The organism is Vagococcus fluvialis bH819, from assembly GCF_900163795.1.
Lineage (GTDB): Bacteria > Bacillota > Bacilli > Lactobacillales > Vagococcaceae > Vagococcus > Vagococcus fluvialis_A.
In genome coordinates this window covers 115,343-576,715 of the sequence record NZ_FWFD01000015.1, presented here as the reverse complement: position 1 = coordinate 576,715, position 461,373 = coordinate 115,343, and the positions used below count along the sequence as shown (strand labels likewise).

Below are 461,373 nucleotides of genomic sequence, written 5' to 3'. Positions count from 1 at the left end.
AACGCCTTCGTTTAATACTTTTGTTACTAATTCGTTGTTAGCTGAATCAATTTCAATTACTTCCAGATCGATTAAACCATCATCTAGTAAAATATGACTTCCAACAACAACATCATTAATTAATTCAGAGTAAGTAACAGAGAATTTTTCTCTTGTTCCTTCTACTTCTTTCATTGCAATTCTAGTAATATCTCCTGTAGAAAATTCAACAATACCATCTTTCATATTGTTTGTTCTAATTTCAGGACCTTTTGTATCTAATAAAAGTGCCACTGTTTTACCAGTAATTTTAGCTGCTTCACGAATATTTTTGATACGTGCACCATGCTCTTCAAAATCTCCATGTGAGAAATTTAAACGAGCAACGTTCATCCCATTATTAATTAACTCAACTAACGTTTCAAGTGACTCACTAGCTGGTCCGATTGTACAAACAATTTTTGTTTTTTTCATTAAAAAACGCTCCTTAGTATTATTATTTTATTTTAAAAAGAAAATAACTCATTAAAATGAAATCTGATGATTTAAATCGTAAAGACTTAAATCTGGATGGTGTTTCTTAGTTTCTAGTGTTTCAACAATGTCACTAGCAACTAATTCATTATTAAGAATTCCAACGCATAATCCACCTTTTCCTTCTTTTAATAAATCAACAGCATATCCACCAAACTTACTTGCTAATACACGATCTCGTGCAGTAGGAGATCCACCACGAACGATATGTCCTAAAACGGATACTCTTGCATGAAAATCACCATGTTCAGCTAATTGGTCTGCAAAATCATGACCTGACATAACACCTTCAGCTAAAATGATTAAACAATGTTTTTTCCCACGATCTCGGCCTTGTCTAATTTTATTAGCAACTTGTTTCATATCAAATTCATGTTCTGGAATAATGATATCATCAGCGCCACCAGCAACACCAGCCCATAAGGCGATATCTCCAGCGTCACGTCCCATTACTTCAATAATAAATGTACGTACATGAGATGTAGCTGTATCTCTAATTCTATCAATAGCATCTAGCACTGTATTAATCGCTGTATCAAAACCAATTGTAAAGTCTGTAGCAGGAATATCATTATCAATTGTTCCTGGTACGCCAACAGCGGGAAAGCCACGTTTTGTCAAAGCTAAAGCGCCATGATATGAACCATCTCCACCAATAACAACTAAACCTTCGATACCGAATTTTTTTAATTGTTCAATACCCTTTAATTGACCTTCTTCTGTTGCAAATTCAGGGTAACGTGCAGAATATAAACATGTTCCACCTCGTTGAATAATATCCCCAACATCTGGTACATCCAATTTACGGATATCTCCGGCAACTAAACCTGCGTAACCGTAATTTATTCCGTATACTTCCATTCCTTCGTGGATTGCTTTACGTGTGACTGCACGAACTGCGGCATTCATACCTGGTGCATCTCCACCACTTGTTAAAATAGCGATGCGTTTCATAAGCGTATTCCCTCACTTTAACTAATTTGTATGTTCTGTATTTTAATTATGTATAAAATACTTAAATCCAAAAATCATTTTACCATTTTTTAGCAGAAAAGTCTTTCGATATCCGAAAAAACTATTGAAAAAGTTTTGAAAACGGATAATTTATTCACCTTGACAAAGAAATGAGCCTTTACTTGAGCGATTTGCCTAAATATTTATTGAAAAATTACTGTGTTATCCCCAAGTATCTTGAAAACAGCATTTGTAAAGGCCTCATTTTCAGTTACCCAAAAAACATCATCTAGAAGGATTTTTTTATTATCAAAAACTAAAATCACAGGTAAATCACCTTTGTTTATTTTTAATAATTGCTTAATTTTATTTAAATAGCTCGTTGTGTCGAACTCTTTCATAATCTTGATATAGCATTTTCTACTTTCATCAAAAGGTATTATTTCATTTGCTAATTTAATATTTTCAGCTAACAGTTGTGGCATTTGATTATATTTACTCGCTTCTATTTTACCATTTATTAAATAAACGTTATTCTCAGAAATCGTTTGATTTAACTGCCTAAACAATTGTGGGAAAATAGTAATATCTATATCTTTAGAGCCATCATTGGCTGAGAGAAACGCCATTGATTCTCCTTTTTTTGTTCTAATTTTTTTAATATTAGTAACATACAATAAATATTGACCTGTATCCCCTATATTACTTTCTAGAATAGTATTAATGTGACGGCCTTTTCTTAAATAATTATAAGCGTCTATTGGATGTCCCGAAATATAACTACCAAGATACTCAGCCTCTTGATTTAATTTTTCTTCGAGGGTAAAATCAGTAACATTTTCTTTTTTCAGACTAAGGACTTCTAGTAAATCAATACTTCCTCCAGTATATTCAATATTTCTAATAGTACTATCTAAGTCAGTAATTAATTGTTTCCGATTACTGTGAAGTGAATCAAAGGCTCCGATATAGATTAAAGGCAATATGTTGGCTTCTTTGAGCCATTTTCCATTCATACGAATCAAAAGATTTTCTAATGATGTATAAGGTCCATCTGTTTTCCTAATAGTTATAATATGTTGAATAAAATCTTTTCTAATTCCTTTAAGACTAGAAAAGCCAAATAATATTTTCCCTTTATTTAAAGTAAAACTATAGTCGCTTTTATTAATATCTGGAGGTAAAATGGTCACATTGTATTTTTTAGCATCTGTACTATACTCATTAATCTTTACCGGATTATTTTTAACCGAATGTAATAATGCCGAGAAAAAACATTCTGGATAGTGAACTTTTAAATAAGCCATTTGATAAGCTAAAACAGAATAAACCACTGCATGAGATCGGTTAAATCCGTAGTTAGCAAAGCGTTCAATATAATCATACACTTCGCTTGCAACTTCTTCTGTGTAGCCTTGTTCTTTTGAGCCTTTAATAAAATGCGCTCTTTCTACATCAAGAACATCCTTTTTCTTCTTACTAACTGCACGTCGTAGAATATCTGCTTGACCTAAACTAAATCCAGCCATAAGAGAAGCGACTTGCATAATTTGTTCTTGATAAACAATAACACCGTACGTATAATCTAAGATATTTTTTAAATTATCATGAGGATAAATAATTTCTTTTTTACCCTTTTTTCGATCGATGAATAAATCAATATTTTGCATTGGTCCTGGTCTATACAAAGCATTTACTGAAGCTATATCTTCGATTGAACTTGGGCCTAATTTTCTAAGAACTTTTTTTATTCCATCTGACTCAAACTGAAATATTCCTACTGTCTCACCCTTTTTAAAAATGTCTAAGGTTGCTTGATCATCTAAAGGGATTGTTTCAAGATCGATCGTTTCTTTATACAAATAGTTAATCGAATCTAAGGTATTTCCGATAATAGATAGATTTCTCAAGCCCAAGAAATCCATTTTCAATAATCCTATTTCCTCAACCTCTCCCATCGCCATTTGCGTCAAAGGGATGTTATTAGTTCCCTGTTGCAGTGGGATTAAGTTAGTTAAATCTTGGTCACTGATGACGACTCCTGCCGCATGTGTAGAAACGTGCCGTGGTAAACCTTCTATTTTTCGTGCTGTCTCAAATAATAATTTGTTTTTTTCAGAATGAGCGACTAAATCACGTAATTTATGTGATTTCTCAAAAGCCTCATCAAGAGTTATTTTTAAGACATTCGGAATCGTATTGGACCAAGTATTAGCTTCATTTGGTCTCATTCCAAAAACTCGACTAACATCTCTGAGTGCCATCTTGGCCGCTAAAGTACCAAATGTCGCAATTTGGGCTACACGATGATATCCGTATTTGTTGCTAACATATTGTAAAATTTCTTCCCTTTTGTTGTCTGGTATATCCATATCAATATCGGGCATTGTATAGCGTTCCTTGTTTAGAAACCTTTCGAAAAGTAGCCCATATTCTATCGGATCGACATTAGTAATACGCAAAACATAAGATACCAGAGATCCTGCAGCAGAACCACGACAAGCAGTTACAATATTATTATCCCTGGCATATTTCATAACATCCCAAACAATCAAAAAATAGTCATCATATCCCATTTCATGTATCACTGAAAGCTCCATCGTCAAGCGATCAATATAATTGTGGTCATTTTGTAATTGCCTTTCAAATAACCCTTTAAAACAAAGTTCTTTTAAAACTGACTCAGATGTTTCGTCCTTATTTAAGGGAAACGCAGGTAATAATTTTTGTTGTAGCAACATTTCAAATTGACAAGATTTACAAATGTTCAGGTTATTTACCAACGCCTCTTCTAACTTTTTCGATTGAAAATTTTCTTCAAAAACCTTCTTTTCTGGTAAATAATAAGGCCCAGAAATTTGTTCAAAATCAATATTTATTTGTTCTCCACTATCTATATGTTCTAAGACTTCCACAGAAAAATGATCACTTGGTGTTAAATAACGAATATCCTGAAGAGCGACTAAAGGAATATCGTATTCTTGACAAATATCTAGCCATTCTTGTTGAAAATCCTGCAGAACTATACCTTGATAAATAGAATTTTTAAATAATCCCTTCAATTCTCTAGTATTTTTAAGAAATAAATCAAGTTCTTTTTCATAAAGATATCTCAACTCATTCATACCACTTGGTAAAATAGCTATCAAATGCTCAGTTAATGTTTTGATGTCTTCTAAATGAATAGGCGTGTCATTTTCCATTCTTAATGAGGAAATTTTGATTAAATTTTGATAGCCTTCTTGATTTTTAGCTATCAAAATAAGTTTATTGAGCGCTTCTTGTGTGTGCTCGCTCTTATATGTTAAAGTCATTCCAATTAACGGCATAATATTTTTTTTATGACAGGTATTATAGAATTCTACAACACCATGCATGGTATCAATATCCGTAATTGCCAAATATGAGTAACCTAATTCTTTACTTTTTGAGACCAAATGATCAATTTTATTGGTACTTTTTAACAGTGAATATGAAGTTAATACTTGAAGTTGCCCTAATTCCACTTGATCTCTTCCCCTTTACATTTTATAGATAGTATAACATAAAAATTTTAAGTCATAAAAAGGTTGAATCTGACTTTACTTTTAAGTTTAAGCTTGGTAAAATTATTTTGAAAAGAGGTGCATATAGTATGAGTAAATTAATTGTTCTTCTTTGGACTTTTATTTTAGGACAAGTTGTAGGTTATATTGGTGGAGCTTTAACTCAAGGTACATATGATTTTGTTAAAGTAACTATTGTTTCTCTTATCGTGGGCGTAATTATTATGCTTATCGGTGAAGTTGCTTTACCTAAAAAAGAAAAAACAGCTGCAAAATAAAAAAACAGACAAATGTCTGTTTTTTTATTTTTTTAACGGGTTTTTAAAAGCTAATTCTCCTTTAAAATTAAAAAAAGTTAAGCAAATATTAGCTATAATCAAAATACTTGTTGCCACAAACACTGATCGATAGCCATAACCGTTCGCAACAGTTGATCCCACAAGAGGTCCCATAACTTGTCCAAAATTAGTAAACATATTATTAAAACTAAAAATACGACTAACACCTTCTGGAGGAGTTAACTTACTAATCAACGTGTTAATCGAAGGCATCAAAGCACCTGTTGAAAATCCCATTAGAAAGCGTAAAATCCCTAACTGAAATGGGGATTGAACCATGGACATTGGAAAAACACAAATAACTGAAAAAATAAGACCTGCAAAAAGAATTCTTTGGTTCCCTATCCGATCACCTATTTTACCTAGTATTGGTGAAGAGATAAACGTAGAAACACCTGCTACTGATACAATTAATCCACTAACAAATAGTATGTTTTCAGTTCCACCACCAAGTTCTCTAATATACAAAGTTAAAATAGGGCTGATACTAGTAATTCCTATTTGTAAGATAAGAGATGTTACAAATAACCCAATTAATACAGAAGGATTTTTGACTAACTTAAATACTTCTTTGGTTGATAACATGTTTTTCTTTTCAATTGGTTTAAAATCTTCCTTGACTAAAAAAATAGTGAGAAGTGTATTAATTAAAAGAATTGTACCTGTAACAATAAATACATTCTTTATCCCTACCGTTTGCGCAAGAAAACCACCTAATGAAGGACCAATCAAACTACCAGCCACACCACCTGTTGCCAGTGTTCCCAATGCCCAACCACTCTTCTCTTTAGGGGCTTGTGAGGCTATCATTGCCGTTGCATTTGGAATATACCCCGCTAAAACGCCATTAAAAAAACGCATAACTAACAACCAAAATACATTAGGTACAAATGCTAATGAACCCATAGTTATCGCCATACCAGAAGCTGCTCTAATCATCATTAGCTTTCTACCTCGTCTATCCGCTAAATTCCCCCAAATTGGTGAAAAGATTGCAGCTGAAAGAGCTGTCACACTGATGGATAAACCAGCATAAAATTCTATTTTATCTTTAGGAGCACCTAATTGTTCGATATAAATCGGAATAAATGGCATGACTAAACTAAAACTAGCTCCCGTAAAGAAACATCCAATCCACGCAATGTACATATTCTTTTTCCAGTCTATTTTCATTAAATGAATCATCACCCTTCTACAATGAAATTAAGTATATACCATAATTAGAATAAGAACATCTTTAACATTTATTTTTCTTTTATTTCATTTAATACAGACGTGAGTTCACTTCTCTGCATATCCATCTTTTCTTGAAAGCGAGAAAAACGGTATTCCCAATCATAATTTTTAATTCTACTTTTTAAGTTATTAATATCTAACAAAATTTGTTCATTTTCTGATATTTGTTTATTTATGGTCATTTCAATCTCCAATCTTCTTTTATCTTATAGTTTACTCTATTTAAAGGATATTTTCTATTATGAACAAAAAAGGATAGATCAAAAGACGATTTATTTTTTGGATTCTACTGTAGAAGTAAACTTTTTGGCCCCCAATCATTAAAATCTATTCGTATAAATAAAAAACGAGACTGACATTGAGCCAGTCTCACATTCTAAGAAATATCATTTTTTTATAGAGTTGCCATAACAATAAAGTTAATTAAGAATAAACCAGTAACGATCCAAAGAACTGGAGAAATTTCTTTTGATTTGCCTTTAACAACTTTAATAATGACATAGAAGATAAAACCTGCTGCAATTCCATACGAGATACTATAACAAAGTCCCATAAATACGGAAGTAAAGAATACTGGGATGGCATCTTCAAGGTCTGTCCAATTAATTTCTTTAAAAGAAGACATCATCATGACACCCACTAATATTAACGCTGGTGCAGTTGCTTGTGCTGGTACAATTGCCACAATTGGTGACAATAAACTGCTTAGTAAAAATAAAATTGCTACCACTACTGATGTTAAACCTGTTCGTCCACCAGCGCCAATACCCGCTGCACTTTCTACAAACGTCGTGACATTAGAAGTTCCAAAAATCGCTCCTGCTGATGTTGCAATTGCGTCTGAAAATAGAGCTCTATCCATTTTTGATTTAAAGCCTTTGCTATTAGCTACAGCCTCTTCTTCTTCTTGAGAGAAAATACCAGTTCTACGACCTGTTCCAATAAAGGTTCCGATTGTATCGAAAATATCAGATAAACTAAACGCCAGTATTGTTAATAAAACTTGTGGTATCTTCGAAGCGTCTGAGAATAAGGATGGTAAACCATTTGAACCAAAGGCAGCTCCAAAAGTAGTTCCTAATTCCTTAATTGAGTTACCTAAAGAATTTTCTTGAAAATTAACCTGTGATAAATCAATTACACCCATTGGTAAAGCAATTAATGACGTAACTAAAATACCAATTAAAATAGCGCCTTTAACTTGCCTAACCACTAAAATACTTGTCAAAATCAAACCAATTATTGCAAGTAAAACAGCTGGATTATTGAAATTGGCCAAAGCTGGTACAATTCCACCATTTGAAACAACATTTGTTGCCGCATCTCCTTCAACTGTTGAAGAAATAATGCTATTAGAATCTGAAGTAAATTGTAAAAAGCCAGCATTCTTAATTCCTACATACGCAACAAAAATGCCTATCCCACCACCAATGGCATGTTGAAGACTTTCGGGAATTGACTTGATAATTAATTTTCTAAACTTAGTAACAGTAATAATAATATTAATAATACCACATAAAAACACCATTGCTAATCCTTGTTCCCATGTATAGCCTAATCCCATAACTACTGTAAAGGTAAAGAACGCATTTAAACCCATACCTGGCGCCTGTGCATAAGGGACATTGGCGAATAGCCCCATAATTAACGTACCAATAGCAGAACTGATAATTGTTGCTAAAAATACTGCTTGAAATGGCATTCCTGATAAAGATAAAATTGTTGGATTAACAAATAATATGTAACTCATTGCAAAAAAGGTTGTTAAACCTGCTACTATTTCAGTTGAAACTGTTGTTCCGTTCTCTTTTAACTTAAAAAACTTTTCCATTTCTTAATTATCCACCCTTATCATGTACTTTTCGTTCGTTTTTAACGAACTACATTTTTGATTATAGCGATACAAAATAATTAAATCAAGAATTAACTTATTTTTTTTGATATATTTCTTTATAATGTTCGTGTTTTTTATTGACAAAAAAAAGTGTCCTATATAAAATAGGACACATAGAGTAAAAAATGGAGGTAATAACTATTGTTAATTAATGAACTCAACTCAATTCCTTTATATGAACAAATTGTTATTTACATCAAAAAACAAATAAAAGACGGTATTCTTACACCTGGAGATCGACTCCTTTCTGTTAGAGAAATGGCTAATAGTTTAAAAATAAACCCTAATACAGTTAATCGAGCTTATAAAATATTAGAAAAAGAAGAATTTATTATTGTTCTTCACGGAAAAGGAACTTTTGTAAAAAATATCAGTCAAACACAACCAATTGATTTCAAGAAAAAGGAACTAAAATTACAATTGGAACTTTTATTATTAGGTATTCATTATCAAAATATTTCTAAAGAAGAAGCTCAGAATTGGATTAATACATTCTATTCTAAAATAGGGACAAATCTATGAAAATATTAAACCTAAAAAAAATGATTAACAAAAAAATAATTCTTCAAGACATTAATTTTGAACTTACTCCCGGTGAAATCACTGGCCTAATAGGACGAAACGGAACTGGGAAAACGACTCTTTTCCGAACAATTTCTAACTATTATCAAAAAGATGCTGGGCAAATTTTGATAAATGATCAGTCACTTGACTCAAATTCACTTCTTAGAGAAAAGATTTTTTATCTAGACGATCAATTTAATTTTTTATCCAGTCAAACGCCCAAAACACTTGAACTTTATTACAAAGAATTATACGCTACCTTTGATTCTGAAAAGTATTTTAGTCTTCTTAAAAAGTATCAATTTGAAATTAATTATAAAATAAGTAATTACTCTAAAGGTTTCCAAGCCTTGTACAAAGTTATTTTAGCTTTTTCTTGTAATGCTCAGTATTATATTTTAGATGAACCTTTTGACGGTCTAGATTTAATCATTCGGAAAAAAGTTATTACATTAATCCTCAACGAAGTTAGTTTAAATCAATGTGGGATTATTATTTCTTCACATAATTTATTAGAATTAGAAAATATTATAGATCGAGCACTTATTATTCAAAGTGGCTTAATTACCCAAAATTTTGATTTACATACAATCGATCAAAATTTTAAAAAAATGCAAATGGTTTTTAAAAAGAAGGATATTCCAAAAATAATCAAAGATAATTGTAAAATTATCCAAATACAAGGTCGAGTTTTAATTGGTATTTTTGAACACTTAGATGAGTTGCTCTATGAGAATATTTTAGCTTTAAATCCTGTTTTATTTGAAGAAGTACCTATGAGTTTAGAAGATCTTTTTTCTTCTCAATTCACCGATGAAACAGACTATCAATTATTCAACTAAAGGAGGATATCTCGTATGAATGCTTCACTAAAAAAAATAATGTTTTATCGCTATAAAAAATTAATGATTTTTTTATGCTTACTAATTACAGGTGTCTATCTGTTTCAAACAATTTCTGGTATCTCATCTTGGAATAGCCGCCATAAGTACTTTTCAAGTCCTGAGTCTTATACACAATTTGAAAAACAGTTAGCTGATTCCTACGAATTTGAAGATGCTGAAGCCGGAAAAATATTTTTATATTATGATTTAAACAAAGATATGTCAATTTATACTAACAAGTTTGATGATTACAAAAAATATAGTTTAACCATGTTTAATCCTAATTCAGATGCTAATCAACAATCATTCAATTCCTATCCTTACTATGATGAACATTTTTTACAATTTGCTATTCTATTTGGAATAACTGGAATCCTTTTATTTTTACTTGATCTAAAAACAAATTTTAACGCTTTACTTTTTACAAGTAAATTTAAAAGAAGCACCATTTATTGGTATAAATATTATTTTATTGGAGGGACCCTCTCTCTTACTCTGCTTGTAAGTAAAATAGCTTCGATCTTTGCCTATCGTTTTTTTATCCCGATTAACTATTTAAATATTTCCTTAAAGCAACATATTATTTCCTCTTTTTCTGGTTGGCTATTTTTAATATCATTATTTCTTATTTGTAGCTTTGCAGGTCTTGTTATTGGGGATTGGTTTTTAGGAATAGCAGCGACTTTAACCATCTTTTTCACATTACAAACTTTTTTATCAAATATCGAATATATACATCAAACTTTTTTCACTACTAATTCTGAAACAGTCTCAGTGGTCAAGGCAACAGCGTTGGATAACCTTCTTCCTGTAGCTCAGACGACTACCCAACCAATAAATTATTTACCTATTTTTATTTTAATACTATTCTCGTTATCTACACTATTTTTCGGACAATTTATTTTCAATAATATTTCATTAGAAGAAAAAAATAATTTTATTATGGTTTCTAAATTTAAACGATTATTCCAGCTTATTATCATGATATACGGGTTAATCACAACATGTACTGGGTTATTTATTATGATAGTATTTCCTTCCGAAGTTTTAAATATGAGTACAATTATTTTGAATTGGACTAAAATAATTTTAACTTTCCTTATATTATTCTTTATTTCGGAATATATTTTATTTAATAAAAAACCTAAATTATTAGAAAAATTATTATTTTAAGAATTCTTTATTTATCAATAAACGTATCCCGTCTTTGGTTTTAAAGGATATTAAACGAACATTTTTGTATCCATGTTATTTTTCTGTAACTTTAGTTATTTATATTTTTTTTATGGTATACTAGGTGTCACGAACTAGCAATCAAAGTAAGGTCCTCATTTCCCTTCTTACCTTAGATTCCCAACTAGTTCGTTATTTTATTACTTATTCTTTGAATTGTACCCCTGTATATAGTTATAATGGGTTTATTCTTTTACAAAAGGAGGTTTCTTTTAGGTGGATAAGAAAAATATTTTAATTACAATCATAATCGGATTGCTTTCTATCACAACTATTATTGGTTTTGGTAAATTAAAAAGCACGAAAAGTGAATTAGAAGAAGTAAATACAACAAACACTGAGTTAGTCGAACAAAATAAAAAATTAATAAAAGCTAATGAAAATGCTGATAAAAAAATAGATGAATTAGCTAAAAAATACGATGGTATTAATAAGGAATTAGAAAAATTAAAAACAGAAACAGTACAATAAAAAAATTAACAAAAGCAACTAACTGATACAAAGTTAGTTGCTTTTGTTTGACTTATTCTAAAAAAACACTTATTATTATGAATTGTTGGCTACAATGTAAATTTTCAGAAAACATATACTAGCTGATTATTGCCAAAAGAAACAATTGTAAGGGAGAATATTTAACCAATGAAAATTACTTTTAAGAAATTAGTACAACATTTATCTTTAGATCATAGCTTTGATTTCATCATGGGTAAAGGATCAAAAGACTAGAAGATAGTAATAAAGCATCAAACCTATACTAGCCGTTGTTGATTTGATGTTTTATTGATATTTTCTAAAAAACACTACAGGAGGGGCAAATAATGGAATTAATTATTTCTAATAAAAACAATATCTTTTCAAAATTTTTACCTAATATAAGGGTAGGTAAAAAAATATTTTTTGATGACTTCAATGAAATTTTCATAACAAATTTTAATTTATGCAGTCCATCAAAGGAAACAATCAACTATTCTAATATAAAATCAATGACTACCTCTGAAGAGACAAGTCATGTAAAAATAGCAACTAACTTATTCTCGACATTTAGTACTAATTACAATGATTCTTATGATTATGAAACAAAAAAAGTGACTGATAGTCTGAGTATCTCCTTAATATTAACTGATGGCACAACTAGAACAATCAACTTTATTACAAGAAAAACTCAACAAGATTCTTTCTACTATGATACTAAATATCATGCGTATGCAGAAACAGTTTCGAAGTTGAATGAGATAATCTCAAACAATAAAAATAAATAGTTTTAAGTATCAAAAAATTGAGGCTGACCAAAAATGTCAGTCTCTTTTTTAATTTTTTAAAATCATTTGATGACTAAATGGTTCAAAACCAATTGATTCATATAATTTCTGTGCCTCTTTATTCGATGATAAAACACATAACTCTAAATACTCTAATTTTCTTTCTTCTTGCCAAGAAATTGCTGATTCTAGTAGTTCCTTAGCATATCCCATTCTTCTTTGACTAGGCAAAACTACTAAGTCTAAAATATAGGCAGATTTCCTTTTTCTAAACATTGGGTATTCTGGCGACGTTACTTCTCTAATTGCTAAAAAACCTAAAACGTGGTTACCTTCTTCCACAATTAAAAAATCACTCAATTCATCCATAATCATTTCTTTAATAAATTTTTTTGTTTGCTCAGCCTCTTTAAAAAAATACGGTTCTAAATTAGCTTGGGAATTAATTAATGTTTTATATAATTCAAAAATTTGATTACCTTGTTCTTTAGTTGCTCTCTTCATATTCCTGTTCTCCTTTTTCATAATTTTGTATAGTTTATTCTAATAAAAAAAGCCTTATAAACACTAACACATCCTTGATGTATAAACGTTTATAAGACTTTACTTAATTGTTACGATGGAGGCGGCGGGAGTCGAACCCGCGTCCAAACACATTGCCACTTAAACTTCTACGCTCATAGTTATACCATTTAGAGATTCGCTTTGTTTCATGCCGTATAACAGGCCCTAAACTTCGCTAGTCTGATGAGCTCTTTTAACTTTTACAGACGGAAAAAGTTAATGTATCCCACTTAGTTTGAGACCCTTACTCGAGCACATGGGCGATGCCGAGAGGATCTTTGCTAACTGTTTTTAGGCAGCTAAAGCAAAAGTGTTATTTTGATTTTTAGCAGTTATATTTAACTGTAACGTTTTTACGTAGTCGTAACCTACGAAGCGCAATTCAAGCTCAACTATGCCTGTCGAATCCGTAACGCCCCCTTGTTTTTTTAACAGAATTCATTATATCACATTTACTTAAAAGTTGAAACAAAATTGAGCTTGAGATGGATTTTTTATCCCATCTCAAGCTTTAATTGAATTATCTTTTTAAATTTTCTGCAAATTTATTTAAATGATATAAATATTGTCTTCGGCAAACAACAAAGAACACAACTTGAAATATTATATATACACTCACTATTTGAATAATATAAAGATGTACTGGCAAGTCAATCAATACTTTCAACGCACTCATTGCTGCTATGAAATGTACAGTTGAAATAATAAAAGGAATAAAAAACATGATCAACATTTCTGTTGTTACCATACGTTTCCTTCTTTTTTCTGTAACGCCTAAAATGTACAACGAACGATGGTATTTACCATCTTTTTCTAACTCTCCAAATAGTTTGAAATAAATGATACTACATGAAAAAGTGAAAAATACAGAACCCAATAGAATACTGATTAAAAGAATCGTACCATTTGATTGCTTTGTTTTTAACCAAGTTTCATACAATGAAGAATAATAAAATTCTTTACTGTCCACTTCTATGACTTCTTCTGTTTCCTCATCAGTTAACTCTTCACCTCGAACTTTACCAATTTTTTCATATATTTGGTTACTTTTATTCTCTTGTTCTTTGATTTTTTCTTTTAAAAAATAACTGATTTCATTGTTTAAAGCCTTATCCTCTGTCCACTCTTTAAAGTGTATAATTTGTGTACTTGAATAATAAAAAATATCACGATTTTTTAATTCTTGATATTTTTTATCTGTCACAACACCAAGACTTCCATATTCTCCTAAGGATAGCTGAACATCTGAATATCTAACTTTTATTTGTTCTTTTATCTCTTCATCTTCTTTATAACTAACCATATTAATTTTTGATACCGAATCAACTAATTTTTCAGCTTTAATAGCTTGTTTTTCTGAATTACTTCCAACTAATTTTAAAATCTCATCATCATTAACTGGTTTTATAGCACTTTTATCCATAAAAGACATTAGCTGATTAAAGTCACTCTCTTTTATTAATTTATAGGTCAATAAACCTGACATTTCATCAGGATTTTCTTGTTCTACTAGTATATCTATTAGCTGAATCGGTAACGATATATAATCATATTTTGATTCCTTTATCATGTTTTCAACAGTTGAAATATTTTCCCTATGAATTTTCTTAATATCTTCACGATCACTGGCTCCAATGGCATCATAGACAATAGCAAAAGACGCGCCTTGAGTTTTCCCAAAATCATAACTACCAATCGATTTTGCTACACCAATACCCACAAATGCGATTGCTCCGACAATTGAGATTAAAAAATACATCATAGCATTCGTTCTCATTCGATGAATAAGATTACTGATTGTCAGCATGTTACTATTTTTAAAATATAGTGGTTTTTCTTTTAGCTTTTGAAACAGATTTACACTTGAAAACTTAAAGAAAAGAAAAGTACCTAAAATAGTTATTAAAACACAGATTATGAGTGTTCCAATACCTATGTTAATTGGTAATCTCAACATACCATTCATATTATAAGAAAAGACAAATGCTAATCCGTAACCCATCAGAATTAAAATAATCCCAAGAATTGTATACATAACGCTTCTTTTTGGGGCAACAAAAACATCTTCTGTTGATTCTCTCATTTCTAATAATGTTATTTTTCTTAACTTAATCACTGTAAAGAAAGAAATGAGAATAAAGATAACGCTATATACCAACCAAGTTAAACCAATTGCTTTGATTGGAAAATAAAAAGGTAAACCTTCTTCTAAATAAAGAATATTTTGTGTGATGAGTAAAATAAATTTCGAAAATAATATCCCTAAAACAGTTCCAAGTAAAATTGAACTAAAACCTAACAAACTATTTTCATATTTAATCATTTGTTTTAGTTTTTTCTCCGACATCCCTAAAGTTAAATAAATAGATAATTGTTTTTTACGACCTTTTAAAAAAGTATTAAACGCATACCATAAGAAGACAAAAGACATTAAAGCGATCACGACTTCAGCAACTGAGATACCAAAAATAGCCATTTCTGAAACGCTATCACTACTACCCTTTAATTGATCACCTAAATCTGGATGAAAATATAATAAAGAAAAAACGAAGAAAACCATCACTGAAAATAAGCTGCTTAAAAAATAGGTTACATATTCCCGACCATTTCTCGTAACATTACGGAGTATAAGTTGCTTGAAATTCATGATTAGTCCCCCCTAAATGAGCTAAAACGTCTAGGATATTTTGATAGAATAATTCTTTTTGCTCTCCACAATAAATTTCATTATAAAAGCAACCATCTTTAATAAAAACCACACGATTAGAATAACTAGCAGAAACAGCATCATGAGTTACCATAATTGTTGTCACTTGTTTTAATTGGTTTATTTCTGAAAGAATTGACATCACGCTACCTGCTGATTTTGAATCTAAATTACCTGTAGGTTCATCCGCTAAAATAATATCAGGTTCATTAATTAAAGCTCGGGCAATTGCGATTCGTTGTTTTTCACCTCCTGAAGCTTCGTGAATTCGGTTTTTAGCTAAATGTGAAATACCTAATTCTGACATTAATTCTTTAGCTTTTTTCTGTATTAACTCGATTGGTTGATTATCCAAAGTTAGTGGTAACATGATATTTTCTTCCACAGTTAAGGGTGGTAATAAATTAAAATCTTGAAAGACAAAGCCTATTTTTTTTAATCTAAATACGCTCAATTGGTCTTTTGAAAGCTGCGTAATAGCTTTTCCATCAATTTCAACTGTACCACTCGTTGCTTTGTCTAGAGTTGCAATAATATTTAAAAGAGTAGTCTTTCCACTGCCAGAAGGTCCCATAATACTTAAAAACTCACCTTTTTCCACTTGCAAATCAATTTTTTTTAAAGCTTCATATGGAATCGCCCCTTGATAAATTTTAGAAATTGTTTCTAGTTTAATCATAGTCATTTTTTCTTCCTCCTCCAACTTAATAAGTAACTATAGTTTACTAGCTTTCTAAAAAAATAGGTATTGTTATTAATGTCAGTTTTCTTACAGTGCTGTCACATAATTTTTCCTTACTTTTTTAAAATTAATAAAAAAACAGCGATAACATAAAAAATTAATTTTATGTTATCGCTAAGGTTCTTTTTATAAAAAATGTAACTAGTTAACTAGTTTGAATCATCCGACACGTTATCTGGAAAACTAATATTAAATGTTGTTCCTTTATCAACTTCACTTTCAATCTCAATTGAGCCACCGTGTAGTTTAACTAACTGATCAACGATAGATAATCCCAAACCAGATTCTCCATATTTAGTATTTTTTCTAGACGGATCTGCTTTGTAATAACGATCCCAGACATTCTTAACTTGTTCTTCATCCATACCAATTCCTGTATCAGAAATAGACACAGTCGTTTCCATGTATCCCCTTGAAACGGACAATTTAATTTCACCATTTTCAGTAAATTGAATGGCGTTAGTTATGATATTTACCATAATCTGCACAAACCGGTCATAATCTGCGTAAACTTCTACTGGTTCAATCGTTTCAATAATAATCCGATTATTTTTATCATCCGCTTTACCTTTGAGTTGTTCTGATAATGTTTCCAAAATCTCTGTTGCATTAAGCTTTTGGACAGTGATACTAATCTGATTAGTTAATATTTTTTCATAATCTAGGTTTTCATTAACCAAACGGATTAGTCGCTTGGTTTCATTCTGCATCAAATTAATACATTTATCTTTTTGATCTTCTGGAATAGCATTATAGGCCAATCCTTCAAGAAGTCCATTGATAGTCGTTAATGGAGTTCTCATCTCATGTGCCACATCTGCCATGAAGTTCCGGCGTCTTTCTTCCTGGCGCTCAATCTCTGTATGTGAGTCCTTTAAAGCAATTGCCATTTGATTAAAATCCTCTGCTAGATCATCTAATTCATCATTGTTTTTTACATCCAAATAAACATCAAAATTTCCTGTTGATATTTGGTTAGTCGCTTTTCGCATACGATTAATCCGATTCACTTGGAATTTAGCCAAAATATAACTGATAATCAAAGCAATAATTGTTGAAATGATAAAACCTTTGAATAAGTTTTGTGTTAAAGAACTAACACTCTCTTCTATATTGCTACTTGGCTGCCACACCATTAAAATATACTCAAAATCCAAATTAGGGCTAGAAAACAATGGTTGAATATGAATCGCCATTGTTGTTTTCTTACCTTCAGGTCCTAAAGAGGCATTAGCCACTGTTTTTTGAATCTTTTTTCCTTTTTTTAATAATTTAAGTTCATCATCAGAAATTAAATTATCACCATTATTTCCTTTTGCTGATGGTGGATAACTAGCAACTCTATCTGGGGTAAGTAAAAAGAAACCTATATTTTGATTTTCAACTATAGCACTTGTCGTATTCAATGATTGTTGTAAATTCCAATTTTGTTTACCCATATTCTGAATCACAGTGGTTGCATAGCCTTCTAATTGTTCATATGTTGTTTCCTTTACGGTATTCTTTGTAAATGTCGTAAAAGAAACCCCGAAAATAATTAACACTGTTAAAATAATCGCAAAAAAAGCAATCATCTGTTGTAGCAAATAGCGCATTATGCACCGACTCCTGAATCATCAAATTTGTACCCAACACCCCAGACAGTTTGAATAACTTGTGGTCCTACCTTTTCAATTTTTTGTCTTAATTTTTTTATGTGAGCATCAACAGTTCGTTCATCACCAAAATATTGATAATCCCAAACTAATTCTAATAATTTTTCTCTTGAAAAAACTTGTCTTGGTTTTTTTGCTAGTGTTAATAATAAATCAAATTCCTTAGGTGTTAAACCATCTACTAATTGATTATCTAAATAAGCTTCTCTTGTTTTGATATTCATTTTGAAATGGTCTGTCACCACATCAAAATCTTCTTGAATATCATTCGTTGTTTTTTCAGTATCATCCGTTAGAATGGCTCGACGATGAAGTGCTTTGATTCTAGCAATCAATGTAATTGGACTAAACGGTTTTGTCACATAATCATCTGCTCCCATTTCTAAACCTATCACCTGATCACTTTCCGAGTCTCTTGCTGTTAACATAATAATAGGTACCGTTGTTGAGACTTTTCTTATTTCTCGACAAACCGTTACACCGTCCATTGTTGGTAAATTTAAATCTAACGTAATCATATCCCAACTTTCAGGATCAGTTAAAAATTCATCTAAACCATCTTTTCCATCATATTTAAAACTTACATCCCATTCTTCATTTAAAAAAAACATTTTCATCATTTCTGATACTGACTCATTATCCTCAACCATTAATAATTTCATTTACTTGCCACGTCCTCTTCTTCTTTATCATGAAATTTCTCTAACTCTAATTCTATTTTATAAAAAATTCTAACAATCGGAATCCCGATTAGTAGTACTTCAACAATATAAAGTTGTGTTATTCCAAAATAGCGTAATGCTAACCCTACTATAAATGTTAAAATCCCTACTAAAAAGAATGTTTTACCAGCAACTTTTTGAGCATAATCATAACTTGCTTCACTCATTTTTGCCCTTTGTGTTCTGTAACCATACTTATTGATTCTTTTTTTAGAAGGGAAAATTAAATAGATAAGCCCAACTAACGTTAATAATAATCCAACAAAATAAAAGACCATTTCCTCACACCAACCTCATATAATATCTATTAGTATACTATGTTTCTGACAATTCTTAAATATACTTTATCAGAAAGCTTCATATTTTTATCTTAATAAAAACTTATGAAAATTCTATGAAATTATTGATTAAAATACTTGATTTCAAAATTTCATTATGATAGAGTAAGTATAGGAATTTTGTTACCATGAAAGTTTATGCCTTTCTCAAGAAAATCAACAACGAGAGGAGAATTTATTATGGTATTTAACAACCAAGCAATTTCATACCGTATTACTTTAAACACTGAGGATAATATCTTTATTGTATTTGATGCAAACAATGAAAATATTTCAGCACAAGGTCATACGATTGAAGAAGCAAAAAACAATTTAAATCAACTAGTTAAGGAGTAATCAACTGTGGACGATTCTAGCTATTGACGAAGGTATTCAATCACTATAGATGACTGGATACCTTTTTGTTATACCCAAAATAAACCTAAAGTAAAAAATACTTTAAGTCTACTCTCCCTCTTCAAATCCATCTAATTTTTTATACTTACAAGGTAATGCGATATTCATTCCAAAAGCCACAAACATTCCAATAAAACTATCTACTACTCTAGCCAACGCATAAGTATATGACTGATTATCCGGAATCATAAAAAGAATCGTCAGAAAAGTTGCACAAGCTCCGACTGTCCCTTCGTAGCAGTTAGCTGTTGATAGAAGCCAAATCATCCCTGTCACTAATAGAGGTATTGCGATTAATTGAACAATATCACCGTCTCCAAATTGCTGGAAAATAAAAATTGCAACGACCGAAAATAATGCCCCCATAATATTTCCCACTACACGATGTCTGCCAAATTTAAGAGTGTTGTACATATCTTCTCTCAACGTAAAAACAGCAGTTATTGATGACACAACATATGTATCTCGATTAAAGATAAAACTAATCAAAATACAAACAAAAACACTCAAACCTGTTTTTATTGTTCTCATACCAATTTCCAAATTTTTTTCAATCCCACTTTCTTTTTTTTGCACGTAAAAAAAGTCCTCTTAATTAGATAAGAAAACTTTCAACATTGACTTCTATTTTATGCTCTTTATAAACAAAAAGCAAATCGATCTAATTTCGTAATATTTTCTCCATCTTTCTGCCTTTAGCTAACTCGTCTACTAACTTATCAAGATAGCGGATTTTTTTCATCAAAGGATCTTCAATTTCTTCAATACGTACACCGCAGATGACTCCTTTTATCAAATGAACGTTACTATTCATCTTAGGGGCTTCTTCAAAAAAAAGACGGAAAGAAACATCCTCTTCTATTTGTTTTTGAAGTCTATCATCAGAGTATCCTGTTAACCATTCAATCACTTGATCCAACTCAGCTTCAGTACGACCTTTTTTCTCAACTTTCTTTAAATAAAGCGGATAAACACTACTAAAAAACATTTCAAAAATTTTTTCATTTGCCACTTATTTCCACCTCTTTTACTATTACACTGACAGTATCACCAACTTCTTTACTAAGTTGTTTTCTGATATCTTTTCTTATACCAATAACATACACAATAGAACCATCTTCACGTTTCATTCCCATATTAACAATACTTCCTGTGTATGAGATGTGATCAAATAGTACAGTAACTTTAACGCGTCCCTTTCCAAACTCAGATCTAAGATCATAAGGAAAAATAATAAAAGCACCACCTTTACCTACCTCAGAAGCTTTAATAACACTCTCAAACTTATATTCTTTATTTTTCATCGTTATAACTTCCTTTATTCATATATTTCTCATAAGTGATTACCCATTCTTCTAATGAAATCTTAGTCATTAATTCTCCGATAAGGTGATAGGGAATTTTTTTAGCATTCGTAAAACGAATACAACTTTTCCCCATATTCAACTTGGTAGAAACTTGCTTAGCATACTCTTCCTCAAACCAAGTTAAAACTTCTTTGTTTCCCATTATTCCCATATGATAGAGAGCAATATGATTTTTTTGAACAGCGATAGATACAAAAGGAAGTGGTTCCTCTGTCCTGTTTAAGTAGCCTTTAGGGTAGATTTCTAAAGGTACAACAAAACTAATCATGCCATAACTCATTATTTCTTGAAAACCAGTTGGTATCTTAGTTTTTACCGTTTGATACAATTTATTAAAAGATTCTACCCTTTTTTCATCAATACTATTTATATATTCTTCAATTTGATTCATTAAATTACCTACTTTTAGTATAATATAGCACTTTCATTACTAAACTATACATTTTTTTGCTCATAAAAAATAAACTATTCAACAAAGAAATGACTTTCCGTGTTGAATAGCTCTTTTATTTAAAGATATTTGAGAAGAAATCTTTAATTCCTTGCCAAAAACCTGAAATACCACTCTTAGCTTTTGCTACATTTTCATCTGATAATAAGTTATCCTTGAACTCTTTTCCGTTTTGCATAAGATCATCTTTAAATCCTGTTAATTGTTTTGTCATCTCTTTATCATTGATGGCATCTGTACTACTAAATGAAACCATATTATTAATAATTTGTGTCTTTTGATCCCCTGATATAGCGTTCGTCATTCCATTTTTATCAATTTGGTCAGTGACAACTTTTGTTACTTCCTGGACTTTTTGATCTTCTGACATTTTTTGTAGTTTTTCATTTATTTTTTGAAGCTCTAACTGGATATCAGCCAACATTACTAACATGTTTTCTGATGAATAATCTTTTTTATCCTTATTTGCTTCATCAATTGACGAAACGACTTTCATTTGATCTTGAGCAACTTCACGTTTTTCATCTCGACTTTTTTGGTCTTGTTGATCACTTGCTGGATCTACTTCATCGTATATTTTGTAAATTCCTGCTAGTGCGCCACTACCGTCCATCGTTCTAACGCTACCAATTCTAATATAAGCATCATACACGCCACTTGTAATAGCTGCTGAGCGATACATAGCTTCGGTCCTAGCTGTAATGTTTTCTGGTGTCACAATCTCCACATCTACACCAGTTCCTTCTTTTGTTCTTGCAATTAAAGCACTAGAATAAGCTTTAGAATTAGGTGTAAACTCAGGTACATCCGTTACATACTTGACAAGATCATTGCCATCAACCACGAATTGGTTATTTTTAGTAACATCTGTGCCTTTTAATGCATTCACTTTGGCTAAATCTTTTGTTAAAATGTCAGTTGTTTTTGTTTTTTCAGCTTCCGTTAGGCCATTACCTAAAGCAATATTAGGCACATTCCAACCTTCATCCTTTGTTTTTTCATTGGCAAAAGCCACTGGTCCAACAATCAAACCAGTTAATAATAATGCACTCATAGATAGTTTTTTTATATTTTTCATTGAATACCTCCGCAAATAATTGTTTATCTAGCATTTATTATAACAAGTATCGGCTAAGGTTACCTCATCCTTAAGTTGGGTTTTAGAAATTCTTGATAATTAATAAAAAAACAAGTAAAAAATTTCTAATTTTATTCAATAAAAAATCATTAATTACTCTGATACCATAACTTCTTCTGGAACTGCAAATAAGTAGGTGATAATAAAAGCAGTAATAAACGTTGCTATCCCAACAACTATATAGGTAACAAATTGATAGGAATCATAAATGTACATCAATGGAGATAAGATAACAGCTAACCCGTATGAATTAGCTTGAACGCCTAACATCGAAAGAACTGCTCCTCCCATTGCTGAGCAGCCTAACATAACGATCAGTGGTTTAGTTCCATATCTAATTGTAATACCAAACAGCGCTGGCTCGCTAACGCCTAATAATTGTGTAATTCCTGCACTTGTCCCAACTACTTTTACTTTTTTATTTTTCGCTTTTTTACTAATTGCAAAACAAACTGCCGCATTAGAAAATCCATACATCGCACACAACGTTATCAACGGATTAAAACCTGTCTGTGCTAATAAACTTGTTTCAATCATAATAAATAGATGATGCATACCGGTCATTACTGAAAGAGGATAAAGGAAACCAATTAGTAAACCTCCAATCCCAAACGGTAAATGTATCAAATTTTTAACTACAATCACAAGTCCAGATTCTACAAAATGTAAAACAGGTCCTAGTACTAAAAGCCCTAATAGCATCATGCTAAGAATGACAAAAAATGGCGTAAACATCAAATCAAGAGAGTTAGGCATTATTTTTCTTAGTTTAGTTTCGAATTTTGCGCCAATAATCCCCACAACAAGTGCTGTTAAAACACTTCCTTGATAACCTACAATAGGAATAAAACCAAAAGCAATTAACGGCTCTATTCCGCTATTAATATCGGCAACGGCATAAGCGTTAGGTAGCATTGGCGATACCAACATCAAGCCAATCACAAAGCCAATAATTGGTGTCCCACCAAATTTTTTAAAAGCTGACCAACAAATAAGTGCTGGTAAAAAAACAAAAACCGTATCTGTTAAAACGCTCATTAATGTCATTAAATACTCGGGAATCTTATCAGCCGATGTTCCAAAAAATGCTAATACACTCTCATTTAGAATAACACCTTTCAATCCTAAAAAAAGGCCTGTCGCAACAATTCCTGGAATAATAGGGATAAAGATATCAGCTAACGTTCGAATGCCTCTCTTTATTGGATTTCCATCTCTTTTGATCTCTTCTAAGCTAGTCTCTTTATTTTTTAACTTTTGATTGTCAGTCATTAAAGAATCATAAACTTTATTGACAATACCAGTTCCTAAAATAATTTGATATTGACCAGCGTTATAAAAAACACCTTTAACTTCATCTACATTTTCAATTTTTTTATCATCAATACTCTCTCTATCCTTAACTTCTAAACGCAAACGCGTAGCACAGTGAGTCATCGATAAAATATTATCTTCTCCCACTATTTTTAAAATTTCTTGTCCAATTTTTGCATAATCAGTTGTCATTGTCATTCTCTCCTTTAATAACTAAATAGAATACTTTGATAAGGTAATAACGTTATTTCATTGTCTTTATTCTCTAATCCTTGGTGCGAGTTAAAATATAGCTTACTAATCGTTTTATTTAATTTTATTTTTTCTACTTGATCACTAAAATTTGAATAAAGACAGATTTCTTTATCTTTTAATTGTCGAGTATACGCAATTATGTTAGCTGGAACATACTGATGTAAAAAACTAATAGATCCTTCTTTTAATAACTGACTAATTTCAGATTTTTGTCTAAGCTCAATCATTTTTTGATAACCTGTAAAAACAGGATTCTCTTCAGCATTTATTTTAGGATACTCCTCTGTCATTTCAAGCCAAGGTATTTGAGTTGAAAAACCACCATATTGACTATTATCCCATGGCATAGGGGTTCGTGAATTGTCCCTACTTCTTTGATTAACAAAATAAAGAGCTTTTTTCTCAGAAAATCCTTCTTCTAAACTACGTTGGTAGTTATCTATACTCGAAATATCATCAAATTGATTAATCTTTTTTCTTTTCGCATTAACCATGCCAAGTTCTTGACCTTGATAAATAAAGGGTGTTCCTCTTAAAAAGAAATACAGGGAACCTATCCCTAATGCTGCTTCTGAATTTTGATATTTTTTAGCAACAAATTTAGACAACGCTCTAGGTTGATCATGATTTTCTAAAAAGTTAGCACCCCAACCAGCATTTTGTAAAGCTAACTGAGATTTCTCAAGTAAAGATTTAAACTCGTTAACCGTCCAGTTTGTTCTCTTAAACCAATCAGATCCTGATTCAACATCAATATCAGCGTAATGAAAATCAAAAATCATTGAGAAATAACCATCCTCTCCGATATACGTTGGAAACTCTTCATAATTAACACCTGGTGCTTCACCAATCGTGACACAATCATATTTATCAAAAGTCTCACTTCTCAATTCATGAAGAAATTTTTCGATTCCTGGACGATTCCTTGTCTTATTCTTACAAGAAACCAAACCGTCCACTCCATCAGCAGGTAAGCTTTGATAATCTTGATCTTTCTTTATAAACGTAATTGAATCAATCCTAAAGCCTGATATGCCCTTTTCTAACCAGCGATTAATCATCGCGTACAGTTCTGTGCGAACTTCTTTATTTTCCCAGTTTAAATCAGGTTGCTTCTTATCAAAAACATGCATATAGTAACTATTTTCATTTGGTAACTTTTCCCATACTGAACCACCAAAAATTGAGCGCCAATTATTCGGCTGACTCGTTCCTTCCTTAAATATATAATAATCACGGTACTTACTCGTTGGATCTTCCATAGCTTTTTGAAACCAAGGATGTTGATCTGAGGTATGGTTAATAACCAGGTCTAAAATAATCTTAATCCGAAGCTTCTTACTTTCTTTTATAAGTTGATCAAAGTCTGCCATTGTTCCAAATTGAGGATCTATTCCTTCAAAATCTGCTATATCATAGCCGTTATCAACCATAGGGGATGTAAAAATTGGGCAAATCCAAATCATTGTTACTCCTAAAGATTGAATATAAGGTAATTTTTCGGTAATTCCATTAATATCACCTATCCCATCATTATTCGTATCATTAAAACTTTTTGGGTATATTTGATAGACAATTTCATCCTGCCACCATTTTTTTTCTGTTATCATATTCTATTCTCCTTTATGATATCGATACCACAATTGTGGGATTAAAATCCGTCAGCTAAACGGATTCTCTTTCGATTAATTTTAATTTTAATTTATTATCATTAATTTGATATTTTTTGCCATCAATTAATGACAGTAATAAATTAGTTGACTCAATACCTAACGCTTCAACAGGTTGTTCAATTGTTGTTAACGGTATGGACAACATAGAAGTAAATGGTTGATTATCAAATCCAATCACAGCTAAATCTAGTGGGATTTGATACCCTAAATCCAACATTTCAGAAATAATTCCAGATGCGACTTCATCACTATTGGCAAAAATAGCATCTGGTTTTTGGTTTGTAGGTAATTGTGATAATTGATTAACAATTTTTCGACCATCTGAAATTGTATGAACCCGTTGAAATATCCATTTTTTATTAAATGTTTGCTTGTTCAAAGTAATTGCTCGTTCAAAGCCTTTTGTTCGAGTACTTCCATGACCATCGACCTCAAAATTTCCACCAGTACAATAAGCAATTTTTTTATAGCCTTTTTCAATTAAATATTCTATTCCTTCAAAAGTTGCTTGTTCTTGATCAGTAACTACTTGAGGGATTGTCATATCACTAACTTTTTCATTACATAATACAATGGGACCAAATTTTTGATAATCTTTAATAGCCTCAATATCACTCTCAACAGAACACATAATTAAGCCAGAAACAACTTGTTGTTTTAACATCTCTAAACAATTTTTCTCTGCTTCTAACTCGTCATACGTTTGCATGATTAAAACGCGATATCCTGATTGGACAGCTTTTTTTTCAATAGCATCAACTAAATAAGAGAAAAAAGGATTTGTGATTCTGGACACTATTACACCAATTGTTTTGCTTTTTCTTGATCTTAGCTGAGTTGCAATTGAACTAGGCGTATAATCTAGCACTCGCATGGCTTCCTTGATTCGACTCTTTTTATCTTCCGAAATATATGGATGATCATTTAAATATCTAGAAACTGTGGAAACTGAAAGCCCCGCTTCTTTAGCGACATCTTTAATCGTTGCCATAAGTCACCTCTTTTTATGATATCGATTTCATATATAATTTACTCTATTTTTATATTCATGTCAACTCATTTTATTTTTTAAATATTATTGAGTACGATCCTTCACCATAATCTTTTTTACCATCTTTTTCAAATCCTAGTTTTTCATAAAAGAAATGATTACTCAATGAATAGGCTGGAGTTTCTAAAAGCCAATTTTCTGAACCAAATCTGTTTTCGATTTTTTTCCAAACTGCAGTTCCATAACCCTGTCCTATAAATTCTGGAAAAACACAGAAATAGCGTACTTCCCTCTGTTTACTATCCAAGACAATGAGTCCAATGACTGTCTCTTTCTCTAAAATAAACCACTTTTCCCAGTTTTTTTCAGTTAATATTCTAAGTGCTAATGTACCATCATTATATCCTGGTGGGCCATCTTCTTGATCTTTCCCAAAGTACAATTGCGTATCAAAATTGAAAGATTTCGTCAAAATTTTTGTAATTAGTACTTGATCTTTATTAGTAATTAATTTCAATGTTACATTCAACTGACTGAGACCTCCTTAATCCAGATAACTTTTGGGTCTTTGCGATTTCTCGGATAGTTAATTTCAATCAACCCACTCATTACTTATTATTTTAAATCCATCTAAAACGTTTAAAAGATTTTTCCCTACTAAATTACTAGCTTTGATTTCAAAATTTTCATATGAATCATTTGCTTTATCATCTGCCAAATCAGAAATGCACCTTAAAGCAATAAAAGGGACTTCATTTAAGTAGCAGCAATGAGCGATAGAGCTTGTTTCCATATCAACTGATATGGATTGAAAGTTATGTTTAATAAATTCTTTTTCTTTTTTATCAGCAATAAAAGATTCTCCTGAAGTCATGACACCATCATGAACAGAAGGGATTTTCATTTTTATTAATTCAAATAAATTATTATTAGCTAAGAACGAGTGCTGATTAGGAAATAAATTCTCTGTTTGCTCGATATTAACATCATGATGACGGTATGAACTACCTACAACTAAATCTAAAGTTTTTACCCTTTCTCCTAGCCCACCTGCAATTCCAATATTAATCACATAATCAGGCTCATAATTATCGATTAGAAGCTGTGTATAGACTGCTGCATTCACTTTCCCAACACCACAAACAACGCAAATGAGCTCTATTTCTTCGTAATTACCGATAAAGAAATGATTCATTTTTTTATCATGGATTTTTTCTACATCAATATTTTCTAAAACATATTCCAACTCGGATGGCATTGCGGAAATAATACCTATTCTCATAAAAATTCCCCTTTTCTAATTCTCTAATCTATTCTATCAATCTTAATAAACAAGGTAAATAAAAAAACTCCTATCCTGAGATAGAAGTTTTATCTAATAATTATTTTTCTTCACTGCCCATAAATTTCGCTGCGACTGCTGCCACTGCTGAACCAACCAATGGAGCTAGTAAGTATACCCAGTAGTTTGATAATGCACTGCCACCAGCAAAAATAGCTGGACCAAAACTACGAGCTGGATTTAATGAACCACCCGTTACATTTAAAGCCACAATAATTAAGAATGCCAACACTGTACCAATTGCAATTGGTGCTAATGTTTGGTTACCAAATTTGGTACTTGTTACCATTAAAATAACAAAAACAAATAAAAATGTAATAATTGCTTCAAATAAAAAGGCTTGCATTGCTGAAACATTAGGAAAATCTGTTTGACCGAATCCGTCTCTTGGTAAATCTAATGCTTTGATGAAAATTGATAAAACACCTGAAGCTGCAATTGCACCGATAAATTGAGCGATAATATAAAAAATACCATCTTTTACTTCTAAACGTTTGTTCATCATCATTGCTAATGATACTGCTGGGTTAAAGTTACCACCAGAAACACCACCAACAGCACACACCATCACCATAACTGCCATTCCAAATGCTAAGCCGATACCCAAGTAACCAATTGCTGTTTCTCCAGAATTAGCAATTGCTACTGTTCCAGTTCCTAAAAATACAAGAACGAACGTTCCTATAAATTCCGCTAAATATTTTTTCATAAATTATCCCCCTACGTTTTTTAACCTTTAATTAAGATTAAAAAATACTGTTTTTATGTGCTTTGATTAAGCACTTTTAAAGTATATCTAAATAAAAAAACAGCGTACATTTAATTGCTTGAATCCTTTTTCTCAAAGAGGGTTATCGAATGAATAAAATTCACACAAATTATTATTTTGATGTTTAAAAAACCGTTATTATCATCGTTAAATAAATAGTGTTTAGATTTTTTTGTATTAATGAAAAAAATAGCTTGTTATATAAAAGGAATCAGATGCCTACTAAATTTATCTCATTATTTTTGATAATTCAGATAATTTATTACTTGTTTCTGGATCCGTACCCAAATAGACAACCAATTGTGTATTCGGATATTCAGGAATTAGTAGAGTTTTTACTTCTAAATTTAAATTCCCCACAACTGGGTGATTCAACTGTTTCTTTTTACCATTAGGGGGAGAAATATTATAATTTTGCCACCACTTCTCAAATTCAGGTGAAACATTCTTTAAATTTTCTATAAACTCACTATACCAACTATCCCCTATATGAGAACGGCTACTATATCTGAATAAAGCAACTGAGCGCTTCGCCTCTTCTTCCCATTCAAGCATCAATTCCTTTTGATACGGATTTGTAAACATCGTCCAGATAAGATTTTTTTCATGCCATGGTAAACTATCATATGATCTAACTGTAGGAGCAACAAATAGCTTATACGCATTTTGATTTCCTGCAACTAGATTCCAGCAGTTATCAATCACATACGCTGGATTATTTCCAAAAGAATCTAAAATCTCTTGAACTTCGTATCTTTCTGGTTGATAGATTTGCCCAACCTCCGGAATATTTTGATTTTTAGAAAGTTGAAATAAGTACTCTCTCTCTGCTTTATCAAATACTAAAACATGGGCGATACTGCTTAACACTTCATCAGAAACACTTATTTCTCGACCTTGTTCAAGCCATGTATACCAAGACACACTAACTCCAGCTATCTGAGCTAGCTCTTCTCTTCTTAATCCTGGTGTCCGTCTTTTTCCAGTAGCTATAATTCCTACATCTTCAGGTTTTGTCTTTTCTCTACGTTGTCGTAAAAATTCGCCTAACACTTTTCTTCGGTTTAAATCTGCATTTTCTGATTCACTATGATTTTTTGTCATAGGATAATCTCACTCCTTGTTGGGTAAAAATTCGTTTGCCATAATGATATCACACAGAAGAAAAAATAATTAAATTTATTCTTTTGAAAAAATAGGAATAGAGGAATCATTATGCAAAATTTTGAATTTAAAAACCCAACAAAAATATTATTCGGTAAAAATCAATTGGAAAAATTAAACCAAGAGATTCCACAAAATGCTAAAATTTTAATTCTCTACGGCAGCTCAAGTGCGAAAGAAAGTGGAGTATTAGATGAGATTAAAACCCAACTTACTGAATTTAACTACTCTGAATTTGGTGGCATCGAGCCCAATCCAACCTATGAAAATTTAATGGAAATCGTCGACTTTGTTAAAGAAAATCAATTTACTTTCCTTTTAGCAGTAGGTGGCGGCTCTGTTATTGACGGAACTAAATTTATAGCAGCTGCTTCTTGTTTTGAAGGAGAGACTGCTTCAGATATTCTAGTTAAGCAAGTACCCGTGACAAAAGCATTACCCTTAGGAACTATTTTAACTTTATCTGGTACAGGAACTGAGATGAATGGAGAAGCTGTTATTTCAGTTCAAACAGAAGGCTCTAAAATTCCATTTAGAAGCCCAGCAATTTATCCTAAATTTTCAATACTTGATCCCACATATACCTATAGTGCTCCGCTTAATCAAGTGAGTAATGGGATTGTTGACACATTTACTCATATTATGGAACAGTATTTAACTTATCCAGTGGATGCCTATGTTCAGGACCGATTTGCAGAAAGTTTATTAATAATACTTATTGAAGAAGGGCCAAAAGTACTTCACACACCGACTGACTATGCTTTACGAGCTAATTTAATGTGGACATCTACCATGGCAATCAACGGAATAATTGGTGCCGGTGTGCCACAAGATTGGTCAACTCATATTATTGGACATGCGATTACTGCTGCCTACAAAATCGATCATGGTAAAACAATGGGAGCCATTTTACCTGCCATGTTAGAAGTTCAAAAAAATGAAAAGCGTGAAAAATTGATTCAATATGCTAAACGCGTTTGGAAGATTGAAAAAGGATCAGAAGATGAGATGATTGCGTTAAGTATTATTAAGACAAAAGAATTTTTTGACATGATGGGTGTTTCTACTCAATTATCTACATATGGTTTAGATAGGTCTATCATTCCTACTGTCATCCACTCCCTAGAGCCATTAACAGATTTAGGTATTACATTAGGAGAAAGAGGCACGTTGACTTTGGATAAAGTAGCACAGGTTTTAGAACTTGCTTTGTAGTATGATCAATTAATAAATTTTGTATTATTTGAATCTAAAATAGAAAATATGAAAACGAACTTGAATTCTTTTGAATATTAGTTCATTTCATGACCTTCTATTTTGTTAATCAATTATTTTTTTATATTCAATAGGCTTAGAAAGGCCAACTGGTCTATCTTCCTGTTTTTTATCAGAAAAAAATGCTTCATTCACGCCAAAACTAGCAGTTATTGTATTTTCAGCAGAAAAAGTGAATGTAAAACGAGTCTCTTTGTCCTCAGATAATGCTGAAATGACATCCTGAGATATTGATTCTAGTTGTAATAATTGAGGTTCTTTTCCTTCTAAATTATCCGCATATTCTATTGAATCACTTGATTTTTTTTCGATAGATAAATAATACTTTTCTGGTTCATGTTGTGATTGCCAATTTCCAGCTAAATCAGATATTTTTAGTCTATTTCCATTTTCATTAGATTCTTCAGTCTTTTTTGATGATGATTGATTGACTCCTAGATCATTTTTTGGTTGGTTTGATGAACAAGCAGATAGAACTACAGTTAAAGCTAATAAAAAAATAATATTTCTTTTATTCATTCTAATTCTCCTTTTACAAATTATTTTATAGATACGTTTATTGTACTATAAATTTTCTATTAATAGTGTTATTCTTCAAAATTAGTTATTAAGAATTCTTTTAAAAAACACCATCATCAATTTTTAAAACTGATGATGGTGTTTCAATATTCATCCTACTTAATCCCCAAAGATATCCTCGCATATCTCGACATTCTATCAGTCGTCCATGCAGGGTACCAGACTAGTTTCACGTCAATTTCTTTCACTTCATCTACTTCACCAACAGCTAAGTGAATTTGGTCAGTGATAACGTCTGCTAAAGGACAACCCATTGTTGTTAGGGTCATTTTAACCTCACAGTAGCCAGTATCATCTAAGTTTACTTCATATATAAGCCCCAGGTTGACAATATCAATACCTAATTCAGGGTCAATTACCGTTTCTAAAGAAGCTAAAATATCATCTTTAATTTTTTCTAATTCTTCGTCAGTCCATTTTTCACTCATTTGTTTATACTCCTCTCGAATACACCTTTATACTAACTGAGTTAATTTCACTTGTAAACAAGATCGTTAACTAGTTGATTCATGTTAAATTATAGCACAAATTTTAAGCATTTTAATAAATAAAAAACCAAAAAAGAGAATTGTCTCTTTTTTGGTTTTTAAAATTTTCTAAATCGTTCATAGCGTTGTTCAATTAGTTCTTCTTGGGTCATTTTATTTAGAACCGCTAACTTGGCTAGTAGTTCTTCTTTTAAATTCTCACAGATTTCTTCAACACTTAAATTTTCTTCATCTCTTGTTTCTGGAATAATTTTTTCAATCACTTCCAGTTCTTTTAAATCAAAAGAAGTCAGTTTCATGATTTCAGCTGCTTCTTCTGCACGACTGCTATCTTTCCATAAAATCGAAGCAAATCCTTCTGGTGATAGAATTGAGTAAATACTGTTTTCAAGCATCCAGACTTCATTTGCGACAGCTAGTGCAATGGCGCCACCGCTACCGCCTTCACCTGTAAAAATCGAAATGATTGGCACTTTTAATTGGCTCATCTCATAAAGATTGTTTGCAATTGCTTCTCCTTCACCACGCTCTTCTGCTTCAATACCACAAAAGGCACCTGGCGTATTTACAAAAGTGATAATCGGACGATTGAATTTTTCGGCTTGTTTCATTAATCTAAGAGATTTTCGATAACCTTCTGGACTTGGTGAGCCAAAATTAGTCGCTAGATTTTCTTCTAAGTTCTTTCCTTTTTGAATTCCGATAACAGTAACTGGTTGTTGTTCTAGAAAAGCAACACCACCAATAACTGCACCATCATCTCCGTAATATCGATCTCCGTGAAGTTCAGTAAATGAGTCAAAGAGGCCTTCGAAAAATTCTAAGGAACTAATTCGATTAGCATCACGAGCAAGTTTTACAATTTCATTAGCTGTTTTTGTTCTCATCATGGCTCTTTACTCCCTTCCTTGGTGTATTGATAACAATAAAGTTAAGGTTTCTCTTAATTCAGTTCTTGGAACGATCTTATCAATAAAACCTTTTTCTAGTAAAAACTCAGCTTTTTGAAAATCATCTGGTAATTTTTGTCTAATCGTCTGTTCAATCACTCGTCGTCCTGCAAAGCCAATCACCGTTTGTGGTTCAGCCAGAATAATATCTCCTTGCATAGCAAAACTAGCCGTTACACCACCCAATGTTGGATCTGTTAAAACAGGAATATAAAGTAAGCCTGCTTCACTATGACGTTTGACTGCACCAGAAATTTTTGCCATTTGCATTAGAGACATAATCCCTTCTTGCATTCTCGCACCACCAGAAGCTGTAAACATAATCACTGGTAAATTTAAAAACCTCGCTTTTTCAAAAGCTCGAGTGATTTTTTCCCCCACAACGCTACTCATACTTCCCATGATAAATCGACTATCCATCACACCAATCACCACATCGAATCCGCCAATTTTAGCTTTTCCTGTAAGAACTGCTTCATCAAGCCCCGTATTTTCTTTTGCTATCGAGATCTTTTTTTCATAATCTGGATAGTTAATCGGATTTTTAAAGGCAATATCTGTATCCCAAACTTCAAAACTATCCTCATCTACAATCAAGGATAGTCGTTGTTTTGCCCCAATTCTAAATCCATAGCCACAATGATGACAGGTTCTTTCTGTTCCTAGTTCTTTCTTGTGAAGTGCTTTATGACAACTAGGACACTTCTCCCAAGAGCCATCGGGTACAAATGGTTTCTGTTGCATTGTCTCTTCATTAGAATCTGGGGATGGAGTGATACGAATATAGTCTCTTTTTTTAAATAATCCCATATCTCTCCTCCTTCATTAATTACTGATGCCATTCAGGTAAAAAGGTTTCCTGTAAGAAACTAGTATCATAAATACCCTTAATAATATCTGGATGGGTAATCAGATCCAGTTGGAATTCTTGATTCGTAACCAAACCATCTGTCACGAGTTCTGATAAAGCTCGTTGCATTTTAGCTAAAGCTTCGACACGCGTTTCAGCATGAACAATCACTTTGGCAATCATCGAATCATAGTAAGGAGGAATCGTGTAACCATTATACATGGCACTATCCACTCTAAGTCCTAAACCACCACTTGGTAATAAAAGATTAGTTACTGTTCCAGGTGAAGGAGCAAAGTTGAATGACGGATTTTCAGCGTTTATTCGACATTCTATTGAATGCCCTTCTAACACAACCTCTTTTTGCTCGATTGCTAAAACTTCACCAGAAGCAATTTTTAATTGCCACTTGACAATATCGATGTCTGTAACCATTTCTGTAACAGGATGTTCTACTTGAATTCTTGTGTTCATCTCCATAAAATAAAAATTATTTTCTTGATCAACTAAAAATTCGATCGTTCCAGCATTTTCGTAATTTACAGCAGTAGCTGCTTTGAGTGCTGCCTGACCCATTTTTTGGCGTAACTCTTCAGGTAAACCAAAGGCTGGTGCTTCTTCTAAGACTTTTTGATTATTTCTTTGGAGGGAACAATCTCTCTCGCCTAGATGAATCACATGACCATGACTATCACCTAAAATTTGGACTTCAATGTGACGGGCTGGATAAATAATTTTTTCAATATACATTTGACCGTTACCAAAAGCTGCTAAGGCTTCTTGTTGGGCAGATTGGAACTGAGATTCTAATTCCTCTTCTTTCAAGACTTTTCGAATCCCTTTGCCACCCCCACCTGCAGCAGCTTTTAACATTACTGGGTAGCCAATACTATCAGCTATTTTTTTTGCTTCTTTCATGGTTGAAACTTCTCCATCACTACCTGGAATGACGGGTACATTTGCTTCGATCATTAATTTTCTAGCATTAATTTTATTTCCCATAGCATCTATTGTTTCTGATTTTGGGCCAATAAATTTAATTTGGCATTCTTCACACATTTCAGAGAACATGCTGTTTTCAGCTAAAAAACCAAAACCTGGATGAATCGCCTCAGCGCCACTTACAATCGCAGCACTTAAAACGTTGTGCATATTTAAATAAGAATCCGTTGCTTTAGCTGGGCCAATACAGATTGCTTCATCTGCCATCTCTACATGAAGAGCTTCTTTGTCAGCTTCTGAATAGACGGCTACTGTTTTAATCCCTAGTTCCTTACAGCCTCTGATAATTCTGACAGCAATTTCTCCTCGATTGGCAATTAAAACTTTATTAAACATAGACTTACGCTCCAATAATAAATGTCATTAAAGCCGTACACACTTTTTTTCCGTCAACAGATGCTGTTGCTTTACCAACACCAATGTTACCTTTTTGTTTGATGATTTCCATTTCCATCACTAACACGTCCCCTGGTACTACTTTTTGACGGAATTTAACTTTATCAATCCCACCTAGGTAACCTGTTTGACCTTGGAATTCTTCACTCTTAAGTAAAGGTATTGATCCTGTTTGAGCTAAAGCTTCTAAAATTAAAACACCTGGCATAACAGGCTCTCCTGGGAAATGACCTGGGAAGAAATGCTCATTGTAAGTAACATTTTTAATCGCTTTAACATACTTTCCTGGTTCTAATTCAGTTACTCTATCTACCATCATAATTGGGTAGCGGTTTGGTATAATTTCCATAATTTCTTGTACATTTAATTGCATAGTTATCCTCCTAGGCGATACGGAATAAGGCTTGACCAAATTCAACGACATCTTCATTTTCTATTAGTATTTCTGTAACCACACCGGCTACATCACTTTTTATTTCATTCATAATTTTCATTGCTTCAACAATACAAAGTGTATCACCAACCGCAACCTTATCTCCAACATTGACAAATTTAGGGGCGCTTGGGTCACTTGATGTATAAATAACTCCCACAATTGGAGAGGTTACCACTTCTCCTTCAGCGGCTGGTACTACTTGAGCTTGTGCTTCTGCAATTATGGGTTTAACTACTGGATTGTTTTCAGAAGCAGTAGGTACCTCCACTGCTATTGGTTGTGATGGCGACATTTGTTGAACTTGGCGACTCGTTTCATTCTTACTTAAGTAAAGACTTAAATCTCCTTGTTTCAGATCTAATTCACGAACACTACCAGCTTCAAACAACTCTAATAATTCTTTAATATCAGTAAACGACAAAATTACTCACCTCGCCATTTCTTCATACAGATTACAGCGTTATGTCCACCAAATCCTAAAGAGTTGCTCAACGTGTATTCCACTTCTTGTTTACGACCAACTTGTGGCACGTAATCTAAGTCACAGCCTTCTCCTGGATTTTCTAAACCAATTGTTGGTGGAATGAAATCTGCTTCAATCGCTGCTAAACAAGCAATTGCTTCCACTGCTCCAGCTGCACCTAATAAATGTCCTACCATGCTTTTCGTACTTGAAATAGGCACATTTTTAGCTTCATCACCTAGGGCATATTTGATTGCTGTTGTTTCTCCACTATCATTAGCTGGTGTACTTGTTCCGTGGGCATTAATGTAGCTGACTTGGCTAGGAGTAATTCCAGCTTCGTCCATCGCTAATTTCATACATTTTCCAGCACCAGAACCATCTGGATTTGGGCTTGTAATATGATATGAATCACCATTAGTACCATATCCTACGATTTCTCCGTAAATTTTAGCTCCACGTTTTAAGGCGTGTTCTAATTCTTCTAAAACAATCACAGCACTACCTTCACCCATTACAAAACCGCTGCGATCTTTATCGAAAGGAATAGAGGCACGATTGGGATCAGTTTCCGGTGTTAAAGCAGTTAGTGAAGCAAATCCAGAAATACCGATTTCACAGACAGTCGCTTCTGCCCCACCGGCTAAAATAGCGTCAGAGTAACCATGTTTAATATTACGGAAAGCTTCCCCAATAGCATTAGTTGCTGAGGCACAAGCCGTCACGATTGAAGAGCAAATACCTTTAGCTCCCACTTTAATTGAAATGTTTCCAGCTGCCATATTCCCGATTGCCATTGGCACAAAGAAGGGTGCGACACGTTTTGGTCCTTTGTCATGCATTCTGATGACTTGGTTTTGAATTGTTTCCATCCCACCAATACCAGAACTGACTATCACACCTAGACGATCTGCATCGATCTCATCAATTTTTAAACCGCTATCTTCCATGGCTTGTGTCGCTGCGGCTATGCCGTAAACAGAGAACATATCCATCCGTTTAGCTTCTTTTTTCTCCATGTATAAAGTGGGATCAAAGTCTTTAACTTCTCCTGCAACTGTAATGCCTGTTTGGCTAGCGTCAAAGCGTTTAATTGGAGCAATCCCATTTTTCCCAGCTAAAACATTCTTTTTAAATTCTTCTGCTGTATTTCCTAAAGGTGTCACTGCACCCATTCCTGTAACTACAACTCTTCTCATGAGTTACCTCCTAGCCATTCATGACCATGCCACCATCTACGTTGATGACCTGACCTGTGATGTATTTGTTTGTTGCTAAAAAGACAGCCGCTCTTGCGATATCTTCAACTTGACCTAATTTTTTCAAAGGAATTTGAGCAATGGTTGCTTCTTTCACTTTGTCACTTAAAACATCCGTCATATCTGTTTCAATAAAACCAGGGGCAATGGCATTACAAGTAATTCCACGAGATGATAATTCTCTTGCCACTGATTTAGTTAAACCAATCACACCCGCTTTACTAGCTGCATAATTAGCCTGTCCAGCATTTCCAGTCAAACCAACCACGCTAGACATATTGATAATAGTCCCAGATTTTTGTTTTAACATAATGCTTGAAGCATGTTGAATCGTATTAAATGTTCCTTTAAGGTTCACGTTAATCACTGAATCAAACTCTTCTTCTTTCATTCGCATAAGTAACATGTCGCGCGTAATCCCCGCATTATTGATTAACACGTCTACTGAGCCAAAAACTTCTTTGGCTTCTGTAATCAGTTTTTTAGCTTCTTCAAAATGTTGAATATCTCCTAGAACCACATGTGTTTTCACACCATGAGATTCAATTTCAGAAATTAATTCTTGATCTATTTCTTTTCTTGCATTTAAGACAATATTGGCGCCATTCTTGGCAAATTCAATCGCTAATCCACGACCGATTCCTCTTGAACTTCCAGTAATAACTACTGTTTGATTGTTTAACAAGTTGTCATCTCCTTAATCCTTAGCTAATCGTTCTGATAAGCGGTTTAATGTTTTTATATCTTCCACGTTTTGAATGATCATTTTTTTATTGATTTTTTTAATAAAGCTACTTAATGTTTTTCCAGGTCCGATTTCGATAAACGTATCCACACCTGATTCAATCATAGTATTAATACACTCTTCAAAATACACTGGAGACATCACTTGCTTCGTTAACGTCTCGACTAAAGCATCTTTATCAAAAATAACAGCCCCTGTTACATTAGTAACAACAGGAATCTCCATCTCTTTAAAGGGTACTTCTTTTAAAATCATTTCTAATTCTTGTGCTGCTGTTTCTAACAGAGGCGTATGGAAAGGTCCACTTACTGTTAAAGGAATGACACGTTTAGCACCAGCTTCAGCTAATATTTCTTCAGCTTTAGCTACCCCCTCTTTATAGCCGCCAATCACAATTTGTCCTGGCATATTAAAATTAGCAGGATAGACACCTTTAACTTTTGAGGCTTCTAAACAAGCTGATTGAATCGTTTCACGATCTAATCCCATCACTGCTGTCATAGCACCCACACCTTGAGGGACAGCTTCTTGCATTAACTTACCTCGTTTATTTACCAAGATGATAGCTTCCTCAAAAGTTAAAGCCCGACTTTCAACTAAGGCTGTGTACTCACCTAAACTTAGACCAGCCACTACAGTCGGCTTAATCTTCAACTCATTTTTAATCATCTCAGAAATCGCCACACTCATCGCTAAAATAATAGGTTGCGTGTATTCAGTCAGATTCAATTTCTCTTCATCGTCAAACATAATTTCGGCAATGTTGATTCCCAAAACATCACTGGCTTGATCTATTCTATTTTTGAAATATTCTGACTCTTCATAAAAATTCTTTCCCATGCCAAGGTATTGAGCCCCTTGACCACTAAATACAAATCCAATTGTCATGTTTGACTCCTTTTAGCCCCAAACTTTAGAGCGTTCGTTTAATACTTCTTTGGTCTCTGTCATTAATTCTTGAATGATCTCATCACAACTTTGAGCGTCTGTTTTAATCATCCCAGCAATTTGGCCAGCCATCATTGAGCTGTTTTTAGTATCCCCATCGATTACGGCTCGCTTTAGAGCACCTTTCCCTAAATCTTCTAAACGATCAAAATCTGGATTCTCTTGTCCGCCTTCAAAACGTTCTGCTTTTTCAAAGTCTTTTGTTAGTTTATTTTTTAAACCACGAACTGGATGGCCTGTTAACATACCAGTAATCACTGTATCTATATCTTTAGCTTTAACAACTTTTTCTTTAAAGTTATCGTGAGCAATTGATTCTGTTGATACTAAGAAACGCGTTCCTAATTGAACAGCTTCTGCCCCTAACATCAAAGCTGCTGCTACACCACGGCCATCACCAATCCCACCAGCTGCAATCACTGGAATTGAAACGGCATCGACAACTTGCGGAACCAACGTCATAGTTGTTGATTTACCGATATGACCACCGCCCTCCATACCTTCAACGACAACGGCATCTGCACCCACTTTTTCCATGCGACGAGCTTGTGCAACTGAAGCGACAACTGGAATAACAATAATGCCAGCTTCTTTAAAACGTTTCATGTAATTACCTGGTGAACCTGCACCTGTTGTGATAACTTTTACTTTTTCCTCAATGACTAAATCAATAATGTCTTCTACAAAAGGTGACATCATCATGATGTTTACCCCAAATGTTTTATTCGTTAATTTTTTAGCAATATCAATCTTTTCTTTAATAATTTCTTTCGGAGCATGTCCTGATGCAATCAGTCCTAACCCACCAGCGTTTGCCACCGCACTCGCTAATTTCTCTTCCGCTACCCAAGCCATTGCTCCTTGGAAAATCGGATAATCTATATCTAACATCTCACATAATCTTGATTTTTCCATCATTTCACCCTCTCGATTGCCTTTAAAAAAATAGCTCGCAAAGTCAGTGACTTCACAGCTATTTTCCCTATTTTATTTAATTTAGTTATTTTCTGCTATTTGTTTGTCAACGAACTTCACTAGGTCTTCAACAGTGTTTAAACCTTCGTCAGTTTCAATTTTAATATCTGAATCCTCGAATGCATCTTCAATATCATTCATGATTTGGAATAAATCTAAACTATCCGCTTCTAATTCTTCACGGAAATTTGTTGTTAATTTTACCTCTTCTTCTTCTTTACCTAATTGATCCACGATAATTTCTTGAATTTTTGCAAATGTTGACATAATAATTTTCCTCCAATAATGGTTATAATTTTTTATAATTTCAGTAAAATACTTCCCCAGGTCAAACCAGCACCATAGCCAGTTAGCATAAGCTTCTGATTACTTCCCAGAGTTAATGTTCCCTTTTCTACTTCATCAACAAGAAGAAGTGGAACTGAGGCAGCTGACGTATTACCGTAAAACTGCACATTATGTAACATTTTTAACATTGGAATTTTAGTTTTCTTTGCAATCGCTTCTAAAATCCGAATGTTTGCTTGATGGGCTAAACAATAATCTAATCCTTCCTTGAAATCTAAATTTTGATTCAAGGTTTCAAGCATATTTTTCGAAACATCTCGTAATGCAAAATCAAATATCTGTTTACCTTCCATCTTCATTCCTTCTGATTGTTTTTCAGTAGGTTTCTTAAATGGGTTATGATTGATATTTTCCTTAGCAAATAGAGCCATTCCCCTTGTACCATCAGATTGAAGTTTTTCTTCAAAGAACTTCTGCGTTGGTGAGCTGTTTTCTAACAACACGCCTGCTGCTCCATCTCCAAATAGTACCGCTGTACTTCTGTCTTCCCAATTAAGCATGGTTGACATCGTTTCAGCACCAACAACTAATCCTCTTTGGTATTTTCCACTTGATAAGAATTTTTCAGCGGTGGAAAGAGCAAAGATAAAACCAGAACAGGCTGCATTAATGTCTAAACAAAAAGCATTTTTTGCTCCAATATTATTTTGAACCAAACAAGCAGTTGATGGTGTACCGTAATCTGCAGTCATTGTCGCAATAATAATAAAATCTAAACTTAAAACATCTAACTCTTTAACTAGCTGTTTGGCTACTCCTGTGGCAAGATCACTCGTTGTTTCTTCTATAGAAATACGACGCTCTCTGATTCCTGTTCTTGAAGCAATCCATTCATTACTGGTTTCCATGATTTTTGATAAATCATCATTCGTTATTCTATTAGATGGTAAGTATTTTGCCACCCTCGTTATTTGAGGATATAACTGCATAACGTTACAACTCCTTACTCGCCTAATAATATTTCTTTAGAAAATTGTGAAGACTTTGTAATCCTCTTACAAGAGCTTCTTTTTCTTCTCCTGCCATATCTTCCAAGGCAGCTTCAACCATTTTTTTATGGAATAGTTGATGCGATCTATAAAACAGACGACCTCGATTTGTGAGTTTCAAGCGCACAATCCGTCTGTCTGAATCACTCCTCACACGATCAACATATCCTTTTTTTACCAAATTATTCACAGCCACCGTCAAGGTACCGACTGTTACAGACAATTCCTTTGCAACTTCTCCTGTTGTTTTACTTTCACCCATACCGATCGCCTCAATTGTATGCATCTCTTTGATTGATAAATCAGAAAAGCTACTTTTTTTAAGTTCCGATTCTTCAATTGTCAAAATGTCATTAAAGACTCTTACTAGCTGGGCATTGACGAGATTCATATTATCATCCATTCCAAATGCCTCTTTCACTATTAGTTTGATAATCAAAGTATATGGGTAAAAAAAAGAAAAAGCAACGAAAAAATAGTTTGATAATCAAATGATTTGATATTCAAAGTATATGCAATGAGTTAAAAAATTGCAACCTTTTTTTATTAAAAAATTTGTAAATAACTAAAATCCATTGATATAATAAGCTTTTATATGTAAAAAAAAACAAGCGAGAAAGAGCATTATTGCTCTTTCATCGCTTCTCTCATCATTTTTTTCTTTTCATTTTGTTGATCTTCATTCCAAAAACTACCGTAAACAGTTTGCGTTGGAAGAATATTTATAAAAGCATTTTGATCTACCATATAAACTGCTTGCTCTAATGCATAAAGTTCATATTTGGTAACCACCATCATAATCACAGGAACCTCTTTTCTTGTATAAACTCCTGTTCCAGGTAAAAGTGTCATCCCTCGAATAATTTCCTCTTGAATTGATTTAATGGCTTCTTCTGGTTTTGAGGTCATAATAAAAGCTGTCACTTTTTGATGACTTGTATGGATCATATCTACTACCTGAGTTGTTCCATATATTGAAATAATCGTAAACAGTGCTGATTCCCAATCAAAAACAAAACCTGCTGTAGCAATAATAAAAACATTAATAATCATCATAAGAGAACCAACCGTTCTTCCAGTCGTTTTAGATAAGACTAAAGAGACAATGTCCATCCCACCTGTACTAAAACCGTACTTCATAGTTGTTCCAACAGCTACACCCGTTAGAACGCCACCAACAATCCCATTCATTAATTGATTATCAGTAATCTCAATGATTGGAATAATTAACGTCATGATTGTTGTTGAAAGTACCGTTAATAAGCTAAAGATTGTGGCTGATTTTCCTAACTTAATCCATCCCAAAACTGCTATGGGAACATTCATAATAAAAATTAAAATACCTGTATCTAAATTTATGCCAAATGATGTCGCTAAAATTCCCGATATTAATTGTGCTATCCCGTTTACTCCCGCAGAAAAGACGTTAGCTGGTATTAAAAATAAGTTCAACGCGACTGCTATCACTACACCTGCAAAAATAACAATAATACTTTTTTTAATCATTTCATTCTTTTGATAAACATTTTTTATTTGTCCCATTTTTTTATCCTCCTTAATCTATCTTCCTTGATTAGATTAACAAGTAAACATAAAAAAAGAAAGCAGAAAAACTCCTTTTCTTTTTTTTCTTAACATTGTTTAATGTTAGTCATCTTTTTATTAATTTTTTTCAAATTATCCCTTGTTTATTTTAATGTAAACAATTGTTTAAAATATATAATTAATCAATTCAAGATAGTAATTATTATTTATTTTTAATAATTTCGTACAACACTACCTATATGATTTCCTAGCTAAATAAATATTTTAAATGTATTGTCCGAACAATATCTGATTGTGACTTTTAAATACCTTGTCACTAAACAAGGATTTTTGTTAATTTAGAGTATCATTAATTTATTAATTATAAAGAGGGTGGGTCAAAAGTTGTTTTGCCTCCAGTTGTCGTGAGAGCAGACTTTTTATCCCCTGACTATTAAAAATCATTCATATAAATAAAATAGAGACTGACAAATTTAAGTCAGTCTCCATTTTTTATTTATTTATCTTACTTCTATGTTTAATTGTTCTAAAAGTGCCGTATTTACTTTCTCCATAACTGATGTTACCTCTTCATCAACAAGAGTTGCTTCATCATTTCTAAAGATTAATGAATAAGCTAAAGATTTTTTATGATCTCCTAATTTTTCGTTTTGGAAAACATCAAATAGCTGAATATCAACTAAGTATTTACCGCCTTTACTCACAATAACATTAATGATATCTTGACTTTCAATAGCAGTATCAGCTAAGAGTGCAATATCACGTTTAATTGAAGGGTATTTACCGACTTCTTGATAAGTTGGTTCAGTTTTGGCTAGTTCACATAGAGTATCTAAATCTAATTCACATACATACGTTTCATTTATTTCCATCTCTTTAGCAAATATTGGGTGAACTTGCCCCATAAAACCAACTTTTTCTAACCCAATATAAATATCAGCCGAACGACCTGGGTGTAACTCTTGATATTCTTTAGTTGCATTGAAACGTAAGTCGCCTTCTAAGTCTAATAATTCCATTAATTTTTCAACAATTCCTTTTAAAGTGTAGAAGTCTACAGCTTCGGCTGGACTATCCCAAGTTTTCCCAAACCAAGTACCAGATAATGCCATACTTAAATGTTTAGTTTCTTTGGGTAAACCAGTCGCTTCTAGCTGTTCAAAGATATTACCAATCTCATAAAAGGCAATTTGATTGTTTTTACGCGCTTGATTATATGCCACGTTTTTTAACAATCCTGAAACTAAACTTTGACGAGCTGTCGATCGTTCTTCACTCATTGGAAGATCCAAAGCAACCACATCTTTTGGATCAAGAACAAATTTAGTGGCCAATTCAGGTGTTGTTAACATGTAGCTAATTGCCTCAGTTAAGCCATTACCTTCCAACTGGCGTCTAATATCTCTGATTACTTTTTGGTTTCTTGATAATTTACCAGCAACTGATGAGCCTTTTGGTAAAGTCGATGGTAAGTTATCATAACCAAAAATACGAGCAACTTCTTCTACTAAATCTGCCTCGATAGAAATATCCCAACGTCTTGGTGGAATACTAACAACAAATGTTTCTGCAGTTTCTTCTGAGCCAAATCCTAAACTTTCAAAAATCGATTGAACATCTCTTACTGATAAATCAGTTCCCAATGATCCGTTAATTTTGTCTAAGGTAATCGAAACAACTACATCTTTTTTATGATAGTCGTTTGAGATAACTTCACCAGAAACTACGACACCATCACTTAATTCTGCAATCATTTGAGCTGCAAAAGCACTTGCTTCTTCAATAGTAGAAACATTGATACCACGTTCAAATCGTTTACTAGATTCACTTGACAAACCAAATCCACGAGCAGTACGACGAGTCAATGTTGAGTTAAATAAAGCTGTTTCTAAAGCAACAGTTGTCGTATTTTTTGTGATTTCAGAGTCAAAGCCTCCCATAACACCTGCTAAAGCAATTGGATCACTACCATTTGTGATCACTAAATTTTCAGTTGTTAATTCTCTTTCTTCTTCATCTAATGTCACTAATTTTTCACCATCATTAGCACGACGAACGTTAATTTCTTTACTGCCTAATTTATCATAATCAAAAGCATGTTGAGGTTGCCCAAATAAAAGTAAAACATAGTTAGTTACATCTACTACATTATTAATTGGACGAATGCCTTCATTCATTAATAATGTCTGTAACCACATTGGACTTTCTTTGATTGTCACATCTTTAATCACACGCATACGATAAGTTGGTGTATCTTCTTGATTTTCTACATCCACAGACACGTAATCTGAAATATTAGCGTCACTTGCTTCTACTAATTCTTTCACTGGGAACGTTACTTTACGATTATAGATAGCTGCCACTTCATGAGCCACTCCGCGCATACTTAGAGCATCTGCTCTATTAGGTGTGATAGATAATTCAACAATCGCATCATCCATTGCTAAATATGAGAAAACTTCATCTCCTGGTGTTGCCTCATCTGGTAAGAAATAAATACCATCCGCATAGGCTTTAGGAACCACACTTGTTGAATAGCCTAATTCATCTAATGAACAAACCATTCCTAATGAAACTTCTCCACGCATCTTACCTTTTTTTATCTTAACGTTTCCTGTAATACGAGAATTAGGTAAAGCAACAATAACTTTTTTACCTGCACGAATATTTGGTGCGCCACAAACGATTTGGTATAACTCTTCTTCACCTACGTCAATTTGACAAACCGATAAGTGATCGCTATCACCATGAGGGCGACATTCTTTCACATCTCCTACGACGATTTTTTTAAGTCCTTCTTGAGGAATTGCTACATCTTCTACTTCAATTCCAGAACGAGACATTTTATCTGCTAATTGTTCTGGTGTAATATCTTTTAAGTCCACTAATTTTTCTAACCATTTATAAGAAACTAACATTTTTTTACCCCTTTACTTTGAATTGTTCTAAGAATCGTAAGTCATTTTGATAGAAATAACGGATATCATTGACACCATATTTCAGCATTGCTACACGGTCTGGTCCTAAACCAAAAGCAAACCCACTAAATTTAGTGGCATCAATTCCTGACATTTCTAAAACATTAGGATGAATAATACCCGCCCCTAAAATTTCGATCCAACCAGTTTGTTTACAAACGTTACAGCCTTTACCTCCACATTTGAAACAACTAATATCAACTTCTACTGACGGCTCAGTAAACGGAAAATAACTTGGACGTAGACGGATTTCACGGTCTTCACCAAATAGTTTTTTAAGTAAAACTTCTAACGTTCCTTTTAAATCACCCATTGTAATATGTTCGTCAATCACTAAACCTTCGATTTGATGGAACTGGTGACTATGAGTGGCATCATCACTATCACGACGGAATACTTTACCTGGGCTGATCATTCTAAGTGGTCCAGTTGAAAAGTCATGTTTTTCCATCGTTCTAGCTTGAACAGGTGATGTATGAGTTCTTAATAGAACATCTTCACTAATATAAAATGTATCATGCATATCACGAGCTGGATGATCTTGAGGGATATTCATACGTTCAAAGTTATAATGATCTTCCTCAACTTCATAACCTTCAATCACTTCATAGCCTAAACCTAAGAAAACATCTTCAATTTCTTCCATTACTTGCGTCAAAATATGTGGGGTTCCCACTTTAAATTCATGACCTGGTAACGTTACATCAATCGTTTCTTTTTCAAGAGCAGCATTCAAGGCTGCTTCTTCTAATGCCACTTTCTTTTGTTCCAACTCTAATGTTAAGTGGTCACGTACTTCATTAGCAAATCCACCAATAACAGGACGCATCTCAGGGTCTAGGTCTTTCATCCCTCTTAATACTTCCGTCATTGAGCCCTTTTTACCTAGAATTTGGACTCTAATCTCATTTAAGTGATCTAGCGTCTGTGTTGATTCAATCTTTGTTAATGTTTCTTTTTTTAATTGTTCCAATGTTTCTTTTAAAGACATTTTTTTCCATCCTTCCTATTTTTAGCAACAAAAAAAGACATCATTCCTTATGTAAAGGAACGATGTCTCGCGGTACCATCCTAATTCACACTAAAAAGTGTGCACTTTTATTTGTTAACGATGAATCCACCGGTTTATTACTGAGATAAACAACGTGAGAAGTGAACTTCATTTAACCTTTTAACAACTTGCTTTCAGTCTAGCGACAAGTTTTCCTTTTGAAAAAATAATTAAATTACTCTTTTCTCTTAAAGTTATTATTATATTGCATTCATATTACAAGAAACGATGTAAAAGGTCAAGTTACTTTAATAAACTTGTACCCATTTCTCACCCCAAGTTTTGATTTCGTCCATTACAGGTTTTAATTCTAAGCCTTTTTCAGTCAAACCATACTCAATCCGGTTACTCTCTTCAGAAAAAACTTTTCTGTCTAATATTCCTTTTTCTTCTAACTCTTTTAAACGTTCTACTAATACACGATCGCTTACATCCGGTATTTTAGTCGCTAGTTCAACAAATCGTTGGCATCCATCCTCTATTAAGACATCGATAATGAGACCATTCCATTTTTTTCCTAAAATCTCAAATGTTTTTTCAAATTTAGGACATAGCGTAAATTGACGTTCTTCACATGATTCCATACTTTCACCTCATTCATACTATTTATATTAAAAGTATATCTATTAGTATAAATGAAAAAGCCGACTTATTCTAGCAAGTCGACTTACTTTTTATACATTAACTAAACCAAAATAGTTAGATGCTTTATATTTCATTTTTTGATACAAAGGAACAAATACTTCCTCGCATGCACAATATTTATCAACTAATGTTACAATATAACTTTCTTTGTACTTAGGTGGGGCGACAGTCGCTCCAAACATGTGTTTCACAATAATATCTTCTTCAAGTTTTGAAATTTCAGTTAATTTTTTAGCATTCTCTAAGGCAATTCTTGGATGAACATAGGCATGTGAGCCATCATTAGATTTTTCTTCAGTTCGCCAGTCATAAAAGAATAAATCATGTAAAAGTCCTGCTCTTGCTGTTGCTCTAGCGTTACCATTCCATTTTTTAGCTAATAAAAAACTTCTATATGATACATTAATCGAATGATCTAAGCGATTAGAATAATGGTGCTGTTTAAAATCGACTAAGCTTTGAACATCTTGTGTATCAATCAAATCCGCTACTAATTCCAAATATTCAGTGTCATTTTTCCAGTTTAATGTCATAAGTTATGGTCACTTTCCTTTAGTTTATATGCTTATTAATTTTATTATTTTATTAACAAACTGTATTCTATCACGTTGAAATAATAATTACTAGTTTAATAAACGTCCTTAACAAAATTGTAATATATTAAATAGAAAACATAATAATTCCTGCTGCAATGGCTACGTTTAATGACTCAGCTTGACCTTTCATTGGGATATACACATTATAATCTGTTTCTGCTAAAATTTCTCTAGAAACACCTTGTCCCTCATTGCCAAAAATGATTCCTAATTTGGACTCTTTGTTTATACTACAATAAGAAATAGCTTTTTCATTCAGTTCAGTTCCATATAATTCAAAATTTTGTTCTTTCAATTCATTAATTTTGACTAATATAGGAACTTCTTCAACTTGAATATGAAATTGACTTCCTTGCATCGATCGAACAACTTTAGAGTTATAAATATCTGCTGTTCCTTCACCTAAAATGACACAATCAAAACCAGCTGCATCGGCCGTTCGAATCATAGTTCCTACATTTCCAGGGTCTTGAACATTATCTAGCAGCAGTACCTTACCTGCTGAACTTAAATCAACCTTGTTAGTATTTTTAGCTACAACTGCCATAATAGGTTGTGGACTAGGTAAACTAGATAGATGCTTCATAATATCTTCCGTAACTTGGACTATAATTTCAGCATCTACTTGACTCACTAAGTCGTCGTATGTTTCTTGGGATTCTTCAGTAACGATTAAACATTCCATAGATGCATTAAAATTAATCGCTTCTTCCACTAAATGCTCACCTTCTATAAGATAGCGTTTTTGTTGATCTCTATGTTTTTTTTGTTCTAGTTTTTTTATGTGTTTGACCCAATCATTTTTTATCGATTCTATTATTTTCATTGTTTTCCCTCTCAATCCCATTAATTATAACAAATTTCAAAAGAATTTACAGTTTGATTAACAAAAGCTATAATTTATATAAACAAATAAAAAATAAGGAGCATGACCTATGAAAGTTAGTTTATTAGTTTCTGGACATGTACAAGGTGTTGGTTTTAGGTACATGACAAAAATAAAAGCAGATAATTTAGGTGTCTTGGGTTCCGTTAGAAATAAAGCTAATGGTGATGTTTATATTGAAGCAACAGGTAATGAGGCAGTTATTCGAGAATTTATTGACATCGTTAAAAATTCACCTGCACCATTTGGACGTGTGGATCATGTCACTATTAATTATCTAGATGAATTGGAAGATTATCGTAGTTTTTCCATTTGTTACTAAATATATTTCATTTTTAGATTGAAAAAATGTGAAATTTTAGATATAGTATTCTTTGTGTAGATTAAAGAAAAGGAACGAATTGAATGAGACGATTAAAACGATGGATGATAACATCCAGTTTATTCGGGTTACTGCTTTTTCTTTCTGGTTGTGTTAAGACTGATAAAACAGGAAATCCTACAGGGGATGGTTTTGTTTATAATTTCCTTGTAAAACCTATGAGTAACATGATTACATTTTTAGCAGAGGACTGGGGACTTGGTTTTGGTTTAGCCATCATCCTACTAACAGTTGTCGTTCGTTTGATTATTATGCCACTTGGTTTAAGTCAAATGAAAAAATCAATGGTTCAACAAGAAAAAATGGCTTCAGTTAAGCCATACACTGATGAAATCAACAAAAGAATGAAAGCAGCTACTTCAAACGAAGAAAAAATGCAGGCTCAAACTGAGTTACAACAACTTTATAAGGATAATAATATTAACCTTATGGGTGGAATGGGATGTCTTCCATTATTAATTCAAATGCCTATTTTTACAGCTCTTTTCTTTGCCGCAAAATTTACCCCTGGTATTAATGGAACAATCTTTTTAGGCATTAATCTAGGTAAACCAAGCATGTTATTAGTTGCTTTAGCTGGTATTAGTTACTTTGCTCAAAGTTACATTAGTATGATCGGCATGAATGAAGAACAGAAAAAACAAATGAAGATGATGAGCTATATGTCTCCTATTATGATTATTATGTTCTCAATCAGCGCTCCTGCTGGCGTTACTTTATATTGGGTAATCGGTGGTATTTTCAGTTGTATTCAATCTTTAATTACTAATCTTTATCATAAGCCAAAAATTAAAGCTGATCTTGCTGAACAACTAGAAAAGAATCCAATTAAAGTTGTGAAACCTAAAGTTAAAGATGTGACACCACAAGCTAAACAAAAGCCAACTAACAAAAATAATAGCAAAAATAAAAATGCTAAAGGTCGAAATGCTGGTAAGCAACAAAACAAATAAATTTTTCTATCCATAAAGTAAAGCCTCAAACACAAAATTTGAAAACAATTTTTGTGTTTGAGGCCTTTTTTTATTTTTACAACATACGAACCCCTAATTCATCAACCTCTAACGTTTTAACTAAACTATCATTCAATTTTTCTTGAAGAATGATAGCTATTTTTTCTTTATCTTCTAGTGGGCATAAAACTAACACTGTTGGACCCGCACCACTTAAAACTGCTGTATAGATATTTAAAGATTTTTTTAATGCTCTGACTTGGTTTAATTCAGGTACTAAGGCATTTCTGAATGGTTCGTGCCATTTATCTTGTTCCATCAATAGACCAGCTTGCTTTAAATCCCCAGTAATCAGAGAACTAAGAACTACATTTGAGATGCTACTTGCCTCTACAGCATACTCATAGGTTAATCTATCCGGTAAAACATTGCGGCTTACTTTCGTTAATAGTTGATAATCAGGAATAACTGCTATCATACCGCACTTAGGAAAATCATGTCTTGTATAATATATTCCGTCTTCTAATTGGCTTGCCACCACAAAGCTCCCTAAAATAGCTGGAGCCACATTATCTGGATGACCTTCAATTTTCGATGCAATTCTCAATTTTTCTTCCTTAGTTAATGCTAAGCGTCCTAACTGATTTGCAAGTTCAATTCCCGCAACAATTGCTGAGGAACTACTTCCTAAACCTCTTGCTAAAGGAATATCTGTTGTCATTTTTACTTTATGAGGATCCAGTTCAGGACATACTTCTAGAGCTGTTTTTATAATAAGATTATTTTCATCCGTTGCTAGATTTTCAAGATTATGTTCAATAATCCACTGAGTGCTCTTGCCTACTATTTCTAACTCTAAATACATCGATAAAGCTAAGCCAAATGAATCAAAACCAGGACCTAAATTAGCGGTTGTTGCTGGCACAATAATTCTCATAAACTCACTCCTTTAAATAAGCTTATAACTTACTTCGTTATTTATTTTGTACTTATTTCTAATATTATCTATCAACTCTTTTAATTGTTGACTAGTTATTTTATCTATTAGGATTATCATTTCTAATTTTTTTCCCTCAGTAATTTGAGTTTGAAAATGGACCACATTAGAACATGTCATATCAATTATCATTTTAATCTCTTCAATCATTTTCTCTGTATTTTCAAGTTCAAAAGTTAAGAAATATTTTGACATAATTTCAGCTTGATTTGCTAAAGTTAGCCCTTCATAAAATGAACTAAATGGTAATATGTTTTCCGTTTGATCCATTAATTCAATAACCGAAAGTAAATCACTTAAAATGCTAGTTGCTGTGGGATTAGCTCCTGCACCCGGTCCATAGTACATTGTTTCTTCCATACCAACACTGTTGATAAAAACGGCATTCATCTCATTTTCAACACTGGCTAAGGGGTGATTATTCGGTACTAATAATGGTGACACTTCGGTTATGATTCCCTTACTCGTTAACTTGCTAGAGCCTAATAATTTTATCTGATACCCTAAGGCATTTGCCAATTGAATATCTCTTAAAGTAACTTTTGTAATACCTTGAGTGGACACTTGTTTCATATCAAGTCCCATACCAAAACAAAATTTAGTTAAAATAACCATTTTATAAGCTGCGTCAATTCCTTCTACATCATTTTTCGGGTCTGATTCAGCAAAACCTAATTTTTGTGCTTCGTTCAAAGCTTCATTGTATGTCCAGTTTTGTTTAGTCATTTGAGTTAGCATATAGTTAGTCGTACCGTTGACAATGCCATATACACTGGTGATTTTATCTACCTTATAATTGTTAGAAATTGTTCTTAATATCGGTATGCCACCTGCAACAGCTGCTTCATAGTACAAACAACACTTATTTTCTTGTGCTATTTTTTCTAATTCTGTCCCATGTTGTGCCATTAAATCTTTATTAGCGGTAATGACATGTTTCTTATTTTTTAAAGCGGTGATGATGCTTTCTTTTGCTAATTCTGTTCCGCCCATTACTTCGATAACAATTTGAATGTCATCATTTTCTAAAATATCTGAAATATCACTTGTTAAATTCAAATTAAATTTATCTGCTATCATTTTTTTGCTTGCGATATTCCTCACAAAAACTTTCTCTATTTCAATCGAAACCTTAGTCATCTTTTCTATTTTATTTTGTTGTTCTTTTAATAAAAATGGTATAGCTGACCCTACAGTCCCTAATCCCAAAATACCCACTCTGACTTTTTTATCCATTTTATCACCTCTATGTTATTAAAACACACTCATTTTTTTCTCATCTTTTATTAATTATAACGAATTTTAAACATAAAAAAAAGAGGAAAGACAAAACTAACTAATTATTGTCTGTTCCTCTTCTAATATTATTCTTCGATATGACTTAAATGTAAGAAAGTTTCGGATAAAATTTCTGTTACATGATGATCGTCTAAAGAATAAACAACCGTCTTTCCTTCTTTTCTAGACTTTACTAAGTAATTTTCTCTTAGTAATTTTAATTGATGAGAGATTGCTGATTGTTCCATTCCTAATTTATTAGTAATAGAAGTCACGTTCAATTCTTCTTCAGAAAGAGCTAGTAAAATTTTTAACCTTGTTGGATCACTAATACTTTTATAAAATTTACTCACACTTAATATGTTCTCATCTGTTACGCCTTCAAACTTCATTAATCCATCTCCACCTTCATAAAGTTACGATAATCAATCAATAAATTGATTAACAGCCTGTTCGAATGCGACTATTTTTTGATTCGTCTCTGTTTGATTTTCTCCTTTAACACCTAAATAGAATTTAATTTTAGGTTCAGTTCCTGAAGGTCTAATTGCTATCCAACTACCATCTTTTAAAAAGAATTTTAAAACATCCGCTGGTGGCAAATCAATCGATTCTTCTTTTTTGGAGGCATAGATTCTAACTTGAGATTGGTAATCTTCGTAATAATTTACCTTAATGCCTGCAAAATCCACTGGAATATTGCTACGAACGTCTTTCATCAGTTGTTTAATTTTTTCAACACCTTCAATACCACTCATCGTTACCGAAATTGTTTTTTCTTCAAAGTAACCAAATTCCTGATAGATATCTTCCATTGCATCTGCTAAGGTTTTATTTTTTTCTTTATAGAAAGCTGCAATTTCTGCAAGTAGTAATAATGCTTGGATGGCATCTTTATCCCTAACAAACGGTTGAACTAAATAACCATAACTTTCTTCGAAACCAAAAACAAAGGATTGGGAATTATCTTCTTCATATTCTTTAATTTTTTCAGCGATAAACTTGAAACCAGTCAAGACATTAACCATTTTCACATCAAATTTTTCACAAATTGCTGTTGATAATTCACTTGATACAATTGATTTTAACACAACTGCTTTTTCTGATAAAGTTCCTTGATCTTTTTGTGCCTGTAGTAAGTAATGAACCATTAAACTCCCTAGTTGATTACCTGTTAACACTTCATAACTACCATCAGCTTTTTTAACAGCCGCTCCTAAACGGTCAGCGTCAGGATCGGTTGCCACTAAGAGCTCTGCATTCTCCTTTTCACCTAGCTTAATCGCATATTCAAATGCTGAATGTTCTTCAGGATTTGGAGACGTAACTGTTGAAAAATCAGGGTCGGCAATTGCTTGTTCCGGCACTAGTTGGAAACTTTCAAAACCTGCTTGTTTTAATGCACACTCACCCAACATCTTACCTGTCCCGTGAAGTGGTGTAAAAATTAATTTTAAGTCTTTTCCAGTCCGTTTAATCAACTCATGATTAACACTCACTGATTTAATATTTTCTAAATAAGCCGCGTCAACTTCTTCACCAATAATGGTAATCAAATCTCCTGCTTCTTCTTGTAATTTAAATTCGATTTCTAAAGGGTTTTTGATTGAACGAACAAATTCTGTGACAGCATCTGCATCATGTGGTGGCATTTGACCGCCATCTTCCCCGTAAACTTTGAAACCGTTGTAAGCTGCCGGGTTATGACTTGCTGTTATCATAATTCCTGCAATACAATTAAAATGTCTTACAGCAAACGATAATTCAGGTGTTGGACGTAAACTTTCAAAGACATAAGAAGCAATGCCACGAGAAGCTAAAGTTTCTGCTGCTGCCATCGCAAATTCAGGCGATTGGTGTCTTGAATCATAGGCAATCGCTACGCCACGTTCTTTTTCAGATTCTCCTAAACTTTCGATAAATTGACCTAACCCATCTGTCGCTTGTCTTACAGTATAAACATTCATACGATTAATTCCTGCACCAATAATACCTCGCATTCCCGCTGTACCAAATTCTAATGGCGCATAAAACGCATCTTTCATCTTAGTTTCATCTTTTGTCATTTCTACTAGGCTTTCTTTAACTAATTCATCTATATCTTTAAAATCATTCCATTGTTGATATGTTTTTTTCCATTCCATTCTTCTTCACCTCTGTTTTTTATTCGCTTTCATTATACCACTTAAAGAAGTCTAGCAGTAAAAAAAATAGGAGGTTATAATAAAACTGTTATCTGTTTTATTTACAACCTCCTTCTATTATTGTGTTTTATTAATGCATTTAATCTATACTAGTTATATATTTATAGACTTCTTGACCGGCAATACTTCCGTCTCCAACAGCTGTTGCAATTTGACGCAACACCGTGTCACGAACGTCCCCAATAGCATAAACGCCTGGGATACATGTTTCCATATGGTTATTTGTTTCAATCCAACCTTCTTCGTTAGTGATATTTAACTCTTTAAACGGTTCAGTTAATGGATCTAACCCAATATAGATGAAAATCCCTTCTGCATCAACAGTGGTTAACTCATCTGTTTTAGTATCTTTTAAAGTTAAATTCGTAATTTTTTTATCATCTCCTGTTATTTCTACAGGCACTTTATTCCACATGAAGTTTATTTTTTCATTTTTAAAGGCGCGATCTTGTAATATTTTTTGTGCACGTAACTCTTCCCGTCTATGAACGATCGTTACTTTACTTGCAAATTGAGTCAAATAAAGCCCTTCCTCAACTGCGGAATCACCACCGCCGATAACATACAAATGACGATCTTTAAAGAAAGCGCCATCACAAACAGCACAATAAGAAACACCACGGCCAGCATATTTTTCTTCACCAGGAATACCAATTTTACGGTGTTCACTTCCTGAAGCAATAATAACTGTTTTTGCTTCATAAACTTCATCATCACAGTATACTTTTTTTACTAGTCCTTCATTTTCAAGACGAGTTACATTGCCATAAGTATGAGTTGCACCAAAATTAGAAGAATTTTCATACATTTTAACCGCCAAATCTGGCCCTGTAATTGAATCAAATCCTGGATAATTTTCAACATCTGACGTATTCATCAGTTGACCTCCAGGAGCTCCTCTTTCAATTACAAGTACAGATAAATCTGAACGAGATGCATAAAGTGCGGCTGTCATCCCACCAGGTCCTGCACCAATTATTATTACATCATACATAAATATACCCCCATAAGTTTTATTTCATCACTACTTTAACGCTTCAACTGATACTTGTCTATTCATTTGCTTAGGTTTTTACACCAAAAGAATTGACATATCTGATAATATCGCTAAAATACTATCATAGCAAATTAAATCAGAAAGGAGGATAATATTTTAATGTTTTATTCAATCAAAACTTTTTTTAGTCAAAGCAAAGTATCAAATAAGGATTTATTCTTCTTAAGTTGGCCGATTTTTATTGAATTATTTCTACGTGTATTTATCGGTAATGTCAACGTTTGGATGATTTCTCAACATTCAGAATCAGCTGTTGCTGCTGTCGGTGCAGCAAATCAGTTATTAACACTCTCTGTCTTTATTTATGGTTTTATCACAGTAGGTGTTCAAATTATTATTGCTCAGTTAATTGGAGCAAAAAAACAAGAACAAATTAAATCGGTTATTACAACAGGTATTGTTGGAGCTTTTATTATTGGTTTACTACTTAGTGGGGTATTTGTTCTGTTCCCTGAGCAATTATTATCTTTTATGAATTTGCCATCTAATATTGTCGCTATTGGAGTGAGGTACACTCAAATATTTGGAGCTAGTCTTTTTGTTACTTCTATTTCCGCTATTATTGTTGCTGTTTTAAGAAGCCACGGAAAAACGAAATCAGCACTTCTTATTCCAATGGTTGCTTTACTCTTCTCATTAATAGGTAATTATGCAGCGCTTTATAGTCCATTCGGCTTGCCAAATTTAGGCGTTGCTGGTCTTGGTATTTCAGCTGTAATCAGCAATACGATTGCTCTATTTGTTGCTTTTATTATCTTGAACAAAGAAATACATTTTAACATTTTTAAAATTTCACACAAAGATTTCTCATCAGAGAAACTTAAGCTGATTTTAACTCTTGGCTTACCTTCTTCTGGTGAAAACCTATCCTATATGGCCTCACAAGTGGTTGTGACTATGATTGTAGCATCACTTGGTGAAAATATGCTAATTGCAAAATCATATGTCACAGCAATCACTCAGTTCATCTATTTAATTGCCGCAGCACTAAGCCAAGGGAATCAAATTATGATTGGTCGTAATATTGGTGCTAGAGAATTTGAACGAGCTTATGACCGTGGCAAGAATACTATTATAATTGGTATGATGGCAACCGGTGTTATTTCACTCTTAACATGGCTTTTTATCGAGCCGATTATGCACGTTTTTACGTATAATCCTGAAGTCATTGCTATAGCAAAAATTGTCTTTTTAGTAGATATCTTTTTAGAAGCATTTAGAACTATCAATATGACAATGGTGGGTTCCCTTAATGCAACAGGAGATGTTAAATTTCCGTTAATTTGTAGTTTAATTGTTCTTTGGGTAATTAGTTTACCTTTTTCTTATGTAATGGCGATTACTTTTAATCTAGGTCTAGTTGGTGTTTGGTTAGCTTATACTATTGACGAAGGTTTACGTTCCATATTAATGATTAAACGATGGAAATCAGGTGTATGGCGTAGTAAAAGTCATATTCACTAATTAGATAAAAAGAGGTTAAAAAATGTAGTGCCCCCTAAAGTTAGACGTAAAAATCTAACTTTAGGGGGGATTTTTATTGAGTAAATACCCTGTTAAATTAAAACTGGGACGATATCGGCCTCTATTTGAGTCAGAAAAACAAATTTTATTAAATTTTATTTAAAATGAGTTTGAAATTTACTTTTATCATTCAAATAATGGTAGATTTATAAACGGAATTTTAAATTTATTTTAAAGGGTGATGTTATTGTCACAAAGACGATCAAAGTACATACAAAAACAATCAATTAATTATGGATTATTTTTACCAATTTTTTTAATGCTACTTCTAAGTATTTGGCTACAGTATTGGGTTGCAACCTATGAAGATTACTCTGCCATCAATCAAGCCATTAAACAAATGGCTTTTGTCTTGATTGGCTTAGCTTGCATGTTTGCTTTAAAGTTTATCAATAAGAAGATTATTTGGAAATTAGTTCCCTGGATATACCTATTTTCTCTGCTTCTCATGTTGTCACTTTATTTTTTCTATGATGCTACCATGTATAATTTAACAAATACTAAACGTTGGATTGATATCGCTGGAATAAAGTTTCAACCTTCTGAGCTTGCTAAAATTTCGTATATTTTATTTATCTCAAAAGAGTTAATCAAGTACGATATGAGAACCAAAGAAAAAACAGTTAAAACTGATCTGCATCTCATCAAAAGATTAATTCTGTTTAGTTTACCTTTATACGCTCTGATGTTTATGCAAAAAGATTTTGGGACTTCTCTCGTATTCGTTTGCGTTCTTGGAGCACTTTTAATCGCTGTGGGAATTGATTGGAAAATACTCGCAACATTAGCTTCTATTTTAGCCATTCTTGGAACCATTTTGATTATCCTTGTTTTTACTGAGTTTGGGAATGATGTTTTAGCCTCCTTGCATTTTAAGCAGTACCAATTAAATCGTGTCAAAGCATGGCGCAATCCTTTTGAATATGCTGACGGAATTGCTTATCAACAAGTTCAAGGTCTGGTTGCAATGGGTTCTGGTGGGACATTTGGCAAAGGAGCCAGTGGCGTTCAGGTTTATGTACCTGTTAGAGAATCAGATATGATTTTCACCTTTGTTGGTGAAGCATACGGTTTCGTTGGCGCTTCATTAGTTATTATTCTTTACTTCTACTTGTTTTTCCAGATTCTCTACGCCGGATTAAAGAGTAATTCTAAATTTAATCTTTATATTTGTGTCGGTATTGTTTTCATGTTAGTTTTCCAAACTTTTGAAAACATCGGCGCTTCCATCGGATTATTACCTTTAACTGGTATTCCACTTCCTTTTTTAAGTCAGGGAGGGACATCACTTGTCGCAATATTAATTGCACTAGGATTGATATTTGAAATGGATGTCTATGAATAATAAGAGTGATAAAAAAGGCAGTTAACTACAAGCAACTGGAAAAAAATAAAAATAATTTGCGCTTTTTGAAGTTGCTTACTATTTATTCAAAAAAGATAATTCTGAAAACTAATCAGAATTATCTTTTTTATCGATTTATAGTTTATCAAAGTATTTAAATCCACTTCTCTTCCAAAGCCATAAAGGAGTATGAATATCAATAGGATCATAACAACTTTCTAAAAGTATTTCTTCCCACCTCACACTTACGAGCTGTTGAACTTTAGCCTTCTTATATTCCTCTTCATCAATAACACCTAATTTCAAGCTAGCTTGAATCACATTTGTATCTGGGGCAACTGTAATATTCTCTCTATCACTAAACTTTATATCTGTATACAACGTCATTATGTATAACCAATAATTCATTATTTTATTACCTGATAGGTATGGAAATTTCTTTTTTTTGCTGAGCATATATTTTTTTGTTTCTAATATGCTATTGTTATTTATTCTAAAAAGTTCTTTCACATCACCGTCAAACAATTCAACTAACGTTTCACATAGCGTCCGCCAAATTAAAGTCTGTTTATTCTTTTGCAAAGCAACTTTATGCTTTACGAGTTTTTCTTGAAGTTCGTAATCACTCATCAACAAAACTTTCTCTGGCATAAAAACATCTGAAGTATCATTATCTATTGCCGTTATATAAGCGCTTTTCCATAAAGCATAGGCACTTCTTTGATAATTAAGCGCCATAGGTAATGTAAAATATAAGTAGTTTTCTTTACTATTCACGCTATAACCAGGGTTGTCATCCTCTGGCATTAACTCGCCTCCAAGGAGTCCGCTCTTATGATACTTAACAATTTTGGTTACTTTTAGTAGAATGTCCTCATTGTTCTTCATAGTTTTTCCTCCTAAATAAAAAAGGTTTACATTTTTATTATACACGGTATTCACTAAAAAAAGATTTAACAGCTAATGACCTAACTGTTAAATCTTTTTTATTTTATTTAAATGGTTTACCTTCTGCTAAGTTATCATTGAATTTTGTTTTAGCAAAAATTATTAACACTTGAATCGCTAAACCAAATGCTTGTATCGTCATCATTAAGGTAATATCATAATGAATCAAGCCGATAATCGTTGCTATAAGTGTACTCAAGAAAAGTGAGTTAAGTGTTACGTTCAAGGATTCTTTATATGATTTGATCGATGAAATATGATTTCTTTTCGTTAACCATATGAAAAAGGCTGTTCCGAACACTAAAAATAAGGTACTGCTTAAAACAAGGACAGCAACTAAGATCGTCATACTTAAAATACGATAAGGCGCATTTTGAGCATTCCATTCTTTGTTTAACCAATTTTCAAAATCTTTAACACTTGAAAAGCTTTCGAAATTCCAATCGTCTGTGTATCTTAATTCAAAAGATAAGCCATTTTCATCTTTCATAACCAACTTGTCGTTTTCAAAATTAAGCCCTGTCTTTACTTTTTCAAAATCCTTTTTAGATGTATTTAAGTAAATCTCATTACTTAGTTTTTGTGATTCTTGTTCAGTTAATTTATTGTCTGTAAATGTGATTTGTTTAATCTCTTCGAATTTTGATTCAGACACTTGTTTAGTTAAATCTGGCATAATATTATCTAATTTGAATTCTGGAGAGTTATTCGCATTAATCGCTACCGGATTTAATAACATAAAAATTAAAAAGATAATTACAATCAGCATTTGCCATATTTTTAACTCACGACGATTTAAAAACATTTTTTTAGCTGAAAAACAATTAGCAAAATAAGTAACTGGGAATTGACTTGACTTCATTTTGAAAAACTCCTATCCTTTTGTTCCTCCAGCAAGTAAACCTGATACAAAGTTTTTTTGCAAGAAGAAGAATAACACTGTGATTGGTAAAGCAATTAAAATTGCGCCTGCGGCAAACAAGGCCACTTGTTGATCTTTAGAGTTACTGATGAATGTTTGAAGTCCAACGGCAACCGTAATTTTTTCTGGTGAACGTAGTAAGAATTTAGCTAACATGTAATCACCGAAAGGTCCCATGAATGCCCATAACGCTTGAACAGCAATCATAGGTTTTACTAATGGTAACACAATTTGAGCAAAAATTCTAAAGTGTCCCGCACCGTCTAATTTAGCAGATTCATCTAAATCAATTGGCACAGTATCAAAGTAACCTTTCATTAACCATGTGTTCATTGGAATCCCACCACCGATATAAATCAAGGTTAAGAACCAAGGTTGGTCAAGCGCGTTAAGTAATAATGCCATAACGTAGAAGGCTGTTAAAGCTGCCATTGTTGGAACCATTTGAACGATTAAGAAAAGTTTTAAACTACTGTTACGACCAACGAAACGATAACGACTGTAAGTGTAACCTGCTAGAGTAATAATTGTTACCTGACACACCATTGTGAAGATAGCAATTATTAATGTATTGATATACCAGCTACCATAAAGCGTTTCATTCAGTAAGCGACTAAAGTTATTAAGTGTCCATTCACTGTTAAAATCTAAACTGAATGCACTAACATTTCCAGCTTTAAACGCTGTACTGACCGTAATTAAAATTGGATAAACTACGATTACTGCTAAGACAATTAAGAATAAATACGTAAAGAAATGAGATAAAGATCTAGTACGTTTTACGGAGTGTGTTTTCTTCATTTTATTTGCCCTCCATATCAAAAGCGTTTGTTTTCTTAAAGACAATCATTGATATACTAATTACAATAAATGAAATAATTAACGTCACAGCTGCTGCCACAGAATATTGCGGAGCGTTACCTGTTGTTAATTTGTAAATCCAAGAAATCAAGATATCTGTTGAACCAGCGCCACCACCGACACTACCTGGTCCACCATTATTGAATAAGTAAATCATTGAGAAGTTGTTAAAGTTACCTGTATATTGAGTGACAAAAATTGGAGCTGCTACAAATAGAATCATTGGTAATGTGATTGTTCTAAAACGTTGAATCGCATTAGCACCATCGATTTTAGCTGCTTCATATAATTCACCAGGAATTGATTGTAAAATCCCTGTTGTCATAACATAAATATAAGGGAAACCTAACCAACCTTGAATCATGATAATCGCAACTTTTGTCCAAAATGGGTCAGTTTTCCATGAAATGGCACTGATATCTACAAATGGTAAGTGATTAATCATCGGAATAACTTGCGTGTTGATTGCTCCAATACTATCATTGAAAATATTAGAGAAACTCATGATTGTAATAAATGCTGGTACAGCCCAAGGAAGTAAGAAAATAACTCCGAAAAGTCTCTTACCTTTAATAAACTGTTGATTCGCAATAACCGCTGTTAAAACACCTAAAACAATTTGTAGAGTAGATGCACAAACTGTCCAGATAACGGTCCAACTAAATACGGCTCCAAAGGTTGCACGATATGAACTTAAGAAGAAAATACTAAAGAAGTTCTTGATTCCTACCCAGTCAATTAAGCCTGCAGGTGGAATGTGTTTGAAGTCATAGTTTGTAAATGCCATAAATAATGTTACTAAAACAGGGAAGATAATAGCAACTGTCATAACTAGATAGGCCGGTAATGTTAAAAGATAAGGAAAACCATCATCTAAAACATTTTCCATAATTGCTTTTGCAGTTGTATTAACTTTTAAGCCATTATTCCATTTTTTTGCAACAGCACGTGCATCACGAAGATTAATCACGTAAAAAATCAAAAAAATTGCAGTAATAATAATTTGTAATGTTCCTTCTATTAATAGAAATAATGAATGATCTTCTACTGGAACTGTTCCTAATGTGATAAAGCCTTCAAATGCCGATAAACCAAATGTAAATAATTCTACGATGAATAATGCAAAAACGCCTAAGAAAATAAATCCTTTAAACTTTTGTTCATTATAAATTTGGCCTAAACCTGGAATAATTGAAAGAAGCGTTGCTTTTTTAACGTCTTTCTTTTTTTGATTTGTATCCATTGTCTTTCTCCTTATCTATAAAAGAAATCGGCAGAGTTTTTTATATGCTCTGCCGATTTAACTCCTTATTCGCCGTATTTTTGTTCGATATTTTCTGTAATGACTTTCACTGCAGCGTCAGCAGCTTCTTTAGGAGTTTTCTTACCAGATGCAGCATCAAACATTAAGTTTTCTCCACCAGCAAAAATTTCAGCCATTTCTGGAATATTTGGCATAGGTTTAGAGTTTTTGTATTGTTCGATAACAGCAGTAGTTAATTCGTTATTTTCTTTAGTTGCAGCTTCACGAGCATTATTGTTAGCTGGAACTTCTTGTGTCGCTTTGTAGAATGCTTCTTGGTTTTTATCGTTTGTTACGTAGTCTAACCATTTTTGTGACATTTCTTTGTTTTTAGAATAGTTACTTACTACCCATGCTTTACCGCCGCCAAACGCTTCGTATTCTTTACCATTGTTTAATGTAGGGATTTTAGCAGCACCAAAGTTAAGTCCAGCATCTTTATAGTTAGCAGCTGCCCAAGGTCCATCAATGATTGCTGCAGCATGTCCACCAGTAAATTGGTTAGTCACAAAATCACCAGCCGCTTTAACATCCATCATACCTTTTGGCCAAGTTTTTTGGAACCAATCAGTTGCATATTGGATACCTTCAACCGCACCTTTGTTGTTTAAACCAACATCTTTAGGGTCAGTACCATCTTTACCAAATGTATAACCACCATAACCAGAAATTAATCCGTATGCAAAGTAGAAGTCAGTCCATTTAGCTAAGAAAGCTGTATTTTTTCCTTCTTCATCTTTGAAGGCATATTTTTCATCTTTTGCTAATTCTTCAATATCTTTAAATGTTTTTGGTGCTTCTTTAATCAAATCTTTATTATAGTACATAATTAATGTTTCAATAACAGCCGGTGAACCATATTGTTTGTCTTGAACTGTTACTTGTTTTTTATCTGTATCATTATAATGAGAGTCATCACTTAATTTAACTTCTGCTAAATGTCCTTGTAACCCTAAAGGTCCTAAGCGGTCAAATGCTGACATCATTACGTCAGGTGCTTTGCCAGCAGGTCCATCAAGAGATAACGCATCTAATTGTTCGAACATATCTTTTTCGATAACTTTTACTTTAATACCATTTTCCTTTTCAAAGTCACCTTTGATTTCGTTTACATATTTAACATAGCCTTTTGCTACTGATACTTCTAATGTATCATCTTTTTTACCTTCGTCTTTTTTATCTTTGCCTCCACCACATGCAGTTAATGCTAATACTGCTGATGCTGCAACTAAACCTAGACCAAAGCGTTTCCATCCTTTTTTCATTGAGAAAGCCTCCTATGTATTTTCTTTACACCCTTAGATTATGCTGTTACGGCTTTCAATGCAACCGTTTTTACAATGTTACCGTTAACACCTTTTCAATTATTTAGAAACGATGAAACCATTTTCAGAGATAACATAACCTGCTTCTGTTTTTTCAACATTTTGACTCATTAATATCTCGACATCACTTGACACTAATTGGTCTTGATTTCCTTTATTAAAGAAGCCTTTAATTTTTCCATCTGTTGTTTGACGAGTAAATTCTACATATTTATCTTCATTATTTAATGTTTCAAACGTTAAATTACCGTATGAAAGAATGGCTTGATTTTCTTTCCTTAATGCAACCAGTTGCTTAGTGAATGCTAAGAAGGTTAAATCTTGATTTTCTTCTTCCCAAACCATACATCTACGGCAATCTGGATCATTAGCTCCCGTCATACCAATTTCTGTTCCATAATAGATACAAGGAGATCCTTGTTGTAAGAAAGTAAACATTAACGCCATCTTAGCAATATCTTTATTTTCACCAGAAATATGTAGTAATCTTGCTGTATCATGAGAATCTAAACAGTTAAACATCACTTGATTGGTTTGATCACGGTACAACATTAATTGTTCATACAAACCACTGGCCATTTTAGTTGCTGAAATCGCATCTTTAACGAAGAAGTTTGTCGCTGTTTCTGTAAAAGCATAATTCATAACACCGTGGAACTCATCTCCTTGTAACCAACTTTGAGAAGAATGCCAGATTTCTCCTAAAATATAGAAATCTTTATCTAACGCAGTTGTTGCGTCGTAGAATTTTTTCCAGAAATGATGATCGACTTCATTAGCCACATCTAAACGCCATGCATCAATATTAAATTCTCTCACCCAGTAAGTGGCAATATCTAATAAGTAATCTTGAACTTCTTTATTAGCTGTATTTAATTTTGGCATCATTGGTGTAAAGGCAAATGTATCGTATGATAATGTTTTGGCTCCTTCAAAGTTACCATTTGTCCCAATTTCTACTGGGAAGCTATTAATATGGAACCAGTCAGCGTATTGAGAGTTCTCACCATTCTTCACAACATCTTGGAATTGTGGTGCATAGTATCCTGTATGGTTAAAGACCGCATCCAACATGATTTTAATCCCACGTTTATGGGCTTCTTCTACTAATTTTTTGAATGTTTCTTTGTCTCCAAAGTCTGGATCAATATCAAAGTAATCGATTGTATCATATTTATGGTTAGATGACGCTTTAAAGATTGGACAGAAGTATAATCCGTTTATCCCTAAATCAACTAAATAATCTAAATGATCAATCACACCTTGAAGATCTCCACCAAAGAAGTCTTCACGACCTGGTAATTGACTGCCCCATGGTAATGTTCCTTCTGGGTCATTTGATGTGTCTCCATTAGCAAAGCGCTCTGGGAAAATTTGATACCAAACTGTTTCTTTTACCCATTCAGGCGCTTTGAAACGATCAACTTCTTGGAAAAATGGCATTCTGAAGTAATTTTCAGCTTTTTCAATCACTGATTCTGATAAATCAAAAATTCCGCGATCTCCGTAAAAAACTTCTTCTCCATCTGCTCCTACAATATCAAACGCATATTGGATACGTCTAAATTCAGCGCCCACTGCGATTTGATAATAATCGTAATCTTCAGTTGTTGCCACTAAAGTCATCTTTTCTGATTCTTTGTACCATTTGTCTTCATTAATTAAGTAAGGATCTCCCTTAATAATCTTTACTTCTTTCACGTCACTTCTTTTTGTTCTTAAACGGATGTGCATCACGTCTTTTTCAAATAAATAAGCGTATTCGCTATCTGGTCTATGTAATAATGCTGCTCTTTCCATGTCTTAAAATTCCCCATTTTCTAATTTTTATATACGATATATGTATATGGTAAGAGTTCTTTTTCATCCATTTCGACTTCTGAACTAAGAACTTCTTGCCAATCTTTGTATTGAGCCAACCATTCAGGTGTCTCAACTTTTTCATTAGTTAAATTAACTAATACTACTGCAGATTGATCTTCATAAGTTCTTTTGTATGCTAATAATTGATCTGAACTTTCTAAAAATTCAACATCTCCTAAAGAGAAGATATCTTCTTGTTTTAATTTAAGTAGTTTTTGATAGAATCTTAAAATACTTGTTTCATCTTTTAATTCAGATTCAACATTGTACTTTTCTTCCACATTTTCACCAATCCAACTTGCTTTAGTTGAAAAGCCAGCAAAATCACTCTTGTTCCACTGCATCACACCACGACTTGCTTCTTTATTAACTGAAGCAATAATCCCTAAAGACTCTGCCTTTGAAAAGCCTGATTCAAGTAACTGGATATGTTGTCTAACAGCCTTTGGACTTTGGAAAGTGTCCACACTATCAACTGCTAAATTTTTCATGCCAATTTCTTCTCCGTAAAGAATCACTGGAATCCCTTTTAACAAGTACATTCCGGTTGCCAAAGCTTTCGCACTCTTATCTCGGTAAAGTTCATCGTCACCAAATCTGGATACTGCTCTTGGCATATCATGATTATTCCAATAAAGTGTTGGGTACTTATTAGGCGTTAATGCTTCTTGCCAAGCTGATAAGTTTGCTTTCATTTTTTTAGAATCAATGGCTCTTTCTTCTAAACCTTCTGGTATTCTCTCATCATCACCAATTATTTTCTCATCAAAATGATCAAATGAAATCACTGCGCCACACAAATCTTCCCTAATATAACTATCTGCCAACTCAGGTGTTGCAGAAGCTGCTTCACCTAAAATAAAGCAATCTGGTTTAATGTGTTTGATGGCTGAGATGAATTCTGATAAGTAATGTTTTACTTCTGGTAGATTCGCATAATATTCTTCTGCTATGGCTATTTCACCTTTGGAGACGTTTGCAACTTGGAACGAAAATTTAGATTTGATCATATGAATAAACGCATCCAATCTAAATCCATCAATTCCTTTGTCTAACCAAAATTTAGCGATATCAATCATTGATTTCATCACTTCTGGATTTTCCCAGTTCAAATCAGGCATTTCTTTATCAAATAAATGGAAATAATACTGATCACTCTTATAGTCTTTTTCCCAAACCGAACCACCAAAGAATGATTCCCAATTATTAGGTAAGGAGCCATCTAATTGTTCATCTGCCCAAAGGTAATAGTCTCGGTACAAATTGTCCGGTCCCTTTAAAGCCTCTTGGAACCACGGATGTTGACTTGACGTATGATTTAAAACTAAATCAAAAATAATTTTCAAATCACGCTTATGAGCCTCGTTAATCAATTCTTCCACATCTCTTATATCTCCAAATATTTCATCAATCGCATAATAGTTCGAAATATCGTAACCGTTATCAACTTGTGGTGAAATAAAAATAGGATTTAACCACAGAGTATTAACCCCTAGTTCTTTAATATAATCTAACGATTTTATAATCCCTTGTAAGTCTCCGATACCATCATTATTCGTATCTTTAAAACTCTTAGGATAAATTTGGTAGACGATTGCTTTTTCCCACCAATTTTCAGTCATACTTTTCCCCTCCTTTGTAAGCTCATTCATAGTCTATGAAATGTTACAAAATAACTCAACTAATAAATGCTTGTTAACGTTAACAAAAAGAGAGCAATTCCACTTAAATACGGTATCACCCTCTTTTTGTACTTTCTTATTCTATATTTTATTCGATGTAAGCTTCTTTATAATCAAATTGCACCCCTGTTGAGTGGCTAACGATGCCTTTCAATTTTGGATTTTTTAGCTTTGCCTTTGCTTCTGATTTTTGAAAAATAGGACTCAGCGCAACATCCTCTGTATTGATTATATTAAAATACAACGAGATTTAGCTAAAAAAAGTCCGAGTAATTAAAAAAAGCCGTTCAAGATAACTTTCATCTTGAATGGCTTTTAACTTAGTCAGCTATCTTTTTTTTAGTACTTCCACGAACAACTAAGGAAGCTTCAAACAATTGATTACCTTGAGGCGCTCCTTTTTGTTTAATTTTATTTAATAACATATCTGCACAGGCAGCTCCCATTTCAAAAACGGATTGTTTAACTGTTGTTAATTTTGGAAAGGCAATTTGATCTAAAAATACACCGTCAAAGCCAATCACACCATAATCTTCTGGAATTTTTGCTTTACTTGCTTGAAGCCCTCGTTCGATTCCAATCGCTAATCGATCACTGCTACAGACAAAAGCCGTTTTTTTAGGATATCTTAAAAATTTATCTGAAATAAATTGATATGAAAAATGTGATCGATTATTAAATCTTACAATTTCAGGAACTTTTTGATATCTTTGCATCGTGTTAATGTAACCAGACTCTCTTGAAAATTCAAAAGGCTCCTTCACATCAATGCCTACATAGACAATTTTTTCATATCCTTGAGCAATGGCATGTTCAGTTGAAAGTTCTGTTCCTTTAGCATTATCAGTATCAACAAAATCATACCCGTAGCGATTTTCACCAAATAAGACAAAAGGTTTTTCTAGTCTTTCAATCCAAGGATAATCTTCATCTCTCATTCCCGTAATAATATAACCGTCGCTTTGACCTAAATCAAAGCTATTTTCAGTGACAAGTTGTAAAGAATATTGATGTTTATCAAGTTCTTTAGAAATCCCCATCAACAAATTCATGTAATAAGGCTCAGTTGTATCGATTTCTTCTAAAATAAAAAATTTGATAACTTGTGTTCGATTATTCGCTAAAGCTTTTGCTGCTACATTAGGTTTATAATCTAAATCCTTCATCGCTTTAAATACTAATTCTTTTAATTCATCTGTTACTTTTTCCGGATGATTAATTACCCTAGAAACAGTCATTTTTGATACATTAGCCTTTTTGGCAACATCTGATAAAGTTGTCATTTTCCCCACCCTTTTTTGAGCATATTACTGTTATTATACTTTAAAAATGATAATAAGCTAGATTTAATTATTTCAACTTATTCTGATGTCAGTTTAGCACATAAAAAAAAAGAAAGTAAATCATAGCCTCATGACTTACTTTCTTTTTATAATTAAACCTGATTATTTTGTAATCGATACATATCGTAATACAGCCCTTCATGAGTAATTAATTCTTCATGACTTCCTCGTTCCACAATATGACCTTTTTCAAGAACTAATATTAAATTAGCATCTTTGATTGTTGATAATCTGTGGGCTATAGCGATAGTTGTTCGTCCAGCTCTCATCTTTTCTAGACCTTGCTGGATTAAGGTTTCTGTTTCTGTATCAATACTTGCTGTCGCCTCGTCTAGAACCAATATTTTAGGATCTGTAACAATCGTTCTTGCAAATGAAATTAATTGTCTTTGTCCACTTGAAAAACTAGAGCCGCCTTCCAATACTTTGGCGTGGTAAGTATTGGGTAATGTATTGATAAACTTATCTGCTTGAACAAATTTAGCCGCATTTATTATTTGCTCATCTGTTATATTTTGATTCAAGAGGCGAATATTACTTGCAATATCTCCATAAAACATAAAAGCATCTTGAAGTACTAAGCCCATTTTTTCTCGTAATTCTTCCATGGAATAGTTTTTGATATCAATATCATCTATTAAAATTTGACCATCATAAAATTCATAAAAACGCATCAAAATATTAATAATCGAACTTTTTCCACTTCCAGTATGCCCAACTAAAGCAACAGTTTCACCTGGGTTGGCAATAAAGCTAATATCGTTTAAGACATTTTGTTTGCCATCATAAGAAAACGTGACATTTCTGAATTCAATTTTTGCGTCAGTTACTTTCGCATTAGCTCCTGAATTCTGTTGAGGTACTAACTCTTCATGATCTAAAATTGTGATAATTCGGCTCCCCGCAACTACACCATCTTGAAAAGTACTTAAAAAATCCATCATGTTAGTCATAGGATTAAAAAATTGTTGAATGTATGAAATAAAAGCATAAATTAATCCAACTTCAACTGGTGAACTAAGTGCATCAAATCCAAAAAAGCTAAGAACTAAAGCAGTCGCCAGAGCAAATAATAGATTAATAATCGGTGCTAATAATAAAGAATTTGTTTTAATCATCATATATTTAGATTGCAGATAATCATCATTACTTGCTTCAAATTCTTCTTCTAAGCGTTTTTCTTGTCTGAAATATTGAATTACTGACATACCTGAAATCGATTCATTCAGTTTAGTATTTAAATTACTTAATTTTTCACGCATACCTCGATAAATTTTCGAGCTAAATTTTTGATAATACCAAATGATGATAATTAAAATCGGGAAAAATATTAAGCAAATTAATGTTAATTCTACATTAATAAATGCCATAGCTGAAAATGAAGCAACAACTCCAAAGAAGGCTGATAATACCATTAAAAAGACTAACCAAAATTCAAATAATGTTTCCGTATCATTGGTTACTCTTGAAACGATTGATCCTGCTGGTGTTTGGTCAAAATAACGCATACCAAGCCCTTGTAATTTCTTAAAAAGAGCCACACGAATTGACTGATAAGTTTTTAGAGAACCTTTAAAATATAACACCCACTGACCATACCAAACGATAGCCTTAAATATTATACCTAAAGCATAGAGACCTGCAAAATATAAAATAATATTTAAAGTTGTGTCCCCCGTTGTTAAATGTTGATCCATAAAAACTTGCAAAATTTTTGGCAACACGATGTTAACAACTGCTAAAGACACAGCAAAAATTAAAGCTATTATAAAATCCCGTTTGAACGGCTTAGCAAAAGTTAGCAATCGTTTAATAATCGCTATTTGTTCTTTCATTGTGAAAGATTTTGCCCATCCTGATTTTGATTCTTCCATTATCTAACACCTCCCTCAATTTTATCTTCTAATTGTTGATGATCATACATTTTTTTATACCAACCATCTAGATTAATTAATGATTCATGGGTTCCACGCTCGATAATTTTCCCTTGGTCAATGACAATAATTTCATTAGCATGCATCACACTACTTAAACGATGGGTACTAATAATGGTTGTTTTATCTTGTCTTGACTCCCGTAGATTACTTAAAATTTGTTCTTCAGTTTTAGCATCCACTGCAGATAGTGCATCATCTAATATAAGTAGTTCTGGCTCAACTAATAAAGCTCTAGCTATTGAAATCCGCTGTTTTTGACCTCCTGAAAGTGACACGCCACGTTCACCTACCATCGTATCGTATCCTTCTGAAAATCCTAGAATATCTTCATGGACTGCTGCTTCAATAGCAATTTTTTCAACTTCTTTTTGAGATATTTTGGGCACTCCAAAACGAATATTATCTCGTACAGTCATTGAAAACAAGAAATGATCTTGAGGAACATAGCCAATTGAGTGAAGTAAAGCGTCTAATGTGTAATCTTGAAGCTGATTTTTATTAATTGAAATACTACCATTATAATTATCATATTCACGCATTAGTAATTTCAAAATAGTTGTTTTTCCTGCTCCTGTCTTACCAACAATACCTAAAGTTTGCCCTTCTTTTATTTCAAAATGAATATTTTCTAGTGTCGCTTGTGTATCATCATGATATGTAAATGATTCTACATGATACACCAAATCACCAGTAGCTTTTTTACTAATGCCCGTTTTCATTTCCTGAATATTAGATTTTTCATTCATCAAATCTGAGACACGATCATAGCTCGCATTTCCTCTTTGAACCACATTAAAAAATCGACCTATCGCAAACATCGGCCACACTAACATACCAATATAGTTAAAGAAAGAAATAAGTTGTCCGATGGAAATAGTTCCGTTAGATACAAAATAACCACCTAAAATAATAGAAATGATATAAGATAACCCAATAATTAGTGTAATTAGCGGATCAAATAAGGCATCTAAATTATTAACTTTGGTATTTTTTTGGATAGAATACTTAATTTTTTCTTCAAAATCAGCGATGTCCTCTTGTTCTTGACCAAACGTTTTAATAACCTTAATACCTGTAACACTTTCTTGTGTTTTATCATTCAGTTTTGAAAAGGCTCCTTGAGAATCCTTAAACGCTTCATGCATTTTATTGCCTAATTTACTTGATAGGACAGCTAATAATGGAAATGGAATTAAGGCAATCAATGTTAAACGCCAATCAACAAACATCATCATCGCTACAACGGTGATAATACCAGTAATAAAAGCATCTGCAAAAGTTAAAATTCCTGCTCCTGCAACGTTTTGAATCGCATTTAAATCGTTTGTTGCATGTGCCATCAAATCCCCTGTCCGGTATTTTTGATAGAACACTTGATCCATTTTTGTAAAATGATGAAATAATCTTCTTCTCATCAGTTTCTCTAATCTAGCGGCACCACCCCAGATATGTTTACGCCATAAATAACGGAGACCATAAACAACAAATCCTGAAACAACTAGTATAATAATCCAAATGGTTAATTTATGAGCAGTCAACGTTTTATCTGCCACACTATCTACAATAATTCCTGTCACACGAGGTGGAATTAATTGAATGAATGCTACTAATATTAATGTTGAAACTCCGATAAAATAATTCTTTTTTTCTTCCTTAAAAAACCAAGATAATTTTTTAAAAATATCCAAATTCTTCACTCCTTTTTTGACGACAAAAAAACAGGTGCAAAAAAGCACCCGTTTCTTGACTGTAATTTTGAAACAAAATGTAACAAAACACTATTTTTTCTTTTTAGTATTTTGAGGTTTCATATTTTGCATCATTTGACGAATTTTTTTCTCTGAAGGTTTTTGCCCCATCTGAGCCATCATCATACGTAACATATCCTCATTAACGGGAGGATTTTTTTCTAATTGATCTTCGAATGTTTTTTTAGCGAAAAAGAATCCACCTACTGCACCAACTAACAATGCAATAACAATGAATAATATAATTAATCCTGTATTCATATTTTTCGACACTCCTTCCACTAATTTATTAATCTCACAATTCTATATTTTACTAGATAAACCTTTAAAAGAAAAGGGTTATTATTATTTTTTATTAACTATTTGTAATTAAATCTAGTAAATCAGGATTGAATTTATTTTCTTTTAGCATAGCAATTTCAAAGGCGTAAGGAGCTTTTGCTGTTTTTTTATCTTCTCCTACATAAGGAGTCTCTAAAATCTTAGGTAATTTTTCTAATTGTGGATGATGAACGACATGACTTAACGCCTCAAATCCAATCGTTCCAAAACCAATATTTGCATGACGGTCTTTGTGCGAACCTTGTGGGTTTTTAGAATCATTAACATGAACAACTTTCAAGCGATCTAAACCAATAATTTTATCAAACTCTTCTAGGACACCATCGAAATCTTCGCGTACATTATAACCTGCATCATTAATATGACAAGTATCTAATGTGACAGATAATTTATCATTATGGGTAACACCTGCAATAATCTCAGCTAATTCTTCAAATGAACGTCCGATTTCAGTTCCTTTTCCCGCCATTGTTTCTAAAGCTATTTGAGGTACTTGATCTTGTCTTAACACTTCATTTAAGCCTTTAATAATTTGTTTAATTCCTTTATCAGCACCTTCACCCACATGTGCGCCTGGATGAAGTGTTATTTGAGTTGCTCCAATTGCCTCCACTCGTTCAATTTCTTGTCGTAAAAAATCAACTGCAAAACCAAAATTTTGTGGTTTAATGGTATTACCTAAATTAATAATATATGGAGCATGGACGACTATGTCTTTTATATCTAAATTATGTTCCGACATAAATGACAAACCTGTTTCTATGTTTAATTCTTCTACTGGTTTTCTTCTAGTATTTTGTGGTGCTCCTGTATAGATCATAAACGTATTAGCCCCGTAATTAACAGCTGTTTCTGCTGAGCCTAATAACATTGATTTTCCATTCATACTTACGTGTGATCCTAATAACATATTTTTTCGCTCCTCTTTATCTACTCTCCTAATTGTACAATTTAAAAATTACTCAAACAAGTATCTTGCCTATTAAAAAAAGAGTCAAGTAAAAGAATAGTTATTTCCACTTGACTCCTCTATATTAATTTAATTTTTATTTTATTAATTCTGCTGTTTTGTATTCGAATCTTGGTCCTACATTATGAAAGATAACATTTTTTAACTGACTGCTTCTTAAATAAGTTGGGTTAGAACTGTAAATAGGTGTAATTCCTTGTTCCGTCATTAAAACATTTTCAGCTTCAATTAAATTATTCCATCTCTCTTCTGGATTCAAGCTATTCTTTTGTGCCTCTAATAAAAATTCGTCAAATTTTGGTTGCTTATATTTCCCCCAGTTACTACCTGAAGTTGATTTAAAAAGTTGTAACATCGCATTTGGATCTGCGTAATCAGCACCCCAACTAACTAAATATAGATCAAATTCTTGTTTACTCGCATTCTCCATAAAAACAGATACTGGATAGGAATTAATACTTAATTTAGCACCTACTAAGTCCTCATTAATAACACCTTGCAAGTATTCAGCTGTTTTAGCCATGTCTTCGTTTTCAAAAGTAATTAGATTTATTTCAATTTTTGATTCTTTTTCTAAACCTAACTCTTCTTTTCCTTCAAGCCAAAGTTTTTTGGCTTTCTCTACATCTGTCTTTAATAATGATTCACGGTCTTTCGTAAAATCATTAGAGGTAACTGGATTAACTGCTAAATCTTCAAAGATAAGACCTGTTGCTGGTTCTACACCATTACCTAATATATTATGCGTTAGTTGTTCTCGGTCAATTAGTAACGAAATTGCTTGGCGAATTTTTTCGTTTTGGTAAAATTCTTTTGTGTGATTATAACCTATAAATATCGTCTGAGTTGTTTTCTCTTTAACGAATTCTGGATCTTCCAATTTATTTTTTGCATATTCACCTAATACACTGATGTCATTTGTCTGTCCACTTTCAAATAGGTTAACATTTGTCGATGTTTCTTTTACAACATCAAATTTTATTTGATTTGATTTCACTTGCTCTTTATCCCAGTAATCCTCATTTTTAAGATATGTCCAACCACTGCTAGTACCTGGTCCTTTAAAATCACTTAAGACAAAAGGACCATTATAAAGAGCATCTTCACTTGTCAAAGCAAAATCTTTTCCCTTACTTTCTATATAAGCTTCATTCAATGGGAAAAATACCGGCATAGCTAACATGGCTGTAAAATATGGCGTTGGCTCTATTAAATCATATTGCAAGGTTTCATCATCAATCTTTTTAATTCCTAGTTCTTCAACTTTTTTATTTTTATCTAAAATTTCATTGCCATTTTTTAAATTAGCATAGAAATAATTATTTTGCGCTGCATCCTTTGAAGAAATAGATCGTCTTAAAGCATATATGTAATCATCTGCTACTATCTTTTTACCATTTGACCACTTTGCCTCTTTATTTAATTTAATGGTGTAAGTTAGACCATCTTCACTAATATTCGGTAATTCCCTTGCACCAGCAGGAATCGGTTGATTACTTTTGTCTAATCGATACAAACCTTCATAAACGTTATTTAAAACAATATTGCTATTTACATCAACTGAAAAAGAAGGATCTATTGTATTTAATTCTTGTGTCACATTAATTTTAATAACATCTTCACTTTCTTTTACCTCTTCTTTGGTTGTTGAACATGATGTGAAAATAAAAATAGAACTTAAAAGTAATAGCTTTATCGTACTTTTCCCCATAGTATCTTCTCCCTTATTATAACAAATTATTTTTTTCACAATTAAAACTTACCAAATATTTAAAATAAATGCAATATTTATTTAACGTTATATATTTATAAAATATTTTATTTTTTATTGAGCTTATACCTACCCTAAAGTTTAGAATATATCTATAAAAGAAAGGCGGATTTAAATGGATATAAAAATAACTTTTGGTAACAATCAAAAAGCAATTTTAATTAAATCACTTGTATTAGAAAGTTTCAAAAGTAAATTTAGTCAATCCGGTTTTACTAATTCTGAAATTATCTCTCTTTCAGAATTATTTTGGAAAATACCTGATAAAAAAGAGTCTAATTGTCAATATGTCGTCATACAAAACAAACAATTAGCCGGAACCATGTTACTCAAGAGAGATAATTATCCTGAAGAATCTATGAAACACTATGTCTTACTATTTTTTAAACATAATCCTTTTAAAATTTTCAAACTATTAGCTACCCTAAGTGTTTTAGAACATCAAGTTAAAAAAAATGAAATTTATATAGATTATATAGTCATTGATCAACATTTTAGAAATCTTGGAATTGGAAGTAAATTATTAAATAAAGCCATGACATCAATCAAGGAAGATCAATATCTCTCTCTTTATGTTGCAAAATCAAATATTGGTGCGATAGAACTTTATAAAAAAAAAGGATTCAAAATTGTAACAACTAAAAATAGTTACCTCAGAAAAATATTTTTAAATGAAGAAGGTTGGCATTATATGACTTGGTCGCCTCGCAACTAAATTTTATATAATATTCAAAACTAGGAATAGAACTCATATAATGATATAATTTTATCATTATAAGTTTTGAGGTGATATATTGACACAACCTAGTAATAACGATAATCAACCACCTATACCACCACAGCCCAATAATGAAGAAATAAAAACAATAATAGACCATGACACTCACGATGAACCAAAAAAATCTTTTTCTTTTTCGATTAATGTCTTTTACCGTGTCTTACGTTCTATCTTTTTGTTTTTTGTTCTTATTGCATCTGGGCTTGGTTTTCTAGGCTTAGGGGTGGGCTTTGGGTATTTTGCTTCACTTGTTTCAGACGTAAAAGTACCCGGTAAAGAGGAGCTTTCACAAAAAATTAATGATGTAGAACAACAATCAAAAATTCTATATTCAAATGGTGAACTTATTTCAGTTATTAAGTCAGATCTTATTAGGACATCTGTTAAATCTGATGATATCTCACCCTTTGTAAAAAAAGCATTGATTTCTACAGAAGATGAAAATTTTTACGAACACAAGGGAATCGTCCCAAAAGCAATTATTCGTGCAACTATTTCAGATGTTGTTGGAGTTGGTGGAAGTTCAGGCGGTTCCACAATTACTCAACAATTAATTAAACAACAAGTCTTAACCAGTGAAACGTCGTACAAGCGTAAATCTTCTGAGATTTTGTTAGCGGCTCGAACTGAAAAATTCTTTTCAAAAGAAGAAATTTTAAATTCTTATTTAAATGTTTCCCCATTTGGTCGAAACAATCGTGGTGAGAATATTGCTGGTATTGAAGAGGCAGCACTCGGTATTTTTGGTGTTCATGCAAAGGATGTTTCTTTACCTCAGGCGGCTTTTTTAGCAGGTTTGCCACAAAGCCCCATTGAGTATACGCCTTATACGAACACTGGAGAATTTAAGAAAAAATTCGATGCAGGTTTAAACAGAAAAAATGATGTACTTTTTAACATGTACCGCGAAAAATCAATCAATGAAAAAGAGTACAATGAAGCTAAAAATTATGATTTAGCCAAAGATTTCATCCAACCTGAATCACCACTTAGTAATAACAGTGGCTATTTATATGACTATCTTATTAACGAGGCAGCTACAAAAATTATGCCGATCTATTATGAAAAAGATGGTTTAACTCAAAAAGATATGGATGAATCAATTGAATTACACAATAAATATCTTAAGATTGCCAAAAGAGAGCTCCGACAAAATGGTTATACTGTTCATAGCTCAATTGATAAAAATGTCCATAATTCGATGCAGGAAGCGGTTCAACAATATGGTTCTGTTTTAGATGATGGACGAGACATGACTCTTGAAACTGGTAGTGTCTTAATGGACAATAAATCAGGTAGAATTTATGGTTTTATTGGTGGTCGTGATTATAGTAAAAATCAATATAATCATGCTTTCCAAATGCAACGTCAACCAGGATCAACGATTAAACCAATCATTGCCTATGCTCCTGCGATTGATATTGGATTAGTTGGTTCAGAATCCATGCTATCAGATTATCCTAAAAAATATAAGAGCGGTGACGTTATTAACAACTACTCTGATAAAGGTAGTCACTCTTTTAAATCAGTTAGAGAATCAGTTAAGTGGTCGCTTAATATTCCAGTTGTTAATCTATATAATGATCTTCGAAATGAGATCAACCCTAAAGATTACTTCGATAAAATGAACATAACTGGGATTAGTACAGATGAATTTGGATACGAATCTATCCCCTTAGGTGGGACTTCAAACGGAATAACTGTTTTTGAAGAAACAGTCGCTTACGCTACTTTAGCTAATAAAGGCGTTTATAATGAAGGCTATTCGATCGATAAAATTACTGATAATAATGGTAAAATTATCTATGAACATAAAAAAGAGCCCGTTCAAGTTTTCAAACCTTCTACTGCAACTATCATGAATGATATGATGCGAGATGTTGTTAATTCAGGAACTGGACAACCGGTAAAAGACACCTTTAATAGCATTAATTCACCTTTGGCAAAAGCTGACTGGGCTGGTAAAACAGGAACAACTGACAATTTAAAAGATTATTGGTTTACAGCCTCAAACCCGGCCATCACAATGAGTAGCTGGATAGGTTATGACAAACCTACAACCATGAATGATACTTGGAATAAACAAAATATGGTCTACTGGTCTTATGTTACTAATTACGTTTACCAACAGAATCCAGATATCTTTGATATTAATCAAAAATTCTCCCTTGATTCTAGTGTTAAAAAAGAGAAAGTCGTTGAATTTACAGGTCAAAAAGAAGCTAGCTTTAACACAGAGGGATATAATATGAATTTACGTGGTTGGAAAACTAAAACAAGTCTTTATTCTGATGGAAGTAAACCTAAAGATAGTTCGTTTAGATTTGGAATTGGTGGCACAGATGATAATTATAAAAATTCTTGGAACTCGTATATAAGTCCTAAAAATTACAAAAAATGGAAATAAAGAAGAGGCTGACACAAATGTCAGCCTCTTCTTTATTTCTACGAATGTTTTTTAATAGTCAGGAGATAAACGACTATTGATCACCCTTTTTTATTTAGTAGACCCTTTTTCAATTAATCCATAAGGTAAAATAATTGTTTTTTCTTCGATATCTTCTTTGCTCATTAATTTTGTTAACAAACGCATTGCAACAGCACCGATATCATAAAGAGGTTGTGAAATGCTTGAAACACTAGGACGTGAAATATCACTAAATAATGAATTATTACTTGTAATTATTTCAAAATCACTAGGAACATTCACACCATTGTCAGTTAAACTATTTAATAATCCAACTGCTAACTCATCATCCGCAACAACTGCTGCAGTTGCTCCACTATTAGACATACGATCGTGTAATTTTAAACCTGATTTATAGCTATACTCTGATTCAAAAACTAAACCTTCATTAAAAGTGATACCATTTTCTTTTAAGGCTTCTTTATAACCATTTAAACGATACACTCCGTTAATTGGATCTAATAATGAACCTGAAACAAACGCTACTTTTTTATTACCAGATTTGATTAATTTAGCTGTTGCATCCTTTGTAGCTTCTTTATAATCAATGTTTACTGATCCTACTTGATCATCTGGGTCAATGGAACCTGCCAAAACAACTGGTGTTTTTGACCTAGAAAACTCACCGCGAATTTCCTCTGTTAAATGATGTCCCATAAAAATTACACCATCTACTTGTTTAGCTAGCAAAGTATTAAGTACACTAATTTCTTTTTTATCATCACCATCTGAGTTAGCTAAAATAATATTATATTTATACATCGTTGCCACATCATCAATTCCACGTGCTAAGGATGCAAAATAAGCATTACTCACATCAGGTATAATAACCCCTACCGTCGTTGTTCTTTTACTTGCTAATCCTCGTGCTACTGCATTAGGACGATAATCTAAGCGATCAATCACTTCTAGTACTTTTTTTCTAGTAGCTGGTTTGACATTAGGATTACCATTAACAACACGTGATACAGTTGCCATTGAGACTGCAGCTTCACGAGCCACATCATAAATTGTTATTGTTTGTTTTTCCATTATATTTTCTCCTTCAACGCCAAAATTTGACGCTTGGCATGTTTATTGTTATTAGATTATCAGATAACACTGATTATTGCAAGCGTTTTATTATCTTTTTCATGAAAACCAAAAGAAATTTTCATAAAAAAAGGCCAAATCTATGATTTGACCTTCATTGAATTTAATTATTATATACTATTTTTCAGTGTTTTCAAGTACAGAATACAATTCTTCTGAAATATTCTCATCTTTTAAAACAATATCGTCATTAGTTAAGTCGTTGACTTTTCCTCTAACTTCAGATGATGTTCTTTTAAAATCATCTTGGATATCTGATGTTTTCTCTTTTAATCCTTCTAAAAGCTCGTTGGAAGTAGTTTTAGCTTGATCAACATGTGACGTTACTTTATCTCCTACCCAGCTGTACGCTTCTTTTTTTTGTTTAGCATAATCACTAAATTCATTTCCTTTAACTTGAGCAATTCCTGCATACTCACTTGCTTTGCCCTCCGAAACACCATCTAACTGATCAATTAAGTCTTCTCTCATTTTTTTACCACTTTTTGGTGCTAAAAGTAATGCTGCGGCCGCTGCAGCTGCACCTCCAATAATAGCTCCTACTAAAAATCCATTTGATTTTTTCGACATCTATATTACCTCCTGATTTAATTATTTTTTTTAAATAAATGCGCTGCGCTTTGTGCTGCTTTTCCAACTATTGTTGCAGTAGCCGCTGTTTTGCCAGCATCTCCTACTTTTACTAGGAGACTCTTACTTGAAGCATTTAACTCTGACACACTTTCACTTAAATCTGCTACTGCTTGGAATAATGGATCGATTGTCTCAACTTTCTGAGTAACATCATTAAGTAGCTCATTACCAGTTACTAACATTTCTTCACTTTGTTTTAAAAGAACATCTACATCTTTTGTTAAAATGGTAACAGTTTTATTTGTCTTATCTAAAATTCGGTTCACTTTTTCAGTTGACTCTGAAATTACTTTATTCAACTGCAGTAAGAAAAAAACAATAACTATGACTAAAACAACGAATGCGACAGCTGCAATAAGGGCTGCAATTTCTGTACCTGACATCTTTACTATCTCCTACCTTTCATATAAAATACTATTTTTAGGATACCATTATCTTATCCTTTTCACAACATCTAAATCCATGCTAGAATAGTGATATATCACGTTATTTTAATAAGAAGGGCTGAAAAAATGAAAGAAACAACAACCAGTACTCAATTAGAGATTACTAAACAAACAAAAAATGGTCTTCGTGTGTTTCAAAATTTTTTGAACAACCTAGATTGGGAAAAAATATTTTCTACTGTTATCTATAAAGCATTTTTAATTCTATTAATGTGTTTATTGCTTTTTATCGTTAGTAAAATCGTCTTAAAACTTATCGAAAAATCATTTAAGAATTATCGGAAGAAGGAAGCATATAGCGAAGGTCGTTTAAATACTTTAGAAACCTTAGCTAAAAATTTCTTTCAATATTTTCTTTTCTTTGTTATTATTTATTCAATATTAACAATTATTGGAATTCCTGTTGGCTCACTAATTGCCGGAGCTGGAATTGCTGGGGTAGCCATCGGACTAGGAGCTCAAGGTTTTATTAATGATGTTATTACTGGATTTTTTATTATTTATGAACGTCAATTAGATGTTGGTGACCATGTTATTTTAGATACAGTTGAAGGAGTAGTAGAGCAAGTAGGGCTTAGAACAACTCAAGTTAAAAGCTTTAATGGGACTCTTAATTATATACCTAATCGACAAATCCTTATTGTCAGCAACCTTTCCCGTGGAAATCAGCAAGTTCTCATTGATATTAGAGTAAATCCAGATGAAGATATCGAAAAAGTTATCAATATTATGCATAAAATTAATGAAGAGGTCGCACTAAACATACCAGAAGTCAGATCTGAACCAAATATTTTAGGCTTAACTGCTTTACCAAACGGTGCCTTTGCTGTTCGATGTATTCTTTACGCGGTAGCTGGATCTCAAATCATGGTTGAGACTGCTTTAACAACGGCTTATGTAGAAGAATTAACGAATCAAGGTGTAACAATTCCCACAAGCCCTTTAAATATAGGCATCTAAGTATTAATGAAATCAAAGTCATTTTGTTCCCTGACTATTTAAAATTTTTCGTATACAAAAACGAGACTGACTCAAACTGTCAGTCTCGCTTTTTATATACTATCACGATGTATTATATACTCTTTAATGGCTTTGATTGCTGGAAAAATAACTTTTTCATCTGGGTTAAACTTGCCATGATGTAACCCATGTTGACTTGAAACACCTAACCAAAACATCATTCCTGGGATGTTTTTAAGTAAATAACCGAAGTCCTCACCCGTCATAGCTTCTTTTACTTCTAGAAAAGGTAATGATGACTCCTCTTTAAAATAGTTCATAAAATCAGAAGCTATTTCCGAATTATTAACCACGGGGACATATCCTTTTTGATCTAACTCAAGTAATACCTTGCAATCAAATGAACGACTAATCCCCTCTGCTAGGTCTTTCATCCTACTTTGTGTTAGGTCACTTATTTCATAAGTTAGAGAACGTATCGTACCAGTTAAAACAGCTTTACCTGCTACAACATTATCTGCAATTCCTGCATTAAATTCACCAAAAGTAATGACCGCATTTTTCATTGGATCAATGTTTCGACTAATAATAGTTTGAGCTTGCTGCACATAACTAGTTGCCGCAATAATCATATCATTTGCTTCATGGGGAAATGCTGCATGCCCATCCTTACCTGTAAATGTCAGAACAAAACGGCAAGCACCTGCAAACAGCGTTCCGTCAAGCGTTCCTATCGTTTTGGATGGTAGATGTGGTGCTACGTGTAACCCAAATATTTCATCAATAGTCTCATTTTTAATAAAGCCACTGTCATAGTATATTTTTGCACCAGAAAAATTCTCTTCTGCTGGTTGAAAAAAGAATATAACATCATTATCTAATTCATTTATTATAATTTGTTCTAACACACCTAGCGCAATTGTCATATGAAAATCATGGCCGCAAGCATGCATTTTACCTTCATGCAATGAAGAGTATGGGCTTTTTGTTTCCTCTTGAATAGGTAGTCCATCAATATCAGTACGCCAACCTATTGTTTTTATTGGCTTTTTACCTTTAACTCTGACACTAATCGCCGTATCCATTGTTTTAACTTCAATACGATTTTTAGGAAACTGATTTATTATATTGATTAAATAGTCGTGAGTTTTAAATTCACTTAAACCAATTTCTGGTATTTGATGTAAATCTCGTCTGAGTTTAATGACTTCTTTTTCCGACCATACCATTCTCTTCAACCCTTTTTAGATTAATTTTAATGTCAGGTATGATTTCTTTTTCATAGACATCATACTTTATTTCTAGCTCATGGGCTAAGTGATTGACTGATTTTAAAATTTCTTTTCTTGTAACAATTCCTAAAAACTCATTCTTTTCATTAACAACTGGAATAAAATTTGTATCAACTAATAAATTTAATATGCGTTCTATATTATAAGGTAATTGAATTGATTTTACATCTGTATCCATCACGTCTGCTACCTTTATATCTGAAAGTCGATCAGCATTAATTTTCTCTGTGTCAAACATCTCTGTTACAACATGGGATAATGAGATTAAGCCCACTAACTGTTGTTCCTTATTTAACACCGGAATTTTACTATATCCTATATTGGTTAAAACAAGTAAAGCATGTTCCAAATTGTTCGTGTCTGTAAGTGTGGCTACATTATCTCCATCGACTAAAAGATGTTCTTCATTTTCTAATAAAATATTTTTAACAGCATTCCCTATCATGTGGAGTGCCTCCATTCTTTAGTTACTAAACTTATTTTACCTTAAAAAAAGAGCATAATCAGCATTTTCACATTTTATTCATAACTTATTATAAATAACTTAATTTATTTATTAAATACAAGAGATAGTTCGGGTATTACTTGATGGCTACGATCATGATAAGTAATTTTTATTTCTTTTTCTGTGACTTCGATGATAGCATACGTTTTTAAATGACTGTACTTTCCTCTAGGTTGAGAGATACTTCCAGGATTCAGAAATAAAATATTTTGTTCCATTTCAGCAAATAATTTATGCGTATGACCATATAAAACAATATTTGCTCCTTTTTCTTTAGCTGAAAGAGCCAAATGATTCAAACTAGTATTTACATTAAATAAGTGACCATGTGTCATATAAAACACAATATCATCTGTTTTAATCACACATTCTACTTCATATTTAGGATCATAGTCGCAATTTCCTTTAACAACCACAAATTTTCGCCATAATTCATCTGTCACTTCTAATTCAGAATCGCCACAATGAAACATACCAGCTACTTTTTGCTGCCAATGCTCAGCAATGTTAACTAAAACATCTCGGTCACCATGATTATCACTAACAACTAGATATTTCATTTTTAATCCTCCATCCACTGATCAAATACTTCAGATAAATTCTCAATTGCTTTTGCTCTGTGACTCACTTTATTTTTTTCTTCTGATGTCAATTCAGCCATCGTTTTATTAAACTCAGGTACAAAGAACAACGGGTCATAACCAAAGCCATTATCTCCACGAGGAATTGTCCCAATAACCCCTTCTACTTCCCCAGTCACTACTAAACTTTTTTGATTAGGTGCTGCTAATACAAGAGTACAATGGAATTTCCCTCCTCTTTTTTCTTGTTCTACACCGTAAAGTTCATGTAAAAGTTTAGCATTATTAGCTGCATCACTTTTATTTTCTCCTGCATATCGTGCTGAAAAAACACCTGGTTGACCATGAAGAGCATCTACTTTTAACCCTGAATCATCCGCTAAAACCACACATTGAAAAATATCAGCTATGGTTTCTGCTTTTAGACGAGCATTGGCTTCAAATGTCATCCCTGTTTCTTCAACGTCTGGAACTTCTGGATAGTCTAATAATGTTTTAATGGTATAACCCTTTTCATTAAAGATCGATTCAAATTCTTTTGCCTTCCCCACATTCTGAGTTGCAATTAAAATTTCTTTATCATTCACTATTTTAACTTCTGGATGAATCGACTGACGACATAAACTTTTCTTTTGGATACTAATTAATTCTTTAATTGATGCTTCTCCAAAATCCAACATTTCATTTAATTCAGACCGAGTAAAAGTCGCCTCTTCTCCTGTTCCTTGAATTTCAACAAGGCGTCCCGATTCAGTCATGATAATATTCATATCTACATGGGCACTAGAATCTTCTACATAATTCAAATCTGTTACCACTTCACCATTTGGTAAAACGCCGATGCTTATCGCTGCTAAATGTTCCTTGATTGGATTTTCAGTTAACTCACCTGTGGCCATCAATTTGTCTATCGCAAGTTTAAGTGCTACAAATGCACCAGTAATACTCGCTGTCCTTGTTCCACCATCAGCTTGAATAACATCACAATCTACCACAATGGATCTTTCACCTAATTTTTCTAAATCTACTACGGCACGTAGTGAACGACCGATTAAGCGTTGGATTTCCATCGTACGCCCTGTCAACTTGCCTTTACTACTTTCACGACGATTTCTAGTATTAGTTGCACGAGGTAGCATGCTGTATTCTGCGGTAACCCACCCTGTTTCAGTCCCTCTCAAAAAAGGGGGAACTGATTCTTCAATTGTCGCATTAACGATCACTTTTGTTTGACCAAAACTAATTAAAACTGACCCTTCTGGATGAATTAAATAATCCGTTTCAATTGTTACTTTTCTTATCTCATTATTTTGCCTATGGTCTTGTCTCATCTTCATCATCCTTTATGGTAGCATTATTTTATTAACTGAAATTGATTCTAAATTAAGCCAATCAAGGCTAATATCTTCAAACATTTTTTTAGAACCTGTCATGAAAAACTCGTGTTGTTTCTCTTCATCTATTGCATCTGCTGCAATATTATAGTAATCCAATAGCATACTAACCTCACTAACAGCTTCTGCTCCTGAATCAATTAACTGAACATGTTCACCCATTTCTTTTTTGATCAGTGGTTTGAGAAGCGGATAATGAGTACATCCCATGACCAGTGTATCCACGTTCTTACCATTGAATGTGGCAAGAGCTTCGTTGACAACACTCTCGGCAATAACTGATTCATATTCTTTACTTTCAACAATTGGCACAAATTTAGGACACGCCACTCCGTAAACATCTGTCTTAGGTGACTTTTTATGAATAGCGTTCACATATTCACCACTGTTAATAGTTCCGACTGTACCGATGACACCAATTTTATTATTATTTGTTAATTTTAATGCTGCTCGAGCACCAGGATTAATTACACCAACAACCGGTATCCGTAAGGTTTTCTTAATATCCTCAAGCGCTACTGCTGTGGCTGTATTACATGCAAATACAATCATTTTGACATTTTTTTTTAATAAATACTGAGTCATTTCCCAAGTAAATTGTTTAATTTGTTCAACAGGTCTTGGTCCATATGGACAACGTAACGTGTCTCCTACATAATAGACTGTTTCATTAGGTAGTTGCTTCATCGCTTCTTTAACGACAGTTAAACCACCCACACCGGAATCTAAAAATCCGATTGGGCTATTATTACTCATGTGATCGACCTCTTTTTCTTTATATATCTGTGTACTACTGATCATTATATCATTTATCTCAATAGTCTTGCTTGCTTATGCTTTTTAATTAATTAATTTAGACCAATCTATCTTTTATAAATAAGTCGTCACTCACAAATTTCAGTGTGAAGGACGACTTATCTGAGTAGCTCTATTTATAAGGTAACACTTGGTTTGGCATTTAAATCCCAGCTGGCAAAATTACCTTTTTCTGCTTCAATAAATGCTGCTGCCCCGATCATCGCTGCATTATCACCGCACAATCTTAATGGCGGAACAATAAATTTAACTTGATTTAATTCTTCATGAACACTTTTTTCCAAAGCTGTTCTCAGTCCTTGATTGGCAGCAACACCACCAGCAACGATTAATTGCTTAACGTTATATTCTTTACAAGCTCTCATCGTCTTAGCCACTAAAACCTCAATGACACTCGCCTGAAAACTTGCTGCTAGATTATTATTATCTAGTAGTTCATCTCTTTGTTCCGCATTATGAACTAGATTAATGAATGAACTTTTTAGCCCACTAAAGCTAAAATCATAATTATCTTCTCTAATCATAGCACGAGGAAAATTGTAACTATCTTCTCCCACATGTGCCATCTGATCAATTTCTTTACCACTTGGATATTTTAGTCCTAACACTCGACCAACTTTGTCATAAGCTTCTCCACATGCGTCATCTCGCGTTTCACCAATAATTTCAAAACTACCATGCTCTTTCATATAAACAAGTTCTGTATGTCCTCCGCTGACTAGTAGCGCCATTGCCGGAAAGCTCATTTCGGAAACAAAACTTGCCGCATAGATATGACCTGCCATATGATTAACTGGGATTAATGGTAATTCATTAGCCCAAGCAAAACTTTTAGCTGCTGTAATTCCAATCAACAAAGCACCGACTAATCCAGGGCCGTAGGTTACAGCTACTGCACCTAAATCAGCAGCTTCCACATTCGCTTCTTTAAGAGATTCGTCAATACAGCCAATGATTTGCTCGACATGGTGTCTGCTAGCAACTTCAGGTACTACACCACCAAAACGTTTATGACTATTTATTTGCGAAGCAACAATATTAGATAATATTTGATTACCGTCTTCAATAATTGCAACACTAGTTTCGTCACAACTACTTTCTATTGCTAAAATGAGTTTTCTCTTTTTATTTTTAAATATATTCATTTTTTCACGTCCTATAATTCTAACATCCAAATTAAAGCATCTTCTTTTGGACTTTGATAATAATTATTTCTAACTCCAATTTTTTTAAATCCATTTTTTTGATAAAATTTTATTGCTTTTATATTGCTTCTTCTGACTTCGAGAAATATTTTTTTGACAGTCATTTCCTTTAATTCCTTTTGTGCTTCTTGAAGCAGCTGATAACCAACTGCTTGCCTTTGAAACTTTAGGTCAACGCCAATCAAAAGTAAATCTGCCTCATCAAGAACAACCGAAAACAGAATAAAACCAATTAAGTTATTTTCTTCAAATAAAAAATACTTTTTGTGGGTTTCATTTGTTAAAGAGCTTAAAAATTGGTTTTCATCCCATGGTGAACCTGTGCTAAACGTTTCTTCACTTAGTTTGACACATTTTTTGGCTAACAATTCATCAGATAAATTAACTTGCTGTCCATTCATTGCTTATGACTCCTCTAAAGTTAAAAACATATCTACCGCATCTTCTTGATCTTCTTTATAATATTTTGGCTTAATTCCATTAATATAAAAGCCGAAATTCTTATAAAGATTTATTGCTCGATAATTTGTCTTTTTAACCTCTAAACTCATGGTCAGGCATTTATTATTTTTAGCAAAAATCAGAGATTCTACTAATAACTGTTTGCCTATTCCATGATGTTGATATTTTGGTAGTACAGCCAAGTTTGTAATATGAGCATCAGTATTCATGACTCGAACACCTATAAAGCCTAACACCTCCGAGCCATGAACTGCTTTAACATATAGACTTTGCTGCCTTTTAGTAAGCTCTAACCAAAAAATAGTATTGCTCCAAGGTGATTTTCCATAGACTTCTTTCAAAATATCTTGAAATAAATAAATATCTGTTACCTTGGCTATTTCGTAACGAATCAAAGGCTTCATGGCGTTATCTTTCTGCTTTTTATTATAATCACTATACTCGCTCAACATAACTAACATCCTTTTGGGTACGATGTTCTTCTAACCATTTCTCCTCAGCTTCTACTTTTTTTAAGTATTTAGGAACAAAATCTTCAATATTATCAATTAATATATTTTGTTCTTCTAATAAATAAAAAGAAGTTGCCTTGATATCATTATTAACGATTGATTGACTAAATATAATTTCTGTTTCTTTAAACTTTTCTAATGTTTCACTAAATACATCTAAATCTGGTCCTACTAAATGGATAGGTTTTTTATGAGTTAAAAGTTGGGCAAGCCACTCTTCTAATTCAATATGTTGATCTGCTATAGTAGCTATCAATTTTCCATCTAGCCATTCATACGCACCTGTGTAAACATTATTTCTACGTGCATTGAATAATGGTACAATCAACCCTTCAAAATTATCTTTTGTGGCAGCTAACATAGCTAAGCTTGAAATAGATGCCAACTCAATTCCTAACGTCCATGCTAATGTTTTAGCCGTTGTCACCCCTATTCTTAAACCAGTATACGAACCAGGTCCTTCTGCAACGACGACTTTAGTTAAATCTTTAGGTTTTAAACCATTAGAGGCCAAAAGAAAATCAATAGCTGGCATTAATGTAACACTATGATTTTTCTGAGTTGTACTTGTATAACTTGCAATTATCTTATTATTTTCATATAGGCATAACGCCATACTTTGATTAGATGTATCTATCCCTAAAATCGTCATATTCATCGATCCTTTTCCCTAGTATTCTGATATATTGTAGCATATTTTAAGATTTAAGGCTTAGCATAAGACAAAAAAGATGAGAGTTGAATGTCTCATCCTTCTATGCACTCGCTCTAGTATCTTTAATTTTAACTCTCTCCACAACCGTTTGTCTAACTAGCAGAGCAGTAAAAACAACTCCTTCGATTTCAAAAGAAAAGCCTTTTTCGACCTCATTGGAATAAACACTTGTAAAATAGCCACTTAAAGTCACATTACCATTTGGATCTTCTAAATCTTTTAAATCAAAGTAGTGTCTAATTTCATCTAGTTCAATTTTTCCTTCTACAAGATACTCATGATGTCCTAATGGTTGGATCATTTCTTTTTCTGTATCAAGTTCATCTTGGATATCACCGACAATTTCCTCAATAATGTCCTCGATTGTTACAATGCCTACTGTGCCACCATATTCATCAACAACCATTGCAATGTGTTTGTGTTCTTCTTGCATTTTTTTCAGGACATCTTTGACAACCATCGTTTCCATGACGAAAATTGGTTTTGCTGTTTCTTCTGCCAACAAACGATTTTTATCAATATAAGAACTTCGAACCAATTGTTGTAAGGTGACATACCCCATAATCTCATCTTTAGATTCTTTAATAACAGGAAAACGACTGTACCCTACATCAATAATTTTAGGTATTGCCTCTTCAATCGTCAAATCATAATCTAAGACTTTCATTTCTAAACGATTTGTCATTATTTCCTTAACTTGTCTTTCATCAAACTCAAAAATATTAGAAATATATTTGAACTCTTCTTGATTAATTTCACCCTTGCTGTAACTGTCTGCTGCAACTAGAATCAGTTCTTCTTCAGATAATGTTTCTTCTGCTTCACCAACCATATGAACACCAAACGCTTTACCGATTAGATTAGCTGAGTGATTCAATAGTTTGATAAATAAGTATGTTAATTTATAGAAAAAATGCAAAGGTTTAGCAATCCCCAAAACAACCTTTTCTGGATTAGCAATACTATATGATTTAGGTAATAGTTCGCCTATAACAACTTCCACAAATGTTACTAAAAAATAAGATAAAACAATTGAAATAGTTAACGTGATACTATTAGACATAGGTAATTTACTGACTAACGGAGATAACAAGGTTCGAACAGTTTCTTCTCCAATTCCCCCAATAATTAAAGTCGTCAAAGTAATTCCTAATTGACAAGCACTTAAGTAATCATCCAAGTGATGAACTAAATGCAAGCCTAAGTCAGCATTCTTTGTCCCACTTGCTGCGAGTTGTTCCAACTTAGATGATCTTACTTTAACTAAAGCAAATTCTGCTGCCACAAAAAGGGCTGTTATATAGATCATTATCGCAATTAATATTAATTTGAAGCCTACCATTCAAACACCTCTCTAATTTAATCCATACCCTCCATTTTAATAGATATCAATAAAAAAAGATACCTTTATCACATAAAAAGAAGTTGACTAAAATTAAAGTCAACTTCTTTTTATTTTTGAAATATAAAAGATAAAAATAAAACAACTGCTACAATTGCATTATTAAAGAAATGAACCAGCATACTATCTATAATATTTTCTCTTCTAAAATAAGCGTGACACAGTATAGCTCCCATTAACGCATACATTGCAAAAGAGATGATATTCACTGATAAATGAACACTTGAAAAAATAATCGATGTCATAAACATAATAAACCACTTTGGGCTATTTTTAAATAAAGTGACTCTTGGAATCCCTCTAAAAACTAGTTCTTCAAGGATAGGGGCAATTACCCCGACACTTAGTGACATCGCACCTACAAACCAAATATTAGTTCCGCTTGCAAACAAAGCTTCCAGAACTTCTTGGTTTTCAGATGTGTCAGCCCCATATATCATTTGCATGGCCATCGTCATAGTTACTGTTACAAGCATCATAGCTAAATAATAAGTAAAAGCAATCCCGATATCTTTTAATGTTATCTTAAATTTATTTTTATCACTATATTTAAAGTAATAACGCCACGTAAAATAAATAATTAATCCAATAATAATCAACCATGATACAAACAAGATAGTTGTTACAATCAATGAAGCTTGATTAAAAATAGGTGATAACATCATGATTAAGAGCATAGGAACTTGTGTTAAAAGGAAAAAACCGAGAATTATTACGATATACAGAATACTCGATTTTAATTTTTTCAAAACTGGATTAGGTTCCTTCATTTCATCTAAAACCTCCTATCTAAAGTGTATCAATAAAACGAACAAAGGCTTGTTGACCTTCTGGTGTTTTCTTGAATATTTGTTGTTTTTCGTAATTTCCTTCCATAACAGAAGTGATTTCTTCATTTGTTAAATTATGATCCTTCAAATTTACTACACCTAAAAAATCAACTTTATTTTCTTTATTTGAAAGTAAGGCTTCATAATCTGGCGTTCTAACAAAGGCTTCTGATGCATCTTGTAAAATAAGTTCTGCTACATAAGCTTCTTCTTCTTTTCTAAATGTAGAAATAACGGTATGTAAATCCAATCCGTCCTCAGTCTTAGCGATAATATCTAAAGAAGGATATGAGTATTGTTGCCATTTTAGGGTTAAATATTCTATCACATTAATCAAGTTTTTCTTAGAGGTTGTTTTCAAACGAATTACCGATACCGGCCATTCAACTAAGGAAGCTGATACAGTCACAAAACCAGGAATATCAAACATAAAATCATTTTCAGCTTGAATTAATGGTGTAGACGCTTCACCACCGTATAGATAACCATGAGTTAATTCACTCACTACTTTTGGGTTATATGTTATAAAATAATGGGGATATATATCCAATAAATTCAACATTGTTTCTTGTAATTGACGGTTAATAATCATTGGTTTATGTTCTTCTGGCATAAAGATACATTCTTCTTTAATAATTGGTTTTTGAGAATAAGAAAAACCCCAACTTTCCCCCTTAACATTCATTCTAATAATTCGTTTATTACGATTATTTAATTTGCCATACCCTTCACTTTCAAAACAGTAATCACAGATTTCTGCTTCTTCAAAATGACTTGTCTCTAGTTTTGTTTGAACCATAAAATGACTCTTCTTAACCACTACTTCTTCTTGAGAAGAAATGTTTTTTTCTATATATCCATTTGTAACATTCATCAGATGAAAATAATCAGTTGCTTCTTTTTCTGATGTCTCATAATATTGAGAAAACAAAGCATTCACAACAGATGGCGGTGGGGTTAGTATGTCTCTCAACTCTGATGACATTTCAGCTAAGCCTTTAACATCATTTCTAGACACTCTATTATTAGAGATTGCTATTTCTAATAATTCTTTTAATAATTCTTTTGATGTCCTTATTTTTTCTTCATCAAATTCAACAGATTCTGTTGGTTCTCCGATTAAAGAAATAATTCGATTATTTAAACAAACACGATCTAAAAGCATCCAGCCACCCGACTGAATAGCTACATCAATAAAATCATGAATGATTATATTCTCTTTCATTAATAAAATCTCCTCAAAATTAATATCCAGTTGGGTTTTTAACATGCCATTTCCATGCAGTCTCTAAAATAGTCGTTACATTGGTAGATTTAGGTTCCCAACCTAACACTTTTTTAGCTTTTTCAGGTGAGGCTACTAAGATTGCTGGGTCTCCTGCGCGACGTTCAGAGACAACGGCTGGAATCTCTTTTCCTGTAATTTTACGTGCTTCTTCCACCATTTGTTTGACAGAGAAACCTTCGTTACTACCTAAGTTAAAAATATTACTTTCATTGCCTTTATTTAAATAGTCTAAAGCTAACACATGAGCCTCACCTAAATCTACCACATGAACATAATCACGGACGCATGTGCCATCAGCTGTATCATAATCTTCACCAAAAATGGCGATGCTTTCTCTTTGCCCTAATGCTGTTTGTAAGATAATTGGAACTAAGTGAGTTTCCGGATTATGGTCTTCGCCAATCGAGCCGTCTAAGCTTGCTCCTGCTACGTTAAAGTATCTTAAAGCAACAAATTTAATACCATACGCATCATCACACCAGTGCATCATTTTTTCCATCATTAGTTTACTTTCACCATAAGGATTTTTAGGATTGGTTGGTGTTGTTTCGTAAATTGGTACTTGAGTTGTTTCACCGTAAGTTGCGGCTGTTGAAGAAAAGACGATTTTTTTAATGCCTAATTCTTTCATCACTTCTAAAGTTACCTGTGTGCCGTAGACATTGTTATTGAAATATTTTAAGGGATCAACGACTGATTCCCCAACTAATGAACTTGCAGCAAAATGCACAACAGCAGTGACGTTTTCATTTTTAAAAACTGATAACATAAAATCTTTATCTCTGATATCACCTTCAAAAAATTTAGCTTTTTTATGAACTGCTTCTTTATGTCCTGTTAATAAATTATCAATGACAACGACTTCTTCATTTTTATTGATTAATGCTTGTACAGCATGAGAGCCAATATAGCCTGCTCCACCTAAAACCGCAATACTCATTATAATTTCCTCCTTCGACCATAAAAATTATGATATACCATTACATTTTACACTAATTTTTTAAAAATAACTATCTAGATTAGTGTTTTGTCATGATTTTGAAGAGAAGAATTTGTACAATACTAATAATTATCAGAAATTTTTTTTATTTTACTTATATCAGCAGGAGTAAATATTTTTTCAAATAAAATCCCTGTTAAATAATAAAATACTAAAGAAAAGATAATATGAATAAGAGAAAATTTGATTCCAAATGAAGAAAACTCATAAATTAATACAGGTAATTTCACTGAGGACCATGCCCCTAAGAAAAAGATTATATAACGCAAACCAGCCCCTTTATTAATTAATAATATAGCAATCGGAAATGCCATATATAAAGGACCTGCTGCCACAGTAGCTAAAATCAATGAAAAAAATATTCCGCTTACCCCTGAATTTTCACCCATATATTTAACTAAGGTTCCTCTTTCTATCCATTTGTCTAATAAACCAATCAAAATAAAAATAGGAGGCAACAATATCAACATATCTCTTAAACTTTTACCTGTAATATTTAAAATATTAATACTTAACTCAAATTTATATAATGAAATCATGATTAAAACAATTAAAAGAACTATCAAAAATTTATTTTTTATTAGTATTTTCAACCTACATCACTACCTTTATAATTAATCCAAAAATTAAACACATAACAACAGCTGAGATTGTCCTTAAATAGGTGAACTTATTACCAAAAAATTTCTTTTCCATAGGGAGTATCGTCAACCCAACTGCCATCAAAGTTGACATCAGAACAGCAACTTGAGGATAGTCTGCTCCATTATCAATCAACGTCTTGCCTAAAGGAAAAACAATAAAACTAGGTACTATAGCGATTGATCCGATAATCGTTGCATAGACTATTCCCATCACACCAGAATTTTCACCCATTATTTTAGCAATCATCGTTGGCGTCAACACGGTAAGTACGATCCCTACAAGTAACATAATCGCTAACATATCTGGCAGAATATTTATAAACATTTTCCAAGCTTTAATTAATGCATTTTTAGTTTTGTCTTTATCTTTAACTAAAGAAACTGTCAATAACACACCACTTAAACTATATAACACAATTCCATTTATCATATTCATTCCTCCAGTTTTTCATACTCTTCTAAAAAGAAGTTTAGATTTTCAATATTAGACAACACATTTTTTTTACATTCCTGTAATAGAGTTCTTCCATACTCAGTCATGCTATAAAATCGGATCATTTTAGTATCTACTTCTTTATAGCTTGATATAATTGCTGATTCTTCTCCTAACTTTTTCAACGTTCGATACACCATGGCACTGTCAAATTGATTGTTCGGAATCAACTCTTCACACATTGTGACAAGTTCGCCTCCATAACAATCTTTTTTAGCTAAAAACAAAAGCAAATAGGAATCTACTTTCCGACCTCTTTTTCTACCTTGACTATTATTTTTTTTATTTTCTTTCATTTCACTTCTCCTTAAATTTTTATAAGTGTTTTTAACAGTTAACTGTTAAAAACAGTATAAAGTTAAAATTAAAAAAAAGCAATAAAGATGAATTTATTTGCCCTTTTTTTATGTTACAACAGGCTATTTGTATTTCTTTGTAACTATTAAATAACTACAAAAATAAAAAAGCACCCTATTTTCATAGAGTGCTTCACCTATTAATAACGAATTATTAACGACGGATTTCTTTAATTCTAGCTTTTTTACCGTGTAATGCACGTAAGTAATAAAGTTTCGCACGACGTACTTTACCGTAACGGATAACTTCGATTTGTGCAACACGTGGTGTATGGATTGGGAACGTACGTTCAACACCAACACCATTTGAAATTTTACGAACTGTATAAGTTTCACTTACTCCAGCTCCACGGCGTTTGATTACCACACCTTCAAATAATTGGATACGTTCACGAGTACCCTCTACAACTTTAGCGTGTACACGTACAGTATCACCAGGTCTAAAAGCTGGGATGTCTGAACGTAATTGTTCTTGAGTAATTGCTTCGATTAATGGATTCATTTTTCGATATTCTCCTTATTTCCAAAACACTCATATGAATTTTTTCATAGCGGAATGTCGTAATATGTTGAGCTCTTACACTCACCAAATTATCTTAACATAATCTAATAAGACTGTAAAGCTCTTTTTCTTTACAAGTTCTCTTCTTTTTTGACTTCATCTAGTATTTTAACCATCTCTGGTGTCATATCTAATGTTTCTAACATGTCAGGCCTTCTTAGAAGCGTTCTTCTTAAAGATTCTCTTAATTGCCACTCAGCAATTAACTTATGGTTACCATTTGTCAAAACATGGGGAACTTCCATACCTTCATATTCTGCTGGACGGGTATATTGCGGGTGTTCCAACAGTCCTGTTGAATGAGAATCACCTTTTGCTGATTCATCATTTCCTAAGACTTCTGGCAGTAAGCGAACAGTTGCATCGATCATTGTCATAGCACCTAATTCTCCGCCTGTTAAGACGTAATCTCCTAAAGAAACTTCGTCAGTCACTAAACTTCTGATACGTTCATCATAGCCTTCATAATGACCACAAACAAAAACTAAATGTTCTTCTTCAGCGAATTCTTCTGCTAGTTTTTGATTAAATGGTTTTCCTGCTGGATCAAGTAAAATAATTCGTTGTTTTTGATGTCCTGAATCAGCTTGAATTGTTTTAATGGCATCATGGATAGGTTGAACTTTTAGTAACATGCCTGCTCCACCACCGTATGGATAATCATCTACTTGTTGGTGCTTATTTGTAGAAAAATCACGGAAGTTACTGATATGAACATCTAATAAATTTTTATCTATCGCTTTTCCTAAAATTGATTCAGTTAAAGGACCTTCAAACATTCTTGGAAACAGTGTTAAGACATCAATTCTCATCATCAATCAATCCTTCTGGAATCTCGACTTCAACACGATTATTAGCTATATCCACTAGCGTTACGACTGATTCGATGTAAGGAATCAAGATATCTTTTTTACCTTTTTGATTTTGACCAATCACCCAGACATCATTAGCTCCTGGTGAAAGAATTTCTTTAATCGTTCCCATTAATTTTCCTTCTTCGTCAAAAACTTCTAAACCAACAATTTGATGGTAATAAAAAGCATTCTTTTCTAATTTACCTAAATCTTTTTTATCCACTTTTAAGATGCCATCACGATATTTTTCAACATCATTAATATTTGGATGATCTTCAAAACTAATAATGTCAAAATTTTTATGTTTGCGATGACTTTTTACAGTTAGTGTAATCGGCTTTTTATTTTCTTGAAATAAAAATAAATCTTTGCCTTTTTTATATCTTTCATCTGAAAAATCCGTTTTTGATATCACTCGGACTTCTCCTTTAATCCCTTGTGTGTTGACAATCTTGCCCACGTTTAAGTATTCTGTCACTTGTGTAACCCCTCTTCATCTAAAATGTCTCATACATTGTATCATTGAACACTAGCAAGTGTCATTAAAAAACATATTTAGATAAAAAGATTGACCTCATTTTAGCGATTATATTTTTATTTAGCTAAGCTAACTCTTTTTATAGAATTTCCCGCGACTTGGGGAGGAATGGAATAAGTCATAGCAGTCGGTGTTTCTAGTTCAAATTCGATCAAGCTACCTACTTTAAAATCTTCTGGCTTCATTTCTTTATCAAAAATAGTCATATCGGCCAAAAGAACCACTCCGTTAGCGTTTAAGCTATCTAATAAGTTATCTTCGTCTTTAATTGCTATTATTTTTTCAAACGCCAGTATAACCGTATCTTCATCTATAATCGGTACTTCTGATAATTCACCTTTAAATGTAGAACTACTAATTTTTAATTCTTTTTGCGATGATACTTCTGTCTCTTTTGATACATTTGTTTTTAATTCTTCTTTTTTGAACATGCACCTAATACCAATACGGTTAATAAAAGACCTGTTAGTATAGTTTTTTTCTTCATTTTTTTACACCTAATTTCTATATGATATCTCTATCTTAATTTAAAAAGCAATTTAGGTAAAACATAATCCTCGTCATTTAATTTATTAAAAAAAGCTTAGTCAAAATTGACTAAGCTTTCGTGCTACCATCTAAAATATTTAAGCGAACTTTTTTAGGTTCTGCTGTTCGTACACTATAAACGATCGTTCGAATAGCTTTAGCTACTCGTCCTTGTTTACCAATAATACGTCCAATATCCTCAGGGGCAACGGTTAGGTTGTATTCCATGTATTGATCACCTTCAGTGACTTCTAAATGGACATTCTCAGGCTGACTAACTAACGGACGGACAATGGTTAAAACCAAATCTTTAACATCAGTCATTCAAAGTCCCACCTTATTTTTTAGTGTATTTAGCTTCGTGATGTTTTTTCATAATTCCTTCACGAGATAAAATGTTACGTACTGTATCAGAAGGTTGAGCACCTTTTGATAACCAATCTAAGATTTCTTCTTCTTTAACTGTAACTAGCGCAGGATTAACTAATGGATTATAAGTTCCTACTACTTCGATGTAACGTCCGTCACGAGGAGAACGAGAATCTGCTACTACCATACGATAAAAAGGTTTCTTTTTAGAACCCATACGTTTTAAACGAATTTTAACTGCCATTTATTGGCACCTCCAGATATATATTTCTTAATCACAAGAAGTATCATAACAGTTTTTTTCGAGGTTGTAAAGTGTTTTTTCTTTACAGGTTAATTTTTTATTAATGATTTCTTCATATATTTCTTTTTTCTGCTAAACAGCAGACTACTACGAGGTTTTTTTATTTATAAACATCAGGAATAAATAATTTATGTAGTTCCTCAAACCATTTTCCTACTTCAAGTAATAAACTATCATTTCCTTTGCTTGCCATTAGTTGCACACCGATTGGTAGATTCTCTTTTTCCGTCATATGTGTTGGCAAACTAATAGCTGGTTGCCCTGTTAAATTAGCTAGTTGCGTATACGGTGTTATCCATAAACTTTTTTCAAACATTTCATAGATTAATCTATCTAATTCGGTCTTTGTCTGAAACTCAGCATGATTCATCCGATTTCTTATATCAGCACTTTGTAGATCGTCAATTACTTTTGGCGCAATGGTTGTAGCAGTCGGTGATAAAAACAAATCATATGTTTCAAAAAGTTCTTCCATAATAACTGCTGATTGATCCCATATGTTAAAACTATCGGCATAATCAGCAGCTGATAATTTTTTTCCATATTGATAAATAGTCCAGGTCATTAACTCCATATCCTCTTTAACAAGTTCTCTATCAAATTTTTTCGAAATATGGTTCATCATATTTGCAGTTTCTCCACCATTCATCTGATAATAACTATTGATAAGTCCTAACCCATCAACCGGATAATCAATTACTTCAACTGTATGACCTAGACTTTCTAAAAAGGTAGCTGCATTATGAACAGCAAGAATCGCTTCCTCTGACACTTGATTACCGACTGGCGATGTAGTACAAACAGCAATTCTAAGAGGTCTATTAACCACTGGTAAGCTTGCTTTAGGCTGATTAAAAGGTGAAAATTGTTTGTTTGGTTTTAAAATGCGTAACATCTTTTTAGTATCTCTAATTGAGACACCTAAAATAAAATTGACGGAAGCGCCTTGCCAATCTCTATAACCATCTGGTCCTGTGACAATTTTGCCCCGACTAGGCTTCATTCCTATCAAGCCAGTAAAACTTGCAGGTATTCTAATAGATCCTCCACCGTCACTTGCCCCAGCGATAGGAGAAATACCCGAAGCAACTACAGATGCAGCTCCGCCACTACTTCCACCAGAATAACGTTCCAAATCTAAAGGATTCAATGTATCTCCATGAAGTTCTGAATCAGTAACATTTTTAAATCCATATTCTGGCGCAGTTGTCACACCAAAAGGAATGAAACCCGCCTGTTCTATTCTCGAAACGTAATGGTTTGTTTGATTTGTAATATTTTTTTTAAATAACTTAGATCCCATCGTCTGATGAAACCCTTGCTTATTTTGGCCTAGGTCTTTCAGTGGGAATGGAACACCGTAGAAAGGGTTATTTTTTAACAACTGTCCGCTAGATTCTAACGATTTTTTTGCTTTATTTATATCTAACTCTACAAAAGCATTTAATTTCTCATGTTTTTTTGCTTTTTTATACATCTCATCTAAAGCTTCAATTGGCGACATTTCGTTATTACGAATCAAACCAGCAAGATAAGTCGCGTCTTTTATCATAAAAATCCCTCCATATACTACTATCTAATCAATTTTTTGCCTAAATGACAAGAAGTTTAGAGTAATTAGGATTTATTTTGAAATAAACGGATAGTATTTATTCATAATAAAAACAAAATTGACTTACCAACAGTCTCCTTCACGATAGTCACAGATAAAATTATCATTAATATTAATTGTGTCTTTAGGGTTAAAAACTAAAATTTTTTCATCAGAATCTTTTATACCAGACAATCCAAATTCTTTTAGTTCTCCGTGCCAATTCTTCCAATCCATCTTTTGATAAAGAGAAAAACCATCTTCTGACGAACATAACGCCCCAAAATCATACGCTTTTTCTATGATTTCATTGACTTGGCTCATTAATTTTTGACCAATGCCTTGTCTCTGATAATTTTTTGATACTGCCATTGCTTCTACGTAGCCTACGTAATGAGCTTTTTCACCAACAACCATTGATCTTTGAACAATTGAAACATGTCCAATCAAAGTCTCTTTATCTTTTATAAACAAATGAATCCCACCAAGAGCATGAGAAAGGTCAGTTCTTGAGAAATTACCTTTAAATACTTGATCTAAAAAAAGAAATAACGCTTCTTTTTCTGTTTCTTTTAATTCATAGCTATGTTTGATTTCTATCTGATAGTTCTTCATGAACGCTACCTAGCTTTCTAATCAATATTTTATAAAAATATGCTACCAGCTATACAAAGTAATTCTCGCTTTTGTACAGTGGCAGCATGTTTATTTAAATGACTTATTTTTTCTTTTTCTTTTTATTCTTGTTTTTCACTTTTTTCTTATTCTTCTTAATCATCTTGTTCATGGCCATTTTACCAAGTTTTCCTTGAACACCATTCCCCATCAGATTTTCCATACCAGCTGGCATATTGCCTTTACTCATTTGTTGCATCATTTTTTTCGATTCATTGAATTGTTTGATCATACGGTTAACTTCTACAACTGAGTTACCTGATCCTGCTGCAAGACGACGACGACGACTTGGATTTAATAAGTCTGGATTTTCTCGTTCTGCTGGTGTCATCGAGAAAACAATAGCTTTTTTACGAGCCACATCTTTTGGATCCACTTTTATTTGATCCAAACCAGGCATATTACTCATACCAGGAATCATTTTAAGAAGATCCTCTAAAGGTCCCATTCCCATTACTTGATCTAATTGCTCAATAAAATCATTAAAGTCGAAGCTATTTTCACGCATTTTACGGGCTAATTCTTCTGCTTGATCATCATCATACTCACGTTGTGCTTTTTCGATCAAGGTAAGCATATCACCCATACCTAAAATACGAGAAGACATACGATCTGGATGGAAAACTTCAATATCTGTTAATTTTTCACCAGTCCCGATAAACTTGATTGGTTTCCCTGTAATACCACGAATAGAAAGCGCGGCACCACCACGTGTGTCTCCATCTAGTTTTGTTAAAACAACCCCAGTCACATCTAATTGTTCATCAAAACTTTGAGCAACTGTTACAGCATCCTGACCAGTCATAGCATCTACAGTTAAAAGAATTTCGTTTGGATTAGCAAATTCTTTAATTCGTTTTAACTCATCCATTAAAGGTTCGTCAATGTGTAAACGACCTGCTGTATCAATAAAGACATAATCATTTTTATTTTCTTTGGCTTGTTCTAGACCACGACGAACAATTTCAACTGGATCAGTATCTGTTCCCATATCAAAAACAGGTATATCTAGTTGCTGACCAATAACTTTTAATTGATCAATCGCTGCTGGACGATACACATCTCCTGCGATAAGTAATGGACGAGCTTGTTCATTTTTCTTTAAAAAATTAGATAATTTTCCGACAAAAGTTGTTTTACCCGCACCTTGTAAACCAACCATCATCACGATTGTTGGAATTTTCGGTGATTTATTTAATTCAACTGCTTCTGAACCTAATACTTTTGTTAATTCTTCATCAACAATTTTAACAATTTGTTGGGTTGGGTTTAAAGATTCTAAAATCTCAACACCAATTGATCTTTCACCCACACGTTTTGTAAATCCTCGAACAACTTGTAAGTTAACATCGGCTTCTAAAAGAGCCAAACGTATCTCACGCATCATTTCTTTTACGTCTTCTTCTTTCACCGTACCTTTTTTCTTAAGTTTACTCATTGCGACCTGTAAGCGGTCAGTTAAGCTTTCAAATGCCAATTTAAATCTCTCCTACTCTTCTTCAATTTCTTGTATTTTATCTAAAATCGTCATTATTCTTTCGTCTGATTGGTACTCTGTTTCTACAATTTTTTTTATTTCATCAATCATTTCTTCTCTGACAATATAATTAGAATATAAATGTAGTTTTTTTTCGTAATTCTCCAATAGTTTCTCTGTTCTTTTTATGTTATCGTAAACAGCTTGTCTACTGACATTATACTCTCCACCTATTTCACCTAAAGAAAAATCATCTGCATAGTATAATTCGATATAGTTCATCTGCTTTTCTGTCAAAAGGGTTGAATAAAACTCAAATAAAGCATTCATTCGATTTGTTTTTTCTATTTCCAAGTCAATTCCCTCCTTTTTTGACGAATGGATCCAATCTCTTCAACATTATAACATAATCAATATACGTTTATTATAATTTTTATTTCAATTTTTAAATACTTACACAATTATTCTGTTAAATCACCAGTTACAAACTAGTCTATATAAAAAAGAAGGGGATATAAGAACGTGTTGTCCTTATATCCCCTATAAACATTAGACTAATCAATTAGTTTCATCTGGTTCTTCTATTTCTGGATATTCAACTATTGGTAAAACAAAGGTAAATGCTGTTCCTTTATTTTCATGACTTTTCACACTAATTTTACCACTATAATTATCAATTAATTGCTCCGCGATTGATAATCCTAGTCCATTTCCACCAGTATTTCTTGCTCTGGCTTTATCCACACGATAGAAACGATTAAATATTTTATCTAAATTCTCTTTAGATATCCCTTCACCAAAATCTTGAACCATTATTTCTATGGCGTGATAGGATAAGGAAGCAGAAATTAAAACTTCTTTTCGATCCATAGAATATTTGACCGCATTGTCTAAAAGAATAATCAAAATTTGTTCTAAATGATTCCGATAAATTTTTACTTCTACATCAGAATCCAAATCATCGTCTAAATTAAAAGTAAACTCTGGATATAACATTTGAAAGTTACTCACATTTGTATGAATGACTTCTTTAGCCATCGTTGTATTTTCTGAATAAAGAAATTCAGATTGTTCTGCTCGAGATAGATCTAGCATCTCCTGAACTAAACTTTTCATGCGAACAATTTCTTGCAATGATGCTTCTAAAGATTCTGCCAAAATTTCTGGATCATCTTTTCCCCAACGATTTAATAAACTAATATGTCCTTCAATCACAGCAACTGGTGTTCTAAGCTCATGAGAAACGTCTTCTACAAACTGTTGTTGTTGTAAAATAAATTTTTGCATACGTTCTAACATATCGTTGAAAGCATTAGCTAAATCTGAAATCTCATCATTAGCTTTGGGCACTGGCATTCTAACACCTGTTTTGTGTGCTTCTTCAATGCTATTCAGCGTTTTAGCCATTTTTCTTAAAGGACTTGTAAAATAATTAGAAAGAATAAAACCAATAATAATACTAAATAAAACACCAAAAATTTCTAAAATAATTAGTGTATTAAGTAATCTTTCTCGCACAGCATAATAGCTGCTTAGCTCATAAAACCCTTGTGCATAACCAATTAATTGATTAGTTTTGGAAGAATAGACAGGCTGCAATAAAATTAATCCTGTAATATTATCCACCGTTTGGATAGTTGTTGTACTTTGTGCTTCCTCTTTAAACGGTAGATACGCATTTTTTGTTTCAAATAAAAGTCGTTCATCTGCACCGTAAATTTTCACATTAAGTTCAGGTTGAGATAATTCTGAGATAAAACTATTTAATTTCATCAAACTTGCTTCAAGTGTCTCACGGTCATAATATTTATTTCTAATAAAATCACCTGTGGTATCTTTAAGAAAAAAGACCGTACTATTTAATGTTAAATCTTCTTCAGAACGGCCCAATCTAGATTCAATTTCATCCATTGTTCGATTAAATTTATCTGTTTCTTGTCGAACAATAATTTTAGTACTCGTTTGGTACGTAACAAATGAGAAAATAGAGAATAGAACTGAAATGGCTAAAGCTGTTAAAAATGTCCACTTAAAAGTAATAGAGCGCCACGTAAACTTCGATGGCAGCTCTATATTTTGAAATGATTTCATCAGGATCTCATCACATATCCTGTACCTCTGACGGTTTGGATATAACTATCATCACCTGGTACATCAATTTTATTACGCAGATATCTAATATAAACATCCACTACGTTTGTTTCGACTTCAATTTCATATCCCCATACTTTATTCAATAAAACATCTCTTGAAAGAACCACATTAACATTTTCCATCAAGATAAGTAATAATTCATATTCTCTTTTAGTTAATTCAATGATTTCAGAATTACGACGCACCACACGATTTTCTTTTTCAATGGTTAAATCACGATAAGTAATAGTTGTCTGCTTGGTAATATTTTTATCTCCTTCGATATCAATTCGACGGAGTAAGGCTCTTAACCTTGCTAATAATTCCTCTATCGCAAAAGGTTTTATGATATAATCATCTGCACCATGATCCAATCCTGAAACACGATCAATTACTGAATCTCTTGCAGTCATCATGATAATAGGTGTATTTTTAGCTTGTCTAATTCGACGACAAACTTCAAGTCCATTTAACTCTGGTAACATAAGATCCAAAAGAATCGCATCCCAGTCTTCAGATAAAGCAGCCTCTAAACCATTTCGTCCATTATAATGAACCTCTGTTTCATACCCTTCATGTTTAAGCTCTAATTCAACGAAACGAGCCAAGTTTTTTTCATCCTCGACGATTAAAATTTTGTTTGACATACATTCACATGCCTTTCTAAGCTACTTCACATATTTTTTACATTACCTCAATTATAACGATTATTAGTGCAAAAATCTATTCTATCTTTTTTTTTTTTATATTCCACCAATAAAAAACAGAGATACCTTGCGTTTAAAGGCATCTCTGTTTATTTTTTTATTCAAAAACAAATTGATTTTCATAGAGTTCCGCATAAAAGCCATGTGCTTTCAATAATTCTTCATGGGTTCCCTCTTCAATTATTTCTCCTTGATTTAAAACAACTATATAGTCAGCATTTAGAATCGTTTTTAGTCTATGAGCTATCACAAAACTTGTTCGACCTTTGACGATATTTTCCATTGCTTTTTGAATACGACTCTCTGTCACTGTATCAACGTTACTTGTAGCCTCGTCTAAAATAAGTAACGAGGGGTCTGTTAAAATAGTTCTTGCAATACTAATTAGTTGCTTCTGACCTACACTAAAGACACTATTTTCATCATTTATTTTTGTATCATATCCTTCTTCTAAAGACATAATAAACTCGTGAATATTTGCCTGTTTAGCTGCATTAATCATATCATCTTCACTTGCTTCACGGTTCCCAAAAATAATATTATCTCGAATTGTTCCTGAAAATAGAACAGAATCTTGTAAAACAATACCAATATGTGATCTCAAGCTAGGCAAAGAAATATCTCTAATATCTTTACCATCAATCTTAATCGCACCACTGTCCACATTGTAAAATCGATTGAGTAAGTTCATTACCGTTGTTTTTCCAGAACCAGTCGGCCCTACAAGAGCCACCATTTGACCTTTTTTTGCTTTTAAATTGACTTTTTTCAAAATTGGGGTTCCTTCAACATATGAAAAATCAACATCTTCTAAAACGACTTCTTCATTAATGCCATCAATAGAAGTCGTATTAGGACGTTCAAACTCATCATCTACAACAAAGATTTCATTTAAACGACGAGCACCAGTAAAGGCTAATTGTAACATACTAAACTGTGATGATATCTGTGTTAATGGCATGTAAAATTGTTGTGAATATTGAATAAACATCACGATTAATCCTAATCCAACTGCTTTTTCCATACCACCATCAAGAACTAACCAACCACCAAAAAAGATAACTATCGCAGTATTTAAAATTGAAATTCCCTGCATTGTTGGAAATAACAAGCCAGAATAAACTTGACCTTTAAAAGTAGCTTTCTTTACTTCTTTATTTAAGACTTCAAATCCTTCTATCGTTTCTTCTTCTAAACCATTTGTGATAATCACTTTTTGTCCTGATATTTTTTCATCAATGTAACCATTTAACTTGCCGACATTTTCCTGTTGAACGGCCACATTTTTCTCAGCCTGTTTAATAATATAGGCTGAAATCAAGATAGCAATCGGTGAAATAGCCAGTGTCGCCCAAGACATCGGAACGTTAGCTCTAAACATCATGATTAACACACCTATCATCATTGAAAAATTCGTCATTACTTGGATTAATGCTTGATTCATTGTATTAGAAATATTATCTAAATCACTTGTAAAACGACTTAAAATTTCACCATCTTGATGATTATCAAAATATTGGATTGTCATTTTTTCTAATTTTTTGAATAAATTAATCCTCATATTATTGGTTGATTTACCAGTCACTGCCGACATTAAAATATTTTGAATAAACATCGCAATCCAGTTCAAAACATATAGTCCAACTAACAATTTAATAATACTAACAAAAGGACCTTTATCAGCTGCTTGTGTGGCAAAGTAAGTTCCGGCATATTTTGTTAATTCTTCAATTGCTTTACCTGTATATTGAGGTGCTTTAACTTGTAAGTAAGTAGAAAAAATGATGGACACTGTTATGATTAACAACTGTAATTTGTAAGCTCTTAAGTAAATCCAGAAAAACTGAATAACACTCATTTTTTTAGTATTTTCTTTCGTCATTTTATTCTACCTCCTTAGCTTTTTGAGTTTCGTAAATTTCACGATAAACGTCACTCGTTTTAAGAAGCTCTTTATGCGTGCCTTGCGCTACTAGCTTCCCTTCATCCAGCACTAAAATATTATCTGCCTGAATAACTGAAGAGATTTTTTGCGCTATAATAAAAGTGGTTGTATCCGTCAATTCATTAGCTAAAGCCTCTTTTACTAATTTTTCAGAACGAGCATCTAAAGCACTCGTGCTATCGTCTAAAACAAGTACTTTCGGTTTACCAATAACGCCTCTTGTAATAGATAGTCGTTGTTTTTGACCACCAGAAAAGTTCGACCCACGCTCTTCAACGTGGCTAAAATAACCTTCTGTTTGACGATCGATAAATTCACTTGCTTGAGCAATTCGTGAAGCTCTTTCCATCGCTTCATTATCTGCATTTTTAAACCCTTGCCTTAAATTATCAGCAATTGTTCCTGAAAATAGAATCGCTTTCTGTAAAACTAAAGCAACATTGTGACGTAAATCTTCCTTATCAACATCTCTTAAATCCACATCACCAACCAAAATAGATCCTTCTGTTGGATCGTACATTCTAGCAATCATTTGTGCTAACGTTGACTTACCAGCACCAGTTGCTCCAACTACTCCAATTGATTGACCGCTTTGAACATCAAAGGTAATATTTTTTAGAGTTGGTACGTCTTCCCCGTCATAAGCAAAGCTAACATTATCAAAAATAACTGACCCATCTTTGATTGGTTTAATTCCTTCTTCTTTAAAAATTAAAGTTGGCTCTGTTTCAAGTATCTCATTTAATCTTTTTAAAGAAACCATTCCACGAGATGCCATCATCATCATCATTCCACCAATAATAATACTCATCATAATTTGCATTAAATAATTCATAAATGAGACAATTGCACCAATCACTTCCATATCTGTTTTTGCTAAATCAGCTGCAAAATAGATAGAAGTAACAATAGCTAAACTTGAAATTAGCATAAACGTCGGAATCATAATTGAAAATAAATTTCCCACTGTAATTGTATGTTTAGCTAATTTATCTGAAACTTTTGTAAATTTATTGGTTTCATTTTCTTCTTGAACAAAAGATTTTACTACACGAATCCCCAATAAATTTTCTTTTGCGATACTATTAACCGTTTCAATATATCCTTGAATTTTAGTAAAATGCTTACCCATTAAACCAAATAAAGACATCACCGTGAGTAAAACTAAAACAACTAATACAATAATGACCCACCATAACTTTGGTAATGTCATCAACGCTAAAATAAAACTTCCTACAAATAAAATGGGAATTCTTAAAATTGTTTGAAATGTCATCATCACAATATTTTGAATTTGATTGATGTCATTCGTTAAGCGAACAACTAAATTACTCGTCGAAAATTTTTCAATATCATTGAATGAAAATGTTTGGATTTTTTTAAAACCATCTGAACGTATTTCTGATGCCACTTCTTGAGAGACTTTAGCAGCGACAACCGTATTTATAATTCCTGCAACTAAACCAATTAGTGCAACAACAATTAACGTTATTCCTACACTTTTCAACTCCTGACTATCTTCTTTCATGACAGCTGTCATCACTTTTTGTAATAATTTTGGCTGCCATAACATTGAAATTACCATTAATGTTGTCATTAAAAGCGACAGTAAAACGAGGCGACCTTGGGCCTTTACTTTCTGAATTAATAATGCCATAAATTATCCTTCCTTCCTGAATTAGTCAGAACTATATCATATACGAATACCTGTTCTTTTGCAATCAAAAAACATCAAATACTATAAAAAAAGTGACATTTTGTCTCTCTTGCATTATATAGACACTTTACAACTAAATATGTACTATCATATCAATATCTAATTTAATCAACAATCAACTGTTAGTTGAATAATAAAAAGACTGCAACATAAGGATTAAACTTACGTTACAATCTTTTAATTGTTTACTATTTATTTGCTTCTCCATACCAATCGTAATGGAATACTCCTTCACGATCTTTACGTAAATAAGTATGAGCGCCAAAGTAATCTCTTTGCGCTTGGATAATGTTAGCAGGTAAATCAGCTGTACGATAAGAATCAAAGTACGCAATCGCTGAAGAGAATGTTGGTGTTGGCACGCCTGATTGAACAGCTAACGCTACAACATCTCTTACTGATTGTTGGTATTTTTGAGTAATATCTATGAAATACTCATCTAATAACAGATTTTTAATTTCTGGATTACGATCATAAGCATCTGTAATTTCTTGTAGGAAACGAGCACGGATGATACAACCAGCACGGAAAATTTTTGCAATTTCACTGTAATTTAAATCCCAACCGTATTCTTCACTCGCTGTACGGTATTGAGCAAATCCCTGAGCGTAACTCATTATTTTACTAAAATACAAAGCCTGTCTGATTTTTTCAACGAGCTCTTTTTTGTCTCCAGTAAATGCTGGCACTTCCATTTGTGGAATGATCTTACTTGCTTCTACTCGTTCTTCTTTAAGAGCCGAAATATATCTGGCATAAACAGATTCTGTAATAAGTGGTAGCGGTGTTCCCAAGTCTAAAGAATTTTGACTTGTCCATTTACCAGTTCCTTTATTACCAGCAGCATCTAAGATAACATCGACAATGGGTTTTCCCGTTCCTAAATCATCTTTTCTAGTCAAGATGTCAGAAGTAATTTCCATTAAATAGCTATCTAATTCACCTTGATTCCAATCAGTAAAGATTTCAGCAACTTCTTCAACTGATAAACCTAAAACGCGCGTTAAAATATCATAGCTTTCTGCAATTAATTGCATATCACCATATTCGATACCATTATGCACCATTTTTACATAGTGTCCAGCACCATTAGGACCAATATAAGTGACGCAAGGCTCTCCGTCATTTGCTTTGGCAGCAATTTGTTCGAAAATCGGTTTAACCAATTCATAAGCTTCTTTTTGTCCACCTGGCATCATTGAAGGTCCTTTAAGCGCGCCTTCTTCTCCACCAGACACACCAGTACCGATGAAATTAATACCAGAATTAGCTAATTCTTCATTACGTCTGATAGTATCCTTGAAGAATGTATTACCACCGTCGATTAAAATATCGCCTTTATCTAAATGAGGTAATAAACTTTGAATCGTTAAATCTGTTGCTTTTCCTGCTTGAACCATTAACATAATACGTCTTGGTTTTTCTAAAGAAGCAACAAACTCTTCTATTGTATACGTCGCTACTAATTTTTTTTCAGGATGTTCTTTGATAACCTCTTCTGTTTTTGAACCTGTTCTATTAAAAATAGAGACTGAATACCCTCTACTTTCGATATTTAAAGCTAAATTTTTCCCCATTACAGCCATTCCTACAACACCAATTTGTTGTTTAGACATGAAATTACCTCCTATAAGTAAATACCGTTATATTTAGGTATTTTTTGATCTTATTCATTATAGCCTATTTTCAGAAAAATTAAAATAATTCTTACCTTTATTCAGATTCTTGATTTCTCGATAGTAAAAAGACTGAAAAAATAATGATTCCCATACTTAAAATTTCAATTGGTAGAATGATTACATTTAAAAAAAGACTTGAAAAAAGGGCAGAACTAAGCGGTTCAAAAGATGTCAAAAGACTAGAAAATTGTGCTGGAATATATCTTGTACTTTTTAGTAAGCAGATATAAGAAAAAATTGTACCAAAAACTACAATAAAACTGATTAGACTAATGGTCGTTACATCTAACTTAGGCACATCCTTCCAGACTGGGTGATAAAATTGATACAACAAACCTCCCATTAACATTCCCCAACCAATAATAGTCGTTGTTCCATATTTTGCCATTAAATTTCTGGGTTGGATAATATAAAAAGCACCAAAAAGCCCAGCACATAACCCCCAGAAAAGACCCATTGGAGACATAGAAAGTGTTGTAAAATCCCCTTTCGTCACTAACAAAGCCGTTCCGAATAATGAAAGTAGGATACTAATAACACTCATTTTACTAGGTATTTTTTTCGATTCAAACATTAAGTAAATAACAATAAAAATAGGCGATAAGTATTGTAAAATTGTGGCTGTCGCCGCATTACTAACTTCAATTGCCTTAAAAAATGAAAATTGTAATAAAATGACACCAAAAAAACTAAAAATAAAAGCACCAAAAAGATCTTTTTTGTTTTTAAGAATTGCAAAAACCTGTTTTTTCTCCGTTGTATAGAGATAACATAAAATTAAAATACCGGCAAAAAGGATTCGAACACTAACTAACCAACTTGTTTCAACTCCTTTTTCTTGCATAATATATTGAGCCGAAACTCCTGAACCACCCCAAAATATAGCTCCCGTTATCGCTAGGATGATTCCTTTCATCTTATTACCTTTTTTATTCATTTACAATTCCTCCAACTACAATAATAATTTTAATTATAGTTCATTTCATCTAATTTAAGCAAAATAAATATCAGAATGAGAAAATTTATAGTCAATTTCTCACTCTGATATTATTTTTTATTCTGCTTGCTCTATTTCACTCGCTAAATCAGCATAATCAATATCATTATTTAAAAAAGTTGGATCGTTTATTGGGAATAATTGTGTCATGGTATCAAAATCTGATATTTCTAGCACACCACTAGCTAATTCAAAATCCATAACATGTCCACCAAATGTTTTATCTTCACTTATAAAATGTAAATGAAAACCAGCAGCAGCCACACCTTGAAATAGTTCCGGTGTAAAAAATCCAACTAACGTTCCCTTGATATTATTTCGCTCAAATTCTGGCTGAATTTTTGAAACTTCCACCAATCGTTTATACGGTTTTTCTTGTTTAGGCATAATTCTGATATGCATTTTATCAAATTTCCCAGTTAGTTTGATAGCTGAAAAAATATTATTACTTTTGAATTCATTTTTTATCTTCATTAATGTTTCATCAGACGTTACACTTTCTTCAAAGAAAAACTGCCGATCTGCTTTGAAATTAGCAACAGCTGCATAGGGTGTCATCTCTGTACCACTTAATTTGATTAGTGCTCCATCAGATTTCCCTTGAAAAGCCTGTCCGTTTAATATAATAACTTCGCCATCTAAACCATGAAGTGTCCCGATACCAAAATCACCCATTTCAAGTAAATTGGCTATTGATGCCGTTCCATCCATAAGTCCTGCCATTAATGCCCCTAAAGTCCCATGTTGATATAAAGTTTTATTTGCCATATTAACGTCTCCTTAATAAAATTGATCTGGTAAAATAGATTTCCCTAAATCTTGATTATCACTGTAGTCAATTGGAATATCAATAATCACAGGTCCGTCAGTTTCCATACCTATTTGGATTGCCTCTTCTAGCTCATTTTTACTTGTTGCTCGCAACCCAAGTGCTCCAAAGCTCTCCGCATATTTCACAAAATCAACCGGCCCAAGCTCAACACCAGATGAACGATTATATTTCATTTCTTCTTGGAATTCAACCATATTATAATGACCATCGTTCCAAACTAAATGAATAATTTTTAAATTTTTTCTAACAGCAGTTTCTAAGTCTTGTGAGGAGAAAAGAAAACCCCCATCACCAGAAATCGAGATAATTTGCGTATTAGGTCTCACCAAAGCAGCTGATATCGCCCAAGGTAGCGCAACGCCTAATGTTTGCATCCCGTTACTAAATAGCAAATGACGAGGTTCATAACTCTTAAAATGACGAGCCATCCAGATATAGTGACTACCAACATCTACTGTCACAGTCATTGAGTCATCCGTTTTTTCTTGTAACACATTAATTACTTCTAACGGATGAACTAAACCTGTTGTTTTTTTATTTTTCACTACATCACGATCGTTTAATCGTATTCTTAAATCGTCTAAATACAATTTAGCTTCATCCGTTGTTTGCGTTCCTGTTAAACTAGTAGTTAATGCTAATAAATTACCAGCAATATCACCAATTAATTCTTTTTCAGGTTGCATAAAGCCATCGATTTCAGCTGGAGTATCATCAATAACAATAATCTTCGCATCTTTTTCAGCATTCCAGTTACGTGCTTCATACTCAATCGGATCATAACCAATTGCTATGATTAGATCACTCCGTTTCAACAAAGCATCCCCTGGTTGATTTCTAAATAAACCAACACGCCCAAAGAAATGATTTTCTAATTCTCGTGAAATAACACCTGCTGCTTGAAACGTTTCAACTACAGGCAAATCTGTTTTTTGCACCAATTCTCTGATAGCTTCGGTAACTTCTTGACTAGATGATCTCATTCCGACTAAAAGAACAGGCAATTGCGCTGCTTCAATGCGTTTTGATAACGCATCAATCTCCTCTCCTCTAGCCACACCTAACCTTGGATCTTCTAAAGGCTTGATATGTTGATTGGTTACCTGCGCATCTACCACATCTTGAGGAATACTAATAAAACTTGCACCTTGTTTTGATGCTGTTGCTAATCTAAAAGCATTTGCCATAATCTCCGAAATAGTTTCTGGATCTTGAATTTCAGCACTATATTTAGTAATTGGTTTGAAAAGTGCTGCATTATCCATACTTTGATGAGTTAATTTTAAAAGATCGCTTCTCTTAACTTGTCCAGCAATCGCTAATACTGGATCTCCTTCTGCAGTCGCTGTTACTAATCCAGTTGCCAAATTACTTGCTCCAGGTCCACTTGTTGCAATGACAACACCAGGTTTACCCGTTAAACGACCAATTCCCTGTGCCATAAATGCCGCATTTTGTTCATGTCTTGTAACAATTAATTCTGGTCCATCATCTACTAAAGCATTAAAAACACCATCAATCTTAGCACCTGGAATCCCAAACACATATTCAACACCATGATTTTTCAAACTTTCTACTACAGTGTTACTACCTTGTTTTATATCTTTTTCCATGTGCATACGCCTCTTTCTTGTTTTTAGTAACACAGTTTTTGGAAACTGTGTTACTTGCTTATGTTCATTGTAGCACATTTGGGGTTATATGTTCAAAGATATACTCAAAATAAATAAAAAATCAAATTCAAAAATTATTTCATTTTTGGATTTGATTTTCTATAATAATTTATTTTTACTTGATTGTTTTTTTCAATGCTTCTAGATTAGATGTCATAATAGATAGATAGTCTACGCCATTTTTTCGATCTTTTTCAGGAACGCTCTCCATTGGATTTAAAACTTCTAATTCGGCACCCGTCGCACTAGAAATTGTTTTTGCTATTTTAGGTGATGCTGAACTTTCTGTGTAAATAATTTTTATGTTTTCATTTTTCACAAAATCTTCAATTCCTTTTAACTCTTTAGGTGTAGGTTCTTGATCAGGAGAAATACCTGAGATAGCAACTTGTTCTAACTTGTACTCGTGTGCTAGGTATGAAAATGCCGTATGCTGAGTAACAAACTTGCGATTTTTTGCTCCTTTAAATACTGTTTCATAGTCTTTATCTAGTTCGTTCAATTTTTCAGTATATTCTTTTTTATTTTTTTCATAAAACTCTTTATTTTTATCGTCTGTTTCAATAATCGCTTGATAAATTGTGGTTACTTCTTTACTTGCTAATTTAGGATTTAACCATACATGAGGATCATGGATTCCACTATGATCATGACCCTCGTGACCATCCTCTTCTTCATCATGACTTCCTGTAAGTAATTCAATTCCTTTACTTGCTTCCACAACTTTAACTTTTTTTGTATCAATATTTTTCAACACTGTTTCAACCCATGTTTCCATTTCATTTGAATTATAGATAAAGATATCAGCTTCTTGAATTTTAGCCATATCCTTTGCACTCGGTTCATAATCATGAGGTTCCACACCTCCATCTATTAACATAGAAACATTTGCCTTATCTTTTGTCACATTTTTTGTGAAATCATACATTGGATAAAAGCTAGTTACAATATTTAGTTTTCCATCTTCTATTTTTTTTTCTTTTTTTGTGCCACATGCTGTTACTGTTAAAGTTGCTACTAATAAAATCATTAATCCAAAATATTTCTTCATTTAATTCTCCTTCAAATCGTAATCACTACTGTTTAGGTTTTTAGTTTAACTTTTATCCGTTTTAAATGCAAGTAATTTAATAAAAAAGAAGAGAAGACACGAATGTCATTCTCTTCTTTTTTATTATTTACGCTTCTTTTTGTTTCCTGATGAGAAGGCGTCTTTCATTTTATCGAAAAAACCTTCCTCTTGTTCCACCACCGCTTTATCTCCACTGGCTACTGAAAACTCGCGCAATAATTTTTTTTGTTCTTCATTTAGATCAGTTGGTGTTTCAATAACCACTGTTACACGTTGATCGCCATTTCCAGCACCACGTAACTTAGGTACACCTTTACCTTTTAATCTAAAAGAAGTACCAGTTTGTGTTCCCGCTGGTATTTTTAACTTCACTCTACCATGAACAGTTGGAACTTCAATTTCATCGCCTAATGCCGCTTGAGCAAATGTAATCTTCTCAGTATAGAAAATTTCAGAACCTTCACGTTCAAAAATCGGACTATCTTCCACTTTGAAGACAACATAAAGATCACCATAAGGACCACCATTAGCTCCAGCTTCACCCTGACCTGCAAGTCGCATTTGTTGACCATCTTCAACTCCTGCTGGAACATTAACTTTAACAGAATGAGATTTAACAATTCTTCCAGCACCATGACATGTTGCACATTTATCTTTAATCGTTTGCCCAGTTCCTTGACATTGGTCACAGGCTTGACGACTCATCATACGACCAAGTGGCGTTTGACGTTCCACGTTGATCGTTCCCGCTCCTTGACATTTGCTACATGTTTCAGGTTGTGTCCCTGGTTTAGCACCTGAACCGTTACATGTTGTACAATCGTCTTCTCGGTTATAACGAATGCTCTTTTCTAAGCCAAAAATAGCTTCATTAAAACTTAAATCTAATGTATATTGTAAATCTGATCCTTGTCTTGGTGCATTCGGATTAGAGCTTCTACCGCCTCCACCACCAAAGAACGATTCAAATATATCTTCGAAACCACCGAAACTTCCGCCTCCGCCAAAATCACCAAAGCCACCACCAAAGCCGCCAGCTCCAAAATTAGGATCTGTACTTGCATGACCATATTGATCATATGCTGCTCTTTTTTGAGAGTCACTTAAGACCTCAAAAGCTTCTGATAGCTCTTTAAACTTATCTTCTGCATCAGGTTCTTTGTTAATATCTGGATGGAATTTTTTTGACAATTTACGATAGGCTTTTTTTAATTCATCATCTGTGGCTGTTTTCTCAACACCTAAGACTTCATAATAATCTCTTTTTGCCATAATTACGTAACCCCCATCTTCTCTCTACTTATAGAATCTTTTAAATCATAACACAAAATAGGCTTTATCGGTACCTTATTTTATTATGATAAGAAAAAGCCAAAAGCGCAACGCTTTGGCTTTTTCTTCTTTACTATTTAATTATTTTTTGTCATCATTGATTTCTTCAAAATCTGCATCTACCACATCATCAGCACCACCAGCTGCTGCTTCTGGGTTTTCTTCTTGTGCTTGCTGAGCTGCTTGTTCATATAATTTAACAGTTAAAGCTTGAACGATTTCGTTTAATTCATCGCGTTTAGCTTTCATATCTTCTAAATTATTTGCTTCAACAGCAGCTTTTAAGTCGTCGCGTGCTACTTCTGCTTTTTTAACTTCTTCAGCATCCACTTTACCTTCTAATTCTCCCAATGTTTTATCAACTGAGAACAATAAAGCGTCAATATCATTTCTTAAATCTACTTCTTCTTTACGTTGGTTATCTGCTTCCGCATTTGCTTCTGCGTCTTTCACCATTTTTTCGATTTCTTCATCTGTTAAACCTGAAGAAGATTTAATGGTAATAGTTTGTTCTTTTTGAGTCCCTAAATCTTTGGCACTTACGTTAACGATACCGTTTTTATCGATATCAAATGTTACTTCAATTTGAGGGATTCCACGTGGTGCTGCAGGAATATCAGTTAATTGGAAACGACCTAATGTTTTGTTATCAGTTGCCATTGGGCGTTCACCTTGTAATACATGAATATCTACAGCTGGTTGGTTATCAGCAGCTGTTGAGAACACTTGTGATTTACTTGTTGGAATTGTTGTATTACGATCAATTAATTTAGTAAAGACTGATCCCATTGTTTCGATACCTAATGATAATGGTGTCACGTCTAATAATACAACGTCTTTCACATCACCAGTGATAACACCACCTTGAATTGCAGCACCCATTGCTACTACTTCATCAGGGTTAACTGATTTATTTGGTTCTTTACTTGTTTCTTTACGAACTGCTTCAACAACAGCAGGAATACGTGTAGATCCACCAACTAAGATAACTTCGTCAATTTCAGAAATTGAGATACCTGCATCTTTGATAGCTTGACGCACTGGAATCTTAGTTCTATCAACTAAGTCAGATGTTAATTCATCAAATTTAGCACGAGTTAAGTTTAATTCTAAGTGAAGAGGTCCAGCTTCTCCAGCAGTAATAAATGGTAGGCTGATTTGAGTACTTGTTACACCTGATAAATCTTTTTTAGCTTTTTCAGCAGCATCTTTCAAACGTTGTACAGCCATTTTATCTTTAGATAAGTCAATACCATTTTCTTTTTTAAACTCTGCTACCAAGTGGTCAATGATTTTTTCATCAAAATCATCTCCACCTAAATTATTATCTCCAGCAGTTGATAATACATCAAACACGCCATCACCTAATTCAAGGATTGACACGTCAAACGTACCACCACCAAGGTCAAATACTAAAACTTTTTCTTCTTTGTCTGTTTTATCCAAACCGTAAGCTAAAGCTGCTGCAGTAGGCTCGTTAACAATACGTTCTACTTCTAAACCAGCAATTTTACCAGCGTCTTTTGTTGCTTGACGTTGCGCATCATTAAAGTATGCAGGAACAGTGATAACTGCTTTTTCTACTTTTTCACCTAAGTAATCTTCAGCAAACCCTTTTAAGTATTGTAGAATCATTGCTGAGATTTCTTGAGGTGTATAAGTTTTACCTTCTACTTCTTCTTTAAAGCCAACTTCACCAATATGGCGTTTGATAGATGCGATAGTATTTGGGTTAGTTACTGCTTGACGTTTAGCAACTTCACCGACTTGAATTTCACCATTTTTAAACGAAACAACTGATGGTGTTGTTCTATTTCCTTCTGGATTTGCGATAATTTTCGCTTCTCCACCTTCTAATACTGATACTGCAGAGTTTGTAGTTCCTAAGTCAATTCCGATAATTTTACTCATATTAAAAATCTCCCTTAATTTTTATTTTTTATTGTGCAACAATAACCATTGTTGGTCTTAAAACACGGTCATGTAAAATATAACCTTTTTGTAATACTTGAATGACTTCATCTGATTTTTGCTCTTCAGATGCTGGTAATGTTTGAACCGCTTGATGTTTATTAGGGTCAAATGTTTCACCTAGTGCTTGGATTTCTTCTACGTTTGCTTCTTTCAACGCGTGAATAATTCCTTCTCTCACCATCTCAATCCCTTTTTTCATACTCTCGTCTTGAGTTTCAATTTCAAGAGCACGATCCAGGTTATCTAATGAATTAAGTAATCCTGTTGCCAAGTTTTGTGCACGATACTTCGCAGCATCCTCACGTTCTTTGTTATTGCGATTACGCATATTAACAATCTCAGCTTGGGCACGTAGGAACTTATCCTCCATGTCACTTAATTCTTGCTTTAATGTTTCTTCAACTGAAATTTCTTCCGTTACTTCAGTAGATGTTTCTTCTTTTGCAAGTTCTTCGATTTCTTCATTGTTTTTCAAATCATCCATCTCCTTTCAAATGCTTAATTTCTAATAGAATTATCTAAGCTTCGGTAATAAGAATCCAAGTGGCCTGATAATTCATCTGTAAAGACATTAACTAAGCCTAATAGTTTTGAATAGGACATACTGGTTGGTCCTAAAAGAGCAATCACACCTTTACCATGTTGTGGTACTTCATAAGAAGCCGTGATTAAACTCATATTTAAAAGTAATTCATTTTCGATCTCGTTACCAATTCTGATATCAATTCCAGGTGTATCTGGTAATAACAATTCGGTTAACTGATCTGAATCACTAATTAACGAATAAATGGATTTAAATTCTGAAACGTCCGTTAACATGCCAGAATCAAGTAAATTCATACCGCCACTAATGTAAACTTGGTCGTCAAACGCTTGATTAAATACTTCTTCGAACAAATAAAGAACATTTGTTGCGTTCGAGAAATACTTTTGAAGTACTAGCGGTATCTCTGTTCTTAGTTTATGATATACCGTTAACAAGTTTTCTCCAACCAAACGATCATTAATAATTCGCGTCATTTTCTCAATATCTTCTGAGCTGATTGTTTCTGGAATTGAGAAAACCTGACTTTCTACATATCCTTGATCCGTTACGATAATCGCAATTAATTGGTTTCGATTTAATGGAACAATTCGAAAACCTGTCAATTTTCGTTCTTTAACTTCTGGGCCAAGAGAAAATGCCGTATAACTAGTTAAATCAGATAAGATATTAGCAGATTGTTCGATAATTTCATTCGTCGCATTATATCTTCTATCTAATAACTGACGAATTTTAACAACCTCTGCCTGTGCAATCTCAGCAGGCTGCATAAGATGATCCACATAATAGCGATATCCTTTTATAGAAGGAACTCGCCCTGAAGATGAATGCGTTTTTTGAATAAGCTCTAGTTCCTCTAATTTCACTAAATCGTTCCTGATTGTTGCAGAACTGGCTTTTATCCCCTCGTTCATTAAGGTTTTAGAACCTACTGGAATACCAGTTTCTGTATAAATTTTTACCAGTAAATGCAAAATATTGAGTTGTCTATCACTTAACATTATCATCACCTTCTTTTTTATTAGCACTCTTATTTGCGAAGTGCTAATTACATTTACTAATATAACAAGGAACAATTTTATTGTCAACAATAAACTATTATTTTTTTAGCACTCTTTGTTAACGAGTGCTAAAATATGTTTTATGAGAGTAATCCTTAAATTTATATTCATATATTAAGCATTTTCACATATATTTTTAAACATATTTTCCTTATTCACTATTCAAGTAGTTAAATCCTTTATAATGAAAACATAATTATTAGGAGGTTATACTATGGAAAAGGAAAAGAAAAAATTTAGTTTTCCCAGCGCTTATACAGTTATTTTACTTGTTTTGTTTTTAGTTATGATTTTGACCTATTTTATTCCAGCTGGGAAATATGCTACATTAAGTTACAATATGGAAAAAAAAGAGTTCAGTTTAGTCCAACCTACAGGAGAAACTTCTGTTGAACCTGGAACACAGAAAACATTAGACAAATACGAGATTAAAACAAATCTTGATAAATTCAAAGATGGTTCTGTTTATAAACCAGTCGCTATTCCAGGTTCATATAAAGAACTTGAAAGAGAGAATAAAGGAGCTTTTGGTGCGTTAAAAGAATTTTTAAATGCACCTATTCAAGGTTTGGAAGAAAGTATCAGTATTATTACTTTTGTTTTGATTTTAGGTGGTATTATTGGGATTATTAATAAAACAGGTGCTTTTGCAGCTGGAATGAACTCCTTATCTAAAAAACTAAAAGGACGAGAAAAATGGTTAATCATTTTAACCATGACATTGATCTCACTTGGTGGAACTACTTTTGGTTTAGCTGAGGAAACAATTGCCTTCTATCCAATTTTAGTCCCTATTTTTATTGCAGCAGGCTATGATGCCCTCGTTGCTATTGCAACTATTTATTTAGGAAGTTGTATTGGAACACTCGGTTCTACGGTCAACCCCTTCTCGATTGTTATTGCCAGTAATACTGCAGGCGTAACTTTTACTGATGGTATGGGATTACGGATTGCGATGCTTGTAATTGGAACAGTAATGTGTATTGTTTATACCGTCCATTATGCTGAAAAAGTTAGAAAAAATCCTGAACTTTCCTTAATTTACGATCAAAAAGAAGAGTTAGAACATAAATTTTTGAAAAATGATTTTGAAAATGAAGCACCTATTTTTGATTTAAGAAAAAAATCAATGCTTCTAATATTTGCCCTTGGCTTTATGGTTATGGTTTATGGTGTAAAAGAACTTAATTGGATGTTTGTTGAAATTTCTTCATTATTCTTATTAATTGTCTTCATTCTTGCTATCATTTCCGGACTAAACGAAAAAACATTCGTTAACGAATTTGTAACTGGAGCAAGTGATCTTCTTAGCGTTGCACTCGTTATTGCTTTAGCTCGTGGAGTTACCATTATTATGGAAAATGCTATGATTAGCGACACGTTGATGTACCATTTAAGTAACAGTGTTTCTAACATGAATGGACCTGTCTTTACAACAGTTCTTTACTTCATTTACATTCTACTTGGTTTCTTTATTCCTTCATCATCAGGTTTAGCAGTTCTTTCTATGCCAGTTATGGCTCCTTTAGCTGATGTAGTGAATATTGACCGTGCTTTAGTTATTGATGCTTACAACTGGGGACAAGGAATTATTTCATTTATCGCACCAACAGGATTAGTTCTTGCCTCTCTTGCAATGGTTGATATTACCTTTGATAAATGGGTAAAATTTGTCATGAAATTAATGGTAGCCATTGCGCTCGTTTCAATTATTCTATTAGCAATCGGCGTTTATTTATAAAAACAGCGTGATGAAAAAGGCGGTTAACTCCAAGCAACTGGAAGAACAAAAAAATAATCCCGCTTTTTGGATTAATTTTTAGTTGTGAAGTTGTCGTAGGAGTTGCCTTTTGAATCCAGACTAAAAACAGCGTGATGAAAAAGGCGGTTAACTCCAAGCACACCTGGAGGAACAAAAAAGGGACTGTTGTGTAAGTTTTCATACTTACGCAACAGTCCCTTTATTCTATTTTAATAAAAATTCTTTAAAGACTTCATTTCCTAAAATTAAGCCTCTATCCGTTAGAGCCAGACGATCGCCTTCTTTAAAAAGCATCTCATCTTTAATTAATTTAGTAATCGTTTCACCATAAACACTATCCAAAGAAGATTCAAATTTATTTTCAAATTGCTGGATTGAAATTCCTTCAATTTTACGAAGACCTAAAAACATTTGTTCTTCCATTTGATTCTCTTTAGTTAAAGTATCAATAGTAATTGTTGGTAATTTATCTTCTCTTAAAGGTCCTAAGTAATGTTGAATCGGACCATGATTTTTATAGCGGACATTGCCTAAATAACCACTCGCTCCTGCTCCCAAGCCATAATAATGCTCATTATTCCAATAAACAAGATTGTGTCGACTTTCCATACCAGGTTTGGAAAAATTACTAACCTCATACTGATTTCTACCTGCTTTTGTCATTTTATCAATGGCCATCTCAAACATATCACCTTCTGTATCAATACCTGGTAAATGCAAGCGTCCTTGTCTTGCCCAATTGTAAAACATGGTTTTATTCTCTAAGATTAAAGAATACATTGAATAATGAGGTAAATCTAAGGATAATGCTTTATTTAATGTATCTTCAAAATTCTCCAAAGTTTGATTGGGTAACGCAAAAATCAAATCAATACTTACATTTCTAAAATCAGCAATATCAAAAATTTTCATGGTATCATAGACATCTTGCACCGAATGTTTACGACCAATTTTCTTCAATAAACGATCATCAAAAGATTGCACTCCCATTGATAAGCGATTGACCCCATAATTTTGTAGAACTTGTAACTTCTCTAAAGTTAAGTCACCAGGATTAGCTTCAACAGTAAATTCATTTTTATCATCAAAAGGTAGTTCTTCTCTCACACCTTTCAACAAAGCATCTAACTGCTTGGCTGATAAAGATGTGGGTGTTCCTCCGCCAATATAGATTGTTTCTGTGTCATCAGAAGGATATTTTTCTTTTGTTAGCCTGATTTCTTTAATCAGCGCTTGGATATATTCGTCCACTGGTTGCCCTTCAAGAAAAACTTTGTTGAAATCACAGTAAAAACAAATATGCTCACAAAATGGAATATGAATATAAGCTGAAGTCATTACGACTCACCTTGTGTTGAAAAGTATGCTCTAGTATCTGCTTCATCTTGATTTAATTGTTTTACTAAACCTTCTACTCCATCAAACTTCATTTCTTTACGTAAATAATGACACCACTGAACGGACACTTGTTCTCCGTAAATATCTTCATTGAAATCTAAAATATTCACTTCAATTGTCATTGGGCGATTTTTCTCAAAGGTAATATTGTAACCGATTTGCGCCATACCGTTGTACCAGGTATTTGCAACCTTGATTTTAACTGCATAAACGCCACCTACTGGGAGTAACGAATGATGTGGTACTTTAATATTGGCTGTAGGAAAACCTAATGTTCTACCACGTTTATCCCCGTGCATTACCATGCCTGATAATTCATAAGGATAACCTAGGAACTTATTGGCTGCTTCCATATCACCAATAGCCATCATCTTGCGAATATTAGTCGAACTAATTTTATCTTCACCTTGTTTTTGCTTTGGTACTTCAATGACTTCAAATCGTCCATCAGCATATTTAGGCAATTGAACCATACTCGCAACATCTGCTTTACCATACGTATAATCAAAACCAGCCACTGCTACTTTAGCATGTAACCCAACAATATATTGATCCACAAAATCTTGAGGTTTTAAACCAGCAAAAGATGAGGTGAATTCAATTACATAGAGAATATCTACTCCAATTGATTCCATACGTTTTATTTTTTGTTCGATTGTTGTAATATATTTCATCGTTTTATGATCTACTTTTTGAAAAACAACAGACGGATGGTGATTAAATGTCATAACTGCTAATTGACAGCCTTTTTCTTTAGCCTCTTTTTTAGCTGTTTCAATCACTTTTTGATGACCTAAATGAACTCCGTCAAAAAAGCCTAGAACTAAGATAACTTCTTCATTTGGAATTTGTGATTCTTTATATGGATGATGTATTTCTATTACTTGCATTTATTTTCCCCTTTAATCGTTGCGTAAAACTTTAATTGGTTTTAACAACCCACTTTTTGTTGGATGCTTCCCATAAATACTAACAATTTTTTCTTGATAAAACAAAGCAATTGGCTCATTAACGTCTAAATTATCAAAAAAATTACTCTCTACAACTGAACCATTCTTAATTATTCCATACATTTCTTCGGTTAGATTAACCTGAACAAAATCCTCAACAGCTCTTTCGATTGGGTATAGAAACTTATCTTGTCGTTCTAAATCCATTAAAAGGGCAATTTCTTCCATAGTAAAGCACTCTTCTTTGGTGAATCCACCGCTCTTAATTCTAGTTAAATCTGACATATGTGCGGCATAACCTAATTTCTTACCTGTATCAACTGCTAAAGTTCTAACATAAGTACCTTTTCCACAATCCACATCAAAACGCCATTTTTGTTGTTGAGTCCCCGCATCAAAAACAGGTTCAGTCGTCCGATTGTATGAATAAATCATGGCTTTTCTTTCTGGACGCTCAACAGTCTCCCCATTCCTAGCATAGTCATATAAACGTCGGCCATTAACTTTGACAGCCGAATACATTGGTGGAATTTGAGTGATTTCCCCCGTCATCTCTTTCATTATCTTGTCGATTTCTTCGACTGAAACTTCTGCCAAAACTGGGGTTATTTCTACAACTTCACCACTAACATCTTCTGTTTCTGTGGAAAATCCTAATGTTACTTCCCCCATATATATTTTATTTGAATCTTGAATGTACTCTATTACTTTGGTTCCCTTACCAACACAAATTGGTAAAACTCCATCTACATCAGGATCTAAGGTTCCACTATGCCCGACTTTTTTAGTTTTCAATATTTTTCTTAATTTAAATACGCAATCATGACTTGTCATACCACGAGGCTTCCAAACAGGAATTATTCCTTCCATTTATATACACTCCTATTCCTTAAATATACTTTGACATTATACCATATTTTGATAAGTAACATTTAGACTCTTTAAATAGTTATAAAACAATTTTGTTTACTAAAAAGAATCTACAATCGTATCAAATCAAGGATTCACAGATTAAAATTTTAATCCAAGTGAATTTTAATCAAAATAATATCTGTTACTTATTTTATTGCCTATAATCATTAGGGATACAAAAAATAGTTATTAAAGACATGAAAGATATTATTTTTCCTCAAGCATTAAGAATTGCGATTCCTTCACTTGGAAATGTGGCAAGGGATATCGTTAAAGGTTCTTCTCTAGCTGCAATGACTACAGTACTAGACATTTTCCAAAAAGCTAAAATTGTTGGTGGATGTGAGTTTGATTATATGACCATGTATGTTTTAGTCGCACTCATTTATTGGGGAATTTGTTTGGTGATTGGATGGGTACAGAAGAGATCGGAAAAACGGTTTAAATATTTGATGTGAAAAAACCTACTTCTCAATATTTGAGAAGTAGGTTTTTTGTTATCCCAACGGTTTCACTAAATCCGCTAATTTTTCTTTTGTTAACTCTTTCAATAAAGTCACCACTAACTTTTTAGCTGCTTCATAATCATGATAATCAACATAACAATGATGAGTATGAGCGTATCTAACAGGAATTCCCACCACAATCGCAGGTGCTCCGTTGTAACGATTAAAGGATGCGCCATTCGTACCACCACCACTTCTCACTGATACTTGAAGCGGGATATTGTGTTTATTAGCTAAATCAATGACATAATTTTGGAATTCAGGATTCGTAATCATAGACACATCGAAATAGCGTAACATCGGACCTTCACCCAAAGCTGATTGAATCATGTAATCTTCAGAGGAAGTATCATCTGCTGGGCAACCTTCAAAAACAATCGCTAAGTCAGCTTCAACTTTTTTTGCCGCTACTTCAGCGCCGCGTAAACCAACTTCTTCTTGCGCAGTTAAGGTACTGACTAATTCAAAAGGTAACTTCTCTTCTTTTACTTCATCCAAAACATCCATCATACAGGCTACACCAATCCGGCAGTCAAAGCCTTTACCTATAAATAAATTTGTCACTTCATTGTATTCGCAAACAACATCAGGAATTACAGGACACCCCATTCTAATTGAAAAACGCTCTTCCGCATCCTCCTTAGATTTTGCCCCAATATCAATTGATAGAGAAGCATTACTAAGTCCCTTGGCACGTTCCTCTTCTGACATAAAATGAGGTGGTTTACTCGTAACTATTCCCTGAATGTACTCACCTTTAGTATTTTTAACTTTAACTTTTTGAGCTGCAATATTACTCGGAACCCAGCCACCTAAAGTTAAAAATTGGAGTAGACCGTTTGGCTTAATCGCTTGCACAATAAAGCCCACTTCATCACTATGAGCGTCTAGTTGAACTCTTAGTTTAGATGAATCTTTAGTCGCTGCATTTAAATATAAATTCTTAATCCCATCTGTATCAGTCTCACCAAGTGTATCCCACTGATTTCTAACATACTTCACCACATCATCTTCAAAGCCTGAGACACCATAAAGGTTTGATAAACTAATAATATTCTCAATTGCTTATACTTTTTTCATACTTAACACCCTATCCCTTTTTTAGTTAATTCCCCAAGAAGCACGCATCTCGTCCATTAATGAAATCACGTGTTCGGTTACTTCTCTTATATCAATTCCTTCAACTTTACCAACAGCATAGTCATTTAATAAATCCATCTCGTAAGTGAAGACGTCTCTTCCATTACCTAGATTAACAACTTTGGTTTGACCATCATTGTAAAAAATTGTTCCCTCTTCCGCTCGAGGGAAGTCGTCAATTTTCAAAAAACCTTTGTCACCTGTTAAGACAACTTGTTTAGGCATCTTGCCTCTAAAGGAAATCATGACACTTGCTTGAACACCCTTTGGAGTCTTAAGTAGTGTCATAGATTTTTCATCCACACCAGTGGGCGCAAGTTCCACATCACTTGTTACAAAGTTCAAATCTGTTCCAAGTAAATAAACTGCCGCAGATAACGCATATGTTCCAATATCAAATAAGGCTCCTCCGCCTAGCTCTTTGGAGAAAAAACGATTAGTTGGATCATACTCTTTACAACTTCCAAAAATCACACTAGCATTACTGATTTCACCAAGGTTATCGGCTGCGATTAATTTCTTAACTTCATGATACATTGGCATATAAAATAAAGTCACTGCTTCTAATAAAACTAAATTTTTAGATTTAGCTAAGTCAAATAACTCTTTGACTTGGACTCCAGATAATACCATGACTTTCTCACATAGAACATGCTTACCTGCTTCCAAAGCTTGTTTAGCGTAATGATAATGTGTTTGGTTGGGTGTTCCAATATAAACACACTCTAACTCAGTATTATCTAAAAAATTTGCATAATCCGTTGTATAGTTTGTCACGTCATTTTCTTCCGCAAAAGGGATTAGTGATGTTTCACGATGATTAAACATCGAAACGATTTCATATTTATTTTTGTCAAGTTGTGCGACAAATTGTTTTGCGATATCTCCCGTTCCCACAATACCTATTTTTTTTATCAAATAAATCCCTCCTTATTATTTATACATTCTATCACACTAGATATTTATTTTGAGTAATTTTTGCTTAAAAACAAAAAAGAGACTGACTAGTGTCAATCTCTTATAGTATTAGTGGATAAGCTATCAAAAATCGATACTCCAGTTACTTGGAGTTAAACGATTTTTGATTCACCCTATGTAATCCGGAAGAAAAAATCTGCTCCTTCGGTAACTTCACTAAACTCAATCAATCCAAAGAGCGGATTGTTTGAGCTTAGCTCCAGTTACTCAGAGCAAAACGATTTTTTATTCACTCTTTGTAGTCTGGATTCAAAAGGCAACTCCTGCGACAACTTCAAAAATAAAAATTAATTCAAAAACACGAATTATTTTTTATTTTCTCCAGTTGCTTAGAGCTGAACGCCTTTTTCTTCACTCTGCTTTAATACTCTTTTTTATTCAAATTTCTTAGTAAATCATCAATATGATTACCATATGCCACTGAACTATCTCTTTCGAAAATTAGTTCTGGTGTTTTATATATTTGTAGACGATGTCCGATTTCTCGACGAACAAGTCCGCTTGCATTTTCTAATCCTTGTTGCACTTTTTGCATCTCAGAAGCTTTATCTCCTAAAGAACTATAATAAATGGTTGCTTGTTGAAGGTCACCAGTTACACGCACTTCAGTAATTGTCACGTTTTCAATACGTGGATCTCTTACTTTTTTTTGTAAGATATCATTAACTTCTCTTAAGATTTCTTGTGCTACTCGGCGATCACGATAATTTGCCATCGTTAACACTCCTCTTAATTACTTTATTTTCTTTTAACTTCTTCCATGACGAACCCTTCAATGATATCGTCAACTTTAATATCATTGTATTTTTCAAGGGTCGCTCCACATTCGAAGCCTAGTTTCACTTCTTTGGCATCATCTTTAAAACGTTTCAAGCTAGCTAATTCACCTTCATGAATAACAATGCCATCTCTAATTAAACGAACGCCACTTTCACGGCGAATGAAACCTTCTGTTACGTAACAACCAGCAATGATACCAATTTTAGATACAGAATATGTTTCACGAATAACCATTTGACCCGTAATTTTCTCAACAAATTCAGGATCAAGCATCCCTTGCATTGCAGTTTCGATTTCTTCAATTACTTTGTAGATAATACGGTGTAAACGAATATCAACACTTTCTTGCTCTGCTTGAGTTCTTGCTTGAATTGTTGGTCTTACGTTAAACCCAACAACAATTGCATTACTTGCTGAAGCTAAAGTAACATCACTTTCATTAATCGCACCTACTGCAGAATGGACGATTTTAACACGTACACCTTCAACATCAATTTTATTTAAACTTGCTGCTAACGCTTCAGCAGAACCTTGAACGTCCGCTTTAATAATCACGTTAACTTCTTTCATTTCGCCATCTTTAAGACTTTCAAACAAGTTGTCAAGGGTTACACGTGAACTCATAGAACGTTGCTCTAATAAAGCGCGTTTCGCTCTTTCTTCACCCGCCGAACGAGCTGTTTTTTCATCCTCAAACGTTACAAAACGATCACCAGCTTGTGGCACATCATTAAGTCCTGTGATTTCAACTGGTGTTGCTGGTCCAGCTTCTTTATCACGACGACCAATATCATTAGTCATCACACGAACACGACCATGTGTATTACCAACTACAATTGGATCTCCTACGCGTAAAGTACCTTGTTGAACTAATAACGTCACGATAGGTCCTTTACTCTTATCTAAACGAGCTTCAATAACAGTACCAATCGCACGTTGTGTTGGATCAGCTTCTAAGTCTTCAACTTCTGAAACAAGCAATACCATTTCTAATAATTCTTCAATATTATCACCAAATTTAGCAGAAATTGGTACAAAGATAGTGTCTCCACCCCATGCTTCAGGAACTAGGCCATGTTCACTTAATTCTTGCATTACACGATCTGGGTTTGCATCTGGTTTATCAATTTTGTTAACTGCCACAATAATTGGTACCTCAGCAGCTTTTGCATGATTAATCGCTTCAACTGTTTGAGGCATTACACCATCATCAGCTGCTACAACTAAGATTGTGATATCTGTAATACTAGCTCCACGTGCACGCATACTTGTAAAGGCAGCATGTCCTGGTGTATCTAAGAAAGTAATTGTTTTACCATTGGCTTCTACTTGATAAGCACCAATATGTTGTGTAATTCCCCCAGCTTCGCCTAAAGAAACTTTTGTATGTCTTAAAGTATCTAATAACGTTGTTTTACCATGATCCACATGTCCCATGATTGTCACAACTGGTGGTCTGTTAACTAATTTTTCTTCATTAACTGCTTCTACTTCGAAGAATTTATCAATATCAGCCACATCTTCTTGAATTTTTTCTTCTGGTGTAATACCGTAATCAGCTGCTAAAATTTCAATTGTATCTTTATCTAAAGGTTGATTTTGGTTAACCATTACACCTAATAAGAATAATTTTTTGATAATTTCTGCTGGTTCACGATAAATTTTCTTAGCGATATCAGCTACGTTCATGCCTTCAGTATAAGTTAAGACTTCCGGTAATTCTTTAAATTTACGAGCTGGTCCTGCTGGTTTAGTACTTGGTTGGTACTTACCTTTTTTACCTTTACGGTTGTTCTTTTTGTAACGATTGTTTGGATTATTATACCCACCTTGACTACGACCCTGTGGTTTATTTCCACCTTTGTAACCACCTGCATTTCCCTGTGGTTTATTTTGATTAGAGGCTGGTTGTGTTTGATTAGTCCCAGTACTTGGTTTATTAGTGCTTGTTGGTTTAGTTCCACTCGGTTTGTTAGTACTTGTATTTTGTTGTGGTTTATTAGCAGTGTTATTGCTTCGATTTTGTTGCCCTGGTTTATTCACGCGACTTTCCTTACTTTTCGCTTTATTTTCTACTTGTGTAGAACGCGATGCTTCTTTCGAAACATTTTCTTTTTTTACTACTGTTTTTTCTTCTACTTGCGTATTTTTTTTCATTGTTTGTTTTAACTTAGTTATATCAGAATCAGTGAGTGTACTCATATGATTTTTTACATCAATCCCCATGGAATGAGCTTTATCTACTATATTTTTACTCGACAAATCTAATTCTTTTGCAAGTTCATATACACGTTTTTTACTCATTAAATCACTTCCTATTCATCTTTCAATAATTCACGCATTTTCTTTGAAAAACCATTATCACAAACACCAATAATCGTTCGACTTTTACCTATCGCATGACTTATTTCAGCTTTTGTACAAGTAACAATAATAGGTGTTTGATAATACTCACATTTGTCAGTCATCTTTTTTATTGTTCCTTCACTAGCATCTGTAGCAACAATGACTAAACGAACATTATTTTTACGGATAGCTTTAACTGTTGTATCGTCTCCAGAAACTAATTTACCAGCCTTAGTAGCTAATCCTAGAAGGTTTAGAAATTTATCTTTATTTGTCATTAGCGAACAACTCTCTTCTTGCTTTTTGGTGAGTTACATAATCTAATAACTCTTGATAAAAATCATCAGTTAAATTAGTTTCTAAAACACGGTCTAGTATTTTTTTGTTCCAACTTAACTGAACGACTTCAGGCTCAATAGAGAGGTACGCACCTCTTCCAGATAATTTTCCTGTAGGATCAATTGATATTTCTCCCTCTTTAGAACGAACGATTCTTAACATTTCTTTTTTAGGTTTCATCTCATTTGAAACGACACATTTTCTCATCGGAATTTTTCTTTGTTTCATCTATTTTCGCCTCCCCTTCTTAATCTTCAGAATTAACATCCACTTCTTCAGTAATTTCTTCAACCATTTCCTCAGAAATTTTTTCCATCTCTGATTCTGGTTTAATATCAATTTTAAAACCTGTTAATTTAGCTGCTAAACGAGCATTTTGTCCACGTTTACCAATCGCTAATGATAATTGGAAGTCTGGTACAACAACTGTGCAGGCACGTTGAGTTGCATCAAAAATAACATCCACAACTTGTGCTGGGTTTAGAGCATTAGAAATGAAAACAGCTGGGTCTTCATCCCACTCTACAATATCCATATTTTCGCCTTTTAATTCATTAACAATCGATTGAACACGTTGTCCTTTTGGCCCAACACATGTCCCAACTGGATCAATGTCTTTATTTTCAGCTTTAACAGCTACTTTCGCACGATCGCCAGCTTCACGGGCTATACTTACGATTTCTACTTCACCATCATATACTTCTGGTATTTCTTGTTCAAACAAACGTTTTAATAAATCTGGATGACTACGAGAAACATAGACTTGTGGCCCTTTAGATGTATTTTCAACTTTATGAATATATACTTTAATACGGTCATGTGGTTGATACACTTCATTTGGAATTTGGTCATGTTTGGATAAAACTGCTTCAATCTTACCTAGGTTAACATAGATATAACGATTATCTTGTCTTTCAACAATCCCTTGCATAATTTCATTTTCATATGCACTAAATTCATTATAAATAATTGAACGTTCAGCTTCTCTCACACGTTGTAGAATAACTTGTTTGGCTGTTTGAGCAGCAATCCGACCAAAATCTTTTGGAGTAACTTCAAAACGAATCATATCTCCTATTTCATAAGCTGGATTGACTTTTTGCGCTTCCTCTAAACTTACTTCTAATTGTGAATCCATCACTTCTTCAGTCACTTCTTTTACTGAATAAATATGAACGTCACCTTTTTTTTCATCAAATTCTACTTCAACATTCTGAGCTTGACCATAATGACGTTTGTAAGCAGAAATCATTGCTGCTTCTAACGCCTCAATTACGATAGCTTTTGAAATGCCTTTTTCGCGTTCAAGAGCGTCTAATGCGCCTAACATTTCTTTGTTCATGAGTCTTTCTTAACCTCCGTTATTAAAATTCGATTGCCAATCTAGCTTTGGCTATATTTTTACGTTCAAATGTCATTGTTTTTCTTTGAGTTTTAACTTTAACTGTTAATGTTAATTCATTTTGGTCAAATGATTCTAAAAAGCCTTGATATTGTTTCTCTCCATCAACTGCTTGATAAAATGACACATTAATATACTCACCAATAGCATTTGTATAATCTTCTTCTTTCTTTAAAGGGCGCTCTGCTCCTGGAGAAGAGACTTCTAAAAAATATGCTTGAGGAATTGGGTCTGGTTCAATCATATCTAGTTTTTCACCTAATTTTTCACTGATAATAGCACATTCATTAATATCAATGCCACCTTCTTTATCAATAAAAACTCGTAAAAACCAATTTCTTCCTTCTTTTACATACTCAATATCAACCAATTCGAATGATAAGTCATCTACAATAGGACTAACCAAGTCTGTCACGATATCAACAACGTTCGCCAATTAATATTCGCCTCCTTTAAAGTTTTAAGAATTTCATCAAAAAGAGTGAGCGTTATACACGCTCACTCCCTCAAAATATCTTACACACTAATTCTATCATGTTTTCCATTAAAAAACAAACAAGAAAAATCTGGATCCTTAAGCTTTCATTAAGCCTGTTATTTTTAAAGCTTTCTTAACTTTTTTTTGCTAAAGTATATTCTTATACGAGGTGAGAAAATGAAACTAATAAAAACATTATCCATCGCCAGTTTACTTCTTGGTGGGGCTTTACTTGCAGAAGGATATCGTGAAAACAGACAATTAGATAAAGAGTTCTTCACAGTAAAAAGTACTAAACTAAATAAAAATAGTGACAAAATCAGGATAGCTCACTTATCAGATACTCAATTCCCTAGATTAAAAATACCTAAAAGTAAAATACTAAATACTTTAACTAATGAAGCTCCTGATATCATTTTATTTACAGGAGATACTATTGATCGAACAGAAAATATTGAAACAACAGAACTCTCTCTCTTTTTAAATAAATTGACAAAAATAGCGCCAACATTTGTCATCAGTGGGAATCATGAAGTGACCAATGATGGTTATAGTAAATGGCTTGATATCGTCACCAATAGCCATGCCGTGTATTTAAATAATGAAGTAACAAAAATTAAAATTAGAGATAACGAGTTCAACGTTGTCGGTATTTCAAACGGGAATACTACTCTATCGGCTATGGAAAAAGAAAAGATAAATCCTAATTTAGAAACTTTTGTTTTAGCACATCATCCAGAAAAAATTCAAGAATATATTTCTGATATTAATCAATCTTCAATTAACGTATTCAGTGGTCATGCTCACGGAGGGCAAGTAATTTTACCTGGAGTCGGTGGTTTATTTTCACCTGATCAAGGTTTTTTACCCGATTATACCAACGGTCACTACCAGATTGATAAGAATAATTTATTTGTTAGTCGCGGGCTAGCTAATAGCTCTTTTCCAGTGAGACTGAATAACTACCCACATCTTTTATTTATAGATATAGAGGGTAAGTAAATAACCTGTGCCTTAGTTTTTTGAACTTATGGCACAGGTTATTATTTTTACAACATATCAAACAATGACAATTGATTTTCATCTGGCAAGTCTTTCAACACACCATTTTCCGTCATATACTCAATTAAAGTTTTAGATACTTTTCCACGGTTGGCTAAATCCTCTTTTGACAGAAATTTACTTTCTTCACGTGCGATTACCATTTGTTTGGCTACGTTGGCACCCAAACTTGGTACTGCACGAAGTGGCGCAATTAAGGTATCCCCATCTATCACAAAATTTTCAGCATCAGATTTATATAAATCAATCATGTTAAATTTAAAGCCGCGTTCGAGCATCTCATTAGCAAGTTCAAGAACTGTTAATAAATTTTTCTCTTTTGTTGTAGCTTCCATTCCTTTATCCATAATTTCTTTTATACGAGCCTTTGTTGCCTCTTTCCCTTGAGACATCGCGACAATATCAAAATCATCTGCTCGCACACTAAAATACGCTGCGTAATAAAGAATAGGATAGTGAACTTTAAAGTAAGCTACTCGAAGCGCCATTAAAACATAGGCTGCTGCATGGGCTTTAGGAAACATATATTTAATTTTCAAACAAGAGTCAATGTACCATTCAGGAACATTATTCGTTCTCATTTCTGCTTGCCAATCATCTGGAATACCTTTTCCCTTACGCACACTCTCCATAATTTTAAAGGCAATACCATCCTCAAGACCTGCATGCATTAAATAAACCATAATATCATCACGACAACCAATAACTTTCGATAGGGTCGCTTCACCCCGCTTGATTAACTCATCCGCATTACCTAACCAAACATCCGTACCATGAGATAGACCAGATATTTGAAGCAACTCTGAAAAAGTTGTCGGGTTTGTTTGCTCCAGCATACCTCGAACAAATTTAGTCCCAAACTCAGGAATACCTAGTGTTCCTGTTTTAGAGAAGATTGCTGCTGGTTCAACGCCTAGAACTTGCGGTCCCGAAAATATTTTCATTACTTCAGGATCATCTGTCGGAATCGTTTTTGGGTCAATTCCTGATAAATCCTGTAACATCCTAATAACAGTCGGATCATCGTGCCCTAGGATATCTAATTTTAGAACGTTATCGTGAATCGAGTGGAAATCAAAGTGAGTCGTGCGCCATTCAGCATTTTGATCATCTGCTGGGTATTGAATTGGCGTAAAATCATAAACATCCATGTAATCAGGAATAACAATAATTCCTCCTGGATGCTGACCTGTTGTTCGCTTAACACCTGTTGAACCTTTTGCTAAACGGTCGATTTCTGCTGCTCTGAAATTATAATTATTGTCTCGTTCATATCCTTTAACAAAACCATATGCTGTTTTATCAGCTACTGTACCGATTGTTCCCGCTTTGTAAACATACTTATCACCAAATAATACTTTCGTATAATTATGAGCAGTAGCTTGATAGACTCCTGAAAAGTTCAAATCTATATCGGGTACCTTGTCTCCGTGGAATCCTAAGAAAGTTTCAAAAGGAATATCATGACCATCCTTAAACAATCTAACGCCACATTTTGGACATTCTTTTTCCGGTAAATCAAAACCTGAGCCGTAAGAACCGTCTTCAAAAAATTCAGAGTACTGACACTTAGGACACCTGTAATGTGGAGGTAATGGATTTACCTCTGTGATACCAGTCATCGTTGCTACAAAACTTGAACCAACAGAACCACGAGAACCTACTAAATAGCCATCTTGCAAACTTTTATGAACTAGTTTTTGAGAAATCAAGTAAATAACTGAGAAACCATTACCATTAATACTCTTCAATTCTTTCTCAATTCGCTTCACCACAATTTCAGGTAATTCTTCTCCGTAGAGACGATGAGCTTCAGTATAACTTAGATTGGTAATCTCATCCTCAGATCCTTCTATTTTAGGTGTATATAAATCTTGCTTAACAGGAATAACTTTTTCACACATATCAGCAATTAATTTTGTATTATCAACTACAATTTTTTGTGCTATATCTTTACCTAAGAAAGAAAATTCTGCTAGCATTTCATTGGTCGTTCTAAATTGAACTTTAGGTAATGAATACCGATTAAGAGGATTGGCTCCCCCCATAGAATTAACTAATATTTTACGATAAATACTGTCTTCTTCGTTAATATAGTGAACATTTCCTGTCGCTACAACCGGTTTACCTAAATCATCCCCTATTTTCACTAAATTTTGGATAATATCTTCCATGTCTTCATTATTTTTTACAAGTTCCGCTTCAATTAACGATGCATAAACAGGCTTTGGCATAATTTCAATATAATCATAAAATTTGGCACGTTTTTTTGCCTCATCTACACCTTTTTGCATCATTGCTTCGAAAATTTCACCATTACTACATGCTGATCCAATTAAAAGCCCTTCTCTTAGTTGTGATAATTGAGAACGTGGAATCCTTGGTACGCGGTAAAAATAATCCACATTAGACATTGAGATTAACTTAAATAAATTTTTCAAGCCTGCTTGTGTTTGAGCTAAGATTGTTGCATGGAATGGACGCGCTCTTTTATATGCATCTCCTTCCCCAATATGTTGATTTAGTTCATTGTGATAATCAACATTAAAGTCTTCTTTAGCTTTTTTGATAAAAATCCAACACAGATGACCAGTTGCTTCAGAGTCATAAACAGCTCGGTGATGCTGTTCTAAATTAATTTTGTACTTCTTAGATAATGTATTTAAACGATGCGACTTCATATCTGGATGGAGTAGTCTGGATAGTTCCAATGTATCAATTACTGGATTTGGCGCTTCTGGCATATCATATTTTTCATAACTTGTATTCAAGAACCCCATATCAAAGCTGGCATTGTGGGCAACTAAAATACTATCCCCACAAAATTCTTTAAACAAGGTTAGAACTTCTTTTTCAGATTTTGAGCCTCTCACCATCTCATCTGTAATCCCCGTCAGGTTAGTTGTAGTTTGTGATAAAGGATGGCCTGGATCAATAAATTCTTCAAAGGAATCAATCACATTCCCTTTATGCATCCTTACACCAGCAAGCTCAATAATTGTGTTATAAACTGCTGAAAGTCCTGTTGTCTCTACGTCAAAAACCACATACGTTTCATCTGATAATAAACGATGTTCAGGATTGTATGCGATGGGTACACCATCATCCACAACGTTAGCTTCAATCCCAAAGAGTATCTTTACTCCTTTAGCTTCTCCAGCATGATAGGCATCTGGGAAAGCTTGTGCACCTGCATGGTCAGTAATTGCCATCGCAGGCATTCCCCATGCTGCTGCTTGTGCCACTAAAGCTGTTGCCCCGCTTGTTGCATCCATTGTGCTCATATTCGTATGAGTATGTAACTCAACGCGCTTATTATTCTCTGATTCAGTATCAACTCTTGGTGCATGCTTAACTTCTATTAAATCTTGACAGTTCATCACTAAGTCTCGCATGAATGTATCCTCTTGAATACTACCTCGAGCTTTAAGCCATGACCCTTCTTTAATCGCTTCAAAAACTGCAACATCTTTATCATTATTGGAGAATTTTTTCACTGAAAATGAGGACGTATAGTCTGTCATTTTAATAATTAAAATTTTCCTACCTGATCGTAAATCCCTGACTTCTTTTGAGAACACATATCCTTCTAAAGTCACACGACGTTCTTCTTCTAAAATATTTTCCATAGGTGTGATTGGCTCATCAGCGGGAATAGAACGTCCTAACTGAATAGGTCCAGACAATGGAGCTACTTCAGATTTTTGTTTTTGCTGTTGTTCATTTTTTACAATAGCATCAGCAGCTTGTTTCATTAATTGAGCAGTTTGTTCTTCCTGACGTTTATCAAAAGCTTGCTTAATTTCTTCTGCTTTTAATTCATCCATTTTGGGTTGGAAATTAAACTTGGGAAAACCAAATTTTTGATAACTTTCAATAATGAAGTTACCATATTGTTGCTTGATGTAATCTATCATTCCCTCATTTTCAACTAATAGAGTCACAAACTGTTCTTCTATAAAGGGTGCTTGCTTAGTTAACCTTTGTTTAACAACTGGTGTTACAAAGTTATCATCTTTTAATACCTCTAACCAGTAGTCTTGAAGTAATTGATCACTAAATTTAGTATCTGTAACTGAAATATTTATTTTAACATCCGCAATTGTTTGGAAGGCTATTTTTAATTTATTAAAAAAATCTTGGTACTCTGTAAAAGGTAAAATATTTGAAAATACTAGATGAAACTCCCAGATGCGACTTTTCTTATGAACCGTCACTTCTTTAATTTCACCCGTTTCTAAAACCGTTGATTCACTTTGAGATAGATCCATCTCAATTTGGTTTAGTAATTGGACAAATAATTCTTTTGAATCCATACTCATAATCTTACCTCACTTTCAACCACATTTTGCACGAAAAAGGACCTTAGCAAAAGATCTGCCAAGGAACCCTTTGTTTTATTTATTTAAAATACTTAATGTATCATGTAATTCATCACGTCTGATTTCTAACATCTCATCTGTGCGTTTAATCTTCACTTCAACAATACCTTCTTCAGCTTTTTTACCCACTGTAATTCTAAATGGTGCTCCTACTAAATCCGCATCTTTAAACTTGACACCTGGACGCTCTTTACGATCATCCAGTAAGCAGTCAATTCCACGAGACTCCATCTCTTTTTCGATATCTAAAGCTAAATTCCACTGCATATCATCTTTTGGATTAATTGGAATAATATGGACATCAAACGGAGCTGTTCCTTTCGGCCAATTAATACCATTTTCATCTGCGTTTTGTTCAGCGATTGCAGCCAATAAACGACTCACACCAATTCCGTAGCTTCCCATTTGAACTGGAATTTCACGACCATTTTCATCTAAAACATTGGCTTCCATTTTTTCACTATAGAATGTGCCAAGTTTGAAAATGTGACCTAACTCAATCCCTTTAGCAAATTTTAAGTTACCTTGACCATCTGGGGAAGGCTCTCCTTCTTTTGCTAAAATTAAATCAGTGTACGATTCTGGCTCAAAATCACGGCCTGGCGTTACATTAATAATATGCGCATCATTTTCATTTGCACCAACACCAACATTGGTCATATCCTGAACGTATAAATCAGCTATTAATTTAATTTTATCAGATAAACCAATCGGTCCTAATGAACCAAAGTTAGCTCCCAAGTATTTAATTGCATCTTCTTCTGTAGCAGGTTCTACAAAATCAGCACCTAAGAAATTTTTTAATTTCACATCATTTAATTCATGATCACCACGAATTAAAACCATAACAGGTTCTTCATCAGCCATAAAGAATAATGATTTAATTGTTTTAACTGCATCCACTTTAATGAAATCACATAATTCTTGAATTGTTTTAATATCTGGTGTAGAAATTTTTTCAATTTCAAGTAAGCTTTCATGAGATTTTTTACCTGTATATAAGGCTGTTGCCATTTCCAAGTTAGCTGAATAATCGCTGCTGTCTGAATAGACAATCGTGTCTTCTCCAATAGCAGAAACTGCCATAAATTCTTTAGAGTCGCTACTTCCCATTGCACCACCATCACCAATAATAACACGGAAATCTAAGCCACATCTTTCAAATATTTTTGTATAGGCAACTTCAAAATCTTTAAATCCTTCATCTAAACTTTCAGTCGTTGCATGGAACGAATAAGCATCTTTCATAATAAACTCACGACCTCTTAATAAGCCAAAACGAGGACGTTTTTCATCACGATACTTCGGTTGTATTTGATATAAATACATAGGTAATCTTTTATATGAAGAGACATCATTTCTGATAAGATCAGTAAATGTTTCTTCATGAGTTGGTCCTAAAATAAAATCTTTGCTATTTGAATCTTTTAATTTTAATAGTGCATCTCCATATGTACTATAACGACCAGATTCTTTCCAGAGCTCCGCTGGAATAACCGCTGGAAGTAACATTTCATTTGCATTAATTGCTTCAAATTCTTCACGCATGATATTTTCTAGTTTTTTTATCACACGATAAGCAAGTGGTAAATAAGCGTAATAACCACTTGATACTTGACGAATGTAGCCTCCACGTAATAACATTTTATGACTGATTGCCTCAGCATCACTTGGTACTTCACGTAATGTTGGCATAAAGAATTTTGACTGTTTCATTTTTAAACTAACCCCTTTTTAATTTTTAATTAATAAAAAATCGTTGTATATCATTCCAAGTAACTGCCACCATAAGTAACAATAAAATCCCTACGCCAATCATAGTAATCATTACTTCTTTTTCTTGACTAAGCGGTTTACCTCTTATACCTTCATAAATATTTAAAGTCAATTTACCACCATCTAATCCAGGAATAGGAACTAAATTCATAATTCCCAAATTCACTGATAATATCGCTGTAAATGAAAGGATAGCAATAATTCCACTATTCGAAACAGCTTCTGACGCTTTAAAAATCATCACAGGTCCACCTAATTTATTTAAACTAAAATCCGTAATCAAATTACCTAACGCTTTAAATATATTAAGTGAGTTAGAAAATGTTGCTGTTACACCGTATTTAAATTTGCCTACAAATGATAATTTTTCAAAAGTACTAGCAGGGCCTACTCCTAGCATGCCTTGACCTTTTCGAGTTTCATCTTCGCTTTCTAATGGCGTTACCTTAAGTTCTTGTTTGTCTCCTTTTTTAGTTTCAACAACTAAAGATATTTCTTTATTCGCATTAGGGGATACCTCAGTCGAGATATCGTCAAACGTACTTATTTTTTTACCATTGGCTTCAATAATTTTATCCCCTGGTTTAATCCCCGCTTTATCTGCTACGCTATCTTTTTGGACAGCTCCGATAGCACTTGATGGATCCGCTTTGTTAACTCCACCTAGCATAAAAGCGATAATTGTAAATAAAACAAATGAAAGAATAAAGTTATTCATTGGTCCTGCAAAATTTGTCATCATTCGACGGCCTAAACTGGCCGACTGAAACTGAACATCTCTTGGAGCAATTTGAGTTTCTAAGCCATCTTCTTCAATAATTGTTGCATCGTGAGAAACAGGATATCTTTTTTCTTTTGTTTCGTCACCCATTTCATATCCCTTAATAAAAAGCTCATCGATTATATCAAAATCAACTAACTCCACTGGAATACTATTTGGTAATTGAATTTTTTTATTGGGATTAATCTTAGTCACTTGACCAGACTCATCTAAAACTAATGATAACGGCATTCCTGGTGCAAGTTCGATATCTTCATCTCCCTCACCAGCCATTCTAACATAGCCGCCAATCGGAAGCATTCTGATTGTATAGGTAGTACCGTTTTTTCGATGATGAAATAATTTCGGCCCCATTCCAATGGCAAACTCTCTTACTAAAATTCCGCCACGTTTCGCAAAAATAAAATGACCAAATTCATGCACTAATACAATTAAACCAAAAACAAATATAAATGTGACTATTGTTCCTACCATGAGTTATTTCCTTTCTTTACCAATAATCTAAAACAAACCTACTAAATGCATTAATGGAAATACAAATAATAAACTATCGAATCGATCTAATATACCACCGTGCCCTGGTAATATTCTACCAGAATCTTTGACTCCATAGTGTCTTTTATATGCTGATTGAACTAAATCTCCCATTTGTCCAACAATCGAAAACAAGATAGTTAATAGCAACATCACAAAAATATTATACGGTAACGGCCAAAAAATCAAATAAATTGCCGCAACAATAACTGCACAAATAATTCCTCCGATTGACCCTTCGATTGTTTTGTTCGGTGAAATATGAGGAGCTAGTTTATTTTTTCCAAATTTCATGCCACAAAAATAAGCGCCAATATCAGTGGCCCAAACAACAAATAACGCAAACATTAAGACTTGAATCCCTGCTTCTCGAGCTGAAACAAAATTTTGAAATCCAATTCCCACATATAAACTAACGAGTACGGGAAAAGCCGCATCATCAAATGTATAGCTATTTTTTGAAAAGACAGGAACAATTAGAATCAACATTATAACTGTATAATACAATGTAATATCATCAATGTTTGTTGGTAAGAAATCAATAGTTGGAGAAATAGGTAATACTAATAATACTGTCGCAACTATCGCTAAGATACCTTCTAAACTCTTAATTTCTAATCCTCTCATATTAAATAATTCATAAACTCCTACACCTGCCATACAAGCAGCTAGTACATGTAGTGGCATTTCTCCGATAATTATAATCGGGATAAAGAAAACTAATGCTACAACAGCTGTAATAATTCTTTGCTTCATTTTACTTTACTCCTTCTGTCTTTTCTTTTAATCCCCCAAAACGTCTTGTTCTGAGTTGAAATGTGGCTATTGCTTCTTCTAAATGATCAGTTGAAAAATCTGGCCAATAAACATCAGAAAAAAAGAGTTCACTATAGGCAATTTGCCAAAGTAAAAAATTACTTATTCTTTCTTCACCACTCGTTCGAATCAACAAGTCTGGATTTTGTAATTCTTTCCCTAAAGATGCAGTCATTAAGTGACTTGAAAATAATTCCTCATCCACTTCATCTGTGATGCTGCCTTCTTTTGCTAAATCCACTAACTCGTTAACAGCTGTTAAAATCTCGGCTCGGCTTCCGTAATTCAAAGCGAAATTCAAAATCATGCCTGTATTATCTTTTGTCTGATTAATGGCATTTTCAACAGCCCGTTGTGTATGTTCAGGTAAAAATTCTTTATACCCCATTACATTTACACGAACATTTTCTTTGATCAACTCTGGTACAAACACATCAAAAAAATCAACTGGTAATTTCATCAGAAAATTAACTTCATCTGTTGGTCTTTTCCAATTTTCAGTTGAAAACGCATAGAGCGTTAATACCTTAACACCTAAGCGACTCGCATGCTTAGTTATTACTTTAACATTATTCATACCTTCCTTATGTCCTGCTATTCTAGGAAGTAACTTTCTTTGTGCCCACCTACCATTGCCATCCATAATCACAGCAATATGCTTGGGTATATCTTTGGTCTCATCAAATGAAACATTGTCACACTTTTCTTTTTTATCTTTTACAAAAAAATTAAACATTTTAAAGCCCCCTAAAAAGACTTGAGTTACTTGAACTTGTCTTTACTATTGTAGCAAAACCTTCTAAAAAAACCTATACAAAAAGAAAATAATCCTATTTTTTAATAAAAACATAACTCTAAATAATAAAAATCGTGGAATATACCTTAATCTTTCACCTTATCTGAAAGATTAAGATAATACTCCACGACTTTGATTAATTAAACTTCTAGTAATTCTTCTTCTTTTCCAGAAACAATCTTATCAATATTTTTTGTACTTGCATCTGTAATGTCTTGAACTTCTTTTTCTAATGTTCTTAATTCATCTTCAGAAATTTCTTTTGATTTTTCTAATTTTTTCAATTCATCAATTGCGTCACGGCGGATGTTTCTAACTGCCACTTTGGCACTTTCGCCATTTTTTCCTACTTCTTTCGCAAGTTCCTTACGACGTTCTTCTGTTAATTGAGGAATTACCAAACGAATAACAGTTCCATCATTTGTTGGGCTAATCCCAATATCACTTGCCATTATAGCTTTTTCAATATTTTCTAAAGCTGTTTTATCAAATGGAGTAATCATTAGAATACGAGCTTCTGGGATTGAAATACCCGCAATTTGATTTAAAGGTGTTTGAGCACCATAGTAGTCAACAGTAATGCGGTCTAACAAACTTGCGTTGGCACGCCCCGCTCTAATTTGACCTAAATCACGTTGTAAACTTTCTTCTGATTTCGTCATTTTATCTTTAGCGTCATTCAATACTATTTTTTGCATATTATTTTCCCCTCACAGTAGTTCCGATTTGTTCGCCTAAACAAACACGTTTTATATTACCTGCTTCATTGATATTAAACACAACTAGCGGAATATCATTATCCATACTCAAACTGCTAGCCGTTGAATCCATGACAGACAATCCTTTTGAAATAACATCTAAATGAGTTAATTCTTCAAATTTAGTCGCAGTAGAATCTAATTTAGGATCGGCAGAATAAACACCATCTACATTGTTTTTTGCCATCAAGATAACATCAGCATTAATCTCAACTGCTCTAAGTGCTGCAGTTGTATCCGTTGTGAAATAAGGATTTCCAGTTCCACCGGCAAAAATAACAACACGACCTTTTTCTAAATGTCTTACTGCACGACGTCTAATATAAGGTTCAGCAATTTGTCTCATTTCAATTGATGTTTGTACTCTTGTTGGAACACCTTGATTTTCAAGTGTATCTTGCAAAGCAAGTCCATTCATGACAGTCGCTAGCATTCCCATGTAATCAGCTTGGGCACGTTCCATTCCCATCTCTGCTCCAATAGTACCACGCCAAATATTACCTCCGCCAACAACTATAGCAACTTCAACTCCCAGGCTATGAACTTCTTTAATTTCTTTTATCAAATCATTCACGACTGGTGGATTAATTCCAAAGCCTTTATCTCCAGCAAGTGCTTCTCCACTAACCTTAAGTAATATTCTACGATATTTTGGTTCTGTCATTCCAATTACCTCCGTTTAATATCCATACATTCATTTTTGTCTAAAAAAAGGGAGCGCATATATCATTATTAACAATAAATGCGTTCCCGATCAATGACTGTTATTTCATTTGGCTCATAACTTCTGCAGCGAAATCTTCTTCACGTTTTTCGATTCCTTCGCCAACTTCAAAACGAACGAAGCCTTTAACAGTTGCGCCTTTTGAAGCTGCAAATTTTTCAACAGTTGTATCTGGATCTTTAACAAACGGTTGGTCAACTAGACATACTTCAGCTAAAAACTTGCTCATACGTCCCATAACCATTTTTTCTACAATGTTAGCTGGTTTGCCTTCATTTAATGCTTGTTCAGTTAAAACTTTTTTCTCATGTTCTAACTCTTCTGCAGATACTTCTTCTTTTGTTACATAACGAGGATTGATTGCAGCAACATGCATTGCAATATCTTTAGCTGCTTCTTCGTCTGTTGTTCCATCTAAAAGAGTTAAAACAGCGATTTTACCACCCATGTGTAAGTAACCACCGAAAGCTGCGTTATCTTCTTTTTCAAGTAACTCAAAACGACGGAAGTTAATTCTTTCACCGATTACTGTAGTTGCTTCAATAATTTCAGATTCAATTGTACCTTTTTCAGTTTTAATTGCTAATGCTTCTTCCATGTTAGCTGGTTTATTTTCAGCAACTAATCTAGCTACATCTTTAACCAAGTTTTGGAATAATTCATTTTTTGCAACAAAATCTGTTTCTGAATTAATTTCTACGATTGCAGCAGTATTTCCAGCAACATGTACATTTGCTAAACCTTCTGCAGCGATACGATCATTTTTCTTACCAGCTTTAGCCATTCCTTTTTCTCTTAATAAGTCAATAGCTTTTTCTAGATCTCCTTCAACTTCAACTAAAGCACGTTTAGCATCCATCATACCAACACCAGTTAAGTCACGTAATTCTTTAACCATAGTAGCTGTAATTTTAGACATGTATTATTCCTCCGATTTTTTTAATTAAGTAAAAACTGCCCTAAGCAAACAGAACGTAGGCTACTTTGTTCACCTTGACTCCGCCAGCCTAAGACAGCCAATTATATTTGATTATTCAGCGTTTTTTCCTTCAACAGCTTCAACGATTTCTTCGATTGAAGGTGCTTCAGTTGTTTCGCTTGCAAATGTTTCTTCACTTACTTCATCTTCACCTTGACGGCCTTCGATGAATGCATCAGCCATTTTAGCTGAGATTAATTTAACGGCACGGATAGCGTCGTCGTTTGATGGGATAACTACATCAATTTCATCTGGATCACAGTTAGTATCAACCATAGCCACGATTGGAATATTTAATTTATGAGCTTCTTGAACGGCAATACGTTCTTTACGTGGATCAACGATGAACATAACATCAGGAATTCTAGGCATATCAGCGATACCGCCTAAGAATTTTTCTAAACGTTCACGTTGTTTGTTTAATCCAGCAACTTCTTTTTTAGGAAGTAACTCGAACGTTCCTTCTTCTTCCATTTTGTTGATTTGTTTTAAACGTGCGATACGTTTTTGGATTGTATCCCAGTTAGTTAAAGTTCCACCTAACCATCTGTGGTTTACATAGTATTGACCAGAGCGGATAGCTTCATCTTTAATAGCTTCTTGAGCTTGTTTTTTAGTACCTACGAATAAAGCGATTCCGCCTTCTTCAGCTACATTTCTCATGTAGTTGTAAGCATCGTCTACTAAACGAACTGTTTTTTGTAAATCGATGATGTAGATTCCGTTTCTTTCTGTGAAGATATATCTCTTCATTTTTGGGTTCCAGCGACGAGTTTGGTGACCAAAGTGTACACCAGCTTCTAGTAACTGTTTCATTGAAATTACTGCCATTTTTGTTTCCTCCGATTGGTTTTGTATTTCCCTCTCCAAATAGCATCATATTTTAATAGAACTAAACATAGTCTAGCACCACTATTAAAATCACTACGGATGTGGATTAGTGTTTTTAACACCTCTATAAATATAACCTACATCCTTTGTTTTTTCAACATAAAATTTATTTTTTTACTTCATTTATTTTTTCTACTATAATATATACTATCAATTTAAAAGGAGAGTTAATTTTTATGACAACATTTTATTGTGTAAGACATGGAAAAACCGAATTTAATTTAAACAAAATTTTTCAAGGTGGGCTTGCCGATTCTCCACTTTTACCCGAAGGTATCGAAAATGCTAAAAAAGTTGGAATGTATTTAAGTGATATTAACTTCAATCACGCATTTTCTAGTCCACAAAAAAGAGCACAGGATACAGCTAGTAATTTACTGGACAATCATTCTTCTTCATTAGAATTAGAAACAATCGAAAACCTCCGGGAAATGGAATTTGGTTTATGGGATGGTCTCCCAGAAAAAGATTATCATCATTTAAAAGAGTTTCAAAATTTAGTTAATGCACCTCATCTTTATGATCCTACAGATTTTCAAGGTGAAAGTTTTGACTCTTTAATCAAAAGAATGTTGGCTGTTTTTAATCAATTAAGCGAACGCTATCCTGATGACACTATTTTAATTGTTTCCCATGGTTTAGCTTTGCAAACTATTCTTAAATACTTAGATGGTTCCCCACTTTGCGACATTAGAAAAGGACGTTTTCTAGATAATACTAGTGTCACTGTTATCGAAAGCACTCCTAACACATCAAAATTCAACATTCTTAATTGGAATGACACTAGTTTTTTAGACTAATATTTTTAGTTTAAAACAACTCTTTTTCGTGGTACAATACATAGGTTGTATTACGTTAAGGAGTGAGCTAATTATGCCAGAAAAACTAAAATCAGTTGTTTATTTTTTAGATAACCACGAATGGATAAATACCGTGATCAGCTTGATAATGGCTGCTTCAGGAATTTATCTTTTCTTTCATCATACTGCATCCATTTATGAATTATTTATTATGGTTGGCTTATTTGCTATCTTAAAAGGTTTTTTAAATTTCAATACTTTTTTTATCATTGAGACAATCAACAAACATAACAAACAAAAAAATATGTTTCTAATTGGTGCTTTAGTTAATATTTTTATTGGAACATTAATTATTTTAAATATAATTACTAATCCTCTATCATTATTAATCATCACTTCTGTTTGGATGATTATTGATTCTATTCCTTATTTAGTATATGTCTTGAAGAAAAGACTAGGTCAACAATATAAAATAAACCCTTATAAAATTACCTTTAGTTTAATTTTAGTTTGCTCGATTATCACCATTGTTTCTCATTACACACTGATATTCGGACCCGCTATTCCGATGGGATGCTTTTTACTTTTAGCATCAACCAATATTCTATTATTTCAAAGAGAACATTAAAAAAAGCATCACTCACTTAATTGTGACTGATTGCTTTTTTATTTTCACTGGATAATATTAAATAGTTTTATATAATTTTGAATTTCTATATCCTTTAGTAATAACACTTAGGTAGATGATAAAAAACAGCACTAATATGCTTTTGGTTACTTCCAGAGTATAAAAAGCTGAGGGATCTACTGTTTTATAACTATATGATTTTAAAATTTCTTCTAGGCTAACTGTTTTAAATAAAAGTGTTATACCATACATAATCAAGGTCATTATAATTTGATGTAGAATACTACCCAAATTATTTAAGCGATACTTCGATACCAATCGATGATCTTGAGGGAGTTCACTATGAAAATAAACAAATTGATTTAATCTTTGATTTATTTGAGAGATGAATAGGCTAATCATAAAAACTCCTAAGTAAAATAAAAACGGTACAAGCATTAATATAAATCCACATAGTAAACCACTCATTATAAGATAAGGCATCCTTAACTTCGAAACTTTTTTTATCAAAGCATTATATATCAGTGGTGAAATAATAATGCCTAATAAATATAATGTATATATTTTATATAGAGCTGTATTCCCTTCTTGAATTAATTGATTGAAGGTACAAAAAACAAGAATAAAATTTGTCACCATTCCTTTAAATATAATAATACCCGTTAATAATGGTGACAGCCGTCTAACAGGTTTTCTTTTTAGTAAATAAATCAAATATACTATTATTAAAATAGCCAATAAAGTAAAGAATAACGATAGCGAACCTGAAACTCCCAATTTTTTATCTATTTTAATGATAAAAATTGTAAAAAAACCAGTTAAAAATAAAAATAGGGTTTCAAAAATTGGATAATCTGGATAAGAAGCTATTTCCTCAATTTGATAATGAGGATAAACTGAAATAATAATAAATAGTAAAACCAAGTTAATCCCCAAAAAGATAAATGTTGCTGGAATTGACCACTTCACTAAAGTAAATAATACTAATGTAAAAATTGTCGCAAAACCTAATGAATAAATTTGATCTCTTGGTGTAATCCCAAAATCATTCATATTTTTCTCATGAAATTGGACAGTCAAAAAACTAGGATAGAGTAGCCCAGAACAGATACCTAATAGTGCGCCAGATAAAAGACCAAAATAAAAATTCCATTCATACATACTACCAAGTAGTGTCCCCAATATGCCAATAATGATTGAAATTTGTAATAAGCGATTCATTCTAAATGGTTTTAAGCGCAATAAAAATAATATCGTTGTTTTAAAGCTATAATATAAAATAAGTGGTAAAACATATTGACTAACATCTCGATATTTTAAAAAGAGATTGGCAAAAATAAAAATTGGAAATAAATTCATTCCATTAGTTAATACAAAAGGAATAAATTGTAAAGATAGTAATATTTTCTTACTTTTGAGATTCATAAAAAAACTCCTATAGGGATAATTTAGTATTAATATTCTTCCTTTTTTATAGATTAAAAATTATATAATAATGTGATTCTTTGAAATTGTTAGTTGTTATCAGTTATAATATATTATACATCAATAAGGAGGTTTTTTTATGATTCAAGTAAAACAAATTATTACAGGTACTATCGAAGAAAATTGTTATTTGGTCTACAATGAAAATAATATTTTAATCGTCGATCCTGGGAATGACGCTTTAAATATAAAAAAAGAAATAGCATCATTAGAAGCCACGCCAACTGCTATCTTAATAACTCATGCTCACTATGATCACATTGGCGCTCTAGAAGAAATTAGGCAAACTTATCATATCCCCGTTTATATTAGCCCAATCGAGCAAAGTTGGCTGTCAGACCCTACTTTAAATTTCTCTGGTTTAATGCACCACAGTGATATGTCTGATATCGTTTGCCAACCAGCTGAGTTCGAATTTGAAAACTATCATGACTATACTTTAGGAGATATGACGTTTAAAGTAGTGCCCACACCTGGGCATTCTCCTGGGAGTTTGAGTTTTATTTTTGATACTTTCGTTATAACTGGAGATGCTTTATTCAGTGGTAGTATCGGACGAACTGATTTACCATTTGGTGATAGCCAAACGTTACTACATAGTATCCAAACTGAATTATTTACTCTTAATGATGAGATGGTTGCTTATCCTGGGCATAGAGAACCTACAACGATTGGCAAAGAAAAATTAACTAATCCTTTTTTTCAGTAGATAATAATAATGGAACAAGGCGCATCAAAACTCATTTTACTCTGAATAAATTTTTACCACTGACTTTTTAAAATTATTCATATAAAAAAATGAGGCTGACGGTTTTTGTCAGCCTCATTCTTTATTTAACACTTACTTCCCCAATAACCTCACCAGCAGTAACTGTACCTAGTTTAGTTAATTCAATATTTTCTAATTTATCCGCTGTATTAGTGATCGCGACAACTATATCATTCGGTTTTCCAGCTGATGCTAAAAACTCTAAATCAATCTTTGCAATTAGTTTCTCCGAAGTCACTTTATCCCCTTCTTTAACTTTAATATCAAAAGGTTCGCCACCAAGTTCAACAGTATCAATTCCCATGTGAAGTAAAATTTCTAGTCCATTTGCCATCTTAATTCCTAAAGCGTGTTTTGTTGGAAAAATACTCATAATTTCACCTGCAACAGGAGAGTAAACATCACCATTCGTTGGAATTACAGCAAACCCATCGCCCATCATTTTCTGTGAAAATACTGGGTCATTCACTTTATCAATACTTACTACTTCGCCTGCTGCAACAGCATAAATTTTAGAAGTTGCTTCTAATTCTGCTTTTTTATTCTTTTTAAAAATACCAAACATAATTGTCACTCCATTCAAAAAATTGTCTATACCATTATTCTACTACAGATGATAGCGAATAGAAATACTATTCATTATGAAAACTTACAATATTGTTAGCTTTTTTTGAAATAATACTAGTTTTATATTCTATAATCAACTAAACTAATGACTGTAGCATTTATTTAACTTGAAAGGATTGAAACAATGGATTTAATAAATATTTTAAAAGTAATCTTTTTAGGAATCGTTGAAGGGATTACAGAATGGTTACCTATCAGTAGTACAGGACATTTAATTTTAGTAGATGAATTTATTAAACTAGATGCATCGAAAGACTTTATGGAAATGTTTAATGTCGTTATCCAATTAGGAGCAATTATGGCGGTTGTAGTTCTTTACTTTAGTAAATTAAACCCCTTCTCACCATCAAAAACAGCAGGACAAAAAAAAGCAACCTGGTCATTATGGTTTAAGGTAGCATTAGCTTCTATTCCCGCAGGCGTCTTAGGTTTGATTTTCGATGACTTTTTAGAAGAGCATTTTCATAAATTTTTACCTGTAGCTTTAATGTTAATTATTTACGGAGTACTATTTATCATTATTGAAAATCGTAACAAAGGAAAAGAACCTTTAACTAAAACAATGGGGAGCTTAACATACCAAACGGCTTTTATTATTGGTTTATTCCAAGTCCTTTCATTACTTCCTGGAACTTCTCGTTCTGGCGCAACGATCATTGGAGCTATCATCTTTGGTTGTTCTCGTTATGTAGCAGCTGAATTTACTTTCTTCTTAGGAATTCCTGTTATGTTTGGTGCAAGTGGTTATAAGATTTATAAATTCTTAAAAGTAGGTAATTCTTTCGATTCAACTCAAACAATTTTACTTTTACTTGGTAGTGTTGTCGCCTTTGTTATTTCAATTTTTGCTATTAAATTCTTAATGAATTACATTAAAAAGAATGACTTCAAAGTATTTGGTTGGTATCGAATTATTCTAGGGTCACTAATTATTGTTTATTGGCTAATGTTCAAATGAATACCAATACAGTTCGAACTTAACTCTTCGTTAGAAGAATTAAGTTCTTTTTTATTTCTAATTGAGAATTAAATTCAATAAAAACCTACTTTATCAATAATGATTACTGTTGATAATGACTATCATTACTATCTAGATTATAGTTATTCCAATCTGATTCCTTTTATGATACACTCTTTTTGTAGGAGGAGATTAACATGACATATATAAAAGAAAAAAGTAGTCTGATAGCAACTATTATCTGTGGACTATTACTAATAATCGGTTTTATTAATCAAAATACAGATGGCATTATTTATCCATATTTATTTATCATCGGCATGATTATCGGTGGATTTCACCAAACAAAGGACGGTATTATTGATACTATTAAAGACAGACATTTAAACGTCGATTTACTTATGGCACTTGCTGCTGTTGGCGCATGTACAATTGAATATTACTTTGAAGGCATTATGTTAACTTTTATTTTCTCACTAAGTGGGTCTTTAGAAGAGTTTACAACGAACAAAAGTAAAAAAGAAATTGAAAGTTTAATGGAAATCCAACCTGAGAATGCCTTCCTTTTAAATGAGAATGGTCAAACATCAGAAGTTCCAGTTGAGAATTTAAAAATTGGTGATACGTTATTAGTACCGAAAGGAGCCAGTATTCCAATTGATGGTGAGTTGCTAACAATTCATGCAACAATCGACGAAGCTGCCATCACAGGTGAGTCTATTCCTAGAGAAAAAAAAATGAATGAAAATTTATATGCTGGAACAATTAATATAGGTAATTCTTTAAAGATGACAGTTACTAAAGAATCAAAAGATACACTTTTTAGTAAGATCATTCAACTTGTAGATGAAGCCCAAAACACACCTTCTAAAACGGCTAGCTTCTTAAGTAATTTTGAAAATATTTATGTAAAAGTTGTCCTTTTAGTTGTCCCACTAGCTATTTTAATTCCTTATTTTTTAATCGGTTGGTCTTGGAGTGAAAGTTTTTATCGTGGGATGGTGTTACTTGTCGTTGCTTCTCCTTGTGCTCTCGTTGCTTCTGCGACACCTGCTACTTTAGCAGCTATCTCTCATGGCGCTAAAAACGGCGTTCTTTTCAAAGGGGGTATTTATCTTGAGGCTTTAGCAGATTTAAAAGCCATCACTTTTGATAAAACAGGGACAATTACAAAAGGATCACCTGTTGTTACAGATGAAATTTTTATGATAGAAAATAGACAAGATATCATTGATGCTTTGGTGGCGATTGAAACTGAGTCAACCCACCCACTTGCGAATGCTATTACAACAAAGTATATCCCTTTAGTCTCTAATAAATACGCCCTTGAAGTCAATGATATTACTGGTTCTGGTATGTTAGGACTTGATAATAATAATGAATGGAAAGTTGGTAATGTTGACTTCGTCACTTCCCTTCCTCTTTCTGAAGAAATTATCAAAAAAACTGAGCAATTACAAAATGAAGGAAAAACAGTTATTTATTTTTCAAAAAATAACCAAGTTATCGCCTTCTTCGGTTTACTAGATGTGCCTAAAACAGAAGCGATTGAAACCATTAAATACTTCAGAGATAATAATATACAAACAACTATGCTAACTGGTGATCACTCTCAAACCGCTAATGCAGTGGCTAAAATGATTGGTATTGATGCTGTTATCGCAGATTGCCTACCAGAAGATAAAACTATTTTTATTAAAGAACAAAAAGAGAAATTTGGCATTAACGCTATGATTGGTGACGGTGTTAACGATGCCCCTGCTTTAGCCAATGCCTCAATCGGAATTGCGATGGGACAAGGAACTGATATCGCGATTGATGTAGCTGATATTGTTTTAATGAAAGATGATTTAAGTAAACTAGCAGTCAGCCACCAGCTTTCATTGAAATTGAAAAAAATAGTTAAACAAAATATTATTTTTTCATTATCTGTGATTGCCATTCTTATCTTTTCAAACTTTTTTAAAGTAATTAATTTACCTTTAGGCGTTATTGGACATGAAGGTAGTACTATTTTAGTTATTTTAAATGGACTTAGAATGCTTCAAAAATTACCGATTGAGAAAAAAATTGAAAAAACAGAAGAATCCTATAGACCATCAAAACAATTGAACAAACAAATCAATTAAATTTCTAAAGACTTCATAAAAAATTGAAGTCTTTTTTTCATTTTTATTGTAATTATCAAAAACCCATGATATAGTTTTGATTACTAGATGAACTTTTTAAGGAGACCAGATAAATGCCAAATAAAGAATGGGAAGATAATCTAGCTGAACTAATCCTTCCTAGATGGGATGAACTTCCAGAAATTGACATCTATATGGATCAGTTAGTCCAGTATGTGATCATACATACTTCTGACTTAAAGTTAAGCCACTCAAAAGATATCACACCGTCAATGATTAATAATTATGTAAAGCTTAAACTAGTTCCAAAACCACACAAGAAAAAATATGGACGTAATCACTTAGCACGAATTATGGTCATCACTATTTTAAAGCAAGCTTTTGAGATTCCTGCTATAAAAAGTGGCATTGAATTTCAAATAGATTCAACTGATTCAAGAGATGCTTATAATTTCTTTTGTGACCATCTCGAAGCAACTATTAAATATTTTATTTTAAAAGAGAATGAGAGTACTAGCATTGACCATATCAAACATGGCTATACTCCAATTCAGATGGCTTGTACTACTTTTATCGCAAAACTAATTACTGAAAACAGCTTAAACGACTTACTAACCCAAAATAAACTCCTGGAGGAAAATTAATTGAAAGAAAAAATTGCCTTACTTGTTGATTCAGCAATGGATACACCACCCGAATTAATAGAATTAGGAGGAATTTTTGTCGCCCCTTTAAATATTAACTACCGTGACCGAAGCTACATGGATAAAATTGAAATTACCTCTAAAGAAGTCTATGATCGGATTGATATTGAACTACCTAAAACATCGTTACCCTCTATTTCTTATATCCAAGATCTTATTGTTCAAATCAAAGAACAAGGATACGATAAAATTCTATGTATGTCGATTTCAAGTAATTTAAGTGGCACTCACAATGCACTTCGCTTAGCTCTTGAAGAACATCCAGAAATTGAAAGTTTCATCGTTGATACAAAAAGTATTGGTGGTGGCGCTGGAATTCAAGCTGCTTACATGAAAATAGAAATTGATAAAGGACTTCCTTTTTCTGAATTAAAAATAGTTGCTGCTGAATTACCCCAAAAAGGAAAAGTTTTTTTCAGTATGGCAACCTTAGAATATTTGAAAAAAGGCGGTCGTATTGGTTTAGTTACTTCTATTATTGGTTCTGCACTTCATTTAAACCCTATCATCTCTTGTAATGAAGACGGTATCTACCATACAGTTGGTAAAGCACGTGGTCGTAAAAAAGGACTGAGTAAACTAATGAACTGTGTTGAGAAAACAATTGGGGATGCTGAACAATACGATTTAGCTATTTCTTATGGAACTGATCTTGAAGAGGCTAACCAACTAATGGAAAAAATGAAAGAATCTTTTAGTAAATATCGATACTTCTACATCGATGAAGTAAGCCCAGTTTTAGGTGTTTACTCCGGACCAGATTTTATTGGTGTTTCTGTTTTACCAATTTAATCGATATCTTTTTACATTATTTATTGCAAACTTATTGTGCTTTCTGTATAATGAGAATGTTGAATTATATTTGTTAATCAAATATAAACTCTATGTCGGAGGTGAATTTTTAATGCCAAACATCGAATCTGCTATCAAACGCGTTCGCACTAGTGAAAAATCAAATGAAGCTAACTCTGCTAAATTAAGCAGAATGCGTACTGCTGTGAAAAATTTTGAAAAAGCTGTAGAAGCAAATGCTGATAACCAACAAGAATTATTAGTAGCTGCTACTAGAGAAATTGATGTAGTCTCTTCAAAAGGACTTATTCATCAAAATAAAGCTAACCGCGAAAAATCTCGCTTAGCTAAAAAATTAGCTAAATAATAAAAACTTGATGGACTGAAATCATTACGATTTCAAGTCATCAAGTTTTTTATTTTATCTTTTTTTCAATAAAAACATTTCAAAGATAAGTTCTTTATCCATTTGACCTGTCTTTATTTGATAATCTATATCGATTAACTCGTTAAACATCTCACCCAAAGTACCTAATGTTAAATTTTTACTTTGATTAACCGCTAATTTTACTCGGTAAGGATGAATTTTAAGTGTATCCGTGATATTGCTTTGTTGATAATTCATATCTAGTAATAACTTCACCTGTAATAATAAACGTACTTGACCTAATAAAACAGCAATTACTTTAATTGTTTCCTCTCCATCGTGAATAAGATCATGATATAAAGATAATGATTGCATCATTTGGTTAGATAATACATATTGACTTAAATCAAAAATATTATGCTCTAGAGACTTTGGAATTAACGCCTCTACATCAGTTCGCTTAATAATTTTAGTATCTAACCGATACAAAAATAATTTATCTAATTCATTCATCATTCGGCTTAAATCCATATCTGTTAAATAAGTCAGTTGCTCAAAGGCTAGTTTGTCAATTTGATATCCTTCGTTCTCAATATATTGCTTCAAATAGGGAGTTAACTCTTTTTCGGACATTTGTTTCACATCAACAAGACAACTTTCTTTTTTCAATAGTTTTACTATTTTTTTCCGTTCGTCCATCTTTTCATAACTAGCAATAAAAACAAGAATAGTTGTTTCTAGAGGATTTTCTAAATAAGAATTAAGAGATGAAACATCATGTTCTAAATCATTTTTTCTTCTTTCTCCGGTTAAAAAATAGGGATTTTCAACAAAGATGACTTTATAATCACCAAAAAAAGGAACTGTTTCTGCTTCATGAATCACTTGACTGACTTCGACCTCCCCCATATCAAAGGTAATGAAATTAAATTCATCTTCTCCATCAACCGAAATTTCTTGCTTTAAGGTATTTTTAAACATATTAATTAAATGACGCTCTGTTCCAAATAATGTATAAATCGGTTTAAAATTCTTTTTTCTTAGTTCTGCTAATTCCTTTTGTAATGACACTTTTCATTCACCCACTTTAAATTACATCCTATCATAAAATACATCTTTATATCTATCTATTTTATTGTCTTTACACTAGAAATATTTTTTTTATATTTATTCCAAGTAAAATAAATCATCCCTTGTTCATCTGTTTCATAATACGGAATTCCATGATTATCTAGATTTTCGATTGTTTCTTCTGATGGGTGGTTATACCGATTATTAAGTCCACAGGAGATTGTAACTAACTCTGGAGCAACTCTTTCTAAAAATTCGGGATGTGTTGATGTTTTACTGCCATGATGCCCCGCCTTTAATACATCAGCTTTTAAATCAATCTCTGGATTAGCCATCAATTGTTGTTCCCCTTCTTTTTCCAAATCTCCTGTTAAAAGAAATTTTTTATTTTTAATCGTTAACATCATTACCAGTGAATCATTATTTTGACCATCACCTTTTTTATCAGGAAACAAGCACTTTAAGCTAACTCCTTCTTTTGACCAAGAGTTATTAGTTTTTATTATTTTTTTATTAGCCCTATCAAGCCCTTGATAATTAAGCATTTTTTTGAAATTCACTTGATTGGCTGTTCCTTCCCCAAAATAAAGTGATTTGATATTAAAAGCGTCACTCACTCGATCTAAATCACCAAAATGATCTTCATGGGCATGAGAAATAAATACGGTATCAATTTTTTTAACGCCACGACTTTTTAAAAAAGGAATCAACGTATAATCTGCACCTCTTTTGTCAGATCTTTTTTGCCAGTCTTCTACTTTAAAATCAAGCCTACCTCCAGTATCTAATAAGTAATTTCCTTTATGATGAGGTAACTGGAGAAAGATAGCATCTCCTTGCCCGATATCAACAAAAGCGATTATTCCACTAGGATTCATGTATTTATAGAAAGGCATTAATAAAGTGACACTACTTAGAAAACAAAATTTTAAACTGATTTTAAAGTGATTTTTTTCAAATTCTCTTAAAATAAGTAATTGCGAAACGATTAAAATAACTAATAAAGTTAATGGTAGCTTACCAACTACTTGATGTGAAAAATCGATATCATTTAAAGTATTTCCGATTTTTTGAAAAAGTATCAGAAAGCGCTCAACAAATAGAAAATGATACCCTCTAAAAACAAAAGATAATAAAAAGCTGATTAATAAAATCGGCATTAATAAACACAGTATAAACGATCCTAAAACGAGATTCATAAAAAAACTCAAAAAATTCCATTCATAAAAATGATACCAAATAAGCGGTAGCGATAGGGTTGATAAAATAATATTAAAACTAAGAAATTTTAGAAATGGTTGTTTTATTTTTTTGATAATCGGATTCAACATTATAATTAAGAATGTCATATAATATGTTAGTTGCCCTCCAACTGTCAATAAAACATAAGGATCAAATAAAGAGTTGATAAACAACGCAATGGACCAGCAATCTAGATTACTTAACTTACACTCATACTTACGATTAAGTTGCTTCGTTATATGCTGAAGACCAGCTCTAACCATTCCAGGTCCCAAACCCGTCATAATCATAACAAAAAAAGTAAACAATAGGTTCCACTTGAATAAGTTTTCTTTTGTCATAGCACATCTTAACAAAAGATAATCAAAAATGAATAAGAAAAAATAAATATGCATGCCAGATAAACTAAATAAATGAGCCACACCTAAATCTCGCCATGTTTTCTGATAATTGCCTGGTCCGTTATTTTGAAACCCAAAAATCAAAGAGTTCAGATAACTTTGAGTTAATTCCTCAAAGTGGTTCTTATTATGAATAAAACAAGCTCTACGCCATTCTTTAAGTTTTCCGAATATTTGATACCATTTATTATCATACGACTTAATTCTGATTATTTCATTTAAATTATATCGCTTAAAATGACCTTTATTTTCTAAGTACTTACTGTAATCAAATCCGTTTAAATTCCGATTACCAGAAAGTTCAGCTAATTCTACTTTACCTGTTATTATAAGTGTTTTTTTATTATTTTCGATAAAGTTTTTTTCTTTTTCATTTTTCAAAATATAAGTTATAAGAACAGGGTCTTTTTTAATCCCTAATTTACCTTCAAAACTTAAGACAGCTCCATCAACCTTTATCGTATCAGGAACAAGGGAAATAGAAACTGCCTGATTCTCTTGATAATCATTTGGAAAGCTATTAAGTTTCACCCACCAAAAAAGCGTGCTAAATAATATTAAGATACCTGTTAATAATAGTATCTCTTTATTTCTAAAACAAATAATTCTAAGCAATACAATAAAAAACAAAATAAGATATGGTAATTTTTTTTCCTTTAACAATATTAAATAGACAACAAATAAAATAATCGGGAAAAAATATAAGCCTCTATTCTCCTTTAGAAGGTAAATTGGTTTCATCACCAAAATCTAAAGATTCGAAATATTTTTTTGAAAGTTTAACTTGATGGACTGAAGCACCTGCTTGCTCGATTAAACGAATAGCATATTCATTATTATGATAATCTTTCAAATAATGAATTGTTTTAATACCTGATTGGAGAATCATCTTGGTACATTGTAAACACGGGAAATGAGTAACATAAATTTCAGCTTTATCTGTTTTAACACCGAATTTTGCACATTGTAGAATTGCATTCATCTCAGCATGTATTGTCCGAACACAGTGCTCATCAACTAAGTAACATCCTTCATCAATACAATGAACATCTCCACTGACTGAACCATTATATCCTCCAGCTATAATCCGCTTATCCCTTACAATTGTTGCCCCTACGGCTAATCTTGTACACGTACTTCTTAGAGACAGCAGTAAACTTTGCCCCATAAAATATTGATCCCAAGGAATTCTTTCATAATTTTTTTCCATTTTAAAAAACCCCTTTCTCTTACTATAAGCTTCTCTTAAATTGTAATTGATTCTCGCAAACTTTCAAATGTTTTTTCACCAAATCCATTAACTTTCTTTAAATCTTCAATTGATTCAAAAGAGCCATTTTCTTCCCGATGTTCAATAATTTTCTCTGCTTTCTTTTCACCAATCCCATTTAGCGTCATCAACTCTTCTTTACTTGCTTGGTTCAAATTGATTTTTCCTTCTTCGCTTTTTGTACTTTTATCATTAGTTCCATTTACAGCCACAGTATTTTGTAATTCAGCTATCTCTTCTCCCTCTTTTGGAATATAAATAACCATCTGATCTTCAATTCTTTGAGAAAAATTAATCTGTTTATCATCTGCTTCTTTAAGCAACCCACCTGACAGCTCTATTACATTAAGAATTCTCATCTCTGGTGTCACTTCATACATTCCTGGTTTGACAACCGCTCCTTTAATGTCCACATACATTTTAGAATCAGATTTAATTGCTGAACTAGATTCACTTGTTACAACACTATTGGATTCTTTACTAAATTCTAAAACCGTTTTTGATTGACTATCATCTGATTTTAAAAACAGAAAAGCACCTACCACAAGTAATACTATAATTAATACTCCTAATAAAATGACTAATTTTTCTTGCTTTATGTACTTTTTTACTTTTCTCATTAACTCTTCCTCCTTACTTATAAAATATGAAAAAAAAAGCAAGAAATGTTATTTAAACATTCTTACTTTTCTTTTTCTAAATATTCAATAGCGTCTTTAACCGTTTTAACAGGAATTACTTTAATATCTAAGTTATTTTTCTTAACTGATTCAAGAGCTTCTTGATAGTTTGATTGGATTTCAGGAAATTCTTTTTTAGTTTCCTTATCAATATCGTCGTCTGGAGCAAAGAATAACTCTGCCCCTTCTTGATCAGCTGCAATTACCTTTTTATCAATTCCTCCTATTCGACCAACCACACCCTCCTGGTCGATAGTTCCTGTCCCAGCAACCTCTTTACCTTGTCTTAAGTCATTATCTGTTAACAATCCATATAACTCTAACGTAAACATCAGGCCAGCAGAGGGACCTCCAATATCTTCTGTTTGAAATTTTATCTTTTCTTTTGACTTTATCTCCGTATGATCAACTAATGAAATGCCAATGCCTGCTTTTTTAGAACCCGTTAATTTTATTAACTTCGCTGATGTCTGCTTCTTTTTATTATCTCTGATATAATCCAGCGTAATTTTATCACCTGGTTTTTTATTTTGAACATATTGAATTAAATCATTTGACGAATTTAATTTTTTATCATCAACTGCGTAAATCGTATCCCCCACTTCAAGTAAATGATTAAAGTTTGAATGCTCATCCATTTCCATCACATAGACACCCATATACTCCATTTTATAAGGCTTATTAGCCAAGTCTAACGCATTTTTTATCGCAAAATTTTGGGATGTCTCCATATGATAGCGTTGCATCTCTTCATATTCCATATCGCTACTGGTTCCCATCATTTCTTCTTTGCTAATTAAATCATTATTTGGATCAAAATATCCTCTAATCAAAGTAGCAACAGTCGCTTGTTGAACGGCAACAGTTGTTAACATAAATGAGCCATCATAAGAATCTCTTTTTTCATTTACTGTCACGTGATCACGAATATTTTCAGAACTTCCTGGCATTTCGACAAAATAAGGGATTGGAATTATGGCCATGAGTAGTAATAATACAATAAAAAAAATAATTAATTTTTTTAAATACTTGTTTTCTTTAACTTCCATTTAGTTAGTCCTATCTAAATTTTTCTATCAACGCTTTATTAACTTCTGTTGGAACAAAAGATGAAACATCCCCCTTAAACTTTGCTATTTCTTTAATCATACTGGAGCTGATATTACTGAAGTTATCATCTGCAAGTAGAAAAATCGTATCAATCGAGCCGTCCATTGTACGATTCATAGAAGCAATATTTTTTTCATACTCGTAATCTTGATTATTTCTAACACCACGAATTAAAAAATTAGCTTGTAATTCTTTAGCAATATGAATTGTCAGGCCTTCAGATTGTAAAATAACACGAACATTACTTAATTGGCTTACAGCTTTTTCCGTTAGTTTCTTCTTTTCTTCTGCAGTAAATAATGGCTTCTTTGTTGTATTTGTAAAAATACCAATAATCACTTCATCAAAAAGTATACTAGCTCTTTCAACTGTGTTTAAATGTCCATTGGTAAAAGGATCAAAGCTTCCAGGAAAGAGAGCTATTCTTTTATCAACCAATTTCTAATCCTCCTTTATATAACGATAAATAGTCACTTTTGTGGTACCATAATTTTGAGATTTGGTTAATGATAATTCATTAATTGTTTCTGGTAAATCAACAAATTTATCAGTTTCACACACTACTTTACAAAAGGGGGCTAATAAATTTAGCTCCATCATTTTTTCTAATTGTGTCTCTATTGTTTGTTTAGCGTATGGGGGGTCCAGAAAAACTAAATCAAAACTAACTTTATTACTAGCTAACCAATCCAATGCCTTATCAGCATCCATTTTCTTTACGACAAAATCTGAGCCTTGTTTTGTTAAGGCTATATTTTCATTAATAATACTAATTGCCTGAAAGTGATTATCAAAACAATAGGCTTTTTTAGCACCTCTAGAAACTGCCTCAATCGCTAAATTACCGCTACCACTGTATAAATCTAAAACAACTTCGTCATCAAAATAAGGACCAATCATATTAAATACGGAACCTTTTATTTTATCACTTGTCGGTCTAGTGTTGTCTCCGGATAAAGAATTTAATTTTCTACCTTTAAAATTACCTGCTATAACGCGCATCAAATTTCCCCTTATTCTTAATATGTCATTATTATAGCAAATTTTAAGAATAAAAAAAATGTTGAGTTAGAATGAATCATCATTCCTTCTCAACATCTATATTAGTCTAGAATAAAAAATCTGCTTCTTCACCTTTAGTAACTGGAGCAAAGCATTTTTTTCTTCACTCTTGTTTAATCTAAACCAATTTCTTTCACAACGATAGCTGCAATCTTATCGACATAATAATCAACTTTTTCTTTTGTAGGAGCTTCTGCCATAACACGTAGTAACGGTTCAGTTCCTGAAGGTCTGACTAAAATACGACCGTCACCCTTCATTTCTGCTTCTACTTCTTCAATGACAGCCTTAATAGCTGGAACATCCATTGCCCCATATTTATCACTTACTTTTATATTAACTAATTTTTGAGGGTACTCTTCAATTTCAGATGTTAATTCTGATAAAGTTTTACCCGTTTCTTTCATAACATTCATCAATTGGATGCCTGAAAGTAAGCCGTCTCCTGTTGTATTATAATCTAGAAAAACAATATGTCCTGATTGTTCCCCACCTAAGTTATAATCAGACTTTCTCATCTCTTCAACAACATAACGATCTCCAACTTGTGTACAAACTGCGTTCATGTCTGCATCACTAACAGCTTTATGGAAACCTAAATTACTCATAACAGTCGCAACGATTGTGTCACCTTTAAGTTTTCCATGAGCTTTTAAATACTTACCACAGATGTAAAGAATCTTATCCCCATCGACAATATTTCCTTTTTCATCCACAGCAATCACACGGTCGCCATCACCATCAAAAGCTAAGCCTAAGTCAGATTTATTTTCTAAAACGAATTTAGCTAATTCTTCTGGGTGAGTCGAACCAACGCCGTCATTAATATTAATTCCATTTGGTTTCACACCCATTGTAGAGAATTCAGTATCTAAATCTGCGAATAAATGGTTAACGATTGGTGCAGTTGCGCCATTTGCTCCATCTAAACTAACTGAAAGTCCTGATAAATCACCAGGGATTGTCTCTTTTAAGAATTCCATGTATTTTTGTAAACCTTCTGGATAGTCATCTAAAGTTCCTAAGCCATCTGCTGAAGGACGTGGTAATATGTCCTCTGTTGCATCTAATAAAGCTTCGATTTCTAATTCTTCATCATCTGCTAATTTAAAGCCATCTGGACCAAAGAATTTAATACCATTATCTGCTGCTGGATTATGTGATGCTGAAATCATAACACCTGCAGCTGCTTTTTGAGTACGCGTTAAATATGAAACGCCAGGTGTCGAAATAACGCCTAATTGAAGCACTTCAATTCCCACTGATAATAAACCAGCAATCAATGCTTGTTCTAACAATTGACCTGAAATACGTGTATCACGTGCTACTAAAACTTGTGGTTTTTTATTTTCTTGTTCACTATGCTGACATAATACATACCCACCACAACGACCAATCTTAAATGCTAATTCAGGTGTTAATTCTTGATTTGCAATGCCTCTAACGCCATCAGTTCCAAAATATTTACCCATTTTAAAAAAAATCTCCTAACTCATTCTATAATATTTTATTTATCTTTTTTAGTAACGTCCATCGAAATTTTATCAGATTTTGTTGATGATGTCGATTTATCTTTACTTTCTGAAGTTGATTTTGCTCCACCACTTTTAGGTATCACTGTAACTAAAATTGTATCTGGATCAACTTTTATTTCTTTTGGCACAACCACTATATAAGAACTACTTGTTGTTTCTCTGATATTACTTGTGTCAATTTTTAAATCAATTGCACTTATTTCATCCAATATTTCTTTTGGACCTGTTATATCAACTTTGTCATCTTTCATAGAAAAACTATAATCCGTTATTCCTTGAGGTATTTTACCAGATTGAATGGGATTTACTTTTACTCGCTTAGTCGGTGCTTTCACACTCACATCAACTCGAGCGCTCTCTGGATCAATTTTCACATTCAACGGTTCACCTTTATCATCAATCGCATATAGTTTAACCTTTTGTGAGAAATCACTTGTGATATTAGTTTGATCACTTATACCAGCAATTACTTTTGATACTTTTTTTATAGTTTCTTCCCCACCAGATAACGTCACATTTTCTGGTTCAATCGAAGCTTTCTCAATTTCAAAGCCTTTAGCGAAAATTTTACTATCAATGGCTGCTTCTACTGGAAATTTATTGCTTTTTTTCTTTTCTATTGTGACAGCCAGTTTATTAGGTTTAATGGTGCCTTTGATTGCATTGGGTAAACCAACTATTTGGAGAGGAACTTCATGTGTTCCTTCAGCATATTTAGTCAAATCCATGACAATCGAGAAACTTCTTGTCTCAGCATTTGATTCTTTATCTAGCAGAATTTTATTGGAGCTTTTAAGTTCAACATCAACTGCTTGGTCATAACCAGATATAAAATACTTATCTTGATTATATGTCACATTCACCGGAACTTTTTCAGCAATAGCCGATAGCTCTGTAAAAATAACATCTTCTTCATTTAAACGAGACGAATTGGCATTATAGAATAGTAAAACAGCAAAGAATAAAGATAAAATTCTAACAATCCATATTCCTTTTTTATCTTTTTTCATTATTTTTTACCTCCCTTGAACCCGCTTTTAGCATCTTCAATAAACTGGTAAAAAAAGTTCTGTTTATTTTCTTCTATTTTTTGAATTAATTCTTGATTTAAAATATTAATATACTCTTCTCTGGTTAAATGAGGTAAAAATTGATTACGGAAAGTAACACTAACATCACCCGTTTCCTCAGAAACAATAATTGTTATGGCATCACTCACTTCACTAAGACCAATTGCCGCCCTATGTCTTGTTCCATATTCTTTAGGAATTAATGTACTCTCAGATAGTGGTAGATATGAACAAGCCGAAGCTATTTTATCATTTTGAATAATAACTGCACCATCATGAAGTGGTGTATTAGGAATAAAAATATTAATCAATAATTGATTTGAGATGTCAGAATCTAAAGAAATCCCTGTATCCACATAATCCATTAAGCTATCTCGATTTTCAATACATATCAAGGCTCCAATTTTTCTTTTTGACATATATTGAATCGACTCATCTAATTCAATAATTAATCTGTCTTTATGATCTGTTTGTTTTTTTATACTTTTTAGTATCGAGCCTCTACCTAAATGCTCTAAACCACGTCTAACTTCTGGTTGAAAAATAACAATAGCTGCAATAGCTCCATAGGTTATCACTTGACTCATCAACCACGAAACTGTCGTTAGTCCGATAAAATCGCTGATTATTCTTACAATAATAATCACTGCAATCCCCTTAAACACCTGAATTGCTTTTGTGCCATTTAAAAGCATGATTAGCTTATAAATAACAAACCACACAACAAATATATCAATTATATGGATAAGTAAATTAGTAGAAAAATAATTGCTGAAAAAATATTGCCAGGTATCGGGCTTGAACAAGTCCATAAAATGAATACTCATCTTGCTCCTCCCTCTCTTATTATAATAATTACACATTTCAGTATAGCATACTGTTGATTACATGTTTACCATTTATAAAATATTCTTTAAAACTTCTATAATTCTTAATATAAAAAAAACAAAGTCAAAATGACTTTGTTTATTTAGCACGTTTCACATATGAGCCATCTGAAGTATTTACTTCTAATAACTCTCCTGCTTCGATAAAATCAGGAACGTTTACAACTAGACCAGTTTCCATTTTTGCTGGTTTACCAGAACCAGAAACTGTAGCTCCTTTGATTGATGGTTGTGTTTCTTCAACTTTTAAAACAACTGTTGTTGGTAAAGTAACTCCTACAACTTCATCAATATAAAATTGGATTTTAACTTCCATGTTGTCTAATAGATATTTTAACTCTTCATTGATAACTGAAACTGGGATTTCATATTGTTCATATGTTTCTAAATCCATGAATGTTGAAATATCATCTTGAATATATAAAAATTGAACAGCTTTACTGTCGATATGAGCTTTTTTTACTTTTTCATCTGGACGCATTGTTGTATCAGTTGTAGAACCAGAACGCATGTCTCTTAATTTAAGACGCATTACTGTGTTACCTTTACCTGGTTTATGATGACTTGCTTCTAAAACTTTAATTAATTTACCATCTTTTTCAAATGTCATACCTGATCTTAAATCACTTACTGCTATCATTATTTATGTCTCCTTTATATTCAACTATCGCTATTTTACCACAAATGTGAGGAATGAAGAATGTTTTTTTGTAATTTCAGATATTCATTAATTAAATAAAGTTACAATTAAAAATTTAACACTTCTTCATTAAGACTGAATATGGCTTATTTTTCATTAAAAAAAGACTCACTAATCGTTGCTACGACTGTGAGTCTCACTATTCCTAATACATCTCTAAATATTGTTCTCTTTCCCACTCTGACACTTGTTGACGGAAGGCTGACCATTCCATTTTCTTCGCTTCTACAAAGTTGTTATAAATGTGAGCCCCTAACGCTTCCTTCACAACTTCATCTTTTCTCATTGCTTTAATGGCATTGTGTAGAGTTGATGGTAAATCTGTGATTTCAGCAGCCTCTCTTTCCTCTTCTGTCATCACGTAAATGTTACGATCCACAGCAGCTGGTGGGGTAATTTGATTTTTAATACCGTCAAGACCTGCTTGTAATAGAACCGCCATTGCTAAGTATGGATTAGCCGTTGGGTCGACTGAACGTAATTCTAAACGAGTTGATAAACCGCGTGAACTTGGCACACGTACTAATGGCGAACGATTTTTACCACTCCATGCTACGTATACAGGCGCTTCATAACCAGGTACTAAACGTTTGTATGAATTAACAATCGGATTACAGATAGCCGTATAACCTCTCGCATGTTTTAATAATCCACCTAAGAAGTGATAGGCTATTTCACTTAATCCATCCACACCATTTTCATCATAAAAGACATTACCATCTTTATTGAACAATGACATGTTGATATGCATCCCACTACCAGCAATTCCGTATAATGGTTTTGGCATGAATGTTGCGTGTAGTCCGTGTTTACGAGCAATTGTACGAACGACTAATTCAAAGGTTTGAATGTTGTCACACGCTTCGATGGCATTAGCGTACTTAAAGTCAATTTCATGTTGTCCAGGGGCACACTCATGGTGAGATGCTTCCACTTCAAAGCCTAAGCTTTCTAATTCTAATACGATATCACGACGACAGTTTTCGCCTAAGTCAGTTGGAGCAAAGTCGAAATACCCACCATTATCATTTAATTGGTCTGTCGGTCGACCATTTTCATCTAATTTAAATAGGAAAAATTCTGGCTCAGGCCCAATGTTAAATCCTGTGAAGCCTAAATCTGTCATTTCCTTTAATACGCGTTTCAAGTTTCCACGTGGGTCTCCGTCAAAAGGTTTTCCTTCTGGATTGTAAACATCACAGATCAAACGTGCTACTTTACCTTTTTCACTTTCCCAAGGGAAGATCATGAATGTTGACACATCTGGGTATAAATACATGTCACTTTCTTCGATACGTACGAATCCCTCAATCGATGAGCCGTCAAACATCATTTTATTATCTAATACTTTATCGATTTGGCTAATAGGAACCTCAACATTTTTTAGTCTACCTAAAATATCCGTGAACATTAGTCTTAAAAATCTCACATTCTCTTTTTGAGCTGCTTCTTTAATCTGTTCATTTGTTGTGTATTTTTCCATTATTTCGCCTCTTCTTTTCTTTTTAATTTAGTCCACTTTCTCTCATCAAATCATTATACAAAGCAATTCGAAGTTTTTCTTCAGAAAGTTGTTCTTTTTTCTGATCCTGTTTAACGAATTGTTTTTTTATTTCTTTGACAGAAAATTCTTGGGTTAGCATTTCCTTGATATCCAGTAATCGATCAATATCGTTTAAAGAAAATAATCGATTGTTCCCTGCATTTCGCTCAGGAAAAATTAAACCTTGTTCTTCATAGTATCTAATTTTTCTAGCCGTTAAATCTGTTAAATTCATAACCGAACTCATAGGGAAAACTGCAAGGGATCGTCTCAATTCTCTTTCACTCATTTTTTCGACCTCTCTTCTTTCAAGGTTAAAAACAGAATAACAGCTCAAAAAAAAAAAGTCAATTAACCATGTCAGATAATCTAACATGGTTAATCAAATTTTTTATTTTATCTAGAATTACTATTCTATTATCTCTTCAGCGTTTTCTCTCACCCATTTAGTTTGCTTAGGTGCATACCCTTTTATAAAATAATGATTCTTTTCTTCATCATAATGATACTCATCCAATAAGAGTTCTTTTTGCATTTGCGTAATTAGATAAGCCTCTTTTGGCTCCAATATCCTCTCAAAAGGAACAAACAACCCTTTCATCTGTTTGATGATTGCTTCTGTCAAAATCTCCTTATCTGATTCTCGATGTGCTGAAATTAAACAACTCGGAAACAGTGTTGGAACAAAACCGTCTCCTTCCAGTAAGTCCGCTTTATTATAAACAGTCAACACTGGGATATGCTTCATTTCTAAAGAATCAATCAATTCAAGTACTGTGTCTTCTTGTTGACTTCGGTTATCTGACGTTGTATCTACCACATGAAGTAATAGATCGACATTACGACTTTCTTCTAAAGTTGATTGGAAAGCCTCAATTAATTGGGTTGGTAGATCTTGAATAAAACCAACTGTATCTGTCAATGTTGTCTCTAGTCCCTCTGGAAGTTGCCATTTCTTAGTTAAAGGGTCGAGCGTTGCGAACAATTGATTTTCAGCATAGGTTTGTGTATCTGTTAATAGATTCATAATGCTTGATTTTCCAGCATTTGTGTAACCGATTAATCCTATTTGGAAAACAGATGATTCTTTTCTTTTTTGACGACTACGTTCTCGATGCTCTTCTGTTTGTTTCAACTCGCGCTTAATCATGGTCACTTTTTGCCTAATGTGACGACGATCTGTTTCTAATTTAGTTTCACCGGGACCTCTTGTTCCAATTCCCCCACCAAGACGAGACAATGATAAACCTTGTCCGACTAAACGAGGTAGTAAATAACTTAATTGAGCTAACTCTACTTGAAGCTGACCTTCTTTTGATTTAGCTCGCATAGCAAAGATATCTAAAATTAATTGAACTCGGTCAATAATTTTAACATTAACTACTTCTTCAATTAATCTAGCTTGTCTTGCTGATAATTCATGGTTAAAGACAACCGTATCAGCTTCAGTTGACTCTACAAGTGATTGTAACTCCAAAAGCTTACCTTTTCCTAAAATGGTTCGACGATCAATAGCTTGTCTTTTTTGAATCATTTCACCGACAACTAAACCTTGTGCTGTTTCAGCTAAATTAGCTAACTCAGCCATTGACTCAGTAAAGGTTTTAAAATTTTCTTGATTTTCAACACCCACTAATAAAACTTTTTCCACACAATACCTTCTTTCACTTTTTAAGCCATTTGGCTACTTCTTCAATAATATTATTTCTTATACTCGGTTCTTTAATCATATCATACCATTCAACGTTCATTCGATTTTTAAACCAAGTCAACTGGCGTTTAGCGTATTGTCTAGAATGTTGTTTAACAACTGACACACAATCTTCCAGTTCTAAATCTCCTCTAAAATACGGAAAAAACTCCTTATAACCAATACCTTGAATAGCTTGGACTTCACCTAGCTCATAAACATAACGAGCTTCTTCTAGTAACCCTTGCGTCATCATTAAATCCACACGTTGATTAATTCTATCATATAAAACATCTCTGTCTGTTTCTAAACCAATGATCTTAACATCGTATCTCGACTGACTTAAATCTTTAAAATCGATTCCTTGCTGATTCAGAATACTCACACCCGTTTTTTCAAATACCTCAATGGCACGGATCACTCTTTTTTCATTATTCATGTGAATAGACTTAGCTGCCAGAGGATCAATGGTTTCTAAATAATGCCATAATTTTTCTTTGCCTTCTTCTAAGGCAAAGGTTTCCCATTTTTTACGAACCAACTTAGCTTCGGTCTCTTCCTCATTGCTACCTAACTGAAAATCAAATAATAAAGATTGAATATACATACCAGTTCCACCAGCTACAATCGGCAAGCCGTCACAGTTAGTTATCTGATTTATTTTTTCTTCTGCACTCATTTTGAACTCATAAGCTGAGTAACTTTCACTTGGCTCTTTGACATCAATTAGATGGTGTAAAATCCCTTCTTTTTCATTTTCAGCGACTTTCGCTGTACCAATATCTAATTTTTTATAAACTTGTAAGGAATCACCACTAATAATTTCTCCATTAAAGTGTTTAGCTAATTCGATGCTGAGCGCTGTTTTTCCGACTGCTGTGGGACCAACAATGACCAATACTTTTGTTTTTTTCATCGTTTATTTTTCTCACTCATCGCTTTTTCTGGAAAATCAGTATGGAATCCTGCTAATCCTAAGTCAAAACATAAAGCCATATCATCTTTGGAATTAGCTGTCCATGGACGAATCTTCAAATCAAGATCCGGTATTATTTTTTTATTTTCCTTAACCCACTTAATAGAGGGATGAATCGCTTCAATTTCATTTATTGTTTTAGCAAAATTTATTTTATTTTCTGATTTATCCATAATCATCGCTTTCGGGTATTTGCTATCCATGTCTATTACCCGACCCATTGTTTCCATATTGAAACTTGAAATAATAATATCACAACTTAATTCATATGACTGAAGACATTGATATATTTTTTTTTCAATCCCTTCATAATCATATTCATCTGTCTTTATTTCAACATTTAAAAAGCCAGTATATTTAGTTGTTACTAATAATTCAAGAACTTCAGCAAAAGTCGGGATTTTTTCATCTTTAAATTGCACATCAAACCAACTACCAGCATCTAATTCCTTTATTTCTGACAAAGTATAATCTTGGACTAATCCTTTTTTATTGGTCGTTCGGTTAACATCACCATCATGAATAACTACTAATTCTTGATCTTTTGTTAATTGGATGTCTAATTCAATCCCATCAACATTAACTCTGATAGCTTCTTTAAATGCTGCTAGAGTATTTTCTGGATGCGTTCCTTTACTTCCTCTATGAGCAAACACTAGTGTCATCTAATCACTCCATTTCAGATAATAGTTTAACATGAACAATCAATGATATCACTAGATTTTTTTGTCAAAATGAGGGATAATGGTATTGTACAAAATATAGAGGATGTGTGAAAAATATGAAAAAATTTACTTCAGGCTTTTTAACAGGTACAACAGTAACACTTGCTGCTTTAGCTGGCGTTGCCGTAGGTATCAAAAAACTTGTCATCGAACCCGTTGAAGAAAAAGAAATGATTATTGATGATAACCGCAAGAAAGCAATGCGTAAAAGTCGCGCACGTTAATATTAGTCAAAAAAAGAGATTGCCTAAATAGCAATCTCTTTTTTTTATTTTTTCTTCGTTTTACCGGCCCAATCAGTATAGCCACCTTTTAAAATGTAAATATCTGTATAGCCTTCTTTTTTTAATAATTTCGCCATAAAAGTTGACATATTCGTTCTATTATCATAAAGATAAATTGGTTTATCTTTTCTAATAGCTGTTAAGTATTCTTTATGAGCTTTAGAAATTGTATAAGGAACGCTTCTAGCTCCCATAATATGACCACGATTAAACTCTTCTTTTTCACGAACATCAATGACTTGAGCATTTCTTAAATTCTCTTTAAATTCTTCTTGTGTCAGCAAAGTTGCACTTCTTTTACGCATAAAATAGAAATACAAACGATATAACCCATAAATTAAAATAATTGAAAACAAAAAAATGTTAAGTGTTGCTAAAAATGACATAATCGACTAACCTCTCCCATAACTCTATTCTTATTTAAATTGTAACGCTAATGAAGCAGCTCCGATGACACCAGCTTCATTACCTAAAATAGCCAACTTAATTTTTGTACTTTCTCTAACTTGCGGAAAAGAAAATTGCTCAAAATAAAATTGAATTTTTTCAAGTAAGAAATCTCCTGCTGCTGAAACGCCTCCACCAATGACAATATCACTTGGATTTAGCATATTTCCAATATTACCACATGCTAGACCTAAATAGAAACAAACTTTATCAACAACTAAAGAAGCAAAATCATCATTTCCTTTTGCTGCATCAAAAACGTCTTTACTTGTCACTGATTGGCCATCATCAATTTTATATTTCAAATCAGAATTCCCTGAATATTCTTCTGACATAGCTCTTGCTAGACGAACAATTCCTGTAGCACTTGCTACTGTTTCTAAACAACCTTTTTTACCACATGTACATTCAAAGCCATCAGGTTCAACGGTAATATGACCAATCTCACCAGCAGCACCCGCAACACCATGTAAAAGATGTCCTTCAGCGATAATACCACCACCAACACCTGTTCCAAGTGTCATGAAAGTAACTTCTGGTGAATTTTCTCCAGCGCCTTTCCATCTCTCACCAAGAGCAGCAACGTTAGCGTCGTTATCAATAGCAAAAGGGATATTTAAAGCTTCTTCGATAGGCCCTTTAATTTCTTGAAGTGTTTTCCAATTTAAGTTATATGCGCCAATAACCGTTCCGTTTTCACGATTAACAGTTCCTGGTGTTCCCATTCCGATTCCGATAAAATCCTCTGCGGTCATACCATATAATTCTAAACGGTGTTTTATAGATGCGATAATTTCTGGAACAATATGTGTCCCTTCATCATTAATATTTGTTTCGATACTCCATTTTTGTTGGACATCACCTGATTCTGTTAGGATAGCAAATTTTGCTGTCGTTCCACCTAAATCGATGCCAATTAATTTTTTACTCAATGTAGCCCCTCCTGATAGTCTGTTTCTGACAATTTTTTCTTTTTAGAATCCTTTTCGCATTAATATGATCACTATTATCGATAAATTAGGATCATTTATTTACTTTGTTTTAGTTCAGACACCGTTCTCATATTAATACTCCCACATCATTATACAGATAACAAATTTAAAATCATAGTCGCATTTTTGATTTTTGGTCATTCTTACTAACTTTTTATCATTTTAGTATTTTAATAATTGGAAAATCCATAAATCAAACAAAAAATAATAAGAAAAATGGTGAAAATACCTGTAGCAATTCTTTGATGATGATTTAGTTTATTTTGTAAGTGGTTTTTAGGAACACCGATGACAACCATTAATAATAATCCTCCAATTGCACCACCTAAATGCCCTAAAATATCGACACCTGATGAAAATAAATTCATCACTAAATTCAATATAATTAACAAAGACATATTTTGAGACATTTGACGAATCATTGGATGGTAGCTATAGATTCGACCTAAAACGATAAAGGCCGCAAACATACCAAATAATGACGTACTTGCACCGGCTGATAAACCGTATGAATTACCAAAGGCAAAACTCAACAGGTTACCAATAATACCACTCATTAGATACAAGAAAAAAAATCGTGCGTGTCCGATGATTGGTTCTAGTATCCGACCTACAAAATATAAAGTTAATGAATTTAGGGCTAGGTGCGTAAAACCAATATGAATAAATATCGGTGTAATAAAGCGCCAATACTCATGATTTTCTACAATTAATTGTGGCGATAAGGCTCCAAATAACGTAAGAATACCTGAGTTTTCAGAACCATTAAAAATTCCATGTCTCGTTCCAACTACCTCCATTGTAATATAAACGATAAGTTGAATTACTAAAAATAAATAAGTAAAATACGGTCCTCTTATTATTTTTTTCCAAGTATCTGATAGTTGATTCATCGACTTCCCCCTACTAATTTTTCTGTGATCATATTTTTTACAGGAATATCATATTGACTCGGTTCCCATATATAACCCATTTGCTCTTTAAAAACTAAACTATATGTCTCACCTTTAAAATCAGATAAATAACGATCATAAAAGCCACCACCAAATCCAACACGATAGCCTTCTTTTGAAAAAGCTACACCTGGGACTATTAACAAATCAATTTTATTTTTTTCAAATTGATGATTATTCGTAGGTTCTAACACACCAAATTTAGTTTCTTCTAAAGGTTCTTCCAGATCATAGTAGTAAAAGTCCATTTTACCTAAGCCAAAAGTTCTAGGAACACAAATTGTTTTCCCTTCCTTGATAGCTTGTTTAATTAATGGTTCTGTATTGAATTCTTTGTTCATTGAAAGCGTCGTACCTATAACACTTGCTTCTTGCCAACTTTTTGTTTCAAACAGTTTATTCAACATACTTTTTTCTATCTGATTTTTTTCATCAGGTTGCTGACTTAATGTCTTTAAATCATGTAATACTTTTTTTCTAATTTCTTTTTTCATGGAAAAACCTCCATTCCTATTTTTTTGAATTACTACCATTATACTCATTTTATAAGCTAAGACAAAATAAAACCTAAAGAATTTTATAAGCTCATTTGCATTTAATAAAAAATCATGGTATATTAATTTTCACATTAGTTATATTTATATGCAAGATTGAAATATGTTTTAAAGAAGTTTATTTACAAAGAGGCGTAGCTTAAGAGCTACATCGGTGTTTTAGAGGTTGGGACTGCACCACTTAGACGAGAAATATTTTAGAAATTACGCAGTAGTATTCGCCACACTTTAGATATAAATAAAAAATTAATTAGATAGCCATTCTTATCAATAAGATAAGAATGGCTATCGTCAATTATAGAGTAAATTTAGTTGGAATTAGAATAAAAAAAGGCACAAAAATCTTATCAGTAGATTTTGTGTTTTTTTATTTATATTTTTGTTGAGTTATTTTTTAACATGCCTTAAAACAATATATTTAGAAATAAAAAAGCTCCAATCCTTAACAGTAAAGGATTGAAGCTTATCATAATCAATGATTATTTTGTTTCACGGTGTAAAGTAACTTTACGTTCACGTGGACAATATTTTTTAACTTCTAAACGATCAGGGTTGTTACGTTTGTTTTTATTTGAAAGATAGTTTCTTTCTTTACATTCAGTACATTCTAAAGTGATATTTACGCGCATGATTATTTCCTCCAATGGTTATATATAATTCAAGTACCTTTACTTGACACTCAAATATAATACCATGACTTTTTTTAAATTTCAAGCTTTTTGTAAAGTAAATCTCCTTTACAAAATTTAGATTTCAATTTATTGGTGTGTCTCAGCATATGCATTAACAACTTGTTTTAAAATTGCTGTATGGATGGCATCTTTGTCATCCTTAATTTGAGGGATGACAACACTCACTGCAATTTGTGGATTATCGTAGGGAGCAAAGCCAACAATTGTACTATTGATAACTTCTTCAACTTTTTTAGTATCTGGATTAACCGCAAAGGTTTCGGCTGTCCCAGTTTTGGCTGCAATTGGTAAATTAGCTCCTTGAGCACCATGAGCAGTTCCCATTGGTCCATTAACTACTTGAACCATACCTTCATGAATAATATCAAATTCGGCATCTTTGTCTTCAATTTTATTCAGTATTTTGGGCTTGATTTCTTTTTTTACTTTTCCTAAATTTCCTGAATTATCATTGCCATAGACCCCCTTAACCACATGTGGGGCAACTCTTGTACCGCGATTAGCAACAGTAGCAACATATTGATTTAGTTGCATTGGTGTATAAGTATCGTAGTTACCAAATGACAAATCAAGTAGTTTCCCCATTGTTCCAGGAACAAAATTACCATCTTTATCTTTAAATGTTTTATTAACAATACCTGTTTCTTCGTTTGGTAAATCAATGCCTGTTGATATACCTAGACCAAACTCTTCATACGTCTTTCTTAACGTGCTATAGACATCCGTTCTAAAAGGTAAGGACATGTTAGGTGTGTATGTTGTATCCATCATACCTAAAGCGATTTTCATCATGTACACATTAGATGATACTTCTAATGCTTGAACCGTTGATAATGAATAAGAACCATACTGGTTAAATAGAGAGGATTTTCCTTGACCACCTTCAAAAATTAAAGGCTCATCAATCATGGTTTCATTCCCACTAATAATACCATTTTCATAGCCTGACATGATAGTTGCTGCCTTAATAGATGATCCCGGTACGTAAGCATTTTTATAGGTTCCTAGTGCATCATCCACTAACTCACCAGATTCAGGGTCTTTATTTAATCCGACCATAGATAGTACGTTACCAGTTGCAGGTTCTGTTACAACAACATAGGCTCCATCTGAATATTGAGCTTTGCCATTTTCCATTAGAACTCGGTAGTTATTTTCCAATATTTCTTCTACTTTTTTTTGGAATGCCAAGTCAATAGTTAAAACGAGATTATCTCCTTTTTCTCCTGGCTTCACTTCTTTTTTAGAGGTGATTTTTTGGTTTTTATCTGTTGTTACTTCAGATTCACCACGTTTTCCTTTTAAATCATTTTCATATGCTTCTTCTAAATAACTTAATCCGACACGATCATTAATTTTATACCCTTTTTTTAGATATTCTTCAGCTTTTTCTTCAGGTAATCCCTGTTTTTCTGTCGAAACAGTTCCTAATATTGATCTAATCTGATCTTTTTCTGGGTATTCTCTCTCCCAATCAGTACCAGCTGATAAACCTGGAATCGATGCTGTGTTTTCACCCACTACAGCAATTTCTTCTGGTGTGACATTTTTATTTTTAATTGTAACAGGTTGCAGCGCATAAGCTCCGTTAATTTTTTTAAAGACTGTTGCTATTTTTTCATCTTTTTCGGTCATTTCGAAATCTTTAACATTAACTTTATCTAGCATTTTTTTATAAAGTTCGCTTGATGATAGTTGTTCGCCTTTTGTATTTAATTTATCTGAAATAGTTAATTTACTTTCAGCTTTTTTTAATTCTTTCGGATCTGATAAAACATAATCTTTTTTATCTCGATCTGATAATTTTTCAGGTTCAATGGTTATCAAATCAACAATCTGTTCGCTAATTTTTTTAATATCTTCAGCTGTCATTCCTGTACTTCTTGTAAAAAGAATGGCTTGATTAGCTTGATTACCTACAAGCACAGTTCCTTTTGCATCATAAATGTATCCTCTAGGAGCATTTTCTTCAATAATACTTTTTTGACCTTTTTCTACAATCTCAGCAAATTTATCATATTGATTAATTTGTAAATTAGATAGTCTAACGACTAGTGCTGTAAATAAGACAAAAACAATGAAAAAAAGAAAATCTAATCTAAATGGAACATGAGTATTTTTTAAATCTTGCTCGGTTTTATTTTTTTTTGAAAAGGGACGCCATGGTGTTTTATTATTTCTCATTTATAAAAAAAGTCCTTTCGAAATCACAATTAAGTCTATTTTACACTTCTTTTTATTAAAAACTCTTAATATTTTCTAAAATTTAAAGAATTCTTATCTTAAAAACTCATTATTGAGTATCTCATGATTCCCCCTACTTTTCAATGAAATTCACTTTCTTTTCATATTTTTTTTGGAATTAAAAAAGACAAAAAAGAAGCTGAATCAAAAGTATTAAACTTAAGGTTCAGCCACCATTTTATCAGAATATCTTTTTTTATTTTCTACTATAATTTTTCACGTCTGCAACAACTGATTCAACAAACATATCAACATTCATTTCAGCAGTTTCTTTGCTTCCGTAACGACGGATATTAACACCGCCATTTTCTAATTCTTTATCCCCAACAACGATTTGATAAGGTACTTTTTGTGTTTGAGATTCACGAATCTTGTAACCCATTTTTTCATTACGAGTATCTACTTCAAAACGTAACCCGTGCATGTCTAATTTTTCTTTAATCTCAAAGGCATAATCACTATGCATATCTAAATTAACCGGGATGATTGTTCCCTGAACTGGTGCTAGCCAAGTTGGGAATGCCCCTTTATGAACCTCAATTAAATGAGCTACAAAACGTTCCATAGTTGACACGATACCACGGTGAATAACAACTGGACGGTGATTATTTTCACCATCTTCTCCCACATAAGTTAAGTCAAAACGTTCTGGTAAAAGAAAATCTAATTGAATGGTAGAAAGTGTTTCTTCTGTTCCCAAAGCAGTTTTAATTTGAACGTCCATTTTTGGACCATAAAAGGCAGCTTCTCCTTCTGCTTCAAAGAATTCAACGCCCGCTTCAACTAAAGCCGCACGTAATGTTGTTTCTGCTTTTTCCCACATCTCATCATCATCAAAATATTTCTCAGTATTTTTAGGATCACGTAAACTTAAACGCAAGCGATAGTTATCAATATTAAAGTCTGCATATACTTTAACCATTAAATCAAGTGTTCTCATGAATTCATCTTTAATTTGGTCTGGTCTTACAAATGTATGACCATCGTTTAAAGTCATCTCACGTACACGAGATAAGCCTGATAAAGCACCTGATTTTTCATAACGGTGCATCATACCAAGTTCGGCGATACGAATTGGTAATTCACGGTAGCTATGAATATCGTTTTTATAAACCATCATATGATGTGGACAATTCATTGGGCGAAGGACTAACATTTCGCCATCTCCCATATCCATTGGTGGGAACATATCTTCATGGTAATGATCCCAGTGACCTGAACGTTTGTACATTTCTACGTCAGCCATAATTGGTGTGTAGACATGTTGGTAACCTAAACTAATTTCTTTATCGACGATATAGCGCTCTACTACACGACGGATAGTTGCCCCTTTTGGTAACCAGAAAGGTAATCCAGAACCAACATCAGGATTAACCATGAATAAATCAAGCTCTTTACCTAATTTACGATGATCACGTTCTTTAGCTTCTTCACGCATTTTTAAGTATTCTTTCAATTCTTTCTTATCAAAGAAGGCTGTTCCATACACACGTTGCATCATCTTGTTATCAGAGTTCCCTCTCCAATAAGCTCCAGCAACTGATAATAATTTAAAGACTTGAATACGTCCAGTAGAAGGCACATGAACCCCGCGACATAAATCAACAAAGTCCCCTTGATCATAAACAGTGATTGTTTCGTCAGCTGGAAGGTCATTGATCAATTCTTCTTTGTAAGGATCTCCCTTAAAAATTTCTAGTGCTTCTTCTTTAGAGACTTCTTTTCTAACAATTGGATTGTTTTCTTTAACAATCTTCATCATTTCTTCTTCGATTCTAACTAAATCTTCTTCTGATACCGCTTGTCCTTCATTGTCAGTGTCGTAATAGAAACCATTATCAATCGCTGGTCCAACACCAAAATGAATATTTGGATATAAACGTCTCACAGCATTTGCCATTAAATGGGCTGTCGAATGACGTAAGATTTGCAGGGCATCATCATGTCCTGCTGACACGATTTCTAAAGAGCCGTCTTCTTCAATCTCACGGTTTAAATCGATTAATTCACCGTTTAATTTTCCTGCTAATGCCTTTTTAGCTAAACTATTGCTAATTGTTTTTGCAATATCATATGTTGTCGACTTCGCCTCAAATTCTTTCACTGCGCCATCTGGAAATGTAATTTTAATCATTGACATCTTGTTTCCTCCTATTTTTTGAAATAAAAAAAGTCCTATTAAGCATTATGCCTAATAGGACGTATTAACGTGGTTCCACCTAAATTTTGAATCACTAAATAAGCTGATTCTTCTCGAGCGTGATAACGGTACGACCGGCTTAGTTTCGACTAAACTCTTGAAAGTGGTCAATTATTGGACTTGTCTAGGAAACTTTCAGCCTAGGTTTCCCTCCCTAATAAACAGTAATCAGTAATCGGTGTCTTTCGCATCAATCTTTATTCTTAATGTTACCCATATTTAACCATTTTTTGTTAAGTTTATCAAGACTAATTACTTAATTTTTTAATTTAAACGTTTTAGGAGCAAACTTGATGATGATAAATAATCCGATAACAAAGTAGAATATAGAAATTACAGAGACAGTCACACCGTACATTAAACCAACTGATTTTAGCTGTAAACTTAAATATGATAAACCATAAAAAATCCCGTCAACTACTTTGTATATTGGATTTTTAACTTGAAAATCACTTGTAAAGGGTTGCAATATGTAATAAATAAACAACTCATGGAATGAGAAAAGAATCGTTAAACTCGTCATGACAAATAATAAAATTAGCATGAAAGAGGGACTTAAAAACTGATGATTTACTTCATTAAAAATAACGAACCAAAAATAAATAAATAATGAAATAATACCATTATAATAGAACGTTTTAAAAAAACGGTAGAAAAAACCACTAATAATTGCTTTTGATTCTCTATAAAAAGGATAGGCTAGCATCGAATAATCACAATTTACAAAAAGAGTTTGAACCATTTTCTTTCCAAATGATAGCATATATAAAATGAAAAACATGATGGGAATTAAATTATAAAGGATCTCTTCTAATTTTGCTCCCTGAATTTTAATAGGGAAAACTTGACTAACAATTATTACACTTAACATCACAATGGATATACCAAATAATCTAATAAAAAGCTGTTTACGCAATGTCGTTTTGAATCGATTAAACAGTAAAGCATTCAAATACTTACTGCCACTATACTTATCTAGTTTATTATCATCTTCTGCTTTTTCAAGCTTTGTTTTATGACCTTCCCCTAAATAATAGGCATTATTTTTTTTCTGTTTATTTGAATCATTAATTACTGTTTCAGAAGATTCAAAAATTTGTCTTGAATAGTCCTCGAAACGGTTAAATCTAACATATAAATAGAAAAATGGAAAACTTAGAATCACCCAAATAAAGGCTGTTAACCAGTTAATCGTAAGGTGCTCAATCAAGTGAAATTGGTCCATCTTATACAAAACATAGAGGCTTCCAAACATTAAGAAAAGATATGTCATAATGATAAATATCTTTAAAATAACACGTTTCTTAAATAAAGTTATATGCAAATTAATCACTGACCAAAATAAAGACAGTGTAATTTCCGAAAAAATTCCAATAAGTAAATACAACCCTATATTTTTTTCAATCACACCTAAAATTATCAAACTAGGTAAACTAAAAATAATACTTTTGATGATATTTAAAATAGCTGTCCGCTTAATATATTGTTCCTTAGATATTCTAAAATTATTGATAAAACGAACTTCTTGTTGTTGGAACATAGGAAAAAGACACGCAATACAAGAAAAAATCCCTATAAATACAATAAACCATACCGAAAAAATTGAGAGAGATTGATCTAGTCCTGAATTTAAGCCTTTACTAATTAAATAACTAATTACAAAAGGGATGCTGTACAATCCAAACGATACTACCAATGACATAATAAGTTTAACAAAAGCAACTGCTTTTTTTATATTGTATTCACGATATAACATAGTTGTTGGAACGATTTTCCCAATTATTGGAATACGTCCCAAATAAAAAATTAAGCCATTTATAAATAAACTTGCTTTGAAATTACGATACGCCCATTCTAGTTTAAATAATTCTTTGATTTCATTCATTTCTTAGTCCGCCATCTTCTTCAGATAATAAACGAACGATTTCTTCTTCAAAGTCTAAATCATGAATGGAGCCAGCAGGTATCCCTTTTAACTTACCATTGTGCAGTAAAACAATCTCATCACACAAATCTTGAGCCAATTGCAAAATATGAGTTGAAAAAATAACTACTGATTCTGATTTCATTGAAAGAATTAATTCTTTCATTTCATGAGCTGCTACCACATCAAAAGAAGTTAATGGCTCATCTAATAACAAAACTGGTGGCTGGATCATCATTGTCGCGACCATTTGAACTTTATTTTTCATCCCATGAGAATACTCTTTCATCAAACGGTGACGGTCTTCTTTTTTGATACCTACTTTTGAGAGATACGAATCTGGTGTGCGGATATTTTTCATTTGGTGAGCATTCATATCTATAAAAAATTTAATAAATTCATAACCCGTCATAAAATCAGGTACATTAGGTGTAGCATGAACCAATCCAATGTCTGTTTCTTTATATAACTTATTTTCTGAATTGTCTTCTAAAAAAATATGACCCGAATCAAAATTTAAATCTTTAGAAATACAGTTAAATAATGTGGTTTTTCCTGCTCCATTTCGTCCCAATAAACCATAAATCTTGCCTTTTTTAAATTCAAATGACGCTTGATCAATAACTTTTTTTCCTTTAAAATCCTTTTCAAGACTATCTATAATTAATTTCATTCTTTCCCTCCAAAATATATTGCTAATTATTTAAAAATAAGTATACCTAATGTAGACGCTTTTTTCTATCTTTAAAATTAAAGCCTATATTTAGTAATTTTTTTATTTTATAATAAGGAGAGAAAGAAACAAGGAGGAATTTTTTATGACTATTGGGATTTTTGGTGCAGGACATATGGGAAGTGCAATGATTAAAGGTTGGTTACGCTCTGAAGCTATTTTACCTCAGGAATTACTCGTCAGAGGAGGTCGTCGTGGAACTGCTCAAGCACTTCAAAAAGAACTTAATTTTAAACTAACGGATGATAATCATGCTTTTTTAGAGCAAGATATTATCTTTCTAGCAGTCAATACACCCTTAATTTTGCCTATTTTAAATGATTTAAAAGAAATATTACAGGATAAAATCATTCCAATTGTTTCGGTTTCCGCAGGCGTTTCTGTCAAAGAAATGCAAGCTGTTATGGGGGATCATTATCCTTTAGCTCAAGCTATACCAAACACACCAGTTCAAATCAATCAAGGGATGACTGGCATCGTTTACTCTGAAAACATTACTCTCAAAAATAAAGAATTGATTCAAAGAAACTTTAATTATTTAGGGGAATTAGTCGAAATAACAGAAGATAAAATCGGGATTTTCGGTACTCTTGCAGGGTGTGGCCCAGCTTTTGTAGATGTCTTTATGGAGGCATTAAGCGACGGTGCTGTACTTAACGGAATGGATCGTGAGATGGCTTATCATGTTGCTGCGAACATGGTCGCAAGCTCAGCTAATCTTTTATTAGAGACTGGTAAACATCCTGGAGAGCTTAAAGATGGTGTCACTTCACCTGGTGGAACAACGATTAAAGGCATTACCGCTCTTGAAAAAGAAGGCTTTAGATACGCAACAATTAACGCAATAGATACGATAATGAAAAGTTAATTTTCAATAATAGGTATTAATCTTAAAAAATAAGTCCAATTGCAGAAAGAATAATTTTTGCGCTTGGACTTATTTTTATTGACTAGCTAAAAGCTCTTTTCTTACTCTAGCAGGGAATTTTTCCCAAACTAGCTGATAAGAGTTCTCTATCATTTTTTCAATTTCTTCATCAGTTATATCTGTCGTTTTTAAAAAAATTGAATTCCAATGCTTTTTATTCGCATAATAACCTGGAATAATATCTTCAGATGTTTCTCGTAAAATTTCATTAACTTCAGGATTACCTTTTAAAGTGATAAAAGCTTCTTGACTAGCTTCTTTAGACATTAAACCAAATTGTTTTCCATGTACATCAAAATAAATACAGTCCCAATCCTCTCGGTAATAAACTTTAGCAAAAGGCAACTCATTACCGAATTTTTCAAACTTCTTCATTCGTTCATTTATCATACTATCTCTCCTATTCTATCTAAATTATAACAAAAATAATTCCCCATTTAACAGTTAATTGAAGCTTTTAACTGTTAAACGGAGAATATCTTCCATATTTAATTTATCACTGCTCGATATAATTTTTTAAAATAAAATACTCTGGCAATTAAATAATATACCACTTGGATAACAATAAATGTTCCTAGTACATATAGTGCAGTTATTTGTAATCCTTTACCAAATAGAGCGTACATCGCCGTTAACGCTACTGCCCCGTGGATACATGATACAACAATCGGTGTGAAGAATAAAATACCAACTTGTTGATACACTACTTTCTTCATTTCTTTTTTACTAAAACCTAATTTATGGATCATACTAAACTTCTCAATATCAACTGACATATCACTATATAATCTGAAGTAAAGGAAGCTACCTGCTGAGATAAAGAAGATAATCCCTATGAAAAACCCAATAAATAAAATAGGCGCATAAGCATCTGTAATCATCTGTGTTGTACTTGCTTTAGCGTCAATCATACCTATAGTCTTGTTTTTACCAAGTTCATCTCCAGCAACTTTTTGCTGGTCAAAACTCCCTTTATTAACTAACCAAGCATACATCGTTGTACTTGTATTTTTTTCTTTTAATTTTTCATAAATTGCTTCTGAAACAATATAGGTACCACTATAAGTTGGCCACACTGCTTGTTTTACTTCTTCTTGTTTGATGGCAAGTTTTTCCGTTTCACTAACATTGAACTCTGTTGGTAATTCAGATTTTTGTCCTGTCATCATTTCTGGTGCACTTAAATCTTTTAACGAAACAGTTGATTGATCATCTAACCTTAATTCTTTTTCACCAATTTTTTTCGCAATTTCATTATATTGTTTTACATTTAAAACATTAGTAGTTGTTTCTGTTCCTAAAGCATTACTAACAGTCAAAGGTGTGACTTGGTACTCATCGGCTTGAATGTCATGCTTTTTCAAAGTTTCATTTACAATGGCTACCTTATTTTGACTCTCATCAGCTTTCTCTGGGTTTTCTGTAAATGAATAGTCATATGGCATTGACTTAATCCCACTTAACGTCATCTCTTTGAAACCTGTTAATGTTCCAATCGCTGAGAAAGCAACTGTTGTAATCACTGCCACTAAGAAAAAAGAACGAGCATTATCTTTCATTCTAAAGCTTAAATCAGAGAAAACTAACATATTTGTTTTTTTCCAAAAGCGATTTTCATTTCTTTTAAGACCATTGACAGCTAAAACACTCAATTGGTTAAACAAAAAATTAGTTCCTAAAATAACTAGAATGATAACAGGAATCATTGCCATAACAACTTGCATCCCTTCAACCATTAAAGCCACTGCATATCCAACGCCAATTAATACAATTGATAATATTGATTTAATAGTCGATGCTTTCACTTCACCTTTTCCCATATCTTGACTTTTCAATAATTCTTGAACATCCATTTTAGGAATTTTAAACTGGATAAAAAATGAAATAATCATAAATAATAAGATAAAAGAAACAAACGTCATACCAATTGCTTTAATCGGAAAATAAAAGCCTAAATCCACATGCATCGTTACTTTACTTAACCATAAAATTAATTGAGAAAAAAGAATACCAACAAGCGTCCCTACAACAGTCGAAAGAAAACCAATAATCGTATTTTCTTGAAAGACCATTTTTCTTAACTGTTTCGGTGACATACCTTGAATCAATAGCAAACCAAACTCTTTTTTTCGTGATTGAAGAAATATATCCATTGAATACAGCACATAAAAGAATGAAAAAATGTAAATAATCACACTAGACGTGATCATACCTGCCTTAACAGCCATATGTAGATCACCATTTAATTTAGGATGAAAAGCAAAAACTGCAAAAGTAAAAAAAGTCATTACAGTTGTCAATGTACTAAAAAAGTACGCCATATACAAATTCTTATTTCGTATCGTGTTTTTAAAGACAAATTCTTTAAATCTCATCTGCTACACCTTCTAACTCTCTTAAGTTCTCTAAAATCACATCATAAAACTCATGACGACTGCCATTATTGTAAATTTTTTGAACCAATTCACCATCTTTAATGAAAATAATTTTTTCACAGTAACTTGCTGCAAACGGATCATGGGTTACCATTAAAATAGTTGATTCTTCTTCCTTATTTAAACGTGAAAGTAATCCCATCACATCTTTTGAAGATTTGGTATCTAAATTTCCTGTCGGTTCATCAGCTAAAACTAATTTTGGTTGATGAATCATCGCACGTGCAATCGCCACACGTTGGGCTTGGCCACCTGAGATAGTTGCAATTCTTTTTTTAAGTAAATCCTCAATACCTAATGTTACTGCCACATCGTATAAGGCTTTTTTCATGACACTAACTTTTTCACCATCTAACGTTAATGGTAAAACAATATTTTCTTCTACAGTTAAAGTCGGCATTAAATTAAAATTTTGAAAAACAAAACCTAATTGATTTCTTCTAAACTTAGCTAATTCTTCTTGATCTAATTTTGCTGGTTCAGATCCATCTAAAGTGATACTACCTGATGTTGGTTTATCAATAGTACCAATTAAATTCAGTAAAGTTGATTTCCCACTTCCAGATGGTCCCATCACACCTACAAACTCACCTTTTTTTACCTCTAAATCAATTCCTTTTAACGCTTGATATTTTACGCTATCTCCATATGTTTTGGTTACATTATTTATTTTTAGCATTATTTATCCCTCTTTCAATTAATTATCTTGACTTTAGTTTAATCTAATCAATTAACTTTGAACATTTAATAGACTAACAACAAACGAACAATTTTGTAAGATGATTATTTTTGTCTGAACAAAAGTTCAAAATAATTAATAAATAGGTCGTTTTTTTGCTATAATATAATAGAAGTAAATTACGGAGGTATTTCATGGCAGTATTAGAAACCATCATTTTATTAATATTACTCGTTATCATATCAAATATTATTAGCCATTATTTGGTATCTATTCCAACAGCTCTAATTGAAATAACGATTGGAGTTATTGCAGCAATTGTTTTAAACTTACAAATTGATCTTGAAACAGATTGGTTTATGTTACTTTTTGTTGCCCCTTTGCTTTATAGTGATGCAAAGCATTTTCCTAAAAAAGAACTTTGGGAGCTTCGAGCACCTATTTTTGCAAACGCTATTTGGTTAGTATTACTTACAACTGTTCTAGGTGGGTTTATGATTAATTTTTTTGTATCAGAAATTTCTCTTCCTTTGTCGTTTGCCTTAGCAGCTGTTCTTTCTCCTACCGATCCTGTAGCCGTTCAAGGTATTGCCGAGCAAGTAAAATTACCTAAAAGAATTTTAAGTTTAATCAGTGGTGAGAGTTTAATCAATGACGCAAGTGGTTTAATTACCTTTAAATATGCATTAGCAGCTTTTCTGACAGGTGCTTTTTCACTAAAAACAGCAACAATTGATTTTCTTTATATGAGTATCGTTGGTGTTATCATTGGTTTTACTTTATCAAAAGTTTTTTATTTTGTAGAAAATCTGCTTCTTAGACAAGGTATTCAAGATGTTATTCTTCATGCCTCACTTCAAATTTTAACACCCTTTGTTATCTTTATTGGTGCTGAAATGGTTCATGCATCTGGCGTTATCGCTGTAGTTGTCGCTGGTGTTGTTTCTATCAAACAAGAACCTTTATACAGAAGACAGTATTCCGAAATAAAATTAGTTACAAATAAACTATGGGACATTATTATTTACTTATTGAATGGTGTCGTTTTTGTGGTACTAGGCGCTTTACTACCTTTTACAATGCGATCAGCAATCATTAATCCAGCAATTAACAATTGGACATTAATAGGCTATGTCATTGCTATTTGGTTTGTGTTATTAGCTATTAGAACATTTTGGTCTTATGGTTACATGTGGTTTAGTTACTTTAAATCTAGAAATATGATCAGTCATAAACCAAAATTTTATACCGCTCTTTTAACTGGCCTAACTGGTGTTAGAGGAGCTGTCACAATGGCTATGGTCTTATCTATTCCTTTCTTTTTAGAAAACGGAGATGTCTTTAAAGAAAGGTACCTAATTATCTTCTTAGCCAGTGGTGTTATTCTTACAAGTTTACTCGTTGCTGTTATCACACTCCCCTTCCTAACAAAGAAAAGAACACGACTTATCTTAACAGGTGACAATGCCTTTATGGATGAAGAACGGGAAGATAATGAAGACGAGTCTGACCTTTCTGAAATCGAAGCTAAGAAATTAATGACTAAAAAAGCCATCCGTTCGTTGAAGAATGATTTAGCCATTGATAATAAAACAGTTATTACTGATCTTTTGAATGATTTAGACAAACAATTAAAAAATCTATACTTAAATGATACTATTACGTCTAATGAGTTATATCATGAAATCGAAATGAGTTATCGTAAAAAAGCTGTTCAAAGTGAATTTAGTGCCGCTATGAACTTGATAGAAAAAAATAATTTTCCAAAAATTTTAACAAAAAATTATATTCAAATGTTAAATTACAAAAAAAGAGCTCATAGTACTAATTTTTCAATTATCATGAAGCAATCTTTCTTTAAAGCCAAGAAAAAAACAAAACGGATCATCATTGAAACTTTTTTACGTCAAAATTATAAACCAGAAGGCACTCATAGAGATGTTATTCTTTTAGAGAGTGAGTGTTCTAAATATGCTATTATGACTTTAAAAGAAATCAAAGAACATTTAGATGAAACAGAAGAAAATTTTATTCTAAAAAAATCAATATTAGACCAAATTACTTTAGAGTACCAAAGTAAAATGGACCGAATTAAAAATTACCAAATACGGCAAAAAGAAGAATACCAAACAACGTATCAAGAATATTTCTTAAAAACACTAGACGAAGAAAGATCAGTCGTTCAGTGCTTGTTAGAACAAGGAAAAATTTCCCCCACCCTAGCAAACCAACTAAGACAATCACTCAACTATAACGAAACAACCTTCCTACAAGGAACATTTGACTAGAGAGTGAATAAAAAATCGCTTTGCTCCAAGTAACTGGAACTGATATTATTAAAATAAGGGGTTGACATTTTTGTTCAGCCTCTTATTTTTTTGCTATAATACAGGTAAATACATATCTAGGAGGTTCTTTATCCATGAAATCATTAGAATGGACACACTACCAAGTTTTTACGACTACTAAAGATAAGGGAAATCCTGCCGCTGTTGTGTTTCTTTTAGAATCCTTAACAACAAAACAGCAACAAACTATCGCTAAAAAAATAAACTTTAATGAAACAGTTTTTATCTCTAAAGAACCTAAAAATGGTTTTAATTTTAGATTTTTTGCGCCAGAAACTGAAATGGATTTTTGTGGACATGCTTTATTAGCAGGCACGAAATATCTTTTAGATAATAAGCTAACTCACAAAAAGTCACTGCTTATTAAGACAAAAGCTGGTTTTGTTGAAATAAATATTAACTCTGAAAATAAACTTACTATGTACCAACAATCCCCTATTTTTAAAAAGTTTGAAGGTTCAATAGAAGCTTTAGTTAAAGTCATCGGTATTTCCTCTAATGAAATTGAATTAAATTATCCAGTTTTATACGGTTCCACTGGTACATGGACTTTGATTGTGCCTATAAAAAGATTAGCAACCTTTAAAAAAATGAAACCACATAATAAAGAATTTGAATGTGTACTAGAAGAAATACCTGAAGCTTCCATTCATCCTATTTGCTTAGAAACTAAAACAAATGAAGCTTTAATGTATAGTCGCCATTTTTCTGGTGCTATGACGGGTTCTGTGGAAGATTCAGTGACTGGTTCTGCTTCTGGTGTTATGGGAGCTTATTATGAACGCTATATACATCCCCTGAAAGAAAATACTAACGTTTCTTTTCTTGTAGAACAAGGTTATGAAGTCGGAAAAGAGGGGTATGTCACAGTTAATTTAAGTAAGCAAAATAACCAACTCTCTGTTAGTATTTCCGGAGACATAACCTATGTTTGTAAGGAATGGATTTCTATATAAAATAAATCACCCATCAATTCAGAATAGAATACTCTGAATTGATGGGTGATTTTTCAACTATTTTTTAGAAATTTTCATCAACAGGATTATCATCTTCTGGTAAGTAAGTTAACAAAACTTTTCTAGGTTTACTACCTTCAGAAGGACCAACGACACCGTGTTCTTCCAGTTCGTCTATTAAACGAGCAGCACGGTTATAGCCGATTCTAAATCGACGTTGTAAGAGAGAAATACTGGCTGTTTGCATTTCTACAATCAAGGTTTTAGCCTCTTCAAAATACTCATCAACAGAGGCACTTCCACCTCCAGAATTTTCAATTTCTTCTGACGGCATCATATGTTCTTGATAGTCAGCTTCTTGTTGATTGGTTACAAAACTGACAATATTTTCTACTTCTTCATCTGAAATAAAAGCACCTTGTACTCGAATTGGTTTATTCTCCCCCATTGGAACAAATAACATATCTCCTCGACCAAGAAGTTTTTCAGCCCCATTTCCATCAATAATCGTCCGAGAATCAATCCCACTTGATACAGCAAATGCGATTCTGGAAGGAACATTAGCTTTGATAATTCCCGTAATAACATCGACACTTGGACGTTGTGTAGCTAAAATCATATGAATTCCCGCAGCTCGTGCCATTTGAGCTAAGCGAATAATCGCATCTTCCACTTCATTACTTGCAACCATCATTAAATCTGCTAACTCATCTACAATCACTACAATATAAGGTAATAGTGCTTTATTTTCACCTGTTTGAGCATTGTGTTTCTTCACCATATTATTGTAACCAGTCATATTTCTAACGCCAAACCCTGCAAATAATTCATAGCGACGCTCCATCTCTTCCACTACTTTTTGAAGGGCTTGAGCTGCTTTTCTAGGGTTGGTTACAACTGGCGTTAATAAATGAGGAATCCCATTATAGACATTTAATTCCACCATTTTTGGATCAATCATCATTAATTTCACTTCATTTGGCTTAGCTTTCATCAATAGGCAAGAAATTATCCCGTTAATACACACAGACTTTCCACTACCTGTCGATCCTGCAATAAGTAAATGAGGCATTTTGGTTAAATCAGCAGACATGACTTCACCTGAAATACTACGTCCTAATGGCACTTCAAGAAGTGATTCAGGATGACTCTCTTGAGAATCAATCACATCTCTAAATGAAACCATACTCGTTGTTTGGTTCGGCACTTCAATCCCAATAAGTGATTTACCTGGAATTGGCGCTTCCATTCGAATATCTTTCGCAGCAAGTGCTAAAGCCAAATCATCAGTTAAACTAACAACTTTACTCACTTTAACCCCTACAGCTGGTTGAATTTCAAATTTAGTGACAGAAGGCCCTAAGCTTGCACGAACTACCTTGGCATCCACACCAAAACTATCAAATGTTCGTTCTAAAACCTTGACATTTTTTTCCACTAATTTGTATTCTTTACTTTGATCTGTTAAAGGGATATCTTCTAGTAAATCGCTAGAGGGTAGTATATAATCAACGTTTTCTACTTCATCAGGAATGTCAAAATGAAGGCTACTCTCTCCGTCCTTAACTTCCTCTGCAATCACTTTTGCTTCTTTTTTAGGTCGTTCAATTTGTTGTCTTTGATAATTATCTTGGTAACTATCGATTTCTAGTTTAATTTGTTCAGGTTCTGCCTCGGGAACAATATCCTTTGTTTTTTTTGCTAGTTCTTCCCCAGCTGTTTGTTTTCTAACAGAGTTTTCTGAAACTTTCTCATTCTCTTTTGCTATTTTCAGCTTTTTTTTTTCTTCTTTACGTTCTGATAATTGCTGTTTTCTTTCATCAACAGAGTTAAAAAGACTACCACCCCAGATTCGTGTTTTCTCAATCACATCTCCTAAACCAACATTTAAGAATAATAACACACCTGTTGTCATACCAATGAAGGCAATAACATATGAACCAAATTTAGAAACTAAAAAATAGGTTAAACTGTAAAGTGTTGCGCCTAGCATACCTCCACCTACAGATTGACTAACTTGGTTTGTTCTGATGTCCGAATAAATCTTTTGCCAAGTTAAAGAAATAATAGCTGTATCACGATTGATTTGTTTAAATAAACCTATTTCGATGAATAGTAAAAAACCTAAGTAAAATACTAAAGCGCCTATCCAAATTGTTTTTCTTTTAAATTTGGGATCTTTTCCCATGAATAGAAGTAAAACTCCATAAATAATGAGTAAAACAGCCATCACAATATATGTATTTCCAACTAAAAAACGAAAAACATTAGCCATCAAGGTACCTAAAAACCCAAGTTTCAATCCACCGATAATGCCAAATATAATAAAACCAATACCAATTAAAAAATAGGTGGTTTTTTCTTGTTGTTGTTTTTGTTTTTTTGTTGGTGCTTTTCCTTTTTTCTTAGTTGCCATGTATAAACTCCTTACTTTTATCATTCAACATTATACTATAAACAAGTAATTTTGTGAATTCACTTAAAAAAAAGACGAATAATATTATTTTTATCTGCTGTATAAGGTGGAAATAACAACGGTATTCTTACTAGCGTTGATCTTTTTAAAATTGATTTTTTATGAGTAAAAGTCTCTAATGTTTTGTATCCATGATAACTACCAATTCCTGATGTTCCTACACCACCAAAAGGTAGATGCTCATTTGCTAAATGAAGAATAGTGTCATTAATTGTTGCTCCACCAAAACTAACTTTTTGAATTAAATCATCCAGTTCACTTTTGTCACTACTAAATGGATAGAAAGCAAGCGGTTTATCCTTTTTAGCGATAAACGCTATTCCCTCTTCTAATGTTTTATACGTTAAAATAGGTAAAATAGGGCCAAATATTTCTTCTTCCATCAGAGCAAGTGAACCTTCCAACTCCGCTGAAACTATGGTTGGCTCTAAATATTGATCCGCTTTATTAAAATGACCACCAAATTCAATATATTTTTTATCTTGGTTTAGAAGTGCAAGCAATCTTTCTAATGACTGATTATTTATTAATCGGCCATAATCAGGTGATTTTTCAATATTATCTCCAAAAAAGCGATGAATATTACTAATTAATAAGGTCATGAATTCATCTTTAATATTTTCATCTATTAAACAATAATCAGGAGCTACACACGTTTGCCCAGCATTTAAAAATTTCCCCCAAACAATTCTTTCAGCTGCAAGTTCTAAATCAGCATACTTTGTTACAATAACAGGGCTTTTCCCACCTAATTCTAAAGTTGTCGGTGTTAAATATTCAGCTGCCTTTTTTAAAACAATTTGTCCTACCTTTTGACTTCCAGTAAAGAAAATTTTATCAAACTTGTGTTCTAATAGAATCTCATTAATTTCTCGATTTCCAGCTAAAAAAAACAAATAATCTTCTGTAAAAACTTCAGCAATCAACGTCCTTAAAACAAGATTTGTTTTTGGTGTATGTTCTGACATAGCCACAATTGCTGTATTCCCACCAGCAATCGAACCAATTAATGGATCTAACGTTAATAACACTGGATAATTAAAAGGCGCAATAATCAAGGTATTACCAAAAGGAACTTGTAATGTATAACTTTTAGCTGGCATTAAAAATAAAGGTGTTGGGACTCTTTTTATTTTCCCCCACTTAGGTAATTTTTTTACCATTTCATCTATATGACGATAAACAAGACCAATTTCAGTAATAAAACTTTCGCTGGAAGATTTTCCTAAATCTTGATATAGTGCTTCAAATAAATCATCTTCATAACGATTTATTTGAACTTTTAATTGTTTTAGTTGTTTTAATCGAAATTCAATAGGATATGTTTTTTGAGTATCGAATAATTGGCGTTGTGCCATAATAACTTGCTTGATTTTTTCTTCCATAAACAAACCCTCCTATTCGCCCATTATACCATTACTTACAAAAAAAAGGCGCTTGCTAATAACTCCAATATTTACTTTTAAGTCATCAGCTTGCTCCCTATTTTTTTATTGATCTTTCATGGCAGCTTTTAAAGCTAAAGCCAGTGGACTTTCTTGCTCTTCTTCATCAGCAGCATATTTTTTCACCAAACGGCGTTCTTCGTGTTTTGTCATTTTTTTGCCTTTACCGCCTTTTTTATCCATTTTTTCAGATAAATTACAGGTCTTACATTTGAAGTAAGAACCATTTTTATTTTCTAAAATTTCCATTTTCTTTTTACATTGTGGACAGCGTTTATTAGAAACTTTTGGATCTTTTCTTCGTTTGTAAGAACACGATTCACTACTACAAACATAAATTTTTCCATCCCGAGTGTTTTTTTCTTTTAACTTAGAACCACAATCAGGGCAATCTTTAGCCGTTAATGAATGATCCACATACTTATCTTCACTTGTCTTAATCTCTTTAACTAGACGAGCCGTTTCTTGTTCAATTTCTTTAATAAAGACACGATTATTTAATTTTCCTTGCGCTATTTTTTCAAGAGAAATTTCCCATTTTGCTGTTAATTCAGGTGTTACAAGAGATGGATTGACTAAAGTTAATAACTGTTTACCCTTTGGCGAAACGCTTAATTTCCCATTATTCCGTTCCATCAAATCAGAACTAATCAATTTTTCGATAATTTCAGCTCTTGTCGCAGGTGTACCTAAGTTATGTTTCTCCATTTGTCCAAGTAATGTACCTTCATTAAGTGGAGCAGGTGGTGTCGTTAATTCTTTATTAATCACAAAATTAAAAGGAATTCCTTGTCCTACTTTAAATGTAAGTTGTTCTTTTGTTTCTTCTTTTTCTTTTTTCCAACCATAGGACTCAATTTTTTGTTGTCTAAAGATAAAACTAAATTCACCTGATTTGGCTGTAATTGTTTGGTTAGAAGAAATAAAAGGTTCTTCAAACAACCCTAAAAAACGCTCAACGATTAAACGATAGATTTTCATCTCTTCATTGTCTAATTTTTCCAAACGAGGGGTCTGTTCAGTTGGGATTAAACCATGATGATCTGTTACCTTACCATTTTGGAAAACATTTTTTTGCTTAACAATACCACCCGTTTTAATAATTGACTTCACGCGAGCACTATCCAGTATTGTAACAGCATGCAATCTATCTTTCATAGTATCTTTCATATCGGTTGTTAAATATTTAGAATCCGTTCTTGGATACGTCACAATTTTATGAACTTCATACAATCTTTGAATAATACCTAATGTTTTTTTAGCCGAATATTGATATCGTTGATTAGCTTCTCTTTGTATTTCTGTTAAATCATAAGGAAGTGGTGCCGTTTCTGTTTTTTTCTTATCCTTAATATCAACAATTTTAATTGGTGATTTTTCAATTGTTTTTGTTACAGCTTCCAAAGTAGCACGTTCTTTGTATTGTCTTGGATTAGTTAACTGTAATCTACCTAACAAATGTTGGTATTTTAAATCTAAAGTAAAATAACTTTCTGGTCTAAATTTCTCGATTTTTTCTTCTTGCTTTCTAACCATCGCAAGTGTGGGTGTCTGAACACGCCCTGCTGATAAGCTGTCTTTGTATTTCACTGTTAATGCACGAGTCACATTTAATCCCACTAACCAGTCAGCTTCTGCGCGAGCTATTGCTGAGTAATATAAATCATCATACGCTTTACTTGGTTGTAATTTTCTAAAACCATCTTTAATCGCTTTATCAGTTTGAGAAGAAATCCATAAGCGTTTCACAGGTTTCTTAAATTTCACATATTCTAAAATCCATCTAGCAACAAGCTCTCCCTCACGTCCTGCATCAGTCGCAATAACAGCTTCTGACACATCATTACGATTTGCTAAATGACTAATTGCTTTAAGTTGTGGTCTTGTTTTTGGTAGTGGCTTAATTCCAGATTTTTTAGGAATCATCGGTAATGTATTCATTTCCCAATTAGCCCAATCCTTATTATAATCCTCTGGCATTTTTAAGCCCAGTAAGTGTCCTAATGCCCAAGTCACGATGACATCTTTACCCTCAATATAATTCTTACTTTTTTGTGTTGCTCCCAATACTTTAGCTATGTCGCGTGCAACACTTGGTTTTTCCGCTATTATTAATTGCTTCATTATTTTCTAAGTCTCCATCATCTAATTTTTGATAATCCTTCACTAGCAACAACCCTTTATATGCTTGGAGTTCCTCATCACAATCCTCACAGTAGATAAGATCACCATCATTCCAAAATGCCGCAAGTAATGGTGGTTTTATTTTATCTAATTCAAACTCTGATTGGTACTCTGTTGCCAACTGGTCGAAACGTTTTTTAGCTGAACAAAAACAGTCAAATGCTTCTTCTGTTTGAATGTCTTCTTGCCATTCATCAAAAAACCACCAAGGCTCATTTTCACTATAGGTCACTATTACTTGATACATAATAAAACCTCCTTAAACATTAATTTATTATAACATAAGTTACAGGAGGTATATTGAATTAGTTTTAAGTAATTAGATGAGAAGAAATCCTTAGTTTTTAAATTAAACCTTGTTTCTTCAATGCTTCCTTCGTGCCTTTTGGAAATTGTTTTTCATTATAATAATCTACAAATCTAGTTTGCCACTCAGAAGAATTATAGCCAACCTTTTGTGAAAAATCATATAAAATTTTCCCATAACGCTCAATTTGAGCCGTGTCTTCGGTTTCCATTGATTCTCCTGCATAAAAAATATTTACATCTGATAATCTTGGCTTTACAAATTTTTCTTTCGTTGGTTTTCCTAAAGCAAGTCCTACCAAAGGAAATGAGTATTTTGGATACTTATGAGTTGTTATAATTTCTTCTGAAAGTCTCCTTATACCGCCAACAACACACGTTCCCAAACCTAAACTTTCAGCCGCAATTAAAGCATTCTCAAGAGCTAAAGAAGTATCTACTGCTCCAATTAACAAAGGTTCTATTTCTCCAGCAAAATCAGCCTCTATTCCATACAAGCTAAGATTAATATTAAACATTAAAAAAATATTAGACTGATTAATAATCTCAAAATTACTTCCTTGATTTGGATCTGTCTCAATTAACTTAGCTAATTTATTTTTTTCATCGCCAGTAAAGATAGTGATACTATACGCTTGCCCATTTTGCCAAGAAGGTGCTTGTTTGGCAGCTGACAAAATATTATCCATTTCCTCGTTAGTTATTTGATAATTAGAATCATACTCTCTCACCGTTGCATGGTTTTTTAGTAAAGAAATCGTTTCATTCATTTTTAATTCCTCCTTAATCATTTGATTTATTATAAATCTAGGGTAAAATATAAACAATACTGTTTAAAAAGATACCTAGTTAAGGAGAGAATTCAAATGAGAAAAACATACGAACAAATGGTGGAATGTAATTGCGATACAGCTAACACTCTCGCTATTATCGGTGGGAAATGGAAAATACTTATTTTGTATCACTTATTGCAAAGTGATAGAGGTTTTAATGAAATGACACGTTTATTAAGTGGCATCACACCACATACATTAAGTAAAGATTTAAAGGAACTGATTGAAGATGGAATGATCAAAAAAACAATTATTCAAAATATGCCACCAAAAACCAGTTATAGTTTAACAGATAAAGGAAAAGAACTTGAAACCCTATTACTAGAAATGAAAAAATTTGGCAATAAATATCCGATTAATTTGAGAGACAACACATGATTCATTCATCTAAAAAACTCTGTTAGAATTCATTTGAAATGATTTTTAACAGAGGTTTTTTATTTTATAAAATTAATTATCAACTTTTGTTATTTCAGCTGTTGTTTCAACACAATATGATATATGAGAACAATTACAACATTTCAATTTTCTAGTTTTAAATGTATGTTTAGCAAAAACAAACTGACTAAATGATGGGTAGAAAATATTATGACACTTAGGACAAATGTAATTAATATTTTTACGATAATACCAAGTGAACCATATAGTCAAAGTTATGACTAGACTCATCCCGAAAAGGAACGGCTGCCATACTCCTTTGGTTATCCCAAAAATAAAGGTTGAGTATTGAATTAAACCACAAACAACGGCTGTGACTATCATTACATAATGAACTTTTTTTAATTTTTTTGTATCTTTCATAATATGTTCTATGTCTGTTAGTATTTCTGTTGGAATAGTTTCACAATTTTCTAGTATCGTTCTGATGGTTGACATTGCTTCTATTTGAACTTGCTTTTCTTTAACTTCGACTTCTAATTGTTTAGACTGTTCATCGAAAATTAACAATAGAGTACTCGTTGCATATCCACTAGACAAAATATCTTTGATACTTGCTAAATTTAAACCTAGCGATTTCAAAAGACATATAAATTGAAGTTTTTTTACGTCTTCATCTGAATAAAGTCGCCGTCCACTCTGAGTAAGTTCAGTTGGAGTTAGTATTTTTTTTGTGTCGTAAAATTGAACTGTCCGAACTGATACATCACAAAATTTAGCTATTTCACCAGTTGTGTATTTTGACATAGTATTCACCTCCATATACTTATAATACCTTATTACGTTACGTCATTAGCAAGAGTTTTCATAAAAAAAGAGGCAACACAATCGTGTTCACCTCTAATCTTCATTTCTATAATAATTCTCCAAAACGTTTCACGTAGATTTTTTTAACAAACATAACTAATAGTAGATAAGCAATAACCGTGATCGCTAACCAACCCCAGTAATTTGATGGCAGTGGTGCTAGATCTAATCTTTCACCAAATGCTGTAAATGGTAAGATTGAGCCAATCGCAATTCCGATTGTTGTGACAGTTGTTAAAATAAATGACGCGTTACTTTGTAAAAATGGTACTTTGGGTGTTCTTAATGTGTGAATAACTAAAGTTTGAGACCATAGTGATTCAACAAACCAACCAGCATGGAACACAGCGATAAATAACACTTGTTGCTCTGCTGTTAATGTGTGATATGATCCGCCAACAACCGCTGGACAAATCACAAAGTACATTAAAGCATATGTTGTAATATCGAAAATTGAACTTGTTGGTCCTAACCACTTCATGAATGAACCGATACTTGATGAATCCCATTTTTTAGGTTCTTCTAAGTACTCTTTGTCCATATTGTCCCAAGGAATTGACATACAAGAAATATCATAAATTAAATTTAAGAATAATAATTGTAATGGCAACATTGGTAAGAAGGGTAAGAAAATACTTGCGACAACAACTGAGAACATATTTCCAAAGTTAGAACTAGCTGTCATCTTCACATATTTCATGATGTTTCCAAAAATAGTTCGTCCTGATAAAATACCACGTTCTAAAATCATTAAGTCTTTATCAAGCAAGATAACATCTGCAGATTCCTTAGCGATATCGACAGCTGTATCAACTGAAATCCCTACATCTGCTTCTTTCATTGCTGGGGCATCATTGATACCATCTCCCATAAATCCTACCGTATGACCGGCTTCTCTTAAGATACGAACTAAGCGTGTTTTTTGAGCTGGTGATAATTTAACAAAGATATTATGTTTCTCAGCAATAACAGTTAATTCACTGTCACTCATCTTAGATAACTCACTACCTGTAATTAACACTTCATTTTCTAAACCGACCTGTTTACAAACGGACTTAGTTACAAGTGCATTATCTCCCGTTAGTACTTTAACTGCTACACCATGTTTTTTTAAAGCTTCTAACGCATCTTTTGTTGTTTCTTTTGGTGGATCCAAGAAAGCTAAATAACCAATTAATACCATGTCACTTTCATCTTTAATAGAGAATTCTCCTACAACACTTGGATTTGTTTTTTGTGCCACAGCAATGACACGTAAGCCATCTTCATTCAACTCATCTACTGTTTTTAAAATCGTACGTTTAATTTCTTCTGTTAATGCAATAACTTTGCCTTTGTAATCGACATAGCTTGATATTTCAAGCATCTCTTCAACGGCACCTTTTGTAATCATTTGAGTTTTGCCATGATTATCTTCAATCACCACACTCATACGACGGCGTTGGAAATCAAAAGGGATTTCATCAATTTTATTGTAGTTAGCCACGTCAATGTCTAATTCCTCATTTGCAGAATCAATAATTGCTTTATCCATTAAATTACGTAAGCCTGTTTGATAGTAACTATTAAAGAAAGCATGACGTAAAACACGAGCATCTTCTTTACCGTCAACATCTAAGTGATACTCTAAAATAATTTTATCTTGTGTTAGTGTGCCTGTTTTATCTGTACATAAAATATCAATTGCTCCAAAATTTTGAATTGAATTTAGATTTTTAATGATTGTTCCCTTTTTAGCCATCGTAGAAGCGCCTTTAACAAGGTTTGTTGTCACAATCATTGGTAACATTTCAGGTGTTAAACCAACCGCTACTGATAAACCAAATAGGAAAGCTTCTAACCAATCACCTTTAGTTAAACCATTAATTAAAAACACCGTTGGCGCCATGACAAGCATAAAGCGAATTAATAACCATGATGTTTTATTAATTCCAATATCAAAATTTGTTAATGTTTTAGACTCTGTCACGTCTTTTGCAATCTGACCAAACAATGTCTTGTTTCCAACAGCAATGATAATTCCTGTTGCACTACCACTCACCACGTTACTTCCCATGTAAGCAATATTTTCTAGATCCGTTTCACTACTGTGTTCCAGCATTTCGTACGTTGCTTTTTTCTCTACCGGATAACTTTCACCTGTCATCGCAGCTTGTGAAATAAATAGATCTTTCGTTTGGCTTAAACGAATATCAGCCGGTATCATATCGCCCGCAGCTAATTTAACAATATCACCACAAACTAATTCTTCAATTGACAACTCGACTTCTTTTCCATTACGCAATACAGTAGCTGTCACTTTTACTAAATTACCTAATTTTTCAGCAGCTTTACTTGATCTGACTGATTGAATTAAAGTCATCGTTCCACTTAAAAAGACCATCGCCGAAATGATAATAACCCCTGTTAAATCACGATCTTCCACAGGTGCAATCACATAATCAGTAAAGAATGAAATAATTGCTAATGTAATTAATACAATAGTAAATGGTGTAAAGTAGGCTTTTAATACTTCCACAATGAGTGGTGTTTTCTTACCATGAGAAATTACGTTCTCCCCGTGAAGCTCTCTTAACTCTTCTGCCTCCTGTGTCGAAAGTCCCTTTAAATTACTTTTAAACTTATTTAAAACACTTTCTGCCGTTTCTTGTGAGAAAACAGTATAATTAATCTCGTTTTTTTGAACCACTTTTTCTTTTTTTTCCATTTTCATACTTACCTTCTTTCCATAAAATATCACCCAAAGAGACAATCCAACACTCATGAACAGTAAAAAAATCATTACTTCTGACATGTGATTTCCTCCTAACTTCATTGGGTTTATGAAAGAAGTACGATAAAGAAGCGCATTACTTATTTTCTAGAAACAAATAAACAATAATAGAAATCTTCTAAAACATAATTCTTATGACACAAACCCCTTTGACTTTCACTCTGACTACTGTCGTCCATTTGTTTCCATCTCCTTTTATCTAATCTGCTATGCATACAAAAAACCTCTCGCCAAAAACTCGACGAGAGGTTTGAATTCATCACTAAATAAGCATTCTTAAGATCCAATCGTTGAGTTTTAGCACTATACAACGTAAAAGCATTAGCTTTAGCTACGTTAAGAAAAACCTTATCTCGATAATCCCTGTTATACCCATTGGTGTCTCTCGACGTTTTTGGGCAGTAGCCTGTGTTTGTATAGGAGCCTCACCTAACAAATCTATTTAATTGTTTAACACATACGACTATAAATCATTTTTAAATAACTGTCAACTAAAAACTATAATTTTTTAAACATACTGTCTTTGGATTTCTTCGTTAAAAGCAGCATCAATCAAACCGCCACCTAAACACTCATCACCGTCATAGAATACAACGGCTTGTCCTGGTGTGATGGCTCTAACTGGTTCGTCAAAAATAACAGTAGCCTTTGTTTGATCATCATTTAAGATAACTTTAACACCTGTATCTTGTTGACGATAGCGGAATTTAGCCGTACATGAAAATTCTTTTTCAAGAGGGGTATCCACCGTGAAATGAACTTCGCTAGCAGTTAATTTTGTGGCATACAAATGCTCATGATGGAATCCTTGTCCAACCAATAAAGTATTCGTTTCTAATTCTTTTCCAACTACAAACCAGGGTTCACTTGACTCACCTTGTCCCCCGCCAATACCTAATCCTTGACGTTGGCCGATTGTATAATACATCAAACCAGCATGATCTCCTTTAACTTGACCATCAAGGGTCACCATCTTACCTGGTTGGGCTGGTAAGAAACGACCTAAAAATTCTTTAAAGTTTTTCTCACCGATAAAACAAACACCAGTCGAATCTTTTTTCTTAGCAGTGGCTAAATTAGCACGTTCAGCAATCTCACGAACTTCTTTTTTCTCCATATGACCAAGAGGAAACATGGTTTTAGCTAATTGTTCTTGTGACAATTGGCTTAGAAAATATGTTTGATCTTTATTATTATCAACTCCTCTTAACATATGCGTTGTGCCATCTTCATCTCTCGTCACTTGAGCATAATGACCCGTTGCAACATAGTCTGCACCAAGTTTCATCGCATAGTCTAAAAAAGCTTTAAATTTAATTTCTTTATTACACATGACGTCTGGATTGGGCGTTCTTCCTAAGCGATATTCCGCCAAGAAATATTCAAATACACGATCCCAATATTCTTTTTCAAAGTTTACAGAATAATAAGGAACGCCAATTTGGTTTGCTACTTTAGCAACGTCCTTATAATCTTCTGTTGCAGTACAAACGCCATTATCATCAGTGTCGTCCCAATTTTTCATAAAGACACCGACCACGTCATACCCTTGTTCTTTTAACAATAAGGCTGTTACAGATGAATCAACCCCACCGCTCATTCCAACAACAACACGAATTTCGCTGTTATCTTTCATTCAATCACCATCATTTCTTAGATTCTGAAATCTAATACGATTTGAAGGTCGTAATTTTTCAGTGTTTTCATTATATACATTTTTTAAGAAAAAATCATCTATTTCTTATTATTTCCTTTAAAGTATTTTTACTTTACAGTATCTATTAATTATGTTATTCTTCACTAGAATAATTAAGAAAGGGTGAAAACCATGTCTACCTTAGAACAAATCAAGATCATGGTACCTCCATTTCCCTTCAAAAGATGTTTTTTTCGCATAATTTAAAAATTCGGAGGAATTCAAATTGGAAAAAACATCAATAAAAAAACAACCAACATTATTATTATTAATCTGCTTAGTGGGATTCCCACAAATTAGTGAAACTATTTTTACCCCTTCATTACCTGAGATTGCTCAAAGCTTTCAGGTATCAATGAATACAGCACAGCTAACGCTAAGTATTTACTTTTTGGCTTTTGCTTTTGGCGTATTTTTTTGGGGCTATCTATCAGATATCATAGGACGCAGACCTGCAATGATTTACGGCATTGTTTTATATGGAATTGGAAGTATTCTTTGCTACACTTCAACATCTATCAACTTTTTACTGCTTGCTCGCTTTATTCAAGCATTTGGAGCAAGTACGGGATCTGTGACAACCCAAACTATTTTACGAGAAGCTTTTACTGGTAACAAACGTCACGAACTGTTCGCTCAAATTTCTGCTGCCCTTGCCTTTACTCCTGCTATTGGGCCATTAATTGGTGGTTTTGTAGGAAACTATTTTGGTTTTAGAATGGTATTTCTAACTTTGGTTCTAATGAGTTTGATTCTATTAGCCTATACCTTTGTCGGTTTACCAGAAACTTTTGATGTTTCAACCAGACAAAAAGTTGCTTTATGGCCTATTTTTGTCAGACTAATTAAAAATCCTAAAGTATTAACTTACGGCTTTTTAATTGGAGTAATCAATGGGGTTTTATTCAGCTATTACGCAGAAGCACCTTTTATTTTCATCGAAAAATTTGGTTTATCAGCTTCTTTATATGGTTTTTTAGGCATCGTGATTGCTGGGGCATCCATTGTTGGTGCATTACTTTCAAAGAAACTTTTGAAAATAAAAAAAGCAGAATCGATCATTCTGCTTGGAATCAAGATTATGCTTATTGGGTCAAGTTGCTTACTTTTAGCAACTTACAGCAGTGTCTTTCCAAAATGGGGACAATTTGGCCTCATTTTACTAAGTATTTTTATTACTTTACTTGGAACAGGAACTGCCTTACCTAATTGTTTAAGTTTAGCACTTGTTGATTTTAAAGACGTTGTTGGTTCAGCGGGAGCCATCTTTAGCCTAGGTTATTATTTACTCGTTAGTTTAATAACTTTTGGCATGAGTCATCTCCATAATGGATCTCTGATAATAATGCCACTGTATTTTATTTTTTTAGGTATTATGATGCTAATTTTAGCAAAAAGATATATAAAATAAAAAAAGAAAGAACAGAACTGAAAATCAGTTTTGTTCTTTCTTCATTTTCAGGCTTCTTCTAGACAGCCATAGTGCATCATGTCAGCCATGATATATTTAAATTGAGCTTGTTTCTCTTCATGAGAATCACCTTTAAAAATATTTAAACTTTTCAAACCATTCGCTGTAGTAATTGACATTTTTAACGTTTTTAAATCTTTTGCTACAGTAATTTTGAGTTTAGGACTTTGCTTATTTTGAGGATTTGTATCTAATGGGCGAACCAGTTGAAAATTTCCCGAAGCTGATTCTTTGAATCCATAATCCTTAAATGCATAAGCTCTAGCTGTATCTTTGATTTTATAATATGTTGTGCCACCTTCGACAGTTGCTTTATCTAAAAAAGACATATAATTCCTCCTAAAACGTATTCTTATACTCAATTATAAACAATCCGCTTTTAAAAAGCTATGCCAATTTAGATAAAACTTTTAATACTTGTTATTAATTTTTCGGCAAACAACTTGATATCATCCTCATTTAAACCAAGTCCAAAACTAATTCGTATGGATTCAACAGCTGCTTCTGGATAATCTTTTTTCATTACTTTAATAATTGGTGACGGAGCAACATTGCCAGCACTACATGCTGAACCCGTTGAAATGGCAAAGCCTAATAAATCAAGTTTTGAAAGTAAGATATTACTTGGAATTCCTTTAATCCAGATATTCAAAATATGTGCTAGGTAATTATTTTCATCACCATTTATTTCAAACGCGACATTACTATCGACTAATTTATCTATAATGATTGATTTGAACATTTGATATTTTTCTCTATTTACCATCTTTTGCTCGTCAGTCAGGATAGTTATCGCTTTTGCTAATCCAACAATCCCGGCTAAATTTTCTGTTCCAGCACGTTTCTTCTCTTCTTGCTCGCCACCATGAAGCATTACTGGGACTAGAGCACCTTTTTTTATGTAAAGTAATCCTACCCCTTTAGGCCCATTAATTTTATGCCCCGAAACACTTAAATAGTCCACTTTTAATTCTTTGACATCAATCGTTTCTGTTCCAAAGGCTTGAACTGCATCAGTATGAAATAAAGCTTGATGACCTTCTAATAAGTCGCCAATTTCTTTAATAGGTTGCATTGTACCTACCTCATTATTTCCATACATCACAGAGACGAGAATAGTATCTTCTCTTAAGGATTCTTTAATTTGTTCTACTGAAATAGCACCCGTCTCATCAACAGGTAGATAAGTCACTTCAAATCCTAGTGATTCTAAATATTCTAATGAGTGAGTAACTGCACTATGTTCCACATTAGTCGAAATAATATGTTTTCCAAATTCTTTTTTATCTAAAGCAGTCTGAATGAGCGCTGTATTATCACCTTCTGTTCCACCACTATTAAAAATAATTTCAGTAGGTTGAGCGTTAATCGCTTTAGCTATTTCTTCTCTCGCGTTTTCTAATTCAAAATCTGCTTGCCGTCCAAAGTGATGAATACTAGACGGATTCCCATAAACAGTTGTCATAATTCTTGTCATTTCTTTAATTACTTCTTCATGCATTGGTGTTGTTGCTGCATGATCCAAATAAATATTTACCATACCTTCACTCTTTTCTTACTTATCATTACCACGTATCATATCATAAAATAATTATTTTTAAGTATATTTTATATCAAAAGAAGAGGGAGACCCCAAAAGTCACCCTCATTTTTATATTTTTTTGATCATTTTATAACAATGGAGAAAAAACAGCTAAGAGCGCTCTAACCATGCGTGTTGGCCAACTAATATCATTAGCTTCTTCAAGTGTAATCAATTGGCTAGAAGCTTCCGTCTGCATATGATCATCATAGACTTCTGTTACAGAAGACGTTTTGTACATCCAAATTCCACATTCAAAATGTAAAAATAAACTTCGATAATCTAAATTAACTGTTCCAACTGTTGCATAAATCTCATCCACAACAAAAGTTTTAGAATGAATAAATCCTGGTGTATATTCATAAATTTTTACACCTGCTTCTATTAATTGAGAATAGTTAGATTTAGTTACAGCATGCACATACCATTTATCCGGTTGATGAGGCACTATAATACGAATATCAACACCACTTTTAGCAGATGTACATAATGCTTCCATTAAAAGATTATCAATAATTAAATAGGGTGTCGTAATATAGACCGATTTTTTGGCTCGATTAATTAAATTTAGATAGACATTCATCCCGACTGTCTCATTATCAAAAGGAGAATCCACATAGGGTTGATAGTATCCTTCTGATTTTGGTAACTCTTCTTTATATTCTGGGTAAAAATCACTTAGTTGATCATCATCATTGTAGATGAATTCCCATAAAGATAAGAAAAGTAGCGTAAATCCCCATGCTGCTTCACCTTTAACCATAATCGAGTTATCTTTCCAATGACCGAAACGATCTACTTCATTGATGTACTCATCAGCTAAGTTAATCCCTCCTGTAAATGCAACTTTTCCATCAATTACCGTAATTTTTCTATGGTTACGATTATTAAAAATAGAAGATAAGACGGGAACAAACGGATTGAAAACACAACTTTTTATTCCATAATTTTCTAATTTTCGATAGTAATGATGCGGAAGTGTATAAAGGCAGCCAAAATCATCATAAATAACACGTACATCCAAGCCTTCATTTACCTTTCTAACTAAAACTTCTAGTATAGCGTCCCACATTTTCCCTTCCTCGACAATAAAATATTCCATAAAAATATATTTTTCTGCCTTTTCTAATTCTTGAAGCATGGCCTTAAAAGCCGTTTCACCTACAGGAAAATATTGGCTTGTTGTATTTTTAAACAAAGCCCCTTCACCATAATGCGTTAAATAGCTTGATTGAATAACTGCGTCTTGGTTACCATCTTCAATCTGGATTTGTTTAACTGTTTCTTGCATTAACGCCATTTCTTTTTCATGAATTTGAGACATTTTTCGTTTATCTTCTTTAGTAAAACGGATCCGACCAAAAACTAAATAAATAACTGTCCCAAAAATAGGTATCAGCATAATTGGAATGATCCAAGCTATTTTATATGCTGGGTTTGTTCGACTATTGACTATTTTGATGATAACAGCTGCCGATACTATGATATATGTCGTATAAAAATAAACAAAGTATTCTTGAAACCTAAATATAATCGCAAAAAGTAATCCTAGTTGCAGTAAAATTAACAATCCTATAATAATTGCTCGATTTGATACTAATTTTATTAAATTTTTCATTCCATCACCTCGTTCTCTATCAATATTAAATAATATATGAAAACAATCATTCTTTCAACTACTGTACAATAAAAAAGTGATTTTTTTTAAAAAAGTAGGTATATTTATCTAATGAGACAAATATACCTACTTTTTCTTAAAATTCTACTTCATCTGGATTTACTGCATAGCCAGCTTTACCACGAAGGCCGTCAATTGTAATCATATCAGCACTTGATAATTCAAAATCAAACAAATCGATATTTTCAGCAATTCGACTTGGTGTGACAGATTTAGGTAACGGTACAAAGCCATGTTGAATCGACCACTTTAAAACAATTTGAGCGACAGATTTTTGATACTTATCAGCCATTTCTTGCAAGATTTCTAATTCAAAAATTTTACCAGTTCCTAAAGGACTATAGCCTTCAAGTAAAATATCGTGTTCCTGACAAAAAGAAACAATCTCAGGTTGCATATCACTTGGATTTAAGAAAATTTGATTAACAACTGGTTTTATCTTAGCTGTCTTTAATAGCTCAGTTAGATGATGCGGGTGAAAATTAGACACACCTATTGCTTTTACTTTACCTAAAGCAACGGCTTCTTCCATTGCTCGCCAACTTTCAGCATTTGCTTTTGGATAATCACCACGAATTTCTAGAGGATTAGGCCAATGAATTAAGTATAAATTAACATAATCTAAACCTAATCTATTCAAAGAGTCATCAATGGCTTGTTTTGTTTTTTCATAAGAATGATGATCATTCCAGACTTTTGTTGTTACAAATAACTCTTCACGAGGAATACCAGATTGTCTAATGGCATTTCCAACACTTTCTTCATTTTCATATCTTGCTGCAGTATCAATATGGCGATAACCTGCTTCAAGAGCACTCAGCACAGATTGCTCTGCTATTTCTCCATTAGCAGCTTGCCATGTGCCAAAGCCAACTACAGGGATCGTCATACCATTATTTAAGGGATAGCTTTCCATACATTTCACTTCTCCAATACTAATTTATTTTTCATCTAGTTTTCCCATATCTTCAAATCGTCTCATACGTTCACGACGTGCTTTTTTACGTTTTCGGTTACTTCTCACTAATAATATCACAAGAAAGATAATTAAGAAAAAGATAACGCTGAAAGTAATAACAACAATTTTAATTATCGGATTAGACATATCAACAATATTATTAACCTCATCAACAATACTTTTCGTGTGATTCTTTGTTTTCTCTACAACATTTTTTTCAACTACTTCATATTTAGTGGATACTGGATTAATTGTTTCCGAAACAGATTTCAGGTCATTTTCAACCGTCACAGTCATATCATCATTTAATTTAAGTTTTGGCGTATCCTCTTTTTTTACAACATCTTTTAATGATTCTGATAATATAACTTCTTGATCATTAATTGTTTGTTCACCTTTTTTAGCGAGCTCTTTATATTCAAAATGATTAAAACCATAATTCAACATAGCATTTACAAACGGATGGCGTTTATATTCTCCTGTTTGATCACTCCAGTCACCCACACCAAAAGCAATCGCAATTAGCCTAAGTTCTCCTCTCTTAGCTGTAGCATCGATATTAAAGGCTCCTGAAGGGCTTGAACCTGTTTTCAATCCATCAACACCTTCAAAGTCATAATTTTTATCCACATCTTCATAAACCTTTCCATTTGCTGGAATTGAATAATTATAGGTTTCAAATGTTTCTTCCTGCGGTGTACCCTTCATAACTGTTACAGTTGGTGAACTCGTAAATTCTAAAACTTGAGGAAAATTTTTAATTAAGTGAAATGAGAACAACGCAAAGTCTTTAGCTGTCGTAACGTTTGAACCTGTTTGATCTAATGATGTCGTATCAATTCCTTCAGTCGCATATAAGCCTTGGAATGAAGATACTTCAGCTCCAGTCGCATTGACAATTTTGGTGTTTGCCATCCCCAATTCTTGCGCCTTATCATTCATTTTTTTTAAAAACGATACAGCATTTGGATCCACTTGTTCAGCTAACATCATCGTCGCTACATTAGATGACGGAACTAATGCCATAGGGATTAACTCTTTTACAGGATAAGAAACACCTGCTTGGATTTTATTGTTACTAATTTCGTAAATCCCAGCGATTTGTTGATGTCTAGGTGTCGCAACAATCTCTGTGTCCATCGAAAATTTACCATTAGCCATTGCTTCATATGTTAAATAAATTACCATTAATTTCATAATACTTGCTGGATTGTGAGGTAAATCTTCGTTTTCTCCCCATAATAATTTTCCTGTATTACCATCAACTAACACAGCTGATTTTGGTTTATCAGAATCTAAAGCTTGGTAGTCTGCTTCTTTAATCAAGTCCATCATCGATGGCTGCTCTGTATCAGCGTAAGCTCTAACTCCAATCCCTAGTATAATTATTAATCCTAAAAAAATACTTCCTAAATGTAATCCTAATTTCTTCATTCATTAATCCTTTCCTGACCCACTCTTTTTTTCAATAATATTACTATAACAAAAAAAGAAGGGCTTTTGTAGGTTTAATAACCATAGTCATAAATTTATCATTTTTTAGTATAGGTAGTCTTTTGTAATTGAATCAGCAGATTTTTTTATTTCTTCCGGTCTACCTTCATACAAAATCCGACCACCATATCTACCAGAACCTGGTCCAAAATCAATAAGCCAGTCACATTGTCTAACGAGTAACATATTGTGTTCAATAATCACAACCGTATTTCCCTTTTTTATCAATTCATCAATTACTGACATTAATTTACTTAAATCTTGATTACTCAGTCCTGTTGTTGGCTCATCTAGAACAAAACATTTTTGTTTTTCATCTAAAGATAAACTTAATTTTACTCTTTGTCGCTCTCCACCAGATAATGTATCTAACGTTTGACCTAATGTTAAATAGCCAATACCAATTTTTACTAACCACTTGATTCGGTTCAAAATTTTTTCATCCTTAAAAAATTCAAGAGCATCTGATAACCGTAGATTTAAAACTTCGACAATATTTTTACCTAAATAAAGATAATTTAAAACGTCAGGCTTAAATTTTAATCCATTACATGCTTCACAAGAAATTTTTACTGATTCTAAAAAAGCCATCTCTGTTTCAACAAATCCCTTTCCTTTACAATTCGGACAAGCACCTAACCCGTTGAAACTAAAGAATCCAGATTTAATTTTGTTCTCTTTTGCAAATAATTCTCTTATCCGATCGTAAATCCCTATATAAGACGCTACAGTTGAGCGATAACTTCCTTTAATTTCTTTTTGGTCAACTAAAATAACTTCCTCTGAATATTTTTTTCGCAGTATCTTAACAAAAGAGCTTTTGCCAGAACCTGCAACACCTGTAATAGCTGTCAGACAATTATGAGGAATTTTTCCAGATACTTTTTCTAAATTTCTAAAGGTTATATTTTTAAGTTTAAAAAATTTTTGATCCTCTGACATTACCACTTTTTCTCGGTGAAACTGATTTCTCTTTTCCTGTTCATTTCTCCATATATCAAAGCTCCCTTGATACATCACTTGACCACCTTGATATCCTGATTTTGGACCTAATTCAATAATTTCATCTGCTTCACAAATCATCTCTTGATCATGATCAATCATCAATATTGTATTATCCTTTTGACTAATTTGATTAATTAACAAGCGAATACTACTTAAATCGTGAGGATGAAGCCCAGTACTTGGTTCATCCATAATATAAAGTAAATCAGATAAATTACTTCCTAGATACTTAATCAACTTAACTCGCTGACTTTCTCCACCAGACAACGTATTGGTTGTTCGAGAAAGGCTTAAATACCCTAGTCCAACTTGACATAAAGATTCAATTGGTTTCATGACTGTATCTACCACCAACTCATTTTCTTGATTTTTAATTTTCCTTAACACTAACAATAACTCAGATAGCTCTAATTGTTGCCATTCTGCAATATGTTTGCCATTAATTTTACTGGACAGCGCTTTTTCATTTAATCTATGTCCTTGACAAGTCGGACAAATATTTTCTTTTGTCACTCGTTGGATTTCTACATCATATTTTTTGTAAGTTTTGGAAGGATTTTTAATAAATGTTTTAATAATTCTTGGAATAACGCCCTCATACTGACTACTCATATACCAATTACGATTAGGATTAGGAGGTTTAATTGGTTCAGAATAAAGCAACCTTTTTATCTCTTCCACCGAGAAATCTTTTATCTTTTTGTCATTATCAAAGAAACCAGAATCAACATATCGATGCCAACGGTAACTTCCAGGTTCAAAGGTTTTAAATTGGATTGCTCCGTCATTTAAACTTTTTTCTTGATCTAGTAGTTCTTCAAGGACAAACGTTAATTTTTTCCCTAATCCATCACAAGCTAAACACATACCATTAGGACTGTTGAATGAAAAAATATCTGAGTAGCCCACAAAAGGTATTCCAAATCTAGAAAACAATAATCGCAATGACGCATTAATATCTGTTACTGTTCCAACTGTGGATCGCTCATTATCTCCCAATCCCTTTTGATTAACAATAATAGGTGGAGATAAATTTGAAATACTATCGACATTAGGCGTTCTCATCTTCGGTAACCTATTTTTTATAAAGGATGGATAAGTATCATTCATCTGATTTTGAGCTTCTGCCCCGATCGTCCGATGCACTAAAGAAGTCTTTCCAGATCCAGATACACCGACAAACGCAGTCACTTGATTTTTTTTAATTTTTAAATTTATATCTTTTAAATTTCCTTCTCTCGCACCTTTTATCTCTATGTATTTATCTGTCATTTGTTTCCCTCCTCTTATTTTTATGATATCTTTTAAATAAGACAGTTATTGTCGTATTATAAAAAAAGAGGTGCTATTATTGAAAAAAAATCAGAGACTTTATGAAATTCTTTGGTTCATGCAACAACAAAAAAGATTTACTGCCACTGAGATTGCTACTCGTTTTGATATTTCGACTCGAACTGTCCAACGCTACATTGTTGATTTGGAAGATATGGGTATTTTTATAGAAGCAACAAAAGGTAAAAATGGTGGGATGGAACTTATTAGTCAACCTTTACTGCCACCAATTCTATTCAATCAAGAGGAAGTTATCAGTATCTTTTTTGCCATCCATGCTATTTCTTATATCAAACCATTTCCTTTCAAATTTAATACAGAACAAGCTAAGCAAAAACTGTTAAGTATTAGTCACAAGCAGGTCCAATCTCAAATTATTCATCTAGAACAAATTTTTGAAATAAAAATTCCTGATCAAAAAATATCTGCTCCTTTTACAGAAGAAATAATACAAGCTTGCTTAAAAAAAAGAATTATTTCTGGGATGTATCACTCGTCAAAAAAAAGATCCAAAAAAAAATTAGAACCAGTCGGTGTTTATTTTCAAAGTGATTTTTGGTATTTATATGCCACCGATTGTGAACTCGAAGATATTCGCCATTTTAGAATTGACCGCTTTGAATCTCTAGAAGTATCAAATGAAACGTTTCATTCAACACTCACTTTAAATAACCTAGCAGAAAAAATAACAACTAAAGAAACCTTTCAAGTTGGCATTCATTTATCAAATATTGGCGTTATGAGATCGCTAGAAAACCAACTATTAGCGCCTTATCTTACCGTTAATCAAGATAGTTCTGGTTATCTTGACTTACCATTAGCCAAAGAAGATATCGATTATACCTTTAGCTATTTAATGACCCTTGGTAAACATGCTACAATAGAGAAACCTGAGTGGTTAATTAATAAATTTTTGGCTAATCTGGAAGATATAAAAAAGAACTATACATAGATTGGAGGATATACATTGACACACTACTACGATCAACATTTACATACCCATCATTCTTTTGATTCAACTGAATCTTTTGAAAATTATTTAGAAAAAACAAATAAGACGCTAGTCACAACTGAACACCTTGATTTTTATAATCCTGCTGATGGATTCAAAGATAGTCTACCTAATTTTAAATTATACAATGAAGAAATAAAACAATTAGAGCAGCGTTATGAACGTTCCATTTTAAGAGGAATTGAAGTAGGCTATGTTCCCTCTCAACATGAATTAATCACAGATTTTGTTGGAAGTAATCCTTATGATTTAATTCTATTAAGCACCCATCAAAACGGGGACATCGATTTTATGGATCCTATTGTTCGAGAATGGGAAAAGAAGAAATTAGTAACGGAATACTATGAACAGATGATACTCTCTGTTGAGGAGATGACACAGTTAAATATTCTAACTCATTTCGATTACGGCATGAGACAATTAAGTATTGATGTCTCTGAATACCAAAAGTTAGCCGAATCCTTATTAATTGATCTTTTTAAAAAAGTAATCGATAAAAAAATTGCCGTTGAACTAAATGCTAAAAGTTTTGTTAAATACAATAACCGTCATCTTTATGAATATGCCATTCCACTTTATATTTCTCTTGGTGGGAAACTCTTTACACTTGGTTCAGATGCACACGTAGCTTCTGATTATGAACTTGGCTTTTTAGAAATGGGGCAACTTTTAAAAGATAATAATATCCATGAACTAGCAATTTTTAAGCAGCAAAAAATGACTATGGTTCCTTTTTAAAGGGGAAAAAGAAAGAGGCTGACTAAATTTGTCAGTCTCTTATTTTATTTATATGAATGATTTTTGTTAGTCAGGGGATAAAAAGTCTGCTCTCACGACAACTGGAGGCAAAACAACTTTTAAGCCACTCTCATACATGTGTTAATAACTATATATCACTGTATTCTATTCTATGATACAAATAATGTTAAAACTAGAAGTGAAATTGAAAGGAATAAAAAAATACCAAAAATTATTAGATGTCTTTTTTTAGTTAAAGCAAGATAGCCTATATATTCTCTAATAAAAGCGGTTGGTAAATAATACATCTTTGTTTTAGAGCCAATACCACGAGCAAAAATTCCTAATCGATAGGCTAATTTCCCTGCTCTTAAAATATGGTAATTATTAGATGCTATTACAATATTTTTACGATTAAAGTTTTTTATATTATCTTTTTGATAGGCAATCGCCTCTGAAAATTGTAGATTTTCTTTTGTGTTAGTTGATTTTTCTTCCAAATAAACATTGCCTAATTGATAGTTTTTTTCTTCTACATAGTTCATCATAGCTCTTGCTTCTGATACTTTTTCATCAGGTCCTTGTCCACCAGATAAAATAAGAGTTGGCTGATGGTTTCGCTTATTCTTTTGTTTTTCAAAAAGTTGCACTGCCACATCGATTCGACTAGCCAATAAAGGTGTCACTCGCTCCCCATCGATTAATCCTGCTCCTAAAACAATGATGTAATCAATATTTTTATTATGTGGAAAACGATTATACAAAATCGAAGTAACCAAATAAAAGAAAAAGATAGCCACAACATAAGAGAAGCTTAGATTCATCAATAATGATAATGAAACAATATAAGGATTATGCCCATAGTAAGCAATAAGGATTACAGCTACCTGAAAGCCGATTAATCCTAACGCAACTAACATTGGTAATAGGTTACTTAAGGAAAACCCCTCTTTTTTCAGAAGAGTCCGCTCATTCCAAAATAAAGCAATCACACCTGTAAACATACCAAAAATTACAATTAATATTAAAATGATGATAATTGGCATTGCTATCCACAATGCTAGTCCTGTATTTATTTTTTCAGCCTGGATAATTAACATCAAGTACAAAAATCCAATAGAAATAACAAAAAAGAATCCTGTCCAAAGACTTGTCGGTCTAAAAAATAGCCAGTAAGAAAAACAAATTATTGGTATAACCACTAAAAATAACCAGATAAAACTAATACCCATTCTTGTCCTCCTTTAACCATTTTTAATTACTTTATTTATTTTATCATACTTCAAACATAATTTTCCATTGCAATTCATGGTTTTTACCTAACATTTGGGTTACTTCTTCTAAGATATAAACAGGTGTTGACGTATTTTGAAACTTCTTTTTTATAAGATCATCTAAGTCTTTTTCACTCTGAGCTAACAACCACTCTGTTTGATATTTTCCTACTGGAATAAAATCAAGCAGCTCTTCTTTAGTTTCATAAAAAACATCATAGTACCGTTCATAAATCACATAAACAATTTGACTTGAAAAAAATAGGGTCACCTCTTCTAAGTCTAATAAATCATTAATAGTCAATACCTCGTCATGGGCTAGCCTTTTGATTTTTTTCAAATAAATAGGCTGATCTAAAAATGTTTGTTCTGCTTTGTTTATTTGTTTAGAAATTGCTAATTGCTTCTCGATGCTCTCTTTTATCTGATTCAAATCATTTATTTCTTTCTCTATTTCAAGTATCTTATTCCTTAAAAAAAGCTCATATGTTTCTTTTTCAGTTGTTTCTTGTAAATTTTTAATTTCTAAAATCCCTAAATTTAAATTTCTGAATAATAAAATAAAAGCTAAATCGTAAGCTTCTGACAATCCATACATCCGATAACCGTTTTCCTTGATAAAAGCTGGCTTAATTATATGTTTATCTTCATAATGTCTAATCGTATGATGGCTAATATTAAATAATTTAGCTAACTGGGAAATCGTTACATATTCTTTTATCTCTTCCACCTCACCTCTATGAAAGTTGACCATCATGTAGCTCTACCACGCGCTGACAAGTTAAATTGATAAATTCTTTATCATGAGAAATAATAATAATAATAATATTAAATTTCCTCATACTATTTATCACACAACTAACTTCTTTCATGTGTTTCAAATCCAAACCACTTGTTGGTTCATCCATGACAATTATTTCTTTTCCTGAAAGAATCGCACTGGCAATTGCAACTCGTTGCTTTTCTCCACCAGATAAAGTTTGTGGGTGTCTATCCAACAGTTTTTCTAAATCTAACATGGTGACAACTTCATCAAAAATATCTAACCGTTTTGCTTTGGCTGAAATTTCTTTCTCAACACTTTCAAAAAATAATTGTAAATTCACATCTTGCATCACCAAAAAGCTCCGTTTAATTAATTCCTTTGCGGTCTGCTTCTTTTCATTATAAAAAACGGTACCTGTTTTTATTTTTATAAGACCAGTTAGAATTTGAGAGAGAGTTGTTTTTCCAGAACCATTTTCTCCAATAATACCTGTAATTTTATTTGAAGTAAAAAGTAACTTTTCAACCCGCAAATTAGTACTATTCTTTTTATATCCAAAGTCTATTTTTTCACAAGACAAATTATTTAAAGCTTCTTTTGCTTTAGAAACAGATACTTTAGGATAATCTGAAATAGATAACGAAGTTTCATTTAAAGATCTCAAACCTAATTCGTTAAGTTCAGTCATCGTCTTTTTTAAAAACTCTTCCTTAGTAAAATCACCAACAATTCGACCGTGATCCATTAATATAAATCGATCTACTACAGGTAATAAATAATATAAACGATGTTCGGCTACTACAATTGTTTGTTTTTTATTTTTTAACCATTGAATGGAATCAGTTAATATTTGAATGTTTTTATCATCTAAATTACTTGATGGTTCATCTAACAAAAATAAAGAATGGTCGATCATACATGAAGAAGCAAAAGCAATTCGTTGTTTTTCACCACCTGATAATTCAAACATCGTATTTGACCAATATTTTTTCAAATCAAAGGTTTCTGAAATAATAGCAATTTTTTTTATCATCTCAACTCGTTGAAAAGCAAAATTTTCCATTGAAAAAGCTAACTCCGAATAAACATCATTCATAAAAAATTGTGTTTTAGGATTTTGAAAAACAACGCCAATCTCCTTAACAAATTCATTAAAATTTTTAACGGGTAGGTTATGCCCCAATATTTCCCCCTCACCTTTTATTTCTCCTTCGAAAAGTTCGGGAATTAAGCCATTTAAAACACGAATTAATGATGATTTTCCGCTACCACTCTCACCACAAATAACCACGCACTCACCGGCAGGTATATTTAAATCAATTTCCGAAAGGACTGTGTCTCCTTCATAGGATAATGACATTTTATTTAACGTAATCATTAATTAACCAACCTCCAGTAAAAAAAATTACTAAGCTCAATAATAAAATTATATCTTGAATTCTAAATCTTACATCATAGACACTTGTCGATTCTTCAGCACTACCAAGACCTCGAACAAGTGCTGCTGCGGATAATTCAATAGAGGTTGATTCCACTGATACTAAAATTGGAACGACAATGTACTCTAATGTTAAAAGTGGATGCTTGAATAAATCAATAAGATTAATTCCTATCCCTCTAAATTTCATTGCTAATCTTATTTGTTTGAAATCTTGTAATAAAACAGGAAAAAAGCGACATACCACTGAAAAGGGAACGATAATAAACTTGGGAACTTTCATTTTTTTCATAGCAGCAATCCATTCACTCATTTTTGTATTATTAACAGCAAACGTAGCCGCCATAATTGGGGGTAATAATAAACGATTAGCTACTAAGAAAAAAGAGAGAAAAGCTGATACTGCACCTGTAATTTGTTGAAAGAATAATAAATCTATCGATAAGATAAGATAATACAATGACATTAAAATGAGGCCTTTTTTCCATCCACCATTAATAATTAAAAGTAAACACATCAATAAGACAAAAATAGTTTCCATTAACCAGTTCACTCGGAACATCAAAAGTAAACTGGCAGATAAAACAACTGCCAGTTTACTCCTCGGATCAAATGAGACATACTTTTTTTTCATTACTTGTTGCCTTTTCTAACTTGCTTTGAAAAATGTTTTTGATATATTTTTTTTCCTAACATTAAACCAACTAAACTTCCTATGATTAAAAAACCCATTGAAACAAAGAAAGTAGCAGTTGAAATAGAAGCAAACACGCTATCTACATAAGTCATATCTTTCCCTCTATTTAGTAATGATTCTACGTAAGCTTCTTTCATAAACCATAAAGGTAATATTGGACCAGTTAGACCAAAACTAAAAACAGTATAGCTTAATGGTATTTTTACTGTCTCATTTAATTTTGTTTTATTTTGAATGATATCTGCTAATAACGGGAAAATAATACTCGGTAAAAAGGCTAACGGAAAGTAACCAAATATTAGAAAAAAGACGGCCATTACAGAGCCAACTATTGTGATAGCACCAAATTTAGGTATCTTATTTATTACCATCAAATACACAATTCCTGCAAATAAAGCTGATAAACCAGGTATTAATAATGTATTAAATGTTGGTACTGTAAATCTAAGTAAAAAGGTTGCAATAGATACCACAAAAAAATAAACAGTGGCGTAAACCCCTGATGAAATCAAATCTTGAATTTTTAAACCCTTCATATGTAAAACTCCTTAATCATAATCTTTTTTGTCGTGTTAAATGACTCACATATTATATCATATTTAATTGAGAACTAGAATCAATAGAAAAGCAAAAAAAAAGAGACTGACATTTAGGTCAGCCTTTTTTTAACGTTTAGAGAACTGCATGTACTCTAAATATTTAACTATTCATACTTATTTTACTAGACTTAACTATATAAGTCATCTATTATTTTTATTCTTGTAAATAAAAAAGGGGAAAAGTAACAAAATTCGGTGTTTTGTTACTTTTTTAACTTTACTTGTCACTATTCATTGAATTATCCGGCTAAAGAATAACTAACAAATTACTAGCTACGCTTCAATAATAAATATTAAGCGAATACATTTTCCATTATATGATCATTTATTACTTATTACTAGTTTTTTTTGTATTTTTTTCCAATTATTTTTAATACTTTAAAAAATTTTAATTTCTTAACTAAGAAAAAGTTAGATTAATCATAAAATTATGATCGAAATTCAGTAATAGATATGCTTTAATATATTTGTAGTTCATTTTATTCAGATAGCGAGGAGTTATATGTCATTCAAACGATTCTTTCAATTATTCATCTTTTATATTATTTCGATTTTAATCCCTTTGTTTATTATTAAACAATTTGCCATCCATAGTTTTTGGTTGAGCGCTACTTTAATCATTGTACTGGGTTATATTATTTTAACTTTACCTTTGACCATTTTAACAATGAAAAAAAGTAAAAAATCATAATGTTTCAACTATAGATAACTTCAAAAAAAAAAAAACGAGGCTGAAATTCAGTCTCGTTTTTTTCATTTAAGCTGCTTCTTTATCACTTTTTTTCTTTTTAAAATAATAAACACCTGATACACCAACAATTCCAATCCCGATTAAGCCGAAATTCTCAATAGCTTCACCAGTTTGAGGGAAGTATTTTTTGCCTGTACTAGTTGTGCCATTACCACTGTTACTACCACTACCGTTATTACCTCCAGTTTTTCCTGGATTAGTTCCAACCTTAGCTAGATTTTTATTGGTTTCTTTTAAGTTATCTGTTACTGCTTTAACTTCTTTACTTGTCACTTCTTCTTTCACATTTTCAGCACGTTTTAGTAACGCTTGCGCTTCATTTAATGCTTTTTCAAAAGAAGTCCAAGTTACTTTCGTAAAGTCTACAGCTTTTAATTCGCTGTATTTTGTCACTAAATCTTTCAATTCTTTGATTTTAACTAATTTTTGACTATCTTTTTCCAACTTAGTATTTGCTGCTTTCGCACGTTTTTCATTTTTAGCATCTAATTCTTTTCGGGCTACTGCTAAATCTTTTTCAAATTTTGCCCAACTGTGTGCTGTGTATTCTTCTTTTTTGAAAGAAGCTATTTTTTTCTTCAAGGCATCTTGTTCTTTTGTTTCTGAAACTACTTTTACTTTTTCAAGTTTATTTTTAGATGAGTTTAAAGCATTCTCACTTTCTTTAACTTGTTTTTCGGTAACTTCAATTGCAACTTTTTTAGCATCATCTAATATTTTTTTAGACGCATCCAAGTCCTTATTAAAATTTTTCCAAGTTGCTTCTGTATAATCCGCTTTTTTAAGTTTCTCACTTTCTGCCACAAGTGATTTAAGTGATTTAATCGAAACTAATTTTTCACTATCTTTTTCCAACTTAGTATTTGCTTCTTTCGCACGTGTTTCATTTTTAGCATCTAATTCTTTTTGGGCTACTGCTAAATCTTTTTCAAATTTTGCCCAACTGTGTGCTGTATATTCTTCTTCATTTAATTTTTCTGCTTTAGCAATCGTTGCTGCTAATTTTTCTTGTTCAACTGTAGCACCTTCAGCAAATTTTTCAGAAATAATTCGTGTATAAGGTACTTCTTCTTTATATGTATTTAGTTCTTTTTCTGATAATTTCGTCAAATACTTCATAAAGACTTCATCCATTGATGGTCCTTGCTCCACTGGTTTTCCAATTAGCATTGAGTAACCATCTCCACCAGCTGCTAAGAAGTCATTAGTAATCATATTGTATGTCACTTTATCACTTCTTGGAACATCAACAAATTTTCCAGACTTATCTTTAACTTGAATACTTGTGATACGTTTCCCTGGAATATTTTGTTCTGGTTTTGCTCCATCAAAATTAGAGTCATACTTAACTTTAACTGAATCGGACACTTGTAAGAAACCACCATTAGCGCCTAATTTTGGCAAACCATTTTTATCCATGATCACCTTACCATCTTTATCAGTGGCATGAATCGAGCGTAACGAGTGTTCAAACATGGCATAAATTTCGTTACCTGTTACCTTTATTTGTGAAACAGTGTTACCAAATGGCATAACACCTACGATATCACCTTTTGTTACAATACCTGGTTTAATCGACTGACGAATACCTCCACCATTCATAATGGCAAAATCAGAAGACTCTTTAAAGCCGTCTTTACCATATGCAAGTAATGAATCACCAATCAAGTTCCCTAAATTAGTTTCAAGACTTCGAACATTGTCTCTTTCACCATTAAAAGTAATTTTATTATCTTTTAAAACAACTTCTGACATCTCTTTATCAAAATTAGCTTTTGCTGTTTTAACAATTTCTTCAACTTTAGGATCTGGTGTTAACTCTTTTAATTCTGAGAATGGATGTAAGACAGCTTTTAATTCAGGTTTTTCACCAGTATAGTTTCCTGTCATCATTCCCACATTGTTTAAATGATTACCAGTTTGTCCAATCAACACATTATCAGCTTTAATTCCTTCTGGTAAAGCCGTGTGTGAATGTCCGTCTGCAATAAATATTTTCTTATCTGGGAAGTTTTTAGCCAATTCAGTGGCTAAATGTTTACTTGTCTCATCTTCCACAGTTGTTTCATCAATTCCTAAATGCGTCATAAAGACAAAATAATCAGCCTTTTCCCCAATCTCATTGATTGTTTTAATCGCAGTTGGTGCTGGTTTTTCAAACTTAACTTTTGCTACATTGTTTGGATGAGTTTTTACTGTTGTTTCTGGTGTTGTCAATCCAATCAAAGCAAATTTTTGTTTCTTACCATTGACTTCTTTTGTCACAATTGTGTAAGGATCAAACGGTCTTGTCCCATCTTTATACAAGACATTTGCTGATACAATTGGGAATTTTAAATCTTTTTTGTATTGTAATGCTGTTTCTAATCCAAAATCAAATTCATGATTTCCTAAAGTCATCGCATCATACCCTACAGCATTCATGGCTTTAACCATATCTGCACCTTTAGAGTAGTTAGAGATAGGTAATCCTTGCATCGCATCTCCTGCATCTACTAAAAGTGTCGGTTTTTCATTATCTTTAAATGTCTTCACACGTCCTAATCCAATTGATGGACTATATTTGTCTTCAAAATATTCCATACGTCCATGCATATCATTTGTGTGCATAATTTTAACAGAGCCATTTTCTCCCATATATTCATCTGGAATAAGGCCTTGTTCATGTAATTTAATTGCATTTAGTTTTCTAACATTTGGCGTACGACCATCTGCAGAAGGCATAATCTCAAAACCTGGTGTGCCTTTTTTAACTTGATCAATTACATATTGGCTCGCAGGATGAGTTAAATCTGCACCAATGATTTCAAAGTTTTCTTCTAATTCTTCTTTTGGATCAATAACTTCTTTTTCCTCAATATACTCAACAATCTTTCCTCTCAATGTTGCTGGGTCAGATTCATAATAAGGTTCAGGATTTACTAAACCATCTTTTGCCATACCTTCAAATCGATAATTATTCATTGCAATTTTAAAGACTTGGTCATCTGCGACTTCTTTGCCCTCAAAAGTTAAGTCTTTAATACGTGAGCCGACAGGTTTCGAGATATCAATTTTATATTTAACTCCTGAAATCATGTCATAATTATAAACACGAATTTTATCATTAAAACCAATTGTAACGTCCCCTGGTTCATATTGCTGATAATACGCCCCTTGTTTTTCTAAATATTTTTTAAGTTGAGCACCAGTCATTTCAGTCCCAACTAAGGTATTTGGGTATTTATAAATATTAAAAATATCTGAAAATTTAATTGGTCCTTTATCTAATTTACTGTCTGCTTTGAATAATGCTGCTGAGCCTAATTGTGCTCCTGCAACTTTCATTTGGACATTATTGATTAAAGAAATCATCGCAGTTGGCTGTAATTGTGCTTCTGGAATACCAGGCACACGTTGTTCTGGTAAAAAGTTATCTTTAGCAACTCCAATTACGCCATTAACATGTTCTTGTGTTTTTTCATGAGCTTCTTTAGTTGCTGCTCTGACTGCGTCGTCACCTTGAACACCTTTAACTGAAATCGTTGTCGGTGTAGATTCCACCACATTCCATTTATCATTTTCATCTTGTTCTAAATCTAAATCAATTTTTACCACGCCAGAACCAGTATCTTTAACTGCTGCTGCAGGTTTCATTTTACCTGTATTGTCTGCAATTTTTTCTGCATACTCTCTGTGATCATGTCCTAGAACAAACGCATCGATTTCAGGAACTTCTTTGATCACATTGCGAGCCGCTGCAGCTGGATCGCTATTATCTAATCCCGCATGAATAGAAGCAACAATCACATCTGGTTTTTCTGTTTCTTGTAAAATCTTCACTTGTTTTTTAGCTTCTTCATTTAAAGGTTTAAATTCTAAATGTTTAACTTTATCCCCATCCCACATAGCAACATGGGGAATTGTCATTCCGATAATACCAACTTTAACACCATCTACCATTTTAACTTCTGTCGCTTTAACAAAATTAGTGTCTGTTCCTCTTAAATAAGTATTTGCTGAAAGAAGTGGGAATTCCGCGTCTTTTTCAACTTTTTTAATTAAATCAGTTCCAAAGTTAAATTCATGATTACCTAAAGCCATTGCATCATAGCCAATCGTATTCATAGCTGCAATCACTGGATGAGTTACATTTTGAAGTTCTTTTTTAGAACTATATAAATCGTCTGTTAGAAGTGTTCCTTGTAAGTTATCACCTGCATCTACAAGGATATTATTAGGATTTTTAGCACGTTCCGTTTTAACAACTGTCGCGATTTTAGCAAAACCTAAATCAGCTTCTTTATCATCCTCATAAGACCAATCCCAAACATTTCCGTGAACATCTGATGTGCCTAAAATAGTTAATTTTTTAGTTTTCTTTTCTACTGATGCTACTTCTTTTGTTATTGATGTTTCAGTTGCCTCTTTTTTAACTTTATTGTTCGGATTAAACGAACTTTGAATCGTTTTTTCATTTTTACTTTCGGAAATTGTTTCTTTAACCACTTCCTGATTTTCTTCTATACCTTTTGTTATTTCTGTCGTTTCTTTAGTTCCTACTTCTTTAACTTGTTTAACGCTTTCAATTGCCTCATTGACTAATTGAGTTTCTGCCAGTGCTGTAATTGTCGGGCTAAATGTCCCTAATAATAATAGCAACAACATCATGATATTCAATTTCTTAAACCATTTTTTCTCTTCCAAAAAACTTCCTCCCAAAATAATATTTTTTATCCAGCTAAAAAACATATACCACTTCCCTAATTAAAAGTAATAACAACTTTTATTGTAACAAAATTTCCAAAAAATTACATCTTTTTACGTAATTTTTAAGTACTAAAAGTATAAAATGTTCGCTTTTCTGAAAAACGGATATAATTTCAGAAAAATAAAAAAGTTTACACAGTTTTTTTCTGTATAAACTCATTTATTTTATTTTAAATACACTTCTAAAGCCGATTGAACTGCTTTTCCCGATTGAATTTTTGCACCTTGATATAATAATACCGCCTCAAAAGCACCTAAAACATGTAGTACATTTTCTTTTCTGCTACTATAGCCCATATTTCCTATACGCCAAACTTTTCCTTTTAAAGGACCGAATGACGACGCAATTTCCACACCGAATTCATTAAGAAGCATCTCACGAACGTTTTCTCCATCAATTCCTTGAGGTATCATAATTGGAGTCACTGTTGGCATTTTAGTGTCCATGTCTCCATAAATTTTTAAGCCCATTGCTTCAATTCCTGCATTAATTGCCTGATCGTTCAAAATATGTCGAGCATAACTGCTTTCAATGCCTTCATTGATTAGGACACGCAAGCCTTCATGTAATGCATAAATCATACTTGTTGCTTCTGTGTGGTGATTAATCGGCTGTTCACTCCAATAACGCTGAATTTGACTTAAATCAAGATAGTTACTACTAATATGTCGAGTATTTCTAATTTTTTTACTTAATCCAAGCTCTAATTGGTATCTTTTTTCTATGACCTCTTTCACTCTATTATTATAAGTAATTAAAGACAGTCCCGCTGGAACACTTAAACACTTTTGACTTCCTGCAATGGCTATATCAATTTTCCAGTCATCCACTTTTATTTCAACACCACCATATGTTGCTACAGTATATACAACAAAGAATAAATCATGTTCTCGACAATAGGCACCTATTTTATCCAATGGTTGCATCTGTCCGTTTGCTGTTTCACCGTGAATCATCGCAACAATCTTAGGTTGATGTTCCTGGATGGCCTTAATTACTTTCTCTTGTTCAAACGCACTGTCCCAGTCTTTTTCTAAAAAGATCACTTCTGCTTTAGCTCTTTCTGCAATTTCGCCTAATAAATAAGCAAAGCGCCCATATGCTGGAATTAAAATTTTATCTCCTGGTTCAATTAAAGCAATTAGCGCAGCTTCTAAACCAGATCGACTCGTCCCATCTATCGCAAAAGCTTCTTCATTTTTGGTTTGGAAAGGAACTTTGATCATTTCTTTGACTTCCTGCATAATTTTTAAAAAGGCAGGATCAAACTGTCCTAAGATTGGTGTTCCCATAACTCTCAAAACAGATGGATAAGCTTCTACTGGCCCAGGTGTCATTATTGTTCTTGTAGGGGTACTAAATTCATTGATCATATCATCGTCTCCTCGTATACTTTAAGTTAATTATCTAAAAATCAAAAAACAAATTCATTATGCAAGATGAACAAAAAAATATAAAATTAGTTCATTTTAACTAAAGGTTCGCTAATCAAAGGGATCTATAATATAATAAAGGCAAAAAATACCTGAAGGTGGGTTCTATGACTTTATTAAAAGATATTCTTCCCGTACCACGATTTTCTGATTTTAAATTATTAACTGAAAATCACACAACTGAAATCGAATTAAAAAATGTTGATATTAGTGAAACGCCTGATATTGCTAACTTCACACCTAGCCATACTCTTGTTTTAACAACTGCCATGGTGTATAAAGACAATCAATTAGAATTGAAGCAGTTGATTGATTCGTTAGTTAGTATTAAAGCAGCAGGTTTAGGGATTAAGATTGGTCGTTTTATTGATACTATTGATCAAGAAATCATTGACTATGCTAATAATCAGTCTTTTGCAATTATTCAAATACCTGAAACACAACGACTAGGAAGTGTTTTACAAAAATTTTCTAGTTTTATTAATCAATCCAAAACAGAACAAATTAGTTATGCTTTGGATATCCAAAAGCAATTTTCCAACTTGATTTTAAACGATGCTACTTTTTCAAAAATCATCACAGAATTTAGTCACATCATAAATTGTCCTGTCATCTTACTAGATCCATTTAAAGAAGCTCTATCAGTTTCCACAGCTCCAGGTATTTTTAATTTTCCAACCAAAAAAATTATTCAACAGCTAATTAAACAAAACGCTTTTGGGAATTCTCACGAAACAACGAGTAAATTAGTCGACTTAGGGAATAATAGCCAACCAGAAGTCGCTGTTTACCCTATTAAAAATAATAATTTTTTCCCATACTATTTAATTATTATTTCGCCTGAAAATATTCCTTATCCTGTTTCTGAATTTGCGATAGATCAAGCATTACTTGTTTTGAGTTTTGTTTTACTAAAAAATGATAAAGTTTTAGATTCTCAAAAACAAATTAAGAGTGATTACTTTATTAATTTAATAGAAAGACAACAAAAAAACCTCATCAATGAGAAGAACTGGTTAAGTTACGATACTCATTTTGGGATTCAGTTATCAAATTTTTATCAAATAATTTATGTCACAATGGATAACTCACTTTCTAACAACAATAAAATTAAATTAAACGAAGAAAAGATGAAACTTGCTTACCAATGGCTAGATAAAAAAATTACTGATTTCTTTGAAGATGCCTTGATTTTTCCAGAAAAAAATAGTCCACATTTAATTATTATGTTACAAAAAAAGAGTTCTCAACGAAATATTACAGATTCATTAATTCAATTAGCTGGACAACTTAAAGGTGTCTTGCCGATAGATTTACTCTTTTCTTGTGGTCAAATCTATGAATCCATTGAAGCCATCGCAACCTCTTTAGTTGAAGCTAAAATTGTTTGGGAGGAAGGTAAAAAGAAGCAAAACACTAATTCTGTGACTTTCTATAAATCAAAGGGCATCTTAAATCTCTTTGACAGCATGCCTTCTGAAGAAATAAAGTATTTCTGCCAGAAACTTCTTAAAGAATTAGCCTTTCCGAGTGAAAGTATGTACATCGAGCTCAGAAAAACATTGAAAACTTTTTTAAATAATCAATGTGAAATTACAAAAACTGCCAACGATTTATTTATTCATCGAAACACTGTCAAATATCGAATTGATAACTGTGAGGAAATTCTAGGTTTAGACATATCTTTACCAGAAAACAGTCTTAATTTAAGACTAGCGTTAGAGTTATCAGAGTAAAAATAAAGAAGGTTTATTCATGAAAACAACATTTATCTACCATTACTATCAAAATTTACCCTTAGAGGCTACTTTATATGAAAGTTTATTACCTGAAAGTAAAGGTACTATTCTTTACTTCCACGGTGGTGGTTTGATTTACGGGAGTAGAGATGACTTACCACATATTTACCTCGATTTAATAAACCAAGCAGGTTACAGCCTTTTAGCTTTAAACTATCCTCTTGCTCCTGAAGTCAAAATCAATGGCATTTTATCTTCACTGGAAGAGGGGATTTTAAAGTTAGCACAACAACCACAATTAAAAGAACAAAATATGGACCGCCTTATTTATTTTGGTCGTTCTGCGGGAGCTTATCTTGCGATTCAATTAGCAAATTCTACTAAACTTACATCACCTGATCAATTAATATCATTTTATGGCTACTATTCTTTAAATGACCCATTACTTAATCAACCTAGTCACTATTATCAAACCTATCAAACAGTACCTTTTATGACGATTCATGGGTTAATTAGCAAAACTGCTTTATCACACGCCCCCATCGAGAAACGTTTTCCAGTTTATATGGGATATCGTCAAACTGGCACTTGGCTGAAAGAACTATTAGGTCGGAAAAATACAGTAGAGGATTTTAGTTTAACCCATGATGACTTAAAGGAACTGCCACCAACTTTCATCGCAGCTAGTTCATCTGATCAAGATGTTCCCTTTACTATTAGCCAAGAGATGAGCCAAATAATTCCAGAAAATACGACATATTTTATAGAAAATTTACCCCACGATTTTGATTCTGACCTACAAAACAACGTAGGTTTAATCGCCTACCAACAATTGCTAACTTGGTTAAATACCTTTTAAGTTAGAACATAGAAAAACAAGCAAGAAATTGGCAAATTAAGTCAATTTCTTGCTTGTTTTTTAGTCTTTTCCCCGTTACTCGGAGCTAAGCGCCATTTTCACCACTCTATTTCAGTCTGGGTTCAAATGGCAACTCCTTCGACAACTTCAGCAATTAAAATTAATCCAAAGTTCACGAATTATTTTTAGTTGCTTCCAGTTGCTTGGAGCTAAGCGCCATTTTCACCACTCTAGCCTATAATTCTTGTGCCTGCTGTTCCTTCTAATGCTTCTACTGCGTCTGTTAAGGCACAAATGATGGCTGTTTTGCCTAGTTTTGCAAATTCAATACATGCTGCCATCTTTGGTCCCATACTTCCGTCAGAAAAATGTCCTTCACTATAGTACTGTTCTGCTTTTTCAATACTGATGTTTTCTAATTTTTCTTGATTGGGTTTTCCGTAATTAATGTAAACATTCGGTACATCTGTCAAAATCATTAAAACGTCAGAATCCACATCTTTAGAAAGTCTTAACGCTGATGAATCTTTATCGATAACCGCAGCAACGCCTTCTAATTTCCCCTCAGCATTCTTAGCAACGGGAATACCACCACCACCAGTTGAAACAACCACAATTTCATTTTCTAACATGGTTTTAATAACATCTACTTCTACGATTTTTTTAGGTTCTGGAGAAGCCACTAAACGTCGGTAGCCACGACCTGCATCTTCACCCATTGCCCAACCTTTTTCTTCAGCTAATTTTTGAGTTTCTGTTTCTGTGTAAAAAGAACCAATTGGCTTTGTTGGATTTTTAAAGGCTTCATCTTTTAAATCAACCTCTGTCATTGTTAAGACAGTTGCCACATTTTTTTCTGGCAAGCGATTTTTTAATGATTCTTGTAACATATAACCAATAAAACCTTGTGATTCTGAGCTGCAAATGGGTAATGGTTGCACAGGCACTTCTTCTTTCGCTAGTTCATTTTGGCGTAGAATTTGTCCCACTTGTGGACCATTACCATGAACAATTACTAACTCATGTCCTGCTTTAATTATCTTTGAAATGCTATCTGCACTTGTTTCAATGTTTGCTTTTTGATTTTCATAAGTTCCTACTTGTCCAGGTTGTAAAATAGCATTACCACCTAAAGCTAAAACCACACGTTTTTTCATCATTAAATTCCTCTTTTCTTAATTTCCCATGATTTATTCCAACAACTCACCATTTTTTCGTAATTTAAAGAGCGTGGCTAACTTTCGCCACACTCTTCATATTTTTCAAGATATGTATTAATTACATGCCTAATTTTTTTGCATACGCTTGGATGGCTTTTTCAAAACATGACACAGGTGGATTAACCGTTCCTGCTCCAATTTGCCCAATGCCTGCTTTTTTATGCGCAATCCCTGTATTGATAACTGGTGTAATCCCTTTTTCAACGACAAGTCTTGCATCAATGCCTAAACAAATCCCTCTAAAGTCCCAAGTTGGTACTGGGAAGTTTGGATTTTGACTCATACAGATTTCTGACATTTCGTTTGATGTATTCAGTGCGTCATAGAAACCACCTGAACCGACAAAACGTGTTACGGCTGGCGCTGCGATCATCGCCATGCCACCAACACCAAATGTTTCTGTAATCGCAGAATCTCCAATATCAGTATTCGCATCTTCACCGCTATAACCGGCAAAATAGAGACCTTGTGGTGTGTTAACTGGTCCTGTGAACCACTCGTCGCCCATTCCGCTAATGCGGATTCCAAAATCTTTTCCGTTACGACACATCGCTGTAACGATTGTTCCTTCTGTGACAGTTCTTGCGCCATCCATGACCGCTTTACTTGCTGCCATCATAACATTCAAGAAAAATTGATCCGTATCAGCTAAGAATTGAGAGACTTCTTGTTTTTCTTTTTCAGAAATTGGTAATGTTGTAATAATTGGGCCTAATTCTTTGTAGAAAGCAAGAGAAGCCGCGATGTTACGCTGATGAAACTCATCTCCCATAGCAATTGCTTTTGCTACAAGAACATTAATGTTCACACCATCTTCCATTGTTAATAGAGCTTTACTTAAAACAGGACCTAATGTATCTCTCATCCATCTCAAACGGTTCACAACTTCTTCAGAATAAGCACCAAAACGTAATACAGCACCGATTCCTTCGTTCATCGTACAATAAGCTTTATTACCTTCAGTTTTATTTTCTACCACAAAAACTGGCATGTTGGCAGAGGTAATGCCTCCCATTGGTCCTACTGCATTATGGTGGTGACAAGGTGAAAATTCTACTTCACCAGAAGCTAACATCTGACGAGCATCTGCTTCATTGTCTGCCCATTCTTCAAAAAGAACAGCTCCCACACAAGAACCTTGCATTGGATCAGTCATGTCTTCCCACTTAATAGGAGGACCTGCATGAAGTAACATTTTTTTATTTAAGTCTGGAATCACTGATTTAGCCGGTACAACATCTAATAAGAATGGTGCTGACTGAACTACTTTATCAATAACAGCTTGGTTAGCGTTTTCGATTGTTTTAAAATTCATTTATTATTTCCCCCTATTTAGCGTTAAATTCAAATTGATTTAAGAAATACAAGACTTTTTGTAATTCCACGTTACCACCTGCTGAAGGTCGCCAGTCAAAATGAACCACTTCCCCATTATTATCAATGATTGACTCCGTAAAACTTTGTAATCCAATATTAATAATTTTTGGTGTTTCAGAAATTAACTTAGCTAAGCTATCAGAAACTTCTGGTAATTTCTTAAGTGTACTTGCTTCTTTTGCAACCACTTCTTTGGCTTTAAATACTAATTCACTATCCACAACAGCTAATGCTGTTTGTAATGCTTGAACATTATTCTCACAAACAACCACACCGATTTCTTCTAAAATAGCTACTTGATTAGCCATATTTTGGCGATCCTCATCTGTACCAACGACAACTGCGACAAAAGCCACATCTGATGCTCTTTTAGCTTCGATAATCGCTGGTTTTAAAGCACTTGCCATATCTTCATGAGCGCCATACCCAAGAACAACATCAAATACCACAACAGCTGTTTCAGGTTGGTTAACCACTGACTTGATTTTTTCAATTCGAATTTCTGGATCGATCATTGGATGTGGTTTTCCTTTGGTATACATATCGTCACCTAAGTCGATTACTTCATGAAGGTCTGATTTTAACGTGTAGCCTTCTGGTGTGTTTTCTTTAGATAAACCTAACGCATCACTTAAAAGAAAAGCAGCTTCATACGCTAATGTACCACCTGAATAGTAACCTTTAATCCCTTTAGCCGTACTCATCTCTACTGATTTAGCAGAAGCTGGAGTATAGACAACTTCTTCTTTGTTCATTAATTTAGTTCCTAATTGTGCTGCTTCTTCTAGCGTATAAGCATGATATAGCCCTTCTTCATACGCTACTGGTTTTGAGCCTAAGAATAAAGTCACTACAGGTTTTTCGATTTTTCTTAACACATCTAAAACACGGGCTTCTATCTCTTTTGCTGGTGGTTTTGAGATGACAATGATGACTTCTGTGTCAGGATCATTATTAAGAGCCACGATGCTATCAATCATTGAAATAGCACCTACAGCTGTTGACAAATCACGTCCACCAGTTCCAATCGCATTCGTCACCCCTTGACCGTAACGATGAACTAAGGTTGTTACTTCTTGAATACCTGTACCAGAAGCACCAATCACACCAATTTTCCCTTTACGGTTATTATTTGTGAACGCTAAAGGCAAGCCGTGAATCACGCCTGTTCCACAATCAGGACCCATAACCATTAACCCTTTATCATGAGCTTTTTGCTTCAAGCGCGCTTCTTCTTCAATCGGAACATTATCACTAAAAACAAAAGCATGTAAGCCATTATCAATTGCTTTTTCGATTTCTAAAGCAGCGTACTCACCTGGAATTGAAATCAATGCCACGTTGGCTTCTGGTGCTTTCTTCAATGCTTTTTCCCATGAATTGATTTTTTCTTCAACAGCACCACCAACGTCATTCGTACTGCTCAATTCTTCATCAATCATTTTTAAAACTTTTTCTTTATCATCTTCAGAGGCGACTTCAAGCATCACAACCATATCATTACTTGTTGCTTCATCTAATTCAGGTGTATCAAAGCCACTCTCTCTAAAAATATCAATATTAGAAGGTGTTCCCATCATAATTGACACTCTTTCAACTTCTTGAAGTTGACTTAATTTACTCGTTAAAAGCATCAAAACAACAGAGTCTTGATAACTGTTTTTCATTAATAGTGTTTGAAGCATAAAATTCTCCCCTTAGTTTTATTTATACCTAACAACTTTTTTCATTGATTATCTTTCAGCAAAAGCATCAGAATGATCATAACGATTATAATGAACGTCCTCACTTACTAAATAATCATAAATACTCTTAGCCACTGGAACTCCTGTTGCTTCATGTTCACTTTGTCTAATTTCTGATAATTCTCCTGGATAGTACACTTGTTCAAAACCAGTTGCTGGCTTGTTATCGTGCAGTTCTTCGATCATTTGAGATAAATTTCCTTTAAAAGTCTCTAAATCAGTAAAGTTACTTGGATTAATCAAAATAAATAATTGACCTAAATTACGTCCTTCAGATAAATCTGAGTACATGGATGAGACGTGTTTTCCAAAAGGTAACCCTAATAAAGAACCCGATAAAACATCGACCATCATCATTAATCCGTAACCTTTAGGACCAGAAATCGGTAATAATCCATTCACTTGATTAGCATCTGTTGTTGCCTCTCCATTTTTATCTACAGCCCAGGTATTTGGAATTGGCAAATTTTTACTTCGAGCATCTAAAATTTTGCCCCAGGCTTGAACTGTCGTTGCCATATCAAAAATAATTGGTCGACTTTCATTCGTTGGTGCACTAAAAGCAATGGGGTTCGTTCCAAAGTAAGGTTCTGTCCCGCCAAAAGGAACGGCCATTGGGTCTGATTGACAGACTGCTAAAGCAACTAAATCATTTTGTGCTGCAATATCGACGTAGTAGGAAAGCATCCCACTATGGCCCATTTTAGATACACCAACAACTGCCACACCTGTTTCTTTTGCCATCTCAATTCCATAACCTAGCGCTTCTTTTGCTGCAACGTGTCCAATCGCATTGTCGGCATGAAAAACACCAGTACTAGGACCTGTTTTTTCAAATCTAAAGTCTGGTTCAATCGTTGTTCCACCCTTAGCAATTCGCTCTGAGTAATACTCCACACGGACAGCACCGTGGGAGTGAACCCCTCTTAAATCAGCATAGGTTAAATGAGTCGCAACTTCTTTCGCATGCGTTTCTTTTAAACCAGCTTTTTCAAATTTTGTTTGCATTAATTCTTTTAATTCTTCTTTTTTTAAATAAATTATCTCTTCACTCATAACCTTACTCCTTCTATAGTCTTTATAGTTCTACATCACGATTACAATCTTTAGAATATAAGTAAGTTAAAGCCCCTTTACGACCAACAGAGTAACCAGCTTGAAGATTATAAGCTCCCATAAAGACATAGTCGCCTTCTCTAACCGGGATCCAGTGATTGTCTAAATTATATAAACCTTCACCTTCTAACATTAAAGCGCCATGTTCCTGATAATGTGTTTCAATGTAGCCATGAGAAGCACCCGTTTCAAATTTTAAGATGTGGAAGTTCATGTCAAAGTTTAAGTCGGTTGGTAATAAATCTTTTAAGCCCACGTCAGTCATCCCTTCATAGTCTTGATAGTCCATTTCAGTTGTATTACCAACAACAGTGTATGGTGCATAACCTTCTGCTTCTTGGTAACGTTTTTTATAAAGGAATGTTTCAGTATTTTCATTTGAGTTGTTCTCAAATTTTAAACTTTCTGTTGGTGGACAATAGGCATAACCACCTGTTGTCAATTCGTGAGTTTGTTCGCCTATCGTAACAGTCAATTCACCTTCTAAAACATAAATAAATGTTTCTAAACCTTTACCGCCAAAGCCTTTTGTGTTTCCCCCACCTGGCAAGACACGACATAAGTAATCTACAAAAGCTGCACCTAATTTCGGTGTTGCTAAGATAGTCATTTCACAATTTTCAAAATTGGGAATCACATTTTTGACTAATCCTTGAGGTGGAATTAAAGCAAAATTTCCTCTCTCTACGATTGACCTTGATGCTAATAAATCATTTGGATAACCTAATTCATTTGTACGATAACCCATTACTTTTTCCTCCTAAATAGTTGTTTTACGCTGCTTTTTTTGTTCTATTAACAATGACAAAGCAAATTGTTGTAATCACTAAAACAATTGCTGAAATATAGAATCCCATAATTTTTGATCCTGTATTATCTGAAATAAAGCCTGTTAAGGCTGGTGCGATAACTGATGAACTCATCCCAAAGAAATTAAACACACCAAATGTTGTTCCGTAATTTTCTTTTGAAGCCCTATCTGCGATAAATGAAATAATGATTGGCTCCACTGCTAATTTACCAAGTAATCCATATAAGATTAATGCCACAAGTAAAATAGCTGAGCTTGGCGCTAAAACTGTCAGTACCAACATTAAAGCTGCAGCAATTTCTAAGGCAAAAATGAACGTTACTTTTTTATCACGGTGTTTATCTGATAAACGACTAAAGAATAACGCGCCTGGAATAGCTGAGAAAGCTACTAAAGCTGATGAAAAACCTATTGCTAATCCTTGAAAGCCACGTTCTTCTTGTAAGAATGATGGCAACCAAGTTACTACCATGTAATAGCCATAACATGTTCCAAAATACAACATGTAAGCTGTTATCATTTTTAGACTAAATAATTTTTTAACATCTAATTTTGTTTTTTCTTGAGTAACTACTGCTGTTTTTAAAGTATCTTTTTTTACTTCTTCTGTTTTTTCTTCTGGTTTAATCACAACTATGAATATCACTAGCATCGCAATAATCGCAACAATACAGATATACATCATTGTTTGCCATGGCATACCAAATTGTTTAACAATTAAACTTGAACCGATTAAACCAAGTCCCATACCAACTGCTGAACCACTATTGATAATAGCTGTTGATAAACCACGTTTTTCTTCTGGAATGCTTCCTGATGATAATGAGTAAGCTGAACCATAATAAGAACCACAGCCAATACCAGCAAACACACTTGCAATATAAATAGTGCTAATACTTTGTGACATAGCTATCATTGCTGCTGCAATCCCAAATAAAATGAAGCCAGGAATCAAAACTTTCTTTTTACCTAACTTATCTACCAAAATACCTGCTGGAATCTGCATACCTGTATAGCCAAAGAAATAACAACTTGAAATAAGTCCCATTTGAGTGTTCGTATAGCTACCAATCGTTTCTTGAATTTCTGGAAAAATGGGGGTCAATGCTGAACGATAAATCCAAATCGTTACCCATCCCAAACAAAGCATGATAATTACTTTTTTCCAATACTCCATTTCTACCGGCTTCTCTGCCACATTCATCTCTTTCATCTTCAGTTCCCCTTACCCTTTTTTATTCTTCATAAGCCAATTTATATAATGATGCAATTAATGCTTTTAATCCTTCGACTAAATCTTCTGTTTTTGTATCCTCAGCTGGATTATGACTGATCCCACCGATACTTGGAACAAAAATCATCGCAGTCGGTACTTGAGGAGCGAAAATTTGTGAATCATGACCAGCACCACTATGCATCACTGTATAATTAAGCTTGGCCTCTTGACAGGCTTCTTCAAGTGTTTTAACAACAGCACTTGACATCGGCACTGGAACTTCATTCATCCAATTATCAATTTCAATTTCCACTTCATGTGCTGTAGCAATCTCTGAAAATAATTTTTCGATTTTTTGTGTGAATTCTGCTAATTCATTTTTATCAGTATGGCGACAATCCATACTGAACGTGACATGACCAGGTACAACATTTACCGTATTTGGTTGAACCTCTACATGACCAAATGTTAAAACCAGTGGATCTCCTACTTCATAAGCTAAATCCGTTGCTTGACTAATCATTTTACTCATCGCATAAACAGTATCTTTTCTAAAGCCCATTGGGGTTGTTCCAGCATGGTTTGATTCACCTGTTAACGTAATTGTATAGCGTTTTTGTCCCACGATATTATTCACAACACCTACTTGTTTCCCTGTTTTTTCAAGAACACTTCCTTGTTCAATATGAATCTCAACAAACGCTTTTACATCATCTCTAACTGGCATTGTTTCACTTCTAAAATCAAAACCTGATTCTTTCATAGCATCAACAAACTTAATACCATTAGCATCTTGAGAATCTATCACATCATTTTTATCTGCTAATCCCCAGATGTTTTTACTTCCCCAGAAAGCATATGGAAAGCGACTGCCTTCTTCTTCTGCCATTGATACAATTTCTAAGTTTCTTAATGGTGCTCCGTGCGTTTCTTTTAAGTATTTCACTGCTAAATAAGAAGCGATAATACCAAATTGACCATCTAATTTTCCACCATTTACTACGGTATCAACATGAGATCCTGTTAATATAGTTTCATTAGGGTACTTACTACCTGAAAGTTTTCCATATAAATTACCAATCTCATCAAAGTTAGTCACTAAACCTTGCGTCTCAAATTTGTCCTTTAATCCATTTTGAGCTACGCGCCAATTTTCATCATATAGTAGGCGAGTTGTTCCTCCTGTTGGATCTGCCCCAATACTAGAAATCCACTCAACATGCTCTTCCACTAGCTTATTAAAATTTTCCATCTGATGTATGCCCCTTTTCTTGTTTGCGCTACCACTACATAAGTTTATATTTTTTAGTATTCATTTTCATCGACAGGAATTCCAGTGTTCAAAATTATTATGTGCACTTTGCACAATTATTTTATAAACACTCCTATCGTATCATCAGAAACACCTGTTTCTTTAGAATAAATTGTTTGTCCTCTTAGCACAGTCCGAACAACTTGTGCCCCAATTTCACGACCAATATAAGGACTAATTTTATTTAGATACTCTAAATCTTCTGCTTTTAAAACGTAAGAATCTTCAGGTGAGATGAAGACAAAATCCGCATCTTTTCCAATCGAGATACTTCCTTTTAAGTTTAATCCAAAGCGTTCAGCGGGATTATTCGCGATCATCTCAGCAAATTGTTTTAATGACATGCCTCTTTTTTGGACAGCTTCATCAAATAAGACATCCACGTTATTTTGAACACCAGAGATACCGCCCCAAGCTTCGAAAGCGTTGGTTTTATCTTTTAAATCTGGTGTGCAAGGAGAATGATCAGATGTTACAAAAGAAATCTCCCCTGACATTATCTTTTCCCATAAGCCGTTTTGGGCTTTCTTGTCTCTAATCGGTGGTGAACATTTAACAATCGGTCCAATGCTATCTAACTCATTAGTATTGAAGTATAAATAATGAGTACACGTCTCACAAGTCACATCCACACCTTCTTGGCGGGCTTTTGTCACTTCATCCACACCTTCTGGACACGCTACGTGACAAATATGAATACGACACCCTGTTTCTTTAGCTAAAAAAATAGCACGGCGAATCGGTTCTACTTCTGTAAAAATAGGTCTTGTTTCGACATATGCTTTCAAGGTTGTTTCACCATTTTGATAGGCAATTTCACCTAATTTATCCGTGATACCCGCATTTTCAGCGTGAATCGCGAGAACTTTTCCTGTTTTAGCAATTTGTTTCATTCCTTCATAAAGTGAATAATCATCCACATTCATAAAGTCACCTTCAATCGTACGATCACCACAAGTTGCCATAAAGGCTTTATACGCTGCAACACCACCATCATTTAATTCTTGAATCCCTCCATCTAAATTAAATGGAACCAAGCCACCAAATGAAGCAACATCTGACATCAACTTATCTTCACCTGCTGCAAATTTTATTTCTAGAGATTCTTTATCCACTGTTGCCGGCACTTGATTTAATGGCATTTCCATAAATGAAGTAACACCGCCTTTTGCACAGGCTCTTGTCCCTGTCACATAACCTTCCCAGAAATCACGGAAACCGCCTCCTGGATCAGTAATATGAACGTGGGCATCAACCATACCTGGACTAACGATTAAACCTTTCGCATCTATCACTTCTTTAGCATCACCTAAATCAGTCCCAATCGCAACAACTTTACCCTTTGTTACTGCTACATCAGTCAACACTTCACCTTCACTAAGAATGACTAAACCGTTTTTTATCAATAAATCAAAACTCATCTAAATTTCCTCCTAAACGGAATTTACTTAATAATAGATATAAAATAAAAGCACAACCTGATCCTACAAGAAATGAAAAATCAGACATAAAAGCAAATGGTCGAATAAATTGACCAGATATCGAAACAAGCAGTGCAATAATAGTTGCTAAATAGGCCGGTTTATTAATTCCTTTATATGGGTTATTCTCAACTGGATTCGTTTTATCTAGATACAACTGATTTAAATCAATTTTTTCTCTAAGAACACATAAATACTGCGCTAGCATAACACCTGCAATCGGCCCTAAAAGTGAACCAATCAGATTTAAGAAAGCAAAAATACTAACCGAATTTTCCATTAATTTCCACGGCATAATTAGAAAACTCAGAACACTAGCGATCCAAACACCTTTTTTGTAATTCACTTGTTTTGGAAACAGGGCAGATAGCTGATATGCTGCTGGGACAATATTTCCTGTAACATTCGTCGAGATCGTCGTCATCAGTAAAACCGTAATTGCCAGTAACATAGCCGGAAGACTATCCCATTTATTAACAATGTTTAATACGTTCCATTCCTCTGTTCCATAATAAATCGAACCACCTATTAAAATGCTCATACTTGAAAAAGCAAAAATAAGATAGCCTAGACCTAAACCTAATGTTTGACCGATCATTTGATCTTTTGTTGATTTAGCATGTTGTGTAAAATCCGAAACACTCGCCATCGGACCAGCCCAAACTGATAAAACAGAACTAATAATCATTAAGTAAATAATTATCGGTGAACGACCATTTTCTATATTTTCAGTTACTCTAAAACTTAAGATATTTTGAAAGCCTTTAGCAACATAGATTGCCCAAATTGCCATACCGATAAAAACAATATAGATTAATGGATTTAAGATAGCAGTAAATTTATTAAGAAAAGCACCGCCCCCTAAACCAATCAACAAGTTAATTCCCCAAAAAAGTGTGAACGCTATTAACCCAGGAACGCTAATACCTAGTAAATTAGTATCTCCACCTATTAATAAAAAGCTTGGCCAAATTTTACCAATGAGAATTAAAAGTGCTAATGATCCAGTATAATTTTGTAAACCTAACCAAGCAATTGCTGCTACACCACCTCTTAAAAATCCAGGTAATTTAGCCCCCACATCTCCATAAGTTAATCTTAAATGCATTGAGAAGGGAATTCCGTATTTCGAACCTGCCTTACCATTTAGAATCATCAACATAGCAACGGCAAGGCTACTAATAAACAATGCAATCATAATATTAAAGGGGGTCAATCCTAATAGTAGGAACCCTCCGACAGCAGCATAATTTGGAATATTGTGTATCGAGCCCATCCAGAGTGTAAAATAATTTAAAATTCCCATGTCTCGATCATCTTTTAGCTTAGGTAATAACTCTTGATTATATCCTCTACTTTCCAATAGTTTATTTTGTTTTTCTAAATCAGTTTCTATGCATCTTTTCTCTCCCATAGCATCCTCCTTGCGAGTCCTTTAAGCTACTTATAAGTTCATCTTACACAGAATTAAAAACGGTTACATCTAGTTAATTTCACAATTTTAATTTTCATTTTGTTCATTTTGAACAAAATGTCGATACTTACTAAAGCTATCTATATCAATAGATGAAAGAATAACCAAAATATTATTAAACAAATAGATATTTGATTAGCTATTTAATACAATTGTATTTTTTGTGAAAAAAAAAGAGCGAAGAGATTTTTTCATCTCTTCGCTCTTTTAGCTTTATCTAATTTTTAAGTTATGCCCAATTTCCATTTCTAAAAACTGGAATAATCGTGCCATCTTCTTTAATTCCATCGACATCCATCTTGTCAGAACCAATCATAAAATCAACATGATTTTGACTTCTATTTAAACCAATTTTTTCCAATTCTTTTTCATCCATATCTACACCATCTTTAATGTTAAAAGCATAACCATTACCAATTGCTAAGTGGTTTGATGCATTTTCATCAAATAAGGTATTGTAAAATGTGATTCCTGATTGTGAAATTGGTGATGGGTCTGGAACTAATGCTACTTCACCTAATCGTTTCGAACCTGGGTCCATATTTATTAAGTGATTTAGAACATCTTCGCCTTCTTTAGCTGTTGCTTTAACAATTTCACCATTTTCAAAATGGAAAACCATATCCACTAAAGTAGTTCCACCATAACTTAATGGTTTTGTACTTGTCACAAAGCCATCTGCTACACGACAATCAGGTGCTGTAAAGACTTCTTCTGTTGGCATATTTGCCATGAATTCTTCACCTGAAGCATTAATACTTCTAGCACTATCCCACACATGATTTTTAGGTAATCCGACTGTTAAATCAGTTCCTGGAGCAGTATAGTGAAGTTTTATAAATTGCTCTTTATTTAACATATCTGCTTTTTCTCTAAGTAAGGCTTCATGTTCTTGCCAAGCTTTAACTGGAGAATCAGCATACACTTTTGTTGCTTTAAAGATTGCATCCCATAAAGCATCTACTTGTTCTTCTTCTGTTTTTAATTCTGGAAAGACTTTTTTAGCCCATTCTGCACCACTTGCTGCAACAACTGTCCAACTAATTTTATTAGATTGTCCTGCTTGTCTTAAATTAAACAATAGTTTACGGTCAAATTTTTGATACAATCCAACACGTTCACTTGGTACTCCTGATAGAGCATCTGGATTGGCAGATACAACACTAATTCTTGACGCTTTTTTATCGACCCAGTCTTGAACTTCTGCTAGTTGATAATCTGCAACTGTTTCTAAGGCAACAGCTTCTTTGTGTGCAACTGTTTCCTTTAAGATTTCATCGTCATTCCATCTGACAATAACTTCTTTAGCGCCCATAGCATAAGCCTTTTTTGTAATTAAACGAGCTAATGGAGCTTGTGTAACTGAAATTTCTAATATCACGCTATGATTTTCACTGACATTGACACCTGTTTTTACAATTAATTCAGCATATTTATCCAAGTAATGATTAAAATTTTCCATCTTTAAAGACTCCTCTATTATTTATTTTAATTTATTTTTCTTTTCATAACGACTATACATAATATAAGCTAAAACACCAAAGAATATCGGACCCATAATCGAGAAGATCGTTTCTTTTACATTCCCATTAAGAGAAGGATTAATAATTGTAAAGACATTCGCAAAACCAACCACAAAAGTTACACTAAAAACAGCAAACTTATAGAACGATTTTGATTTATAAATTTCAAATGGTTTTTGGATTTCTTCTTTCTTTTTAAAACCTAAGAACGCAAGCGCTAAGAACATATAAGGTATCGTCATCGATACATTTGTCATAGCTACCAAAATTTTGAAAAATTCTGCTGCACCTTCGCCACCAAAAGAAACTAACATAATAATCGCAATAACGATTGCTGCTTGTACCCACATAGCTACAATTGGCATACCATTTTTTCTTTTATTAAATGCTTTAGGCCATACTTCTTTTGGCGTTCCTTCGATTAATTGTTTCAATGGAGAGAAGATTAAAGTAAAGAATGCACCTGTTAATGCTAAGAACATTGAAAGTCCCATATAGCGACTAACCCACATACCGACTGTTACAGCTGTTGCATCAGATAAATTAAGTGCCAATCCTAATTGATACCCCATATTGTTCATAGCAACATAAGCCACGTTACCTAATGTGATATCAGCTTTTGAAAATTGTGTAAAGGCAAATGTCCAGTTAGTAAATGCCCCCATAATAAATATCCCTACTGCATAACCTACAGCGATAATAATAGCTGAAATTGTTACACCTTTAGGGAAAGTCACTTCAGCATTTTCAGTTTCATCTACTAGTCCTCCAACAACTTCTAAACCACCGTAAGCAAAGATAGCAAATACTAAGAAACTAAAAACTGAAATTAATGACGTATAATCTGCATTAGGCGAATGAGTAAACGCTGCAGCTGTTAATGGTTCCGCCATCTGACCTTTATTAAGTCCTAAAATTAGTAAACCACCTAAAATTAATACAACATTGATTAAAGCTACTGCAGTCCCACCGATTGATGTTACTTTTTTTATTTTATCTAGCCCTTTTGATGAAACAAAAGTAATTAATAAAATCCAGGCAACTCCTAGAAGACCTAAACTTTGGACACCATTAAGACCAAAGAAACTCATTGTTTGTGTTTTATCAACACCGAATATTCCGTTAGATAAAGGAATCCAAATTCCTGTACCAACGTTTACCATCCATACAATATATGAGGCATACCACATGAATGTTCCAACAAATGCATACTTAGGATTCACTGATTCTGCCATCCAAGAATAAATACCACCTTTACTATCCTTGAATGCCGCACCGAATTCTGATAGCATAAACGCAAATGGTAGGAAGAAAGTTACCGCTGCCAGTATGTACCAAATGATTGACCCATACCCCATTAAATAATATGCTCTAATAATGTTAGTAAAACCAAATACTGAAGTGAAAATCATGAGAATAAGTGCTTTTAGTGTTAACTTCTGTTTTTTCTCCACTTGTACCGCTCCTTTTAATTTAGTTATATAGCACACTAAATATAACACGCTTTCAGCACTTAATTATTTAACATTAAAATGAAATAATCTTTATTAAACCAACATCTTACGTAACTTTAATCATCCTTTCACAATGAAAGCGCTTTTTGTTATAAATTTGCTATTTTTAAGGATGGCATTCCCTTTTATCATCAAATAGTCTTACTTACCTGATTCATTAATTCTTCAATTAATTCTTTTTTGGATTCTTCATCATATTTTGTTAGAATTTGCTTGATTTCTTTAATATCTTCTTCAAATAATTTTTGTTTTTTATTAAAAACAAGAAACTTCGCTAATCCCTCTCTCATAAAAGGATGGATTTCATCTAAAAATGCTTCAGATAATCCTAATTCTTCGACTTTTTTTAACAAATGGATATAAACTTCTTTTTGAATCCACTTTCCCATTCCTTTATTACTATAAGCTAGCATTTCTTTTTTTCTGTTTTCCCTCGATTTTTTTAAAATTTTATATAAATCCACAAAATAAGTTTGTGGTAACGTTGGTTCTTCACTCCCTAATTCTAGTTGTTTTTGAATTTGAAATGACCAGATAGATGCTCTATTAAATAAAGATTTTTGTTCAAGATTACTGATAAGAGACTGCTTGAACTGATTAAAATCAGCTTCATTTACCACTTTTTGTGGCGTATTTAAACAATTATTTTGTAGTCCTTTAATTTCTTTATTTAATAATTGGTAATCCGAAAAATAAATTGGCATATCAACTTCTTTAAATGCGGCAATTCGTTGTCCCAGAGAAAAATTTATTGTATATGGCTTTTCGGCATATTGGTTTCTATACAATGACAAAGCGTACTGATGCCATAATTCAGTTGGAAATTCCACACCTTTTCGTTTTAACCATAATAATTCATCTAAGCCAAAATCCACATTGCTTAAACGATCCACAATTTCCTTTGCGACCTGTTGTGGAATATTTAAATGATCCTTAAAATGTTGAATACCTAATCCCATCTTTTTACCTGTTGCTTTTGATTTAACGATATATTGATATTTTAACCTTCTACCACACTGACAATATAATTGATTTCCTTTATCATGTACTTTTGGGTAATACTCATCCATTTTTAAATCAACAAAGTCCCAATCAGATGCACTTAGATAACTGTCTTTAATAAATTCTGATCTAATTAAATACTTTCGATGCTCATCGATTAAGTTTCTTTGATCTTTAGTCAGACGAGAATATATTTCTAAACGTTCCTTCATTGTTAATGGCCTAAAGTCAATCAAACCATATTCTTCACTAATTTGCGGGATTTCTGTTGTTTTATTTTTGATTTTCATACTAAATACCTCCTTGTTTTATATATTTTACTAAGCATCTTTGTGATTGGTTATAAGTCATAAGCAAATTTTTTGTATTTCCATACAAATCTAGTTATGATGTATTCAATAAAAGATAGGTGGTTTTTTAATGAAAATTGAATTTTTTCATGATGTCATTTGCAGCTTTTGCTTTCCAATGTCATATCGGATGCGTCAAATAAAAGAAAGATATCCAAATGTTGACATTATTCATCGCTCATTTGCCTTAGCATGGGAAAGTGACGATTTAGCTAACCAATTTGGTTCAAGAGATAATGCAAAAAATGAAATCTTAAAACATTGGGAACACGCTAACGAAAATGACGATTTACATCGTTTTAATATATCAGGTATGAAAGAAGCAAGTTTTCAATTTCCCACTTCTAAACCTGCACTTTTAGCTGCTACGGCTGCTAAGATAATCGGTGGAGATGCTGCATACTGGAATGTTTTTGATAGTTTACAGAATAAATTATTTGTAGAAAATAAAAATATTGAAGATATAAATATTATCCGAGAAGTCATTATTCAAAATAATATTGACTGGCTAACGTTTGAGCCTATCTTTACTTCTGAAGAAACAGAAAAAAAAGTGTTTGATGATATCAAACTGGCCCAAGAATATAATATTCACGGAGCTCCTTTTCTTGTAATTAATGAGAAATACGGCATTAACGGAGCCCAGTCCATTGAAGTCATACAAGAAACCATTGAAAAAATTGCAGAAGAAGAACATGAGCCCTTAATTCTTATCGAAAACGGTAGTACCTGTTCTCTTGATAAAAACGGAACTTGGGTTTGCGAATAATAACTAAAACCAGAGCTAAATCAGCAGATTTAACTCTGGTTTTTTTAACTCAATATCAATTGATATGCTTTTCTTTCACCATCAGCACAATCCAATATTATATTTCCTTGATAAGAAAATCCTGACTTGTCAATTACCCGTTGCATACCATAATTTAGAGGATGAGTATCTACTCTTAAATCTATATATCCTAACATTTTTGAAAAAGAAATTAAATGACCTAAAAAAAACTGAGACATTCCTCTTTGTTTAATAGAAGAAAGAATTACAAAACGATGAATTGAAACATACTCATCGGTATCAATCCACTGTCCTTCAGTAATATCAGCATAGCCATCTTGAATACCCGTTGTAATCGTTCCAAATCCAACAATTCGATCTGTTTCGATTAAAACATAACCCTCACCTAAATGGATATCTTTTTTTAAAACAGCTTCATTTGGCCCCTCATTATTTCGCCATTGAGGAATATTATTATTTTCTAGTGTCTCTCTTCCATTTTGAATGACTTTTAATATATCATCTAAATCAGATGCTTTAGCCTTTCTTACATAATATAACAATATTATTCCCCCTCTTTTATTTTTCAATAAGTTTCATTTTAGCGCTTTACAAATTAATTGTAAAATTATATGCTAATAACACTAATAGGAGGTGATTGAGATGATATTATCATCTTTAATCTTAACTCAAAGTTATTTTTATCTATAATACTTTGAGAAGAAACTTTAAAATAGTAGTCTATTTTCCTCAAAGTATCTGTCACTTAAGAGAAAGAAGGAAAAAACATGCTACAACCATATGAATTTAACTATATTAAGAATCAAATTACCCACCTTATCAATGTTTACAAAACAGTCAATGATCAAAATGTCATTTTAACTATCCAAGAAACAGTAACAAACGAATTAGCACTTTTACTAGATGAGGTTTTTTTAGAAGAAATTAAACCCATCTACTTAGATAGAACACTAACAAACGCCAAATCTCTCTCTCTATTTGAGAAAATACAAGAACAAATTATTCCGTTTAATCAAGTCTCTGATAAAAAAATTGAAAAAGTATTTCGTAAAGTAAAAAAAATTAAATACCCTAAATGGGAAACACTTGATTTGAAAACAATTAATTATCTTGCTTGGGATGATATTGGTACTCAAAGAAAATACATTACCTTTTACTATGAAGAACAACTTAGAGGATGCTACGGAGTAATGTCTCCTGATATTATCAAAAATGTCTGTGCTATCTGCCATAAAATTGATAATGTTGCGATGTTTTTAACCACAACTCGGGTAGCTGGTGATGGCACTTATACTAAAAAAGGAAATTATATTTGTAAAGACAGTCAAAAATGCAATCAACAAATGGAAGATTTAGTTCATTTATATGATTTTTATCACACCGTTTCGAAATAAATAGAAAAAAGTTGGTTCAGAAATTGTAATTTCTGAGCCAACTTTTTTATTTTTACTTAATTTAGTTATTATTCATTTTCTTTTCATATCTTCTAAACATAACCAACGCAATAACACTAAAAATAATCGGTCCTAATATAGAAAAGAATGTTTCATCATATCTACCATGAAGTGCTGGTTCGATAATTGTAAAAACATTAGCAAAACCAATCACAAAAGTTACCATAGCAACAACATACTTATAGCCATTATTTGACTTAAACATAACAAAAGGTTTTTCAATTTCCTCTTTCTTTTTAAATCCATAAAAGGCAATAACAATGAACATATAAGGAATACTCACAGCTACATTAGTCATAGAGATAATAATTTCGTAGAATTCTTTTGCTCCCTTACCACCAAATGAAACAAATAAAATGATAGTAATGACGATAAGTGCTTGAACATACATTGCATACACAGGTAAACCATTTTTAGTTTTGGTCCATTTTTTAGGCCAAATTTCTTTTGGTGTTCCTTCAATTAACTGTTTTAATGGTGAAAAAGCTAATGTGAAGAATGATCCTGTCAAAGCTAAAAACATTGAGATACCAATATATCTCCCCATCCAAACACCAATTTGAGTCGCAATACTCTCTGATAAATTTAATGCTAAACCTAATTGGTAGCCCATATTATTCATTGCTACATAAGCGACATTCCCCAATGTAATATCTGCTGCTGAAAATTCTGTAAAAGCAAATGACCAATTAGTAAAAATTCCCATAATAAAAATCCCCACAGCATAACCCACAGCGATCACAATAGCTGATATTTTAATCCCTTTTGGAAAATTAATCGCAGCATCTTCAGTCTCATCAACTAAACCACCTATGATTTCTAAACCACCATAAGCAAAAATAGCAAATACTAAAAAACTAAACACAGAAATAATTGAGCCATAATCAGGATTTGGTGACTTAACAAAACTCGCTACGGTCATGGGTTCAGCTAACTGTCCTTTATTTAAAATTAAAATAAACAGTCCGACTAAAATTAAGACTACATTAAGTAAAGCAACAGCAATTCCACCAACATTAGTTATTTTTTCTATTTTATCAAGACCCTTGCTAGAAACTACCGTAATAAACAAAATCCAGATAGCACCTAATACTCCTAAAGTTTGCACACTGTCCATTCCTAGAAATGCCCATTGTTGTGTTTTATCAACGCCAAAAATTCCGTTGGATAGAGGAATCCATATTGAGATACCTGTACTAACCATCCAAATAATATTAGAGGCATACCACATAACAGTGCCCACAAATGAAAATTTAGGATTAACAGAGACTGCCATCCAAGAATATATACCACCCTTCTCATCTTTAAATGCTGCCCCAAATTCAGATAGCATAAAAGCAAAAGGTAGAAAGAATGTCACCGCAGCTAAGATATACCAAATAATTGAAGCATACCCCATTAAGTAATACGCTCTGACAATATTGGCAAAGCCAAATACTGAGGTAAAAATCATTAATATTAAAGCTGTTAACGACAATTTCTTTTTGTTACTCTGTTCTTCGTCCATTGACTATAAACTCCTTAAATAATTTCAATTTGAATACTTATACAGTTTAAAGTAAATATTTGAATAAATCACACTTGTGTTATATTTTTCTTTTTATTCTAATCTTTTTTTTAGTTTTTACTCATTAAAATTTTCATCTGACATTTTGAATACGTAATTATTAGCAAAATTTTTCCTTTTATCAAAAATGAGGGTGGGTCAAAAGTTGTTTGGCTCTGAGCAACTGTAAGCAGACTTTTTATCCCCTGACTATTAAAAATTATTCATATAAAATAAAAATGAGGCTAACACTTGGTCAGCCTCATTTTTATTTTATAATTCAAGTTCAAATAGCAATTTTTTTCGTAACTGGAGCCAACGATTTTTTATCTTCTCTACTTCGTAAAGTTATCGAAATAGCCTTGAATAAAGACAATTGGTGTTCCTTTATCACCACTACCTGATGTTAAATCAGCTAATGATCCGATTAAATCAGTTAATTGACGAGGGGTTGTTCCTTGTGCTTCCATAGAACCAGTTAAGTCTTCATCTTTTTCATTGATGTGTTTCTTAATCGCTGCTTCTAGATCTGCTCCACGTAAATCCGAGAAATTATTATCTGCTAAATATTTTAATTTCACTTCATTTGGTGTTCCTTCTAGTCCTGATGTATACGCTGGGGAAACAACTGGATCAGCTAACTCCCAGATTTTTCCAACTGGATCTTTAAATGCACCATCTCCATACACCATGACTTCGATAGTTTTACCTGTTTTTTCTTTAATGACTTCTTGAATGCCTTCAACAACTGGCTGGCAATCTCTTGGAAATAATTTTACGCCTTCTTCGGTTGATTTATTTGAGCCTAATAAACCGTAATTTTCATTAAATCCGCTACCATCCACAGAAGTAGATAAAATATCATCTAAGGCATAAACATTCTTAGCACCATTCGTTTCTAAAATTCGTTTTGTACGGAAACGAGTATGAATATCACATGTTAAAATATTTTCAGTATAATCTAAAATTGTTTTTGGTTTTTGAGAGAAGATAACTTCACATTCAGCGCCTTCAGCAGCGATTAATTCTTTGTAATATTCAATATAATCAACACCAGTAAAGGTATGCTTGTTATAACCAAATAACTCTCTAAATTGTTTTTCATCTAAAACATCAGTCCAAGGATTCACGCCTTTTTCATCTAAAGCATCTAAAGATACTAAGTGATTTCCCACTTCGTCTGATGGATAGCTCATCATTAAAACGATTTTTTTAGAGCCACGAGCAATTCCTTTTAAAATATTTGAAAAGCGATTACGACTAAAGATTGGGAAGATAACGCCCACTGTTGCCTCACCGAATTTACTTGTCACATCTTTTGCAATTTGATCAATTGAGGCATAATTCCCTTGTGCTCTAGCAACAATTGACTCTGTCACACAAACAATATCCTTATCTTCAATTTTAAACCCTTCTGCTTCCGATGCTTTTAAGACACTCTCAACAACGATAGCTTCAATACTGTCGCCTTCATTAATAATCGGACAACGAAGCCCTCTTGTGATTGTTCCAACTGTGCGTTCCAATAGAAATCGCTCCTTCTTACATGACTTTTCATGTACTTGTAATTTTTCTACCCTTGTACTATACCCCGTTTCATGATATAAGTAAAATTAATATCTAATATAGCTGATATAAGGAGGATTTATATGGTTAATAAACTTGATCTTTATCGTGTTTTTTATGAAGTTTCCCAGCATAAAAGCTTTTCTAAGGCGGCTAAAACTCTCTATTTAACTCAACCAGCCGTTAGTCAATCAATCGCTCAACTCGAACAAGAACTTTCTGTTCGTCTGTTTAATCGTAATCCGCAAGGGGTCATCTTAACGGAAGAAGGTAAACTGCTTCATGACTATGTTTATTCTGCACTAAATTTACTTGATTCAGGTGAAAAAAAGATGGAAGAATTCAAATTACTTAAAGGGGGGAAAATTGCTATTGGTGTTGGTGATACCATCTCTCGCTATTTTCTATTACCTTTTTTAGAATCTTTTCATCAAATTTATCCTGAAATTACCTTTAAACTTGTTAATGGGACGACTTCTGAGTTAATTGAAACGTTAAAGCAAGGTAAAATCGACATTGCTATCTGTAATTTTCCAATTGAAGATGAAAAACTAGAAAAAATTCACTGTGCAGATATCCAAGATACTTTTGTTTATGGTTCTAAATACGTAAATGATTTTGTACAGCCACTTACTATAGAAGAAGTGATTCAATACCCTATTATTTGCTTGGATCAAGATTCTATTTCAAGGCGTTTTATCGATAATTACTTAAAAGAAAAAAAACTTTCCTTAAAGCCAGAATTTGAGCTAGGTTCCCATGATTTATTGTTAGATTTTGCTAAAATAAATTTAGGCATTGCTTGTGTAACTAAAGAATTTTCTCAAGCCTATATTGACCAAGGTTTGCTCCAAGAGATTCGATTAATTGAGCAAATACCTAAAAGATCCATTGGTTTGTGTTATTTAAAAAGCGTTTCTCTCTCATTAGCCTCACAAAAATTTGTTCAGGTGATCATTAACAACAAAAAAAGCCTTTAATACCATAAAAGTAAACTAATAAAATAACTATTTAACTTTTAAAGAAACTCATGTATAATAGTTAATATATATATTATTTTAAATTAAAAGGAGCAAAACTCATGAAAAAAAACTCATTACGCTTTTCAGCATTAGTATTGGCTTGCGTCCCTTTATTACTAGGCACAACGACTTTAGTAAATGCTGAAACTACTAGCAATTCAAGTACAGTCGAAACAACAAGTACAACTAATGTAAGTGACATATCAAAAAATACTGAGAAAAATAATGCCACTAAAGAAAGTACAAAAGACAAATCTACAAAAAACTTTAAGTTAAAATTGAAGGACAGCCCAATAAAAACGAAAGTTGGAAAATCTGGACAAATCAATCTTGGTAAATTAAAAAACAAAGAATTGACAGGCATATTTGAAGTGATTGAACCAGAAGATAAAGAAAAAATTGTTGAGATTAAACCTGATGGCACTTGGACTGCTTTAGCAGCTGGAACAGTAAATGACGTTAAATTATTCTTTATTCCAGATGCTGCTACAAAAAAAGTATTAGCAGAAGAGTACAATGGACAACCAATTGCTGATAAAATTCCTGTAGAAGAAGTTTCATTTGTGATTGATAAAAAAGATGGTGGCAAGGATGATGGTAAAGATGATACTAAAAATCCTGTGAACTTAAAATTAGATTTAAAAACCGAAAAGGTAACAACTGAAAAAGGTAACTTAGCTGTTTATTACAATGGAACTAAATTGAAAGCTAAATTTAAAACTAATTCAACAGAAAAAATGAATTTAGTTGATGATGGTAGTTTTACTATTCCTACAAAAAATACAGAAGCTAAATTTACAGAAAAAGTAACGTTTACTCTTGAAGATGATGATACATTAAAAAAAGTAACTACAGAAGAAGCTAAAAAAGGTAAAATTAATTTAGAATATACTCAAGATGCAACAGTTGAAAGAACTATCGAAAAATCTGAAAAAATTATTGAAATCCCTTTAATCAATAAAGAGATAAAAACTAATGTTGGTGGCACTGGTGTCTTAGACGTCATTTCAGAATTTGAAGGCGTTAAACTAAAAGAAGAAAAAGAGGGTAAAACAGTTCTAAAAGGAACGTTTACTGGTAAATTTTTAGAAAAAGATGCTGATAAATTTATTACTATTGATGAAAAAGGAAACTGGAAAGCGATACAAGGTGTTCAAAAAGGATCTACTATCACACCTGAATTTAAATTTGATAAAAGTGTTGAAGATGCATTTAAAGAAAAATATCCTAATAACACAATAAAACTTCAAATCAAATCAATTCCAATTGAAGTTGACCCAGGTAGTAGTGGCAACAACGGTAGCGGTAGTGGAAACAATAACGGTGGTAAAACTGCTAAAGATTACGTTCCAGTAAATAAATTACCTCAAACAGGTGAAGAAAAAATGCGTTTTGGAGCTATTATTGGTGTTGTGATTATCGTTATTGCAGGTATTATCTTCTTTATGAAAAAGAAAAAAGGTTCTGACGACGATACAGAAGCTTAAATCATAGATACAAAAATAGACATTTCCTCTTTAATTAGGAAATGTCTATTTTTTTGTATTTACGATGACACATGTTATTGCTCTAGTTGCTTAGAGATTAACAACTTTTTATTCACTCTAATTAATGAAAGACGATTTTACTTCTTTCGTAGAAGTGCTCTTCTTCTTCACCTAAAACATTAGCTAATCTTGCGACAACAAAAAAATAATCAGATAAACGATTTAGAAACTTAAATGCATCTGTTGGTATTTCTTCTTCTTCAATTAAAGAAGCAACCGCACGTTCAGCACGTCTTGTAATCGTTCTAGCAATATGTAGTTGGCAACTAGCTTTGTTACCACCTGGTAAGATGAAGCGTTCTATCTTAGGTAGTTTTTCTGTATGTCCATCAATTCGATCTTCCAACCATTTAATGTGCTCTGATGTAATCATAAAAGGCATTTCATCCGATACATTGGCCAAATCAGTTCCACAATCAAACAAATAATTTTGAACTTCTGTTAATTCAGCGACAAGTTCTTGACTATTTCTAAGTTCTTTCACTTCACAAATGCTTAAACCTACTTGAGAGTTAATTTCATCGGTTGTTCCATAAGCCTCTACACGCTTGTTGCCTTTGTTGACACGCTTACCACCAATCAAACTAGTCTTCCCTTTGTCTCCACCTTTTGTATAAACTTTCATGTTGTCACGTCCTTTATTTATTTCATTTCAAATTTAGATAAATTCCACACAACTTCGTCTCCAGCTTTTAATTTGTACTCATTAGCACCAACTTCAGCTTCTTTACCATTCACTTGATAAATCCAATATTTTTGCGCTTTATTATCTTGTTTTTTTCCATCAATTGAAGAAATCATATTGTTTTCTTCACCAATTTTAAAGTTATCTGCCATGATATCTCCTAGTAAAGCGTCTTCTTTAATCTCGATATCTTTAGTGTTAAATTCTTTTCCGTCTTCTTGTAAAACAACTTTAACGGCCTTTTCTGTTTTTTCTGATGAAACAACTTCTGAACTCGCTACTTCCTTGCTACTATCTTTGGTTGTATCTGCTTGTTTTGACCCACATCCTGTTAACGCTACTAATAATACAACTAAACCTACTATTTTCTTCATTTCTATTCCCTCTTTCTTAATTTTTCAAACCGTATTTTTGCTTAACACGTTTAATTTTCATGCTAAGCGGTTTGATTAATACATTGACAAATGTTGCATTTGATATCATATACGTCATTGTATAAGGTATCGCCGGAACTAGCACTGTGAAGTAACGACTCCACGTAAACACACCATCAATGGACAGCACTGTCCAAATATCCATTAGGAGTGAATAAAGAACTCCTGATAAAATGGCTAATAAACTAATAATTAATCGATTATTCTCATGTTTTCTGATCCACTTACTTCCAGCTATCAATCCTATTAGTCCTGTTGTTAACATTTGAAACGGCGTCCACGGTCCTTGAGTAAATATCATGTTCGCTACAAATGGTGAGAGTGCCCCTACCATAAAGCCAAATAAGGATCCAAATTGAAGGCCAGATATTATCACAACAGCTACTAGTGGATTAATTGAAGGTGTAAAGAAAAAAATAATCTTTGAAACAACTGCCGTTGCCGTCATCACAGCTATTAGGACTAATTCTCTTGTCGCCATCTCTTTTTTTTCGAACTTCTTAAAAAAAGGAATAAATGATAGCAAAACAACAAAAAAAGATAACAAATTGTAACGATTGTATTTATAAAATAAATACATCAGACAGATACTCAAAATTATAAAAATAAAAGAAACAAACTTTTTCTTTAAATTATTCATTGATTTCAGATCCTTTTTGTAAAGAACGCCATTGTTCTTTAGCTTGATCAAAGGTTATAATCTTTGGAAAATAATTTTTAAGCATTTTATTAATTGGCGTTGTATAAAAATAGTTGTTAGAAAAAAACGTCTCCGGATCAGAAATTGAAATCATCTGTCTATCAAAAAATAAACCACAACGATCAGAAATGCTTGCCGAAAGTGAGATATCATGAGTAACAACAATAATCGTTTTACCATTTTTAGCAAGTTCCTTTAAAAGGTTAGCTATTTTTTTCTTATTCTTTGTATCTATTCCTTTAGTCGGCTCATCTAAGAATAAAATATTGGGTTCTAATAATAATACTTTTCCTAATGCCACTAATTGACTCTCTCCACCACTTAAATCGTAAGGGTGCTGTTCTATCAATTGTTCTATCCCTAATAGTTTGACCACGTTTGCTATTTTTTCTTCTATATTGGTTTGCTTCATAACGGTTAAAAAAGAATAGTAGTCATCTCTGACCGTTTCTTCTATAAACATTGAAACTGGTTGTTGAGGTAAATACGCAATTTCATGACCATAATCTTTAACCTTATTTTTAATTTTTTTATTATTCAATTTAATTTGACCTTGATAAGGTACGATAAGACCACTCATCACTTTAATTAGAGTACTCTTCCCAGATCCATTTCCACCTAAAATAGTAAAAATTTCACCTTGATTAATAGTTAATGAGACATCATTTAAAACATCCTCATCCAATCTAGAGTACTTAAATGAGACGTGTTTTAAAGAAACTGCTATTTTTCTTTCCACTTGGCTTCTTCTCACTATTTCATTCGATTGGTTAGGTAATTTTTTACCTTCAAAAAAAGAATGGGTCTCTCGAATCCCTTCACTAATCGTTAGTGGATAAGGGGTATTCAACTCAAACAAATGATGTAATCGAATGATTGAAGGTAAGTTTTCCTCACCGCTTTCAGAAGTTAAAAGAGTTTCTATCAATTCAAACGGTGTCCCCATAATCGAACTTTTTTCTTTTCTTAATAAAAGTAGTTGATCAGCCATTCCAAACACTTCTTCTAAATCATGTTCTGCGATAATAATCGTTGTGTTTAATTCTTTATTGATTCGATTAATCGTTCTTAAAAAATCCAGTGAAGCAATCGGGTCTAGTTGGGCCGTTGGTTCATCTAGAATAACTATCTCCGGCTGCATAACTAGTACCGCAGCTAAATTTAGCAATTGTTTTTGACCACCTGATAATTCACTTACATCTTTATGGTACCAATGATGGATTCCAAAATAATTTGCCATTTCGCCAATCCGGCTTCTGATAATTTCTCTAGGTAATCCTAAATTTTCTAATCCAAAAGCAAGTTCTGACCATACTTTATCAGTGACAATTTGAGCTTCTGGGTCTTGCATGACATAACCTATTTTGGCAGCTGTCTCTTCATCAAGTAAATCTGAAAGCAGTCTTTGATTAAAATAAATGGATCCTGTCATCTCTCCATTTGGTACTAATTCTTTTTTTAATAATCTAAGTAAAGTACTTTTACCACTACCTGAATCACCCATTACAACGATAAAATCGCCTTTTTTTACACTAAACGAAATATCTTTCAAAACCCTGTGAGAGTTACCATCATACCTAAACCCTATATCTTCCATTCTAAGTATGTCCATCGCACTCTCTCCTTTAATTCAATTAATAGGGGTAAACTTAAAAATATCAATAGACTGATATACCCTATTAACGAAATTTTTTCCTCTATATTAAGATTTACTTTAGGGTAGTAATAAAATGAAAAACCACCACTAACAGAGCAATAATAAATACTGCTTAGTAATATCAGAACACTCAAACCTAAACCCATATCTCTTTTTTGGATACTGTAAACTTGATATTGTGTTCTATTTTTTAAGCCATATCCTCTAGAATTCATCGAATCAGAGGTAATAATGGCTCGCTCTAGAGACCATCCAAATAGACTTAAAAAAGTTTGATACTCCTTTTCAAGTTTTTTTCTATTTTTAGATTCATTGGACAACCCAATTCCTTTTTGAGCAAGTTTAATATTGTTTACTTCTTTTTGATACAAAGGAATAAATCTTAGAATCATAGATAGTACAAGAGAAAGTTTAGGCATCCTCTTCCCGAAAAGATACAATATTTTTTCACTATCAAATGAATGTGAAAATAATCGAAACCAAATAAGAATAGAACACATCATTATTCCAAATGAAAAACCATAAAATAAAGATTCAAATGTAAATCGATAAACTTTTGAGGCTCTCAATCCCCATTCAAATAAAATGGTTCTTCCAGTATGAACAAATAAAAAATTTCCCACTGTAGAGATGAAAAAAATCAATAAAAAGAATTTAAAATCTCTTTTTATTTGTTCACCTTCTATCAATCGCCACTGTGTCATTAAACCAATCACTAACGTTATCACTCTTATGACAGGATTAACAGAAAACATAATAATCATTAAAACAAAACAAAAATATAAAAAAATAAAAAATGGATGAAAATGATGGAAATATTGATTTTTTGAAGAATTCATAAACTATCCTCAACTTTATTATATATTAATTAATTTTTTTATTTTAAAAAAAAAATGAATAGTAACTATTCACTTCATAATACCACGGAAAAAGCACAAAAAAAATAGCTCATCAAAAGAAAGCGTTTACCTTGACAAGTTTTTGTTATACAATATAACGTGTAGCATGTAAATAAACTAGGAGGTGTTTTATTGGAAATCAGAACATTACAAACCTTTCAAGTTGTAGCTGAAGAGTTGAACATGACCAAAGCAGCAATAAAACTCAATTATTCACAACCAACGATTACTAAACATATCCAGAGCTTAGAAGCTGAACTTGACAGTGTATTATTAATTAAAAGAAATGGGAAGTATCTCTTAACAAGGGCAGGAGAAGAACTCTATATGAGATCAATTAATATCCTAAAAGAAATAAATTTAATAAAAAATATTTCTCCTGATCACGGGAACCATATTTCTTTACAACTACAAGGTCATGATTATTATGGTTTTCGTTATTTTATGCCTGCAATTAATAAAATGTCTCGATCAAACGAAACGGTATCATTCAATCTGAATGGCGCCAGTAATGAGGAAACTATCAGTAAAGTGCTTAAAAACGAAGTTGATCTTGGTATTATCACAGGTAAAATAGCTAGCTCAGATTTAATTACTAAACAAATTGCAGTTGAAAGCACTGCTCTTTGTATCCACTATTCACTATTTAACTCAGATTTTTCTTTAGAAGATTATTTTTCTGAATATCCGATTGTAATCGACCAATCTGAATACTATAATTACGATAACTCTTTTCAACAATCTTTTAACCAACCAACTATCATTAATACTACTAGTGATGAAATTGTTCAAGAAGCAATTCTATCTGGTAAGATGTTAGGAATTGTGAGAACGGGTAGACTTCAAGAATACATTGATTCTGGAACAATCAAAATTATTGAAGTCATAGCAAAAGAAGAGCCAGTTCAAGTTATCATGAATAAATCAAATTGTAAAAACCAAACAATCTCAACCCTTTTTAATTTTGTTTGTCAACAAGGAGCACATACTGCGCCTAAATTACAAACCATAAAATGGGCATAAATGAGATCCTATCAGTTCTTTTACTTGCCGGTAAAAGAACTTTTTTAATTAAAAAAGAGCCACTTTGTTTTTACACAAAGTGGCCCATGTTTTTTACATGATAAGCCACTTCTCTACTCCCGAAAAAGTGAATTTAGAATATAACCAATGTTCCTGACTCAAACATCTTAAGATGTTCACACAGTTGCGGGTACAGTGTTGGCTTCTTACCAACTTCCATTGTCATTCAAAATGAATGTTCATATTCTAAATTTAACTATATGAATTATTATAACGCATTTTTTGTTTCTTTGAAAGCCTTTTCTATCAATTAGATTTTGAATACTTTCTCTCTAAATGATTTTTCAAGTAGTATTAGCGCTGCTTCTTCATACTTAAAAGCAAGAACACCTAGTGAAGCCATAATATAATCATGATCTATTAATACCTTAACAGTTCCTGTTGGAAGTAATAGCGCTGATTTTGACTCTTTATCTTTTGGTATTTTATTTAAAATAGCCGGTCCATTTTCAAGTCTTGTCAATGCTCCACCAGTTCCAATAACAAATTTTACATTTGATAAATCTTTTCCTTGTGCTAGCGTTGATCTACCAGTTGGTCCGTAAACATACCTTACTTGACCAGCATGTCTTTCTACAGCTGTTAAAGTAGCCGCCTCTGAAAGTAGTTCAACTAACTTTCTTTCTTGACTATTTTTGGGAATTGAGTGATATTCATGACGAAATGTTTCTAAATCAAAACCTTGTTTTACCAATTCTTCTTCTCCAACTAACTCAATCACATTTTCCTTATTAACATATAGACCTAAATCACCTTCAACGGTTCGTTTGGCAAGTGGCTCTGGTGCTACTTGTATTTTGGAAATAGCTTCTGTTCCTTCTGTAACCGAATGAACATCAGTTGTTGCTCCACCTACATCAATCACCAAAACATCCCCTATTTTTTCATATATAAGTTTACTTAAATTCATGACTGCTGCTGGTGTTGGTGTAATAGTACCATTCACAATATCGTATACATGCTCCATTCCAGGGGCATGTACGATATGTTTTTCAAAAGTATCTTGAATGACTTTTCTAGTTGGTTCAACATTTAATTCATCGATTTTTGGAAAAACGTTTTCGACAACATAAAGATCATTATCATAATTTTCGAAAATCAATTTTATTTCTTCATCATTTTCAATATTCCCTGCATAGATAACAGGTATCGGCAAATTTAATTCAGCTACTTTTTCTGCATTATTTAAAGCTGTTTCTCTTTCACCATAATCCACACCACCTGCTATAAGGATAATATTAGGATTAGCATCTTGTAATTTTTTTATATCTGTCCGACGCATATTACCAGCAGTAACCATCTTAACAATAGCACCTGCACCTAGAGCTGCTTCTTTAGCAGCTCTTGCAGTCATATCGAACACTAAACCATGAACGGTCATTTTCAAGCCTCCTGCGGCTGAAGATGTAGCAAATAACTCATCATATGTTAGCGTATCTGCATGTAATAACTTTTGTAAATCACGAATACTATTCTCTAACCCGATTCGTACGTCTCCCTCTTCAACAGTTGTAGCTGCTTGTCCTTGACCAATAAACTTTGGTGAATCTGTATGAATATCGTGGAACGCATTAACTACTGTTGTTGTAGAGCCTATTTCTGCTACCAAGATATCTATTTTCATATTATTCTTTTTCCATTTCTCTGCGTCGTTCCACTAAAGCTGTTGCAACATTAGATCCGTTGCTTCCACGTCCAAAGGCCGCATCCATACCATGTTTTACAGCTATCTCAGGAATTACTTGTGTTCCTCCAGCCATAATCATAATCTTATCACGGATTCCTTTTTCAATTGCTAAATCGTTAATTCGTTGCATATTTTTGTAGTGGATATCGTCATGACTAATAATTGTTGAAGCAAGCATTGCATCTGCGTTTAATTCAATCGCTGCATCTACTAATTTTTCAACCGGTACACTTGTACCAAGATAATGTACTTCAACGCCAAATCGCTCAATACCACCATGTTTAATATCGATGATTTCTCGTAAGCCCACTGAATGCTCATCTTCTCCAACAGTTCCGGCAACAATGACCATTTTTTTACGTTTAATTTCTTCACGAATCTCATCATCAGACATAACGATTGGTTCTTCTGGAATGATTAATGATTCTTTTTTAATTGAGAACGGCATACGACCTTTCATCTCAATCCGTGTTCCTTCTGCTGCTTGCATAACTTCTTTATTGATAACTTCACAGTCCTCTAGCCCCATCTTTTTACCCATTTCGAGAGCTGCAAATTCTGCCACTCGACTTGATTCAGGTATCATGAATGTCATAAGAACAGTACCGTCACCTTGCCATTCAGCTTCTGGTTTAATTAAACCTTCTTCTCTAAACTCTTTTGTTTCTTCAAGACGTAAATTAACATTATCATTTTCATCTAATTCATCAATAAAAATAATTTTATCTGGATCTTCAAACGTTGAACCGCCGATTAATTTAGCTGGATCTTCTACAGCTGATTCGTCATATTGAGCAACATTATTGTTACCAAAGTGAGCTGTAACTGGTGCCATATAGTCTTCATCACGTTTATAAACGGTATCTGCTCCGACACCACCATTGATTTTTCTAGAAATTCCATCTTCATTTCTTTCTGGATAATTACCAGAATCTACGAAGAAAGCATCTTCTACAGATTGGAAATATCCTCCTGCTTCGATCATTCCTTCTAAGAATAAAACAGATCTTTCTTTAATTTCACGTGCTTGTTCTCTTAATGGTCCGTCTTCTTTTAATTGAACCATTTCATTAAATCCATCTAAACCTTGGAATACTTGTTTAGCAGTATCTACCGCTTCAACATTATAAATATGCCAAGGAACATTACGCCCTTCATCTGGAGTAATCGTTGATTGAATATCAGCACTTGTTAATTTAGAAATTAATAAATTTAAAACATGAGTAACAGTTGCTTCACGAGTTGAAGCTTCCATATATTTCGTATTTTGTTGAGCACGCATACGGTATTCACTAAAGAATTCACGTAATGCTACTGCATAAGGTAAATCCAAGAACATTGATGGTGCTGGTGGTGCAGTTGGTGGCACTGTTGATAAACAAATATCTGATTTAGCCATCCCAACTTTGTATGAGAATACCGAATTAAGAGCATGTTGCACCATTAATTCTGGCATAACTTTCCACGCTTCACGAGCTGTTGCATTGGCATTATGTGCCCCGTCAATTTGAGCGATTCCTGCCCATGCCATGACTTTTTTAGACTCACAGGCATCGATGAATGAGCGAACCATATTAATATTACGATATAGCACATTATATTGTGGATCTTGATGGGCTCCGTTCACGCCTTCTTCAGCAAACATAACTGCCACTTCTGGTCCTGCAATACCTGATACATAACTATGATAGTTAATCGGACGTCCTACTTCTTCTTCAATAGCATCTAAAGCTTTTCTTTGCGCACGAACTTGTTTTCTTGTGATTGGAATACCACCAATCCCTTGAGGTGTTCCTTCAATTAATCCTTCAAAGTGAGATTGTCCAGCTGTTCTAATAACCATAATATGGTCGGCACCATGCCAAGCTGCCATACGCATTCTTCTGATATCATCTTCAAATCGTCCAGAAGCAATTTCTGTTGTAATTGATGACGTTCCTTGTGGGTCAATATTCCCAAAATATTTTGCAGATGGTAGTGGAACATATTGTTTTAAAGATTCCGCCATATCTTTATATTCAAACTTATGTAATTGATAATTTGGTACTGGCGTTCTCCATACCCAGCCACGACGTTTAGGACGATAGTTTTCTAAATCAGTAAGGATTTCATTAATGTCTAATTTTTCATTTTTATCTAATTTTATTGTTTCTGACATGATTAGTTACCTCCCTTAAAAATATTAAGAACGTCGTCCCAATATTCGCCTTGACTTAATTTTAAGCCAGCTTCTCTAATTTCAATATTTTTTTCTTTAGCAATACGGTAAACAATGTGCCCTGCTCCTTTACCCATTAACTCATGAGTTAAGACACGATTGACGATTTCAGTTGCCTCGATTGAAGAGAATCCCATTCTTAGTAAAACAGAACGCTCGATAGATGGAGAAGTATATTCTCTTCCCATTTCTAACATTGGTTCCATAATTTCTTCTGACAATGCCCAGAAACGTGTCTTTAATTCTTCATCTGATAAACCAGCAAGATGTTTTCTTGCTTCTTCGTAAGTTACTTCTTCCATTATAGTCACCTCTTAATTTTTTAGTTGCTCAATATGATTGATAACATCTTCTACTGTTCCATTAATTTCTTCAGCAAGATAAGCTAATTCTTCTTTGGTAATCTCACGATCAATTCCTTTAATTGCATTTCTAATAGCTGAATGTCTTAATTTATTTAAATCAAAATCTTTAATTTCAATAGCTTTAGGTGATTCAGGTAAGATAATTGATACACCAGGTTGCTCATCTCTAGGATTTCCAAAATGGATATCAATTCCATTATCTCGTGCAAATGATAACTGTGGTTGAACTGTTTTTCCTGCGCCTGTGTATTCTGTTTCTTGAACTAAAATAATTTGATCTTCATCCATTTCTTGCGCAATGGCAAAAGCTGCTGCAAGAGATGTGTTTCCAGCTGGTCCTTTTTCAAGACCTTCTAAATTAGCTAACATTTCTGTGACATAGAAAACTTCTCCTTGGCTCATCGTTACATAACGATCCATATATCGTAGTGGGCGAGCCGCAGAACGTGGAACATCTGATCTATCTGGTCCTGTTGTAAAAGGAACACCGAATCCAGTATGACCTGTTGTAAATGATTTACGGTTAAAATCACCATCTGAAGCCATATGTAATCCAGTTAAGTCGACACTGGCAGCTACAATTTTAGAAGTTGTATTACCTGCTTTTATCATACCTCTTGCTGTTCCAGTTAGGTTACCACCACCAGCATTAGTTGCAACAACAACATCTGGTTGCTTACCGATTTCTTTTTCAAATTGTTTAACAATTTCATAGCCCAATGTTTCTACACCTGCAATACCAAATGGTGTATACAATGATGCGTTAAAATAGCCAGTTTGTTCAATAATCTGTAAGAATTGATAGAATAATTCTGGTCCGACAGTTAGTTGAACCACCTCTGCGCCTAGTGCTTCACATTTTCTTGCTTTTTCAACAATTTCCGGTTGTCCCATTCCTTTTGAGTCAAAACATTCTTGAACCACGATACATTTTAATCCTAATTTAGCAGCATGAGAGGCAACGGCAGCTCCATAATTACCACTTGTCGCAGTAACCACTCCTTTATAACCGAGTTTTTTAGCATGGTAACAGGAAACTGATGCTCGTCGGTCTTTAAAACTACCAGAAGCATTGGCCGCTTCATCCTTTACAAAAATGCGAGCGCCTTTTCCTGGTTTCGCATATTTACGAGAAAGAGCTGTAATATTTTTTAATTCTACTATTGGCGTATTGCCAACACCTAACGCTGATTGTATTTCAATCATTTCATCAATCGAATAACCTACTTCAGACATCATGCGTTCATAATCAAAAGCGATATCAGAAATTTTAAAATTCTCATAGTTTATTTTTAATGAATCTTGAACAATTTGATTTTTACGATCCATTACTGCTTTATAGCTATTATTAGACATTAATAATCACCTCCGAACAATTCTCTTCTGACAGTTTGATCAATCTCTAAAATTTCAGGTACAAATTCACCAAAACTATGTCTAAATGTAGGATGAGCTTGAACCAATTTCCCTTCAACTAACCGACCAGTCACTGTTTTTACTGTCACATTTTCTCCCAGTTCGGCATCTTTCATTAAATAACCTTTAATCCACATTTCTAGTGGCACACTTTTTGTGTCATCAGGTACTTGTGGTGCTCTTTGTTCAGCGTTCAAGATAACTGAATGAACTTGAACCCATTCATTTTTCTTAATCATGTATAAAGCCTCCATTAATTAGTGTTATTATTTTACAATTTTTGCTTCTGGATGAATTTGATCTCTAAAATCTCCTAAAATAGCGTGTGGAATTGGTAAATCAATCATCGTTACTAATCCTGAACGAGCATTAATCGTTTGAGGAATCATATTCACACACATAGCAATCGTTCCTACACCACCTTCAACTTCTGGTGAGTTAACAACATTTATTGCTGGATTACCATCAATAATTACATAATCTCCAGTATTAACCCCCACTTGTTCTGGTTCGATTTGTTGAGGATGATCCATTTCAATGATTGTTTCTCCGTCTTTTTTACCCCAAGCCTTCATCGCAACACCGGCAATTGATCCTGCTTTAGCTTCGCCATGAGGCGCCACACGATCAACATCAGTTACGATTGGTTCCATATCTTGAACGATTTCATCTAATTCTAATCCCAAAGCTGTTGACATTAATGAAATAGATTCAGGGAAACCAACATGACCAGCTAAGGTACCTTCTTTTTTACCTGTTTCAAATTCTTCTACTGAAATTCCGATTCCTTGTTCTTCCATTACTGCTGCTCCAAATGGTGACAATGAGTTAACACGGCGAGATGTTATTTTTTTAATATCTGTACAAGCTCCAGTCATAACTAGTACTAAAACATCCATAATTAAACCTGGATTAATACCTGTTCCTAATACAGAAACTCCATTCTCTTTTGCTAAAGCATCAATTTTTTCTGCTAACTCAGGGTTTTGAGCTTTTGGAAATGCCATCTCTTCAGCACTTGTTACAACGTTCATTTTATTTTCAACAATTAATTTAATTTTATCGAATGCTTTTGCTGTGAATGAATCAGTACATAATAAAACAACATCTGCTCTTTTTTCTGTAATATATTCTTCCACAGTACCAATCTTGATATTTTCTTTTCCTTCAAAAGTTTCACCTAGATGATCAAAAATAGGTTTGCCAATTTTATCTCCAATATCGATTGCTCCAACGATATCAACCCCTTTTTTTCCCATTAACATACGTGCCATTCCTGAGCCCATAGCTCCCATTCCCCAAATAATAACTTTTACGTTTTTCATAAATATTGCCCCCTAGTATTTTTTATATAAATTCTTTTTTAACGTATTCACTGGTAAAACAATTTAATAACGAACCATAATCCAGACCAAATGAAACTTCATCGCCTACTTGATAATCATTCTCTGCCTTTGTAAAATCAATAATCAAGTGATCTGAACTCGCTCCAACAATCTCAAGTCGAGAATCAAGTGGATGGATAGTCATTTTATCAACATCTTGTTGACCGATCCCTACAATTCCTCGTTTCATCAAACCTTTATCAACAAATGTTGGCTTATTTCCAAAAGCATCAACTCCTACTTCACCTATTGGATAGGATGGTTTTGTTTTGTACTCCACAATTTCTGTTTTCAAAGTAAAAATATCTTGATGCATCTCTTTATAATCTTTTCCATATGCTGTTTCTCTACCTAAAACAAAAGCTTCTCCGATTCGTAAATTAGTAATTTCTTTAGGTAAATTTTCTGGATTATCTGGATCTAACATATAAATCGAGCTAGAATTACCTCCAGAAATCATTGTTAAATTAACTTTGAAGCGTGCTTCTATTTTTTCTTTGTAATAAACTAGCCTGTTTAAAATAGCTTCGGTCGGAATAACAGCACCATAACAAGTTAAGTTAACACCTAAGCCAACTAATTTTATATTATTTAATTGAACCACTTGTTCAACCACTGAATAAAGTTCTTCTTCTTCAAAAATCCCTTCTCTTAAATCTCCTAAATCAACCATTAAAAGTATTTTATGTGTTTTATTTTGCTTTTTGGCTTCTTCATTTAATTTTTGAATGACTTTAATTTCTGTATTAAAACTAACATCAGTATATTTAACAACTTCTGGAATCTCTGTTATCATCGGGATTCTAACCAAAACCTTTTCTTTAGTTGTTTCTAAATTTTTAATAAAATTTTCAATACGTGAATCACCTAAATAATCAATTCCTTCACATTTTTCATATACGGATATAATTTCAGGATGTGCTGAGAAAGATTTAGTGATAGCGGTTACAGAAATATTGTTATTTTTCTTAATCCGACTTGAAAGAAAATCTAAGTTCTCTTTTAATTTCACTAAATCAACAACAACTCTTGGATTTTGCATTTCTTGCCCTCCTTTAATAGTATTCCTATCTCTACATGCCTAGTATATAGCAATACATAAGAATAAAATTGCCAAATTGGAATAGTTACTTTTCATTATTAAATAATTGTTTAATTAGTTTTCAACAAATTAATAACTGTTCTATAAACAAGCTCTGGCGTGGTATTGAATGAATAGTTAGTTTCTAATCTTTCAGTATATTTATGCGCGTCTTTACCAAATGGTCCAATGTCTAATACCGGTAAATTTAACTCGGACATTTCATCTAATGGCATCACATATTTCGTTCCAAATCCTGGCATGTTCTGTTTCAATGCATTAATAACATCCTCACCTTGTGGCGCTGCAGCAAAACTGATATCTGCTATATATGGGAAAAAGTTTTTATAAACCAAATTATAGTTAGTCTCTGTATCATTCACCGCACTTTTAACTGCATCAAGTACTCGCTGTTCTTTTTCACTTTTACCATTAACTAAAACATGTGGATAATAAGGAGGCGTAAAATAAACGACAATTACAGGATGTCTATTTGACCATAAACTATGTACTTTTTCAACTAACGCAAGAGAATAGTCACGTTCATCCAATTTTTCATCTTTTAATTTTTCATGTTCAAATTCACTAATGATTACTTCTAAACGATAACCCATTTCTTCTTTAACTTTTGCATAGAGTTCATCATAAGTGATAACATGCTCTTTCCAAGGTAGTTCTTTGTGTTCAATTTTAGATAATTCACAAAAAGATTTGTATTGTTTATTTAAATCATTAATCGAAATTTGCATACATTCTTTTGCTGCAAGTACCATTTTTTCCAAAACTTCATCAGGTGTACTTTTATGTGTTGCATAATTAAAGAATAACGTTGCAGTTTTAGCACTTTGAACTGAATATTCTGGTTTTAAATCTCGTTGTTTTAAAGTTAAGGGTGGAAGCGTTACCTGACCCTCTGCTATATCACAATACTCTGTATTCATATTAATTTTTTTGGTTAATTCAGCCACCATTTGATTAGGATCAAATCCATTAAAGGATTCGCCAACATGAGTTTCTTGTCCAACAACAAAGAATGAAGGCATTAATTTACCTACAGCTCCTACATAAACGTATTTATCATCGTCACCATGATATTCATTAGTCATATAATCAGTATCTATCATTCCTTGGATATCCCAATTATTTTCTTTTTGAATCTTATTTAATTCCGGAACAGCTGCAAACATCCCCACTGAATTTGATTCTTCATCACAAACAGCTGTATAAATAATATTTCCTTCAAAATTATCTAAATCTTTTGAAATAGCTTCCATCAATGCAATGATAATGGCATCACCACTCTTCATGTCGAAAATTCCACGACCGAACAAAAAATTCTCTTTTTCAGATTGAATATCTTCTTGAACTGTTTCTGGTAAGTCTCTAATAATTTCAGACATCTTTGACGTTAATTCATAAGGTTTGTTGCACATATCTATCAAATTACCATAATCTGATATCCCCACTGTATCCGTATGTCCTAATAAAGAAACAGCTTTTTTACTGTTACCTTTATTTCCCTTTAATATAGCGATTACATTTTTTCTTCCCAAACGATCTGTTGGAATATCTTGAATATAAACATGTTCTGGATTATTTTTATAATAATCCATCTCCATAAAGATATTAAATATTTCTTGACTAATGTCAATCTCACCAGCAGTTTCAGTAACACTTATCACTTGTGTTAATCGAATCGTTAATTCCTCTATTCGACTTGATAAATTATTTTTTTCTGCTAACATCTTATACATTTGATAAACTCCTTTTACATTATTTTTTTTTATTTTTATAATAAAAATGAGCACCTAAGAAAATCAAGACATACGTTGGAATTCCAGCAATAAGTGCTGTTTTTTGGGTTGGATCAAAAAACATGCCCACAAAAACAACAACGGATAAAACAATTAATAAAATTGGTGTCAATGGATAAAGCGGTGTTTTATATTTTAATGTGTCTATAGAAATATTATCCTGACTTAATTGTTTTCTAAATTTCATTAAACAAACACCATATAGTACATAAATAAACATGTTACTGATTCCGATTAAAGAAGTTAAAAATAAGTAAACCAAATCTGGTGATAAAACACTTGAGACAACAGCTCCCAAAGCAAAAATCATTGTAATAATTAAGGCATTCATTGGAATATCATTTTTATTAACAGCTGTCACAAATTTTGGCGCTTGTTTATATTGACCTAAAGACCATAACGATCTTGTACTCGAGTAAATAAACGCATTGCATGATGATAAAGCTGAAGTTAATACAACAATATTCACAACTAGTTCAGCTGATTTAAATCCTGCTTTTTGAAAAACATACGCAAAAGGACTACCTGATAAATTTGCTTCATTCCAAGGTAAAATCGCTAATAACACAATGAAACTGACAAAATATGAAACAACTAAACCTAATATAACTGAATTAATTGCGACTGGCATATCTTTTTCAGGATTCTCGCTCTCACTGGCCGAAGCAGCAAATAAATCTGCACCTCCATAAGCAAATGCAGAAATCATCATTGTCATAATAACTGCTTTAAAGCCATTTGGAAATAAGCCACCATGACTTGTAAAGTTGGAAAATCCCACAGCTTCAGTACCACCTAATCCAAAAATCATACCCAAACCAACAATAACGAAAACAATAATTAAAATAAATTTTATACTACTAAACCAAAAATTAATATTTCCATACTTTTCTGCTGGTCTGGCATTCATAATAAAGAGCAAAATCATAAATAATACAATCCATACTAGTTCTGGTATACTTGGAAAAATATTTTTCATTATAATTCCTGAAGCAACCAGCTGTGTCGGAATAGTTATTGCATAGGACAGCCATTTGACCCATCCAACTGTAAATCCCATACTGTCACCGATAAATTCTGTTGCATAAGCTTGAACACCACCTGCAATAGGTTTGGCCACTAAAAGCTCACCTAAGCACATCATCATTAAATACATGATCAAAGCACCAAAGCCATAAGCTAACAACGTTCCTCCTGGTCCTGCTTTTGAAATAGTATAGCCTGATCCAACAAATAAACCAGTTCCTATTGTCCCCCCAACACCTAACATCACTACTTGATGAACTTTCATAGATCTTTTCAAATTATTCGAACTTTCATCAATAGCCTTCGACTTTTCATTCGTCATCTTGCCTACTTATTCTCCCTTCATTTTTCAGTTTTTTACTATTTGATATATTCCCTAGGTAATCTGTCTGTTAATGCACATGTGATTTCATAATTTATCGTATCAACATACTCTGCTCCAGATTGAATCGTATTAAATAAACCATCATTCAAACCAAAAATAGTAACTTTTGTCCCTATTGGCAGTTCATGTTTAACTTTAATCATCAACTGATCCATACAAATTCGCCCAACTATCGGATATCGCTCACCTTCTACAAGAACTTCAAATCCCTGAAATGAACGTCTTAATCCATCAGCGTATCCAATAGGCAATGTTGCAATCCATTCAGATTCTTTCACTTCATAAGTAGCACCATATCCGATTTTTTCTTGATCATTCATTTGCTTAATATGAATAATTTCTGTTTCTAAAGTTAGTGCTTGCTTAAGTGGAAATGACGGCTTCAATTCTGTTCCAGAAGGATTTAATCCATACATTGCGATGCCAAATCTGACTAAATTGCTTTCCCAAGCATCATGCCACAAAGCAGTTGCAGAGTTCGAGGTATGAATATACTTAACTTCCTTACCTAATACCAATAAAGCGTCATTGAAGCGCTCTTTTTGTTGATTAAAATAATGACTATCACTTGAATCTGCTTTAGACATGTGTGTAAATATTCCTTCAAAATCTATCCATTTATGTTCAGTTAAAATTTTTTTTGCTTCCATCATTTCTTTTGGATTGGTTAACCCCACTCGTCCCATACCAGTATCAATTTTCAAATGAATTTTTAATACACCGTTTAAGTAATCATCTAATCCTTGGATCCATTCTAAATTAGTTGCTGTTAACGTAATTTGATGTTCAACAGCTAATGGAACATACTTTAATGAAACGTAGCTTAAAACTAATATAGGTACTTGAATACCTGATTCTCTTAATTCTAAAGCTTCATCTAAATTAGAGACACACAATCCACTAGCTCCAGCACATATTGCTGTCTTAGCTACTTCAATTGCTCCATGTCCATAACCATTTGCTTTAACCACTGCAAAAATATCCGTTGATGGGCCTACCTTTTCTTTCTCATTTTTGAGATTGAAAGCAATCGCATCAAGATCAACAATAACTTTACTCGGTCTGTGATAACTCGGAATCATACATATCCCTTCTTCCTTGACTAACATCTATCTAAAAAATGCTATTTTGATTAACGGCTATAAACTGATCAACAGCTAAATTTTTATTAAACTAACTCTTCTATCTGTTCTTCTGATTTATCTGATTTATTATTTTTACTATTTTTATCTTTTTTTTCATAATAAGCATATACTGGTAAACCAAGTAACATAATACCAATTCCAGCCATTGCATATGTAAACTGTGTAATAATCGTACTAATAACTACCGCAGCTCCACCTAGAATCGCAATAATTGGAATAACTGGATATAAAGGTACTTTGTAAGGTCTAACTGCATCAGGATGTGATTTTCTTAATTTAATGACACCGTAAAAAGTTAAAATATAAAAGTTCCAAATCATAAACGTTGATAAATCTGTTAGTAAATCGTACTTTCCAGTTAGACAATAAAGAGAAGATGCTATAAACACAAACCATGTTGCGTTAGAAGGTACGCCATTTTTATTTACTTTTTTTAGAACATGACTAAAAGGTATTCTATCGCTTTGTGCGAGAGTAAAGGTTGATCTCGCTGCGGTAAAAACATAACCATTCAATCCACCAAATACTGAAATTAAAATACCGATTGAAACAAACTGACCTCCACGTTGTCCAAATAATATTTTTGAAACATCTGCTGCAGGTGTTTCAGTTAACATTAATTGATCTGCTGGCATCACCCAAAGGTAAGCAACGTTCATAATAATGTAAATAAAAGAAACAATAGAGATTCCTAGAATCAACGCTTTTGGAAGATCTTTTCCTGGATTTTTCATTTCACCAGCAATCATTCCTACTCCCATCCAGCCATCAAAAGCAAATAAAGCTGCTAATAAAGCTAATGAAAAAGCTTTACCTGGGTTAAGATCTGGACCTAACAAAGGTGTTAATACATCGTTTCCTGTTCCTTTAACAAAGCTCACTGCAATAATAGTTACTAAAGGAATTAATTTTCCAACTGTGGCAATATTTTGTATGATTCCACTTGTTCGTGATCCTAAATTATTCATAAATGCTAAAAAGCCTGTTGTTCCAATAGCAAGTAAAACTTTTGGCCAATAATTATCTGGTGGGAATCCTAATAAACTAGCGCCCTGAACACCAAACACTACCGCAATTGCTGCTGTGGATCCAGTTTGATAAAGTGCTGAGTCTACCCATCCGGTCATAAAACCCATTTTCGGCCCATAAATATCGTGAATATAAGTAACCATTCCTCCAGTTTTCGGAATCATTCCTGCTATTTCGGCTGCTGTCAATGCTCCTGCAAGAGAAAGTAATCCTGCGATGACCCAAGCCAACATTCCTAATCCTGGTGCTCCCCCGGTTGCATTAAAAATAGCATAGGGTTTAAAAAATATTCCTGATCCGACTACCATCCCTATAATTGTTGTTAAAGCAACTGTAAATCCTAACGTTTTTTTTAACTGATTAGTTCCACCATCAGACATAATTTTTCCTCCAATTTCTCTTTTTGAATTATTTAGATTTCAGCTCTCTCAAATAATCACAGTGGGACTTTACATACAAAATGTTTGAAATAAATGTTAAATACAATTTAATAAAGAAATATTTTTTATCAATTCTTTTAGTAAAAGATAAGTTATCTTACAGATTTTATTAATCTAATTTTTATTTGTTTGTTTACTTATTAACATTAATTATGACTATAATTGTGAATTTATTTTTTATAACTATTTACGCTCCTCTCTTTTTTTAGTATTATTAACACTACAACAAATATTCCTTAAACTGTACATTTATACACCTGTAATGATAACGCTTTCTTTAAAATTTATGAGCTATCCGTTTGAATAGTTAGTATTCATTTTTAGAATATATATAATTTATCACAATATCATATATTTAATTTCACAAAAAAATAAGCCATCTAAGACAAAATTATTAAAACACTCTTTGGCTCAGATGACTCACTTATTAAATTTTTGTATTTTTACTCAATGACCTTATGAACTTTAAAAGCGATAGTATTAGTTGATGATGTTTCTTGATCAGATAAATCAAATAAAATTTTTTCTTTATCAGGATGTTCTGGATCAGTAACAATTACCAATTTTCGTTCTCTTTTCCACTTTAATCGTTCGACTTGCGCTGTTCTTTCAAGTTCTTTGGTATCAAAATTCGAAGCCAAAGCATTCCCTAAATTAAAGAATAAAGTTTCTTCCATTTTCAACACTTCCTTTATGAAATATTAGCCACATCCATAGACTAATTATATCATAAATATTAAAAATAAGTACACATATCAATCATTTATCTGATAATGTCATCCAAATATGTAGTGTATCTTTCATTCCTTTCACTTGATGAACACGAACAACCTCAACTCCTAATGTTGCTGGATATAATGTAGCTGCAACTGAGCCAAAATCTCTTTCCAAAGGATTTTCTTCATGAATTAAGTGGTCAATTGTTCTTTTTCTTGAAACACCATATAATAAAGGAAAATTTTTATAACGAAATTTTTGTGGATATTTTAATATTTCAATATTTTCTGCAACTGATTTACCAAAACCAATACCTGGATCAAAAAAAATTCGATGACTAGAAATCCCGGCTTTTTGACATGCTTGGTACTTTTCTTCATAGAAAGCTTGTAAATCTTCCTCAATATTTAACTCTTTTTTTCTCGGTCTTGAATGCATAATAACTACTTCACATTCTGGATATTTAACAGCAACATCAATCATTCCAGGTAGATCTAACCCTTTCACATCATTAATAATATTAGCACCAATTGATAAGGCATAATCAGCAACTTCTGGAAAATAAGTATCAATCGAGATTGGGATATTACTATGTTCTCTCAAGCCTTTAATCACAGAATCTATTCGTCGGATCTCTTCTTCAAAAGACACTTCAGTATAGCCAGGACGAGTAGATTGCCCACCAATATCTAAAATATCAGCACCATCTGATATTAATTGTAAACCATGTTCAACCGCCTTTTCAGCATTAAAAAATTGCCCGCCATCTGAAAATGAATCTGGCGTAACATTTACAATACCCATTATTTTTACATTTTTCATAACAAATCCTCTTCTTCCTCAATCAATTTAATGATTTTTTTTAAAGCTCTCACTCTGGGACTAAATCTATTTCGTTCTGGAAGAGATAATTCCGCTAAAGTTTTTCTCTCTTGCGGAAGAAAAATACATCTATCAAAACCGTAACCTAATGTCCCAACTTCTTTAGTAGTTAACTCACCCAGAAGTTTTTCCTCAACTGTAATAACTTTACCGCTTGGATAAACATATGAAACAGTTGCATGAAGTATCAAGTTACGATTTTTTTCATTTTCCATTAAATTAAAAAGCTGCTGATTTTTTTGACTATCCGTTAAATCTTTAGTGAAGAAACGAGCTGTTTTAAGTCCTAAAAGAGTCGGAAATGCTTCTAAAATGAGCCCACCATCATCCGCAAGAACCGGTTCTTTTAAATATTTTGCATAATTTCCAGCCTTTTCTTCAGCATTTTCTTTAAATGTTGTTCCGGTTTCTGGAAAATTAACTGTCCTACCTAATTTATCGACATATGAAATAAAAGTAATCTGTCGATTTGACAGACTACTTTTGATTTCTTCTAATTTTCCTGGGTTGTTTGTTCCAACTATAATTTCCATCATTATTCCTTCCTAATCAATTGCTCTCAAGAAATCATTTTTAACATCACGATCTTCTTTAAATACACCTGTATAATGAAATGTTTTAGTTGAACTATGGGGACTTTTAATCCCACGCATTGTCATACACATGTGTTCTGCTTCAATGGACACTGCAACGCCTTTGACAGGAACATGTTTCACTAATTGTTCAACAATCATAACTGTTAGATCTTCTTGGACACTTGGACGTTTGGCACAGTATTCAACTAAACGAGGTAATTTACTAAGTCCAAGTACTTTATTACCGTCAGGAATATACGCGACATGTGCTTTTCCAAAAAAAGGTAACAAATGATGTTCACACATTGAATAGAACTGAATATCTTTAACTAAAACCATATCGTCTTCATTACGACTATCAAATAAAGCATAATCATCAAATTCAGGGCCTGTTAAAGAACCAAAAACCTCATCATACATTTTAGCGACACGCTTAGGCGTATTTTTTAAGCCTTCACGATCTGGATTTTCGCCAATTGCTTTTAAAATTTGTTTTACAGCATCTTCAATAATTTGTTTATTTTCTAAATCCATTTGACTTACCAACTTTCTCGACTTTTCCAGACTTCCTCTTGATTGCCTGTTTCACTGATTAATTGTTCTATATCTTTACCAAACAACTCTGTCTTTTCGTAAACATCCTTTAGTGGAATTAAAACGAAAGAGCGTTTTGCCACTTCGAGATGAGGAATTGTTAAACGCTCATCTTGATAAGTAATCCCGTCCATTAAAATTAAATCGATATCAATGGTACGTGGACCCCAACGAATTAAACGCTCGCGCCCTAATTCTAACTCAATTTTTTGCGTCGTATCTAACAATTCAGTCGGAGCTAAAGTTGTTTCTATTTTTATAACTGCATTCAAATAATTATCTTGAGGAACATCGCCATAAGGTTCTGTTTCATAAATTTCTGACTGAGCTAAAACGTTAATTCTCTCTTTTTCTGATAGTAATTGAACGGCTTTTTTTAAAAGGTCCACTCGATCACCTAAATTACTGCCTAGTGCTAAATAGCAGAGAGTCATTTGCCATTCATCTCTCTTTCCATCTCTATTTCGATGTTATCAAAGATTCCCGGCATAGGAACACTATATTTTCTAATGCGAATCATCACTTTTTGTAATTTTTCTCCATGAACTGCTTCAATATCATCTAAAATAGCAGAGGCCACTGCCTCGACTAAATCAAAGGAATCTCTTTGCAGTCTTAAGGCAATTTGATCATTGACTTCGGCATAACTAACGGTATCTTGAACATCATCTGTTTTACCAGCTTTAGTAATATCCATTGTTAATTCAACATCGACTTCTAATTGTTGACCTAAAACTCGTTCTTCTTTTAAAACGCCATTCTTTGTAAAAAACTTTAGATTATTAATACGAATTTTTCCCATTTGAAACACCTCGATTATGAATTTTGTTAAGCAATATTTCGACAATAGTCAGTAGTTAAACCACTGATAACGCTATCCTATCACATTTTACTAGTCACAACTACATGTTTTTATGAAAATATGTATAAAAAATAGGTAGGCAAAAAGGTATTTTACTCCGAACGACTGGAAATAAAAAAGAGACAGACCCAAATGTCAGTCTCATTTTTATTTATACGAATAACTTAGTCGCTCTAGACAAAATAATCATTAAATCTTTAGTATTATCTATCTCATTTTGTTCCAATGCTTCACTGACAGACATGCCTATCATTTCTGTTAAAACAACTGCTACTATGACATTAATAGCAATCCCCCAAAAAGAGCCAATCATCGGTATTAATTTTAGTAAATTACCCGCAAGCCCTTTACCAATTACAGATAGCGTCATAGAAGTCATAATTCCTTTAATCAAGCCATCTGATTGCTTTTTATTGTTCACTTTATATAATTTCATAATCATCCACGCTTGGATTGGAAGTAACATAATAGAATCCGAAAAAGGAATTGGACTTAGACAGACAATCGCTCCAAAAAAAGCGGAGATATGAACAATTTTTTTTGATTTAGATAATGTCATCAACTATCCTCTTTTCTAATTTTTGAAAATTGTAGCACTAATATATATTTTTTTCAAATTTAATGGCTTTTACTAAATAGCGTTTTAAAAGCTATTCCATATGTAATCAGTTAGACCAATTACATATGAAATAGCTTTATTTTATTTTTTTAATCCATAAACCCCAAAGTCATAAATTCTAACAGCCGAATCTGCACCTTGAGTTGGCTTATCTGTTGTAAATCTGACAAACTGTGCTTTTGTTGCAACAAAGGTATCTGCTGTTTCACCTTTTTCATTATTAATGACACGAGTCACTTGTTTAAATTCTTTGCCATCTTCACTTACTTCAAGACTATAAGCTCTTGTATTCATATCAGGACCCTCACCACCGGCCTCAGCATGTCCAATACGTACTTCACTAATTGTTTTAACTTCACCTAAATCAACCGTTAAGCTATGTGGTGGATTGCCTGTAGCACACCATTTTGTATCTAATTTACCATCAACGGCAAATTGTGGCGCTTCACCGTCATTTACAAATGAGGAAGCCTCTGTTTTAGCATCCTTAGATAATAAATTCAAATCACCTTTTGCGTCATTTGTCACTGTGATTAATTTTTCCATCTCAAGAGGGGTTTCACCTGATTTGTTTTTAGATATTAATTTTACAGTGTAGGTTCCTTCTTTAGTGTACGTCACAACAGGTTCTTTATCTGTACTCTCGCTGATATCGCCACCTTCAAATTCCCATTTCAAGCTCTCAGTATTGCTTGATGATTTATCTATAAATGTTACTTTTTCTCCTGGAGCTATTAATGTCCTTGAAGCACTAAAATTTGCTTTTGGAACAGTGTTATCTGGCCACTCCATCGTCACTGCCTTAGAAGATTTACCACGTTCTCCTAATTTATCGACTGGAACCACTTCAAAATTTGTTTTAGTAACATCTTTTTGTCTCTCTAAAGCATTAACATAGAAATTACTTGACGGAGTTGCCCCTAAGAATGAACGAGTTTTATCTTCATTTACTCTATAAATTTCATAATGGGACAACATATCTGATTTTTCTTCATCCCAATACAAACGGACACCAGCAAAATTACTTTCTTCCTCATCAAATATTGCTTCTTCAATCGTCAAACCTGATACTGATAAATTATCATTTTTCATTTTAGGTAAGACTGATAGTTGACCTAATTTTAGTTCAAAGTTTTCTGATTTTTCTTGAGCCACTATTTCATAATTAATTCCTGTAACTGTTTTTCCAGCAGCTTTTTTAACATCATAATTAACGGTTGTCCACTCTTCATCGATTTGCTTATCTGCTTTGAAGGTTTCTGTTTTGCCGTTATCATAAGTTAAGACTAAATTTAAATCAGTTTTTGTAGCAGATTTTGCTGTGGTTGTTACTGTAACATCCTTATCTAATTTAACTTTTGTTTCATATAGTTTCATTTGACTAGGCTTATTTTTTGACATATTTCCTCTTAATTTAAGTGAATTACCACCATTATATGCATCTGCATAATCCATCGTCACATCTAATTTATTATCTTTAGCATGCTCAAAACTCCAACGATACGTTGGCATAATATCTTGCATACTTCTATTGTTCCATTCCATACTCGAAACTTTTTCACCATTAATAAAATAGTTAAACCCATTACCTAAATTAAAATTGGTTGTAAATGGTAATTCTGTAATTGCTGTTTGTTCCACCGAAAATGTTGATATACCTGGCCATTCGTCATCTTTAGGTCGTTCACTTTTACTCGAATCTCCTTGACCATTCACCCAGAACATATTCTCTTTTTCTTGGAATTCATCTGGATTACCTGAGGACTCATGTGTCCAACTCGGTACATATAAACCTAATGATGTTAATGGTTTACCTTTACTATCTGTAAAAAGATCCCACTTAACAGGTGTCATATAACCAGCTTCCTGAACATCTATTCCTGCATATAAATCATACGGATTGATTTTTAACTCTTTTGCTTTTTCATTCGAAGCTTTTAGTAAATCATTCTTAGCTAATTTATCAGTATTCCACCAAAAATTTAAAAACATACTATCAGCTAAGGGATTTAAATCAGCATCAACCATATAATCTTTATTTTTATCTGTTAAAGCATTTTGCCAATCCATCTTACCGTCACTAGTCATTGAGTCATACCACATGATTTCTTGTTTATCATCTGATTTTTGTTTAAACTCAGCAATCAGTTCTTGCATTAAATCTGCATGTTCTTTAGATAAGCCTTTTTCAGCTGATTTTTTTTCTTCTTTTTCTTTACCTTCTTTTACATCATCAAAACTAGTAACTTCCGTATCTGTTTCTTGATTAATAAACCAACCATCAAAACCATAAAAATCAGCCACTTCAATCATTTTATCAACAATTGGAAACTCGCCATTTTTATCTTTTTTAAGGAAAGTATCTAACCATTCTATTTTTCCTCCATGAGCTGTTTGTGGGAAAAAGATTGTTCCAAGGACAGGGACTCCGTTTTTATGTGCTGCGTCAATCACATCTGGACTTGGTGGGACAATAATCCCCTCTCCAGAAGATCCTCCCCAATAAACGAGTTGATCAATATACTGCCAATTAGAAAACACATTCGCATCAAAATTATTCAATCCTCTAGGTGCGTTACCACTGGTACTGCTATTCATAATCGATAATGCAACAACTTTCATCTCATCATTTTGAGTTTTGTTTGACTTAGGTAGTTCTTTTTTCTCGACTCTTTTAGCTAATGGCATCGTACTTGTGTTATATTTAGCATCTATATCTTTTTTAGCATCCCACTTTAATAAATCTTCTGGAAACCAATAAGATGATTCAGGTTGATTATCCATTCCTTTATCTATTTTACTTTTTGGTGTTTCAGCAAACTTTATTTCGTTTTTTGCTGATTCTCCTGTTGAACATCCTGTAAGAATAATTGTTGTTGCAAGTAAAACTGCCACAGACGCTTTACCAATTTCGCTTTTCTTCATGTGTCTCCCCCTCAGTTTTTTTCAAAACTTTTGTTAGCTATTAAGCAAACTATAACAAACATTCAAAAACAGCTGGTTTTTTAATCATAAACAGATAATTGCAGATAGATTTGTCTTTTCAATTCCAGATTTTTTTAAAAGTACATGTTATTTAATTTACTTAATCTTCTACTAGTTAAGGATAACGCTTTCAACAACAAAAATTAATGTATAAACTAAAGTTTTTATTTAACGAATTAAATATTTGGGTTTTTATCCAAAAAAAGAGGATTATTCTGTAAATCCTCTCCTTTAAATTAAATTCTTTTATTCATTCACAAATAAACTAATTATATTACCATCTGAATCTCGAACCAAGCCATAATATTGTCCCCACGGAGCAGACCACGGTTCTCTAACAACTTCATAACCAGCAATTTTTATTGATGCTACCAAGTTGTCAACTTCATTTTGACTGTCACATAAAAAGGCTAATTCAACTTTATCTCCAGTTTGTTCTGGTTCAAAACCTAAAACACTAGTAATCATCTCTTTAGTATTTAAAGAAATACGAACCCCTTCATTTTCAAGCTCTACATAGGCTTCGTTTTCATTGCCTATCATAATTTTTAATCTCAATAAGGAATAAAAAGCAATTGCCTGCTTCATATCATTTACAATAATTCCAACCATATCTAATTTCATTTTATTTCTCCTTTAGTTTATACCTTAGTAAGGTCTTTCTTTTCTCAGGCATGACTCTCCTAAAATCCGAAAGATAAATTTCACGGTGAGCATATTTTCCCATTATCCAATCTTTTGAGTCATTTGTTTTTTCCAGAAATTGATCCATTTTTTTGAATGTTTCAATTTCTGTATCAAAAGAACCTATATGAATACTTTGAATTACAGTGCCTTCTTCATATGTTTCAAAAACAATCTCTTTGACCAATTCATTCCTTTTTTTAAGGTGAACTTCTTTAATAGCCACTTGAACCATTTCATCAGTGACAGACTCTGGTTGGCGGATCATCATTCGATAGACAAGAGCATCCTTATTCAAGTTTTCATCCTTTGATCCATCACTAGTCGTCCAAACTCCTTCCAAAGGATAAACCGTATATTCAAATCCTTGTTTTTTTAATGTCATTCTTAACGAATAAGAAACACTATACAAAGCTTCTATCTGTTCTAAATAATGGCAATTATTGTTAGGATCCCCCATACCTTCCAAGATTAAAAAAGATTGTTTTTTAATTTGTCTAATATCAATTCCTTTAGGAAGATACAGTTCTTTTTCTTGTTTACGCCATTCATACTTCATTATTTTTTCCTCCTAATTAATCATAAGATTTAATAGCATTCCCTCTTCAGCAGGTTCATATGTTCCTTTTCCAGAAATACCTATAAAATCACCTGTTCCAGTTCCTGTTATAACTTCTACCTTCGCTTCATATTGATTATCAATAAAACTTCCCTTGTCCCTTAAGATAAATCGGCCTTTTCTTCCATTCATTTCACCATCAAAAATCATGAAACCTTCAAAAACACTTGATGATTGATGACTATTTTCTTTGTTATAATTTAAGTAAAGAATGGTATAATCAACATTAATTTTACCAGTTAGCTCTCCCTCAATATCATAAACAGCTCTTGCATGAGCAATTTTTTCCTCAATAGTAAATTCTTCTTGCCAATCGTTAACTTTAAACAGACTTTTTCCCACAAATAAACACCTCTACCTTTTTTTGATAGCCCTAGTGTAACAAAAGCTCGTGACTACATTATGTCATATTGACTTAATATATTTTGAGCACCCTTGATTATTTCTAATTTTAGAGAGTCTGGTGATAAAATTTTAACCTCTCCACCAAAACTTAATAACATCTCAACTAGCCATTTTTCTTTCGGCATTTTTTTAATAACCATCATACAATCTTCTAATTCCTCAATATCTTCTTCTAAAAAGGTATCGTAAACTTTCGCCTTAACCGAATAATTAAATGATAAGGATACTTCTTCCATTATCACAGTTTGGCTAAGAGAAGTATAAAAAGTTTCTAAATCAGATTTTTCAATCATTCTACGCCGCTCTTCTTTAAATATTTCTGTTAACATTTGAGTATTTCTGATTCTGCTTATTCTAAAAAGGCGTTCTTCCTGTCGTAACTGACAAAAACCAAAAAGATACCAAACATGAGATTTACAGATTAAATTAATCGGTTCTACTTTCCGGAATGTGGTTTCACCACTATAACTAGTGTAGTTAAAAGAAATAACGCACTTATTTTCAATTGCTTTTTCGATGTCTGTCAAAACAAGTTGATTAGATTTCCATAAACTGAGATCGAAAAAATATGGTGAACTACTTGGATTTTTTTGAACTAAATAGGCCATTTTTTGACTTAATTCTTCTATTTTAGGATGCTGATAACTTGACGCTAGACTTTTACTTAAATCATAGATGATTTTCTTTTCCATATCTGAAAAAAGCAGTGAATTTAATTGATACTCTTCAGCAATATAAAAGCCGCCTTGCGTTCCTTTTTTTGAATATATTGGAATGCCAGCTAGACTAAGTGTATCGATATCTCGATAAATCGTCCGAACAGAGACATGATACAAATCTGCTATTTCTTTAGCTTTAAGATATCTTTTAGAAAGTAATGTTACTAGAATAGACATCAAACGTTCAATTTTCATATAATACCTCCAAATAAAATAAAAGCTGTGGCATAAAGTGCTATCTTTATGCCACAGTCCATTTTTGATTCCATCCAAACTTATACTTATTTTTTTAATTTAAAATTAGGGTAATTTTTAACAATCCGATGGAGATTTCGATGTTTTAATTGTGGTTTTTTGTTTTTTAAGTGCTCTAATACGACTCTTCGACTAAGCGATTCTTCTGCATTAATAAATAAATGCTTCAATCGATATTCTTTTATTACCGCATTTTCACTATCAGAAGTATCTACAAAATTCTCCACTTCTTTTTTAGTTGTCACTGTGAAGAATAATGTTGTTATAACATCCAGTAAAAAAAATACAAACATAATCACAGGTAACCAACCATTAGAAACATCAAATAGAGCCATTATCAGTTTTTCGATTTCTGGATGAATAATTTTAATTAAAAATAAACAACCAATCCCCCAAAAAAGAGAGACTGGGACAGCTACTCTTCCTTGAATATTCAGTGGGACTTGACGATAGTCCCATAATTCCATTTTAAATACTTTTTCTAATAAAAAACTAGTTATATATTCTATAATAGTTACTATCACTACAATATTAAAATATAAATTCAACATCGTGCCATATTCTTTCGGAACTAGTAGTAATACCGAAATCACACCAAAACCATAAACTGGACAGTAAGGTCCTAATAAGAAACCACGATAAACAAAATGTTTAGCTTTGAAAGAACAAAATAAACTTTCCCATAACCACCCAATGATTGAATAAACGATAAATACTGTAAATAACTGTAATAAATTATTAGTAATCATTGATTAATACATTTCAACCAAAGAGTCTGTAAAGATAGCCAATATATCTTTTTGAGTTAATGGAACAAAAGTCCCTTGATCCATCGTTTTATGTTTCACTGTCTGACTGGCCATTTCATCTAATAAACTGTCATCAATTCCAACTTCTCCTAAAGTCATTGGTATCCCCCACGATTTAAATGATTGATAGGTTAGTTCGATTGCTTTTTCAGCCATTAGCATTTGATTATTTGTTTTTTCAATATCAAACACTCGATGTCCAAATTCTGCAAATTTACCGACTGTTTTTTCATTTAAACAATATTTCATCCATCTTGGCGTAATAATGGCTAAACCAATTCCATGAGTAATATCATAGTATGCACTTAATTCATGCTCCATCCCGTGACATGACCAAATACCTGCTTTTCCAGAACCAGTTAAGCCGTTTAATGCCAAAGAACTTGCCCACATTAAATTAGCACGTGCTTCATAGTCTTCTGGATTTTCTAAAACAAGTGGTGTGTAATGGTAAACTGTACGCATCAGTCCTTCAGCAATACCGTCTTGAACCATAGTGTCTGTTGTTTGATTGAAATAATTTTCAAATAAGTGACTTAAAATATCTGCTGATCCTGCCATCGTTTGGTATTTAGGCACTGAAAAAGTATAACTTGGGTCTAAAATAGATACTTTTGGTGCTAAGTCGCGCGAACCAAAACTTAATTTTTCTTTTGTTTCTAAGTTAGTTATTACAGAACCACCATTCATTTCTGAACCTGTTGCAGCAATCGTCAAAATCGACACAATTGGTAATGTTTCTCCCACTAAACTACTGTCATTTGTGAAGTCCCATGGGTTTCCTTCATAGAACGTTCCAGCCGAAATTGCTTTAGAACAATCAATAGTTGATCCACCCCCAACCGCTAGAATTACATCAATTTTATGTTCACGACATAACGACACACCTTTTTTAACCGTTTCAAGTCTTGGATTAGGCTCAATTCCTGCCAGTTCAATCACATTAAATTCCGAACCTAATTTTTCTTGAATGTCAGCATATAAACCATTTCTTTTTATACTGCCGCCTCCATACGTCAATAATACATTCTTTCCAAAAGGCGCTAGTACATCGACTAATTTTTCAATTTGTCCTTTACCAAATAAAATATTTGTTGCTGCTTGAAAATTAAAATTCTTCATGAGAAAAAGCTCCTTTATTTATTTTTTCTAATTGCTCTAAACTTAATTCAACACCTGAGAGAATACCAGCTAAGATATCACTTCCGGAAGAAGAACCAACACTTAAAATTTCTTCAACACTTTTAGTGAGTGTTGATATAGATGCTCCACTGTACAAATCTGATAGAAAGCGACTAATCGGTGTTAGTGATTTTCCTTTAATCGCTAACAAAAGTTGATTTTGACTAATTAAATTTGTTCTGCCTTTCCCTCTATCTACTAATTTATTTACTTCACTAGTTAGATAAACATTGGGATAGTGGTGGCTATTAATAACTAAGAGAAATCCTGTTATAAAATCATCTCCGGAAGGTGTTAATCCATGACCTAAACCAATTAATGAAGAAATTGCTACTCCCAACATAGTTAAGTCTTCTTGTTGCCATCCCTTTTTCAGGTTTTCTCGACCATCCATCAAAAAGTGATGCATTACTTTTTCTACCTCGTTTGGGTAATTTTTACGATAAAATCCAACGGTATCCAGATTCGTTTCCAATAAATAATTAATTATTTCCACGTGTCTTTTTATCTCTTCATGCTTAGTTTCAGGAAACAAAAGAGGGATTGCTTCTATTGGGCTTGCCTGGCTCACGTTTATTTCTATCCTATCGTCTACTAAGATTTTTTTTTCTAGTTGGGACACTATCATACCAACTTCTAATCCTAGATTAGCTATATTAAAAGTATCTATTTTAATCATTTGAGGGCCGTCAAAAATAGTCGGTGTTGCAATAGTTATAATTCGCTGTGTTTCCGTTTCTACATTAAATGTTCTCTCAAACACACTATGAATTTTGCCAAAAATTTTTTTATCTGCTAAATCATCTGAATAAGTTAATCCTTGTATTTTAATCATACTATGTCCCCTTTATTTCCCTATTGTACCACTAATAAGCAAACAAAAAAAACTCATTCCTAACAAAAAGAATGAGTTTTTTCATAATTATTTAGCACCTAATATTTGTTCTTTAGCATGAATTAATTGTGTTAAAAATAAACAGTAGGGTGTCTCAATATTGTATTGTTTTCCTTTACGAACAATAGCCCCATTAATGTAATCAATTTCTGTTAAGCGATTATTAATGATTAAATCTTGGTACATTGATGGGTGATGTAAACCTATTGTTTCACGGTTATAGCATGATTTAATTTGAGTTAACACCTCATCTATATTTAACTCAGCTTTCTCAACGGCTGCAACTGCCGCAAATTCAGCCACAATGCTTTTTACAATATCATCAGCCACATTAGTTTCACCAAAACCTGCCATGTTTGAATCTAAAATCGTGCATAAACCATTCATGGTTCCATTGACACAGGCTTTTTTATAAATTGATGATAGGATATTATCTGAATATTTAGCATTTAATTTGGCTTCATTTAAGCAAGCAATGACTTCTTCAGCTGCTCCTTTTCCGTCTTCACCTAAGTTTTGTAAATCAATGGAGCCATTACCAAATAATTTAGCTTTCCCAGGTCCTTCTAATCCTGCTGTCCACATTGTATTCCCTAAAATAATGTTACTTAAAGGAACATATTTTTTGATAACGTCTTCATGTCCAATACCATTTAACAAACATAATACTTTAGTATTTTGACCAATCATACTTTTAATTTCTTGTAGCATATTATCTAGTTGCATTGCTTTAGTAAAAAGAATCACCAGATCAGCAGAAAATTCAATATTTGATACTTCATTCTGATGGTATACCGGAATCTTTTCTACAATTTCTTCTCCGTTAAAATTAGCTTTTAATCCCTCTTGATTGATACAATCGATATGCTCTTGCCAACCATCAACTAAAATCACATTATTTTTAGCTTGATGGAGCATTAAACCAAATCGGCTTCCCATAGCGCCTGCTCCTGCAATTATAATATTCATATAAAAACACTCCTTATTTTTTATTTTAGTATACTTTATTCTAATAAGAAAACAGCATAAATTCAAATTTTTTATGGTATTATAAGTAATAATAGATAGTATAATTTAGCTTATTTTAAGATGGAAGGTGCCTGTTTTGAATATTCAACAACTTAAATACTTTATCGAAATTGCTAATACTAGAAACTTATCTGCTGCTGCAAGAAATTTATTCGTAACCCAGCCAACATTATCTTTGGCTTTAAAAAAATTAGAAGGCGATTTACGAACTACTCTTTTCACACACACTGATAAACCTTTTCAATTAACCAAAACTGGCCTTTATCTTTATGAACATGGACAAACAGTTGTGGAAGAATTTGATCAATTAATCACAGATATTCATTTAATGGATGACGAATCCAAAACAGTCAAGAAGAAAATACGATTAGGTATTACTACTCTTTTCTCTGTTCAATTTATGAAAGAAATTTCTGCTTTCCTATCTTCCCATCCCCATGTTGATTTGATCATTAAACAAGATGGCTCACCTTACTTACAACAAATGCTTGTAGATAGTGAGATTGATATTGGTTTAATTTCTTTTCCTAATCTCCATCCAGAAACACTCTCGATTGAAGCTTTAGAAACATCTACTAGAGGCTACCATGTTTATGTCGTTATTCCAGAAAACAATCCGCTCTCTAAAAAAAATATTCTCACATTTAAAGATCTACAAGGTCAACGTTTTTCATCACTCACAACAAATTTTATGTTAGGTAGATTACTTTTAGACCGATCCAGTAAATTTGGTTATGAGCCTGATATTATTTTACATAATGATGATTTACAAGTGTTACTCCATAGTTTACGTAAAAATAATTCTATCTGTATTTTACCTATTGAATACCAAGAAGTTGGTAAAAGTGATGGCTTGATTTGGGTACCACTAAAAGATCAATATGATTATTTTCCCATCGGAATTGCTCTTAAAAAGGACGCCCATGTCACAAAGGATATTAAAGACTTTATCGAGATTATTAAGAATAATTAATAATCTCAATTTTTTTAGCCTTGGTATTTAAAAACTACATTACTATCATACAGTTTCAAAACTTTTTCAAATAAGAACTTTGAAAAAAGACCTGCTGCAATTGGAACAATAAACCATGAAACAATTAATAACATTACATTAAGACCAGCGTCTAAAGAGGCTAAAGGACCTACTAGCCCGACTAATCCAAACCCGGCTGAATTTGGCGTACCTGAGATGTTAAATAGTGCAACAGGAATGGCTGAGATAGCTGCGGTTACTAAGCATGGAACTAAAATAATTGGATACTTAAACAGATTAGGCATCATCATCTTCATACCACCCAAAGAAACTGCAAGTGTCACGCCTGATTCATTTACTTTCCAAGAATTAATAACTAAAACGATTGTTGTCGCTGCAATTCCCATAGCTGCTGCTCCCGCAGATACACCGTTCAATTGAATAGCCATCCCAATTGCCACTGTTGTAATTGGTGAGATGATAAGAGCTGCAAAAGAACAAGCTATCAGTATACTCATAATGATTGGTTGGAAGTCAGTAAAGTTATTGATAACTTTTCCAATCGCCACCGTAATTTGTGTGACATAAGGGTACATCAACATCCCTGCTAAACCAGCACCAATTCCCACAACAATTGGTAAAGCGATAATTTCAACAGAACCGAACTTAGTATCAATCCAAAGCATCATTAATACTGCGATTGAAGCTGTTAGCATAATATTGATAATATCTCCCGTACCGGCCGCAATAAAGCCCCCGACCTCTGGATTGAACTTAATCACTCCTGAACCAGCAAAAGCTGCACCACCGACAATCATCATCTTCGGTGGTGTTAAATCAAATTGTTTGGCGATTAATGCTGCAATAATAAGTGCTGTTCCAACTTGGAAAATTTGCGCCGCATGAATAATCATTTCTACTACTTTAATATCTGCAAAGTATTTTAAAATTGCACCTAATACAGCATTGGGAATTAACGCTATGATTGTTCCTTGCGCTGTTCCTGTCAATAACTTATTAAAAAAAATTTTTGGCGTCATTTTTGTTTTAACCACATCATTTGTCATGTTAAAAACCCCTAATTGTATAATTTTTTTACAACAAATTTATTAAGTTTAACATTGAGAATCATTGCACTATTGAAATTTAAGGAAGAAGAGGCTAACTTTAAGGTCATCCTCTTTTCCTAGTTTATTACTATTTTGAAAAAGCTATCACTCATTTAGAGAAAAACAAACTTATTTTTTAATAAATGTCTGAATCACTTATAAACCTTGCTAAATTTTCTTTGACATCTTTCAAGAATTTTCCAGCTTGTTGGCCATCTAAAATTCGGTGATCAATTGATAGACAAAGATTAACCATATCTGCTACTTTAAAGCCGCCATCTTTAGTTGGTACCACACGTTTGTTAATTGATTCCACTTGTAAAATCGCTGCTTGAGGGTGGTTGATAATGCCCATCGATTGGACTGAACCTAAACTACCAGTATTATTCAACGTAAATGTTCCACCTTGCATATCTTGACTCGCTAATGAACCTTGACGAACATCTGTAGCTAATCGATTGATTTCTTTTGTAAGTCCAGCAAGAGAATAGTTATCTGCTTGATGAATAACTGGAACAAATAAATGATCATCAGTTGTTACAGCAATCGATAAATTAATATCTTTGTGATAAACAATATTACCATCCTGCCATGATGTATTCATTTTCGGGTTTTTCTTCATGGCTTGTACAACAGCTTTAGCAAAGAATGGGAAGAAACTTAATGGGATACCTTCTTGTTTTTTAAAGTCTTCTTTGACACTATTTCGTAAATTAACAATATTCGTTACATCAGCTTCTACCATAATCCAAGCATGAGGAATTTCATTGACACTTTGAACCATCTTCTTAGCAATAGCTTTTCTAACGCCATCAGCAGGAATGATTTCATCCTTAGAATTGGTGACAACTGGTTTGGATTGTGACAGTTGAACGGGAACTTCTTTTACAGCTTCCACTACTGTTTCAACAGGTGCGACTTCCACATTTGGTACAGAGCCAGGAACAAAATTCATGATATCTTTTCTAGTTATTCGCCCTTCTTTTCCAGTCCCCACCACTTGAGTTAAATCAATCCCTTTTTCTTGTGATAATTTTAAAACTGCAGGTGAAAATCGGCCAGCATTTTTTCCAGCTGGTTTAGCTGGTGGCGTTGATTTTTCAGCTACTATCGCTTCTGTAACATCCGTAACTTCTTCTTGTTTTAATGCTCCATTTACTCCTTCGACTTCTAAAGTCATCAACACCGTTCCGATTGGATAATCAGTATCTAAATTAACGATTAATTCTTTTACAATCCCATCAAAATCAGATGGAACTTCTGTTGTTACTTTATCAGAAACAACTTCCATTAAAGGAGCATAGCGTTTTACGGAATCTCCTGGTTGAACTAGCCATTGAATAACTGATGCTTCTGTGACACTTTCCCCTAAATGAGGCATTAATATCTCTTTGATTGCCATATCTATCTTCCTCCTAAAATCAAGATTAAAATTCTGCCAAGTCTTTCATCGCTTGAGTCACCTGCTCTTCATTGACTAAAAATTCACGTTCAAGAGGTAGCGCATAGCCCATACTTGGTACATCTGGTCCAGCTAAACGTTGAATTGGCGCATCTAAATCAAACAACGCATCTTCTGAAATCATCGCTGCAATCTCACTAATAACCGCGCCTTCTTTGTTGTCCTCAGAAATTAATAAAACTTTCCCTGTTTTTTTAGCTGCTTTTACTAATGTTTCTCGGTCTAGCGGATACAATGAACGAACATCTACCACTTCAGTTTCAATACCCTCTGTTGCTAATTTTTCAGCTGCAGATATAGCATATTGAAGCATCATGCCGTAAGCAATAACAGTAATATCACTACCTTCACGAACAACATTTGCTTTATCAATCGGTACAACGTAATCTTCTGCAGGCACATCAGCCTTTAATAAACGGTACAATCTTTTATGCTCATAGAAAATGACTGGATCATCTGATCTGATAGCTGCTTTGATCATACCTTTTGCATCATAAGGATTAGAAGGTGTCACCACTCTTAATCCGGGTTGACCGCAAAATATTTTTTCAGTTGATTGTGAGTGATATAATCCACCACGAACCCCACCACCATAAGGCGTACGATAAACGATGGGTGCTGTCCAATCGCCTTTTGTACGATAACGCATGGTTCTAGCTTCTGATAAAATTTGGTTGGTTGCTGGTAAAATATAATCAGCAAACTGGAATTCACCAATTGCCCGGTAACCTCTTAACCCAAGCCCAATTGTTAAACCACCAATTAAGCCTTCTGTTAGCGGTGTATTAAAACAGCGATCATCTCCAAATTTTGCAGCAAGACCTTTAGTAACTCCAAAAACGCCACCCTTATCGCCACCTACATCTTCTCCAAAAATAACAACTTTTTCATCGCGAGCCATTTCTTCTGTAATCCCCAAATTAATTGCTTCTAAATATGTCATTTCAGTCATTATCGTCAATCCTCTCTCTTATCAATTATTTTGCGTAAACTTCGTCATATAATGAATCAGCCGTTGGTTCTGGCATTTTTTCAGCTTCATCTGTTGCTAGATCAACCTCTGCTCTAATTTCTTCATCCATTTTGTCTAACTCTTCTTGTGTCATATATTTTTCGGCAAGTAATTGCTTAATCATTGCATCAATTGGATCTTTTTCTTTCATTGATTCAATTTCTTCTTTTGAACGATAAATGGTTTGATCATCATCAGCCGAGTGAGAGGTTAAACGAGAGACACGAAGTTCAATTAATTTGGGCCCTTTACCAGCTCGAGCCTCTTCCACAGCCTTCTTAAATGTTAAATAAACTTCAGTAAAATCATTCCCATCAACAGAAATGCCTTCAAATCCGTAACCATGAGCACGATCTGACATGTATTTATTAGCATATTGTTCTTTAATTGGAACAGAAATGGCATATTTATTATTTTCTACCACAAAAATTAATGGTAATTTTTTGACACCAGCAAAGTTCATCGCTTCTTGAACCTCACCTTGGTTAGCCGAGCCTTCACCTGTTGTTGTTAAGGTGACAAAATCACTTTTTTCTAGTTGAGCCGAGTAAGCTACCCCTGTTGCAAGTGGCATTTGCGTACTTACAGTTGAAGCAAACGACACTATATTATGCGCTTTAGAACCATAATGATTCGGCATTTGACGAGCATGTGATGACGGGTCTGCCTCTTTACCAAAAGAGCCCATAATAATATCTTTAGGAGTCATCCCCCATACAAGGCAAGCTGTCATATCACGGTAATAAGGTAAGAAATAATCTTTACTTGGTTCAAAAGCCATTGCCATTGCTACTTGAGCAACTTCTGCTCCTTGGCCTGAAATATTGAAAGACGTTTTTCCAATTCTTGTTAATTGCCATAAACGTTCATCTAATCGACGACCTCTTAAAACTTCACGGTACGCTTGAATAATCTCTTCTTTACTTAAACCAGATTTTTTTAATGTTTTCATTTACAATCAACCTTTCTATTATTTATGAATGGCCAAGCCATAAGTGTCTAATGCTGCTTCTTGGAGCGCTTCTGTTAACGTTGGATGAGGATGAATTGCTTCCCCAATTTCTAAAGGTGTCGCATCTAGATACATCGATGTACTTGCTTCTGTAATTAAATCTGTTGCATGAGGTCCGATAATTGATACGCCTAATAAATCATCGGTTTCTTCATCTCTGATTACTTCCACAAACCCTTCATTTCCACCATAAACTAAAGCCTTACCATTACCTGCAAAATTAAATTTACCAATTTTTACTTTTCTATCTTTTGGCACATTGTCTTTCACATAACCCACACTTGCGACTTCTGGATTCGTATAGACTCCTCTAGGAACATTTGTATAGTTAATTGGTACGACCTCTTCTTGAAGTAAATGAGCGACTGCTAACTCGCCTTCTTTCATTGCCACGTGAGCAAGTTGCATTGTGTCAATACAATCGCCAATCGCATAAATATGCCCTTCTGTTGTTTGGTAGAATTCATTCACTTCAATTCCTTTATTGCCAAACTTAACAGATGTATTTTGAAGCCCAAAACCGTTCACATTTGGCGCACGTCCAATAGCAACCATTACTTTATCCACAGTTAATTTTTCTTTTCCTTCGATTGAAACTTTGACACCCTTTTTACCAATAATTGCCGACTCAACTTTGCTGCTAAGCAAGATGTCAATACCCTTGTCTTTTAGGCTTTTCTTTAATTGTCTTGAAACAGAAGAACTTTCATTAATTAATAAGCGATCTAAAAATTCTACAATAGTGACTTTTACACCTAGACTGTTTAAAAGTGATGCCCATTCAACACCGATGACGCCACCACCAACAATCACTATTGACTTTGGTAATGTTTCAAGTTCTAGCATACCGTCTGAAGAAAGGATATTTTCTTCATCTAGAGGTAGGTTAGGGAGCGTTTTAGGTGATGATCCTGTGGCAATAATCACATTTTTAGGAACGATAATTTCTTCTTCTTTGCTTTTATCATTAAAAGTAACTGCAACCGCACCAGATACAGGTGAAAAAATAGAGGGACCTAAAATTACACCTTCCCCTTCAAGAATTCTGATCTTATTTTTTTTGCAAAGTCCCATCACACCAGAATGTAATTGGTCGACAATTGATTGCTTTCTCTCTTGAATTTTTTTGAAATTAACGACATATTCATTGTTCGATTCTATGCCAAATATATCTGATTCTTTCATCGTGTCAAAAACTTCTGCACTCCTAAGTAAAGCTTTTGTTGGGATACATCCTTTGTGTAAACAGGTACCACCAAGTTTGTATTTTTCAACAATCGTCACATTCAGCCCTTTTTGAGCAGCTCTTATTGCAGCCACATAACCTCCTGTGCCACCACCTAAGACGAGTAAATCTGTTTGTTCTGCCATTTTTATCACTCCTACTTTACAATCTTACTTCCTCATAATTTAGTGCTTTTTCTTCACCTTTTATAACTCGTAATGCTCCATCGGATAAAGCTTCCATTTCCATTTCACCTGGAAAAGATTTAATTGGCGCAATCCAATCAGTAAATTCTGAAATTTTAGCTAACACGTATTGAGAATAAATCACCCCTCCTGTTAAGATAACAGCATCCACTTTTCCTTTTAGTACAACTGCTAATTCACCTATACTTTTAGCTACTTGATAACACATACCATCCAGATAGTATTTAGCTTCGGTGTCACCTTGATTCATTCTTTTTTCTATTTCTCGAATATCTGTTTCACCTAGATAAGATTTAAGTCCTGCATTACCAGCTATCCTCTTCTTAACATCTCCGATTGTCATGTTCTCTAAAATAAGGACTTCTGCAAACTCGATTAATGGAAGTGTGCCACTTCTTTCTGGTGTATATGGTCCTTCTCCATCTAGTCCATTGATAACATCAATCATTTTCCCATTTTTATGGGCACCAATACTAATTCCTCCACCGAGATGTGCTACGATAACAGAAGTTGTCTCATAGGTTTTACCAAGCTCTTCTGCAACTTTTCTAGAAACAGCTTTTTGATTTAAAGCATGACAAACACTTCGTCTTTCAATCCCGTTAAGCCCTGATATTCTAGAAAGCGCTTGCATTTCATCTACCACTACTGGATCAACAATAAATGCTGGGATTCCCAATGCTTCTGAAAATTTATTTGCTAATATTGCACCTAAGTTAGACGCATGGGTATTATATTTTTCAGTTCTTAAATCTTCAAGCATTGCCTCACCTACTCGATAAGTACCACCTGGAATTGGTTTCAATAAACCTCCACGCCCAACAACAGCAACTAATTTTTCGGCTATATCTAATTTATCTATGAACTCTTTGATAATTTCATATCTAAATTCGGTTTGGCTAATAACATTTTTAAATCCAGAAATATCTTGCACACTATGTCGAATCGTTTCTTCTGCAATTAGTTGATGATCTGCATAAACAGCCGTTTTAGTAGATGTTGACCCTGGATTAATAACAAGTATTGCTTCCATCTAGTTTCCCCCTTCACTTTTAAACTTGTTTTATAGCAAATTTTAATGAATGTAATTTACTGTCTGTTGAATCACTTCTTGAAGTTAAAACAACAGGAACCTTTGTCCCTACAATTGTTCCGCCAACTTTAGCACCGCCAAATAAAGTTAAAGATTTATATAAACTATTTCCTGCATCAATGGCGGGCACAACAATCACATCAGCATCTCCCATAATAGGGCCTTGATAGCGTTTATGGTCTACAGCCTCTTTCGATAAAGCAAGGTCAAGAGAAATTGGACCAAAAATAATGCTGTCTTGAGTTTCTTTAAAATGTTCTGTAACTTCTGTTGCTAAAACCGAAGATGGCATTTTAGGATTAACGTTTTCTGCCGCACTTAATAGTGCAATCTTAGGCTGTGAGATTCCAATTTTATGAGCGACTTCTTTTACATTTTCTACAATTTCAATTAAATTATCTTTATCTGGTGCGATGTTCATCGCGCAATCTGTTAATAAAAATGATTGATTGGTTGACTTGATATCAACCATAGCAACATGTGAAAGGACTTGGCGATTTTTTAGAGCATGTTCTTTGTTAAGCAATTCTTTAAGTAGCGTATGTGTTTGAATAATGCCTTTAAGTAAAATTTCTGCTTTTTTGTTCGCGACAAACTCCACTGCTTTTTTAGCGATGTCTTTTTCATCATCACAATGGATATACTCCCATATCGTGTCATCTGCGATATTTTGATTTGTATCAAATACAACAAAACGAATATCTTCTAAACACTCTTCACGAGCTTTTTTCACAAGTTTTAAAATTTCTGGTTGTGAGCCACCTGCTACTGATATTGTTATCAATTTTTTCACCTCTTCTTATGTTCATCCTATCTATATACTTAGTCTATCTTTAAATGTAAACGTTTACAAATTGTATTTTTTTATTTAACTATTAATAAAATTAATAGCCTTAATAAAATAACTTATTCGAATTTGTGAATAATATCGTTAACTAAAAAAATCGAGAATGACTATAAAGTCATTCTCGATTTTTTCGGAATTAAATGCTTTTTCTCTTATGCTTTATTTTGTTGGTATTCTTTCATAACTAACATAAACGCTTCACCGTATTTATCTAGTTTATTTTGACCAACACCTTTTATTTGTAAAAAATCTAAGGTTGTTTTAGGTTGCTTTTCAATCATTTCATGCAATGTTTTATCAGAAAAAATGACATATGGTGGTAGATTTTGCTCATCAGCTAAATCTGAACGTAACTCTCTTAATTTTTCAAACAGACCATCATCCACGACTAATTGTTTAATAACTAACTGCTTTCTGAAGACTTGTTTTTTACCGAGTAAGACATCAATCCCCTCAGAAGAAAGCGATAGTAAAGGATATTGACCTTTTGATGGGATCAAATATTGTTCTGCTGTCAAGTAATCAATTAATTGAGTGACTTCCTTTTGAGACCATTCTTTCATTAGTCCATAAGTTGATAAGTCTTCAAAATGCCATTGCTTAATTTTTTGATCTTTTGAACCTGTTAAGACTTTTGCAACTAAGGATTTACCAAAATTCTGATTCATTCTTTTAACACATGAAAAAACTTTCTGAGCCTCGATTGTAATATCAACAGACTCTCTTTCATCTAAGCAATTACTACAACGACCACAATCGGTTCCTATTTCACCAAAATAACGAAGAATATAGTTTTGTAAGCAACTTTCTGTATGAGAGTACTGATTCATTTCTCTTAATTTTAAATATTCATTTTGTCGATACTCTATATTAGCCTCAGACTGTTCGATAAAATACTGTTGGATTTGAGCATCTTGAGGACTATAAAGTAAAATCGCCTCACTTGGTAAACCATCACGCCCTGCCCGTCCAGCCTCTTGGTAATAAGATTCTAAGTTGCCTGGCATTTGATCATGAATGACAAAACGGACATTACTTTTATTGATTCCCATGCCAAAAGCATTTGTCGCAATCATCACTGGTACACGATCAAAAGCAAAATCTTCTTGATTCTTCGATCTAATTTGTTCTGATAAACCAGCATGATACATCCCAGCAAGTAATCCATTATGTACTATTAATCTATGAAGTCTTTCCACTTCTTTTCGAGTACTTGCATAAATAATACCAGACTGACCTTTATTCATTTTTAGATACTCTAACAAATAAGTATCTTTTTGATCTTTAATAACTTGAAATGCTAAATTTTCTCTTGAAAAACCTGTTGTTATTTGATTATCCTCTGGAATAGACAGTAACTGGCAAATATCTGTCGCAACTTCTGGTGTGGCTGTTGCTGTTAACGCTACAATTATTGGCCTAGGTGAGAACGAACGAATGGTTTGGGCCAAATTAATATAACTTGGTCTAAAATCATGTCCCCATTGAGAAATACAATGTGCCTCATCCACTGCTATGAGAGAGACGTGAACATGTCGTAATAATTCAACAAAATCTGCCGTTTCTAGTCGCTCTGGGGCAACATATAGGAGTTTAACTTCGCCACGAGCGGCTTGTCCTAACCGGCTCTGTATCTCCTGATAGTTCAATGTACTGTTTATATAAGTCGCACTTATCCCCATTTCAATTAATGCATCTACTTGATCTTTCATTAATGAAATTAGAGGCGATACGACAACTGTCAGACCATCCAAAACTAAAGCAGGAAGCTGATAACAGATTGATTTCCCTCCACCTGTAGGCATGATTCCTAAACAATCTTCTCCCTGAAGGATTTTATTTATAATGACATCTTGACCTTTACGAAAGGATTGATAGCCAAATTTTTCTTCGAGTAACTGCATAATCTGATTCATTTTATCCCTCTTTCCTTGCCCATTATAACCGAAAACAAGAAAGAGTTCATGGGTTAATTAAGAACAACTAACAAGAGGTTGTGACAGAAGTGTTCAGCTTCAAGAAATAAGAAGGAAATCACGAAAATTGTTTTTCAAATTTTTGTGATTTTCGACTTATTTCCGAAGAAGCTACTTCTGTGACACCGTTTCTTTTTGATTAATAATCATGTTCTTTTTCAATTATTTGCTGAGATGTCATTTTGGGCAACTCATTTTTTACAAAAGATGTGGCTTTGGGTAAATTCCAATTATAGAGTAGTCCCACAGATCTTAAGATGACCGTCAAACAGATAATAAGCATATAAAAAAGTGGCTTTGTTGGGACAAAAAAGTAGATCACTACCGCAATTAAAATCGACCAACTTCCATAAATTTCAGTACTGAGGACGTTAGGTTTTTCCCCAGCAAGTAAATCTCGAATTACCCCACCACCGGTTCCAGTTAATATAGCAGCTGCAATGACTGGACCAATATGCGTATTGATATCTAAGCCATATAACGCTCCTTGAATGCTAAAGGCTGCAAGTCCAATTGCATCAGAAATAATCTCCATTCTTTTTAAGGCAATAAATTTTTTAGGAAATAGATACACTAAAAAAATAGTACCAAAAGACACATAGAATAAATTAGTCTGACTCCAAAAAACAGACATTGGTAAGTCCAAAATTACATTTCTGAGAACCCCACCACCAAAGGCCGTTATAAATCCCAGTACCGTAATCCCTAAAATGTCATAATCTTCTTCCATCGCGACAATCGCACCTGATAATGAAAAAGCAATTGTCCCGATAATGCTAGTCACCTCTAAAACATCCATCCTATATACCTTCCTAACCTCACAACAACTTATTATGATTACTTTTTTTCATCATACAAATTAATTATCAAATTTCCGTCATTTTTTCCTTTTTAAATTTATAATATAAAAACTATCTTGTCTAGTGTTTAGTTCCAAATTTTAGTTAATAGTTTAGTTGGTAAAAATTATCGAATCTTGTTATGATAACAAAGTAATTTAGCGATATAAAAATTAATGATAAAGGATGATTATAATGAACGGAAAAAATAGAAGTCAAATAAAAATTGGTCAATTAGTCGATATCGTCTTAAAAAAAGATCAAAGAACTGGCAACTTAACAAGAGGGCATGTAAAAAAGCTTTTAACAAACAGTGCTACTCATCCTCACGGAATTAAAGTCATGCTTGTTGAAGGGGATCAAGTCGGTCGTGTTCAAGCTATTATTGAATAATCTGCTTTATTCTTTAATAAAATATGTGAAACAATTAACTATTATTACTTATTTTTGTTATCCTATAAATAGGCTAATAAAATCAACCACTAAAAGGAGTCCTTTAAATGATTTTTCCAGATAATGCATACAAAGAGTTGAATCTTTTTTCTAATTTTTCAGAGGCTGCTGATACTTTTCCAAACATACCAATTTATTTCGATAACCCGTTGATTGGTTTTCCGGACTTAGATTTAGAAACAACCTATAAAAAAGCCAAAATAAGTATCATTCAACAAGCATCACGTTTAAAACAATTGGGAATAAAAAAAGGGGATAAGGTTATTATTTATAAATCTCCTATGTTTGATACCTACTTGATGGCCGTAGCAGTAAGTTACTTAGGTGCTGTTCCAATCATGATTTCTTTCCACTTACCTGTAGAAATTATGACAATTATGTGCAGCCGTTTAGAAAATCCTTGGATGATCTTTGACACCATCACAGCAAGTAAAGCTACTGATATATCTAGTGTTGCTGCGTCTCAGTTAATTGAATTAGAAAAACTAAATGATTTATCTATTGAAACAGTCGCTGAACAAGAATTTTTAGAACCAAATGCTATTTCTTACATGACTCATACATCTGGAACAACCGGTGTGCCCAAGTTGATTGCCCACTCAGCTCAGTCAATGGGTTGGCGCACAAAATGGCAAAAAAATATTTTTGATTTAATACCTAAAAAAGAGCTAGTCGCTTTTCATATTTCTCCTGTTCACTCTCGTTTTAACATTGGGATTTCTTCTCTAATGTCAAAAGGTTTTCCTATGTTATGGATTGGAAACAGTGAACTAGAAAATGTTAGTCAAACACTAACAAAATTTAAACCTTTTGCTTTAGAAACCCATCCTAACAATTTTGTTCAATGGAGTCACTTAGCTAAAAAGAAACCTGAGTTATTTTCAAGTTTTAACTATTTCCATTCCACATTTGATGCCATCAATAAAGGAACAATGGACATTTTTTTAAACGCATCTCACTGTGAACGACCTGTTTTTATGCAAGTTTACGGTCAAAGTGAATGCGGCCCTATGATCATGAAGTTTCATACAAAAGAATCAATTGAAAGCTTAGACGCTCGTAATATGGGGGTTGGAATGCCTGAATTAACTGAAGTCCGAATTGTTGATGAAGTAGCTAAAAATTTACCTGCTAATACACTAGGTAATATTCAAATGCTTTCTAAAGGTCGTGCCCTAACTTATTACAAAGAAGACACACGATTTACTGAAAACACTTACGACTCATGGTGGGATAGTGGCGACTTTGGTTACAAAGACGAGCATGGAGAGTTATTCTTACTTGATCGCCAAGTGGATTTAATTCGTGACGTGGAAAGTACCTTAAAAATTGAAGACTTACTACTAGATAAATTAGACTTTCTCAATGAAGTCATTATTGTGCGAGGAAAAAATAATATTGCTCAACCTATTATTTCAGTTATGAAAAACAATCAGATGGATTGGGAAAAATGGTGGCATGCCATCTCTGACTTCCCTCTTCTCAATAAACCTTTAGTTTGGGATTATGAAAAGATTCCAAGAACAGCTACCATGAAAGTTCAACGATTAAAAATAGAAGAAGACTTGAAAAATCAATAAAAAAATACCAAAGCGACTTTTTAGTTCGTTTTGGTATTTTTTTGAATAACATTAGTCATTATTTTAGTAAAATGATCTCGGTCCGATTGTGTAAAAGCTTTCGGACCTTTTGTTCTTTTCCCTGCTTTTCTCAGCTGACCACCAATATAGCGCTGTGTTAACAGTGTATCGATTGTCTCTGGCAGATATTCCTTACCACTATGATGAAAGATTCTTACTTTTTTACTAATCAAAAGAGAAGCTAAACCATAATCTTGGGTAATAACAATATCACCTTCTTGAATTTCCTTTACAATTCGATAATCTGCACCATCTGCGCCCTTATCTACGTAAATAAAACTAACAAATGCTGGATACTCTTTATTCGTAAAATGATCCACACTCGTTACAATCAGTACAGGTAGATTAAATTCTTTAGCTAATTGAATGACTTCATTCTTAACAGGTGACCCATCACCATCAATCACAAATCTCATCAACAAACCACCCTACTTTCTAACGGAAACGCGGAACTAAGCCTAATAAAAAGTGTTTTGTGTAATTGTCTAAACACTGCTTATAGTTACGGTGTCCTTCTTTACGTAAAAACGAACCTAGCTCACTTTTTGACATATTAATTTCACCTGCTTCAAAGATTTCTAACATATCTTCAGTCGTCAATGATAGAGCAATTTTAATTTTTTTAAGTAAAATATTATTCGCATTTCGTTGACGCAATTCAAACACTGGTTCAACACCATCTTTGGCACCACGTTGAGAAGTCACCAATCCATTTAAGAATCTCTCAAATAATTCATCCGAAAGCTCTGTTTCATAAGTTTCTTCATCCACCATTTTTAACATAGATAAAAACTCTTCTTTAGATACTTCTGCTCCACCTAGTTTAAATATTTCAATAACATCTATATCTCTTATATCCAACGCATATCTCAAGCGTTTTAAGCGATCATTATGATTCATTCTTTCACCTTCCATTTCCACATTGTATTATAACAAATTATACACTAAAAAATAAACAAGTAACTCATTAAACTAAATTAATAGTAAAATAAGTTACTTGTTCCATCGATATACAAAAAGAATAACGAACCCGATCATTGTGAGTTTCCGATGCGAAACATCTATTATAGGATAGGGGATACTAAAATAAATACTAGTCACTGATCAAAAAGTTCATCGTTCAAAATAAGTGTACAACTGAACAAAAGTTTAGTCAATGATTTTTTTTAATTTTATCCAAATTGATTTAAAATAAAAAAAGGATTACACTAAAATTAATATTTTAAGAAAAAGGAGGTTGGTTCACTTGAAATCTAATCTACGATTAAGTAAAGTTGATCGACAAATTTTACACTCTCATTCATTGATATTAGACGGCTTAGGAAACTTTCTAGGGAGAAATCATGAAATTGTTCTACTCAGTTTAGAAAATCTTGAACAATCAGCAATGAAAGTTATCAATGGTCATTTCAGTAATAGAAAACAAGACTCCCCCATTACTGATCTGGCATTAAAGATGTTAAATCAACTTGAAGCAGATGAAAGTTACGATGTCATGCCTTATTTTAATAAAAATGATAATGGCGTTGTTTTGAAATCTTGTACAATTCCCATTTTTGGAGAAAAAGAAAGAATTATTGGTTTAATTTGTATTAATTTACATTTAGAAATGCCATTGATTGATTATTTGGCGGACCTAGTTCCTCCTGAACCAAACAGTAGTAAATCTTTTGACGTTAAAAATTCTGAAAATTTTTCTGATAATATCGATGAACTTATCACTATTTCATTAAATAAAATGAAGCAATCCGTTCATAATAATCCAGATATTTCTAGTTTGAATGAAAACAAAGAAATTGTAGTTGGTCTATATGATCAAGGAATATTTAATTTAAAAGATTCTGTTCTGATTATTGCTAAAAAATTAGGCATCTCAAAAAATACAGTCTACTTACATATTAGAAACCATAAAAGTGATGAAATTTAATTAAAAAAGGATGAGGCATAGTTTTTTTGCACCATCCTTTTTTAGTTTAAATGAGCATTTCTTTCAGATAATGCACCAGAATTTTTATCTCCTCATTCGTTAGTCTCGCCATATTCAGTCGGCAACTTTGACAATCTCCTTTATCTAAAAAACTAGGATACACTGCTATACCTTTGGATAAAAGTTCATGCCAATCCTTTTTCATTAACTCTTTTTGATGAATCGTTAGCCAAGCATAGTAACCACCTTTAGGTAACACGCAGCTGACCGACTGGTGTAGATTTAATTTAATTTCAGATTGTAAAAAAATCATTTTTTCTTTTAATTCTATTCTTAATTTTATTAACTGTTTTTCAAAATCCAAATCTTGTAAAACATAGGTTGCCAGCACTTGTGGGAAAATACTTAATTCACTTTCATACTCATCTCTTAGTCTAACAACTTCTTCTAAAATAACCTCTGGTGCCTCAATCCATCCTAACTGAATTTTTTTACCTAATACTTTCGACAGAGAACCAATATAAATGACACTTTTAGGCGCTAATTCTTTTAATAATGGCAAAGGATTAGGTGTCCAATATGAAAGTTGCCCAAACACATCATCTTCAATAATTGGAATTCGGTACTTTTCACATAAATCAATTAATTCATGCCTTCGTTCTAAAGACATACTACTTCCAGTAGGATTTTGAAAGTTGGGATTCGTTAACACTAATTGAATATTTTTTTTCTCTAACAACATTGCTAATTGACTAACCTTCATCCCTTTTTTATCCACTGCTATTTGGATAACATTAATCGACATTTTTTTAAATAGAGAGATGTCATAAAAAAAAGAAGGTTCTTCAACTACAATAGTGTCTCCAGGTTTAAGTAGCGTTTGAATCAATAAAAATAAACTTTGTTGTCCACCAGCCGTTAACATAATATTGTTTTTATTAACTTTAAAATTATACATTTTTTCAAATAAAAAAGTAATTTCATTTCTTAAAGGTTCATAACCAAGGTGTGGTACCTCTTCTTGCAAAAATTCTTCAAAAGGAACGTTGGATAAATTAACTTTAGGAATTAGATTCAATGGTAATTCCCCTGTATACGCATTAATAAACTCGATATCTCCTTCATTTATTTTCCTCTCAACTTTTTTGATATATGAGTCTTTATCTGATTCTTTTTTTAAACTATTTGATCCATAAAAGTTCAAATTTTCTTTTGACAAACTACCAGAATATTTTCCCAAAACATAGGTTCCACTATTAGATTTTCTAACAACAAACCCCTGGGCATGGAGCTCTTCATACGCTCTCACTATAGTACTTCTGTTGACATCTAGCTCTTTAGCTAGTGCTCTTTCTGACAGTAAGCGCTCATCTTTAACTAAGGCACCTTCCTCGATTTGGCTAATTATTTGGTTCATAACTTGTCTGTATAAAGGAACTTTGCTCTCTTTTTTTATAAAATTAGTCATCTTAATACACCTCAAAATGATTGTATCACAAATTGGATGGGTCCACTTATCAATAATTGGCTCTAGAATAAAAAATTTAGCATGTTAAACTATGAGCATCATACATTAGGGGTGTTATTTATGGTAGAAAAAGTACTGACTATTGCTGGTTCAGATGCTGGTGGAGGAGCCGGAATTCAAGCAGATTTAAAAACATTTGAAGAATATGGAACATTTGGAATAAGTACAATCACTAGTATTTTAACGGTTGATCCTACCACTAGAGTACCAGATATTTATCCAGTAGCAATTGATGTTGTGGAAAAACAATTAATTACTGCCTTCTCCGGTGGTGAATTGAGTGCTGTTAAAATTGGCTTACTTGGCAGTTTAGAAGTGATTAACTTAATTGAAAATCAACTTACTTCTCTTACTCAAAAGCATCTTGTTTTAGATCCTGTTATGGCAGTCAAAACCAATAACGATGTTTTACAACCAGAACTTGTGAACGAGATGATTGAACGTTTAATTCCTTTAGCCGATATTGTGACACCTAATTTAGTTGAAGCACAAATTTTATCAGGTTTGAGTGTCATTGAAACAGAAGAACACTTGAAAGAAGCGGCTCTAAAAATTTATAATTTAGGAGCAAAATCTGTCGTTATTAAGGGTGGATCTCGCTTTCCTAGTGAAACAGCTACTGATTTATTTTATGATGGGACAAATTTTCATTTTATCCATAAACCAAAAATTATAACCAAAACAAATCACGGAGCAGGATGTTCTTTTGCGGCGGCGATTACAGCTGGACTTGCAAAAGGCTTGTCCTTATACGAAGCTGTTTCACTCGCTAAAAAATACGTGGCACGTGCTATTTATGAAGGTATCTTTTTAAATGAGCATACGGGTTATGTATGGCATGGGGCGTATCAACAAGCAGAAAATCGAATGACAAAAGGAGAGTATATCAATGAACAATAAATCATGGAAAACTTCAGAAATTGTATTAATGGCTTTATTTTCAGCGTTAACCGTTGTCGGAACAAGTATCAGAGTGCCACTGCCAGCAATGGTAGGAAATCCTTTTATTCATTTTGGTATGCCAATTTTATGCTTGGCCGTTTTAACATTAGGTTTTTTTAAAGGTTCACTTGCTGGAGGAATCGGATTTGCTCTTTTTGATTTTTTAAACGGCTTTGCTGCTGAAGCGCCTTATTTTATTTTAGAAAGTTTTGTCGTTGGTGGTACTCTTGCCTTTTCTTATTATCAACTGAGACGCTTTAAAAATAAAGTTTGGTTCATGCCCATTATTATGATTTTTACAGCAATTGCTAAGTTATTTATGTCATTTATGAAGAATTTAGTCATTCAATTAATGATGGGAAATAGTTTAGGTGCATCAAGTTTTGCTAGTTTTACTACCCTTTATATTACTTTCATTAATACGATTGCTGCCATTATTCTGGTAAGTATTTTGTATAAACCAATTACTAAAATGGCTAATAGAGTGTTGAAAAAATAAATGAGATACAAGAAGTTTTTAAGCTTCTTGCATCTCATTTTTACTTTTATCTGTCTGCAATATCTTCTCTAAAAGATTCCATTTGTAACTTCAAGGCTTCAAAAGTATCAACATGATCTACAAACCAAGTATAGTCTTTACGTTCTTGCTCTGTAATTTTTCCGTCTACAAATGCTTGATTAATTTCTTCATGAGCCTCATTTAGACGACCATCAGAAATTTCTCCCATTTCAATATTAAGTTCAAATATTTCTCCCATCAATTCAGCTGATTCAATCTTCGCTTCGTATTCAGCACGTTCCTCTTCTGATAAATAACGATATCCCAAAATATGGTTTATAGCACTGTCTTTATCATCATCTGTAGTTGGTCTATTTGGATTCCAAAGCTCATTGATTTCTTCTGCCATATTGATTTCCATCTCAACATCTTCTAAGGTTTTACAGTCTGCTAAACGTATATCAAGTAGTTCTTCATTAGTATATTCAGGATGATTATAATCGAAGTATGGTAGTGAAAGGATATATTCTCTGGCTTCTTTCTTCGCTTGTTCTAGCGCTCTTTCAGTTTCAATTACACGAGCTTCTTCTATGATTTCTTCGACTTCTTGTAATGATATTGCTTTGACGATTCTATTAGAAAAAACAGAATATTCTTCTTTCGTTAACGTCTCCATCATTGCTAATTCATTTTGAGCTTCTTCTTTAGCTTCTTTTAATTCTGTTGATTGCATTCCACCATTAATATATCCTGCTTCTCCTAACGCTAAATCAACTTCTTCTAAAGTTTTAGCCTCAGAAATTTCTTTCTTAAACATCTCTCGTTGACCTTCTGGTAGGTTAGTCATCTCATCAATTTCTTTCATAGCATTAAGTTTAATTTTTTCAAAAATTTCTTCTGGTGTTGTGATTTCCTCGCGGCGATTATTTTCGAATTCCCACATTTTTTCAAGATGTGTTTCTACCGCTTCAACTGAGTCTGCCTCATCTATTAACCAATTAAAATATGATCTCTCTTCAGTAGTTAAGGTCTCCATCACAGCAATTTCACGTTTAGCATTTTTTTTCGCTATTTTAATAGCATCAACAATTTGACCCTCTTGACATTTTTGATTTAAATCTCTGGCTTCATCTAAAAGGTGGTCGACCTCTAAAACAGTTGTTGCCTGTTCCACCATGTAAGTGTAAGTTGATTTTGCTTCACCTGGTAAAAACTCCATGTTAGCAATTTCATTTTTCGCATAATCTTGGCGTTTTTTCAAGGCAGCCGCTGTATCGCTTTCACCTTTTAGTTTAGAAATCTTAGCTTCTAAATCTGCTACTTTTTTCTCTTGCTCAGCTATTTTTAATTCTAAAACATCAATTTGAGCTTGAAGTTCTTTTTCTTGTTCTAGAGCTTTGGTTTTTGTTTCTTCTAATTCTTTTGTTGTTTCTGCAATAGATGCTTCAAGTTCTTCAACTGTTAGTGGTATTTCTTGGTTTTCTAATTCATTTAAGTGAGCAAGTGCTGTATCGTATTCAGCTTGTACTGTTTCTAATTGCGTAGATAAATTAATAATTTCTTGATTAAGTGTTCCAATCATCCTAGTTAATTCTGCTATTTGAATGTTACATTCATCCACACTTTGTTGCCATTGTTCAGCATTATTTTCTGATGCTCCCTCACTTTGAAGAGTTTCTAGCTTCGTTTGAACTTGCATCATTCGTTCTTCTAGCTGTGCTTTTTCTGCTTGTTTACTAGCCAATGATATCTCTATTCCAGCTTTTTTACTTTCAGCTTGATCGACTGCTGCTTGCGCTTCCTTGATTTCTGCTGAACTACTACGCCCTGTCATTGAAGCTAATTGTGCCTCTAAATCTGCTATTTTCAATTCTAATGCTGCTATTTTTTCTTGATTTTCTTGTTGGATAGAAGCCAGTTTAATTTTAAGTTGATCTAATTCTGCCTGTAATTTTTCAAGCTTAGTTTGTTCTTTTTTAAGCTCAACTTCTAATTTTTTTAATGTGTCATCTTTTTCTGGATTCGTTGGATCAACTGGCTTCACAGGATTCGTTCCACCATCTTCTTTTTCATCTGGCTTAACGCTTGGCGTAGTTGGTTTTGTATGATCTTCTTTTGGTTTAACAGATGACCCGTTATTTCCACCTTTATCCACATTTTTTATAATATTGCCTTTATTATCCGTTTTAACTGATTTAGCCGGCACATCTGATGTTTGACCTGCAACAGTGGCATTTGGATTATGTTTGTCAGTATTCGATACGACTTTATCACCAATTACATTGCCGTTAGGATCCTTAACAGTCATATGATTGCCATCCCAAGAAATTTCAGTTCCTACAGCCATTGTGTATTGATCACCTTCAGAGAAACCGTTATCAAATAATAATTGCATTGGGTCCTTTATATTGATCGCTAAACCAATATTATAAACTGTATCTCCTTCAATCATTTTAATTGATTTTTGTCCTTCTGTGATTCGAGATGATATTTGTTCCACTGTATTTGGTGCCCATACCTCAGCTTGCACAGCAGTGGTATGCACTGCACCACCAACCATTAATAATGTTCCAAATAGCAATCCTTTGGCTACCCACTGTTTCTTACTTTTATGCATAGTAATTCGGTGTTTCGGTTCATAAATCCCCATAATTTGTTTCATCGTACGCTTGTTTTCTTTCATCAAATGATTCCCTTCATTACTTTTTATCATAAATCTATTTGTTCAAAAATCGATAGATATATGCGATTTTAGAATACCATAGTAAACTACTCTAAAATGAATTCTATCTTTTTTTTCATAAGAACATCATTAAAATTTTAAGTTCATTAAAATTGACAAAAGTGAACACTAAGTTGAGAGAAAACGACATCAAAAAAGAAGCGCAACGATAAGGTTTTGCTTCTAAAACAGTTTTATTATTTTATTAATAGCTCAAAAAAATTTTATAAAAATTCTTTTAATATAGTAACAATTCCTTCTTCATCATTCGATCCAGTTCCCCGGTCAGCCACCTTTTTCAAATCATCCACGGCATTATCCATTGCAATTCCCATTCCTGCATAAGCTAACATTGTCCGATCATTATGCCCATCACCAAAGGCCATAATATCTTGTCTTTTAATTCCTAATGGAGAAAGTACCGTGTCTAAGGCTTTTGCTTTATCAATGCCTTGAGCTGTAAATTCAAAATAAAATTCGGCAGTAAACACACAATTCAATTGATTTTTAAAAGGGTTTTTCATTTGTTCTGATACTTCGGCTAGATAAGTCGGATTACCTGCCGTTAAAATTTTATTAATCGGTGTGTCTAGAAAATCGGCTAAATCATCTTTTTCACACAATTTATATTTCCCACCACGTGCTTCATATTCAATGATATTTAAAGGCTTGCCTTGATAATCAATCCAGCCTTTAAAAACATCATTAACATACATGTAATCTCCCTTATCAATCATAACTGCCACATCAAACTGTTTCAAATGTTCTAAAACTTGTTTCCCCACCTCCATCGTCATTGGCTGATTGAATAATTCAGTGGCGCTTTGACAATCGACCACTTTTGAACCATTGTACGACACTAGCAAGCCATTATATTTTTCCATTTCCAATTCTTCAGAAATGTCCCACATACCAGTTGTCGGCCGTCCAGAAGCTAGGATTAATTTAATTCCTTTTTTCTGCGCCTTAATCAAATACTCTTTTGTCAGAGGACTTATTTTTTTCTCACTCGTTAATAAGGTTCCGTCAATATCTAAAACAATTGCTTTCATTTTTATCACACTCCTATAAACCCAATAGTAGCAAAGGTTTGGATAAAAAAATGGCATTTAGAACATCTTGGAATTTTTTTCTCATAAATCAAAAAACAACTTATTTTTTGATAATTTTATATCAATTTCTCATTCATTTTTTGATAATTTTTGAGTTTATATTGACTATTTTTTTCAAAGTCCTGATTAAAAATTTCTGCATATAATACATCAAAAATAGTTAATAAAGATAACCGGGTCGAAAAAGAAGATATTTTATCAAAATGATTTTCAATAGATGCCATGTATAGTTGCTTTGTTGCAAACTCACTTATTGGATTTTTTTGAGTAGATGTCAGTAAAATAATCGGTGTTTTATTTTTATTTAAAATTTTTACAACAGCTTGTGTTGTTTGGCTACGACCACCATAAGAAACAATGAGTGCAACATTTTGATCAGTACTATTCGCAGCTGACAATCGTTGCCTGTAATCTTCTTCTGGAACATTGATTAAACAACCAATTTCTTGTAATTGAAACTGAAAATTTTTTGCAAAATAAAGATTACCCGCTGAAGCGTAGACGTCTATTTGACTAGCCTTTAACAAAAGAGCCACACTTTCTTTTAATTCATTTTCATCAAATAAATTTATTGTGTCATCTAGTGTATTTTGATATAACTGGCTCATTCTATAAATAACATCTTCTGTTGAATCAGTTGCTAAAATTGGGTAATCAGGATTAATTTTTTCTGAATAATTTAATGTTTTTAGTGAAGAAATCAGTTCGATTTTAAATTCATTAAAACCTGTTAAATCAAGTTTAGTTAATAATCGATAAACCGTTGCAACTGAAACATATGCTACATCAGCTAATTCTTTAGAGGACAAAGAGGAAGTTTCTTTCGGATTACTTATTATATAATCGACTAATACTTTTTCATTAGGCGTTAAATTTTTTAATTGTGTTAATTTCTTTAATAATATCATGTTTCTTTCTCCTCTATTTTTACTTAATCATATCATTTTTCACAACATATTTTATTTAATCTGTTTCCAGATCTAAAAAAATAAAATAACTTAAAAACGAACAATAAAATAAAAATGTATATAAATAACGTTTTTTAATTATTTTATGAACATTTTATAGCATTCAAACGAGATTTTATTTGTTTTTTACGTTAGAATGGATATATAGTGAAAATATATACAAATGAATGTTTTGTAAATACCAAAAATCGGAGGTGTCTTTTAATTTTCAAACTATTATCTTAGTTATTTTCACTTATTTAATTATACGAGGAGGAAACAAGATGAAAAGAAAATTAATTTATATTTTAACCTTTGTTGGTCTTTGTCTGTTTACTATTCTTTCAACACCAGTCAGCCTCGCTGAGGCCCCCAGTGCTCCTACAGGTAATATAAAAATAACAACAGATATCAAAAATAATGAAAATACTAATCTAGTTGATCTAGATTCTGTTGTCACACGTCTTGCCTTTATTGAAGATGAAGCTGGTACCAAGTATTTTTGTTTAGATGCTGATAAATGGTACCCTTATGGTAATCCATACAGTGCCAGTGAAATTTTAAACAACCCGACCACTGCTTGGTTGTTACATAATTATTATTATAATCAACAAATTATCGAGAATGAAAATGAAGAAACTAAATACGCTATCACTCAACTGGCCATTTGGGCTTTTACAAATCCTGAAAAATACGGTAATTTAGCTGTTGTTCAAAATAATCAAATTGTTCTTGATTTAATTGCTGAAGCTAATACACATGAAGACGATCTATCTGCTGAAGAGTTCATGAAACAAATTTCTTTATCTTTGAATCCACTTAGTCAAAAATTGAGCTTAAGTGAGGATGGAATGAACTATGTTGCTCAAGTTGAAAAATCATTTATTCTTCCACCATCTACAGTTGAATTTTCATTGATAGAAGGTTTATATTTTTCTTATAATGGTATGAATATCACAAATAAAGTTAATGTTGAGACGATAGGAAATTTAAAGAATATTTCTATTGATAAAAGCTATTTAGACTCTATTTATCAACAAGGCATTCCCATTAAAATTGACCTAACTTCTACGTTATCTGGTTCATTTTTTGTTGGGGTTGCTTATTATACTAGCGATTCTAGATTTCAGCCACTTGGTACAGTAGAAAATTTAACATTAGAAAAAAATATTGAAGCTTCTGCTGAGTTACTACTTGAAAAAGAGCAGCCTTTAGGTAGTATTAAATTAATCAAAAAAGAGGCTAACTCTGACAAACGATTAGTTGGGGCAGAATTTGCTTTACTAGACAAGGATAAAAAAATCATCCAAACTCTAACAACGGATGCTAATGGTGAAATTATCTTTAAGGATGTCCCATTTGGCGATTACTTTGTCCAAGAAACCAAAGCTCCTCTTGGTTATGTTAAAGATGATACTTTACGTCCTGTTACGATTGATGAAAACTCTTTAAATTCAACAGTTCAACTTACTTTAGATAATCAAAAAGAACTGAAACTTGGTAAGATTAAATTAGTTAAAAAAGAAAAAGGCTCTGACAAACGATTAGTTGGGGCAGAATTTGCTTTACTAGACAAGGATAAAAAAATCATTCAAACTCTAACAACGGATGCTAATGGTGAAATTATCTTTAAGGATGTCCCATTGTAGTACTCAAAATTTCGTCCTGCAAAAGCACTACGATGAATATTCATAGCAGGTCCATACCATCCTGAAATCCCAATTTGAGCTGCCTCTTCGCCCACTGCTTCCCCACGAGCTTCAGCTAAATCGATGTTCCAAGTTGCAGCAATCATTGTTGCTGTTGGGAAGGCTGTTCCACTGGTTTCCACAAAGAAACTACTAATACCTTGCGGACCATCAAAATCATATGTTTGTAGTTTATCCACTGATTTTGCTTCAACAGTTTGATAGCCACCGTAAGTAATAATGTTACTCATATCTTTAACTGTCATTTGATCTAATAATTTATCCCATTTTTTATCATCATAGTCTAAACCTTTTAAATCTACAAGAGACATCTTGTTTTTAACACCCGTTTCTGGCATTTTATCTTTATCATTATTTTTAATTTTATAATCACTACTATTAGTTAAGCCATTTTTAGTAGCTTCTGATAATTTAATTTTTTCTGGTTTTGCTGTAACTTCTTTATAATTTGCAAAGTTATCTTTACGACTTAAATAAGTTACTTCTCCCTCTGCAAAATCTGTAAACTTGTTAACTGCCGCTACTTCATCTGTACGACGTTTATTATTTTCATCATAAGCTACTGTTTTTTCAACAACATAATCTTTTGAATCTAAAACAGTATGTGCATTTCCTTTTAACTGAATAGCATATTTGCCTTCCTCAAGTAAATAACCACCAATACCTTTAGTGTCATAAACAGCTAAATCTTCATTCGTGATTTTGATTGTAATTTTCTCTGATTCACCTGGTTCTAACAGCTTCGTTTTATCAAAGGCTACTAAGTTAGTTTCTGATTTTTCGATACCTCCATTAGTATATGGTGGTGTGAAGTATGTTTGGACAACATCTTTTCCTGCTGTTTCACCAGTATTCTTAACTGTAACATCAAAAGTAATATCACCATCTTTAGTTGTACTAATATTACCCATTTTTTGCTCAAACGTACTGTAACTTAAACCATAACCAAATGGATACTGCACAGCTTCTTGATAACCTTTTTCATTTCCTTTATAGAAAGTTTCGTAGAATTTATAACCAACATAAATATTTTCTACATAGTTAATGAAGTGGTAATCACTACCCTCGTACCCAAAATCGCCAAAGTTATTCCAAGTTGGAGTCTTTTTCAAGTCACGAACATAGGTATCTACTGTTTTACCTGATGGATTTACTTTTCCTGTTAAAACATCTCCAAGTGCAGAAAAACCTGTTGCCCCGGGACCTGCCATCCATAAAGCACCCTTAATATTGTCATATTCTTCAATCCAATTAAGTTCCATTGCATTAGATGAATTAACTAATACTACAATATTTTCAAAGTTTTTATTCACAACTTCTAACATTTCTTTTTCACTTTTTGATAATTCTAAGAAGTGATCGCCATCTTCAAAATCACCCTTATTCCCTTTATAAGTGATGTCTTTAGATGCCATATTAGTTGGTAAATCAGCACCTTCACCACCGACGCGAGAAATAACAACTAGAGCCGTATCTGAGAAGTTTTTAGCTTGTTTCAGCATATCATTTGAATAGTCTTTTCCTGACGGTTCCGGAAGTGTCCAATCTTGTTCCCACATCCCAACTTCTGGTCGATCAGAGCGATAATCCGTATAAAACTTAGCTAAATCTTTATTAGTCTCAAAACCAGCATTTTCTAGACTTCCTAAAATATCTACAGCACTACTTGTATCAACATTTCCTGATCCAGTTCCCCTATAAACAGGTTGTGTTGATGACCAACCAAACACATTTAATTTACTAGTATCTTTTTCTAAAGGTAAAAAATTATCCGTATTTTTTAATAAAACAGTTCCTTCTTTAGAAATTTCTTCAGTTAATTTTCCATTTTTATCTAATGTTGTTTTATTTACTTTTGGCATATCTGAAAATTGTAAATTTAGTAAATTAGCCATCGGCCCAAATAAAACAACATTCGCAGTAATTAAAATAGTTACTAATAAAGCAATTGCTGATTCCCATTTCAACCAAAATTTGAACTTCTTATCTTTCTTGCGGAAAACAATTAATGAAATGATGATAAGTGCTATTACAATAACGGCCGGGACAAAATAAACTAGTAACTTACTAATTGTTGCGTAGACATCTTCCATATTTAAGACACCATCTTGGCTTAACTTGTTTAAATAAAAACCAACACCTCCGACAATGGCTAGAATAATCACTAGCGGGATAAGGATCTTTTTGTATTTTTTCATTTTTCTCTCCCCTTAAAGAATTTTTTGGATTTCATTTATTGTGATAGTCTAATAGTTTATACTTTTGTCTACTACTTACCTCTTAAATGAAAGCCCTTTTACATTTTGAAGTATACGCTATCATATTTTTGATAGATATGCTTTTTTCACAACTTGTCACTTTTCATTCATATTCTGATAGTTCTTTTTTTATTCGACATAAATAAAAAATCTTCCTCTTCAATTTGTTTGAAAAGGAGAGATTTTTTCAATTAAACCCATAACGTTTTTGGGCAATTTGATATGCACGAACAGCTGTTTTTCTACCTAATGTACCTGGTAAGTTCACACCAATTCCGAACAAACCATATCGTAATTTTTTATAAAGTGCTTGATCGGTTTCTTTAATAAAAGCCCACAATTCTTTTTTCTTCCCCAAACTTTCCTCAGTGCCTTCTTTAATAAGTAAAATTGAAGAAATAGTCGTGATAATCTCAACATATTTTCTCATATAATCTAAAATATTTTCATCTTTTGTATCTGTTGTTGAATAGTATTTAACAAGACGTTTATTAACAAATAATTGTTGATCAATGCGGCTAATCATGATTTTTTCATTAACTGACTGATCTTCTCGTCCAATATAATAACGATATAAATCCACATCCAAATAATATAAGCTTTTCACTAAAGGTAACGGTTGAAACACATAAAGATTATCAACATAAAATGTATGTTGTGGCAACTTGAAAACTAGCTCTTTCAATAATGATGTCCTATAAATAACAGAATGCATTAATAAATATTTACCAAGAGGAAATGACACATCATCCCAAGTAAATTGACAGTTCTGAGGTAAAAAAGAACGGTATTCCATAATTTTTTTATTCTTTACTTCTTGTTTTTCATATACATAATTGCTAATGACCATATCAATTAATTGCTCTTTTTCACTTGTCTCAATTAGAAACTTTAGTAACTTACCAAAAGCCTGTACTTCTAACCAATCATCACTATCAACAACTTTTAAATATAAACCGGTCGCATATGATAGGCCAGTATTAATTGCTTCCCCGTGTCCGCCATTCTCCTGATAAACATATTTTACAATGTTCGGAAATAATTTTTGATAATTTTTTCCAATCTCTTCTGTTCCATCTCTGGAACCATCATTAACAATGATAATTTCAACTTCTTCTCCACCAACTAGTAAAGAATTGATACAACGCTCCATATAATCTACTGAATTATAACATGGAACAACAATACTCAATACTTTCATTCTATTTACCCTTTCTTCATTATCTTAAACTTCATCATAGGATAATTTATTAATACTTGAATAATAATATTTACTACATTGGCAATCGTTGCTGAGAAAGCACCTGTGTATGGCGTCAACAATTTAATAACGTAAGGTGGTAACCAAACAGAGATTAATCCCGCAACCACTACAGTACCAATATACCAAGGTAGAACTTTTTTTATTTCCACAGTTGCAGAAAAAACAACTTTTCTTTGAACAATAAAGTTAACAATTTGAGCACAAATATATGCTAGTAAGAAGCTTAAAAAGCCTCCTAAACCACCTTGAGCTTCACTATAGTTAAAAATAAACCAATGAAAATCAATTTGTGCTAACTGCTTAAATAATAATCCAGTTCCTATCCATAATACTACAAAATTGGTTACTGTCGCTACATTACTCATTATGTTGAACATAATGAATTCATACATATCCGGATGTTCTTTTTTATACTTTTTTACGCTCATAACTAATTTATTCTCTTTTTTTTCAGTCATCATAATTCTCCCACTTACCTATCTCATAAATTCTTTGGTCTGTTTTTTGTTCTTTTTATAAGCCTTGAATAACCCACCTAAACCTGAAAAGAAATGCCCATTTACCATATGAACAATTTTATCTACCATTTCTTGGCTCACCATACCATTTGTCATTTTCCCAATTGCTCTAAATGGCATATTATAAATGAATAATAGATTTAAATTAGGCTCGCCTTTTTTCTCACTTTTTTTAATCAAGTTATAAATAATCCGTCTAACTAACCTGGCTAAAGGATTTTTTGCTTGGCTCATCTCAGAAATCACACTATTAGCATGTAGTAACTGGCGTCCTTTAGTAACTTCTACTGGTACTTTTTGACCATACAATCTTTCAAAATCGACCCATTCCAAATCTGAAAAATGACTCGTTTTAAATTTAGCAAGTTTTTCTTCATTTTTTGGTAACTGACTTTCTGTTCCTTCTTTGACAATATCAGTCACTAAGCGAATATCTCTAGAGCTAGCACCCATCATTAATTGATAATTACCAGATTCAACTTCCCATTGATTAGTATCAACATTAAAGTAGCGAAAAGCTTTATCATCTAATGAAATTCTTACTTCTTTTGTTTCACCTGGCAACAGGCTAACCTTAACAAAACCTTTTAATTCTTTTTCTGCGCGACTAATTTGACTATCACTTTTCCCGATATACAATTGGGCAATTTCTGTTCCTTCACATGTTCCTTGATTGGTCATCTTAAAAATCACGTCATTCGATTGAACCTCTAACTGACTATACTTAAAATGTGTGTAACTCAAGCCAAATCCAAAAGGAAATAATACTTCTTTTTTAGCACGATCATAATAACGATAACCTACAAAAATTCCTTCTTTATAATAAGCATATTTTCCTTTATAAGGAAACTCTTCTCCAAATAAAACATCTTTATAAGAGATAGGGTATGTCTCACTTAACTTTCCTGATGGGTTATATTTGCCAGTAATTACTTCTAACATCGCTCCTGCTCCTGCTTGACCACCAAGATAGCCATGTAAAACACTATCTACTTGATCCAACCAAGGCATTTCCATACTGGCTCCTGCAGATAAAACAACCACTATTTTAGCTGAAGTTTTTGATAGTTCTTTAATCAAGTTAAGTTGATTATTCGGCATTTGAGTATGAGGACGATCCATTCCTTCACTTTCTAAAATTTCATCTAGACCAACATATAAAAGAATGATATCGCTAGTTTCTGCAAGTGCCACTGCTTCTTTCTCTAATGTTTCATTGACTTGTTTCCCACGTTCAAATCCTTGTGAAAACCCTACAAAATTAATTGGATAATCAGCTACTAATTCTAACGTATTTTCTAGTTGTTTAGGATTCACCACAGAAGAACCCGCACCTTGATATCTAGGTTTTTTAGCAAACTCTCCAATAATCCCAACTTTTTTTGTTATATCAATTGGTAGAATATGCTCACTATTTTTAAGTAGCACAACACTTTTCATAGCTGCTTCTTTTGCTACTTGATGGTGTTCTTTCCAATCAACAATTTCTGTTTCTTTTGACATTGCTGTTGAAGTCAAAATGACGCTTAGTAACTCATCCACCCGTTCATTCAGAATATTTTCCGGTAATTTGCCTGATTTTACAGATTCTACAATTTCAATTGGACCATTGACACCAGGAGATGGCATAGCTAAGTGACTTCCATTAATAACACCTTGTGTATGATCGTTATCGCCACCCCAATCAGATACAACAAAACCATCAAACTTCCAGTTATCTCTTAAAATATCACGTAATAATTTTTTGTTTTCATTAGCATACGTTCCATTAATCAAATTATAAGAGGACATTATAGATTTTGGATGTCCTTCTTTTACTGCAATTTCAAAACCTGTCAAATAAATTTCTTGTAATGTTCTTTCATCAATAATTGAATCAGATGCCATTCTTCGATATTCTTGACTATTAACTGCAAAATGTTTAGGGCAAGCAATTGTTTGATTTTTTTGAATGCCACGAATACTAGCAGCTGCCAATTTACCTGAAAAATATGGGTCTTCACTATAATATTCAAAGTTTCGTCCACATTTTGGGTTCTTTTTAATATTTAAACCAGGTCCTAATAAAACTTGGACACCTAAGTGATTTGCTTCTCTACCTAAATATTCACCGACTTTTTCAAGTAAATTTTCATCCCAACTATTTGCTAATGTAGCAGCTGTTGGAAAACAAGTTGAAGGGACACTTTCGTTTAAACCAAGATGATCCGCTTCACCTAATTGCTTTCTGACACCGTGAGGTCCATCTGATAAAAACATAGATGGGAACAAGCCTGGAATATCGTATGTTTCCCATGTGTTTTTTCCTGACAAGAGTGACGCTTTTTGTTCTAAAGTTAACTGATCAATAATTGTTTTATTTTTTAACATGAAGCTGACCCTACTTTCCTGATTTTTGATTAAATACAGTCTATCATTTAGGAAAGCGCTAGCAAATATTTTATTCATATCTTGAGTGTTTTCATTCATATCCTGTCACTTCTAATGAATTTATGTTGATTTATCTTTCTAGTTCCCTATAATTATGTTAGTGAAACTACTTAAGGGAGAGTTTAAATATGAAAATAGCCATTGTTGAAGATAACCAAGACGAGCAGAATAGACTTATTTCATGTATTAACCAATATAGTGAGGAATTTAATATTCCAATTGATATCACTACCTTTTCAGACGGCGTCCAAATTGTTGATAAATATGCTGCTAATTTTGATATGATTTATTTCGATGTTGAAATGCCATTAATGGATGGGATGACCGCGGCTAAGAAGATTAGAAAAATGGATGATAAAATTATTATTGTTTTTGTTACTAATTATGTCCAATGGGCAATTGAAGGTTATTCAGTCAATGCTAGAGATTTTTTATTAAAACCAATTAGTTACTTTAATTTTAAAGAACACTTTACAAAAATTGTGTCTAAACTGGCTAGTAACGAAAAGAAATCAATTACTTTAAAAGTTAATTCTGGGTATCGAAAAATTCATTTAGATGATATTTATTATATTGAAAGTGAAGGTCATTATTTGAACTTTTACTTACTTAACAATACTTTAACAATCCTTGATTCTATGAAAAAAATTGAAGAACAATTAGCTGAAGATGATTTTTATCGCTGTAATAACGGCTATATTGTTAATTTAAAACATGTAACTGGGATTGAAAAAAATATTGTTCATCTTGGTAAGTTCAATGTACAAGTCAGTCGTCCACGAAAAAAAGATTTTCTAAGTGCTCTAACAAATTACATTGGAAGTGAGGTTAATTAATGGATAACTTACCTAATATTCCCCGCGATTTCACCGCAATTGCTGAATGGTTTGCCTGTCTGGTTATTTTTTTACAAGTAAAAAAAAATGATCGGAACACTTGGTTTGTTCCTATTCTGATTGGAATGGGTATCGGACAAGTTCTATTACAACGAATTGTTGGAAACTGGTCACTTTTCTTTTGGATTTTCGGTATGTCTCTTAATGTTTTTTGGATGTTTTTAACCTTACAACTAACAACAAAAAAAGATATTATGACCAACATTTATAATGTTTGTAAAGCTTTTATCTTTGCTGAATTTATTGCCTCACTATCTTGGCAATTATATTGCTACATCATCCTCGATTACTCGACACAAAACGCCATAGTTCAGTATAGTTTTATTTTAATTTTATATATTATTTTTAGTTTCCTTTATTATTATTTTGAGACAAAAAACAAAAAAAATATTGAGTTGACCATTCATCAAAGAGATGTCGTCATTGCTGGATTAACAGCTCTCATTATTTTCACCATGAGTAATATTGGTTTCATGTTATCTGATACACAATTTGCCATTGGGGATTCTTTTTCTATTTTTATTTTCAGAAGTCTAACCAATTTATGTGGGGTTTTTATTATATATATCCAAGAAAACCAACGCTACGAAAGTTACTTACGTAATGAACTTTCTGCCATTCATAATGTTTTTCATTCTCAATATGAACAGTATCAAGCCTATAAAGAAAGTACCACAATAGTCAACCAAAAATTTCATGATTTAAAACATAAAATTGATTTGATTGAAATGGAAACTAATTCTGATAAACGAAAAGAATATTTCCAAAAAATTAGAGAAGATATACAAAAATATCAATCCTCTATTAAAACCGGAAACCCAGTAATGGATACCATTTTAACAAGAAAAAATGTTTTTTGTATTCAAAATGGTATTGCTTTAACCTGCATTGCGGATGGCTCATTATTAAATTTTTTAGATGTGATGGATAGTTGTAGTTTACTCGGTAATACCTTGGATAATGCTATTGAATCTACTTTAAAAACAACAAATAAAGAAAAACGATTAATTAATTTACGCATTTTAGAAAAAGCCGACTTCATTCTTTTTTCGATAGAAAATTATTCAGAAGAACACATTACTTTTGAAAATGGTTTACCCAAAACAACAAAAAAAGAAAATGCTTTTCATGGCTATGGCCTAAAAAGTGTATCTTATATAGCTGAAAAATACGATGGAACTATGACCATTGACTATAAAAAAAATTGGTTTATAGTCAATGTTTTACTTCCTAATCCAAAAAAGCACGCTTAGATTTAATTTTCTAAGCGTGTCTTTTCTTGTTCGCATAATTGTAATGAAGCTCTAATCACTTGATGCATATCATAATAGCAATACATTCCTAAACGACCACCAAAAATAACTCGATGATCTCCACTAGCTAATTTTCGATATTTTTTATAAAGCAATGTATTTTTTTGATCGTTAATGGGATAATAAGGTTCGCTACCCTTTTCCCACTTTGTTGGATACTCTCGCGTAATCACCGTTTTTTTTTGTTTACCAAAATCAAAATGCTTATGCTCAATAATTCGTGTATAGGGAACTTCTAAGTCATTATAATTAATTACCGCATTGCCTTGATAATTTTCTTCTGTCAATAATTCGTGCTCAAAACGTAACGAGCGATAAGACAATTCACCAAAACAATATCCATAGTATTCATCAATCATTCCTGTAAAAATAATCTTATCTCCATAATTTAACCATTTATCTTTATCTGAAAAAAAATCTGTTTCAAGATGTACAGTGATATTTTCATGTGATAGCATTTTATCAATGATTTGAGTGTAACCACCTTTAGGTATTCCTTGATAGGTATCATTAAAGTAATTATTGTCATACGTATATCTAACAGGCAATCGACTAATAATAAATGAGGGAAGATCTGTACATGGTCTTCCCCATTGTTTTTCCGTGTATTCTTTGATCAATAGCTCATAAACATCTTTACCAACTAAAGATAAGGCTTGTTCTTCTAAATTTTTTGCCACACGACCACTATATTCTTCTTGTTGCTCTTTAATTTTTTCTTTCGCTTCTTTAGGCGTATTAACTCCCCAAATTTGATGAAAAGTATTCATATTAAAAGGTAAGTTATACAAATTACCTTTACTGATAGATAAAGGAGAATTAACAAAATGATTAAATTCAGCAAATTGATTCACGTAATCCCAAATCTCTTTATTTGAAGTATGAAAAATATGCGCCCCGTATTGATGAACTTGAATACCTGACACTTCTTTTGTATAGATATTACCTGCTATATGATTTCTTTTTTCAATGACTGTTACTTGATGACCTTCTTTAGCCATGTTATGAGCAAAAACAGCTCCGAATAAACCACTTCCAACTACAAGATAATGCATCCTAGAACGCTCCTTTTTTAATAATAATTAAAGGAATTATAACATTGAAAAACTAAAAATCAAATTTAAGTTACTAAAACAATTTATATAAAAAAACTGTTTGACTAGTAACCCTTCACATTAATATTCCCATTTGTTGTTTGAAAATCTAAATCTAAAGTTACTTTTGAGTGATCATAAGTCTGGCTTTTTGCATTAAGATATCCCTTATCACTAGCAAAAATCGTCAATTCTTGTCCTTCTGTATTAATTCTACCTCTCTTAGTACTACCATTTATTTTAAAAGGCACCATCTTTTCACGAGGAAGAAAAATTTCAATATTAGCATTGGTAGTTCTTCCTTCGATTTGGTAATTTTTAACTTCATTATCAAACTCAATATTCGATAAATCTAACCAAATTTTTGCATTTTTAGATTGAACATTACTCCGTATAATTTGGCTATCTTGAATCGTAATTTCGGCATTTTTAGTAATAAATTCTCCATGCTCACATGTAAGATTTTTAACATTAATATTAGCATTAGTTGTTGTTAATTCTATTTTTTTCCCTTCTACTTTTCGAAGATCAATATAACTATTTTTAGTAGAGGCAACTAATATTTGACTATGACAGTGTTCGATCATTATGTTAGCATTCTTTGTCATTACCGTTAGTTGTCTCGCTGCGGTCCCTAAAACATTAATTTCAGCATTACTATTTTCAACATAAAAAGTATCAATCATTGTTTCAGGGACGCAAATATCAAAGCCTAAATATTTTACTCCATGAAAATTATAATTTAAAACATAGCTATTATTTTGCTCTTCAAAATTGATCATTGCTTCGCTATTTCGCATAGGTTTATACCACCCATTAATTTCAATTGTTGCTTCTTTATGAGTGCGAACTGATACTTTGCTATTTTTACCGATTAATTTAATCAAGTTGATTTGAGAGTTAACGACTTCTTGAGAAATAGAAAAAGATTGTTGTCCATTACCAAAAAAGTCAAGTGGAGCTTCCGGTACAACCATTTGAACTGGTGACGTTTGAACCTCTTGCTCCTTTTGAGATCCGATTAATTCTAATAAATCTAAAGCTTCACTTTGATTGATTTTACCCTCTTTTAACATTTCTAAAACTTTCGCTTTCTGTTCTTTGTAATTCATGTTAATCCTCCTCGTATAATAATAATTCTTGGCGTTGACTTTCAGTAAAAAAGGTCACGTAATTTTCTAACACACCATAAGATAGTTTTTTATTTTTAACAGATCCAATTAATAATTCTTTATGACTGAAGTTTAAAAAAGGGAATAACTCTTCTAAAAAATCATAAGCATGATCATTAATTGTTGCTTCCATGACTCTCGTTCTAATGACACGGCTCATCATAGGGATTAAACCTTCTAATGCTAAATATCGTTTCTTATCTAATAATTCAATGATCATTTTTTCTTTTTGATGAGCTGATAAATAATGATAAAAATCTTCAACCATATCATCAGAATGAGGGACCTTCAAAATTGCTGTTACTACTTGCTCCTTTTGCTGATCATTAAGTATCATAAAAAAATCAAAACTTGTGGTCAATTCACTCACATGACTCATTTGATCCAATTCGATAATCAGACTTTCAACCATATCATCATCAATCAAGCTGTGAGATAAATGATTCAGCTGATCAAAAGAACTTTGAGTATTAAGCGGCGCTTCCTCCAACCATAGATCAGAAATTGAAATATTAAATAATCTCGCAATTTGTGGTACCAAGGAAATATCTGGAAGAGACTCTTCCCGTTCCCACTTTGAAACAGCTTGAGGCGTAACAAATAGTGCCTGAGCCATTTCTTGTTGTGTCATATTATTTTTCTTACGAAATTTTTTTAAGTTAAAACTAACTGTCGACTTCATCCGCACTCCTCTCATACACTCTTTATTGATAATTAAATGATAGCAAGATTTTTAAATCGAAACAATCAACTAATAGTTGAAAGTCACCCATTTGATATTGACAAGGTCGTTTGATTTTCAAAGGAAGTCTTTTGGATTGTTCTAAAAATATTGCGACTTAGAAAAGCAATAATAAGTGTACAACTAGTAATAACCAAACAGACAATTGCTGTTAAAGTAGGTGTTAAGTAATTTCCGATAAATCCAAACAGTACCTGTCCTACTGGAATTGCTAACGTTGAAACAATCATGACAAAAGACATCACTCGACCTAACAATTTTTGTTCTGTCACTAACTGAACATAAACAACTAGCTGAATTGAAATCATCGTCACAAGAGACAAGATAAGCGTTACAAAAGCAACCATTACCATAAAGGCACTATCGAATTGCGATAAATAGTAGTACGGAATGACCAAACAGCCGAATAAAATTGCCACAATGTTTAACAACATAACTAAACTAATTTTCATTAATTGTTTGCCAAACACACTATAGATAATCGCCCCAACTAAGCCGCCAATCGCAAATATCATATTCATCAAACCAAACTGCTTATCACTCACCAGCATTTGGACTCGGGCAAGGTATGGTACTAGTACTTGAATAAATGATGTCATTAAAAAATTTAATAAAAAAGCAATCAAACAAATCTTTACCACAATACTATTTTGCTTAAGAAAGTATAAGATTTCCTTAGTATCATACTTGACGATTTCAATAACATTACCTTGATACGTTGATTTTTTACTCTTCTCTAATTTTAAAATCCCTTCACAAATAATTGCTAATAAGTAACAAAAAATACTCACGTAAAACACATTAGAAATGGCATTAAAATTATACAGAAAAGCTCCCATAATCGGTGCGATGATATTCCCAATAATTCCCACAGAACTTACCATACCATTTGCTTGAGGAATTTCTTCTTTCTTACATACTAATGGAATAGTCGATTGAACCACAGGCGTTTCAAAAGCTGACACCAATCCTAAAATCACTAATATAACCCCAATAGGTAATATAGGCTGACTGACTTTACTAAAAATAATTAGCCCCACTGTTAAAATGGCATAAGAAATATCCATCGTTAACAATAAACTTTTCTTCGGCAAGCGATCCGCTAAAATGCCACATATTGGTAAACAAATTAATTTTCCAACAATCGCCATCGATGCTATAATGCTGAAAGTCAACGCTGACTTCGTTAAATCTAAAACATATAAAGCGATTGCAAATTGAATCATTCCTGTTCCTATCACTGAAAATAACTGGCTTCCTAATAATAATTTCATATTGTACTTTTCCATAAATTAAACCTCGCTTCTTTTTTAACATACTGTCGGTATGTATAGTTTTAAAAAAATAGCACTAATACTATTCCTTTTTTAATTTACTAAATAATAACTTGGTTTCCTCTAAAATTTCCTCATCAATCAAAGGAACACCTAAACCTTCAAACATTTTTTTACAGAATAACATTTTCCGGTTTAACTCCTCTTCAGACAAAATGGCAAAACGAAATCCAATCCATAAGTTCAAAGTCAACATCATCAATTCAGTAATTTCTTCTGGAAAATCCGTTTTGATTGAACCATCTTCCACACCAGCATCCACAATTTTTTTAAGCTCTGGCACGATCTCATCAAAAATCATTAAATACTGCTCACCTAAAATTCGAGGACTTCTTAACGTCACCGTGGCAGAGTAACCAATCGCTTGCTTATCAAAATCTTCAAAAGAAATTTTTATCCCATTTTGAAGTTTCTCAAAACCTGTTTCACCTTCAAATTTTAAGGTAGAACTAGAACTCGATGCCATTATCGTTTCAAAAATTTCGAATTTAGATGAAAAATGATGATAGATGACACCCTTCGTCATGCCACCCAATCCATCAATAATATCTTGAATTGACGTATCATCATAACCTTTTTCAAGAAAAAGTTCACGAGATACATCCAGAATTTTTTGTCGTGTCCTCTCTGGATTCCGCTCTCTCACCATGATTATCCTGCCTTTCTGATTTAACATACTATCGGTATTTAAAGGATACAAGATGGGTGAATGGAAGTCAAGAATGAATAGATGTCATTTATACCTTTTTATTGGCCAGATTATTTCTTTGCTGTAATCTAGTTGTTTATTTGTTTGATATTTTTCTATCTATCGTACTTATATTAATGAATTGTAGCATCATTTTTATTGTTTTATCAGCACCAGCCTTATTATTTGGGCTACTATTTAAATGATTTAAGAAGATGAAAGTGTTAAAATTTATTCCTATTATTTTACTTATCAAAGGAATCATATTTATTTTTTTGTGGATTCGTTCACATTAAATTTAAGAGTGATAAATATTAATTTTCCTAAAATTATATGGTAGCATTCTTAAACTTAATCAATTAACAATCAAATAAGTACTTGGTAAATTATTTTGAAGCTTACTAATACATCTATCCTTTTGAATAATGATATCAGTCAATCCTTCTATAGATTTAGCTATTTTTAAAGATTCAGCCAAAAATGAATCAAACTCTTTATCTTCTAAACTACTATCAACTTCTTTAATTACACTATTTAAATAAATTCTACTTAAATAGTTTTCATTTTTTATTGAGTCTTTAATTAGCATTGCTGTTATATCATTAAGACGCGAATTATTTTTCTCAACATTCAAATAAGACTCAAGTAAAATTATTATTATTTCTATATGTGTAAACTCATTTAATTTTTTTACTAAATTACTTATCCAAATATCATTAAATGAACTTTCTTTTAAGCAGTCGATATAAATCATTAAAAGTTCATCAAATATATAATTCTTATTGAAACGAAATTCTTCAATAACTATGTTTGTCAAATATACTCCTGATTGAATTGAGAAATAAATAAAAAGATTTTCAATATCAAATGCTTCATCCTCAGTTAAATTATTAATAATAATTCTTCTATCTAGACCTCTCTGTTTTTTATAATGTGCATGTATATCATTTCTTTTTTCATTTAGAACCCTATCTCCAGTACCTTTTCCAACATAGTAATAAGTTTCTCCATCACTTGTATAATCTAAGTAAACATAAAATTTTCTACGACCTCTAAAATTTAAATTAATGGGTTCGTAAATTAAATCTTCATATTCTTCAGAAATTGTAATATCCATAGTAGTCTCCTTTTTATATAAAAAATTGATTTGATATTGTAGTGGCAACACATATATCATATATAACCAAAATAAATAAGACTTTTTTATCAACGTCTTAGCAATAAGAATACTCGTAAAACTACCATATTTTTTCATAGTCAAGTATATTACATCAACTAGTCAAGATTCTGATTGGATATCTTTAACATTTAAAAATTCTGGCATTATTTGAAGATAACTTCAAATTTACTATTATTTCGAATTTTGTGAAGATAATATCTAAAATATATATTGCACATACCATTTAAATATCAATTTTAAAATTATAATTGACCAATCATTCCTTTATCCTCAAAGGCAAATAAAGCACATTCTTTTATGTTAGATTGTGCTTTATTTTAAATTTATTCGCTATCTAATACCTTCCGTTCAACCTTAAATGGTGGCAATTCTTTATATTTGGTTAAATCAAAAACAAACGCTTTATGATCTTCTATAAATGTTCCTTCTAACTGATACCTCATATCTTCTTTCCACAAGTCTTTCATCAACATACGCACAGCATTTCGAATAGCAACCGCTTGTATTTTCACTGAGCCTTTTTGTTTGGTTTCTGGTTTAGAAAACGCAACTGATTTACTAGCAACAGAACGACAAACTTGTATTGCAAAAATCTTGTTTTCCCTATCGAGAAGCGGTCTTATATGACTCGCATACTTTAAACATTCCGCAATTGAACGATCAAACGTCATCATATTTTTATTTATAGTTAACAAATTTTCCCTAGAATTTTCAATATTAATTACTTCAAAATTATAATCATCAAATGTTAAATTAGTCATTAGTATTGTCTCCCTCAAGTATAATTTTCTCTAACTCAGATTGTGACCATTCGGTATCTAAAACAATAAAATTTTTAAACATACCAGATTTAATTTTGAGAACATAAAATTTAGGTTTTTCTATAGTTTCTATTTTTTTCTTTTTTCCTTTACAAGGATTTTTGAGTAATTCTTGAGTTTTTATCCATTCTTTCCTAGATATTATCTTAGGAATCCCATTTCTTAGAAGGTATTTTGGTTTCTCTCCTTTATTTTTCTTGGATTGATGACTAAAACAATCTACTGTAAATGTTTTTTGCATCAGTACATCTCCACAGTATTTTTCATTCCGGAGTATTCGATAAATTGACGAAGCATTCCACTTCTCATTTCCAATCGCAGTTGGTATATGGCTATTCATTAATATTTCAGCAATATCTTGAGCCCTAACACCATTCAAAAAATTTCGATAGATTAATCTAACTACCTCAGCTTCTGTTTCTTCAATCTGTATTTGCCCAAACTTATCCTTATAAAATCCTAGTAAATTGTGTGTGGGAATTATCGGTAATCCTTTTTTAAATCGCTCAATAATTGACCAAGTAATTGCTTCGCTTTTTTGCTCACTTTCTCCTTGAGCGATAATGCTAAACATGACCAAAATTGTTTCGCTTGTTCTATCTAATGTGTTTAGATTTAAATCCTCAATCAGAATCCCAATTGGAATAGGAAACGCTTTCAATTCTCTGTATACTGAAATAAAATCTAACGTATTTCTTGAAAAACGACTAATACTTTTTACTATAATCAAATCAATCTTACCTAACCTACAATCAGCCAACATCCGATTAAAATGATCTCTTTTCTTCATCGAAGTTCCTGAAACTCCCTGATCAGCATAAATGTCCACTAATTCCCAATCTGGATGCTTTAGTATTTTTTCTCGATATGCTTGTATTTGTAACTCAAAACTTCCCGATTGTGTTTCAGCGTACGTACTAACTCTACAATAAGCTGCAACTCTCTTCTTAAAATTTGAATTTTCTTGTTTATTTTCCTTTGATGGAATCACTTCAACGACTCTTTTGTTTTCAAATAGATCTCTAATCTCATCTTGTTTCCTTGTAATTTTTTTCCTTTCTAAAATTTGATTGATTTTCATCCAATCAACTCACATCCTTATTTGAAAAACCTAACACCTTGATTATAGAATCACAAGTGATATTTTACTAGTATTATTTTTAGTTTTTTTGTTTTTTTAGATAAAATAAAAAACATTGGAGAAGTAAGTGATTCACTTTTCTTTTCCAATGTTTTAACCTACAGAGCCTTCCACTTAATTTAAAGGGTTTTAATAAGTAGTAATAAGTTGATTTAACCTTGATAATACAAGGTTTCAACATGATTTCATTAACATAGATTAAACTAGTTTTACAGACATATACAGACCTTTGCACAGACTAATTAAATCCACCACGCCGATATTAATATATTCAAAAATCTTCATTACCGTGGTCTTACCCCCATCAAAATCACCTCCTCCCAAATAAGCATAACAAAAAAAGCCGCATACATTTAAGTACACGGCTACTCTGAATAAAACTAAGCTATTCATTCCTTGGTCTTTTTTAATTGATTTTTTGATTAACACTAATTGATAGAAAACAGTAAAAATAGAAGTGGTTTCAAACCTATATAGATTATAACTCATAACCTTAATAAAAACAATATTGTTTTTTATTTTAACCTATCGCTCTTATTATTTTCTCTTGCTTCTTTTCGTTTGACGTAAGTATAAATCTTGTCACCTACAAGCTCGTTGTGAACTTCAAACTCTGGTTCGGTCAACTCTTGATTTTTAACATCATCTGTCAGCTCCAACTCTTCACGATTAACCATTCTAGCTGTAAAACTAGCATCGCCTGCCATTAAAGCAGAAGCGTCATAACTCTGAGCTTTGATAATATCAGCAAAACCAGAAGCCTTACGATCAACGAATTTATACATGTTAACCATACCGTTACCAAGTCCTTGACCTAACATTTCACCCATCCAAGTAGTAATACGTGAAGGCGAGTGAATGTCTAAAGCTCTCTGTATCGTTCTAGCCACATTATTCGCAATGCTATTAGCCACTGAATAGATATACCCAGATGAACTAGATAAACCATTCCCAAGACCAATACCAGCATAATAACCTAAACTTCTTAGTTCATACTGAAGGCTACTGAAAGCCCTCTTAGCACCGGAAGCTGTATTAGTTGAAGAACTGACCATTTTACTAGATCCGCTTGTAAAACTTGAAACCATTGTACTCATTGATGAAGTTGTAGCACTTGCAACACTTCTCATAGCATTACTACTAGTATTTGAAATGTTTCTAAACCCATTATTTAAAGTAGATGATACTTTAGATATTGAGCTAGAAGCTGTCTGCTCCATTGTTCGCATGGAATTACTAATACTTTTATTCATATTATTAATTTCATTCGTTGAGCCTTTATTCAAGCTAGATAAGTTAGTTGTAACGTTTTGGTTCATCTTGCTAGATTCATTAGCAGCTGTTGCAGAAGCTTGTTGCATGTTATTAGAAACGTTGTTTTTTACATCATTAGTTGATGATCCTACACCTTTTGACATATTCAAGAAGCTATTATTAACACTATTATTCGCTCTACTAGCTTCATTAACTGCCGAATTAGTAGCACTTTGGCTGTTCTGACGAACTGTTTTTTCTAAGTTAGAAGTGGAGGTAGCTACAGAAGTACTAGCTCTATTATAATCAGTTTCCAAAGCCTTTGTTGCCCTAGTGGAATCTGCAGCTATTGAATCACTAGATTCTTTAGATTTACCTGTGATAGCATCCCACACGCTAGAGAATCCTTTTTTAAGCCCATCCCAAGCGCCTTGTAAAACAGCTGGAATAGCTTCAAGAATACCACCGGCTAGAGATTTAATAATTTCCCAACCTGCAGATAAAATACTCGGTAACATCTGAATGACAGAAGTCACTAAAGTTGTAATTATTTGAATACCTGCTGAAATGATGTTAGGTAAGTTTTCAATTAAACCTTGTACTAATGCTTGAATAATCTTTAACGCTGCTTCTAAAATAGTTGGTAAGTTTTCAACAATGAAATTAGCTAACCCTTGAACAATTTGAACAGCACCATTCAACAATTGAGGGATTGCATTCATTAACCCTTGAATCAAAGTTAATATTGCTTTCAATGCAACTGGAAGTAACTCTGGTAATAGTTGAGTAATTCCATCAACCAATCCTAAGAGTATTTTTATCCCAGTCTCAATGATATGTGGTAGGTTTTCAGTAATAGAATTAACAAAAGTTATTAATATCTGTTGAACTGAGCTAACAATTTGAGGAATATTTTGAATAATCCCATTAACTAAATTAAGAAGTAAATCCATACCCATTGCTACTAATTGAGGTAAAGCTTGACCTAATGAAGTCAATAATGACGTTACAATGGTTATTTTTCTTATCTTGTTGCATTTCTTTTAATTCATCTAAATTCAATCGGCTCTCAACTCCTTTTTTGCTATTGATTCAAACGTATTATTAACTTCATCAATAGGTAAAGGATCATCAAAATTATCATTTGCTAACAAAATTAGTTTATACGCTTGTTCAATATCTACTGCTCTCGCTAGTAATCCACCTGTGATTTGAGCTATACGATTATTTCTATTACCTTCGATACATCCAGATACTAAACTCTCAAATAATTCTGTAGTAGCATTCCTATAACGACGCCCACCACGTTTAAATCGACTTGGATTAATATATCCTTGTGGCTGTGGTTTATTTTGTTTATTCCAGGTAGTGGCACCATCTAATAATTGAAACGTTGGTAACTGTTTCTCACTCTCATTAATAATAAGACTCTCGCTGCCTGTGTACTGCGTTATAGTCGGAAGTAACATAATCTGTGACCATGTAGCGTTACTACTGTCAGACTGACCGATAATTCCTTTTAACATCATATTGTTAGCATAATGAACAAGTAACTTATATTCTGATTCATTCACTGAACCATCTAAAGGAAGTACTAAACGATAACGAACTCCTTTAATACCATGAGATATACTTGGATATAAAACATACTGAAACTTATTAAATTTTTCGTGAATGATTTTTATTAATTCGTCTTCATTAATAACCACATCATCTAAATCAAGTATCAGACAATCCCTAGAAATTAAATTGTCATTATTTCTTACTAATGCTTTCATTTCTCCACTGATAAACCCTTGTAAGATAGATGTTTTAATTCTTTTTTGCTCTTCCTTGTCACCTGGTATATCTAACTCTAAAGTCTGATAATTCTTAAAGAACTCAATCACACTTTTATTAATTGGTTCATTCATAAGTGAAGGTTTTACTTTCCCTATGTAAATCATTCAATCACCTACCCTAAGACGCTAGTAACTTCATCAGAATTTTTCTGTGCCATCACTTCAATACAAGCAACTAACCCTTGTAATGCAGCTAATTCTGTTAATGAAGGATTTCCTTCGCTAAAATTTTGACTTACAAATTCTTTTAGGGCTTTAGTTGCTCCCCATAAGTCAATAGAGTTCACCACTACCTCTATTGGATCAATTTTCTTATTATTCATTTTCCTTCCCCATTTCACCATAATTTTTGATATACTAGGGATAAATAGGCTTGCAAAATCTATTTATCCCACGTTGTTAAGAGCTCCAACTCTTAGCAGCGTATTTTTATTTATCTTCATAACCTAAAATCTCTTGTATCTGCATCACATAACTTTCTAAAGCAATATTAGATAATGATCTAGCTCTTTCTATCGCCGATTCATTAACAATCCTAGTTCCAAAACAATCCGTAACCTTAGCTTCATAAGTTTTACCTTCTTCAAGTAAAGCAATTTCACCTAAAACGTCACACAAATCATTTAACAGCTCTTTTACACTTGTTTCTTCATTCATCCTTATTCCTCCTAAAATTCAAATTTACCTTCATTAGCTTCGTATTCATTCAACTCATTAACAAGCTTTTCCGCTTCTCGCATTTCTTCCATAGCTTCCTGGAACATTTGACTATTACGAATATTATCAAGCATATTATCACTGAAGCTGTCCAATCTATCCCCCTCTTGAATTGATACCAGCTTGTTGATGATAGACCTCTTTAATCGCTTAAATTCTGCGTATTCCTTTTGCATTGCTATTCTCCTTTCTGTTATAAGAAGCCTCATCATGGCACATTAATAAAATACAACTTAACGGCACTACTATAATTAATAGCAGCTCTAAACTGATTGAATAAGTAAAAGCTCCTAGTAAATACATACCAAGTAATAGCCAAAATCTTCTAACTCTCTGCACGTTCTCACCTCCCAAAAATTAACCTACTAAACTATCGACTTCATCATTAATACATAGAAACACTGTTAAAATACTATTTGTCACTACTTTTGTCCTTTGTGTCTGTGCAATATGTCTGTATTGGCGTGGTGATTCTTTAATTTTCTTCTTCATTTTCAAGTAACCATGCTTCAATGGCTCTTTTGCTAAATACTGTTTTTCTTTCTGACAATGAGCGCCCTTTAGGTAAACCTTTGGCAAGTAATTCCTCAACATAGCCATCTGAACAATCATTTAAGAATCTTCTTAGCTCTGCTTTGGAATACATGAGATCATTGTCTATCTTGCTATCTCTACGAGCGTCTTTTATAGCCTGGGTCGTTACTTCATAGACTGATTGATAGATACCTTGTAACTGGTCGCTAGATAGCTCGTGAGATATAGCGATTTGTACTTGTTCCATTTAATCACCTTCTTCCATAAACTTTTTCATTGACCAACCAATCTACTAACTTCTTATAGACCGTCTTGCGTACAGAAAGAAGCTTTTCGTTTTCAATTTTCCCTAGTGTCATTCTGCTAATACCAATTTCTTCAGCAGCTTTACCTAAAGTAATATTTTTTCTAGCTCTCCTTTCTCTTAATTTTGCAATCATTTCTAAATCAAGTTCAAACATTTTTTAACCACCTCCAATATCATAAAGTTAAAAACAATACCACTGTAGTGTTTTCACTACAATGATAGTATATGTATTTTTATTCTTTTTGTCAATATAAACTACTATAATTTTGTTTTTGCTATATTTAGAGTGATTATGATACAATTCAATTAGATATTAAGGAGGTTTATTATGATTATTAATAGATTAGGAATCTTAATGGCGGAAAGAGGTATAAAGATTTCAGATGTGTTTGAAGCTACAAATATATCGAGATCAACTTTGACTTCAATTTCCCAAAATGAAAGTAAAATGATTCAATTAGAAACAATAGATAGCTTATGTAATTATTTTGATATAACACCTAATGAATTTTTTGATTATGCACCATATATTTTGAAATATGATTCTTATATCCCTGATTATCGTGAGGAGGCTATAGAGGATCTTAAAAAATTCCAATCTAAACTCGAAGATTACGGTCATAATGAAGATAGAATTTTACAATTTACCCATGACTACTTAAATATTTTCGGCGATTCACGTAAAGTTATCGAAATTTCTGTAAAAAAAGTTCAAAAAAATTACAATTACTTAATGGGAATTGATATTTTTCAATCAAAAGATTTAGATGATTCTAATGCTCCAAAAGAATTTGATGTTATTGTCACTTTAACTGATTCATACAACCTTAAAAATTTTACTGAAGATATTTATAACAATGTATCAGTGACCTTCCAAACTAAAATAAAAAACGATTGTATGAACTTAGTTGAAGGAAATATTAAAGAGCTCGAAAATTTTGCTAGTATTTCAAAAAGAAAAATTTCTGTATATATAGAAACTCCTTTTGGTGACAAAAGTCTAGTTATTTCGCCTAATAAAAAAACTAAAGAAGAAATAACTAAAGAGTATAACGAAATTCTTATAGAATGGTGGGAAAAATCCTTATAATAAACAACCCTATTGGCGTGGTGGTAGATAGGAATGATAAAAATGACTCAAATTAAACCGTACAAAACAAGAGACAACGTGACACAGTATTATTTTAATGTTTATGTAGGACGTAACCCAAAGACTGGTAAGAACGTTTACCGTAAGCGACAAGGATTTAAAACTAAGAAGCAAGCTCAAATTGCTCTAGCTGATCTATTAAAAGATATAGAAGAAAATGGCTTGTTCAATGAAAATAAAGTCATGACGTTTAAGGATTTATATGATATGTGGTTAAAGCAGCACAGACTAAACGTTAAGCCATCTACCATAGCAACCAATAGACGGTTCGTAGAAGGTCATGTACTGCCTCATTTAGGAGATATGAAGCTAGATGATATTACAGTGGTTTACTGCCAGGAGCTTGTTAATACTTGGTATGAAGACTATAAGCAATACCCATACTTTAGAAAAGTAGCAGCTCAAATTATGAGGTATGGTGAAGCTATGGAGATCATGAAGAGTAATCCGATGGCTAAGACGATTCTGCCACGTAAGAAGGAAGAAGAAAAGAAGTTAGAGTATTACACCAAAGATGAGTTACAACACTTCTTTGAATGTTTAGAGGACTTTGGCAACTATAAAAACTTAGCTTTCTTTAGAGCATTAGCTTTTACTGGATGCCGTAAGAGTGGGATATTATCTCTTCAGTGGGAGGATATTGATTTATTCAATAAAACGGTGTCTATTGGCAAGACGTTAGCCATTGACGAACACTTTAACATTATCATTCAGACGCCTAAAACTAGCTCTAGCGTGCGTGATATAAGCTTAGATGATGAAACAATCAAGGTACTCTCTAGATGGCGTAGCATTCAACGTCAAGAGTATTTCCAAATGGGCTTTAATACCACAAGTGACAAACAATACGTTTTTACCAATGAGCGTAATGAGTTATATTATCCCCAGGTTGCCAACGATTGGTTAAACTACATAATAAAAAAGTACAACCTACCTAGAATCACACCGCATAATTTTAGGCACACCCATGCCAGTATTTTACTACAAGCTGGTGTTCCTATTAAAGAAGTGAGTGAACGACTAGGACACAAGGATATTAAGATTACTTTAGAAATTTACTCCCATGTAATGCCTGAAGAAGCAGAAAAAACAGCTAGCAAGTTTGCAAACTTTGTTGGATTTTAGGAAGGAATGAAACAAAATGAACCTATCAACTGATTATTTAGATGATATATTGATAAGAATGGCATACCATTCAAGCGCCATAGAAGGCAATACAATCACTTTAGCCGAAACAGTCTCTATTATCTTGGAAGATACGATTATCGCCCCCGAAAAGGGTATTAAGATGCGTGAGTTCTACGAGGTAGCAAATCATAAACAAGCGTTTGATTATATCATCAGTGCTTTAAACAATGATGAGCCTTTTACTGAACGAGTGATTAAAAAGATACATGAATTACTATTGGATCGTATTCAATTTGATAAAGGGCAATATAAAGCTACTCAAAATGCTATCATAGGAGCTTCATTTGAGACTGCTAAACCTCATGAAGTGCCTAACTTAATCTTACAATGGGTTGATAACACTCTTTACAGATTAGAGATAGCTAAAAATATTGATGATGTTGCCGAGGTATTGGCTGAAAGTCATATCCAGTTTGAACGTATTCATCCATTCAGTGATGGTAACGGACGTACTGGACGTATGATTAATATTTTCCTAGCTCTTATGACTGGCTACTCTCCTGTGGTTGTTAAGGTTGATGATAGAGCTTTATACATTACTCTATTATCTAAAGAAGATGTACCAGGTCTAGCTAAGCTATTTAAAGAATCAATGACCTTTGAATCTGAAAGAATGACTCAATTTTCTTGATGCACAGACCTTTTCACAGACCCTCACACATTTAGATAAAATAAAAAGGCTAGGAATGTTGTATTATCAACGTTCCTAGCACATATTATTAACTTACCCAACTGACCCTTCCATCTCATACCCAATAAGTCTATTCAACTCAACGGCATACTCCATTGGAAGTTCTTTCGTAAATGGTTCAACAAATCCCATAACAATCATCTCTGTCGCTTCTGCTTCTGTTAAGCCACGACTCATTAGATAATACAATTGCTCTTCTGAGATTTTTGATACTTTTGCCTCGTGTTCTAATGCCACGTGGCTATTGTGAATTTCGTTAAATGGTATCGTGTCACTCTTCGATAAAGCATCCATGATAATTGTGTCACACTCAATATGTGAGATTGATCCTGGGCTATTTTTAGAGAAGGTTACTTGTCCTCGGTAATTCACTTCACCGCCACCTTTAGCGATTGATTTTGAAACAATCGAGCTAGAGGTATTTGGTGCGTTGTGAATCATTTTTGCTCCTGTGTCTTGGATTTGGTTCGCTCCTGCAAAGGCAACGGATAACATCGTTCCACGCGCGCCTTCTCCTTCTAGGTAGACACTTGGGTATTTCATCGTTGTCTTAGCACCTAAGTTACCGTCGATCCATTCGATGGTTGCGCCTTGTTCGGCTCTGGCACGTTTAGTTACTAAGTTATACACGTTATCTGACCAGTTTTGGATGGTTGTATAACGGCAATAAGCATCTTTTAAAGTAAAGATTTCAACGATAGCTGCATGTAGACTATTGCTTGAATACGTAGGGGCTGTACAACCTTCTACGTAATGCACGCTTGCGCCTTCGTCAACAACGATTAGTGTTCTCTCAAATTGGCCTGTGTTTTCCGCATTGATCCGGAAATAAGTTTGTAATGGCACATCTACTCGCACGCCTTTTGGTACATAGATGAAGGTTCCACCTGACCATACTGCTGAGTTTAGGGCTGCCAATTTATTATCAGTTGGTGGCACTAATTTTGAGAAGTATTGTTTGAATATTTCTGGGTACTCTTTTAAGGCTGTATCTGTATCTGTAAAGACGATGCCTAATTTAGTGAACTCGTCTTTCATATTGTGGTAAACCACTTCTGATTCATACTGGGCGGAAGCTCCGGCTAAGTATTTACGCTCTGCTTCTGGAATCCCGATACGCTCAAAGGTTTCTTTGATTTTATCTGGGACATCATCCCAATCTCGGGCTGGTTTATCACTTGGCTTTTGGTAGTACTTAATTTTTTCAAAATCCATATCTGATAAATCTGGTCCCCATTTTTGCATTGGCATTTTGTTGAATGCTTCTAATGATTTTAAACGGAATTCCAGCATCCATTCTGGTTCTTCTTTTTGAGCTGAAATTTCTCTAACAACGTCTTCTGATAATCCTTCTCCTGTACTGAAGACTGGTTTGACGTCATCATGAAAACCAAATTTATATTCTTCTAATTCTGGTACTTCACTCATTTAGGTTACACTCCTTTTTCTTCAGTATGTAAATGTCCTTCGACAGTTGTTTCGTTTTCTTGAATGATACCGCGTTCTAAGGCTTTCCAAGCTAAGGTTGCACATTTGATTCGTGCTGGAAACTTCGCTACACCTGAAAGCATTCTGGCATCTCCCAGTTGTTTCTCATTTTCAATTTTTTCGCCTTGAACAAGTTCTAAAAAGTTCCCCACAATTTCAATGGCTTCTTTTTCTGTCTTGCCTTTAATTGCCATGGTCATCATGCTAGCACTCGCCATGCTAATGGAGCAACCATGTCCATCAAATTTTACTTCTTGGATGATGCCATCTTCAATTTGTAATTGCAATTGAATCACGTCGCCACACGTTGGGTTGTTTAATTCGATTTGACTCGTCGCCTCATTTAAACTGCCCTTATTGTGGGGATGATTGGTATGATCCAAGATAACTTGGCGATATAAATTTTCTAATTTAGATAAAGCCATTAGCGAAAAACTCCTTTGTTGCAAGGATCGACGCGACTAAGCGATCAGCATCCTCTTTGGTATTGTATAAATAAAAACTGGCTCTAGCAGTTGATTGAATATCTAAATAATTCAGTAATGGTTGGGCGCAGTGATGTCCTGCTCGAACTGCCACGCCTTCCATATCAAGGGCTGTCGCTGTATCATGTGGGTGAACGTCATCTAAATTAAAGGCTATCACACCACTATGTTTTTTCGGATCATTGGGTCCATAAACAGTTAAACCATCAATCGCTAGTAACTTCGGTAAGACATAATCCACTAACTCTTGTTCATGTTGATGGATCTTATCCATGCCGATTTCTGTTAAGTAATCAATGGCGCTTCCTAAAGCAATGGCACCTGCAATATTTGGTGTCCCTGCTTCAAATTTCCAAGGAAGTTCCGACCATGTACTATGATCATGATAGACAAAATCAATCATCTCCCCACCAAATTCGATAGGTTCCATCTTTTCTAGCAAGCTCTGTTTGCCGTAAAGAACGCCAATCCCAGTTGGTCCACACATTTTATGTCCACTAAAAGCATAAAAATCTGCATCTAGTTCAACGACATTTACAGGCATATGAGGCACCGATTGCGCACCGTCTACCACCATCACGCCACCAAATTCATGAACCAAATGAGCTAACTCTTTCACTGGATTAGTGACACCTAAAACATTTGACGCATGAGCCACTGAGACAATCTTTGTGCGCTCATTGATCTTTTCTTTAGCATCCTCTAAATCGAGTTCGCCTTCTGATGTTAAGTCAATATAAACTAACTTAGCACCTTGGCGTTTGGCTAGTTCTTGCCACGTCACCACGTTTGAATGATGTTCCATTTGGGAAATCAGGATTTCATCTCCCTCATTCACAAAGGCATCTCCAAAACTGCGAGAGACCCAATTGATCGATGTGGTCGTTCCTCTTGTAAAAAGAACTTCTTTTGTACTGTTTGCCCCGATAAATTGACGAACTTTTTCTCTAGAGGCTTCATAACTTGATGTGGCTCTTTCAGCTAAAGTATGGACGCCACGATGGACGTTGGCATTGTCATGTTCATAGAAATAAACCAATGAATCAATGACTTGTTTGGGCTTTTGACTAGTTGCCGCACTATCTAAATAAACTAAAGCTTCATCATTGACTTCTTGAAATAAAATCGGAAAATCATCTTTAATTTTTTTGTCTAGCATATTAGTCAGCCAGCTTTCTATCAATCACTTTAACTAATTCTTCACGTACACTTTTAACCGGAATAGCAGTAATGACTGAACCTAAGAAACCTCTTGTAACAAGTCTTTCCGCTTCTTTTTGAGGTAACCCACGACTCATTAAGTAGTACAATTCATCTGGATCTAAACGACCAGCACTGGCAGCATGCCCTGCCGTTACTTCGAATTCATCGATTAAAAGAATTGGGTTTGCGTCACCTCTTGCTTGATCAGAAAGCATTAAGACACGACTTTCTTGTTGCGCATCGGCACCCTTCGCTCCTTTTAGAATATGACCAATTCCATTAAACGTTAGCGCTCCGCGATCACGAATTACACCATGTTGTAAAATATGACCAATCGAATGAGAGGCTTTATTAGTGACACGCGTATCAATTCCTTGAGTTTGACGGCCTGAACTGATTGCGACGACTTTCACTTCTGAATGAGAGCCTTCACCCACTAAATCAGAATCAAAATCAGCCACCACATCGCCATCATTCATGATGCCTAATGCCCAATCAAGACTGGCATTACGCATGATGTACCCACGGCGATTCATATAAGTTGTTACGTCTTTACCTAAACGATCAATTGCTGCAAATTTAACTTTTGAACCAGGTTTAGCAATCACTTCAACGACCATATTCGCTGATAATTTTTCACTTGTTTCACCATCTGATTGTAATCTTTCAAGGTAAGTAATTTCACTGTTTTCTTCAGCAACTATTAAGACATGTTTCACCCAAGCACTATTGTCTCCCATATTTTGGAAGAAGAGTGATTCAAAGGTATCTTTAACCACGACATTTTTAGGCACATAAAGGAAAACGCCCCCATTTAACATAGCTGCATGAAAAGCCGTTAATTTATCTTCATCCATAGGCACAGCTTTGGTCATGAAATATTGTTCCACTAATTCGCTGTGTTCTTTCATTGCTGTGAAGATATCAGTAAAGATAACACCTTGTTCAGATAACTCTACAGGCATTTGTTCATAAAGAGTGGTTGTACGACCTTGAATAATCATTGGATTGTCTTCTAATTCATCAAAAGAAGGCATCACTGGATTACCTAAAATCTCTTCATTCAGATTTCCCACATTCATTAAAGGCCAACGGTGAATTTTCACACGTTCAATGTGCGGTAACTCTAATGTGTTCATTTTTTCTACGGCTTTAAGACGTAAATTAAGCATCCACTGCGGTTCTTCCTGACTGGCTGAGAATAACGTCACGTCGTCAAGATAATCTTGGATATTAAAATTTTTCATTTATCTTGTCTCCTCTCAATTATTCTTCATCTTCTTGGAAATCAATACCTAGTTCTTCACTAATGCCTTTGTAACCTTCTGCTTCTAAACGTTTTGCTAGTTCAGCGCCACCACTTTTCACAACGCGACCTTCCATCATAATATGAACTACATCAGGGACAATATAGTTTAATAAACGTTGATAATGAGTGATAATTAATGAACCAAAGTTGTCTCCACGCATTTCGTTGACACCTTTTGAAACCACTTGAAGAGCATCGATATCAAGACCAGAATCAATCTCATCTAAAATAGCGAAAGTTGGTTCTAACATTAATAATTGTAAAATTTCATTACGTTTTTTCTCTCCACCAGAGAAACCTTCGTTTAGGTAACGTTCTGCCATTTCTTCTGGCATATCTAATAGGGCCATTTTTTCATCTAATTTATCAATAAAATCCATAACTGAAATTTTGTCATCTTCAGTGCGTTTCGAATTGATCGCTGCACGCATAAATTCAGCATTTGTAATTCCTGGGATTTCACTTGGGTATTGAACTGCTAAAAAGAGACCTGCACGAGCACGTTCGTCGACTTCCATCTCTAATACATCTTCACCATCTAAAAGGATTTCGCCTTTTGTGACTGTGTAATTCGGATTTCCCATAATAGCTGCTGATAACGTTGATTTACCAGTTCCATTTGGTCCCATGATAGCGTGGATTTCTCCCGTTTTCATGGTTAAGTTAACACCTTTTAAGATTTCTTTGTCTTCAATTGAGACATGTAAGTTTTTTATTTCTAAAACGGACATTTTTTTCCCTCCATTTGTTATATTCAAACACAATTTTCTACACTCTTTATTCTAGCTCAATTGAGAATGAACTTCAATCGGTTTCACTTCGATATTTATTTATATAATAGTATCAATTAGTTTCAATTACACAAATAATAACTAATATAAATAATAAATACCTATTTCTCTCTTATCCCATCTTCTAGAAATAAAAAAAGCTTGTGATATTACAATATATAATATCTACAAGCTATCTATTAATATTTTCTTTTCTTAACTAAATATAAAATCGTTGTACCTAAAATTGTAAAACTACCAGATAAAGTTACTAGTAAAGAATTAAATTCACCTGTTTGAGGTAATTTTTTATTAACTGGCACGTAATTTTTACTATTAACATTATTTGAATTTTCATTTCCAGTGTTAGTTGGTATTATTTCAATAACAAAGGCAGTTGGTGCTTTTTCTGGACGTGGACCTTCTGTTAAATCTTCCAAATCAATATTTTTTAAATTATTTTCTTTAATATATTCTCTTTTAATATCTGTAAGACCTTCTTCAGATAACTTAAATGTAGGAATTATCGTTGTTTTACCTACTTTCAGCGCTTTAAATTCCCCATTCTCGTTCATCTCGATAAATTCATCTTTAATAGGAGTAAACTTCCCCTGATATTTAAGATTATATTTATATTTCACAGTAATTTGTCCTGTTTCACCTACAGTTAATTTAGTTTTATTAGCTGTATAATTTTCAAAAATTCCCATGCTAATTAACGGAATTTCAATATTAATTAAAGGTCTAACATCTTTTTTGATAAAAGTAATCTCATCTTCTTTGATATTTTCATGACCTGTTTGGTTAATGTATGCTTGCTTAATTTCTTTTAAGGATTCTTCCGAAATATCAAATTCAGGTGATATCACTGCGTTACTGTTTGGTTTTAAAGACGTAACTTCACCACTACTCTCAAGATATAAGTATTTATCAGTAAAGGGTTTAAATTCACCTTTAAGATCAACCCCTAATACTGGAGCAACTTTGATTGTTTCTTTTCTACCGACTTCTAATTGCTTTTGATCAAAAATAAGCTTAGGTGTGATATCAATTTTATGCTCTGATTTTTGAGTTGAATCTATAATTTCTATTGGAATAATTTGTTGGTTTTCAGTTACAATAAAATCGATATCTTCTTCGGTAATAGTCTCATTACCAGGTTGTTTGATGTAAGCTTGCTTAATTTCTTTTTCTGTTTTTTCAGTCATCTTATAAGTTGGCATAATTATTGTCTTGCCCTTTTTTAACGTTTTCACTTCTCCCGTTTCAGATACTTCAACTAATTCATTCTTTTGAACTAAACTAAATGTTCCTTCTAATTCTACACCCAATATTGGTGACACATGAAGTTGTGTCTTTTCTCCAAGTTCAAGTTTACTTTTATCAATTGTGTAATGTTCCTTAACATTAATTCTCACTTTTTCTTTTTTTACTTTTTCTGTATTGAGCAAGTTATCAGTTTCATTATTTACAGGTGTTTCAGCATACGTTGTTATTGAGAATAAAAGCGCTCCCCCTAAAATCATACCCATTAGATTCTTTTTCATTTACTTCCTCCTATGATAAATTAATTAACACAATCATTATATCATTTTTTAGACTAAAACAACTTATATGGTATTAAAAAATAAATTAATAGATTAACTGGTTTACAAATAAGAACAAGCTACATTGCTATTATCTGATTAAAACCAAATGATAAATCCATTTCTTTTTTCTTTTATCATTGTAATCAAACGTAAATACTAGGATAATGGGCTTGTAAACAAAATAATAAGCTGGTGCAATGAATAAGAAAGGGACGCATCGACTAACTTGTGAATATAATAACAAAAGGAGCTATAAACATGAAAACTAATCGTACAGACAAAATGCTAGCAAACATGCAACAAGAAAAAGTAGGTCAACTATTAATCTCTGATCCAACCACAATCTTCTATTTGACTGGATACTGGATTCATCCAGGGGAACGTTTACTTGTTTTAGTTTTATCAGATACAGGTAAACACACGTTAGTCGTCAACAAATTATTCCCAATCACTGAAGATTTAGGCGTTGAGCTTGTCTATATTGATGATACAGATGATGCTGTTGCAAAAGTTTTAGAATTTGTTGATACAAGTAAAACAATTGGTATTGATAAAAATTGGCCATCTAAATTCTTACTTAACTTGTTAGATAAAGTCCCTAATGCTAAACTTTGTAATGGTTCAGATATTACTGATGATGTTCGTGCTCATAAAGATGAACAAGAATTAGACTTGATGCGTGAAGTTTCTAAAGATAACGACAACGCTATTACTCAACTTAGAGATTTAGTACCTTTAGAATTAAACGAACTAGAAATGACAGATCGTTTAGCTGCCATTTATAAAGACCTAAATAATAGTGGCTTCTCATTTGAACCGATTATTGCTTATGGTGCTAACGGAGCTGACCCTCATCACATAACAGATGATTCAACAGTTAAAGTCGGAGACAGTATTATTTTAGATATCGGTGGCGTTAAAAATTCTTATTGCTCTGATATGACAAGAACCTTTTTCTATAAAGAAGTGTCAGAAAAGAGCCGTGACGTTTACGAAACATGTCTAGAAGCGAACCGCCGTGCCATTGAAATGGTTAAACCTGGCGTGAGATTCTGTGATATCGATGCTGCTGCTCGTGATTACATTACTGAAAAAGGTTATGGAGAATACTTCACTCACAGAACAGGACATTTCATCGGGATTGAATGCCATGAAACAGGAGATGTGTCAGGATCAAATACTGCAGTAGCAGAACCTGGTATGGTCTTTTCAGTGGAACCTGGTATTTACATTCCAGGCGAAGTAGGTGTTCGCATTGAAGATTTAATTATTTGTACAGAAGATGGCTACGAAAACCTAAATCATGCACCAAAAGAACTACAAATTATTGGTTAATAAAAACCAAAGGAGTGTCTGTTTAAATGACAATTAAAGAAGGCTACATGCCCTATTTAGATTATCAAACGTATTACCGAATGATTGGAGAAGAAAATAAAGAAAAAGCTCCACTAGTCTTACTTCATGGTGGACCAGGATCAACTCACAACTACTTTGAAATGTTAGACGGTTTAGCTAATGACGGTCGTCAAATTATTATGTACGACCAACTTGGTTGTGGCCTTTCTTCTATGCCAGATGATCCTTCTATTTGGAATTCTACTATCTGGATTGAAGAATTAATTGCTTTAAGAAAGCATCTTAATTTAGACGAAATCCACTTACTTGGTCAATCTTGGGGTGGCATGATGGCAATCGAATATTTATGCGATTACCAACCAGAAGGGATTAAAAGTGCGATTTTATCTAGTACACTTCCCTCTTCGAAACTTTGGGGTGAGGAACAACATCGAATGATTAAGTATCTTTCAGAAGAAGATCAAGAAGCCATTCGTATTGCTGAGTCTGAATGGCATTTTGAAAGTGATGCCTACATTAAAGCTAATGATCATTTCATGGTTCGACACGCAGCAGATAATCCATCTCCTGACATGCCTGAACCATTAAGACGCAAGAAAAAATCTGGTGCCCAAAGTTACCTTTACGCTTGGGGCCCAAATGAATATACGCCAAGTGGGACATTGAAAGATTTTTACTACACAGATAAGCTTCATACAATCGACAAACCAACACTTATTACAAGTGGTGCGGATGATTTATGTACGCCATATATTGCTAAAACAATGTATGACAGAATTCCAAACGCGACATGGGAATTATTCCAACATAGTCGTCATATGCCTTTTGTCGATCAAAATCAAGAATACATGACTTTATTAACTGAATGGTTAAATAAACATGATTAATTTTAGGAAGGGGTATCCGTATGAACGATGTTGCTACTCAGCCATCAAATAAAAAACCAGCTTCATTTTACTTTTGTTCCATCTCATTTACCTTTGAAAGAATGGCGTATTACTCGGCTAAATGGTTGCTTTATATCTTCTTGACTTATCAAGCAATACAAGGCGGTTTAGGTCTTGATAAAGGACAAGCTGCCATGCTTCAAGCAAATTTAGTTGCTTATACTTATTTAGCTCCTGTTTTTGGTGGACTCATAGCTGACCGATTTGTTGGAGCACGCTATTTGATTCCTTTAGGTGCTTTTATTATGGGAATTGGTTATTACATTGGGTCTATTGCGACAGGTGTTGGTATGATCCATTTAATGGTCTTTTTAGTTGCTGTTGGAACTGGACTATTTAAAGGAAATCTATCTGCCATCACGGGGCAATTATTTAATGACAAAAAAGAACTTGATACGGCCTTTTCTGTGCAATATTCTTTTGTTAATATTGGTTCACTGATTGGAACTACGATTATTCCGATTATTGTTCTAAATATTTTCAAAGATGGCGATGCTTATGGTTTTTCTGAAGGATTTTTATTTGCCGCAATTATTTGTTTCATCTGCGGTATTTGGTTTATTCTTGGTTGGAAATTTTTAGGTGACGCTGGAAAAAGACCTTTTAAAGAAGGCATCGCAAAAGAAGAAAAAGTTGAAATAAAAAAACCATTAACAACTATTGAGAAAAAACGTGTCGGAGCGATTTTTCTGATTTCCTTATTCTCCATTATTTTTTGGTTGTTCTGGTACATGTCTTATTTATCTGTTTATGATTACATGGATAGTTTTATCCAAAACAAAGTTGGTTCTTACACTATTCCAACTGCCTGGTTTGATTCTTTAAACGGTTTATGGTGTATTGTATTAGGACCTATTTTAGGTATCTTATGGCTTAAATTAGCTAATCGTGCGCAAGGTGATATGAGTCTCTTCAAAAAATTAGGAATCGGTCTTTTATTCTTAGGTAGTTCATACTTAATGCTGATTGCTGCTGAATTGCAACGTGGTGTTGGAGCGAGTGATTCTTCTAAAGCAAGTATGATTTGGATTATTTTATTTTCAATCCTATTATCATTAGGTGAGATGTTCTTTTCACCACTTGGAAATTCATTTATCACGAAATACTCACCTAAGAGTATTCTTTCTGTCATGATGGGAGTTTGGACAGTAGCAACATTTATTGCTGGTAAAGGTTACGGCTATATGTATGCCTTTGTTCTAAAATTTGACATGATGCAAGCTTATATTGGTATTCCAATTGTACTTATCGTAGCGGCTTGTCTCCTCTTCATCTTCAACAAAAAATTGATTACTCTCGTTGAAGACGAAGACCCAATTGAAGAATAAAAAATAACCGACGTATGATTTAAGTTTTTGACTTAGATCATACGTCGGTTTTAATTCGGAGCTAAACGCTTCCTAGACACCCTTTATTAATCCACTACCGATATAGTTCCGTTCCATTTTTCTTTGATGAAGGCTTTAATTTCGTCTGAATGGAGTACTTCGACTAGTGTTTTGATTTTTTCACTATCTTTATCTTCTGTTCTTGCTGCGATAACGTTGGCATATGGTGAGTTATCGCCTTCTACAATCACCCCGTCTTTTTCTGGGTTTAAACCTATGTTTTCTGCGAAGTTTGCATTAATAGCAATTAAATCTCCTTCATTATTCTCATAAGTCGTTGTCATAATTGCCGGATCAATGTCATACTTGAATTTCAAATTTTTAGGATTTTCTGCAATATCATCAAACGTTGCTTCAACTAAGTTTGTTCCTTCTTTGACTTTGACTAGTCCAGCATCTTGGAGCATTGTAATCACGCGTCCCCAATCAGTTTGCGAGTTACTTACTAAAATAGTTGCACCGTCTTTAACTTCACTAACTTTTTTAACTGATTTGGAATAGAAAGCCATTTTTTCTAAATGAATGGCCCCCGCATTAACAAAATCATAGTGTTTATCTTTAATCTCTTTATCCAAATAAGGAATATGTTGGAAATAATTAGCATCTAATTCTTTTTCTGCTAAAGCTTTATTAGGTAAAACAAAATCTTGAAAGACTTTAATTTCTAAATCATAGCCTTTTTCTTTAAGTAAAGGTTTTGCTTGTTCTAATATCTCAGCATGTGGTGTTGCAGATGCGCCTACAATAATTTTGTTGGTAGCATTTTTAGTTTTTATAACTTTTTGATTTGGTCCGCTTTGGCCACCAACAACTAAAGATAAACCAATAATTGCCGCAACAATCAAACCAAATCCTAGCCCAATTTTTTTCTTACTAATGGTACTGGTTGAGCTATCTCGTTTATCAACTAGTTTAACTAAAATATCACCTAACCATTGAATGATAAAAACAATTAATAAGATTAATAGCGTTGACAGCATAATAATCGAATAATCATTCCCCATAAATCCCGCCTGATAAGCAAGGGTTCCTAATCCCCCTGCACCAACAGCTCCTGCCATTGCTGTAAAACCAATCATGGTAATTGAGGTTACGGTAACACCAGAAATAAGTGCCGGTAAACTTTCTGGAATCAACACTTTAAAAATAATTTGAAACTTGTTAGCTCCCATTGCTTCACTTGCCTCTAAAACACCCTTATCCACTTCACGAAAGGCAATATCAACAAGGCGCGCGTAAAATGGCGCTGCTGATAAAACAAGTGCTGGAACTGCTGCACTTGGTCCTAACATTGTTCCTATTAGTGCCTTGACCACTGGAAAAAGTAAAATCATCAAAATTATAAAAGGCACTGATCTAAAGGTATTACTAATAATAGATACGATATTATAACCAAATTTAAAAATTGGTTTGTCATTTTTTTCAAAATAGAAAAGCATCAATCCAACTAATATTCCTAAAATAAGAACGAAAAACATTGAAACTAGCGTCATGTATAGTGTTTCTTTAGTCGCTTCAACAAAAGCATCCACTTTAATATTCGAAAAATTAAAATAAGTTTCTATAAATCCTTTATCCATATTGCAACACCTCAATTCCTAACCCATTTTTTTCAAAGAAAACTAAACTTTCACTTAAAATACTAGATTCACCCGTCAGTTGAACTAACATTGTTCCAAATGACATTTGGTTCGTCCTTCTAATATTGGCTTGAAGAACATTCACATCTATTTTGTATTGTTGAATTAATTTTGAAATAACGGCTTCATTTGCTTTTTCAGCTTCAAATAATAACTTAACAATCATTCCATCTGGATAGGCATCCAATAAGAATTGAATCGCTTCTTCATTTTCTTCACCATCAACAAGAGCATCTTGCTTCACAAAATTTTTCGTGACACTACTTTTGGGATTTTTAAAAACAGAGAAAACTTCACCAGTCTCTATGACTTCTCCTTGTTCCATGACTGCTACTTTGTGGCAAATCTTACGAATAACATTCATCTCATGTGTGATTAAAACAACAGTCAAATTTAATTTTTTATTGATATCTAGTAAAAGATCTAGTACTTCATCTGTTGTTTGCGGATCAAGGGCACTTGTTGCTTCGTCACACAGTAAAATTTCCGGTTCATTAGCTAAAGCACGAGCGATTCCAACTCTTTGTTTTTGTCCACCAGATAACTCACTAGGATAAGCGTTTTCCTTACCTTCTAAGCCAACAAGTCTCACTAATTCTTGGGCTCTATTTAAACGATTTGCCTTTGGGTAATTACTTAATTCTAGTGGGAGTAAAATATTATCAATTACCGTTCTTGACCAAAGAAGATTAAAATGTTGAAAAATCATCCCAATTTTTTTCCTGAAATCTCTAAGCTCTTTTCCTTTTAAGTTGCTGACATTTTTCCCATTAATCACAACTTCTCCTGATGTTGGTGTTTCTAAATTATTAAGTAATCTAATTAGCGAGCTCTTTCCAGCTCCTGAAAAGCCAATGACACCAAATATTTCACCTTTTTCAATACTTAAATTTACATTCTTAACTGCTTCTACTCTGTTGGTTTTAGTTTGATATATTTTATTAACCTTTTTTAATTCAATCATGCTCATATCTTTTTCTCCTCCTTTTAATTGTATTAGAAAATAAAAAAAGCTTCCCTCCTCTATCTACTTTTATAAAAAGTAAACAAAGGACGAAAGCATTTCGTGTTACCACCTTTAGTTTGTCATCATTTCACAACAATGACCTTACCCAGTACGCAAGAAAATTCTTTGAATACTGTTGTCCAATAACGGGAACTCCCGAAAAAAGTTAACTAAGTAGCTCGCTTTTTTATGCTCAAAGACCATCTTCCATTTTCTTCGTAGCTCCTCTTTCTCACCATCCGAGGTCTCTTAAAACTGTCCAAAAATGTACTCTTCTTCTCAACGCTTTTATATATTGAAGCAAGTCTAACAAATTAATGAGAACGTGTCAATGAAATTTTAATAAAAGAATGATTTAATCTTTTTTTAGTAAAATATACTTAAAAAGAAATTAAATTAATGATAGAATAAAGAAGTAGTTTAGCGTTTACAAATACTTATATAAAAGGAGTTTTTTATTAATGGAATTAGCAAAATATGTTGACCACACACTCTTAAAACCTGATGCAACAAGAGAACAAATTAAACAATTATGCGAGGAAGCAGCGGAGCATGATTTCGCATCTGTCTGTGTTAATCCTTTCTGGGTTAAATTTTCTAGTGAATTATTAAAAGATGCAAAAGCTAAAGTTTGTACAGTTATTGGTTTCCCTTTAGGAGCAAATACGACTGAAACAAAAGTATTTGAAACAAAAGATGCTATTTATAACGGTGCTGATGAAGTCGATATGGTCATTAATATCGGTGAATTAAAAGCTAAAAATTATGAATTTGTTCAATCAGATATTGAAGCTGTTGTTGAAGCAGCTCACCCAACAACACTTGTAAAAGTCATCATTGAAACATGTCTTTTAACAGACGAAGAGATCATCAAAGCATCAGAATTAGTTGTGGCTGCAAAAGCTGAATTTGTTAAAACATCAACTGGATTCTCAACAAATGGTGCAACTTTTGAAGCAGTAAAATTAATGAAAGACACTGTAGGAGACAAAGCATTAGTTAAAGCTTCTGGTGGCGTTCGTTCAGTTGAAGATGCTACCAAAATGATCGAATTAGGCGCTGACCGCTTAGGAACTAGCTCAGGTCTAAGCCTAGTTAACCCAACCGAAAAAACAGAAACAAAAGGATATTAAACAGGGTGAATAAAAAATCGTTTTGCTCCAAGTAACTGGAGGTAATATCAAACAATCCGCTTTTTGGATTGATTGTATTTAGTGAAGTTATCGAAGGAGCAGATTTTTTATTCCTGACTACATAAAGTGGTGAAAAAGACGCTTAGCTCCAAGTAACTGGAAGAATTGAGAAGTAATTCGTGCTTTTTGAATTGATTATCGGTTCTGAAGTTGTCGTAGGAGTTGTCTTTTGAACCCTGACTTAAACAGGCAATCGTTTTGCTCTGAGTAACTGGAGGAACTCTCCTTTGAACCCTAATCATTAAAAATTATAAGCAAAATAGAAAGAGTCTGACAAAAGATCAATTTGATATTTCCAGTCAGGTTCTTTTTTATTTTTATGAAAGGATTGACTATATGGAACAAGCACAAGTAATAGTAATAAGCGGTGTGATGGGTAGTGGTAAAACCACTTTAACAAAAGCTTTGAGTAAATTTTTTAAACAAAGTATCACTATTGAATTTGATAATTATAACATTGACCAATTGATTAATGCTCCTTCAATTGATACACCTATAGAAGTTGCCGTAAACCAATATGATATCTCTGCTTTAATCATTGATTTAAAAACCGAACTTTTTCTCAACCATTATATTTTTATTGATTTTCCTTTTGGGTATCGACATAAAGAATTAGCTCCATTTATTGATTTCACATTTTACATCAAAACACCTCTTGATATATGCTTTGCTAGAAAAATTTTAAGAGATTTCAATTCTAAAAATGGGCTCGATATGCAAGAGTGGGCAGAGACTTATCTTTCTTTTGCAAGACCCCTATTTTTAAATCATGAACTTTTTATTAGTGACTCTGTTGATTCAATTATCGATGGTACCCTTTCTACAAAAGAACAAATAGAAATAGTAAGCCACTTTATAACCCAATCAATTTAAGATTGCAAAGTAAAAAAACTCTTAAAAGATTTTTATGTTCCATCCTTTAAGAGCCTCTTCTTATTTCTTCACCACTAAATCAATTGCTTCTTGTAATTTTTCATCGGTTAAATCTTCAGCAGTTAAGCAATCTTTTAAATTTTCAGCAACAATAACTCCAATCGCACGGTCAATACTAGAACGAATAGCAGATAGCTGAATGACAATATCACGACATGGTTGTTCCTCTTCTACCATATTAATGACACCTCTAATTTGGCCTTCACTTCTTTTTAAACGATTTTTTATTTTTTTTCTTGTTTCATTCCCATCAGTCATTGTCTTTCCTCCTAAAAACTTCTCCCCTTTATTTTAGCTGTTATTAGCTTCATAAAGCAAATGTGAACCGTCTAAATTTTTAACTTGATAACCATTTTGTGTAAGCATTCTAGAAGCTATGTAACTTCTCTGACCACTATGGCAACTCAATATAATTTCTTTATCCTTTGGTATTTCTTTCATTCTAGCTCTTAACTCATTTAAAGGCAAATTAGTAAACCCTGGAATACTCCCCTTTTTAAACTCTTGTGTAGTTCGAACATCAATTAAATAACTTCCTAATTCACGAGCACTTTCTAATTCATCCAATTGAATATTATTTGTAATTCCCTCTATGATATTCAGTGCTGCATAACCAGCCATATTAACGATATCTTTGGCTGATCCAAAAGGTGGCGCATACGTGAACTCCAACTCTGGTAAATCTTCTACTGTTAATCCCGCTTTAATAGCTGTTGCTAATATATCAATTCGTTTGTCTACGCCATCTTTACCAACTGCTTGCGCTCCGTATATTTCACCTGTTTTAGGATGGAAAAGTAACTTAAGAAAAATCATGCTCGCATTTGGATAATAACCCGCATGATTTTTCCCTTCCACATGAACAATCTTAAAGTCATAATTCAGCATTTTTAATTGCCGCTCGGTTAATCCAGTTGAAGCAACAGATTGATCAAAAATTCTCACAATAGCAGTTCCCAAACTTCCCCTGTTTTTACGGTCTATTCCTGCCAAAATGTCCGCCACTTGTCTACCTTGTCTGTTAGCAGGGGATGCAAGTGCAATCATCGTATCTTCGCCTGTGATATGGTGCTTAACGATAATCGCATCACCCACAGCATAAATATCCTTAACAGACGTTTCATAAGAGCCATCTACTAAAATTCCGCCACGCATTCCTAGTTCAATTCCTGCTGATTCAGCCAAACTATTTTCTGGACGAACGCCTACCGATAAGATAATTAACTCCGTTTCTATTTTTTTATCATTATCTAAAACAAGTGTTTTACCTTTATTCTCAATTGCAACAACACTTGTACTTGTTAAAACAGATAAATCGTTTCTAACTAACTCTTGGTAAGCAAATGCTGCCATCTCTGAGTCAACCGTTGGTAAAACATGTGGAGCCATCTCAATAATGGTAACTTCAATTCCTCGTTTAGTTAAACTTTCTGCCATTTCAAGACCAATAAATCCAGCTCCAATCACAGCTGCTTTTTTAGGCTTTAATTGATCAATAGCTGATACGATTCTATCTACATCAGGCACGTTTCTCAACGTGAAGATATTTTCAGCAGTTTCCATTCCTGGCAATAGTGGTATAAAAGGTTTCGCTCCAGGAGATAAAACTAATTGATCATAACTTAATTCGTACGTATCAGTATCTGTCTTAACCATAATTTTTTTACTAGCCGAATCAATTGCCACTACTTCTGATTTAACTCGAACATCTAAATTAAATCGAGCTTTTAAAGATTGAGGTGTTTGAACTAATAATTTACTTCGATCTTCAATTTCATCTGATACATAGTAGGGTAAACCACAGTTCGCAAATGAAACATCTGGACCTTTTTCTATGATAATAATTTCTCTGTTTTCATCTAATCTTCTTAAACGAGTGGCACAAGACATTCCACCTGCCACACCACCTACAATAATTGTTCGATTCATTTATTTTCCCACCTTCACTGATTTTTTCCACTGATTCATTCCACCCTGAACATTAAACGCATCATATCCAGCTTTAATTAGATAATCTGTTGCTTGTTTACTCCTTGCGCCTGATTGACATATAACATACACCGGCTTATTTATCTTTCCTTTATATGATTTGATTCGATCTAAAGGAACATTTTTGGACTTAGCAATGTGACCACCTTCATACTCCATTTGACTCCTAACATCTATTAATTCGATTGGTTGTGTCAGTTTATTTTCTAATTGATCCATTGAAATAGTTGGGACTTTTTTAAATAAAAACATAGTAAACCTCCATAGACTTGATACGCCTAATATACCCCCTACCCTATAAAAAGTAAAGTAGAAGATCTTACAAGATAAAAAAGAGACTAACACTTTTTTGTCAGTCTCTACTCATTAATTCAGTTTCAATTGCTTCATTATTTCTAACAACTCTTGATCTAATTGATCTTTCAACTCATCATTTTTTTCAATTGCTAGTTGTGATAACAAACTTGTTTTACGCATTTCTAAAACCATTTTTTGATCATCTTCAGAATTTTGTTTTGGAGTCTTTTCAACTTCTTTTAGATTAGTTATTTTTCTGTTTTTTATTTCTAAAACAGTATCTGCTACTCTATTAACAAAATACTGATCATGACTGACAAAAATGATCGTTCCTTGATAGGCTCTCAGTGCTTCTTCTAATACTTTTAAAGATTTTATATCCAAGTGATTGGTAGGTTCATCTAAGATTAGTACATTACTTTTTCCTAATATCATCTTAGCAATTGCCACTTTTGTTCGCTCACCACCGCTTAGTACGGAAACCTTTTTATTAATCGCTGTTCCTCTAAATAAAAGATGAGCTAATAAATCTCTTGCTACTTGTTCCTCATAATTTGATGTTATTTGAACATTATCAATGATACTTTTATTATCTGCTAGTTGATTTAAACTCTGACTAAAATAAGCAAAATCAGCTTTTTTAGCTATTTTTAAAGATTTATCATGAGCTAAAACTGTTTTCAATAGGGTTGTTTTTCCACTTCCATTATGGCCAACTAAAGCGGTTCTTTCACCTGTTTTAATTTTAAAATCTGATTGAAGCAACAGCTCTTTGTCTTCTATTTTCAAATCAAATTTTTCTGCTTCAATCACTATTTTTTTATGTATTTTTTGCCCTTCAGAAAAGGGTAACGATAATTCTTTTTTCTTCCATGGTTTATCCACCACTTCTAGCTTTTCTAATCTTGTTTCAATCGTTAGGGCCTGTTTTGATAATGCTTTTTTAGCAGCTTGTCCTTTCCCCCTCTTGTGGAGACGAGCTTCTGAGTTTCCCATTCTTTTTGGTGCTTTTTTTATTCCTGTACTTTTATCGTGTAACTGTTGCATTGAATCAGTTAATCGCTCTTTTTCTCTAACATAATTTTGATATTTTTTTTGGTACTCTTTTTCTTCTATTTCTTTTTGATAGAGATAGTCATCATAATTACCACTATAGTGACGTACAATCCCACCATCAAGCTCAAGTATTTCTTCACACATTTGATTTAAAAATTCACGATCGTGAGAAACGATTAATAGACATCCCTTAAAATATTTCAGTTCCTTAATTAAATAATCACGACCCTTTTGATCTAGATGATTCGTTGGTTCATCAGCCAGTAAAATATCAGCCGTGTGGTGAACGGCTTTTCTGATTTTTTCTTTGGTTTGTTCACCACCACTTCTAGTATCATCAGTTTCTAAAAATTGACCAATCATCGAAACATTGTCTGAATGAATTATTTGTCCTTCATCCATCTCTTCTTTCCTAGCAATTAAATTAAGTAACGTTGTCTTACCACTACCATTTTCACCAACAATTCCAATTCGTGCTTGTTCATTAATCGTTAGTTCTGGTAAATCAATTAATAAGCGTTCTCCAATATATTTTTTTAATTTTTTTATCTTTATAGACATAAAGACATCATCCTTTCACTTTACGAATGGATGATGTCTTTCAATATACATAAAAAATTCATAGAAAAATACACATACTAAAGGTATTTTTCTACATTCACTTGTTAGTATATAGGTAAATAGACGCACTCATCCACTGTAATTTTTAAAATTTATTAAAAAATTAGTTAGCGAATGAATTCCACATAGTCTTAATTACCTATTCCTCTCTTTAAATTAATTACATGTTAACAAATTACTTTTAACTTTTCAAGCGATATTTGCTTGATTCGTAGGATTTATTTGTTAAAATAATAATGGTAATGATATCCGCCATGAAGAAAGGAAGTCCTATATGTCTTCATCTAAACAAAAAACGAAAGAGCAACACTATTTTGAAACCCAGGTCTCTGAAACAGAATTTTTAGCCTGGTACAAAACACAACATTTTCCAACTCAAGACATGCCTTCTGTCACGGTTGACATGGTTCTTTTCTGTTATAATAAAGAAAATGATGATTTTAAAGTCTTATTAATTAAAAGAAATACACATCCTTTTCAAAATTCTTGGGCCCTTCCAGGAGGTTTTGTAAAAAACGGTGAAGCTACTTCTGATAGTTGTATCAGAGAAGCAAAAGAAGAAACAAACGTTTCCATTACTCACAGTCACGTCGAGCAACTTCATACATTTAGCACGCCTGGTCGTGATCCACGTGGTTGGGTAATTACTGTTAGTTATTTAGCCTTTATCGGGGAAGAACCTTTAAAAGCAGGTGATCAAGCCTCTGATGCTACTTGGTTCTCACTGGAGCGTCATGGTAACTTATTATCTTTAAGAAATGAAGATGATGCCGAAATAGTCCTTAACATTGAGACAGGTGATTCATTAGGAAAAGAAAGTTTAGCTTTTGATCATTCACAAATTATCATTAAAGCTTTTAATCGTGTTTGCAATAAAATGTACCACGAACCTCAAGTCTTGCGTGTTTTAGGAAATGAGTTTACAATTACAGAAGCAAGGAAAGTTTACGCCAAATTTTTAGGATTAGACTATCGAGAGATTGATCATTCAAATTTCAAAAAATCTCTACTTCCTTATTTTAAAGAAATTGGCGAAAAACCAACAGGTGTTGGCAGACCTTCTAAAATTTATGAACTAAAATTTTAATTCTAGAAAGAAGTGACTTTGATTATGGAAAAAATAATTTCTGCTAAAGATGGTTCACCTATATTTTACCGCACTATCGGGCATGGCGAACCGCTCTTTTTCATTCATGGAAACAGTGGGAGTCATCAATACTTCAAACGTCAAATTGACTATTTCAAAGACCGTTATCAACTTATTTTAATGGATACTAGAGATCATGGTCTTTCTAAAAACACAACCAATAAACTAACATTTGAACAAATCATGGCTGATATTAAGATGATTCTAAAAAACGAAAAAATAAAAAAAACATCCTTTTTTGGCTTTAGCGATGGAGCTAATATTGCCTTAACTTTTGCAACGTATAACCAAGAGTATGTGAGCAAATTAATACTAGTTTCACCTAATATTACTTTTGATCAATTGATTCCTTATCAACGGTTTATGTCTGATAAATTATATTGGATGGCTAAAAATATTTTTCGCTCTCCAAAAAAATCAAGAGTTTTCCAATTAGCAAGAAAAGATTTACCTATTTTACCTGAGCAGACAAAGAGATTAAAAATCCCTTCTTTATTCATTATGGGAGATCATGATATTGTGAAACCTGAAAAAATGCGAAATTTTGTTAAAAATGTTCCAAATGCTACTTTAAAAATTATCAAACATTGTGGACATTCAGTTCCAAGATTAAAACCAACACAAATTAATCAAATGAGTCTTAATTTTTTAACAAAAAAAACAGCTGAACTATAAAAAAAACACCATTGAAACCACTTCTAGAAGATTATTTGCTCATAAAAAAAGAGGCTGACCCAAATGTCAGCCTCTTAATTGTTTATACGGATGATTTTTAATAGTCAGGGGATTAAAACTCTGCTCCCACAACAATTTCACCAAAAGTGAGCAATCAAAAACAACGACTGTTCATTTTTTCTGTCAGTTACTTGGAGTTAATCTCTTTTTTCACTACCCTGATTAATTTTCTTTGAGCCTAGATTGCATAAACTGTATGTTGATTTATTTCCACTTCAACTTCTTCTTTAATTCCTTCAAGTCTTTCAGCATCCCAGTTATAGTAAGAGTTCATATAATTGATTACTTCATCTTTAACTTGTAAGCATTTTTCAATGTTAAAGAGCATACTGCTACTTCTTCTCAATAAGAAGTCGATTGGATGAATCACCATTTCTTCTTCTAAACCATAACGTAACATCGCATAAGTTACATTATCTAATGAAGTATTGTTATCTTCCATTAAATATTGATAAACTTTCAGTACATTACCACCATAACGGTGTGTTAATTGTGATGCTTCTTCTTCAGATAAATTATAGTTATCTTTGCCAATCCGAATACCATCTAAAACGAATTCTTCAAAACCTTGTCCTCCACCAACTTCACCACCTGAAAGAACTTGGTTTTTAGTTTGGCAAGAAATATAAACAGCTTCATATGATTTTTCCATATCTTTCAAGACTTTGTCCACAATTTCCTCTGCCATTTTACGATAACCTGTTAATTTACCACCGGCTATTGAATAAAGTCCACGATCCGAAACAAAGATTTCATCTCTTCTTGAAATTTCAGAAGGATCTTTTCCATCTTCATGGATTAAAGGACGAACGCCAGCCCATGCAGATTCAACATCTTCGATTTTAAGAGGGTCAATATCAAACATTTGGTTAACACCTTCAATAATATAAACAACATCTTCACGTTTTATCTCAGGTTCTGCCGGATTTTTTTCATAGAATGTGTCAGTTGTCCCAATATAAACCTTTTCTTCACGAGGAATCGCAAACATCATACGCCCATCTCCGTAAGGTGTATCGAAATAAATCGAATTAGTAATTGGAAATTTTTTACTATCTACTACAACATGAACTCCTTTTGTTAAATGTAAAAATTTTCCTTTTTTAGAGTTATCCATATCACGAATTTGATCTACCCAAGGACCAGCTGCATTAATCACACGTTTAGCGTAAATTGGGTATTCTTTTTGGTTAATTGTATCAAGAACAGTTACCCCAACAATTTTTCCAGTTGTATTGCTATAAAGTAATTTAACGACTTTAGCATAGTTAGCGATTAAGCCACCCATTTCATTGGCTTTTTTTATTGTTTCAAGAGTTAAGCGACTATCATCTGTTCTATACTCAACATAAACGCCAGTTCCCTTTAAGCCCTCTTCTTTTAAGAAAGGTTCTCTTTTTAAGGATTCTTTTTTATCTAACATAAATTTACGTTCATCTTTTTTTACTCTTGCTAGACGATCATAAATATCTAAACCAATCGATGTGGAAAAAGAGCCAAATGTGCCTTTATCATAGAATGGTAGTACCATCTTTAAAGGTGTCGTAACATGAGGAGCATTTTCATAAACAACCGCACGCTCTTGGCCTACTTCAGCAACTGTTTTAACGTCAAACTGCGCTAAGTATCTTAAGCCACCATGAACCAACTTAGTAGATCGGCTTGATGTACCTGAAGAGAAATCTCTCATTTCAACTAATCCGACATTTAGTCCACGGCCAACACCATCTAATATGATACCAGCACCGGTAATTCCTCCACCGATAACTAAAACATCTAATTCATTTTGTGACATTTCTTCTAAATGCTTAATTCTCTCTTTATTTGAAAATAACATGAGACCACTCCTAGACATTTTTTGTTGTTAATCGTTTACACTATTTATTTTAACATACTTATCATATTTTAATCAGTATTTCACTTCAAATTTATTTACAATTTTTGGTTTTATGATAGCATGATAGTACTAGTTATTCAAAGGAGGTTTTATTATGGATTGGTCCATTTTAATTAAAATATTTTTGGTGAACTTCTGTTATATTACTCTGAATACCATTCGATTTATGTTAACAATGAAAGGTTACCGAATTATTGCCCCACTCGTCAGTATGATTGAAATTACTATTTATATTGTTGGTTTATCTTTGGTATTAAATCATATCGATAGTCCAATTAATATTTTTGTTTACGCTCTAGGTTATGCCGTTGGAATTAGTGTAGGCATTCGCATTGAAGATTATCTAGCACTTGGTTACATCATGGCTACTGTTATCGTTCCTGATGACGGTTTAAAGCCAACATTCACTGCTGAATTAAGAGATAACGGCTTCGGAGTAACTAAGTACTATGGTGAGGGAAAAGATGGGCAACGACTTGTTTTAGAAATTCTATCTCCTCGTAAAAATGAACGAAATTTATACAAGTTAATTAAAGAATTAGACGATCGAGCTTTTATTATCTCTCATGAGCCTAAGTATATTTCAGGTGGCTTTTGGACAAAAAAATTAAAGCGACATAAAAATTAGAGTGGTGAAAAAGGGGCTTTGCTCCAATTGAACCCGGACTAAAATAAAAAAGTGGTACAAAAGCAATGTCATTTAATTTGCTTTGTACCACTCTTTTATTTTAATTAATTGTTTTGCCATACTCTTCAATTAATTGAGCTGATTCTTCAATCGATTTATTTTCAACATTAATAATTGTTGCTCCAATTTTTTGATATAAATTTTGTGAAAATGCTAGCTCTTCTTTAATTCTATCAAGAGAAACATAAGATGAGCTGCCAGTTAATCCCAATGAAACTAAACGTGATTGACGTACTTTTTTTATGTATTCAGCATCGGCAGTCAGACCAATTATTTTCTTAGAATCAATTTGGAATAGTTCTTTAGGTATTGGTACTTCAGGTATTAGAGGTAGATTGGACACTTTAAATGAGCGATTAGCCAAATACATACTTAAAGGCGTTTTTGAGGTTCTCGAAATACCCAAAATAACAAAGTCTGATTTAGCAAAACCTTTGGGATCTTTCCCATCATCATATCTTACTGAAAATTCAATCGCTTCTACACGGTTAAAATATTCTTCATCTAGTTGGTAGAGAGAACCACTTTTAAATGTTGGTGTCATCTGTGTTCTTTCTGAAATAATAGTTACTAAAGGTGACATATAATCAATGTATTCTAAGCCTGTTCTTTTTGAAAAATCAGAACAAAGAGTATTTAACTCTTTATTGACCAAAGTTGTCACAACCACTGCTTTTTCTTGTAAAGCATCAGCCAAAATATTTGTTAAAACTTCTTCTGAATCAACAAAAGGAAATTTTTTAATTTCATAATTAGTTAGATCTGGAAATTGGGCTAAAACGGCATTAATCACTCGTTGAGCCGTTTCTCCAATCGAATCAGATACAACAAATAATCTCACTTGACGATAATGACGTTCTCTTAGTTTATTCATAAAATTTATTCGCTCCCCATCTTAATAAAATGTTGCATAATACCTGTTTTTGATATCTTTCCAATTACTTTTTTAGATTTTTTATTTTCGACAACTGGCAGTGAATCAACCTCATGTTGTGTTAGTAGACGTCCTGCTTCTACAATAGTCATCTCTGGATATGCCGTTATAATATTAGGCATCCTTGTCATAATCACTGCAATCGATAAACTATTGTCTTGGTTATTAATTAAACTTCTAAGTAAATCTTTTCGTGATACAAGTCCTACTAAATCTCCTGTCTCCTCTTGAGTTACATATAATGAACCACTGTCATACATAAAAAGTGAGGTAGTAGCATCTAAAATACTTGTTTTTGGAAAAACAATAATACTTGAAGTCATTAAATCAGCTACTTTTTTTTCAAATAATTGTTCATGTAGTAATGGTTCAAAAGATAAACCTGAATAAATATACCCTACTTTAGGTCTAGCATCTAAGATTCCCGTCATCGTTAAAACGGCTAAGTCACTTCTTAACGTCGGTTTAGTCAACCCTAAATGTTCTGCAATCTTATCTCCACTAATAGGCTCATTCATTTTTACAATCTCTATTATTGCTTTTTGACGCTCACTTAACTCCATATCGGTCCCTCATTTTATACTTATTTTTTCATTCTAATACCACTTTGTGCTGCCGCAAGATAGGCCACAGGCACTCTGTATGGTGAACATGAGACATAATCTAAACCTAATTGATCAAAGAATTCAATAGAATGTGGGTCTCCTCCAAGTTCTCCACACACACCAATTTTCATACTTGGCTTAACCTGTCTTGTTTTTTCAACAGCTATTTTTATTAATTCACCCACACCGCTTACATCTATGGTCTGGAATGGATCAACTGGTAAAATACCCTCGGCTAAATATTGATTTATATATTTAGCCGCATCATCTCTGGAGAAACCAAATGTCATTTGCGTTAAATCATTCGTTCCAAAACTAAAGAAATCTGCTTCTTTAGCTAAATCATCTGCTATTAAACAAGCTCTTGGCAATTCAATCATGGTCCCAATCGTAAAGGAAACATCACACTTTTCAGTTTCTATAATATGTTTAATATGTTCTTCTATTTTTTCTTTTAATAAGCTCAGCTCACCATCCATACCAACTAATGGTATCATAATTTCTGGCGCTACGTCGACGTTCTTTTCTTGTTTAAGTGAAATCACACTTCTAATAATCGCTTCTGCTTGCATGATATATAATTCTGGATAGGTTACTGCCAATCGGCATCCTCTGTGGCCTAACATTGGATTAATTTCATGTAACTCATTCACACGTTGTTTTAAGTACATAAAATCAACATTCATCTCTTGGGCTATTTTTTTTAACTCACTCTCCTTTGATGGCACAAATTCATGAAGCGGTGGATCAAGTAAGCGAATCACTGTTGATTGACCTGCAATAGTTTCAAAGATAGTTTTAAAGTCTTCGATTTGGTACGCTAAAATAGTTTGCAAGGACTTGTTTCTAATTTCCTGATTATCAGCTAATATAAAACGGCGCATTTCTATTAGTCTTTCTGGTGCAAAAAACATGTGCTCTGTTCTAACTAAGCCAATACCACTAGCATTAAAAGCCATTCCTGTTTTAATATCAGCTTTTGTTTCAGCATTCATCCGAACGTCTAATCTTGAAAATTCTTTTGCCCAAGACATGATTGTTTCAAAATCAGCATTTTTTTCTGATAATTCAAGTGCTACCTCACCAACATAAAGATCACCACTCGTTCCATCAACTGAAATAACATCTCCCTCATTCAACGTTCCTTTAGGGTACTTAATTATTTTTAAAAACTCATCAATATCTAGTTCGCTACATCCAGCAACACAACAAGTTCCCATGCCGCGAGCTACCACAGCCGCATGAGAAGTCATTCCTCCACGGCTCGTTACAATAGCTTCACTTACAATCATGCCACCAATATCTTCTGGAGAAGTTTCTTGTCTTACAAGAACCACTTTTTCACCTCGATCAGTCCATTCTTTAGCCGATGCCGCATCAAAACAAATTCTTCCTGTTGCAGAACCTGGACTTGCTGGTAGACCCACTGTTGAAATAAGTTCGGCTTTTTTTAAGCCTTCTGCTACAAAAACTGGATGGAGAAGTTGATTAACGGAATGAGGATCTAAACTTAGGATCGCTTCTTCTTTAGTATTTAAACCCTCTGACACTAAATCAACAGCTATTTTAAAAGCAGCATGTGCTGTTCTTTTTCCATTTCTCGTTTGGAGTAGATAAAGTTTTTTATTTTCAATCGTGAACTCAATGTCTTGCATATCTCGATAATGTTTTTCTAAAATTTCTGACATCTCGAAAAATTGGTCATAAATTTCAGGCATGCTTGTTTTTAACTCTGAGATTGGCGAAGGGGTTCTAATGCCAGCAACCACATCTTCTCCTTGGGCATTGATGAGATATTCACCGAATAATTTATTTTCACCTGTCGAAGGATTTCTTGTAAAAGCAACTCCAGTTCCACTATTTTCACCGCTATTACCAAAGACCATTAACTGAATATTTACAGCTGTTCCTAAGTCATCTGCAATATGGTGAAGTTTTCGATAAATATTAGCACGTTCATTATTCCAAGAACTAAAAACTGCTTCTACAGCTGCTAACAGTTGTTCTTGTGGATTTTGTGGAAATGCTTGTTTTTTAATCTCCAAATAAATTCGCTTATATTCATGAACAATCTCTTTTAATTGGGACGCAGTTAATTCAGAATCTAATTTCACTCGATTTTTTCTTTTATAAAACTCTAAAAAATTTTCAAAATGTGAACTATCGATTCCATAAACGACATCACCAAACATCTGAAGTAACCGACGATAACAATCATATGCGAAGGACTCATCTTGTGTTACTTCAGCTAAATAGACAACATTTTCATCGTTAAGCCCTAAGTTAAGCACAGTATCCATCATTCCGGGCATGGAGAATTTAGAACCACTTCTAACAGATAATAGCATCATATTTTGAGGATCACTCAAATATTTACCTGATCGATGTTCCAGGTCTTTAATATTTTTTTGAATCTCTTCTTGTAACTCTACAGTAAAATCACGATTATTATTCAAATAACTCATACAGGCTTCAGTCGTAATGGTAAAGCCATCTGGAACTGGTAAACCTAAACGTGTCATTTCAGCTAGATTTGCTCCTTTACCACCTAAAAGCCCTTTCATTTCAGAATTTCCTTCACTGAAGCAGTACACATTTTTTGTCATCAATAATCCTCCAAACATTTTATTAAATCTAAAATCATTATATAATACGTATTATATAATTTCAATAGTACACGCTATTTAATTTTAAAAAGCAAAAAAAGAGGGTAATTTGGATATATCACCCTCTTTCTATCTATTTAATTTTTTATTACCGACATTCTTTCTAAACTAATTAAAAAAATTAGTATATAGATAAGACAAGATATACAAAATATAAATATGAGCTGGATAAAAAATATAAAAGAAATACTTACTTCCTTTTCCTCTTTGACCGTTATATAGCGCAATTAAAAAAATAGAAAAAATCATCATCCATTGATGATTGCCTGACAAGAGATTAGTAAAATTAAATCCTGTAGAAATCAAACCAACTAGTAAAATAGCAAGATATTGTAAATACCTTTTTTCTCTAAAAAGATATAATACTGCACCTAAAATAACAACCAAAAATCCACCTTCAACGGTTATAAACGATGGAAATATCATTGAAGTATAAACAGCTAACATTGGATTTGTAGAAAAAAACAGCAAGAATAATATCGTTGAAATAGTTGGTAGAATAACCATTATTAAAGCTTTTAAAATTTTTTTCTCTTTTAGACTATCAATCATGGACATCATCATTGTCGCAAGTAACAAGGTTCCAAAGACATTATTGATTAATTGAACATTCTCCATCGGAAAGGTACGTTCAAAAATTAAACTAAGAATATTCATCATCCAAAAACCAATCAATAAACGTAACATATATTTTTTACGATCTCTTGTATAATAAAATCCTTCTGCTGCCATGAATAAAAAAACGGGTAAGACTAGTCTTCCTAACATACCAAACCATAACGGAACACCAGCATAGTTAAACATTTGATGAACATGATCAAAGACCATTAATACGATTCCAATAAATTTTAATTGTGTTCCTGTTATACCAAATTTTTGTTGATTCATTTTACCCACTCCTTTTTAAAAGTTAATTATATAATAGCTTGTTTTTGATTACTTTTAGAGTGGATTGGCTTACAATCATCTTACGGTTTTGTCATAAAAAATAAATAAGGAGCTGTGGCACAAGTTTTAAGCCTCATGCCACAGTTCCTATCTTTTTCTATACATGTTTTAATGTATTGCTCTCTACATCAAACTCTTTATCTACCAAACCATTATAAAATTCTGGCTCATGGGAAACAACTATTAATGTTCCTTCGTAATCTTTTAATGCACGTTTCAAACCATCTTTTGTTCCTTGATCTAAATGGTTCGTTGGCTCATCTAAAATTAAGAAGTTACTTTTCTTAAGTGTTAAGCCACATAATTTAACTTTTGTTTGCTCTCCTCCACTTAACTGATCCAATGCTTTAGTTACATTATCATCAATAATCCCACTACGAGATAAATAGCGACGGACTTCTTTATTATTTAATTTTGGAAATTGTTCCTTGATCCAATCAAAAGCTGATTGATGAGGATTGGACCACACTAAGTCTTGAGAGAAATAACTTATTTTTGCTTCTCTTGATAGCTCGATGTCACCATTAATTGCTTGTAATTCACCAATTAACGTTTTTAATAAAGTGGACTTACCGATGCCATTGAAACCATTGATTGCTATTTTTTCACCATTTTGGACTAATAAATTGATCGGTGGTAACAACGCTTTTTTACTGTAACCAATTTCTAAACGTTTCACTTCAACAACTAAATTACCATGAGATGCTATATACGGAAAATGGAAATGGCCTGGTTTTGGTGAAACAGGTGGTGTTAATCGGTCCATTCTATTTAGTTGCTTTTCTCGACTTTTTGCCATTGTTGAGCGGCTACCCGCTTTATATTTTCTGATATAACTTTCTAACTTATCAATTTCTTTTTGTTGTTTTTCAAACTCACGATGTAAATGCTCTTGTTGCGCTTCTTTTTGTTTCATCGCTGCATCATAATTTCCCATGTATTTGGTCAGCGTTTGGAATTCAATATCACAAATACAATTCGTTACACGGTTTAAAAATTCCCGGTCATGAGAAATAACAATATATGTGTCTTCTAATTGATTTAAATAATCTGACAACCAATCAATATGTTCTGTATCTAAGTAGTTAGTTGGCTCATCTAAAAGAAACACATCAGCTTTTTCCAATAGCAGTTTTGCTAGCGATACTTTTGATCGTTGTCCACCACTTAGAGCCTCTACTTCACGGTCTAAACCTAAAGCATTAATACCTAAGCCTGTAGCAACCCGTTCAATTTCTGTCTCAATATTATAGAAGTCATTATTTTCTAATGTATCTTGATACTGACCTATTTCTTCTAATAAATTATCATCATACGTCTCCGCGTAAGTCATATACAATGCTTGAATCTTGTCATTAACTTCATATAAATATTTAAACGCTCGCTTTAAATAATCAAAAATAGTATCTCCATCATCATAAGTCAGTTGTTGTTCTAAGTAAGAGATGCGTAAGTTATTTTGCCAAATAATTTGTCCACCATCTGGTAAAACTTCTCCTTGAATCATTTTTAAAAGAGTGGACTTACCTGCTCCATTCTTACCAGTTAAACCAAGATGTTCTCCTTTGTTTACTCTTAAATTACTGTCTTTATATAAAACTTTATCTGGTAATTCATAATCTAAATTTGTAATTGTCAATATACTCATTTTCTTTCCTTCTTTCTGCAAATTAAAAGAGATTAACCGAAATTTTGTGGTTAATCTCCCTACTTCTATCTTAGACAAAAATAGAGAAGACGACGGAAACATTTTCAAGTCGCCCTCCCCACAATCACTACTAGAATAGAAGTATCAATAAATAAGACTGTTATTTCCAGTCTTTTTTAATTACTTATTCTCAATAGTGATGAAGAAATTTTTCTTACGCTCTGAACATATGCTTCATCTATTTCTAATGTTCAGAGCAGATTCGTCTAATCAAGACCATTTTGCTCACCCTTAACTTTATTAAGTGAAATATAACATACTAAAAAATGTACGTCAAACATGAAATTTTTCAAAAAAATGTTTTCATTGGTTGATAAGTCTACCTAAATACGTTAACATGACTTCTTGGGGAGGAATTTGTTATGATAATACAAAAATTAAATAGTCTGTTTGGTAAAAAAACAGTTGAAATTTTCTTAATTACTATCGGTTCATTTGTTGTTTCTTTAGGCTTTAATGCTTTCTTATTTCCAAATAAAATTGTTTCTGGAGGTATTAATGGACTAACGATTATTCTTTTTGAAACCTTTCATTGGTCTCCAAGTCTTGTCCTTTACTCTGTTAACATTGTCTTATTATTCCTTTGTTATTTCATTTTAGGTAAAGAAGTTTTCATGAAAAGTATCTTAGGAAGTTTGCTAGTTCCTTTATTTGTTTCTTTATTACATGATATGGAACCTGCAACGAAAGATCCTATTTTAGCTTCAATCTTTGGTGGGGTAACCATCGGGATCGGCGTTGGCCTTGTTTTCTTAGGAAATGGCTCAACTGGTGGAACTACTTTAATTGCAAAAATTATTCAGAAATATACCCAATTAAAATTAGGTTTATTAACAGGTTTTTGCGATGGTTTAGTTATTTTAAGTGCTCTTTTTGTTTTTGACATTCAGCGTGTTTTATACGCAATGATTGCTTTATATCTAACTGCTCGTGTGATTGATATGGTGCAAGTTGGACCTGACTTATCAAAAAATCTCTTTATTATTTCACCCAAATTTGAAGAAATTCGTGAATCTCTTCTTCATCAACAGCAAACAGGTGTAACCTATTTACCGGTTGAAGGAGGTCATCGATTAGATCAGAAAAAAATGATTATGACAGTTATTCGCGATAATGATTACACAAAGATTAAACAGGCCGTTTTAGATATTGACCCAGAAGCGTTTATGGTTATTTCAAGTGCTAATGAAGTTTACGGAAAAGGATTTACTTTATTTAAAGATTAAGTAGCCTATCAAAAAAGGATCTCAACCATCAATACTTGGTTGAGATCCTTTTTTTGTCTAACTAGCTTTTTTCTTGTTCTTAAACTCTAAATTAAGTAAATAATGAAAAACTTTTTTTAAACCGTAAAAAACAAAAGGCGCTGCAATCATTAACGGCACATAAATAATCATTAAGCGAAAATCAAAGATATTAACCAATGAAAAAATACTCTCAAAGAAAATAAATATGATTAAAAAGATCGTTGCCAATGTTGCAATTAGTGTCATAATTTTCCACGTAATTGGTTTTGCAATAAAATATAGAGCAATAAAACAAACTAAACCTGTTAACCAAACGGTGACTGTTGATTTTTCATCGTAGCTCCAATTTAATCCATTTCCAATAATTTCAATAGCTAGTGAAAAGACAACCACACTAAAACCACTTGCCAAAGCTGGTTCAAAAACATTTTTCAAAAATTTTCCTTTAATCGGTGCTGTATTTGGTCGTAATGCTAAGAAAAATGACGGAATACCAACTGTTAATGAGCTAATTGGACTTAGCTGAATTGGTTGGAAGGGATATGTTGAGGCTAAGAAAATAAACAATACGGCTAAAACCATCGAATAAACAGTTTTAGTTAAATAAAGAGAGGCTACTCTTTGAATATTATTGATCACTTTTCGACCTTCTAACACCACACCTACCATAGAATCAAAATTAGAATCCAACAATACAAAATCAGCAATACCTTTAGCCGCGTCACTACCATTAGACATAACAATACTACAATCAGCTTTTTTAAGTGCTAAAATATCATTCACACCGTCCCCCGTCATTCCAACAACATGCTCTTCTGCTTGAAGCGCTTCTACTAACAAACGCTTTTGCTCTGGTGAAACACGTCCAAAAATCCGATATTCTTTAATTAAATCTGGAATATCACTGTCATCAACTTGGCTCATATCTATTTTTTTATTAGGATTAGAAACCCCCGAACGTTTGGCAATTTGTGACACTGTTTCTGGATGATCTCCTGAAATAATACAAATATCCACTTCTTGATCTTTAAAGTATTGAAGTGTCTGTGGTGCCTCTGGTCTGATTTCATCCTCTAAGTAAATAAAACCTAAAAGAGTTAAATCTTCGGGCAATTGAGTTCCGGTAATCTGATAGTTACTCTTAGCAACTGCAATAATTCTTAATCCCTGAGACATCGCTTCTTTCATTTTTTTAACTTGCTCTGATTCGAACTCTTGAAATAAATATTCAGGAGCCCCCATATAGTAACTTCCTTCGTTTTCAAATGAAATAGCACTCCATTTTCTAGCAGATGAAAAAGCAATTTGTTTTGAGGTTTTTAAATGATCTGATTTTTTATTAAAACAAGCTAGCAATGCTTGCCCTGTTGCGTTATCTTCATCTAGACCATGAATCATCGAACCCACCAATTCTCCAAATGAAAATAGATCTAAGTGACTATTAGGAAACGGTTCACTTTCAACTACTTTTAAATTACCACTAGTTAACGTTCCCGTTTTGTCTAGGCATAATACGTCAACTCTTGCCAGCGTTTCAATAGAGCCCATCGTTTGAACTAAAACATTCTTTTTACTTAACTTCACTACACCCACTGCTAAAGCAACAGATGTTAGTAAGACTAAACCTTCTGGAATCATACCAATCATAGCAGCAGTGCTTCCCAAGATAGCTTTATCAATGTGAACACCACTGGCAATACTTGTTGTCATCAGAATGGCTCCCACCGGAATAATCACAAACGTCAAAATACGAATTAATTTTTTCATCATAATGATCAGTTCACTATATATTCCTTTAGTCTGCTTAGCTTCCATAGTTAGTTGATAAGAATAACTTTCCTCTCCAACTTTTGTCGCTTGCATGATGGCATTACCACTCACTACAAAACTACCTGAAAAAACGTTAGAACCTGACATTTTTTCAACTGGATCTGACTCACCGGTTAATTGAGATTCATCACATTCAATTCCTTCAGTTTCAATAATAACACCATCAACAATAATTTGTTGACCACGTCTGATCATTATCAAGTCATCTTTGACCACTTCGTCTTGTGGTACTTCAATTTTTTCAAAATTTCTAATAACAAATGCTTTTGCTTGATTTAGTATAGTTAGTTGATCAATGTTTTTCTTAGCTCTAATTTCTTGATAGATTCCGATAAAAGTATTCGTTATAATAACTCCTAAAAAGAGTAAATTTTTATAACTCTCTGTATATATGATGAAACCGGCTATGATTAAGTTTATAAAGTTAAATAATGTTAAACTATTTTCTGCTAAAATTTGTCTAAAATTTCGTGTTGTTGTTGGAGCAGAAGTATTTACCTCTCCTCTAACTTTTCTGTTAGCAACTTCTGAGTTTGTCAATCCTGGGTATTTACTTTTATTTTCCATCCACTTACCTCGATCGCTTATTTTTCAAATTACTTGTCACTTAAATAAATAAAAATTAACATTTTTATATTTTGTATACTATTAGACTACCATTAATAATTTAAATAAAACACGTACCTAAGACCGAGTTAGGATAAATTTAATAAAAAGGTGGCTTAAAAATCGTTTTGCTCCGAGTAACTGGAAGTAATAAGAAACAATCGATTTTTTCACGATTGATTCTTATTGGTGAAGTTACCGAAGGAGCAGATTTTTAAGCCCCGTCTATCAGAAGGTGGTGAGAAAGGCGATTAACTCCAAACAACTGGAGGAATCCATAAACAATTAGCTTTTTGGGTAAATTAACAATAATAAAAAGAGATTGGCATGTAAGCCAATCTCTGCTTTCCTTATTTTCCCATTACAAGTTGTGTAATGCGTTGAATACAGAATGAAATTTCATCTGTTGCTTCATCTTGCTTTGTTTCAGATGAATTAAATTGTTCATTATTGACTGAATTTTCTTCTAAATTAATAGAGTCTACCATTTCTTGGCAACCCACAACATATGTTTCAAAAGCTTTTTCTAATTTTTTATGAATGCCCATAACTTTGATAGGTGCTTTCAAGCCTTTAATTTCAGCTAAGAGTCCTCGATATTTGTCAGTTCCACTTAAAAATAGTTCTTGAGTTTCTTTTAATTGTTCGCCAGTTAAATTAGCTACTTTATCTGAATCAATGGCTGTTCTAATTGTTTCGTATGACGGATTCATTAATTCTCCGATTTCCTCAGATGTTGTAACGATGTCATTTATTTTTTGAATATAGTAGCCTAAATTTGGTTTTTTCAAAATATATCCCTCTTTCTTAAATTACTCTCTTCTTCATTTTAACTTGTTTCAATGAAAAATTAAAGCTTTCTTTAACAAAAAAATAAGAATAAACCATTAGACTTGTGTCAGTTTATATGCTTCTTCAATCAAATCAAATTCATTGTTAATACTTGATAAAATATTGTAGTCATCTTTAATTAAAATACCTTTAGATTCAAAGTAATTAAACATTGAGCAGAAATACTTTCTTTCTGGAGAATCCTTAAAGAAAACACGGTCTAAATTAAGTTCGATTTTCTCCCCATCTCTAAGATGAATAATTAATAAAAAAGATTCTCTATTATAATACATTTGTCTTGGTCGATATGCCACCGTTGTTCCCAAACCAGTATTACCCTCATTATTAAAATAAATCTCCATCTTTTCAATTTCATGGTAATCAATATGTTTACTCTTTCTTATGCCAAACATTCCTAAAAAGGCTCTAATTAACACGGGCACATATCGATTCTTTTTAAAATATTCTATGCCCGTTTTACTAATTGTAAAATAGGTATAGTAGCGTTTAAAATTAATATAGCCAGTAGCTTGAATAAAAAAAATGTAAACAACCCCTGCAAAAACGGCTATTTGGGATTCTCTAGAGATGAAAACATCTTTTAAATTAGTAACAATCATTAAAAAGGGGAGCAACATCCACACAATAAATATAAATTTTGATTTCAAACGATCGAATTCAAAAGGTAGTGGAAAATTTTGCTTTTCTAGAATTAATTCATCTAATGATAAATCAAGTAATTCACTCAATCTAACTAAATTTTCAACACTAGGTAAAGCATCTCCTCGCTCCCATTTAGAAATTGATTGCCGTGAGATATTCATTTTACTAGCTAGTTCTTCTTGACTAAATTGATTCAGTTTACGGTATTTTTTTATATTAGATGAGATTACCATTTCTACCAACTCCTTTTATTACCATAATTCTAGCATTTATTAAAAAAAATGTAACGAACCATTTAGTTGCAACCTTGATTTAACAAGCTTTCATAAAAAAAGGACTGTGACATATAAGTACGTCACAGTCTCTTTTTTACAAACTAAACGGTGTCACAGAAGTAACTTCTTCGGAAATAAGCCGAACACTTCTGTCACAACCTCTTTCCCTATTTATTTATAGCTTTTCTTTGAAAAATTTTAACAATTTCCACAATTGGAATAATCGCAATTGATGCTCCAAAGACAACTGCCCATTGATGTAAATCTAAATGTGCTACTTTGAAGATATCATTAAAACCTGGAATGACGATAGTCACTGCAAGCAAAGTAAATGATAATAAAATCGCATAATTAAAGGTTTTATTTTTAAACAATCCAACTTTAAAAATTGATTCATGAACTGATTTAACATTAAATGCATGGAATAACTGAATTAGACCTAATGTTGCATAAGACATTGTTAGAGCATCTGCATGTATCGCCTCATAGCCTGTATGAACAGGATAACTAATAGCTAACAGATAAACACCTAATGTAATTCCGGCTTCTAAAATCCCTTGATAAATAATACTAGGTAAAACGCCCCCTGAAAATAAATCAGAATTTCTTCCACGAGGTTTAAGTTTCATAATTCCAGCTTCAACTGGTTCTAAACCTAAAGCAATAGCTGGAAATGTATCAGTTACGACATTAATCCATAACAAGTGAACTGGAAGCAAAGTATCCCAGCCAATCATTGTTGCAATAAATAAAGTTAAGACTTCACCTAAATTAGCGGCTAATAAATATTGAACTGTTTTTTGGATATTAGAGAAAACTTTACGTCCTTCTTCAACAGCAATGATAATAGTTGAAAAATTATCATCTGCTAAGACCATATCACTAGCACCTTTCGATACTTCTGTTCCTGTAATTCCCATCCCAATTCCGATATCAGCTGTTTTAAGAGCAGGCGCATCATTCACGCCATCTCCCGTCATAGCTACTACTTTACCATCTTTTTGCCATGCTTTAACGATTCTTACTTTATGTTCAGGTGACACACGAGCATAAACTGAATATTGTTCAATACTACTTGCTAACTCTTCATCACTCATCTCGTTTAATTCGCCACCTGTAATGACGGCTTCATGTTGACCTACACTGATAATACCTAGACGAACCGCAATAGCTTCTGCTGTATCACGGTGGTCCCCTGTAATCATAACAGGTCTAATACCAGCCTCTTTAGCTACTTTAACTGCCTCAGCTGCTTCTTTTCTTTCTGGATCAATCATTCCAATTAATCCAGAGAAAATCAATTCACGTTCAACTGCATCTGATTCTAAACTTTCTGGAATCGTTTCAGAAATCTGATAAGCCATTGCCAAGACACGTAATGCTTGTTTGGCCATGTTTGTGTTATTACTTAGAATAAGCTCCTGTTGTTCTTTATTCATTGGTTTAATATCACCATTCACATCAAAAAATGAACAACGTTTTAATAACTCATCTGGTGCTCCTTTGACCGCAATTAAAAATTTACCATTTTCTAATTTATGAACAGTTGTCATTAATTTACGATCTGAATCAAATGGGATTTCTGCTACACGCGGTTCTTTAGCCAATGCTTCCGCTACTTTAAAACCACGTTTCATACCAAATTTAACTAGAGCAGTTTCAGTTGGATCACCAATTAAGGTTTGATCATCTGAAATTTTTGTATCATTACAATAAGTCATAATTTTTAACGTTTGATTATCTAATGGTAATTCTTGATCTACTTCAATTGTTTCATTATTAGAAAAAACTTCCTCAACGGTCATTTGATTTAATGTCAGTGTTCCTGTTTTATCTGAACAGATAATGTCTGTGCTTCCTAGTGTTTCAACAGCTGGTAACTTACGAACCAAGGCATTTCTTTTAGCCATTTTTTGTGTACCTAAAGCTAATATAATGGTTACGATGGCTGGTAATCCTTCTGGAATAGCCGCAACTGCTAAAGAAACAGAAGTTAACAACATCTCAATCCAAGTATGTCCCCCACGCCACATACCAATCCCAAACATAATGACACAAATACCTAAAATAACAATTGAAAGAGTTTTACCTAATTTATTTAGATTTTCTTTTAAAGGTGTATTCGTTTCGTCTGCTTGAGCGAGCATATTAGCAATTTTACCCACTTCAGTGTTCATTCCAGTACCAACAATCACACCTACTCCACGGCCATACGTCACGTTACTATTCATGTACCCCATATTAAGTCGATCACCAATACCAATATCCACCTTATCTAAAACAGTAATATTTTTTTCAACTGGCACGGATTCACCTGTTAAGGCAGCTTCCTCTATCTTTAATGAAGCTGCTTCAATTAATCTCATGTCAGCAGGTATCACATCCCCTGCTTCGAGTAGGACAATATCTCCAGGTACTAGCTCATTACTTTTGATAACTTTTGTTGTTCCATCACGTCTTACATTCGCATTAGGTGTTGACATGTCTTTCAATGCTTCTATCGCTTCTTCTGCCTTTGCTTCTTGAATAACCCCAAAGACAGCCATTATCATGACCACCACAATAATCATAATAGCTTCTACTTTATCCCCCATCATAAATGAGACGAGAGCTGCTGCTATTAGAACAATAATCATGAAGTCTTTAAATTGATCGGCAAACTTACTTAACCAACTTTTCTTTTTACCTTCATTTAACTGATTGTAACCATAACTCTCTAATCGTTGATTGACTTCTGATGTTGATAATCCCTCTGTTGAGGTTTCAACTTTTTTTAAGACATTCTCAACCTCTTCAGTATAAAAAGGTATTTCAAGTTGTTTTTTATTTTCTTCTGACATGTCGCTTCCTCCTTAATTTTCACTCTTAAAATTGATTTAAAAAGAGACTTAGGTATGCCTTAACATCCATAAGTCTCATCATTTAAGGTATTACCTAAAATTTTCATTTAATAGTAGAGCTGTCACTCAGTATTCTTCACTGTATTAATTATATCACGCTCTGATTTTCATAACAATTTTTTTCATTAATTCCGCTTCATTTTCCACTCGTTTTCATTCACTTCTTGTTCCATTCCTTGAATAAAGCGTTGTTTAATAAGTGGATAATCTAACGAAAGTTTATTAATCATTTTTTTTATTTCTTCTCGCTTTGTTTTTTTATCAACAGGACACGGATTGAAGATAACCGGTATCTCCTTATTTTTTACAAAACGAATAATCTCTTTTTCCTCAAGATAAATCATCGGTCTAATCAAAGAAATATCTGTCTTACTTAGATAAGACATCGGTTCAAAACTTTCCATTCGCCCATGAAACAAAAAATTCATAAAATAAGTTTCAATCGCATCATCTAAATGATGTCCTAAAGCAACTTTTTGACAACCTAATTCTTTGGCTCTTGTATAAAGATAACCTCGTCTCATTTTCGCACATAGTGAGCATGGATTCTTCTCTTCTCTAATGTCAAACACAACCTTAGCAATATCAGTGTCGACAATATCGAGTTCATACCCATATGAAGTTACAAACTCTTTCATTGGTGTAATGTCCATATCAAAACCCATATCTAAACAAATTGGTACTACTTCAAATGAAAAGCCTAAGCGTTCTTGTTTTGAAAGTGTGTCTAAAAAAATAAATAAACTCGTACTATCTTTTCCGCCACTCATCCCAACTGCTACTTTTTCGCCTGGCTTGATTAGCTCATAATTACCGATAGCTTTCATCACAGGATTATAATAAAGCTGATTTTCTTTCTTTTTAAAAGTCATGGTCATCCTCTTTACTCTTTATCAATCTAAAATAAATCTAGACTGTATTTTTCACCTGACACAATATCATATTGAACTAGTTGATAACTGTCAAAAATCACTTGTTCTTCAGGTGATAATTTCATTTCTTTTTCCCATTTATTCTCATAGAAATACATTTCATTTTCAAAAGCTGGTAAAATATCATGGACCTCTCTGAGCAACTCATAAAAACCGGTTATTTCAACCCCCTCTGTTTGTCCAATCATGGCTGGAAAATAGAAAGGACTGATTGATTGTCTAGCGCTTGGACCATTATCTTTCGTATCATAAATAAAATATTCTGTTAAATGCGTATCAATGACGTCATTATTCTTCAATGTTTCATCTGAATAAATTGCCGGTAAGTGATCTCCCCAAAAAACAAGTGTTGTTGGTCGATCTAATTTCTCTAACTTCTCTATAAATACTTTCAACGCATCAGCAGTATAAGCGATGTCCTGGGCGTAATTTTGAATATTAACAGCGTCTATCATATCCTTTATTTGATAATCAGAAGAGGAATACTTATTAGTATAGGGCATGTGCGTTTGCATCGTCACAAGATGAACAAATTGTGGCTCACTCGGATTATCTAATATCTCCAACACTTCGTTAAAAGCTGATTCATCAGAAATAAAACCACCTTTAGATAATTTTTCTTTATACTTCATTGTTTTTTCATCTAAGAATTTATCAAAACCAAATGTTTGATAAACATCTTTTCTTTTATACATTGACGTATTATATGGATGAATAGCTGTTGTTTGATAATTTTGTTGTTTTAATGTTGAAACAACAGATGGAAATTGCTTTTCTTTTGGGAGCATCATTGTATAGGGTGTCGTCATTTGTGGGTTTAATAAAGCCATCGAAAAACCTGTTAAAGCTTCAAATTCTATATTGGCCGTTCCCCCACCGTAATTTTGAGATAACATTTGTCCAGACATTGAGGCATCTGACGCAACTTCATGGTATTTTTTTAATGGGTCTGGTATCACTTCAATCCCAGTTAAACGTGAAGGATCTGAAAAACTTTCAGACATCACATAAATAATATTTGGCTGCTCTTTTTTTATATTTTTTTGATTTATTTTTTTGGCTTTTTCATTATATTCTCTAACGATTTTGTCCATTTCTTTATGAGAATAATTATCTGGTTTTTCCATTCCCTCTACCTTTAGATTAAACAAAAAACCACCCATAAAGCCTGTATTATAATAATTCATTTTTTGACTATAAGGAATCCAAAGTGCCGTTCGATCATAAGCTTTCTTCAATAAATTATTTGGTCGATTAAAATTACTGACATAGACTAAAAATAAAGAAGTCACAAGAAGTGTTATCACTCTTATTTTTTGATTTCTCAAAGATAATTTAAATGATTTTTTAAAGGAAAAACCAAACCATAACAAAATCAGAAAAATAATGACTACAAACAAAAGGAAAATTGGTAGACCTAAAATATCGCTTAACATGCTCCACTCAAAAAGCATTTTTAAATCATCCGGGTAGATAGGCTCCATTCGGTATGACAGTTTCATATTATTAGCTATTCCTAAAAAAATAATCGACACACTATAAAATATATTACCAACTTTAAAAGAACCTGCTAACGAAACTAATAATAAATTCAAGGCAAATAATACCAATGTGCCTAAAAAGAATTTTTCCGTATGCCAAGAAAATACAAATTTAGTTGCTAACTTAAAAGACCATTCATTTTGAGCTAATTGTAAATAGTAATTACTAACAAATGTAATAATAAAACTAATAAAACCACCAAACCAAGGTGTTTTAATCCAAAACATAATTTTTTCTTTTTTTACCATTCTATAAACAATTCCTTACTTCCAGAATGTATCATTTTTAGTAATTGGTAAATGACGTTTATGCTCTGTCTTTAAGAACCAACTTTCAATGATTTTTGCATCTTTATCTGTTACTTTTTTTCCTTCTAAATAATCATCAATAGCATCATAAGTGACACCTAGAGCTACTTCATCTGCGACCATTGGTTTATTTTCTTCTAAATCAGCTGTTGGTATTTTTAAATATAGCGCTTCATCTGCTTCTAAAAAAGCTAATAATTGTTTTCCTTGGCGTTTTGTTAAACCAGACAAGGGCAATAAATCAGCTGCTCCGTCTCCAAATTTTGTATAAAAACCGGTAATGTTTTCAGCTGCGTGATCTGTTCCTAATACAGCTCCCTTAAATTCACCAGCTATCGCATATTGGGTCATCATACGTGATCTTGCTTTGAGATTTCCCTTATTAAAATCACTGATTTCTAGATTAGAATTAATTTTAAACTCTGAAACTAAAGCATCTACAGAAGGTTTAATATTCACAGTGAATACTTTATCTGCTTGGATAAAATCTAATGCTTTTTGGGCATCTGCTTCGTCGGTTTGTTCTCCATAAGGTAAACGAACTGCTATAAATTGATATTTTGTGTTACCAGTTTCTTCTATAATTTCATTGATAGCTAATTGAGCTACTCTGCCTGCTAAAGTCGAATCTTGACCGCCACTAATACCTAAAACCAATGATTCAATAAATGGGTATTTTTTAAGATATGATTTAATAAAATCGATTCTTTCTCTTATCTCAAGTTCAGCATTAATACTGGGTTTTGATTTTAATTCACTAATTATTTTTTTTTGTAGTTCTCTCATATCCTCACTCCTCATAATAAGCTACATTATAACATACTGGTTTTGAGCATCGGTTTAATTTTTTCTTTAAATTGATTAAAAGTATTTTCATTTAAATTAAAATTGAATTACCTCAAAAAAGACTCCTCACCCATTGGATAAGAAGTCTTAAAACGTATGTTTTGTTTTGAACGTGCAAGATTACTCTGCAGCGTTTTCGTCTTTGAGATTGTACTTTTTGTTGAAACGATCCACACGGCCGTCTGCTTGTGTAAATTTTTGACGTCCTGTATAGAATGGATGTGAATCCGATGTAATTTCGACACGGATTACTGGGTATGTATTACCATCTTCCCACTCGATAGTTTCTTCTGAATGTTTTGTAGATCCAGATAAGAATTTAAAACCTGTTTGTGAGTCCATGTATACTACTGGATGGTATTCTGGGTGAATTCCTTGTTTCATGTTTTTTCTCTCCTTTGCCCTGAACCATGTGCTGGAACAGAGTTATTATACAACGATATCATTCTAACATGTTACTTTTAGTTTAGCAATTATTTTTTTGAAAAAGACACATCTTTAAATGTCTCATAAAATTGTGTATTAGAGTCTGTTTTTTTCAACATTGTCAGGAACTGATTCGTAAATTCAATCGAATCACCTTTCATATGACGACGGACTTTCCAAATCTCTTCTAAGTAGTTAGGTGCGATTAACAGCTCTTCTTTTCTTGTTCCAGAGCGTTTAATGTTAATTGCCGGGAAGACACGTCTTTCAGATAATTCTCGTGAAAGATGTAGCTCCATGTTACCTGTTCCTTTAAATTCTTCAAAAATAACATCATCCATACGACTACCTGTATCAACCAATGCGGTGGCTAAAATAGTTAAGCTACCACCTTCTTCAATATTTCTTGCTGAACCGAAAAAACGTTTTGGTTTATAGAAGGCTGCAGGATCAATCCCACCACTTAACGTTCGTCCACTTGGTGGAATAACTAAGTTATAGGCTCTTGCTAATTTTGTGATACTATCCATTAAGATGACCACATCACGTTTATCCTCTACTAAACGAAGGGCACGTTCAAGAACCAACTCCACTACTTTAGTATGGTTTTCTGGTTTTTGATCAAAAGTAGAAGAAACAACTTCTCCTTTAACGCTTCGTTCAATATCGGTTACCTCTTCTGGTCTTTCATCAATTAAGAGAACAATTAACTCAACCTCTGGATAATTTTTACTAATCCCATTCGCAATTTCTTTAATGACACTTGTTTTACCTGCTTTTGGCGGGGCTACAATTAACCCACGTTGACCAAATCCAACAGGCGCAAAGATATCAATCATACGTGTGGCTAATCTTGTTTTATGTGTTTCTAATTTTATTTGTTTTTCTGGATACAAAGCTGTTAATGCTGGAAAATGTGGACGTTCTTTCGCTTCTTCTGGATTCTTCCCGTTAACAGTTTCCACATGCATTAAACCATAATAGCGCTCTGATTCTTTTGGTGGACGGGCTTTACCAGCCACTTTATCGCCATTTCTCAAACCAAAACGTCTAATTTGAGACGTAGAAATGTAAATATCTTCTTTACTAGATGTATAGTTAATGGGTCTTAAGAAACCATAACCATCCTGAGAAACAATGTCTAAGACACCTTCCATCATAAAGAAACCTTGTTTTTCTGCTTGCGCACGAATAACAGCTAAAGATAATTCCTTTTTATTCATTTGACTGTAATAAGGAATTTTATATTCTTTGGCATAAGCGTAAATATCTTTTAAGGTTTTATTTTCTAATTCACCCATTGTTAAATAATCGCGCATTTAGGTTTACTCCTCTTCCATCCAAATTTCCGCACCAAGATTTGTTAATTTACCGATAATATCATCGTATCCACGTAAAATATTTTCAACATTGGAAATTTTGGTTATCCCCTCTGCCATGATTCCAGCAGTTACAAGACATGCTCCAGCTCTTAAATCACTTGCCGCGACTTCCGCTCCGTGTAAGTGAAGCTCTTCGTTACCATTAATTACAATCATACTACCTTCAATACTTGCATCAGCGCCCATACGAACTAATTCCGGAATGTGATTCACTCGTTGTTCATAAATCGTATCAGTCACAATACTTGTTCCTTTTGTCAGCATTAATAATGGTGTGATTGGCTGTTGTAAATCGGTTGCAAAACCTGGGTAAGGTACCGTTGTAATATTAACAGCTTTTAAATTAGATGACGGATGGACTGTTATTTGATCTTCTTCAATCGTCATCTTAACACCCATCTCTTTAAGTTTTGCGATAAAACTCTCTAGATGTTCATGAATCACATTTTGAACTTTAACACCTTCACCATAAGCACCTGCTAAAGCCAAATATGTTCCTGCTTCGATACGATCAGGAATAATAGAGTGACGACAACCGTGTAATTCTTCTACACCATCAATTCTGATTTCATCAGTACCAGCACCACGAATGGATGCACCCATATTATTTAAGAGTGTGGCAACATCAATAATTTCAGGTTCTTTTGCTGCATTTTCAATCACAGTACGTCCCTTAGCTTTTACAGCGGCTAACATAATGTTGATTGTCGCACCTATAGAAACTGTATCTAAATAGATTCTAGTACCTGTTAAACCTTCATCCGCTTTAAGATAAGTAGCACCATTTTCTGTTGTAACAGTTGCACCTAATGATTCAAACCCTTTGATGTGTAAATCAATTGGTCTTGGTCCTAAGTAACAGCCACCAGGTAAACCAACCACACCTTCGTTAAACTTACCAAGTAATGCTCCCATAAAATAATAAGAAGCTCTTAAACTTTGGATTTTTCCACTAGGCATTGGTGTTGATTTCATATTAGTTGGATCAATTTTCATTCGATTATTTTCAAAAGTAACACTAACACCCATTATTTCTAAAATTTCTTTCAATGAATAGACATCTTGGATATCCGGAACACCTTCAAGAATTACAGGAGAATCTGCTAGAATTGCTGCTGGTATTAGAGCAACTGCACTATTTTTAGCTCCACTTATTTTTACTTCACCTTTAAGTTTTTTTCCACCATTAATTACTAATTTTTTCATTATATTTTAATATCCTCACTTTACTCTTTAAAAAAGCTGCTTGTTTACAAGCAGCTAGAATATCATCTATTTTGTTGACCATCTGTATTTTACCATAAAACAGCAAGTAAAAAAAGATTTAGATAGATTCAGTGTAAAGAAAAAGAGGCTGACAAATTTTGTCAGCCTCTTTAAAAATTTAATTATGCTTTTCCGTTTGAACCAAACCATTCAATACGTTGTTTAACTAATTCAGTAACAGCTGTAAATCCTGGTGCTAATAATTTACGAGGGTCAAAGCCTTTTCCTTCAAGGTCTTTTCCTTCTTCGATATATTTACGAGTTGCTGCTGCGAACACTTCTTGACATTCAGTGTTAACATTTATTTTAGAAACGCCTAAAGAGATAGCTTTTTGTACTTGTTCTAAAGGAATACCAGAACCACCATGTAATACTAATGGTTTACCATCAGTTACGTCAGCGATTGCTGCTAATGTTTCAAAACTTAATCCTGTCCAGTTTTCTGGGTAAGAACCGTGGATGTTACCAATTCCTGCTGCTAAGAAATCAATACCTGTATCAGACATTGCTTTACATTCAGCTGGATCTGCTAATTCACCAGAACCGATGATTCCGTCTTCTTCTCCACCAATGCTTCCAACTTCACATTCAACAGAAACGCCTGCTGCGTGAGCTTTAGCTACAACATCTTTTGCTTTTTCTAAGTTTTCGTCAAATGGTAAATGAGAACCATCAAACATAACTGAAGTGTATCCAATTTCGATACATTTTAAAGCATCTTCGTATTCACCATGATCTAAATGTAAAGCTACTGGTACAGTAATGCCCATTGAATCGATTAAATCTTTAACGATATCGTAACACATTTGGTAGCCACCCATATATTTAGCTGCTCCCATTGATGTTTGGATCATAACTGGAGAATTTGCTTCTTGAGCACCTTGTAAAATTGCTTTTGTCCACTCTAAATTATTTGTATTGAAAGCGCCAACTGCATATTTACCTTCTCTAGCTTGTTTTAACATTTCTGCTGCTGATACTAATGCCATAATTAACTTCCTCCTAATTTTGGATAACAATTTTTGTTAAGTTTTACTTAACTAACACCGTAATTTTAACAGAATTCAATATATTTTGCTAGTCAAATCACAAATTTCTATGTCTTTTTCTGAAAACTATCTAAAGTTTCACATGAAAATTAATATAAACCAATTGGATTATCATTTGTATCAATATAAATATTTTTAGATTGCGAATAACTATCTAAAATTGCTTTATGTGTTTCACGTCCGATTCCTGATTTTTTATAACCACCAAATGGACTGCCAGCTGGAATTTGATTATAGGTATTAACCCAAACACGTCCTGTTTCAATACCGCGGCTCACTTTTAGGGCTTTATTAATATCAGTCGTCCAAACGCCTCCCCCTAGGCCATAGTCAGATTCATTGGCTAATTCAATTACTTCCTCCATTGTTTTAAACTTAATGACAACTGCTACTGGACCAAAAATTTCCTCTCTGGCAATAGCCATATCATTAGTGACATTCGTTAATAAAGTTGGTTTCATATAGCAGCCATTTTCTAACTCTCCAAGAAGTTTTTCTCCACCAGTTAGAACAGTCGCACCTTCTTTAGTTCCCTGTTCAATCGCAGTAAGGATTTTATTAACTTGGCTTTCATTTACTTGAGCGCCCATTTGTGTGTCTGCTTCCCAAGGATTTCCAACATTTACTGCCTCAAATTTTGTTTTCAAAGCTGAGACAAACTCATCATAAATTCCTTCTTGAACAAAAATTCTTGATCCTGCACAGCAAACTTGCCCTTGATTGAATAAAATCCCAAGTTGCGCTCCTTCAATTGCCTTCTCAAACGGCATATCATCAAAGAAGATATTAGCAGATTTCCCACCTAATTCTAAAGTTGCTGGAATTAAACGATCTGCAGCAGCTCTAGCAACACGATAACCTACTTCTGTTGAACCAGTGAACGCTAATTTGTTGAATCCTTCATGATGAAGCATATACTCACCTGATTTAGAGCCCTTTCCAGTAATGACATTAATGACACCATCTGGAAGAAGTGGTCCAATTAATTTCACCATCTCAAGTAAACTTAAAGAAGTGGATGATGAAGGATGAATCACAATTGTGTTTCCCGCAGCAAGAGCTGGGGCAATCTTCCAAGCAGCCATTAAAATAGGGAAATTCCAAGGAATAATTTGTCCTACTACACCAATTGGTTCTCTAATAACTAAACTTAGAGTATTTTCATCAAACGCTGTGGCACTTCCTTCTTCACTTCTGATAACTCCTGCAAAATATCTAAAATGGTCAGCACTCAAGGGAACATCAACAGTTGATGTTTCTCTAATTGGTTTTCCATTATCCATTGTTTCAACCATTGCTAGATGTTCTAAATTAGCATCAATCACATCTGCAATCTTTAGTAATAAGTTACTTCTATCAACCAACGACCACTTTTTCCAGTCTACTAATGCCTTTTGAGCGGCAAGTACTGCACTATCTACATCAGCATCCACAGCATCTACAAAGCTTGCTAACTCTTTACCATTAGTTGGAGAAGTACTAACCATTCTTTGGCTGCCTTGTCCATTGGTCCATTTACCATCTATAAATAATTTGTAGTTCTCTTCTAGATTTAAATCAATCATAAAATCAATCTCCTTCTATTTTTAATAATTGGTATAGTTGTTATTGTAAGCGTTTAACTTTAAAAATACAAGTGTTTTTGTGAAATAAAAAAATAATAGCGTGAGATATAAGCCCAAAAACTTGTATCTCACGCTATTATTTGCAAACAAGCGATAACATAAATCTAGATTTTTTATAACCTCTTTAATTTTCTGTACTTTCAATTTCTTTCCCTAAAAAATAAGAAATGGCTGTCCTTATAACAACTATTCCAGCTAGTATTAAGATATCTTCAAAGGAAGGATTTAAAATAGTTTCAATAATGTCTGAAGCAATCAATACTTCTAAACTAAGTAAGATATACGAACCTAAATATATTTTCACAGAGTTATTCTTTTTTGATGTCACCAAACGATCTTCTTGTTTAAATTCATTCCTAAAAAAATCAATCATTGCTTTTACTACACCAAATAAAAGAATCACTACCGAAAAAGTATTTAAGATCAAAATAATATAATGAACGATTGTAGTTAGCATAATCAAACTCCTTTTTAATTTTAAATAAAATAAAAAAGGCTGATCCAAATATCAGCCTCTTTCTTGTTTATACGAATATTCTTCAATAGACAGAGGAGAAAAAGCCTGCTCTAACTTTTGTAGTCCGAGTTCAAATGGTAGCTCCAGTTACTTAGAGCCAAGTACCATTCTCACCACTCTATTTTATTCGTGAGTTTCTTCTTCATCTTCTTCATAAAGATCATCTTCTAAATCATCTTCATCAACAATGGTTAATCCTTCAACGCCGTTATCTTCTTCTTCTACATCATTATCGGCACCAATTTCAGACAAATCAGTTGTATACTCTTTAATTTCTTTTGTCTCATCTTCTTCTTCGTCGTACAACTCTTCTTCATCTTCATCGTGGATGTCTGAATCTTCTGGATCATCATCATTGTAATCAATCGCATCTTCATCTGCACCCATAAAGGCATTAACTTTTTTACGTTTTTTACGTCTTACTGTACCATCTTCGTCATCATCGATACCTGTTACTTCTTCATCAACAGAATCGATTGGATACCATGAACGTAATCCCCAACGATTATCTCCAAGAGAAATAAAACTACCATCAATATTTAAGTCAGTATAAAATTGAGGTAATATATCTCTAATTTCACTATCAGCTTTTTCTAAATAGTTTTGAATTTGATTAACTAAATCAGAAAAATCCATAATATCTCCACGTTCAGCTAAAATAGCATGAGCTGCTTCAATCATAGATATTTCATTTTTATCGACACCTTCGAAAGTTTTAAATTCCAACTGGCACACGTCCTTTCACAGTCTACTCTTTATAATACAATAAGTTACTTTTCAATGCAATTCAAATCTTCATTTTTCATCATTAAGCTGTAAAATTTAATTCTAAATGATATACACCTATTTTTTCTTCTCCGCCAAACAGATCATAATCAATTTGAACGCTACCTGAAAAAGGTTGGTCCTTTAGACTAACACGTAAATTAGTGGTGAATGTTTTTATCCACATGACGCCAAAAGGAGTTTGATAATGCGTTTCGTTTGGTTTTTGGTAATCAAATTTTAGTTTCATTCGAACTTCTCCAGCTCTAATCAATTGAACACTACCGTCTGGCATAATTTTCATTGTTACTGGAACTGGTGAATCAACACCTTCCATCACTTCGTTATAACGAATATATAAAACTTCCCCAATTCTGACAACTTGTCCTTTTTCTTCTATAAAAAATTCTCTTGTTTCATTTTCTTGAAAGACTTCTGTTTTGACTTGAATCATAACTGGGACTGATTTTCTTTCTTCCATATTTCCACCTACACTTCTCTTTATTATCGGCTTCCATTTTCCTTGGTATCACATAATTTGTCAAATATTCAACTCAACTCTTTTTACTTATTTCTTTAGTCAATCTCATGTATAATAGGACTAAATCTATTTTTAGGAGTTTTTTAATGATAACAAAAGAAGCAATCTTACTAGATCAAAAAATATTATCTCACAACAAAAGTTTACTACCTTTTATATATACTGATTTATTAGCTGAATATGCTGGTGATAACAAAATAATTTGTTTTCATTTTTGGAGTATGACCAATCAAGTTATTTTAGGCATGAAAGACACACGTGTCACCTTTTTAGCAGAAGGTGTTCAATCTATAAGGGAAAATGCCTATCAAGTCGTTGTTCGCAATTCTGGCGGATTAGCTGTTGTGGCTGATCAAGGTATTCTTAATTTTTCAATCGTTCTTCCACAACCAGACAGCAAATATAATTTTTCCATTGACCAAGGTTATGAATTAATGAAACACATTATTGAAGAAGCTCTCGCAGATTTTGATATTTCCATTGATGCTTTTGAAGTTTCAGATTCTTATTGCCCTGGGGATTTTGATTTAAGTATACATGGAAAGAAATTTGCTGGTATTTCTCAAAGACGAATAAAAAATGGTATTGGAATTATGATTTATTTAAGTGTTTGCGGAAATCAGGCTAAACGTGGAGAAATAGTTAGAGAGTTTTATCAAAAAAGTTTAGGCAATCAATTTGGAACAGAAGGATTTCCACCTGTTAATCCTAATTCTATGTCAAATTTATCTGAGTTATTAAAGACGGATTTTACCGTTGAACAAATCAAAGAGAGAATAAATGATGTATTAACTGCACAGTATCATTTTTCGGATGACAACGAGGTACTTCTTCAGACATTTCTAAACTCTGATGACTTTTCAGTAAAATTTGAAAAACAAAATGAACGAATGAAGCAAAGAAACCAAGTGATTGATTGGAGTGAAGATAATTGAAAGATCCCTTAAAAAAATTGGTTCCTGAAAAAGTATTTAGAGATCCCATCCATAAATATATTCATATAGAGGATCAATTAATTCTTGATTTAATTAACTCTAAAGAATTTCAACGCTTAAGACGGATTAAACAATTAGGAACAACCTCTTTTACTTTTCATGCTGCAGAGCATTCTCGCTTTGGTCATTCACTAGGTGTCTACGAATTAACTCGTCGAATTTGTAATTATTTTAATCGTAATTATTCTTTCCAAACTGATCCTGTTAATGGTTGGGATGATAGTGAACGACTAGTAACTTTGTGTGCTGCTCTTTTACATGATCTTGGTCATGGTCCTTACTCTCATACCTTTGAAGGAATATTTAAAACAGATCATGAAGCCTTTACGATTGATATTATTACTTCTACTGATACTGAAATTAATCAAATTTTAAAACAAGTATCCCCTGATTTTCCTGACAAAGTTGCTAGTGTTATTAGTAAAGAATATCCTAATCAACAAGTGGTTCAACTTATCTCAAGTCAAATTGATGCAGATAGAATGGATTACTTACTTAGAGATGCTTATTATACTGGAACTGAATATGGTACGTTTGACTTAACCAGGATTTTACGAGTGATCAGACCTTACAAAAACGGGATTGCCTTTCAATCGAATGGGATGCATGCAGTAGAAGATTATATTGTTAGTCGCTATCAAATGTACATGCAAATTTATTTTCATCCAGTTTCAAGAGCCATGGAAGTAATCTTAGATCATTTATTAAACAGAGGAAAAGTTCTCTACGCGATTGATAGTAGTTTTTTTGAAAGCCACTCGCCATTGCTAATTCCTTTTTTAAAAAATGAGTATACTTTATCAGACTACTTAAAATTAGATGATGGTGTTTTAAATACAGCTTTTCTATCTTGGATGGACCATTCTGATACAACATTAAGTGATTTAGCGAAGCGATTCTTACATCGTCATCCGTTAAAATCCGTGACTTTTAATGACGTAACAAAAACTAAAATTCCAGAATTAATTGAGTTAATTGAAGAAGTTGGTTTTGACGCTACCAATTATACAGCCATTAATTCTAGCTATGATCTGCCTTACGATTTCTATCATCCTGCAGAAAATAAACATCGCACACAAATTGAACTAATGGAAGCTGATGGTAGTTTAATGGAGCTATCTAAAGTAAGTGATCTTGTCGCAGCCCTTGCCGGTCAGACAAAAGGAGATCGTCGCTTTTATTTTCCAAAAGAAATGCTTGCAACAACATCTGATCAATCCTATACTTTATTTGAAGAACAAATCCTTTTATTCAACCAAATGATTCATAACGGAGCAATAAAAGAAAACTAACTTGAAGGAGTGTTTTATTCTTGGGAATTAAACTTGTTACCATCGATATTGATGGCACACTATTAAATTCAGATCGTAAACTAACTACGGCTGTTAAAAATACCATTAACAAAGCAACAAAGGCTGGCGTAAATATCGTTCTTGCAACCGGTCGTCCAACTATGGGTGTTTTGCCACTTGTTAAAGAACTTGGTCTTGATAACGAACATGGCTTTGTTATTACTTATAATGGTGCTATGATCCAAAATGCTGGAACGGAAGACGTTTTAATTAAACATCCTGTGGCATTTGAAGACTATTTAGAATTTGAATTACTTTCTAGAAAATTGGGCGTTCATTTTCATGTTCAGGATTATGAAAGAATGTACACGGCTAACAAAGATATTAGTGAATATACTGTTCATGAATCTTTCTTAACTGGCATGCCAGTTACTTATCGTGAAGTTTCAGAAATGACTTCTGACATGAACATTATTAAAACAATGATGATTGATCACGAAGAGTTATTAGATGAAGCTATCACCAAAGTACCTACTGAATTAAAAGAAAGATTTGCGATGGTCAAAAGTGCACCTTTCTTCTATGAAATTTTAAATAAAAATGCCACAAAAGGCGAAGCTGTTAAAGAGCTATCTGAATTATTAAAAATTGAACCACATGAAGTTATGGCGATTGGGGACAATGAAAATGATTTATCAATGATTGAATTTGCTGGAACTGGTGTTGCTATGGGTAATGCCGTATCATCTGTTAAAGAAATTGCCAATAAAACAACTAAAACCAATGACGAAGATGGCGTTTCATATGCTATCGAAGAATGGGTACTCTAAATTAAGTTATTATAACTATACACCTAAAAAAGAACCGTTTCTATCAACAGTAGAAACAGTTCTTTTTGTTTTTATTTCTTGAAACTGATCACTTCTGAAACAGCCTAAAATTTATCACCATTGAAGATTGAATTTTTTACTACTACATAATCTACCTTACGGATAGCACCAATATCTTTACCACCTGCATACGAAATTGATGATTGTAAATCTTGTTGCATCTCATTAAGTGTCTCTTCTAAACTGCCACGGTGTTCGATTAGAATTTTTTTTCCTTCAACATTTTTATGTTCACCTTTTTGATATTCAGAAGCACTACCAAAGTACTCTTTAAATAATTTTCCGTCTTCTTCAATTGTTTGACCTGGAGATTCTTCATGGCCTGCAAATAACGAACCAATCATCACCATTGTAGCTCCAAAACGAATTGACTTAGCTATATCTCCGTGAGTTCTAATTCCTCCATCAGCAATTAAAGGTTTACGTGCGGCCTTACTACAACGTCTTAAAGCTGATAATTGCCAGCCGCCCGTACCAAAACCAGTTTTGATTTTAGTAATACATACTTTACCAGGACCAATCCCAACTTTTGTCGCATCTGCCCCAGCATTTTCTAATTCTCTAACCGCTTCTGGCGTTCCCACGTTTCCTGCAATAACAAAACTTTCAGGAATATATTCTTTTAAGTGTTTAATCATATTAATAACGGCATCCGAATGTCCATGAGCAATATCAATTGTTACATATTCAGGAATAATTTTTTCTGCAGCTAATTGTCTCACAAATTCATATTCATTCGGTTTCACCCCAACACTGATAGAAGCGAACAATCCTTTACTTTGCATATTTTTGATAAATGGAATTCGTCCATCTTCATCAAAACGATGCATAATGTAAAAATAGTCTCTTGATGCTAAAAATTCTGCAATACTCTCATCAATAATCGTTTGCATATTCGCAGGAACTACTGGCATTTTAAACTCTCTATTACCTAGTGTAACGGTTGTCTCACATTCTGAACGACTTTCCACGATACATTTATTCGGTACTAATTGAATATCTTCATAATCAAAAATTTTCATTTAACTTCCTCCTAAAAATAATACAAATCTATTGAGAGCAAAAAACGAATAGTATCATAACTTTCGTACTTTATATTTTGCATCCTATGACAATCTACCTTAAATGCAAAAAAAAAGCAAGACATATACAAAATATTCTTGCTTTCTTCTATGTTAATGTTCGGTTTTTAAAGATTTTGTCTTTTCATTACTGATAGTGAGAAGAAGGTCATCCCAATTGATATTAAGATCATCAATAGATTATTCATAATAGAAAGACCTAAATCACTAAAATTCATTGAAATCGGTATAAGTGATAACACACTTAACAAAATAGATTGGAGCATGTTAATCGCAAAATACACTAGAATAGTTAAATTTCTACCTTTCATCAAAATAGTTGCTGTTGAAATCACGATTAGTGTATTAATATATGAATTAACAAATGTAAAGGATAATCCTAGTATACTTGACTGATTTAAATTAAATGTTCTTAGTATATCTTCCAAAAGATTGTACATTCCCGTTGTTTGTGAGGCTTTAAATAGTACGATAAATCCCGGAATAAAGACTAATACAAAAGTTACACATAATGACCATAGTAAAGTTGCTCCAATTTTTGAGAAAAAAAGCCGATTTCTATTAACTCCAGATGCGACTAACATTGCCATCACATCATTTTTATAATCCATAGACATTAAATGAAAGGGGTATAAAAACATAAAAGCAAGATTAGCAAATATAGAAAGAGTTAGAAATAGCATAAATATTCCTAAAAAACGACTATCACTCTCATAAAGTTTTGATGCATGATCAATTAAATAAACTAAATAAATGGTTGAACAAATGTTTAAAATTGCAAGAATACCGGTCACGATTAAATATTTTTTATCTCTCATGTATTTAAATAATTCCATTTTAAAAATTAAATTAGCTGTCATCGTCTTCCTCCTTTAATTTAAGTTTCCTTCTAATATATTTACTTTTGAAAGTTCTATAATCTCTATTTCCTGATCTATGAGAGTTTTTTTAATATCAGACCATCTATCATCTTGGATGTTCAAACGAATAATACCATTTTCTCGAACTTGATAATAGTAATTATATTTCTCAAGAATAACTATAAAGGCTTCCTGATTAGTAGTTGAAATATCCCTCAACATTTTCTCAGACATTCCTACTAAATCAATTTTTTTCACTATCTGTCCTTTTTTAATCACATAGACTTCTTGACACAGCGACTCAATGTCGTTTTTTACATGACTAGATATTATTAAAGTCATCCCTTTTCTTGTCATTTGTTTCAAATAGAATTTAAACCATGTCACAGTTTCTGCATCAAGTCCTCTAAATGGCTCATCTAAAATTAGTACTTTCGGATCATGAAGTAGTGCAATTAATAGAATTAATTTTTTTACCATTCCATAAGAATAAGTTTTAACTTTACTATGTAAAAATTCAGCGATTTCTAATTCCATTGCTAATTTTTCAGCCTTTTTAGGATCAAAATTCCCTCTTAAACCTGAAAAATATTCAATATTAAACCAACCTGTGCGGTCTTTGTATACTGAAATACCATCTAATACAATCCCAACATTACTCAAGATACTATTATTTTGCTTAACTATCACATCATCAAAATAGATATTTCCTTCATAATCACCGATAATATTGGTAATACTTTTAAATAAAGTTGTCTTTCCCGCACCATTTGGACCAATTACACCGTAAGCTTTACCACTTTCAAAAATCATTTCATCAATATTAAGTACTTCTAATACACCATATTTTTTTTTAACATGATCAATTCTTATCTCCATTATTAACCTCTTTTCTAATAATAATTATAGTAATTGGTACCCACTTGCCTTATACAAAGTATACCAGTCTTCTCTTGTTAAACTGATTTCACTTGCCTTAGCAACCTCTGAAATTCTTTTTGGATTCATTGTTCCGATAATCGTTTGAATCTTAGCTGGATGGCGATTAATCCATGCTGTAGCGATACCTGTATCTGTCACATTATATTTTTTAGCCATTTCATTGATTACGCTATTTAACTCGCTAAATTGCTCATTTCCTAAGAATACCCCATCAAAATAACCATATTGATACGGCGACCAAGCTTGAATGGTCATATTATTTAAACGAGAATATTCTAATACGCTATCATCACGGTCAATTCCAGCTTCGTTTTCCATATTTTGATTCATACCTTGTGCGATCATTCCAGCATGTTTTAAACCAAATTGTAATTGGTTTACTACTAATTTTTGGTTCAAATACGTTTCGATTAGTTGTATTTGCATTGGTCTATGATTACTAACACCAAAATTTCTAACTTTACCTGAGCTTAATAAGAGATCAAAAGCCTCAGCAATTTCTTCTGGTTCCATCAACGTATCTGGTCTATGAAGGGCTAAAACATCCAAATAATCAATATCTAACCGTTCTAAAATGCCATCTACACTTTTCAAAATATGTTCTTTAGAAAAATCATAGAAACCGTCACGGATACCACATTTTGATTGAATTGTTATTTTTTCTCTGTCTAATTTCATTTCTTTAATTGTTTGCCCAAATAACATTTCAGCTTGCCCACTACCGTAAATATCGGCATGATCAAAAAAATTAATATCATTCTCCAAGCTTGTTTCAATTACTTTTGCTGCATCTTTTATTGACATATCACTCATACGCATACACCCTAAAGCTACTTGCGGTACTAATAGACTAGTATTACCTAAATTTATTTGTTTCATCTCAAAACCTCCATTAAATTTGTTGATCTATTAATTCTAAGTTTAATCGGTTAAAAAAAACACGGATTGTTTTTCTTGCCAACTCATATTCATTTTTTTCAATATTATCACATAGTTTTATCATGCAGTCATTAATTTCTTGATTCAAAAAATTAGGTGTTTCATTTGGAAAAACAATATAATGTAACTGCTGAAAATTTTTAATAATAATCTGTTTCACTACTTTATTTTCTAGCTTTCCTAAAAAAGCTAATAAAATTTCACCTAAATATAATTTCTTTTTTGAAAAATCTTTTTCATCCTCTAAATTTATTAAATATATTTTAATTTTAGATGTATCAAATTTCAATCGTTTAACTTGTAATTGAAACAAATAATTCGATAATAATAACTCCAATAATTGCGTTCTTTCCACAAATTCTTCTACAGAAATAATTTGTTTTTTTACAGTCACACCTCGATTAACTTCTTTTTCAAGGTAACCTTCCAGAATCAAGCTATTAATTGCTTCTCTAATTGGTGTACGACTAATTTGTAATTCATTAGATATATCTTGCTCGACAAGTCGAACTTCATTTTCCCATTTATCTTTTTCGATATTGTCTTTTATATAATTATAAGCCAAAAGTTGCATTCTACTTTTCTTCACGGTCGTTCCATCCTATTTCCTTAAACTAATTGTCAATCAAGCCAACATGTTTTATTTCTTGAATAGTCTCTTCTAGATTGTCTGATAAGACTGTTATATGCCCTAATTTGAACCTATCAGAATTTTTCGGGTACTGATAAAAATGATAATGCCATTTTCGTTTTTGTGTTAATAGATTATTAACCAACGCATAATTTTCTTTTGTAATATTTATTGTAACAGCTGGCATAAATTGTTTGATTTTAGGAAGTGCCCAATTACAAATCCCTCTTATATGAGCATCATATTCAGAAAAATCACAGGCATCGATCGTATAGGTACTGGATTCATGAGGTCTTGTTGATATTTCATTTACATATAAATTATTATCTTTTGTTATGAAAAATTCAATACCTACAATACCACAAATATTTAATTCTGAAGCAATCACTTTTGAAATAAGTTCGATTTGATTCACTAATTGCTGATCCAATCCGTCAATTTCAATTGGTGCTTTCACTTTTTTTAATAGTCCATCAGAATAATGATATGATTCAACGATTGGAAATAGAGTGTACTCCCCATCTGAATTTACTGCAATTGTCATGAATAATTCTTTCTTTAACTCAACAAAAGCCTCTACCATACAGACTCCTTGTTGAATTAAGGGTACTGCCAAATCAACTTCTGAGGCATTATTAATTTTTACAATGTATTCTTCTTCCCCGTACCTTCTTGTGCTTTTTACTATACAAGGATATCCCACACTATTAGCCGCATCTTTAATATCCGAAATGACGACTGCGGTTTCATATGGTGCGATATTAATTGAATGATTATCTAAAAATTCTCTCTCCAATAGTCGATCTTGCGTAACTGACAACCCTAATGTCCCTTGAGGTATCTTAACATATTTTTCTAAAAAATCTAATGCCCTGGTATCAATATTTTCAGTCTCAAATGTCAATATATCACTTTTTTTTGCTAACTCTAATAAAGCATTTTCTTCATTGTAATTAGCAACAATATGCCAATCTGCAACTTGCGATGCTGGACTTTCTTCTAACGGATCGAGAATCCCTACTTTGTATCCATATTTTTTTGCTGACATAACAAGCATACGACTGATATGTCCTCCTCCAATAATTCCTATTGTACTTCCTGGTAAAATTATTTCCGACAACTTCCTTCACTACTTTCTCCACTATAAATATGATATATCAATAGTATCAATCTAGAGAATAACTGTAAAGATAAAAACCTCTTTATTCAGCTTCTTTTAGTATAAATAAGAACAGGATGGATTAAAAGTTGGTTTGTTCCAATAAACTGAAGAAAAAAGCATACAGTCACTCTTTTGGATGGCTCACTTTTGGTAGAGTTATCGTGGGGTTAGTCTTTTTTATCTCTTGACTATAAAAAAATGAGACTGACATTTTAGGTCAGCCCCGTGTTGGTTTATTCGATAAAATGAACTTCATTATTTTTTAATGATTTGATTCTAGCAAGAGAATCTACTTTGTATCCTTTGTCTTCAAGCAGAGAACGACCATTTTGAAAAGATTTTTCAATAACAATGTTAATCGCTTCAACTGTTGCCCCAGCCTGATGACATAATTCAATCAATCCAAGAGCGGCTTGACCATTTGCTAAAAAATCATCTACCACTAAAACATGATCTTGAGATGTTAAAAATTTAGTTGAAATTGAAATTTCGCTCGTTACTTTTTTTGTAAACGAATGGACACTAGCAGTTAATAGTTCCTTATTCATGGTTAAACTTTTTTGCTTTCTAGCAAATATAACGGGTACACCTAGCTCTAACCCTATAAATACTGCAGGTGCTATTCCTGAAGATTCTATCGTTACAATTTTTGTTATTTTTTTATCACGATACTTATCCGCAAAATTTTTACCAATTAGACTCATTAATTCAGGATCAATTTGATGAGTTAAAAAACTGTCAACCTTTAAAATATCCTCTTCTAAAACTGTCCCATCACTTATAATTTTATCTAATAATTCTTTCATTTTTATCCCCCTCTTAATATAAAAAAACTATTTTTGCCTAAGCAAAAACAGTCAATTAACCCATTTTTACTTATAGTTCAGTATTTACGGTACTGAGTAGGAACGATTATCCATATCATAATCTTATATAAGTTATTTATAAAATATTTATTCAAAAAAAAAGGCAAAATGCCTTTTATTTACTTGTTACATCATATTTAGATGGCTTTTCTAAACTTTCAGATAATTTGATTGTCATATTACGACCCAATTGATTTAATATATCGATTGATTCATTTTTCTTCTTATTATCTTCTTTGTCATCTTTTTTTATTTCTTTTTTAGGTTCAACTTTTTTATCCAATTTAGTCAAATCATATGTAGCAATTAATGAGTTCAATTTTTTATGATAACTTCTATCTTCTTTGGTTTGAGCTGTCATGTAGGCAGTAACCTTTTTATAGTTATCTTTTTTCTTGGTTGTCATTTCTGGATAAACAGCTTTATCTTCTTTAAGTAATTTGACATGGTCTTCTATTGATTCTTTATACGAAGGATATTCCTTGTAAGTTACTTTTTCCAGCTTTGTCTCTTTTTTATCTTTTACTATTGTATCAACTTCAATGCTTTTATCTTTATATTTACCTTCTGTTTGATAAATATTTTTATTTTCTGCTAAGATATTATTTCCAGATGTACTTTTTATAATGGCATCAGCAATTAAAACAGAAGCGTACATATCATTTTTTTCAGCAATTTCTTTTGTATCTGTTGAAATTTCTTTAATGAAGGCTTCGGTTTCTTTGGATTTCTTTAATTTTGTTTCAACAGCTTTTTTGTTATCATATTGAGCCAAATTATACGTTTCAATCAACCCGTTTAACTTATCGTTATAGCGTGTATCCGTTGCATAGCGGCCTGTTAAATATTTTGTTGCTTCTTCATACGATTTAGTGTTTGACTTCCAAGCACCTTGATAGAACGTAGAACGACCTAATGTTCCACCTGTCATCAGTGTTGCGTAATCTTCTAAAGACTCTTTGTAGCTCGGATACTTTCTGAATTTAGCAGAAATAGTATACATGCTACCTTTACCATTATCTTCTAAAGTTGGCATTTCAACTGATTTACCTTCATAAGAACCTTTAATACCAAATAAATTATAATTTGGTTCTCGAGATAACCCACTATTTCCAGATCCACTTTCTAAAATAGCTTGTGCAATCATAACTGAAGCATATAAATCATTTTTTTGTCCAATCGCTCTAGCATCTTCTCCAATTTCCTCAATAAACTCTTGAGTTGACTGATTTCTATTATATTTAATCGGTGTTTTATCATCTGTTTTAGAGATAACTTTTCCTAATAGATCATCCTTTGAAGAATCCTTTGAATCCTCACCTGTTGAATCTTTGGAGGTACTTCCACCATTGTTATTAGACGAACTACCTGAAATATTTCCACCTGAACTACTAGATGGTCCTGTAATACTTGATGACGAAGAACCAGTATTTTGGCTACTAGATGTTGTATTTTTATCAGTACTAGACGATGAATTATTACTAGAATCTTTTGACGTGTCTTCAGTTGTTACATTAGTCTCACTAGGAGTTGATGATTCTGATGTCGAAACAGGATCATCTCCATTAATTGTACTGGAGAATTCACTCGAAAAATTTATTGCTGAATCAGCTTTAGGTAGAGTTGACAGTACTTTGTTAGAAGTGGTGTTTGCTTCTTCAGCATAAACAACAGTTTCTAACACCGGTCCACAAACCGATACTAAAACAGTACTAACCCCAACAAATACGCCAATTTTACGATGTGTTTTTTTATTTACTTCCATCGATTTTCTACCTCGCTTTCACAGTGTTTAGAAACGATCAATTTCTCCCATAGTTTCTAATTTTCTTAACAAATCTGAGAATATGATTTCAGAATCAACTCTTAGTTTTTCTAGTTTTCTATAATAATTTCTTGCTTCTTGGCTAATTGCACTTAATTCTGTTTCAGAATCTGCTACACGACGTTTTGCTTCGTAATTAGCAACATCAACAATTTGGCGAGCTTTTGCTTGTGCTTCTAACATAACACTTGCAATATCTGATTGGCTCATTGTATTCCCTTGATCTGCTCTTAAGTTTGCCAAACGTAGCTCTTCTTTAACTTGCGCTAATTCAAGTTGTAAATCTGTTACTTCAGGAGATTTAGCAGAACGTAATTCTGTTAAGCTAGTTGTTACCTCTTCTTGTTGGTGACGCATGCTAGATAGCTCTTGCTGTAAATCGTTAATAACTCGTTGGTTATTTTTTAATTCCTCAAGTTCTTTCTCTAGTTGTTCTGTTTGGCTTAATTTTTCATTCATGTCAGTTAACTCCTGTTCCTTTTTCTTCATCTCTAATTCAATTTTTTGATTTTTTTCTAACTCTTCTTCATATTTGTTGATTAATTTTTTCTCTAATTCTTTAGCATGAGATAATTTTTCTTCAAGATCAGTTAAGCGTCTTTGTAGTTCTTCTTTTTCTAAAGTGTCTTGATCCATTGATTGGTCTTGTTCTTCATAGTTTGAAACCGATTTTTGTAAAACTTCAATCTCTTTTATGAAGTTTTCATTATCAGTTCTTAATCTCATAACTGTTTGCTCATTTTCTTTGATTAGTTGCTCTTTTAATTCTAGAGATTGATTGCTATCGTTTACTTTTTGAGTTAACAGATTTATCGTTTCAGTTGCTTGGTTTAATTCATTTTCTTTGCTTTCCAATAATTCAGTTGCTTTTTCTAATTTACCTGTTAATTCTTGAGAATCACTTGTTTCATTAGTTTTTTCTAAAAGCTCACTGTTTAAGTCAGTAATTTTTTTATCTTTATCTAAGACATCAGCATTTAATGTATCAATTTTTTGAATCATTGATTCACTATCAGCTTTAAACTTATCTAAATCGAGTAATTGAATTTTCAATTGATTATTTTCTTCCAATAAATTACCATACTCATCAATTTGAGCTGATAATCGATTATTATTCTCTTCAACCCTAGCCAAACGATCTGCTTGGCTTTGTAAGTTATCATTTTCTAATAATAACTGATCAATTTTCTCTCTTAATTGTGCATTTTCAATTTCTGAAATATCTAATTGACTTGTTGCAGTCTTAAATTCACTACTAGACACCTCAACATACTCTTCTTCATAAGAATAATCTGGCGAATTTTTTTCAACCTTAACTTCTTCCTGACCTTCATTAGCGTCTGATGAAAATGGACTTACATAAGATTCGTCATCAACATTATAATAATCTAAAACTTCTTCTTCCTTGATGCTCTTATCTAAATTAGGAATTGAAGGTTTTCCTTTATTGTCACCTTCGTAATAATAATAGTAATAATAATCATCATCACCACTGTCATAATCTAATTTATCAGAAGTAACAACCTCACTAGTACTGGCTGTTGATGTCAACATTGTCTCTTCATTAAAATTATTTTCTTCTGTCTCGTCTTTAGGCTCATCGTCCCGACGTTTTAACCAATTATTAAACACTCAAACCCCACCTTGTAGTAAAACTTATATATCAAAAATTTTCACAGACTTAAATACTTTAGAAATAAGAAAAATAGTTTAAATCAAAAAAAAAACTTTCCACCTATTCTAATGATACTTATACAAGAAAATTATATCATAACCTTATTAATATGCAACTTTTTTTTAAACTTCGCAGGTTTCCTAAATTTATTTTGTATGATATTCTTTATACACATCTTGTTTTTTTAAGCCTCTTTTTTTAGCAACTTCTTTAATCGCTTCTTTATTTTTCAAATGTTGATTTTCCATTAACCATTCAACATGCTCCTTTATTGAAAGCTCTTGTTCTGACTCTGATATTTCTGAAACTCCATCATATCCTTCAACAATCAAACAACATTCACCTTTAATTGTTTTCTCATTAAAAAATTCGATTAACTCTTTAATTGTTCCTCTTGTATACTCTTCAAATAGTTTTGTTAATTCTCTACATAATACCACTTGACGTTCTTCACCAAATACAATCGACATATTAATTAATGTTTTAACAATTCGGTGAGGACTTTCATAAAAAATTAATGATGCTTGATTGTCTTTTAATTGATCCATAGCTACTTTTTGTTCATTGTTTTTTCTAGGTAAAAAACCATAAAACAAAAAAGGTTGGGGGGCTATTCCTGATGCAATTAGGGCGGTAATTCCTGCTGAAGCTCCTGGGAGTGCAATTACATCAACTTCTTCTTTTATTGCGTTTAATACTAATTCATGACCCGGATCACTAATCGATGGCATTCCAGCATCACTTACTTGTGCAATATTAGTACCACCTAGTAATAACTCTATCAATTCCGGAACTCTCTCTTTTACATTATGCTCATGCAAACTGAGTTGTCTTGTTTCAATTTCAAAGTGATTTAATAATTTTTTTGTGTTTCTAGTATCTTCACTAGCAATCAAATTAACTTCTTTTAAAATTTTAACTGATCTAAATGTCATATCTTCCAAATTACCAATAGGTGTTGGTACCAAATATAATTTACCTTGGTTCATATTTTTAAAACTTTTTTGTTGTTGCATCTCTTTTACTCCTTTGAAAGGCTTATGTTAACAGTCTCCAATTCCAAGAAACAAGTCACCCAACACTAAAAATTATTTTTCTAATTTTAGTGTTAAGTGACTTGTTGTAGAAGTCTCTTTTTTCATACCTTTTATTCATAATTAAATAAATTATTAGACTTATTTACCATAGATCATATGGGAACAGAACACACACTCTTCGTGATTTTCTCTCCTTGAGCCATAAAAATCTTTGCACACATGAAAACCTTGTTCGTACAGTTTTTCTAAATTTAAACGAGATTTAGACAACTCTTGCTTGCTATCATCTGAAAAAAACTCTCGCTCAAGTTTTTCTAAGCGATCTCTTAAATGTTGGTTTTCTAATTCCAAGTTTAAGTTTTTTTCAAGAACATTATCCACCACATTCTTCATTTCACTCACTTGATTTAACATGGCTTGTAAGTTTTTTTCAACCTCTACTAATTCATCGTATAATTTTGTTTTTTCCATGTTAATCTTCCTTTATTTCAGCTAATTCCAACTCAAGTAATTCATCTAAATCATACTCCATTGGTGTTTCTTTTTGAAATAATTTAACTTTGATTACCTCTGATAAAATATTTAAACCAATCACTTTTCCTTTACCATCAGGTGTCTCTATGATTTCGCCAAAATCAGGCATTTTTTCACGTAAGCGCTCATACTCTGAATTTTCATAGTTCAAGCAACACATTAAACGGCCACATACGCCTGAGATTTTAGTTGGATTTAATGATAAATTTTGCTCTTTGGCCATCTTAATAGATACCGCTGCAAAATCACCTAAAAAAGTACTACAGCATAACGGTCGGCCGCATGGACCAATACCACCCAAAAGTTTCGCTTCATCTCTAACACCAATCTGCCTTAATTCAATTCTAGTTTTAAAAATAGACGCTAAATCTTTTACTAGATTTCTAAAATCGATTCTGCCATCAGCTGTAAAACTAAAGACCATCTTACTTCGATCGAAAGTATATTCAACATCCACTAATTTCATTTCTAATTGATGTTCTAATATTTTTGACTTAGCAATTGTAAAAGCATCCTTTGCATCTTGGTCATTTTTCTGTTGTTTTACTAATTGTTTACTTGTAGCCACTTGAATAATTGGTTTTAATTCTTCAGGTAAATCTTCTTTTTTCATTTCTTTATTTGGAATAGCTACATAAGCTAGCTCTTTTGCTTTTTGAGATTCTACTATTACTGGTTGATTGTACTCTAAATCTAAGGTTTCATTTTTAGAATAGAAATAAATTCTTCCAGTAGGTTTAAACCGAACACCGACTACCTCTATCATTGTGTGTTCCTCCTATTTTAATACAGCACTTGCCATACAAATTGTTCACATACGTTTTGAAAACTAACATTTGCCTCTAATTTTTTTCTTGCATGTATTATCTTTTCAATGGTGCTATTATATTGTTCTTGTGCGATTGAATCCGAAACAATTAGTTCTTTTAATTCTAGTCGATAAATATTTAACAGAATATCTAAAATTAAAAATTGCTGTTCTTTATCTTTTGCTAATCTTACTAAATGTTGTTGAACATATATAAAAGCTAATGCATTTTTTTTATCTAAATATTGAAACCATTTAGACACAGTTTCTCTAGCACTATTAAACCACTCATCACTTGATAATTCAACTGCCTTTTTTTTCGATTCAGAAAGTTCAACAATTAATTCAATCTGTTTTTTAGGCAACGAACTCTCTTCCATTAATTCTAAAACAAGTGCTGATTTTGCAATAGGGTGTAAGTATACTTGCTGACATCTTGATTGAATAGTCGGTAATATTTTATTACTATTATTAGTTAGAAAGAAAATATGCATCGTCCCATCCGGCTCTTCTATGAATTTCAAAAGACTATTGGCTGCACTGACAGTCATTTTTTCCGCACACTTAATAATCAACGCTTTTTTTCTTGATTCCATTCCACTTCTAATAAATGTTTGTTTAATGTCTCTGATTTGATCAACTTTTATCGTCTGTCCTTGTGGTTCGATTATTGTGACATCTGGAAAATCTAAACTCTCTACCCGTTGGCAAGTACTACAACTACCACAAGGAGTCCCGTTTTCTTTTTGCTCACAAAAAATTGACTGAGCGAGCCAAAGTGAAAATTCATAAACTGAATCTATTTCTTGAGCCTCCATTAAATAGGCATGTGTTAATTTATTTTTAACCAACACTTTTTCAAACAAACTTGTCAGTCTAGGTTGTTCCTCTTTTACTCTATCTTTAAGTAATTTTTCCATTAAAATTGATGAAACCCATCAACTGGTAATTCAAATACTGTAGCACCACCAACTTGAATTTCAATTGGGTAACTAGAATGAGCATCCATCGACATATCAAAAGTGACTGGAGATGTAACGTATTGTTCCCTTGTTTGACAAGTTTCTTTAATGATTTCTAAAACCTCTCCAACTCGCTCATCTTCTATCCCGATAATAAAAGTTGTATTCCCTGCTCTTAAAAAACCTCCCGTTGTAGATAATTTAGTCGCACGAACATTCGCTTGATTAAACTCAGTAGATAGTCGGTTACTGTCTTTATCTTGAACAATTGCTAATAATAACTTCATAGCGATTACCACCTTTCACTTATTTAAAAATAGAAGGATATTTATCCTTGATTAAATCATAACAATTTTTGACTACTTTTTCTATATTATCTTCTGTATCAATTAAAACAATTCTCTCTGAATGTTCTTTGACTAGATCAAGGTAAGCCCTTCTTACTTTTTTATGAAAATCTAATGATTCATTATCCAGTCTATCCAGTTCTGATTGTTTTCTTCCTTGATTAATTCTTTCCAACCCAATCTCAGATGGGACATCTAAATAAATCGTTAAATCTGGATAATGTCCTTCTATAGCAAAATCATTAATTACTTGGACTTCTGATTTGCCAATGTCTCTACCAACCCCTTGATAGGCAATAGAACTATCAATAAAACGATCACATAGGACCATTTTCCCTAATTCAAGTGAAGGTAAGACTTTTTGAACTAGGTGTTGCCTTCTTGCTGCTGCATAGAGGAGCGCTTCTGTTCTTTCGTCCATCTCACTATTTTTAGGATCTAAAATAACCTGACGAATTTCTTCTGCAATTGGGATGCCACCAGGCTCTCTTGTTGTTATAACTTCTATATTAATATCTTTCATAAGTTGATCACTTAATTGTTTTATAACAGTTGTTTTACCAGCACCGTCAGGGCCTTCTAATGTAATAAAAATTCCTTGCATTTTTTCCTGCTCCTTTTTGTCTACAATTCAGTTCGACCTTCCACTGCTTTTAATAACGTGATTTCATCAGCATACTCAATATCACTACCAACAGATAACCCATGGGCTAAACGGGTTACTTTTATACCAGCTGGTTTAATTAATCTAGATAAATACATTGCTGTTGCTTCTCCATCAGTTGTCGCATTAGTAGCGATAATAACTTCCTTTATTTCATCGCTATGGAGTCTTTTGATTAATGAGGCAATATTCAAGTCATCAGGGCCTGTTCCATCCATTGGAGACAAGACACCGTTAAGAACGTGATATAACCCTTTGTATTCACGCATTTTTTCCATAGACATAACATCTTTTGTCTCTTCAACAACCAGAATAATACTTTTATCTCTATTAGTATCTCGACAAATATCACAAGTTGCTTCATCTGTAATATTTCCACAAATTGAACAATAGTTTAGATCTCTTTTGACACTTATAAGAGATTTAGCAAATTCAGTCACGTCTTCTTCTCTCATATTAATTGTATAAAAGGCAAGTCTAGTTGCTGTTTTTGCCCCAATTCCTGGTAATTTCATATAACTCTCTATTAATTTAGCAATAGGTGCTGGATAGTACATACTAACTTCCTTCTTTCTGCCAAAAGAGGCTGACTCAAAGTCAGCCTCTTCATATTTTACCAAATATATATATACTACTATTAAAATCCAGGAATATTTTTAGTATATTGACCCATCATTTTATCTGATTCAACTTCAATTTTTTCTAAACAATTATTTGTTGCAGCTAAAACTAAATCTTGTGCCATGTCCGCATCTTCTGGATCTAGGACGTCAGGGTTAATTTTAACATCCACTACTTTTTTCTCACCAGTCATTGTAATTGTTACTAAACCATTACCAGCCTCGCCAGTAAATTGCATTTGATCTAATTGTCCTTTTGTTTCAGTCATTTCTTTTTGCATTTTTTGCATTTGTTTCATCATACCTTGCATATTTCCCATTCCACGCATCATAATAATCTCTCCTATTTCTTTTAATCTTCTATTATATTTACCAAAGAACCGAATAATTCCTTAGCTTCTTCAATTACCGGGTCTTTTTCTTCGACTTTTTTAACTTCACCTGATTCACTCTCATCCATTTGAGAAATAAATGATTGTCTTAACTCTGACCATTGATCTCTTGGTACACTAATTAAATTAGGTGAATATCTAATTAATCTCTCTAAACCTTTTTTAATCGCAAAAAGTAATTCTTCATCCTGACTAGCTTTTTGACAAAGTATCTCATAATCAAAAGCAATAATCAAACTCTCATCACTTGCTGCTACTGGTTCACTAGCCTTTATCATTGCTCTTTGTGTCACCGATAAAAACTGTAATAACTCATCCCAAGCTCCTTTAACAGAAACAAGTTGTGGTTTTGTTGCCTTTTGCAATACTTGATAAACTTGTTCCGTTGGTATCCTATATGTTGAAGCTTTTGGCTTTTTAGTACTCTGACTATTACTAACTGATTGATTATTCGAGTTTTGCACAACACCATTCGTTTTTAACTGGTGGAGTTCTTTTTCTAATTCCATCATTTTTTCTAATAAATTCTGGATTTCAGGTAACTCAATTTTTTCTTGAGATTGGACAGTTTTTTTTGTTGTTGATAGTTTAATTGTCAAAACTTCTAAATAAACAGTTGGTTGATGACTGTAACGAATTTCTTTTTGAGTCTCATTTAATTCATTAATCAATCGGTATAATTCTTCCGTTTTTATCAACTCACTGAGTTTTTTAAAACTATCGGTAATTAACCCTACTTGCGCCTCCAAAACTGCTGGAGCTTTCTGGTAAACTAGTAAATCACGACAATATAATAGTAGATTTTCTACAATTCGATTACTTTCTTTGCCTTCTGTTAATAACTGATTCAATACTGATAAAGCTTTTTCAGTTTCATTAGAAATACAATGCTCTAAGTAAGTATCCATTATCTCATTTGTTAAGCTCCCTGTTACCTCAAGAGCGTCTATCACTGTTAGTTTATCTCCACTAAAAGATATCGCTTGATCTAAGATACTCAAGGCATCACGCATACCACCCTCAGCAGATCTTGAAATAATTTTAAGTGCTGCTTCTTCATAAGAATAATTTTTAGACTCTAAAATTCTGACTAAATGTTCTTCTATATCTTCTATCCCAATTCGTTTAAAATCAAATCGTTGCGTTCTTGAAATAATAGTTGCTGGAATTTTATGCGGTTCAGTTGTAGCCAAAATGAACACAACATGTTTTGGTGGTTCTTCTAGCGTTTTTAGTAAAGCATTAAACGCTCCTGTTGAGAGCATATGGACTTCATCAATGATATACACTTTATACGTTACTTGAGTTGGTGCGTATTTAACTTTATCACGTATTTCACGTATTTCTTCAACCCCGTTATTACTTGCCGCATCTATTTCAATAACGTCGTTGACACGACCTTCTGTGATACCAATACAGTCTTCGCATTGATTACAAGGCTCACCATTAACTGAATGTTTACAGTTAATTGCTTTAGCAAACACTTTTGCTGCGCTTGTTTTACCGGTACCTCTTGGACCTGTAAAGAGATAGGCATGTGACACTTTTTCTTGAACGATTGCATTTTTCAGTGTTTGTGTTATCATTTTTTGTCCGACCATGTCATCAAAAGTCTGAGAACGCCATTCACGATACAAAGCTTGGTATGCCACTTTCATTCTCCTCTCAATTAAAAACTCATCATCCATTATAATGGAAAAAACGATAAATTGCTATCTAGACTACGAGATTTATTTTTTATTAGAAGGCCATTTTATTTTACTTATTGTGCGCACTTCCTTAAAATAAGTATGAGGAAGTGATTATATTGACATTAACTATTAGAAAAAGAACAATTCAACATATCCCTATTTTAGAGGTTGTACCCACTCAATTACTAAATGATAACCTACCATTGGTCATTTATTATCATGGTTGGCAAACAAAAAAAGAACTAGCTTTGACAGCTGGAAAAAAAATTGCACAACATAATATTCGTGTTATCTTACCTGATAGTATGTATCATGGAGAAAGAAAGATTGAAGTACGCTCTATGATTCCTTCTTTTACTTTTTGGTCAACTCTACAGTACAATATTAGTGAATTTCCTTTGATTACTGAGTTCTATCAAAAGAGAGAATTAATCAAAGATGAAAAAATTGGGGTTGCTGGTTTTTCTATGGGTGGAATGACCACTGCTGCCCTCTTAACTCATTACCCAGAAATAAAAGTTGCCTCAATTTTAATGGGTTCACCAAACTATGAAGCATTTATCAATCGAACAGCCAGTTATATCAATGAACAAGAAGGCAGTTACCCTGTTAACCTGATTGATTTACTCTCTTGGACTAAAAAATACGATCTTAACCAAATGCCTGAAAAAATAGCTGGTCGGCCTCTTTATTTTTAGCATGGAACGCTTGATGAAAAACTTCCTTATGATGTTACACATCAGTTTTTTTCAGAAAATCAAAAGACCGATTATGGAAAGCTTATGTCATTTGAAACCGGTGAGGGCGAGCCTCACATTCTAACGATTGATATTATGAAAAAGACAGGTTTATTTTTCGACCATTATTTTACAGCTTAGAATTTACTGACAATCTCTTCCACATTTTTAATCATTACAGATATTGTTCCATCAGGATTATTAATAAATTCAACTAGATCTTTATCTTTATAAACATCTGCTGGAATACTAAGTTCAATACCATTGGTTAATTTAAATTTTTGTTTACTATATTTTTTTTCATATTTAGGGATATTGCTTGGTATCTCCTCTGAAAATTTTGTTTGTTCAATCATGTCATAATATTCTTTTTTCGCAGATTCGTTGGTATCAAAAACGGCTTCTGCGATTTTTTCTTTGCTAATCACGCCATTTTCTTCAATACTTTCAAAGATAGCTTGTTGTGTTTGACTCATACTGACATACTCTTCTTCATTGTATTTATTAGCAACTTCCTTGACGGCTTTTTTTATAATTTTTAGATTTTCTGTCACAGTAGGCTTAGGATCAACTTGTAAAAAACGTTCCGAAAAGAATAGTCTATTTTGTCCTTCAAAGCTGTATTTCTTTTCAACCATTTCTAAATCAAATGTTTTTAAATTAATCAAACAACACTCATCAATTCGCTGCGTAGTTGATGGAAAAATAGTTTTATTTAAAATAATATTATTTTGCATTTTATCTTCAATATATGTCACATGATGAGTAAAGCTAGGTTTGTAGTTAAACTTGATTAAGCCAAATTTTGGCAAACCATTCAACTCTTCCAACTCAACAACCAACAGGTCTCCACTTGGTGCGTCCTCACTAATAGCTAAGCTATCAAAAACCATTTGAGCTATTTCTGCTGATTTATCAACAAAATCTAATTCATCATTTATTATCAATTTATAAAACACAGAATTCTGATTCAAAATTCCCGTTTTATATTCAGCTTTTTCTAATCGTTTTAATACAGAATCTAGGTATTGCTTTACAGCATATTCTTTTAAATCTAATTCTGTTTGAGAACAAATTAAACTGCCAGCCTCTCGATCAATAATATGTAAGATTGCGTTTTTTATTTCCATTTAGACACCTTTATCTTTCCTCAGAGGTTAAAAGTCTACAGTTTCTGAAAGCATAACAACTTTTAACCTACCTTTATCTTCAATGAAAAAAGAAGGAATATTATTCCTTCTCTTTCTTCTTTTTATCATCTTTACGTAAGTCATCACTAATATCTAAAATAAGTTGTCTTAAATCATCTTTAATTTGTGGGTGTTTCAAGCCATATTCAATACTTGTCTTCATGAAACCGAATTTATCTCCCACATCATATCGAGTCCCCGTAAATTTATGAGCAAAGACACGTTGCGTTTTGTTTAATGTATCTATGGCATCTGTTAATTGAATTTCATTTCCAGCACCTGGATGTTGATTCTCTAAGATATTGAAGATTTCTGGTGTTAACAAGTAGCGACCAATAATCGCCATATTACTTGGCGCATCTTCTGTTTTAGGTTTTTCAACAAAGTTAATCACGTTGAAAAGATTTTTTTCAACTTCTTGACCTGGATTAATAATACCATATTTAGAAACATCTTCTTGTGGAACATCCATAACAGCAATCGTAGACGCATGAGTACTCTCATAATTATCCATTAATTGTCTTGTCAAAGGCACCTTATCTTCCATTAAATCATCACCTAACATTACGACAAAAGGCTCATTTCCAACAAATGATTTCGCCTGAAGTACCGCATGACCTAAGCCTAATGGATGCGATTGACGGATAAAGTGTAAGTTTAAACCAGTCGTTTCTGTCACTAATTGTAATAAATCAGTTTTTCCTTTTTCTTTTAAGTTCATCTCTAGTTCCAAATTAGAATCAAAATGATCCTCAATTGGACGCTTTGCTTTTCCGGTAACAATTAGTATGTCTTCAATACCTGCTGCTCGTGCTTCCTCCACAATAAATTGAATAGTCGGTTTATCAACAATTGGTAACATCTCTTTTGCCATAGCTTTTGTCGCTGGTAAAAATCTCGTTCCTAATCCTGCTGCCGGTATAATCGCTTTTCTTACTTTTTGCATGTTTTACGCTCCTAGTTTAAAATTCTTGTTCTGATTTATGTTCACGTAGCATGATTTCTTTCACTACTTTATTAACTTCTTCATTTTCATAGATTACTTTATAAATCGTTTCTGTGATTGGCATATCTATGTTTAAATCTCTTGATAATTCATAGGCTGCTTTGGTAGTTGATACACCTTCAACAATCATTCCCATATTATCAAGTACATTATCTAAACTTTGCCCTTTGCCTAGTAAATCTCCTGCACGCCAGTTTCTCGAGTGAATACTTGTACACGTTACAGCCAAATCACCTACACCACTTAAGCCGATAAACGTTAATGGATCAGCTCCCATCGCTACACCTAGACGGCTAATTTCAGCCAATCCTCTTGTCATGATTGCTGCTCGGGCATTATCACCATAACCTAAACCATGTAATGCACCAGAACCTAGAGCGATTATATTTTTCAAGGCTGCTCCTAATTCCACACCAATAACATCTTGATTTGTATAGATACGGAAATATTCATTTGAGAATAATTTTTGGACATACTCAGCATTTTCTAGGTTTTTAGCTGCTGCAGTAATCGTGGTTACATCTTTAACTGCGACTTCTTCCGCATGACTTGGTCCAGATAAAACAACGACATCTTTTCTTTTATTTTCTGGTATTTCTTCGATTAAAATTTCAGAAATACGTTTGTGTGTCTCTTGTTCTAACCCTTTACTCGCATGAATAATAATAGGTTGATTGTGACAGGCTTCCACAAATTTCTGCGCAACATCGCGAATTGCTTTAGTAGGTACAACAAATAAAACAGCATCGGCATCTTTAACACACACTTCTAAATCTGATGTTGCTTTTAACTCTACAGGTAACTGCACATCTGATAAATAACGTTTATTGGTATGGTTTTCATTTATTTCAGTAATTTGTTCTGGATGATGGCCCCAAATAGTGACTTCATGACCATTTTCAACTAGAACCATCGCAAGGGCTGTTCCCCATGAACCTGCTCCTAGCACAGCTACTTTTTGTTTCATTCTATAATACTCCTTTAAAATAATTTCTTATTTACTTTACTCAGTTTATCATACAAACTATCTAATGATAAGCAAAAAAAAGAAAGGTTCAACTTAACCTTTCTTTTTTCCTTTTGTACGATCATAAAAGAGTAGTTCTTTATTTTTTCTTCTGTAAATCATTAGTCCAATTGCTACTATAAATAAACCTGCTGAAAGAATTTGAGACACTCGAATGACTTCACCAATCATCAAACTATCTGTTCTCATACCCTCAATGAAAAAACGACCTAGAGAGTACCAGATAACATAAATCAGAGCAACCTCTCCTTCTTTTAAAAAGTTAGGTTTTTTTCTTAAAATAATCAGGACAATAAAACCTAAAATATTCCAAACACTTTCATATAGAAAAGTTGGTTGACGATATTTGCCATCTATCAACATATTGTTAATAATGAATTTAGGTAAGTGTAGTGACTCTAAAAAATTCAAACTTACAACGCCACCAAAAGCTTCATGGTTCATGAAGTTACCCCAACGACCAATTCCTTGAGCTAAGATAACACTTGGTGCTGCTATATCTAAAAATTTCCAAGTTGATATAAAGCGATGTCGAGTAAATATGTAAATAACGAAACCACCTGCAATTAAACCACCATAAATTGCTAATCCGCCATTTCTAATCGCTAAAATTTCACTTGGATTTTGAACATAGTATTCCCATTCGAAAATGACATAATAGAGTCTTGCTCCTATGATAGAAATCGGTAATGCCCAAAGCATTAAATCAACCACATCATCTTCTCTTAACCCTACTCTCTCCGCTTCTTTTGATGCTAACCACGAGACTAAGACTATTGCTGATACAATAATAATGGCATACCACTGAATCTCAATGCCAAAAATTTTAAAAGCTGTCGGGTTGACTGTTAAAAAATTCATTTATTATTCTCCATTTCCAGAAGAATTTTCTTCTATTAATTGCGCTAAATTATCTTCAAACTTCTTCGTTGCATCGTAGCCCATTGTTTTAGCTCTAAAGTTCATCGCTGCCACTTCAATGATAGTCGCTACATTTCGACCTGTCGATACTGGAATAGTAATTCTTGGAACTGGGACATTAGCTAATGAAATACTATCTGTTCCACTTCCTAGACGATCATATGTGTTATCAGTCTTCCAATCTTGAAGGTTAACAACTAATTGGATTTGGGTTTTATTACGAACTGAGCTTGCACCAAATAAGTTCATAATATCAATAATTCCAACTCCTCTAATTTCCATTAAATGTTCTAAGATCTTCGGAGCCTCACCGACAACTGATCTCTCATCTTGTCGATAAATATCTACACGATCATCAGCAATTAATCTATGGCCCTTTTTAATTAATTCAAGACCTGTTTCACTCTTACCAATGCCGCTACTTCCTTGAATTAAGACACCTAAGCCATATACTTCAACTAATACACCGTGAATAGAAACCCGTTCTGCCAATTGGCTTTCAAGAAAATTAGAAATAATACCTGATAACCTAGACGTTGAGATATTAGAACTAATGATAGGTATTCCCTTTTTCTGTGTGATTTCAACTAATTCCTCAGGTACTTTTAACCCTCTAGCTACTACAAAACAAGGAACTGTTCTTGCGCTTAATTTTTTAAATATAATATCTTTTTCGATTGCAGTCATTTTTTCTGTAAAAGTTATTTCTTTTTTTCCTAGCATTTGAATACGATCAGCTGGATAATAATTAAAATAACCTGTCAATTCCAATCCTGGGCGGGAGATTTCACTTGATTCTACTGATCTGTCTAAATATTCTTCTCCAGAATAAACATCCAGTTGTAATTGATTGACGATATCTTTCATTTGTACCATTATATTCACTTCCTTTACTTTAAGATTAAACCTTAACTGTTATATCTTATCACTTTATCAAACGAGTTTCTAGATTATCCGCTTACTTTGAGAAAAAAGAGTAAAATAAAAAAATAAGTCCCATATTAAATCCTATCTCTAAATGAATAGACTCAATATGAAACTTATTATCTAATTATATTTACTTGAAAAATGATCTGCTACTATCGAATTAATAATAGACATAATCACCGCTATTAAAACTGCTGAACCAAAACTTGAAAAAGCAAAATTCTGACCACCAAGAACCATTGAGGTAAGTTTAAGCATTAAAGCATTGATAATGAAACTAAACAGACCAAAAGTAATCAATGTAATTGGTAATGACAAAATATGTAAGATAGGGCGAACGAACATATTTAGTCCTGATAAGACAACACTCGCTATAACAGCGATTAGAAGGCTTCCTACATAAAATTTAGTTGGGAATAATACTGAAAGTGAGATAAATGCAAGAGTATTAACGACTAATCTTTGTAAATACGACATTAAAAGTCGCTCCAATCATCATTATCCACTTTCTGCGCTTCTTTTCTAGGTTTATCAGAATGATAAGGAGTGCTCTGGTTATTTCGATAAGAAGGATTATAAGGTTCATTTGTTCCTTTGTCTCCAGAGGGCATTAATATCATTAAAGCAATATATAAAATGATCGGTGATCCTAAGGCAAACATTGATAAAACAACATATATAACACGTACTACCGTTGCATCAACTCCAAGAAATTCTGCAATTCCTGCTAAAGAGCCTGAAATAACGACATTTGATCTAGATTTAGTTAATTTTCTTTTCATTTTTCTCACTCCATATTTTAGATATCTGTATCTTTTAAGAGAATACTTCCTGTTGTTGTACTCAACTTAACAAATACAAGATTTTCATCATTTAATCTTCTAAATTCTAAAGATTGATTCGTTCGATCTTTTTTCTCGCGAACAATTTCAACTTCAGACATACGATTTTTAATACTTCCAAAATTCGTCTTACATGCCCCGTCTACTCCCACAGTTTCTGGAATAGCTAATTTTATTGTTCCATTCACTGCACTGGCTTCAATTTTTTTGGGCTCTGAACCGATTGGTGTTGTTAATCTTATCTCACCATTAATTAATGAAACACTGATACTTCTGATATCTGCTTGCGTTTTTACATTTCCATTAACAGTTTCACCTAGAAAATCAATAATTTGACTATCCACTACTTCGATTTCACCATTTACACCTTCAACTTCAAGCATACTTGCTGATACATTTTTGATTTTCATTTCACCATTAGTTGATTTTAGATAGATATCACCTAAATCTAAATGATTTAATTTAATATCACCATTTAACATCTTCACTGACATATGATCATAGTTACGTTTTGGTAAGTAAAAGTCTAAATCTACTTTCATCCGTTTATTAGGAACTTGGAAAGAAATTTTTTCATCATTGACTTCGATTTCACTACGCTCTAAGAAGGCTTGGAATAAACTTTCTGAGTTAGTCTTACCATAAAATTTAATGTCAGCAACAATTTTAACATCTTTTTGATCCCAAGTTTTAAAATTAACTTTTCCATTTGCCACTTTAACATCAATTAGAGTCGCTTCATTATCAGGATACATAAATTCATGGGTTAAAGACTGACTAGCAACTCCTGGAACTTTAATATTGATATCTTTCCAATCCACGTTGTCATTTACTGAACTTGTTACTGCATCAATCGTTTTCTTTAAGAAGCTTCCAAATTGGGTACTCGCTTCTCCTACTTTTTCTCCGACTGTACTAAAGGTATCGTTGGCTTGCTCTTTCCAATCTTCTGGAATATCAAACTTACTTTTCCATTCTTCTTTAGTCGTTTCTTTTTGTTCTTTTTTGAAGTCTTTTAATTCTTCTCTAAGTGTTTCTTTCTCTTCAACTAACTCAACTTTTGTTGTTTTTAAATATGCTAAGTCGTTTTCTAATTGCTCACGTTCCGCTTTTTTATTATCCGTTAAACCATCTAAATCTTCCATTGTATTTAAAACGGTAATCGCTTCTTCTTTTTCTTTAATATCTTGATCTAAGCCTTCAATTTCAACAGAAATCTCATCGATATTTGCTGAAACTTCATTAATACCTTCTGTTAACTCAGCTAAAATTTTCTCTAAATTTTCCTTATCTTTGCGTTCATTCTCTTCTAACTTCTCAAAGAAATCTGCTGTATCCGTTTCACTCGTTTGATTAATCAAGTCTTCTACCGATTGGCGTTCCTGTTTGCCACCCTCAGTTTTTTCTGGATTAATTTGAACTCTTGTATTATTTTTTACTTGTGACGCTTCTTTATTAACTAATTTTTCATCTTTTTCCGTAGCGATATTTTCCAATAAAACCAAAGCTTCCTCAGTAGACAATACACCTTTTTTTACTAATTCTAAAATTCTATCTCTTTCTTGCATCTTTGATAGCCTCCTTGTTGGTTTATATTTCTTATATTGCTATTATGCCTCTTATTTTTCATTTTGTCATAGGACTTGAGTTGGATTTATTAGTCTATCTCAAGAACCTAAAAAATAAAAAAGAGACTGAGTACTGACTCAATCTCTTTAAACTTTAAATTGTTTATTCTATAAACCGATAAATGGGCTTGGATCCATGAACCCAGACCAAATGCCTGTTGCAATTCCAAAATGCAAATGATTTCCGGTTGAATTACCTGTTGTTCCTACTGCCCCAATGATTTCTCCAGCTGAAACATCTTTACCAACAGATGCGCCTGGTGCATTCATGTGCATATAGTAAGTATAATAACCATTATCATGTTGGATAATCACGTGATTTCCTGCACTTCCTTGATAACTAGACTCAACTACTTTACCAGCTCTTGATGCCATAATTGGTGTTCCACCTGGTGCTGCCATGTCAATACCTTCATGGAAATCACCTGAAGCACCTGTTGGATCTTGTCTTCCACCAAAGCCACTAGTAATAGTAAATGAGTTTAATGGACGCTGGAAACCACTAGCATAATTAGTTCCAGGTGTTGATTGGCTATTATCTGTTGAGCCTTTTTCACCTGATGGTTTAGCCAATGATATTGGTTGTTCTGATTCTAGTTTTTCTTCTGCCGCTTTTTGTGCTGCTTGAACTGCTTTTTTAGCTGCAGCTTCTTTTTCTGCTACTTCTTTTTCTCGACGAGCCTGCTCTTCTGCGATACGTTTAGCTTCTTCTTTTTGAGCAACAAATTCAGATTTTTTGTTTTTTGAATCATCTAAATTTTTTAAAATTTCACTAGCTAATTTTACTTGTTCAGCTTGTGAACTTTCTAATTCAGCCTGTTTTCCTTTTAAAATTTCTGCTTTTTCAGTGATTTCTGCCACTTTTGTTTCAATATCAGTTTTTTTCTTTTCTAGACTAGCCTGATCTTCTTTTTGGACTTCCATAATATCATTGTTAGCAGAAACTAACTTAGTATAAGCAACTGTTCTTCCAATTGCATCTGATAAAGAATCAGAATCTAATAAAACATTAACAATATCTTGTTTTTCTTGGTTAATTTGTGTAGATCTTGCTTGTTCTTCAATTTTTTTATTTCTTTTTTCTATTTTTTGTTCTAACTCTTTAATTTCATTTGCTAATGTATTAACTTCTTTTTCTAGTTTTGATTTTTCACTTAATAATTCATCTTTTTCATTCGTTAAATTTGTTATTTTTGCTTCTAAATCAGCTAAACTACTTTCTGTAGCTGCTTTCTTATCATTTAATTTTTTAATATTTTGTTCTTCATTTGCAATCTTATTATCTATACTTTCAGCTTGAACAATGCTTGGGCATGTTAATCCCATGATAGAAACAGCTGCAACACTTAATATAATTGATTTACTTATTTTCATAGTTTTATTTACCTCGGCTTTTTTTAATCGCTTAATAAACTATACCACAAGTGAACATATAATTAAATTACAACTAGGTTACAATTTATGACGATTTAATTCAAAAGTTATTCATAATTAATGGTTTACTCTATACACCTGTACACAAAAAAATGTTAAACTTTAACTTATTTAAAATTTTATTTTAGGGGCGACATTTGTGTTTAATTTAAACCGTAATAAAAAATATTTATTATTAATCGTTCTACTTATTACAATTTTATTAGTTTATTTTTCTTTTCAATTTGATAATTATCAACAACCTATTGGAAAAATAGTTTCTGAGGAAGTAATATCTACAAGTAAACAAGTTGACGAACATGGCAATACGGATAATCTTACCGAGCAATTACTAACCGTGGAATTACTAAATTCCAAAGATAAAGGTAAACATCTAGAAATTCTTAATAATTATAGTAATTCTCAAATAAAAAATCATGTTTTTCATAAAAAGGAGATTGTTTTTTTACATCTGTCAAAAAATAATCATTCTCTTTCAGCTAATATTGAAGAATTAAAAAGAGACAGTTACTTAATTATATTAAGTGCGTTTTTAATTAGCTTATTGATTCTTTTTAATGGATTTCATGGTTTAAAAATACTAATTAGTTTTTTACTAAATGCTAGCATTCTAATTTTTCTTTTCTTAATTTATAGACACAGTAATAGTAATTTACTCTTTTTATTTTTTTTGATAGCAATTCCTTTGCTTGTAACGCTTACTTTTCTCATCACTAATGGTTGGAATACAAAAACGAAAATAGCCATTTTTTCAACTTTAACAGGGAGTTTACTAACTTTTTCTATTGGATATATCACCATAGCGTGCTTATCCCATCAAGGACTTCATTATGAGGAAATGGAACTCGTCACACGTCCTCCTCATTTATTATTTTTAAGTAGCTTATTAATTGGGTCTGTAGGCGCTGTGATGGATGTCTCTATGACTATTATTTCTTCTTTAATGGAATTAGTTCAAATAAAAAAAGAACTAACACTTAAAGAACTTCATACATTTGGTAAAAAAATAGGTGAGGATATTATGGGGCCGATGATCAATATTATGTTTTTTTCTTATTTAAGCGGTTCAATTCCTCTTATTCTTATTTTTCTAAGAAATGAAATGTCTTTATCTTATACTTTCTCGATTACTCTTTCTCTAGAGCTGGCTCGTGCTCTTATTGGTAGTATCGGTATTATATTGGCTATTCCAGTTTCTATTTGGACTACTAGCTTTTTTCTCAAGAAAGGAAACTTATTATGAGCGTTAATTTTTTGTTGCTTTGTTTTTTAGCTATTCTAATGTGGAAAATTGGAGGATCCAAAGGGTGGCTTGCTCTTACTGCTTTAGGTTTAAACCTCCTTTTTATGTTTATCATGCTTATTCTTATAAATTGGGGATTTTCACCTGTTATACTAACTATAATTACCAGTTTAATTATCACCTCTATGAACTTATTCTTTATTAATGGGTTAACAACTAAAACAATTGTCGCTTTTTTTAGTAGCGCCATCATTCTTATTTTTATGGTATTTTTAATTTATATTTGTGTCAACTTTATGCAATTACAAGGTTTACCTACAGAAGAATTAATGGAAATGGACATGTATTCATTGAATATCGGCATCTCTTTTCTATCTCTTAGCATATCAGTCATGATTATGAGTGCTGTCGGTGCAATCAATGACATTGCCATTTCAGTTTCGGCAGCAATCGGAGAACTACATCAATCCAACAATGAGTTAACTAAAGACAATTTATTTAATTCAGGAATGATTATTGGAAAAGATATCCTTAGTTCCACTATGAATACAATCATTTTTGCTTTGATTGGAGGTCAAATAGCCCTGTTCATTTGGGTTAGTGACTTAAATTATTCATTTGCGCACTTCATCAATACAAAAATCCTTGTGAGTCAATGGGTTACATTGTTGATTAGCGGAATTGCTATCACTCTAACAATTCCGATTACTTCCTACTTAATGATTTACCGGATAAAAAAAACTGACGTCTCAACATAATTTGAGATGTCAGCTTTTTTTATTTATATATTATCTTCATAATCTTCTAGATTTAATTCTTCTATTTTTCCAGTCGTTAAGTAGACAATCCATTCACAAATATTCGTTACATAGTCACCTAGTCGCTCTAAGTAGCCAGCAACTTGCAGGTAATCAGCCCCAACAATAACTGTTTCTGGGTTTTCTTGCATCGCTCTAATTGAATGACGATAAATTGATTTAAAGTAATTATTAGTTACTTTATCACTAATCGCAATTTCAATTGCTTTTTTGCTATCTGTTTTAACATAAGCAACAAGCACTTCACTCACCATTACCATAACATGTTTAGCCATATCAGAAATTTCATTTTCAATTTCTAGCACACGTTTATTACCTTTAACACGAATTGTTGATTTAGCGATTGAAACTGCGTGGTCACCCATTCTTTCTAAATCAGAACTTGCTTTCATAATAGTTACAATATTTCTTAAATCCACTGTAACAGGCTGCTGCAAAGCAATCATTTCAAAACATTTTTTTTCTAAATTTTGTTCTTGTAAATTAATATTTTCATCTGATTTGATAACTTCTTTTGCTAAGCTTTTATCATGATCAATAAACGCTTTGACCGATTTGCTAATTGATTCATTAACATCTTGTCCCATAGCCTCAAATTTATTATGTAAATTTTGTAAATCCTCTTCAAACTGACTTCTCAGCATAACTTCATCCCCTTTATTTTTTAGCCAAATTTCCCTGTGATATAATCTTCAGTTTTTTGTTCTTTTGGATTAATGAATATTTTTTTTGTTTTATCGTATTCAATCAAATCGCCATTTAAGAAAAAAGCTGTTTTGTCTGAAATACGTGACGCTTGTTGCATATTATGTGTCACCATAATCATTGTATACTGCTCTTTTAATTCTAATAACATATTCTCTATTTTACCACTTGATACTGGGTCAAGCGCACTTGTTGGCTCATCTAAAAGAATCACGTCTGGTTTTACTGCTAAAACACGGGCAATACAAACGCGTTGCTGCTGCCCACCTGATAATGACAAGGCACTTTTATTTAATTTATCTTTTACATCATCCCATACAGCAGCAGCCTTTAGACTTTCCTCAACAACACGGTCTAATTCTTCTTTAGAATGATTGCCAGATAGCCTTAATCCATAAATAACATTTTCATAAATAGAAAACGGAAACGGATTCGGCTGTTGGAACACCATACCAATTTGTTTACGTAACATAACTGTATCTGTTTTAGGACTATAGATATCTTTTCCTTTATACGAAACATTCCCTGTAATTGTCACAGAAGGAATTAAATCATTCATTCGATTCAATGTTCTTAGATACGTTGATTTACCACAGCCAGATGGTCCGATTAAAGCAGTAATCCCGCCTTCATCAAATGCCATTGTAATTCCTTTTAACGCTTCATTCTTACCATAATATAAATGCAAATCATTTGATTCTATAATAGCCACGTAACTTCCTCCTTATCCGAAATGTCCAGATACATAATCATCTGTTGCTTGAATTTTTGGTCGTGTAAATATTTTTCTTGTTTTATCATATTCCATCACTTGTCCCAAATAGAAAAAGGCAGTATAGTCACTAATTCTAGAGGCTTGTTGCATATTATGAGTCACAATAATAATCGTATAATCTTCTTTTAGATTTATTAATGTTTCTTCTACCTTGCTTGTTGAAATCGGATCTAACGCACTTGCTGGCTCATCTAATAATAACACATCTGGTTTCATAGCGATTGCCCGAGCAATACATAAACGTTGTTGTTGACCACCTGACAGCGCTAAGGCGCTTTTATTCAAATCATCTTTTACTTGATCCCATAATGCCGCTTGTTTTAAGCTTGTCTCAACAATTTCGTCTAGTTGTTTCTTATCTTTAACACCATGTTGCTTTAAAGCAAACGTTATATTTCCATAGATTGATTTACTAAATGGATTAGGTCTTTGAAAAACCATTCCGATATGTTTACGCATTTCATACACATCAACAATTTTAGAATTAACATCTGTATTTTCATACATAATTTTCCCAGTAATTTTCGTTCCATCTATTTCATCATTCATACGATTTAAAGAACGTAAGTAAGTCGATTTTCCGCAGCCAGATGGACCAATCAATGACGTAATCTTATTTTCTTCGAATTGAAGACTAACACCTTTAATCGCTTCATTGTCTCCATACCATACATGAAGATCATCGGTTGCCAATGCTATTTTTCTATCCTTTTCATTCAATTGAATAATATTTGTTTCATCTAGATTATATTCTTTCATTATAAATCCCCTATCTATGCTGAAGTAATCTTCTTGTGCAGTCTCTTACCAATAAAACGAGCTAAGAAATTAAAGAGTAGCACGGCTAATATTAATACCGCTGAGGAACCAGCTGAAACTTGAGCACCATCAGGCATATTTCCTTCGCTGTTAACTTTCCAAATATGAACAGCCAATGTTTCGGCTTGTCTGAATATGTTTAACGGGCTTGTTATACTCATTGGGTTCCAATTGGTAAAGTCTAGAGCTGGTGCACTTTGTCCAGCTGTATAAATTAAAGCAGCCGCTTCACCAAAGATACGACCAGAACCTAAGATAATCCCTGTTAGAATTCCTGGTAATGCTTCTGGAATGATGACACGAATCACGGTTTCCCATCTAGATAATCCTAAGGCAAGTCCAGCTTCTCTTTGTGTATAATGTACGGCTTTTAATGATTCTTCTACGTTTCTTGTTAAAAGAGGTAAATTAAAGAAAGTTAAGGCTAATGCTCCTGAAATAATCGAGAAGCCTAATCCTGCTTGAATAACAAAGATTAAGAAACCAAACAAACCAACGACAACAGAAGGAAGTGAGCTTAACACTTCAATCGATGTTCTAATAATATTAGTTAGCATATTATCTTTGGCATATTCTGATAAATAAATACCTGCACCTAAAGAAATAGGAATACTAATTAACATTGTAATGACAAGTAAGTAGAATGAGTTGAATAGTTGAATACCAATTCCTCCACCTGCTTGGAAACTTTTAGAAGGCTTCGTTAAGAAATCCCAACTAATATGAGGTAATCCACGACCTAAAATATATAATAATAAACTAGCAAGAATCGCTGTAATGACTATGGCAATGCCGTAAAGAACGCCAGTAGCTATCTTATCTGCTTTTTTTGCATTCATTATTTCATTGCTCCTTTCTTACCAATCATTCGTGTAATAATATTGAAGAATAATGACATTAATAATAATAGTAACGCTAATGACCACAAGACATTATTTTGTAATGTTCCCATAATCGTATTACCAATTCCCATCGTTAACACACTTGTTAAAGTCGAAGCTGGTGTAATTAAATTGTGTGGTAGTAGTGCAGCATTACCAATCACCATTTGAATCGCTAAAGCTTCACCAAACGCTCTTGCCATACCGAATACAACCGCTGTTAAAATACCTGGCACTGCTGATCTTAGAACAACTTTATAAATTGTTTGCCATCTCGTTGCACCTAGCGCCAAAGACGCTTCTCTATAATGTCTGGGAACTGCTTTTAACGCGTCAACTGTCATTGACGTTACCGTTGGTAAAATCATAACAAATAAAACAAACGTTCCGGCTAAAATACCAAAACCAGAGCCACCAAAGACACTTCTAACAGCCGGAACAATTACTGATAAACCAATGAATCCGTAAACTACTGATGGAATTCCCACAAGTAACTCGATAACCGGTTGTAAAATTTTTGTTCCCAGTTTGGGCGAGATCTCTGTCATAAAGACCGCAGCCCCAATCGCAAACGGTGTTGCAATTAATGCAGATAAAAAAGTTACGATGAAAGAACCTAAAATCATTGGCATCGCACCAACTAATGGCTGTCCATCTTCACCAACAGAACTTGGATTCCACTCTGTCCCAAATAAAAAATCAGATAAATTAACTTTATCAACAAAAAATGTTGCTAATCCCTTACTTGCTACAAAATAGAAAATGGCAATAACAACCGCTACAATAAGTGAAATAGCTAAAAAACTAATTGTTTTTCCAAATTGCTCTAATCGTCTTTTTGGAGATTTTTTTAAAAGTTTACTTTGAATATCTTCCAACACAATTCCTCCTATTAAAAAGTCTTTATTTAATTCGACTTAATATTTCCTTCAACATCTCTAGTAACTGCCATTTTAGAAACAGGAATATATCCTAACTGAGGAACAATTTCATTTTGAACAGTATCAGATAACATATAATCTAAAAAATCTTTTGTTAATCCTTTTGCTTCACCTTTTGTGTACATATGCTCATAAGACCAAACAAACCAGTCATTCTTCATGACATTTTCTTCAGTAGGTTTCACACCATCAATTGTCAACGTCTGAACGTCCTCTGTCACATAAGAAAATGCTACATAACTAATTGCACCGGGTGTTGTACTTACAATCTGTCTTACCATTCCCGTTGATTCTTGTTCTTGAGAATTTTTCGATTCCTCTCCATCTAAGACCCACTGTTCAAATGTATGACGACTCCCACTTCCAGAAGCTCTGTTAAGGAGAACAATTTTTTGATCTTTTCCTCCAACTTCTTTCCAGTTAGTTATTTTTCCAGTAAATATTTTTTTCAAATCCTCTTTCTTGATATCTTTAACACCCACATTTTTATTTACAATCGGTGTTAATCCTACTACGGCGACTTGATGATCAACTAACTGGTCACTTTCTATCCCCTTTTTCTCTTCTGCAAATAAATCAGAATTACCAATTTCGACCGCTCCAGATTGAACTTGGCTCAAACCAGTACCACTACCACCACCTTGGACGTTAATAAACTTACCAAGATTAGTACTGCTATACTGTTCACTAGCAGCTTCTACTAAGGGTTGCATAGCTGATGATCCTACTGCATTTATCGACTCACCATTATCTACTTTGCCACAACTAACCATCACTAATGTCAGAGCAATTAAAACGGCTCCTTTGTACATTTTTTTCACGGGTTAACCTCCTACTAAAATTACACTAATTAATATACTTTTCTATTTAAAAAATAACTCAAACTAAACATATAATTTGAGAGAGAAAATTGCAAGTCTTTTTACATTCTTTTTACAATTAAGAATTTTTATATTTGAATGTTATAGATAAATCAAAAAGACAAAAAAATAGTAGTTGACAGTTTAATGTCAACTACTAAACATATTATATTTTTAAGAATCTTCTCATTGATAGAACTGATCCAACTGAACCAATAACTACGCCTATTACAAGAAGCAAAAGATTTAATTGAAGGACTAAAGTTGCTGGTGAAACGAGTTCATAAGCAGCCGATGCCATCATACTTTTAGTAAATATAAAGTAGACTTGTGCATAACCAAACGAAATAAGTAAGATTGGGATGATTGATCCTAGAACACCTATAAATGCGCCTTCTAAGAAGAAAGGCCAACGAATGAAACCATTTTTAGCACCTACAAGACGCATAATTTGAATTTCACGTTTTCTCGAAATAATTGTAATCCTAATAGTGTTTGAAATTAGGAAAATGGCTACAGCAACTAAGAACACCGCTGCTATCGTTCCCCAAACTTTAACATTTTTGGCAATTGAGAAAATTTTATCTGAATTTTGACCACCATAATCAGCCTTATGAACATTTGGTGCTTTAGAAGCTGATTTCTGAATCTCTTTTATTGCCTCTGAATTTTTAGCAGTTAAAATAAACACATCATACAATGGATTATCATCACCATCAAACAACTTCCAAGTGTCACCTAATTTATCAGTTAATTTTTTATATTCATTTTGCTTGCTAGAAAAGACAACTTTTTCTACATCAGGAATTTTTTTTAGCTCTTCTCCTAATTTATCTGTTTCTTCTTTGGACGTTCCGATCTCAACAAAAACTGAAACATCTACGTTTTTATTAATATCCTCGGCAATTTTGGTCACATTTAGGATAACTCCTAAAAATATTCCTACTAATGTTAAGGTAACAGCTACGGCACTAGCAGATGCTAATGTCATCCATCCATTACGTTTTAAGTTCTTTAATGCACTACCTATATGTCTGAAAAAATTTCTAATCATCGTATCCGTAATCCCCCTCATCTTGATCTCTTGTGATTCGACCATTTTCAATCGCTAGGACGCGGTGACGAATTTCATTTACAATCATACTATTATGTGTTGCCATAACTACAGTTGTACCTTGTTGATTAATACGATCTAGTAAATCCATAATTTCCCAAGAGTTTTCTGGATCTAAGTTTCCTGTTGGTTCATCAGCAATCAATACTTTTGGGGTATTAACAATGGCACGAGCAATCGCAACACGTTGCTGCTCCCCACCTGATAATTCATTTGGAAAGACACGAACTTTATGCTTTAATCCTACTAAATCTAACACTTCCATGACACGTTTTTTTACTTCACGTGGTTTTTTACCAATTACTTGCATCGCGTAAGCAACGTTTTCATAAACTGTTTTTTGTGTTAACAACTTATAATCTTGGAAGACAATCCCGATTTCACGACGTAAATAAGGAATGTTTCTGTTTTTAATATTTAACAAATCATAGCCGCAGACTGTTAAATTTCCCTTAGTCGCTTTTTCTTCACGGTACATCAATTTAATAAAAGTTGATTTTCCTGCCCCACTAGGTCCTACTACATAAACAAATTCTCCTTGGTTTATGTTAACGGATAAGTTCCTAACTGCAGTTGTTCCGTTCGAATATTTTTTTGTTACTTTCTTCATTTCAATCATTAGCATTCTCCCCAATTTATTTAATAAAGTGACTGCTTTTATTAACGCGTTCAAGTTAGTATAACATGACTTTTACCAGATGTTAATTTCATTTCATTACAATTCTATTTCAAAAATATAATCATAGTCATATTCTTAACTATCTGACATTTTCCACCTTAAATAAGCGTCAATAAAATTATCAAGATCGCCATCCATAACACTTTGTGTATTGCCAATCTCAAAATTTGTTCGATGATCTTTAATCATTGAGTAAGGGTGAAACACATAGGATCTAATTTGCGACCCCCAACCAATCTCTTTTTGTTCTCCGCGAATAGCTGCGGCCTCTTGCTCTTTTTTTTCTTCTTCTATTTGATAGAGTTTTGCTTTAAGCATTCCCATCGCTTGTTCTCTATTTTTAATTTGCGAACGTTGTGCTTGAGAAGAGACAACAACACCAGTCGGTAAATGCGTAATTCTGATGGCTGAATCAGTTTTATTAATATGCTGACCACCGGCTCCACTAGCTCTGAATGTATCCACCTTTAAGTCGTCTGATTTGATGTCTACAGTCACATCATCTGTTAATTCTGGCATTACATCTACAGAACAAAAAGAAGTATGTCTGCGACTATTTGAATCAAATGGTGATATTCTAACTAGCCTATGAACGCCCTTTTCAGACTTCAAATAGCCATAAGCATTGAATCCTTTGACTAAGAGCGTAACGCTTTTAATACCTGCTTCATCCCCTGATTGATAGTCTAACGTTTCTATTTGATACCCTTTACTATCAGCCCATCGTGTATACATTCTTAGAAGCATGCTTCCCCAGTCTTGAGACTCTGTTCCTCCCGCTCCTGGATGGAGTTCGATAATCGCATTATTATGATCATATTCTTCACTAAGAAGTTGTGCTAACTCGTATTTTTCCACTTCTTGTTTTAATTCTTTCACATTATTAATTAATTCAGAAAAAATGTCTGGATCTTCCTCTTCTAAAATCATCTCATACATTAATATTAATTCTTCTAATGTACTTTCTAACTCATTAAACGTTTCGTACTGAGCTTTCAATTGATTCGATTTATCAATGACAATTTGTGCTTTCTCAGAGTTATCCCAAAAGCTTGGTTCTGACATGATTGATTCAATTTCTGCTATTTGTTCTTCTAGGTCTTCTAGGTCAAAGAGACCCCCTAAAGTTACTAATTTTACTAGATAAATTATCTAATTCATTTTTTATTTCACTTAATTCCATAAAAAATCCTCCCCTAAAAAATAAGCAAAGCGACTCAGATTAACTAAGTCGCATAGCTTTTTAAACTGGCTTACCGTGACAGTTTTTATATTTTTTACCACTGCCACAAGGACATGGATCATTTCTTCCAACTTTATCATCTACTTTAACTGGTGCTTTCTTAGTATCAGAAGAGACAGTCCCTTGTTCATCAGTTGGTTTAACCGCTTCACCTTGAGCGACTTGTTCTCTTTGAACATTTTGACGAATTTCTGCTTTCATAAATAATCTTGTTGCTTCAAATTCAATTGAACCAACCATATCTAAGAACATTTGATAACCTTCTGTTTGGTAATCAACTAACGGATTATTTTGACCATATGCACGTAAACCAATTGACTCTCTTAATTGATCCATTGCATCAATATGATCTGTCCATTTAGTATCAACAACACGTAAAATAACAACTTTTTGGAATTCTAGCAATTGTTCAGAGCTATCTAAAATTTCTTCTTTTTCTTCATAAAGAGCTGTTGCTTTACTTAGAATGAAAGTTTTCATTTCTGCAGGCGTTTTCCCATCAAAATCAGTTAATGAAATAGCATCCTCATGAGTAATCGTTGAACCCACAAAGTCAACTAGCCCTTGTAAATTCCAATTAGTTTTTTCACCTTGTGTGTGACTATCAACATAGCGTCCAATTGTTCTTTCAATCATTCCCATTAATACAGGTTTTAAATCTTCATCTGATGTGATCACTTGATTACGTTGACGATAAATAACTTCACGTTGTTCGCGCATAACATCATCATATTGTAAAACATTTTTACGTGTATCGTAGTTATTACCTTCCACACGTTTTTGAGCTGATTCAACTTGTTTCGTAAACATTTTACTTTGAATAACAGCATCTTCTTCTTCTAAGTTCATACGCTCTAAGAATGTTTTAATTCGCTCAGAACCAAAACGTTTCATCAAATCATCTTCTAAAGAAAGATAGAATTGTGTCACACCTGGGTCTCCTTGACGACCTGAACGACCACGTAATTGGTTATCAATACGTCTTGATTCATGACGTTCTGTACCAATAACAGCTAATCCACCTGCTTCAATTACGCCTAAACCTAAACGGATATCCGTACCACGACCAGCCATGTTAGTTGCAATTGTTACTGAACCTTTTTGACCAGCATTCATGATTATTTCAGCTTCTTTAAAATGGTTTTTAGCATTCAACACTTCATGTGGAACATTTGCTTTGTTTAATAAATCTGATAATAATTCAGATGTTTCAACTGCTACAGTCCCCACAAGAACAGGTTGTCCATTTTCATGACGCGCTTTAATATCTTGCACCACTGCATTAAATTTACTTGTTAATGTTGGGTATAAAAGATCAGCTTTATCATCACGAACAATCTCTCTATTTGTTGGAATTTGGATAACTTCCATATTGTAGATTTCTCTAAACTCTTCTTCTTCTGTTTTAGCAGTACCTGTCATTCCAGATAATTTTTTATACATACGGAAATAGTTTTGGAAGGTAATATTTGCCATTGTTTTAGTTTCATCTTCAATTTCTACGCCTTCTTTGGCTTCAATTGCTTGATGAAGACCATCCGAATAACGACGACCATCCATGATACGACCAGTAAATTGATCAACGATCATTACTTTTCCTTCTGTCACTACATAATCGATATCTAAAAGCATAATGTAGTTTGCTCTTAGTGATTGATCTAAGTAATGCGTCAATGATGTGTTCTCAATATCATATAAATTTTCTACATCAAAATGTGTTTCTGCTTTTGAAATACCTTGTTCTGTTAAAGCAATTGTTTTTGATTGAATATCGATTTTATAGTCGTCTTCATTCACTAATGACTTAATAAAATTATCCGTTCTATTGTATAATGCTGTTGATTTTTCAGCTTGTCCTGAAATAATCAATGGTGTTCTTGCCTCATCAATTAAAATTGAATCGACCTCATCCACAACCGCAAAATTCAATGGACGTTGTACCATTTGTTCACGGTACACAACCATGTTATCTCTTAAATAATCAAAGCCTAACTCATTATTCGTTGAGTAAGTAATGTCACATGCATAAGCTAAACGTTTTTCTTCAGATGATTTTGAGTTGATATTAAGTCCAACCGTTAATCCTAAGAAATTATATAGCTCACCCATTTCACTTGCATCACGTGTTGCTAAGTACTCATTAACAGTAACAACGTGAACACCTTCACCAGATAAGGCGTTTAAATAAACTGGCATTGTTGCCGTTAGTGTTTTACCTTCACCTGTTTTCATTTCTGGGATACTACCTTCGTGTAAAACCATTCCCCCAATAATTTGAACTTTATATGGGAATAAGCCTAACACTCGTTTTGCTGCTTCTCTAACTACCGCAAACGCTTCAAACATTAAATCATCTAACGTTTCACCTTTTTGGTAACGTGCTTTAAACTCTTCAGTTTTAGCTTGCAATGCTTCGTCACTTAATTGTTCCATTTCATCTTTTAGAACCTCTACTTTATCTGCTAGGTGTCCTAAACGTTTTAAATCTTTTTTATCATTTTCTATTAACTGTTTCAAAAAATTAGCCATGAATTAAATCTACCTCTCGTTCATATTCATTTGACAATATTTATTTATAATAAAATGAGTTCATCTTAAACATTTTAGCATTAGTTATACAAAATTAAAACTCTTTATTACAAATAAATAGTAATTTATACATCTATTTTACGTAAAGTAAATAAATATTCTAATATTTTTAGATAAAAACTGATTTTAAAAAAATAAATAGTTTAAAATAAAAAACTGAAACAGAACAAAATCATCCTGTTTCAGTCATTTTCATAAAACAAATACTGTCTATTTACTAATTCACTTGTTATTTTAGATGACCAATTCTCATGACATCTCTTGCAATAATTACTTCTTCATCAGTTGGGATTACCAATACTTTTACACGACTCTCTTCTGATTCAATAAACAATTCATCATTTTTATTTTTTTCTTCATCTACTTTTACACCTAAATAAGTTAAATAATTCGTAATATTAGTTCTTACGCGAGATGAATGTTCTCCAACACCAGCTGTGAAAACAAGTGTGTCTAATCCGTTTAAATCTGCAGCATACGCACCAATGTAGTGAACAACTTGATGAGCAAATACATCTAAGGCAAGCTGTGCTTTTTCATTTCCCTCATCGGCTGCTTGCTCGACATCTCTATAATCACTTGAAATACCAGAAAGACCTAATAACCCAGATTTTTTATTCATAATATCTTTCATTTCTTGAGGCGTTAAATTTTCCTGTTCTTGGATAAAGGGAAGAATTTGTGGATCTAAATCACCTGTTCTTGTTCCCATCACTAAACCAGCTAGAGGAGTAAATCCCATAGATGAGTTTATAGACTGACCATTTAATATGGCTGAAACACTTGCTCCACTCCCAATATGACAAGTAATCGTTTTACTTCCCTTTGGATTTAGCTTCGCAGATTCTTCTGCGACATATTGATGGCTCGGTCCATGGAAACCATAGCGTCGTATACCGTATTTTTCAAAATATTCATACGGTAAAGCGTACATGTAATTCTTTTTAGGAATAGTATGATGGTAAGATGTGTCAAATATTGCTACTTGTTTAGTTCCTGGTAAAACTTTTTTAAACGATCTAATCCCCACTAAATTTACTGGGTTGTGAAGGGGAGATAACATGCCTAATTCAGCGATTCTCTCTTCTACAATTTCATCAATCAAAGTAGCATCTGAATAATATGTGCCACCATGTGAAATACGGTGACCAACTCCTTCTATGTCACTAAAAGATGCAATCATTTTTTCATCTATTAATATTTTTAATAAAGTATTAACAGCTTGTTCATGATTTAAAATTTCCAGCTCAATTGATTCTTTGACTCCTTGATGTTTATAAGAAAAATTAGCATTTTTGAAGCCTATTCTTTCAAATGAACCTTCAACTAAAACAAGCTCTTCAGGCATTTCGAATAACTTAAACTTTAATGAAGAACTACCTGAATTAATTGCCATTATTTTTGTCATATTATTCTTCCTTTCTGTTAATTAAACTACTATTGTGAAAAGTAAAGTCGCTAGAAATGCTCCTACTATTGGACCCAATATTGGGACCCAAGCATATGACATTTTTGCATCACTTTTATTTGGAATTGGTAAAATCGCATAAACTAACCTTGGACTGAAATCACGACATGGATTTAAAGCATATCCTGTTGTTGACCCTAAAGCTAAACCAACAGACGTAATGACCAAACCAACAATTAACGGTTTTAACCCTTCAGTAAAATTACCTAAATTAAGTAGAATAAATACAAAGAAAAATGTCGCAATCATTTCACTTAAAAAATTGAATAACTTATTAGGAATAGCAGGGCCTGAACCAAAAATACCTACATGATTTCCTTCTTCTTCTGTTTTTGATTCCTTAAAATGTGGATAAAAGTGGATAGCAACTATGACTGCTCCAACAAAAGCCCCCAAAAACTGAGCTATAATATAGCCAAATACTTTTTCTTTTGCAAATAGTCCAAAAGCCGAAAAAGCAATAGTTATTGCTGGATTTAAATGTGCTTCTGATCCCATAAATCCAGATACATACACACCAAATGCAACGGCTAATCCCCAACCAAAACAGATATATAACCAATTTGCTCCCTTAGCATAGGCGTTTTTTAAATTAACACTCGCCCCTAAACCAATACCTAAAACAATTAAAACCATCGTACCAATAAATTCAGCAATATATTCTTGCATGTATAAACTCCTTATTATTTTATTTGATTATTTTTTTTACCAGTTCTTTTAATTCATTATCAGAAGGAACAATAGGATTTCCAGGAAATGTTCCATCCTCTTTTGCATGAGCAACTATCCAATCTAGATTAGTTAAGATTTCTTTTTCTGAAATACCAAATTCAACTAGTGTTTTAGGACAATTCATCTCTTTCATCATTTTAAAAATGTGTTTTTCCATTCTTTTAATTTGCATTTGATTACTCAAACTTGCAGAACCAATGCCTGATTTTTTAATTGCTAAAGCATACTTCTCAGCAACTTGAGGATCTTTACCATTAAAAGCAATGATGTAAGGTAACAGCATCGCATTCGCTAAACCATGGGGAACATGAAATTTAGCGCCTAACTGATGTGCTAATGAATGGCAAATTCCTAAACCTGCCATATTGAATGCTAATCCTGCCTCACAAGAAGCCTCATGAATTTTTTGTCTTATCTCAATATCATTTCCGTTAGCATAAGCTGATGTTAAATCATTAGAAATAACTTCAATTGCTTTTTCTGCTAATGCATCTGTAAACAAATCACTATTTTTAGCAACTAGTGCTTCTAACGCATGTGTTAAGACATCTAATCCTGAATACGCAGTCACACTTTTAGGCGCACTAACCACTAGAGCGGGATCTAATAATGCGATATCCGGTGTTAAATGATCCATAATAATAGGAAACTTGACACCATTTTTGGTATCAGAGACTACCGCTGTATTCGTCACTTCCGAACCCGTTCCGCTAGTCGTAGGTATCGCAATAAAACTTTTAATTAATTCATCGGTCAGTTTTTCAGCAAAATAGCGAATAGCTTTCGCCGTATCTATGGCTGAACCACCGCCAATCCCAATCATAACAGTCGGTCTAAAAGCCTGATAACTTTGAACACCTGACATAATATTATCTAACGGTGGATCTGGTTTTACATCAGAAAAAATTTCAACAGCATTACTATTAGAAATTTTTTGTTGGATTCGTTTCAAACTATCAGTATCTGGTAAAAATGAATCACACACCATTAATATTCGTTGATTCGTAAGTTGCTGTAAGATATCTAAACTATCGACACCTGAATAAATTTTTGTTGGTATGATAAATTGATTCATTTTAGTCCCTCCAAACTCTCATAGAAAAGCCTTCTGGTGAATTTAAGCGACGACGACGTGTAAATGTCTTAGCCGTTGTTGTTCCTTCTCCAGTTGGTGTAGAAATTGTTAAGGCTGATGCTCCTGTGAAGCCAACACCTGTTCCTGAATAAGTTGGACCGTTTACAACAAAAATTGATGTATTCATACGATGAGCTGCTTTATTAATATTTACTAGATTTCCTGAATGAATAGAAGCCGTATGATGATTATTTCCTTCAACTTCCAAAGCCGTTGCTAACATGTCATCAAAATCACTGGCACAAACAACTGGTACAATCGGCATTAACATTTCTTTAACCACTAACGCATGGTCTTTAGGTGTTTCTAATATTATTAATTTAGGTTCGCCAGAATAAGAAATTTTAGCACTATCAAGAATAAATTTAGCATCCTTACCAATAAAGTCGCGACTTGGCGTTCCTTTTTCTGTAAGAGTCATAGCTGTCAATGTCTCAATATCTTTTGAACTAGTGACTAAAAATGCTCCTTCTTTTTCCATTAAACGAATTAATTCATCTTTAATTGGTTGTTCTGCAATAACTTCCTTTTCAGCAGTACAAAGGATATTGTTGTCAAACGCTGCTGAATCAACAATATTTTTTGCAGCTAATGCTACATTCGCTGTTTTATCGACCATTGCGGGTGGATTACCAGCGCCTGCTCCAATTGCTTTTTTACCACTTATCATGGCTTGATGAACCACACCAGGTCCACCAGTTACAACTAAGGCTGCAATATCTGGATGAATCATCATCTCTTGAGCAGCTTCAATTGATGGTTTTTCAATTGTAACCACTAAGTTTTTTAATCCCACAGACGCTTCAATAAACTCATTACATTTTTCAACTGCCCAACGTGAAATGTTTTTTGCTCCTGGATGAACACTAAAGTACACTGTGTTTCCACCAGCCAACATCATGATGGCATTCGCAATAACTGTTTCAACTGGATTCGTACTTGGTGTTACTGCTCCAATAACCCCAAAAGGAGCGTATTCATACATGATTAAGCCGCCATCTCCTGTTTGAATTTCTGATGTTAGATCTTCTGTCCCAGGAGTATTAAACAATGCATTTTCTAATTTTTTGATTTTAGCTTCTTTAGTTCCCATACCTGTTTCGATCAAGATTTCTGAAGCAATATGATCTAATAAAGGTGCAAAACCTGTCTTTAAACTTTCAATTACTTTATCACGTGTTTCCATCGAACAATCCACAAAATTTTCTTGTGCTGCTTTCGCTGCTAAAACTGCTTCATTGACAGTTTTAAAAACACCTTTATTATTATCAGTTACCTCAGTAACGCTAGTTGTATCATTGTTTAATTCTTCAGCTAATATTTTTCTGATTTGTTCTTCTAAAGTTGACATAATGACTCTCCTTCTAAAAATGTTGTAACTGCTGTCTCGCAAATTGCTTGATCTTCTGAAACTTTACCACCACTAACTCCAATAGCACCGATTATTTTTTCTTGATAAAAAATGGGAATGCCACCAGCAAATGTTACCAGTTTTCCATCCATCATCGTTTCTATTTGATAGAGCTCTCCATTTGGTTGTGTTTCTTTATTTAAATCTTTCGTTTCTGATTGCATAAGTAAAGCAGATAATGCTTTCTTAGGTGCTAAAGTTAAACTAACTAGCTTAGCTTCTTCCATACGGTAAAGCATTCTAGGGTTCCCTGAAATATCGCTAATACAAATAGTTACTGGAACAGCTATTTCTTGTGCCTTACGCTCTGCTGCATCAATTGTTTTTTGCAAATTAAGTTTACTAAATAACGCTTCTGCTTGAATATTTATTAACGCTTTTTCAACAAGTTTATCTATATCATTCAACAGACTCACACTCTTTCTCATAATAACGACGAATAATTTCTTTGACTTGTTCTTCTTTTCTTTCAATATGATCTTCATCTCGAGCTATAATGTACAAACAATCCGAGAGACGATTAACAAATTGTAATACTTCAGAACGGATTTCTTCTTCTTCGGAAAGTAAGACAAGCATTCTCTCACCTCTCCTACAAACAGCACGACTCTGATGTAAATGAGCACCAGCTAAGCTTGTTCCTGGTAAAATAAACGTCGTAATTTTAGGTAATTTTTCAGTATACTCATCAATTTTTTCTTCTAGTTCTTGAATATCGATAGCTGAAATTTGCTCACTTTTATTTTGAAATTTTTGTTGATTCATTGTGGCAATTTCACCAGAAAGTTGAAAAATTTTATATTGTAAATGAATTAAAAATTCTTTATTTTCTTGTTTTTGACAGAACTTCTCAGCAATACTAATGCATGTATTACACTCATCAAAAGTTCCGTAAGTATCCACTCGTGTTGAATATTTTTTAACTCGTTGACCATCAAAAAGACTTGTTGTTCCTTTGTCTCCTGTTTTAGTATAAATGGACATTTTTTAACACAACCTATCTTTACTTGTTAAACCGATCAATGATACCTACAATGGCACAATCCACAACATCTTTTATCTGATACGCCTCTTTATTTGATTTTCTGGCTCCTGCCCCTTTTACTAAAAGTACGTACTCACCAACGCCCGCACCGACTGTATCTGCAGCAACTTCTTCGTACCTAATAGCTTCTTTATCACTATTAACTTGTTGAACAATCATTAATTTTTTTCCGGTTAACGATTGATCCTTTTGGCTAGCTTCAATAGAGCCAACTACTCTTCCCATATACATGATTGATTTGACCTTTCTATCACTTTAATTTTTTTATTTCGAATAAACTCTGTCGCTTCTTCAGTTAATTTTTGTTGCTTCATTTTCACTAAAATGACATCATCTGGCAATTTAGCAATCATTGATCGGGTCAGTGTTCTTTCTTGAAAACTACAAATTTTTTGATTTGAAATCATAAATTCAACTGGCCATTCGATCAACATTTGCCAAGGGATAAACGGCAAAATAAAATAATTGATTTCAAAATAAAATAATGTTTGATAAGATAAGCCTGTAAAAATCCAATCTGTCCAAGGAGTTTTTTCAAATCTATACAACTCATTCATCAGCTGAATGGAGACATGGCTAATTTCAAGTGTTCGGCACTTTTTAAATAATGAGGTATTAGGAGGTGTTTCAATCTGACCATAATGCTGATAGACAACACTATCTTTAGTATTTTCTCTTGCTATCAGTTTTTCTTTAATCAACTTGATTAAGTTATCCTCATCCATACCTTATCTCCTAATTTTATTTACTAAAATTATCAAAATATCACCATATACTAATCAAAATATGTGACTAAATATAATAAAACATGCGTAAACAACGACCTCTGAGACTATCACATTTTATTTTAGTTTATGGTGATTATTATCTTTATTCTACTCTTTCACTAATGTCGCAACTGTTCCTTTACCTACATTTGCAGCATTAGCTTCATCTGTATCAATATGCATTTCTAAAACAAATTTAGGATCTGGACGAACGACAACATCATCAAATATTGTTCTTCTACCTTCTGATTCTACTGAAACTTTTACGATTTGACCTTTCGATACACCTAACATTTGAGCGTCAATATTGCTCATGTGAATATGACGCTTAGCTGCAATCGCTCCCTGAATTTCCACTTGAGCGTCTTTGGTTTTCACAGTAACTGCTGGCGTACCATTTAAATCACCTGACATTCTAATTGGAACATTAACCCCAATTTGTCTAGCTTCCGTTTTAGATAACTCAACTTGAGATTGTTTCCTACATGGTCCTAAAATACGAACATTACTAATTTCTCCTTTAGAACCAACAATGGTCACTGTTTGATTAGAAGCAAATTCTCCTGGCTGTTTTAAAGGAACCTTTACGGTCATTTCTTGGCCCGGAAATAATGTTTCAAAATCAGATTGAGTCAAATGAATATGATGATTAGAAACACCTACTGGTATCTTAGGTTGCATCTCTTCTTCAATTATTTTTTTTATTAATGCTCTTAACTCTACTTCATTCATTTTCTATCCTGACTTTCTTTGACTATTTTTTTTCTGGTAAAATTCCTTCAACATCTGTATGAGGACGGGGAATAACATAAGAAGCAAATACTTCTCCGACAGATTCAGCGGCACTAGTTCCTGCGTCAACTGCTGCTTTCACAGCTCCTACATCACCACGTACCATAACTGTTACAAGCCCTGATCCAATTTTTTCTGTCCCTACTAATGTTACATTGGCTGCTTTAACCATAGCGTCTGCTGCTTCAATTGCTCCTACTAACCCTTTTGTTTCAATCATTCCTAATGCGTTATTCATGATAAATTCCTCCGATATATTATTAGTTTTATTTTTCTTCTTTATCTTTTAATTCTTCATAGTGTGAACATTCTTTTCTTGGTTCACCTTTTTTTCGAGTACACATTGTATCTTTACATAAGTTACAAGTATAACTATCTGTATTTTCAGACTCTGTAAGTTCAAGAGATATTTCACTATCTTTACTTATGAGCTCTGATTCAACCACTTCAATAGTTGGTGTTTCTATGGCTATTTTGGGTGCTAAATTTTTTTCTGTGCTAGCATCTATTCCTTTTTTTAGCCAGATATCCAAACCTTCGCCTAAACGAGGAATAACTTTTGAAGCAATAAATGTTTGATCTTTTTTAGCAACTACTTCACCAGATTCAACAGCCGCGTTCACTGCCCCAACATCACCTAAAACTTTAACCGTTAGCCAGCCAGAACCTTTCGCTCGTTCAATGCCAACAATAGTAACATTAGCAGTTTTTACCATCACATCTGAAACATTCACGGCACAACCAAATCCAACTACTTCAATCAGTCCTAATGCTTGATTCATTTTTTCACGTCCTAAACATCTAGTTTAAAAGGAATCCCTTTTACTAAACGAGCTGCATTTTTTCCAAGAGTCATCATTGTCTCTCGTTTGTTTTCTACCATAAACAAAGGTTCTTCTTCTGGTAGATTTTTATAATGAAGCACCGCTTGTTTTTCATCTATTGCAATACCTACTGCTAAAGGAGACTTCAAAGCCTGTTCGTAGGCAGCTTTAATTAATTCTTTTTGAGTTGTTCCCCTTATTTCACTAGGTATTCCTTCTTCTTCCATACCGTATAGCAAATATTTAATATCAATTGATGGTGTCATTTTTGTGATATAAATCGTTGGTCTACTCACCATGACATTCTCCCTTCAATTCATCTGAATAAGCTAAAATTAATCCCGTAGCAACCGCATTTCTAGGTCCTTCAGTTTTGCGAATATTTCCTCTTCCAGCAACGAGTGAATAATGGGACAACGCTTCTGTTACTAATTGTGGAACTTCAAAATCTAAAGCAGATCCACCGACAATAACAACAAAAGGAATATCACGAATATTTCCTGTTGGACTAACATGAGCCAGAGCTCGTAACGCATTCGTAACGAAAACCCTCTCTTTAGCTGTTTGACGAACGATTTTAACTTTCTCAATACTCAAATCTCCTGGAATTGGGACAAATCCGTCTGGAGTAATAACAACAACTTTCGCAAAAATATTAGCTGGTAAGGCTTTATCAAAGAACTCCACTGTTCCATCTTCATGCCTGATATAAAACAAGCTTTCTACTTTTGCTAAAGGATATTTCTTAATCGATTCTGCTAAGTAACGATCATCCAAACCAAGTTCAGAGTCAACAATCATAGTAACCATATCTCCAGCACCTGCTAAATGAATGGCCGTCGTTTTCCCTGATTTATCAATAATAGAAGCATCTGTTGAACCGGCTCCTAAATCTAATATCGCTAATGGTTTATTCGTTCCAGCTGTTGTAAGTGCACCTAAAATTGCTGCACTTGCTTCTGAACCACCTATTTCAACTGGAATGCCAATTTCTTTTTCAACTTCTTCAGCAATTAGGGACATTTGTAAATGATCTGACTTCACCATTGAAGCAATCCCAACCGCTTGTTCTAAAGAAAATTCTCCTGCTATTCCACCTTTAACATCCAAAGGAACAAAAGTATTAATTGCTAATAAATCTTGAATAAAAATATTTTTTAATTCTTTATCTGTTAATTCTGCCATCGTTTGACGTACTCGTTCCAACATACCACCAATATTTGTTCCAGGCTCACCTGTTACATTGTCTATGTAGTTGAAATCAGAGACTGTTTTCATTATTTTTTCGGCACCATCAGATATTCCAACTTTTTCGGTATGATTATCACCTTTGATAATTAAATGACCTGCTGGAATTGTTCTTGCTTTTACATCTCCTTCTGGTGTTTTAATCACTACTGCTGATCGATTACCAATCAAGGCACGTGAAACAGGAACAATATTTTTAGTTTCTTCTGGGCTTAAATCAAAGACAGTTGCTACCCCATAAGGATTAGCTAATTCTGAAATCACTTGACCTTTTCTAGCAACTTCAACAGCTGCTAACATATTAAGTGGTACTTTATCAATAAATGCCACTTCATCAACGATTGGAATCACTTGCTTCAATCTATTATTAATTAAGACGCCGTCGTCTCGTTGTAAAATTGCCGCACATATTTTAAAACCAAACTCAGCATATAAATTAATTAACTGAGCCGCGTCATCAAAATCAATCTCTTTTGGTATAACTACAATATAAGATTTTGTCTTATCCTGTTTTTCGTAAAGCTCAGGTAACAAAACAGTGTAACCTATGCCAATCCCCTCACCACCTGGTGTCTTAGGATCATGACCTATCATCGTTGACTCGGTTATAATCGTTTCTGTAATTGTTTCCATGGCCACATCTCCAATAACAGGCGTAGCTTCATTAATACGAATTAAATCAATATCAGTTGTTCTTAAATCCGTTTTTTGCAACATTAAGTTAATAGCATTTTTAATACCTATGACATTATGACGTGTTCCTTTAATACCTGTTGTTTCTGATAAAGAAGAAGCAAGAAAATCGACACTACCATTGGATGTGACAGTTGCTAATGTCACTTCTGTAGAGGAGTTTCCTATATCAACACCAATGACTTTTTTCATGATTGCCTCCTAATCTAATTATCACCTTTTAATTTTTTTCGTTTCTCGTAATAATTAGCTGCTTCTCTAAAGAAATTGGCAGTGATTGTTGCTTGATACTTATTTTCCAATTCACTTGCTAAATCAAGTAGTTCTTGTTTTGATGATCGATATGGTCTTAAAGAACCGTACATTTCTAATAATCGATCATCTGGAATAACTGTTAATTCTGCTGCTCTAGCAAAATTTTGTTGAATGGCAGCTCTTCCTGAATTAGCTGCAATCTCACCCTGATACTTCAATGTTTCCTTTGTCACACGTAAATCTTGCGTATTGACTTCATTAGCTAAGACACTTTCTAATGTAATATCAGCTAATTTTTTACCACTTGGTGCCCTAACTAAGTCTGGATGTTTTTCATATAAGGGATAATCATTACGGTCCATTGTTTTTTCAGTTGGTGAATATGTTGCTACACTACTCTGATCTTGTTCTGATAGTTCCATTTGTTCTTTGATTTTTTTTATTAAATTATCCATCTCTGTCATTTTTTTCCCTCCCTATTATTTAGAGAAATCTACTTGAATTTCTTCTGCAGGTTTACCAATAATCACATATTTTGTTTCTTTAATATGCATCATGGCTGATTTTGCTTGATAAGCAACACGTGACATTTGATCGCTTACTGTTGGTACCGGATCAGGTGATTCTCCCTTAGCATATTTCGCAGCATTCTTGCCAATTGCACGATACGTATCTAAAGAAATAGTTGGTGCTTGAGGAAATAACTCAAGATTAGATAAAGGCTCTAAATCTTTCTGATGAATAATCGTTGTCCCTTTTGATTGAATACCAATCGCAACGCCTGAACCTGATAACTTATCAGCTTCTGCTCCAATAAACGAAACATCAGCAGTTCTGAATACTTTAACAACTCTTGCTCTTAATCCTTCTTCTTCAATTCCCGCAACAACTTGACGAATAATTTCTTTATGAGATGTGCCTAGTAAGTTCTCTGTCATCGCTTCAGCAAATCCTGGTGCTACTGCAACAACTACCTCGTCTTGAGACGAACCTGCTTTTGCAACGCCCGCAGATTTAAACCAATCTACCTGTTTTAACGCTGTTACAACACGCTCACTTGTATCATTAGCCTTAGTACTAGTATCTGCTGTTTCTTGAAACGTCACTGGTTTATCATCAAGTGGCATTTCTTTTAATACATCACGAATAATTGCTCTTAACAATTTTTCATTAACTGCTGTTTCTGACATTTTTTTCATCCTCTCGATTTCTTACTAGACAGAACGTGGGTCAATCGCCATTGGAATATCTTTTACCTTTTCCCACTCTTCTCCTTCTAATCTATAACCAGTTCCTGGTCCTTGGTAATCATTACAATCATTAACTGCTGAAATAACATTGAATTTTTCATCAAAAATAGCTGACGTTTGTAAAAAGTCACCAGAAATACGTTGTTTTAGTAAGCTCAATAAATCATCTGCTACATCTCTGAAACCACCATTAGCTAATGCTTTAACTAAATCAACACCTGTTAATCCTCTAGTTAATACTTCTTGTGCTGCTTTCATATCTTCTACTAAATTACGATCTGGCATATCTTTAGACCCATGTGCATAAGTAGCAGCTTCTACTTCTTCATCTGTAATTTTTGGAAAACCTAATTCATCAAAAATGACTTGAATAGCTCTTGCAGCTTTATTTCTAACTTTTATGGTTTCTTCTTCTGTAACTGGTCGAAGTCCTCCATCAACTTTTAAATCACGTTGGAAAACTAAATAATCATCCACATCTTCAATATCAGTATTAGAACCAGCAAACATATTATCGTAGTTTGGTACTGCAGAATAACCACATGATATAATATCTGTTCCTGGTAAAAATTGACCCATTAATTTTTCTGTGCGTCTCATATCTGAATGAGAGAATGCTTGATCGTTTCCTGATGCTACTTCTAGGTCTAACATACAGCAGATTAAATTTTCTGCTAATACTTCACGAATACCTGAAGGAACAGAACCAGGAATACCAATACAACTAACAGCACCATTTTGTAGTCCTTGAACACCACTTGCTTTAGTAATAAAAATACATCTTGCTTCTAAATAAAGCATAGAATTACCTTCTGCATAGCCCATCATAACTTCAGAACCAGAACCAGAAGTAAATCGCATTTTCAATCCACGAGAAGCATAACAAGATGCTAAGAAACCTTTAGACCAAGGAGTATCATCCCCATCTGTAAAAACTGGTTCAGTTCCATATACTGAAATTGTTTCAGCATATGATGTGAAGCCACGCATTCCTAAATCAAGCTCAGCTGATTCTTCAACAGAACATTGGGTTAAAACACCAGGCCGGCCAACTTGAGAACCAATTAAAATAGCTATCGCATTAAATGGCGCATATCTACCAACAGCAACGGTTGTTTCTTGTTCAGCAAATCCCCTGAAAGCACCTTCTGCTGCATCTGCTGCGATTTGTACTGGGTTATCACGTAAGTTTGTTACATGAGATTGTGTAGCAGGTCGTCTTCTAGCATGCATTTTTTGCATAGCCATCATCAGTTCTACCATGTTCATTTGGCTAACAACATCAACGATTTTTGCGGGTGTCATTGAAGTTGTCAAACTAATAATTTCATCACGAGCAACATTAGGATCCACCATCATTGTTGCTAATTTAACAGAATCCATCGCTAACACTTTTTCTGCATTATCTTTATCAATACCATAATCTGCAATATAATAATCAATTAAGTCAAAGTCTGCTCTTTTTTTGCCATCTAATTCAGTAATAACATCATTTTCAATTATGATACTTGGCTTAGGATCATTGGGACTTTCCATTGCAATAAAGCCTTCTTCTATCCATTCTTTAACGAATCCATCTTTATGAACTTCACGCTGTTCAAGTACTTCAAATCTTTTTGAACGTCTCATTTATTTTTTTCCTCCCAACAATTAAATATATGATGGAAAATCATTTACTGGTTCACTACCTAAAGTATGTAGTAAATCTTTTCCAACTTCTCTTGCTGCAATAACTGCTTGTTTAACAGCTCCTGAATCACCTTTTATATGAATGGTTACTTCATTTGAGTATTTTTGTCCATTATTTGGTGAAGCGTATGAAATCACTTCAACATTAGCTGCTTTTACTGCTGTATCAGCCATCACTACACCAATAGCAGCAGGTGCTGCCGCAATTAAGCCGTATGCTTTACCTAACTCTGCACCAAAAGCTTCTTGAAGAGCATAACTTGCACGTGCTGAATATTGTAATTCAATATGTCCTGCTTCATTGTTATAAACATCTCCAAAAGTACGTTCTGTATCTTTAAGCGTTATTTCAACAGCACGTCTAACATCAGATACATCTTCTCCACCAAAGATAATTAAAACGCCGTGACCACCGCCACCTTTTGTATCTCTTGGTAATTCAACACTTATAATTTCAGTATTAGTTGATTTAACGGCTTCATCTGCCGCTGTAATTTGCGGACCAGCACCTGATCTAGCACCGATAATTCCGATAGAACGATAGTCTTTTTTCAACTTCATTACTTTAGCTAGATGAGAATCAACGTTTGCAATTACTAATCCGATAGTGTCACCAACATTAGCTGTTCCGACAAATTCTGTTAATGCGCTTTGCTTTTTATCCATCTTTTTATCATCCTTTGACATAATCCCATCATTCATTGAATCTGAAGATGACATTAATTTTTCCATTACTCTATTTAAAATTTCTTCTTCATTAGCAGCCATGACTATTCACTAATACTTTCTATATTAATCATAGGTAAAATCGCTTCCACATCGGTGTGTGGACGAGGAATAACATAGTTAGAAATAACTTCTCCAATTGATTCAGCTGCGACAACGCCTGCATCAATTGCTGCTTTTACTGCCCCAACATCACCACGTATCATCGTTGTAATAAGACCTTGTCCGATTTTTTCTTGTCCAACAAGATTAACGTTTGCCGCCTTCACCATTGCGTCAGCTGCATTAATCGATGCAATCAATCCTTTTGTTTCTATTAAACCTAATGCTTCTTGTTGCATGATAGATCCTCCTAAGTATTTCATTTTGTTTTTTCTTACAAACTGAGTATAAAAAAAAAAACTACGACATTTTTGTCATAGCTTTTTTGTGATAATATTCACTTTATTATTAATTTGCAGAATTTTGTTGTCCTTAAATTTAGCGTTCAAAACAAAACGGTTGGTTTAAATAACTTCACAATAAAAAAAATTGAGGTATAATAAATAAGTATTAACATTATTTTGTTAATAAATGAGCAAATTAATCATATTATATTTCTTGGAAAGGAGAACATAATTTGATAGACGATCACTCTCAATACCTCGAGTCACATCAAAAAATTTTAGATACCATACTTAGTGAATTCACCGAAGCAACGGGTTTAGCTACCATTCTAGTAGATACCCAAGGTAATGAATTAACTGCCGGTTATGGTTTTTCACCTTTTTGTCAATTAATGAGAAATAATGAGGACACTAGGCAACTATGCCAAAATTGTGACATGTTCGGTGGTAGGAGTTCCTTAAAAAATAATATGACAACGCCCTACATTTGTCACGCTGGTTTGGTTGATTTCTCATATCCTGTCACAATTGATAACCAAGTAATTGGCTACATTCTTTGTGGTCAAACAAAGATTAAAAACATTTCAGAATTTCAGCCCATTATAAATGAAAAAACCAAATGGGATGACGATCCTTTTTTTAAAGAAGCTTATAATAATATGCCTTTTACAACTCCAGAAAAGATTAGGGCCGGAAGCCAATTACTAACTATTATCATTAATTATTATCTTTCTGATATTATGAGTAGCCATTTATCAATAAAGGAACCTATTAATATTCCAAACCATATTTTTTCTAAAAAAGACAAGTTGGCAATCAATGAAGAAAAAATATCTTTAAACCATGTGGAAAGTACTTCCAACGATTTGGAAAAAAATGTTTCTGAACGACAAGAAATTATTGACGCACTTAGTTACATTAACAGACATTTAAATGAAGTTATTACTCTAGATGAAGTCGCAGATCATGTCTATTTATCTGGTTATTATTTCAGTAAGTTGTTTAAAAAAGAAGTTGGAAAAAATTTTGTTGATTATGTCAATGAGAAAAAAATTAATCGTTCTAAAATTTTACTTCAAGACTCGACTTGGTCAATTGACAGTATTGCTCATAGTTTGGGCTTTTCTCAATCTAGCTATTTTAGTAAACTTTTTAAAAAAGTAACGAATATATCGCCTAGAGAGTATCGTCAAATTATCCAAAAGGAATCAAAACGCCAATAATTTTAAATTATTATAGACAATATAAAAAGAGCATTTCAAAAAAGCGAAATGCTCTTTATGTTTCCATAAAAAAGTTAGCACATCGATTTTTTTACTCCCGAAAAAATCATGATAAGAAGTATCCTGGCTTTGCTTCACTCTCTATAAATCCTTCCAACAAAAATGTCGTGGTTATTTATATCGTCCACATTACAGTTACGGGTATAGCATCAGATTTAAACTGATTTCCTTCTGTTTATTCAAATTTAATATTAATTATATCATTATGTTAATTTATTAACAAGACTAGCTTATTATTTTTTTAGATAAAACATTTTTATCATAAATTGAATTTGTCTTTGTAACCACTCTTTGTTTTCTATACATATCGGAACAATAGGGATTTCAATTTCATGATCATTATCTTTTTTAGTTCCTTCACTAGATAAAATAAAAGATACTTTATTTTGCTTACTTAATAGTTCTCTAAATGAAAAATAATAATCTGGTAAAATAAAATAATCAGTTTTTTGAATACTTTCTCCAACATTTGTTAAATCAATAAACGCCTGCAGCTGATCTTGAACTACTACATTTCTAAAAAAAGATAAGCAACCAAATGCAAAGCCATTTCCAACGCTTGATTCAGGTTGATACATTATTCTTTTTCTTAATATTTTCTCAAAAGTATTAACCGCTTTCAAGGTTTCACGCTCTAATAATTTAGCAATTTCAGGACTTGCACCTGTTAACTCCTGATTTTCATATGAGATACTTTTTTCGCCTATTAAAGAAGTTGAATCATCATGATTATTAAGTATTAAATACTCATATCCAAGCCACTTATTCGGTATTTTCTCATATGAAAAACTATTAATTTGTCCAATTTTCCCACTGCTGACTTTTATCTTTTTATTATTTTTATCATAAAATTCAATTCCGAGTTCCTCTAAAAAGCCCAAACCAAGATCGGGTGCTATATTGGTAACATTTGTAAAAATTATTCTCTTTGTTTCTGGGCGTACTTTTTTCTTTAAAACTCTGCCGATTTCATGAGTACTTGCCATTAAAGGTGCCTTTGCAATCTGTGGTACTATTTTACTACCCAAAATAGAGCCAACATCTATAATAAGTATTTTGTTTGAATCAGCATAACCATATCTTGATTCTGAAGAAAAACCAAAATACCCTTCAGTGACTACTGTTTTAATCGGTTGCTTATAGTAAGCTAAGGCCGTTTGTAACGGATCATTATAATCCACATAAGGAAAAAATCTTAACTTTGCATTTATTTTTTCTTCTAATAACCAATCATTTATATTGTTAATAAACAATTGATCTAACTCGAAATTATTGAATAACGGACTTATCGTAAATATATCTTCCATATTTATCTCCCCATGTCTATCATATCAAAAACGACTAATAAAATATTGTCGATATTTTATCACTATTTTGTTAGATAAAAAACTACTAAAAAACGTCAAGAATTAAAATTCCTGACGTTTTTATTTATTCATTAATTAGTTTGTTTCAATTAAGCCATATTTTCCATCTTTACGACGATAAACAATGCTTGTGCCATTTGTTTCTGAATCTTCAAAGATAAAGAAGTTATGACCTAACATATTCATTTGTAATACAGCTTCTTCACTATCCATCGGTTTCAATGATAAACGTTTTGTTCTAACGATTTCTAAATCTGGTTCGTCGTTAGTTTCTACTGCTTCTGATTCGAAAATCGCTGCAGCTGCTACTGTATCTAAGGCAGTTTCTCTAGACTTGCGGTTTATTTTAGTTTTGTATTTTCTAATTTGTCTTTCTAATTTATCAACTACTAAATCAATACTAGCGTATAAATCTGGAGAAGTTTCTTCAGCTCTTAAAACTAAGTATGGTAATGGTATCGTTACTTCTACTTTAGCAGTCTTATCTGAATAAACTTTTAAATTAACGTGTGCTGTTGATTCTGGAACATTAGTAAAATATTTTTCTAATTTACCAATTTTTTTCTCAACATACTCTCTTATTGCTTGAGTAACCTCAATGTTTTCTCCACGTACATTATATCTAAACATACTAATTGCCCCTTTCGTCTATCAACTCAAAGAATGAGATTTTAAGGACCACTCTTTAATATCTCTTCTTCTTATCTCTATTATAACTAACTAACCTTAAAATGACAATTAAGTTTGAAAAAAAAACGCTTTATATTTTATCTTGTTATCGAAAAAGACTTTATTTCTAAAGGATGACATTCAATCAGCTTCTCATAAGCGTAAAGCGTTGTTCGCCCTGTAGTATATACATCATCCACTATTAAGATAGACTGATTTCTTACCTTTTCTTTATTTTTTTTACTAATAAAGAAAGGTTGCTTCATTTTTAAGCGTTCTTCCCTTGTTTTTTCTGATTGACTAGATACTTCTCTTTTTTTGCTTAATAATTTTTCATAGGGAATATCTGCTTGTGTCAAAAATTCTTCCACCTGATTGAATCCTCTAGATTTTAATCTTTTTTTAGACACCGGAATTGGAACCACTATAAAATTATGGTTAATAAATGATTTCAAGCTCCGATTGATATCTCCTGAAAAAGCATCGCCCATCCTAATATCTCCTAAAAATTTATATTCACGGAAATAATCACTCATCTTGTCATTATGTTCATATAAATAATGATGATCTAACATAAAAGGTGAATAATTTTTTTCCCAAATTTTACAATCATGGCACACCTCCTTTCCGTTCTCTAATTTTTCGTGACAATACTGACAAAAATTACCACTTCTAAAATCAACTTTCTCTATTTCTAAATAGCACGATTCACAACAATAATTAGAAAATATAGGTTTTAAACTTAACATTTGAGTTAAAGTTAATTGCTTCATCATTTCTCTTTGACAAAATCGACAAATCATTCAAAATCCTGCTTTCCGATTCATTTCTTTTATTTGTTTTATTGCCTTATTCAACTCTCTTGTTCTTCCGTTATGTAGAAAAAAAACATGACCTGTTGGATATTCTTTTTTGCGTCCGACTCTCCCAGAAATCTGAACGAGACTTGCTTGATTAAATACCCGATGATCCGCTTCACATACAATGACATCAATATTTGGAAACGTGACACCTCTTTCTAATATAGTTGTGGTTAATAGCCAATCTAGATTCTTATTTCGCATTTTTTTGATTGTCTCTTCTCGCTTTTCTTCACCAGCGAAAACATAAGCTATTTTTTTATCTGGAAAATATGAAGTTAATTTAGTAAAACATTGAATCATCCTTTCGATATTCGGAAAAAAAATAAGGCATTGTCTGTCTTGTTCCTCTAATATTTCAAACAAGCACGAAGGAATTTTTCCTTTTCTAAAATTAGAAACCAAGAAAAAATCGAAGCAACATTCAGGAACAGGTAATTGATAACCATGATATCTTTTAGAAAGCTGACTTAATTTCAGTTCTTTTTTTTCCACCATGTTGAATAATTGCTGGCTCGGTGTAGCTGTCAAATAAACTAATCGTCCTTCTTTTTTTAACGCACTCTGTGTCCCGTATTCTAGAATTGGATTACCTGCGTAAGGAAAAGCATCTACTTCGTCTACTACGATCAAATCAAATGCTTTCGAAAATCTTAGAAGTTGATGGGTAGTCGTAACCACCAGACTTGTATATAGATATGGATTTTTTGATTTACCATATAATAAAGCAATAGTCTCTTCTGGAAAAACTGCTTGAAATCTGGGATGTAGTTCTAAACAAACATCTATTCTAGGAGAAGCTATAGCCACTCTACCTCCTTTTTTCAGCACATAGTTAATAACCGAAAACAACATCTCTGTTTTTCCCGCACCAGTTACTGCATGAACTAAATGATGATTTCCCTTTTTATATTCTTTAACCAATTTTTTTGAAATAACTTCTTGTTGTTTAGTTAGTCGTCCTTCCCATGAAAACATTATTTTTCTTCGTTTATTCTTTTTCTCAGCTATAGAATAAAGAAAATTTCTACTTTCGATTCTCCCCAGTCCAATGCACTCTGGACAATAATAAAAAGTATCGTATTTATTTTTTATTTGATATTTTTTCTTGGAATGTTTCGAACCACATCTGTGACAACTAATTACTTGATCAACTACTGATAATGACATTTCTTTTTTTACCTTATCATCCTCCAAATCAACTTGATACTCACTAGGAATTTCTTGTAGCAATAATTTTCTACCCATCAAAAAATTTTCCAAACTCATGCAAACTCACCTCTTTTTAAAAAAATACGTAGAATACTAGTTGATTTTTTATAAATAGACTATAATGGGTTGTATGTAACTTGAAATGAAAGGATGGGCAGCATGAAAAAATACTTTGTTATCGAATCAATGGATGAAAAGACTGACTTAAATGGTGTTATTTGGCAACCAGAAGCAAGTAAAACACCAAAAGCTATTCTCCAAATTGTGCACGGCATGGCAGAATATATTGAACGCTATGATGAGTTCGCTAATTTTTTAAATGAAAATAATATTTTGGTTGTTGGTCACGATCACTTGGGACATGGGGAATCGGTAGATTTAGAAACTCCAATTTACGGTTTTTTTGCTAAAGATGATAGTGCCAATATTTTAGTAGAAGATACCTATCAAATTACAAACTATATTAAAAAGAGATATCCCCAAGTTCCTTTATTTATTATGGGACATAGTATGGGCTCTTTTATTACTAGAAATTACCTTAAAAAGTATTCTGATAAAGTCGAAGGTTCCATCCTGATGGGAACTGGTGGCAAAAAAGAAGAAATAAAACTAATGAAAAAACTTTTAAAAGGATTAAATACAATTAGTCCTAAAGCAGTGAATCCTGCTCTTAATCACCTTTCATTTGGCAACTTCAACAAAAAAATTAAACAAGCCAATTCACCTTTCTCTTGGTTGTCTAAAAATGAAGCGAATGTGAAACAATATGAAGAAGATCAAAAATGTGGTTTTATTTTTACTAATAATGGATTTTATACTTTATTTTCTCTTGTTGAAGGTGCCACTCAAAAAAATTGGTTTAAAACAATTCAAACAACGCTACCTATTTTAATAATTAGTGGTGAAAAAGACCCTGTTGGAAATTATGGAAAAGGACCTCGAAAAGTAGCCATCGAATTAACTGATAATTATTTTTCTGATGTGACTTTGCGTTTATATCATGATTTACGACATGAAATTTTAAATGAAGTCGAAAAAGAAGATGTTATGAATGATATTTATGACTGGTTAACAAGTCATTTAACTTAATAATCACTAAAAAAACCTACAAGAGCCGAATTAATCCAGCCTCTTGTAGGTTTCATTGTTAATTAATCTTTTTTTACTTCTTCAAATGTTGATAACATCTTATCTAAATCTCTAAGTATTTTATCAGAAGGAGATTCATCGCTTGTCCATGCTCCTAAATTAATAAAATAATCTGAGGTTTCAACTAAATACGTTTTATAGGTTAAATCACGCTTTTTGTTGTCTTTCATTGTGAAACTCAAATAATAGGCAGGTAAACCATTCAAATCCTTCTTTTTAGGTTCCTCCAAAATCTTTCCAGAAGCATCAGTTACTTTGGGTACAAAAGAATCTTTATATTCTTCAAGGGTTCCTTTTTTTTCTTCAAATCCTGCTGACATATAAGATTTTGTCTCTTTGTTTGCAACAAGAAAAGCAATCCTTTTGTCTTCACTAGGAAACTTAATCCAACCATCCAATAATCTAAAGCGGTAACTATTATCATCTAGTTTAAACGTATACATTAAAGCATTTTCTGCTGTTGTTTCTTTTACTTGCTCTTTTTCCTTATCTATTGATGTTTGACTACAACTAGCTAAAAAGATTACACTAAGAACGGAAAAGATTACAAATATTATTTTTTTCAAAATTTACACCTCTTTTTTATTTATATCAATATACATGACATTAACTCGGAGGCAAGCCATGCTATCACATTACTATACCATAAAACAAGATGGACAATTTGAAATTATTATAAAAAAATCACGCTTTATTTGTCAGTTAAAAAGAATTTCTTCTGAAGATGAAGCCAAAGAAATTATCGGGCAAATAAAGAAAGAACACTGGAAAGCTAGCCACAATTGTGTCGCCTATGTTTTAGGTGACAACCAAAGCATCCAACGATCAAGCGATGATGGAGAGCCGAGTGGGACGGCTGGCATTCCTATGTTAGAAGTTTTAAAAGTTAAAGAACTACATAATGTTTTAGCCGTTGTCACACGTTATTTCGGTGGAACTGAACTTGGTGCTGGTGGTCTTATTAGAGCCTACAGTAACTCAGTTTCTGAAGCCCTTAATGAAATTGGGCTTGTAGAAGGGAAGCTTCAACAAGAACTGTCAGTGACGGTTGATTATTCTCTTCATGGTAAAGTAGAACATTTTTTAGAAAATAATCCTAACTATACGTTAAAAGACACTTTATTTACGGATAAAGTTACTCTTTTAATAATGTCAGATGAAAAAGAAGTCACTAACTGCCAAGAAAAACTAATTAATCTTTTAAGTAATCAATGTATTATTACTCTCGGAGAGACTGATTACGTTGAAGTTTCACTTGATTAAAAATAATTGCTACCAAATAGACCAAAAATCCTCAAAATGAAACAACCATTTTGAAGATTTTTGGTCTATTTATTAATACTAAACTTATTTTTCTAAAAAGAATTCAAATCGTTCTCCTACATATTGACTACGAACATATTCAAAGGGGGTTCCTTCATCAAAGTAAGAAATCTGACTCACTTTTAGAATTGCTTCTCCTCTTTTTATATCCATAAAATGAGCAATTTTTTCAGAAGCAATCACTGCTGATATTTTTTGAGAAGATTTACCAATGATTCTAGTTCCTTCATTTGCAATAGCTTTATATAAAGATAATGTAATTTCTTCTTTATGAAAATTCTTAACTATCTCATAAGGAATACTGGCAACTTCAAAACAAATTGGTACATCATCCGCATAGCGAATACGTTCCATTTTTAAAATATCATCTTTTTCAGTTAAATTTAATTTTTCCATCTCACTTGAACTAGGTTTAGTCACAAAATAAGAAATAGTTTTACTTGACGGTTCTCTACCCTGCTCTTCCACAATATCAGAAAAACTAGTTGTTCCAATCATCGTCTCTTGAACTTTTTTTCTAGCAACATAAGTACCAGAGCCGATTTTACGCTCTAAAATCCCTTCATCAGCTAATGTTTGAACAGCTTGACGTAATGTCATTCGACTGACATTGAACGTTTCAGATAGCTCTCTTTCAGATGGCAAACGATCTCCTACATGCCATTTACCCTCTTCAATCTCTTTTTTTATTTGATCATGAATTTTTAAATACACAGGCATTTTTGACGCCATCATCATGCACATCCTTCTAATTTCTTTAACATATTATAACTGGTATAGACAAAGGATACAACTAGTTTATGTGTCAGATAGGTTACATTTTTAAATTTGTACAGTTTCTTCTAAGTTTTTTTCAGCTGTAGCTAAAAGTAACCTGATTCGATTTAACTGATTGACCACTGAAACCCCTGGATCGTAATCAATGGCAGAAATATTAGCTTTTGGATATTGATGCCTTAATTCTTTCATGACACCTTTTCCAACCACATGATTAGGTAAACAGCCAAAGGGTTGTAAACAAACAATATTAGGGACATCATTATTAAGTAAATCAATCATTTCACCTGTTAAAAACCAACCCTCTCCAGTATGATTTCCAATAGACAGTATCTTCCCAGCATCTTCAGCTAATTTTTCAATCGAAGTAATTCCAGTAAATCTATCAGAATCTTTAAGTGCTTGATTCATTGGGGCTTCACAATATTCAATAACTTTAATGGCAAATTCAGATAACCATTTGGATTTTTTACTAAAACCTAAATTTTCATACTTCCAAATACCATTGTATAATGAATAATTCATAAAACCTACAATACCTGGAACAACTGCTTCTGCGCCTTCTTTTTCTAAAATACTAACAATATCATTATTAGCTGTCGGTGAATATTTCACTAAAATTTCACCCACAACACCAACTTTAGGTTTCTTAACCTCATGTAAAGGAATAGTATCAAAGTCTTGAATAATTTGTTTCATGTATTTTTTAAAGAGTCTAAATGAACCTGTTTCAACACTATGTTTTACTTTTTCAATCCACTTATCATGTAATTGATTGACTGAACCTTCTTTCAGCTCATACGGGCGTGTGCGATAAACCACTTTTTCAAATAAATCACCATAAAGAAAAGCAATCGCCACTTTCTTCATTAATGGCAAACTCATTTTAAATCCTGGATTAGATTCCACTCCCTGATTTCCCATCGAAATTGAAACGACTGGAACATGAGAAAAACCAGCATCTGATAAGGCTTTTCGCAATAAAGGAATATAATTAGTTGCCCGACATCCTCCTCCTGTTTGAGTCAACATAACACTCGTATTATTGATATCATAATCTCCCGACTGTAACGCTTCAATCAGCTGCCCTATTGATATAATTGCTGGATAACAAGCATCATTATTAACATATTTTAATCCAACGTCAATCGCTTTTTTATCTTCACTTGGTAAACAAACCACATGATAACCACTAGCCTTTAATGCAGTATCTACTAGTCCTTCCTGATGAATTGGACTTAGCATAGGTAATAATAAGGTATGCGTTTTACGCATCTCTTTTGTGAAAATGACCTTTTCTGCTTCTTCAAATCTTTTACTTGGTAGGACGTTTGTCTTTTCTCGTTCTTTAATTGCTGCTTTTAGCGAACGAAGTCTTATTCTAACAGCCCCTAAATTAGAGCCTTCATCTATTTTTAAGACCGTATAAATCCGTCCATATTGTGCCATAATCTCTTCTACTTGATCTGTTGTCACCGCATCTAAACCACAACCAAATGAATTCAATTGAACTAACTCTAAATTAGGCATTTTAGCGACAACTTTAGCTGCTGCATAAAGTCGTGAATGATAGACCCATTGATTGACCACTCGTAAGTTTTCTACATCTCCTAAATGAGAAATACTGTCTTCTGTCAGAACATGAAATCCTTCTTGGGTGATGATATTGGCAATACCATGATTTACTTCTGGATCAATATGATAAGGTCTTCCTGACAACACAATTCCTTTTTGATTATTTTTTTGCATTTTTTCAAGAACTTTTTCACCACGTTTTTGAATATCTTTTTTAAAATTAGATAGTTCATCAAAACCATGTTGAACAGCTTGGGACATTTGTTCCTCAGTAAAATTAAAATCAGAAAAAGCCGATAATAGTTGGCGAATAACTGATGATTCATCTGCTAAATTAAGATAAGGATTACGATAATCCACTAACCCATCTCGAATGACATCCATATTATTTTTTATAACATCCGAATAACTTTGAACAATTGGACAATTAAAATGATTGTCTGCTTGAGCATCTTCTACTCGTTCAAAAATAACCCCAGGATAAAATATAAGCGGTACTTTATCAATAACCAAAGATTCAATATGACCATGAACTAGCTTAGCAGGATAACAGATTGTATCACTCGGGATGGTTTCGATTCCTTTCTCATAGAGTTCCTTGTCTGAATTAGGTGAAAGAACCACTTGAAAACCAAGATCCGTAAAAATTGTATGCCATAATGGATAATTTTCATACATATTTAAAACTCTTGGGATACCTATTTTACCGTTAACTGCATCTTTTTCTTTCAACGAACGATAACGAAATAACTTACGATGTTTGTAATCCACTAAATTCTCTCGACGGTCCGCTTTTTCAATTTTTTGTTCTGCACCACGTTCACATCGATTCCCCGTAATAAACTTACGACCATCTGAAAACAACGTAACCGTTAATAAACAATTATTTTCGCACAAGCCACAATTAGAAAATTCTTTTTTTGAGGATAGATTTGTCATCTCTTCTACTGTTAGTAACGTACTATTCCCTTGATCTAAGGCGTATTCATCTAAAGCAATTAAAGCTGCTCCATAAGCTCCCATCAATCCGGCAATAGTTGGTCTAATCACTTCTTTACCACTAATTAATTCAAACGCTCTAAGGACTGCTTCATTATAAAACGTCCCACCTTGACAAACTATTTTTTCACCTAGTTCTTCTGAATTTTTCATTTTAATTACTTTGTATAAAGCATTTTTAATCACTGAATAAGCTAATCCCGCTGATATATCCCCAGGAGTTGCCCCTTCTTTTTGAACTTGTCGGACTTTAGAATTCATAAAGACTGTACATCTCGAACCTAAATCAACAGGGGTCTTGGATTCAATAGCCGCTTTAGCAAACTCTTCAATCGAATAATTCAAACTTTTCGCAAACGTCTCTAAGAATGAACCACAGCCAGAGGAACAAGCTTCATTCAATTGGATAGAAGACAAAGCACCTTCTTTAACTGTCATCGCCTTCATATCTTGACCACCAATATCTAAAATGAACTCCACACCAGGTGAAAAATAATTAGCAGCCTTATAATGCGCCATCGTTTCAACTTCGCCTATGTCAACCTTCAACGCATGTTTAATCAAATGTTCTCCATACCCTGTCACCGCTGTTTTAGCTACATAACAATCCTCAGGTAGAATTCCATAAATTTCTTTTAAAATTTTTACAGTTGTTTCTAATGGCTGTCCCTCATTATTTCCGTAAAATTGATACAATAATTGAGACTCATCTCCAATAACAACCACTTTTGTGGTGGTTGAACCTGCATCAATTCCAATAAAAATAGGACCATTATACTTTTTCAAATCATGTTCGACAATTGTGGCTTCTTGATGTCTTTTTCTAAATGCAGCTAATTCTTCATTATCCTTAAACAATGTAGGCAAAGTGTCTTCCATACCTAGTGCATTTTTATTTGAAGATTTTAACTCCTTAATCAAATCAGAAATAAAAATTTCTTTTTCGTTTTTTAAAGAGAGCGCTGCCCCCATGGCTACGAATAACTGTGGATTTTCAGGAAAGATTATCTGTTCTTCACTTAAATCAAGTGTTTCGATAAATCGTTGTCTCAACTCACTCATAAAATAAAGTGGTCCACCCAAAAAAGCCACATTACCTTTAATTTTCCTACCAGAAGCAAGACCTGCAATTGTTTGATTAACTACTGCTTGATAAACACTAGCAGCAATGTCTTCTTTTCTAGCTCCTTCATTAATTAATGGTTGAATATCTGTTTTAGCAAAGACACCACATCTAGAAGCTATAGGATAAATTGTTTGATAGTTTTTAGCCAGTTCATTTAACCCATTCGCATCAGTTTTTAGCAAACTTGCCATTTGATCAATAAAAGCCCCTGTTCCACCTGCACAGCTACCATTCATCCGTTGTTCGAGAGAACCTTCAAAAAAAGTAATCTTAGCGTCTTCTCCTCCCAGTTCTATTGCAACATCTGTCCTGGGAATCAATTCTTCTACAGCTTTAGTTCCTGCTATTACTTCTTGAACAAAAGGAAGTTCTAACATTTCAGAAATTCCCATTCCACCTGACCCTGTCAACATCACTTGAATCATTTCTGTCAATTCTAGCTCTTTTTCCATCGCACATAATACATCTAACGTTGCTTGTTTAACATCCGAAAAATGGCGTTGATACGTTGAAAATAAAATATTTTGTTTTTGATCCAAAACCACACATTTTACTGTAGTTGATCCAATATCTATTCCGATTCTAAGTTTCATTAAATAATCACCCTTTTTTAACCGACACTTTGTTGATTATCTTACAAAGTGTTTGTTATACTATAATAGTCTATTCTATTACTAGTTGAATTATTTTCAATCATCAATTATGCTTAATTTGTGATTTAAACAACAATATCAGTTCTTTTGTTGTTTTTAGAAGGAGGTTTTTATGAAAAAAACAGACTTACGGGTTATTCGAACAAAAAAAATGATTATTGAAGCTTTTTTATCTTTGGTGAATCAAAAAGGATATGAGGCAATTACAATTCAAGATATTGCTGATCACGCAATGATTAATCGTGCCACATTTTATGCTCATTTTAAAGATAAACAAGATCTTTACGATTTTGTAATGGAGTATGCTATTTCAAATTTAAGTATTGTCCTAGACGCCAATCAACTGAATCATTCAAAAATTATCCATTTAAAAACAATTGAAAAAGCTTTAACCCAAATTTTCACTCTTATTAAAGAGAAACAAAATTTCTTTGTCATGCTAACAGAAGGCTCTTCTAGTGAATTATTCCGAAAAAAAATTTCTGAGATGCTCTCCACCATGTATGAAGAAACATTCTCTAAATTAAGAATTACTGAAAATGACATTGAAGTACCTGTTAGTTTTATTATTGAGTACATGACTTCTATTTTTATCGGAACAGTTCATTGGTGGGTTACTACAGATTCTGATTTCGAGGCAGCTCATATGGCTCGTTTAGTCATTAAACTCGTAGGAAACGGCCATTTAACTGTTTTAGGGATTGATGTTACAGAATAAAATAAAGGGAGTCCGACGAATAAGTCACACTCCCTTTACTTTATTTTATTGTCCATAATAAGCTGATTTGCCATGTTTTCTTAAATAATGTTTATCCAACAAAAATTTAGGTATATCAACTACTCGTTGATTAATCTTTTCTGTTTCTTTTGCCATTAAACAAACCTCATCTAAAATCAAACTATTTTCCACAGCTTTACTAGGTGTATTTCCCCAAGTGAAGGGACCATGACCACTAACTAAAACACCTGGAATTTCTAATGGTTTAATGTTTCTCTCATTAAAAGTTTCAACAATAACTTTTCCTGTATTTTCTTCATAATTATCTAATACTTCTTCTTTAGTTAACGTGCGTGTACAAGGTACTGAACCGTAAAAAGTGTCTGCATGAGTAGTTCCATAAGCTTTTAAATCATATCCGGCTTGCGCCCACATCACAGCGTTAGTTGAATGCGTATGAACGACTGCTTGGACATCTGTAAATTCACGATATAGTACAACATGTGTCGCCAAATCAGAGGAAGGTTTCAGACTTTTTTTTTCAAGTAAGTTTCCCTCTAAATCAGTGACTACCATTTGGCTTACTTTCATAGCATCATAAGAGACACCACTTGGTTTAATCACGATTACACCCAATTCACGATTAATCTCACTAACATTTCCCCAAGTTAATTTTACTAAGCCTAAACGAGGTAATTCCAAATTAGCTTGAAACACTCGCTCTTTCATTTCTTCAATAATCAATTCTCTAGACATCATATCCCGCCTCTCTTAGTTTTGGATAGAGATAGTCAGTAGCATCTTGAATTCGTTTTTTAAAATCTACGTTTTTTTCACTCCACATCTCGATTAAAAAGGTACCATCGTATCCTAAACGATGAAGTGTTTTTAATAATCCGGTAAAATCAACACATCCATCTCCAAAAGGAACATCTCTAAACTGCCCCTTATTCTCCTTAGAAACAGCATAAGTATCTTTTAAATGAATCGATGTAATCGCTGAAATCCCTAATTCTAATTCTCTTGCAGGATTATTTTCTGGCCAAGCTGATAAATTTCCTAAATCTGGATAAACTTGCAAAAAGGGTGAAGGTATTTGTTGTTTAATTTCTAAAAATTTTTCAATAGAATTCATAAAAGGATCATCCATAATTTCAATGGACAAGATAATTCCATATTGAGAAGCTTTTTTTGTTCCCTTTCTCAATCCTTCTATAAATAATTCTCTTGAAAGCATACTTTTAGGTTCATAGTAAACATCATATCCTGCAACTTGAATGATAGAAATACTTAATTTATGAGCTAATATTATTGCTTTTTCTAATAAAATTTCAGCTTGAATTCTATTTTCTTTATCTTCTGATCCAAAAGGAAAGCGTCTATGACCGCTTAAACAAATTGAATTAATCCGAACTTTATACTTTTGACAACTCTCTCTGATAGATTGAATTTCTTGATCTGTCATCTCTAAACGAGCTAATCGTGCATCAGTTTCATCAATCGACATTTCAATAAAATCAAAACCTAGTTCACTTGTTAATCGAATACGCTCTTCCCACGTAACATCTTTTGGGAGTGCTTTTTCATAAATGCCAATTTTGGCCATCTTTACTCACCCCAAATTCGAATAATCTCATTCTTAAAATCATTAGCTGCTTGAACAGGATTCTTAGCTGCTGTGATGCCTCTTCCTGTAATAAATGTATAAACATCAATACCTTCAAATAATTGTAACGTTGAGACATCCAAACCACCAGTTACAGAAACATTAAATCCCATCTCAATTAGTTTCTTAACTTTAGTCAAATCTTTTTCTCCCCAAGTTTCACCAGAAAGTAAAGCGTCCCTACTTTGATGATAAATAGCTTGTTTAATCCCAATACTCTTCCACGATTCTGCCTGTTCAAATGTCCAATCGCCATACAATTCTACTTGTAACTCCTCGACTTCTTTTTTAGCTGCTTCCATTGTTGGAATAGTCGCACAACAGATAACCGTCATCCAATCTGCACCAGCATCTGCTACATTTTTAGCGACAGTTCCACCAGCGTCAGCACATTTAGTATCAGCTACAATTTTTTTATTTGGAAAAATACTACGAATACACGAAATTGCTTGATGCCCTTCTTGTAAACAAAGAATTGTTCCGATTTCTAAAATATCAACTATTTCTCCGACTTTAACGACATCAGCTAAAGCAAACGCTAAATCATTATGGTCTAAAGCTATTTGTAAATTAGGACGTGTCATTCTATTTTCCTCCTATTTTTTCATATTTTGATAAAGCTCTGTTTCAGCAAATTTTTCACCAATTTCTTTATGGGACATCACATTTTTTATCCCTACAACTGTGACTCCTTTTTTAACTGCTTGATCAAACATTCCTAAAAAATTAGTCGGTGTAAATACAACATCATATTGTCCTGCTGAACTTTTACCTTCCGAGATTGAGCAGTGATGAATTTTAGTAATCGGAATATTCAATTCTTTCATCGCTTTTTCTGTACTTCTCATCATCATTAAACTTGTTCCTGACCCATTGGCACATGATATTAATATTCTCATTTTTAGTTCCTCCTAGTTTTTAAGTAACATTTATTTATTAAATTTCTCTTGATACGCTTCATAATCATCTACAATTAAGAAATATCCTTCTGGGTTTTTTCTATATTGTAATTGAGGAATAGCCAGTAAAATAATCACAACAACTGCAATTCCTACAACACCTAAAACTTTCATAATAATTGTAAATCCAGGCCAAACTGTTGCCCAGTCAAACATACCGATATAACCACCATATTGAGAAAGTCCAATCCATGAAGCAAAAAGGGCTGATCCTCCAACTTGAATAATCCCTGAAAGGAATGGGAAGAGACACGCTGCTTTAATTCCACCACGGTTATTAGCAAATACTGCAATTACAGCATTATCAAAGAATAAGGGAATAAAACCTGCAATAACAATCGTTGGTGATTTCATTAAAATCAGTAAACCAATCATTAAGAATTGACCAAGTGACCCAAATAAAAATCCTACAGTTACAGCATTTGGTGAACCAAAACCAAACGTTGCTGCTACATCAATCCCTGGAACAGCCCCAGGTAAAATTGTATTAGAAATACCTTGGAATGACTGAGTCAGCTCATCCACGAAAGTTCTCACACCTAATTGTAAAATAGCCAGATAAACTGCAAAGTTAAGCGAAGTGGTCATAATATAGAATAAGAAACTTTGACCTTCTTGCATAAATTCTGCTTGAATTAAATAATCTTGACCTAAGACCAGTAGAATAATTCCGAAGAAGAATAGCATTAAAAGAGAAGTTGCTACCATATTTTCATTAAATATTGATAAAAATCCTGGTAACTCAATATCCTCTAATTTTTTATTTTCTTTCTTAGAACGCCCTTTTTTCTCATCACGTTTTTTCATCCACTCAGCAAGTTTTGCAAATATATAAACACCAAACATCTGTTGATGGGCAATTGCAAAGCCTGCACCTTCTGTTAAATCTTGCGTAATATCAACTGTTAAATTTGATCCTACAGCCCAGTAACAGCCTAATACAAGACCCATGGCAACTAAAACTTCGATTCTTCCAAATTCTGGGAAGCAGAAAAGGAAAATCCAAAATGCTGTTGCTGCTTGTTGAACTTGTACGTTACCTGTTGTAAAAACAGCTCTAAGTTTTGTATATTTTTGAAATCTTACAAGTAAAATATTCATAATAAAAGCAATTAAAAGTAAGATCATAACATCTCCAAAAGTCTTACCAAAGGTTTCCATTAATCCTGAATCCACAGCGTTTTGACCAAAGTAAGGATCTGTTACCATTGCGTTTAGATTAAATCTTTCTTTTAATCCAACTAAGATTGGGCGGAAGTTATTAACTAATCCTCCTGATCCAACTGTTAAAATAAAATAACCCACTGTTGCTTTTAAAAAGCCAGCAATACATTCATGCACTGGACGTTTCAGTAATATATAACCAAGTAAAACAATAAAACCGATTAAGTAAGCTGGTTGCGTTAAAATATTATTAGCAAAATACGTCCATACTCCCATAAAAAAGTCTCCCATATCATTTTTCTCCTTTTTAGTTACTATATTTTTCCATAACCTCTTTGTAATCTTCAAATGATTTTGTTGCTACTAAATCTTCAATCAAACC

427 protein-coding genes, 1 other RNA gene, 6 pseudogenes, 4 riboswitches and 2 other annotated features (2 of these 440 only partly in view) are annotated in these 461,373 nt (G+C 33.0%); of the genes and pseudogenes, 73 read left to right on the top strand and 361 right to left on the bottom strand.

From position 1 onward, the window contains the following. From pyk to dnaE, 3 genes are all read right to left on the bottom strand, one after another. On the bottom strand, nt 1–453 hold the 5' end (the start) of the coding sequence (gene pyk, locus FM121_RS12300) for a pyruvate kinase (RefSeq protein ID WP_086952453.1). Its footprint begins 1,302 nt before the window's first position; 453 of the gene's 1,755 nt are visible here — the first part of the coding sequence; its start codon is at nt 451–453; its stop codon lies beyond the left edge, outside the window. 51 nt (nt 454–504) lie between these two features. After that, nucleotides 505–1,467, bottom strand: coding sequence for a 6-phosphofructokinase (pfkA, locus tag FM121_RS12295; protein ID WP_086952452.1), 963 nt, complete (start codon nt 1,465–1,467; stop codon nt 505–507). A gap of 203 nt (nt 1,468–1,670) precedes the next feature. Continuing rightward, complete coding sequence (gene dnaE / locus FM121_RS12290) at nt 1,671–4,973, bottom strand: DNA polymerase III subunit alpha (RefSeq protein ID WP_086952451.1); 3,303 nt, start codon at nt 4,971–4,973, stop codon at nt 1,671–1,673. Nucleotides 4,974–5,101: 128 nt separating this feature from the next. On the opposite strand from dnaE, the gene FM121_RS12285 reads away from it, so the two are divergent. Beyond that, nucleotides 5,102–5,290, top strand: a complete 189-nt coding sequence (locus tag FM121_RS12285; RefSeq protein ID WP_086952450.1) for a YjzD family protein — start codon at nt 5,102–5,104, stop codon at nt 5,288–5,290. Nucleotides 5,291–5,314: 24 nt separating this feature from the next. Here the strand turns inward: FM121_RS12285 and FM121_RS12280 are convergent, their stop codons facing one another. The 3 genes from FM121_RS12280 to FM121_RS12275 form a co-directional block, all read right to left on the bottom strand. Continuing rightward, nucleotides 5,315–6,523 carry a multidrug efflux MFS transporter gene (locus tag FM121_RS12280; protein ID WP_086952545.1) on the bottom strand — a complete coding sequence of 403 codons (1,209 nt, stop codon included), beginning with the start codon at nt 6,521–6,523 and terminating at the stop codon, nt 5,315–5,317. 71 nt (nt 6,524–6,594) lie between these two features. Further along, complete coding sequence (locus FM121_RS14480) at nt 6,595–6,768, bottom strand: hypothetical protein (RefSeq protein ID WP_179203868.1); 174 nt, start codon at nt 6,766–6,768, stop codon at nt 6,595–6,597. Nucleotides 6,769–6,980: 212 nt separating this feature from the next. Then, nucleotides 6,981–8,417 carry an NCS2 family permease gene (locus FM121_RS12275; RefSeq protein ID WP_086952449.1) on the bottom strand — a complete coding sequence of 479 codons (1,437 nt, stop codon included), beginning with the start codon at nt 8,415–8,417 and terminating at the stop codon, nt 6,981–6,983. 204 nt (nt 8,418–8,621) lie between these two features. Here FM121_RS12275 and FM121_RS12270 point away from each other — a divergent pair, with 204 nt between their 5' ends. The 5 genes and pseudogenes from FM121_RS12270 (at nt 8,622) to FM121_RS12250 (ending at nt 12,420) form a co-directional block, all read left to right on the top strand. Then, entirely contained in the window at nt 8,622–9,002 is a 381-nt protein-coding gene (locus tag FM121_RS12270) for a GntR family transcriptional regulator (RefSeq protein WP_086952448.1), read from the top strand. A 38-nt stretch (nt 9,003–9,040) separates the two neighbouring features. Then, nucleotides 9,041–9,886: pseudogene (locus tag FM121_RS12265) on the top strand (ATP-binding cassette domain-containing protein); the annotation flags it as partial. A gap of 15 nt (nt 9,887–9,901) precedes the next feature. After that, nucleotides 9,902–11,101 (top strand): hypothetical protein, encoded by a 1,200-nt coding sequence (locus FM121_RS12260; RefSeq protein ID WP_086952446.1) that lies wholly within the window; start codon nt 9,902–9,904, stop codon nt 11,099–11,101. 276 nt (nt 11,102–11,377) lie between these two features. Continuing rightward, nucleotides 11,378–11,632: a hypothetical protein gene (locus FM121_RS12255; RefSeq protein ID WP_086952445.1), complete on the top strand. Its 255-nt coding sequence runs from the start codon at nt 11,378–11,380 to the stop codon at nt 11,630–11,632. A 347-nt stretch (nt 11,633–11,979) separates the two neighbouring features. Beyond that, nucleotides 11,980–12,420: a hypothetical protein gene (locus FM121_RS12250; RefSeq protein WP_086952444.1), complete on the top strand. Its 441-nt coding sequence runs from the start codon at nt 11,980–11,982 to the stop codon at nt 12,418–12,420. Between the two features lie 48 nt (nt 12,421–12,468). Here the strand turns inward: FM121_RS12250 and FM121_RS12245 are convergent, their stop codons facing one another. The 7 genes from FM121_RS12245 to FM121_RS12215 all read right to left on the bottom strand — a co-directional run bounded on the left by FM121_RS12245 (nt 12,469) and on the right by FM121_RS12215 (nt 19,088). Further along, entirely contained in the window at nt 12,469–12,924 is a 456-nt protein-coding gene (locus tag FM121_RS12245; protein WP_179203867.1) for a GNAT family N-acetyltransferase, read from the bottom strand. A 113-nt stretch (nt 12,925–13,037) separates the two neighbouring features. Beyond that, nucleotides 13,038–13,404: a transfer-messenger RNA gene (ssrA, locus tag FM121_RS12240) on the bottom strand. A 100-nt stretch (nt 13,405–13,504) separates the two neighbouring features. Beyond that, nucleotides 13,505–15,631, bottom strand: a complete 2,127-nt coding sequence (locus FM121_RS12235; RefSeq protein ID WP_086952442.1) for an FtsX-like permease family protein — start codon at nt 15,629–15,631, stop codon at nt 13,505–13,507. Beyond that, the gene (locus FM121_RS12230) at nt 15,603–16,376 is read right to left on the bottom strand and encodes an ABC transporter ATP-binding protein (RefSeq protein WP_086952441.1); all 774 of its coding nucleotides are present in this window, start codon (nt 16,374–16,376) and stop codon (nt 15,603–15,605) included. The genes FM121_RS12235 and FM121_RS12230 overlap by 29 nt, the downstream gene beginning before the upstream one ends. 206 nt (nt 16,377–16,582) lie before the next feature. After that, nucleotides 16,583–18,028 carry a sensor histidine kinase gene (locus FM121_RS12225; RefSeq protein ID WP_086952440.1) on the bottom strand — a complete coding sequence of 482 codons (1,446 nt, stop codon included), beginning with the start codon at nt 18,026–18,028 and terminating at the stop codon, nt 16,583–16,585. Next, nucleotides 18,028–18,750 (bottom strand): response regulator transcription factor, encoded by a 723-nt coding sequence (locus tag FM121_RS12220; protein WP_086952439.1) that lies wholly within the window; start codon nt 18,748–18,750, stop codon nt 18,028–18,030. Before FM121_RS12220 ends, FM121_RS12225 begins: the two co-directional genes overlap by 1 nt. Then, nucleotides 18,747–19,088, bottom strand: a complete 342-nt coding sequence (locus FM121_RS12215; protein WP_086952438.1) for an SdpI family protein — start codon at nt 19,086–19,088, stop codon at nt 18,747–18,749. Before FM121_RS12215 ends, FM121_RS12220 begins: the two co-directional genes overlap by 4 nt. A gap of 240 nt (nt 19,089–19,328) precedes the next feature. Here FM121_RS12215 and FM121_RS14475 point away from each other — a divergent pair, with 240 nt between their 5' ends. Then, nucleotides 19,329–19,484, top strand: a complete 156-nt coding sequence (locus tag FM121_RS14475) for a hypothetical protein (RefSeq protein WP_086952437.1) — start codon at nt 19,329–19,331, stop codon at nt 19,482–19,484. A gap of 108 nt (nt 19,485–19,592) precedes the next feature. Here FM121_RS14475 and FM121_RS12205 read toward each other — a convergent pair whose 3' ends face one another. The 12 genes from FM121_RS12205 to FM121_RS12150 form a co-directional block, all read right to left on the bottom strand. Beyond that, entirely contained in the window at nt 19,593–20,075 is a 483-nt protein-coding gene (locus FM121_RS12205) for an FUSC family protein (RefSeq protein ID WP_179203875.1), read from the bottom strand. A gap of 130 nt (nt 20,076–20,205) precedes the next feature. Further along, nucleotides 20,206–20,532, bottom strand: coding sequence for a DUF2200 domain-containing protein (locus FM121_RS12200; RefSeq protein ID WP_086952543.1), 327 nt, complete (start codon nt 20,530–20,532; stop codon nt 20,206–20,208). 13 nt (nt 20,533–20,545) lie between these two features. Next, nucleotides 20,546–20,848 (bottom strand): DUF1905 domain-containing protein, encoded by a 303-nt coding sequence (locus tag FM121_RS12195; RefSeq protein WP_086952436.1) that lies wholly within the window; start codon nt 20,846–20,848, stop codon nt 20,546–20,548. After that, a complete protein-coding gene (locus FM121_RS12190; RefSeq protein WP_086952435.1) occupies nt 20,838–21,302 on the bottom strand; it encodes a DUF1801 domain-containing protein in 465 nt (154 codons plus the stop codon). The genes FM121_RS12195 and FM121_RS12190 overlap by 11 nt, the downstream gene beginning before the upstream one ends. Nucleotides 21,303–21,417: 115 nt before the next feature. Beyond that, a complete protein-coding gene (locus FM121_RS12185) occupies nt 21,418–22,440 on the bottom strand; it encodes a DUF1002 domain-containing protein (protein ID WP_086952434.1) in 1,023 nt (340 codons plus the stop codon). Nucleotides 22,441–22,593: 153 nt separating this feature from the next. Next, the gene (locus FM121_RS12180; protein WP_086952433.1) at nt 22,594–24,006 is read right to left on the bottom strand and encodes a PTS transporter subunit EIIC; all 1,413 of its coding nucleotides are present in this window, start codon (nt 24,004–24,006) and stop codon (nt 22,594–22,596) included. A 14-nt stretch (nt 24,007–24,020) separates the two neighbouring features. After that, a complete protein-coding gene (locus FM121_RS12175) occupies nt 24,021–25,679 on the bottom strand; it encodes an alpha-glucosidase (protein ID WP_086952432.1) in 1,659 nt (552 codons plus the stop codon). A gap of 55 nt (nt 25,680–25,734) precedes the next feature. Beyond that, nucleotides 25,735–26,733, bottom strand: coding sequence for a LacI family DNA-binding transcriptional regulator (locus tag FM121_RS12170; RefSeq protein ID WP_086952431.1), 999 nt, complete (start codon nt 26,731–26,733; stop codon nt 25,735–25,737). Nucleotides 26,734–26,803: 70 nt separating this feature from the next. Then, nucleotides 26,804–27,262: a GNAT family N-acetyltransferase gene (locus tag FM121_RS12165; protein ID WP_086952430.1), complete on the bottom strand. Its 459-nt coding sequence runs from the start codon at nt 27,260–27,262 to the stop codon at nt 26,804–26,806. A 63-nt stretch (nt 27,263–27,325) separates the two neighbouring features. Then, nucleotides 27,326–28,015 (bottom strand): 5'-methylthioadenosine/adenosylhomocysteine nucleosidase, encoded by a 690-nt coding sequence (locus tag FM121_RS12160; RefSeq protein ID WP_086952429.1) that lies wholly within the window; start codon nt 28,013–28,015, stop codon nt 27,326–27,328. 100 nt (nt 28,016–28,115) lie between these two features. After that, nucleotides 28,116–28,784 (bottom strand): MIP/aquaporin family protein, encoded by a 669-nt coding sequence (locus FM121_RS12155; protein WP_086952428.1) that lies wholly within the window; start codon nt 28,782–28,784, stop codon nt 28,116–28,118. A 288-nt stretch (nt 28,785–29,072) separates the two neighbouring features. Continuing rightward, nucleotides 29,073–29,948 (bottom strand): helix-turn-helix transcriptional regulator, encoded by an 876-nt coding sequence (locus FM121_RS12150; protein ID WP_086952427.1) that lies wholly within the window; start codon nt 29,946–29,948, stop codon nt 29,073–29,075. 111 nt (nt 29,949–30,059) lie between these two features. Between FM121_RS12150 and FM121_RS12145 the strand changes: the two genes are divergently transcribed. Next, entirely contained in the window at nt 30,060–31,223 is a 1,164-nt protein-coding gene (locus tag FM121_RS12145; protein WP_086952426.1) for an iron-containing alcohol dehydrogenase, read from the top strand. Nucleotides 31,224–31,328: 105 nt separating this feature from the next. On the opposite strand, the gene FM121_RS12140 is transcribed toward FM121_RS12145, so the two are convergent. The 20 genes from FM121_RS12140 to FM121_RS12045 all read right to left on the bottom strand — a co-directional run bounded on the left by FM121_RS12140 (nt 31,329) and on the right by FM121_RS12045 (nt 49,352). After that, nucleotides 31,329–31,802, bottom strand: a complete 474-nt coding sequence (locus FM121_RS12140; RefSeq protein WP_086952425.1) for a hypothetical protein — start codon at nt 31,800–31,802, stop codon at nt 31,329–31,331. A gap of 155 nt (nt 31,803–31,957) precedes the next feature. Then, nucleotides 31,958–32,290, bottom strand: a complete 333-nt coding sequence (locus tag FM121_RS12135; protein WP_086952424.1) for a metal-sulfur cluster assembly factor — start codon at nt 32,288–32,290, stop codon at nt 31,958–31,960. 158 nt (nt 32,291–32,448) lie between these two features. After that, nucleotides 32,449–33,237, bottom strand: coding sequence for an acetyl-CoA carboxylase carboxyl transferase subunit alpha (locus FM121_RS12130; RefSeq protein ID WP_086952542.1), 789 nt, complete (start codon nt 33,235–33,237; stop codon nt 32,449–32,451). A 9-nt stretch (nt 33,238–33,246) separates the two neighbouring features. Further along, the gene (gene accD / locus FM121_RS12125; RefSeq protein WP_086952423.1) at nt 33,247–34,110 is read right to left on the bottom strand and encodes an acetyl-CoA carboxylase, carboxyltransferase subunit beta; all 864 of its coding nucleotides are present in this window, start codon (nt 34,108–34,110) and stop codon (nt 33,247–33,249) included. A gap of 19 nt (nt 34,111–34,129) precedes the next feature. Continuing rightward, nucleotides 34,130–35,488, bottom strand: a complete 1,359-nt coding sequence (locus FM121_RS12120; RefSeq protein WP_086952422.1) for an acetyl-CoA carboxylase biotin carboxylase subunit — start codon at nt 35,486–35,488, stop codon at nt 34,130–34,132. 4 nt (nt 35,489–35,492) lie between these two features. After that, a complete protein-coding gene (fabZ, locus tag FM121_RS12115; RefSeq protein ID WP_086952421.1) occupies nt 35,493–35,921 on the bottom strand; it encodes a 3-hydroxyacyl-ACP dehydratase FabZ in 429 nt (142 codons plus the stop codon). A gap of 10 nt (nt 35,922–35,931) precedes the next feature. Continuing rightward, entirely contained in the window at nt 35,932–36,405 is a 474-nt protein-coding gene (gene accB, locus FM121_RS12110; protein WP_086952420.1) for an acetyl-CoA carboxylase biotin carboxyl carrier protein, read from the bottom strand. 2 nt (nt 36,406–36,407) lie between these two features. Further along, nucleotides 36,408–37,646 (bottom strand): beta-ketoacyl-ACP synthase II, encoded by a 1,239-nt coding sequence (gene fabF / locus FM121_RS12105; RefSeq protein WP_086952419.1) that lies wholly within the window; start codon nt 37,644–37,646, stop codon nt 36,408–36,410. A 10-nt stretch (nt 37,647–37,656) separates the two neighbouring features. Beyond that, nucleotides 37,657–38,391 (bottom strand): 3-oxoacyl-[acyl-carrier-protein] reductase, encoded by a 735-nt coding sequence (gene fabG, locus FM121_RS12100; RefSeq protein ID WP_086952418.1) that lies wholly within the window; start codon nt 38,389–38,391, stop codon nt 37,657–37,659. A 12-nt stretch (nt 38,392–38,403) separates the two neighbouring features. Continuing rightward, nucleotides 38,404–39,339, bottom strand: a complete 936-nt coding sequence (gene fabD, locus FM121_RS12095; protein WP_086952417.1) for an ACP S-malonyltransferase — start codon at nt 39,337–39,339, stop codon at nt 38,404–38,406. A 12-nt stretch (nt 39,340–39,351) separates the two neighbouring features. Continuing rightward, nucleotides 39,352–40,314: an enoyl-[acyl-carrier-protein] reductase FabK gene (gene fabK / locus FM121_RS12090; protein WP_086952416.1), complete on the bottom strand. Its 963-nt coding sequence runs from the start codon at nt 40,312–40,314 to the stop codon at nt 39,352–39,354. Nucleotides 40,315–40,395: 81 nt separating this feature from the next. After that, a complete protein-coding gene (locus FM121_RS12085; RefSeq protein WP_086952415.1) occupies nt 40,396–40,641 on the bottom strand; it encodes an acyl carrier protein in 246 nt (81 codons plus the stop codon). A 32-nt stretch (nt 40,642–40,673) separates the two neighbouring features. Continuing rightward, nucleotides 40,674–41,651 (bottom strand): beta-ketoacyl-ACP synthase III, encoded by a 978-nt coding sequence (locus FM121_RS12080; protein ID WP_086952414.1) that lies wholly within the window; start codon nt 41,649–41,651, stop codon nt 40,674–40,676. 22 nt (nt 41,652–41,673) lie between these two features. Further along, the gene (locus FM121_RS12075) at nt 41,674–42,114 is read right to left on the bottom strand and encodes a MarR family winged helix-turn-helix transcriptional regulator (RefSeq protein WP_086952413.1); all 441 of its coding nucleotides are present in this window, start codon (nt 42,112–42,114) and stop codon (nt 41,674–41,676) included. Between the two features lie 221 nt (nt 42,115–42,335). Next, nucleotides 42,336–43,253, bottom strand: coding sequence for a YitT family protein (locus FM121_RS12070; protein WP_086952412.1), 918 nt, complete (start codon nt 43,251–43,253; stop codon nt 42,336–42,338). Between the two features lie 503 nt (nt 43,254–43,756). After that, nucleotides 43,757–46,174 (bottom strand): phenylalanine--tRNA ligase subunit beta, encoded by a 2,418-nt coding sequence (pheT, locus tag FM121_RS12065; RefSeq protein WP_086952411.1) that lies wholly within the window; start codon nt 46,172–46,174, stop codon nt 43,757–43,759. A 4-nt stretch (nt 46,175–46,178) separates the two neighbouring features. Further along, entirely contained in the window at nt 46,179–47,225 is a 1,047-nt protein-coding gene (gene pheS / locus FM121_RS12060) for a phenylalanine--tRNA ligase subunit alpha (protein ID WP_086952410.1), read from the bottom strand. 52 nt (nt 47,226–47,277) lie between these two features. After that, nucleotides 47,278–47,486, bottom strand: a binding site (T-box leader). Between the two features lie 47 nt (nt 47,487–47,533). Next, the gene (locus FM121_RS12055) at nt 47,534–47,869 is read right to left on the bottom strand and encodes a winged helix-turn-helix transcriptional regulator (RefSeq protein ID WP_086952409.1); all 336 of its coding nucleotides are present in this window, start codon (nt 47,867–47,869) and stop codon (nt 47,534–47,536) included. 90 nt (nt 47,870–47,959) lie between these two features. After that, nucleotides 47,960–48,463 carry an HD domain-containing protein gene (locus FM121_RS12050; protein ID WP_086952408.1) on the bottom strand — a complete coding sequence of 168 codons (504 nt, stop codon included), beginning with the start codon at nt 48,461–48,463 and terminating at the stop codon, nt 47,960–47,962. A 127-nt stretch (nt 48,464–48,590) separates the two neighbouring features. After that, the gene (locus FM121_RS12045) at nt 48,591–49,352 is read right to left on the bottom strand and encodes a TrmH family RNA methyltransferase (protein WP_086952407.1); all 762 of its coding nucleotides are present in this window, start codon (nt 49,350–49,352) and stop codon (nt 48,591–48,593) included. A 109-nt stretch (nt 49,353–49,461) separates the two neighbouring features. Here FM121_RS12045 and FM121_RS12040 point away from each other — a divergent pair, with 109 nt between their 5' ends. After that, nucleotides 49,462–49,734 (top strand): acylphosphatase, encoded by a 273-nt coding sequence (locus FM121_RS12040; RefSeq protein ID WP_086952406.1) that lies wholly within the window; start codon nt 49,462–49,464, stop codon nt 49,732–49,734. 83 nt (nt 49,735–49,817) lie between these two features. Continuing rightward, complete coding sequence (yidC, locus tag FM121_RS12035; RefSeq protein WP_086952405.1) at nt 49,818–50,747, top strand: membrane protein insertase YidC; 930 nt, start codon at nt 49,818–49,820, stop codon at nt 50,745–50,747. Between the two features lie 76 nt (nt 50,748–50,823). On the opposite strand, the gene thrB is transcribed toward yidC, so the two are convergent. From thrB to trxB, 5 genes are all read right to left on the bottom strand, one after another. Next, nucleotides 50,824–51,684 carry a homoserine kinase gene (gene thrB / locus FM121_RS12030; RefSeq protein ID WP_086952404.1) on the bottom strand — a complete coding sequence of 287 codons (861 nt, stop codon included), beginning with the start codon at nt 51,682–51,684 and terminating at the stop codon, nt 50,824–50,826. A 12-nt stretch (nt 51,685–51,696) separates the two neighbouring features. Next, nucleotides 51,697–52,980 carry a homoserine dehydrogenase gene (locus FM121_RS12025; RefSeq protein WP_086952403.1) on the bottom strand — a complete coding sequence of 428 codons (1,284 nt, stop codon included), beginning with the start codon at nt 52,978–52,980 and terminating at the stop codon, nt 51,697–51,699. Between the two features lie 128 nt (nt 52,981–53,108). After that, on the bottom strand, nt 53,109–53,414 hold the full coding sequence (locus FM121_RS12020; protein WP_086952402.1) for an ArsR/SmtB family transcription factor: 306 nt from the start codon (nt 53,412–53,414) through the stop codon (nt 53,109–53,111). Nucleotides 53,415–53,447: 33 nt separating this feature from the next. After that, nucleotides 53,448–55,166, bottom strand: a complete 1,719-nt coding sequence (locus FM121_RS12015; RefSeq protein WP_086952401.1) for a phospho-sugar mutase — start codon at nt 55,164–55,166, stop codon at nt 53,448–53,450. Between the two features lie 139 nt (nt 55,167–55,305). After that, nucleotides 55,306–56,220, bottom strand: a complete 915-nt coding sequence (trxB, locus tag FM121_RS12010; RefSeq protein ID WP_086952400.1) for a thioredoxin-disulfide reductase — start codon at nt 56,218–56,220, stop codon at nt 55,306–55,308. A 162-nt stretch (nt 56,221–56,382) separates the two neighbouring features. Here trxB and FM121_RS12005 point away from each other — a divergent pair, with 162 nt between their 5' ends. Then, nucleotides 56,383–57,747, top strand: coding sequence for an MATE family efflux transporter (locus FM121_RS12005; RefSeq protein ID WP_086952399.1), 1,365 nt, complete (start codon nt 56,383–56,385; stop codon nt 57,745–57,747). Between the two features lie 319 nt (nt 57,748–58,066). Further along, nucleotides 58,067–59,152: an FtsW/RodA/SpoVE family cell cycle protein gene (locus FM121_RS12000; RefSeq protein ID WP_373385086.1), complete on the top strand. Its 1,086-nt coding sequence runs from the start codon at nt 58,067–58,069 to the stop codon at nt 59,150–59,152. Between the two features lie 135 nt (nt 59,153–59,287). Here FM121_RS12000 and FM121_RS11995 read toward each other — a convergent pair whose 3' ends face one another. The 13 genes from FM121_RS11995 to FM121_RS11935 form a co-directional block, all read right to left on the bottom strand. Beyond that, nucleotides 59,288–60,040, bottom strand: coding sequence for a hypothetical protein (locus FM121_RS11995; RefSeq protein ID WP_086952397.1), 753 nt, complete (start codon nt 60,038–60,040; stop codon nt 59,288–59,290). A 103-nt stretch (nt 60,041–60,143) separates the two neighbouring features. Then, entirely contained in the window at nt 60,144–60,962 is an 819-nt protein-coding gene (locus tag FM121_RS11990) for a DUF1189 family protein (RefSeq protein WP_086952396.1), read from the bottom strand. Nucleotides 60,963–60,974: 12 nt separating this feature from the next. Continuing rightward, entirely contained in the window at nt 60,975–61,823 is an 849-nt protein-coding gene (locus FM121_RS11985; protein WP_086952395.1) for a sugar ABC transporter permease, read from the bottom strand. A 1-nt stretch (nt 61,824) separates the two neighbouring features. Further along, entirely contained in the window at nt 61,825–63,126 is a 1,302-nt protein-coding gene (locus tag FM121_RS11980; RefSeq protein ID WP_086952394.1) for a sugar ABC transporter permease, read from the bottom strand. A gap of 65 nt (nt 63,127–63,191) precedes the next feature. Further along, entirely contained in the window at nt 63,192–64,451 is a 1,260-nt protein-coding gene (locus FM121_RS11975; RefSeq protein ID WP_086952393.1) for an extracellular solute-binding protein, read from the bottom strand. A 99-nt stretch (nt 64,452–64,550) separates the two neighbouring features. Continuing rightward, nucleotides 64,551–66,311 carry a glycoside hydrolase family 13 protein gene (locus FM121_RS11970; RefSeq protein ID WP_086952392.1) on the bottom strand — a complete coding sequence of 587 codons (1,761 nt, stop codon included), beginning with the start codon at nt 66,309–66,311 and terminating at the stop codon, nt 64,551–64,553. A gap of 20 nt (nt 66,312–66,331) precedes the next feature. Further along, entirely contained in the window at nt 66,332–67,996 is a 1,665-nt protein-coding gene (locus FM121_RS11965) for a glycoside hydrolase family 13 protein (protein WP_086952391.1), read from the bottom strand. Nucleotides 67,997–68,376: 380 nt separating this feature from the next. Continuing rightward, nucleotides 68,377–69,339 carry a LacI family DNA-binding transcriptional regulator gene (locus FM121_RS11960; RefSeq protein ID WP_086952390.1) on the bottom strand — a complete coding sequence of 321 codons (963 nt, stop codon included), beginning with the start codon at nt 69,337–69,339 and terminating at the stop codon, nt 68,377–68,379. Nucleotides 69,340–69,491: 152 nt separating this feature from the next. Continuing rightward, nucleotides 69,492–71,273, bottom strand: coding sequence for an ABC transporter ATP-binding protein (locus FM121_RS11955; protein WP_086952389.1), 1,782 nt, complete (start codon nt 71,271–71,273; stop codon nt 69,492–69,494). Then, complete coding sequence (locus FM121_RS11950) at nt 71,273–73,024, bottom strand: ABC transporter ATP-binding protein (protein ID WP_086952388.1); 1,752 nt, start codon at nt 73,022–73,024, stop codon at nt 71,273–71,275. The genes FM121_RS11955 and FM121_RS11950 overlap by 1 nt, the downstream gene beginning before the upstream one ends. A 90-nt stretch (nt 73,025–73,114) precedes the next feature. Continuing rightward, the gene (locus tag FM121_RS11945; RefSeq protein WP_086952387.1) at nt 73,115–73,345 is read right to left on the bottom strand and encodes a YneF family protein; all 231 of its coding nucleotides are present in this window, start codon (nt 73,343–73,345) and stop codon (nt 73,115–73,117) included. Nucleotides 73,346–73,439: 94 nt separating this feature from the next. Further along, nucleotides 73,440–74,336, bottom strand: a complete 897-nt coding sequence (locus tag FM121_RS11940) for a deoxyribonuclease IV (RefSeq protein WP_086952386.1) — start codon at nt 74,334–74,336, stop codon at nt 73,440–73,442. Between the two features lie 136 nt (nt 74,337–74,472). Next, the gene (locus tag FM121_RS11935; RefSeq protein WP_086952385.1) at nt 74,473–76,107 is read right to left on the bottom strand and encodes a peptide ABC transporter substrate-binding protein; all 1,635 of its coding nucleotides are present in this window, start codon (nt 76,105–76,107) and stop codon (nt 74,473–74,475) included. Nucleotides 76,108–76,282: 175 nt separating this feature from the next. Here FM121_RS11935 and FM121_RS11930 point away from each other — a divergent pair, with 175 nt between their 5' ends. Both FM121_RS11930 and FM121_RS11925 read left to right on the top strand, forming a co-directional pair. After that, a complete protein-coding gene (locus FM121_RS11930; RefSeq protein WP_086952384.1) occupies nt 76,283–76,882 on the top strand; it encodes a GNAT family N-acetyltransferase in 600 nt (199 codons plus the stop codon). Between the two features lie 79 nt (nt 76,883–76,961). Continuing rightward, nucleotides 76,962–79,352 (top strand): transglycosylase domain-containing protein, encoded by a 2,391-nt coding sequence (locus tag FM121_RS11925; protein WP_256958456.1) that lies wholly within the window; start codon nt 76,962–76,964, stop codon nt 79,350–79,352. 90 nt (nt 79,353–79,442) lie between these two features. On the opposite strand, the gene ccpA is transcribed toward FM121_RS11925, so the two are convergent. From ccpA to FM121_RS11910, 3 genes are all read right to left on the bottom strand, one after another. Further along, nucleotides 79,443–80,444 carry a catabolite control protein A gene (gene ccpA / locus FM121_RS11920; RefSeq protein ID WP_086952383.1) on the bottom strand — a complete coding sequence of 334 codons (1,002 nt, stop codon included), beginning with the start codon at nt 80,442–80,444 and terminating at the stop codon, nt 79,443–79,445. Nucleotides 80,445–80,621: 177 nt separating this feature from the next. After that, a complete protein-coding gene (locus tag FM121_RS11915; RefSeq protein WP_086952382.1) occupies nt 80,622–81,074 on the bottom strand; it encodes a YtxH domain-containing protein in 453 nt (150 codons plus the stop codon). Nucleotides 81,075–81,091: 17 nt separating this feature from the next. Next, nucleotides 81,092–81,520, bottom strand: a complete 429-nt coding sequence (locus FM121_RS11910; protein WP_086952381.1) for a DUF948 domain-containing protein — start codon at nt 81,518–81,520, stop codon at nt 81,092–81,094. 129 nt (nt 81,521–81,649) lie between these two features. Here FM121_RS11910 and FM121_RS11905 point away from each other — a divergent pair, with 129 nt between their 5' ends. Continuing rightward, nucleotides 81,650–82,543, top strand: a complete 894-nt coding sequence (locus tag FM121_RS11905; protein ID WP_086952380.1) for a mechanosensitive ion channel family protein — start codon at nt 81,650–81,652, stop codon at nt 82,541–82,543. Nucleotides 82,544–82,635: 92 nt separating this feature from the next. Here FM121_RS11905 and FM121_RS11900 read toward each other — a convergent pair whose 3' ends face one another. From FM121_RS11900 to hrcA, 39 genes are all read right to left on the bottom strand, one after another. Further along, entirely contained in the window at nt 82,636–83,772 is a 1,137-nt protein-coding gene (locus FM121_RS11900; protein WP_086952379.1) for an N-acetyldiaminopimelate deacetylase, read from the bottom strand. Continuing rightward, complete coding sequence (gene cbpB / locus FM121_RS11895) at nt 83,744–84,280, bottom strand: cyclic-di-AMP-binding protein CbpB (RefSeq protein ID WP_086952378.1); 537 nt, start codon at nt 84,278–84,280, stop codon at nt 83,744–83,746. The genes FM121_RS11900 and cbpB overlap by 29 nt, the downstream gene beginning before the upstream one ends. 104 nt (nt 84,281–84,384) lie before the next feature. Beyond that, nucleotides 84,385–84,900: a metallophosphoesterase gene (locus tag FM121_RS11890; protein ID WP_086952377.1), complete on the bottom strand. Its 516-nt coding sequence runs from the start codon at nt 84,898–84,900 to the stop codon at nt 84,385–84,387. A gap of 2 nt (nt 84,901–84,902) precedes the next feature. Then, nucleotides 84,903–86,252: a ribonuclease PH gene (gene rph, locus FM121_RS11885; RefSeq protein ID WP_086952376.1), complete on the bottom strand. Its 1,350-nt coding sequence runs from the start codon at nt 86,250–86,252 to the stop codon at nt 84,903–84,905. A gap of 12 nt (nt 86,253–86,264) precedes the next feature. Then, a complete protein-coding gene (gene racE / locus FM121_RS11880) occupies nt 86,265–87,071 on the bottom strand; it encodes a glutamate racemase (RefSeq protein WP_086952375.1) in 807 nt (268 codons plus the stop codon). Between the two features lie 176 nt (nt 87,072–87,247). Next, nucleotides 87,248–88,276, bottom strand: coding sequence for a tRNA (adenosine(37)-N6)-threonylcarbamoyltransferase complex transferase subunit TsaD (gene tsaD, locus FM121_RS11875; RefSeq protein ID WP_086952540.1), 1,029 nt, complete (start codon nt 88,274–88,276; stop codon nt 87,248–87,250). Nucleotides 88,277–88,287: 11 nt separating this feature from the next. Continuing rightward, nucleotides 88,288–88,737, bottom strand: a complete 450-nt coding sequence (gene rimI / locus FM121_RS11870; protein ID WP_086952374.1) for a ribosomal protein S18-alanine N-acetyltransferase — start codon at nt 88,735–88,737, stop codon at nt 88,288–88,290. A gap of 3 nt (nt 88,738–88,740) precedes the next feature. Further along, nucleotides 88,741–89,247: a ribosomal protein S18-alanine N-acetyltransferase gene (gene rimI, locus FM121_RS11865; RefSeq protein ID WP_179203866.1), complete on the bottom strand. Its 507-nt coding sequence runs from the start codon at nt 89,245–89,247 to the stop codon at nt 88,741–88,743. Further along, nucleotides 89,234–89,968 (bottom strand): tRNA (adenosine(37)-N6)-threonylcarbamoyltransferase complex dimerization subunit type 1 TsaB, encoded by a 735-nt coding sequence (gene tsaB / locus FM121_RS11860; RefSeq protein WP_256958455.1) that lies wholly within the window; start codon nt 89,966–89,968, stop codon nt 89,234–89,236. Before tsaB ends, rimI (FM121_RS11865) begins: the two co-directional genes overlap by 14 nt. A gap of 97 nt (nt 89,969–90,065) precedes the next feature. Beyond that, entirely contained in the window at nt 90,066–91,367 is a 1,302-nt protein-coding gene (locus FM121_RS11855) for a hemolysin family protein (protein ID WP_086952372.1), read from the bottom strand. A 110-nt stretch (nt 91,368–91,477) separates the two neighbouring features. After that, nucleotides 91,478–92,197, bottom strand: coding sequence for a CPBP family intramembrane glutamic endopeptidase (locus tag FM121_RS11850; RefSeq protein WP_086952371.1), 720 nt, complete (start codon nt 92,195–92,197; stop codon nt 91,478–91,480). Nucleotides 92,198–92,216: 19 nt separating this feature from the next. After that, on the bottom strand, nt 92,217–93,482 hold the full coding sequence (locus FM121_RS11845) for a hypothetical protein (protein WP_086952370.1): 1,266 nt from the start codon (nt 93,480–93,482) through the stop codon (nt 92,217–92,219). 19 nt (nt 93,483–93,501) lie between these two features. Beyond that, nucleotides 93,502–94,485: a UDP-glucose 4-epimerase GalE gene (galE, locus tag FM121_RS11840; RefSeq protein ID WP_086952369.1), complete on the bottom strand. Its 984-nt coding sequence runs from the start codon at nt 94,483–94,485 to the stop codon at nt 93,502–93,504. 122 nt (nt 94,486–94,607) lie between these two features. Further along, a complete protein-coding gene (locus tag FM121_RS11835; protein ID WP_086952368.1) occupies nt 94,608–95,138 on the bottom strand; it encodes a permease in 531 nt (176 codons plus the stop codon). Between the two features lies 1 nt (nt 95,139). Beyond that, a complete protein-coding gene (locus FM121_RS11830; protein ID WP_086952367.1) occupies nt 95,140–95,619 on the bottom strand; it encodes a hypothetical protein in 480 nt (159 codons plus the stop codon). A gap of 2 nt (nt 95,620–95,621) precedes the next feature. Beyond that, on the bottom strand, nt 95,622–95,978 hold the full coding sequence (locus FM121_RS11825; RefSeq protein WP_086952366.1) for a PadR family transcriptional regulator: 357 nt from the start codon (nt 95,976–95,978) through the stop codon (nt 95,622–95,624). A gap of 214 nt (nt 95,979–96,192) precedes the next feature. Then, complete coding sequence (gene rplS / locus FM121_RS11820; RefSeq protein WP_086952365.1) at nt 96,193–96,540, bottom strand: 50S ribosomal protein L19; 348 nt, start codon at nt 96,538–96,540, stop codon at nt 96,193–96,195. Nucleotides 96,541–96,671: 131 nt separating this feature from the next. After that, the gene (gene trmD / locus FM121_RS11815) at nt 96,672–97,412 is read right to left on the bottom strand and encodes a tRNA (guanosine(37)-N1)-methyltransferase TrmD (RefSeq protein ID WP_086952538.1); all 741 of its coding nucleotides are present in this window, start codon (nt 97,410–97,412) and stop codon (nt 96,672–96,674) included. Continuing rightward, entirely contained in the window at nt 97,402–97,932 is a 531-nt protein-coding gene (rimM, locus tag FM121_RS11810) for a ribosome maturation factor RimM (RefSeq protein WP_086952364.1), read from the bottom strand. The genes trmD and rimM overlap by 11 nt, the downstream gene beginning before the upstream one ends. A gap of 116 nt (nt 97,933–98,048) precedes the next feature. Beyond that, on the bottom strand, nt 98,049–98,423 hold the full coding sequence (locus tag FM121_RS11805; RefSeq protein WP_086952363.1) for a hypothetical protein: 375 nt from the start codon (nt 98,421–98,423) through the stop codon (nt 98,049–98,051). A gap of 166 nt (nt 98,424–98,589) precedes the next feature. Next, on the bottom strand, nt 98,590–98,844 hold the full coding sequence (locus FM121_RS11800) for a KH domain-containing protein (protein ID WP_086952362.1): 255 nt from the start codon (nt 98,842–98,844) through the stop codon (nt 98,590–98,592). 13 nt (nt 98,845–98,857) lie between these two features. Beyond that, the gene (rpsP, locus tag FM121_RS11795) at nt 98,858–99,133 is read right to left on the bottom strand and encodes a 30S ribosomal protein S16 (protein ID WP_086952361.1); all 276 of its coding nucleotides are present in this window, start codon (nt 99,131–99,133) and stop codon (nt 98,858–98,860) included. Between the two features lie 160 nt (nt 99,134–99,293). Then, nucleotides 99,294–100,742: an amidase gene (locus FM121_RS11790; RefSeq protein ID WP_373385085.1), complete on the bottom strand. Its 1,449-nt coding sequence runs from the start codon at nt 100,740–100,742 to the stop codon at nt 99,294–99,296. 126 nt (nt 100,743–100,868) lie between these two features. Next, nucleotides 100,869–101,399: a GNAT family N-acetyltransferase gene (locus FM121_RS11785; RefSeq protein WP_086952359.1), complete on the bottom strand. Its 531-nt coding sequence runs from the start codon at nt 101,397–101,399 to the stop codon at nt 100,869–100,871. Nucleotides 101,400–101,502: 103 nt separating this feature from the next. Further along, complete coding sequence (gene ffh / locus FM121_RS11780; RefSeq protein ID WP_086952358.1) at nt 101,503–102,936, bottom strand: signal recognition particle protein; 1,434 nt, start codon at nt 102,934–102,936, stop codon at nt 101,503–101,505. A 12-nt stretch (nt 102,937–102,948) separates the two neighbouring features. Further along, nucleotides 102,949–103,266, bottom strand: a complete 318-nt coding sequence (locus FM121_RS11775; RefSeq protein ID WP_373385084.1) for a putative DNA-binding protein — start codon at nt 103,264–103,266, stop codon at nt 102,949–102,951. A gap of 228 nt (nt 103,267–103,494) precedes the next feature. Then, the gene (locus tag FM121_RS11770; protein ID WP_086952356.1) at nt 103,495–105,027 is read right to left on the bottom strand and encodes a HAMP domain-containing sensor histidine kinase; all 1,533 of its coding nucleotides are present in this window, start codon (nt 105,025–105,027) and stop codon (nt 103,495–103,497) included. After that, nucleotides 105,027–105,716 (bottom strand): response regulator transcription factor, encoded by a 690-nt coding sequence (locus tag FM121_RS11765; RefSeq protein ID WP_086952355.1) that lies wholly within the window; start codon nt 105,714–105,716, stop codon nt 105,027–105,029. The genes FM121_RS11770 and FM121_RS11765 overlap by 1 nt, the downstream gene beginning before the upstream one ends. Nucleotides 105,717–105,873: 157 nt before the next feature. Then, entirely contained in the window at nt 105,874–107,634 is a 1,761-nt protein-coding gene (locus FM121_RS11760) for an ABC transporter ATP-binding protein (protein WP_143597085.1), read from the bottom strand. Nucleotides 107,635–107,659: 25 nt separating this feature from the next. After that, a complete protein-coding gene (locus FM121_RS11755; protein ID WP_086952353.1) occupies nt 107,660–109,378 on the bottom strand; it encodes an ABC transporter ATP-binding protein in 1,719 nt (572 codons plus the stop codon). A 248-nt stretch (nt 109,379–109,626) separates the two neighbouring features. Then, nucleotides 109,627–111,054: an NADP-dependent phosphogluconate dehydrogenase gene (gene gndA / locus FM121_RS11750; protein WP_086952352.1), complete on the bottom strand. Its 1,428-nt coding sequence runs from the start codon at nt 111,052–111,054 to the stop codon at nt 109,627–109,629. 97 nt (nt 111,055–111,151) lie between these two features. Beyond that, nucleotides 111,152–112,054: a DMT family transporter gene (locus FM121_RS11745; RefSeq protein ID WP_086952351.1), complete on the bottom strand. Its 903-nt coding sequence runs from the start codon at nt 112,052–112,054 to the stop codon at nt 111,152–111,154. Nucleotides 112,055–112,171: 117 nt separating this feature from the next. After that, the gene (budA, locus tag FM121_RS11740; RefSeq protein ID WP_086952350.1) at nt 112,172–112,882 is read right to left on the bottom strand and encodes an acetolactate decarboxylase; all 711 of its coding nucleotides are present in this window, start codon (nt 112,880–112,882) and stop codon (nt 112,172–112,174) included. 12 nt (nt 112,883–112,894) lie between these two features. Beyond that, nucleotides 112,895–114,559, bottom strand: coding sequence for an acetolactate synthase AlsS (gene alsS, locus FM121_RS11735; RefSeq protein WP_086952349.1), 1,665 nt, complete (start codon nt 114,557–114,559; stop codon nt 112,895–112,897). A gap of 175 nt (nt 114,560–114,734) precedes the next feature. Continuing rightward, a complete protein-coding gene (locus tag FM121_RS11730) occupies nt 114,735–115,670 on the bottom strand; it encodes a metal ABC transporter substrate-binding protein (RefSeq protein WP_086952348.1) in 936 nt (311 codons plus the stop codon). A gap of 123 nt (nt 115,671–115,793) precedes the next feature. Further along, the gene (dnaJ, locus tag FM121_RS11725; protein ID WP_086952347.1) at nt 115,794–116,966 is read right to left on the bottom strand and encodes a molecular chaperone DnaJ; all 1,173 of its coding nucleotides are present in this window, start codon (nt 116,964–116,966) and stop codon (nt 115,794–115,796) included. Between the two features lie 138 nt (nt 116,967–117,104). After that, on the bottom strand, nt 117,105–118,934 hold the full coding sequence (gene dnaK, locus FM121_RS11720) for a molecular chaperone DnaK (RefSeq protein WP_086952346.1): 1,830 nt from the start codon (nt 118,932–118,934) through the stop codon (nt 117,105–117,107). A 28-nt stretch (nt 118,935–118,962) separates the two neighbouring features. Continuing rightward, on the bottom strand, nt 118,963–119,481 hold the full coding sequence (gene grpE, locus FM121_RS11715) for a nucleotide exchange factor GrpE (protein ID WP_086952345.1): 519 nt from the start codon (nt 119,479–119,481) through the stop codon (nt 118,963–118,965). Nucleotides 119,482–119,495: 14 nt separating this feature from the next. Then, complete coding sequence (gene hrcA / locus FM121_RS11710; protein ID WP_086952344.1) at nt 119,496–120,542, bottom strand: heat-inducible transcriptional repressor HrcA; 1,047 nt, start codon at nt 120,540–120,542, stop codon at nt 119,496–119,498. A gap of 274 nt (nt 120,543–120,816) precedes the next feature. Here hrcA and FM121_RS11705 point away from each other — a divergent pair, with 274 nt between their 5' ends. Further along, nucleotides 120,817–122,343 (top strand): YfcC family protein, encoded by a 1,527-nt coding sequence (locus tag FM121_RS11705; protein WP_086952343.1) that lies wholly within the window; start codon nt 120,817–120,819, stop codon nt 122,341–122,343. Nucleotides 122,344–122,568: 225 nt separating this feature from the next. Here the strand turns inward: FM121_RS11705 and hemW are convergent, their stop codons facing one another. From hemW to truB, 3 genes are read right to left on the bottom strand one after another with little or no spacing between them, the layout of a single operon-like run. Next, nucleotides 122,569–123,702, bottom strand: coding sequence for a radical SAM family heme chaperone HemW (gene hemW / locus FM121_RS11700; RefSeq protein WP_086952342.1), 1,134 nt, complete (start codon nt 123,700–123,702; stop codon nt 122,569–122,571). Next, nucleotides 123,702–124,652, bottom strand: a complete 951-nt coding sequence (gene ribF / locus FM121_RS11695) for a riboflavin biosynthesis protein RibF (protein ID WP_086952341.1) — start codon at nt 124,650–124,652, stop codon at nt 123,702–123,704. Before ribF ends, hemW begins: the two co-directional genes overlap by 1 nt. Before the next feature lie 12 nt (nt 124,653–124,664). Continuing rightward, entirely contained in the window at nt 124,665–125,582 is a 918-nt protein-coding gene (gene truB / locus FM121_RS11690; RefSeq protein WP_086952340.1) for a tRNA pseudouridine(55) synthase TruB, read from the bottom strand. A gap of 233 nt (nt 125,583–125,815) precedes the next feature. Between truB and FM121_RS11685 the strand changes: the two are divergent. Then, nucleotides 125,816–126,082: pseudogene (locus tag FM121_RS11685) on the top strand (ABC transporter permease subunit); the annotation flags it as partial. A gap of 39 nt (nt 126,083–126,121) precedes the next feature. On the opposite strand, the gene FM121_RS11680 reads toward FM121_RS11685, so the two are convergent. The 9 genes and pseudogenes from FM121_RS11680 to rimP form a co-directional block, all read right to left on the bottom strand. Beyond that, entirely contained in the window at nt 126,122–127,135 is a 1,014-nt protein-coding gene (locus FM121_RS11680; RefSeq protein ID WP_373385081.1) for a M42 family metallopeptidase, read from the bottom strand. A 96-nt stretch (nt 127,136–127,231) separates the two neighbouring features. Next, a complete protein-coding gene (locus FM121_RS11675; RefSeq protein ID WP_179203865.1) occupies nt 127,232–128,188 on the bottom strand; it encodes a Gfo/Idh/MocA family protein in 957 nt (318 codons plus the stop codon). A gap of 421 nt (nt 128,189–128,609) precedes the next feature. Further along, a complete protein-coding gene (gene rbfA / locus FM121_RS11670; protein WP_086952337.1) occupies nt 128,610–128,963 on the bottom strand; it encodes a 30S ribosome-binding factor RbfA in 354 nt (117 codons plus the stop codon). 23 nt (nt 128,964–128,986) lie between these two features. Further along, nucleotides 128,987–130,858, bottom strand: a pseudogene (gene infB / locus FM121_RS11665) (translation initiation factor IF-2); the annotation flags it as partial. A 365-nt stretch (nt 130,859–131,223) separates the two neighbouring features. After that, nucleotides 131,224–131,332: pseudogene (locus FM121_RS14775) on the bottom strand (translation initiation factor IF-2 N-terminal domain-containing protein); the annotation flags it as partial. Between the two features lie 11 nt (nt 131,333–131,343). Then, nucleotides 131,344–131,652 carry a YlxQ-related RNA-binding protein gene (locus tag FM121_RS11660; RefSeq protein ID WP_086952335.1) on the bottom strand — a complete coding sequence of 103 codons (309 nt, stop codon included), beginning with the start codon at nt 131,650–131,652 and terminating at the stop codon, nt 131,344–131,346. After that, nucleotides 131,642–131,941 carry an RNase P modulator RnpM gene (gene rnpM / locus FM121_RS11655; protein WP_086952334.1) on the bottom strand — a complete coding sequence of 100 codons (300 nt, stop codon included), beginning with the start codon at nt 131,939–131,941 and terminating at the stop codon, nt 131,642–131,644. Before rnpM ends, FM121_RS11660 begins: the two co-directional genes overlap by 11 nt. Before the next feature lie 19 nt (nt 131,942–131,960). Then, on the bottom strand, nt 131,961–133,055 hold the full coding sequence (nusA, locus tag FM121_RS11650) for a transcription termination factor NusA (protein WP_086952333.1): 1,095 nt from the start codon (nt 133,053–133,055) through the stop codon (nt 131,961–131,963). Nucleotides 133,056–133,077: 22 nt separating this feature from the next. Then, on the bottom strand, nt 133,078–133,551 hold the full coding sequence (rimP, locus tag FM121_RS11645; protein ID WP_086952332.1) for a ribosome maturation factor RimP: 474 nt from the start codon (nt 133,549–133,551) through the stop codon (nt 133,078–133,080). A gap of 219 nt (nt 133,552–133,770) precedes the next feature. Here rimP and FM121_RS11640 point away from each other — a divergent pair, with 219 nt between their 5' ends. Continuing rightward, on the top strand, nt 133,771–134,595 hold the full coding sequence (locus FM121_RS11640; RefSeq protein WP_086952331.1) for a metallophosphoesterase: 825 nt from the start codon (nt 133,771–133,773) through the stop codon (nt 134,593–134,595). A gap of 47 nt (nt 134,596–134,642) precedes the next feature. Here the strand turns inward: FM121_RS11640 and FM121_RS11635 are convergent, their stop codons facing one another. The 9 genes from FM121_RS11635 to rpsB all read right to left on the bottom strand — a co-directional run bounded on the left by FM121_RS11635 (nt 134,643) and on the right by rpsB (nt 147,032). After that, entirely contained in the window at nt 134,643–138,977 is a 4,335-nt protein-coding gene (locus tag FM121_RS11635) for a PolC-type DNA polymerase III (protein ID WP_086952330.1), read from the bottom strand. Between the two features lie 75 nt (nt 138,978–139,052). Then, on the bottom strand, nt 139,053–140,753 hold the full coding sequence (locus FM121_RS11630; RefSeq protein WP_086952329.1) for a proline--tRNA ligase: 1,701 nt from the start codon (nt 140,751–140,753) through the stop codon (nt 139,053–139,055). A gap of 25 nt (nt 140,754–140,778) precedes the next feature. Then, the gene (gene rseP / locus FM121_RS11625) at nt 140,779–142,068 is read right to left on the bottom strand and encodes an RIP metalloprotease RseP (protein WP_086952328.1); all 1,290 of its coding nucleotides are present in this window, start codon (nt 142,066–142,068) and stop codon (nt 140,779–140,781) included. Nucleotides 142,069–142,095: 27 nt separating this feature from the next. After that, nucleotides 142,096–142,884: a phosphatidate cytidylyltransferase gene (locus FM121_RS11620; RefSeq protein ID WP_086952327.1), complete on the bottom strand. Its 789-nt coding sequence runs from the start codon at nt 142,882–142,884 to the stop codon at nt 142,096–142,098. Between the two features lies 1 nt (nt 142,885). After that, nucleotides 142,886–143,680, bottom strand: a complete 795-nt coding sequence (locus tag FM121_RS11615; protein ID WP_086952326.1) for an isoprenyl transferase — start codon at nt 143,678–143,680, stop codon at nt 142,886–142,888. Between the two features lie 200 nt (nt 143,681–143,880). Further along, on the bottom strand, nt 143,881–144,438 hold the full coding sequence (gene frr / locus FM121_RS11610; RefSeq protein ID WP_086952325.1) for a ribosome recycling factor: 558 nt from the start codon (nt 144,436–144,438) through the stop codon (nt 143,881–143,883). 1 nt (nt 144,439) lies between these two features. After that, complete coding sequence (gene pyrH, locus FM121_RS11605; RefSeq protein WP_086952324.1) at nt 144,440–145,162, bottom strand: UMP kinase; 723 nt, start codon at nt 145,160–145,162, stop codon at nt 144,440–144,442. Nucleotides 145,163–145,262: 100 nt separating this feature from the next. Continuing rightward, nucleotides 145,263–146,141, bottom strand: coding sequence for a translation elongation factor Ts (gene tsf, locus FM121_RS11600; protein WP_086952323.1), 879 nt, complete (start codon nt 146,139–146,141; stop codon nt 145,263–145,265). A 111-nt stretch (nt 146,142–146,252) separates the two neighbouring features. Then, entirely contained in the window at nt 146,253–147,032 is a 780-nt protein-coding gene (gene rpsB, locus FM121_RS11595) for a 30S ribosomal protein S2 (protein WP_086952322.1), read from the bottom strand. Between the two features lie 236 nt (nt 147,033–147,268). On the opposite strand from rpsB, the gene FM121_RS11590 reads away from it, so the two are divergent. Next, nucleotides 147,269–147,892 carry a histidine phosphatase family protein gene (locus tag FM121_RS11590; protein WP_086952321.1) on the top strand — a complete coding sequence of 208 codons (624 nt, stop codon included), beginning with the start codon at nt 147,269–147,271 and terminating at the stop codon, nt 147,890–147,892. 73 nt (nt 147,893–147,965) lie between these two features. Continuing rightward, entirely contained in the window at nt 147,966–148,520 is a 555-nt protein-coding gene (locus FM121_RS11585; RefSeq protein WP_086952320.1) for a hypothetical protein, read from the top strand. Between the two features lie 57 nt (nt 148,521–148,577). Here the strand turns inward: FM121_RS11585 and FM121_RS11580 are convergent, their stop codons facing one another. Beyond that, a complete protein-coding gene (locus tag FM121_RS11580) occupies nt 148,578–149,945 on the bottom strand; it encodes a hypothetical protein (RefSeq protein WP_086952319.1) in 1,368 nt (455 codons plus the stop codon). Nucleotides 149,946–150,084: 139 nt separating this feature from the next. On the opposite strand from FM121_RS11580, the gene FM121_RS11575 reads away from it, so the two are divergent. After that, a complete protein-coding gene (locus FM121_RS11575; protein ID WP_086952318.1) occupies nt 150,085–150,714 on the top strand; it encodes an MBL fold metallo-hydrolase in 630 nt (209 codons plus the stop codon). A 121-nt stretch (nt 150,715–150,835) separates the two neighbouring features. Here the strand turns inward: FM121_RS11575 and FM121_RS11570 are convergent, their stop codons facing one another. After that, entirely contained in the window at nt 150,836–151,339 is a 504-nt protein-coding gene (locus FM121_RS11570) for a PTS sugar transporter subunit IIA (protein WP_086952317.1), read from the bottom strand. 186 nt (nt 151,340–151,525) lie between these two features. Between FM121_RS11570 and FM121_RS11565 the strand changes: the two genes are divergently transcribed. From FM121_RS11565 to rpsT, 5 genes are all read left to right on the top strand, one after another. After that, nucleotides 151,526–152,359, top strand: a complete 834-nt coding sequence (locus tag FM121_RS11565) for an undecaprenyl-diphosphate phosphatase (RefSeq protein ID WP_086952316.1) — start codon at nt 151,526–151,528, stop codon at nt 152,357–152,359. 197 nt (nt 152,360–152,556) lie between these two features. Continuing rightward, the gene (locus FM121_RS11560) at nt 152,557–154,488 is read left to right on the top strand and encodes a heavy metal translocating P-type ATPase (protein WP_086952315.1); all 1,932 of its coding nucleotides are present in this window, start codon (nt 152,557–152,559) and stop codon (nt 154,486–154,488) included. Nucleotides 154,489–154,601: 113 nt separating this feature from the next. Beyond that, on the top strand, nt 154,602–155,132 hold the full coding sequence (locus FM121_RS11555) for a DUF1836 domain-containing protein (protein ID WP_086952314.1): 531 nt from the start codon (nt 154,602–154,604) through the stop codon (nt 155,130–155,132). Next, nucleotides 155,133–155,984: a DegV family protein gene (locus tag FM121_RS11550; protein ID WP_256958454.1), complete on the top strand. Its 852-nt coding sequence runs from the start codon at nt 155,133–155,135 to the stop codon at nt 155,982–155,984. A gap of 112 nt (nt 155,985–156,096) precedes the next feature. Further along, nucleotides 156,097–156,351, top strand: coding sequence for a 30S ribosomal protein S20 (rpsT, locus tag FM121_RS11545; RefSeq protein ID WP_086952313.1), 255 nt, complete (start codon nt 156,097–156,099; stop codon nt 156,349–156,351). A gap of 54 nt (nt 156,352–156,405) precedes the next feature. On the opposite strand, the gene holA is transcribed toward rpsT, so the two are convergent. The 16 genes from holA to FM121_RS11465 form a co-directional block, all read right to left on the bottom strand. Beyond that, nucleotides 156,406–157,422, bottom strand: coding sequence for a DNA polymerase III subunit delta (holA, locus tag FM121_RS11540; RefSeq protein ID WP_086952312.1), 1,017 nt, complete (start codon nt 157,420–157,422; stop codon nt 156,406–156,408). A gap of 56 nt (nt 157,423–157,478) precedes the next feature. Next, nucleotides 157,479–159,596: a DNA internalization-related competence protein ComEC/Rec2 gene (locus FM121_RS11535; protein ID WP_179203864.1), complete on the bottom strand. Its 2,118-nt coding sequence runs from the start codon at nt 159,594–159,596 to the stop codon at nt 157,479–157,481. 178 nt (nt 159,597–159,774) lie between these two features. Then, nucleotides 159,775–160,275, bottom strand: a complete 501-nt coding sequence (locus tag FM121_RS11530) for a ComE operon protein 2 (RefSeq protein WP_086952310.1) — start codon at nt 160,273–160,275, stop codon at nt 159,775–159,777. Between the two features lie 35 nt (nt 160,276–160,310). Beyond that, nucleotides 160,311–160,955, bottom strand: coding sequence for a helix-hairpin-helix domain-containing protein (locus tag FM121_RS11525; RefSeq protein ID WP_086952309.1), 645 nt, complete (start codon nt 160,953–160,955; stop codon nt 160,311–160,313). Between the two features lie 62 nt (nt 160,956–161,017). After that, complete coding sequence (locus FM121_RS11520; RefSeq protein ID WP_086952308.1) at nt 161,018–162,064, bottom strand: SepM family pheromone-processing serine protease; 1,047 nt, start codon at nt 162,062–162,064, stop codon at nt 161,018–161,020. 10 nt (nt 162,065–162,074) lie between these two features. Beyond that, nucleotides 162,075–162,563, bottom strand: a complete 489-nt coding sequence (gene coaD / locus FM121_RS11515) for a pantetheine-phosphate adenylyltransferase (RefSeq protein WP_086952307.1) — start codon at nt 162,561–162,563, stop codon at nt 162,075–162,077. A 3-nt stretch (nt 162,564–162,566) separates the two neighbouring features. Beyond that, on the bottom strand, nt 162,567–163,127 hold the full coding sequence (rsmD, locus tag FM121_RS11510; RefSeq protein ID WP_086952306.1) for a 16S rRNA (guanine(966)-N(2))-methyltransferase RsmD: 561 nt from the start codon (nt 163,125–163,127) through the stop codon (nt 162,567–162,569). 173 nt (nt 163,128–163,300) lie between these two features. Next, on the bottom strand, nt 163,301–164,659 hold the full coding sequence (gene glmM / locus FM121_RS11505) for a phosphoglucosamine mutase (RefSeq protein ID WP_086952305.1): 1,359 nt from the start codon (nt 164,657–164,659) through the stop codon (nt 163,301–163,303). A 35-nt stretch (nt 164,660–164,694) separates the two neighbouring features. After that, entirely contained in the window at nt 164,695–165,732 is a 1,038-nt protein-coding gene (locus FM121_RS11500) for a CdaR family protein (RefSeq protein WP_086952304.1), read from the bottom strand. Continuing rightward, a complete protein-coding gene (gene cdaA, locus FM121_RS11495) occupies nt 165,732–166,619 on the bottom strand; it encodes a diadenylate cyclase CdaA (RefSeq protein WP_086952303.1) in 888 nt (295 codons plus the stop codon). The genes FM121_RS11500 and cdaA overlap by 1 nt, the downstream gene beginning before the upstream one ends. 139 nt (nt 166,620–166,758) lie before the next feature. Beyond that, on the bottom strand, nt 166,759–167,319 hold the full coding sequence (gene efp / locus FM121_RS11490; RefSeq protein WP_086952302.1) for an elongation factor P: 561 nt from the start codon (nt 167,317–167,319) through the stop codon (nt 166,759–166,761). Between the two features lie 205 nt (nt 167,320–167,524). Next, a complete protein-coding gene (gene glnA / locus FM121_RS11485; RefSeq protein ID WP_086952301.1) occupies nt 167,525–168,862 on the bottom strand; it encodes a type I glutamate--ammonia ligase in 1,338 nt (445 codons plus the stop codon). A 22-nt stretch (nt 168,863–168,884) separates the two neighbouring features. Then, nucleotides 168,885–169,211: a MerR family transcriptional regulator gene (locus FM121_RS11480; protein WP_086952300.1), complete on the bottom strand. Its 327-nt coding sequence runs from the start codon at nt 169,209–169,211 to the stop codon at nt 168,885–168,887. A gap of 120 nt (nt 169,212–169,331) precedes the next feature. After that, nucleotides 169,332–170,573: a GTPase HflX gene (hflX, locus tag FM121_RS11475; RefSeq protein WP_086952299.1), complete on the bottom strand. Its 1,242-nt coding sequence runs from the start codon at nt 170,571–170,573 to the stop codon at nt 169,332–169,334. Nucleotides 170,574–170,586: 13 nt separating this feature from the next. After that, a complete protein-coding gene (gene miaA, locus FM121_RS11470; protein WP_086952298.1) occupies nt 170,587–171,528 on the bottom strand; it encodes a tRNA (adenosine(37)-N6)-dimethylallyltransferase MiaA in 942 nt (313 codons plus the stop codon). Continuing rightward, on the bottom strand, nt 171,525–172,253 hold the full coding sequence (locus FM121_RS11465; RefSeq protein WP_086952297.1) for a glycerophosphodiester phosphodiesterase: 729 nt from the start codon (nt 172,251–172,253) through the stop codon (nt 171,525–171,527). The genes miaA and FM121_RS11465 overlap by 4 nt, the downstream gene beginning before the upstream one ends. A 116-nt stretch (nt 172,254–172,369) precedes the next feature. Between FM121_RS11465 and FM121_RS11460 the strand changes: the two genes are divergently transcribed. Then, nucleotides 172,370–172,537, top strand: a complete 168-nt coding sequence (locus tag FM121_RS11460) for a DUF3042 family protein (RefSeq protein ID WP_086952296.1) — start codon at nt 172,370–172,372, stop codon at nt 172,535–172,537. Between the two features lie 44 nt (nt 172,538–172,581). Here the strand turns inward: FM121_RS11460 and FM121_RS11455 are convergent, their stop codons facing one another. From FM121_RS11455 to FM121_RS11415, 9 genes are all read right to left on the bottom strand, one after another. Next, a complete protein-coding gene (locus FM121_RS11455) occupies nt 172,582–172,983 on the bottom strand; it encodes a rhodanese-like domain-containing protein (RefSeq protein ID WP_086952295.1) in 402 nt (133 codons plus the stop codon). Between the two features lie 30 nt (nt 172,984–173,013). Beyond that, the gene (locus FM121_RS11450) at nt 173,014–173,976 is read right to left on the bottom strand and encodes an ROK family glucokinase (protein WP_086952294.1); all 963 of its coding nucleotides are present in this window, start codon (nt 173,974–173,976) and stop codon (nt 173,014–173,016) included. A 230-nt stretch (nt 173,977–174,206) separates the two neighbouring features. Then, entirely contained in the window at nt 174,207–174,929 is a 723-nt protein-coding gene (locus FM121_RS11445) for a rhomboid family intramembrane serine protease (RefSeq protein WP_086952293.1), read from the bottom strand. Then, complete coding sequence (locus FM121_RS11440; RefSeq protein WP_179203863.1) at nt 174,926–175,483, bottom strand: 5-formyltetrahydrofolate cyclo-ligase; 558 nt, start codon at nt 175,481–175,483, stop codon at nt 174,926–174,928. The genes FM121_RS11445 and FM121_RS11440 overlap by 4 nt, the downstream gene beginning before the upstream one ends. 539 nt (nt 175,484–176,022) lie before the next feature. Further along, complete coding sequence (rpmG, locus tag FM121_RS11435) at nt 176,023–176,172, bottom strand: 50S ribosomal protein L33 (RefSeq protein WP_077275288.1); 150 nt, start codon at nt 176,170–176,172, stop codon at nt 176,023–176,025. 129 nt (nt 176,173–176,301) lie between these two features. Beyond that, nucleotides 176,302–178,419, bottom strand: coding sequence for a penicillin-binding transpeptidase domain-containing protein (locus FM121_RS11430; protein WP_086952291.1), 2,118 nt, complete (start codon nt 178,417–178,419; stop codon nt 176,302–176,304). Between the two features lie 256 nt (nt 178,420–178,675). Next, a complete protein-coding gene (thrS, locus tag FM121_RS11425; RefSeq protein ID WP_086952536.1) occupies nt 178,676–180,613 on the bottom strand; it encodes a threonine--tRNA ligase in 1,938 nt (645 codons plus the stop codon). Between the two features lie 322 nt (nt 180,614–180,935). Next, nucleotides 180,936–182,564: a hypothetical protein gene (locus tag FM121_RS11420; protein ID WP_086952290.1), complete on the bottom strand. Its 1,629-nt coding sequence runs from the start codon at nt 182,562–182,564 to the stop codon at nt 180,936–180,938. Beyond that, nucleotides 182,557–183,276: an ABC transporter ATP-binding protein gene (locus FM121_RS11415; protein ID WP_086952289.1), complete on the bottom strand. Its 720-nt coding sequence runs from the start codon at nt 183,274–183,276 to the stop codon at nt 182,557–182,559. The genes FM121_RS11420 and FM121_RS11415 overlap by 8 nt, the downstream gene beginning before the upstream one ends. A gap of 145 nt (nt 183,277–183,421) precedes the next feature. Between FM121_RS11415 and proC the strand changes: the two genes are divergently transcribed. Further along, nucleotides 183,422–184,204, top strand: coding sequence for a pyrroline-5-carboxylate reductase (gene proC / locus FM121_RS11410; protein ID WP_086952288.1), 783 nt, complete (start codon nt 183,422–183,424; stop codon nt 184,202–184,204). 75 nt (nt 184,205–184,279) lie between these two features. On the opposite strand, the gene FM121_RS11405 is transcribed toward proC, so the two are convergent. From FM121_RS11405 to FM121_RS11395, 3 genes are all read right to left on the bottom strand, one after another. Beyond that, a complete protein-coding gene (locus FM121_RS11405; RefSeq protein ID WP_086952287.1) occupies nt 184,280–184,654 on the bottom strand; it encodes an MmcQ/YjbR family DNA-binding protein in 375 nt (124 codons plus the stop codon). A gap of 98 nt (nt 184,655–184,752) precedes the next feature. Then, complete coding sequence (locus tag FM121_RS11400) at nt 184,753–186,639, bottom strand: ABC transporter permease (RefSeq protein ID WP_086952286.1); 1,887 nt, start codon at nt 186,637–186,639, stop codon at nt 184,753–184,755. After that, nucleotides 186,629–187,378 (bottom strand): ABC transporter ATP-binding protein, encoded by a 750-nt coding sequence (locus FM121_RS11395; RefSeq protein WP_086952285.1) that lies wholly within the window; start codon nt 187,376–187,378, stop codon nt 186,629–186,631. Before FM121_RS11395 ends, FM121_RS11400 begins: the two co-directional genes overlap by 11 nt. Nucleotides 187,379–187,572: 194 nt before the next feature. On the opposite strand from FM121_RS11395, the gene FM121_RS11390 reads away from it, so the two are divergent. Both FM121_RS11390 and FM121_RS11385 read left to right on the top strand, forming a co-directional pair. Then, nucleotides 187,573–189,666, top strand: coding sequence for a Na+/H+ antiporter (locus FM121_RS11390; protein WP_086952284.1), 2,094 nt, complete (start codon nt 187,573–187,575; stop codon nt 189,664–189,666). Nucleotides 189,667–189,800: 134 nt separating this feature from the next. Beyond that, the gene (locus tag FM121_RS11385; RefSeq protein ID WP_086952283.1) at nt 189,801–190,682 is read left to right on the top strand and encodes a PhzF family phenazine biosynthesis protein; all 882 of its coding nucleotides are present in this window, start codon (nt 189,801–189,803) and stop codon (nt 190,680–190,682) included. Nucleotides 190,683–190,746: 64 nt separating this feature from the next. Here the strand turns inward: FM121_RS11385 and FM121_RS11380 are convergent, their stop codons facing one another. The 5 genes from FM121_RS11380 to FM121_RS11360 all read right to left on the bottom strand — a co-directional run bounded on the left by FM121_RS11380 (nt 190,747) and on the right by FM121_RS11360 (nt 197,863). Continuing rightward, nucleotides 190,747–193,098, bottom strand: a complete 2,352-nt coding sequence (locus FM121_RS11380) for a DNA translocase FtsK (protein WP_086952282.1) — start codon at nt 193,096–193,098, stop codon at nt 190,747–190,749. Nucleotides 193,099–193,157: 59 nt separating this feature from the next. Continuing rightward, nucleotides 193,158–194,543: an aldehyde dehydrogenase family protein gene (locus FM121_RS11375; protein WP_086952281.1), complete on the bottom strand. Its 1,386-nt coding sequence runs from the start codon at nt 194,541–194,543 to the stop codon at nt 193,158–193,160. A 105-nt stretch (nt 194,544–194,648) separates the two neighbouring features. Then, a complete protein-coding gene (locus FM121_RS11370; protein WP_086952280.1) occupies nt 194,649–196,727 on the bottom strand; it encodes a DNA topoisomerase 3 in 2,079 nt (692 codons plus the stop codon). After that, nucleotides 196,675–197,034, bottom strand: a complete 360-nt coding sequence (locus FM121_RS11365; RefSeq protein WP_086952279.1) for a DUF1033 family protein — start codon at nt 197,032–197,034, stop codon at nt 196,675–196,677. The genes FM121_RS11370 and FM121_RS11365 overlap by 53 nt, the downstream gene beginning before the upstream one ends. Nucleotides 197,035–197,131: 97 nt before the next feature. Beyond that, entirely contained in the window at nt 197,132–197,863 is a 732-nt protein-coding gene (locus FM121_RS11360; RefSeq protein ID WP_179203862.1) for a nitroreductase family protein, read from the bottom strand. Nucleotides 197,864–197,959: 96 nt separating this feature from the next. Here FM121_RS11360 and FM121_RS11355 point away from each other — a divergent pair, with 96 nt between their 5' ends. Beyond that, nucleotides 197,960–198,304 carry a winged helix-turn-helix transcriptional regulator gene (locus tag FM121_RS11355; RefSeq protein WP_086952277.1) on the top strand — a complete coding sequence of 115 codons (345 nt, stop codon included), beginning with the start codon at nt 197,960–197,962 and terminating at the stop codon, nt 198,302–198,304. Nucleotides 198,305–198,376: 72 nt separating this feature from the next. Here FM121_RS11355 and FM121_RS11350 read toward each other — a convergent pair whose 3' ends face one another. The 3 genes from FM121_RS11350 to mnmA form a co-directional block, all read right to left on the bottom strand. After that, nucleotides 198,377–199,111 carry a MerR family transcriptional regulator gene (locus FM121_RS11350; protein ID WP_179203861.1) on the bottom strand — a complete coding sequence of 245 codons (735 nt, stop codon included), beginning with the start codon at nt 199,109–199,111 and terminating at the stop codon, nt 198,377–198,379. 106 nt (nt 199,112–199,217) lie between these two features. Then, nucleotides 199,218–201,878: a magnesium-translocating P-type ATPase gene (gene mgtA, locus FM121_RS11345; RefSeq protein WP_086952535.1), complete on the bottom strand. Its 2,661-nt coding sequence runs from the start codon at nt 201,876–201,878 to the stop codon at nt 199,218–199,220. Nucleotides 201,879–202,219: 341 nt separating this feature from the next. Next, nucleotides 202,220–202,388: riboswitch (M-box (ykoK) riboswitch) on the bottom strand. Between the two features lie 64 nt (nt 202,389–202,452). Then, entirely contained in the window at nt 202,453–203,580 is a 1,128-nt protein-coding gene (mnmA, locus tag FM121_RS11340) for a tRNA 2-thiouridine(34) synthase MnmA (protein WP_086952275.1), read from the bottom strand. A gap of 286 nt (nt 203,581–203,866) precedes the next feature. On the opposite strand from mnmA, the gene FM121_RS11335 reads away from it, so the two are divergent. After that, entirely contained in the window at nt 203,867–205,051 is a 1,185-nt protein-coding gene (locus FM121_RS11335) for a multidrug effflux MFS transporter (RefSeq protein WP_086952274.1), read from the top strand. A 47-nt stretch (nt 205,052–205,098) separates the two neighbouring features. On the opposite strand, the gene FM121_RS11330 is transcribed toward FM121_RS11335, so the two are convergent. The 6 genes from FM121_RS11330 to FM121_RS11305 form a co-directional block, all read right to left on the bottom strand. Next, nucleotides 205,099–205,440 carry a cysteine desulfurase gene (locus FM121_RS11330; protein ID WP_086952273.1) on the bottom strand — a complete coding sequence of 114 codons (342 nt, stop codon included), beginning with the start codon at nt 205,438–205,440 and terminating at the stop codon, nt 205,099–205,101. Between the two features lie 68 nt (nt 205,441–205,508). Beyond that, entirely contained in the window at nt 205,509–206,651 is a 1,143-nt protein-coding gene (locus FM121_RS11325; protein WP_086952272.1) for a cysteine desulfurase family protein, read from the bottom strand. A 130-nt stretch (nt 206,652–206,781) separates the two neighbouring features. Next, nucleotides 206,782–208,311, bottom strand: coding sequence for a cardiolipin synthase (cls, locus tag FM121_RS11320; RefSeq protein WP_086952271.1), 1,530 nt, complete (start codon nt 208,309–208,311; stop codon nt 206,782–206,784). A gap of 136 nt (nt 208,312–208,447) precedes the next feature. Further along, nucleotides 208,448–209,287 carry an aldo/keto reductase gene (locus tag FM121_RS11315; RefSeq protein ID WP_086952270.1) on the bottom strand — a complete coding sequence of 280 codons (840 nt, stop codon included), beginning with the start codon at nt 209,285–209,287 and terminating at the stop codon, nt 208,448–208,450. Nucleotides 209,288–209,311: 24 nt separating this feature from the next. After that, entirely contained in the window at nt 209,312–210,763 is a 1,452-nt protein-coding gene (locus FM121_RS11310) for a DUF1958 domain-containing protein (protein WP_086952269.1), read from the bottom strand. Nucleotides 210,764–210,868: 105 nt separating this feature from the next. Beyond that, nucleotides 210,869–213,100 carry an ATP-binding cassette domain-containing protein gene (locus FM121_RS11305; protein WP_086952268.1) on the bottom strand — a complete coding sequence of 744 codons (2,232 nt, stop codon included), beginning with the start codon at nt 213,098–213,100 and terminating at the stop codon, nt 210,869–210,871. A gap of 79 nt (nt 213,101–213,179) precedes the next feature. Here FM121_RS11305 and FM121_RS11300 point away from each other — a divergent pair, with 79 nt between their 5' ends. Both FM121_RS11300 and FM121_RS11295 read left to right on the top strand, forming a co-directional pair. Further along, a complete protein-coding gene (locus FM121_RS11300; protein ID WP_086952267.1) occupies nt 213,180–214,112 on the top strand; it encodes a helix-turn-helix transcriptional regulator in 933 nt (310 codons plus the stop codon). 15 nt (nt 214,113–214,127) lie between these two features. After that, nucleotides 214,128–214,910 (top strand): PHP domain-containing protein, encoded by a 783-nt coding sequence (locus FM121_RS11295; RefSeq protein ID WP_086952266.1) that lies wholly within the window; start codon nt 214,128–214,130, stop codon nt 214,908–214,910. Nucleotides 214,911–215,080: 170 nt separating this feature from the next. Here FM121_RS11295 and FM121_RS11290 read toward each other — a convergent pair whose 3' ends face one another. Genes FM121_RS11290 through FM121_RS11270 form a run of 5 tightly spaced genes read right to left on the bottom strand, consistent with a single transcriptional unit; the run spans nt 215,081 to nt 219,621 of the window. Next, nucleotides 215,081–216,142, bottom strand: a complete 1,062-nt coding sequence (locus FM121_RS11290) for a YdcF family protein (protein ID WP_086952265.1) — start codon at nt 216,140–216,142, stop codon at nt 215,081–215,083. Nucleotides 216,143–216,185: 43 nt separating this feature from the next. Then, nucleotides 216,186–216,914 carry a MerR family DNA-binding transcriptional regulator gene (locus FM121_RS11285; RefSeq protein ID WP_179203860.1) on the bottom strand — a complete coding sequence of 243 codons (729 nt, stop codon included), beginning with the start codon at nt 216,912–216,914 and terminating at the stop codon, nt 216,186–216,188. A 7-nt stretch (nt 216,915–216,921) separates the two neighbouring features. Beyond that, entirely contained in the window at nt 216,922–218,328 is a 1,407-nt protein-coding gene (locus FM121_RS11280; protein WP_086952263.1) for an ABC transporter ATP-binding protein, read from the bottom strand. Then, complete coding sequence (locus FM121_RS11275) at nt 218,312–219,022, bottom strand: energy-coupling factor transporter transmembrane component T family protein (protein WP_086952262.1); 711 nt, start codon at nt 219,020–219,022, stop codon at nt 218,312–218,314. The genes FM121_RS11280 and FM121_RS11275 overlap by 17 nt, the downstream gene beginning before the upstream one ends. After that, nucleotides 219,022–219,621: an MptD family putative ECF transporter S component gene (locus FM121_RS11270; RefSeq protein ID WP_086952261.1), complete on the bottom strand. Its 600-nt coding sequence runs from the start codon at nt 219,619–219,621 to the stop codon at nt 219,022–219,024. The genes FM121_RS11275 and FM121_RS11270 overlap by 1 nt, the downstream gene beginning before the upstream one ends. A 565-nt stretch (nt 219,622–220,186) precedes the next feature. Here FM121_RS11270 and FM121_RS11265 point away from each other — a divergent pair. Further along, nucleotides 220,187–220,375 carry a hypothetical protein gene (locus FM121_RS11265; RefSeq protein ID WP_086952260.1) on the top strand — a complete coding sequence of 63 codons (189 nt, stop codon included), beginning with the start codon at nt 220,187–220,189 and terminating at the stop codon, nt 220,373–220,375. A 66-nt stretch (nt 220,376–220,441) separates the two neighbouring features. On the opposite strand, the gene FM121_RS11260 is transcribed toward FM121_RS11265, so the two are convergent. Next, nucleotides 220,442–225,121 (bottom strand): 5'-nucleotidase C-terminal domain-containing protein, encoded by a 4,680-nt coding sequence (locus FM121_RS11260; protein WP_179203859.1) that lies wholly within the window; start codon nt 225,119–225,121, stop codon nt 220,442–220,444. A 228-nt stretch (nt 225,122–225,349) separates the two neighbouring features. Continuing rightward, on the bottom strand, nt 225,350–226,558 hold the full coding sequence (locus FM121_RS11255; protein WP_086952258.1) for a pyridoxal-phosphate-dependent aminotransferase family protein: 1,209 nt from the start codon (nt 226,556–226,558) through the stop codon (nt 225,350–225,352). A gap of 167 nt (nt 226,559–226,725) precedes the next feature. Here FM121_RS11255 and FM121_RS11250 point away from each other — a divergent pair, with 167 nt between their 5' ends. Beyond that, nucleotides 226,726–228,354, top strand: coding sequence for a PucR family transcriptional regulator (locus FM121_RS11250; protein WP_086952257.1), 1,629 nt, complete (start codon nt 226,726–226,728; stop codon nt 228,352–228,354). Between the two features lie 19 nt (nt 228,355–228,373). Continuing rightward, nucleotides 228,374–229,216: an alpha/beta hydrolase gene (locus FM121_RS11245; protein WP_086952256.1), complete on the top strand. Its 843-nt coding sequence runs from the start codon at nt 228,374–228,376 to the stop codon at nt 229,214–229,216. A 230-nt stretch (nt 229,217–229,446) separates the two neighbouring features. On the opposite strand, the gene arcC is transcribed toward FM121_RS11245, so the two are convergent. The 12 genes from arcC to FM121_RS11185 form a co-directional block, all read right to left on the bottom strand. After that, nucleotides 229,447–230,373, bottom strand: coding sequence for a carbamate kinase (gene arcC, locus FM121_RS11240; protein ID WP_086952534.1), 927 nt, complete (start codon nt 230,371–230,373; stop codon nt 229,447–229,449). A gap of 121 nt (nt 230,374–230,494) precedes the next feature. After that, nucleotides 230,495–231,751: a YlbE family protein gene (locus FM121_RS11235; RefSeq protein WP_086952255.1), complete on the bottom strand. Its 1,257-nt coding sequence runs from the start codon at nt 231,749–231,751 to the stop codon at nt 230,495–230,497. A 13-nt stretch (nt 231,752–231,764) separates the two neighbouring features. Continuing rightward, nucleotides 231,765–233,498 (bottom strand): acyl-CoA synthetase FdrA, encoded by a 1,734-nt coding sequence (fdrA, locus tag FM121_RS11230; RefSeq protein ID WP_086952254.1) that lies wholly within the window; start codon nt 233,496–233,498, stop codon nt 231,765–231,767. A 48-nt stretch (nt 233,499–233,546) separates the two neighbouring features. Continuing rightward, nucleotides 233,547–234,614 (bottom strand): ureidoglycolate dehydrogenase, encoded by a 1,068-nt coding sequence (gene allD / locus FM121_RS11225; RefSeq protein ID WP_086952253.1) that lies wholly within the window; start codon nt 234,612–234,614, stop codon nt 233,547–233,549. 22 nt (nt 234,615–234,636) lie between these two features. Further along, on the bottom strand, nt 234,637–235,422 hold the full coding sequence (gene allE, locus FM121_RS11220; protein WP_086952252.1) for a (S)-ureidoglycine aminohydrolase: 786 nt from the start codon (nt 235,420–235,422) through the stop codon (nt 234,637–234,639). 25 nt (nt 235,423–235,447) lie between these two features. Further along, the gene (locus tag FM121_RS11215) at nt 235,448–236,698 is read right to left on the bottom strand and encodes an MFS transporter (RefSeq protein WP_086952251.1); all 1,251 of its coding nucleotides are present in this window, start codon (nt 236,696–236,698) and stop codon (nt 235,448–235,450) included. Between the two features lie 22 nt (nt 236,699–236,720). Next, nucleotides 236,721–237,953, bottom strand: a complete 1,233-nt coding sequence (gene allC / locus FM121_RS11210; protein ID WP_086952250.1) for an allantoate deiminase — start codon at nt 237,951–237,953, stop codon at nt 236,721–236,723. A 116-nt stretch (nt 237,954–238,069) separates the two neighbouring features. Further along, the gene (allB, locus tag FM121_RS11205; RefSeq protein WP_086952249.1) at nt 238,070–239,434 is read right to left on the bottom strand and encodes an allantoinase AllB; all 1,365 of its coding nucleotides are present in this window, start codon (nt 239,432–239,434) and stop codon (nt 238,070–238,072) included. Next, complete coding sequence (allW, locus tag FM121_RS11200) at nt 239,424–240,908, bottom strand: allantoin permease (RefSeq protein WP_086952248.1); 1,485 nt, start codon at nt 240,906–240,908, stop codon at nt 239,424–239,426. The genes allB and allW overlap by 11 nt, the downstream gene beginning before the upstream one ends. 289 nt (nt 240,909–241,197) lie before the next feature. Continuing rightward, nucleotides 241,198–242,430: an aminopeptidase gene (locus FM121_RS11195; protein ID WP_086952247.1), complete on the bottom strand. Its 1,233-nt coding sequence runs from the start codon at nt 242,428–242,430 to the stop codon at nt 241,198–241,200. Nucleotides 242,431–242,451: 21 nt separating this feature from the next. Then, nucleotides 242,452–243,945 carry a glutamate/gamma-aminobutyrate family transporter YjeM gene (gene yjeM, locus FM121_RS11190; RefSeq protein ID WP_256958453.1) on the bottom strand — a complete coding sequence of 498 codons (1,494 nt, stop codon included), beginning with the start codon at nt 243,943–243,945 and terminating at the stop codon, nt 242,452–242,454. Between the two features lie 191 nt (nt 243,946–244,136). Then, entirely contained in the window at nt 244,137–245,297 is a 1,161-nt protein-coding gene (locus FM121_RS11185) for a hypothetical protein (protein WP_086952246.1), read from the bottom strand. 130 nt (nt 245,298–245,427) lie between these two features. Here FM121_RS11185 and FM121_RS11180 point away from each other — a divergent pair, with 130 nt between their 5' ends. Further along, complete coding sequence (locus tag FM121_RS11180; RefSeq protein WP_086952245.1) at nt 245,428–246,126, top strand: DsbA family oxidoreductase; 699 nt, start codon at nt 245,428–245,430, stop codon at nt 246,124–246,126. A 44-nt stretch (nt 246,127–246,170) separates the two neighbouring features. Here FM121_RS11180 and FM121_RS11175 read toward each other — a convergent pair whose 3' ends face one another. Beyond that, nucleotides 246,171–246,689, bottom strand: a complete 519-nt coding sequence (locus tag FM121_RS11175; protein WP_086952244.1) for a hypothetical protein — start codon at nt 246,687–246,689, stop codon at nt 246,171–246,173. Between the two features lie 225 nt (nt 246,690–246,914). On the opposite strand from FM121_RS11175, the gene FM121_RS11170 reads away from it, so the two are divergent. Beyond that, complete coding sequence (locus FM121_RS11170; RefSeq protein ID WP_086952243.1) at nt 246,915–247,541, top strand: FusB/FusC family EF-G-binding protein; 627 nt, start codon at nt 246,915–246,917, stop codon at nt 247,539–247,541. A 61-nt stretch (nt 247,542–247,602) separates the two neighbouring features. Here FM121_RS11170 and yjeM (FM121_RS11165) read toward each other — a convergent pair whose 3' ends face one another. Both yjeM (FM121_RS11165) and FM121_RS11160 read right to left on the bottom strand, forming a co-directional pair. Beyond that, nucleotides 247,603–249,108 (bottom strand): glutamate/gamma-aminobutyrate family transporter YjeM, encoded by a 1,506-nt coding sequence (yjeM, locus tag FM121_RS11165; RefSeq protein WP_086952242.1) that lies wholly within the window; start codon nt 249,106–249,108, stop codon nt 247,603–247,605. A 374-nt stretch (nt 249,109–249,482) separates the two neighbouring features. Beyond that, nucleotides 249,483–250,673: a coenzyme F420-0:L-glutamate ligase gene (locus FM121_RS11160; RefSeq protein WP_086952241.1), complete on the bottom strand. Its 1,191-nt coding sequence runs from the start codon at nt 250,671–250,673 to the stop codon at nt 249,483–249,485. A 123-nt stretch (nt 250,674–250,796) separates the two neighbouring features. Here FM121_RS11160 and FM121_RS11155 point away from each other — a divergent pair, with 123 nt between their 5' ends. Together FM121_RS11155 and FM121_RS11150 are read left to right on the top strand one after the other, a co-directional pair. Continuing rightward, entirely contained in the window at nt 250,797–251,693 is an 897-nt protein-coding gene (locus FM121_RS11155) for a LysR family transcriptional regulator (protein ID WP_086952240.1), read from the top strand. A 101-nt stretch (nt 251,694–251,794) separates the two neighbouring features. Beyond that, the gene (locus tag FM121_RS11150; RefSeq protein ID WP_086952239.1) at nt 251,795–253,222 is read left to right on the top strand and encodes an LPXTG cell wall anchor domain-containing protein; all 1,428 of its coding nucleotides are present in this window, start codon (nt 251,795–251,797) and stop codon (nt 253,220–253,222) included. Between the two features lie 121 nt (nt 253,223–253,343). Here FM121_RS11150 and FM121_RS11145 read toward each other — a convergent pair whose 3' ends face one another. Genes FM121_RS11145 through FM121_RS11125 form a run of 5 tightly spaced genes read right to left on the bottom strand, consistent with a single transcriptional unit; the run spans nt 253,344 to nt 257,597 of the window. Then, nucleotides 253,344–253,907, bottom strand: a complete 564-nt coding sequence (locus tag FM121_RS11145; protein ID WP_086952238.1) for a cob(I)yrinic acid a,c-diamide adenosyltransferase — start codon at nt 253,905–253,907, stop codon at nt 253,344–253,346. A gap of 17 nt (nt 253,908–253,924) precedes the next feature. After that, nucleotides 253,925–254,341, bottom strand: coding sequence for a DUF4430 domain-containing protein (locus FM121_RS11140; protein WP_086952237.1), 417 nt, complete (start codon nt 254,339–254,341; stop codon nt 253,925–253,927). 16 nt (nt 254,342–254,357) lie between these two features. After that, a complete protein-coding gene (locus FM121_RS11135) occupies nt 254,358–255,041 on the bottom strand; it encodes an ECF transporter S component (RefSeq protein WP_086952236.1) in 684 nt (227 codons plus the stop codon). Further along, on the bottom strand, nt 255,034–256,713 hold the full coding sequence (locus tag FM121_RS11130) for an ABC transporter ATP-binding protein (protein ID WP_086952235.1): 1,680 nt from the start codon (nt 256,711–256,713) through the stop codon (nt 255,034–255,036). Before FM121_RS11130 ends, FM121_RS11135 begins: the two co-directional genes overlap by 8 nt. Further along, complete coding sequence (locus tag FM121_RS11125) at nt 256,686–257,597, bottom strand: energy-coupling factor transporter transmembrane component T (RefSeq protein ID WP_086952234.1); 912 nt, start codon at nt 257,595–257,597, stop codon at nt 256,686–256,688. The genes FM121_RS11130 and FM121_RS11125 overlap by 28 nt, the downstream gene beginning before the upstream one ends. 192 nt (nt 257,598–257,789) lie before the next feature. On the opposite strand from FM121_RS11125, the gene FM121_RS11120 reads away from it, so the two are divergent. Beyond that, a complete protein-coding gene (locus tag FM121_RS11120) occupies nt 257,790–258,680 on the top strand; it encodes a LysR family transcriptional regulator (protein ID WP_086952233.1) in 891 nt (296 codons plus the stop codon). 127 nt (nt 258,681–258,807) lie between these two features. Beyond that, nucleotides 258,808–258,937: riboswitch (cobalamin riboswitch) on the bottom strand. A 53-nt stretch (nt 258,938–258,990) separates the two neighbouring features. Here FM121_RS11120 and FM121_RS11115 read toward each other — a convergent pair. The 27 genes from FM121_RS11115 to FM121_RS10985 form a co-directional block, all read right to left on the bottom strand. Then, nucleotides 258,991–260,364 (bottom strand): GlmL-related ornithine degradation protein, encoded by a 1,374-nt coding sequence (locus FM121_RS11115; protein ID WP_086952232.1) that lies wholly within the window; start codon nt 260,362–260,364, stop codon nt 258,991–258,993. 1 nt (nt 260,365) lies between these two features. Then, on the bottom strand, nt 260,366–262,585 hold the full coding sequence (gene oraE / locus FM121_RS11110) for a D-ornithine 4,5-aminomutase subunit OraE (RefSeq protein WP_086952231.1): 2,220 nt from the start codon (nt 262,583–262,585) through the stop codon (nt 260,366–260,368). Nucleotides 262,586–262,587: 2 nt separating this feature from the next. Then, nucleotides 262,588–262,947: an ornithine aminomutase subunit alpha gene (locus FM121_RS11105; RefSeq protein WP_086952230.1), complete on the bottom strand. Its 360-nt coding sequence runs from the start codon at nt 262,945–262,947 to the stop codon at nt 262,588–262,590. A 12-nt stretch (nt 262,948–262,959) separates the two neighbouring features. After that, on the bottom strand, nt 262,960–264,366 hold the full coding sequence (gene ortB / locus FM121_RS11100; RefSeq protein WP_086952229.1) for a 2-amino-4-oxopentanoate thiolase subunit OrtB: 1,407 nt from the start codon (nt 264,364–264,366) through the stop codon (nt 262,960–262,962). Further along, on the bottom strand, nt 264,366–264,665 hold the full coding sequence (ortA, locus tag FM121_RS11095; RefSeq protein WP_086952228.1) for a 2-amino-4-oxopentanoate thiolase subunit OrtA: 300 nt from the start codon (nt 264,663–264,665) through the stop codon (nt 264,366–264,368). Before ortA ends, ortB begins: the two co-directional genes overlap by 1 nt. Before the next feature lie 27 nt (nt 264,666–264,692). Continuing rightward, a complete protein-coding gene (gene ord / locus FM121_RS11090; RefSeq protein WP_086952227.1) occupies nt 264,693–265,751 on the bottom strand; it encodes a 2,4-diaminopentanoate dehydrogenase in 1,059 nt (352 codons plus the stop codon). A 22-nt stretch (nt 265,752–265,773) separates the two neighbouring features. Next, nucleotides 265,774–266,853 (bottom strand): ornithine racemase Orr, encoded by a 1,080-nt coding sequence (orr, locus tag FM121_RS11085; RefSeq protein ID WP_086952226.1) that lies wholly within the window; start codon nt 266,851–266,853, stop codon nt 265,774–265,776. Nucleotides 266,854–266,963: 110 nt separating this feature from the next. Continuing rightward, nucleotides 266,964–268,646: a M20/M25/M40 family metallo-hydrolase gene (locus FM121_RS11080; RefSeq protein WP_218778636.1), complete on the bottom strand. Its 1,683-nt coding sequence runs from the start codon at nt 268,644–268,646 to the stop codon at nt 266,964–266,966. A gap of 19 nt (nt 268,647–268,665) precedes the next feature. Further along, nucleotides 268,666–270,054, bottom strand: a complete 1,389-nt coding sequence (locus FM121_RS11075) for an amino acid permease (RefSeq protein WP_086952225.1) — start codon at nt 270,052–270,054, stop codon at nt 268,666–268,668. 38 nt (nt 270,055–270,092) lie between these two features. Beyond that, a complete protein-coding gene (alr, locus tag FM121_RS11070; protein WP_086952224.1) occupies nt 270,093–271,199 on the bottom strand; it encodes an alanine racemase in 1,107 nt (368 codons plus the stop codon). A gap of 86 nt (nt 271,200–271,285) precedes the next feature. Continuing rightward, nucleotides 271,286–272,671: an APC family permease gene (locus FM121_RS11065; RefSeq protein WP_086952223.1), complete on the bottom strand. Its 1,386-nt coding sequence runs from the start codon at nt 272,669–272,671 to the stop codon at nt 271,286–271,288. A gap of 503 nt (nt 272,672–273,174) precedes the next feature. Then, on the bottom strand, nt 273,175–273,408 hold the full coding sequence (locus FM121_RS11060) for a hypothetical protein (RefSeq protein WP_086952222.1): 234 nt from the start codon (nt 273,406–273,408) through the stop codon (nt 273,175–273,177). An 82-nt stretch (nt 273,409–273,490) separates the two neighbouring features. Beyond that, nucleotides 273,491–274,270, bottom strand: a complete 780-nt coding sequence (gene folP, locus FM121_RS11055) for a dihydropteroate synthase (protein ID WP_256958452.1) — start codon at nt 274,268–274,270, stop codon at nt 273,491–273,493. Further along, nucleotides 274,267–274,863, bottom strand: coding sequence for a non-canonical purine NTP pyrophosphatase (locus FM121_RS11050; protein WP_086952221.1), 597 nt, complete (start codon nt 274,861–274,863; stop codon nt 274,267–274,269). The genes folP and FM121_RS11050 overlap by 4 nt, the downstream gene beginning before the upstream one ends. A gap of 12 nt (nt 274,864–274,875) precedes the next feature. Then, on the bottom strand, nt 274,876–275,439 hold the full coding sequence (gene folE, locus FM121_RS11045; RefSeq protein ID WP_086952530.1) for a GTP cyclohydrolase I FolE: 564 nt from the start codon (nt 275,437–275,439) through the stop codon (nt 274,876–274,878). A gap of 5 nt (nt 275,440–275,444) precedes the next feature. Beyond that, nucleotides 275,445–275,933: a 2-amino-4-hydroxy-6-hydroxymethyldihydropteridine diphosphokinase gene (gene folK, locus FM121_RS11040; protein ID WP_086952220.1), complete on the bottom strand. Its 489-nt coding sequence runs from the start codon at nt 275,931–275,933 to the stop codon at nt 275,445–275,447. After that, on the bottom strand, nt 275,930–276,301 hold the full coding sequence (folB, locus tag FM121_RS11035; protein WP_086952219.1) for a dihydroneopterin aldolase: 372 nt from the start codon (nt 276,299–276,301) through the stop codon (nt 275,930–275,932). The genes folK and folB overlap by 4 nt, the downstream gene beginning before the upstream one ends. A gap of 211 nt (nt 276,302–276,512) precedes the next feature. Next, nucleotides 276,513–276,920 carry a DUF697 domain-containing protein gene (locus FM121_RS11030; RefSeq protein ID WP_086952218.1) on the bottom strand — a complete coding sequence of 136 codons (408 nt, stop codon included), beginning with the start codon at nt 276,918–276,920 and terminating at the stop codon, nt 276,513–276,515. Nucleotides 276,921–277,061: 141 nt separating this feature from the next. Beyond that, nucleotides 277,062–279,905, bottom strand: coding sequence for an endo-beta-N-acetylglucosaminidase (locus tag FM121_RS11025; protein ID WP_086952217.1), 2,844 nt, complete (start codon nt 279,903–279,905; stop codon nt 277,062–277,064). A gap of 306 nt (nt 279,906–280,211) precedes the next feature. Then, entirely contained in the window at nt 280,212–280,589 is a 378-nt protein-coding gene (locus tag FM121_RS11020; protein WP_086952216.1) for a VOC family protein, read from the bottom strand. Between the two features lies 1 nt (nt 280,590). After that, the gene (locus FM121_RS11015) at nt 280,591–281,208 is read right to left on the bottom strand and encodes a GyrI-like domain-containing protein (RefSeq protein ID WP_086952215.1); all 618 of its coding nucleotides are present in this window, start codon (nt 281,206–281,208) and stop codon (nt 280,591–280,593) included. A 12-nt stretch (nt 281,209–281,220) separates the two neighbouring features. After that, complete coding sequence (locus FM121_RS11010; RefSeq protein WP_086952214.1) at nt 281,221–281,610, bottom strand: DUF3224 domain-containing protein; 390 nt, start codon at nt 281,608–281,610, stop codon at nt 281,221–281,223. Between the two features lie 53 nt (nt 281,611–281,663). Beyond that, nucleotides 281,664–282,665 carry a helix-turn-helix transcriptional regulator gene (locus FM121_RS11005; protein ID WP_256958451.1) on the bottom strand — a complete coding sequence of 334 codons (1,002 nt, stop codon included), beginning with the start codon at nt 282,663–282,665 and terminating at the stop codon, nt 281,664–281,666. A gap of 8 nt (nt 282,666–282,673) precedes the next feature. Next, nucleotides 282,674–283,396, bottom strand: a complete 723-nt coding sequence (locus FM121_RS11000; protein ID WP_086952212.1) for a putative ABC transporter permease — start codon at nt 283,394–283,396, stop codon at nt 282,674–282,676. A 3-nt stretch (nt 283,397–283,399) separates the two neighbouring features. Next, on the bottom strand, nt 283,400–284,578 hold the full coding sequence (locus tag FM121_RS10995) for an iron-containing alcohol dehydrogenase (protein ID WP_086952211.1): 1,179 nt from the start codon (nt 284,576–284,578) through the stop codon (nt 283,400–283,402). Further along, nucleotides 284,565–285,473 carry a DUF2877 domain-containing protein gene (locus FM121_RS10990; RefSeq protein WP_086952210.1) on the bottom strand — a complete coding sequence of 303 codons (909 nt, stop codon included), beginning with the start codon at nt 285,471–285,473 and terminating at the stop codon, nt 284,565–284,567. The genes FM121_RS10995 and FM121_RS10990 overlap by 14 nt, the downstream gene beginning before the upstream one ends. Before the next feature lie 87 nt (nt 285,474–285,560). Continuing rightward, entirely contained in the window at nt 285,561–286,502 is a 942-nt protein-coding gene (locus FM121_RS10985; RefSeq protein ID WP_086952209.1) for a 2-dehydropantoate 2-reductase, read from the bottom strand. 136 nt (nt 286,503–286,638) lie between these two features. On the opposite strand from FM121_RS10985, the gene FM121_RS10980 reads away from it, so the two are divergent. Then, nucleotides 286,639–287,535: a LysR family transcriptional regulator gene (locus FM121_RS10980; RefSeq protein WP_086952208.1), complete on the top strand. Its 897-nt coding sequence runs from the start codon at nt 286,639–286,641 to the stop codon at nt 287,533–287,535. A gap of 14 nt (nt 287,536–287,549) precedes the next feature. Here FM121_RS10980 and FM121_RS10975 read toward each other — a convergent pair whose 3' ends face one another. The 9 genes from FM121_RS10975 to FM121_RS10930 all read right to left on the bottom strand — a co-directional run bounded on the left by FM121_RS10975 (nt 287,550) and on the right by FM121_RS10930 (nt 298,276). Next, on the bottom strand, nt 287,550–288,602 hold the full coding sequence (locus tag FM121_RS10975) for a PTS sugar transporter subunit IIC (RefSeq protein WP_086952207.1): 1,053 nt from the start codon (nt 288,600–288,602) through the stop codon (nt 287,550–287,552). Nucleotides 288,603–288,780: 178 nt separating this feature from the next. After that, a complete protein-coding gene (locus FM121_RS10970) occupies nt 288,781–290,046 on the bottom strand; it encodes a dihydrolipoamide acetyltransferase family protein (RefSeq protein WP_086952206.1) in 1,266 nt (421 codons plus the stop codon). Nucleotides 290,047–290,071: 25 nt separating this feature from the next. Further along, nucleotides 290,072–291,058, bottom strand: a complete 987-nt coding sequence (locus tag FM121_RS10965; protein WP_086952205.1) for an alpha-ketoacid dehydrogenase subunit beta — start codon at nt 291,056–291,058, stop codon at nt 290,072–290,074. A 25-nt stretch (nt 291,059–291,083) separates the two neighbouring features. Further along, nucleotides 291,084–292,070 (bottom strand): thiamine pyrophosphate-dependent dehydrogenase E1 component subunit alpha, encoded by a 987-nt coding sequence (locus FM121_RS10960; RefSeq protein ID WP_086952204.1) that lies wholly within the window; start codon nt 292,068–292,070, stop codon nt 291,084–291,086. An 18-nt stretch (nt 292,071–292,088) separates the two neighbouring features. Continuing rightward, the gene (lpdA, locus tag FM121_RS10955; protein ID WP_086952203.1) at nt 292,089–293,501 is read right to left on the bottom strand and encodes a dihydrolipoyl dehydrogenase; all 1,413 of its coding nucleotides are present in this window, start codon (nt 293,499–293,501) and stop codon (nt 292,089–292,091) included. 16 nt (nt 293,502–293,517) lie between these two features. After that, nucleotides 293,518–294,594 (bottom strand): butyrate kinase, encoded by a 1,077-nt coding sequence (gene buk / locus FM121_RS10950; RefSeq protein ID WP_086952202.1) that lies wholly within the window; start codon nt 294,592–294,594, stop codon nt 293,518–293,520. A 19-nt stretch (nt 294,595–294,613) separates the two neighbouring features. Further along, on the bottom strand, nt 294,614–295,438 hold the full coding sequence (locus FM121_RS10945; RefSeq protein ID WP_086952201.1) for a phosphate acyltransferase: 825 nt from the start codon (nt 295,436–295,438) through the stop codon (nt 294,614–294,616). Nucleotides 295,439–295,653: 215 nt separating this feature from the next. Next, nucleotides 295,654–297,417, bottom strand: coding sequence for a DNA helicase RecQ (recQ, locus tag FM121_RS10940; protein ID WP_086952200.1), 1,764 nt, complete (start codon nt 297,415–297,417; stop codon nt 295,654–295,656). A gap of 199 nt (nt 297,418–297,616) precedes the next feature. Then, entirely contained in the window at nt 297,617–298,276 is a 660-nt protein-coding gene (locus FM121_RS10930) for a trimeric intracellular cation channel family protein (RefSeq protein ID WP_086952199.1), read from the bottom strand. Nucleotides 298,277–298,511: 235 nt separating this feature from the next. Between FM121_RS10930 and FM121_RS10925 the strand changes: the two genes are divergently transcribed. Together FM121_RS10925 and FM121_RS10920 are read left to right on the top strand one after the other, a co-directional pair. Next, the gene (locus FM121_RS10925; RefSeq protein WP_086952198.1) at nt 298,512–298,709 is read left to right on the top strand and encodes a YwbE family protein; all 198 of its coding nucleotides are present in this window, start codon (nt 298,512–298,514) and stop codon (nt 298,707–298,709) included. A 107-nt stretch (nt 298,710–298,816) separates the two neighbouring features. After that, nucleotides 298,817–300,349: an AMP-binding protein gene (locus FM121_RS10920; protein WP_086952197.1), complete on the top strand. Its 1,533-nt coding sequence runs from the start codon at nt 298,817–298,819 to the stop codon at nt 300,347–300,349. 20 nt (nt 300,350–300,369) lie between these two features. Here the strand turns inward: FM121_RS10920 and FM121_RS10915 are convergent, their stop codons facing one another. Together FM121_RS10915 and FM121_RS10910 are read right to left on the bottom strand one after the other, a co-directional pair. After that, complete coding sequence (locus tag FM121_RS10915) at nt 300,370–300,825, bottom strand: YaiI/YqxD family protein (protein WP_086952196.1); 456 nt, start codon at nt 300,823–300,825, stop codon at nt 300,370–300,372. Nucleotides 300,826–300,844: 19 nt separating this feature from the next. Further along, nucleotides 300,845–301,309 carry a YehS family protein gene (locus tag FM121_RS10910; RefSeq protein WP_086952195.1) on the bottom strand — a complete coding sequence of 155 codons (465 nt, stop codon included), beginning with the start codon at nt 301,307–301,309 and terminating at the stop codon, nt 300,845–300,847. Nucleotides 301,310–301,655: 346 nt separating this feature from the next. On the opposite strand from FM121_RS10910, the gene FM121_RS10905 reads away from it, so the two are divergent. Continuing rightward, nucleotides 301,656–302,336, top strand: a complete 681-nt coding sequence (locus FM121_RS10905) for a helix-turn-helix transcriptional regulator (RefSeq protein WP_256958450.1) — start codon at nt 301,656–301,658, stop codon at nt 302,334–302,336. 46 nt (nt 302,337–302,382) lie between these two features. On the opposite strand, the gene FM121_RS10900 is transcribed toward FM121_RS10905, so the two are convergent. Beyond that, nucleotides 302,383–303,804 (bottom strand): aminotransferase-like domain-containing protein, encoded by a 1,422-nt coding sequence (locus FM121_RS10900; protein WP_086952194.1) that lies wholly within the window; start codon nt 303,802–303,804, stop codon nt 302,383–302,385. 120 nt (nt 303,805–303,924) lie between these two features. On the opposite strand from FM121_RS10900, the gene thiD reads away from it, so the two are divergent. Then, nucleotides 303,925–304,764 carry a bifunctional hydroxymethylpyrimidine kinase/phosphomethylpyrimidine kinase gene (gene thiD, locus FM121_RS10895; protein WP_086952193.1) on the top strand — a complete coding sequence of 280 codons (840 nt, stop codon included), beginning with the start codon at nt 303,925–303,927 and terminating at the stop codon, nt 304,762–304,764. After that, nucleotides 304,754–305,305 (top strand): ECF transporter S component, encoded by a 552-nt coding sequence (locus tag FM121_RS10890; protein ID WP_086952192.1) that lies wholly within the window; start codon nt 304,754–304,756, stop codon nt 305,303–305,305. Before thiD ends, FM121_RS10890 begins: the two co-directional genes overlap by 11 nt. A 46-nt stretch (nt 305,306–305,351) precedes the next feature. Here FM121_RS10890 and FM121_RS10885 read toward each other — a convergent pair whose 3' ends face one another. The 3 genes from FM121_RS10885 to FM121_RS10875 form a co-directional block, all read right to left on the bottom strand. After that, nucleotides 305,352–307,988: a GA module-containing protein gene (locus FM121_RS10885; RefSeq protein ID WP_086952191.1), complete on the bottom strand. Its 2,637-nt coding sequence runs from the start codon at nt 307,986–307,988 to the stop codon at nt 305,352–305,354. Nucleotides 307,989–308,251: 263 nt separating this feature from the next. Beyond that, the gene (locus FM121_RS10880; protein ID WP_306298136.1) at nt 308,252–309,079 is read right to left on the bottom strand and encodes a Cof-type HAD-IIB family hydrolase; all 828 of its coding nucleotides are present in this window, start codon (nt 309,077–309,079) and stop codon (nt 308,252–308,254) included. Between the two features lie 116 nt (nt 309,080–309,195). After that, complete coding sequence (locus FM121_RS10875) at nt 309,196–310,047, bottom strand: MurR/RpiR family transcriptional regulator (RefSeq protein ID WP_086952190.1); 852 nt, start codon at nt 310,045–310,047, stop codon at nt 309,196–309,198. Between the two features lie 323 nt (nt 310,048–310,370). On the opposite strand from FM121_RS10875, the gene FM121_RS10870 reads away from it, so the two are divergent. Beyond that, nucleotides 310,371–311,735 (top strand): thioester domain-containing protein, encoded by a 1,365-nt coding sequence (locus FM121_RS10870; protein WP_086952189.1) that lies wholly within the window; start codon nt 310,371–310,373, stop codon nt 311,733–311,735. Here FM121_RS10870 and FM121_RS10865 read toward each other — a convergent pair. From FM121_RS10865 to FM121_RS10850, 4 genes are all read right to left on the bottom strand, one after another. Continuing rightward, on the bottom strand, nt 311,678–313,993 hold the full coding sequence (locus tag FM121_RS10865) for a glycoside hydrolase family 3 C-terminal domain-containing protein (RefSeq protein ID WP_086952188.1): 2,316 nt from the start codon (nt 313,991–313,993) through the stop codon (nt 311,678–311,680). The two genes, FM121_RS10870 and FM121_RS10865, sit on opposite strands and share 58 nt — an antisense overlap. 247 nt (nt 313,994–314,240) lie before the next feature. Continuing rightward, nucleotides 314,241–315,254: a glycosyltransferase family 2 protein gene (locus tag FM121_RS10860; protein WP_086952187.1), complete on the bottom strand. Its 1,014-nt coding sequence runs from the start codon at nt 315,252–315,254 to the stop codon at nt 314,241–314,243. 5 nt (nt 315,255–315,259) lie between these two features. Continuing rightward, a complete protein-coding gene (locus FM121_RS10855; RefSeq protein ID WP_086952527.1) occupies nt 315,260–315,775 on the bottom strand; it encodes a GtrA family protein in 516 nt (171 codons plus the stop codon). An 18-nt stretch (nt 315,776–315,793) separates the two neighbouring features. Next, nucleotides 315,794–318,205 (bottom strand): beta-glucosidase, encoded by a 2,412-nt coding sequence (locus FM121_RS10850; RefSeq protein WP_086952186.1) that lies wholly within the window; start codon nt 318,203–318,205, stop codon nt 315,794–315,796. A gap of 188 nt (nt 318,206–318,393) precedes the next feature. Here FM121_RS10850 and FM121_RS10845 point away from each other — a divergent pair, with 188 nt between their 5' ends. Together FM121_RS10845 and FM121_RS10840 are read left to right on the top strand one after the other, a co-directional pair. After that, nucleotides 318,394–319,101: a LytR/AlgR family response regulator transcription factor gene (locus FM121_RS10845; RefSeq protein WP_086952185.1), complete on the top strand. Its 708-nt coding sequence runs from the start codon at nt 318,394–318,396 to the stop codon at nt 319,099–319,101. Beyond that, entirely contained in the window at nt 319,101–320,414 is a 1,314-nt protein-coding gene (locus FM121_RS10840; RefSeq protein ID WP_086952184.1) for a sensor histidine kinase, read from the top strand. Before FM121_RS10845 ends, FM121_RS10840 begins: the two co-directional genes overlap by 1 nt. Before the next feature lie 2 nt (nt 320,415–320,416). Here the strand turns inward: FM121_RS10840 and glf are convergent, their stop codons facing one another. From glf to FM121_RS10765, 16 genes and pseudogenes are all read right to left on the bottom strand, one after another. Beyond that, nucleotides 320,417–321,529: a UDP-galactopyranose mutase gene (gene glf / locus FM121_RS10835; RefSeq protein WP_086952183.1), complete on the bottom strand. Its 1,113-nt coding sequence runs from the start codon at nt 321,527–321,529 to the stop codon at nt 320,417–320,419. 104 nt (nt 321,530–321,633) lie between these two features. Then, complete coding sequence (locus FM121_RS10830; RefSeq protein ID WP_086952182.1) at nt 321,634–322,680, bottom strand: DUF4097 family beta strand repeat-containing protein; 1,047 nt, start codon at nt 322,678–322,680, stop codon at nt 321,634–321,636. A 1-nt stretch (nt 322,681) separates the two neighbouring features. Further along, nucleotides 322,682–323,422, bottom strand: a complete 741-nt coding sequence (locus FM121_RS10825; RefSeq protein WP_086952181.1) for a helix-turn-helix transcriptional regulator — start codon at nt 323,420–323,422, stop codon at nt 322,682–322,684. An 83-nt stretch (nt 323,423–323,505) separates the two neighbouring features. After that, nucleotides 323,506–324,771 (bottom strand): MFS transporter, encoded by a 1,266-nt coding sequence (locus tag FM121_RS10820; protein ID WP_086952180.1) that lies wholly within the window; start codon nt 324,769–324,771, stop codon nt 323,506–323,508. A 67-nt stretch (nt 324,772–324,838) separates the two neighbouring features. Beyond that, nucleotides 324,839–325,465: a TetR/AcrR family transcriptional regulator gene (locus FM121_RS10815; protein ID WP_086952179.1), complete on the bottom strand. Its 627-nt coding sequence runs from the start codon at nt 325,463–325,465 to the stop codon at nt 324,839–324,841. Nucleotides 325,466–325,859: 394 nt separating this feature from the next. After that, entirely contained in the window at nt 325,860–326,621 is a 762-nt protein-coding gene (locus FM121_RS10810) for a hypothetical protein (protein WP_086952178.1), read from the bottom strand. A 386-nt stretch (nt 326,622–327,007) separates the two neighbouring features. Next, nucleotides 327,008–327,445, bottom strand: a complete 438-nt coding sequence (locus tag FM121_RS10805) for a hypothetical protein (protein ID WP_086952177.1) — start codon at nt 327,443–327,445, stop codon at nt 327,008–327,010. Continuing rightward, nucleotides 327,438–328,586 carry a recombinase family protein gene (locus tag FM121_RS10800; RefSeq protein ID WP_086952176.1) on the bottom strand — a complete coding sequence of 383 codons (1,149 nt, stop codon included), beginning with the start codon at nt 328,584–328,586 and terminating at the stop codon, nt 327,438–327,440. Before FM121_RS10800 ends, FM121_RS10805 begins: the two co-directional genes overlap by 8 nt. Nucleotides 328,587–329,161: 575 nt before the next feature. Further along, nucleotides 329,162–330,871 (bottom strand): annotated as a pseudogene (locus FM121_RS10795) (tape measure protein); the annotation flags it as partial. A gap of 87 nt (nt 330,872–330,958) precedes the next feature. Continuing rightward, complete coding sequence (locus tag FM121_RS10790) at nt 330,959–331,846, bottom strand: primase alpha helix C-terminal domain-containing protein (RefSeq protein ID WP_086952174.1); 888 nt, start codon at nt 331,844–331,846, stop codon at nt 330,959–330,961. A gap of 8 nt (nt 331,847–331,854) precedes the next feature. Continuing rightward, nucleotides 331,855–332,064 carry a hypothetical protein gene (locus tag FM121_RS10785; RefSeq protein ID WP_086952173.1) on the bottom strand — a complete coding sequence of 70 codons (210 nt, stop codon included), beginning with the start codon at nt 332,062–332,064 and terminating at the stop codon, nt 331,855–331,857. 106 nt (nt 332,065–332,170) lie between these two features. Then, entirely contained in the window at nt 332,171–332,398 is a 228-nt protein-coding gene (locus FM121_RS10780; protein ID WP_086952172.1) for a hypothetical protein, read from the bottom strand. Nucleotides 332,399–332,409: 11 nt separating this feature from the next. After that, the gene (locus tag FM121_RS10775; RefSeq protein WP_086952171.1) at nt 332,410–332,634 is read right to left on the bottom strand and encodes a hypothetical protein; all 225 of its coding nucleotides are present in this window, start codon (nt 332,632–332,634) and stop codon (nt 332,410–332,412) included. Nucleotides 332,635–332,815: 181 nt separating this feature from the next. Continuing rightward, on the bottom strand, nt 332,816–332,950 hold the full coding sequence (locus FM121_RS14675) for a hypothetical protein (RefSeq protein WP_256958449.1): 135 nt from the start codon (nt 332,948–332,950) through the stop codon (nt 332,816–332,818). After that, nucleotides 332,934–333,239: a hypothetical protein gene (locus FM121_RS10770; protein WP_086952170.1), complete on the bottom strand. Its 306-nt coding sequence runs from the start codon at nt 333,237–333,239 to the stop codon at nt 332,934–332,936. The genes FM121_RS14675 and FM121_RS10770 overlap by 17 nt, the downstream gene beginning before the upstream one ends. 4 nt (nt 333,240–333,243) lie before the next feature. Next, a complete protein-coding gene (locus tag FM121_RS10765) occupies nt 333,244–333,453 on the bottom strand; it encodes a helix-turn-helix domain-containing protein (protein ID WP_086952169.1) in 210 nt (69 codons plus the stop codon). Nucleotides 333,454–333,627: 174 nt separating this feature from the next. On the opposite strand from FM121_RS10765, the gene FM121_RS10760 reads away from it, so the two are divergent. The 3 genes from FM121_RS10760 to FM121_RS10750 are packed head-to-tail and all read left to right on the top strand — an operon-like array spanning nt 333,628 to nt 336,268. Beyond that, the gene (locus FM121_RS10760) at nt 333,628–334,389 is read left to right on the top strand and encodes a helix-turn-helix domain-containing protein (protein ID WP_086952168.1); all 762 of its coding nucleotides are present in this window, start codon (nt 333,628–333,630) and stop codon (nt 334,387–334,389) included. 42 nt (nt 334,390–334,431) lie between these two features. Next, nucleotides 334,432–335,574, top strand: coding sequence for a site-specific integrase (locus tag FM121_RS10755; protein WP_086952526.1), 1,143 nt, complete (start codon nt 334,432–334,434; stop codon nt 335,572–335,574). A gap of 16 nt (nt 335,575–335,590) precedes the next feature. Continuing rightward, nucleotides 335,591–336,268 (top strand): Fic family protein, encoded by a 678-nt coding sequence (locus FM121_RS10750; protein WP_086952167.1) that lies wholly within the window; start codon nt 335,591–335,593, stop codon nt 336,266–336,268. A gap of 93 nt (nt 336,269–336,361) precedes the next feature. On the opposite strand, the gene sufB is transcribed toward FM121_RS10750, so the two are convergent. The 6 genes from sufB to FM121_RS10720 form a co-directional block, all read right to left on the bottom strand. After that, a complete protein-coding gene (sufB, locus tag FM121_RS10745; protein WP_086952166.1) occupies nt 336,362–337,756 on the bottom strand; it encodes a Fe-S cluster assembly protein SufB in 1,395 nt (464 codons plus the stop codon). A gap of 5 nt (nt 337,757–337,761) precedes the next feature. Beyond that, on the bottom strand, nt 337,762–338,241 hold the full coding sequence (sufU, locus tag FM121_RS10740) for a Fe-S cluster assembly sulfur transfer protein SufU (RefSeq protein ID WP_086952165.1): 480 nt from the start codon (nt 338,239–338,241) through the stop codon (nt 337,762–337,764). Further along, the gene (locus FM121_RS10735) at nt 338,228–339,460 is read right to left on the bottom strand and encodes a cysteine desulfurase (protein WP_086952164.1); all 1,233 of its coding nucleotides are present in this window, start codon (nt 339,458–339,460) and stop codon (nt 338,228–338,230) included. Before FM121_RS10735 ends, sufU begins: the two co-directional genes overlap by 14 nt. 1 nt (nt 339,461) lies before the next feature. After that, entirely contained in the window at nt 339,462–340,751 is a 1,290-nt protein-coding gene (sufD, locus tag FM121_RS10730; RefSeq protein WP_086952163.1) for a Fe-S cluster assembly protein SufD, read from the bottom strand. Nucleotides 340,752–340,770: 19 nt separating this feature from the next. Next, complete coding sequence (gene sufC, locus FM121_RS10725) at nt 340,771–341,544, bottom strand: Fe-S cluster assembly ATPase SufC (protein ID WP_086952162.1); 774 nt, start codon at nt 341,542–341,544, stop codon at nt 340,771–340,773. Between the two features lie 239 nt (nt 341,545–341,783). Then, the gene (locus FM121_RS10720) at nt 341,784–343,130 is read right to left on the bottom strand and encodes an LPXTG cell wall anchor domain-containing protein (protein WP_086952161.1); all 1,347 of its coding nucleotides are present in this window, start codon (nt 343,128–343,130) and stop codon (nt 341,784–341,786) included. 300 nt (nt 343,131–343,430) lie between these two features. On the opposite strand from FM121_RS10720, the gene FM121_RS10715 reads away from it, so the two are divergent. From FM121_RS10715 to FM121_RS10705, 3 genes are read left to right on the top strand one after another with little or no spacing between them, the layout of a single operon-like run. Next, nucleotides 343,431–344,507, top strand: a complete 1,077-nt coding sequence (locus tag FM121_RS10715) for a M24 family metallopeptidase (protein WP_086952160.1) — start codon at nt 343,431–343,433, stop codon at nt 344,505–344,507. A 26-nt stretch (nt 344,508–344,533) separates the two neighbouring features. Further along, nucleotides 344,534–345,415 carry a proline iminopeptidase gene (gene pepI, locus FM121_RS10710; protein ID WP_086952159.1) on the top strand — a complete coding sequence of 294 codons (882 nt, stop codon included), beginning with the start codon at nt 344,534–344,536 and terminating at the stop codon, nt 345,413–345,415. 20 nt (nt 345,416–345,435) lie between these two features. Next, nucleotides 345,436–346,803 (top strand): peptide MFS transporter, encoded by a 1,368-nt coding sequence (locus FM121_RS10705; protein WP_086952158.1) that lies wholly within the window; start codon nt 345,436–345,438, stop codon nt 346,801–346,803. Between the two features lie 86 nt (nt 346,804–346,889). Here FM121_RS10705 and FM121_RS14585 read toward each other — a convergent pair whose 3' ends face one another. The 3 genes and pseudogenes from FM121_RS14585 to FM121_RS10695 form a co-directional block, all read right to left on the bottom strand. Further along, nucleotides 346,890–347,741 (bottom strand): MetQ/NlpA family ABC transporter substrate-binding protein, encoded by an 852-nt coding sequence (locus FM121_RS14585; RefSeq protein ID WP_256958460.1) that lies wholly within the window; start codon nt 347,739–347,741, stop codon nt 346,890–346,892. Between the two features lie 18 nt (nt 347,742–347,759). Next, nucleotides 347,760–348,443: pseudogene (locus tag FM121_RS14670) on the bottom strand (methionine ABC transporter permease); the annotation flags it as partial. Beyond that, complete coding sequence (locus FM121_RS10695) at nt 348,436–349,473, bottom strand: methionine ABC transporter ATP-binding protein (RefSeq protein ID WP_086952156.1); 1,038 nt, start codon at nt 349,471–349,473, stop codon at nt 348,436–348,438. The pseudogene FM121_RS14670 and the gene FM121_RS10695, both read right to left, overlap by 8 nt. A 76-nt stretch (nt 349,474–349,549) precedes the next feature. After that, nucleotides 349,550–349,801 (bottom strand) — a binding site (T-box leader). Between the two features lie 169 nt (nt 349,802–349,970). Between FM121_RS10695 and deoC the strand changes: the two genes are divergently transcribed. Together deoC and FM121_RS10685 are read left to right on the top strand one after the other, a co-directional pair. Beyond that, entirely contained in the window at nt 349,971–350,642 is a 672-nt protein-coding gene (gene deoC / locus FM121_RS10690) for a deoxyribose-phosphate aldolase (RefSeq protein ID WP_086952155.1), read from the top strand. A 396-nt stretch (nt 350,643–351,038) separates the two neighbouring features. Continuing rightward, the gene (locus tag FM121_RS10685; RefSeq protein WP_086952154.1) at nt 351,039–351,575 is read left to right on the top strand and encodes a hypothetical protein; all 537 of its coding nucleotides are present in this window, start codon (nt 351,039–351,041) and stop codon (nt 351,573–351,575) included. Between the two features lie 60 nt (nt 351,576–351,635). On the opposite strand, the gene FM121_RS10680 is transcribed toward FM121_RS10685, so the two are convergent. The 4 genes from FM121_RS10680 to abc-f form a co-directional block, all read right to left on the bottom strand. Then, nucleotides 351,636–351,893 (bottom strand): metal-sensitive transcriptional regulator, encoded by a 258-nt coding sequence (locus FM121_RS10680; RefSeq protein WP_086952153.1) that lies wholly within the window; start codon nt 351,891–351,893, stop codon nt 351,636–351,638. A gap of 33 nt (nt 351,894–351,926) precedes the next feature. After that, entirely contained in the window at nt 351,927–353,564 is a 1,638-nt protein-coding gene (locus FM121_RS10675; protein ID WP_086952152.1) for an FAD-dependent oxidoreductase, read from the bottom strand. Continuing rightward, nucleotides 353,565–353,876 (bottom strand): rhodanese-like domain-containing protein, encoded by a 312-nt coding sequence (locus FM121_RS10670; protein ID WP_086952151.1) that lies wholly within the window; start codon nt 353,874–353,876, stop codon nt 353,565–353,567. A gap of 114 nt (nt 353,877–353,990) precedes the next feature. Then, on the bottom strand, nt 353,991–355,538 hold the full coding sequence (abc-f, locus tag FM121_RS10665; RefSeq protein ID WP_086952150.1) for a ribosomal protection-like ABC-F family protein: 1,548 nt from the start codon (nt 355,536–355,538) through the stop codon (nt 353,991–353,993). Between the two features lie 334 nt (nt 355,539–355,872). On the opposite strand from abc-f, the gene FM121_RS10660 reads away from it, so the two are divergent. Both FM121_RS10660 and FM121_RS10655 read left to right on the top strand, forming a co-directional pair. Continuing rightward, on the top strand, nt 355,873–356,685 hold the full coding sequence (locus FM121_RS10660; protein ID WP_086952149.1) for an NUDIX hydrolase: 813 nt from the start codon (nt 355,873–355,875) through the stop codon (nt 356,683–356,685). A gap of 24 nt (nt 356,686–356,709) precedes the next feature. Continuing rightward, nucleotides 356,710–357,420, top strand: a complete 711-nt coding sequence (locus FM121_RS10655; RefSeq protein WP_086952148.1) for an alpha/beta fold hydrolase — start codon at nt 356,710–356,712, stop codon at nt 357,418–357,420. A gap of 238 nt (nt 357,421–357,658) precedes the next feature. On the opposite strand, the gene FM121_RS10650 is transcribed toward FM121_RS10655, so the two are convergent. Continuing rightward, nucleotides 357,659–359,317 carry a glycerol-3-phosphate dehydrogenase/oxidase gene (locus FM121_RS10650; RefSeq protein ID WP_179203857.1) on the bottom strand — a complete coding sequence of 553 codons (1,659 nt, stop codon included), beginning with the start codon at nt 359,315–359,317 and terminating at the stop codon, nt 357,659–357,661. Between the two features lie 154 nt (nt 359,318–359,471). Between FM121_RS10650 and FM121_RS10645 the strand changes: the two genes are divergently transcribed. Beyond that, nucleotides 359,472–360,005, top strand: a complete 534-nt coding sequence (locus FM121_RS10645; RefSeq protein WP_086952146.1) for a DUF2179 domain-containing protein — start codon at nt 359,472–359,474, stop codon at nt 360,003–360,005. Between the two features lie 100 nt (nt 360,006–360,105). Here the strand turns inward: FM121_RS10645 and FM121_RS10640 are convergent, their stop codons facing one another. The 5 genes from FM121_RS10640 to FM121_RS10620 all read right to left on the bottom strand — a co-directional run bounded on the left by FM121_RS10640 (nt 360,106) and on the right by FM121_RS10620 (nt 366,866). Further along, nucleotides 360,106–360,939: a pyruvate, water dikinase regulatory protein gene (locus FM121_RS10640; protein ID WP_086952145.1), complete on the bottom strand. Its 834-nt coding sequence runs from the start codon at nt 360,937–360,939 to the stop codon at nt 360,106–360,108. Nucleotides 360,940–360,944: 5 nt separating this feature from the next. After that, complete coding sequence (locus FM121_RS10635; RefSeq protein ID WP_086952144.1) at nt 360,945–361,562, bottom strand: helix-turn-helix transcriptional regulator; 618 nt, start codon at nt 361,560–361,562, stop codon at nt 360,945–360,947. 20 nt (nt 361,563–361,582) lie between these two features. Further along, nucleotides 361,583–364,210 (bottom strand): pyruvate, phosphate dikinase, encoded by a 2,628-nt coding sequence (gene ppdK / locus FM121_RS10630; RefSeq protein ID WP_086952143.1) that lies wholly within the window; start codon nt 364,208–364,210, stop codon nt 361,583–361,585. A gap of 168 nt (nt 364,211–364,378) precedes the next feature. After that, nucleotides 364,379–365,158, bottom strand: a complete 780-nt coding sequence (locus FM121_RS10625; RefSeq protein WP_086952142.1) for a TraX family protein — start codon at nt 365,156–365,158, stop codon at nt 364,379–364,381. Between the two features lie 157 nt (nt 365,159–365,315). Further along, on the bottom strand, nt 365,316–366,866 hold the full coding sequence (locus FM121_RS10620; RefSeq protein ID WP_086952141.1) for an ABC-F family ATP-binding cassette domain-containing protein: 1,551 nt from the start codon (nt 366,864–366,866) through the stop codon (nt 365,316–365,318). Nucleotides 366,867–367,288: 422 nt separating this feature from the next. Between FM121_RS10620 and FM121_RS10615 the strand changes: the two genes are divergently transcribed. Then, the gene (locus FM121_RS10615) at nt 367,289–368,152 is read left to right on the top strand and encodes a YitT family protein (protein ID WP_086952140.1); all 864 of its coding nucleotides are present in this window, start codon (nt 367,289–367,291) and stop codon (nt 368,150–368,152) included. A 57-nt stretch (nt 368,153–368,209) separates the two neighbouring features. Here the strand turns inward: FM121_RS10615 and FM121_RS10610 are convergent, their stop codons facing one another. The 15 genes from FM121_RS10610 to FM121_RS10540 all read right to left on the bottom strand — a co-directional run bounded on the left by FM121_RS10610 (nt 368,210) and on the right by FM121_RS10540 (nt 386,417). Further along, nucleotides 368,210–370,570, bottom strand: coding sequence for an HAD-IC family P-type ATPase (locus tag FM121_RS10610; RefSeq protein ID WP_086952139.1), 2,361 nt, complete (start codon nt 370,568–370,570; stop codon nt 368,210–368,212). Between the two features lie 389 nt (nt 370,571–370,959). Beyond that, nucleotides 370,960–371,400, bottom strand: coding sequence for a hypothetical protein (locus tag FM121_RS10605; protein ID WP_086952138.1), 441 nt, complete (start codon nt 371,398–371,400; stop codon nt 370,960–370,962). Between the two features lie 96 nt (nt 371,401–371,496). Further along, entirely contained in the window at nt 371,497–372,336 is an 840-nt protein-coding gene (locus tag FM121_RS10600) for a helix-turn-helix domain-containing protein (RefSeq protein ID WP_086952137.1), read from the bottom strand. 209 nt (nt 372,337–372,545) lie between these two features. Beyond that, complete coding sequence (locus FM121_RS10595) at nt 372,546–375,218, bottom strand: cation-translocating P-type ATPase (protein WP_086952136.1); 2,673 nt, start codon at nt 375,216–375,218, stop codon at nt 372,546–372,548. A 185-nt stretch (nt 375,219–375,403) separates the two neighbouring features. Next, a complete protein-coding gene (locus FM121_RS10590) occupies nt 375,404–376,150 on the bottom strand; it encodes a tRNA 2-thiocytidine biosynthesis TtcA family protein (RefSeq protein ID WP_086952135.1) in 747 nt (248 codons plus the stop codon). A 26-nt stretch (nt 376,151–376,176) separates the two neighbouring features. Continuing rightward, nucleotides 376,177–378,000 carry an LTA synthase family protein gene (locus tag FM121_RS10585; protein ID WP_086952134.1) on the bottom strand — a complete coding sequence of 608 codons (1,824 nt, stop codon included), beginning with the start codon at nt 377,998–378,000 and terminating at the stop codon, nt 376,177–376,179. A gap of 15 nt (nt 378,001–378,015) precedes the next feature. Beyond that, on the bottom strand, nt 378,016–378,846 hold the full coding sequence (gene nadE, locus FM121_RS10580) for an ammonia-dependent NAD(+) synthetase (protein WP_086952133.1): 831 nt from the start codon (nt 378,844–378,846) through the stop codon (nt 378,016–378,018). 180 nt (nt 378,847–379,026) lie between these two features. Then, nucleotides 379,027–379,290 carry a type B 50S ribosomal protein L31 gene (locus FM121_RS10575; RefSeq protein WP_086952132.1) on the bottom strand — a complete coding sequence of 88 codons (264 nt, stop codon included), beginning with the start codon at nt 379,288–379,290 and terminating at the stop codon, nt 379,027–379,029. Between the two features lie 89 nt (nt 379,291–379,379). Further along, nucleotides 379,380–380,651, bottom strand: coding sequence for a transcription termination factor Rho (gene rho, locus FM121_RS10570; protein WP_086952131.1), 1,272 nt, complete (start codon nt 380,649–380,651; stop codon nt 379,380–379,382). Nucleotides 380,652–380,657: 6 nt separating this feature from the next. Then, nucleotides 380,658–381,920, bottom strand: a complete 1,263-nt coding sequence (locus FM121_RS10565) for a UDP-N-acetylglucosamine 1-carboxyvinyltransferase (RefSeq protein ID WP_086952130.1) — start codon at nt 381,918–381,920, stop codon at nt 380,658–380,660. Between the two features lie 182 nt (nt 381,921–382,102). Further along, a complete protein-coding gene (locus FM121_RS10560; protein WP_086952129.1) occupies nt 382,103–382,969 on the bottom strand; it encodes a class II fructose-bisphosphate aldolase in 867 nt (288 codons plus the stop codon). Between the two features lie 149 nt (nt 382,970–383,118). Further along, the gene (locus tag FM121_RS10555) at nt 383,119–384,594 is read right to left on the bottom strand and encodes an aldehyde dehydrogenase family protein (protein ID WP_086952128.1); all 1,476 of its coding nucleotides are present in this window, start codon (nt 384,592–384,594) and stop codon (nt 383,119–383,121) included. Nucleotides 384,595–384,778: 184 nt separating this feature from the next. Beyond that, complete coding sequence (locus tag FM121_RS10550; protein WP_086952127.1) at nt 384,779–385,111, bottom strand: DUF1622 domain-containing protein; 333 nt, start codon at nt 385,109–385,111, stop codon at nt 384,779–384,781. A 183-nt stretch (nt 385,112–385,294) separates the two neighbouring features. Next, entirely contained in the window at nt 385,295–385,897 is a 603-nt protein-coding gene (rpoE, locus tag FM121_RS10545; protein WP_086952126.1) for a DNA-directed RNA polymerase subunit delta, read from the bottom strand. Between the two features lie 82 nt (nt 385,898–385,979). Next, on the bottom strand, nt 385,980–386,417 hold the full coding sequence (locus FM121_RS10540; RefSeq protein WP_086952125.1) for a DUF1934 domain-containing protein: 438 nt from the start codon (nt 386,415–386,417) through the stop codon (nt 385,980–385,982). A gap of 146 nt (nt 386,418–386,563) precedes the next feature. Here FM121_RS10540 and FM121_RS10535 point away from each other — a divergent pair, with 146 nt between their 5' ends. From FM121_RS10535 to yidA, 3 genes are read left to right on the top strand one after another with little or no spacing between them, the layout of a single operon-like run. After that, nucleotides 386,564–387,412 carry a lipoate--protein ligase family protein gene (locus FM121_RS10535; protein ID WP_179203856.1) on the top strand — a complete coding sequence of 283 codons (849 nt, stop codon included), beginning with the start codon at nt 386,564–386,566 and terminating at the stop codon, nt 387,410–387,412. Beyond that, a complete protein-coding gene (locus FM121_RS10530; RefSeq protein ID WP_086952123.1) occupies nt 387,409–388,764 on the top strand; it encodes an HD domain-containing protein in 1,356 nt (451 codons plus the stop codon). The genes FM121_RS10535 and FM121_RS10530 overlap by 4 nt, the downstream gene beginning before the upstream one ends. Nucleotides 388,765–388,784: 20 nt before the next feature. Beyond that, complete coding sequence (gene yidA / locus FM121_RS10525; RefSeq protein ID WP_086952122.1) at nt 388,785–389,594, top strand: sugar-phosphatase; 810 nt, start codon at nt 388,785–388,787, stop codon at nt 389,592–389,594. A 104-nt stretch (nt 389,595–389,698) separates the two neighbouring features. Here the strand turns inward: yidA and guaC are convergent, their stop codons facing one another. The 18 genes from guaC to dnaX form a co-directional block, all read right to left on the bottom strand. Beyond that, on the bottom strand, nt 389,699–390,676 hold the full coding sequence (guaC, locus tag FM121_RS10520) for a GMP reductase (protein WP_086952121.1): 978 nt from the start codon (nt 390,674–390,676) through the stop codon (nt 389,699–389,701). A 167-nt stretch (nt 390,677–390,843) separates the two neighbouring features. Then, nucleotides 390,844–391,596: a hypothetical protein gene (locus FM121_RS10515; RefSeq protein ID WP_086952120.1), complete on the bottom strand. Its 753-nt coding sequence runs from the start codon at nt 391,594–391,596 to the stop codon at nt 390,844–390,846. A gap of 12 nt (nt 391,597–391,608) precedes the next feature. Further along, nucleotides 391,609–392,475 (bottom strand): ATP-binding cassette domain-containing protein, encoded by an 867-nt coding sequence (locus FM121_RS10510; RefSeq protein ID WP_086952119.1) that lies wholly within the window; start codon nt 392,473–392,475, stop codon nt 391,609–391,611. Nucleotides 392,476–392,499: 24 nt separating this feature from the next. Next, a complete protein-coding gene (locus FM121_RS10505) occupies nt 392,500–393,417 on the bottom strand; it encodes an aldo/keto reductase (protein ID WP_086952118.1) in 918 nt (305 codons plus the stop codon). A 13-nt stretch (nt 393,418–393,430) separates the two neighbouring features. Next, on the bottom strand, nt 393,431–394,066 hold the full coding sequence (locus FM121_RS10500; protein ID WP_086952117.1) for a GntR family transcriptional regulator: 636 nt from the start codon (nt 394,064–394,066) through the stop codon (nt 393,431–393,433). A gap of 25 nt (nt 394,067–394,091) precedes the next feature. Further along, on the bottom strand, nt 394,092–395,228 hold the full coding sequence (locus FM121_RS10495) for a 5-(carboxyamino)imidazole ribonucleotide synthase (protein WP_143597083.1): 1,137 nt from the start codon (nt 395,226–395,228) through the stop codon (nt 394,092–394,094). 275 nt (nt 395,229–395,503) lie between these two features. Then, the gene (locus tag FM121_RS10490) at nt 395,504–396,076 is read right to left on the bottom strand and encodes a xanthine phosphoribosyltransferase (RefSeq protein ID WP_086952115.1); all 573 of its coding nucleotides are present in this window, start codon (nt 396,074–396,076) and stop codon (nt 395,504–395,506) included. 53 nt (nt 396,077–396,129) lie between these two features. Next, nucleotides 396,130–396,227, bottom strand: a riboswitch (purine riboswitch). 24 nt (nt 396,228–396,251) lie between these two features. Next, nucleotides 396,252–397,901 carry a glucosaminidase domain-containing protein gene (locus tag FM121_RS10485; protein ID WP_086952114.1) on the bottom strand — a complete coding sequence of 550 codons (1,650 nt, stop codon included), beginning with the start codon at nt 397,899–397,901 and terminating at the stop codon, nt 396,252–396,254. A gap of 27 nt (nt 397,902–397,928) precedes the next feature. Then, nucleotides 397,929–399,593, bottom strand: a complete 1,665-nt coding sequence (locus FM121_RS10480) for a hypothetical protein (RefSeq protein ID WP_086952113.1) — start codon at nt 399,591–399,593, stop codon at nt 397,929–397,931. Nucleotides 399,594–399,782: 189 nt separating this feature from the next. Continuing rightward, nucleotides 399,783–400,652: a 16S rRNA (cytidine(1402)-2'-O)-methyltransferase gene (gene rsmI, locus FM121_RS10475; protein WP_086952112.1), complete on the bottom strand. Its 870-nt coding sequence runs from the start codon at nt 400,650–400,652 to the stop codon at nt 399,783–399,785. 159 nt (nt 400,653–400,811) lie between these two features. Beyond that, nucleotides 400,812–401,144 (bottom strand): DNA replication initiation control protein YabA, encoded by a 333-nt coding sequence (locus FM121_RS10470; RefSeq protein ID WP_086952111.1) that lies wholly within the window; start codon nt 401,142–401,144, stop codon nt 400,812–400,814. Nucleotide 401,145: 1 nt separating this feature from the next. Next, nucleotides 401,146–401,973 (bottom strand): PSP1 domain-containing protein, encoded by an 828-nt coding sequence (locus tag FM121_RS10465; RefSeq protein WP_086952110.1) that lies wholly within the window; start codon nt 401,971–401,973, stop codon nt 401,146–401,148. A gap of 17 nt (nt 401,974–401,990) precedes the next feature. Further along, nucleotides 401,991–402,935, bottom strand: a complete 945-nt coding sequence (locus FM121_RS10460; protein ID WP_086952109.1) for a hypothetical protein — start codon at nt 402,933–402,935, stop codon at nt 401,991–401,993. Next, complete coding sequence (locus FM121_RS10455; protein WP_086952108.1) at nt 402,935–403,264, bottom strand: cyclic-di-AMP receptor; 330 nt, start codon at nt 403,262–403,264, stop codon at nt 402,935–402,937. The genes FM121_RS10460 and FM121_RS10455 overlap by 1 nt, the downstream gene beginning before the upstream one ends. A 19-nt stretch (nt 403,265–403,283) precedes the next feature. Beyond that, nucleotides 403,284–403,928: a dTMP kinase gene (tmk, locus tag FM121_RS10450; protein WP_086952107.1), complete on the bottom strand. Its 645-nt coding sequence runs from the start codon at nt 403,926–403,928 to the stop codon at nt 403,284–403,286. 20 nt (nt 403,929–403,948) lie between these two features. Beyond that, on the bottom strand, nt 403,949–404,545 hold the full coding sequence (recR, locus tag FM121_RS10445; RefSeq protein ID WP_086952106.1) for a recombination mediator RecR: 597 nt from the start codon (nt 404,543–404,545) through the stop codon (nt 403,949–403,951). A gap of 80 nt (nt 404,546–404,625) precedes the next feature. Next, nucleotides 404,626–404,940: a YbaB/EbfC family nucleoid-associated protein gene (locus FM121_RS10440; protein ID WP_179203855.1), complete on the bottom strand. Its 315-nt coding sequence runs from the start codon at nt 404,938–404,940 to the stop codon at nt 404,626–404,628. Between the two features lie 20 nt (nt 404,941–404,960). Further along, nucleotides 404,961–406,652 carry a DNA polymerase III subunit gamma/tau gene (gene dnaX, locus FM121_RS10435; RefSeq protein WP_086952105.1) on the bottom strand — a complete coding sequence of 564 codons (1,692 nt, stop codon included), beginning with the start codon at nt 406,650–406,652 and terminating at the stop codon, nt 404,961–404,963. 155 nt (nt 406,653–406,807) lie between these two features. Here dnaX and FM121_RS10430 point away from each other — a divergent pair, with 155 nt between their 5' ends. After that, nucleotides 406,808–407,389 carry an alpha/beta fold hydrolase gene (locus tag FM121_RS10430; RefSeq protein ID WP_086952104.1) on the top strand — a complete coding sequence of 194 codons (582 nt, stop codon included), beginning with the start codon at nt 406,808–406,810 and terminating at the stop codon, nt 407,387–407,389. Nucleotides 407,390–407,565: 176 nt separating this feature from the next. On the opposite strand, the gene FM121_RS10425 is transcribed toward FM121_RS10430, so the two are convergent. From FM121_RS10425 to FM121_RS10385, 9 genes are all read right to left on the bottom strand, one after another. Beyond that, nucleotides 407,566–408,558: a nucleoid-associated protein gene (locus tag FM121_RS10425; RefSeq protein WP_086952103.1), complete on the bottom strand. Its 993-nt coding sequence runs from the start codon at nt 408,556–408,558 to the stop codon at nt 407,566–407,568. Between the two features lie 100 nt (nt 408,559–408,658). Next, complete coding sequence (gene galU / locus FM121_RS10420) at nt 408,659–409,564, bottom strand: UTP--glucose-1-phosphate uridylyltransferase GalU (protein ID WP_086952102.1); 906 nt, start codon at nt 409,562–409,564, stop codon at nt 408,659–408,661. Nucleotides 409,565–409,580: 16 nt separating this feature from the next. Further along, complete coding sequence (locus tag FM121_RS10415) at nt 409,581–410,591, bottom strand: NAD(P)H-dependent glycerol-3-phosphate dehydrogenase (protein ID WP_086952101.1); 1,011 nt, start codon at nt 410,589–410,591, stop codon at nt 409,581–409,583. A 93-nt stretch (nt 410,592–410,684) separates the two neighbouring features. Further along, complete coding sequence (gene lgt, locus FM121_RS10410) at nt 410,685–411,512, bottom strand: prolipoprotein diacylglyceryl transferase (RefSeq protein WP_086952100.1); 828 nt, start codon at nt 411,510–411,512, stop codon at nt 410,685–410,687. Between the two features lie 3 nt (nt 411,513–411,515). After that, complete coding sequence (gene hprK / locus FM121_RS10405) at nt 411,516–412,448, bottom strand: HPr(Ser) kinase/phosphatase (protein ID WP_373385080.1); 933 nt, start codon at nt 412,446–412,448, stop codon at nt 411,516–411,518. A 171-nt stretch (nt 412,449–412,619) separates the two neighbouring features. Then, entirely contained in the window at nt 412,620–412,976 is a 357-nt protein-coding gene (locus tag FM121_RS10400) for a phage holin family protein (protein WP_086952098.1), read from the bottom strand. Beyond that, nucleotides 412,976–413,281 carry a PspC domain-containing protein gene (locus tag FM121_RS10395; RefSeq protein WP_086952097.1) on the bottom strand — a complete coding sequence of 102 codons (306 nt, stop codon included), beginning with the start codon at nt 413,279–413,281 and terminating at the stop codon, nt 412,976–412,978. Before FM121_RS10395 ends, FM121_RS10400 begins: the two co-directional genes overlap by 1 nt. Before the next feature lie 17 nt (nt 413,282–413,298). Next, complete coding sequence (gene liaX, locus FM121_RS10390) at nt 413,299–414,909, bottom strand: daptomycin-sensing surface protein LiaX (RefSeq protein WP_086952096.1); 1,611 nt, start codon at nt 414,907–414,909, stop codon at nt 413,299–413,301. 168 nt (nt 414,910–415,077) lie between these two features. Next, the gene (locus FM121_RS10385; protein WP_086952095.1) at nt 415,078–416,343 is read right to left on the bottom strand and encodes a murein hydrolase activator EnvC family protein; all 1,266 of its coding nucleotides are present in this window, start codon (nt 416,341–416,343) and stop codon (nt 415,078–415,080) included. A gap of 199 nt (nt 416,344–416,542) precedes the next feature. Between FM121_RS10385 and FM121_RS10380 the strand changes: the two genes are divergently transcribed. Further along, nucleotides 416,543–417,646 (top strand): YibE/F family protein, encoded by a 1,104-nt coding sequence (locus FM121_RS10380; protein WP_179203854.1) that lies wholly within the window; start codon nt 416,543–416,545, stop codon nt 417,644–417,646. After that, nucleotides 417,643–418,404: a YibE/F family protein gene (locus FM121_RS10375; RefSeq protein ID WP_086952093.1), complete on the top strand. Its 762-nt coding sequence runs from the start codon at nt 417,643–417,645 to the stop codon at nt 418,402–418,404. The genes FM121_RS10380 and FM121_RS10375 overlap by 4 nt, the downstream gene beginning before the upstream one ends. Before the next feature lie 23 nt (nt 418,405–418,427). Here FM121_RS10375 and phoU read toward each other — a convergent pair whose 3' ends face one another. The 28 genes from phoU to FM121_RS10235 form a co-directional block, all read right to left on the bottom strand. Next, the gene (gene phoU, locus FM121_RS10370) at nt 418,428–419,108 is read right to left on the bottom strand and encodes a phosphate signaling complex protein PhoU (RefSeq protein ID WP_086952092.1); all 681 of its coding nucleotides are present in this window, start codon (nt 419,106–419,108) and stop codon (nt 418,428–418,430) included. A 20-nt stretch (nt 419,109–419,128) separates the two neighbouring features. After that, nucleotides 419,129–419,881: a phosphate ABC transporter ATP-binding protein PstB gene (pstB, locus tag FM121_RS10365; RefSeq protein ID WP_086952091.1), complete on the bottom strand. Its 753-nt coding sequence runs from the start codon at nt 419,879–419,881 to the stop codon at nt 419,129–419,131. 12 nt (nt 419,882–419,893) lie between these two features. After that, the gene (gene pstB / locus FM121_RS10360; protein WP_086952090.1) at nt 419,894–420,703 is read right to left on the bottom strand and encodes a phosphate ABC transporter ATP-binding protein PstB; all 810 of its coding nucleotides are present in this window, start codon (nt 420,701–420,703) and stop codon (nt 419,894–419,896) included. 14 nt (nt 420,704–420,717) lie between these two features. Beyond that, entirely contained in the window at nt 420,718–421,602 is an 885-nt protein-coding gene (gene pstA / locus FM121_RS10355) for a phosphate ABC transporter permease PstA (RefSeq protein WP_086952089.1), read from the bottom strand. Then, nucleotides 421,602–422,522: a phosphate ABC transporter permease subunit PstC gene (gene pstC / locus FM121_RS10350; protein WP_086952088.1), complete on the bottom strand. Its 921-nt coding sequence runs from the start codon at nt 422,520–422,522 to the stop codon at nt 421,602–421,604. The genes pstA and pstC overlap by 1 nt, the downstream gene beginning before the upstream one ends. A 29-nt stretch (nt 422,523–422,551) precedes the next feature. After that, nucleotides 422,552–423,397: a phosphate ABC transporter substrate-binding protein PstS family protein gene (locus tag FM121_RS10345; RefSeq protein WP_086952524.1), complete on the bottom strand. Its 846-nt coding sequence runs from the start codon at nt 423,395–423,397 to the stop codon at nt 422,552–422,554. 214 nt (nt 423,398–423,611) lie between these two features. Beyond that, nucleotides 423,612–424,499, bottom strand: coding sequence for a permease-like cell division protein FtsX (ftsX, locus tag FM121_RS10340; RefSeq protein WP_086952087.1), 888 nt, complete (start codon nt 424,497–424,499; stop codon nt 423,612–423,614). Next, nucleotides 424,492–425,178 carry a cell division ATP-binding protein FtsE gene (gene ftsE / locus FM121_RS10335; RefSeq protein ID WP_086952086.1) on the bottom strand — a complete coding sequence of 229 codons (687 nt, stop codon included), beginning with the start codon at nt 425,176–425,178 and terminating at the stop codon, nt 424,492–424,494. Before ftsE ends, ftsX begins: the two co-directional genes overlap by 8 nt. Before the next feature lie 135 nt (nt 425,179–425,313). Next, nucleotides 425,314–426,421, bottom strand: a protein-coding gene (prfB, locus tag FM121_RS10330) for a peptide chain release factor 2 (protein WP_143597081.1) whose coding sequence is annotated in 2 segments (ribosomal slippage) — nt 425,314–426,348 and nt 426,350–426,421 — 1,107 coding nt in all. Because the reading frame shifts where the segments join, the coding sequence is not laid out codon by codon here. 60 nt (nt 426,422–426,481) lie between these two features. Beyond that, the gene (secA, locus tag FM121_RS10325) at nt 426,482–429,010 is read right to left on the bottom strand and encodes a preprotein translocase subunit SecA (protein WP_086952084.1); all 2,529 of its coding nucleotides are present in this window, start codon (nt 429,008–429,010) and stop codon (nt 426,482–426,484) included. A gap of 289 nt (nt 429,011–429,299) precedes the next feature. Beyond that, nucleotides 429,300–430,478 carry an acetate/propionate family kinase gene (locus tag FM121_RS10320; protein WP_086952083.1) on the bottom strand — a complete coding sequence of 393 codons (1,179 nt, stop codon included), beginning with the start codon at nt 430,476–430,478 and terminating at the stop codon, nt 429,300–429,302. Between the two features lie 21 nt (nt 430,479–430,499). Beyond that, complete coding sequence (locus FM121_RS10315) at nt 430,500–431,207, bottom strand: MIP/aquaporin family protein (RefSeq protein ID WP_086952082.1); 708 nt, start codon at nt 431,205–431,207, stop codon at nt 430,500–430,502. Between the two features lie 19 nt (nt 431,208–431,226). Further along, complete coding sequence (locus FM121_RS10310) at nt 431,227–432,345, bottom strand: 1-propanol dehydrogenase PduQ (protein ID WP_086952081.1); 1,119 nt, start codon at nt 432,343–432,345, stop codon at nt 431,227–431,229. A 1-nt stretch (nt 432,346) separates the two neighbouring features. Continuing rightward, nucleotides 432,347–433,756, bottom strand: coding sequence for an aldehyde dehydrogenase family protein (locus FM121_RS10305; protein WP_086952080.1), 1,410 nt, complete (start codon nt 433,754–433,756; stop codon nt 432,347–432,349). After that, entirely contained in the window at nt 433,744–434,223 is a 480-nt protein-coding gene (locus FM121_RS10300) for a GlcG/HbpS family heme-binding protein (RefSeq protein ID WP_086952079.1), read from the bottom strand. The genes FM121_RS10305 and FM121_RS10300 overlap by 13 nt, the downstream gene beginning before the upstream one ends. Beyond that, nucleotides 434,216–434,800 (bottom strand): cob(I)yrinic acid a,c-diamide adenosyltransferase, encoded by a 585-nt coding sequence (locus tag FM121_RS10295; RefSeq protein ID WP_086952078.1) that lies wholly within the window; start codon nt 434,798–434,800, stop codon nt 434,216–434,218. The genes FM121_RS10300 and FM121_RS10295 overlap by 8 nt, the downstream gene beginning before the upstream one ends. Nucleotides 434,801–434,819: 19 nt before the next feature. Continuing rightward, the gene (locus FM121_RS10290; protein ID WP_086952077.1) at nt 434,820–435,092 is read right to left on the bottom strand and encodes a EutN/CcmL family microcompartment protein; all 273 of its coding nucleotides are present in this window, start codon (nt 435,090–435,092) and stop codon (nt 434,820–434,822) included. Then, nucleotides 435,074–435,586, bottom strand: a complete 513-nt coding sequence (gene pduM, locus FM121_RS10285) for a PduM family microcompartment protein (protein ID WP_086952076.1) — start codon at nt 435,584–435,586, stop codon at nt 435,074–435,076. Before pduM ends, FM121_RS10290 begins: the two co-directional genes overlap by 19 nt. Before the next feature lie 150 nt (nt 435,587–435,736). Continuing rightward, entirely contained in the window at nt 435,737–436,360 is a 624-nt protein-coding gene (locus tag FM121_RS10280) for a phosphate propanoyltransferase (RefSeq protein ID WP_086952075.1), read from the bottom strand. A gap of 22 nt (nt 436,361–436,382) precedes the next feature. Further along, entirely contained in the window at nt 436,383–436,661 is a 279-nt protein-coding gene (locus FM121_RS10275) for a BMC domain-containing protein (protein WP_296746901.1), read from the bottom strand. Nucleotides 436,662–436,686: 25 nt separating this feature from the next. After that, nucleotides 436,687–437,202, bottom strand: coding sequence for a BMC domain-containing protein (locus FM121_RS10270; RefSeq protein WP_086952073.1), 516 nt, complete (start codon nt 437,200–437,202; stop codon nt 436,687–436,689). An 11-nt stretch (nt 437,203–437,213) separates the two neighbouring features. Next, nucleotides 437,214–437,540 carry a glycerol dehydratase reactivase beta/small subunit family protein gene (locus tag FM121_RS10265; protein ID WP_256958447.1) on the bottom strand — a complete coding sequence of 109 codons (327 nt, stop codon included), beginning with the start codon at nt 437,538–437,540 and terminating at the stop codon, nt 437,214–437,216. Next, the gene (locus FM121_RS10260) at nt 437,533–439,377 is read right to left on the bottom strand and encodes a diol dehydratase reactivase subunit alpha (protein ID WP_086952071.1); all 1,845 of its coding nucleotides are present in this window, start codon (nt 439,375–439,377) and stop codon (nt 437,533–437,535) included. Before FM121_RS10260 ends, FM121_RS10265 begins: the two co-directional genes overlap by 8 nt. A gap of 14 nt (nt 439,378–439,391) precedes the next feature. Next, nucleotides 439,392–439,904: a diol dehydratase small subunit gene (locus FM121_RS10255; protein ID WP_086952070.1), complete on the bottom strand. Its 513-nt coding sequence runs from the start codon at nt 439,902–439,904 to the stop codon at nt 439,392–439,394. Between the two features lie 15 nt (nt 439,905–439,919). Next, nucleotides 439,920–440,630 carry a propanediol/glycerol family dehydratase medium subunit gene (locus tag FM121_RS10250; protein ID WP_086952069.1) on the bottom strand — a complete coding sequence of 237 codons (711 nt, stop codon included), beginning with the start codon at nt 440,628–440,630 and terminating at the stop codon, nt 439,920–439,922. Between the two features lie 24 nt (nt 440,631–440,654). Continuing rightward, the gene (locus FM121_RS10245) at nt 440,655–442,319 is read right to left on the bottom strand and encodes a propanediol/glycerol family dehydratase large subunit (protein ID WP_086952068.1); all 1,665 of its coding nucleotides are present in this window, start codon (nt 442,317–442,319) and stop codon (nt 440,655–440,657) included. 21 nt (nt 442,320–442,340) lie between these two features. Beyond that, complete coding sequence (gene pduB / locus FM121_RS10240) at nt 442,341–443,147, bottom strand: propanediol utilization microcompartment protein PduB (protein ID WP_086952067.1); 807 nt, start codon at nt 443,145–443,147, stop codon at nt 442,341–442,343. A 2-nt stretch (nt 443,148–443,149) separates the two neighbouring features. Further along, nucleotides 443,150–443,446: a BMC domain-containing protein gene (locus tag FM121_RS10235; protein WP_086952066.1), complete on the bottom strand. Its 297-nt coding sequence runs from the start codon at nt 443,444–443,446 to the stop codon at nt 443,150–443,152. 278 nt (nt 443,447–443,724) lie between these two features. On the opposite strand from FM121_RS10235, the gene FM121_RS10230 reads away from it, so the two are divergent. Then, nucleotides 443,725–444,714, top strand: a complete 990-nt coding sequence (locus FM121_RS10230) for a PocR ligand-binding domain-containing protein (RefSeq protein WP_086952065.1) — start codon at nt 443,725–443,727, stop codon at nt 444,712–444,714. Between the two features lie 96 nt (nt 444,715–444,810). Continuing rightward, nucleotides 444,811–444,991: riboswitch (cobalamin riboswitch) on the bottom strand. 16 nt (nt 444,992–445,007) lie between these two features. On the opposite strand, the gene FM121_RS10225 is transcribed toward FM121_RS10230, so the two are convergent. The 4 genes from FM121_RS10225 to FM121_RS10210 all read right to left on the bottom strand — a co-directional run bounded on the left by FM121_RS10225 (nt 445,008) and on the right by FM121_RS10210 (nt 448,939). After that, nucleotides 445,008–446,081, bottom strand: a complete 1,074-nt coding sequence (locus FM121_RS10225; RefSeq protein WP_086952064.1) for a glycerate kinase — start codon at nt 446,079–446,081, stop codon at nt 445,008–445,010. A 135-nt stretch (nt 446,082–446,216) separates the two neighbouring features. Further along, nucleotides 446,217–446,771, bottom strand: a complete 555-nt coding sequence (gene hpf, locus FM121_RS10220; RefSeq protein WP_086952063.1) for a ribosome hibernation-promoting factor, HPF/YfiA family — start codon at nt 446,769–446,771, stop codon at nt 446,217–446,219. 137 nt (nt 446,772–446,908) lie between these two features. Beyond that, a complete protein-coding gene (locus FM121_RS10215) occupies nt 446,909–447,613 on the bottom strand; it encodes a ComF family protein (RefSeq protein ID WP_086952062.1) in 705 nt (234 codons plus the stop codon). Next, nucleotides 447,614–448,939, bottom strand: a complete 1,326-nt coding sequence (locus FM121_RS10210) for a DEAD/DEAH box helicase (protein ID WP_086952061.1) — start codon at nt 448,937–448,939, stop codon at nt 447,614–447,616. Nucleotides 448,940–449,041: 102 nt separating this feature from the next. Here FM121_RS10210 and FM121_RS10205 point away from each other — a divergent pair, with 102 nt between their 5' ends. Continuing rightward, nucleotides 449,042–449,971, top strand: coding sequence for an alpha/beta fold hydrolase (locus tag FM121_RS10205; protein WP_086952060.1), 930 nt, complete (start codon nt 449,042–449,044; stop codon nt 449,969–449,971). A 62-nt stretch (nt 449,972–450,033) separates the two neighbouring features. On the opposite strand, the gene FM121_RS10200 is transcribed toward FM121_RS10205, so the two are convergent. After that, nucleotides 450,034–450,597 carry a hypothetical protein gene (locus FM121_RS10200; RefSeq protein WP_086952059.1) on the bottom strand — a complete coding sequence of 188 codons (564 nt, stop codon included), beginning with the start codon at nt 450,595–450,597 and terminating at the stop codon, nt 450,034–450,036. Between the two features lie 58 nt (nt 450,598–450,655). Between FM121_RS10200 and FM121_RS10195 the strand changes: the two genes are divergently transcribed. Next, entirely contained in the window at nt 450,656–451,294 is a 639-nt protein-coding gene (locus FM121_RS10195; protein WP_086952058.1) for a YigZ family protein, read from the top strand. An 84-nt stretch (nt 451,295–451,378) separates the two neighbouring features. Here the strand turns inward: FM121_RS10195 and FM121_RS10190 are convergent, their stop codons facing one another. Further along, nucleotides 451,379–452,086 carry a GntR family transcriptional regulator gene (locus FM121_RS10190; RefSeq protein WP_086952523.1) on the bottom strand — a complete coding sequence of 236 codons (708 nt, stop codon included), beginning with the start codon at nt 452,084–452,086 and terminating at the stop codon, nt 451,379–451,381. Nucleotides 452,087–452,176: 90 nt separating this feature from the next. Continuing rightward, the gene (locus tag FM121_RS10185) at nt 452,177–456,424 is read right to left on the bottom strand and encodes a 2-hydroxyacyl-CoA dehydratase (protein WP_086952057.1); all 4,248 of its coding nucleotides are present in this window, start codon (nt 456,422–456,424) and stop codon (nt 452,177–452,179) included. Nucleotides 456,425–456,596: 172 nt separating this feature from the next. Here FM121_RS10185 and FM121_RS10180 point away from each other — a divergent pair, with 172 nt between their 5' ends. After that, the gene (locus tag FM121_RS10180; protein WP_086952056.1) at nt 456,597–457,202 is read left to right on the top strand and encodes a TetR/AcrR family transcriptional regulator; all 606 of its coding nucleotides are present in this window, start codon (nt 456,597–456,599) and stop codon (nt 457,200–457,202) included. Nucleotides 457,203–457,247: 45 nt separating this feature from the next. On the opposite strand, the gene FM121_RS10175 is transcribed toward FM121_RS10180, so the two are convergent. The 6 genes in view from FM121_RS10175 to FM121_RS10150 are tightly spaced (at most 30 nt apart) and all read right to left on the bottom strand, a layout consistent with a single transcriptional unit that may run on beyond the window. Next, a complete protein-coding gene (locus FM121_RS10175) occupies nt 457,248–457,958 on the bottom strand; it encodes an L-ribulose-5-phosphate 4-epimerase (protein ID WP_086952522.1) in 711 nt (236 codons plus the stop codon). Beyond that, complete coding sequence (locus FM121_RS10170) at nt 457,951–458,808, bottom strand: L-ribulose-5-phosphate 3-epimerase (RefSeq protein WP_086952055.1); 858 nt, start codon at nt 458,806–458,808, stop codon at nt 457,951–457,953. Before FM121_RS10170 ends, FM121_RS10175 begins: the two co-directional genes overlap by 8 nt. 2 nt (nt 458,809–458,810) lie before the next feature. Then, the gene (locus FM121_RS10165) at nt 458,811–459,452 is read right to left on the bottom strand and encodes a 3-keto-L-gulonate-6-phosphate decarboxylase UlaD (protein ID WP_086952054.1); all 642 of its coding nucleotides are present in this window, start codon (nt 459,450–459,452) and stop codon (nt 458,811–458,813) included. Between the two features lie 12 nt (nt 459,453–459,464). Then, nucleotides 459,465–459,767: a PTS sugar transporter subunit IIB gene (locus FM121_RS10160; protein WP_086952053.1), complete on the bottom strand. Its 303-nt coding sequence runs from the start codon at nt 459,765–459,767 to the stop codon at nt 459,465–459,467. 30 nt (nt 459,768–459,797) lie between these two features. Beyond that, entirely contained in the window at nt 459,798–461,282 is a 1,485-nt protein-coding gene (locus FM121_RS10155) for a PTS ascorbate transporter subunit IIC (RefSeq protein ID WP_086952052.1), read from the bottom strand. A 16-nt stretch (nt 461,283–461,298) separates the two neighbouring features. Then, nucleotides 461,299–461,373, bottom strand: partial view of a PTS sugar transporter subunit IIA gene (locus tag FM121_RS10150; protein WP_086952051.1) — the end only. It continues 384 nt past the right edge of the window; only the last 75 of its 459 coding nucleotides appear in the window; the start codon falls outside the window, past its right edge; the stop codon is at nt 461,299–461,301.

Excerpts from the sequence above, each read along its gene's own strand:
- pfkA (WP_086952452.1), bottom strand. The coding sequence starts at position 1,467 with ATGAAACGCATCGCTATTTTAACAAGTGGTGGAGATGCACCAGGTATG.
- FM121_RS12285 (WP_086952450.1), top strand. The coding sequence starts at position 5,102 with ATGAGTAAATTAATTGTTCTTCTTTGGACTTTTATTTTAGGACAAGTT.
- FM121_RS12280 (WP_086952545.1), bottom strand. The coding sequence starts at position 6,523 with ATGAAAATAGACTGGAAAAAGAATATGTACATTGCGTGGATTGGATGT.
- FM121_RS14480 (WP_179203868.1), bottom strand. The coding sequence starts at position 6,768 with ATGACCATAAATAAACAAATATCAGAAAATGAACAAATTTTGTTAGAT.
- FM121_RS12275 (WP_086952449.1), bottom strand. The coding sequence starts at position 8,417 with ATGGAAAAGTTTTTTAAGTTAAAAGAGAACGGAACAACAGTTTCAACT.
- FM121_RS12260 (WP_086952446.1), top strand. The coding sequence starts at position 9,902 with ATGAATGCTTCACTAAAAAAAATAATGTTTTATCGCTATAAAAAATTA.
- FM121_RS12250 (WP_086952444.1), top strand. The coding sequence starts at position 11,980 with ATGGAATTAATTATTTCTAATAAAAACAATATCTTTTCAAAATTTTTA.
- FM121_RS12245 (WP_179203867.1), bottom strand. The coding sequence starts at position 12,924 with ATGAAGAGAGCAACTAAAGAACAAGGTAATCAAATTTTTGAATTATAT.
- FM121_RS12235 (WP_086952442.1), bottom strand. The coding sequence starts at position 15,631 with ATGAATTTCAAGCAACTTATACTCCGTAATGTTACGAGAAATGGTCGG.
- FM121_RS12230 (WP_086952441.1), bottom strand. The coding sequence starts at position 16,376 with ATGACTATGATTAAACTAGAAACAATTTCTAAAATTTATCAAGGGGCG.
- FM121_RS12225 (WP_086952440.1), bottom strand. The coding sequence starts at position 18,028 with ATGCGCTATTTGCTACAACAGATGATTGCTTTTTTTGCGATTATTTTA.
- FM121_RS12220 (WP_086952439.1), bottom strand. The coding sequence starts at position 18,750 with ATGAAATTATTAATGGTTGAGGATAATGAGTCAGTATCAGAAATGATG.
- FM121_RS12215 (WP_086952438.1), bottom strand. The coding sequence starts at position 19,088 with ATGGTCTTTTATTTTGTTGGATTATTATTAACGTTAGTTGGGCTTATC.
- FM121_RS14475 (WP_086952437.1), top strand. The coding sequence starts at position 19,329 with ATGGTATTTAACAACCAAGCAATTTCATACCGTATTACTTTAAACACT.
- FM121_RS12205 (WP_179203875.1), bottom strand. The coding sequence starts at position 20,075 with ATGAGAACAATAAAAACAGGTTTGAGTGTTTTTGTTTGTATTTTGATT.
- FM121_RS12200 (WP_086952543.1), bottom strand. The coding sequence starts at position 20,532 with ATGTTTTTTAGTAGTGTTTATCCGCTTTATTTAAAGAAAGTTGAGAAA.
- FM121_RS12195 (WP_086952436.1), bottom strand. The coding sequence starts at position 20,848 with ATGAAAAATAAAGAATATAAGTTTGAGAGTGTTATTAAAGCTTCTGAG.
- FM121_RS12190 (WP_086952435.1), bottom strand. The coding sequence starts at position 21,302 with ATGAATCAAATTGAAGAATATATAAATAGTATTGATGAAAAAAGGGTA.
- FM121_RS12185 (WP_086952434.1), bottom strand. The coding sequence starts at position 22,440 with ATGAAAAATATAAAAAAACTATCTATGAGTGCATTATTATTAACTGGT.
- FM121_RS12180 (WP_086952433.1), bottom strand. The coding sequence starts at position 24,006 with ATGACAACTGATTATGCAAAAATTGGACAAGAAATTTTAAAAATAGTG.
- FM121_RS12175 (WP_086952432.1), bottom strand. The coding sequence starts at position 25,679 with ATGATAACAGAAAAAAAATGGTGGCAGGATGAAATTGTCTATCAAATA.
- FM121_RS12170 (WP_086952431.1), bottom strand. The coding sequence starts at position 26,733 with ATGGCAACGATTAAAGATGTCGCTAAAGAAGCGGGGCTTTCAGTTTCC.
- FM121_RS12160 (WP_086952429.1), bottom strand. The coding sequence starts at position 28,015 with ATGAGAATAGGTATTATTTCCGCAATGCCATCCGAGTTGGAATATGTT.
- FM121_RS12155 (WP_086952428.1), bottom strand. The coding sequence starts at position 28,784 with ATGAAAAAATATTTAGCGGAATTTATAGGAACGTTCGTTCTTGTATTT.
- FM121_RS12150 (WP_086952427.1), bottom strand. The coding sequence starts at position 29,948 with ATGACAAAAAATCATAGTGAATCAGAAAATGCAGATTTAAACCGAAGA.
- FM121_RS12145 (WP_086952426.1), top strand. The coding sequence starts at position 30,060 with ATGCAAAATTTTGAATTTAAAAACCCAACAAAAATATTATTCGGTAAA.
- FM121_RS12140 (WP_086952425.1), bottom strand. The coding sequence starts at position 31,802 with ATGAATAAAAGAAATATTATTTTTTTATTAGCTTTAACTGTAGTTCTA.
- FM121_RS12135 (WP_086952424.1), bottom strand. The coding sequence starts at position 32,290 with ATGAGTGAAAAATGGACTGACGAAGAATTAGAAAAAATTAAAGATGAT.
- FM121_RS12130 (WP_086952542.1), bottom strand. The coding sequence starts at position 33,237 with ATGAGAACAAAAACAGCTAATGAAATTGTAAAACTTGCTCGTGATGCT.
- accD (WP_086952423.1), bottom strand. The coding sequence starts at position 34,110 with ATGGGATTATTTAAAAAAAGAGACTATATTCGTATCACTCCATCCCCA.
- FM121_RS12120 (WP_086952422.1), bottom strand. The coding sequence starts at position 35,488 with ATGTTTAATAAAGTTTTAATTGCCAATCGAGGAGAAATTGCTGTCAGA.
- fabZ (WP_086952421.1), bottom strand. The coding sequence starts at position 35,921 with ATGCAATTAAATGTACAAGAAATTATGGAAATTATACCAAACCGCTAC.
- fabF (WP_086952419.1), bottom strand. The coding sequence starts at position 37,646 with ATGAGAAGAGTTGTAGTTACAGGAATGGGTGCAGTGACACCTTTAGGA.
- fabD (WP_086952417.1), bottom strand. The coding sequence starts at position 39,339 with ATGACAATTGGATTTGTATTTAGTGGTCAAGGGGCTCAATACCTTGGC.
- fabK (WP_086952416.1), bottom strand. The coding sequence starts at position 40,314 with ATGGAAAAATCAAGATTATGTGAGATGTTAGATATAGATTATCCGATT.
- FM121_RS12085 (WP_086952415.1), bottom strand. The coding sequence starts at position 40,641 with ATGTCAACATTTGCAAAAATTCAAGAAATTATCGTGGATCAATTAGGT.
- FM121_RS12080 (WP_086952414.1), bottom strand. The coding sequence starts at position 41,651 with ATGCAGTTATATCCTCAAATAACGAGGGTGGCAAAATACTTACCATCT.
- FM121_RS12075 (WP_086952413.1), bottom strand. The coding sequence starts at position 42,114 with ATGGATGATAATATGAATCTCGTCAATGCCCAGCTAGTAAGAGTCTTT.
- FM121_RS12070 (WP_086952412.1), bottom strand. The coding sequence starts at position 43,253 with ATGGGACAAATAAAAAATGTTTATCAAAAGAATGAAATGATTAAAAAA.
- pheT (WP_086952411.1), bottom strand. The coding sequence starts at position 46,174 with ATGTTAGTTTCTTATAAATGGTTAGAAAAATTAGTGGACTTAAAAGAT.
- pheS (WP_086952410.1), bottom strand. The coding sequence starts at position 47,225 with ATGTCTTTAAAAGAAACATTGGAACAATTAAAAAAAGAAACATTAACA.
- FM121_RS12055 (WP_086952409.1), bottom strand. The coding sequence starts at position 47,869 with ATGGAATCATGTGAAGAACGTCAATTTACGCTATGTCCTAAATTTGAA.
- FM121_RS12050 (WP_086952408.1), bottom strand. The coding sequence starts at position 48,463 with ATGACATTAAACTGGAAAAATGACACTGAATATTTGGAATTAGTAGCG.
- FM121_RS12045 (WP_086952407.1), bottom strand. The coding sequence starts at position 49,352 with ATGAAAATAATAGAATCGATAAAAAATGATTGGGTCAAACACATAAAA.
- FM121_RS12040 (WP_086952406.1), top strand. The coding sequence starts at position 49,462 with ATGAAAGTTAGTTTATTAGTTTCTGGACATGTACAAGGTGTTGGTTTT.
- yidC (WP_086952405.1), top strand. The coding sequence starts at position 49,818 with ATGAGACGATTAAAACGATGGATGATAACATCCAGTTTATTCGGGTTA.
- thrB (WP_086952404.1), bottom strand. The coding sequence starts at position 51,684 with ATGAGAATTATTGTGCCAGCAACAACCGCTAATTTAGGTCCTGGTTTT.
- FM121_RS12025 (WP_086952403.1), bottom strand. The coding sequence starts at position 52,980 with ATGGATAAAAAAGTCAGAGTGGGTATTTTGGGATTAGGGACTGTAGGG.
- FM121_RS12020 (WP_086952402.1), bottom strand. The coding sequence starts at position 53,414 with ATGAAGTTTGAAGGCGTAACAGATGAGAACATATTAAGTGTGAGTAAA.
- FM121_RS12015 (WP_086952401.1), bottom strand. The coding sequence starts at position 55,166 with ATGGAATGGAAAAAAACATATCAACAATGGAATGATTTTAAAGATATA.
- trxB (WP_086952400.1), bottom strand. The coding sequence starts at position 56,220 with ATGTATGATGTAATAATAATTGGTGCAGGACCTGGTGGGATGACAGCC.
- FM121_RS12005 (WP_086952399.1), top strand. The coding sequence starts at position 56,383 with ATGTTTTATTCAATCAAAACTTTTTTTAGTCAAAGCAAAGTATCAAAT.
- FM121_RS12000 (WP_373385086.1), top strand. The coding sequence starts at position 58,067 with ATGCTACTTCTAAGTATTTGGCTACAGTATTGGGTTGCAACCTATGAA.
- FM121_RS11995 (WP_086952397.1), bottom strand. The coding sequence starts at position 60,040 with ATGAAGAACAATGAGGACATTCTACTAAAAGTAACCAAAATTGTTAAG.
- FM121_RS11990 (WP_086952396.1), bottom strand. The coding sequence starts at position 60,962 with ATGAAGTCAAGTCAATTCCCAGTTACTTATTTTGCTAATTGTTTTTCA.
- FM121_RS11985 (WP_086952395.1), bottom strand. The coding sequence starts at position 61,823 with ATGAAGAAAACACACTCCGTAAAACGTACTAGATCTTTATCTCATTTC.
- FM121_RS11980 (WP_086952394.1), bottom strand. The coding sequence starts at position 63,126 with ATGGATACAAATCAAAAAAAGAAAGACGTTAAAAAAGCAACGCTTCTT.
- FM121_RS11975 (WP_086952393.1), bottom strand. The coding sequence starts at position 64,451 with ATGAAAAAAGGATGGAAACGCTTTGGTCTAGGTTTAGTTGCAGCATCA.
- FM121_RS11970 (WP_086952392.1), bottom strand. The coding sequence starts at position 66,311 with ATGGAAAGAGCAGCATTATTACATAGACCAGATAGCGAATACGCTTAT.
- FM121_RS11965 (WP_086952391.1), bottom strand. The coding sequence starts at position 67,996 with ATGACTGAAAATTGGTGGGAAAAAGCAATCGTCTACCAAATTTATCCT.
- FM121_RS11960 (WP_086952390.1), bottom strand. The coding sequence starts at position 69,339 with ATGACAACTTTATCAGATGTTGCCAAAAAGGCTAATGTATCAAAAATG.
- FM121_RS11955 (WP_086952389.1), bottom strand. The coding sequence starts at position 71,273 with ATGGAAGAATCAAAATCAGGATGGGCAAAATCTTTCACAATGAAAGAA.
- FM121_RS11945 (WP_086952387.1), bottom strand. The coding sequence starts at position 73,345 with ATGAATACAGGATTAATTATATTATTCATTGTTATTGCATTGTTAGTT.
- FM121_RS11940 (WP_086952386.1), bottom strand. The coding sequence starts at position 74,336 with ATGTTATTAGGATCACACGTAAGTATGAATGGAAAATCAATGTTATTA.
- FM121_RS11935 (WP_086952385.1), bottom strand. The coding sequence starts at position 76,107 with ATGGGGAAAAGTACGATAAAGCTATTACTTTTAAGTTCTATTTTTATT.
- FM121_RS11930 (WP_086952384.1), top strand. The coding sequence starts at position 76,283 with ATGGATATAAAAATAACTTTTGGTAACAATCAAAAAGCAATTTTAATT.
- ccpA (WP_086952383.1), bottom strand. The coding sequence starts at position 80,444 with ATGGAAAAACAAACAATAACAATTTATGATGTGGCTCGTGAAGCTGCA.
- FM121_RS11915 (WP_086952382.1), bottom strand. The coding sequence starts at position 81,074 with ATGTCGAAAAAATCAAATGGATTTTTAGTAGGAGCTATTATTGGAGGT.
- FM121_RS11910 (WP_086952381.1), bottom strand. The coding sequence starts at position 81,520 with ATGTCAGGTACAGAAATTGCAGCCCTTATTGCAGCTGTCGCATTCGTT.
- FM121_RS11905 (WP_086952380.1), top strand. The coding sequence starts at position 81,650 with ATGAAAGAAACAACAACCAGTACTCAATTAGAGATTACTAAACAAACA.
- FM121_RS11900 (WP_086952379.1), bottom strand. The coding sequence starts at position 83,772 with ATGGTATGGTCGGAAAAAGAAGTCATTAAACTCAGACGAGATTTACAT.
- cbpB (WP_086952378.1), bottom strand. The coding sequence starts at position 84,280 with ATGATAGGGAATGCTGTTAAAAATATTTTATTAGAAAATGAAGAACAT.
- FM121_RS11890 (WP_086952377.1), bottom strand. The coding sequence starts at position 84,900 with ATGAAATATCTAGTTGTTAGTGATAATCATGGTGACCGAGATGTTTTA.
- rph (WP_086952376.1), bottom strand. The coding sequence starts at position 86,252 with ATGAGACAAGACCATAGGCAAAATAATGAGATAAGAAAAGTAACAATT.
- racE (WP_086952375.1), bottom strand. The coding sequence starts at position 87,071 with ATGAGTAATAATAGCCCAATCGGATTTTTAGATTCCGGTGTGGGTGGT.
- tsaD (WP_086952540.1), bottom strand. The coding sequence starts at position 88,276 with ATGAATATATTTAAAAATAAAAAGAGAAAACTCATTTTAGCAATAGAA.
- rimI (WP_086952374.1), bottom strand. The coding sequence starts at position 88,737 with ATGAATGGACAGCAAGTTAATTTATCTGATGAATTGTTAGCCAAAAAA.
- tsaB (WP_256958455.1), bottom strand. The coding sequence starts at position 89,968 with ATGAATATGACGATTTTAGGGATAGATACATCTAATCAAAGTATGGCG.
- FM121_RS11855 (WP_086952372.1), bottom strand. The coding sequence starts at position 91,367 with ATGGTAGGCTTCAAATTAATATTAATTGCGATAATGATCTATATAACA.
- FM121_RS11850 (WP_086952371.1), bottom strand. The coding sequence starts at position 92,197 with ATGAAGGAACCTAATCCAGTTTTGAAAAAATTAAAATCGAGTATTCTG.
- FM121_RS11845 (WP_086952370.1), bottom strand. The coding sequence starts at position 93,482 with ATGAAAGAGAATATAATCATTCATGATTTTATTGATGTAGCTATTCAG.
- galE (WP_086952369.1), bottom strand. The coding sequence starts at position 94,485 with ATGAGTATTGCGGTTTTAGGTGGAGCAGGCTATATTGGCTCTCATGCT.
- FM121_RS11830 (WP_086952367.1), bottom strand. The coding sequence starts at position 95,619 with ATGATAAATGGAATTGTGTTATATAGTTTAAGTGGTGTGTTATTGACA.
- FM121_RS11825 (WP_086952366.1), bottom strand. The coding sequence starts at position 95,978 with ATGAAAGAAAATAAAAAAAATAATAGTCAAGGTAGAAAAAGAGGTCGG.
- rplS (WP_086952365.1), bottom strand. The coding sequence starts at position 96,540 with ATGAATCCATTAATCGAAGCAATTACTCAAGAACAATTACGTTCAGAC.
- trmD (WP_086952538.1), bottom strand. The coding sequence starts at position 97,412 with ATGAGAATTGATGTCTTAACACTGTTTCCAAGAATGTTTGAAGGTCCT.
- FM121_RS11805 (WP_086952363.1), bottom strand. The coding sequence starts at position 98,423 with ATGTTCAAAAAAGAAGAATTAAAAACAAATGTATCAAAAGAGACAGAA.
- FM121_RS11800 (WP_086952362.1), bottom strand. The coding sequence starts at position 98,844 with ATGACTGATGTTAAAGATTTGGTTTTAACCATTGTCCGTCCGTTAGTT.
- rpsP (WP_086952361.1), bottom strand. The coding sequence starts at position 99,133 with ATGGCAGTTAAAATTCGTTTAAAACGTATGGGTTCTAAAAAGAAACCT.
- FM121_RS11785 (WP_086952359.1), bottom strand. The coding sequence starts at position 101,399 with ATGAAGAACTATCAGATAGAAATCAAACATAGCTATGAATTAAAAGAA.
- FM121_RS11775 (WP_373385084.1), bottom strand. The coding sequence starts at position 103,266 with ATGAATGCTTTATTTGAGTTTTATTCAACCCTTTTGACAGAAAAGCAG.
- FM121_RS11770 (WP_086952356.1), bottom strand. The coding sequence starts at position 105,027 with ATGAAATCATTTCAAAATATAGAGCTGCCATCGAAGTTTACGTGGCGC.
- FM121_RS11765 (WP_086952355.1), bottom strand. The coding sequence starts at position 105,716 with ATGTCAAACAAAATTTTAATCGTCGAGGATGAAAAAAACTTGGCTCGT.
- FM121_RS11760 (WP_143597085.1), bottom strand. The coding sequence starts at position 107,634 with ATGAGTGTTATTCAGTTTTTCTGGATTTACTTAAGAGCTTACAAATTA.
- FM121_RS11755 (WP_086952353.1), bottom strand. The coding sequence starts at position 109,378 with ATGGCATTATTAATTCAGAAAGTAAAGGCCCAAGGTCGCCTCGTTTTA.
- gndA (WP_086952352.1), bottom strand. The coding sequence starts at position 111,054 with ATGTCTAAACAACAAATTGGTGTTGTAGGAATGGCTGTAATGGGGAAA.
- FM121_RS11745 (WP_086952351.1), bottom strand. The coding sequence starts at position 112,054 with ATGAATAAAAAAGGTAATAAGATGAAAGGAATCATCCTAGCGATAACG.
- budA (WP_086952350.1), bottom strand. The coding sequence starts at position 112,882 with ATGGCAAATAAAACTTTATATCAACATGGGACTTTAGGGGCATTAATG.
- alsS (WP_086952349.1), bottom strand. The coding sequence starts at position 114,559 with ATGGAAAAAGATATAAAACAAGGTAGTAACACTGTAGTAGAAAGTTTG.
- FM121_RS11730 (WP_086952348.1), bottom strand. The coding sequence starts at position 115,670 with ATGAAGAAATATTTTGGATTAATGATTTTATTAGTAGCAACTTTAACA.
- dnaK (WP_086952346.1), bottom strand. The coding sequence starts at position 118,934 with ATGAGTAAAATTATCGGAATTGACTTAGGAACTACAAACTCTGCAGTA.
- grpE (WP_086952345.1), bottom strand. The coding sequence starts at position 119,481 with ATGGATGATTTGAAAAACAATGAAGAAATCGAAGAACTTGCAAAAGAA.
- hrcA (WP_086952344.1), bottom strand. The coding sequence starts at position 120,542 with ATGTTAAGTGATAGACAACTCAATATTTTGCATTTACTGGTAAAAATT.
- FM121_RS11705 (WP_086952343.1), top strand. The coding sequence starts at position 120,817 with ATGGAAAAGGAAAAGAAAAAATTTAGTTTTCCCAGCGCTTATACAGTT.
- hemW (WP_086952342.1), bottom strand. The coding sequence starts at position 123,702 with ATGACTTCAGCTTATATTCATATTCCATTTTGTGAGCATATTTGTTTT.
- ribF (WP_086952341.1), bottom strand. The coding sequence starts at position 124,652 with ATGCAAGTAATAGAAATACATCATCCATATAAAGAATCACAAATTCCA.
- truB (WP_086952340.1), bottom strand. The coding sequence starts at position 125,582 with ATGGAAGGAATAATTCCTGTTTGGAAGCCTCGTGGTATGACAAGTCAT.
- rbfA (WP_086952337.1), bottom strand. The coding sequence starts at position 128,963 with ATGGCAAATTATCGTGATCGCCGAGTAGCACAAGAAATCTTAAGAGAA.
- FM121_RS11660 (WP_086952335.1), bottom strand. The coding sequence starts at position 131,652 with ATGACAAATAAAGATAAATTTCTAAACCTTCTAGGATTAGCTACTAAG.
- rnpM (WP_086952334.1), bottom strand. The coding sequence starts at position 131,941 with ATGAAACAAAGAAAAATTCCGATGAGAAAATGTGTCGTTTCAAATGAG.
- nusA (WP_086952333.1), bottom strand. The coding sequence starts at position 133,055 with ATGAACAAAGAAATGTTAGGCGCATTAGACGCTCTTGAACGCGAAAAA.
- FM121_RS11640 (WP_086952331.1), top strand. The coding sequence starts at position 133,771 with ATGAAACTAATAAAAACATTATCCATCGCCAGTTTACTTCTTGGTGGG.
- FM121_RS11635 (WP_086952330.1), bottom strand. The coding sequence starts at position 138,977 with ATGAGTATGGATTCAAAAGAATTATTTGTCCAATTACTAAACCAAATT.
- FM121_RS11630 (WP_086952329.1), bottom strand. The coding sequence starts at position 140,753 with ATGAAACAGTCAAAATTCTTTATGCCAACATTACGTGAAGTACCAAGT.
- rseP (WP_086952328.1), bottom strand. The coding sequence starts at position 142,068 with ATGGTAGGAACAATAGTCACATTTATATTTGTTTTTGGTTTAATTGTA.
- FM121_RS11620 (WP_086952327.1), bottom strand. The coding sequence starts at position 142,884 with ATGAAGCAAAGAATTATTACAGCTGTTGTAGCATTAGTTTTCTTTATC.
- FM121_RS11615 (WP_086952326.1), bottom strand. The coding sequence starts at position 143,680 with ATGTTTAATTTTTTTGTAAAAGATAAAAAAGAAAAGTGTGACAATGTT.
- frr (WP_086952325.1), bottom strand. The coding sequence starts at position 144,438 with ATGCAAAAAATAGTATTGAATGACGCTAAAGATAAAATGACGAAATCA.
- pyrH (WP_086952324.1), bottom strand. The coding sequence starts at position 145,162 with ATGACAGAACCAAAATATCGTAGAATATTACTTAAGGTTAGTGGAGAA.
- tsf (WP_086952323.1), bottom strand. The coding sequence starts at position 146,141 with ATGTCTAAAATTACAGCTACTATGGTTAAAGAATTACGTGACTTAACT.
- rpsB (WP_086952322.1), bottom strand. The coding sequence starts at position 147,032 with ATGGCAGTAATTTCAATGAAACAGTTACTAGAAGCTGGTGTACACTTT.
- FM121_RS11590 (WP_086952321.1), top strand. The coding sequence starts at position 147,269 with ATGACAACATTTTATTGTGTAAGACATGGAAAAACCGAATTTAATTTA.
- FM121_RS11585 (WP_086952320.1), top strand. The coding sequence starts at position 147,966 with ATGCCAGAAAAACTAAAATCAGTTGTTTATTTTTTAGATAACCACGAA.
- FM121_RS11580 (WP_086952319.1), bottom strand. The coding sequence starts at position 149,945 with ATGAATCTCAAAAGTAAGAAAATATTACTATCTTTACAATTTATTCCT.
- FM121_RS11575 (WP_086952318.1), top strand. The coding sequence starts at position 150,085 with ATGATTCAAGTAAAACAAATTATTACAGGTACTATCGAAGAAAATTGT.
- FM121_RS11570 (WP_086952317.1), bottom strand. The coding sequence starts at position 151,339 with ATGTTTGGTATTTTTAAAAAGAATAAAAAAGCAGAATTAGAAGCAACT.
- FM121_RS11565 (WP_086952316.1), top strand. The coding sequence starts at position 151,526 with ATGGATTTAATAAATATTTTAAAAGTAATCTTTTTAGGAATCGTTGAA.
- FM121_RS11560 (WP_086952315.1), top strand. The coding sequence starts at position 152,557 with ATGACATATATAAAAGAAAAAAGTAGTCTGATAGCAACTATTATCTGT.
- FM121_RS11555 (WP_086952314.1), top strand. The coding sequence starts at position 154,602 with ATGCCAAATAAAGAATGGGAAGATAATCTAGCTGAACTAATCCTTCCT.
- rpsT (WP_086952313.1), top strand. The coding sequence starts at position 156,097 with ATGCCAAACATCGAATCTGCTATCAAACGCGTTCGCACTAGTGAAAAA.
- FM121_RS11530 (WP_086952310.1), bottom strand. The coding sequence starts at position 160,275 with ATGGAAAAAAATTATGAAAGAATTCCTTGGGATCAATATTTTATGGGG.
- FM121_RS11525 (WP_086952309.1), bottom strand. The coding sequence starts at position 160,955 with ATGAGAAAAGTAAAAAAGTACATAAAGCAAGAAAAATTAGTCATTTTA.
- FM121_RS11520 (WP_086952308.1), bottom strand. The coding sequence starts at position 162,064 with ATGGAAGTTAAAGAAAACAAGTATTTAAAAAAATTAATTATTTTTTTT.
- rsmD (WP_086952306.1), bottom strand. The coding sequence starts at position 163,127 with ATGCGCGTTATAGCAGGTAATTTTAAAGGTAGAAAATTAAATTCTTTA.
- glmM (WP_086952305.1), bottom strand. The coding sequence starts at position 164,659 with ATGGGTAAATATTTTGGAACTGATGGCGTTAGAGGCATTGCAAATCAA.
- FM121_RS11500 (WP_086952304.1), bottom strand. The coding sequence starts at position 165,732 with ATGAAAAAAGATAAAAAAGGAATATGGATTGTTAGAATTTTATCTTTA.
- cdaA (WP_086952303.1), bottom strand. The coding sequence starts at position 166,619 with ATGAGTATTCATTTTATGGACTTGTTCAAGCCCGATACCTGGCAATAT.
- efp (WP_086952302.1), bottom strand. The coding sequence starts at position 167,319 with ATGATAGCAGTAAGTGATTTAAGATCAGGTATGACATTTGAAAAAGAT.
- glnA (WP_086952301.1), bottom strand. The coding sequence starts at position 168,862 with ATGGAAAAATACACAACAAATGAACAGATTAAAGAAGCAGCTCAAAAA.
- FM121_RS11480 (WP_086952300.1), bottom strand. The coding sequence starts at position 169,211 with ATGAGTGAAAGAGAATTGAGACGATCCCTTGCAGTTTTCCCTATGAGT.
- miaA (WP_086952298.1), bottom strand. The coding sequence starts at position 171,528 with ATGAAAAAAACAAAAGTATTGGTCATTGTTGGTCCCACAGCAGTCGGA.
- FM121_RS11465 (WP_086952297.1), bottom strand. The coding sequence starts at position 172,253 with ATGACACTAGTGTTTGCTCATAGAGGAAGTAAAGGAACGCATCCAGAA.
- FM121_RS11460 (WP_086952296.1), top strand. The coding sequence starts at position 172,370 with ATGAAAAAATTTACTTCAGGCTTTTTAACAGGTACAACAGTAACACTT.
- FM121_RS11455 (WP_086952295.1), bottom strand. The coding sequence starts at position 172,983 with ATGTCATTTTTAGCAACACTTAACATTTTTTTGTTTTCAATTATTTTA.
- FM121_RS11445 (WP_086952293.1), bottom strand. The coding sequence starts at position 174,929 with ATGAATCAACTATCAGATACTTGGAAAAAAATAATAAGAGGACCGTAT.
- FM121_RS11440 (WP_179203863.1), bottom strand. The coding sequence starts at position 175,483 with ATGAAAAAAGAAATTAGAAAAAAAGTATTACATGATTTAAAGACATTA.
- rpmG (WP_077275288.1), bottom strand. The coding sequence starts at position 176,172 with ATGCGCGTAAATATCACTTTAGAATGTACTGAATGTAAAGAAAGAAAC.
- FM121_RS11430 (WP_086952291.1), bottom strand. The coding sequence starts at position 178,419 with ATGAGAAATAATAAAACACCATGGCGTCCCTTTTCAAAAAAAAATAAA.
- thrS (WP_086952536.1), bottom strand. The coding sequence starts at position 180,613 with ATGATTAAAATTACATTTCCAGATGGCGCAGTGAAAGAATTTGAGGCG.
- FM121_RS11420 (WP_086952290.1), bottom strand. The coding sequence starts at position 182,564 with ATGAATGAAATCAAAGAATTATTTAAACTAGAATGGGCGTATCGTAAT.
- FM121_RS11415 (WP_086952289.1), bottom strand. The coding sequence starts at position 183,276 with ATGAAATTAATTATAGATAGTCTTGAAAAGGATTTTAAAGGAAAAAAA.
- proC (WP_086952288.1), top strand. The coding sequence starts at position 183,422 with ATGACTATTGGGATTTTTGGTGCAGGACATATGGGAAGTGCAATGATT.
- FM121_RS11405 (WP_086952287.1), bottom strand. The coding sequence starts at position 184,654 with ATGATAAATGAACGAATGAAGAAGTTTGAAAAATTCGGTAATGAGTTG.
- FM121_RS11400 (WP_086952286.1), bottom strand. The coding sequence starts at position 186,639 with ATGAGATTTAAAGAATTTGTCTTTAAAAACACGATACGAAATAAGAAT.
- FM121_RS11395 (WP_086952285.1), bottom strand. The coding sequence starts at position 187,378 with ATGCTAAAAATAAATAATGTAACCAAAACATATGGAGATAGCGTAAAA.
- FM121_RS11390 (WP_086952284.1), top strand. The coding sequence starts at position 187,573 with ATGGCAGTATTAGAAACCATCATTTTATTAATATTACTCGTTATCATA.
- FM121_RS11385 (WP_086952283.1), top strand. The coding sequence starts at position 189,801 with ATGAAATCATTAGAATGGACACACTACCAAGTTTTTACGACTACTAAA.
- FM121_RS11380 (WP_086952282.1), bottom strand. The coding sequence starts at position 193,098 with ATGGCAACTAAGAAAAAAGGAAAAGCACCAACAAAAAAACAAAAACAA.
- FM121_RS11375 (WP_086952281.1), bottom strand. The coding sequence starts at position 194,543 with ATGGAAGAAAAAATCAAGCAAGTTATTATGGCACAACGCCAATTATTC.
- FM121_RS11370 (WP_086952280.1), bottom strand. The coding sequence starts at position 196,727 with ATGAAGCAATTAATAATAGCGGAAAAACCAAGTGTTGCACGCGACATA.
- FM121_RS11365 (WP_086952279.1), bottom strand. The coding sequence starts at position 197,034 with ATGTATCAAGTAATAGTGACCTATAGTGAAAATGAGCCTTGGTGGTTT.
- FM121_RS11360 (WP_179203862.1), bottom strand. The coding sequence starts at position 197,863 with ATGAATGAAACGATTTCTTTACTAAAAAACCATGCAACGGTGAGAGAG.
- FM121_RS11355 (WP_086952277.1), top strand. The coding sequence starts at position 197,960 with ATGAGAAAAACATACGAACAAATGGTGGAATGTAATTGCGATACAGCT.
- FM121_RS11350 (WP_179203861.1), bottom strand. The coding sequence starts at position 199,111 with ATGTCAAAATACACAACTGGTGAAATAGCTAAATTTTGTGATGTATCA.
- mgtA (WP_086952535.1), bottom strand. The coding sequence starts at position 201,878 with ATGGAAAAAAAAGAAAAAGTGGTTCAAAAAAACGAGATTAATTATACT.
- mnmA (WP_086952275.1), bottom strand. The coding sequence starts at position 203,580 with ATGAAAGATAACAGCGAAATTCGTGTTGTTGTTGGAATGAGCGGTGGG.
- FM121_RS11330 (WP_086952273.1), bottom strand. The coding sequence starts at position 205,440 with ATGTCTTTTTTAGATAAAGCAACTGTCGAAGGTGGCACAACATATTAT.
- FM121_RS11325 (WP_086952272.1), bottom strand. The coding sequence starts at position 206,651 with ATGGTAAATATTTATTTGGATCATGCAGCAACAACACCAATGCATGAA.
- cls (WP_086952271.1), bottom strand. The coding sequence starts at position 208,311 with ATGAAAAATTTAATAAAATTAGTATCAAATCGAGCAATTATTATAGGA.
- FM121_RS11315 (WP_086952270.1), bottom strand. The coding sequence starts at position 209,287 with ATGGAAAGCTATCCCTTAAATAATGGTATGACGATCCCTGTAGTTGGC.
- FM121_RS11310 (WP_086952269.1), bottom strand. The coding sequence starts at position 210,763 with ATGAAGAAATTAGGATTACATTTAGGAAGTATTTTTTTAGGATTAATA.
- FM121_RS11305 (WP_086952268.1), bottom strand. The coding sequence starts at position 213,100 with ATGACAGATAAATACATAGAGATAAAAGGTGCGAGAGAAGGAAATTTA.
- FM121_RS11290 (WP_086952265.1), bottom strand. The coding sequence starts at position 216,142 with ATGGGTATTAGTTTTATCTGGTTATTTTTAGTGGTTATACCAATAATT.
- FM121_RS11280 (WP_086952263.1), bottom strand. The coding sequence starts at position 218,328 with ATGATTACGTTAAATAAAATGTCATTATCCTATGAAGGAGACACAGTC.
- FM121_RS11275 (WP_086952262.1), bottom strand. The coding sequence starts at position 219,022 with ATGAAAAAAAAGTATGTCTCATTTGATCCGAGGAGTAAACTGGCAGTT.
- FM121_RS11270 (WP_086952261.1), bottom strand. The coding sequence starts at position 219,621 with ATGAAGGGTTTAAAAATTCAAGATTTGATTTCATCAGGGGTTTACGCC.
- FM121_RS11265 (WP_086952260.1), top strand. The coding sequence starts at position 220,187 with ATGTCATTCAAACGATTCTTTCAATTATTCATCTTTTATATTATTTCG.
- FM121_RS11255 (WP_086952258.1), bottom strand. The coding sequence starts at position 226,558 with ATGATCAATGAATTTAGTACCCCTACAAGAACAATAATGACACCTGGG.
- FM121_RS11250 (WP_086952257.1), top strand. The coding sequence starts at position 226,726 with ATGACTTTATTAAAAGATATTCTTCCCGTACCACGATTTTCTGATTTT.
- FM121_RS11245 (WP_086952256.1), top strand. The coding sequence starts at position 228,374 with ATGAAAACAACATTTATCTACCATTACTATCAAAATTTACCCTTAGAG.
- arcC (WP_086952534.1), bottom strand. The coding sequence starts at position 230,373 with ATGAAAAAACGTGTGGTTTTAGCTTTAGGTGGTAATGCTATTTTACAA.
- FM121_RS11235 (WP_086952255.1), bottom strand. The coding sequence starts at position 231,751 with ATGAATTTTAAAACAATCGAAAACGCTAACCAAGCTGTTATTGATAAA.
- fdrA (WP_086952254.1), bottom strand. The coding sequence starts at position 233,498 with ATGCTTCAAACACTATTAATGAAAAACAGTTATCAAGACTCTGTTGTT.
- allD (WP_086952253.1), bottom strand. The coding sequence starts at position 234,614 with ATGAGTGAAGAGATAATTTATTTAAAAAAAGAAGAATTAAAAGAATTA.
- allE (WP_086952252.1), bottom strand. The coding sequence starts at position 235,422 with ATGGGTTATCGTACAAATGAATTAGGTTATCCAAATGATTTATTAGCA.
- FM121_RS11215 (WP_086952251.1), bottom strand. The coding sequence starts at position 236,698 with ATGAAAGAGATGAATGTGGCAGAGAAGCCGGTAGAAATGGAGTATTGG.
- allC (WP_086952250.1), bottom strand. The coding sequence starts at position 237,953 with ATGGAAAATTTTAATAAGCTAGTGGAAGAGCATGTTGAGTGGATTTCT.
- allB (WP_086952249.1), bottom strand. The coding sequence starts at position 239,434 with ATGAGTTTTGATTTATTGATAAAAAACGGTTTAGTCATTCTTAGTGAA.
- allW (WP_086952248.1), bottom strand. The coding sequence starts at position 240,908 with ATGGGAGAGAAAAGATGCATAGAAACTGATTTAGAAAAACAAAATAAA.
- FM121_RS11195 (WP_086952247.1), bottom strand. The coding sequence starts at position 242,430 with ATGGAAAATTTTAATCATTACTTGGATAAATATGCTGAATTAATTGTA.
- FM121_RS11185 (WP_086952246.1), bottom strand. The coding sequence starts at position 245,297 with ATGAAAATCAAAAATAAAACAACAGAAATCCCGCAAATTAGTGAAGAA.
- FM121_RS11180 (WP_086952245.1), top strand. The coding sequence starts at position 245,428 with ATGAAAATTGAATTTTTTCATGATGTCATTTGCAGCTTTTGCTTTCCA.
- FM121_RS11170 (WP_086952243.1), top strand. The coding sequence starts at position 246,915 with ATGCTACAACCATATGAATTTAACTATATTAAGAATCAAATTACCCAC.
- yjeM (WP_086952242.1), bottom strand. The coding sequence starts at position 249,108 with ATGGACGAAGAACAGAGTAACAAAAAGAAATTGTCGTTAACAGCTTTA.
- FM121_RS11155 (WP_086952240.1), top strand. The coding sequence starts at position 250,797 with ATGGTTAATAAACTTGATCTTTATCGTGTTTTTTATGAAGTTTCCCAG.
- FM121_RS11150 (WP_086952239.1), top strand. The coding sequence starts at position 251,795 with ATGAAAAAAAACTCATTACGCTTTTCAGCATTAGTATTGGCTTGCGTC.
- FM121_RS11145 (WP_086952238.1), bottom strand. The coding sequence starts at position 253,907 with ATGAAAGTTTATACAAAAGGTGGAGACAAAGGGAAGACTAGTTTGATT.
- FM121_RS11140 (WP_086952237.1), bottom strand. The coding sequence starts at position 254,341 with ATGAAGAAAATAGTAGGTTTAGTTGTATTATTAGTAGCGTTAACAGGA.
- FM121_RS11135 (WP_086952236.1), bottom strand. The coding sequence starts at position 255,041 with ATGAATAATTTAAAGAAAAAGTTTGTTTCTTTTATTTTTATAATTTTG.
- FM121_RS11130 (WP_086952235.1), bottom strand. The coding sequence starts at position 256,713 with ATGGACATACTTAGAATGGAAGATATAGGGTTTAGGTATGATGGTAAC.
- FM121_RS11125 (WP_086952234.1), bottom strand. The coding sequence starts at position 257,597 with ATGAATTCTTCAAAAAATCAATATTTCCATCATTTTCATCCATTTTTT.
- FM121_RS11115 (WP_086952232.1), bottom strand. The coding sequence starts at position 260,364 with ATGAAAATAGATATCTTGGTAGCAGAAATAGGCTCTACAACAACAGTA.
- oraE (WP_086952231.1), bottom strand. The coding sequence starts at position 262,585 with ATGTCAGAAACAATAAAATTAGATAAAAATGAAAAATTAGACATTAAT.
- FM121_RS11105 (WP_086952230.1), bottom strand. The coding sequence starts at position 262,947 with ATGGAAGAAGTAACTTACGAAGAAGCAAGAAAACATCTTGCTGGTTTA.
- ortB (WP_086952229.1), bottom strand. The coding sequence starts at position 264,366 with ATGTCTAATAATAGCTATAAAGCAGTAATGGATCGTAAAAATCAAATT.
- ortA (WP_086952228.1), bottom strand. The coding sequence starts at position 264,665 with ATGATTAAGAAAAATGAATGGGTTCAAGTTCATTCAGTTATCTTGAAC.
- ord (WP_086952227.1), bottom strand. The coding sequence starts at position 265,751 with ATGAAAAACGTAAAAGTTATTATTTGGGGAATGGGAGCTATGGGCTCA.
- orr (WP_086952226.1), bottom strand. The coding sequence starts at position 266,853 with ATGCAAAATCCAAGAGTTGTTGTTGATTTAGTGAAATTAAAAGAGAAC.
- FM121_RS11080 (WP_218778636.1), bottom strand. The coding sequence starts at position 268,646 with ATGTATAAGATGTTAGCAGAAAAAAATAATTTATCAAGTCGAATAGAG.
- FM121_RS11075 (WP_086952225.1), bottom strand. The coding sequence starts at position 270,054 with ATGACGAATGAAAAGTCGAAGGCTATTGATGAAAGTTCGAATAATTTG.
- alr (WP_086952224.1), bottom strand. The coding sequence starts at position 271,199 with ATGATTCCGAGTTATCACAGACCGAGTAAAGTTATTGTTGATCTTGAT.
- FM121_RS11065 (WP_086952223.1), bottom strand. The coding sequence starts at position 272,671 with ATGTCTGATGGTGGAACTAATCAGTTAAAAAAAACGTTAGGATTTACA.
- FM121_RS11060 (WP_086952222.1), bottom strand. The coding sequence starts at position 273,408 with ATGGAAGAAACTTTATTCTTTAATTTAGGGAATGCTTTGGCTTCGAAT.
- folP (WP_256958452.1), bottom strand. The coding sequence starts at position 274,270 with ATGAAAAATGTAAAAATAATGGGTATTGTAAATGTTACGCCAGATTCA.
- FM121_RS11050 (WP_086952221.1), bottom strand. The coding sequence starts at position 274,863 with ATGGAAATTATAGTTGGAACAAACAACCCAGGAAAATTAGAAGAAATC.
- folE (WP_086952530.1), bottom strand. The coding sequence starts at position 275,439 with ATGGATTTAGAAAATAAACAAATTATTGAAGATGCTGTAAAACAAATT.
- folK (WP_086952220.1), bottom strand. The coding sequence starts at position 275,933 with ATGACTCTCTGCTATTTAGCACTAGGCAGTAATTTAGGTGATCGAGTG.
- folB (WP_086952219.1), bottom strand. The coding sequence starts at position 276,301 with ATGGGAAAAATTCGTATTAATAATCTAAAGTTTTTTACAAAGAATGGC.
- FM121_RS11030 (WP_086952218.1), bottom strand. The coding sequence starts at position 276,920 with ATGACATTATCTAAATCAAAAAAAATTGTTCATATCTCCGCTTTTTTT.
- FM121_RS11025 (WP_086952217.1), bottom strand. The coding sequence starts at position 279,905 with ATGAAGAAAAGCGAAATTGGTAAAGCGTCTGTGGCAGTTTTACTTGCA.
- FM121_RS11020 (WP_086952216.1), bottom strand. The coding sequence starts at position 280,589 with ATGAAATTAGATATGGTTGGAATTATTGTAAATGATATGAAGCAGGCA.
- FM121_RS11015 (WP_086952215.1), bottom strand. The coding sequence starts at position 281,208 with ATGAAGTATGAATGGCGTAAACAAGAAAAAGAACTGTATCTTCCTAAA.
- FM121_RS11000 (WP_086952212.1), bottom strand. The coding sequence starts at position 283,396 with ATGATTACTAATAATTTATTACAGTTATTTACAGTATTTATCGTTTAT.
- FM121_RS10995 (WP_086952211.1), bottom strand. The coding sequence starts at position 284,578 with ATGAAGAATTTTAATTTTCAAGCAGCAACAAATATTTTATTTGGTAAA.
- FM121_RS10990 (WP_086952210.1), bottom strand. The coding sequence starts at position 285,473 with ATGATTAAAATACAAGGATTAACTTATTCAGATGATTTAGCAGATAAA.
- FM121_RS10985 (WP_086952209.1), bottom strand. The coding sequence starts at position 286,502 with ATGAATATTATAATTGCAGGAGCAGGCGCTATGGGAAGCCGATTTGGT.
- FM121_RS10975 (WP_086952207.1), bottom strand. The coding sequence starts at position 288,602 with ATGACAAATGATGTGGTTAAAACAAAAATGACGCCAAAAATTTTTTTT.
- FM121_RS10970 (WP_086952206.1), bottom strand. The coding sequence starts at position 290,046 with ATGGCAATCAAAGAGATATTAATGCCTCATTTAGGGGAAAGTGTCACA.
- FM121_RS10965 (WP_086952205.1), bottom strand. The coding sequence starts at position 291,058 with ATGACTGAAATGACATATTTAGAAGCAATTAATTTGGGGATTACAGAA.
- FM121_RS10960 (WP_086952204.1), bottom strand. The coding sequence starts at position 292,070 with ATGAAAACATTAAAAAAATCTGGTTTAAGTAAAGAAGAGATTATTCAA.
- lpdA (WP_086952203.1), bottom strand. The coding sequence starts at position 293,501 with ATGGCAGAACAAACAGATTTACTCGTCTTAGGTGGTGGCACAGGAGGT.
- buk (WP_086952202.1), bottom strand. The coding sequence starts at position 294,594 with ATGGAAGCAATACTTGTTATTAATCCAGGGTCAACATCTACTAAAACG.
- recQ (WP_086952200.1), bottom strand. The coding sequence starts at position 297,417 with ATGAATCAGATTATGCAGTTACTCGAAGAAAAATTTGGCTATCAATCC.
- FM121_RS10930 (WP_086952199.1), bottom strand. The coding sequence starts at position 298,276 with ATGGATGTTTTAGAGGTGACTAGCATTATCGGGACAATTGCTTTTTCA.
- FM121_RS10925 (WP_086952198.1), top strand. The coding sequence starts at position 298,512 with ATGAACGGAAAAAATAGAAGTCAAATAAAAATTGGTCAATTAGTCGAT.
- FM121_RS10920 (WP_086952197.1), top strand. The coding sequence starts at position 298,817 with ATGATTTTTCCAGATAATGCATACAAAGAGTTGAATCTTTTTTCTAAT.
- FM121_RS10915 (WP_086952196.1), bottom strand. The coding sequence starts at position 300,825 with ATGAGATTTGTGATTGATGGTGATGGGTCACCTGTTAAGAATGAAGTC.
- FM121_RS10910 (WP_086952195.1), bottom strand. The coding sequence starts at position 301,309 with ATGAATCATAATGATCGCTTAAAACGCTTGAGATATGCGTTGGATATA.
- FM121_RS10900 (WP_086952194.1), bottom strand. The coding sequence starts at position 303,804 with ATGACTAATTTTATAAAAAAAGAGAGCAAAGTTCCTTTATACAGACAA.
- thiD (WP_086952193.1), top strand. The coding sequence starts at position 303,925 with ATGGTAGAAAAAGTACTGACTATTGCTGGTTCAGATGCTGGTGGAGGA.
- FM121_RS10890 (WP_086952192.1), top strand. The coding sequence starts at position 304,754 with ATGAACAATAAATCATGGAAAACTTCAGAAATTGTATTAATGGCTTTA.
- FM121_RS10885 (WP_086952191.1), bottom strand. The coding sequence starts at position 307,988 with ATGAAAGAAAACAAGCGTACGATGAAACAAATTATGGGGATTTATGAA.
- FM121_RS10880 (WP_306298136.1), bottom strand. The coding sequence starts at position 309,079 with ATGAAAGCAATTGTTTTAGATATTGACGGAACCTTATTAACGAGTGAG.
- FM121_RS10875 (WP_086952190.1), bottom strand. The coding sequence starts at position 310,047 with ATGATATTATTAAAGAAATTAACACAATTAAAAAATTTAACGCCTAAT.
- FM121_RS10870 (WP_086952189.1), top strand. The coding sequence starts at position 310,371 with ATGAAAAGAAAATTAATTTATATTTTAACCTTTGTTGGTCTTTGTCTG.
- FM121_RS10865 (WP_086952188.1), bottom strand. The coding sequence starts at position 313,993 with ATGAAAAAATACAAAAAGATCCTTATCCCGCTAGTGATTATTCTAGCC.
- FM121_RS10860 (WP_086952187.1), bottom strand. The coding sequence starts at position 315,254 with ATGAAAGTATTGAGTATTGTTGTTCCATGTTATAATTCAGTAGATTAT.
- FM121_RS10855 (WP_086952527.1), bottom strand. The coding sequence starts at position 315,775 with ATGACTGAAAAAAAAGAGAATAAATTAGTTATGAGCGTAAAAAAGTAT.
- FM121_RS10850 (WP_086952186.1), bottom strand. The coding sequence starts at position 318,205 with ATGTTAAAAAATAAAACAATTATTGATCAGTTAACTTTAGAACAAAAA.
- FM121_RS10845 (WP_086952185.1), top strand. The coding sequence starts at position 318,394 with ATGAAAATAGCCATTGTTGAAGATAACCAAGACGAGCAGAATAGACTT.
- FM121_RS10840 (WP_086952184.1), top strand. The coding sequence starts at position 319,101 with ATGGATAACTTACCTAATATTCCCCGCGATTTCACCGCAATTGCTGAA.
- glf (WP_086952183.1), bottom strand. The coding sequence starts at position 321,529 with ATGCATTATCTTGTAGTTGGAAGTGGTTTATTCGGAGCTGTTTTTGCT.
- FM121_RS10830 (WP_086952182.1), bottom strand. The coding sequence starts at position 322,680 with ATGAATTACAAAGAACAGAAAGCGAAAGTTTTAGAAATGTTAAAAGAG.
- FM121_RS10825 (WP_086952181.1), bottom strand. The coding sequence starts at position 323,422 with ATGAAGTCGACAGTTAGTTTTAACTTAAAAAAATTTCGTAAGAAAAAT.
- FM121_RS10820 (WP_086952180.1), bottom strand. The coding sequence starts at position 324,771 with ATGGAAAAGTACAATATGAAATTATTATTAGGAAGCCAGTTATTTTCA.
- FM121_RS10815 (WP_086952179.1), bottom strand. The coding sequence starts at position 325,465 with ATGGTGAGAGAGCGGAATCCAGAGAGGACACGACAAAAAATTCTGGAT.
- FM121_RS10810 (WP_086952178.1), bottom strand. The coding sequence starts at position 326,621 with ATGGATATTACAATTTCTGAAGAATATGAAGATTTAATTTACGAACCC.
- FM121_RS10805 (WP_086952177.1), bottom strand. The coding sequence starts at position 327,445 with ATGACTAATTTAACATTTGATGATTATAATTTTGAAGTAATTAATATT.
- FM121_RS10800 (WP_086952176.1), bottom strand. The coding sequence starts at position 328,586 with ATGAAAATCAATCAAATTTTAGAAAGGAAAAAAATTACAAGGAAACAA.
- FM121_RS10790 (WP_086952174.1), bottom strand. The coding sequence starts at position 331,846 with ATGATTTACATAGGGAAAGTAAAACCTTCACTTATGAATGAACCAATT.
- FM121_RS10785 (WP_086952173.1), bottom strand. The coding sequence starts at position 332,064 with ATGAATAATAAGAAAATTGATCCAATAGAGGTAGTGGTGAACTCTATT.
- FM121_RS10780 (WP_086952172.1), bottom strand. The coding sequence starts at position 332,398 with ATGAATGAAGAAACAAGTGTAAAAGAGCTGTTAAATGATTTGTGTGAC.
- FM121_RS10775 (WP_086952171.1), bottom strand. The coding sequence starts at position 332,634 with ATGCAAAAGGAATACGCAGAATTTAAGCGATTAAAGAGGTCTATCATC.
- FM121_RS14675 (WP_256958449.1), bottom strand. The coding sequence starts at position 332,950 with ATGAAGAAGAAAATTAAAGAATCACCACGCCAATACAGACATATTGCA.
- FM121_RS10770 (WP_086952170.1), bottom strand. The coding sequence starts at position 333,239 with ATGGAACAAGTACAAATCGCTATATCTCACGAGCTATCTAGCGACCAG.
- FM121_RS10765 (WP_086952169.1), bottom strand. The coding sequence starts at position 333,453 with ATGTTTGAACTTGATTTAGAAATGATTGCAAAATTAAGAGAAAGGAGA.
- FM121_RS10760 (WP_086952168.1), top strand. The coding sequence starts at position 333,628 with ATGATTATTAATAGATTAGGAATCTTAATGGCGGAAAGAGGTATAAAG.
- FM121_RS10755 (WP_086952526.1), top strand. The coding sequence starts at position 334,432 with ATGACTCAAATTAAACCGTACAAAACAAGAGACAACGTGACACAGTAT.
- FM121_RS10750 (WP_086952167.1), top strand. The coding sequence starts at position 335,591 with ATGAACCTATCAACTGATTATTTAGATGATATATTGATAAGAATGGCA.
- sufB (WP_086952166.1), bottom strand. The coding sequence starts at position 337,756 with ATGAGTGAAGTACCAGAATTAGAAGAATATAAATTTGGTTTTCATGAT.
- sufU (WP_086952165.1), bottom strand. The coding sequence starts at position 338,241 with ATGGCTTTATCTAAATTAGAAAATTTATATCGCCAAGTTATCTTGGAT.
- FM121_RS10735 (WP_086952164.1), bottom strand. The coding sequence starts at position 339,460 with ATGCTAGACAAAAAAATTAAAGATGATTTTCCGATTTTATTTCAAGAA.
- sufD (WP_086952163.1), bottom strand. The coding sequence starts at position 340,751 with ATGAAAAATTTTAATATCCAAGATTATCTTGACGACGTGACGTTATTC.
- sufC (WP_086952162.1), bottom strand. The coding sequence starts at position 341,544 with ATGTCCGTTTTAGAAATAAAAAACTTACATGTCTCAATTGAAGACAAA.
- FM121_RS10720 (WP_086952161.1), bottom strand. The coding sequence starts at position 343,130 with ATGAAAAAGAATCTAATGGGTATGATTTTAGGGGGAGCGCTTTTATTC.
- FM121_RS10715 (WP_086952160.1), top strand. The coding sequence starts at position 343,431 with ATGAAAACTAATCGTACAGACAAAATGCTAGCAAACATGCAACAAGAA.
- pepI (WP_086952159.1), top strand. The coding sequence starts at position 344,534 with ATGACAATTAAAGAAGGCTACATGCCCTATTTAGATTATCAAACGTAT.
- FM121_RS10705 (WP_086952158.1), top strand. The coding sequence starts at position 345,436 with ATGAACGATGTTGCTACTCAGCCATCAAATAAAAAACCAGCTTCATTT.
- FM121_RS10695 (WP_086952156.1), bottom strand. The coding sequence starts at position 349,473 with ATGAGCATGATTGAATTAAAAAAGGTTAATAAAATATATCAAACTAAA.
- deoC (WP_086952155.1), top strand. The coding sequence starts at position 349,971 with ATGGAATTAGCAAAATATGTTGACCACACACTCTTAAAACCTGATGCA.
- FM121_RS10685 (WP_086952154.1), top strand. The coding sequence starts at position 351,039 with ATGGAACAAGCACAAGTAATAGTAATAAGCGGTGTGATGGGTAGTGGT.
- FM121_RS10680 (WP_086952153.1), bottom strand. The coding sequence starts at position 351,893 with ATGACTGATGGGAATGAAACAAGAAAAAAAATAAAAAATCGTTTAAAA.
- FM121_RS10675 (WP_086952152.1), bottom strand. The coding sequence starts at position 353,564 with ATGAATCGAACAATTATTGTAGGTGGTGTGGCAGGTGGAATGTCTTGT.
- FM121_RS10670 (WP_086952151.1), bottom strand. The coding sequence starts at position 353,876 with ATGTTTTTATTTAAAAAAGTCCCAACTATTTCAATGGATCAATTAGAA.
- abc-f (WP_086952150.1), bottom strand. The coding sequence starts at position 355,538 with ATGTCTATAAAGATAAAAAAATTAAAAAAATATATTGGAGAACGCTTA.
- FM121_RS10660 (WP_086952149.1), top strand. The coding sequence starts at position 355,873 with ATGTCTTCATCTAAACAAAAAACGAAAGAGCAACACTATTTTGAAACC.
- FM121_RS10655 (WP_086952148.1), top strand. The coding sequence starts at position 356,710 with ATGGAAAAAATAATTTCTGCTAAAGATGGTTCACCTATATTTTACCGC.
- FM121_RS10650 (WP_179203857.1), bottom strand. The coding sequence starts at position 359,317 with ATGTTATTTTCAAATAAAGAGAGAATTAAGCATTTAGAAGAAATGTCA.
- FM121_RS10645 (WP_086952146.1), top strand. The coding sequence starts at position 359,472 with ATGGATTGGTCCATTTTAATTAAAATATTTTTGGTGAACTTCTGTTAT.
- FM121_RS10640 (WP_086952145.1), bottom strand. The coding sequence starts at position 360,939 with ATGAATAAACTAAGAGAACGTCATTATCGTCAAGTGAGATTATTTGTT.
- FM121_RS10635 (WP_086952144.1), bottom strand. The coding sequence starts at position 361,562 with ATGGAGTTAAGTGAGCGTCAAAAAGCAATAATAGAGATTGTAAAAATG.
- ppdK (WP_086952143.1), bottom strand. The coding sequence starts at position 364,210 with ATGACAAAAAATGTGTACTGCTTCAGTGAAGGAAATTCTGAAATGAAA.
- FM121_RS10625 (WP_086952142.1), bottom strand. The coding sequence starts at position 365,158 with ATGAATCAACAAAAATTTGGTATAACAGGAACACAATTAAAATTTATT.
- FM121_RS10620 (WP_086952141.1), bottom strand. The coding sequence starts at position 366,866 with ATGAGTATATTGACAATTACAAATTTAGATTATGAATTACCAGATAAA.
- FM121_RS10615 (WP_086952140.1), top strand. The coding sequence starts at position 367,289 with ATGATAATACAAAAATTAAATAGTCTGTTTGGTAAAAAAACAGTTGAA.
- FM121_RS10610 (WP_086952139.1), bottom strand. The coding sequence starts at position 370,570 with ATGGAAAATAAAAGTAAATACCCAGGATTGACAAACTCAGAAGTTGCT.
- FM121_RS10600 (WP_086952137.1), bottom strand. The coding sequence starts at position 372,336 with ATGGTAATCTCATCTAATATAAAAAAATACCGTAAACTGAATCAATTT.
- FM121_RS10595 (WP_086952136.1), bottom strand. The coding sequence starts at position 375,218 with ATGTCAGAAGAAAATAAAAAACAACTTGAAATACCTTTTTATACTGAA.
- FM121_RS10590 (WP_086952135.1), bottom strand. The coding sequence starts at position 376,150 with ATGACTTTTAAAAAGAAAGAAAATCAGCTTTATTATAATCCTGTGATG.
- FM121_RS10585 (WP_086952134.1), bottom strand. The coding sequence starts at position 378,000 with ATGGTAAAAAAAGAAAAAATTATGTTTTGGATTAAAACACCTTGGTTT.
- nadE (WP_086952133.1), bottom strand. The coding sequence starts at position 378,846 with ATGAGAGAACTACAAAAAAAAATAATTAGTGAATTAAAATCAAAACCC.
- FM121_RS10575 (WP_086952132.1), bottom strand. The coding sequence starts at position 379,290 with ATGAAACAAGGAATTCACCCAGAATACCATCCAGTAGTATACATGGAC.
- rho (WP_086952131.1), bottom strand. The coding sequence starts at position 380,651 with ATGCGCGATTATTTAACAATGGGTGAATTAGAAAATAAAACCTTAAAA.
- FM121_RS10565 (WP_086952130.1), bottom strand. The coding sequence starts at position 381,920 with ATGAAAAAATTAGTAATTAATGGTGGAAAAAAACTTAAAGGTGAAGTA.
- FM121_RS10560 (WP_086952129.1), bottom strand. The coding sequence starts at position 382,969 with ATGGCATTAGTATCAGCAGCAGAAATGTTAAAACAAGCTAGAGAAGGT.
- FM121_RS10555 (WP_086952128.1), bottom strand. The coding sequence starts at position 384,594 with ATGATTGATTTAAATCTAGAAGAGAACTACAAATTATTTATAGATGGT.
- FM121_RS10550 (WP_086952127.1), bottom strand. The coding sequence starts at position 385,111 with ATGCTAACTACAATCGTTCATTATATTATTTTGATCTTAAATACTTTT.
- FM121_RS10540 (WP_086952125.1), bottom strand. The coding sequence starts at position 386,417 with ATGGAAGAAAGAAAATCAGTCCCAGTTATGATTCAAGTCAAAACAGAA.
- FM121_RS10535 (WP_179203856.1), top strand. The coding sequence starts at position 386,564 with ATGATAACAAAAGAAGCAATCTTACTAGATCAAAAAATATTATCTCAC.
- guaC (WP_086952121.1), bottom strand. The coding sequence starts at position 390,676 with ATGAAAATTTTTGATTATGAAGATATTCAATTAGTACCGAATAAATGT.
- FM121_RS10515 (WP_086952120.1), bottom strand. The coding sequence starts at position 391,596 with ATGACAGCTAATTTAATTTTTAAAATGGAATTATTTAAATACATGAGA.
- FM121_RS10510 (WP_086952119.1), bottom strand. The coding sequence starts at position 392,475 with ATGGAGATAAGAATTGATCATGTTAAAAAAAAATATGGTGTATTAGAA.
- FM121_RS10505 (WP_086952118.1), bottom strand. The coding sequence starts at position 393,417 with ATGAAACAAATAAATTTAGGTAATACTAGTCTATTAGTACCGCAAGTA.
- FM121_RS10490 (WP_086952115.1), bottom strand. The coding sequence starts at position 396,076 with ATGAAAGAATTATTAGATAAAATTATAAGTGATGGGACAGTTTTAGAA.
- FM121_RS10485 (WP_086952114.1), bottom strand. The coding sequence starts at position 397,901 with ATGGAAGTAAATAAAAAAACACATCGTAAAATTGGCGTATTTGTTGGG.
- rsmI (WP_086952112.1), bottom strand. The coding sequence starts at position 400,652 with ATGCAACAACAAAAAAGTTTTAAAAATATGAACCAAGGTAAATTATAT.
- FM121_RS10470 (WP_086952111.1), bottom strand. The coding sequence starts at position 401,144 with ATGGAAAAAACAAAATTATACGATGAATTAGTAGAGGTTGAAAAAAAC.
- FM121_RS10465 (WP_086952110.1), bottom strand. The coding sequence starts at position 401,973 with ATGATAGAGGTAGTCGGTGTTCGGTTTAAACCTACTGGAAGAATTTAT.
- FM121_RS10460 (WP_086952109.1), bottom strand. The coding sequence starts at position 402,935 with ATGGAAAAATTACTTAAAGATAGAGTAAAAGAGGAACAACCTAGACTG.
- FM121_RS10455 (WP_086952108.1), bottom strand. The coding sequence starts at position 403,264 with ATGAAGTTATTATTAGCAATTGTTCAAGATAAAGACAGTAACCGACTA.
- tmk (WP_086952107.1), bottom strand. The coding sequence starts at position 403,928 with ATGCAAGGAATTTTTATTACATTAGAAGGCCCTGACGGTGCTGGTAAA.
- recR (WP_086952106.1), bottom strand. The coding sequence starts at position 404,545 with ATGTACTATCCAGCACCTATTGCTAAATTAATAGAGAGTTATATGAAA.
- FM121_RS10440 (WP_179203855.1), bottom strand. The coding sequence starts at position 404,940 with ATGATGCGTGGAATGGGAAATATGCAAGGTATGATGAAACAAATGCAA.
- FM121_RS10425 (WP_086952103.1), bottom strand. The coding sequence starts at position 408,558 with ATGGAAATAAAAAACGCAATCTTACATATTATTGATCGAGAGGCTGGC.
- galU (WP_086952102.1), bottom strand. The coding sequence starts at position 409,564 with ATGCAAAAAGTAAGAAAAGCGATTATACCGGCAGCAGGATTAGGAACG.
- FM121_RS10415 (WP_086952101.1), bottom strand. The coding sequence starts at position 410,591 with ATGAAACAAAAAGTAGCTGTGCTAGGAGCAGGTTCATGGGGAACAGCC.
- lgt (WP_086952100.1), bottom strand. The coding sequence starts at position 411,512 with ATGAATTTTTTAACAGTCAACCCGACAGCTTTTAAAATTTTTGGCATT.
- hprK (WP_373385080.1), bottom strand. The coding sequence starts at position 412,448 with ATGGTACAAATGAAAGATATCGTCAATCAATTACAACTGGATGTTTAT.
- FM121_RS10400 (WP_086952098.1), bottom strand. The coding sequence starts at position 412,976 with ATGTCGTATTTACAAAGATTAGTCGTTAATACTCTTGCATTTATCTCA.
- FM121_RS10395 (WP_086952097.1), bottom strand. The coding sequence starts at position 413,281 with ATGAAAAGAAAATTAACTAAATCTAGATCAAATGTCGTTATTTCAGGC.
- liaX (WP_086952096.1), bottom strand. The coding sequence starts at position 414,909 with ATGCAAGAAAGAGATAGAATTTTAGAATTAGTAAAAAAAGGTGTATTG.
- FM121_RS10385 (WP_086952095.1), bottom strand. The coding sequence starts at position 416,343 with ATGAAAATAAGTAAATCAATTATATTAAGTGTTGCAGCTGTTTCTATC.
- FM121_RS10375 (WP_086952093.1), top strand. The coding sequence starts at position 417,643 with ATGAGCGTTAATTTTTTGTTGCTTTGTTTTTTAGCTATTCTAATGTGG.
- phoU (WP_086952092.1), bottom strand. The coding sequence starts at position 419,108 with ATGCTGAGAAGTCAGTTTGAAGAGGATTTACAAAATTTACATAATAAA.
- pstB (WP_086952090.1), bottom strand. The coding sequence starts at position 420,703 with ATGAAAGAATATAATCTAGATGAAACAAATATTATTCAATTGAATGAA.
- pstA (WP_086952089.1), bottom strand. The coding sequence starts at position 421,602 with ATGAATGCAAAAAAAGCAGATAAGATAGCTACTGGCGTTCTTTACGGC.
- FM121_RS10345 (WP_086952524.1), bottom strand. The coding sequence starts at position 423,397 with ATGTACAAAGGAGCCGTTTTAATTGCTCTGACATTAGTGATGGTTAGT.
- ftsX (WP_086952087.1), bottom strand. The coding sequence starts at position 424,499 with ATGATTAGAAATTTTTTCAGACATATAGGTAGTGCATTAAAGAACTTA.
- ftsE (WP_086952086.1), bottom strand. The coding sequence starts at position 425,178 with ATGATTGAAATGAAGAAAGTAACAAAAAAATATTCGAACGGAACAACT.
- secA (WP_086952084.1), bottom strand. The coding sequence starts at position 429,010 with ATGGCTAATTTTTTGAAACAGTTAATAGAAAATGATAAAAAAGATTTA.
- FM121_RS10320 (WP_086952083.1), bottom strand. The coding sequence starts at position 430,478 with ATGACAAAAATAATGGCAATTAATTCAGGTAGTTCTTCATTAAAGTTT.
- FM121_RS10315 (WP_086952082.1), bottom strand. The coding sequence starts at position 431,207 with ATGCAAGAATATATTGCTGAATTTATTGGTACGATGGTTTTAATTGTT.
- FM121_RS10310 (WP_086952081.1), bottom strand. The coding sequence starts at position 432,345 with ATGAATCAATTTATCATACCAACAAAAATTTATTCAGGTGTCGATAGT.
- FM121_RS10305 (WP_086952080.1), bottom strand. The coding sequence starts at position 433,756 with ATGTCAACTTTAGAAGAACAAATCAGAAAAATATTAGCTGAAGAATTA.
- FM121_RS10295 (WP_086952078.1), bottom strand. The coding sequence starts at position 434,800 with ATGTCCATTTATACTAAAACAGGAGACAAAGGAACAACAAGTCTTTTT.
- FM121_RS10290 (WP_086952077.1), bottom strand. The coding sequence starts at position 435,092 with ATGTATATGGGAAGAGTAGTTGGCTCTATTGAAGCTAGCCAAAAGGAT.
- pduM (WP_086952076.1), bottom strand. The coding sequence starts at position 435,586 with ATGGATGAGGATAACTTAATCAAGTTGATTAAAGAAAAACTGATAGCA.
- FM121_RS10280 (WP_086952075.1), bottom strand. The coding sequence starts at position 436,360 with ATGAATGAAGTAGAGTTAAGAGCATTAATAAAAAAAATAATTGAAGAA.
- FM121_RS10270 (WP_086952073.1), bottom strand. The coding sequence starts at position 437,202 with ATGAATCAAGCATTAGGACTGATTGAAGTAGTTGGATTTGGTTGTGCC.
- FM121_RS10260 (WP_086952071.1), bottom strand. The coding sequence starts at position 439,377 with ATGAAAAAAGTCATTGGTGTTGATATAGGAAACTCCTCTACAGAAGTG.
- FM121_RS10255 (WP_086952070.1), bottom strand. The coding sequence starts at position 439,904 with ATGACAGAGATGGATAATTTAATAAAAAAAATCAAAGAACAAATGGAA.
- FM121_RS10250 (WP_086952069.1), bottom strand. The coding sequence starts at position 440,630 with ATGTCAGAAACAGCAGTTAATGAAAAATTGTTAAGAGCAATTATTCGT.
- FM121_RS10245 (WP_086952068.1), bottom strand. The coding sequence starts at position 442,319 with ATGAGACGTTCAAAAAGATTTGAAGTACTTGAACAGCGTGAAGTTCAT.
- pduB (WP_086952067.1), bottom strand. The coding sequence starts at position 443,147 with ATGGCTGCTAATGAAGAAGAAATTTTAAATAGAGTAATGGAAAAATTA.
- FM121_RS10235 (WP_086952066.1), bottom strand. The coding sequence starts at position 443,446 with ATGCAACAAGAAGCATTAGGTTTAATAGAAACAAAAGGATTGATTGCA.
- FM121_RS10225 (WP_086952064.1), bottom strand. The coding sequence starts at position 446,081 with ATGGAAGATATATTTACGATAAGTCCGTTATTCAATAATTTCGAGTTA.
- hpf (WP_086952063.1), bottom strand. The coding sequence starts at position 446,771 with ATGTTTAGATATAATGTACGTGGAGAAAACATTGAGGTTACTCAAGCA.
- FM121_RS10215 (WP_086952062.1), bottom strand. The coding sequence starts at position 447,613 with ATGATTTGTCGATTTTGTCAAAGAGAAATGATGAAGCAATTAACTTTA.
- FM121_RS10210 (WP_086952061.1), bottom strand. The coding sequence starts at position 448,939 with ATGAGTTTGGAAAATTTTTTGATGGGTAGAAAATTATTGCTACAAGAA.
- FM121_RS10205 (WP_086952060.1), top strand. The coding sequence starts at position 449,042 with ATGAAAAAATACTTTGTTATCGAATCAATGGATGAAAAGACTGACTTA.
- FM121_RS10195 (WP_086952058.1), top strand. The coding sequence starts at position 450,656 with ATGCTATCACATTACTATACCATAAAACAAGATGGACAATTTGAAATT.
- FM121_RS10190 (WP_086952523.1), bottom strand. The coding sequence starts at position 452,086 with ATGGCGTCAAAAATGCCTGTGTATTTAAAAATTCATGATCAAATAAAA.
- FM121_RS10185 (WP_086952057.1), bottom strand. The coding sequence starts at position 456,424 with ATGAAACTTAGAATCGGAATAGATATTGGATCAACTACAGTAAAATGT.
- FM121_RS10180 (WP_086952056.1), top strand. The coding sequence starts at position 456,597 with ATGAAAAAAACAGACTTACGGGTTATTCGAACAAAAAAAATGATTATT.
- FM121_RS10175 (WP_086952522.1), bottom strand. The coding sequence starts at position 457,958 with ATGTCTAGAGAATTGATTATTGAAGAAATGAAAGAGCGAGTGTTTCAA.
- FM121_RS10170 (WP_086952055.1), bottom strand. The coding sequence starts at position 458,808 with ATGGCCAAAATTGGCATTTATGAAAAAGCACTCCCAAAAGATGTTACG.
- FM121_RS10165 (WP_086952054.1), bottom strand. The coding sequence starts at position 459,452 with ATGACACGTCCTAATTTACAAATAGCTTTAGACCATAATGATTTAGCG.
- FM121_RS10160 (WP_086952053.1), bottom strand. The coding sequence starts at position 459,767 with ATGAGAATATTAATATCATGTGCCAATGGGTCAGGAACAAGTTTAATG.
- FM121_RS10155 (WP_086952052.1), bottom strand. The coding sequence starts at position 461,282 with ATGGGAGACTTTTTTATGGGAGTATGGACGTATTTTGCTAATAATATT.